Source organism: Thalassospira sp. ABL2_045, from assembly GCF_056161285.1.
On the sequence record NZ_JBSWYV010000001.1, the window covers coordinates 517,943 to 899,977 of the forward strand.

The following is a 382,035-nucleotide window of genomic DNA, read 5'->3' on the forward strand; positions in this document are numbered from 1 at the left end:
TCAGCCAGACGATTGATGAAATCGTCTCGATCTTTGGCGAGATGGGCTTTGCGCTCGCCGAAGGCCCGGATGTTGAAGACGACTTCCATAACTTCACCGCACTGAACATTCCGCCGGAACATCCCGCGCGTGAAATGCAGGACACCTTCTATCTGCCTGAACAGGAAGACGGTTCGCGCCTTGTGCTGCGTACCCATACCTCGCCGGTGCAGATCCGGACCATGCAGTCCAAAACGCCGCCAATCCGCATCATTGCGCCGGGTCGTACCTATCGCTCTGACAGCGATATGACCCATACGCCAATGTTCCATCAGGTCGAAGGTCTGGTGATCGACAAGAAAACCCATATGGGGCATCTCAAGGGTTGCCTGCTTGAGTTCGTCAAAACCTATTTCGAACTTGATGATGTGCCGGTGCGCTATCGTCCGAGCTTCTTCCCCTTCACCGAACCGAGTGCCGAAATGGATATCGGATGCTCGCGCAAGGGTGGGGAACTCAAGATTGGCGAAGGCGACGACTGGCTGGAAATTCTCGGCTGCGGCATGGTTCATCCGCGTGTTCTGTCTGCCTGTGGTCTTGATCCGGAAGAATATCAGGGCTTTGCCTTTGGCATGGGAATCGAACGTATCGCGATGCTGAAATACGGTATTCCCGATCTTCGCACCTTCTTCGATACCGATCTGCGCTGGCTGAAACATTATGGTTTCGTGCCGCTGGATGTACCGAACATGGTAAGGGGCTGAGGATATGAAATTCACACTGAATTGGCTGAAACAGCACCTTGATACCGATGCATCGATCGAGGTGGTTGCCGAAAAACTGACCGATATCGGTCTTGAAATCGAAGATGTCACTGACCGTGCGGCAGCCCTTGCCGACATTCGTGTCGCGCACATCATCGAGGCCGGTCAGCATCCCGATGCCGACCGCCTGAAACTGTGCCGCGTTAATACCGGCGACAAGGTTATCCAGGTCGTTTGTGGGGCCCCGAATGCCCGCACCGGCATCAAAGTCGCACTCGCACAGCCGGGTGCGATCATTCCGATTGATGGCTCCAAGCTGAAGCCGGGCAAAATCCGCGGCGTCGAAAGCCAGGGCATGATGTGCTCCACCCGTGAGCTTTGCCTTGGTGAAGACCATGACGGCATCATCGAACTGCCCGAAGATGCCGAAATCGGCGCACCGGTTGCCGGCGTTCTTGGCGCGGATGATCCGATCATTGAAATCGGTCTGACCCCGAACCGTCCGGATTGCACCGGTGTGCGTGGTATTGCCCGCGATCTGGCGGCAGCTGGTATCGGCACGCTCAAGGCCGATCCGCGCGAGCAAGCGGTTGCTGGGTCATTTGACAGCCCGATTGGCGTCACCATCAGCAGCGATATCGCCAGCAACAACGCGGTTCCGGCCTTCTATGGCCGTTATATCCGTGGTGTGAAAAACGCCGAAAGCCCGGATTGGCTCAAAGCCCGTCTGGAAGCCATCGGTCTGCGTCCGATCTCGGCACTGGTGGATATCACCAACTTGGTCACCCACGATCTGGGCCGTCCGCTGCATGTGTTTGATGCCGACAAACTGTCGGGTGACATCAATGTGCGCTACGCGACCAGTGGGGAAAAGATCGCTGCTCTTGATAACAAGGAATACGAACTTTCCGATTCCATGGTTGTCATTGCCGATCAGGCCAAGGCGCTCGGTATTGGCGGGATCATTGGCGGCGAAGAGACCGGTTGCCTTGAAGAAACCACCAATGTGTTTGTCGAATGCGCGCTGTTTGATCCGATCAGTATCGCCAAGACCGGCCGCAAGCTTCAGGTCAATTCCGATGCCCGTTACCGTTTCGAGCGTGGCGTTGATCCGCAGTCGATTGCATGGGGCATGGAAGTTGCCACCCATCTGATCACGGAAATCTGTGGCGGCGAAGTTTCGCACGTCGTTAAGGCCGGCGAAGTGCCCAACCCGCGCAATTCCTTTGATCTGCGCATCGACCGTATTCTTGAGCTTGGCGGTGTTGCTGTTGAGGCCGATCGTGCCATCGACATTCTCAAATCGCTTGGGTTTGAGGTCAGTGGATCTGCACCGGTCATTACCGCCGTCGCACCGACCTGGCGTCCCGACATCATCGGTGAAGCCGATCTGGTCGAGGAAGTCCTGCGCATTGTTGGCTATGACAAAATCCCGACCGTGCCGCTTGAACGTGAAAGCAGCCTGCCGGTTCCGGCCCTGTCACCGATGCAAAAGCGTGTGGGTCTGACCCGCCGTGTTCTGGCGTCGCGTGGACTATACGAAACCGTGACTTGGTCCTTTACCGATTCGCGTTGGGCCAAACTGTTTGGTGAGCTGAAAGACGGTCTGTATCTGGCCAATCCGATCAGTTCCGATCTTGATATCATGCGCCCCAATGCCCTGATCAACATGATCGCGGCTGCCGGTCGCAACCAGGCACGTGGTTTCTCCGATCTGGCTCTGTTTGAAGTCGGTCCGGAATTCTTTGGCGATCAGCCAGGTGATCAGCGTCTGGTGGCTGCCGGCCTGCGTGCCGGGGCAACGACCGAGCGCAGCTGGACCGGTTCGCGCCGTGATGTTGATGTCTTTGACGTCAAGGCCGATGCCGAAGCCCTGATTGATGCGCTGGGCACCAATGCCGCCAATGTTCAGGTCAATACCGACGGTGCGCCGGAATGGTACCATCCGGGCCGTTCGGCTGCCCTGCAGCTGGGTCCGAAAAACGTTCTTGGCTATTTCGGTGAACTGCATCCCAAGGTGCTTAAGGCACTTGGTGTCAAAGGTCGCGTTGTGGCCTTTGAACTGTTTGTTGAAAACGTGCCCATGCCCAAGAAAAAGGGCACAGCCCGTCCGGCGCTCAATGCATCCAGCTTCCAGTCGGTCGAGCGTGACTTTGCCTTCCTGCTTGATGAAGGCGTGAAGGCCGAGGCAATCATCAAAGCCGCCAAAGGGGCGGATCGCAATCTGATCACGGATGTGACGATCTTTGACCTTTATGCAGGCAAGGGCATTGAGGACGGCAAGAAATCACTCGCCTTCTCGATCACCCTGCAGCCGACCAAGGCAACCCTGACCGAAGAAGAAATCGAAGCGGTCAGCAAAAAGGTTGTCGAGGCGGTCGAAAAGGCCACCGGCGGCTCGTTGCGCGCCTAAGGCTGCGTCGAGAATACGAATGAGAAACGGGCGGCGCCATATGGGGCCGCCCGTTTTGCTTTCGCCATGTCGGTTAAAATTACCGACCGGGGCGTTTGCGCAGGATGGCATATTCGTCCTCGTCCAGATCAAGCGCGATCAGGTCCGGGCCATTGGTAAAGATATGCCATTCCATATCGGTGTCATCGCATTCGATGGTCAGCTGATCGATCATGCTGTTCCATTCACAGCGTTCGCGATCGTCATCGGCTTCAAGTCGGCCGGTGCCATTGTCATAGAGATGCATGACCAGAAACTGTTCGTCCTCGTCAATCGAGTAGACGCCATACGTTTCGTTTGCAAAACGGTAATTGATTTCTGCACCATCCAGACGACGCCAGCCACGTGGCAGCGGTTCGCCCGGTTCATGTTCGGCAAAATAATAGGCCAGTGTCTGCATGTGGCTGTCATTCATGGTGCGCATGTCCGAGCCACATGCGCTCAGGGCCAAAATGCCGATCATCCCCAGAACGGGTCTAAGGGCCGGGCGAGACAGAAGGATGGTCTTGAACATTGAACGCTCCATAACAGGCACAGGGCAGCTTTTACCTGTCTGCCCGCTTCATGCCAAAGACGAAGCAAGATACTTGCCATTCGGCCCCGGCAAGACCGGGAAAGGTGGCCCTATCTTTTTGGTAATTGGCTGGCGTGATGTACCCGCAAAGTAAAGATAATCGTCGTCCCCGGGTCACTGACCGGGCGGCTGGTATCAAGCCAGATGCGCCCGCCATGCTGTTCAACGATCTTGCGACAAAGCGACAGGCCAAGCCCCGTACCGGAAAACTCGTCCTTATGCAGGCGCTGGAACAGGCGGAAAATACGCTGTGCATGTTCAGGATGAATGCCAATGCCATTATCACGCACTGAAAAACGCCAATAGTCGCGCATCACCGGGTCCGGTTCGACCGTGATCGAGATATGCGGTGGTACACCCGGGCGGCGATACTTGATGGCATTGGACAACAGGTTCTGGAACAGCCGCGAAAGCGCAATCCGATCACCCTTGATGGTCGGAAGATCATCATGGGTGATGGTGGCGTGTTCCCGACCAATAATGTCCTTAAGGTCTGCCTGGGCCTCGTTTAAGACCTGGTTACAGTCAATCGGGCTGAAATCCTCGCCCGCGCCGGTCTTGGCATATTCAAGCAGATGGCTGATCAGTTTGTGCATGCGTTTTGCACCATCAACCGCAAAGTCGATATATTCGTCGGCTTCCTGGTCAAGGGTGCCGCCATAACGCTGTTTGAGAAGCTGGGTATAACTTGCCACCATGCGCAGCGGCTGCTGCAAATCGTGGGATGCCACATAGGCAAACTGTTCAAGGTCTTCGTTACTGCGTTTGAGCTGATCAAGCGTGTCACGCAGCTTGTTGGCGTTTTCGACAAACTCGGTCACGTCGCGCGCGCTGCAAAAGATCATATCGTCAAACGGTCCGACGCAATGCCATGCCAGCCAGCGGGTATTGCCCTTGCGATCGAGAACGCGCAGGATCGATTTGCCATCTCCAAGCATCGTCGTGCCGCTTTTCTGGCGCATCGCCGTCATGGCGGTTTGCTGGTCTTCGGGTACGAAAAGCTTGAAGAATTGTTTGTTGACGATGTCATGCACCGGCAACCCCATCAGGTCTTCAAGTGTCGGGCTAAATCCGCGTAAAACACCATCAAGGTCAACGGCAATGGCCGGTTCGGGCGTATGGCGCAGATAGGTCTCGAACGGATGGCACAATTCCTGTTGCGTGGCGGTTTCCAACAGCAAGACAGAAATGAATTCCCGGTCATCCTCAGTATATCGATGCGCCATCAGGTAAAAGCGCTGCATATGGTTTTTGGCCGTGCGGATATCGATCATGGTGCCAACCCGCGCATCCGGCCAGACATTGTCAATCAACGGTCCGCGCAGCTTGGTTCGTGACGCCGGTGACAACCGATCCAGCAGATCGGTCATGCTTGTGCCGATATTATCGGCCGTCGGACCAAGGATTTCCGGCCAGTTCAGCTGGGTTGTCAATTTGCCATCGGGCGTATCGACCGGCCAGCTGACCACGGCACAGCCACATTCCGACAGCGTGTTTTCAGTGTCGCTGAAATGTTCGGCAAGGTGGGCCGCACGCATGTGCTGGCGTTTAAGACGCTGCCACAACCAAATGGCCAGACCGCATAGAATGGTCATGGCCATGACAAACATCAGCGCGTGCAAAATGAATGCGTCGCGCCAGTTCGTCAAAAGTGTACTGCGCGGTGTATATGTCACCACAATGCGGTTGATTTCGGGAAGCTTGCTATAGGCCAGCACCATGACCTCGCTGCTATGCACACACAGCAGCGAGTCACGTTCTGTCTGCTGGGTGCTGATATAGGTGCCAAGGTCACCAATCAGATGCGGCGGGATGAAACCCTTTACCTGATTGAGCTGATTATCAAGCAGGCCGACCGTGATGTCGGAATTGTCAGCGACGATCTTTTGCAGATCGACATCACTATGGAGCAACAGCATGGACCCCAGTCGAAAAGCTGTTGCTTCAAGCTGGGCACTGGCACTTTCGACCGCGCTGTCATACAGCGTCTTTTGAATAAAGAAGAACGAAAACAGCAGGACGAACACGCCGGTCAGCGTCAAGGCCGCAAGCCGTTTACGCAGCTTCACAAGGCTGCGCCGGGACAGGGATGGCTCGATTGACGTTATGAACATGTTTACGGCGGGGTCCTGCCAGACAAGATTATCGTTTCCTCAACTAGAAATCTAAGTCCTTTTCACACGGTTGAAAAGGATACAAACAAATGAATTCATGCGTTTGACGGTACTGTTTTCGATGATTGGGCCTGCTTTCGGTGTGCGAAAAGGCAATCGGTCAGAACATCTTTGATGCTGCTATGGTGTCCGCGCCGGGCCACAGTCATTTGTGCAGGGTTTGAACATAACACAACGCTTCTAATTCCGTGCAAAAACCCCTATAAACCCGCTGGTGATTGATCCGGGAAATGACAAAACCAAATTCCCGAAGGATGCAATGACCGCGCAATGCAGGTTTTCTGATTGTCCCTGTTCGCATAAATGATGCGATATGCCCTGATGTCGCCGCCGTACTTGGCTGGCGGACGCAGAAGGCGGAAAGTCAAAACTTGCGGCGTGCGCGGTATTGATCTTGTGGGAAATGGATGATTACACCGTTTAAACAAATGTGCCACGCGGCGAAATGCCAGCCAATTTTAGTGCCAGAAGCAGCCAAATATGACTGACCTTAAGAATATTCGTAACTTTTCGATCATCGCCCATATCGACCACGGCAAATCGACCCTGGCCGACCGCCTGATCCAGTTGACCGGCGGCCTGACCGAACGTGAAATGGCCGAGCAGGTTCTCGATTCGATGGATATCGAACGCGAACGTGGCATCACTATTAAATCCCAGGCCGTTCGGTTGAAATACACCGCCAAGGATGGGCAGGAATATACCCTGAACCTGATGGACACGCCGGGCCACGTCGACTTCGCATATGAAGTCTCGCGCTCGCTTGCTGCCTGCGAAGGATCCCTTCTGGTGGTTGATGCGGCGCAGGGCGTGGAAGCTCAGACACTCGCCAACGTCTATCAGGCAATTGAAAACGATCATGAAATCGTTCCGGTCCTGAACAAGGTCGATCTGCCTGCGGCGGAACCCGACCGGGTCAAGGAACAGATCGAGGAAGTCATTGGCATTGATGCCTCTGACGCGGTGATGATTTCGGCCAAGACCGGCATGGGTGTGCCCGATGTTCTCGATGCGCTGGTCGAACGTCTGCCGGCGCCGACCGGGGATGCGGATGCGCCGCTTGAAGTTCTTCTGGTCGATAGCTGGTATGACACCTATCTCGGTGTGATGATTCTGGTGCGCGTGAAGGAAGGCACCCTGAAAAAGGGTCAGAAAGTCCGCTTCATGAACGCCAAGGTCACCCATCAGATCGAACGTGTCGGTGTCTTTACGCCAAAACCGCTTGCCCTTGATGAACTGGGCCCGGGCGAAGTCGGCTTTATCAACTGCGGTATGAAAACCGTTGCCGAATGCGAAGTCGGTGACACGATTACCGAAGAAAAACGCCCCTGTGCCAAACCGCTTTCGGGCTTCAAGCCGTCCATTCCAGTGGTGTTCTGTGGCATTTTCCCGGTCGATACCAGCGAATATGAAGTGCTGCGTGATGCGCTTGAAAAGCTGCATCTCAATGACGCGTCCTTCCAGTTCGAACCGGAAAACTCGACCGCCCTTGGCCTTGGCTTCCGCTGTGGCTTCCTCGGTCTGCTTCATCTTGAAATCATTCAGGAACGCCTGGAACGCGAGTTCGAGCTTGAGCTGATCACGACCGCCCCGTCGGTGTCTTACAAGATCACCATGAGCAAGGGCGAAGAAATCATGCTGCATAACCCGGCTGATTTCCCCGATGTCACCAAGATCCAGGCGATTGAAGAACCGTGGATCAAGGCATCGATCATGGTGCCCGATGAATATCTTGGCGGGATCCTGACTCTTTGCACCGAACGCCGCGGCATTCAGCAGGACCTGACCTATGTCGGCAACCGTGCGATGGCGGTTTACAAACTGCCGCTCAACGAAGTTGTCTTTGATTTCTATGACCGTTTGAAATCGATCTCGCGCGGTTATGCCAGCTTCGATTACGAGATTGCTGGTTATGATGAAAGCGATCTGGTCAAGGTTTCCATCCTTGTCAACGAAGAGCCGGTCGATGCACTGGCCCTGATGGTGCACCGTTCGGCCGCTGAATATCGTGGTCGCGAGATTTGTAAACGTCTTAAGGACCTGATCCCGCGCCAGATGTTCCGCATCGCCATTCAGGCCGCCATCGGTGGCAAGGTGATTGCCCGTGAAACCGTCTCAGCACTTCGTAAGGACGTGACGGCAAAATGTTACGGCGGTGACGTTTCGCGTAAACGTAAGCTTCTTGAAAAACAGAAGGCCGGTAAGAAAAAGATGCGTCAGTTCGGCAAGGTCGAAATTCCGCAATCGGCCTTTATCAACGCGCTCAAGATGGGCGACGACAAGTAAGCCGAAATTACGGTACCGAAACAAAGGCTGTATTCCCTTGCGGATGCAGCCTTTTTTCTTTGGGGTTTCGCGTAACCATGTGCTGCGGTATGGATGGCGAGACCAACCCGTTATTTGCCCAAGGAGCCCGCAATGGATTTGGACCAGCTTGCCAAACAGGAAGAAATTCTGGTGTTTGATCGCTTTGACGAAGACACCGCCTGGTCAATCGGCTCCAAACTGGTCGGCGTGGCGCAGGCGCAAAATGCTCCGGTTGCGATTAATATCCGTACCCCGGATCGCACGCTGTTTCATACATCCCTTGCCGGGGCCAAACCGGCCAATGACGCGTGGGCACGGCGCAAAAGCAATCTGGTGCTGCGTGAACATCAAAGCTCCATGCGTTTTGGCGCGGAGCTAAAAGCCAAGGGCAAGACACTGGCCGATCACGGGATTGATTTCGCCGACTATGCCGATCACGGCGGCAGCTTCCCGATCCGCGTTGCCGGTGTCGGCGTGATTGGTGCGATTACGGTTTCCGGCCTTGCATCGCACGAAGATCACGGCATGATTGTTGATGTTTTAGAGCGTTACCTAAACATTGGAACGCAGTGATTATCTGTTCCAGCAAGAGTCGGCGGTCCAGTTCATCGGAAATCCAGCTTGCGACTTATCGATTATATTGTTTGTTGGAAGTTCATTCATTAGTGCTGCTAGTCGGGTTCCCCAAGTGGAGGAGGGGTTAACTTTGTTAAGTAGGAACTGCATGATTAGAGCGGTACCGTAGTAGCGACTTCTATTTTGCGGAGGCAATGCCTCAAATTCGGGGAATTCTCCTTGCTTGCACGGAGCAGGAGTAATGACTAGTGGTTTATTCCAGATCCTACTGTGATGCGCGCATAGGTTTCTTGTTACATTAAGGCACCTGATCCAAGACTTTAAAGTTTTACCTGATGACAGCCCGTACTTGTCAGCAATAGTATCCTGATCCGAAATGCGCATGCCAGCGAAGAAATAAGAGAGCATGCCATAATCCCATAGCTCGACTGCAATCCATATCGGCATAAAACTGCCTGGATATTTTCTCTTAAAATGCTTCGCAAACTCTTCTTTTGAGTTTCTGGTTAAGTCATCCAGCTTGGCTAGCCATTTTTGATGATCTGTCGAGCCATGTTGCTGGATTTTTTTTGTGAAATTTCCGTGTAGCAAGGGGGCGTGTCTATGCGCTTCGGAATGATGTTGTCCTAACAATAGTGCTATGTCGGTACGCAACGCGACTTCGATGCGTTCCAAGGCATCAAGTGTGTGTAGCCTGAGCTTCTTATCGAAGACATACAGATCAATACAGTCAGAGAATTTCGTGCCTGGTCTGAAATCGCTAATTACTACCGGCCTGTTTTGCGGTTCGTCATTGGTCGGTGGTCTGGATTTTCTGAAGGGATACCAGTAAGCGCTTAAACGGTAATATCCGATGCGGGAGAGGCACTCTTCCGCTCGGCGGGTATCCGAGATTTGCATTCCACGTTTTTGCAGAAGTGCAACTTGGTCGCAAGGTGGAAGGTACGGCTTCTGATATACGTTCATGTACGTACATTAGAAAAAGAAGACCGACCCGTACACCTAAAAAGTGCAGTGGGGCCGGCCATGTTGATTGTGTATTTATCATAGACTTTTAAGAGTGCAACATAATTCAATACATGTGAGACTAAATATGCTACATTGAATAAATATTTATTCAATGTAGCATATTATGAGGCGCCAATCAAGGCAGTTAATGTTTTGATAAAAAACAATAATTTTTATTCAATTTCGAGGAATTATGTTGCGAATTGAGAAATGAGACAAGAATGAATGAAGGGAAAACATACTTTGTTCGCCGATTAGAGGGTGAAATAAGGGCTCTGGATCAAAAAATAATCACTCTTGAGCAAGAGCGTGACGTGTTGAGGCGCCAGCTAGCTAAGGCAAAGGCGGAAGATATTTCCGTCGAAATTGCTGTGCGTAGAAACAGCTTTTCGCGAGTTATTGCTTGGGACCTGATTGTTAAGACATTGCAGGCTAGTCAAGGGCCCGTATCAAGTGAGTACTTATTTGAGGTAGTGAGGTCGATGAACCAATCCCTGAATCACTCTACGTTTCGAACGTACCTGAATCGGATGAAGGAAAAAGGAATAATAAAAAAGTCATCCGTCAGAGGGAGTTGGCAGCTCAATAACAACAAAAGTAAACTTGATTAGAGAGCTAATCGAAATGCTCGATATCGGAATCAATGCCGGCAAAGCTTGGCAGGGCGGTGCGCATACAAAGATGCTTCTTGGCCTTGAACGGAGTTGGGTCGTCAAAGCTCCCAAGGCGCAGATCAATGAAGCTGTCATCATCGTCCTTGCGCCAAGTGATGCTTGATCCGCAATTCGGGCAAAAGCCGCGATACTTGCCGGGCGAGCTTTCATAATCGGTCGGTTTGCCATTCCACGAAACGGCGCTGGCCGGGAAGCTGACAAAGGTCGAGACACCCGAACCACTATCCTTGCGACACATGCCACAATGGCAGTGATTACCGCCAATCGGCTCCCCGGATGCAACAAAGCGCACCGCGCCACAAAGACAACCCCCATGATGTTCGGGATGTTTTGTGGTCATGGTGCGCTTCCTTGAAAACTTTGACCGAGATTCTCGGGCTATTCGTTCGGAACGCCCGTCGTGGTCGAATATTCGAAGTGGAATTCCTTGTCCGGGAACATGTAGGCGCGGGCCGCATGGATCGCACTTGCACCCTCGGCAAAGCCCGACAGGATCAGTTTAAGCTTGTGCTCGTAGGTCGCGATATCGCCGATGGCAAAGATGCCCGGCACCGATGTTTCCATGGTCGCCTGTTTGACGCCGATATGGTTTTTCTCAAGGTTAAGGCCCCAGTCGGCAATCGGGCCGAGCTCCATGGCAAGACCAAAGAATGGGAGCAAATGATCGGCTTCAAGTTCGCGTTCTTCGCCCTTGAGCGTCGCGACAACCACGTGTGACAGGATGCCGTTTTCACCCTTAAGGCCCTTAAGCTGATAGGGAATGACCATCTCGATCTTGCCAGCTTCTGCCAGTGCCTGCAGTTTCGCACTGCTGTCAGGGGCGGCACGGAATTTCGGGCGACGGTGGACAACCATAACCTTGGCCGCGATGTCATGCAGCGACAGCGCCCAGTCGACAGCCGAGTCACCGCCACCGGCAATCACGACGTTTTTGCCGGCAAAGTCGGCACGGCGTTTGACGTAATACTGAACGCCACCCGATCCTTCGTAATCTTCAAGGCCGTCCATCGGCGGTTTGTTCGGGCCAAAGGCACCACAACCCGCGGCAATCAAGACCGCACCGGCGTCAATCACCGTGCCCTTGGTGGTTTCCAGCGTGAAACGGCCATCATCGCGTTTCTCAAGCTTGGTGACCTGCTGACCCAGATGATAGGTCGGCTCGAACGGATCGGCCTGTTTGGCCAGTTCGTGAATAAGATCCTGACCGGCAATCTGCGGATGGGCCGGAATATCAAAGATCGGTTTTTCCGGATAAAGCGCGCTGCACTGGCCGCCGACCATATCAAGCGCGTCGATCACATGGGATTTAAGCCCCAGCATACCGGCTTCGAAAACCGCAAAAAGCCCGACCGGGCCTGCGCCAATAATGGCAATATCTGTGCTGTGCGATGCGTCTGACATACTTCTTCCATCCAAATAAAATCGAATTTGGGTAGGGTACTGACCCCAAGCCCGGCGGTGTGCGGGATTTCTTATGCAGCCAGATAGCATCTGGGGCACGATATCGCAACGGATACCGGCCTTAACAGGGTTTTTGCTTCATGATCGGTTTACGAACAGGCGCATCCATACCAGATCATTCGGTGGATCATCTGTTACCTATAACTAGGCGAACTGATTAATGGCCTTGCGCGCTTCATATTTAAGGGTATCGGGGGCGGGAAGTGGCGCAATTAGCAATGCTTCAATGTCGAGAATACCCGACGTGACATTTGCACGCTTCTTGGCCAACGGTGCGGCAGTACTGCGCAAAAGCGATCTAAACGCCTCCGTTCGCATCCAGAGATGATCATTGTAAGTGTTTTCGATTTCTTCTGCCCGATGCGCAAGCCAAAGAGCAGCTGCACCCGCGGTACAAGCCGTTGCATAGGACGTACCATCACCGTTTTCGCCATAGTCGATTTGCAAAGAAGCATCGCCGCCAAGGTATGAGTTCCCGCGAAATATCTCGTCAGCAGGTGCGAAAATATCGATCAGGTTGCGGAAAGACTTGTTGTGAATCTTCCATATTTCGCGGTTGGGTGAGATACCACCTGCGCAGATCGTCCGAAAATATTTTCCCGGGTATGTGACATGATCAGAGACATTGTTGCCCGAGGCGGCGACCACAATAACACCGCTGTCATAGGCGTGATCAATCGCACTTCCCATATTTTTCGCCGGTGCCATCGGCGTTCCGAGCGACATGGAAACAACGCTGCAATTGGTATTGTCGACGGCGTGCCTGATTGCGGGACCAATTTTGTCATAGTGCTTGTTGGCAACACGAGCCAGAATGACGCTGTTCGTTGCGCGGTAAGGTACAACCGGGCAATCCGGCGCAATGCCACGCATTTTGCCCGGCAAATTACCGTACATAACACTGCCGATCCGGGTGCCATGCCCTGCAAAACCACCATAATCGAGCGGATCGAAAGGCTCCCTGCGATCTGTTTCAATGAAGTTGGTCCATTGGTCGAGGATGAGGTTGTTGGCTTCCCCGGTCCAAGGTGCGAATACAGGGTGTTTGGTAATGCCGGTGTCAATATGCGCAATACGCACGTCGCCGTAGTCGATTTCTCCGCTCACGGGATTGGTCATAATGTCCCATGCCTTATCTGCATTAATTGCATTGATGTGCCAGTTTTTCATGCCATCCTCGCAGTTTAGGAGATGTGATAAAATCGGTGAAGAAAACTCTACTATAAGTTTAATATTTTTGGAGTCTAATTTTTCTTTAGGTTGTGTTTTTGGGAAAAGAAGGCTGGGCTACTGCATTGTCGCTGGGTTAGCGAAAGTCATTTACGGATTGAGATCCACATCCTAAAACAGACCAAACGACGCCAGTCCGAACGAGCAAAATGAACAAGACAGTTACTGTCAGCGATCAGAACGGGACCGAAGTCCTTGCCGCCAAGCTTGCCGCTGTTGCCAGGGCAGGGGATGTGATCTTGATGCACGGCACGCTTGGCATGGGCAAAAGCGCCTTTTGCCGCGCCTTCATCCGGGCGGTGGCCGAAAACCCGCACGAAGAAGTCCCCAGTCCGACCTTCACACTGGTTCAGATTTATGAGCTGGATCGTGTGCCGGTCTGGCATTTTGACCTCTATCGTTTGTCTGATCCCGAAGAAGTCCATGAACTCGATATCGAGGATGCCTTTTCCGATGCCGTCAGCCTGATCGAATGGCCCGACCGATTGGAATATCTCACCCCGGAAAACCGTCTTGATATTCATATCGAGCCCGGATCAACCCCGGATGGGCGTGTGTTTAACCTTGAACCGCATGGCGAGGAATGGACCGCGCGGATCAATGATCTGGTGGTAAGCCCGTCATGACCCGTGCAAACCCCGATCAGGAACGCCGCAACGCCGAACGCCAGGATTTTCTGGTCACCTGTGGCTGGCAAAGCGCGCAGGTCATGCCGCTGGTTGATGATGCCTCCGCCCGCAAATATTTCCGCCTCGAACGGCGTCATGACACGGCACTTCTGATGGATTTTCCGCCCTCGGCCATTCACGTTGATCCACATGGCGTTTTTGATGACCCCGAACGACCGGCCTCGGTCACGCCGGTTTTACAGACGACCAAACTGTTCCAGCAGGCTGGGTGGCGAGTGCCGGAAATCTATGAGGCGGATGAAAAGCGCGGTCTGGTCCTGATCGAGGATTTCGGCGACATCACCTTTACCGAGGCCCTTCAAGGCGGCGCGATGCTTGATGGCACGACGCAGGATGCGCTTTATCTGCATGCCGTCGAACAGCTGATCGCATTGCATCGCTTCTGCGATGGCGGCGGCATGAAGGACTGCGATCTGGTGCGCTATGGTCCGGAAAACCTGCGTCGTATGCTCGCAAGCTTCAAGACCGATTATCTGCCACTAGTCATCCCGGATGTCGCCAAGCGCGACGCGGCAAGCACCGCCTTTGACCAGCTGCTTGAAACCGTGCTGCCGCTTTGCTGGCAGGTGGGGGACGTCATTATTCACCGCGATTATCACGTTGATAACCTGATGCTGGTCGAAAATGGCGAGGGCGGCGATGATTGCGGCATCATTGATTTTCAGGACGCCGCCATCGCGCCAAGGCCATATGATCTGGCGTCGCTCCTGCGCGATGTGCGCCATGATATCGGCCCGGATCTTGAAGCGCGGATGAAGGAATACTATCTCGCGGCGTTTCCGGACATTGATCGTTCTGATTTCGAAACAGTCTATATCGCGACCTCGATGGTGCGCAATTTCCGTATTCTTGGCCGGTTTGGCTGGCTTGCGATCAAGGCCGGAAAAGCGCGCTATTTCGACTTTATCCCGCTCTGCTGGGACATGATCCTGCGCGGGGCTTCTGATCACTTGCCAGCTCTTCAGGATTGGGTGGATGCCCATATTCCGCCTGATGCCCGCACTGCCCCGGCACTTGCACAACCTCAAACCCAAACACAAACCCCATCCGGCAAAGAGGCAAACCCATGAGCGCACCAGAAACAAAGGCACAGGCCATGGTTCTGGCAGCGGGCCTTGGCAAGCGCATGCGCCCGATCACTGATACCATGCCAAAGCCGCTGATATCGGTCGCGGGCAAGCCGATGCTTGATCATGTGCTCGATAAGCTTGCCGAGGCCGGTGTCAATCAGGCGGTGGTCAATTCGCACTATCTTGGTCAGCAGATCATTGATCATGTTGCCGACAGAACCGCACCCGCCATTGTCACCTCGCCAGAGGTTGATCTGCTTGAAACAGGCGGCGGGGTGAAAAATGCGCTCTCGAAACTCAATGACGACGTGGTCCTGATTGCCAATGCTGATGTCTTCTGGACCGAGGGGACGGAGCCGCTGTTTGATCGCCTGATCAATGCCTTTGACCCGGACCATATGGACGCGCTCCTGGCCCTTTATCCGGTGGCAGACGGGTATGGTTATGACGGGGCAGGGGATTTCTTCTGGCAGGTGGATGGGCGGCTCAAACGGCGCGGTGAAGCGCCGTCTGCCCCTTATTTCTTTACCGGTGTGCAGGTCCTGGCACCGCATCTGTTTGAAAATACGCCTGATGGTGCCTGGTCGCTCAATGTTGTTTATGACAAGGCGCTTTCCGCGGGTCGGTGTTATGGTCTGGTGCATGATGGTGGATATTTCCATATCGGCACGCCAGAGGCGCTTGAAGATTCCGAGCCTGTCATCGTCAAGGCGCTTGAGGTTGAGCGCGCCAAGAAAGCCGCATCCGGGGGAGTTTGATGGCCGACCTGTTTGATTACATGGACGCGCCCGACTATGACGAAGCCTCCTTCGCGAGCGAGGTTACGCCGCCCTCAAACCTGTTTTTCATTCCGCCCGGTGTTGCCTTTGCCGATCTGATCGCCAAGCAATTGATGGTTGAAACCGCGGATCAGCCAGATGCGCTGCCTGACTATGTGCTGATGGTGCCCAATCGGCGATCTGCGAAGGTGATGCGTGACGCCTTTTTGCGGCAATCGCAGGGTGCGGTCACCCTGCTTCCGACCATTCGTCCGCTGGGCGAGGCGGACGAAGATGAATTGGCGATTTATGGTGCGGGCGGGGAACAGGCCGCCCTTGACCTGCCACCCGCCATCCCCGATCTGCAGCGCAAATTGTTGCTCACCCAACTGATCATGGGGCGTCCTGATCATCGCGGTGAAAAACCAACTGCGGATCAGGCGGCCCGCCTTGCCGGAGAACTGGCGCGCTTTCTTGATCAGGTGCAAACCGAAAACTGCGCCTTTGACGATCTTAAGGGACTGGTGCCCGAAGAATTTGCCGAACATTGGCAGCTCACCCTCGAATTCCTGCAGATTCTGACCATCCACTGGCCGGGTATTCTCGACGCACAGGATGTCAGTGACCGGGCCATGCGGCGCAATGCCCTGATTGCGGCACAGATTGACCTGTGGGCCAAAAACCTGCCCGAAACGCCAGTCCTGATTGTCGGCTCCACCGGGCCGTTTCCGGCCTTGCGCGATTTGATGAAGGCGGTGCTTGAAATGCCACAGGGCCGTGTGGTTTTGCCCGGTCTGATGGCGGGGCTGAGCCACGAAGACTGGGCGGCGATTGCCGATGACGCAGCCCATCCGCAACATCTTCTGGGCAAGACGCTGGGCCATATTGGCCGTCACGCCGACAGCGTTCTTCCCTGGCCAGCCCTTGATCCCGAAAGCGATGCGACGATTGAGCGTCGGCGTCTTGCCCGCGAAGCACTCAGACCTGCCAAAACCACCCATCACTGGCGTCATATCACAGGCTTTGCCCCGGATGTGATGGATGGTGTTTTGCGTGTTGATTGCTCTGGCGCACGTGAAGAGGCCACCACGATAGCGCTTATGATGCGTGAGGCGCTTGAACATCCTGAAAAGACCTGTGCCCTGGTGACACCAGATCGTGGTCTTGCCCGGCGTGTGGCGACGGAACTCCGTCGATGGGAGGTCGAAATTGACGATTCGGCCGGTATCCCGCTGCATGACGCGGCACCGGCGATCTATCTGCGCCTGGTCGTGCGCGCCGTTCAGGAAGAATTCGCCCCGGTTCCGCTTTTGGAGCTGCTCAAACACCCATTGTCGGCGGCGGGGCTGTCACCGGAAAGCTTCCGTGTTCTGACCCGATTGCTCGAAAAGGAAGTCCTGCGCGGTGCGCGACCGGGGCCGGGATTGGAGGGGTTGCAGGCCGCCCTTGATGGCTGGTGTGAGGATACGGTTGCTCGCCTGGGTCATTCCGGATCAGACAGCGCCATCGCCCGGATTGAACGTATCCGTGATGATCATGCCCGGCTGAGCGATCTGGTTGCCCGGTTTAAAACCTGTCTTGATGCGCTCGATGACCTGACCGGCGATAAAACCCATGCGCCGGTTCATCTGCTGCGCTGTCATGTCACCGCGGCCGAGGCACTGGCAGCCAGCGACACCCAAACCGGTGCCGATCGCCTGTGGCGCGGTGAAGCGGGCGAGGCGCTGGCGGATTTCGTCCATGAATTGCTTAATGCGCTTGGCGATTTCGCCTCGATGCCGGGCAATCGCTATGGCGCGTTCTTGGATGCGTTGATGGCGGACCGTGCGGTGCGCCCGCGCTATGGCAAACATCCGCGCCTGTTTATCTGGGGAACGGTCGAAGCCCAGATGCAACAGGCGGATCTGACCATTCTGGGCGGGCTTAATGAAGGTGTCTGGCCGCCCGAAGCCGGTGCCGATCCGTGGATGAGCCGCCCAATGCGCCGCAATTTCGGTTTGCCTGCCCCCGAACACCGGATCGGTCAATCGGCCCATGATTTCCAACAACTGTTTTGTTCGCCAGATGTGGTGATGACCCGTGCTTTGCGTATCGAAGGCACGCCAACCGTGCCATCGCGCTGGTTGTTACGCATTGAAAACATTCTGCGTAAATCGGGCGTTTCGATGGAAAAACCTGACGCGGCCGAATGGCGTGCATTGGCCGACCTGATTGATGAACCGGCCGAAGACATGCGGGTTAAAATCGGGCGCCCGGCACCCAAACCACCGGTTTCGGCCCGCCCGGATCGCCTGTCGGTCACCCAGATCGAAACATGGATGCGCGACCCTTATGCCATCTATGCCCGCCATATCCTGGGCTTGCGCAAACTTGATGGGGTTGATGAAGACCCGGGGGCCGCCGATTACGGCAACCTGATCCACGAGGCCCTTGATCAATTCATCGCCCACCATCCCGAACATTTGCCGCCCGACGGCGAGCAGGAATTGCTGATCATTGGTCGCGAAGTGTTCAAACCGCTTGCTGCACGCCCCGGCCTTTGGGCGTTTTGGTGGCCACGGTTCGAGCGCATCGCAAAATGGTTCATCCAGACCGAAGCAGCCCGGCGCGATGCTGTGCGGAAATCCTATACCGAACAGGCCGGAACCCTTGATACCAGCAGCGGCTTTCAGGTCTATGCAAGGGCCGACCGCATTGATGCTTTGCGCGATGGTGGGATTGCGATCATTGACTATAAAACCGGCGCACCGCCCAGTCAGGGCGATGTTGCCAACGGTTTTGCCCCGCAATTGCCACTTGAAGCCGCGATTGCCGAAAAGGGTGGTTTTGGTGATGTGCCCGCCGGCCCCCCGGCCAGTATGGCGTTCTGGAAACTGTCGGGCGGGGACCCGGCGGGCGAGATTGTCGAGATCAACACAGGCCGGATGAAAACCACGCCGGCCGAGCTTGCCCATGCGGCGGTGGATGGTGTGAACGGGCTGGCCGCGGCCTTTGCCGATCCCGATACGCCCTATCTCAGCGTGCCGCATCCCGATCACGCGCCGAAATATTCCGATTATGTCCATCTTGCGCGCTTGCGCGAATGGATGGGCAGCGAGGATGTCGAAGAACTTGACGACCCTGATAATGGCGGGGAGGGCGATCCGTCATGACCGAAATGCGCGCAACCGATCCCAACGTCCTGCAACGCAATGCGTCTGATCCCAATGCATCGGTGTGGGTGTCGGCGTCGGCAGGGGCGGGTAAGACCAAGGTGCTGTCTGATCGGGTTTTGCGCCTGATGCTGTCGGGCACCGAACCGCATCGTATCCTTTGTCTGACCTTTACCAAGGCCGCCGCGGCCGAGATGGCCAACCGTGTCAATGAACGGCTGGGCCGTTGGGCGACAATGGAAGACCGCGATCTTCAGGCCGATCTTGCCAATCTGGCGGGGACAGCGCCCAGTGACGATGAAACGATCCGCGCCCGCCAGCTTTTTGCCCGGGTGCTCGATGCGCCGGGCGGGATGAAGATCCAGACCATTCACGCCTTTTGTCAGTCGCTTCTGCGCCGCTTCCCGCTGGAAGCTGGTCTGGCACCGCATTTTGAAATCATGGATGACCGCACAGCGGCCGAAACCATGGCCGATGTGCAGGAAGAAGTCCTGGCATTTGCGCGTACCGGCCGTGATGACGATTTGGCCCATGCCTTGTCTGTCGTCACCGGTCAGGTCCGTGAAGGCGCGTTTGGCGAGGTCATGAGCGAACTGGCCCGTGAACGTGGTCGTTTGAAACGCATGCTCGCCAATCTGGGCGGGGCCAAACGCATGCGCGATGCGGTCTACAAGGCGCTTGGCGTGCCGCTCAGACTTGATGATGAAACCATTCTGACCAAGGCCCTTTCTGATGATGCCTTTGACCGCGACGGGTTGCTGCGCGGGTTGGCAGCGCTTGAGGCTGGAACCAAAACCGACAAGGCACGCGTCCCGGCCTTGGCGCAGTTTCTTGAAAAGACGACTGTCGAAGACCGCCTGGCGGTGTTTAACGAATATCGCAGCGTCTTTTTCACCACAGCCGGTGAACCTCGTGCCAAGCTGATCACCAAGGGCGCTGCCGAAAACCATCCGATGGGGGCGGACGCGCTTGAGCAAGAATGTGCACGTTTGGTTGAGGTCGACCGACAGCGCAAGGCCGCCGCCATGGCCGGGGCAACCTCGGCCCTGATTACCATCGGCAATGCGATGCTGGATCGTTATGCGACCAAAAAGGCCCTGCATGCGCGCCTTGATTACGATGATCTGATCCTGACCAGCTTGCAGCTTTTGCAACGTCACGCGGGGATTGCCGGCTGGGTATTGTTCAAACTGGACGAGGGCCTTGATCACGTCCTGATTGACGAGGCGCAAGACACCAACCCCGAACAGTGGGAAGTGGTGCGTATTCTGGCCGAGGAATTCTTTATTGATGCCGGGCGCCATGCGGATACGCCGCGCACCATCTTTGCCGTCGGCGATGCCAAACAATCGATCTATAGTTTCCAGCGCGCCGATCCGGAAAAATTCGCCGAAATGCGCCGCTACTTCCGCGAACGGGCACGTGAAATTGCCGCGGACTGGCGCGAAGTACCGATGAATATCTCGTTTCGCTCCACCGATGCGGTGCTGGGCACGGTGGATCGGGTCTTTGCAGGCCCGGTCGCCAAGCAGGGGGTCGGTGATGATGGCGCGGATGTCTTGCACAGTCCATTCCGCGCAGGGCAGGCCGGGCGGATTGAACTTTGGCCCGCCGTCGAGCCCGAAGAACGTGAGGTCGAAGATCCCTGGACCCCGCCAACCCGGATTGTCCGCCTTGAAGATCCGGAGATCCGGCTTGCGCGGGTCATTGCCGGGCGCATCCGCCATGCGATTGATGAAAAGGAAACCCTTACATCGCGTGGTCGTCCGGTACGTGCGGGCGACTTCATGATTCTGGTGCGCCGTCGGACTGCGTTCGTTGATGAGGTCGTCAAGGCACTGAAAGAACGCAACGTTCCGGTCGCCGGTGTTGACCGTATGCAGATCACCGATCAGCTCGCCGTGATGGATCTGGTGGCGTTCGGCCGGTTCCTGTTGATGCCCGAAGATGACCTGACACTGGCCGAGGTGCTTAAAAGCCCGCTGATCGGACTTGATGATGATCAGCTGTTTGAAATCGCCCATAACCGTCCCAGAACCCTGTGGCATGCGTTGCGTGAAAAGGCCGCCACGGTCGAAGACGCATCACCGTTTGCACGTGCCTACGCCTTTTTGTTCAAGTGGTTGGGCCGGGTGGATTACGAACGCCCGTTTGAGCTTTATGCCGAACTTCTGGGTGGTCGCGGCGAAGAGGCGCGCGGGGTTCGTGCCCGTCTTGTCGGCCGTCTGGGCATTGAGGCCAATGACCCGATTGACGAATTCCTTAACCTTGCGATGGGCTATGAAGCCGATCATGCGCCAACCTTGCAGGGCTTCTTGCACTGGCTGATGGCCGGTGATGCTGAAATCAAGCGTGACCTTGAACAAAGTGGACGTGATGAAGTCCGTATCATGACCGTGCATGGTGCCAAGGGGCTTCAGGCCCCCATCGTCTTCCTGCCCGACACCATGCAGGTGCCAACACAGGCGCCCAACCTGTTCTGGCAGGAAGACCGCAACTTGATGTTCTGGTTGCCGCGTGTGGCGCTTGAAACCGACATTGTTGCGCGCCTGCGTGATGACATCGCGCTGAAACGTGATCAGGAATATAACCGTCTGCTTTATGTCGCCCTGACCCGTGCTGAAGACCGGCTTTACATTTGCGGCTGGCAGGGGCGGCGCAAGGCGCCCGAGCATTGCTGGTACAATCTGTGTAGCCAGGCGATGGAAGGCTACGCCAAACCGACCCAGATCGATCTTTCGACCTATTCCGGGTCGGGCTGGGACGGCGAAGGCTGGGTGTGGGAAACCGACCAAAGCCAGGCGCCAAAACCCGATCGCACAGATGACGTTACGGATTCAAAACAATCACCCAAACTTCATTTGATCCGCACGGTTGCCCCCGAAGAATCCTTCCCGCCCAAACCGCTGGCCCCCAGTCGCCCGCTCGAAGACGAACCGGCGGTTCAGTCCCCGCTTGGCGGCGATCAGGGACAAAGCTTCAAGCGTGGCCTTCTGATCCACAAACTGCTTGAACTCTTGCCCGATCTTCCGGAACAGGCCCGGCGCAAGGCAGCCGAACGTTTCCTTGCCCAGCCGGTTCATGCGCTTGATGCCGATCTGCAGGTCGAAATCGCCAATGAAACCCTGGGCATTTTCGATAATCCGGCTTTCGCCCCGGTCTTTGCGCCGGGGTCGCGTGCCGAGGTGCCCTTGGTCGGGATCGTTGGCGGGGATGTGGTTTCGGCCCAGATTGACCGGCTTGTGGTGCAGGGGGATGAGGTGATGATTGTTGATTACAAAACCAATCGCCCGCCGCCACGCGATGTCGAAGACACGCCGCGCGCCTATCGCCGCCAGATGTCGATCTATCGCGCAGCGCTTGCACAGATGTATCCGGGCAAGAAGGTCAGGTGTTTCATCCTCTGGACCAACGGGCCGTGGATGGTGGAGTTGCCCGACCATATTTTGACATTTGGCTGACGGAACCGACTCCGTGCCCAGCAAGGCTTCGCACCGTGCAGCTTCGCTGGGTGGGTCCAATGCGCTTGACGTTTGCGTCGGTGCTGCCTACCTTGGCCTCATAAAGCGGATCGAGGTCCGCGGGCTCGCCCGCCTTGCCTCGTAACAACTAGGATCTGAAAGTATGACCACGATTAAAGTTTCCGACGGTTCGTTCGACACCGACGTTCTGGGTTCCAACGACCCGGTTTTGGTCGATTTCTGGGCTGAGTGGTGCGGTCCGTGCAAACAGATTGCCCCATATCTCGATGAAATCGCTGGTGAACTGGGCGGCAAGCTCAAGATCGCCAAGGTGAATATCGACGAAAACCCGAACACCCCGGCGAAATACGGTGTTCGTGGCATTCCGACCCTGATGATCTTCAAGGGCGGTGAAGTCGCGGCGATGAAAGTTGGCGCGCTTCCGAAAAGTGCTCTTGTCGACTGGATCAACCAGTCGATCTGATCTTCATCGGAGATCATTGAATTAAAAAGGCGGTCTGAATTTCAGCCCGCCTTTTTCTTTGAGCGCTTTTTTCAGCTCTGACTCAGTATTCGTAGGGCGTACCGTCCATGTTTTCCATCAGCACTTCACGCTTGCCGACATGGTTGGCTGCCGAAACGACGCCGTTCTCTTCCATCTGTTCGATGATGCGCGCAGCACGGTTATAGCCGATAGAAAGTTTGCGCTGGATAAAGCTGGTCGATGCCTTCTTTTCGCGCAGCACAATGCCGACCGCCTGATTGTAAAGATCATCGTCCGATCCCGCACCACCGGACGCACCGGCATTGCCACCCGCCATATAGGCCGCGACCGGATCTTCTTCGGGCTCTTCGGTGACAGTATCGAGATAGGCCGGATCGCCCTGATCTCGCAGATGTTTGACGATGCTTTCGACTTCCTCGTCCGAAACAAACGGGCCATGGACACGCTGCAAACGGCCACCCTGACCCATGTAAAGCATATCCCCCTGCCCGAGAAGTTGCTCCGCCCCCATCTCGCCCAGAATGGTGCGCGAGTCGATCTTGGACGTCACGGAATAGGAAATACGTGTCGGGAAGTTGGCCTTGATCGTACCGGTAATCACGTCGACCGACGGACGCTGGGTCGCCATGATTAGGTGCAGACCGGCTGCACGGGCCATCTGTGCCAGACGCTGGATCGAGGCTTCCACATCCTTACCCGCCACCAGCATCAGGTCGGCCATCTCGTCAACGATGATGACGATAAAGGGCAGCGGCTCCATCGGCAGTTCCTGATCTTCAAAGATCGGTTTGCCAGTTTCCGGATCAAAGCCGGTCTGAACACGACGGGTTAGCTGTTCACCCTTGGCAGCAGCTTCCTTGATGCGCTTGTTATAGCCCGCGATATTACGCACACCGACCTGGCTCATGGCGCGATACCGGTCTTCCATCTCGCGCACGGCCCATTTAAGGGCGACAACCGCCTTGTGCGGATCGGTCACAACCGGGGTCAGAAGGTGCGGGATGCCATCATAAATCGACAGCTCCAACATCTTGGGGTCGATCATGATGAAGCGGCATTCTTCGGGCTTCATCCGATAGAGCAGCGACAGGATCATCGCATTGACACCCACCGACTTACCCGAACCCGTGGTCCCGGCAATCAGCAAGTGCGGCATTTTGGCAAGGTCGGCAATCACCGGGGTGCCGCCAATATCCTTGCCCAGGCTCATATTGAGCTTGCCGCTGTTCTTTTCAAAATCACTCGATGCCAGAATTTCATGCAGATGCACGGTTTCACGGCGCACATTCGGAAGCTCGATACCGATCACGTTGCGACCCGGCACCACGGCAACACGGGCGGCAATCGCACTCATGGAGCGTGCAATATCATCTGCAAGACCAATGACACGCGAAGATTTGACACCTGCGGCCGGTTCAAGTTCGTAAAGGGTTACGACCGGGCCCGGTCGTACCTGCACGATCTCGCCCTTGACGCCAAAGTCCTGAAGAACGGTTTCGAGCAGGCGCGCATTTTGTGCCAGCGCTTCCTGATCAATCGGGTTGGCATCGGCCGGATCCGGCTCGCCCAGCAGATCAAGTGGCGGGAAGCGATATTCTTCGGTTCCCAGATCAAGCGATGCCTGGCGTTGGGCTGCGGCCTTTTGGCTGGGTTGCAGTTTGGCCGCTGGGGCGGCAACGATGTGAACCGGCGGTTCGTGATCGCCGCCATCTTCGTCAAACCCGTCTTCGGCATCCGCGCTGGCCGTCGGTTCGGACTTGCGGGTCGAGATGGCAGAGCCCAGCTTGGACTTGCCTTTGTCCATCGACGGTTCCTGACGCGAACCCGGTGCGCGTTTGGCGACCGGCTCGTCATTGCTGCCGGTCGGGATAATGGCGCGAATGCCCGAAATCACCTTGCCCCCGGCAAAGGACAGGGCGGTACCCAGCCGCTCCCATTCCGACAGGGAATAGGCCATGCAAAAGATCGTCAGCGCCAGCCCAAGCACCATGGATGCCAGTGCAATCAATGCCCTTGCACCGGGCACACCAATCATCGCAAAACCTGCCTGAAGCTTGCCGAGCAGCAAATCACCGGCAAAACCGCCCAAGCCCACAGTCAGTGGCCAGTGCATGCCCGGTTGAATGGCGGCGGCCGAGGTCGCTACCAAAAGCAACGCCAGCGGCAAAACAAGGAAACGGGCCCACATCCAGCGGAATGGTTTGACTGCAATCAGGCGCAAGCCCCAACCAACCAGCAACACCGTAATCAGGGCAGACGCCAGACCAAGCGTGCGCAGCATCAGATCTGCGCCATAGGCCCCGATCGTGCCCAGCGGGTTGAAGACTGTCGTGCGGTCGGTGGCGTGGTTAAAGGACGGATCGCCCGGGTGAAAACCGATCAGCATGATGAACAGGGCCATGGCCAGCAATACCAGCCCGAGGCCACAAAACCGCAAGCCACTACGCTTGAGCAGTGTCACGAGACTGCCGGGCATGAAAGCGGTTCCAAGAGTGTTTGACTGGCTGCTCATCTGGGTATCCGTTCTGGTTAAGTCCTGCTGTTCTGCTGGTGCGAAGTGCTGGCGCTAGCTTTCCAGCGCCTTCGCGATGCGGGTCAGTCCTTCCCGCGTGGTTTCAAGATCATGGACAAGAGCAATGCGGATGAACCGTTTGCCCGGATTGTTGCCCTTGGCATCGGTCATCGACAGATAGCTGCCCGGAATGACCTTGACCCCGGTTTCCTTCCAGATTTTCTGGGTGGCGGCTTCGTCATCGCCCACATCCAGCCACAGGAAAAATCCCCCCGGCGGGCGATGGAAGCCAAACCGGTTGCCAAAGACTTCCTCGGCAATGTCGATTTTTGCCCGGTACAGATCGCGATTGGCTTCGGCATGGGCATCATCGTTCCAAAGCAACGTGGACGCGGCCATGACGGGCATCGGAATGGTTGCGGAGCAATAGCTGCGCAGCGCGATAAAGCGGTTGATGATTTTTTCATCACCGGCAACAAAGCCGGATCTCAGACCCGGCGCGCTGGAACGTTTCGACAGGCTGTGGAAGACAAGGATATTGTCCATGTTTCCGCCTTGCGCGGCACAGATTTCCAATGCCCCGGTCGGGGCTGTACGGTCATAGATATCGGCGTAGCATTCATCCATGGCCAGCACGAAGTCGTGTTTGCGCGCCAGTGCGATGATTTGCTCAAGATATTCGCGCGATGCAATCGCCCCTTGCGGATTGGCTGGCGAGCACAGGAAGAACAACGCGCAGGCATCCAGATCCTTGGGATCAATCTGATCAAGGTCGGGCATGAAGCCGTTTTCCGGGCCAGCGGCCAGCGGCACCATTTCGGCATCATTGAGAACCGCGGCCCCGCAATAGACCTGATAGAACGGGTTGGGCAGCAAGACCTTGGGTTTGGGGCCTGGCTGATCCTGTGGGATAACCGTGGTGGCGATCAGATAAAGCGCTTCGCGCGTGCCTGCGACCGGCAGGACGTGATCGTCGCGATCAATCATATCTTTGGGCAGGTCATAGCGGCGATCCAGCCAATTCTTGATGGCCGTGCGCAGTTCCGGGGTGCCGGCACCGGGCGGATATTTGTGCCAGAGGCTGGCATGCTCGACCATGGCCTCGGTGATCATGGCAGGCGGTTCATGCTGCGGTTCGCCGATCGACATGACAAGCGGCGGCTGACCGGGTTCAATACCGTCAAGCAGGGTTGCCAATCGCGGGAACGGATAGGCAGGCAATTGATCCAGGCGCGCGTTAAACATGTTCGTCGTCATTCCAGCATGGTCTGCGGCCCGCCATGGGCGGTGCCGGTGTTCAGAAGATGGGTAAAATCCCCTGACTTTACCCCTATGCCAAAAGTGCAAAGAAACATTTAAGAGCGGCGTGAAATCGGCTTCATACGGCGGCGGACAAGCATGCTCGCCATCAATGAATCCTGTCAATCAGGCAAAAGAAAAACCCGCCCGGGTTTCCCCGGACGGGCTTTTGATCAGATCGATCAGGTACCGTGCAAACACGGTACCCGTCAGAAAGTCTCGCTTAGAAGCGCTGGGAACCCTTACCGAATTCCGGATATGCTTCCAGGCCAAGCTCGGTCGCATCCGAACCGTTGGCTTCTTCTTCCTCGGAGAGGCGGATACCAACAGTGAATTTCAGAGCCAGCCATACGATCGACGAAGCAACGATGGTGAAGGCACCCATTGCAACGATACCGGTGATCTGCGTACCGAAGGAAGCACCGTCATTGGTGAACGGAACAGCAAGCGTGCCCCAGATACCAGCAACAAGGTGAACCGAAACAGCACCGACAACGTCGTCGATTTTCAGTTTGTCGAGCAGCGGAACCGCGATGACAACGAGGATACCACCGATTGCACCGATGATGATCGCCGATCCAATGGTCGGGGTGTCCGGAGCCGCAGTGATCGAGACCAGACCAGCCAGTGCACCGTTAAGCGCCATGGTGAGGTCGACCTTTTTGTAAAGGATCTGGGTCAGGATGATCGCTGCAACCACACCGCCGGCAGCAGCCATGGTGGTGTTACCATAGATGTTGGCAATCGCGATGACGTCAGCACCGGTGCCCATAGCAAGCTGGGAACCACCGTTGAAGCCGAACCAGCCGAGCCACAGGATGAAGGTACCAAGCGTTGCAAGCGGAAGGTTCGAACCCGGCATCGGGTGAACGGAACCGTCTTCGCCGTATTTGCCTTTACGTGCACCAAGGATGATCGCACCGGTCAGAGCAGCCCAGCCGCCGACGGAGTGAACAATGGTGGAACCGGCAAAGTCAGAGAAGCCCATTTCTGCGAGCCAGCCGCCGCCCCAGGTCCATGCACCGGTGATCGGATACAGAACGCCAGTCAGAACAACGACGAAGATCAGGAACGGCCACAGTTTGATGCGCTCGGCAACAGTACCCGAAACGATCGAAGCTGCGGTGGCAACGAAGACCATCTGGAAGAACCAGTCAGACGTTGCGGAATAACCGCCAGCGAAATCGCCACCAAGGGCAGCCGAGTCATCTGCGCTCCAAAGGCTCAGCGAGCCAATCCAGCCAGATACATCCATGTACATCAGGTTGTAACCGATGAGGTAGTACATGATGCCTGCGATGGAGAAGAGACCGATGTTCTTCAGCAGGATGGTGGTTACGTTTTTGGTCCGTACAAGACCGCTTTCCAGCATTGCAAAGCCAGCGGCCATGAACATGACGACAGCGCCACTGAACAGGAAGCTGAAGCTGTTAAGAATGAACTGGGTTTCAGCCGGAACACCTGCGTCCTGTGCAAAAGCCGGAGAAGCGATTGCCAGAAGGGCGGTAGCTGCAGCTGCAGCAAGGCCGGTTTTCTTCATGGAAATAGTCATAATGTCTCCCCTTGTCTCTGGACTTACAGGGCGTCGTCGCCGGTTTCACCAGTACGGATACGAACCGCCTGGCTTACATCAAGAACGAAAATCTTACCGTCCCCGATTTTCCCGGTTTGAGCAGTTTTGGTGATAGCTTCGACAACCTGATCAACCAGATTATCCGTGATGGCGACTTCCAGCTTCACCTTCGGCAGGAAGCTGACCATGTATTCAGCACCACGATAAATTTCGGTCTGACCTTTTTGACGGCCAAAACCTTTAACTTCAGTGACCGTCAAACCCTGAACGCCCAAAGCGCTAAGCGCTTCGCGGACTTCGTCCAGTTTGAACGGCTTAATGACAGCAGTAACAAGTTTCATAATATTGCGACCTCCCGGCATATCCGTTGAGTACCAACGTGGTAATCACGATTTCGCAGTCCCACGTTCCAAACCAAGAATCGTGCCAGACTCAAAATTAATTTTCTAAATATCTGAATATAAACGAGAAAATTGTGAGTCGCGTCGTCGGGATGATGACTTCCTTCTGTCATATCCGGATTAAAATCTGCACAAAATCTGTTGTTGTCCAAAAAATGTGCATATTTTTTAATCAACCAAGCACGAAAATAAAAAGCGCTTACAGCTCAATGCTCTGTGGAGGGTCGTTTCATAGCTTGCTGTATTTGACCTTCAACCGCAGGGCATATGTCGCAGTATGACGTTTCCGTGCTGAGGACTTGCTGAGTAGCGCTTTATTTTGGGTGTAGGCGCTTCAGGTCGCGATAACAGCGCGATGATGATCGGCGCGGGTTGTGGCGACGTATCTGGCAGGGTAAAGATGTGCAAACAACGCTTTCACGACGCCCTATTGCGTCAGGTCAACGCAGCATGCCGGTCCGCAAGGTAAACCGTGCTTAAGGGCGGTGGCCAAACGACACAGGAAATTGCGACATGCATGATCAGCAGGCACTTCATACCGATGTCATCATTCTCGGGGGCGGATTGAATGGCGCGTCCATGGCTTTGGCGCTCGCGCATGGTGGTATCAAGTCGGTGGTGATTGATTATGCAGACCCGAAAACCATTCTGAGCGCAAATTATGATGGTCGCACCTGTGCGATTGCGGCAGCGTCCAAATCCGTGCTCGAAGTTATCGGTGCCTGGGACGATATGGCGGATGGCGCAGAACCGATCCTTGATATCCGGATTGCCGACGGACAAAGCCCGCTTTTCCTGCATTATGATCATCATGAAGTCGGTGACGCGCCGCTTGGCTATATCGTCGAAAACCTTGTGACCCGTAGTGCACTGTATCGCGCTATCGAAAAAACCGATCTGGTCAAAATGATTGCACCGGCAAGCGTCGACAAGATTGATCGTGATCAGGGTGGGATGACCATCACGCTTGCCGATGGACAATCTGTGCGTGCGCCGCTTGCCATCGGGGCAGAAGGGCGCAAATCCATGTTGCGCGAATGGGCCGGGATCAAGACTTATAATTGGAGCTATAAGCAAAGTGCCGTCGTTTGCACGGTCAAGCACAAGGAGCCCCATAATGGTCTGGCGGTCGAACACTTCCTGCCTGCCGGGCCGTTTGCCATTCTGCCAATGACCGATAATCGCTGTTCGATCGTCTGGACCGAGGGCACCGAGCAGGCCAATTACCTGGTCAATCTCGATGACCAGACCTTCCTTGATGAACTCCATCGCCGGTTTGATGGTTATCTTGGTGATCTTGAAGTGATCGGTCCGCGCTTCTGTTACCCGCTTGGCTTGCAGCATGCCTATCACTACACACAGGATCGCTTGGCACTGATTGGTGATGCCGCACACGGCATGCATCCGATTGCCGGTCAGGGGCTCAATATGGGGATCCGTGACGTCGCGGTTCTGGCCGAAATCTTGGTTAACGCCCGCCGTCTTGGCCGCGATATTGGCAGTGCCGATGTATTGACCGAATATGAGCAGTGGCGTCGCTTCGATAACACGGTGATGCTGGCGGTCACTGATCTGACCACCCGGCTATTCTCCAATGATATCGCCCCGATCCGCTGGGCGCGCGATATCGGCTTGGCTGTTGTCGAAAAAATCCCGCCACTTAAAAAGACGTTCATGTCACATGCCATGGGCTATGCCGGAACGTTGCCCAAACTCATGCAGGGCAAGTCGCTCTGACCGCAGTATTTCCGGGCCAAAAATTGCGGGTTTCTGCCTGATCTCAGGCTGCAATTTTCAGTATAAATGATGTTTGGTCATTTATAGTCGTTCAAAACTGTGTCGTTTTTTCTGAATGGTTGTTGATTTGTGTCAACAAGTCAGCAAACAGAAAAGCGCAATGTCCCTCCCAGTTAATCAAACGAACAGGGGACAGATAATGTCATTCAAATCCAAACTTCTTGGCACCGCGTTGTTGGGTGGCATGATGGCCGCATCACTGGTTGCTGCCAATCCGGCTTCCGCACAGACCGCCGAATTCAAAACCAAACAGGCTGGCGACTTCGTCATTCGCGCCCGTGGTATTGTGATGGTTCCGGATGAAGACACCTATGACGATACGCTGAACACCGGCGAAGGCAAGTTGGACAACGACGTTGTTCCGGAAGTCGACTTCTCCTACTTCCTGACCGACAACATTGCGCTGGAACTGATTGCAGCTACCACTAAACATAATCTTGATTGGTCGAACCCGGATCTTGATGCCGGTTCCGTGCGTCTCCTGCCGCCGACTCTGACCCTGCAGTATCACTTCATGCCGGAAAGCCGCTGGAGCCCGTATGTTGGTGCAGGTATCAACTACACCTTCTTCTATGACTCCAAGCCGGGTCAGTTCACCTCGGTCGACTATGATGATGGCTTTGGCTATGCCTTCCAGGCTGGTTTTGACTATGCAATTTCCGGTCCGTGGTCGCTTAACCTCGACGTCAAAAAGATCTATCTTGATACTGACATCAGCATCAATAACGGTGCAAACACCTCGAAAGCTCACCTTGATCCGTGGGTCTTCGGTCTCGGTGTAGGCTATCGCTTCTAAGAGGCTTTCGTGACGGGGTAAGCCTTGGACGATACAGTAAAAAGCGGCTCTGTCTTCGACAGGGCCGCTTTTGCTTTTTGGGAATTCCGAAAAGTGTGCAAAATGCGCAGAGGGCGGTTAGCGCTTTGCTGGATCGCGCGACAGTCCGCGCGCCTCAAGCGCTGCGAGATAGTCGTTCCACAGCTTGTCCTGGTTGTCGTGCATCTCGCGCAGATATTGCCAGCTAAACAGGCCGCTATCATGCAAATCATCGAAACTGATGCGCACGGCATAGTTTCCGACCGGCGCGATATCAATGATGCCGACATGGCGGCGCCCGGCGATGATTTTCTTTTCGGAAGGATGATGGCCCTGCACCTCGGCTGACGGGCTCTCGACCCGGAGCAACTCGGCACTCAGGCGCGTTTGCACCCCGTCATCCCAGATAACTTCCAGAATGCGGTCATCGCGCAGATAGTTGATTTCAACCGGGCTGAATGCCGGGGTAAAGCCGTCACTGGACATGAAAGGGCTGTCCTTGCCTTAATCTTCGATAGCGCGGGCTTCGTCGGGCAGCATGATCGGAATGCCGTCGCGGATCGGGTATGCAAGGCCGGCCTTCGGGCTGATCAGCTCGTTATTGTCACGGTCATATTCCAGCGCCTGCTTTGTGACCGGACAGACAAGGATTTCAAGAAGTTTCGGGTCTACCGGGCTTGGGGTCGCGGTCATGAATTCAGCCTTCGGGTTGTGTCTGCCGTTTGATGCGGCAAGAACATCTAGTTGGTGTTGCTATAGGATTGCTTTGGGTCGGCATGAACAGCCATCTCAAGCAATGTGGTCAACATATCGCCGCGATCATACAGGGTTGTGCATTCGAGCAAAGCCTGTTTTTCAAGTGGGCTAAGGCGACAGCCCATGGAAATGGTGGTGATCAGCATTTCATCATCGCTGTCAGCCAGCGTATCCCAACAAGATCGCAGTGAATGCTGCGCAAAATAGGCCTCAAGTGCCAGTCGCAGCCGGTCACGATTGATCGTCATGTCATCTTCGGGAAGGGACAGGTCATTCTTCCACGGCCCAAAGTCGCCGCGCACCCGGCGGTACCCACCGCTATTTTCAGGGAGTTCCTCGATGACGTTAAAGCGACATACCCCGGTCAGGGTGATCAGAAAACGACCATCATCGGTTTCGCTAAAGGCGGTAATGCGGCCCGCACATCCTGTTGAAAAGATCTCCGGGTTATCCGGGTCCATGAAATAGGCGTTATGCTGGTCTGGACGCGGCTGGATCATGCCGATCATCCGGTCCTGTCCAAGGGCATCACTCACCATATGCATGTATCGCGGCTCAAAGATATTTAGCGGCAAATGCCCGCGCGGCAGCAACAGCGCACCGCTTAACGGGAATACCGGCATGGTTTCCGGAAGATCCGAAAGTTCAGGATCGAAAGGGCCGCATATGCTCATGAAAACAATACCGTTGATAAGGAACGGCGTCCGGCGACGCTGGCAGGGTCCATCGGGCCCCAGGCTTCAAAAAACTTCAGGAGTTGCGTGCGTCCTGCATCTTCGTTCCAGTCGCGATTGTTGCGAATGATCGTGATCATCACATTGACCGCTTCATCGCGTTTGTTTGCAGCAAAGCATGCCATGCCGTAATCAAACTGTGCCTGCGGGTCATCCGGATTGGCTTCTGCCGCGGCACGGGCAGCATCAAGGTCATCGCTTGAGGCACCGGATTCGGCAAGCTCAAGCGCACTGATCGCTTCGCTGACAGACGCTTTCAGGCGCAGGGTATCAGGCATGTCTTCGATATACTGGCGCGCAGCTTCAAGTTCTTCCATCGCGACAAGGCAACGGATCACACCGCCTGTGGCCTGCTCATTTTCGCCTTCACCATCGCGCTCAAGCACCGCACCATAAAGCCCGTAGGCAGTCGCGACATCGTCATTGCCAAGTGCTTCGGCTGCTTGTTCCAGAAGCTGTTCAACCGGGCTTTCGATCGGGCCACCGGCAAGCTTTTCATAAAAGGCGCGCACTTCGCTTTCGGGCTGACCGCCCTGAAAACCATCGACCGGGCGGCCACCCTTGAAGGCATAAACCGTCGGCACCGACTGGATGCGCAACTGCATCGCCAGTTCCTGGTTTTCATCAATATTGACCTTGACCAGCTTGACCCGGCCACCGGCCTCGCGGGTGACCTTTTCGATGATCGGGGTCAGGTTCTTGCACGGGCCGCACCATGGCGCCCAGAAGTCGACAACCACCGGCACTTCCATGGAAGGCTCGATGACGTCCTGGACGAAAGTTTCAACACTGCTGTCCTTGATCAGGTCGGAATCCTGATTTTGGCTGGTGGCGCCATCCGGCGCATTCGCGTCAAGAATGATCGACATTATTGTGTACTCGCTAATTCTGAATTCTAGATGATACCGCCTTGCCCGGACGACAAGAGGTATTCATGTGATATTGTGTGTCACCTATACTTTAATATAAGCGAATTGAAGGACTTACTCAGGTGTCCATGGTTCATTTATCTTCTGTCGCAGCGTCTTGGGCATCAAAATCAATGATCATCGCCTCATAGCCAAGAGAGTCGATAAAGGTTAACAGATCTGCCGAAGAAATCGTCGTGGTTCGATCATTTCGCAAGGGATGAAAGTTCAACACGTTCCCGTTGGCAAGCTTGGCATCAAGCGCCAGTTTGACCTTGCGATCCGCATCATTAAGCAGCGCAAACGGTGTCACCGATCCCGGCTTGATGCCCAGCGTCTCGATCAGAAGTTCCGGTTTGCCAAAGGACAGGCGCGCACATCCCAACCGTTTGTGCAGGTGGTTCATGCGGATTTCTGTCTCTTCCTCGGCCACAACCAGCCACAGTTCGCCCTTCTTGTCTTTGACAAACAGGTTCTTGGAATGCAGGCCCGGCAGGTCGCCGCGCAGCTTTTGCGAATCCTCAACCGTAAACAGCGGTTCGTGCTCATGTGTGGTCGTTTCGATGCCCAATTTGGCGAGGTGATCGAAAAGCGGGGTTGATGGATCGCTCATGCTCTTTCCCTTGCGGCTGTGCGCCAAAAGATAACCAAGTTCAAAACCGGACGCAAATTTGCGTAAACCGGGTCGGATTTCGACAATTGAAGCCCGTAAAGTCAAGGAAAACCGCCAGAATTCCCATTGTTACGTTTTCATGGAAAAAAGGGTTGCAATCGCTCTTTGTTGGGCTATTATCCGCGCCGCTCCACAGGGGCAGAAACAATCTGATGAACGCGGGCGTAGCTCAGGGGTAGAGCATAACCTTGCCAAGGTTAGGGTCGAGAGTTCGAATCTCTTCGCCCGCTCCATCAGAACGGTTTCACATTGCATCGCTTTCATGATGATGCGGGCGTAGCTCAGGGGTAGAGCATAACCTTGCCAAGGTTAGGGTCGAGAGTTCGAATCTCTTCGCCCGCTCCATGATGAAAGTTTTCAAAAGGCCGTCCTTCGGGGCGGTCTTTTTGCTTTCGGGCCAGTTTTCTTGATCGTTCCTGCTTGCACGCAACGGCGATTTATCGTGTGCTTGGGTAATGACTCGGCCAAATTCTCCCCAATTCCCGTCCTCAGGGCGCATGATCTACACCGTTGGCTATGCTGGCCATGGCCGGGAAAGTTTGCTTTCGCTGTTTCAGGCGCATGGCATTACGGCGGTGGCCGATATCCGCACTTTCAAGCGATCAAGCTATTGGACGGCGTTCGACTCTGAGAGTTTCGGGCCATATTTACGTGAAAATGGCATTGCCTATGTCTTTATGGGTGATGTCATGGGCGGAAAGCCGCAAAACCCGGAACTTTACCCGGACGGGCAGCTTGATTATGGCCTGATGGCAGCACGGCCTGATTTCAAAACCGGGATCGAAAGACTGGTTTCGGGGGCGGAAAAGTACCGCATCTGCCTGATGTGTGCGGAGAAGGACCCGCTGGCTTGCCATCGCACGCTTCTGATTGCCCCGGCCCTCAAAGAGGCCGGTTTTGATCTGTGCCATCTGGTTGATGGACGGGTTGAAACCCAGTCTGAGACCGATGCACGCATGATTGCGATCAATGGCGGGGATGCGCCCGATCTGTTTGCAGCCGCCGAACCCGATCCGGCGGCCGAGGCCAAGCTGGCCCTTGCGCGTCAGATCAAACGCGTTGCCCCCAAGGTCGAGGATGCCATCAAGCGTCGGTAACCGATTGGGTGATCAGCCCATGATGTTATAGCCACCATCAATATGGACCACGTCGCCTGTCAGCGATTTGGCCCGGTCACTGGCGAGAAACGCCGCCAGTTCGCCAATCTCGTCGATGGTAACAAGGCGATGCGATGGGGCGCGTTCGGTTGCTTCATCCATCAGGTGCTGAAATTCCGCGATCCCGGATGCCGCACGGGTCAAAAGCGGCCCCGGCGAAATCGCATGGCAGCGAATGCCTTTGGGCCCAAGCTCGGCCGCCATATAGCGAGTCGTACTTTCAAGCGCCGCCTTGACCGGCCCCATGACACCATAATGATCAATAACCCGTTCCGATCCCATATAGGTCACGGTCAGAAGGGCGCCGCCATCGCGCATCAACGGCTCTGCGCGTTTGGCAAGCCGGGCAAAGGAATGACAGGAAATATCCATTGCCGCCAAAAACCCGTCGCGTGAACAATCGACGACCCGCCCATGCAGGTCATCTGCCGGGGCAAAGGCAATAGAATGCAGGACAAAATCAAGCTTGCCCCATTTCTGTTCGATTTCGGCAAAAAGCGCATCTTCGTCCGCAGTGTTACGGACATCAAACGGGGCAAAAATCGGTGTTTCGATCTCTTCGGCCAGCGGTTTGACAAAGCGCTTGGCCTTTTCATTCAGATAGGTCACCGCGATGTCTGCACCTTCGCGTTTGAAAACGCGGGCACAACCCCAGGCGATGGACAATTCATTGGCAATTCCGACGATCAGCCCTTTTTTGCCTTCAAGCATGCGATGGTTCCTTTTCGGATTATGTGCGACTGCGAAGTGATCGGTAAAATGGGGCGTCTTTCAAAGTGTACCGGGTTTTGCGCTGCAAAAAAGTGCAAAATTCTGTGACAATCACGCCTTGCCGATGATTTTGCGGCTACAGGCTAGTCTGTTGGGTAAATGAATTTTTTTTGTGCAGAAGCATAGTTTTTAGGCAGATGATCCGTTATGTGTAGGCTTACGGGCGCGCGGGGTCTTCAGGTGCCTGCATGATGGAAAATCCCGCTCTACGTCCCAAATAAAGCAAAATCAGTGGTGTGTTGCACCGGTCGCAAAGATCGGTGTTTCGGTTCTGGTAAACAGAGCCGGGAAAAAGGGAAATTGGTCATGAAAGCCCGAAACGGCGACCCAAAGCGGGAAGTCATCGACAAGGTTGTCGAGAAAATCCATCAGCGAATGTCTGGCGAAATGGCGAAGGATGCAGAAGCATTCGTTCGCCTTTTTTATAAGGATGTTCCGCCTGACGACATGGCGGGTCGATCCGTCGACTCGCTTTATGGCGCGGCACTTACACTTTACAAATTCGCGCAAAAGCGCCCTGCGGCCGATACAGCGAAAATCCGGGTCTATAACCCCGATCTCGAAGAGCACGGCTGGACGTCCGATCACACGGTGATCGAAATCAACAATACCGACATGCCGTTCCTGGTGGACTCGGTCACAGCCGCCCTGCATGAGCTTGATCTGACGGTGCATCTTGTCATTCACCCGATCATGCGCATCAAACGTAATGACAAGGGCGACCTGCAGCGTGTCGCCGGTGTCGAGGAAACCGACGATCCGCGTGAATCGGTTATGCATGTAGAAATCGACGAACAAACCGACAAGGACGTGCTTGCCAAGGTTCATGACCGGCTTGAAAACAGCCTGACCGATGTCGCACTTGCCGTACGCGACTGGCAGCCGATGCTTAAAAAGGTCACCGAAGTTCTCGATGAAATCGGCGAGTTCAAGGCCGGAGCCACCGATGAAGACCGCCGCGAAGTGCAGGATTTCCTCGGTTGGCTGCACAACGATCACTTCACCTTCCTCGGTTACCGGGAATACAGCTTCAAGACCGGTGGCAAAAAGGCCGCCGTCGATGTCGAGGTCAAAAATCAGCTCGGCATTTTGTCGCGTGAAGGCACCCACGTCTTTGATGAATTGCGTCAGATCGGCAACCTGTCGGCCGAGGTCCAGGACTTTGTAACCAAGCCGAACCTTTTGATGGTCACCAAGGCCAACAAGCAGTCCACCGTGCACCGCTCCGTGCATCTTGATACCATTGTCGTCAAACAGTTCGACGCCAAGGGCAAGGTCGTTGGTCAGCACCTGTTTGTCGGCCTGTTCACCTCGGTTGCCTATAACCTGAGCCCGCGTCTGATCCCGCTTCTGCGCATGAAGCTGGCCGAAACCGTCAAGCGTGCCGGTTTCCCGCCGGCAAGTCACGATGGCAAGGCGCTGGTCAATATCCTCGAAACCTATCCGCGTGACGAGCTGTTCCAGGTTGATCTCGATGACCTCTATCATACCTGCATGGGCATCCTGCATCTTCAGGAACGCCAGCGTATTGCATTGTTTGTGCGCCGTGATGCCTTTGAGCGGTTTGTTTCCTGTCAGCTGTTCTGCCCGCGTGATCGCTTTACGACCAAGCTGCGCCTGAAATTCCAGGCGGTGATTGAAAATGCCTTTGATGGCAAGGTGACCGCCCACTACACCCTGATCGGGGATAGCCCGCTGGCACGCCTGCATTTGCTGGTGAAAACCAATCCGGGCGAATTGCCGGAATACAGTGTCGCCGATATTGAGCGCCAACTCGTCGAAGCGGCCCGTGACTGGTCTGATACCCTGCGTCAGGTACTTGTGCGCGAACTGGGCGAAGAACGTGGTTTGGCCCTGCATCGTCGCTACGGCGAAAGCTTCTCGACCGATTACCGCGAACGTTTCACGGTCGAAAGTGCCGAACTTGATATTGAACGCATCGAAGAGGTCATCCAGGCCAATGACCTTCGGGTGAACCTTTATCGCCCGATCGAAGCTGCCGAGAACGAGCTGCGCTTCAAAATCTATAACCCCGGTGCGCCGGTGCCGCTGTCTGATGTCCTGCCCATGCTTGAAAATATGGGGCTTAAGGTCATCACCGAGAACCCGTTCACGGTCAGCCCACGCGACGTCGATACCGATGTCCGCATTCATGATTTCGGGGTTGAGGTCGACGGCGAATTCAGCCTGCATGACGTGCGCAACAAGTTCCAGGAACTGTTTGTCCGCATGTGGCATGGCGAAGTTGAAAACGATGCCTTCAACCGTCTTGTCTTGCTCGGCAATTTGCACTGGCGCGAAGTCGTTATTCTGCGCGCCTATGCGCGCTATACCCGCCAGACCGGCTCTGCTTTCTCGCAGGCCTATATGGCCAAGACGCTGGCCAATAATCCCGCACTGGCGTCCGCCCTGGTATCGCTGTTTGTCGCGCGCTTTGACCCGGACCGCGATCCGGGCCTGGCGGCCGAGGTCGAGGCGATTGAAACCGATATCATCACCCGCCTTGAAGATGTGATGAACCCGGATGAGGACCGCATTTTGCGGGCCTTCCTCAATCTGGTGCAGGCGACCTTGCGCACCAACTTCTTCCAGCATGACGCGGATGGAAGTCCGAAATCCTATCTGTCGGTCAAATTCAATTCCTCCATCATCGAAGATTTACCACTGCCCCGTCCGTGGCGTGAAATCTTTGTCTATTCCCCGCGGGTCGAAGCCGTTCACCTGCGCGGGGGGCCGGTTGCCCGTGGTGGTATTCGCTGGTCAGATCGTCAGGAAGATTTCCGCACCGAAATCCTCGGTCTGGTCAAAGCCCAGATGGTCAAGAACGCGGTCATCGTTCCGGTCGGTTCCAAGGGTGGCTTTGTCGTCAAACGCCCGCCGGTCGATGGCACCCGCGAAGCGTTCCTCGAAGAAGGCATTGCCTGCTACAAAACGCTCATGAGTGGCATGCTCGATATCACCGACAATATCGTTGCCGGTGAAATCATTCCGCCTGAAAGGGTACGCCGTCTTGATGACGATGACCCTTATCTGGTTGTTGCGGCCGATAAGGGCACGGCGACCTTCTCCGATATCGCCAATGGTGTGGCGCGCGATTACGGCTTCTGGCTTGATGATGCCTTTGCCTCTGGTGGGTCGCAGGGCTATGACCACAAGAAAATGGGCATTACCGCCCGTGGTGCGTGGGAGTCGGTGAAACGCCACTTCCGCGAAATGGGCAAGAACATCCAGACCACGCCGTTTACCGTCGCGGGTGTTGGCGACATGTCGGGCGATGTGTTTGGCAATGGCATGTTGCTGTCCGAACAGATCAAGCTGGTCGCGGCCTTCAACCACATGCATATCTTTGTCGATCCGGACCCGGACCCGGCCAAAAGCTTTGCCGAGCGCAAACGCCTGTTTGATATGCCGCGTTCAAGCTGGACCGACTATGACAAGAAAACCTTGTCCAAGGGCGGTGACATCTTTGATCGCAAGGCCAAGACCCTTGATCCGTCCCCCGAAGTCCGCAAGGTACTGGGGCTTGGCAGTGGCAAGGTCACCCCGGCTGAGATGATGAAGGCCATCCTGAAATCCGACGTCGAACTTCTGTGGTTTGGCGGGATCGGGACCTATATCAAATCGAACCTCGAAACCAATGCCGATGCCGGCGACCGTGCCAACGATGCGATCCGCATCAATGGTCGCGAGGTCCGCGCAAAGGTGGTGGGCGAGGGCGCGAACCTTGGCGCAACCCAGCGCGGGCGCATCGAATATGCCCATGCCGGCGGGCGTCTCAATACCGATGCGATTGATAACGCGGCGGGCGTGAACTGCTCGGACCACGAGGTCAATATCAAGATCCTTGTCGGCGAAGTGGTCTCAGCCGGCGACATGACCGAAAAGCAGCGTAACAAGCTTCTGGTCGACATGACCGACGAGGTCGGCGATCTGGTGCTGCGTGATAACTATCTGCAAAGCCAGGCGATCTCGAATGCCGATGCGGAAAGTGCCGATATTCTGGATGCGCAGGTCCGTCTGATCCGCATGCTCGAACGCGAAGGGCGGCTTAATCGCGAAATCGAATATCTTCCCGATGACGAGGAACTCACCCGTCGTGCCAACGCGCATGAAGGTCTGACTCGTCCGGAAGTTTCGGTTCTGATGCCCTATGCGAAATTGTGGCTCTATGACGAGATACTTGAGTCCGATTTGCCCGATGATCCGGTTCTGGTCGAAGAACTGGTGCGCTATTTCCCGACGGCACTCCGCAAAAAATACGCTGATGCGATTTCAAACCACCGTTTGAAACGCGAAATCATCGCGACTGTTGCGACCAACAGCCTGGTCAACCGGGTTGGTGGCACCTTTGTCCATGACATGATGGAAGCGACTGGCATGTCGGCGGTTGATGTGTCACGCGGCTATCTGATCACGCGGTCTGTCTTCTCGCTCAGGGATTTGTGGGACGGGATCGAAGCGCTTGATAACGTCGTGCTGGCCAAACTCCAGACCAGCATGTTCCGCGAAATCAATCGCATGGTGAACGATGTGACCCTGTGGTTCCTGCGCAATTGCGAGGACCTCAATGTCGGCGAAAAGATCGAAATGTTCCGCCCGGCAGTGTCCAAGGTGATCGAAAGCTTCGAGGAAATCGTTCCCGAGGATGCCGCTGCCCGCAAGGCAATGGCAGACAAGGCCAAATCACTCGTGGCGCAAGGCGTCCCTGAAGACATCGCATGGCGGGTGGCATCCGCAACCCAGCTTGTGGCGATCTGTGACGTTGTTCGTATTGCAGAGGCAACCGGACGGGATGTCATCGAAGTCTCGTCCACCTACTTTGCGGTCGGTGCACGCTTCCAGCTTGGTCTGATGCGGTCTGCTGCCGAGTCTATCGAGGCCGATACCTACTGGCAGAAACTGGCCCGTGCGGCTGTGATTGATGATCTGTTTGGCCATCAGCGCGAACTGACCCGCTCGGTTCTGGCTGCGGGTAAGAAAGGCACATCGGGTTCTGATCTGCTCGATATCTGGGTGCAGGATCGTCAACGTGGCTGCGCGCGCTGTGATGATCTGATCAACGAACTGCGTTCGGCCGGTCAGATCGATCTTGCCATGATCACGGTCGCCAACCGCCAGATTCGGGCCCTGACCGGGGCGTAGGTTTGGTCGATTGGCAACAATTTCCAAGCAACGGGGAGTCGGTCGGCTCCCCGTTGCCTTTTTCAAGCCTGTGCTGCATTAGCAGATTGTCGGAAATCCTGCACCAGCGGGTGCTGTCCGAGCCTTTTGGAACCGCTTAGGGATGGTGCTGTGAACAGCATTTCGGTTTAACCGGATTTGCGCCTTGCGAAAACGAGCCGGTCCGCTATCTGTGACAACAGAGTGTTTGGAAAGATGGGCTCAGCATGAATTACGTGCGTACAGGTTTGTTACTCGCCGGGTTGACCGCGTTGTTTGGTGCGGTTGGCATGATGATTGGCGGGCAGCAGGGCATGATCATTGCGCTGCTGTTTGCGGCTGCCATGAACGTGTTCGCCTATTGGAATTCCGATGCCATGTTGCTGCGCATGCGCAGTGCACGCCAGGTGGATGACAAAACAGCACCTGAACTGGTGGCGATGGTGCGTGATCTTGCGCGCAATGCCGATCTGCCGATGCCCAAGGTCTATGTGATCGAAAACCCGCAACCCAATGCCTTTGCCACTGGTCGCAACCCGGAAAATGCCGCGGTGGCGGCAACCACCGGGCTGCTCAAACTCCTCGATCGTAACGAAATTGCGGGCGTCATGGCCCATGAACTGGCACACGTTAAAAACCGTGACACCCTGACCATGACCATCACAGCGACCATCGCCGGTGCCATTTCAGCGCTTGCCAACTTTGCCATGTTTGCCGGGATTTTTGGTGGCGGGCGGAGCGAAAATAACAATCCGCTGGGCGGGATCGGCATGATCCTGATTGCCATTCTGGCCCCGATGGGCGCGATGATCGTGCAAATGGCAATCTCGCGCACCCGCGAATATGAGGCGGACAAGATCGGGGCGGAAATCTGTGGTCATCCGATGTGGCTGGCCTCTGCATTGAACAAGCTTGATAAGGGCGTACATGCGGTGCCCAACATGGATGCCGAACGCAATCCTGCAACCGCCCACATGTATATTGCCAATCCGCTGTCAGGGAAGGGGGTTGATAACCTGTTTTCAACCCACCCCAATATGGCCAACCGCATTGCCCGCCTGCAGGCCATGGCGGGTGCTTCGCAAAGCTCCGCGCACAGCCCGGCGCAAGGCCGCCAACCCGCAAAAACACCCCGGACTGCCAAGCCCGCATCTACCCGTGGCCCTTGGGGTCGCAAGGCTGCGAAACCTGCCACGTCCAAACGTACCTCGTCGCGTCAGCGCAAACGGCCCTGGGAATGATAAACAGGGTAAAACCCTGTTTCCTCGGATGGTTACGTCCCCTAACTAGGGGTCGTTTATCCTATTCTTCGGTATGATGAAATTGGCAATGCACGGCATTGACCAACCGGAAATACAGGACGAAAATGTTCTGACAAAAGTCTTGCACCCCCTGCGACCGAGGTTCCGAAATGCAGGGGACGGATAAGGACAATAATGGCTGGTTTCTGGTCAATCGTAGGCCTCGTGTTCAAATCCTTGATCACGGGCTCTGAAACTGTCGATGACATGGGGGATGGTGCCGGAGATGATCTGGTGGCAGATGATGTGTTGTGCCGATATGGCATTGCCCGTTTTTCCCCCTCCGAGCTCAATGCCCATATCGGGGCAGACTCTGCCGATGAAGTTTCTGAACTTGTGGCCGCTGCCTTGAAGGCCGTCCCGGATAGTGCCGGAGTAACGGTCGATCAGTTCTTTTCACCCAATCCCGATGCCGCCGACCCGTTTCAGGCGAGCCGCGAAGCCCAGCTTGGCGTGCTTAATATGGCACATCGCAAGGATGCCGATACGGTCTTCTGGGGTCGTCAGGATGCCAGCAACGGCCACCTTGATCTGCATATGGTCAGTGATGCGCTGACATCGTCGCTCTATGACCTGATGCTGCCCCAGACCTACAGTTTCCGCCAACCAGCCCACGCCGATGTGTCAGAAGCCCTGCGTGTCCTTCTGACAGCACAACTGGTGTTGAAATCCCGTGGCGGCGAACAGCGTGCCCTTCAAATCGCCCGGTTATCGGCGATTATGGAAGACCTTCAGGATCGCATTCTGGGTGGTGATGTCTTTTCGCAGGCGGGGGCTGGCGTGGCACTGGCTTACGGGTTTGGCGCGTTCGTGCTCTCTGAAACCGGGGATCGGTCCTATTGCGCCAGTGCGCTGCGCGTCATGGAACCCTATATCCGCCAAATGGTCAGCGATATCGCCGAAAAACCATCGACGACCGCCAAAGCAGCCCCCACCGGGCTTAAGGGCGAAGCGCTTGATGGCGCAGATCAGGGCGGGCAGGAAAACCAACTGTCAGACCTTCTTGACCGGGTCACTGATTTTTCCAAGGTCAATCCGCGCACGACGGCCGCACTTGCACTTTATGGGGCGCTTGTGAACTGGTCGCTGGTGGCCAATCTCAGGGCGCGGTCCGGCGCATTGTCGATTGCGATCTGGCGCATGCTGGAACGCCGGATCGAACTTTCCATGGGCTCGCCGGTCGATCGGGCGCTGTCGATCTGCAAACTGGGTGAGGCCATGGTGCTCACCGGCAAGGACAAGGAAGACGCCAAGCTTGTCGATAAGGGGGCCGGTCATTACCGTCGCGCACTTGGCATGATCAATGCCCGAGTGCATGGACCGTTATATGCATCAATTGCCTATGGTCTGGCCGAGGCGATTGTATCTTCGGCAACCATTCGGGATGTCACCATTCCCGATACCCAGGTTGTCCCGGTCTTTCAAGCAGCGCTCAAGGTCTGCGCACGCCGTGATCATCCCTATATCTGGGGCCGGATCATGTTTGCGCTCGCGACCGTCTATCTGACCAACGGCAACCTGCACGAGGATGTCGAAATGCTCACCCACGCGCGGATGAGCTACTCCCAGGCTTATGAGGCATTCAACGAAGCCGGTGCAAAGGGGGCGGCACGTGCAGCATCAGGCGGTTATACCCGTTCGGAAAACTTCCTTTCCCAGCTTGGTCATCGTAACGCCGTGATCGATGCGACTGGTGGCAGTGGGAGTGGTGATGCGCAGACAGACAAGGACACCGCCGACGCCTCCTGATCTTTTGCAGTGCGCTTTTGCTCCGACAAAAAGAAACCCCCGCAGCGGGTGCTGCGGGGGTTTTTGACTGCATATGCCGGCTTACTTCTATTCGCGGTTACCGAAGAAGTGCAGCAGCATGATGAACAGGTTCACGAAGTCGAGATACAGACGCAGCGCACCGAACAGAGCTTTTTTGCCTGCGGTCGTTGCATCATCATGCTCGTGATACTCTTCCTTGATTTTCTGGGTGTCATAGGCGGTAAGGCCCGTGAAGATCAGAACACCAGCCGCCGAAATGACGAACTGCAGCATCGTGCTGGCAAGGAAGATGTTCACCACCATCGCGATGATGATACCGATCAGACCCATGAACAGGAAGCTGCCCCAGCCCGAAAGGTCTTTCTTGGTGGTGTAGCCAAACAGGCTCATCGCACCAAAGGTACCTGCGGTGATGAAGAACGTACGAGCAATCGACTCACCGGTATAAACCAGGAAGATCGACGCCAGGGACAGACCCATCAGACCTGCATAGACCCAGAATGTCGCCTGTGCGGCACCAAAGCTCATCTTGTGGATGCGTGCGCTCAGGAAGAAGACAAGCCCGATCGGGGCCAGCATGACAATCCAGTGCAGTCCAGTGCCGAAAATAGCCTGCATCAGGGTCGGGCTGGTCGACACAGCCATTGCCACGATACCGGTCAAGGCAAGTGCAGATGCCATGTAGTTGTAGACACGCAGCATATAGGCGCGGAGACCTTCATCGATCTCGGCCGCCGACCGGCCAACCGAGACGTCATAGCCGCGTTGACGCGTTTCAAAAGCCATTGAAATCCCTCTTTGATCCAATAATGAGCAGAAGGCACTGATATACCTTTGCGATGATCAAAATATGGCAGGATTTCTGTGAAAAGCAACGTTTTGCCAGATTGGGTGTGCTTGCGCTGTCCTCAGATGTGAACTTGTTCACCCTTTATATGACGCTATCGTGAAATCCCCCGATAACGACAGGCTTTTTAAACCGGTCTATGATGTGGGTCTGCGGGACTCGCAAAGCATCCCATCAACGCATAGAGGCCCGGCCAAATGTTAAGCCCGATCACACGCCATATGTCGCTGCCAAACCTGGTCCGGGGTTTTGTGCGTACGCTGGTCATGGGCGCCCTGATTGCTGGGTCTGTATGTGCACTTGCCGCAAACGGGCAGGCACAAAATGCCAACCTTCAACGAAACCTCGGCGATGGCGATATTCCGGTCTTCACCGATAGTTATGACGCATCGGAATTCTGTGCCGATGGCAGTGGAGATGCCCCCTGCGCCGTTGCCCCGGTTGATGTGCCGGAATTTGATGCCAGCTTCGTCTATCGTTTCCTCGCCTATCATGCGCAGCGCCCGTTTGATCGTTTTTCGTGGCAGGCTTTCACGGCGCTGATGAGCCCGCTTGATCAGGTGGATCAGAAAGCGCATTGGGAAACCTTCCCGACACGGCGCGATCTGTTTGCCGAGGTCACCTATCCCAACCCGGCCTGCGCAGATAATTTGCCCAACAGACATTTGTTGCTGGCAAGCTATCTGCAATCGACGGGTGATGTCCTGATTGATCAGGCGGGCAATTTTGTTTTGTTTGAAACCCGCATCAACCCGGTTGCGGCCGATTATATCACCGCCAACCACCTGCAAACCCGTTCCGGGCGGGCGGCCTTTGCCAAATCCGGGCAGGCCATCGACTTCCCTACAGGTCATCTGGACCCCGAAATGGCTGATGCTGTGAAGCTGGCCTCAGCCAATCCCGCACCCAACGCTGATTCGGTCATTCCGGCTTCGGCGCCCGGTGAGATGGGCGCGCAATTACTGAAATTCGCATGGCGCATTCTGCCCAACGATGAAGCGGCACAGAACGACCGCTATCTCACCCGCGCAGCACGGATATCGCTTGGCGGGGATCAAACACTTGATGGGCAGGCCAAATGCCTTGATGTCACTGTCGGGCTGGTTGGCATGCATCTGGTTCAACGGGTAACCAGTGGCAACGGGGATCGCTGGATCTGGGCGAGTTTCGAGCATGTCGATAATGTCCCCTTGGCCGCCAATGCGCGGCGCCCCAACAGCATCATCACCAAGGAGCCGTTTGAAGACGGTTGCCTTGCCCCCGGGGCTGTCGATCAAGCTTACGCTTTCTATGGTGGAAAGACGGCCAGTGGCATCCCGGCCAATCAACCGATCTCAGACGCGTTGAAATGGGCCGACCATGCGCCCTTTGCTCGTCTGACATCGGGCGACAGGCCGACATCACCCGATATCGTCCGCTGCTGGCGCCTGTTTTCCGGCACGGCCGAAAGCAACTTTGTCTGGCAGAACAAGCTGTCTGGCACGGTTTGGGCAAACTACATGCTGCTCGGCACCCAATGGATCGGCAATCCGGGCGGCGCACCGTTTGGCGTTGGCGAGGTGCCACGTTTTCTGACCAACAGCACGCTTGAAAGCTTCATGCAGGATCAGGCGGATGCCACCTGTCTTGGCTGTCACGCACGGGCTACCAGCGATGCCGGGCAGATATCGAACTTCACCTTCCTGCTTGATCCGGGCAACTGACAAACCCCGAACAGAGAGACCTTCCAATTTCCCCCGATTGCCACTAGCATGCTTCGCAACATTTGCCGCACCCAAAAACAAAGAACAGCGGCGAATTCAGGGAGGAAATATGTTGGGCAGTCGTTCTGACTATGCTTCGGTGCGTTCGCAATTCTCATGGAACGTGCCAACCCACTTTAATATTGGCGTCGATGTTTGCGACAAATGGGCAGACGATCCGGATCGTCTGGCATTGATGCATCGCAGACGCGATGGCACGCGCCGTGACTACACCTTTTCACAGATCAAGCGCTTGTCGAACCGCTTTGCCAATGTCATGCGCCGTCATGGCATACGGCGCGGCGACCGGGTGGGGATCTTGTTGCCGCAAAGCCCGGAAACGGCAATTGCCCATGTCGCGACCTATAAAATGGGTGGTATTGCCGTGCCGCTCTTTACCCTGTTTGGGGTGGATGCGCTGGAATACCGTCTGGGCAACTGTGCGGCCAAGGCTTTGGTGACCGACAAGGAGGGCGCGGCCAAAATCGCTGAAATCCGCGATCTGTTGCCTGCCCTTGAATATGTCTATGTCATCGATGGCGCGCCGGATCATTGTTTTGATTTTAAGGCCCTGTCATCAGAAGCCAGTGACGAATTCGAACCGGTCAACACCCGGGCCGATGAACCGGCCCTGATCATTTACACATCGGGCACCACCGGGCAGCCGAAAGGGGCGCTGCATGCCCATCGGGTATTGCTGGGACATTTGCCCGGTGTCGAGATGTCACATGATTTCTTCCCCGAAGACGGCGATGTCATGTGGACCCCGGCCGACTGGGCGTGGATTGGCGGGCTTTTGGATGTTCTGCTGCCCGCCTGGCATCATGGCGTGCCGGTCGTGGCGCACCGGTTTGAAAAATTCACGCCCGAAGATGCCTTTCGCCTGATGGCGGAATATGGCGTGCGCAATACCTTCCTGCCGCCAACGGCCCTTAAGATGATGCGCGCTGCTGGTGATGAAATGGCGCAAAGGTTCAATTTCACACTGCGCTCGATCGCAAGCGGTGGAGAAACATTGGGGTCCGAACTTCTTGATTGGGGGCGTCGGGTGTTTGGCGTCACCATCAACGAGTTTTATGGCCAGACCGAATGCAACATGGTGGTCAGTTCCTGTCAGTCGATCATGGACTCAAAACCCGGTGTTATGGGCCGTCCGGTGCCGGGGCATGATGTTGCGGTGATTGATCTGGGGGGCAAGGTTCTGGAACCCGGCGAAATGGGCCGCATTGCCGTGCGTGCGCCCGATCCGGTGATGTTCCTTGAATATTGGCGCAATCCCGAAGCCACCCGTGACAAGTTTGTCGGCGAATGGCTTCTGACCGGCGATATGGGCTGTGTCGACTCTGATGGCTATATCCGCTTTGTCGGGCGTGATGATGATGTCATCAGCTCGGCCGGTTATCGCATCGGTCCGGGCGAGATCGAAGATTGCCTGATTGCCCATCCCGCCATCCGCATGGCCGGTGTCATCGGTAAACCCGATGATCAGCGTGGCCAGATCGTAAAGGCCTTTGTCGTGCTGGCTGATGGCTTTGTCCAAAACCCGGAGCTTGAAAACGAAATCAAGGACTTCGTTAAAACCCGGTTGGCCGCGCACGAATACCCGCGCGAGATCGCCTTCCTCGATCAATTGCCGATGACAACGACCGGCAAGGTCGTGCGGCGTGCCTTGCGCGACATCGCCTGACCCTCAAGCCGTGATTTCAAATCGATATCAAAACGGTTTTTGCAAAAAACAAGGCCGGGCCCCTCTGGATCCGGCCTTGTTTGTTTAAGCTCGTTTGTGCCGGTTGGCTTATTCGTTGCGCAGCATCGGGGCGGCCGGACTGCGTAATGCCTGCCAGGTGCCAACAAAGCCCGCGGCCAGCGTGGCAAACAGGCCAATCGCAATTGGTCCGATGATGGTCATTGGCAACAGCACCCAGTTGGCCTCCATGATCAAAACCAGCACCGACCAGGCGGCCACCGATCCGACAAAGGCCGCGATCACGCCGGTCGCAAGGCCAAGGATTCCGTATTCCAGCGCATAGGCATACAGAATGTTGGATCGTGTCGCGCCCAATGTCTTGAGCACCACGGCGTCATAGATGCGTTTGCGGCGCCCGGCCGCAACCGCCCCGCCCAGCACCAGCACGCCGGCGACAATCGCAATCATGCTGGTCGCATTAAGCGCCGTACCGATCCCGGCCAGAATGGCATTGGCGGCTTCAAGTGCCTCACGCACCCGGATGGCCGACACGTTCGGGAAGTCCATGCCGATCATGCGATCAACCGGTTCCTCCATTTCGCGCGGCATATGGGCAGTCGCGATCAGGCTATAGGGCGCCTTGTCGATCAGGCCGGGTGAAAACACCATGGCGAAGTTCATGCGCAGGCTCTGCCATTCGATCTCGCGCCAGTTGGCGATTTCGGCTGTGATGTCGCGGCCCAGCACATTGATGGTCAGGGTATCGCCCGGCTCAAGGTCAAAGGCATTGCCGATATCCGCACTGATCGAGACCAGCGGCTTGGCGGCATCATTGTAATCAGCCGGCCACCATTCGCCCCGCACCAGTTTGGTTTCGGGCGGTGGGCTGGCCGCAAAGGTCAACCCGCGGTCACCGCGCAGGAACCAGCGATCATCGCCCGGTCCGACATCGTTGGAATCAACGCCATCGACCGCCGTCACCCGACCCCGCAGCATCGGTGTTTGTTCGATATCCGAAACGTTGTTTTGCGCCAGAAGCTGACCCCGGAACTGATCGATCTGATCCGGGCGAATATCAAGGAAGAAGAAGGCCGGGGCAGAATCCGGCAGGTTCTCGTTGATCTCGTTATCGAGGTTGCCCTCGATCCCCGAAATTGTCACCAGAAGTGTAAGCCCCAATCCAAGCGATAGCGCAACCGGTACGGTACTCGCACCCGGACGGTGCAGATTGGCCAGCGCCAGTCTGGAAAAGGCACTGCGTCCCGTGATCAGACGTTTCGAAAGGGATACGATACTTTGCCCGGCATAGGTGAAAATCACCACGGCCGCCGCAGACCCGCCAATAAAGCCAAGGGCAATCGCCTTGTCGGTTGCGGTCAGGACGGTAAGGATCAGCAACAGAACAAGCGGCATGCCGATATAGGGCAAATCCTGCTTGCGCACCGGACTGCCACTAAACAGTCCCGCACTGGCCCGGAACAATCGTGCCGCCGGGATTTCACGCGCACGCAACAAGGAGGGCAGCGCAAAGACCAAGGTGGTCAAAACGCCAAAGCTGGTTGCGATGATCAGCGACGGCAATGCCGGACCCAACGTCACATCAATCGGCAACCGTCCGGACAGAAGCGGCGCAATCAGGGCTGGTGTCACCGCACCAATCAAAAGCCCGATGCCAATCCCGATCAGCGCCAGAACAAGGATCTGCAGGAAGTAAATCCGCAGTACCAGCGCATGCGATGCGCCGATGGATTTCAGCGTGGCAATGACGGATGTTTTGCTTTCGATATGGCTGCGTACCGCATTGGCCACCCCAATGCCGCCAACCAGAAGGGCCGACAAACCGACAAGGGTCAGGAACAGGGTCAACCGCTCGATAAAGCGTTTCAGCCCCGGGTTGGCATTGGCCGTATCGCGAATACGCCAGCCCGCCTCTTCAAACCGCTCTTCAAGTCGTTCGCGAAAGGCGGTCGGGGTTTCATTGTCATTGATATCCAAAGCGTAATAATAGCGGATCAGACTGCCCGGCTGGACCAGCCCGGTCTCCATCAACCCGTCCATCGACACCATCAGGCGCGGGCCAAAGTTGAAAAAGCCAACCGCCTTGTCAGGTTCGGTCGCAATCACGCCACGAATCTGAACATCGATATCGCCAAGGGCAACTGTATCACCGACATTAATCTGAAGCCGCTCAAGCAAGCCGGCCTCGGTCACAGCCCCCCAGACGCCATCCTTCTGATCAAGGATCCCGTCAAAGGGCACACCCTCGGCAAGTTCCATCTCGCCAAACAGTGGATAGGCATCATCAACCGCCTTAAGCTCCACCAGTCGGCGCTGGTCCGGGCCATAGGCCGTGGTACGCATGGTGGCCAGTTCGGCCACCCGTTCCGTGTTGGCGGTCAGCCACTCGATCTGATCGCCGGTGGCTTCCTGATGGGTCAGGCGCAGCTCGACATCGCCGCCCAAAAGCTTGCGTCCGTCACGCTCCAGCGCCGATAGAACGGATTCCGAAACGTTTCCGACGGCTGCGATCGAACCAACGCCAAGCGCAAGGCAGGCCAGAAAAATACGAAAACCCGACAGCCCGCCGCGCAATTCGCGCCGGCAGACCCGCCAGGCAATGGACCAAAGGCGGTTAGCACCTTCTGAGGGGGAAGAAGGTGTGCTCATGATTGCGATTCCAGATGCAAAACGATTTCGCCGTCCCGCAGCATCACCGTGCGGTCGCATCGCTCGGCAAGCCCCGGATCATGGGTAATCAAAAGCAATGTCGACCCGCGCCGTTTGGTCAGATCAAACAGCAATTCAATAATCGTTTCACCGGTCGTGCCATCAAGGTTCCCGGTCGGCTCATCGGCCAGCAAAAGTTCCGGATCGGTGGCAAGTGCACGCGCAAGTGCCACGCGCTGCTGCTCCCCGCCTGATAGCTGGCCGGGATAGTGATCGGTACGATGGCCGAGCCCGACATGTTCGAGTTCCGCACGCGCCTTTTCAAAGGCATCCTTGCGTCCGGCGAATTCCATCGGAAGCGCAACGTTTTCCAATGCGCTCATGGTCGGGATCAAATGGAAGTCCTGAAACACGATGCCGACATGATGGCGGCGATAAAGCGCCAGCCCGTCTTCATCAAGGGCGCGCAAATCCTCGCCGCAGACCTTCACTACACCTTCCTGGGCTTGTTCCAGTCCGGCAATAACCATCAAAAGCGATGTCTTGCCCGAGCCCGACGGACCGACAAGTGAGACGCGCTCGCCTGCGCCAATAGAAAGATCGACCCCTTTAAGGATCTCGACAATCCCGGCCGGACCCTGCAGCCGCAGCTTCAGGTTTTGCACATCAATGGTCTGTTTTGGCACTTCACCAGATGCCGCGATATTTTGTTCCGGTATCGTGGTGGTTTCGGTCACACTCATTTCGGGTCCTATCGGGTTGTCCGTTGCAAGATCAACAAAGCAGGTTACATAAGCTTACGGATCAGGACGTTTCTGGTTCAGACTTCTTTTGATCTGAATGACTTCTGTCTGCGTTCTTTAAGGGTAAACGGTTGCAAACCGTTCTCGCAAGGTCGCAACATATCAAGGTGAGATTTGTAATGAATTTGGCGTTTGGGCAAGGTCGCACTGTAATCAAGTTCACGCACAAGCTGGCATCACGGATGCGTAAATCCGCGCGTGTGGCACTTGCCACGCTTGCCGTTGCAACCCTTGGAATGGGCGGTTTTGCCACTGAAACCCGTGCGGAGGATGCCGATCAAACGCCAAAAACCCTTGTTTTATTTGGCGATAGCCTGATGGCGGGTTACGGCCTTGCCCATGATAACGGCTTCGCGCCCAAGCTTCAGGCTGCTCTGAAGGAAGCCGGTCATGACGTGGACGTCGTGAACAGTTCGGTTTCGGGTGATACCACGGCAGCAGGCCTTGCCCGCCTTGACTGGGCATTGGTTGAAAAGCCTGATGCCGTCTTGCTTGAACTTGGCGCCAATGACGCGCTGCGCGGTATGGAACCGTCTAAGACCCGCGAAAACCTGGCCGAAATCCTTGAAAAACTGCGCGGCATGGATGTCGATGTTCTGTTGGCTGGCATGATGGCCCCGCCCAATATGGGCGCGGCATATGGGGATGAATTCAACAGCATCTATCCCGACCTCGCCAGCCGCTATCAGGTTGATCTCTATCCGTTTTTCCTTGAAGGTGTCGCCGCAGAGCCCGACCTTAACCAGGATGACGGCATGCATCCCAATGCCGACGGTGTTGACGTCATCGTCAAGCGGATCCTGCCCGACGTGATTGACTTGCTGCAAGACACCGATGCCAGCTAACCCCCGATAACTCTGCGTCTGCGGCGTTCAGGCCGAAATCGGCGGACCGCAAGCTTAACAAACCCCCAGTCTGTTAAGACATCGACGCTGCGCGGTATCAGGCCGCTGCCATGTGGATGGCACATAGCCGGTGCCGACCATTTCTTGCGCTATGTCGATGGGTAGTTCGTAAAACCGGAGGCTTTCCAAGGGTTTATGCGGTTCTCAGCAGGTTATAAAATTTCGCAAATTTGAAATTCAGCGCAATTTTGCCGCTTTGAAGTCCCGAAAAACTGCATATGTAGATAGAAAACATCAACAACCCGAAACGATTGCGTCATTGAGTCGCCAAGCGGTTCGGGTGCACGGATGCTCGGCCATAAAAATAACTAATATCAATGGTTTAATCAGAATTATCAGGTGGTGTTCAAGCCATGAATCTCGCCTGAAAATCCCCATTTGGGGACCAAAACAGGGGGGTTGGTGTAAAATTAACACCTCATTTACTTTCGGTTATGTTTCGAACTGCCTTTGCGTTAACTGCATATGTTGTTTTCCAAAATCTTCATCGCTTGGGTACAGACCATAAATCCGGGTTTTGGTGGTTTTCGCTGCGATGACAAGCACTGCGGTGATTTGAGCCACGGCTTGATAAAACCGTTCTAATTCAATATTTTATGGAGAATTCAAGTCCATTCTTGTCGGTTGCGACCTGTGGATAACTCCAACGTGGGCAAAATAGGCGTATCGAAGGTGGGAAATACACGTCTGCCCATAAATTATAAGCAATATCAATGTGTTGAATGAGGGTAGGGGACTCCATTGATTTCCAACGAGTCGCCTATTCGCCTGTGAATGAATCGGAAGCGATTCAATTTTGACTGCAAATGCAGTTGCAGGGGCCGGAATCCGTCGATACACTTCTAAAATATCAAGCTGAACGGCAGGGGAAATCTTCGCATTCAACGTTCGGTTTCGTCTGTTTAAGTCAAATACTTCAATGCCTTAAAGGGATTGTTCTGTGTCGTCTTCTTCCACCGTCAAGCAGTCCTACACCATTCCCTGTTCCTCGATCTTTCGCGATGCGGTGCTGCAACTGGCAGAACGCCGCGGTGTGAATGCTGCCGATCTGGCGCGTTCGGTGATGCTGATCGTCCCGGAAAAGGCGATTGAGGAATATCAGGATCCCGGCGACCCGCCCAAGGGCGATCGCGAAACCATCGTTTTGAAATCCGGCCCGGCCGAAGGGCGCCCGTGGCGGCGTAAACCCCGCCTGCAATTGCGCTTGCCGCCGGGCTTTTCGGTGGTCACGGTGCGCAAGGCCCTGCAAATGGCCATCGACTTTGATGCCGGTGATGTGAATATGCGCGTTGAGAAATCCGATGTCTTGGCGGCCGAACGCGCCGCCCTTGAAGAAGCACGCGCCCTTAAGAAACGTCAGGCAGAACCACCTGTCGAACTTCTGCAATCGCGTGAAGAACTCGAACGTCTGCGCCAGATTGTCGATAACCTGGCCTTTGATCCGCTTGATCGCGGTGTCACCACCTTTAACGAAGCGCTTCACGTCATGGGTTTTCCGCCCAGTGCACGCCCGGACTTGCGCGCGATCCGCGCCAAATACCGCGTTTTGGCGTCCATCCATCATCCCGATAGTAATTATGGCTCCCACCAGCGCATGACACAGCTAAATGCCGCCATGGAGATTTTGCGCAAGCATGTCGCCTGACGGCTGGCGTCGCACATGGTGACAAACCGCAGTGCGGACCCTTGTGGAAGGGTTGGCGCAATGCTTAGATGTAGCAAAGTGGATTTCTGGTTCGCGACCGGGCACAAGACCCGGACCCCCAAACCAGTCAGTAACGGGAGACAGCATGACGGCGGAATTTCGGGCGGCACATGCCAGCGGTGAAAACTGGGCCTCGGTCGCATCCGAGCTTGCAGAACTTCTCGAAAAGGAACCGTTGCCCAAACAGGCGCTGGCTTTTCTCTATGTCTCCGAACCGCTTGCCGAGGATCTCGGCAGTATCCTGACCTTCCTGCGCTCCCGCCTGTCGATCGAACACTGGATCGGAACATCCGGTGTCGGCGTTTGTGGATCAGGCCGGGCCTATTTCGGGGTTCCGGCGGCCTCTGTCATGGTGGCCCCCTTTGGCCGTGACGAATTTCATATCTTCGAACCGCTCAAATCCGAAGCCGATCTTGATGCGCCTGATCTGCAAAGCGCGATTGACCGCCTGCAGCCGATCTTTGGTCTGGTGCATGGCGATCCCGGCGCACCTGATAGTCTTGGCCAATTGGCCGAGCTGGCGCGATTGGGCTCGACCTATCTTGTGGGCGGCATTGCCTCGGGCGAGCGCGGCGCGCCACAGATTGCCGATCGCGTGGTGGATGGCGGTCTTTCGGGCGTTCTGTTTGATGGCAAGACCAGTGTTCAGGTCGGCATCAGTCAGGCCTGCACCCCGGTCGGCCCGGTCCATCGCGTAACAGAGGGCCGCGAAGGTATTGTCTCCACCCTTGATGATCGCCCGGCGCTTGAGGTGCTCAAGGAAGAACTTGATTCTGATGGCGGCGAACAATCCATGGCATCGGGGCGCTATCACGCGGCTCTGATGGTGCCGGGGTCCGATACCGGTGACTTTGTCGTGCGCAATTTGATGGGCATTGATCCGCAAAACAACATGATTGCGATCAGTGGCGACGTACAGGCGGGCGATGCCATCCGTTTTGTCCGCCGCGACGGGGCCGCAGCCGAACAGGATCTGCGTCGTATGCTCGCTGATTTGCAAAAACGCCTGCCGGGCAAACCGCGCGGCGCGCTTTATTGCAGCTGTGTCGCCCGTGGCCCGCATCTGTTTGGCACCGAAAGCCGCGAAATGATGATCATCCGCGATGAGCTCGGCGATTTGCCGCTGACCGGTTTTTACGGCAATGGCGAAATCTGCAATGACCGTTTCTATGGCTATACCGGCGTTCTGACCCTGTTTATCTAGGCCCGCGGCCTGGGCGCCCCATCCCCGATCACAAGAAATTTCCCCCGGGGCGGTTTCATCGCGCGATCAAGCGGATATATTCATACCATTGCAAAATCATGTGCCGCACCGATCAAGTCGGTCGCGCGGTGCAAAACAGGGGAATTTCATATGGAATATCGTCGATTGGGGCGTACTGACATTGATGTCAGCGTGATCTGCCTTGGCACCATGACCTGGGGCCAGCAGAACACACAGGAAGAAGCATTCGAACAGCTTGATTACGCCACGGCCAACGAAGTCAATTTCATCGATACCGCCGAAATGTATCCGGTCCCGGCGATGGAAGAGACCTTTACTGCTACCGAAACCATCATCGGCAACTGGCTTGAAAAACGCGGACGTCGCGATGATCTGGTGATTGCCACCAAGGTCGTCGGTCCCGCGGATCGCTTCCCGTATGTGCGCGGTGGGCCGCGTCTGACCCGCGGCCAAATTCATGAGGCGATTGATGGTTCGCTCAAACGTCTGAAAACCGACTATGTCGATCTCTATCAGCTCCACTGGCCGGATCGGAATTCCAACTTCTTCTCCAAACTGGGCTACACCCACGACCCGGAAGAGGAATTCACCCCGATCGAGGAAACGCTGGAAGCCCTTGATGAACTGGTCAAGGCCGGCAAGGTCTGCCATATCGGTCTGTCGAATGAAAGCCCGTGGGGGCTGATGAAGTTCCTCGAGCTGGCCGAAAAGAATGGCTGGCCGCGCGTGGTTTCGGTTCAGAACCCCTACAGCCTTCTGACCCGTCAATATGAAGTCGGTCTGGCCGAATGCTCGATCCGCGAAGATGCCGGTCTTCTTGCTTATTCGCCGCTCGGTGGCGGGGCGCTATCGGGTAAATATCTCGGCGGGGCGCGCCCGGATGGCGCACGTGTTTCCAAATGGCCGGAATATTTCGGGCGTTACCTTAAGGAAAACGGCGTCAAATCGACCGAGGCGTATGTGAAACTCGCCAAGGATAACGGTCTTGATCCGGCCCAGATGGCGCTGGCCTATGTCAATTCGCGTCCGTTCCTGACCTCGAACATCATTGGCGCGACCAGCATGGAACAGCTGAAATCCAATATCGGTTCGGCCCACATCACGCTGCCCGACAATGTTCTCGAGGAAATCGAAAACATCCACAAAATCTATACCTATCCCTGCCCGTAAGGCGTTCGGCCTTCGGTCACAGGATCGTCAGATTTTGACACCAGACTTCAGAGATACGGTGGGGAAACCTGCCGTATCCCTTTTACCCAAGACGGAGGCGACCCATGGTGACCCGCATTACTGGCAAGGAAGCTGATCTTGGGGATATGACGGTTCGCCGTATTTTACCTCATCGCGAAGCGCGGTCGGTTGGTCCGTTTGTCTTTTTCGACCACATGGGTCCGGTAAAATTTGAAACCGGTCACGGCGTTGATGTGCCCCCGCACCCCCATATCGGGTTGGCTACCGTCACTTATCTGTTTAATGGCGCGATCCTTCATCGCGACAGTCTCGGCAGCAATATTGAAATCACGCCCGGTGATCTCAACTGGATGCATGCCGGGCGGGGCATCACCCATTCCGAACGCGAAACCGAGATCGTGCGCAATTCCGTTCACGCCCTGCATGGTTTGCAGCTATGGGTCGCCCTCCCCGAGGAGGACGAAGAATCTGATCCCGCCTTTTATCACGTGCCGAAAGATGACCTTCCCATCATCGAGGATGCCGGTCTCCACATGCGCCTGATCGCGGGCGAGGCTTTTGGCAAAACCGCCCCCGTGCCGGTCAAATCCAAGCTCTATTACCTGGATGTTGCCATGGATGAAGGCGCACAGTTGTTGCTGCCTGGTGAAAATCAGGAAGGGGCGATTTATGTCGTGTCCGGCACGCTGCTGGTTGACGGCGAAAGTTATGAACCAGAAACCCTGATCTATGTCGCACCCGAAGAAATCCCCGACATCGTTGCCAAAACCGATTGCCGGGTGATGCTGCTCGGCGGTCTTCCGCTTGGCAAACGCCATATCTGGTGGAACTTTGTTTCCAGCAGCAAGGACCGGATCGAGGCCGCCAAAGCCGACTGGGCGGCGGGCAAGTTCCCGCAGATCGAGGGCGAGGACGATGCCTTGCCATTGCCCGAACGCTCGACCGGATAAACGATCTCTCTGTATCGAAACACCGCTCACCTCCACCCCGAACCTGAATTGGATTTAAGACATGCGTTTGTTTGTTGGTGTGGAAATCCCCCACGATATTGCGGTTGAACTTTACCCGCTCGGACGCGCGATCAAGGGGCTTGATCCCCAGACCCCGGAAAACATGCACATCACGCTCAAATTCATCGGCAATGTCGATCCCGGCCTTGCCGGTGAAATTGATCAGGCCTTGTCACAGGTCGCGTTTGAACCGTTCGATCTGCAGGTGTCCAGCCTTGATATGTTTGCATCGAACCGCAAGGTCCGCATTTTCTGGGCCGGGGTAAAGGATCAACCAGCCCTGCGCCAGCTTGCCAATCGCGTGGAAAATGCGTTGCTCGCACTTGAAGAATGTCCGGACATGGATATGCGCAAATTCACCCCGCACATCACGCTGGGGCGCAACCGCGATGCGGCGCGTGCGTCCATAGAACAGGCGATTGTCGATCATGGCGATGTCGGATCAAAGGTGTTCACCGTTGATCGTTTCTGCTTGTATGAAAGCCATTCCACAGTCGATGGTCCGGAATTTCGCGTGATTGCCGCCTATGACGGCAAGGATGGCCCGATCCAGGAGCCGGACCTGTCCGACGCCTTTGTCACAGAGGATTTTCAATGAAACTTGGCTTTATCGGAACCGGCGCAATCAGCGATGCGGTCATTCGCGGTCTTTTGACCAGTGACTACTCGGCAAGTGAAATCATCGTTTCACGCCGAAGCGAACATATCTCGCAAAAGCTCGCTGCCGACTTTGACCGGGTGCGGGTTGAGGACGACAATCAGGCAATCATTGATCAGTCCGACATGATCTTTCTGGCGGTCCTGCCGCAAATTGCCGGTGATGTTCTCTCAGCGCTGCGCGTACCCGACGACAAACAGATTGTCAGTCTGATCGCCACCATTTCGGTTGCCGATCTCAAGGCTGGGCTTGGCACCAACGCACAATGTGATCGCGCCATTCCCCTGCCACCGGTCGAACATCATGCCTGTGTGACGGCGGTTTATCCCGGCTCGCCCGATGTCATGGCCCTGTTTGAAAAGCTCGGCGGGGCGGTGGCGGCCGACACCATCGATGCCTTTGATGGCTATGCGGCGGGCAGTGCCCTGATGGCGACCTATTTCACCGTGCTTGAAAGTGCTGCCCTTTGGATGGTCAAACAGGGCTCCGACTATGCCGATGCACGTCGTTACCTCGCCGCCCTGTTTTCCGGCCTATCCCAAAACACCGACAAGGCGCCGGATCAAAGCTTCGCCAATCTCTATGAAGGTCACATCACCGCTGGCGGCCTGAACGAACAGGTTTCGCAAACCTTCATCCGCGAAAAGGGCACGGATGCCATCCACACCGCCCTTGATGAAGTCTTTGCCCGCATCAAGGCCTCTTCGTAGTTAAACTAAATCATTTAAACCCATTTTGGTAGTTAGCTCAGTTTGTTGGCCGCCTGAGTGACGTCATTCGCCGTCATTGGTGTGCAATATGCACATTCTGGTTGACGGCGTATCTGCGGGTGTGTAATATGCACACAATAAGTGGGGAAAATGGGCCGTGAAGATAGTTTAATTGCACGGCAAGCACTGTCAGGGAAAGGTTTGTTCGTATGGTGAAAATGGCGAATTTAATGGGTAAACGAACACATGAGTATCACGAGCAAGGTGATAGTGTCCGCCCTAGTCAAAGCAGGGTGGGAGCATGTCAGGACTGAAGGCAGTCATTGGCATTTTAAGAAAGAGGGTAATCCCAATTTGGTGACAGTGGTGCATCCGAGGAAGGATAATCCGATACGTTACGTGAAAAAGTTGGAGAAGATCTCTGGGGTAGCACTCTTATGATTGCTGCCTTGATGGTTTGTGAGAGAGGCGTTTGGACGCTTCTCTCTCCGACTCTCAATATAACAACTCAACGGAAATGTGCGTGCCCACATTGCACATTTTATCAAAGGGAAAAAATGAGACATGGAACGCAACTACGCCGCGTTCATCCTTAAAGACGACGATGGTTACACTGTTGTCTTTCCGGATTTGCCTGGTTGCATGTCTGCTGCTTCGACATTCGATGAAGCATACAATAATGCTCGCGAAGTGCTTCCGGCCTATCTGGATACGATGCGCGCCGAAAACCTGGATATTCCTGAACCCACACCGTTCGAGAATGCCGTAGCTGACCCTGAAGACATCGACGCTGTTGTCGGCAAACTTCTGGTTCCGGCTAAAATGCCGGGTCATATGGTCAGAACCAACATCACGATTGATTCCTACCTTTTGGAAGCGATCGATAGGATTACGACAAACCGTTCCGCGTTCTTCAATGAGCTTGCGGAACAGGAAGTTAAACGCCGGATTACGGCATAAAATAAAGCCCCTAAAAGTTTGCATGCAAAGCCCGCGTCACAATTGACGCGGGCTTTTTAGTATTCGTAGTGTAACGACGAGTATTCGAAAATTACGCCGCTTCAGTCTTGTTCTGATACCCCACTGTCAGGCGTTGCTGGCCGCCATTGCCGGTTTCAATCAGATCGACCATCGCATAGCCGAAATCAGCAAAGCTGATCCGCGCCATTCCGTCATGATCGGGTACTAGCGTATCGGTGCCGCGCACATACTGGCCAGTCAGCGCGCCGTCAAACAGCATCGCGGGCGGGCGCAGGCAGGTCCATTGCACATCCTCATACTGATCAAACAGCGCATCCTGCTCGGCACAGGCCTCGGCAATTGGACGCACGGCATCGGGCAGGAAATCCGGGGCGCTTAGCACCGTATGGCCACTGTCATCGGCCAGCTTCAGGGTCGCGGCTCCGCCGGTGAGATAAATCGGACTGTTGGTTGTGCGCGCGGCATCAAGCAGGACCTTGCTCATATCGACCAGCAGGCTTTCCGATCCCGTGATTGGGCGCAGTGCACTGACCGCGACGTCATGATCTGCCATCAGCGCGGCCACCCGCGTCGGGTTGGCCAGCACATCAAGGCTTTCACGGGTCACTTCACCCGGCATATCCGCCAGTTTATCGATATTGCGTGCAATCGCCGTCACGTGATGGCCGCGCTTGATGGCTTCACGCAGGGTGGCGGTGCCAACATCGCCAGTGGCGCCAAACAGGATAATTTTCATCAGACGTTTCCTTATATATGTGGGGCGTAAATTTTCAGGTGGTGCGAGGGGCAGGCTCAGGAATTGGGGCCGGGGTTGTTTCCGGTCCTGGTGCCGTTGCGGCTTTGGGGCGGGCGGCGCGTTGACCAAGCCAGATGCTGGTCAGCACGACGATCACCCCAACCATCTGAAGAGGACTGAGCGCTTCGCCCAGAATGATCCAACCCAGCAAAACCGCACTGGTCGGGCTTAAAAAGCCAAAGCTTGTCACCGTCGTCGGACCCAGCCGCGCAATACCCCGGAACCACAGGTAATAGGTCAGCGCCGCCCCGATCAGACCCAGCCACACCAGACCGGCAAGGTTGGTCAGGTTTGGGACCGGGAAGCCTGGCTCAACAACCAGCGCGACCGGGATCAAAAGCAGCCCGCCTGCGGTCAATTGCCAGGCGGTAAAGGTTAGCGGCGAGACCGGCGGCTGCCATTTACGCGTCATGACGGTGCCGGCCGCCATCGATGCGGCCCCCAAAAGGGCGGCGGCAATGCCGATCGGATCAAGGCTGCTGGTCGGACCAAGAACAAGCATCGCCACCCCGATCAAGCCCGAAACGGCAGCAACAATCCCCAGCATCGTGATGCCTGATCCCAGGGCAACGCGGGCGAGAAACAGCACAAGCAACGGCTGGATCGCGCCGAGTGTGGCCGCCACCCCGCCAGGCAGGCGATAGGCCGCGACAAACAGCATCGACCAGAACACGGCAAAGTTCAGCGCACCCAGGACAAACACCCGGGTCCGCCATCCGGCGGGCGGCAATTGCCGGACAACCAGCAACAGGATCAAGCCCGCTGGCAGGGCGCGCAAAAGGGCAACGGTCAGCGGAAAGCCACCCGGCAGCATTTCCGTGGTGACGATATAGCTGCTCCCCCAGATGATCGGGGCAAGCGCGGTCAGGCATAAATCAGTCGTTCTATTCATGGGGCATCTCCATTTATCTTGACGTCAAGATATATTCAGAAATCTTGACGTCAAGATAAATATTTGGGAGAACCTCTAGCCATGGATAAAGTTGATCGCATACTCGCGCAGTGGCGCCGCGAAAGACCCGACCTCGATGTCACGCAAATGGGCGTGATTGGCCGGGTGGGGCGGCTGCGCAATCGGTTAAGTGCTGCCCATGAACGTGTTTTCAAAAAATACGATCTGTCACCGGCAAGCTTTGATGTGCTGGCCACCTTGCGCCGTTCCGGCCCGCCCTATGCGCTAAGCCCCTCGGAACTCATCGAATGGACAATGGTGACATCAGGCACCATGACCAATCGCCTTGATAAGCTTGAAAAGGCGGGGCTTGTCACACGCCAACGCAACCCGGAAGACGGGCGTGGCTTTGTGATTGCGCTGACCGACCAGGGGTTCAATCTGATCGACGCCGCCGTCACTGATCACGTCGCCAACCAGCATCAAATGATGGAAGCCCTAAGCGCAGACGAACTCGAACAGCTTGATGGGCTTTTGCGCAAATGGCTCTCCGCGTTCGCGACTGGGAATCCCGATGCGAGATAGCTCGCATATATGTACGGCCCAAACTTGCGTCGTTTTCTCGCTTTCCAGCATCGATGCACAGATCAAGAATTTACGATCCTGATCTGTCTGAGGCCAACACCTAACGATAATTTACAGAATATTGCAGAGAAATTTAACGCGTATAGTATCGCAATGGTTGTTTTTTCGTTGCTTTTTTTATTAGAAAAATTATATAAACCTATAAGTAGAAAAAACAGCGATTAATGACGCGCTATTGTCGCTTTCAAATGAAATGCTTCCCGCACTTCTTAATGGACAAACAAACTCTCGTACCGACTGATTTTCCTCGAAAGATAGCTACTTTGCGAGGAGTTAAGAGAAGCGTATTGGCCGTTGCGAGAATGTCAGATCTGTTTGTTTGGGGGGTATTCATAGACCGGAAAGGTTATGAATATGCAGGATACTTCGCCCAATACCCAGCCAGACTTGTCTAAGCCGCTGATCACAGAGCCAGCTCAAACCTCACCCGGTGTGCCAATAACCGATCTTGGACCTCTGCATTATCTGATAGGTACATGGACAAACCAGAACTTGCCAGGCACGGAAAAGGGAAATTCTAAATCTCCATATTCCTATAATGTGATGCCATTGCCGCAGGTGGACCCGACCAGTCCATCGGGTTTCATCCTCAAGAACTTCTCATACTATGAAGAATTAACCTTTTCGGCCATTCACGGTAACGCCGAAAATCGCGGCGGAATTGGTGCCCAGACTGCCTATACGCTTTTCTATGAACAGCGCGTGTATTTCGCCGAAGGCCCGAATACTGATGCACTTGTTCATGCGGAAAACGGGTCTTTGTTGTTCCTCCGCGACGGGCTCCAGCAACTCGGACCTTACGGAAACGGCGACAGCCCGGGAATCGGCAATAAAAATGTCACCAACAGCATGCCACCAACTCAGGCTTTCAATCTGGTGAAACAGGTATCTGTGCCACATGGCAACTCGATCCTTGCGCTGGGAAACTACGATCTAAATGCCGGGCCCATCAATGGGGTGCCAGAAATTCCACCCGTAAGCGTATTGCCAGAGGGTTTTTCCAGTCTACCACCGCAATACACCAACCTTGATCCTGTCATGAATCCCCAGCCGGACTATACGGCCAACCCGAACTTGGTTCTGAACGAAGCTCTTGCCGTTCGACCGTGTTCTAGTTTTCTTACTTTAGCGATGAGTACATTCAACGGTAAGGGTGCGGTAACCAATATCGGGTTCGAGCAGCAACATGCGAATGTGCAAGGCTACGATTTCACATACTGGCTTGAAGCTTTTGATGGCACGGACAATTTCACCCAGCTGCAATATAGCCAGACCATCTGGATGCAGCTTCCGGTGGGCGGCAGGTTGCTTACTTTCCCGCATGTGACGGCGAACACGATGACCAAGGTTTAGATTTCCTGAGGTTGCTTGTTGATTATGTGCGCTTGGGCAAGTCGCCATGATTGTCTGCGCATATCACCTGACATACTCTGTTCAAGCTAGAGGATATTCCCATGACAATACCCACAGCCAGCAGCGATAAGCTTCTGCCGCCGACCAAGGCAGAAAAGAGATTGATTAACAAGATTAACAATTCTGCAAAATGGAACCGTGATCGGGCTCTCAACGAACTAAAAGAGCACCTTCAAATCGCTGTGGAGATCGAACTCGCGACCTTGCCAATCTATCTTTACACTTATTATTCCATTGATCGGACGCCGGATGACTTTCCGGCAACACCTGTTTCCCGTTTTGCTGACGAGGCCGGTGCACTGATCATGAGCGTTGCGGTGGAAGAAATGCTACATATGTCGCTGGCATGCAACATCCTCTTTTCATTGGGGGGGGATCCGCAACTCTATGGAAAGTCCCCGTGGCCTTATCCGGCCAATTTGCCGCACCATGAGAAGCTGGGACCTGATTGCAAGCCAATGCAAATTCCGCTTGCACCGTTTTCGCTCGAACAGATGTGGAAGTTTCTGGAGATCGAGTATCCCGCCACATCCGACGCGCCGCCGCAAAGCGATAACTGGGACACAATCGGCCAAGTTTATTCCTATGTCCGCTGCATTATCCTGTCGAAATACATCCTTGATGAGGATTTCCAGGTCGGTGCGCGTGCTTGGCAGATTCAGGATGCCAACTATTCCCCGAACAATATCGATACGGTTTATCCGACCGGCAACTTTAATAAAAACCGTCCTGTTCCAACACCGGTCGTGGGTTCAGCAGCCCGCGTTGCAGATTTTACCAGCCATGATGACAGCCATGCCGGTAGTGAGGCATTGCTGACGGTTAACAGCTGCGAGAGTGCGCTTCTGGCAATTCAAACCATCGATGCGCAGGGTGAAGGTTATGGTCCAAGCAAGTTTGACGACCCGTCAGACCAAGAACTTTCCCATTATTACAAGTTTCTAACGTTGCAATCGAAACTTGAGGGCTATGACCCGAAGCATGAAAAAATCCCGGCCAATCCTAAGCCGCCGAAGCCTGCACAGGACCCTATCACTAACAAAAATTTGGAGTGTTTTGTCTATAACGTTCCAACCAATCCTGAGGCAGCACAGTATGGACAAGGTTTCAAGGAATGTGCAGATGTGGTGAATGGTCTTTACCAATATATGCTGATCATGACCGAGACCATCTTTAAGGTTGGGCCTAAATTTCAGAAGGTTTATTTCAATCAGGCCCTGCATCGTTCGATGATCTGGATACTGGATAAGGTTCTCCAAGCCATGCGTACGCAGCAGGCGACGGTAACGTGTGGATCTTTGGTAAGGGAGGTTGCTTTCGCACCATCATTTGAAAATATCGACTTGGGTACGCGCGATCAGGCATTTTCAAACTTGAAAAAAATGTGTGCCGAACTCGATAATAAGTATGGCACTGCCAAGTGGTACAAGGATAGTTATATCAAGTCTTATGTTGATATGATCCCGACATTATTTGATGTCAGCCCTTATTGGGGGGGGCTACCACAATTTCCGGCGAAGCCGCCTGCAGAAATTGGTGCAAATGAAGTTCGACACGCCTGTATGGGGTTGAATTCCTGTGCCAATCAGGGCCGGACTCGTCAGAACGATTGTGCAGGGCAGGGTTATTGTTCCACAGCACTGGCTTACAATTATGCCAATCCGTCCCAGCCACTTGTCGCGGACCATACTTGCCATGTGAAAAACAATTGTGCCGGTCAGGGGGGCTGTGGCCTGTATGGCACGGCAGAGGAACAAAACAATCCTGGTGGCAATGACTGTGCAACCCTTGGCTCGTGTGCGACGCCAATCAATGCTGAACGCTTCAGCACGATGGGTCCAAACCAGGGTAAGGGCGTCTGGTCGCGCGCGCGCGAAATATTCGAGAAAGAAACTTATCCACAACTGCGTAAGAAAAATCCAAATCTGCCAGAAACGCCGCCATCAGTCCCACATCCTGAATTGTTTAAATATGGTCCGACCATCGAGTGGATTCAGGACTATAGCGGTCAGGGCATGACGGCGTGTGGTGCCAGTGGCATGAGCGGCGCGGGCAGTTGCGCCTGATGAGCAGTGGAAACGATAAAAGTCTTGCCAAACCGGCAAACCCGCACCCCGCCGTTGATCGGCTGGATCTGGGGGTCGGTTTGCGCAACAGTCACTTTGACCATATCCTGAAGGAATGGCCGAAAGTCGACTGGTTCGAAGCCATCTCAGAAAACTTCATGGATTCAGGTGGGCGGCCACGCTGGGTTCTTGATCAGATCGCGGAACGCTATCCGATTGTACTGCATGGTGTTTCCATGTCAATCGGAAGCACCGATCCCCTTGATCTGGATTATCTCGCCAAACTCAAAAAGCTTGCAGACGATGTTTCCGCAAGATGGGTAAGCGATCATCTCTGCTGGACGGGCATATTGGGTCTCAATAGTCATGATCTTCTGCCCATGATGCTGACCGAAGAGGCGCTTGATCACGTGGTGCAAAGGGTCAGGCAGGCGCAAGATATCTTGGAGCGCCCACTGGTGCTTGAAAACCCCAGCAGCTATGTGCAGTTCCAGAAATCAACCATCAGTGAGCCGGATTTCCTGCGTGCACTGTGTGATGAAACAGGTTGTCGACTGCTGCTTGACGTCAACAATGTTTACGTCACGTGCTTTAATGCCGGGACCAGCACCGCAGACTATATGAAGGCATTTCCGTTTGACCGGGTGGTGCAAATGCATCTGGCCGGACATCAGCATTGTGGCACCCATATTGTTGATACCCATGACAGTCCGGTCTGTGATGAGGTTTGGCAACTGTTTCGAACCGCCTGGCAAAAAACCGGCGGTGCGGCTGCCCTTTTGGAATGGGATGGTGATGTGCCAGAGTTTGAGCGTGTGCATGCGGAAGTTTTGCGCGCCCGGGCATATATCGCAGATATTGCACCGGTTTCTGATGCAAACGCACCGAAACAGTCAAAAAAAACCACATCCACGCCAATAGACTTTTTGGTGCCAAACGTGATGAATGACAGCAGGATCCAGATGCCATGACAGCGGATGCGCAGTCTTTGTCCAAGATGCAGCGCTGGATGATGGAAGCCCTGGTTGCACCGGGAAAGGTCGATCAGTCGAGTGTGGCTGAGACATTCCTGCCCGGTGCGCAACTCGATGCTGCGTCGTGTCTGGCTGTCTATCAGCGCAGCTATATCATCAGGCTGAGAATATGTTTGATGGAGCAGTTCCCGGCCACCGTCCACGCTCTTGGCGAAGAGCTGTTTTGTGACTTTGCAGACGAGTATCTGCGCACCTGTCCGTCGGACAGTTATACGCTTTATGAGCTGGGTCGACGTTTTGCTGGATGGATGGAAGAAAACCGCCCCGATCGTGACTTGCCCTCAGAGGAGCGCGAGCCCTGGATCAATTTCATGATTGATCTGGCAACCTACGAACGAACGCTGTTCCATCTTTTTGATGCTCCAGGGCACGAGGGCAAGCCGTGGCCATCAATCGAAACGCCAGACAATGAACTGATTTTGTTACCCGGTCTCGTTCTGGCGAAGTTCCGTTTTCCGGTTGCCTGGTATTATCACGAAGTGCGTGCAGGAAAATCTCCAGCCTATCCTGCCCCCCTGCAGCAACTGGTTGCCATTGTGCGCAAAGACTTCCAAACGACGACATTTCCCCTCAGCCCGTTTCACTTTCGGTTTCTGAAGTCGATACAACGATTGGGGAGTATCGAGCGATCGCTGGAGGACATTGCGCTCTGGTGTGGCCGTCCCCTTAAGGATGTCCAGAACTCTTGGATTGCAGATGTCAGACAAGGCTGGATTAATTCGGGGTTCTTCATTCGCCGACAAGATCAGGAATAGACAAAGCACTTCGGAAGCTGAGATTTGAGCAGCTTGATACCCTGCTGTCAGGAAACCTGCCAAACGCATGAAAAACCAACATTGTGCACACGCACATGTGCCGGTTGGTCTTGTCTCTATGGGTCGGGAAAATGCTTTTTGAAGTCAATGGCAGAGAGGAGGGGATTCGAACCCCTGAGGGGCTTACACCCCAACACGCTTTCCAGGCGTGCGCCTTAAACCACTCGGCCACCTCTCCACATGCGATCTTTGATATATCGCGAAAGCGGGCGGACATTAGCCGAGACGCCCGCGCTTGACAAGGCCCAATCAGCCTCTTTTTTCACTTTGGCAAAATCGCCCGTATGGCCCGTTTGACGCGCGATACAGTTGCGCGGCGTAACGGTCTGAAACCCTTGGTATTGAAGGGGTTGCCATAATCTTTACTTCTTGTTGAGGTCTGATGCGTAAGGTTTCGTGTCAGGGTTTCCAACCGCTGTGTTGTCTGGCCGTGCGTCAAAGCCCCTTTACGACAGCGGCAATGACCCGTTAGGGTGTCGGCAATATTTACTAATATACCGACCCTGACAGGTAGTTTGGAGAGGATAATGTGGTTTTTCCGGGCGTTGGGATGGATCCTGCTATTCGCCAGCATCGCGGTGCTGGTCGATGATTCCATCACCGCGCTTCAAACAGGCAGTTTTCGATTGGTCGCCGCGGGCGAGCTCTGGTATCGCCTTGATACCGGCAGCCTGAACCTGCTGCAATCGGTCATTCAGCGCTATATTTCTGTCTGGGCGTGGGACACCATCTTTGTGCCGGTTCTGCTGGCCCCGGCACTTGTTGTGCTGTTTGTACCCTCGGCCATCCTTCTTCTCCTGACCCGCAAGCGCAAGCGTCAGCGCATCTTCTGATCCCGCCCGATTTTTGCTGTCCAGGCCCGCCGGGTCACGTGTGGGTTTAGCCCTTTGTCGGCTTGTCTCGCCCGGTCGTGCGCGGCACACTGCCGACCATAAAGGTCACAACAGGCAGGAAAACCGGGATGAAGGCGTGGATCTGCACCGCATTTGGCGAAGAACCGCAATGGATGAATGCCCCGGACCCGGTGCTCAAGCCCGGTCAGGTTCTGATTGATGTCGCCGCCTGTGGCGTCAATTTCGCCGATACCCTGATTCTGAAGGGCAAATATCAAAAGCGTCCCGACGGTCCCTTTTCCCCCGGTTTTGAAGTCAGCGGCACGGTGCGTGCGGTTGGCGCGGGTGTCACCCATGTCAAATCCGGTGATGCGGTGATGGCCCTGCCCGATTGGGGCGGATACGCCGAACAGGTTGTGTCTGATGGCAGCCTTGTGATTCCGTTGCCGGATGGTGTGGGCTTTAACAGTGCCGCAGCCTTCCAAGTCGCCTATGGCACAAGCTGGTTTGCCTTGAAATATCGCGCTGATGTCAAACCGGGGGAGATCGTTCTGGTCCATGGCGCGGCCAGCGGGGTGGGCCTGACGGCGGTCGAATGCGCCAAGCTTCTGGGTGCCACCGTGATTGCCACGGCGGGTGGTGCAGACAAATGCCAGATCGCGCGCGAACATGGCGCGGATCACGTCATTGATTATAAGTCCGAAAACATCCGCGACCGGGTGCTTGAAATCACCGCCCCGCTTGGAAAGCCCAAAGGGGCCGATATTGTCTATGATCCGGTCGGCGGCGATGTCTTTGATCAAAGCCTGCGCTGCGTTGCGCCCGGCGCGCGCATGCTTCTGATCGGCTTTGCCAGCGGCACGGTGCCCCAAATCCCCGCCAACATCCTGCTGGTCAAGAATGTGACGGCCATCGGCTTTTATTTTGGTGCCTATCTCGAACAGAATTCCGAGATCGCGCAGGCGGGCATGACAGAACTGCTCGAACGGCTGAAATCCGGGGCGATCCGCCCGATGATCTCGCGCGTCTATCGTCTTGAAGATGCGATGGAGGCCCTGACCTCCATCCGGGATCGCAGTGCGACCGGCAAACTGGTGATTGATTGTCGGGCAAACAGGTAAATACGTGGATTTCCAACATTAATTCCTTGGTATAGGATACCCGCGTCCCAACCACTTCTCTGCCGGATTTCGCCGTAATGCCCGACGATAAAAACAGGCCCGATCACGGCCAGTCTTCTGAAAAGACGCGCGATCAGTATGAAACCTATCCCTATCCGGACCGCAATCCGGAGGATGAGGACAAACGCCTGATTACCGGATCGCCGGGCAACTGGGACGAGGTCGTTCATTTCGTTTTTGGCGGGCGCGATCCATCGGCACAGACCAAAAGTGGCAAAATCAAAATCCTTGTCGCAGGCGGCGGCACCGGTGATGCGTTGGTCATGCTGGCCCAGCAGGCCCGTGATCGCAAAGCCAAGGCCGATATCGTCTATATCGATCTGTCCGAGAGCTCGCGCGCCATTGCCGAGGCGCGGATCAAGCGCCGTAATCTCGAGAAAAACGTCACCTTTGTCACCGGATCCTTTGTTGATCTGGCCGCAGAATACGGCCCGTTTGACTATATTGATTGCTGCGGGGTGCTGCACCATTTGCCCGATCCCGATGCTGGGCTCAAGGCACTGAGCGATGCGCTCAAACCCAATGGCGGCATGGGATTGATGGTCTACGGCGAGATTGGCCGCCAGGGCGTCTATCACATGCAGGAAATGATGGAGCGCCTCAATGCCGAGGCTGGCGGGGCGAAACGCCTTCATTTCGGCAAGGCGCTGTTTAACTCGCTTCCCGGCACCAACTGGCTCAAGCGCAATCCGTTTGTCGGCGATCATATCCATGGCGGCGATGCCGGGTTCTATGATCTTCTGCTGCATCAACAAGACCGCGCCTATCGCGTCGATGAGGTGTTTGATTTTGTCGAAGGTGCCGGACTGCGCCTGCAGAACTTCATCGAACCGATGCGCTATGACCCGACCACCTATTGTTCGCGTCACGATGTGCTCGATAAGGCGGTTCATGTGCCGTTTCGCGAGCGTGCCGCCCTTGCCGAACTGATGGCAGGCAACATCACCAAGCACACCTTTTATGTCGTCAAGGCCAAGAACAAGGTCAAACCGCCGGTCCCGTCGCCCGAGCTGATCCCGACTTTCACCCGCGTTGATGGTCCGTCGCTTGCCCGGTCGGTTGCCAAGACCGGCAATATCAAGATCACCTTTACCGGCCTTGCGGTCACGCGTACCATGCCCTCGGCCTCGCCAGCGATCCTGTCACGCATTGATGGCAAACGCTCGATCGGGGAGATCTATGACATGTTTGATCCCAAACCCGAAAAGTTCGAATTCAATGCCCAGTTCGCGGTGATGTATTCGGTGCTCAATGCCGCAAACCTGATGTATCTGCGCTACCCCGCGAGAAAGTAATTCTCCACCCAGACAAAAAAATGCCGGTCGCAGGGGGTGCAACCGGCATTTATCTACGCATGTTCCTTCCGGGGGGAGGCTGGAGCATGCGTTCAGGGATCTTAAGGTGAGCCTTACTTATTTCAGGCTCAGGCCTTTCCACGCATCCATCAGGGCTTCGATCAGAACCTGAAGCGGGAAAGTAATTGCGCTGTGCAGCGGGGATACATTGTTCTGCATGACAAAATACTCGGTTGTGCGCGTGTGCGCGGGTTAAGCTTTCCAGAACGGCTTGGCCGCTTCGCGTTTTGCGTCGTAGACGGTCCAGCCGATATCACGCAGCATGTGGGCATCCATGTCGGCCAGTTTCTGACGCAGGTCGTGACGTTTGACCCAGGTACGCGGCAGATCCAGCAGGCTGGTGGCGTTGTGATGACGGCGGGTGGCGACAAATGCGCCTGCTTCTTTGGTGATAGCAACCATTGCTCTAATCCTTTTAAAACTAGGCCTGCTCTCAACAATTCAGCGGCCCGGGCATCCATGATGCGTGTGTCGGTTATCTCTTAAACTCAGGGTTACCGAAAAAAACGCTTGCGCTCAAACCACCATTTGTCATCATTGCATGAGTTTTTATCATGCAAAGTAACCTTCATGAAACGCCGTCCATTGCCGCTAAATGCGCTTCGGGCCTTCGAAGTGGCCGGAAGACTCGAAAGCTTCACCAAGGCGTCACATGAGCTTAACGTGACCCAGGGTGCGGTCAGTCGGCAGGTGCAGCATCTTGAAGACGTGCTGGGTCGCAAGCTGTTTGAACGCCATCACAGAAGCCTGCGGTTGACCCGGGCCGGTCAGAACCTGTTAGAATCCCTGACCCCGGCCTTTGATGCCATCGAAGAAGCGGTGGCCAAGGTTGAAGATCGCGCCGATGACACGCTGCTTTCTGTCTCCGCACCGCTGACATTTTCCATGCGCTGGATCGTGCCGCGTCTGGGCCGGTTTCAGATGGAATATCCCGATCTTCAGGTTCAATTGGGCACCTATAGTGATGATCTGGCTTCGGTCGATTTCAACGAGGTTGATATCGCCATCCGATTTGCCGATCACGCAAATGAACAGCTTGTGCATGAATTCCTGACTGGCGAACGTCTGTTGCCGGTCTGTCACCCCAACCTCGCCAAGCAGCTCAATGCGCCCGAGGACCTCGCCGGGGTGACGCTTCTGCATTGTTCGGCCCAGCGCGAAGACTGGCGTATCTGGCTTGAAGGTACGGGTATTCAGGGTGTCGATGGCACCAAGGGGCCGGTATTTGCCACCCTTGATATGGCCATGGAGGCTGCGGCAAGTGGCTTTGGCGTGGTGATTTCCGACCCGGCGATGATCGGCGAATATGTCGTGACCAACCGTTTGACTGTGCCCTTTGATCTGCCGGTCGACAGTCCCTATGCCTATTCACTGGTCTATCCGCGTGGGCGTCTGGAACGGCGCAAGGTCAAGGCGTTTCGCGACTGGTTGATGGCCGAGATCAAGCTTGAAACCGCAAGGCAAAAACTGTCGAAAAAAGAGATGGAAAACAACAAGGTCACGTGATGGTGCCTTGAAATTGAACGATTTAGTAGTGACTATCAGATACTTCTAGTGTGGTGACATTCACATACGCACTATCTCTGGGGCTGGCGTTTGCCGACCATCGATTGCGTCACACTTGTTAAGTCCACATAATGAAGCAGTGATCAGCTTGCATCAGGGGAAGACGACAATCACATGATTTCGTATGCAGCCAGCATGAAAATGCCGGGCAGGGGGCGGCTGGGCATGGCCATGACATCGATCCTTTTTGCTAGTGCACTCACCCTGTTTGGCGCCGTCCTCGCAACGCCGGGCGTACATGCACAGGAAAGCGACACACCGACCATCAATCCGGCGCCGACCGTGGCCGTGGACGAGGCCGATCTCGCACCGCTGACGACCCGATCACATGGCATTTCGCTTTATGGTGATCTCAAATACGGGCCGGATTTCCACCACTTTGATTATGTGAACCCCGATGCGCCCAAGGGCGGCACCCTGGTACAATCTTCCATTGTTGCCTTTGATACGCTCAACCCCTTTACGCTCAAGGGCAATCCGGCAGCCGGTATCGGTCTGATCTATGATAGCCTGATGGTCGCCAGTGCCGATGAACCCTATGCGATGTATGGTCTGATCGCGCGCGAGATCGAAGTCCCCGAAGACCGGTCCTTTGCCATCTTCCATCTCGACCCGCGTGCCCGTTTTCAGGATGGCAGCGAAATCACCGCCGAAGACGTGAAGTTTTCCTATGAAATCCTGCTTGAAAAGGGCAGCCCGGTCTATCGCCAGATCTTCTCGCAGATCGAAGGTGCGGAGGTGATTGACGAGCTCACCGTCAAATTCACATTCAAGCCGGGCAATAACCGCGAAACGCCAATGACCGTGGCGGGCATTTCGATCATGCCCAAGAAGTTCTGGGAAGGAAAAGACTTCTCAAAGACCACCTTCGAAATTCCGGTGGGCAGCGGGCCCTATCGCATTGCCAGTATCGAGGCGGGCCGACGCATTACCTATGAACGGGTCAAGGATTACTGGGCTGCTGATTTCCCGGTCAATCGCGGCCAGAACAATTTCGATACCATTCGCTACGACACCTATCTTGATCCCGAAGTGCAGCGTCAGGCGTTTCTGGCTGGCGAATATATGCTGCGTTCCGAGCATTCATCGCGTGACTGGAATACGGCCTATGACACCCCGGCCGTGGAACGCGGCGATATCCAAAAGGAATTCATGCCCGATAATCTGCCAGTCGGGATGCAGGCCTACGTCATGAATAATCGCCTGCCGATCTTTTCGGACAGGCGTGTGCGTCGCGCGTTGCAATACGGGTTTGATTTCCAGTGGCTGAACCGTGCGATGTTCTATGGTGCCTATAGCCGTACCGACAGCTTCTTTGTGAACTCGGAACTGGCGGCAAAAGGCATCCCGACCGGTGCTGAACTGGCCCTGCTCGAACCCTATCGCGATCAGTTACCCGAAAAACTGTTTACTGAACCATATACCCTGCCGAACTTTGATGCGCCCAATGGCCGCCGCGAAGCCCTGCGCGAATCCATGACGCTTCTGAACGAAGCCGGCTGGGAAGTGCGCGACAAGGTCCTGGTCAATAAGGAAACCGGCCAACCGTTCCGCTTTGAGCTGATCATTCGCCAGCCCGGGCTTGAAAAGATCGCGCTGGTCGTCAAATCCCGCCTCAAACAGCTGGGCGTGGAAATGGACATTCGCCTGATCGATACCGGTCAGTGGGTCAACCGTATTCAGGCGTTTGATTTCGAAGTTACCACCTTCTGGTGGACGCAGGCCCTGACACCGGGCAATGAACAGCGGGTGTTCTGGAGCTCCGAGGCCGCCGATCAACCCGGATCGCGTAACTTTGCGGGCATCAAGAACCCGGTTGTTGATGCGATGATCGAAAACGTCACATCCGCCAACAGTTGGGAAGAACTGGTGGCCGCCACCCGCGCTCTGGACCGTGTGTTGTTGTGGGGGGACTATGTCATTCCACAATATTATCTCGGCGGGGACCGGATGGTTTGGTGGAATATCTTCGGACGGCCCGATGAAATCCCGCTCAAGGGCATGTCGGTCATGCGCTGGTGGATCGATCCGGACAAGGCCGCCAAACTTCAGATGGGGGGCAACTAGGCCATGCTGAACTATATTCTGCGCCGTTTGCTCCTGATCCCGGTCACCTTGTTTGGCATCATGCTGCTGAACTTCGCAATCATTCAGTTTGCCCCGGGTGGCCCGGTTGAACAGGTCATCGCCCAACTGCAGGGAACCGATGTTTCCTCAACCGCGCGGGTGACCAACCAGGGCGGTGACAGCGGGGGTGGCAGTTCGGATGCATCTTCTGCCTCGGGTAACAATTTCTCCTCGACCTCCGAATATCGCGGGGCACAAGGGCTTGATCCCGAAATCATCAAACAACTTGAAGTGCAGTTCGGCTTTGACAAGCCGGCCCATGAACGCTTCTGGATGATGATGAAGAACTATCTGACCTTTGATTTCGGCCAAAGCTATTTTCAGGACCGCGACGTGGTCGATCTGGTGCTTGATAAAATGCCGGTGTCGATCTCGCTGGGCATCTGGTCGACGCTCATTATCTACATTGTCTCGATCCCGCTTGGCATTACCAAGGCGGTGCGTGATGGCTCGAACTTCGATATCTGGTCTTCCGCTGCGATCATTGTCGGCTTTGCCATTCCGGGCTTCCTGTTTGCCGTCATGCTGATCGTGGTCTTTGCCGGTGGGGCTTATCTTGACTGGTTCCCGTTACGCGGGCTGACATCATCAAACTGGGAACAGCTTTCGCTGTGGGGCAAGATCGTTGATTATTTCTGGCATCTGACCCTGCCGATCATTGCGCTGACGATTTCCGGCTTTGCCACGCTCACCATGCTGACCAAGAACTCGTTCCTTGATGAAATCAACAAGCAGTATGTCGTGACCGCACGCGCCAAGGGCCTGACCGAAAAGCGTGTGCTTTATGGCCATGTTTTCCGCAACGCCATGCTGCTGATCATTGCCGGTTTCCCGAGTGCCCTGGTCGGTATGCTCTTTACCGGGTCGGTTCTGATCGAGGTGATCTTCTCGCTTGATGGTCTGGGGCTGCTTGGCTTTAACGCGGTGATGACGCGTGATTATCCGGTGATGTTTGCCACCCTTTATTTCTTCACGTTGTTTGGCCTGATCATGAACCTGATCAGTGACCTCAGTTATCATTTCGTTGATCCCCGGATCGACTTCGAAGCGCGGGGGAATTGATCATGATTCTTTCACCGCTAAACCTGCGTCGTCTGTCGAACTTCAAGGCCAACAAGCGTGGCTACTGGTCGCTTGTGATCTTTGCCATCCTGTTTGTCATTTGCCTGGTGGCTGAACTGGTCGCCAATGACAAACCGATCTTCGTCAAATACGGCGATGACTGGTATGTGCCGATCCTCTCGGACCATCCCGAAACGGCCTATGGCGGGGATTTTGATGTCGAGACCGATTTTTATGATCCCTATATTCAGGGCAAGATTTCTGAGAACGGCTTTGCCATCTGGCCGGTTATTCCGTTTTCCTATGACACCATCGATTTCGAAATGCGCGAACCGCAGCCGGCTCCGCCCTCCATGCGTCATTGGCTGGGCACCGATGAACTGGGTCGCGATGTTCTTGCGCGCCTGATTTACGGTTTCAGGATTTCGATCCTGTTTGGTCTGGCACTGACGGCTGTCAGTTCCGTGATCGGCATTGCCGCCGGCGCAGTGCAGGGCTATTTCGGGGGCTGGGTTGACCTTGGCTTCCAGCGTGTGATCGAAATCTGGTCGGGCTTGCCGCAACTCTTCATCCTGATCATTCTCGCCAGCCTGTTTGCACCGGGTTTCTGGACGCTTCTGTTCATCCTTGTGCTTTTTAGCTGGATGAGTTTGACCGGTCTTGTCCGTGCCGAATTTCTGCGTGCGCGTAACTTCGAATATGTCCGGGCCGCGCGTGCGCTTGGCATGACCGACACCCGGATCATGTATCGCCATGTATTGCCCAATGCGATGGTCGCAACAATCACCTTCCTGCCGTTCGTTTTGAATGGCTCGATTGTCGCCCTTACGTCGCTCGACTTCCTGTCGCTTGGTATGCCGCCCGGCTCGCCATCACTTGGCGAATTGCTGTTCCAGGGCAAGAACAACCTGCAGGCCCCGTGGCTTGGTATCACGGCTTTCTTTGCAATTGCCGTCATGCTCAGCCTTCTGATCTTTATCGGCGAGGCGGTGCGCGATGCGTTCGATCCGCGCAAGACGTTTTAGGAGACGGAAATGACCTCAACGACAGACAATCAACCGCTCCTGACCATCAAGGACCTCTCGGTCAAGTTCGCCGATACCACGGCGGTAAAGGACGTGTCCTTTAGCCTTGAGCGCGGCCAGACCATGGCGCTTGTCGGTGAAAGTGGCTCGGGCAAATCGGTCACCGCCCTTTCGATCCTGCAATTGCTGCCCTATCCGCGCGCCAGCCACCCGTCCGGCTCGATCATCTTTGACGGACAGGAAATGGTCGGGGCCAAGGAACGCCCACTGCGCAAGATCCGTGGCAACCGGATTTCCATGATCTTTCAGGAACCGATGACCTCGCTGAACCCGCTGCACAATATCGAAAAGCAGATCGGCGAAGTCTTGATGCTCCACAAGGGCCTGAGCGGATCCAAGGCGCGTGCACGTATTCTTGAACTGCTCGAGCTGGTGGGCATTCCCGATCCGGCCTCCCGGCTCAAGGCCCTGCCGCATGAACTTTCCGGCGGGCAGCGCCAGCGTGTGATGATCGCCATGGCCCTTGCCAACGAGCCGGAATTGCTTATTGCCGATGAGCCGACCACGGCCCTTGATGTCACCATTCAGGCGCAGATCCTTGAACTGCTCAACGATCTGCAAAGCAAGCTCGGCATGGCGCTGTTGCTGATCACCCATGATCTGCAGATCGTTCAGAAAATGGCGCAAACCGTCTGTGTCATGAAGGACGGCGAAATTGTTGAGGCTGGCGAAGCCCACGCGCTATTTGAAGCACCCAAGCACGCCTATACCAAAAAGCTGCTCTCTGCCGTGCCCAGTGGTCAGGCGCCCGCACTGCCCGAAAACGCGACCGAGTTACTTGAAACCAGCAACATTCATGTGCAGTTCCCGATTGGCCGCAAGGGCATCCTGGGCCGTCCGGATCACTACCTCAATGCCGTTGATCAGATTTCACTGACGCTGAAACAGGGCGAAACGCTTGGCATTGTTGGGGAAAGCGGCTCGGGCAAGACCACGCTTGCCATGGCGATCCTCAGGCTTTTGAAATCAAGCGGTGATATCCGCTTTGGCGGGGAAGACATTCGTGGCTTTGCCGGGGCGGATTTGCGCAAGCTCCGCCGGGATATGCAGGTCGTGTTCCAGGATCCGTTCGGCTCGCTCAGCCCGCGCATGTCGATCGCCCAGATCGTTGGCGAGGGGCTTGAAATCCATGAGCCAACCCTTTCCAAGGCCGAACGCGAAGCCCGCATTGCCGAGGCATTGTCAGAGGTCGACCTGCCGCAAAATGCCATGGACCGTTATCCGCACGAATTTTCCGGCGGGCAGCGTCAGCGCATTTCAATTGCCCGCGCATTGGTCCTGAAACCGCGCTTTATCGTACTGGATGAACCGACCTCTGCGCTTGATATGTCGGTACAGGCGCAAATCGTTGAATTACTTCGCGATTTGCAGGCACGCCATAAAATGGCATACTTGTTCATCAGTCATGATTTGCGCGTTGTGCGTGCGTTGTCACACCGTGTCATGGTCATGCAGGGGGGTAAACTGGTCGAAAGCGGTGCGGCTGCCGATGTGTTTGACAACCCGCGCGAGCCCTATACCAAGGCCCTTCTGGCAGCAGCCCTTGATCTCAAGGCCGCCGGGACAGAATTTGTCAGTAACTAGGGCTGTCATCTCGTATGTGATCGGTTACAACCCACATGAACGGCTGGAATAGAAGGACTGCGAAGGCAGGTTTAAGGGTAGATATGTTGTCACGTGCGATGAAAAATCGAACCGGACACCGTCTTTGGGGCCACGTACTGATTATCGTGATGGCCTTTATGTTGTTTTCAGTAGATATGCCATCGGCGAGCGCTGCCGATACTCCGACGGATGAAGCGGGAACCGAAGAGCCCGAAGAACCCGCTGTTCCTGAAATTCCCGACACCGTTGTGGTGCCCGATCCGGTATCCCTGACCGTGGTTTTGCGCAAAAGCGGCACCATCCGCCAGGTCGTCTTTACCATATGGCTCGAAGCCACCTCGCGTCAGGCGGTCGATGTCATCGAACAGCGCCTGCCCAAGGTAATCAACGCCTTTCTGGTTGATCTGCAACGCCTGATGTATCGCGATACCGAGCAGCGTTATGAAAGCCGCGAGCCGGGCAAGCGCGGCTTTAAATATACCGCGCCTGATCTGCTGCCGCCCCCGCCGCCCAAGACCGAGGAAGAGCTCGTCGCCGAAGCCGAGGCTGCCGAAGCGGCTGAAGAAAATGGCGAGGAAATCGTCAAGGAACCGCCCTTCAACCCGTTCCAGCCGGCAAGCAACCGTTATTTCGCTGCCCTTCAGAACAAGCTTCTGCGCACCGGCCAGAATATCCTGCCGCCCGATACCCTGCGCTCGGTACAGATTCGGATGTTCTACGACTTTTGGCCGGGCGACAACAAGCGGCCCTAAGGGCTGCACGCACAGCGCAAATCCACCTAGACATGGCCGCGCTGCCTTACCCTTGTGCGATGCACGCATGGCCCATTGCCGATACGGCACTTGTCTGTGATCGGAGGTGTGATATCCGGTAGGCATTCGTCACCGGAGTTGCCCCAAACATGTCCTTTGAAATCTGGCTCAGTTTTACCCTGCTGGTCTTTCTGCTTGTCCTGACCCCAGGCCCCAGCATCCTGATCGGGATGTCGCATGCTTTGCGCTACGGCGCGCGCCCAACCCTGATGACCGCCTTGGGCGATGTCACCGCCAACATGATCCAGATGCTGATTGCAGCGCTTGGTGTTGGGGCGATCCTGGCAACCTCAACAACCGCCTTTGCGATTGTCAAATGGTGCGGGGTTGGGTTTCTTCTGGTGATCGGTTTGATGTCATTCTTTCGTAAACCCACGGAAATCATTATCAAAACCGGGTCCGAAACGAATAACCAGACCTGCTTTGAACCGGCAAATACCCTGCGTCTGTTTCGCGAAGGTTTTCTGGTCGCGGCCGGTAACCCCAAGGCGATTGCCTTCTTCGGGGCCCTGTTTCCACAATTCGTCGATCCGAGCCAACCGCTCATATCCCAACTGCTGATCCTTGGCGCGACTTTCGTGTTTCTTGATTACAGTTTCGTAATGATTTACGCGATCGGGGCCGCCCGGGTCATGCCCTGGCTGGTCAAGCGCGGTGGCGTAAACGTCATTGCCCGGCTGTCCGGGGGCGTTTTGATCGTCGCTGCTGGCCTTTTGGCCCTGATTGAGATGCCAGAAACCATGGCCGGGCCCCATCCGATCCCACAACCGGCTTTCAATCAGCCGTCGGCCGAATAATACCCGCAGACGCGGCGTGGGTCCCTTATGTCGGGGATAATGCGTTGATAAAGAAAGAAGAAAGCGCGCGTTACTGGCAGCTGTGACTGCATAAATTACGGACCAACCAGTCTGTATATAGCGATTTTTCGCCATATCAGATGTCACGCATTTAAAATTGGGAAGATTTACTGCCCTAAAAGGGCAATTTCGCAAGGCAGGGCCTTGGATGCGGGCGTTTTTCGCTGTTGTGATACGCGTCCAAATGCTGGCGGATTTGTTTTACAACCGGATCATTCGGTCTCAAGACCGGCGCCAACGATGATATCGCCGAATTCACGCAGGAAGACCGATCCCTTGACCGTACGCTGCACCAGAACCGAGCGGCGATCATCTTCATCGACCTTACGTTTGACCATGCCAAGCGAGCTCAGACGATCAAGGGCGCGGGTAATGGCGGGTTTGGAAATATTCAGCGCTTCGGAAAGGCCGCGTACCGTATGCGGGGCGGGGGTCAGGTAAACGCTCAGCAACAAGGCCATTTGTCGGGCCGACAGGTCGGGGGAATCCCGACGCACACTTTCAACAATCGCGATACGCCAAAGGTCAAGCGCCTGAGACGGTTTGATCTCGATCGACATGTTTGTGCCCAACAATTTATTTGTTACGAATACGTAATCTCTACCTGACCCCTGCCGTGATGTCAAAGGTGTAATTGCGAAATTTCAATTGGAGCCTTTTCCTTCCAGGTTGAACCGGTTGCGCCGGAGGCGTTCTTTTGTCCGGCAAGGAAACGATCGCAGCGCGTAGCGGCGCTACGGGCAAGGTCGTTGACGCAGCGGGGCGAATGAACGTCCCGGCCCGCAGGGTGTCGTTTGTCGAGGTTTCGCATGGTTACACCGCTTGAACGATGCGCCGCATCGCCCTGCGTCCTGTGCCTTGCCAAACCGTTCGACGAACGAGAACACAACCGATCCAACCTGGATGGATAAGGCTCTTGGTTTGGTTTACTTACCGTAACGATTCTTGATCAGCTTGAAGGCGGCCCGGATGCCTTGTGCTTCGCCGCCTGTCGGGCGGCCCGGACGATCTGATGGGTTCCAGGCCATCAGATCGATATGCGCCCAGCTTTTTGCCCCCTCGGCAAAGCGGTCAAGAAACAGGGCAGCAATGATCGCCCCGCCAAACGGGCTGCCGGAAATGTTGTTCATGTCCGCCGCCTTGCTATCAAGCTGGCTGCGATAATCTTCCCACAGCGGCAAACGCCACAGCGGATCATTTTCAGCCAGGCCCGTTTCCATCAAGCCATTGGCCAGATCATCATCGTTGGAAAAGAGTGCTGGCAAACCAAGACCAAGTGCGACGCGCGCCGCCCCGGTCAGGGTCGCGAAATCAAGCAGCATGTCGGGGTCTTCCGATGCGGCCTCGGTCAGGGCATCGGAAAGTACAATGCGTCCCTCGGCATCGGTATTGCCAACCTCGACGGTGATGCCCTTGCGGGTTTGCAAAATGTCACTCGGGCGATAGGCGCGACCCGAAACCATGTTTTCAACCGCCGGGATCAGAACGCGCAACCGCACCGGAAGGTTTGCTGCCATGATCATGTGCGCCAGTCCCAAAACCTGTGCCGAACCGCCCATATCCTTTTTCATCAGGATCATGTTGCTGGATGGTTTAAGGTCATAGCCGCCGGTGTCAAAGCACACACCCTTACCGACCAGCGTGATCTTCGGCGCCTTTTCATCACCCCATTTAAGATCAATCAGGCGGGGCGCACGATCACTGCCATGGCCAACCGTGTGAATGGCCGGGTAGTTTTGCTTAAGCAGGTCCTCGCCAACAATCGCACTGACCCTGGCGCCAAATTCCTGACCCAGCGCTGTGGCCGCAGCTTCAAGCTCGGCCGGGCCCATGTCATTGGCCGGCACATTGATCAGATCGCGCGCAAGCCCGATGCCGCGCGCAACGTTTTCGGCGCGTTTGGCCGCATCAATATCGTGCAGGGCAAATTTGGCGCGCTTGTCTTTCTTGCCATCATCCTTGCGATAACGATCAAACCGATACCCGCCCAGATAAAGACCAAGCGCTGCCTTCTCATAAAGATCATCTTGCTTGGCCAGATCATCTGAAAGCGCATAGGTCCCGGCGGGCAGGGCATTGGGCAAACCGGCAAAATCCCAGATCGCCTTGGCATCATCGACGTAGCCGATCAAAACCGACCCGACCGAGCCATCCGCACCGGGCAGGGAAAGCTGTGTACCACGCTTGCCTTCAAAGCCGTTTGCAGTGATCCATGACTTGGCGGCATCGGACTGCTTGGCAAGCCAGCTTTCAAAACCGCTTTCAAGGATCGGGGTGATCGGGGTCGGGTTGGCAGAAGGATCGTGTGCAATAATGTGGTCGTACAATTTATGATTTCCTGCTGGTGGCATAGTGAGAATATTGGCGTTCAGGTGATCTTACGGGCCGCTCCGGGCAAGAGCAATTCCAGAAACGAAAACCCCGCCAACCAGAGGTCCGCGGGGTTTGATGTTCATGCCTTGGATGGCGTCAGGCTTAGTCGTGGGTCTGATCCTGGTCCGGCGTCATGGACAGCATGATCGCCCGGTTCATGGTGATTGGTTTAGCGCTGTGATGGTTTTCCCCCGCCAGCAGGGCGAAGTCGAGATCGATTTTGGCAGCACCCTTTTCACTGATCAGGGCCGCCATGGCTTCTGCGTTTTCGACCATCGCATTGCGCTTTTTCCAGACCAGGCGCTTGGCGCGCGCCGCCTCAGACAGATAATCATCCCACGGCATCAGGCCTGATTCCATCGACCCGACGGTCAGGATAAGCGGCACCGGATGCTTCGGGGCAAAAGCCGGGTCGGCAAGCAACGCGCTGATTTCTTCAAACCGTCTGGCTGTATCAAACCACAGAGACGGGCTGACAGCGACATAGGCATCAAACGCATCGGGGCGTGTGGCCAGGCTATGAAGCGTCATCATCCCGGCAAGACTATGCCCAAACAGGGTTTCGCGGCTCTGGTCAATGGCATAATGCGTGGCAATAAACGGTTTGAACTCATCTATGACCGCATCAAGATACCGGTCCCCGCCGCCAAGTTCCGGCCATGCAAGCCCATTGGGCCGTTCATGCAAGTCATAGGTCTCAGCAAAGGGCGTATAGTCATATGTCCTGCCATCCATGCTGCGTGCACCCGGCATTTCGGCAAATCCGACAATAAGCGGTGCCACCAGCCCATAGCGTTTGCCAAGGCCTTCCATTTGCGCGCTCATCTCACTGAAAAGCGTGATAGAGGTCTCGCCGTCAAAGCTGTAAATGGCCGGATATCCGCTTTCGGGCGCGGCCTGATCGGGTTTCCAGACCAGAAGCCGGACATCACGTTCGAGGATGTCGGAATGAATGACATGCTCGTAAATCCGCACGGTCGGTTCCATCTCGCGCACGGTGTCTTGGTGATCAGGTGATGTTACTTCCTGGGCCTTTGGCGCAGGGGCAAGGGTCAGGATACCTGTGGCAATAACCAATATCCTGATGATCGAATGCAGCATGCTGTCCTCGTAAAAGCGGAATCCTCACAGGCCCTCAATTAAATGAAGTCCTGTCAGTGAAGACGTTCTGGAAGCCCAAAACGATAATCAAAATTCCATGCCGCTGATGCGACCTCGTTCTTGAATGGAGCCTGCAAACCGCTGATAGTGATCGACCGCGTCACCCGCGTCAGCCGCGCCACCCGCAAACCGATCCAAAGGGCCTGCCATGCAAAACCTTCCCGTTCTTTATATCGGCAATAAAAACTATTCCTCCTGGTCACTGCGCGCCTGGCTTGGCCTGCGCGTTGCCGGGGTCGCGTTCGAGGAAAAGCTGGTCCCGCTTCGTACAGAGGAATGGGCGGCCAAGGCCCCGGTCTTCTCGCCCAGTGCCAAGGTCCCGGCCTTCTTTGACGGCAGCAAAACCATCTGGGAGGCCCTTGGCATTCTTGAATACATCGCAGATCACCAGCCAGACACCATGCTCTGGCCGCTTGATATTGATGTGCGCGCCATTGCCCGTTCGGTCGCGCTTGAAATGCATGGCGGCTTTGGCGCGCTGCGCAGTTCCATGCCAATGAATTGCCGCAAAAGTCTTCCGGGTCTTGGCCGCAATCCGGGTGTTGATAAGGACATCAACCGCATCGGCGAAATCTTCAAGATGTGCCGCACGGGGTACGGGCAGGGTGGTGATTTCCTGTTTGGCCATTTCTCGATTGCCGATGCCATGTATGCCCCGGTGGTTTCGCGGTTCAAAACCTATGGCGTGACGCTCGATCCGATCGGCAATGCCTATATGGAAGCCATTCTTGCCCTGCCAGATATGCAGGAATGGTACAAAGCCGCCGCCGCAGAAGAATGGGTGATCGCGGAAGAAGAGGTCGAATAACTCATGCCCGGGCTAAGTGGAAAACTGCCCGAAATTGATCCGATGGGCGGCGACGCCGCCCTTGATCAGCTGTTGGCAGAGGTCCGCGCGTGCCGTATCTGTGCCGGGGAGTTGCCGCTTGGTCCGCGCCCGGTTGTCCGCATGGCAAAGACGGCGCGCATTCTGGTGATCGGGCAGGCGCCCGGTACGCGCGTGCACGAAACCGGCCTGCCGTGGAATGACGCATCGGGGGATCGGTTGCGCGACTGGCTGGGGTTATCAGACGATGATTTTTACGATCCGGCCAAGCTCGCCATCATGCCGATGGGCTTTTGCTATCCCGGCCGTTTTGAGCGCGGTGGGGATCTGCCACCGCGCCCGGAATGCGCCCCGACCTGGCATGATGCGCTGCGCCAATATCGGCCTGACGCTTCTGATCGGGCAATATGCCCAAGCCCGCTATCTCGGCAAGCGGCGCGCCAAGACCATGACCGAAACGGTCCATCGCTTTGACGCGTTCCTCGGCGAAGATATTTTGCCCATGCCCCATCCAAGCTGGCGCAACACCGCCTGGATGAAAAAGAACCCGTGGTTTGAAAGCGACCTTCTGCCAGTCTTGCAAAGCCGGGTACGCAGCCTGCTCGGCTAGGTCGATTTGGGCTGTGGCCGATCATATGTTTCAATGCGGCATGACTTTGAAAGAAGGAGGCACACCCCATGGTCAAACTCGACACATCCACCATCGAAACCGCCCTGACCGATCTTCCGGACTGGACGCTTGCCGATGACGGCCTCTCAATTAAACGCAGCTATAAATTCCGTGATTTCAATGCCGCTTTTGGCTTCATGAGCCGGGTCGCCCTGATGGCCGAAAAAATGGATCACCATCCCGAATGGTTCAATGTCTATAACAAGGTCGATGTCACTCTGACCACGCATAGCGACGGTGGTGTCACGCAAAAGGACATTGATCTCGCCCGCTTCATCGATTCTATAAAAAGTTAGAATGAAAACGCGCTCATAGGCTCAACCTCGACCCCCTAATCCGTCATGTCGTTCGTAAATGCACCTTCGTGATAGGAATGCAGGTCGTTTTTGTACCAGTACCGATCCGGGATTTGACTGGTTTCAGGTGTCGTGAATGGATTTGGGATATCAATTCTATTTCGGTTTGATATGTCCGCCATTTGTAAAGCGGACCGAATATTTGGATGCTGATTGAATAATCGCTCAAATGAGCCGTCGGCATATGCAACTTCAAATCCGCGCGAGATGGCATCAGCTAGTGCTGTATTTTCACGATTAACAAAAAAGAACATTGAGAACGGATATACAAGTAGCAGGCGTTTTTCGATTGTAATATTGGGATTGTCGCGACCGAACTCTCTTAATTCTGGTCCTATTTCCAATAGCCCGCGTGGAAAATAATCCAGTCTCCCGATGTCTATGAGCTTAAAGATAAGTTCATAAGGTGCTTCGGTCACCGTTAGGTTGGCATTCTCCAGAATCCTGATATCTGACCATCCCAGTCCCTGACCCGCATGCATCGACCAAAGCTGTTCAATTGTCCTGATTTTATCAAAAACGGGTTGTTGGTCGCGGTGGATGATAAATAGCCGATACCCAAGAAGTCCTCGCATAATGGGTACACGGATCGGAAGAAATTTTCTTTCGAGTTCTGGGCTTGTTCCAGCCCAGAGAATAGTTAGCTCTTCATGTTCCTGCAGTTCCTTTACGGCCCTAGTCTGTTGCATTGGTGTGGCCGACGGACGCAAGTGAAATGGCACGCCTGACTTTTGAAGCACGAGTTTGAGTGTTTCTTTTACGAAATCGTGCGGACCTTTTTCGTGTGCAACGCGCAAGGGATAAACGACATCAAGAGTTTCACTCCCATGCGCGCTTTGCACATTGCAGAACAACAAAAACACGAACGTTGCAAACGCCGAGCGCCTGAGAAAACAATTCATTGATCGTCATCCTGTCACGTCGTTGGTCACGCACGAATGAGCAGCATTTTATATTATTACTTAAGAAGGTTTATAATGCCCTTTTGGGTATATTGGATGGCCATTGATGGTTTCAAGGAACATTGAGAAGCAACTGACACTGCTAGCCTGAAACGGGCGCAATAAAATACGCCCTGCCGCTGGGGGTCGGCAGGGCGCGTTGGCTGCGGTGAGAAAGAAGCGAAATCGTGTGGGACTATTTCGGTTCCAGCCGGACCGCGCCATCAATGCGAATGGTCTCGCCATTGATCATTTCATTTTCACAGATATGCATCGCCAGACGGCCATATTCATACGGATCGCCCAGGCGTTTCGGGAACGGCGTATTGGCCGCCAGACTTTCCTGAACTTCATTCGGCAGACCCATCAACATCGGCGTGCCAAACAGACCCGGTGCGATGGATGTCACCCGAATGCCATGGCGCGCCAATTCACGCGCGGCCGGCAGGGTCAGCGACGCCACCCCGCCCTTGGACGCGGCATAGGCGGCCTGTCCGATCTGGCCTTCAAATGCCGCAATCGATGCGGTGTTGATAATCACCCCGCGCTCGCCGGATTCTGATGGGGTGTTCTGGCTCATCGCATTAGCGGCAACCCGCATCATGTTAAATGTGCCGATCAGATTGACCGTGATCACCTTGGAAAAGGCTTCAAGATCGGCCGGGCCTTCGCGCCCGACAGTTCGCTCGCCATGCACGATCCCGGCACAGTTCACAAGGATCGACGGAATACCGATCTCCTTGACCACTTCGGAAATCGCGTACTCGACACTTTCTGCATTGGAAACATCAACGCCATAATCCACACCGCCAAGTTTGGCCGCTGTCGCCTTGGCCCCGTCTTCATTCAGATCAAAGGCCGCAATCTTTGCCCCGGCATTTGCCAGTGTCTCTGCCGTCGCCGCCCCAAGCCCGGACGCAGCCCCGGTAACAATGGCAATCGAACCCTTGATTTGCATGACGTGAAGCCTCCAGACGCATGTATTTCTGATTAATTTGGTATTTGTATACCAAATTATATCTTTTGGCAGCAAGGGCTATTCTGATGGTGTCAAACGGCTACTTCGTCGAGGACGGCGGATCAAGATCGCTTGCCGTGGCCGATGGTCCGCGCTTGATGCGGTTGGCTTCGCGGTTAAGTTTTGCTTCGCGTCGCGCGATATAAAGCGCGGATCCGACAATCAGAACCGCCCCGGGCAGAAGCCAGATTTCGGGAATTTCACCAAATATCACCAACGCAATGACCGACACAAACGGCAGGCGCAGGTAATTGAACCCGACGACAAAGCCGTAATCATAGACCCGAAACGCATTGGTATTGCCGATCTGCGTCAGGTTGGCCATGAACGCGCCCGCCACCATCAACAAGATCGTCTCAAGGCTTGGCGTCTGCCAGACAAAAAGTGCGGGGATCAGGGTCATCGGGGTTGTCAGCACCATCATGTAAAGAATGATGGTGGTCGGGTTTTCCGTCCGCGAAAGCGATTTGATCGTCATGCCGGCCGATGCCATGCAGATCGCAGCTGCAATCGGAAACAGGCTTGCCAGTTGCACGGTCTCATCACCCGGTCGGATAATGACCAACACTCCGCAAAACCCGACCAGAAGGGCAGCGATCCGGTATTTGCGGATTGTCTCGCCCAGAAAGATCGCGGCCAGAATGGTGCCAAACAGTGGCACGGTAAAGTTAAGCGCGGTCGCCTCGGCGAGCGGCATATAGGCAATGGCCGAAAACCAGAAGCTCATCGCCCCCATCGACAGCACCGCGCGCAAACAAAACATCGGGAAACGTTTGGTTTTAAGCGGCGTCAGGCCGGCGCGAAGCGCAAGTGGTGCAATGAATAAAAGCCCAAAGAAATTTCGGAAAAACACCGCCTGAAGCGGGTGAATATGCTCGGTCGCAAGGCGGACAAACACCGAAAACACCGCCGCACTGAACGATGCCATCAACCCGAACGCCGTTGCCTGCAAATAAGGCGGCAGGGAATTGAACCAGTTACGCATCGGGTTGATCTTTCACCGGCCCGTTGCGATCAATCTTGGTGGCCGGTATGGCTTGCGGGTCGGCCGGGGCTGTGGTCGGAAGCCGGGTTTGTGTCTTGGCCCGTTTGGCCAACACTGCCTCGCGCCGCGCGATATAAAGCGCCGATCCAATGATCAATGCCGCCCCCGCCCAGGTCCAGAAATCCACCACCTCGCCAAACATGATATAGGCAAGGGCTGCCACAAACGGCAGGCGCAGGAAGTCAAAGATCATGACATAGGACTGATCGGCCGTGCGATAGGCCCGGACCAGCAATTGCTGCCCGGCGGTGCCAGCAACCGCAATCACCAGCAGGATGAACATCTGCCACATGGTCGGTCCCTGCCAATACATCAGCGCCGGGACCAATGACAAAGGCGTCATGATCAGGCCCATCCATGTCACGATGGCATTGGCACTTTCGGTCCGCGAAAGCATCTTCACCGTCGTCATCGCACACGCCATGAAAACTGTCGCGCCAAGGGCCAGGATCGCACCGGTCTCAAGGCTTTGGCCAAACGGGCGAATAACAACCATCGCCCCGACAAAGCCGATTGCAATCGCACTCCAGCGCCGCGCACGCACGGTTTCACGCACAACAATGGCGGCAAGAACCGTGGTCAGGATCGGCAGGGTAAAGTTGATCGCAATAACCTGTGCGGCTGGCGACAGCGAAAGGGCGGTAAAGATGCAGGACATTGCCCCGAAACCAAGCAAACCGCGCAGGAAATGCAGCTTGAACCGCTCGGTCTTTAGTCCGCTCCGCCCGTGACGCACCATCCAGGGCACCATCGGCAACAAACCGAACAGGTTACGGAAAAACGATGCTTCGAACGGGTGAAGGTCGGCTGTGACATAGCGGATGAAAACGGCCATTACCGCAAAACACATTGCAGCACTGATCATCAACAGGGCGCCCATCAGGGCTGCATTGTCAGAAGTAGCGCGAGGTAAAATCATTACATTTATAGGTTAGGGTCAAAACCCATGTCCATAATCGTCCCGGTCTCCCGGATTTGTGCGGATATGCGGAGCGAAACCTTAGGAAGATCTAGTTCTTTCAAATTTTTGCGACAAAATTGCCCGTTCAAATCCGGGTGATCCGAAGGACAACTGATATGAGAGAAAGCCTCTGCGTCAAACCCCTCGACCGGGGATCACCCCGCTCTGCGGACTTTTCCTAGCTTTTTCTCTCATATCAGTTGCCGGGTCGGTCATGGACATGAGTTTTGACCCTACGCACCTGCCCGGAAAAAATCCAGCACCCGCACGTTGATATGCCATGGTGATTGCGCATGGCAGCCTCGGCAAATTTGGCGAACAGTTCGCGTGAGGCCGTTTTTCGTGTAAGATCAACGCCATCAAATCCATTCAGGGGGAAGATTAATGGATGCAATTGATCGCAAACTGATCGACATCCTGCAGGAAGATGCGTCGCTGTCCTATTCGGTTTTGGGAACCAAGGTCGGCCTGTCGGTCTCTGCAGTGAATGATCGTGTGCGCAAACTGCGCGAACAGGGGGTTATTCAGGCCTATCGTATTTCGGTGGATCCCAGGGCGATTGGACGTGCCTTGACCGCGCTGGTCTGGCTGCGCACCGACCCGGCCAAGGGCAACAAGAAACTGGTAAAATCCCTGATCAAGGCCGATGAAGTGCTCGAATGTCATCACATGACCGGACGCTTTGATTTTCTCGTCAAACTGCGCCTGCGTGATACTGCCCATCTGGAATCGTTTATTTCCGACACGATCAAGGAAATGCCCGGTGTTGTAGAAGTTCTGCCGGAAATCGCCTTGTCGACGTCAAAGGAAACGCTGTTTGTTCCAGCAGAAGCCGAAAACGACTGATCGATTTACGCCACCCGGAAATATTTTGATGAAAAGCCGGGTGATGGCATTGCCGGTCATCATTTCCTAAGTATCTGAGTGTTATTGCTTTGTGAGTTGCCAACGAACAGCTTGATCCGCCCATTGTGAGATCCGAAAACAGGAGCCCCCGAAATGATTGAATCGATGAATCTGGTGATCCTGATTGCATCGATTCTGGTGGTGGTTGCTGTTTTCACCAGTCTGGTCAGCTTCCGGGTCGGCGCACCCTTGCTGCTGGTGTTTCTGTTTGTTGGTCTTGGGGCGGGCGAAGATGGCATTGGCGGCATCATGTTCGACAATGCGCCGCTGGCCTATTTCATCGGCTCCATCGCACTCGTCCTGATCCTGTTTGACAGTGGTTTTGAAACCCAGTTTCGAACGCTGAAAATCGCGGCCGGGCCATCGCTTGTTCTGGCGACATTCGGGGTGCTGATCACCACCGGCGTGATTGGCGGGGTCACCTGGCTGGTGCTCGATGTGCCCTGGCTGGTGGCACTTTTGTTTGGCGCGATTGTCAGTTCCACCGATGCGGCGGCGGTGTTTTTCCTGTTGCGCGTGGGCGGCATCAATCTGCGTGATCGCACGCGCAGCACGCTTGAAGTTGAGTCGGGATCAAACGACCCGATGGCGGTGTTTCTCACCATCTCGCTGGTCGAACTGATCATCCTTGGCGGTGGCGACAATATCGCGCTGGAACTCCTCCAACGTTTTGTGCTGCAGATTGGGCTGGGCGGTGTGTTCGGTCTTGCCGGGGGCTATGCCCTGGTCTGGATGATCAACCGGGTCAAACTTGAACCCGGTCTGGTGCCGATCATTACCATGGCATTGGCACTCAGCCTGTTTGGCGCGACCAGTATCCTGGGCGGCAGTGGCTTTATGGCCGTCTATGTTGCGGGGCTTTATGCCGGCAACAGCAAGATGCAGATGAGCGTCGGGGTCCGACGCTTCCAGCATGTCACCACCTGGCTGGCCCAGATCGCGATGTTTGTCACGCTGGGCCTTCTGGCGACCCCGTCCGAATTCGGCGCGGTGATTATTCCGGGCGTCATTCTGGCCCTGGTTTTGGTGTTTGTTGCCCGTCCGGTTGCGGTCTGGCTGTGCCTGATGTTCTTTAACTTCTCGCGCAATGACACGGCCTTTATTTCATGGGTTGGTTTGCGCGGGGCTGTGTCGATCCTGCTTGCCATCGTGCCGATGGTCGAAGGCGTGCCCGAAGGGCAGCTTTTGTTTAACACCGCCTTTATCGTCGTCATCACATCCCTTCTGTTGCAGGGCTGGACGATCCGCAAGGTTGCCAATTGGCTGGGTATCATCGTGCCGCCGCGCCATGGTCCGGTGGACCGTATTGATCTGGAATTGCCCGGCAACGCCAATCAGGAAATCGTGGTTTATCGCGTGCATGAAGCCAGTGCGGTGGCGACCGGTCAGCGCATTCCGCGCTGGGCACGCCCCAGCCTGATCTTGCGCGATGGTGCGTCGCTGCGGCCCCATTCCGCCGGGCCCATTCAGGCAGGCGATCAGGTCTATATCATCACCCCGCCGCGCCATGTCGACCTGCTCGATCAACTGTTTGCCGGTCCGGCCGAAGGCGCCAATGACATCGAACTGTTTGGTGATTTCAGTTTCCCGGCGGACACAAAAATTGCCGACATCGCGCGCCTTTATGGCTTTGCGGTTGACGAAGATGACGTCGAACTGACCGTGGCGACCATCATGGAACGCGAACTTGCCGGCGACCTCGAACTGGGCGATCGCCTGCCCTATGGCACGGTCGAGCTGATCGTGCGCCGCACCGATGACGAACATGGTGTGATTGAAGTCGGCCTGGCGGTCGAGCAGCAAAAAACCAAACCCAAACGCCGCATCCCGATTTTCCACTCACGCAGTGAGTTGCTTGAAATCTGGAAGGACTGGCAAAAACGCAAGCGGGCTGAAAAGAACTCAGTCCTTCAGGCCAGAACCACCACCCCGGCCGATGCCGTCATTGTCGATGCGACAGGCGCGCCAAAGGCTGTCGTTTCGGAAACCAACGACGCCGATCCGGACCCGACACCTGCTGAAGACGAAGAAGACAGCAAAAAGACCGAGCCCAAATAAGCTCAATTTACCCTGCTAATTGATTAGCCTGTCTAATGCCCGCATCAAGAATACTGGTTTTGGGCCGGGCAAAAACGGCTATAAATTCTGCCCCAGCATATGGGTATGATGCCCCAATTTTACGGAGAATGAAGATGAACGGTGCGGCCTATTTCGAACGCATGGCGCATTACAATATCTGGGCCAACAAACATGCCTATGATGCCTGCGCGAAATTGCCAAAGGCCGAACTGGATGCGCCCCGCCGCACCTTCTTTCCGTCAATCATGCGCACGCTGAACCATCTTGTCGTGGCAGATCGCCTGTGGATGGGCCGGTTGCTTGGCAGTCCGGTGACCATGGCGCTTGATACCGTGCTGTATGAAGATTTCGATGAGCTGCGCACGGCACGCGAAGCCGAAGATCAGGCCATTCTGGAATTCACCCGCAACCTGACTGACGCCGAAGTCTCATCCGATCTGACCTATCAGTCGGTCACGGCTGGCGCCTATACCATGCCGCGCGATCTGATCATGGGCCACATGTTTAACCATCAGACCCATCATCGCGGCCAGCTGTCCAACATGCTGATCGAAGCGGGTTCCGGCCCGCTTGAGATCGATCTGATCTATTTCGGGCGGGAGCTGTTGGCATGATCGAGCTTCTCATTGCCTATACGCCGTTTCTGATTGCCGCCCTTCTGCTCAATATCTCGCCCGGGCCGGACATGGCCTATATTGTCGGGCAAACCGCCGTGCATGGGCGCAAGATCGGTTTGTTCTCCTCGATTGGCGTGATTTCCGGTGCCTTTGTCCATGTCCTCGCGGCAACCTTTGGGCTCTCGGCGATCCTGGCAACCTCGGCCCTGGCCTTTGCCATCGTCAAATGGATCGGGGTGGCTTATCTGGTCTGGCTTGGCATTGGCGCACTGCGCAGCAGCTTTGCCAAGTCTGAGGCAGATGAAGCATCTGATGCGCCCGCCGCACCGATTTCAACCAAACCGATGACGGCCTTTGCCGCCTGGCGCCAGGGGGTGATGATTGATGTGCTGAACCCCAAGGTTGCGATTTTCTTCATGGCCTTCCTGCCGCAATTCATTGATCCCGCACGTGGCAATGGGGCGGTTCAGTTTTTGTTACTCGGTCTGATGGTGCTTCTGATCGCCTTTGTGGTCGAAGGCATGCTGGTTTTGGCAGTGGCCTCGGCCGCAGGCCGGATCAAGGGCAGCCGCAAACTCGGCGCGTGGCTGCATCGTGCGCTTGGCGCCATGTTCATCGCCCTTGGCGTGCGCCTTGCCATCACCCAGCAATAAGCAAACTCGGCCAAGTGTGGGGGCAGGCGTGGTTTGTTTGCTGCCCCGCCCGACCATCCCTTATCAGGATTTCCTTGCCAGATAACGCACCAGTGCCCGCGATGCCGGGGCGGCGGAAATGCCGTGTGCGAGGATGCTGATGCAAATGATCATGGTGCCGGCGGCAAACAGGGGCCTGAACTCGCCCGGGTCAATCATGGTCGCCATGATCAGCATGTAAATGACCGAGGCAATGCCGCGCGGCCCGAACCAGCCGATATAAAGCTTCTCGCCCAGGCTATAGGGACTGCCAATCATGCAGACCCACACGCAAAGCGGGCGCAGAATGGCAAGGCTTGCGATGGAAAACACCAGCATCGACCAGGTCCAGGCATCATAAAGCGCTGGCACGACAATCAGGCCAAAGACAAAAAAGGTCAGCATGGTCAGAAGCTCTGACTCGGCCTCGCCAAAGCTTTCAATCGCATCCTTGACCGCATCGCTTGAGATATTAAGCGCAAGCCCACCGGCAAAGGCGGCAACAAAGCCATTGCCGCCCAGTTCCTCGGCCAGCAGGAAAATGAAAAGGGCGGCCAGAACGCCCAGCAACCTTTCAAACCGGGCCACAATGGTGCGGTGCCTGACCGCGTGATTGACCACCTGACCAATGACATAGCCACAGACTACCCCGATGACAGCGCCAATCGAAATCTCAAGCAGCGCTTCCGCGACCCAGCCCTGACGCCCGTCACTGAGTAAATTGGCTTCAAGCAACACCGCCGTTGTGAAAACCGGCAGGACCAGGCCGTCATTCAACCCGCTTTCAATATTGATGCCCTGGCGCACCGGATCGGGCACGCCCTTGTTTTCCAGCACCGGTCGGCCAAGCGCGGCATCGGTCGGGCTGACAATAAGGGCAAGGATGAGGGCCGGCACGAGGCCGACGGAGGGATCAAGCCCGACGATAAAGGCCCACGTCACCCCGATGGTCAGCGGCAACCCCACCAGCAAAAGCCGGATCGCCACATTGCGCGCGGCACTTTCCTTACGGTAATCGAGCACCGCGGCATCAAGGAACAAAATGATCGCGAGCGTCATCTCGGCAAAGCCGGTGGCAAAATGAATGCTGCCCGAAAGCGCATCCATCGGCGCGCCGTGCCAGATGCCCAGCGGCAAGGCAACGAGCATCCCGGTCAGCACCATCATCATCGGTGATGAAATATTGCGCCGTTGCAGGCGGCGCGATTGCAGCCCATAGACCAGCCCGGAGCCGAGAAAAAGAATGATCACCCATTCAAACATGGCACTGCCCAACCTGTTGCCCTGATCAGTGAATTTTGCCCGAAAGGTGCGTGATCGCCAAATGGTTAGCGCATCAACGGCCTTACGCGATGGCCTTTTGCAGGACCGCAAGCCCCTCGGCATGGGCGCGTTTGTCGCCACTGGCAATCACCAGATCACCGCTATTAATCGTCAGGCTGTTGCCTTCCCAGTCGGTGATCACACCGCCGGCCCCCTCGATCACTGGCACAGCGGCACAGAAATCATAGGGCTGCAGGTTTGACTCGACCAACACATCGCCAAACCCCATGGCAATCAGGCCATAGCCGTATGAATCAATGCCGTAAATCGGCTGTTTGGCTGCGCCAAAAGCCGCCTCATATCCGGCAATGGCCTTTTTGGTGACGAAAAGATCCGGTCCGGTGGTTAAAATGGTGGCATCTTTCAGGTGCGCGCATTCGCGTGCCGTGACCGGTTGGCCATTTAACGTCGTCGGCTGGCCTTCCACCCCGATCCAGCGTTCACCCAGGATCGCCTGATCAATTACACCCAGCACCGGCTTGCCATTGCGGCACAGCGCGATCAGGGTATTGAAGCTCGGCTTGCCGGTAATGAACGACTTGGTGCCGTCAATCGGGTCAAGGATCCAGACATATTCCGCATCAAGATTTTCCGGCCCGTATTCCTCGCCCAGAATGCCATGGTCGGGCAGTTCCGCATTGATCAGGTCGCGCATGGTGCGCTCGATCGCCCGGTCGGCATCGGTGACAAGGCTGGCATCGCCCTTTTCATCGATTTCAAGCGGCCTGCGGTAATAGCTTTGCAGCACAGGGCGCGCCGCATCGGCAAGCTTGTGGGCCATGGCAAGAAACGGGTGGTCGTTGGTCATCAGATATCCTGTGTCGGGCAGTATGGGGCAGGGGTTAGTGGGCAAGGGGCGGCGCGAAAATCACGCCATCGCTGCCTTGATGGTCGTCAGAACATCCTGATGGCAGCGCGCATCACCACTGGCCACCACATCACCGGCACTGTCGATACCAAGCGGCTTGCCCGCCCAGTCGGTCATCACCCCGCCAGCACCCTCAACCACCGGGACAAGCGCGCAGAAGTCATAGGCCTGAAGCCCGATCTCAACCACGGTATCGGCAAGGCCAAGGGCGGTCAGGCCATAGGCATAGGCATCCACCCCATACATCGGCACCCGGCATCCCTTGGAAACCGCGTCATAGGCTTTTTTTGCGTCTCCCGCAAACAGCTCCGGTGCGGTGGTAAAGAAGGTCGCGCTTTTCAGGTCGTCGCATTCGCGCGCGCTGACTTCGCTACCATTCATCGTGCTTGCCTGGCCCATCACACCGACCCAGCGTTCATCGGTAATTGCTTGGTCGATAATGCCCAGAACCGGTTTGCCGTTGTGGCAAAGTGCGATCAGGGTCGCAAAGCTCGGCTTGCCGGAAATAAACGATTTGGTGCCGTCAATCGGGTCCAGCACCCAGACATATTCCGCGTCGACATTTTCCCGGCCATGTTCCTCGCCCAGAATGCCATGATCGGGCAACTCGGTATTCAGGATATCGCGCATGGTGCGTTCGACTTCGCGATCGGCAATCGTCACCGGGCTGTCATCGGCCTTTACATCAACCGCGACCGGAGTGCGGTAATATTTGCGCACGACCGGGCGTGCGGCATCGGCCAGCTTGTGGGCGATTTCCAAAAACGGATCGAGATTTTCCATAAAGGCATTCCTGCAAGCGGTTGTGTTCGGGCGGGATATGGCCGGTACTATTTCCGCTTTGCACCAAGAACGCAAGGATGCCCTTTGATATCCCCCGGGTCACATCCCCAAACGCAAACAGGGAACAGTTTCCTGTCCCCTGCAAAATCGGTGCTGACCTGAAATATTCAGTCAGGCGATATGATTACTGTGCGGTGGTTGCCTCAACGGCGTCACCGGCTTCCTCGGCTGCTTCATCAACCGCCTCGGCAGCTTCGATTGCGGCCGGATCAGGCAGGGCAACCGGGTTGTCGGACTTGATGTTCAGCCAAGCAATAACCGCAGCACGGTCAGAAGCCTTGCGCAGGCCACCAAAGCTCATCTTGGTGCCATCGATATAGTCACGCGGCTTGTACAGGAACTCGTTCAGCTCTTCAAAGCCCCAGGTGCCACCGTGGTTGGCCATGCCGTCAGAGTAGGAGAAGTCATCCTTGTGGGCAAAGGCCGCACCAACGATGCCATACAGGTTCGGGCCGGTTTTGTTCGGGCCGCCTTTTTCGACATCATGGCAGGATGCGCATTTCTTGAAGACTTTCTCGCCGTCACCCATATCGGCCGAAGCCAGCATGGCAAGAATCGGTTCCGGACCAGCTGGTGCCGCCGGAGCAGCAGCAGGGGCACTTGCGCCCGCCATCACATCTTCAGAGAACGGATATACCGGTGCTTCCAGTTCTTCGGGACTGACCAGCGCGCTGCCGACCTTGCCGACAACCACTACCAGAAGCACAGCACAAATAACACCGGCGACGATCTTGTTGATTTCCATCGTGTTCATGACGGGACCCCGTTACAGCCTAATCACTCTCAGGTTTTATCTTTATGTTCTACCCATGCGTTTCCGGCAATCCTCATTGAAGAGAAACACACGTGTAACCGCTGGCAAAACTGGTTGATGGGAAACTATACGTTTCAGCGATTTGCATCAACCTTTCTTAAACACCAAGGCGAATATCCATGCTTTAGAACTTTCGTCTAGTGTTGTTTGAAAAACGATTCCGCCTTTCGCCTGCCCACCAAAACCGGCTAATGTCGCGCCGATTCATACCTGTGTTCTGCCATCGCTTGTTCACATCACGCTTTGCGCAAGATCAAAAAACGGGTGTTTTGTGCCTGAACGGAGTGAAGAAATGTCGACCCCGCGCAATCCTGTCGTTGTAATTCCCGCCCGAATGGCGTCCACGCGTTTGCCCAATAAACCGCTGGCCGATATCTGTGGCGAACCAATGATCGTTCAGGTTTGGAAGCGCGCGACGGAAGCGGGAATCGGCCCGGTTCTGGTGGCCTGCGCCGAACAGGAAATCGCCGATGCGGTCACCGCTGCCGGTGGTATTGCCGTTCTGACCGACCCCGACCTGCCCAGCGGATCGGACCGCGTCCATCAGGCGCTTGAGGCTTTTGATCCCGACGGCAAGTTTGATGCCGTGGTCAATGTGCAGGGCGATCTGCCGACCATTGACGCGGCGGATATCCGCGCGGTGTTTGAACCGCTGGCCGATCCCGATGTCGATATCGCGACTCTGGCCGCTGAAATCAAACGCGACGAAGAACGCACCAATCCCAATGTGGTCAAGGCCGTCGCGGCCTTTGGGGCTGGCCGTGTTGCGCGCGCCCTTTATTTCACCCGGGCAACTGCGCCTTATGGCGACGGGCCGCTTTATCATCACATCGGTCTTTATACTTATCGCCGTGCGGCGCTGGATCGGTTTGTAACCCTGCCACCCGCCGAACTTGAAAGCCGCGAAAAGCTCGAACAGCTGCGCGCGCTTGAAAACGGCATGGTGATCGCGGTTGCCCTGGTCGATGGTGTGCCGCTGGGGGTCGATACCCCCGAAGACCTTGAACGCGCGCGACTTGTCTTGGGCGCGTAATTGGGGTTTTCTATCCGACCGCACCGCAATGGGGTGCGGCTCTATAACAAGTCTTTATGCTTACTTCAGGAAACAGCCAGATGACTGCGCAACAAAGGATCGCTTTTCAGGGAATGCACGGTGCCTATTCGGATCAGGCAGCCCGTCGCGCCTTTCCGGGTGCAACGACAGTACCGTACAGGACCTTTGAAGGCGCATTTGGCGCGCTCGAAGAAGGCGAGGTCGATCTGGCAGTGATCCCGATTGATAACACGCTGGCCGGTCGTGTCGCCGACGTGCACCACATCCTGCCTGAATCCGGTGTTCATATTATCGGGGAAACCTTCCTGCGCATTAACCACGCGCTGGTCGCCGTCCCTGGTACGAAGATCGAAGACATCAAGGAAATCCACAGCCACGTTCACGCGCTCGGCCAATGCCGTAAACTGCGTAAGGAACTGGGTGTGAATGCCGTGGTCGGCCCCGATACCGCCGGCTGTGCCAAGGAAGTCGCTGATCGTGGCGATAAATCCATCGCTGCCATCGCGCCTGTACTGGCGGCCGAGATTTATGGCCTTGATGTGCTCCGGACCGAGGTCGAGGATGCGGCGCACAACACCACGCGCTTCATCATCCTGGCCCGCGAACCGCTTGATATCGCCAATGATGGCACCCCGGTCGTGACAAGCTTCGTTTTCCGGGTGCGCAACGTCGCCGCCGCCCTTTACAAGGCACTTGGCGGTTTTGCCACCAATGGCATTAACATGACCAAGCTTGAAAGCTACATGGTCGAAGGTCAGTTCACCGCGACCCAGTTCTTTGCCGAAGTCGAAGCCCATCCCGAACAGCTCGGCCTGCGCCACGCGCTCGAAGAACTGCAATTCTTCTCGCATGAGGTCCGCATCCTCGGCGTCTATCCGGCCCATCCCTTCCGCAAGGATAACCATCCCCCGGCGGAATAGACCCGCAGCAAAAGCAAGAATCAAAAAGGGCCGGACATTAATTTGTCCGGCCCTTTTTCGTGGTTTGGGAACTTACGCCCCGGCTTGCTTGAGCAAGTCAGACGAGAACCGCTTGATGATCTGGGTCAGCTCGCTCGAACGGCTTGAAAGCTCGGCGGAGGCTGATTTCAGTTCATCTGCTTCCTGTGTCGTGCTCTGGGCATTGTTCATGGTGTCTTCAACACTGTTGGAGATATCCTTGACGCCATCCGCACTGCGGTTGGCATTGCCCGAGATTTCCTGTGTTGCGGCACCCTGTTCTTCAATCGCCGCTGCAATCGCGGTCGAGGCACCGCGAACCTGTTCGATGGTTTCCGAAACCCGCGAAATGCCGGTCACCGCACGTTCGGTGCCATCAATGATGTCATTGATCTGGGCGGCAATCTCGTCGGTTGCCTTTGCCGTCTGGGTCGCCAGGTTTTTGACCTCGTTGGCGACAACGGCAAAGCCTTTGCCCGCTTCACCGGCGCGCGCAGCCTCGATGGTCGCGTTCAGGGCCAGAAGGTTGGTCTGGGCGGCGATGTCGTTGATCAGGCCGATGATTTCCTTGATCTTCTCGACCGTTTCCGACAGGCCGGCGACATCATTGGATGCGCTTTGGCTTTCATCGGTTGCCCGCTCGACCGTGTTCGACATCTGGGAAATCTGAACATTGATTTCCGTGATCGACGATGACAGCTGCTCGGTCGCGGCCGCAACGGCATCGACACTTTGCGATACTTCACCCGCAGCCGACGCCGCATGCTGGCTTTGACCCAGGATGCCATCGGCATTTTGCGCCATGCTGATTGCAAGCTCATTGCTGCGCTGGACTGATTGATCCAGGGCACCGGCAATGCCGCCGACCTCAGATTCAAGTTTGGATGCGATTGCGCGGATATTGGCACGGCGTTCTTCGTCGGATTTTGCCTTGAGACCATCCGCATCGGCTTCAAGCTGCTGGGCCTGTGCCGATTTGTCACGCAGGGCCAGAACCCCTTCGCCCATATCGCCGATTTCGATAAACCGGGAATCGGTTTCCACGGGCGCATTGTAATCGCCCTCGGCAATGGCGCGGATGCTGTCATTCAGCCCGACAATACCGCGCGTGATCCGGGTGCCGACAATCCAGGACAGGATACCGGCAATCACGATGGCGATGGCCGAAATGATCACGATATGGGTGATGATGGATACGAATTCCGACTGGACGTCATCCATGTAAACACCAGCACCAAGCGCCCAGTTCCATTCGGTGATTGGGCGGACATAGGCTGCTTTTTCAATCAGCTTGTCGCCTTCGCCGGGCTTTTTGGTTTCATAGGTAATAATGTCGCCGCCCGCCTTGGCCGCGTTGACGATCATTTTGCGCACCCGGCTGTCGGGATTACAGGCTCCGACATCTTCCGGGCTGAGCGGATCAAGCACCATGCAGTGATTATAATCGGCGGCATAAATATAGTTCTCGCCATCGAACCGATAGGCATTGAGCACTTCAAGCGCTGCGGCCTTGGCGTCGGCTTCGCTCATTTCGCCGCTTTTGGCTTTGGCGACATAGCTGTTGACGATGGTCACGGCACCTTCGGTCAGATGCGAAATCTGTTCGAATTTTCCGTTACGCAGGCTTGTTTGGTAGTTCAAGGACACTGTCGCGATGATGGCAAGAAGCACAACCAGACAGATAGCAGGGATGGAAAAGATCCCCGTCAGAACGCGAAACCGCATGGAATTCCCCTTCTAAAATGCAGTTCTCCACTCGGTACATGTTATTCTTGTCCTAAAGGGTTAATTTAAAAAGAAACTTTCGTCGCATAATCAGGCGCTAAGCGTTTTTGCATGGCTGATGGGCGCGGGGATTGATTGACTTATTGGCGGGCGCCCTGTATCACCCGGCTCATTCCTTCGCTTGCAAAGACAGAATGAGCTGTCAGGAACTGTATGAAAAGGCGAGGGCGGCTGTATCGTGATGACGGTGTGGCCTCACATCATTTGCCTCTCATGCGGGTCCGACGCTGGCTCTTTGCCAAGCACCGGTCATGACTGCGTTTGGGCAGGCACTTTAGGCGTTAACATGTCGCCGACCGGATAAACGAAGGACTTTCCTTTATGACTGATTTTAACGGGCTCAAACTGATCGAGCCCCTGCTGCGCAATGTTGAAGCGACCGGGTTTACGGCGCCGACCGAAATTCAGGCAGCCACCATCCCGGCTCTTCTCGAAGGCAATGACCTGATGGGTATTTCCCATACAGGTGGCGGCAAAACGGCCGCTTTCTGCCTGCCATTGCTGCAGCGCCTTGCTGAAAATCCCAAGCGCCCGAAACCGGGTCAGCCGCGTGCCGTTATTCTGGCACCGACCCGCGAACTGGCGACCCAGATCGGCCAGTGCCTGCGTGATTTCAAAAAAGGCATCCGCCTGTTTTCTTCTGTTGTCTTTGGTGGCTCCCCGATGGGCCCGCAGATTCAGGAACTGCGCCGTGGCGTGGATATCCTGGTTGCAACCCCGGGCCGTTTGCTGGATCACATGTCGCGCAACACCGTGCGTTTTGACGATGTCGAAGTCTTCATTCTTGATGAAGCCGACCGCATGCTCGACATGGGCTTCTCCGAAGACGTTCTGACCGTTGCCGAACTTCTGCCGAACGATCATCAGACGGTGATGTTCTCGGCAACCATGCCGGCCGAAGTCAAACATCTGACCGATCGTCTGCTCAAAAACCCGGTCAAGGTCGAAACCGCACCGCAGGCCAGTGTCACCGAGCGCGTAACCCAGCGTGGCATGTTCGTGAAACGTCACGACAAGACCAAGCTTCTGGTTCAGCTGCTCAAGCGTGATGAAGCCGAACGTGTTCTGGTCTTCACCAAAACCAAGGCAGATGCCGACGAACTGTCGTTCCAGCTGCGCGATGAAGGTGTCGACAGCGACGCCATTCATGGTGACAAGCAGCAGCGCATTCGTCAAAAAATCCTGCGCAACTTCCGCAATGGCCGTTTCCCTGTGCTGATCGCAACCGATGTTGCGGCACGTGGTATCGACGTTCCGGGCATTACGCACGTGATCAACTATGATCTGCCCCAGGATACCGACAGCTATGTTCACCGTATCGGTCGTACCGGTCGTGGCAGTGCCGAAGGCATCGCGATTTCGTTCTGCGAACCGCGCGACATTCGTCTGCTGCGCAACATCGAACGCCTGATCAAACAGGAAGTCGAGATCGACGAAGATCACGAATTCCATGCTGCCCCGCCGCCCCGTTCAAACGGTGGTGGTCGCGGTGGCCGTGATGGTGGTCGTGGCTTCGGTGGCCGTGGTCGCGGTGGCTTTGGCGGCGGTCGCGATGGCGGTCGTGGCCGTGGTTTCGGCGGTGGCCGTGACGGTGCCCGTGGTGACAATCGTGATGGTGGTCGCGGTCGTGGCTTTGGCGGCGGACGTGATGGCGGGCGCGGCGAAGGTGAACGCGCTGCACGTGATGGTGGCGGTCGTCGTGACTTTAATGATCGTCCGCGCCGTGATGGCGGTGACTTCCGCAATGATCGCAAGCCGCGCTTTGACAATGATGACCGTGCACCGCGCGGTGATCGTGAAGATCGCAATGGTGGCGGTCGTGGTGGCAACTTCCGTCCCCGTGGCGAAGGTGGCAACCGTGACGAACGTCGTTTCGGCGACAAGCCGCGTGGTGATCGCGGTGGTAACTTCCGCGGCCGCGATGGTAACCGTGGCGACAATCGTGATGGTGGACGTCGTGACTTCAATGATCGTCCGCGTCGCGACAACCGTGGTGGCAACCAGGGAATGAAACGCCGTTCGGCGTAAGTCTGCCCCGCTTGTGTGCGGGCACGGATTGAAGGCTGTGCAGGGGATCGACATCGCCCAGGCGTCATGTCGGAGCACAGAACTTCATAAAAAAACACATACGGGGGACCGGCTGGCAACAGCTGGTCCTTCGCCATTTTGGCGTGTGTTACCCGATCTCGAATTTCGAATAATGCGTATTTCGACCTATTCCTTAGTGTGGAATTGAACTAAATTTGCTACACCTACGAGTAAGTTTTCTGGTCTGAATGCAGCCCTGGATTGGGCGGCAGGCAGGGAAAGAGTGGTAATGATGAAGATCTGGCTTGCATCTTTGGCCGTGTTTTTGGCCACCGTGATAGGTTCGGGGCCGCTTCGCGCGCAATCCGATGAAAACGGCGGTGTGCGTGATGCCGACGGGCAGCGCGACTGCACCCGTCTGGTTGCCTCGGGCAATCCGGATTATCCGCCTTATCTCTGGGTCGCCAAGGATGGTGAAACCCTTAACGGGGCGGCGGCCGAATTCATCAAGCGGGTCGGCGAGTTCGCCGGTATCGAGATTGATGTGGTCTATGCCGGCAATTGGGGCCGCGTGCAGCAACGCATGCGCGAAGGGACCCTTGATATGATTGCCGGGGCCTTTCTGACCCTGCCGCGCCTTGATTACATGGACTATTTCTATCCGGCCTTTCAGGGCACCCGCACCCTGATCTGGACGCGCGACAATCTTGATCTGGGCTATAGCCAGTGGTCCGATCTGCTCGGCATCGAAGGCCTGACCGTGATCAATAACAGTTTCGGACAGGAATTTGACGCCTATGCCCGTCACAACCTGACCATTCGCGAAGTCCCCAGCCTCGAGCAGGGCCTGCAGATGCTCTCGCTCAACCGGGCTGAATATCTGATCTACGAAGAATTCCCCGGCAAGGCGGTCGCAGCACACGAAAACATCACCAATATCCGCAGCTACGACACCCCGGTCAGTGCCGAAAACCTCTATCTGACCATGTCGCACAAATCCGAATGCAATACCGGTGAACTGCGCGGACGCCTGTCGCGTGCCGTCTTCGACCTCGTCTCGCGCGGCGTCATGTCCGAACTGCTCGAAGCCAGCATCAAGGAATGGGGCGAACACACCAACTAGGGCATTAGCCAGCCTGAACGCCCGAAACGGCGGGGCCGGAACACCCACCGGCCATTCCGCCCCACGAACCCGCTTGGCGAACCCGCCCGGTCTTTGCACCCGGCGGGCCCAGACACTTCCCGGATTGTACACGCACCCAACAGCGCGCCACGCTGCAGCATGCATCCCTGCCGCACACCCCAGCAGCTCCGGAAGGGACGCACGCCTGCATCACCGGGATCCCGCCGCGATGCGCTGACGGCAACCGCGCGACCACTCCAATCATCCGGCTGCCCCAGTCGGCCAGCCGCTCCAACCGCCCGGCCTTCCCAAGCCCCAGTGCGGGTAAAGCCCCCGGCCACCCAAAACCCCCAGCCGCCCAAAGTCTCCAGCCGGCCAAGGCCCCAGTCGACCAAAACCTTTAGTCACAGGGTCCGCAACCGCCCAGAAGCTCTCGCCTCAGGACACTCCGCCAACCCAGGGAAAAGCCGCCTGATACCGTGCCTCAATCGGGTTTTTGGCATAAATTGGTATAGCTATGCCGATTTGATTTGACGTTAACGTTAACGTTAACTACAACAGAGTCGCGTCAAATCCCGGTACGGTCCCTCATAACCGTGCCGGCTTCACCACAGGATCGCGACATGGCTTCGTTTGAACCGCAAAACCCCGACTACGCTGCCGAAGTGCGCAAGCGTTTCGCCCAGCAGCCCTACAATCTGTCGATCGGGGCGGAAGTTGCTGATGTGCAGCCGGGCCGGGTTGAGGTGATTGTGCCATCGCGCGCCGATCTAATTCAGCATAACGGCTATTTCCATGGCGGTCTGATCGCGGGTTTGGCCGATATTGCCGGTGGGTTTGCCGGCTGGAGCCTGGTTGAGGCCGATCAGGGGATGCTGACGATTGAATATAAACTCAACATCGTCGCCCCCGGTCTGGGGGATCAGCTCCGTGCGGTGGGCGAGGTTGTTTCACGCGGTCGATCGATCATTGTCACCCGCATCGATGTCTTTGGTGTGAGGAATGATGAACCGGTTCTGTGCGCGACATCGCTTCAGACCCTCAAGGTGATGAAGCTGCCGCCGGAATTATTGGATGATGTCGCATAATCATATCGATTATTCACTTTTATCAAAAAATAAGACCACCAGCGTGAAACACGCGTGAAACAGTTAGAAAATACCGAGAAAACATCTAGGGCAGGAACACCATCATGGCATTTTTCGACTTTCCCGGATTGAAGTTCGATCTTGGCGAAACCGCAGAAGCGATCCGCGAAACCGTCTCCTCCTTTGCCGAGGCCGAAATCGCCCCGCGCGCGGCCGAGATCGATGAAACCAACCAGTTCCCCAATGACCTGTGGCGCAAGTTCGGCGACCTCGGCCTGCTGGGCATGACGGTGTCCGAGGAAGATGGTGGGACTGGCCTTGGTTATCTCGAGCATGTCATTGCCATGGAAGAAATCAGCCGGGCGTCCGCCTCGGTCGCGTTGTCTTATGGCGCGCATTCCAACCTGTGCGTCAATCAGCTCAAACGCAACGCCTCAGCCGAACAGAAGGCGAAATACCTGCCCAAACTGATGAGCGGCGAGCATATCGGGGCACTTGCCATGAGCGAGCCGGGCGCGGGATCGGACGTTGTGTCGATGAAGCTCAAGGCCGAGAAAAAAGGGGATCGTTATATCCTCAATGGCAACAAGATGTGGATCACCAACGGCCCGGATGCCGATACCCTGGTGGTTTACGCCAAAACTGACCCGGATGCCGGGGCCAAGGGCATTACGGCCTTTATCATCGAAAAAACATTCAAGGGCTTCTCGACCGCGCAAAAGCTCGACAAGCTGGGCATGCGCGGGTCGAACACTTGCGAGTTGGTGTTTCAGGATTGCGAAGTGCCCGAGGAAAACATTCTCGGCCAGCTCAATGGCGGGGTGCGTGTTCTGATGAGCGGCCTTGATTACGAACGGGCGGTTTTGGCCGCAGGCCCCACGGGGATCATGCGCGCCTGCATGGATGTGGTCGTGCCCTATATCCATGAGCGCAAGCAGTTCGGCAAGGCGATTGGCGAGTTCCAGCTGATGCAGGGCAAGATCGCCGATATGTACACCACGATGAATGCCTGCCGTGCCTATGTTTATGAAGTTGCCAAGGCGTGCGATCGCGATGAAACCTCGCGCAAGGATGCGGCCGGTGTGATCCTGTATGCCGCAGAAAAGGCGACCTGGATGGCGCTGGAAGCCATTCAGACGCTGGGCGGCAATGGCTATATCAATGAATATCCGACCGGCCGCCTGCTGCGCGATGCCAAGCTCTATGAAATCGGTGCAGGCACCAGCGAAATCCGCCGTATGCTGATTGGCCGCGAACTGTTTGGCGAAACCGCCTGAGTTCTGAACCGCTAAACCGAACCCAAAACCCTCGTCCCACGAACACAAAACGGACTTTGACTATGACCATGAGCACTTCTGATCCGATCGTCATTGTTTCCTGCGCGCGTACCCCGATGGGTGGCCTGCAGGGTGATTTCGCCACCGTGACCGCATCCGAGCTGGGCGGTGTTGCCATCAAGGCCGCACTCGCGCGTGGCGGTGTGTCGGCTGATAACATTGATGAAGTCATCATGGGCAATGTGCTTCCCGCCGGTCAGGGGCAGGCACCCGCCCGTCAGGCCGCCTGGAATGCCGGTATCCCGCGGGCTGCGGGCGCGACCACGATCAACAAGATGTGCGGATCGGGCATGAAGGCCGTGATGTTTGCCCACGATACGTTGGTTGCCGGTGGGGCGGATGTCATGGTGGTCGGTGGCATGGAAAGCATGACCAATGCGCCGTTCCTTCTGCCGAAAATGCGGACGGGCCACAAATACGGTCATGACATGGTTTATGACCATATGGCGCTTGATGGGCTCGAAGATGCCTATGACAAGGGTCGCTCCATGGGCACCTTTGCCGAGGCAACAGCAGAAAAATACGGCTTTAGCCGCGAAGCACAGGATGACTATGCCATCACCTCGCTCAAGCGTGCGCAGGAGGCTGCGCAATCGGGCCATTTCAGTGATGAAATCGCCCCGGTGAGTTACGCCACCCGCAAGGGCGAGGTCACGATTGACGCCGACGAACAGCCGCCAAAAGCCAAACCGGAAAAAATCCCGACCCTTCGCCCGGCCTTTGCCAAGGATGGTACGGTGACAGCCGCTCATTCCGCATCGATTTCCGATGGCGCTGCTGCCCTTGTCATGATGCGCGCGTCCGAGGCCGAAAAGCGCGGGCTTAAGCCGCTGGCAAAAATCACCGGTCAGGCCACCCATGCGCAGGAACCCTGCTGGTTCACGACCGCCCCGATTGACTCGATCAAGAAAGTGCTGACCAAGGCGGGCTGGACCAAGGACGATGTCGATCTTTGGGAAATCAACGAAGCCTTTGCGGTGGTGGCGATGGCTGCGATCCGCGATCTTGAGCTTGATCGCGGCAAGGTCAATGTCCATGGCGGTGCCTGTGCGCTGGGCCATCCGATCGGGGCGACCGGTGCGCGATTGCTGGTGACCCTGATCCATGCGCTTAAAACCCATGGCGGCAAAAAGGGTGTGGCGTCGCTTTGCATCGGCGGGGGTGAGGCCACGGCGGTCGCGATCGAGCTTCTGTAACTTTCAGTTGGAATATGTGAACCAGATTACGCCCCGGCGATCTCTGCGCGGGGCTTTCTGGTGACAAAGAATTGTGGTCCTGCTATCGGATTTGCCGTTTTATCGCGGGGTCCGTGGCTGTTTGCGACAGACTGCGGTGTTGTTGTCGAGGGGTAGTCATGCAAGACGTCTTGAGTCTGGCGGCGCAGAACCTTCTGTCGCCCATCGTTCTGTTCTTTGTTCTGGGGGTGGGTGCCGCCCTTGCGCGATCGGATCTGACGATCCCGGAAGCGTTTGCCAAGGGCATATCGCTTTATCTGCTGTTTGCCATTGGGTTCAAGGGAGGGGTTGCTGTTTCCAATAACGGCATCGACCTGACATTGGGCATGAGCTTGGCGGCGGGTCTGATCCTGTCCTTTGTGCTGCCGTTTATTGCTTTTGCCCTGCTGCGTGCGATATCGCAGCTGAGCCGAACGGATGCCGCGGCGGTGGCGGGGCATTATGGCTCGATCTCGATTGTTACCTTTGTCGCGGCAACCTCGGTTCTGCAAAGTTCGGGCATCGTGGCAGAGGGCTACATGGTTGCTGTTGCGGCCGCGATGGAAGCGCCTGCCATATTCTCGGCCCTGTTGCTGGTATCATCGGGGGGCAAGGGCCGCCTGGACGGGGCGCTGATCCGTGAAATCCTGCTTAATGGTTCGATCGTTTTGCTGGTCGGCAGTTTCTTTATCGGCTGGGTCACGGGCGCGGAGGGCATGGCCAAGATCGAGGCGCTGATTGTTTCGCCCTTCCAGGGGGTTCTGTGCCTGTTCCTGCTGGATATGGGGCTGGTTGCCGGACGTGGTCTCAAACAGGGGCGTGCGGTGTTGCGCCCGGGGCCGCTGGCCTTCGGGGTGTTGATGCCGATCATTGGATCGTGCCTGGGGCTGGTCTTTGCGCTGATTATTGGTTTGTCACTTGGTGGTGCGGTGCTGCTGATGGTGCTGGGCGCCTCGGCAAGTTATATCGCGGTGCCCGCAGCCATGCGCGTTGCCCTGCCCGAAGCCAACCCGTCGGTCTATCTTACGCTGTCACTTGGCGTGACGTTCCCCTTCAACCTGACGCTTGGCATTCCGCTGTATCTTGCGATGGCCAGTGCCGTTCACGGAGGTTAATCCCATGGAAAAGCATGATGCCAAACGCGTAGCGATCATTATCGAAGCCATCATGGAAAGCCGCCTGCGCCAGGCGCTTGAGGGGGCCGGTGTGACCGGCTTTTCGGTTTTGCCAGTCCTTGGCGGATCGGGTCGTTCGGGCAATTGGAGCCGCGATGACACCGTGTCGCGCGGCGGCGGTATGGTTCAGGTGATCTGCATCATCCGGCCCGAGAAACTTGACCGGATGCTGGAAGCCGCATTCGAGGTGGTCGACCGCCATATCGGCGTTGTCACAATTAGCGATTGTCAGGTGCTGCGCGCGGATCGTTTCTAGAAACGTCAGGGTTTTGTTGGGATCAAAACAAAGGAGATCGCACGTTTAAAACGATTCAGAAGGTGTGAATGAGGGCTATCAACTTGGGCGAATTGGTCCTATTTTGGCGACAGCGTCATACAGAATAGGGGACTTCGCGAGATGCCAAAGCCAACCGTTGATCGGATGCTTGCCGGGTTCAAGAGCTTCAAGGCGATGTATTATGATCAGCGCCCGGAGCGCGTCGAAGACCTGGTCAATATGGGCCAGCGACCGGAAGTTCTTCTGATTGCCTGTTCTGATTCCCGCGTTGATCCCGCCATTCTCACCAATGCCGAACCGGGCGAGATGTTTGTCATCCGTAACGTGGCCAACCTTGTTCCGCCCTATGAGCCCGACGAAAATTATCACGGGACGTCTTCGGCAATCGAATTTGCGGTACGCGATCTCAAGGTCAAGGACATCGTCATTCTCGGCCATTCGGCATGCGGGGGCATGCAGGCCCTGGTGAAACATGGCGAAACCGGCAAGGTGCCGGACCGTGACTTTATCGGCGAGTGGGTCAGCATTGCGAAATGCTGCCTCGAACATGGCCCGGATGCCGACAAGGTATCGCGCCATTCGGTACGCAACTCGCTGCAAAACCTGATGACATTCCCGTTCATCAAGGAACGGGTCGAGGCCGGTGACCTCAAGCTGCATGGCTGGTGGTACGGCATGAAAGAAGGGATCCTGTGGCGCTTTGATGCCGAGCAGGACAAATTTGTTCAGGGCGAAGAATAAGCCCGGCCTGATTGATCAAGATGATCTTCTGATCGCAGGACCGGACATCGCCCACGAACACATATTGGGAGGATGACCGTCATGCGGTTGGAAGAACATCAGATCATGGTGCGCGACACCGCGCGCGAGTTCGCCGAAAACGAACTCAAACCCAATGCCGCAAAATGGGACCTCCACCATACCTTCCCGGCAGAAGCCATCGCCGGGCTGGGCGAGCTTGGCTTTTTGGGCATGCTGGTGCCGGATGAATATGGCGGGGCGGGCATGGATCATGTCGCCTATGCCTTGGCGCTTGAAGAAATTGCCGCCGGGGATGGGGCGACCTCGACCATCATGTCGGTGCATAACTCTGTCGGCTGCATGCCGATCCTGAAATTCGGGACAGAGGCCCAAAAACAGGGATTTCTCGTGCCGATGGCGCGCGGCGAAAAGATCGGGGCTTTCTGCCTGACCGAACCGCAGGCGGGATCAGATGCCAGTGCGCTGCGCACCCGTGCGGTCCGCGATGGTGATCACTGGATCCTGAATGGCGCCAAACAATTCATCACATCGGGGTCTGAGGGCGATGTCGCCATCGTCTTTGCCGTGACCGATCCGGAAGCCGGAAAACGCGGCATTTCCGCCTTTATCGTGCCGACCGATATGCCGGGCTATGTCGTTTCCCGGGTTGAGGAGAAGCTTGGTCAGAATGCCTCTGATACCTGTCAGATCACCTTTGTGGAATGCCGGGTGCCAGCCGAAAATATGCTGGGCGAGGAAGGACATGGCTACAAGATCGCGCTGGCCAATCTTGAAGGCGGGCGCATCGGCATTGCTGCCCAATCGGTCGGCATGGCGCGCGCGGCGTTTGAGGCCGCCAAGGACTACGCCAATGAACGCGAAACCTTTGGCAAGAAGATCATTGATCATCAGGCGGTGGCGTTCCGTTTGGGCGATATGGCGACCAAGATTGATGCCGCCCGCTTGCTGGTGCAGCGCGCCGCCACCTTGCGCGATGATCACAAGCCCTGCCTGACCGAGGCCTGCATGGCGAAAATGTACGCGTCTGAAATTGCCGAAGAGGTTTGCTCGGCCGCGATCCAGATTCATGGCGGCTATGGCTATCTCAAGGACTTCCCGGTCGAGCGCATCTATCGCGATGTCCGGGTCTGCCAGATCTATGAGGGCACGTCTGATATCCAGCGCATGGTGATTGCGCGTTCGTTGGCGGATTGATGTTGCTAAACCATTGTCGGCTTTCATCAGGGAGAGGCTTTTGAAAGTTCGTTTTAGCTTCCCAGTGAGAGGCAGTTTAGTTGTAAAGCAAAAGGAAGTCGTTCTTGATAGCTTTCGGTTCAATTTCATTGCCAATAATGAACGAGGCGTAGTCGACGAGCTTGTGGTCGAGGTTATGAATGTTCCTCAAGAGAGATGGCCGAGGCTTGATTGGCAGATAGGGGCTCTTGGCTCGCGGTCTCAAGATTTCCCGTTCAAAGTTAACGAAAATATGTTTGGCTTCCGAGATATACGGCAAGAGCTAATCAGACTGGAAGGCTTGCTGAGTGTATACGGGCTGGAGGAGATACTCTTTGGCGAGTTATCGGTGAGTTGGTTCTTGGACGATGGAGACGGAGACATTGCTCACGGGCTTCTTCAGGACTGGAAGCTCTCCGCCCCACTCGAGCGTCCAAGAGAGGGTTATCTTGAAGGTGAATTTATTGAAAGATTGATCACTGCATCTTCTTCGGAGACGGATGAGATATCTTCTTTGAGTTTGTTTAGAGCTGCTAGGTCACATTTTCAGAATCAGAGGTATATTGACTCGATCAGGGCTTTCTATCTCTTCCTAGAGTATCTCTTTGCTGGCGGGCACACGAGCAAGCGTCAAACTGTTGCTGCCTTCCAGCAAAACTCGGTTCTGATCAAAGCAATTGAAGATATGCTTCAAGAGAGAGATGTTCAGGAAAAATTCTACAAAGTGTCGAATAAGTACCGTGCTTTTAGCGTTGGGGTTTCAGCGAATAGTGTCTGTGAGTTTTTATTCGAGATTCGAGGAGCTTTGCAGCACGCAAATGCCTTTGAGATGAGAAAGTGGCATCCTAGTGAGCATGAGGAGCTTCTTACAGAGGCGGCACTATTTTTCGAACTCTCTCACATATTAAGTTGGGAAATTGCAGAGAAAGCAGCGAGCGCAATTGAGCCCAATGGTTAGAACGCAGTAATTGGTGTGATGCTTACGTTTTTGCATGAGGCACCATCACCTCGCCCTGCATCAGGCGTCGGGCGGTGCGAAACACCGTGACGGCGTTAACAGAGAAATCATCGACCGTGCTGCCGCTGATATCGGCATCCAGGGCCAGTGTGCCGGACGGGTGGGCGATGGTCAGTGGTTGACGGGCATCCGTGTTCGCACGCGCCAGTTCATGGGCGACCGAGCCCGGCAGTTTCATGGTCGCGGCCAGACACATGCCGCCTGTAATCGGGCTGGATGCGTGGGCCTGTCCGGTCGAAATCATGCGAAGCACAATATTGGTGGCCGGGCTGTCCTGATCGGTCGGGGCGGAGACGATGGCGATTTGTGGCAGGTTGCGGACCGTAGTTTGGGCGTCTTCTCGGCTGCAAATCCCCATGCGAACGGCTGCGGCAATGCGGATGGTTTCGATCTTGTCCAAAAGACCCGGCGTTTCGGTGATCTCGGCCGGGCTTTCGCGCCCGGTCAGGCCAAGGCTATGCGCATGGATGCAGGCAATCGGGTTGCTGACATCGACCAGTGAGACCTCAACGGCGCCAAAGCCATCGGTCTCGAGAACTTCACGCGTCTTGCCGGTCGGAAGCGTCTTGCCGGTGCTTGATCCGCCGGGTGCCAGAAAGGATAGCGCAATCGGGGCGCCTGTCCCCGCGACACCATCCAGGGCAAAATCGCCGTCGAGTTTCGGCATGCCGTTTTGCAGCGCAAATCTGGCAACGATGATCTTGCCGGTATTGGTATTGTGGATGCGGATGATTGCTTGATCACCCGATGTTTCAACCAATCCTTCCTCAATGGCATAAGGTCCGACGGCCGAGGAGATATTGCCGCAATTGCCCTTGTAACTGATCACCGGTGCATCCACCGAAACCTGCCCGAAGGTGTAATCGATATCGGCGTCATCGCGGGTTGATTTGGCAATGATGGCGATTTTCGAGGTCGAAGACGTCCCGGCCCCCATGCCATCAAGCTGACGCTTGTTCGGATCGGGACTGCCCATGGCACTCAGGATCATGGAATCGCGTGCGGGACCCGCCGGCGGTAAATCCTCAGCCCGGAAAAACAGCGCCCGACTGGTGCCGCCACGCATGAAAACGGCACGGAGCGGGATTTGGGGAGAATGGGTCGTGTTCATTTTGGGGCGCTCCGAAGGGTGATGTTTTGGGGCGGTGGTGCAAAGCGATCAAGGAAGCGTTCGGCGCGCGGTAAGGCATCGTGCAGAAATTGTTTTGGTTCGCGCAGCCATAGCCCGTCGATTTGCCGTGATTTTTCTTCGGAAATCAATACGTCGCGCGGGATTGGTTTAATCTCTGCATCCCAGTCTGCCCAACGCTGGCGGGTGCGGCGAAAACAGTGATCGATGAATGTCTGGCGGTGGCTGTAGCCGCGATAGTCGAAAATCCAGTCATCCCACGCAATGACAATGTGATTGCCGGTAAAGCCCTTGTGCGGGCGAAGCCATAAAGGCGTCATGTCATCGGTGCCGTAACGCTTTAGGAATGCATGGGCAAGAATGTGGCAGGCACCGCAAGCAAAGAACACGCGATCCGGCAAGTTCCAGCGCATCACCGGGTCGCTCTTGCGGTAGTTCGGTGTTCTTGGCTGGTACATCGCGTTCAATCCTGATGCTTGGCGAGCAATCCGTGCTTCTCAAGCAAGCGACGAAACTGGTGGTAGTTCAGGTGAAGGGATTTGGCGGCTTCGGTCTGGTTGTTGGCGTTTTGGCGCAGGGCCTGTTGCAGCAATTTGATTTCGAAATTTGCGACCTGTGATTTGAAGTCGATGGTGCCGTCCGGGGTGCTGTCGGGTTCGGGCGTTTCAGTTGCGCCGGGTTGGCTGGTTGCACTGTTTTCGGTTTCTGACCAGATGCCGTCAAACGGATCAAGGGTGATGTGGGCGAGCGGGGTTTCGTCGTCTTCAGTGAGGTAAATGCTGCGTTCAACCGCGTTGCGCAATTCGCGGATATTGCCGGGCCAGGGATGGCGGAGCAATTGTTCGGCGGCATGCCGCGAGAAGCCCGGGAAAACGCTGCGACCCAGACGTTTGGTCATCTCGAGCGCGAACTGTTCGGCGAGTAACAGGATATCATCAGACCTTTGGCGCAGCGGCGGGACGGCGATGACGTCAAAGGCCAAGCGATCCAGCAGATCGGCGCGGAACTTGTTGGTTTTGGCCAGTTCGCGCAGGTTTTCATTTGTCACACCAATGACGCGGGTGTCGACTTCGATGACTTCCGAGCCACCGACACGCTCAATCTCGCCATATTCAACCACCCGCAAAAGCTTTTCCTGCACGACCGGGCTGGCGGTGGCGATTTCGTCCAAGATGATGGTGCCGCCATGTGCCCGTTCGAACCGCCCAACATGGCGTTTGGTCGCCCCGGTAAAGGCGCCGGCTTCGTGGCCGAACAGTTCGGTATCAAGCAGGCTTTCCGTCAGGGCCGCGCAATTGACCTTGATGAGTGGGCCACCCCAGCGGCGCGAGAGATAGTGCAGGCGGGCGGCAATCAGTTCCTTGCCCGAGCCGCGCTCGCCAATCACCAGACACGGGCGTTCGATCGGCGCCAGACGTGAAACATGTTCAAGGGCGGCCAGAAAAACGGGGTCTTCGCCCAATATCGGTTGCAAGCTATCCATTTCGCGAAAAACGTTATCGAAAAACGACAATATTGTCGCGATAAAAGTTAGTTAAAAAGTCTGATGATTTGTTAAGTCATTGATTTTTCGGAATTTCAAAACTGGCACGGCATTTGAAATGTAGGGTCTGAACTCACTAAGATGTCTGCAATGGCAACAACCAGATAAGCGAAATACAAGGAAAGGCCCGCAGAGCGGGTCGGCATCCCGGTCAAGGGGTTTGACGTAGGAGTTCGCTTATCTGGTCGTTGTCCTTCGGATTGCTCTGATTTGCACGGGCTACTTTGTCGAAAGGCATTGAAAGATATAGATCTTCCTGCTGCCTTGCTCCGCGTATCCGCACAAATCAGAGCAACCATTACAAACATCTTAGTGAGTTCAGACCCTAGATCAGAATTTTTACGTCCCCCGAATGAACAAGGAGATCAGACAATGGGCGTGTTTTCGCGTTTGTCCGATATCGTAAATGCCAACATCAACTCGCTGCTGGATCGTGCCGAAGATCCGGAAAAAATGGTGCGGTTGATGATCCAGGAAATGGAAGACACCCTGGTTGAGGTCCGGTCTGCTGCCGTCAAGGCGATTGCCGACAAGAAGGAAGTCGAGCGCAAGCTTAAAAAACTTCATGACGGTCAGGTCGAATGGGACACCAAGGCGGAATTTGCCGTGTCCAAGGGCCGCGATGATCTGGCGAAGGGTGCGCTGATGGCGCGCCGTCGTCTGGCCGATCAGAGCCTTGTGCTTGAGCGTGAGCTTGAAGTGATCGAGGAAACCCTTGGCAAGTATGACGAGGACCTCAACAAGCTTCAGAACAAGCTCAATGAAGCCAAGGGCAAGCAGCGCGCGGTCGAAATCCGCATGCAGACCGCTGAAAAGCGTGTCAAAATGAAGGAAAAGCTGCATTCGGGTCAGATTGATGATGCGCTTCTGCGTTATGAGCAGATGGAGCGCCGGATTGATGAGCTTGAAGCCGATGCGGACTCCTGGGAGCTTGGCCGAGGCCAGAGCCTTGAAGAGCAGTTTGACGACCTTGAGGCAGAGCTCGGGATCGAGGATGATCTCAAGGAACTCAAAGCGCGTGTGAAAAAAGACACGAAGAAAGACAAATAAGTAACTGGCTCATGTGTTTTGAAGCACAGGTCTGTTTGAAAGAACGAGATGTCGAATATGTGGGCGATTGCCGTACCCTTGATCGTTTTGATCGCCGTTGTTGGCCCGGTCTGGGTGGTGTTTCATTACATCACGGTCTGGAAACGCATGAAGGCCGAGCAACGCACACAAAGCCCGGAACAGACAGCGCGCGAAAAGGAAATCGTGGCCGATCTGAAACAGCGGGCCAAGCGACTCGAAACCCGTGTCGAAACACTTGAACGCCTGTTAGATGCCGAGGTTGCCGAATGGAGGAACAGGATATGACGGCCCAGCAAGCTGCTGCCGGAAATGGTTTTCAGCGCGGTCACAAAAGGCGCGGATGCCGTTCATCGCACGCCAACCGTGACGGAAAGCAATGTCATGGTGTGATCGGCCGGACCACGCGCGGCATTTCAGAAGCCTTTGGCATTCCGCGCAAAGGGGTGCTGATCGCCTTTATTCTGGTTCTGATCTTCAGCTTCCCGGTTGGTGTGATGCTGTTTGGTCTGGCCTGGGCCTATGTCCATCACCCGGACTGGTTCGATGGCCTGCGCGGCAAGGTGCGTGGTGCGGGGCAAAGCACATCGGCCGGACGTGCGGCACGCCAGAACAACAGCAAAGCCGATGCCGAAGACGAACGCCCGACGGTGGGTGTCGATTATGAAGAAAGCTGGATGGAAGATCTGCGTGAGCAGTTTGACGATCTGGAACGGCGTACCGGCTCAATGGAAGGTTTCGTCGCATCGGGTGATTACCGGACGGCGTCGGAATTCAAAAAGATGAAGGACGAAGACGCGGCCAACAGTGCCGATGATGCGGACGACAAGCCGGACGCACCGAAGGCATAAGCCTTTGCCATACAGATTTTTACGAGATTGACGACGGTTTCAGCTTTCCCCAATCCCCCCTCGCGTTAGCAATGTGAGATCGTCGTCAAACATATGAACCGGACCTTTTCCCAAGGTCCGGTTTTGTTTTGTCTGGAACTTGGGTTCGGGGTCAGGCGATGCGTTTTTGCGCCGTGCTACTGGCCGGGGCAAAGGCATCGTGGATGACGTTTTTAAGCGCGGTTGTGGGTTCGCCGTGGGCCTGACGGGATGTCCGGATCACGGTCGTGACCGAAGGCGGGGCGGGGAAGACATCGGTAATGACCTGAATATCAGGTGTCAGGCAATGATCGCCGATCAGGGCGACGCCAAGCCCCGATGCGACGGCAGACACAATCGCATTGCTGCTGGCACAGGTCAGAATGGTTTCAAATCCTGATGCATGGGTCAGGCCGGTTTCCATGGCCCATTTCTGATAAAAACAATCCGGATCAAATGCCAGAAACGGGATCGGTTTTGACCAGTCGAGTTCGAAATCATGGGCCTTGATCCAGTGCAGCGGTGTCTGGCGCAAGACAATATCGGTTGGGCGTTTGAGGTGCTCAAACAGATCAAAGACGCCAAGATCAATCTCGCGATCCTCAAGCTGTTGCGCGATATGCAGGCTTTGGCCGGTGGTGGTGCTGACCGCGACGTCGGGATAGAGCTTTTTGAAATGACCGAGAATGCCGGGCAGGCCGTTATTGGCCATGTCCTCGGTCATGCCAAGGCGCAGACGCCCTTTCAGCGGTTTGCGCGCCAGGCTGATCAGGGCTTCTTCATGAATGGCGAGAATACGCCGACCATAGGTCAGAAGCTGCTGACCTTCGCGGGTGAATTTTGCCCCGCCGGCGCGACGATCAAGAATGGCGTAGCCCAGCCCGTCCTCAAGCCGTTTGATTTTGTGCGATATGGCTGATTGCGACAGGGCAAGATGATCGGCCGCGCGGGTAATGCCGCCGTGATCGGCAATGGCGCACAGTGCTTCGAGGCTTGCGATATCAAGACGGGGCATGGTGGGTTCTTTCCTGACGGCGTGTGCATCATGACAATTTAAGATGATATAATGATATCTATTCATTTGTGTCATGGCAAGCTGCGGCCCATCATCGGGGCATCAACAGATTTCCCGATGTAAGGAGAACCCGATGAAGCCGGTCGCAAATGATCATGTCCTGATAAACAACACACGCATTGCCCACGGGGTGTATGGCGATGGCGTGCCTGTCATTTTACTGCATGGTACGCCGTCATCCTCCCTGATCTGGCGCTATAGCGTCGAGCCGCTGGTGACTGCCGGATACAAGGTGCATGTGTTTGATTTGCTGGGATACGGGCTGTCGGAACGGCCATGGGACTCGGCAATCGATACATCTATCAGTGGGCAGCTACCGATCCTTGAAGGGTTGATGGATCACTGGGGGCTGACATCGGCCCATATTGTTGGCCATGATTTTGGTGGGGCGATTGCCCAGCAGGTCGGGGTGTTTCGCCCGGATCTGGCACGCACCATCATCCTGATTGATGCGGTCAGTTATGACAGCTATCCCTCCAAACGCACACGTCAGCAGATGGAGGCCGGGCTTGATGTTCTGGCCAAGGCACCAGATTCAGAGCACCGGGCGCATTTTCGCGACTGGGTGAAATCAGCCGTGGTTGATCAGGCGCGGTTCGAGGACACCGCCCTTGAGACCTATGTCGATTACATTTCCGGCCCGATTGGCCAGGCGAGCCTGTTTCAGCATCAAATCCGCCAATATGACCCGATCCATACAATGAAGGTGGCCGACCGGTTGGGCGAACTTGGCACCAAGCCGGTCAAGCTGATCTGGGGCGCGCAGGATGTCTGGCAGACGACAGATTGGGCGGAACGCCTGCATAGGCATATTCCGGGGTCGGAGTTGAGCCTTGTGGAGGGGGCTGCGCATTTCGCCCTTGAGGACAAACCTGATGAGATTAATGCGCTAATCCTTGATTTCCTGAACCGGCATCGCGACGCTTGAGCCGATATCAGCCACACATTCATGGAACCGGACTTTACCAATGCGGGCGAGGTCCGGTTTTTCTTTTTGTTTGCAATTATTTGCGGCAAAATCCCCAAATAGCGTTTATCACTATACCTAATTTAAAGGTTTTCCCGGCAAAGTCGGGAAAATTGCCCATATATCCAGCTATAGGGCAGGCAGCGTTTTGGGGAACATCATATGGCGACCATGATCGAACATCCCGGGGAACAGGATTTTCTGCATCGTTTGATGCTTGATAACCCGTGGTGGGATGGTGTTACTGATGATCAGGTGCAAGGCCTGCCGCAACGTGCGTTTTTCAAGCGGTTCTGGGGCGCGATTGAAAAGAATGACGGCCAGAAGGCGCTGGTTCTGACCGGGCCCAGGGGCGTTGGCAAGACCGTGATGATGCGCCAGGCGGTGGCCGAGCTTTTGAACAATGACACGCCCAGGCGTCATGTTTGTTATGTGTCGCTTGAACATCCGCTGTTTCTGGAGATTGATCTGCCGCGCCTGCCGAAACTGTTGCGCTCGATGCGCGGGATCTCGGCCGATCATCCGCTTTGGCTGTTTATCGATGAGGTTTCCTATCAGCGCGATTGGGAGGCGAGCCTGGTCAAGCTTTTGGCGGCGGATCCGATGTTGCGCGTGGTGGCCGTCAGCGCGCTGGCGCCTGCGGGCGATAATGTTGAATATATGCAAAGCCTGTTTTTACCACCGTTCAGCTTTGCCGAATATCTGGAGCAAAAGGGCATCGCACCCAGTGATGTTTTGCCCGAAACGCCCAATGTCGGGCGCTATACCGCCGATGTGCCCGATGGTTTGATTGAGCTGAACGACCTGTTTGAGGATTACATCAACGAAGGCGGTTTTCATGCCGCCAATGGCGAGGCCGGGGCCATTCACCGATCGCTGCATTCCGATTTGCCGGGCCTGCATGGCATTTCAAGCCCGTCAGACCTGCATCGGTTGTTTGCGCTTCTGGCCTATAACACGGGTTCGGAGTTTTCGATTGAAACGTTGGCGCGCGAGCTTGATATCGCCAAGAACACGCTTAGGCGGTATCTGGAATATCTTGAAAGTGCCTGGCTGGTGCGCCGGCTTGAACGTGTTGATCAGGATGCCAAACCGTTCCAGCGCGCCGTGGCGTTCAAGGTGCATCTGATCCATCCGGGGCTTCGCACCGGTTTGATTGGCGGGCGGGCATCGGACAGTGCCACCATCACGCGATTGGCCGAAACCGCAATCCAGACGCAGTTTCTGACCTCAGCGGTCGGGATGGAAAGCCTCTATTACGCGCGCTGGGGGCAATATGAGGTGCCGTTTGTCTTCCTTGATCGACGCTCGGGTACGCCCTTGTTTGCCTATCATTGCCTGTGGCGCGATGAAGCGATCCGCAAGCCCAAGGAAATTCGTGCGCTGGTCAATTTCCGGGGCAGTCACGCCTTGCCACTTGGCGCCTTTGTCCTGACCAAGGCGCAATGGCACGGGGGCAAGCTTGGCGGGGTGCCGATGCGCTTTGAGCCGGCCAGTGTGCTCGCCCTTCGGATCGGGCTTGAATTTTCGCAGCTTTGATCGGTTGTGCTAAACTGGCTCATCGCGCCGGGTTGCATTTTGATGGGGCGGCGCAGGGCAAGGGAGGTCCGTCATGACCAGGCTTTCTCGGGTTTGCTTTATGTTTGTGGCCGGGGCAGTGATGCTTTGGGCTGGTATGTTGGCAAGTGCGCAGGCGCAGGTTGTGTGTCCCGCACAGCCGCATTGGAGCGACACCACACCGCCGATCAATATCGAGCACGTCTTTTGCGGTGAGGTCGATGGCAATCGGGCCAAAGGGTTTCATTCCCGCCCGCATGGCATCAATCCGGCAAGCGTTGCGGATGTGAAAATCACGCAAGAACCCAATGCCAGTGGTGTCTATGGCGCAACCGTTACGCTGGTGAATCCCGATGGCACCAACCCGTCAAAATTCTCGACCATCTATCCCGATCACTGCAGTCAGGCGGAAGTCGAAAAATCCATTCTGCATGCCTATGACAACCAGGAGGCCTGCCCAAGCGGTGCGCCGCATTGGGCGTCTTGCGGCTTTAACCGGCCTGGAGGCGGATCGGCGGCCGGATATTGCGTTGGCCCATCAGAAGAGGTGCGGTTTTACATCGCCTTTGCAACGCTGAGCCACGGGGCGAATGCGGGCAATATCAATACCGCCTTTCCGCTTTATTGATGGGGTGATTCGAGCTGTGCGTGATCAGAGAGTGATGTGATGGCAGGCAGTAATTTTCCGGTTCCCGATTGGCCGGGAAAGGTAGCAGGTGACGCCGGGCATGATCGCATTGCGGCCGTCCTTGCGATGGATATCGGGCGTGCAAACCAATGGGCGGGTGAGGTGCTGTCGCATGTAGATCGGGTGCGTCAAAGTCTTAATGCCTCTTGGGAAATGTCGATGAATGCCTACATCTTGAATATTGGGCCGGAAACAACGGATATATCGCCGGTTTTTGATGAGGCGGGTGAAAGCCCGGTGACGGTGCGGACCGCCGATCTTGAGGTGGCGTTGCGCACCTGGATATCAAAGCTGTCAGAAAGCCCGGATTAACCGGGCGGAAAGCAATTTGCCCGAAGGTGGGCATGGTTGGGCAACATGAGTAGAGCGATTTGAACGCAGCATTCTGGCGTATTCCCGCATGTGCGATAGTGATCATGGCGGTGGCATTTGTCATGTCGCCGGGCGCTCCTGCATTTGCGCAAGATGAGAGTTCCAAGGATGCGCCGTCTGATCCGCTGGAAAAATTCCTGTCGCAATATGTCGAACATGCCGGTCTGCCCGGCGGGGTGGTGGCGATTGGCTATGGCGAAGGCAATGTGCGCTATGCCGCCACGGGCTATGCCAGTGTTCGGCCCGATACCGGCATGACACGGGACCGGCAGTTTTATATCGGATCGCTGACCAAGATGATGACGGCTGTGGTCACCTTGCAGCTTGCCTCCGAACAGCGGATTGATCTGGCCGATCCGATTGGCACATACCTGCCCGAAGAATTCCGCGACCGCATTGCCAATGCCGATCGCGCGACCATTCGTGATTTGCTGCGCAACAGTTCGGGCATTCCCGATTATCTGGATGGCGAGTTCTTTTTCGAGCTGGTCGGGCGCGATCCGCGGCATGGCTGGCGCAATGTCGAGCTGTTGTCACTGATTGCGGATCGGGATGCCTATTTTGCCCCGGGCACGAATTATGCGCCATCCAACAGCAATTTCATCCTGCTGGGCGTGATGATCGAGGCGGTCGAGGGCGCGCATATCAGTGCCGTGTTTAATCGCCGGATCTTTGCCCCGGCCGAGATGAACAACACATCCTTTGGCAGTTTTCCAAGGCCGGCATCGCTTGCGCGCGGTTTTGATGACGCCAATGGCGACGGGCAGCTTGAAGACGTCACGGATTATGACGTGGGCGATCAATTGGCTGATGGCGGGGTGATTTCGACTGCCGAAGATATGGTCAAATTTGCCCGTGCGCTGTTTGTGAACGGGGTTCTGCTGGGCCCGAATGCGCTTGAACGCGCAACGACCGATACGGCCTTTGCAGGTGACGGGTCCTATGGCTATGGGTTGATGATCGGGGCGAGTGACTGGGGCCCGGTCTGGGGGCATGACGGGATCTATTTTGGCTACTCGGCCGAGTTTTCATGGTTCCCCGAACAGGACACGGTGGTGGTATTTCTTGCCAATGGCCGGGCGCTGAATGAGGTGCCAAGTGTCACCAGCATGCTGATGACCGGTTTGTTCGGCACGCCGGAATAGGGTTTATCCTTCTGTTTTCATTCTGATTTTTCGCAGTCCGTATGCAGATATGCATGCGGGAGTGCTTCATCTATGCACAGACGTCATAACTGATAGGATTATAATAGTTAGAATTCTATCTAATTTTTCTGTTATGGTTCGTGCCATGGAAAACATTGATCAAAACACCCCGTACCTGACCCTTGGCAGTGCCCTGATGCGCGTCGCGCGTTGTTGGCAGCGTGAGGTCAATCGCACCCTTCAGGCGCATGGACTTTCGCAGACCATGGCCATGCCGTTGATTGTTCTGCATCGCAATGGCGGCGCGGTACGTCAGGGCATGATTGCCGAGGAAATCGGTGTGGAGGGCCCGTCATTGGTCCGCGTTATTGATCAGCTTGAGCGCGACGGGTTTGTGTCGCGTGTTTCTGATCCGCGGGATCGTCGGGCCAAGATGGTCGCCCTGACCGATGCGGGCTGCGCGAAAGCCAGCGAGATTGAAGTCCTGCTCGGCGATCTGCGCGGCGAGTTGACCGCCAATGTTTCCGAGGAAAATCTTCATATCACCTTTGATGTCATGCGCGAACTGCTGAACCGGCTGGATATGCGCGACACGTCGCAATAAGCCGGAGGACAGCAGATGTTGCAAAATATTCTCGCGCTTCGGCCAAAAGCCGGAGACTGGATCTTTTCGATCAAGACATTCGGGGCATCGATGTTGGCGCTTTATATTGCGCTGGCCTTTGATCTTGATCGCCCGGTCTGGTCGATGGCGACGGTTTATATCGTGGCCCATCCGTTTTCCGGCGTCCTAGCATCCAAGGCAGTTTATCGCGTGCTGGGCACCTTGTTTGGTGCGGTGGTCGCGATCATTCTGGTGCCCAATCTGGTCAATGCGCCGATCGTGCTGAGTGCTGTTCTGGCCGTCTGGGTTGGCGTTTGCCTGTTCTTCGCACGGCTTGATCGTACACCGCGCAGTTATGTTCTGATGCTGGCGGGGTACACTGTGGCCCTGATCGGCTTTCCGAGTGTGACCGATCCGCTTTCTGTCTTTCCGACTGCGATTGCGCGCTGTCAGGAAATCACGGTGGGCATTCTCTGTGCCACACTGGTCGGGCATATCATTTTGCCGCGCCATATCGGCCCGGTGATCGCATCACAAATCAACGGCTGGATGGCGGATGTCGCCAAGCTGGTCACGGAAAGCTTTGATGCGGGCATGGATGCCGATCAGCTGGACCGTGACCGGGCGCGCATTGCCGCCGACCTTGGTGAGTTGCACGGCATGGCCTTGCATCTGGGCTATGAGAAGTCGCGCTTTTCCGGGCGGACACGCGAATTGCAGGCGCTGCAAAGTGCGATGGCATCCCTGTTGCCGGTTTGTTATGCGGTCCATGACCGTTTGACGGCGCTTGCGGCAGAGGGTGTTACCTTGCCGCCCGAACTGCGCGCACTTTGTGATGACATCATCGATCACGTTAATCGCGATGCCCATGACCCGGACCTGACATGCAGCCTGCATGACCGTGTGACCGCGTTTCGCGATCAGATCGACCAGTCATCTGACTGGGGTGGACTTTTGATGGTCAATTTGTGTGATCGGCTGCACCGGTTGCTTGATTTCCATCATGATTGCCGGGTTCTGTGGGATGGCATTCGTGCGGGTTCTGCACCCAGTGACGTTTTAAACCGCTGGCAGGCAACCGCCGGGTCAGAAGCCATGGATCGTGATGCCAATGGGGCGGTGCGCAGTGGTATTGCTGCAGCGGTCGCGATCAGTGCAGTGTGTGCCTTCTGGATTATTTCCGGATGGCCTGCAGGCGGCACGGCGGCGATGATGGCAGCGGTTGGCAGTTCGATCATGTCGTTTCTTGATAACCCGGTGCCGGCACTCAAGGGCTTTATCCGTTACACCACGATGGCGGTTGGTGCAGTTGTTTTCTATAACCTGACGATCCTGCCGGGTATCGATGGTTTTCCGTTACTCGCCCTGTCATTTGCGCCTTATTGCATCTTGCTGGGTGTGTTGATGACATCCCAGGCGACATATGGCTTTGGTCTGGCGATGGTGGTCAACCTTGTCATGATCCTCAACCTTGATACGACCTATAGCAGCGATATCGAGACCATTCTGGGCGGCGGTGTTGCATCGTTGGCGGGCTTTGGTGCGGCGATAATTGCAACCGCCTTTATCCGGGTGGTGCCGGCAGATCGATCAATCATGCGTCTGGTTCGGGCCAACTGGCGGGATATTGCCGCGATTGCGCGTGGATCCTTTGCCCATGGGCGTCTGATCCTTGTGCGCCGGTTGCTTGATCGCCAGGGACTTATCCTGCCGCGTTTGGCCATGGCGCCGCAGCATCGCGATACATTGATCCGGGTCATGCCCGAAGCAACGATTGCGTCCTGCCTTTATGATTTGCGCAATGCGACGCTGTTTACCAGCAAGCCGGTTGCCAACCGCATCAAGGTCCTTTTGCGGTCCATCGCGCGGCATTTCGAAGCCCGCCTGATTGATCCGGATCGCTTGCCTGATCCGTGGATCGTCGAGGAAGTCGATAACCTTTTGCGGTTGGTGGTCGCCGACCCCGAGGGTTCTGACCGCGAACGGCTTCTGGTGCCTTTGGTCGCGCTTCGCCGCAATCTTTCGAAAACAGGTGCGCCACGCCTGCAGACACAAACGGGTGGCGGCATCTTGCCGGCCCAGCTGACGATCATGGGAGAAACAGCATGATCAATCCGACATTTAACATTTACGGCCTGTATGTCCCGACCTTTCTGGTTCTGACAATTGCAGCATGGGGGTGCCTGAAGGTCACCCATCTTGGTCTGGCGCGGATCGGTTTTTACAAAATGACCGTCCATCCGGCGCTGACCGACCTTGCGCTTTATGTGCTGATCCTGACCGGGCTTTCGGCCGTCTTTCTGAAATAGGTGATGTGATGAAAAATATCGTTTTAAAAAGCCTGCGTATCGGGTTCACAAGTTTGCTTGTGCTGATTGCCTGTGTGGGCGGATGGCATCTTTATGATTACTACATGAACGAGCCTTGGACGCGCGATGGCCGGGTCAGTGCCGATGTGATTTCCATTGCCCCCGATATTGGCGGGCTGGTGTCCGAGGTTCTTGTTGGCGACAACCAGCCGGTCAAGGCGGGCGATGTGCTGTTTACCATTGATCGGGCGCGCTATCAGGTGGCGGTCGATCAGGCACGCGCCAAACTTGAAAACGCAATTGCCGCGCGCGATCAGGCCAAGCGCGAAGTCACCCGTTATAGCGGTCTTGATAGCGACGTTGTCACCGATCAGAAAAAGGAACAGGTCAAAACCGACCTTGCGACCGCGCAGGCCGATGTGGATTTGGCGCGTGCTGATCTGGCTTTGGCCGAACTTGATCTGTCACGCACCAGTGTGGTGGCGCCGGTTGACGGGGTTGTGACCAACTTTTCGCTGCGCCGCGGGGCCTATGTCGGGGCGGGCAGTGCAATTGCCGCCCTTGTCGATAGCAGCTCGTTCTATGTCGCGGGATATTTCGAAGAAAACAAACTGCCGCGCATTGCGGTGGGGGATCGCGTCAAGGTGATGTTGATGGGCGAAGATCGCCCGCTGCATGGCCATGTGGTCAGCATCGCAAGCGGTATTCAGGACAGCGAACGGTCCGGCAGTTCGGCGGGCCTTGCCCAGGTCAAACCGACCTTTAGCTGGGTGCGCTTGGCACAGCGTGTCCCGGTCCGGGTCGAGCTTGAAGACGTGCCCGAAGACGTCCGTCTTGTTGCCGGGCGCAGTGCGGTCGTCACGGTCGAGGATGAAAACACCAGCAGCGGTTTTGCCGGACTGAGCCCGAAGCTGTTATTCTAGATGGTCTTGGTGATGGTGCGGTGGATGTGATCATGCCGCACCGCAAAAATTGGGTTGCAGGGGAAAACAAGTTTGGGTAATTTTCGTAAAAATTAAATTCAAATATTGTACGAATATTATCAAACGGGAGATTCCTGATGGCTGCTGCCCCACGTCCGCGCCGCTCTGTTTTGTATATGCCCGGCTCCAATGCGCGTGCCCTTGAAAAGGGCCGTACGCTTCCTGCCGATGGGCTTATTCTCGATCTTGAGGATGCGGTGGCCCCCGATGCCAAGGATACCGCACGTGATCAGATTGTCAGTGCTTTGGCTGAGGGCGGCTATGGCAAACGTGAAATTCAGATCCGGACCAATGGCCTGAATACCCCGTGGGGGTATGCCGATATTGTTGCAGCGTCCGAAACATCGGCTGATGCCATTCTGCTGCCCAAGGTCGAAAGTGCCGATACCGTCCGTCAGGTCGCCAATATCATGGAGGCCGAAGGCGCGCATGACGAAATGACCATCTGGTGCATGATGGAAACCCCGCTTGCGATGCTTAATGCCAAGGAAATTGCCGGGGCGCATCCGCGTCTGGGTGGGTTTGTCATGGGGACATCCGATCTTGCCAAGGATCTGAACTGTGCCCATACCCCGGACCGTTTGCCGATGGTGACCAGCCTTGGTCTGTGCCTGCTGGCCGCACGGGCCTATGGGCTTGCGATCCTTGATGGGGTGCATCTTGATCTGTCTGATGATGCCGGGTTTGAGGCGTCCTGCAAGCAGGGGCGCGAGTTTGGTTTTGATGGCAAGACCCTTATTCATCCCAAAACCATTGCGGCTGCCAACGCGGCCTTTGCCCCGGCAGAGGCCGAGATCGACTGGGCACGCAAGATCATTGCCGCCCACGAAGAAGCCAGTGCTGCGGGCAAGGGCGTTGTCGTGGTCGATGGCAAACTGATTGAAAATCTGCATGTGGTGTCGGCCAAGAAGCTGGTCGCGATGGCAGATTTGATCGCGGAAATGGACGGGGCCTAAGCGCCCGAACACCATCAGGCAAAGGGTTCGCGCCGCGTGAAAATGGCTGCATTCAAGACAGCCAAAGCCGCGCGCATCGGTATCTCATAGAAAATCCGGCCTTTCAGGGAGGCAATTGAATGTCAAAGACCAATCCGGGCAATTACTTCGAGGATTTCCAGATCGGACAGGAAATCCGCCATGCGACCCCACGCACAATCACCAGCGGTGATGTGGCGCTTTATACCGGGTTGTATGGCCCGCGCTTTGCCGTGCAGTCATCGGATGAGTTTGCCCAAAGCATCGGCTTTAAGGCAGCACCGGTGGATGATTTGCTGGCTTTTCACATGGTGTTTGGCAAGACGGTGCCTGATGTGTCGCTCAATGCCGTGGCCAATCTTGGCTATGCCGGGGGTGTGTTTGGTGTGCCGGTCTATCCGGGCGATACGGTCAGTTCGGTTTCGACCGTGACCGGGATCAAGGAAAACTCCAACGGCAAGACCGGTGTTGTGTATGTCAATTCCGTCGGGCGCAATCAGCGCGGCGAGATGGTGCTGGATTACAATCGCTGGGTCATGGTGCGCAAACGCGATGAAAATGCGCCGGCCCCGGAAACGGTCCTGCCGGAATTGCCTGGCGTCGTAGCACCCGAAGCATTCCAGATTCCGGTCGGGCTGGATGCATCGGCTTATTCAACCCAGTTGGCGGGGTCACCGCATTGCTGGGATGATTACTATGTCGGCGAGAAGATCGATCATGTCGATGGCATGACGCTTGAAGAAGCCGAACATCAGATCGCAACCCGGCTTTATCAAAACACCGCCAAGGTGCATTTCGATCAGGTCGCGGCCAATGGCGGGCGGTTTGGCAAGCGCCTGATTTATGGCGGGCACATCATTTCGCTGTGTCGGGCGCTGTCATTTAACGGGCTTGGCAATGCTTTCCGGATTGCCGCGATCAATGCCGGAACACACGCCAATCCGGCCTTTGCCGGGGATACAATCTTTGCCTGGTCGGAGGTTCTGGGCAAATTTGAAGTGCCGGGGCGACGTGATCTGGGGGCGCTTCGTCTGCGCCTTGTTGCGGTGCGTGATCGTCAGGCCAGTGACTTCCCGCTTAAAGGTGCGGATGGCAAATATGCGTCTGACGTGTTGCTTGATTTTGATTATACGGTGTTGATTCCGCGCTGACTCGCCGGGAAACGGTGGGCTGCTTAATGGTTCGTTTGGCTAGAGCGCGCTATTTTAAGTGCGCGCGGTGGCCTGATCTTGATCGAAAGGCCGCGCGTTCATAAGTGTTAGCAACAAATTAGACCCGATCCGAAGGCAGTTTCCTTGCGTAAGAAGGTCTAATTGTGCGATTGCTAAAAGCACGTTACGCCGTATGTGAAAGACCCGTGTCTTTTGCAGCGCCCATCCCGCAGGGTGTTTACGGTGTCTGAGAGGTCAACCTACGTAGTTCAACGGAGGCAGTTGAGGCGTTTTTGTCACTGAAATCTTTGGTTTAAAAAGGGGTTCAGATTGACTCAAACCCGCTGCATGGGTAAATAAACCCTGCTTTCCCGCCAGCTACTTTGAGAAGAGGCAATTCCGTTATGAGCAAAGCCAATCGGCCGCTGTCTCCGCATTTGCAGGTGTACCGGCTTCCGATGACGGCAAAGATGTCCATCTCCTTCCGTGCGATGGGTGTCGGCCTTGCCATTGGTTTCGTATTTTTGGCGTCCTGGCTGATTGGTGCCGGCGCTGGTCGTGATGCCTTTGACGGCTATCACGGATTTTTCACCTCGTGGTTTGGTCTGCTGCTGCTGTTCGGATGGACGGCGGCGTTTTATTACCACGCTTGCAACGGTATCCGTCACCTTATCTGGGATACTGGTCGCGGCCTGACGAATGAGGGTGCTGCAAAAGGCAACCCGATCGTCTTTGGCGCGGCAATCGTGCTGACCATTCTCACCTGGATCATCAGTCTGGCCTAAGGCCGGGCAAGAGGGGACAACTTGTCATGAAGATGCAATCCGATCTGGGCCGTGTCCGCGGTCTCGGTTCTGCCAAAAGCGGCTCTTCGCACTGGTGGACCCAGCGCGTTACGGCTGCTGCAAACCTTCCGCTCGGCATCTGGTTCATTATTTCGATTCTTGCCGGGCATACGGCAGACTACGACGCCGTCCAGGCCTGGCTGGGCTCGTACTTCCATTCGACCATGATGATCCTGATGATCATCAGCGTTGCCGTGCACTTCACGCACGGTCTGCAGGTCGTGATCGAAGATTATGTGCACAACCGTAAAGCAGAAATGATCTCGCTGATGCTGATCAAGGCTGTGGCAGCCTTCCTGTCTGTCGCCGCGATCATTTCAGTCCTGCGTATCGTTTTTGCCGGAGCCTGAGCCAATGAGTGAATCTTATAAAATTATCGACCATAACTACGACGTCGTTGTTATGGGTGCGGGTGGCGCGGGTCTGCGCGCGACACTGGGTACGGTTGAAGCCGGGCTCAAAACCGCATGTATCACCAAGGTCTTCCCGACCCGTTCGCACACCGTTGCTGCCCAGGGCGGTATCGGTGCATCGCTTGGCAACATGTCCGAGGATCACTGGCAGTGGCATATGTATGACACCGTCAAGGGTTCGGACTGGCTCGGCGATCAGGACGCGATCGAATATATGTGCCGTAACGCCGTTCCGGCGGTTCATGAACTTGAACATTACGGCATGCCGTTCTCGCGTACTGAAGATGGCAAGATCTATCAGCGTCCGTTCGGTGGCCACACCCGTGACCACGGCAAGGCGCCGGTTGAACGTGCCTGTGCTGCTGCTGACCGTACCGGTCACGCCATGCTGCATACCCTGTATCAGCAGTGCCTGAAAAACAAAGCCGAGTTCTTTGTCGAATATATCGCCCTTGATCTGATCATGGACGAAGACGGTTCGTGCAAAGGTCTGGTGGCCTGGGATCTTGATTCCGGTGAACTGCATCGCTTTAACGCCAAGATGGTCATTCTGGCCTCTGGCGGTTATGGCCGTGCGTTCTTTAGCTGCACCTCGGCCCATACCTGTACCGGTGACGGTCATGGCATGGTGGCCCGTGCGGGTCTTGGTCTGCAGGATATGGAATTCGTTCAGTTCCATCCGACCGGCATTTACGGTTCAGGTTGCCTGATCACCGAGGGTGCCCGTGGTGAAGGTGGGTATCTGACCAACTCCGAAGGCGAACGTTTCATGGAACGTTATGCGCCGACCGTTAAGGACCTTGCATCGCGTGACGTTGTGTCGCGTGGTATGGCACAGGAAATCCGTGATGGTCGCGGTGTTGGCGAGCACGGCGAATACATCCACCTGCATCTTGAACATCTTGGTTCGGAAGTGCTGTGGGAACGTCTGCCGGGCATTACCGAAACCGCGAAAATCTTTGCCGGTGTTGATGCGACCAAGGAACCGATCCCGGTCCTGCCGACGGTCCATTACAACATGGGCGGTATCCCGACCAACTATAAGGGCGAAGTTCTGCGTCCGACCGCCAAAGACCCGAACGCAATCGTTCCGGGCCTGATGGCAGCGGGTGAAGCAGCCTGCGTTTCGGTCCACGGTGCAAACCGTCTGGGTACGAACTCGCTGCTCGATCTTGTTGTGTTTGGTCGTGCATGCGGTCTGCATGCCGCCGAAGTTGTTGATGGCAAGGCATCCTTCAAGGAGCTTAAAGGTACGGACGGTGACGAAGCGATCGCACGCTTTGATCGCCTGCGCTGGGCCAAGGGTTCGCGTCCGACGGCTGATATCCGCCTTGAAATGCAGCGCGTCATGCAGGGCAACTGCGGCGTGTTCCGGACCTCGGAAATCCTCAAAGAGGGCAAGGAAAAACTTTCTGAAACCGCCAAGACGCTTCCCGACGTCGGTGTTTCGGATCGCTCCCTCATCTGGAACTCGGATCTGGTCGAGACTCTCGAGCTTGAGAACCTCATGACCTGTGCCGCAGCAACCATGAATTCGGCAGAAGCGCGTCATGAATCGCGTGGTGCACATGCCCACGAAGATTTCCCGAAGCGTGATGACGAAACCTGGATGAAGCACACGATTGCGACTGTCGACACCGACAAGGGCTATGGCGTTGATCTGACGTATCGTCCGGTCAATACCTTCACCCTGACTGATGAAGTGTCGTATATCGAGCCGAAAGAGCGCGTCTATTAAGGCGCGGCAAGAGAGGATTTGAGAGATGGTAGAATTCAATCTTCCCGCCAATTCGGTCGTCAAAGAGGGCAAAACGTTCTCTGCGCCGGCTGACGCGAAGAATGTCCGTGCGTTCAAGATTTACCGTTTTGATCCGGACAGTGGCGACAACCCGCGTACCGACACCTATGACATCGACCTCGACAAATGCGGGCCGATGGTTCTCGACGCGCTGATCAAGATCAAGAACGAGATCGACGCGACGCTGACTTTCCGTCGTTCCTGCCGTGAAGGCATTTGCGGTTCGTGCGCGATGAACATTGATGGCCGCAACACGCTTGCGTGTCTGAAGCCGATTGATGACATCAAGGGCGAGGTCAAGATCTATCCGCTGCCGCATATGCCGGTGGTGAAGGATCTGGTGCCGGATCTGTCCCAGCCCTATGCGCAGCTTGCTTCGATCGAGCCGTGGCTCAAGGCCGACAGCCCGACCCCGCCGGACGGCGAACGTCTGCAGTCGCGTGAAGAGCGCGCCAAGCTTGATGGTCTGTGGGAATGCATTCTGTGCTTCTCCTGCTCGACCGCGTGCCCGTCTTACTGGTGGAACTCCGACCGTTACCTCGGCCCGGCGGTTCTGCTGCAGGCATACCGTTGGCTGGCTGACTCGCGTGACGAATATACCGGTGAGCGTCTCGATGCACTCGAAGATCCGTTCCGCCTGTATCGTTGCCACACGATCATGAACTGCACCAACACCTGCCCGAAAGGCCTGAACCCGGCCCTTGCGATCACCGAAATCAAAAAGATGATCGCAGAACGCCGCGCGTAAGTGCTGACAGTGTTGCCGTGATATTGGCGTTTGACGCCAGCATGTTGAAGCCGCCGAGGATCATGGATTCCGGCGGCTTTTTCTTTGCCGGTCTATGATCATGGAGAACTATTGAAGAAGCCTCGTCAGCATGTGGCGGACATGATCCTGACCGCCAAAGAAGATGGCGAGGATGCGGACGTTTTTGGCGTCCTCAAGGATGTCAAACCAAACGATGGCGCGGCCAAGTGTCACGTGACGAAGTCCGGATGCGATGGCGTCATGCAAGGTGCCGCAATATGGTGCAGTGCCCAGTTTTTCGATATCGCTGTGAATATCAAGCAGGCGTTGATGCGCGTGAGTGATCGCACCATCGGAAGCCTCACCAAACCCGACATAGTTTTCGAACAGGAAGTCGAAAATCAGTTCAAAGTCACGTTCGGCGTCCGCCGAATAGATGACCTCATAGGTCATGCGATGCACGCTTTTTGGTGGCGATGTCGGAAAGCCGATCTTTCATCGCAGTGCTGGCGATAAACTCACCCTCGCGCCGCGCCGTGATGATTTGGCGCAGTGCTTCGGTTTCAAGGGACTCGGTTTCGGACTTATGGCGCAGTAACTCAAGACCTTGCTGAAGCACGGCGCTGACACTGGGATATTTGCCTTGTGCGACAAGCTCCCGAGCATACGCGTTCTGGTCATCTGTTAAAGAGATAGAGGATTTTACAGTCATGGCGACCTCCTTCGTCTTTTAATGGTGTGACCCAGTAGCACCAAAGTCAAGTTCGGGCTGTGATTTTGTCGCGCTTTGTTAATATCTGTCTTACGTAAAACCGCTAAAGTGCTGGTCGGGTTTTCATCAAGCAGGGAACGTTCATCTTGCCCCATCGCCGTATTTCATCTCTTCGTGCTTTTGCCCCGTTTGTTGGTCTGGGTTTGCTGTTGGGCCTTGCCGCCTGCGGGGAAACCGGTTCGAAGTGGGAAGCGCAGGATATGTTTGCGGCACCCACCGAGCAAAAGGTCGATGATCGCTATCGGGCGATGATTGATTTCAAGGCGCTGGCACGTGACGCGGCGGGCAAGGAATATGCCGCCGGACCAAATGCGACGGTGATGGGCGCGGTCGAGGAAGCGGTCGCCATGTGCCAGCAGGCCAATGCGCAGGGCTGCAAGGCCGTAAGGGTCGGGCTGACCTGGGTTGATGGGCTCGATCAGCCATCGATTGAAAGCGTGATTTCATCCTATCGCGATACCATGACGGCCGAGGCCTATCAGGCCGCCGGACAGGGTAATATGGGGGCGGCTAACTGGCTGGCCTATCATTATGCGGTGCGCGGTGAGAATTTGCAGGAAGCCGAACGCCTTGCCAAACAGGCGTTGCAGGTGGCCCCCGATGATCCTGGTACACTCGATACCTATGGTCTAATCCTGTATCGCCAAGGTCGTTATCAGGAAGCCGAAGAAGTCTTTATTCGGGTGAACAAGGCGATGCCGACGGCTGAGCATATCGCGCATTTCGCCGATAATGCGCTGGCGATGGGCAAGACGGAAATGGCACGTGCGGCCTATCAGCGTGCGCTTCAGGCCGGGGCAGGGCCGGTGCTTTCACAGACCATCCAGAAACGCTTGCTCGCCCTTGATCTCAATGGTGGAGCGGCATCGCCGGTTCAGGCCCCAGCGCAATAGGCTTTTATGGTCCAACACATCATCTTTGATTGTGACGGGGTCCTAATCGATAGCGAGATTTTGTCTTTTGCTGTCGATGAGAAGCTGCTGCCTGACTATGGCGTTACGATCACGGCGGGCGAACTGGCGCGTGATTTTGGTGGTGTGACATACGGCGAAATGATCGAAGCGTTGAATGCCCGGTTTGGCGCGAAGATTGAGGCTGTGTCCTATCAGGAACGCTGCGAGGCCGAACTGGCCCGTACCTTTGAAACAGAATTGCGGGCGATTGCCGGTATTCCTGATCTTTTACGCAATATTGCCCGTCCGATTGCGTTGGCGTCGGGCAGTGGTCTGGCGAGGCTGGATCAATGTTTGCGGCTGACCGGTCTTGCAGGCTTCTTTGAAGACAGGGTGTTTTCGGCCGAGCAAGTCGCGCGTGGTAAACCCGCCCCGGATGTTTTCCTGTTGGCGGCCTCCTCATGTGGCTGGGTGCCGGAGCATTGTCTGGTGATTGAAGACAGCCCGTCGGGCATTCATGCGGCCAAGGCAGCCGGCATGCAATCGGTCGGGTTTCTGGGCGGGGCGCATCGCAATGAGGCGGATGCAGAAATCCTGCGTGATGCCGGGGCAGGGTATGTTGCAGGTAACAGCGCAGAGCTGCACGGTTACCTGCGAGATCTTGGCCTGATTTCGAACTAAATCAGCTTAGGCCCAATCAAGGGTGATGACTTCGCCGTCGACCAAAGGCAGGTCGACCTCGTTGAGGTTATTGCCCGGACCAGCGCGATCAACGATCAGAAAGTCGCTGTCTTCTTCAAGCACAAGCAACGGGTGGTGCCAGACGTTTTTGGCGTAGGTTACACCCTGCGTGCCATCACTTAGAAACGCGCGCAGGTCTTCGGGCTTGGGTGTGTCCGTGCCCGTGGCCACGACAATCAGGAACTTCTGGCCCGAGAGCGGGATGAAGGCCTGTGAGCCCAGCGGGTGGCGTTCCATCATTTTGATTTCAATCGGCTTGGGCCGGGGCGTGCCGCGAAAGATGCTGATGATCGGGGTACCGCCTTCGTCCGCGACATCAACGCGCGAGATATCATGGAACCGGGTCGTGGTGCCCTGATTGATCTTGTAGCTATCGCGCGCGGTCGCGGTCGAGATGACCTCGCCAAAGGGCGCGAAGGCCTCTGGCGTCAGATGTTCGATGGGAAGCTGCATGACTTGGCCCCGTTACTTGGTTGGTTTGCCAAGGATGCGCAAACGGCTGATGCCGCCGTCGGGGATCGAATTGACGCGCAGATGGGTGACCGGGCCATTGACGTTAAGCGCGGAGGCATCAAATTCATGAATGTGATCTGCCTGCATCTTGCTTTCTGGCAGGATGGTTGACCAGAACATCGAACGTGCGCGCAGTGATTTGTCCTTTTCACCATCGACAAAAGCGCCCTGAATGGAGACGCGGTCGGGATAGTTGCCCTTGAAGTGGCAGGTATCGACGATGATTTTTTCGATCTCGCCGGGGTTACCGAGTTCGACAATCAGCCATTCATTGCCCGGTTCACGACGGCGGCGGGTTTCCCAGCCATCGCCCATATTGACCCCGCGGCCCGGGGCCAGAATGGCGTTCGGGTTGCCGTAATGGGCATCCGACCAGTCCAGAACCACACCGCCATTGATCATGGCGGCGAGATCGACCTGCTCGCCCTTGGCAGCCATTTCCGTCCAGTCGCGGTTCGGGCGACCATAAACGCGCAGACGCGCCACGCCACCATCGGGATAAATGTGCAGCCGAACATGGGTATAGATCGCATCTGAGGTCACATCGGCATAATGATGTGCACTGGCGCCAAGGCCCATGGGGGTAACGATTTCGTCCCACGTCGCATCATCGGCCGGGTCGCCATCGGGGCAATAGCAGCCTTCAAGGGATGCGGCCGGCGGGAAGTTGCCGGTGAAGTGGCTGGTGTCGATATCGACACCGTAAATACGGCCCGAAGTCGCCAGACGGACGACACAGTAATCATGGCCCTCGACACGTTTGCGGCGGCTTTCCCAGCCATCCATCCATTTACCATGATCGTCATAGCGATCCGGGTAAAACACCGCGTCTGCGGTTTGCAGCATGCGCTGCTTGTCGGCGAAGAAATCGTCGGTCGCAAAGACTGCTTCTGCGCCCAGACGTTCGTCGGCCAGATTGACAAAGCGCTGTGCAAATTCCGGTGCGTCGGTGTTTTCCTGATGGCTCATGGTCGTATTATCCTGAATTAGTTGTTTATTATTTGGCAGTCGTTATTGGTCACCGGGTCGGGTGCTGCGGGTGATCCTACAGCGCTTCGAGCCGCAATTTGGCAATGCGGTGAACCTGTGCGATCGCCTCGTTGAATTCGGTTTCGGTATCGTTCTTCACGCGGCGTTCAAACGCATCGAGAATATCGGTGCGATGGAAGCCCTTGACCGCAAAGATGAACGGAAAACCGAACTTCTGTTTATAGAGGTCATTGAGTTCGGTAAAGCGGGCAAGTTCATCGGGTGTGCATTGATCAAGTCCGGCACCCTTTTGCTCGCTTAGAGATGACTCGGTCAAATCCGCCAGCGCAAGCTTGCCCGCAAGATCGGGATGGGCGCGCAGAAGCGAGAGTTTGTCATCATCAACCGCACCATTCACAATAGCCGCCATGGCATCGGCAAGGGATGCAGGATTATCGAGCTCGCCGGTGATGCCACGCGCATAAAGCTGATGGGCAACCCACGGCGAATGTTCATAAACCCAGCCATAGAGCGAGACAAACGCGCTTTCGGCAAGCGTGCTCGGCGGGCGGGTTTCAAACAGGGATTGGGTGGTTTCTGTCATATTGACCTTGTGTTTGTTGATCGGGCTTAGCCGCCAAACGGATGATGTTCGCGCCAGTGACGGGCGATATCAATCCGGCGGGCAAACCAGACATTGTCGTGGCTTTGGACATAATCGACAAAGCGTTTGAGTGCGGCAAAACGGCCCGGACGCCCGACGAGGCGGCAATGCAAACCAATCGACATCATGCGCGGGGTTTCGGTCCCTTCTTCATAGAGCGTGTCGAAGCTGTCCTTGAGATACTGGAAATATTGTTCGCCGGAATTGAAGCCCTGCATGGCGGCAAAGCGCATGTCATTGGCATCAAGCGTATAGGGCACGATCAGGTGGGGGGTGTCGGTCTGGGTGCTCCAGAACGGAAGCTCGTCGCTGTAATCATCGGCGTCATACAAGAAACCGCCTTCTTCGGCCACCAGACGGCGGGTATTGGGGCTGGTGCGCCCGGTATACCACCCAAGTGGGCGTTCGCCGGTGACGTCCTTGATGATTTCGATCGCCTTGTGCAGATGTTCGCGTTCCTGGTCTTCGGGCATGTATTGGTAATCAATCCAGCGATAACCGTGCGAGCAGATCTCGTGACCGTCTTTCATGGCGACTTCGCCAACGCGCGGGTGGCGGGCCAGCGCCATGGCGACGGCAAAGATGGTGATGGGGATCTGACGTTCGCGAAACAGGTTCAGAATCCGCCAGACACCAACACGCGAGCCGTATTCATAGATCGACTCCATGCTCATATGGCGGACACCTTCGCGCATGTCGGCCCCGATCATTTCCGACAGGAAGGCTTCAGACGCGCGGTCACCATGCAGGATGCAGTTTTCGCCGCCTTCTTCGTAATTCAACACGAACTGAACAGCGACGCGCGCCTTGTTCGGCCAGTTGGCCTTGGGCGGGTTTTCACCGTAACCAATCAAATCACGCGCATATGTCTGGTCGTTCATGCGAACCTTCTCCTGAATTCTGTGGGATTGATCCCGTACGCCCGGCTTTGTTGTCGGGCCTGTTTGGTGTAGCATTAACCATTGGCCGCAACGCAGCAAGAAAGAAACCTGTGTATGGCGGGCCAACGACGTGCCGCACTATCAAGGCTGTTTTGATAATGTTCCTGGACGGGATCAGATTAGTGCCGCTTTATTCGCGGTCTATCAAGGCGTTTCGCCTGTGTTTGCGTTCATAGTGCCTGAAACGGTTCTATTCGTTTTTCAAAGAATTGTTGATATAGTTTCACTTTATCGCCTCTTTCCCCCGGACGGGGTGTAATGCGACGATTTTAAATCGCTTAAAAATTGGTTCGGCACAAAAACACAAACAGAATGCCGACCACGGGGAGAAGCGACAGCTCATAAAATAATAGAACGAGAGAGGAGGCCCGGCATGGGACGACTGACCACCCATGTACTGGATACGGCAAAAGGCTGCCCGGCTGCCGGAATCCGCATTGAGCTGCATCGCTTTGGCAATGGCCATGATGACATGGTTGCCGAAGCCGTGACCAATGTCGATGGCCGCACCGATGGGCCGATGCTGGAAGGCGCCTCTTTCAAACCGGGTCAGTATCAGCTTGTTTTCCATGCTGGCGATTATTTCGATGCCAGCGGTACCGAACTTCCCGATCCGAAATTCCTGGATCAGGTCGTGATCCGGTTCGGCATTTCTGATGGGCAGGCGCATTATCATGTGCCGCTGTTGCTGTCGCCGTTCGGCTATTCCACCTATCGCGGCAGCTGAGGTCAGACATGGCAAGTGCGACCGGATCCTTCCGTTCTGACATCCGTTTTCTGCTCGGCGACGAGGAACGCAGCCTGCGCGATGTTGATCCGCAGATGACCGTTCTTGAATATCTGCGCCTGACTGAGCGCAAGGCGGGAACGAAGGAAGGCTGTGCCGAGGGCGATTGTGGCGCCTGCACGGTGGTGCTGGGCGAACCCGATGGCAAAGGCGGCATGGCCTATCGCACGGTCAATGCCTGCATCCAGTTTGTCCCGACCCTTGATGGCAAGCAGCTTCTGACCGTCGAGCATCTTAAATCCGAAGACGGCAGCCTGCATCCGGTGCAGCAGGCGATGGTCGATACCCACGGATCGCAATGCGGTTTCTGTACGCCGGGCTTTGTCATGAGCCTTTATCAGCTTTGGCTGGATGGCGGTGAGGATGACCGGGGTGCGATCAATGATGCCTTGGCCGGTAACCTGTGTCGTTGCACCGGCTATGGCCCGATTATCGAGGCCGCGCGCAAGGCAGGCGGTGTTGCCGCCAATGACAGTGCCGAACAAAAACGTCGCGCCGATATTGCCGCCCAATTGACCGCGATGGTCGAAGGTGAAGGCACGCTTGCCCTTGAACACCCCGCCGGGCGGTATTTTGCACCGCGCACGTCGGATGAATTGGCCGCGCTTTTGGTGGCGCACCCGGATGCCACGGTTCTGGCCGGGGGCACGGATGTCGGGCTTTGGGTGACCAAGATGCTCAAGCGTCTGGACCCGATCATTTACATCGGCGATGTTGCCGATCTGAAATCGGTGAGCGAGACCGATGATGCCTTGGTGATCGGGGCGGGTGTGACCTATAGCCGGGCGCATGATGCGCTGGGTCGGGTGGCAAGTGATGTCAGTGAGTTGGTCCGCCGAATCGGGTCGCGGCAAATCCGCAATGCCGGGACGGTTGGCGGCAATATTGCCAACGGATCCCCGATTGGCGATACGCCGCCGGCCTTGATTGCGCTGGGTGCGAAGGTCGTGCTGCGCATGGGCGATGTCCGGCGAGAAGTGCCGCTGGAAGAATTTTTTATCACCTATGGCAAGCAGGACCGCCATCCGGGCGAGTTTGTCGAAAGCGTGATTGTACCCAAACCAAAAACTGGATTGGTGTTCAAGGCCTATAAAATCTCCAAACGTTTTGATCAGGATATCACCGCCGTTCTTGGGGCCTTTGCCATCAAGGTGGATGATGATGGCAATGTTTCGGAATTCCGGGCGGCCTTTGGTGGTATGGCGGGCACCCCGATGCGGGCCAGGAAATGCGAAGCGGCCCTGATCGGCAAGGATTGGGATGAGGTGAACCTCAATGCCGCACAAATGGCACTGGCAAGCGAGTTTTCCCCGATGAGTGATATGCGCGCATCGAAGGAATATCGCATGCTGGTGGCGCAAAACCTTTTGACCAAGCTCTTTATCGAAACCAGTGCGCCTGATATTGCCACCCGCCTTGTTGGCAAGGAGGCGGCGCATGTCTGATCAAGCCATGAAAGCCGATAAGGACGAGGTGATTGCACCGACTGCGGGCTTAAGCGGGGGTGTGCGGTCAAGCTCCAAACATGATAGCGGCCCGAAGCATGTTGCGGGAGAAGCGGTTTATATTGATGACATCAATGAGCCGTTTGGAACGCTGCATCTCGCCCCGGGGGCGTCGAACATCGCGCATGGCAAGATCACCAAGATGGATCTTTCCAAGGTCCGTTCGGCGCCGGGTGTGGTGTGTGTCCTGACCGCCGATGATATTCCCGGCGTGAATGATGTTTCGCCCGCGCATACCGATGATGAGCCGGTTCTGCCCGATGGCATCGTGCAGTTTTATGGTCAGCCGGTCTTTTGCGTGGCAGCCGAAACCCGCGCGCAGGCGCGTGCCGCCGCCCAGTTGGCCGAGATCGAATATGAAGAACTGCCAGCGGTTCTTGATGTTGCGGAGGCACTGGAAAAGCAGCTTTTCGTCGCACCGCCACATGTCATGAAACAGGGCGATGCCAAATCGGCGCTCGCGCGCGCCAAGCATCGCCAAACGGGTCGCATGGAGATTGGCGGACAGGATCACTTTTACCTTGAAGGCCATATCAGCTTTGCCATGCCGGGCGAGGATGGCGATGTGTTGCTGCATTGCTCCACCCAGCATCCATCGGAAGTGCAGCACAATATTGCCAATGTGCTTGGGCGTCCGGCCAATGCGGTCACGGTTGAAGTGCGGCGTATGGGCGGCGGCTTTGGCGGCAAGGAAACCCAGGCGATGCAATGGGCGGCCCTGGCGGCCATCGTTGCGACCAAAACCGGACGCCCCGCGAAGTTCCGACTGGATCGTGATGACGACATGGTCATGACCGGCAAGCGCCATGACTTCATTGTTGATTATGATGTCGGCTTTGATGATGACGGGCGGATTTGCGGGCTAGATATCCAGTATGCCGCCAATTGCGGGTTCTCGGCTGATTTGTCAGCGGCGATTGCCGATCGTGCGATGTTCCATACGGATAATGCCTATTACCTTGGCGATGTCGAAATCCGGTCCTATCGCTGCAAGACCAACCTTGTGTCCAACACCGCGTTTCGTGGATTTGGCGGACCGCAGGGCATGGTCGCGATTGAGCGCATCATTGATGAAATCGCGATGATGGTCGGGCGCGATCCGATGGATGTGCGCATTGCCAACTATTACGGTGGCAAGGGGCGCGACACGACGCCATACCATATGGTGGTCGAGGATAATGTTCTTTCCGAGCTGACCGACGATATCCTGAAAGCCAGCGATTATCGCAAGCGCCGCGAAGAGATTACCGCGTTTAATGCCGAAAGCCCGGTTTTGAAAAAGGGCCTTTCCCTGACGCCGGTGAAGTTCGGGATTTCCTTTACCACGACGTTCCTCAATCAAGCCGGCGCGCTGATCCATGTTTATCAGGACGGGTCGGTGCATCTGAACCATGGCGGGACGGAAATGGGGCAGGGCCTGTTTATCAAGGTCGCCCAGGTCGTCGCCGAGGAATTCCAGATCGACCTTGATCAGATCAAGATCACCCCGACCAATACCGGCAAGGTGCCCAACACATCGGCAACCGCGGCGTCAAGCGGGGCGGACATGAACGGCATGGCGGCGCGCGATGCGGCGATGACGATCAAGAACCGCCTGATTGCCTTTGCTGCCGAGAAATACGGTGTTGCCGAAAGTGTTGTCCGCTTTGTGCCGGGCAAGGTCATTGTTGGCGACAAGGAAGAGTTGGCCTTTGCCGATCTGATCAAGCAGGCTTATCTGGCGCGTGTGTCATTGTCGGCGACCGGCTATTACGCGACGCCGAAAATCCATTATGACCGCGAAAGCGCTTCGGGTCGGCCGTTCTATTATTTTGCCTATGGCATGGCGTGTTCCGAGGTTCTGATTGATACCCTGACCGGGGAATACAAGGTCACGCGGGTTGATATCATTCATGATGTCGGGCGCTCGCTGAACCCGGCGATTGACCTTGGCCAGATTGAAGGCGGCTTTATTCAGGGGATGGGGTGGCTGACCTCCGAAGAACTGTGGTGGGATGAAAAGGGAAGCCTGCGTACCCATGCGCCGTCGACTTATAAAATCCCGGCATGTTCGGATCGACCGGAAGATTTCCGATTGGATCTGTGGTCATCCGGACGAAATGCAGAAAAAACCATTCATCGTTCAAAGGCGGTGGGTGAGCCGCCGCTGATGCTGGCGATTTCGGTGCATCGGGCTATTGCCGATGCGGTGGCATCGGTGACGAACCACAAGATCGTCCCGGCCCTCGATACCCCGGCAACGCCCGAAGCGGTCTTGCATGCGGTTGCCGATTGCGCCAAGCGCATGATCGAACGGGTTCAATCCACGCAATCAATGGCGGGGGAATAGGTCATGCCCCTGTCGCGGCACGATCATATCAGGCTTTTGTCCCAACCGGGTCCGGTGATGCTGGTCAGTGTTGCGGCCATTCGCGGGTCGACGCCGCGCGAAGTGGGGGCCTTCATGCTGATTACGCCTGATGCGATTTCGGGCACGATTGGTGGTGGCAATCTTGAACATCAGGTAACACGCCGGGTGTGTGAAGGACTGGAGGCCGGGGCAGATACTCTGCCGCTTGCAGAAATCGTACGTTTCCCGCTGGGGCCGGGGCTTGGGCAATGTTGTGGCGGATCGGTCGAGGTTGGCTTTCACCTGTTGCGTGGGGTTGCGAAAGAAACGCTGCGCACCGTGTTGCAAGAAATCGAGACCGCACCGACCCGTGCCGATGGCCACTGGGTCACCATACCGACCGATTGCAGCGAGATCGCGCGGGTGAGTGGTGCGCACGCCAAGATGCTTGCGGGCAGTTTCGGGGCCGCGCGTGGCGGGATTGTATCGCTGAACGGGCTGGGAACGCTTTGTTTGCGCCTTGATGATGCGCGTACTCCGATGTGGATTTTTGGTGCCGGGCATGTTGGCAAGGCGGTTGTGCAGGCCTTGGCGCCGCTGCCGTTTGACATTCACCTGATCGATTCGCGCGAAGACTTTCTGGCGGGTGTGGAAGGCGAGAATATTCATGTTTGTCAAAGCGATAAGCCCGAAGCCGAGGTCGCTGATATCCCGGCCGGGGCGCATGTTTTGATCTTAACGCACAACCATGCGCTTGATTTCGACATCTGCCGGGCGGCTTTGGTACGCGATGATCTTGGTTTTGTTGGCATGATTGGCAGCCAAACCAAGCGTGCACGCTTCATCCGACGTCTTTCTGATCGGGGGTTGAGTGCGGCTGAAATCGGTCGTCTGACAACTCCGATTGGAATTCAAGGTATTACCGGCAAACAGCCGGTGGTAATTGCGGCATCGGTTGCCGCACAGCTGTTATCCGTGCGTGAAGCACAGATGGCACATGCACAAACGCCCAAATCCGCATCAGACGGGGTGGGCTGAGCTTAAAGCCTTCTTTGAGGGCAACATTAATGATAAAGGGCCGCGCAATGACGGTCTGATCAGGCGGTTCGGGCAACCGGGCCGGAGGTTTCGTAGAGGAGAGTTTGGCTGTGTGTGACGCCAAGGGCCATATGCGCCATGCCGTGGATTTGTCGCGGCAAAAGATGGATGAGGGATGCGGGGGGCCGTTCGGGGCAATCATTGTGCGCAATGGCGAGGTGATTGCCGAAGGATGGAACAACGTCACATCCCAGAACGACCCGACCGCCCATGCCGAAGTCAGCGCCATTCGCGCGGCCTGTGCAAAGTTGGGCACGTTCGATCTGTCGGGGTGTGAAATCTATACCAGTTGCGAACCTTGCCCGATGTGCCTTGCGGCGATCTATTGGGCCCGTCTGGACAGGATCTATTACGCCAATGGCCGCGAAGATGCCGCTGCCATCGGTTTTGATGATCAGTTCCTTTATGATGAGGTGGCAAAGCCGATCGAAGATCGTTCCTTGCCGATTATTCATGTCGATTTGCCCGAGGCGCGCGAAGTGTTTACCGCCTGGGATCTCAAAACCGACAAGATTGCTTATTGAGACCGTTTGATTGCAGTGCGTTATGGGGTAAAACCGCGTGTTGGGTGCAAGACATATCGCTAAATGGGGGTGGCAACAGTGACGTCAACGACCGGTGAAGCCGGGACAAATACCGTGAAGGGGGCAGGGCCTGCGCAGCTTGAAGTGCGCGGCGTGACCAAGGCCTTTCCGGGCTGTCTGGCCAATGACGATATCAGTTTCCGTATCGAGCCTGGTGAAATCCATGCGCTGTTGGGGGAAAACGGTGCGGGTAAAAGTACGCTTGTGAAAATCATTTATGGCGTGCTGCAGGCCGATGAGGGCGAGCTGATCTGGGAAGGCAAGCCGGTCACGATCGCAAGCCCGCATGATGCGCGCGAAATGGGGATCGGTCTGGTGTTCCAGCATTTCTCGCTGTTTGAAACCATGACGGTACTTGAAAACATCGCACTTGCGATGAATGACGTGCGCGATATGGATGCGCTGCGCAAGCAGGTCGAGGAAGTTGAAAAGACCTATGGTCTGCCGTTGGATCCCGATCGCCATGTTTACACGCTTTCGGTCGGCGAGCGTCAGCGTATCGAGATCGTGCGCTGTCTGCTGCAGAACCCGAAACTTTTGATTCTCGATGAGCCGACCTCGGTCCTGACCCCGCAGGAAGTCGAAAAGCTGTTTGAGACGCTGCGTCGTCTGGCCGATGAAGGCTGCGCGATCCTGTATATCAGCCACAAGCTGCATGAAGTGAAGGCACTGTGCCAGAAGGCAACCGTGCTGCGCGGTGGCAAGGTTGTCGGCGGCTGTGATCCGCGCGAAGAAACCGCAAAATCCATGGCCGAAATGATGATTGGCCAGAAATTGACCGCACCGGACCGCGGCGAAGCCCGCACGTTTGGCGATGTGCGCTTGGCTGTTTCGGACCTGTCGCTTGAAAGCGATGAGCAGTTTGGCACCGACCTTAAGGGCATTAATCTTGAGGTGCGCGGCGGGGAAATCATGGGCGTTGCCGGGGTTGCCGGGAACGGCCAGAACGAATTGTTCCGCGCCCTTGCCGGTGAAACCGAACAGGAAGCGGCCCCTGACAGCATCAAGATTGATGGCACGTCGGTGGCACATTTTGGTCCGCGCCGCCGTCGTCGTCTGGGGGCAACATTCGTTCCCGAAGAACGTAACGGCCATGGGGCGGTGCCCGATATGAGCCTGTCGGAAAACGGGTTTTTGACTGCATTCAGGCGCATGGCGCTGGCTGCCAAAGGCCTGATCCGCGAAGTGCCGACCAAGTCATTCGCCGATAACATCATCAAGACATTTGATGTCCGCACCACTGGTTCCGGGGCAGAGGCCGGGTCGCTTTCGGGCGGGAACCTTCAGAAATTTATCGTCGGGCGCGAGATTTTGCAGGACCCGGGCGTTCTGGTGATTTCCCAGCCAACCTGGGGTGTGGATGCCGGGGCGGCGAGTGCCATTCATCAGGCATTGCTGGATCTGGCCGCCAAGGGCACGGCGGTTCTGGTGATTTCGCAGGATCTCGACGAGATTTATGCCATTTGTGACTCAGTGGTTGTGATGGCGGAGGGCAAAATGTCCAAACCGCGTCCGATGACCGATGTCAGCATCGAGGAAATTGGTCTGTTGATGGGGGGGCTTCATGATCTTGAAGGCGACGCGACCCCGGCGAACGACACGCAAGTAGAGGGAGGTCGCGTTGGTCAGGCTTGAACCCCGTCGCCAGCATTCCCAGGCGATGGTTTATCTGTCGCCGGTTCTGGCAATCCTTATGACGCTTGTTGTCGGCGGGATCATCTTTGCCTTTCTGGGCAAGAACCCGTTTGATGCGCTTTATACGTTCTTCATTTTGCCGATCAATAACAGCTATGGCATTTCCGAGCTGTTTGTGAAGGCGACCCCGCTTGTCATCATTGCGGTCGGTCTGGCTATGGGCTTTCGGGCCAATGTCTGGAACATCGGGGCCGAGGGCCAGCTGACCATGGGGGCGATTTTCGGCGGGGGTCTGGCACTGTATTTCTATGACAGCGAAAGCGTGTTTTTGATGCCGGCCATGTTTGTGCTGGGGGCGTTGGGCGGTGCCCTTTGGGGTGCGATCCCGGCGTTGTTGCGCACGCGCTTTAACGCCAATGAAATTCTGACCAGCCTGATGCTGACCTATGTCGCGACGCTTTTCCTGAGCTTCCTTGTGCATGGGCCGTGGCGGAACCCCGAAGGGTTCAACTTCCCGGAATCCCGTCCGTTCCCGGATGCCGGGTTGCTGCCGATCATCTTTGAAGGATCGCGCGTGCATCTTGGGACTGCGGTTGCGGTGCTGGTGGTGATTGCCGGTTGGTTGTTGCTGTCAAAATCCGTGATCGGTTTCCAGCTGCGTGTTGTCGGCAAGGCCCCACAGGCCGCCCGCCATGTCGGGTTCCGTCAGAAACGCATGGTGTGGTTTACGCTGCTTCTGGGCGGGGCGCTGGCAGGCTTGGCCGGTTTGTTTGAAGTCGCCGGTCCGATCGGGCAGCTTCAACCGTCCATCTCGCCGGGTTATGGCTTTACCGCGATTATCGTGGCGTTCCTGGGTCGCTTGCATCCGGTGGGCATTCTGTTTGGTGGTCTGATCATGGCGCTGACCTATTTGGGGGGCGAACTGGCGCAGATTACATTGGGTCTGCCCAATGCCGTGACCGGGCTGTTTCAGGGGATCTTGCTGTTCTTCCTGCTGGCCTGTGATGTTTTGACCAAATACCGCATTCGTTTCGGCTCCATCGCGGCAAAAGGGAGAACCGCATAATGGAATGGATTGTTCCCTTTATCCTGACGGTGATTACCGCATCCACCCCGCTTTTGCTGGCGGCAACCGGTGAGCTGGTGACCGAGAAATCCGGTGTGCTCAACCTTGGTGTTGAAGGCATGATGCTGGTTGGTGCGATTGCCGGTTTTGCGGTCACGGCCTCAAGCGGGTCGGCGATCCTGGGCATTCTGGCCGCGATTGTTGCCGGAACCCTGATGTCGCTGATCTTTGCGTTTTTGACCCTGACGCTGATGGCCAACCAGGTTGCGACGGGCTTGGCGCTGACGATTTTCGGGGTTGGTTTCTCGGCCCTTGTCGGATCGGGCTTTGTAGGCTTTGCGATTGAGCCGCTGCCAGCCCTTGCGATCCCGGGTATCAGCGCCATTCCGATTATTGGTCCGATCCTGTTTGGGCAGGATTTTCTCGTTTACCTGTCGATTGCGGTTGTGATCGGGGTGGCGTGGTTCCTTGCGAAATCGCGTGCCGGTCTTGTGCTTAAGGCGGTTGGGGATTCCCATCATTCGGCACATGCGATTGGCTATTCCGTGATCAAGATCCGCTATCTGGCGACCATGTTTGGCGGGGCGATGGCGGGCCTTGGTGGTGCGTATCTGTCGCTGTCCTATACGCCGATGTGGGCAGAAAACATGACGGCCGGTCGTGGCTGGATTGCGCTTGCGCTGGTGGTGTTTGCCACTTGGCGTCCGGGGCGTCTGGTTGCCGGGGCCTATATGTTTGGCCTGATTTCGGTGATGCAGCTTCATGCACAGGGGGCTGGCATTCACGTGCCCAGCCAGTTCATGTCGATGCTGCCGTATCTCGCGACCGTGATCGTGCTGGTGATTATTTCAAGCGACCGTGCGAAAATCAGACTGAATGCGCCGGCCTGTATCGGGCAGGCGTTCAGAGCCGCCCAATAGGGTTTCGGCGGCTTTGTGTGCGGGACCGAAACACGTCAAATGATGTTTCGGCCCGACGGGAGGAAGACTGTACTTGCCAAACCTCACACAAGCCGGGCCACGGCTTGTCCGGTTTGTCTGAGTTTTGGTTTGTGCAGGAACGCGTCATTGATTGCGATCAGGAATTACGTATAAATCCTGATTGAGTGTCTAACAGGGAGACTGAAATTATGAATGCAAGCCTCGTGAAGCGCACACTTGCCGCCGTTGCGGCTGTTGGTGCCCTCGCAACCGGCATGGGTGCAGCCCAGGCCGAAGACGTTAAAGTCGGTTTTGTCTATGTCGGCCCGATTGGTGACCATGGTTGGTCCTATCGTCATGACATTGGCCGTCAGGCGATTGAAGCCGAACTCGGCGATGCTGCGACTACCAGCTATGTCGAAAGCGTGCCGGAAGGTGCCGATGCCGAGCGTGTGATCCGTCAGATGGCCCAGACCGGCCACAATCTGATCTTCACCACCTCGTTCGGTTACATGAACCCGACCGAAAAAGTCGCCAAGCAGTTCCCGGATGTGAAATTCGAACATGCAACCGGTTACAAGCGTGCCGACAACCTGTCGACCTATGCTGCACGTTTCTATGAAGGCCGCTATGTTGCTGGTGTGATCGCCGGTAAAATGACCAAGTCGAACGTTGTTGGTTATGTCGGTTCGTTCCCGATCCCGGAAGTTGTCCGTGGCATCAACTCTTTCATGATGGGCGCATGGTCGGTTAACCCGGACGTTGAAGTCAAAGTCGTTTGGGCCAACACCTGGTACGATCCGGGTAAGGAAGGCGATGCGGCCAAGGCGCTGATTGACCAGGGTGCAGACATCATGGTTCAGCACACCGACAGCCCGGCACCGCTTCAGGTTGCTGAAAACCGTGGCGTTCTTGGTTTCGGTCAGGCATCTGACATGATCAAGTTTGCACCGAAAGCACAGCTGACCGCGATCGTCGATAACTGGGACAGCTACTATGTTGCCCGTGCCAAGGCGGTTGCCGATGGTACCTGGGAATCCCAGGACACCTGGGGTGGCATCAACACCGGTATGGTCGAAATGGCACCTTACACCAACATGCCTGACGACGTGAAAGCACTGGCAGAAGAAACCGAAGCAAAAATCGCATCGGGTGAATTCCACCCGTTCACCGGCCCGATCTATGACCAGGCTGGCGAACTGCGTGTTGCAGAAGGTGAAATTGCTGATGACGGCATGCTGCTGGGCATGGACTGGTACATCCAGGGCATCGACGCAGAACTGCCGAAATAAGTCAGGTTTCCGGTCCATCCGGATCGGCGAAATAACAAAGCCCCGTGCATTAAGGTGCGCGGGGCTTTTTTCGTGGCCTGGTGTGATTGGTCGTAATGGAAAAACTCCTGCCACCCGCTATGTGGGTTAGGTTTTCTTCTTTGCCGGGTCGGGCTTTTTTGCCTTGGCTTCGGCGACCTTTTCATAGGCGACCATTTCGGTGCGCGGATGAAACAGCGCATAAAGGGCTGCGCGCCAGCCACGCAGCTTGACCTTGTGTTCGCGGGTCTTGCCGGCCCAATTGTCGCGGAAGCGTTCCATGTCTTCGCGGCGATTGAAATAGATCACCATATCAACAATGGGGGCGGCCGCGTCGCGCGGGATTTCGATATTGCGAATGCCCATCGTCCAGTTCTTGCTCATGACATTGACGTCGAGCCAGTCCAGCACCCCTTGTGCGGAATGCTTTTCATGTATGACGACGCGATATGGAAAATTCCGAAGATCTTTCGTCATCCGTTGTGTTCCTGACGGTTCCCGTTTCGGTTGATGATACATGAAATCGTTACAAAGATGATTAATTCCTAGCGTCGCCGAAAAAATCAGACAAATGCATAGGGGCGGGCACCCCTTTTGGAGTGTCTCGCGTTCAAGTTGGGCGGAGACAGAGATTTGCTTCCAATAGGAGCGGATCGTTGCATTTGCGCGAAGGGCTTTGCGCGTTGGTTTTGCAGATGTAAATGCAGGCCGACGCGACGTGTCAATCTTCTAAAGCAAGGGTTGAATAGTTGTGGGCGGGATAATAGTTTATTCAATAATAATTCCAGTTTAGTCTGTTAGTTATTGAGAAAATGGCGTATGAAAAGCTAATGTTTTCTCTTCTAACTAGAATTTTTACATGATAATTAAGTAATTCATCCTGCCGGCAAATCTGAATTGCTAGCGTGTCTATAAGAACAAGAAACGGGGTCTTGAGGTGAGTGCAAAGCCTTCTGACATTCAGCCTTCAGGGCGGGAACGTCATTTCAAACCGGAAGAACTGATCGTCAGCAAGACCGATCTCAAGGGCCGCATCACCTATGCCAACGAGGTGTTTTTGCGCCTGTCTGATTATTCGGAACGTGAAGTTCTTGGTCAGCCGCATGCGATGATCCGCCATCCGGATATGCCGCGCTGCATTTTCAAGCTTTTGTGGGACCGGATTTCTTCCGGGCACGAGATTTTCGCCTATGTCGTCAATATGGCCAGCAATGGTGATCATTACTGGGTTTATGCCCATGTGACGCCGACCTTTGACGCCAATCACAATGTGGTTGGATACCATTCCAACCGCCGGGTGCCGGACCCGAAAGTTCTGAGTGAAACGATCATTCCTCTGTATGCGGAGCTTCGCAGCATTGAGGAAAGCGTGCCCAATCGGAAGGACGGCATGAATGCGGCGTCCAAAGCGTTGATGCAAAAGCTGTCTGATATGGGCATGTCGTACGACAAGTTTATACAAAGTCTCTAGAAATTGGGTGTCTCCCCACCCCCGAAATCGAAGGTTCGAGGTTCTAATGTCGCTATTTGGTGGTTCAAAATCAGGTATCAAAAAAGCACTGGATGTGGTCTTGGCCGCAGCCGATGGTGATTACGAAGCCCGCATCACCAATGTCGACAGTCATGCCGACATGCGCGAACTGTTCATTGCTATCAACCGCCTGATCGACCGCAATGACGCGTTCCTGCGCGAAAGCGCCGCATCGATGGGGGCTGTTTCGGAAAACCGTTATTACCGCCGCATCGTCGAGACCGGGTTGGTTGGGGAATATCTGTCTTCGGCCAAGCGCATCAATGCCGCGAGTGCCTCGATCGAGCAGAAGTTGTCTGGTTTTGCCGATATTCTCGATGAATTCAAAAGCGGCTCCTTTGCCGCGGTTGATGATATTGCCAGCGCGGCAATCGCCCTTGCCGAGGCATCAGGTGATGCGAATTCCATCGCCCATGAGACCAGCTCGCGATCAACCAATGTTGCCGCCGCTGCCCGCCAGACGGCAAGCAATGTCAGCGAGCTTTCAAGCGCGTCGGAAGAGCTCAATGATTCGATCCGCAATGTGTCCGATCAGGCCCGTGAGTCGGTCGAGATTGCGCACCGTGCCAATGGCCTGGCGCAGGAAACCGATGGTCGTATCGGCCAACTTGAAGCCGCAGCGGGCGAGATCGTTGAAGTGGTCAGCTTTATCCGTGACATTGCCGCCCAGACCAACCTTCTGGCGCTGAATGCGACCATTGAGGCCGCCCGTGCCGGTGAAGCCGGCAAAGGCTTTGCCGTTGTCGCCAACGAGGTCAAAGGACTTGCCAACCAGACCAGCAAGGCGACCGAAAGCATCGAGGAAAAGGTTCAGGACATCCAGACTGCGATTGAACAATCGGTCGGCTCGATCCGCGAGATCGCAGGCGTAATTGATGATCTCGCCGCACGCTCTGACATGATTTCGGGCAATGTTGAAACCCAGGCGAGCCTTTCAACCAACATTACGCGCAATGTCGAACAGGCATCGGGCGGCGCACAGGAAGTTACCGACAACATCACTGTGGTTTCGGATATGGCCGGGCGCACTGGCGAGGCCGCCGACACCACGCGCGACATGGCCGATCGCCTTGCCGATCAGTCGGAAAACCTGCGTAATCAGTTGGGTGTGTTCCTAGATACCATCGAAAAACTGCTTTATACCGCCAAGAAATAGCCGCTTTCTGCGTGCAACAGGTAGCTTCGGGCGTCATGATGGTGCCCGATCGTTTTTAGTCAGGAGAGCGGTGCCATGCGGGTTTTCTTCAATTCGCGTCACGATGCCCATGATGGGGCTGGCGAAATGCATCATGGGCGCATGGTGCCGTGTTTTGAAAACGCACGACGCATTCCGATCATTCGCGATGCGGTGGCGCACGCGATCAAGGCGCAGCTGTTTGATCCCAAGGATTTCGGCATTGATCCGATCCGGGCGATCCATGATGCCGACTATATCGATTTTCTTGAAACCGCATGGGATAGCTGGACCAAAGCCGGCAACAAGGGCGATGCGTTTCCCTATGTCTGGCCGACCGGTGGTTTTTCCGGCGGCAAGCCCGAACATATCAGCGCGCGTCTTGGCCAATATGCCATTTCATCCGACACACCGATTACGCAAGGCACCTGGAAGGCCGCCTATTGGGGCGCCCAAACAGTGATCTCGGCCGCCGAGGCCGCCTGGAGCGACAATGAGTCGTCCTTTGCGCTGACCCGTCCGCCGGGGCATCACGCCCATGCCAACCGATATGGTGGTTATTGCTTTTTGAATAATGCCGCCATCGCCGCCCAGCACATGATTTCCAGGGGTGCGAAAAAGGTTGCGATCCTTGATATCGATTACCATCACGGCAATGGCGCGCAGGATATTTTCTATGAGCGCGGCGACGTTCTGACGATTTCGATCCATGCCGACCCGACCCATCAGTTCCCGTTCTTCATGGGCTATGCCAATGAAACCGGCCGCAATGACGGGCAGGGCGCAAACCTAAACGTCCCGCTTCCGGGCGGCAGTGATTTTGGTGCCTGGGGGGCTGGCTTTGCCAAGGCGATGCAGAAACTTCTGACCTGGCAGGCCGATGCGTTGGTGGTGGCCCTGGGTGTTGATGCCCACGAAGCAGAGCCGATTTGTGATTTCAAACTCCAGACCGATGATTTCAACCGTATCGGGCAAATGATCGGGCGGATGGGGCTTAAAACCGTATTCACCATGGAAGGTGGCTACGCCCATGACGTGATCGGGCACAATGTAGCAGCGGTGCTGAGCGGATATCTTGAACTCGCCAAAAACTAGATCCGCCAAGCTGAACTACAAAAACGCCCCGAACGGATGTCGGGGCATTTTTTTATTTCGCGTTCTGGTCGCTCAGCGTTCCCAGGGCGGCGTGCCGCCAAATTCCGCAACCAGAAAATCGACAAAGGCACGAACACGGGTCGGCAGATAGCGGTTTTCGGGATAAAGCGTATAGACCGCATGGGATGGCGGTTGATAATCCGGCAGAACGCGTTTGAGATGTCCGTCGCGCAGATATTCATCAACTTCCCAGTTCGATTTCAGCGCAATGCCATGCCCATCAAGGCACCAGCGGGTCAGGACTTCGCTGCTATCTGAATCCATCGATCCCGCGACGGCCAATGTGACGGGCGGCTCATCGCCGGGGCCTTGCAATGTCCATTGATATTGCTGCGATCCCGGGAAGCGCAGCAGCAGGCAATTATGGTTCAAAAGATCTGCAGGCACTTTGGGCGTGTCGTTCTTTTCCAGATACTCCGGACTTGCGACCAGCATGCGCTTGTTGGATGCCAGCTTGCGAACAATCAGCGAGCTTTCCTTGAGCTCGGCAATGCGGATGGCGAGATCGACCTTGTCTTGCAGCAGGTCCAGCAACCGGTCCGACAGATGCAGGCGGATTTGCACATCCGGATTTTGTTCGACGAATTTCGGAATGATCGGGGCAACGTATTTATTGCCAAACGCCACCGGGCAGGTCAGCGTGACCGGGCCGCGGGTGGTGTTTTTCTGATTGGCGATGGCGTTTTCCGCTTCCTGCATTTCGGTCAGAATGCGCAGGCAGTGGCGGTAATAGACATCCCCTTCGGTCGTCAAATTAACCCGGCGCGTGGTACGGTTCAGCAGGCGCACACCCAGACGTTCTTCCAGGCGGGCGATCCGGTTTGACACCACAGCAGCCGAATGGCGCAATTCGCGCCCGGCAGCAGAAAGGTTGCCAAGTTCGGCAACGCGGACAAAAATCTGGATGTCCTCAAAGTCGGACATGGTGCGGGAAGCTCCTGATGTCTGGGGGCGGTTTCTTGCTTTTGGTTGGCGCTTTAAGTGCTGATTGGGCGGCGCCACTGTGCCATTTTAAAGATTATTTTGAAAGTCATTTCGATTATGCTCACCCCCTAAATAATAGAGGCGGTCGGGGGACTGTGTTAGGACAAGAAGCAGATCGACAAACAGATCGACTGGACGCAACCCGGGCAAAATAGCGCCATCAGAGCCGCATCAAAGGCCCCGGGGGTATCATCAAGGCAGGGCTGCCAGCGCGCCGGAAACCGCGCATGGGCGAGACGGAGGTTTCAAGCACCGTGGATATTCTGTTTCAGGACTGGATCAACTTGATCCTGCGCTGGGCGCATTTGATTACGGGCATCGCTTGGATCGGGTCTTCGTTCTATTTCGTGTGGCTGGATCTGTCCCTGCGCAAGCGCCAGGGTATGGACGAAGGCGTTTATGGCGAAGCCTGGATGGTGCATGGCGGCGGCTTTTATCATGTGAACAAATGGATGGTGGCACCCAGTTCCATGCCGCCCGAGCTGCACTGGTTCAAATACGAGGCCTATTTCACCTGGATTACGGGCTTTGCGCTTCTGGTGACGATGTATTACTGGAGTGCGGAAAGCTATCTGATTGACCCAAGCGTTCTGGCGCTGACCAAGATGGATGCGATCCTGATTGGTCTTGGCAGCCTGTTTGCCGGTTGGGTGATCTATGACATCATCTGCAAAAGCCCGATTGGCAAAAGCACCGGCAAGCTTGCGATCGCACTGTTCATCCTGATCATGGCTGCGAGCTATCTGTTTACCCATGTCTTTAGCGGGCGCGGGGCGTTCATCCATGTCGGTGCGATGATCGGCACGATCATGGCCGCCAACGTGTTTCGCATCATCATCCCAAACCAGAAAAAGGTCGTCGCCAGCCTGATGGCCGGTGAAAAGCCTGACCCGGCATTGGGGCTGCAGGCCAAGCAACGTTCGACCCATAACAATTATCTGACCCTGCCGGTGTTGCTGATGATGATCAGCAACCACTATTCGATGCTGTTTTCCCATGATCAGTCGTGGCTGATTGTCGGGCTGATCCTGATCATTGGCGGGCTGGTGCGCCATTTCTTTAACACGCGTAATGCCGGCGGCACCGGTAAGGCGATTGCCTGGCAGCTTCCGGCCGCAGCCATTGGCATGGCGGTGCTGGCAATGTTTGCCAGTTACGACCCCAATGCAGTCAAACTGGCCGAGGAAGACGTCATTACCGCCGATCACGCGCAGGCGATCGTCCAGACGCGTTGCACCACATGCCATTCGGCCAATCCAACGGATGAAGGGTTCGACGAGGCGCCGGCCGGTGTGATGTTTGATGATCTGGCCCAGATCGAAGCCAATGCCCAGCGCGTGCTGGCGCAGGCCGTGATCGGACGCGCCATGCCACTGGGCAACCTGACGGAAATGACCGAGGAGGAGCGTGCCCAGCTTGGTCAATGGATCCGCGCGGGTATGCCGGAATAAGGCGTTTCGGAAACAGGATAGTGCAAAGGGCGGCTGCAAAATGGGGCCGCCCTTATTGTTTGCGCGAAACCGGAAAATCGGTGTGCAAGGTTACGCGTAAAATAAAACGCCCCGCCGGTCTCCCGACGGGGCGGGAAGCAGGCCGGCACAGGGCGGATTGTGGTGCAATAAGCTCAGCACAGGCGAAACTTCCGCACCCCACATAAGTCCTGAAAACGGCGCCGTCAATCTGATCAAAAAATAATCAAATTGTCATCAATGACCGAAAAATAATCAGAGATAGAATAGGGTGCGCAAATATTTTCCCCAAACAAGTTGTAAAATAGTTGCTTATTGCGTAGGAATCCCCCGATTCGCGATTTTATTCAATTTGGTCCCTGAGTCTGGCACGGTTTTAGCAAGTGCAACGGCGGTGCAATAAAAACTCAGTGGAGGCTATAAATGAATAAGAAGCTTCAGGCGCTTATCGGCGCCGGGGCCATGGCAGTGTCTGCGATGGCAATGTCAGCCGCACAGGCAGCAGAGACCATCAAGGTTGGCGTGCTGCACTCTCTTTCCGGCACAATGGCGATTTCCGAAACCACGCTGAAGGACACCGTCCTGATGCTGGTCGATGACCTGAACAAGAACGGTGGTTTGCTTGGCAAGGAAGTCGAAGCAGTGGTCGTTGACCCGGCTTCTGACTGGCCGCTTTTTGCTGAAAAAGCCCGTGAGCTGATCGAACAGGAACAGGTTGATGTTGTGTTCGGTTGCTGGACGTCGGTTTCGCGTAAATCGGTTCTGCCGGTCTTCGAGGAACTCAACAGCATGCTGTTCTATCCGGTTCAGTACGAAGGTGAGGAAAGCTCGCGCAACGTGTTCTACACCGGTGCGGCTCCGAACCAGCAGGCGATCCCGGCCGTTGATTATCTTCTGAGCGAAGATGGTGGTGCTGCCGAACGTATCGTTCTTCTGGGTACCGACTATGTGTATCCGCGTACGACCAACAAAATCCTGCGTTCCTATCTGAACGGCAAGGGTATCTCCGATGAAGACATCATGGAGAACTACACCCCGTTCGGTCATTCCGACTGGCAGTCGATTGTTGCTGACGTGAAAGCCTTTGCATCGGCTGGCAAAAACACCGCCGTTGTTTCGACCATTAACGGTGACGCGAATGTTCCGTTCTACAAGGAACTGGCAAACCAGGGCATCAAGGCCGAAGACATTCCGGTTGTTGCCTTCTCGGTTGGTGAAGAAGAGCTGGCCGGTATCGACACCGCGCCGCTGGTTGGTCACCTTGCTGCCTGGAACTACTTCCAGTCGGTTGAGGCAGATGCCAACGATGCCTTCATCGAAAAATGGCATGCCTTCATCGGTGATGAGTCGCGCGTGACCAACGACCCGATGGAAGCAACCTATATCGGCTTTAACATGTGGAAACAGGCTGTTGAGCAGGCTGGCACCACCGATGTCGATGCAGTTCGTCAGGCAATGTACGGCCAGGAAGTTGCAAACCTGACCGGCGGCACCGCTGTCATGAACACCAACCACCACCTGTCCAAGCCGGTTCTGATCGGCGAAGTTCAGGATGATGGTCAGTTCGACATCGTTTGGGAAACCGATGGCACCGTCGTTGGCGATGCATGGTCGGACTTCCTGCCGGAAAGCGCAAAGCTGACCGCCGACTGGACCTATCCGTGGGTCTGCGGCAACTGTGAAAAACCGATGTACTGATTGGTTTTGGATGGGCCGGTCGCGTTATGCGGCCGGCCTGTTCATTTTGGGGCGGCCTTTCTGTGGGGCCAGGCCCGAGATTTCTTTATTTCCTTTTCCGTTTTGCATTCAAAGGTTTGGTGATCATGCGCAATGACATGCTTTCGATGCTGCGCCGTTCCCCGTTCTGCCTTCCACAGGTCCGCAACGCCATCCAGGGTTTCGCGATGGTTCTGGCCTGTCTTTTGATTGTCGCCACAGCCCTGCCCAAGGGGGCGCTGGCCTATAGCGACGAAGAACTTCGCAATGTGACTGAGCGGCTCAATGTCAAAAGCTCGACCAAGAAGATCGGCGTGATCGAGGAAATGGCTGCAGACGGGGACCCCCGTGTTGCGCCGATCCTGCGCGCGATGCTCGAAGGCGACCTTTATGTCCGCGACAGCGACGAGCACGTTGTGATCACCCGCAAACAGGGCAAGGTCTATACCCATATCGACATTGTCAGCGGCGAAGAGATCGGCGAAAGCGGATCCAAGGAAATTTCCAAGATCAAGGTCAATAACCGTCTGCGCGGCGTTCTGCGCGATGCGTTGGCGACATTGAACCTGTTTAGCCCGGATTTGACGGTGCGTAGTGGTGCGGTCGAACAGATCATGGATGCCCGCGATCCGGCGATGCTGCCGCTTTTGCTGCGTGCGATTGACCGCGAAGAAGATGAAACGCTTCTGGCGCGTATGGAGCTTGCGCGTGCGACCATGGCGCTGGCGGCCGGTGAAACCACCGAAGAACGCCTTGCTGCGATTGAGGTTCTTTCAAGCGAAACCACCCCGCAAATCCGTGCGGTGCTGTATCAATTCGTTGCCAGTGCCGAGGCCGAGGGCTTTGAGCCCGAAGTTATTGCCGCGGCCAATGATGCACTTGAATCCGTCGAAGGGCGTCTGTCGACCTGGCAGACGGTGGGCGATGTGTATCGCGGGATCAGCCTGGGCTCGGTCCTGTTGCTGGCGGCGGTTGGTCTTGCCATTACCTTTGGTGTGATGGGGGTGATCAACATGGCCCATGGCGAGATGATCATGATCGGCGCCTATACCACCTTTATGGTGCAGCAGGCGCTGGGATCGTTCCTGCCATCGGGTTCGGCCTGGTCATTGGTGATTTCCGTGCCTGCGGCCTTTTTGGTTGCCGGTGCAGTCGGGGTTGTGATCGAACGATCCGTGATCCGCTTCCTGTATGGTCGTCCGCTTGAAACCCTGCTTGCGACCTGGGGGGTTAGCCTTGTTTTGCAACAAGCGATCCGCACGATCTTTGGTGCGACCAACCAGCAGGTCACCGCACCTGATTTCATGAGTGGGGCGATTGAATTTTCGACCGGTCTGGTCCTGACCTATAACCGGCTGTGGATCATTCTGTTTAGCATCATCGTCGTTGCGGGCATCGCCGCTGTGCTGCGCTATACCGCGTTTGGTTTGCAGATGCGCGCGGTGACGCAAAACCGCCGCATGGCCGGGTCGGTTGGTATTCGCACGGGCTATGTCGATGCACTGACATTTGGGTTGGGGTCGGGGATTGCCGGCATCGCTGGTGTGGCGCTCAGCCAGATTTCCAATGTCAGCCCGAACCTTGGTCAGACCTATATTATCGACAGTTTCATGGTGGTTGTGTTCGGCGGGGTCGGGAACCTGTGGGGCACTGTGCTGGGCGCGTTCAGCCTTGGGATCGTCAACAAGTTCCTTGAGCCGGTCGCAGGTGCAGTTCTGGCCAAGATCTTTGTCCTGATTGCGCTGATCCTGTTTATCCAGAAACGACCGAAGGGGCTGTTTGCCCTTAAAGGTCGCGCGGTGGAGGCCTGATCCATGACCGATTACCGTCAAAAATATCAAATGACGCCGGTGATTGGCTGGCTGCTGAATGACCGCGGCGGGATGATCCTTCTGGGTATTCTGATCGCGGCTGCCATTCTGGTGCCGATGAGCAACCTGTTGCTGCCGGAAAGCTCCGCCTTTCATGTGCCGACCTGGATGGTCAGTCTGCTGGGCAAGTATCTGTGCTATGCGCTTTTGGCGCTCAGTGTTGATCTGATCTGGGGTTTCTGCGGGATTTTGTCGCTGGGCCACGGGGCGTTCTTTGCGCTCGGCGGTTATGCCATGGGCATGTATCTGATGCGCCAGATCGGGGATCGCGGCGTTTATGGTGACCCGGTCCTGCCGGATTTCATGGTCTTCCTGAACTGGCAGGAATTGCCATGGTACTGGTATGGCTTTGACATGTTCTGGTTTGCCATCGTCATGGCGATGTTCGTGCCGGGGCTTCTGGCCTTTGTGTTTGGCTTCCTTGCCTTCCGCTCGCGCGTGACCGGGGTTTATCTTTCAATCATTACGCAGGCCATGACCTATGCGCTGTTGCTGGCCTTCTTCCGCAACGATATGGGCTTTGGCGGCAATAACGGCCTGACCGATTTCAAGGATCTGCTGGGCTATTCATTGCAATCGGATGGCACGCGCGCCGGATTGTTTGTCGCATCCTGTGTGTTTCTTGGCATTTGCTATGTGCTGGCGCGGGGTATTACCCAGTCGCGGTTGGGCAAGGTTCTGATTGCCATCCGCGATGCGGAAAGCCGCGTGCGTTTCACAGGCTATCGCGTCGAATATTACAAGCTGTTCGTCTTTACCGTTTCAGCCGTAATGGCGGGTATTGCCGGTGCGCTGTATGTGCCGCAGGTCGGCATCATCAATCCGGGCGAATTTGCCCCGGCCCTTTCGATTGAAATTGTCATCTGGGTCGCGGTTGGCGGGCGTGGCACGCTTTATGGGGCGGTGCTGGGCGCGTTTATTGTCAACTACGCCAAGACCTTCTTTACCGGGGCGATGCCGGACTTCTGGTTGTTCTTCCTGGGCGGATTGTTCATTGCCGTCACCCTGTTCCTGCCAAAAGGTGTGATCGGTGCCATTCCGGCCTTCGGGTCGCCAGACCGGCAATCCATCATCACAGCCTGGCGCAAGCGCCGCGCAAATGAAGGAGGCAAGGCATGAGCGAAGCAGCCATTCAAGTGAATGCCTCGGACGAGGAACAGGTCAAATCCGCCAAGTCGGAAACCATCCTTTATGTCGACGGGGTATCGGTGACCTTTGACGGGTTCCGCGCGCTTAACAACCTGTCCTTTTATGTCGAGCCGGGCGAACTGCGCGCCATCATCGGCCCGAACGGGGCGGGCAAGACCACGATGATGGATATCATTACGGGCAAAACCCGGCCTGATACCGGCGATGTGCTGTTTAAAAGCGAGATTGATCTGACCAAGATGGACGAGGCCGAGATTGCCAATCTGGGTATCGGGCGCAAGTTCCAGAAACCGACGGTGTTTGAAAGCCATACGGTTTTTGACAACCTGCTGCTGGCCGCATCAGGAGGACGTGGTGTGTTTCAGGCGCTGTTCCATCGCCTAACAGACTCGGAAAAGATCAAGATCGAAAAGACGCTCGTCACCATCATGCTCGAAGACAAGCGTGATGAAATGGCGGCCAATCTTTCACACGGGCAGAAGCAGTGGCTGGAAATCGGCATGCTGTTGATGCAGGAACCCGAACTTCTTCTGGTTGATGAGCCGGTTGCCGGGATGACCGATTCCGAGACCGAGGAAACGGCGAAACTTTTACGATCCATCGCCAAGGAATACTCAGTCGTCGTGGTCGAGCATGACATGGAATTCGTCCGTGACCTTGATTGCAAGGTGACCGTGCTTCACGAAGGATCGGTTCTGGCCGAGGGCCGCCTGGATCATGTGCAGAAAGACCCGCGGGTCATTGAAGTTTATCTGGGGCGCTAGAGGGATTTAGACATGCTTGATGTTAGCAATATTGATCTGTTCTATGGCGCGTCCCATGCCTTGCGCAAGGTGTCGCTGAATGCCGAAACCGGCAAAGTGACGGCGGTTCTGGGGCGCAATGGGGTTGGCAAAACATCCCTGATGCGGGCCGTGGTGGGTCAGCACCCAATAACTGACGGCAATATCAAATGGGAAGGCAAGGATATCTCACGCGATCCGTCTTATCGGCGCTCAGCTAATGGCATCGCGATTGTCCCGCAGGGGCGCGAGATTTTCCCGCTTCTGACTGTGAAGGAAAACCTTGAGACCGGCTTTGCAGCACTCCCGCGTGCGATGCGCCATATCCCTGATGAGATTTTCGAGCTATTCCCGGTGCTGCGTGACATGCTGGGCCGTCGAGGCGGGGACCTTTCGGGTGGGCAGCAACAGCAATTGGCCATCGGGCGTGCGCTTGTAACCCGCCCGCGATTGCTGGTGCTAGATGAACCGACCGAGGGTATTCAGCCATCGATCATCAAGGACATTCAGCGCGTCATCAAACAGCTCGCCGATCGCGGTGATATGGCGATCCTGCTGGTCGAGCAATATTTTGAATTTGCCCACGAACTGGCTGACGAGATTGTCGTGCTGGAGCGGGGCGAAGTTGTTCTTTCGGGTGCGAAAGAGACACTCGATCGCGAAAAAGTCCGCGCCTATCTGACTGTTTGATCAGCATTTGCCAAAAATTTGCGCAACTTGCCTGCCGCCAATCGGGCCAAATGCCGCCAGATCCCCTGTATTGGCAGGGTGTTGGCGGTTGGCCCGCATCTTGCTGTGAAGCCCCTTGGTATCAGGGTCAAAACTCATTCACATGACCGACCCGGCAACTGATATGAGAGAAAAAGCTAGGAAAAGCCCGCAGAGCGGGATGCTTCCCGGTCAAGGGATTTGACGTAGAGGCTTTCTCTCATATCAGTTGTCCTTCGGATCACCCGGATTTGCACGGGCTATTTTGTCGCAAAATCTTGAAAGATGTAGATCTTCCTTTGATTTTGCTCCGCATATCCGCACAAATCCGGGAGACCGGGACGATTATGTGAATGAGTTTTGACCCTAAGGACCCGTAAGTGGGCCGCTTTAGTCAGGTGTCTTTGTGCAGCTTCGCAAACTTGAACCGACAACATCCGCAAACCCGAATGCGGAGATGGAAACGCCAGCAACGCCTGCCCGCATCATTACCGATGGCCGGGCCGAGGTGACGTTTCGTCAGGGCACAGGTGCAGCGCATCAGGGCGGGCATGCAGCCCTTGATCATCTTTATTACCGTGACCCGATGAAAATCCTGTTCCCGCGGCCAACCGCGGGGGATCTGGCGACAGCTGTTCTGGTCACGACATCGGGCGGCATGGTGGGGGGCGACAAGCTTGCCTTTGCTGGCAAGGTCGAAGAAGGCGCATCGGCGCTGTTTACCGCCCAGGCGGCGGAAAAGATTTACCGGTCGGTCGGACCGGATTGCGAAATGTCGGTTGATCTGGGTGTGGCGGATGGTGGCTGGCTTGAATGGTTGCCCCATGAAAGCATCCTGTTTGATCAGGCCCGGCTGAAACGCAAAACGACCGTAACTGCATCGGGCACTGGCATGGTCATGGCCGGTGAGATGATGGTGTTTGGTCGCCTTGCACGCGGTGAGGTTTTCACGACCGGCCTTGCGCGTGATGCATGGGATGTCTCGATTGACGGGCGCCCGATCTGGCGCGATGCGCTGCATCTTGAAGGTGATGTGCTGCGCATGCTCGATCACGAGGCGGCCTTTGATGGCGCGCGGGCCAATGCGACTGCCATTCTGGTCGGGCATGGGGCAGAAGATAAGCTTGAAGCCGCACGCGATTGTTTGGCGCAGGCAACCGATGGGCTTGAGGCGCGCGATGTGTTGTGTGCCGCGACCGCGATGAAGGGGATTGTGATTGCACGCTTCATGGCGCGCGATCCGATGAAATTGCGCCGGGTTTACGGCGCGTGGTGGAAATCATTCCGCCATCAAACACGGGGGCTTCCCGCACGCTTGCCGCGTTTGTGGGAGATTTAATCGATGAAGCCAAGGAGTAGGCAGGCATGAATCTGACGCCACGCGAAAAGGACAAACTTCTGGTTTCGGTTGCCGCCATGGTGGCGCGCAATCGCCTTGAGAGGGGGGTGAAGCTGAACCACCCCGAAGCGATCGCGATCATCACCGACTATGTCGTTGAAGGGGCGCGCGATGGCAAATCTGTTGCCGATCTGATGCGGGACGGGGCGACCGTGATCACGCGCGATCAGGTGATGGATGGCATTGCCGAAATGATCCACGAAATTCAGGTCGAAGCGACCTTCCCGGACGGGACGAAGCTTGTGACCGTTCATGAACCGATCCGCTAGGGGTAAAACTCATGAATATGACCGTACCGGCAACTATTCTGGGCTTGAAATACAAGGAAAAGCCCGCTGCGCGTGGTGGCCCCCCGGGCAAGGGATTTGACGCAGGAGTTCGAGCCCAGAATAGTTGTCCAAAGGATCGCTCGTATTTGCACGGGCTGCTTTGTCGCAAAAACTTGCAAGATGTCGATCTTCCTGCGTTTTCGCTTCGCGCATCCGCACAAATACGAGCGACCGGTGCGGCCATATTCATGAGTATTACCCCTATGGAGGAGCAGTTATGATTCCAGGTGAAATCATTACCAAGGAAGGCAGCCTCATCCTGAACGAGGGGCGTGAAACCAAAACCATCACCGTTGCCAATACCGGGGACCGCCCGGTGCAGGTGGGGTCGCACTATCATTTCTATGAAACCAATCCGGGCCTTGATTTTGACCGCGAAGCCGCACGTGGCTTCCGCCTTGATATCCCGGCCGGTACCGCTGTTCGTTTCGAGCCGGGCCAGTCGCGCGACGTCAATCTGGTGAAATATGCCGGGACCGGCACGGTCTATGGCTTTAACGCCAAAATCAACGGCAAGCTTTAAGCGGGGGGATGGAATAAATGGCTTACGAAATTGATCGTCCGTCCTATGCGGCCATGTTTGGCCCAACCGTCGGCGACAAGGTCCGTCTGGCGGACACCGATCTGATCATCGAGGTCGAAAAAGACTTCACCACCCTTGGCGAGGAAGTCAAATTCGGCGGTGGCAAGGTCATCCGTGACGGCATGGGCCAATCACAGGCAACGCGCGCCAATGGTGCGGTTGATACCGTGATCACCAATGCCCTGATCCTTGATTACACCGGCATCATCAAGGCCGATATCGGCATTCGTGATGGCCGCATTGCCGGGATCGGCAAGGCCGGGAACCCCGATGTGCAGCCCGGTGTGGATATCATCATCGGTCCGGGTACCGAAGTCATCGCCGGTGAAGGCAACATCATCACCGCTGGCGGTATCGATGCCCACATTCACTGGATCTGCCCGCAGCAGGTTGAAGATGCGCTTTATTCCGGTGTGACCAGCATGCTGGGCGGCGGTACTGGCCCGGCCGCGGGCACGAACGCCACCACCTGTACGCCGGGCCCTTGGCATATTGCCCGCATGCTGCAGGCAGCAGACGGCATTCCGATGAATATCGGGTTCTTTGGCAAGGGCAATGCGACTCTGCCCGGATCGCTGGAAGAACAGGTCAAGGCAGGTGCCTGTGGCCTGAAACTTCATGAAGACTGGGGCACAACGCCAGCGGCGATTGATACCTGCTTGTCCGTGGCCGATGACCTTGATGTGCAGGTCATGATCCATACCGATACCTTGAATGAAAGCGGCTTTGTCGAGCATACCCGTGCATCGTTCAAGAACCGCACCATTCACACCTTCCACACCGAAGGTGCCGGTGGCGGCCATGCGCCCGATATCATCAAGCTGTGTGGTGAGGCCAACGTATTGCCAAGCTCGACCAATCCGACCCGTCCGTTCACGGTCAATACGATTGACGAGCATCTCGACATGCTGATGGTTTGCCATCACCTTGATCCGAAAATCCCCGAAGACGTCGCCTTTGCCGAAAGCCGTATCCGCCGTGAAACCATCGCGGCCGAGGATATCCTGCATGATCTTGGTGCGTTTTCGATCATCTCGTCTGACAGTCAGGCCATGGGCCGCGTGGGTGAGGTCATCACCCGCACCTGGCAGACCGCCGACAAGATGAAAAAGCAACGCGGTGCGTTGCCCGAGGATTCCGGCACCGGCAACGATAACTTCCGCGCCAAACGCTATGTCGCGAAATACACCATCAACCCGGCGATTGCGCAGGGTATTGGTTCGCATGTCGGCTCCATCGAAGTGGGTAAGATCGCCGACCTTGTTGTCTGGAAACCGATGTTCTTTGGCACCAAACCCGACATGGTGATCAAGGCGGGCATGATTGCTGCGGCAGCCATGGGTGATCCGAACGCATCGATCCCGACCCCGCAGCCGGTCCATTACCGCCCGATGTTTGGTTCGTACGGTAATGCACTTGCGAAATCGAGCTTCTCGTTCGTATCACAAGCGGGCATTGATGCGGGTATTGCCGCCGAATTTGGTCTGTCGAAAGAGCTTCTCGCTGTTTCGAACACGCGTAATATCGGCAAGAAGGACATGAAGCTGAATGACGCGCTTCCGGCGATGGAAGTGGATCCGGAAACCTATCAGGTGACGGCAGATGGTGAACTTCTGACCTGTCAGCCGGTGGATGTTGTGCCGATGGCGCAGCGTTACTTCCTGTTCTGATCGGTGGTATCGAACTCCATGCGTCACGCCATTGAACATATTCCGGTTGACCGTGCCGACACGTCCGAGGTGCGCGGTACGGTTACCCTGGCCTTTTCCGACCGGCATCGCCGCCGCATTCGTCTGCATGATGATGCGGGGGAGCCTTTCCTACTCGATCTGCCGCATGCGGTGCGTTTGGCGGATGGGGATCGGTTGCGCCTTGTTGATGGCGGGGTGATTGTCGTGCGCGCGGCGGACGAACCGGTTCTGACCATCACAGCGGCGGGGCCGATTGCAACCGCCAAGCTGGCCTGGCATATCGGCAACCGTCACACCCCGGTTCAGGTATTGAATGACGGACGTTTGCGCATCATTGATGACCATGTCATGCGCGACATGATCACCGGCCTTGGTGGTGTGGTGGAAAATGAAATCGCACCGTTTGATCCGCTGAATGGTGCCTATCACGGGCTGGGTGGCGCGCATGGCCACAGCCATGGCCATGATCATTTCGACCATGATGATCAGGGCCATTCATCGCATTCGGACCACTCTCACGATCATCATCACGGGCATTCCCATGACCACGGATGACCTGACCCTTAACCCGGCTGGTCTGATGCGGCTGATGACGTGGCTGAGCCCGTCATTTCCGGTTGGTGCCTATACCTATTCGCATGGCGTTGAATATGCCGTCGAAGACGGGCGGGTGACATCGGCTGATAGTCTGATCAACTGGGTTGAAGGGGTTCTGGAATTCGGCGCCGGGCGGATTGATGCGGTGCTGTTTTGTGCCGCATGGCGGGCGGCGCGTGCGGGCGATGAAACGGCCCTGTTTGACATCGGGGTCGAGGCCGATTGTTGGCGCGGCACATCCGAGATGGCGTTGGAAGCAACCGCACAGGGACGTGCCTTTGTCTCGACGATGCAAAAGGTCTGGGGCGATGGAATGATCACCCGTTGGGCCAATGCCATGCGCGACGATGATCGTTTGCCATCCTATCCGGTGGCGGTGGGCATTGCCGCGGCCCAGTCCGATGTGCCGCTGCGTGATGCACTGACGGCTTATTTGCACGCGATGGCAGCAAACCTTGTGTCCAGTGCGGTACGTCTGGTGCCGCTGGGCCAGACCGATGGCGTGCGATCGCTGACATCGCTTGATGGGGCGGTCACCATTGCGGTTGATCACGCCATGCAGACTGACCTTGCCGATCTTGGTGCGGCGGCGCCGATGGTCGACTGGACATCGATGAAACACGAAACCCAATATACGAGGCTATTTAGATCATGAGCTCTCCCCTTCGTATCGGAATTGGTGGCCCGGTCGGGTCCGGCAAAACCGCGCTTCTGGAGCGCCTGTGCAAGGCGATGCGCGATGATTTCAACATCGCTGCAATCACGAATGACATCTATACCCGCGAAGACGCCGAATTCATGACCCGTTCGGGCGCGCTGGCGGCTGATCGCATTGCCGGTGTTGAAACCGGCGGCTGCCCGCATACGGCCATTCGCGAAGATGCCTCGATCAATCTGGCGGCGGTCGAAGACATGGCCGCCAAGCATGCCGGGCTTGAGGCGATCTTTATTGAATCGGGTGGCGATAACCTGTCGGCGACCTTCTCGCCGGAGCTGGCCGACATCACCATTTACGTCATCGACGTTTCGGCAGGGGACAAAATCCCGCGTAAAGGCGGTCCGGGCATTACCCGTTCGGACCTTTTGGTGATCAACAAGACCGATCTGGCGCCGCTGGTGGGCGCGGATCTGGGCGTGATGGATCGCGATGCCAAGAAGATGCGTGGCGATCGTCCGTTCCTGTTCACCAATCTCAAGGCGATGGACGGCCTTGAAGACGTCAAAAACTTCATCATCGAGACAGGGGGGCTCCGCCAATCCGCAGCATCCTGATATGGGGATATAAGGATAGCTGCACGGGCAAGGCCGGTTACATTAACGCGGCATTGACCCAAGGATGACGGGAGCACGCATCGCCCGGCTGGCAACAGCCGGGCGTTTGTGTTTTTAGGATCAAAAACCAAATACGCAACTTTTTAGTTGCATAATAAAACCTATTCTGGCAAGTTAAATGCAACCAGGAGGTTGCGTTATGTCAAATAGCATTGAGAAGTCGATTGAAATCAAGGCATCCCGGTCGCGCGTGTGGCAGGCCCTGACAGACCATCAGGAGTTCGGCACATGGTTCGGGATTGATATCAAGGCGCCGTTTGTGGTGGGCGAGGTGTCCAGGGGCATGATGACCATCGAAGGGTTCACCCATGTGCCGTGGAACTCGACGATCAAGGCGATGGAGGAACCGGCCTATTTTGCCTATACATGGCATCCCTATGCGGTCGATCCCGATATCGATTATAGTGGCGAAGCCGAAACCCTTGTCGAGTTCTGGCTGGAAGAAACAGCGGGCATGACATTGGTAAAGGTGCGCGAAACCGGATTTGATAAACTGCCACCCCATCGCATTGCCGATGCCCTGCGCGCCAACACAAATGGCTGGGGTTTCCAGTTGGAAAATATCAAGAAACATGCAGAAAGCTGAAAAAAATACAGATAATGGCAAACAGGACCGGGATTTTTCCGTCCTGTTTGCCGCCTTGGGCGATCCGACACGGTTGGCGATCTTTGATCGTCTCGCCGATGGCAGGCCGCGCTCGATCTCGGCCCTGTCTGATGATGCCGATATGACCCGCCAGGCGGTGACAAAGCATCTGCGCGTTTTGGAGGCCGCAGGCCTCGTGCAAAACCATCGGGTCGGGCGCGAAAGCCAGTATGCCTTTTGCCCCGATCAACTGGCCGACGCACGCGCCTATCTTGATCAGGTCGCAGGACGTTGGGAATCTGCCCTGATGCGCCTTAAAACCTTTGTCGAAGATGGCGAGGCCTAAGGTTTTGAAATCCATCGCATATTAGAATGTCTGGGCATGTTTTGGCATCAAAGTAGCGTCATTTTGCTTGGCGCTGATGATATTTGCGGTTATCCCATAGCGCGTTGAGCCGGTCGGGCGGACCGGTTAACGAAGGCAGGTTTGCTCAAGGGGTTGATTGCAGATCTGTCTTATAACGGGAATGGGAAACCGTTACATGAAGACCAAAGATATCGTCTATGTCGCCCTGTTCGCGGCCCTGACCGCCGTTCTTGGGCTGTTTCCGCCAATTACCCTTCCGGTGACCGGTGTTCCGGTGACGGCACAATCACTTGGTCCGATGCTGGCCGGGGCCATTCTGGGTGCCCGTCGTGGCGGGCTTTCGATTGTTCTTTTCCTTGTTCTGGTTGCTGTTGGCTTGCCGCTCTTGTCTGGTGGGCGCGGTGGCTTTGGCGTGATGATCGGGGTGACCGGCGGGTTTATGTTCGGCTGGGCCATCTCGGCCTTTGTCATCGGACTTCTGATCGAGAAGTTCTGGAACCGCCTGAACGTGGTCAATGCCGGCCTGTCCATCGCCTTTGGCGGGATTGTCGTGCTCTATGCCATTGGCAATGCCTGGGTCGCGGTCGTGGCCGAGATCAGCTATTGGCAGGCAACCGTTGGGGCGGCACCGTTCCTGATCGGGGATGCCATTAAGGTGGTGATTGCAACCGCGGCATGCATTGCGGTGCGGCGCGCCTATCCCTTGATTTCCAAGGCGGGCTAACGTCTTATGGGCGCAAGTGATGTGCTTGCGCCCATTTTGAACCCGTTCCAGTTCCCCTGATAACGCCGGACAGACCCATGATCCGAATTGAAAATGTCTCTGTGCAGTTTGAACAGCGACGTGCGCTTGCTGACATTGACCTGACGCTATCTGAAAAGCGGGTCGGGATTGTCGGCGCGAACGGGTCGGGTAAAAGCACCTTTGTCAGGTTGCTCAATGGCCTGCAAACCGCAAGTACGGGGCGGGTTCTGATTGATGATCTGGACGCGGCAAAGGATGGCCGCAAGCTCAGACGTCATGTCGGGTTTGTGTTTCAAAACCCCGATAACCAGATCGTCTATCCGGTGGTCGAGGAAGACATTGCCTTTGGCTTGAAACCGCTCAAGCTTTCCAAGGATGAGGTCAATCGCCGCATTGATGATGTGCTGGCCCGTTATGACCTGAGTGAGTTCAAAACCCATCCGAGCCATTTACTTAGCGGCGGGCAAAAGCAGCTCCTTGCCATCTCCGGCGTGCTGGTGATGGAGCCGCGCTATATCGTGTTTGATGAGCCGACCACGCTTTTGGATCTGCGCAATCGCAACCGGGTGCAGCGCGCCATTGCAGAGCTCGATCAGACGGTGATTACGGTGTCGCATGATCTTGATCTGATTGCCGATTATGACCGGGTGCTGGCGTTCGAGGATGGTCGCTTGGTGCTGGATGGTCCGCCATCCGAAGTTCTTCCGAAATATCGGGAGATGATGGCGTGATCGCAGGCCTTTATATCGACGGGAACTCTGCTCTGCACCGGGCTGCGGCCGGGGCGAAGATCCTTGCCATGATTGCCCTTGGCACGGGGGTGTTCCTGATCCCCGATTGGCCGGTGGTGACGGTTGTTCTGGCAACCGTGCTGTTGCTTTATCCCGTCTCCGGCTTTGGTCCGCGCATTCTCTGGGCGCAGATCAAGCCGGTCCTGTGGTTGCTTCTGATCTTTTTTGCTGCGCAGCTTTGGCTGGCTGATTGGCAGGCGGGCTTGCTGGTTGTCACCCGGATCGCGGCGATTGTGCTGTTTGCGTCGCTTGTGACCCTGACCACCAGAACATCAGATCTTCTGGCATCGCTTGAACGCGCCATGCAGCCCCTGCGCCCGCTTGGCGTCAATCCGGAAAAGGTCAGTCTGGCGATTTCGATGGTGCTGCGCTTTATCCCGGTGATTGCACAGGTGGCAAACGAAATCCGCGATGCCCAACGCGCCCGCGGGCTTGATCGGTCCATCGTTGCAATGGTGGTGCCGCTGATCATCCGCACGCTTAAAATGGCCGATGATGTTGCCGATGCGATTGATGCGCGCAGCTTTGATTAGTCGTTAGAACCGACTATCTGTCTGTTCCGCCACCCCCAAAAAGAAAAGCCCCGACACGCCTGAGGGGGGATTGGGTGGCGGCGTGCCGGGGAAGTCGAAGATCGTTGGTGCAATCAGCTCAGTCCAAGATGCTTGGCGTGGAAGCGGATATGATCTTCGATAAAGGTCGATATGAAATAGTAGCTGTGGTCATAGCCATCCTGAATGCGGATGGAGACCGGATAGGCTGATGTCTTGGCAGCTGCTTCGAGTACTTCGGGTTTAAGCTGCTCGGCTAGGAAACCATCAGCACCACCCTGATCGACAAGGGCCGGGGTCTGCACATCAGGCGCACTTGCCGCCTTCATCAGTTCCGAGCTGTCCCAGTCTTTCCAGGCCGATTTGTCATCACCGAGATAATTGCCAAGTGCCTTCTGGCCCCATGGGCAATTGATCGGGTTGGAAATCGGTGCAAAGGCGGTGACGGACTTGAACGTGCCCGGATTGCGAAGCGCAATCATCAGTGCGCCGTGGCCGCCCATGGAATGGCCGGAAATAACCGCGTCATCATTGACCGGGAAGTGATCCTTGATCAGCGCTGGTAGTTCCTTGGTCACGTAATCACACATGCGATAATTGCGTGCCCATGGCTCCTGGGTGGCGTTGACATAAAAGCCAGCACCCTTGCCAAAGTCATAAGCCTCGTTCTCGTCATCGGGGACATGATCGCCGCGTGGGCTGGTGTCCGGGGCGACGATGGCGATGCCCAGCTCGCTCGCGATGCGGAATGCGCCGGCCTTCTGCATGAAGTTTTCATCCGTGCAGGTCAGGCCCGACAGCCAGTACATGACCGGGACCTTTGTGCCGTTGCTCACCTGCGGCGGCAGAAAGATCGCAAAGCGCATGTCGCAGCCAAGGGTGGTGGACGGGTGGGTATATTGCTTTTGCCAGCCGCCAAAGACCTTGTTGCTTGAGGAATTCTCGATACCCATTTGGGCCTCCTTCTGATCGGCCACTGCCGGAAAATCTCCGACAGTGGCGCAATTATTCAAATGTTTATATTGCGATCAGTAATGGATAACCGAACGGATGCTTTCGCCTTCATGCATCAGGTCGAACGCTTCGTTGATCTCTTCGAGCTTCATGGTGTGGGTGATGAAGTCCGACAGCTTGAACTCGCCATTGAGATAACGTTCAACATATTCCGGCAGCTGCGAGCGGCCTTTAACGCCACCAAACGCCGTGCCGCGCCAGACGCGACCAGTGACCAGCTGGAACGGACGGGTGGAGATTTCCTGACCGGCACCGGCAACACCGATGATGACTGACTCACCCCAACCCTTGTGGCAGCACTCAAGCGCGGAACGCATGACATTGACATTGCCGATGCACTCGAACGACCAGTCCACACCGCCGTCGGTCAGATCGACAATGACTTCCTGGATCGGCTTGTCATAGTCTTTCGGGTTGATGCAATCGGTCGCGCCGAGTTTCTTGGCGAGATCGAATTTCTTTTCGTTCAGGTCGATGGCAACGATGCGACCGGCACCGGCCATCTGTGCGCCGATGATTGCCGAAAGACCGATACCGCCCAGGCCAAAGACGGCCACGGAGTCACCCTTCTGCACCTTGGCCGCGTTGACCGTGGCCCCCATGCCGGTGGTGACCCCGCAACCAAGCAGGCAAACTTCTTCAAGCGGGGCTTCTTTGTTGATTTTCGCAAGCGAGATTTCCGGAAGCACGGTGTATTCGGAGAAGGTCGAGCAGCCCATGTAGTGATAGATCGGCTTGCCGTTTTGTGAGAAGCGCGAGGTGCCGTCCGGCATCAGGCCCTTGCCCTGAGTCGCACGGATTTTGCCGCACAGGTTGGTTTTGCCCGATTTGCAGAATTTGCACTCGCCGCATTCCGGGGTGTAAAGCGGGATCACGTGATCGCCAACCGAAACGCTGGTCACACCTTCGCCGATGGATTCAACGATGCCGCCGCCTTCATGGCCAAGGATGGCCGGGAAGATGCCCTCGGGATCTTCGCCCGACAGGGTGAATGCATCGGTGTGGCAAACGCCGGTCGCGACGATCTTGACGCGCACTTCGCCGGCTTTCGGCGGGGCGACCTGAACTTCTTCGATCGACAGCGGTTTGCCGGCTTCCCAGGCGATGGCGGCTTTACAGGTAATGGTTTCGGCGCTCATGACGCTACTCCGATGTTTGGATGTTGAATGCAAACAGTCTATTTATTTCCATTGATGTGATTATCCACTAATTTGGTAAATGACTTTTACGCATATGTAACAATCTGGATGGGGTCCGGCGATGAATGCCTGGGACGGGATCAGCGAATTTATCGCCGTGGCCGAGCGACAGAATTTTACGGCCGCTGCCAAGCAGCTTGGCATTTCCGTCGCCCAGGTCAGCCGACAGGTCACAGCACTCGAGGAAAAGCTGGGTGTGCAGCTTTTTTACCGCACGACGCGCAAGGTCAGCGTGACAGAGGCCGGGCAGATTTACTATCAGCATTGCCGGCAATTGCTCGATGGGTTGGACGAGGCGGAACGTGCGATTGGCAACCTGACCGAACTGCCGCGCGGCAAGCTCAAACTCACCGCGCCAACCACGTATGGCGAGACGGTGATTGCACCACTGGTCAATGATTTCGTCACCCGCTATCCCGATCTTGAGGTCCAATGCCGTTTTACCAACCAGAAGCTTGATCTGGTGCTTGAAGGCTATGATATGGCGATCCGTCTGGGCCGGTTGGAAGGCACTACGGGCAGTCTGATGACCCAGCAGCTTTCAACACGGCGCCTGTATGCCTGTGCCGCACCCAGCTACATCGCCAAGCGCGGCGAACCCTATTCGCTATCGGAGCTGCACCATCATAATTGTCTGGTCGGGACACTTGATTACTGGCGCTTTGAAGAAGACGGCCGCGAACGCACAGTCCGCATTCATGGCTCGATCCACGCCAATAGCGGTCAGGCGCTTCTGGACGCGGCGCGCAAGGGCATCGGCATCGTGCAATTGCCCGACTATTATGTCGATCCGTGGATCGCCAGTGGCGACCTCGTCCCGGTGCTGACCAAGTACCAGCCATCAGACGAAGGCATCTGGGCGATCTACCCAACCAACCGCCACCTTAGCCCCAAGATCAGGATGTTGGTGGAGCATCTTGGGCGGTATTTGGGTCAATCATCCTGATTTTCTGTCACAAGTGGTCTGCGTCCACGTCGAACCCTCAATGCATTTCGTTTTGAAGGAGGCGAGCGATGTCACAGTGCACAGGCTCAAACGGTGACCTTTGGGAAGTTTATGAAGCGAAAGATGGTTGGCGTTGGCGACGTACGGCGAGTAATGGCGAGATTGTTGGTGCTTCCACGCAGGGCTACTCGAAAAAGTCCGATTGTGTCGCCAATGCCAAGCGCCCAGCATGTGATTGCGATCTTAGCTAGGTGTCGCGTAATCGGCAGAAAGAAAAAGCCCCGCAGCGTGTGCTGGCGGGGCTTTGGTATTTTGGAATTGCGCGTGTTACTGCGCCGTCCAGCCGCCATCGACCGAGAGGTGCGTGCCGGTCATTTGCGATGCGGCGTCCGAGCAGAGGTACAGTGCTGTCTGGCCGATCTGTTCGGGGGAAACGAACTGTTTGGACGGGTGTTTGTCTGACACGAGCCGTGTTGCAGATTCTTCAACCGAGATATTGTTTTCCTTGGCGCGCGCTTCGATCTGGCGTTCGACCAGTTCGGTGCGCACCCAGCCCGGGCAGATGGCATTGGCCGTGATGCCGGTTTCGGCGGTTTCAAGCGCTGTCACCTTGGTCAGGCCAATCACGCCATGCTTGGCGGCGACATAGGCGGCCTTCTGGACGGATGCGACCAGGCCGTGCGCCGACGCCGTATTGATGATGCGGCCCCAGTTCTTTTGGCGCATATAGGGCACGGCAAGGCGGGTGGTGTGGAAGACCGATGACAGGTTGATCGCAATCACCGCGTCCCACTTTTCGGGCGGGAAATCTTCGACATTGGCGGTGTATTGGATGCCGGCATTGTTGATCAGGATGTCGACGCCGCCAAATTTGGCCTCGGCGTCCTTCATCATCGCTTCGATCTCGTCCGGTTTGGACAGGTCGGCCCCATTATAATGCGCGGTGACACCATAATCGGTTTCAAGGCCCTTGCGGGTTGCCTCGATTTCATCAGCATCGCCAAAGCCATTGAGCATTACATCCGCACCAGCGCCTGCAAGTGCCTTGGCCATGGCAAGGCCGATCCCGCTTGTCGAGCCGGTGACGAGTGCGCGTTTACCTGTCAGCATTTTGTCTTCTCCCTGTATCTGAGGAGTTTGATCCTCTTGTTAAGTTAGGTGGATCATGCCGCAGTGCAATGTAACTGGCAAGAAATGCTGTTGTGGGGCAGATGGGTTTTTAGGCCCCAATGCCATATTTGCGCAGTTTGTTGGCGATCGAGGTATGTGAAACGCCAAGCCGATCAGCCAGCTTGCGCGAGCTTGGGTAATCTGGATAAAGCCGGACCAGCATTTCGCGTTCAAGCAAATCCATGCCGCTGTTGAAATCGCTTTGCGCAAGCGCGGTGGCGATGAGGTCTATTTGCGGCGTTGGGCAGTCGGGCGTGTCTTGGTCTGTTTTGGCCGTGATGTGGTTTTGGGGCGTTGGCGTGCTTGCTGTGCCGCTGGCGGCATCGGCGAGGTCGCGGGCGCCCAGAGTGTTGCCATCCAGAAGGGCGACGGCGCGAAACAGGGTGTTTTCAAGCTCGCGGACATTGCCCGGCCAGTCATGGGCGCAAAGCCAGTCAAGGCCATCACGGGCCAAGCGTGGTGTGCTGCGCTCTGTCTGCTGCGCGGTGCGGTCGATGAAGAAGGCGGCCAGATCGGCAATGTCTTCGATCCGCTCACGCAAGGGCGGCAGGGTGATGCCGAGAACATTGAGCCGGAAATAAAGATCCTCGCGAAAGGTGCCGTCATGCGACATGGCTTCAAGGTTGCGGTTGGTGGCACTGATGATGCGGACATCAACGGTGATCTCATCCGTACCACCCACACGCCGGAAGCTACCATCCTGAAGCACGCGCAAAAGCTTCGCCTGCAGGTACGGAGTCAGTTCTCCGATCTCATCGAGAAACAACGTGCCGCCATCGGCCAGCTCGAGAAGCCCCGGCTTGCCGCCGCGCCGGGCTGAGGTAAAGGCCCCGGCGGCATAGCCAAACAGTTCGCTTTCAGCTAGGCCTTCGGGCATGGCGGCACAGTTGAGCGCGAGAAACGGTTGATCCGCGCGCGAACTTGCGCGGTGGCAGGCACGGGCAAACAGCTCCTTGCCGGTGCCGGTTTCGCCCAGAATCAGGATCGGCGCATCAATGGCCGCCAGACGTTCGGCCTGTGATTTGACGCGCAGCATGGCGCGGCTGGCGCCGATAATGTCGTCAAATCCGGTATGGCTGCGGTCCTGAAGGGCGGTGATGACACGGCCCAATCGCGCCGGGCGGTGAAAGACCATTACTCCGCCCCAGGGCGCATCATCGGCACTGTCGGATCCATCATCGACATGACCGATCGGTTCGACCTGCAAAAGATAGGTCTGCCCGCCCAAAGTGACCTCACGTTCGGGCAGGCGAAATCCACTTTGGCGTAAATCTTCAATGGATGGTTCATTCAAAATAATGGCGATATCCTGATCACGCAAAGGTTTTTCAGGAGTTGCTGAAATCGCCTGTGCGGCCGGGTTGGCCTGTGCGATTTGACCGTTGGCATCAACGGCAATCACCGGATCGCCAAGGGCGGCAAGCGTCGCATGCAGTTGTGCGCGCCTGCGTTCGGTCGGCAGGCGGTCGATTTCGGTAATGTCGAAAATGCCGGGAATTTGTTTGAGCGCGTGGGACAGAAGCAGAAAGCGTTCCGGGCGCACGGCGGGGATATCAGCATAGATATGATGGGTGGTGACTTCAAATGCCCGGATGTCGAGACCGTGATCGGTCAGGACATTAATCACGTCGCGCGTAATGCCGAGCCTGTTTTCACCACGAATTTCGAACCGCATAACTGTACCGATAAATTTACACTGTAAGTTAAAATGTACAGTCTTAAGATTCTGGAATCCAGTGTCTTTGAGGTTTTCCGTATGGAAGTATGTCAGTGTGTAAATAAATATTTACACATCTGTTTGGTGCGCTTTTGCCAAACCCTTGAAAACAGGCGATTTTTAAATCTGGCATGGTGCTTGCGGTGATGCGGGCAGAATAACCGCATTTCAAGGAGCCTTCCGATGTCTGCCCATGACAAACACAACAGCGCCAAAACCGGTTTTGCCACCCGTGCGATCCATCACGGTTACGATCCGCAAAGCCACAATGGCGCGTTGAACCCGCCGGTTTACATGTCTTCGACCTTTGCGTTCGAAACGGCCGAGCAGGGCGGGCGGTTCTTTGCCGGGGATGAGCAGGGCTTTATCTATTCGCGCATTGCCAACCCGACGCTTGATCTTCTTGAAAAGCGCCTGGCTGTGCTTGAAGGCGGTGAAGCCGCGGTTGCGACCGCATCAGGCATGGGCGCGATTACCTCTGTCTTCTGGTCGTTTATCGAGCCGGGGGATGAGATCATTGTCGATCGCACGCTATATGGCTGCACATTTGCCTATTTCCGGCATGGTCTGGAAAAGTTCGGCATCAAGCACACCCATGTCGACCTGACCGACCCGGCGGAGCTGGAAAAGGCGATCTCCGATCAGACCAAGATTGTCTATTTCGAAAGCCCGGCCAACCCGAATATGCGTCTGGTCGATATCGAAGCCATTTCCGCCATCGCGCACAAGCACGGTGCCAAGGTGGTTGTCGATAATACCTATTGCACGCCCTATCTGCAGCGCCCGATTGAGCTGGGTGCGGATATCGTTGTGCATTCCGCAACCAAATATCTCGGTGGCCATGGCGATCTGATGGCGGGTGCGGTGATCGGGAGCCTTGAGGACATGACGCAGGTGCGTCTGGTCGGTCTTAAGGACATGACCGGTGCGGTGCTGTCCGCTCAGGACGCCAACCTTGTGATGCGTGGTCTTAAAACGCTTGAGCTTCGCATGGAACGCCATTGCGACAATGCCGAAAAGATCGCCGATTTTCTCGCCAAGCATCCGAAGGTCGAGAAGGTCTTTTATCCGGGCCTTGAAAGCGATCCGAACCACAAACTGGCCAAAAAACAGATGGACCGTTTTGGCGGCATGATCGCGTTCGAGCTTAAGGGCGGGATCGAGGAAGGTCGCAAGCTGATGAATGGGCTTAACATGATCACCCGTGCGGTCAGCCTGGGGGATGCCGAAACCCTGATCCAGCATCCGGCGTCCATGACCCATTCAACCTACACCGCCGAAGAACGCGTGGAATATCAGATCACCGATGGCCTGATCCGCCTGTCGGCCGGGCTTGAAAGCATCGATGATATTCTGGCTGATCTTTCGAGCGCACTCGATGGCGATAAAATGGCGATTGCCGCTGAATAGGGGTTATCGCGGTTCAGTCAAGCAGGCCGTAATCCCGCAATGCCGCGTGGGATCTGTCAGACAGAAGGCTGTTTGGTACCCGCAAAATCCGAAGGTCAGGTAGGGAAATCTGGTTAAAGGACGGTGCCGTTTCGAAATGGTATTTGATCAGATCAAACATCATTCCGTTTGAATAGGCACGTCTGAGGCCGGTTTCCAAAATGTCATGCAGTTCGGGATATTTCGGGCTGACAAAGAAATAGATCGGTTGCGGGTAATAAAGGGCAATGCCGGGGTGAATTGTGATCCCCGGGGCCTGTTCACGCATCCAGGTCCATTCCCAGACAATCTGCCAGTAGGCCCGTGGATAAAGGTCAAAACGCTCGGCTGAGAGCATGCGATGCAGCGTCTTGTACCGGCCCAAAATCACGTTAAAGCCATTGTTGATCAGAACTTCGGTGTCTGGCCAGCCAAGGCCCTGACCCATGGAAAACTTGCGGAGGTCCTCAAGCGTTTCAACCTTGCTGAATTCATCATGGATCCCGGGGCGCAGCATGAAAAGCCGCAAGCCGGTGGTGCCGAGATAGATCGGGATATAGACGGGCAGCAGCTTCTCTTCGCGGACGTCATCGGTGCCAAAAAAGACTGTGTTGATTTCACTGCCGGACTGAAGCATCGAGATGCGCCGTGCTTCGGTCGGGTAGTCCATGCAAACCGGGGTGATCTTGGCATCCGTGCTGCTCAGCCTTATTGCAAGGCGCAATAGTTCGACATGATATTCCGAGTGTTCCGCCCAGCTTGCGATCCCGCGGCAGAAGTCAGAGCCGGTGTCCATCGGAATGCGAATATCGGGCGGGGCGCTGGAGGTGACTTCGGTTTTTAGGTTCTGGCGCAACCGACTGTCCGGCCAGATTTTTGACTCTGAATCTGACTGGGCGTGCGCCGTGATGCTGGTCAGAAGGTAGGTGATAACAAGCGGGACAAGCAGTCGCATGCGGCCGGTCCGCCCGGCAAACGAGCAACCCGCTGCATGAAATGCGGCTGAAAGTGTTGCGACTGCGCTTGTCATCGGGGCAGGGCAACTTTCGCACAGATCGCGGGATGGGAAGCAACGGAGTTTGACAATTTCGGAGTCACCAGAAACGGACTTTAGGATGGGAACGACTATATCTCAGTATAAGCTATTGGCAAATAAAGAATTTAACGCACGGTTGGGTTGCGGGAAAATGCACTTTTCTGCGGAGATGACTTTTCTGGCGCAGTCGAGCGGTTTTGATCGAATCGCATAAACGCCGGGATATCGCCGCGATTTGCCGGATTTTTCAGCGGACCGGAAATTCGAGGGTTTTGCAATGATCGTCGCAGCAGATTCCAACAAATCGGGCAGGTGATCGAATCTTGTGTGAATTGCAGCGCCATCATCTTGATTTCCGCGCCGTACCCCTAAAAATCGGCATCATCATACCGGTTTGTCGTCCTACGGGGGCGACGCCCACAAACCCCGTCACAACGGATAAAAAAAAGAAGGCCATCAGGAAATGTCAGCACAAGAAACCGCACCGGAAATCGGTGAAATTATCGAAGCAAGCAGCACTGCCAACATTAATGCCAAGGACCTTGAGATGCTGGGTCTGCTTGAAAAGAAAGTGCGCTGGCTTTCAAGCTGGACAATCCATAACGCGAACCATCTGCGCCCGAAACGCGACGGTATCAAGGTCGGTGGCCATCAGGCCAGCTGTGCGTCGATGACTACCCTGATGACCGCCCTTTATTTCAATATTCTGCGCCCGCAGGACCGGGTGGCGGTCAAGCCGCATGCAAGCCCGGTATTCCATGCGATCAACTATATGATGGGTCGCCAGACCAAGGAAAAGCTAGAAGCATTTCGTTCCTTTGGTGGGGCGCAGTCCTATCCGTCACGCACCAAGGATGGCGATCAGGTTGATTTTTCGACCGGCTCCGTCGGCCTTGGTGCGGCTGTGACGAACTTTGCCGCCCTGACACAGGATTACCTGCGCTACAAGGATATGCTGCCCAAGGATGAAACGCCCGGTCGCATGGTTGCCCTTGTTGGCGATGCCGAACTGGATGAAGGCAACATCTATGAGGCGCTGCTTGATACCTGGAAGCATGACATTCGCAATGTCTGGTGGGTGATTGATTATAACCGCCAAAGCCTTGATGGCATGATTGATGCCCATCTGTTCCGCGTCATTGGCCGGTTCTTCCGGGCGGTTGGCTGGAACGTGATTACCATCAAATATGGCCGCAAGCTGCATGATGCCTTTGCCAAGCCGGGTGGAAAGGCATTGAAGAAGTGGCTGAATGACGTGCCCAATGACATCTATTCCGCCCTGACCTTCCAGGGTGGTGCGGCATGGCGCAAACAGATTACATCGGACATGGACGGCGATAATGCGCTGGCAAGCCTACTGGGTGATTATGACGACGATCAGCTTCATGACCTGATGACCAATCTCGGCGGCCATTGCATGGAAGCAGTACTCAGCGCCTTTGATGCCGTTCCCAATGACAAGCCGACCGTCTTTATCGCCTATACCGTCAAGGGCTATGGCACGCCGCTTCAGGGGCACAAGGACAACCATGCGGGTCTGATGAACGTGCCGCAAATGGATGCCTTCAAGCTGCAGAACAAGGTCGCCGACGGGCAGGAATGGGATATCGCGGCCGGCCTTGATATCAGCGCCGAGCGCTTGCGCGATTATATCGCCAAGGCACCGTTTAACGATGATGCCCCGCGCAACAAGTCGGCCAAGCACATCACCATTCCCGAAATGCCCTATGCGCGGACGGAGACATCGAGCACGCAGGAAGTCTTTGGCAAGGTTTTGAACGAACTGGCCAAGATGAAGAACAGCGACCTTTCTGATCGCATCGTCACCACCTCGCCCGATGTGACGGTCTCGACCAACCTTGGCGGCTTTGTGAACCAGCGCGGTCTGTTTGGCCGCGAAGAACTGGCCGATGAGTTCAAGGAGCGTAAGGTTCCCTCGGCCCAGAAATGGATCAGATCGCCCAATGGTCAGCATGTCGAGCTTGGCATTGCTGAAAACAACCTGTTCCTCAATCTCGCCGCTTTTGGTCTGTCGCATAGCCTGTTTGGCGAACGTCTGTTCCCGATTGGCACCCTTTATGACCCGTTCATTGCGCGTGGTCTCGATGCGCTGAATTACGCCTGCTATCAGGATGCGCGTTTCATGGTTGTGGCGACACCCAGTGGCATCACGCTGGCCCCGGAAGGCGGCGCGCACCAGTCGATATCAACGCCAATGATCGGTATGGGTCAGCCCGGCCTGACCAGTTTCGAGCCAAGCTTCGGCGATGAGTTGGCCGCCATCATGGGCTGGTCGTTTGACCATATGCAGGACCCGGACGGTGGTTCAATTTACCTGCGTTTGTCGACCAAACCGCTCTCACAGCCGGAACGTGACCTGTCGGAAACGCAAAAGACCGAAATTATTTCGGGTGGCTATTGGCTGCGCCAACCGGGCGAGGATTGCAAAATGGTGATTGCCTATTGCGGTGCCATGGCGCCCGAAGCGATTGCTGCCTGGGAAAAACTTTCCGAAGACCATCCGGGCTTGGGCCTGCTGGCTGTCACCTCGACCGATCGTCTTTACAACGAATGGCAGGATCTGGAACGTGCCCGTCTTGAAGGCAAGGCCGACGGCAAGATGTCTCATGTTGAAAACCTGCTCCAACCGCTGGCATCCGATGCTCGCCTTGTCACCGTGATCGACGGCCACCCGGCCGCCCTTGCATGGCTTGGCGGCGTGCGCGGTCATGCGGTTGCCCCACTTGGCGTCAACGCCTTTGGCCAGTGCGGCGATAGCATCGCGCTTTACGATCACTACCAGATCGGCACCGACGCCATTCTGCGCGCTGCAAAGCGTTGGGATTAGCTGAGGTTTTAAACAGCCTGCTTGGTTTAGAAACGGCTCCGACGAGAAGACTCTGGATCGTCAAGCATTCGGTCGTCTTTAATGGTGAGTAATGAGAGTATCTCATCTGTGGATATTTTTATGGTCTGCTCATACATTTCAAATTGCTGTGCGTCGTAGCTGTCGAACCAAGCATCGGCGCCGATGAGGTGGGGGCGCATCTCATCCTGCGCCTGACCGAAAAGTATATCGAATGCTCCAGAATCAGGATCCAGCTCAGTTTTTGGAAACCATCTTTGATGAAAGCTCTTAGATCTTGCGAACCACTGACGACCCGAACGGGAGTGGCAAACGAGCATACTTGGCCAGTAATCCTGCTCAACTAGTCTGAGTGCTGTTGCTGACAGACTGCATTTGAATTCACTTGCAATCTTCTCGATAACAGAAAAGGTCAAATTTTTATTGTCAAGAACTCGAGGTTTCAGCAGATAGGTTGGCATCAGCAAAGAAGCTGCGTAAGTGTTTGCTTGGTTCTCTGTAATTTTTTTTAAGTTCGGATGATGTTCTTCGACTCTGCATCGGAGTTTTTGACCTCGATGGTGATGCCAATGGCCTAGTTCATGAGCCAACGAAAACCTTTTTCGGGTTCTGCTTCGACTTTTATCTATGGAGATTATAGCTCTATCTCGGTATCCGATGATATCAGCCTCACAACCTTCTAGGTCGCAGTATCGGATAACTGCTCCTTGATCAAAGGCAATAGCTTCTAGGTCAATTTCGGTCGGTTCCGTTATCCCGAGAGATAAAAGCAAACTTTCCGCAGGGTTCAAGTTTGGCATCTTTGATCTTAATCCTCAGGATTAATTATCCCTAGAGCTACAAAGTCATTGTACTTTCTCTCAATCTCTGCGTCGCTGAGCTCACTGCTAGTCTCGTTTCTTGCTGCCATTGAAAGCTCGTTTTTCATCAAGGCTTCAGATACAGCTTTACGAGCTTTGGTGATGTCAATAACTTCCGATGACTTTTGTGGAAGAGAGGCATTTCGGAGGTCGTCTTTAGCTTTCTGCAGCCGAGCTTTTCGTTTTTTTACCAAAGCTTCTTGATAAAGCTCCCGCATTTTAATTGGGGTGGAGACCAGATTATCGTCTTCTTCAGCCTCTGCGATGATTTCGTCATCTGACATCGAGAAGAGATCTTCTAACAGTGTGTCTGCTAGTACGAACAATTGCTGCCGCTCGTCGCTTCTATTGTCAGTCATGGTTTTAATCCGTTCTGGATGGCTTTGTTGATGGTTCGGCGAATTTTTCTTCTCTTACTGTTGAATTGAGTTTCATCTAATTCGGATAATGATCTTAGCTCTTCGCCGCTGGCACCTGTGATTATGCCCAGCACCAAAATTTGCGCGATTTCGTCACCGCTAAATAGCTCAATGAGTTTGTCGTCAAGGCTCTGCTCTTCTTGTTTGCTTGCAAGTATCTCTTCTGGCGAAGGATTTTGGCTAACAAGTTCAATGGTATTGGCTTCGTCATCTAGAGAGAATTTTGGCAAGCTGTGTTCGGTTCTTTCAGCTTCTCCGTTGGCTATGCTCCGGATCGCTTCGGCTAGAAACTTCACCACATCCACATCTCGTGGGCATTTTCTTGTCCCGTTTAGAGCGCGTAGCAGAGCTTCTTGAACTAAATCTTCTGACTGCAATGATAGCCAATTGTACAGTCCTACGTAGAGGCTGGCTGTCTTCTCTATACGTATCCAATCCGCATCTGAAAACGCAGAGATCGCATTTTCAACCTCCTCTTGTGACAGAACTGATTGTGGATCACTACCGTCCATATTGCCCTCACCGTGCATGCTCTCAATAAACAATGCGGAAAAAAAGTAGGTTTGCGGACAAGTTTTTGTCTGAGGACTTTGACTCCTTCCGCATAGGAGTTTGTGGGCGGATGATCCGTCTGCGTAATTCCCAAGAGGAGAACAAAAATGATCTACTCAATTAACTATGACTTGAAGCGCCCTGGCCAAAACTACAATGAACTATATGATGCTATCAAGGGTTGTGGTGCGTGGTTTCACTACCTCGACTCGCATTGGCTGGTAGATACTAGTCTTTCTGCATCAGAAATTTGGGCAAGACTAAAGCCCCGCGTAGATGCCAATGATCTTTTCTTTGTCAGTGGTGTTACAAAGGACTACAGCGGATGGCTGCCGCAAGACGCATGGGACTGGATCAATAGCCGCCAGAGCAAAATGGCAGCGTAGCTTTGCGAATGCGGAACGCTCAACTAAGAGTTTCCAACTCGAAGTGAAGCCATCAGCTAATGATGTATGGTCGGAATGGTATGTTCAGGGGCGCGCGGAATTCCGGGAACGGCTCGTTCCCGCAAGGGTTCTGAAATAACTTGTGCGATGGAAAATGTGAGCACCGCCTAGCTGTACATTTACAGCTAGGCGGTGCCACCCAAAATTCTGTATGTTTCGCTATTGATTGCGTCAGAAAAACGCCTGTTTCACACCATCGATGATGAACTGGACGGCCAAGGCAGCCAGGATCATGCCGAGCAGGCGTGATACCACGGTGGCGACCGTCGGGCTGAGGCGCTTGGCAACGACGTTTGCTAGCAGGAAGAAGACAAAGGCGATTACCATCACGACGGCGACCACGCCAATCACACTGGCCTGCATGGCGATATTGTCTTCGAATTTGCCCATCAAAAGCATCACGGATGCGATGGCACCGGGACCTGACAGGAACGGGATCGACATCGGGAAGATCGAGATATCGTCGGCCTCGTCATCGGGGATGGTCGGGCCGTCTGCGGTTTTGGTCGCCGGTTTCTTGGCTTTGGCCTTGGCGGTCTTTGCTGCTTTTTCCGCCTCGTGATCGTCTTCAAGTTCCTGATGGACCTGTTCGGCGCGCTCGTTGCGTTTCTGGCTGCGCTTTTCAAACAGCATTTCAAGCGCGATCAAAAACAGCAATGTGCCCCCGGCAATCCGGAAGGCGGGCATGTGAATGCCAAAGACGCCCAGCAACCCCTCGCCGATCAGGGCAAAGGCGGCCAGGATAAAGAAGCTGGTCAAGCAGGCCCGGATTGCCATGCGCCGACGGTGGGCGGCACTTGTGCCCTGGGTCAGGACGATAAAGACCGGCACCAGACCCAGCGGGTCAATGATCACGAACAGAGTGACAAAGACCGGGATCAGTTCATTAAGCATTGGCATCGGTGTTTCCTGCTGTCGGCGGTTTCGCGTTTGACGCGTATATTGCGCCTATCTTGGCAGGTAAATGGTTAAATTGGCAGTCCTTTCCCCGGCGCACCAACGCAGCACCTTATCGGCGCTTGCCACGATTGCGGCCATAGCGCCCGGCACTTTCCGGCCAGTCGACATAATCATCGGGTTTCTTGCGCACCCATTTAACGAACTTGATGATGTCGGGATGGGTGAGAAGCTTGGTGGGGCTGTCATAGTCGCGTGCCAAGGTGGCTTCATCAAATAGGCGGTGGATCATGCGATGGCAGACGCGATGCAGCCATTCGGTCTCCGTCCCGCCCTGTGATTTTGGCCGCCAGTGATGGCGATCCACACTGGGGCCTGCGATCATCGCACGACCGCAGATCGCGCAGGTACCTAGATCAGAGTTGTTTGGAGTATCCGCTGGCATGTTGGATCATTGTGGCGGCATGCGCCGGTTTTCAAAGAATTTCTGCCATGTGCCGGGCTTGAGCGCGCGGAGCGCCTTGATGCGGGCGCCGACCGACGGGTGAGTATCAAGAAGGCTGGGCGGCTGTGTGCTGCGATAGGGCACAAGGCCGAGCCGCTTGCGATTGATCTGATCGATATGGAGCAGGGCATCAATCATGTCTTCGGGGCCATTCAGCAAATCACTCGCCCCGTGATCGGCCGCAAATTCGCGGTCGCGGATGACGGCCCGCTGAAACAGGAAGCTGATGGTCGGTACCGCCCCAAACAGGACAATCATCCAGGCAGGCGGATTGAAATCGCCAAAGATAAAGATCGCCAGACCAAACAGCGCAATCGTCCATGTCGCGCGATACAGCACATCGGTAATCAGTAAAATGCGCGTATCACCATGCCAGGCATGCGCCACTTCATGGGCGAGAATGGCGCGCATCTGACGTGGTGACAGGCCATGAACCGCATCGCTTGAAATCGCAATGGTGGTGTCGTCATTCGTGCCCGTCGTGATGGCATTGACACCCTTGCCCGGCAGCAAAAACAGTTTCGGTTTGTGACCAAGCCCCGCGCGTTCGGAAAGCAGACGGCTCATTTCATGGATGGCCGGATAATCTTCGCCCGATAGCGGACTGGCGCGCAGCATTTTCATCAAAACGTCTGGCGAGATCATCGGCGAAAGTGCGAGCATCAAGGCAACCGCAATACCGGCCGAGATCATCATCGAAATCCCGCCCAGCATCCAGGCGCAGGCCGCTAGCACCCCGATCATGCAGGCCATCAGCCCGCCCGCGTGAGAGACTCCGCCGGGTTGGATGGCGAGAAACCGTTGAATGAAGCCCGGAAGTTGCGGCGTGTTGTCAGCCATGAAGTGTTTGCCTGTCGGGTTTGAAGATGGCGCGATACACCTAAAGATAGGGCGGGGAGGCGTTGTTGCGCAAATGGCAGATGGCCTGTGAGTGAAAAAAGTCTATATCAGGCAGGGTGTTAACGGCTTTGATCCAGCACAGATTTTGGCCGGTCACGAAGGGGCAGGATTCGGTGCCGGAAATTTGCCAGAATTGCCCGATCAGATTGCGCGGTAAGGCAATGAAATAAAGGGCTTTGCGGCAAAATTTTAACACATCCTTATATATTCGACTAGAATAGTGGGAGTATGCCATTGGCTAGGTTGCCCGTCATAGCTTCGCTGCGCGGGTGGTTTGCCATGCGTGATTGGCAAATGGCCAAAGGCAACAGATATAAGGGTTTCGCCCATGGTTTATGGGTGGAAAGAGCGGAAGGAACGAATGGGCCTGTTGGATAGAATCCGGCCAACCCGCAAGACGGATGCGGGACGCGAGGGGGATCGGACCCCGCTGGAACGGTTGTTCTGGCGGTCGATCGCGCTTGTCGGCGGGTTCTCGATGGTGATCAACCTGCTGAACATGGTGATCCCGATCTATTCCATGCAGGTATTTGACCGTGTTCTTTCCAGCCGGTCGGTGGATACGCTGGCCCTTTTAACGCTTGGCATCGGTCTTGTTCTGGTCTTCATCGCATCGATGGAACAGCTCAGATCGCGGGTTTTGATCCGGGTCGGGACGGCGCTTGATTTGCGCCTTGGTGGGGAACTGTTTGCCCATGTCGTGCAGCAATCGGCGCGTGGCAGCCAGATGCGCCAGCGCCCGTTGCGTGATTTGTATGGTTTGCGCGGTTTTCTGACCGGCAGCGGGCCGTTTGCCCTGATCGATTTCATGTGGGCGCCGGTCTATATCGGGGTCGTGTTCATTTTCGACACCCGCCTTGGCATGGTGGCGTGCGGTGGTGCGTTGCTGTTGATCGTGATTGCGATTGCCAACGAGGCCGCCTCGAAAATCTCTGTCGACCGGTCGGAAGAAAGCCAGAACCGCGGGATTGCGCAGGAAGAAACCTATGTCCGCAATGCCGAGGCGATGGAAGCCATGGGCATGACCCAGTCGGCCCGCCAACGCTGGCAGGCGGACCAGTCGGATTCGCTTTACTGGGAAGGGCAAGCCAGCCGTCGGGTTGGCACATCGACCACGCTTTCGCATTTTGTCCGCCTTGCCATGCAGGTGTGCTTTATCGGTGTCGGGGCCTATCTGGTTCTGTCCGAAAGCATCACGATCGGCATCATGGTGGCCTCCATGATCCTTGGGATGCGGGGCTTGGCGCCCTTTGACGGAGCGGTGACCGCCTGGCGCAGTTGGAATGCGGCGCGCAGTTCGTTTGAACGACTGAACAATATCTTGCTTGAAAAACGTCAGACCGTCCCTGCACCCATGCCACGCGGGCGTGGCATGGCGGTCAGTGTGGATAGGCTTGTCTTTGCACCGCCCAACAGCCGTAACGTTTTGTTCAAGGGATTCTCGTTCAAGGCCGGACCGGGTCAGATCATCGCGATTGCCGGGTTTAACGGGGTCGGTAAAACCGCCCTTCTGAAGCTGATCATGGGTATCTGGTTGCCCGGTTCCGGGTCGGTGAAGCTTGATGATGTGGAAGCATCCCGGGTGGATCGCACCGAAATGGGCGCGCAGATCGGGTATCTGGCGCAAAACCCGTTCCTGTTCCCGGGTACGATTGCCGAAAACATTGCCCGTCTGGGCAATGCGGAAATGCGCGACATCATTCAGGCGGCTGAGCTGGCCGGTGCGCATCAGTTCATCCTTGATCTGCCTGATGGTTATGACACGCGCGTGGATCGCGGCGGGCGTAACCTTTCGGGCGGGCAGCGCCAGTTGATTGCCTTGGCGGCGGCCCTGTTTTCGCGTCCGCGCATGTTGCTGCTTGATGAGCCGACAACCGCCCTTGATGACAGTGGTGTCGCGCATATCAGCGAGCTGATCGAAGTGCTTAGGCGCAATGGCATCACGACCTTTATCGTCAGTCACGAGCGTGAAATTCTGTCGCATGCCGATGCCATTCTGGCGCTGGCCGATGGTCAAATCCAGGTGGTGCCGGTCAAGGGCGGCAATAAACCGGCGGCACCACAAGCAGCCCCCGAAAATGAAGAAATTTCGCGTGGTTTGCCGCCCGGTGTTCGCCCGGATGAGGCTGCGGCCGATGCGCAGCCTGCTGATGGGCAGATGCGCATCACGCCCAAACGGATCGAGGTGCCAAATCCCGACGCGCCGCGCCCGATTGTTGAAAAGAACAGCGCGCCCAACAGCCATCCGGCGACTGCCGTGAGCGCGCCAGAAGCTGCGCCTGAGCCAGAAATTGATGAGATGCCCGAAATCGCTGATTTCGGTTCGACGGGTGAAACCGGATCGGGTCGGGCGCAGGCAGCCAAACAGGCCGCCGGCATCGCCAAAACGGAAATGAAGCCGCAGCCGACCCCGGGGGGGACAATGATGACCATGCGCCCGGTCCGCAAAAAAGCCGAAGCAACCAAGGATGCCGCCCGCAAGGATCCGCCAACCCCGGCATCACGTGAAGCGCGTCCGGCCAGTGCGGCGGATCTGGCGCCGAAACGCCCGGCAGCAAAGCCAAAAGCGCAGCCTGCCCGCAAGCCTGCAGCTCAACGCAAAATGAGCGAAGCCGAGGCCATCGCCAAGGCGCGCGAAGAAGCCGCAATGCGCATGCGCAAGGTGCGTGAGGATGCCGAACGGGCCGCTGCCGCCCGCGCACCGCGCCGCAAACCAGCGGATACGGAAGATCACCCGGCAGGGCGCGAACAGGTACGCGCGCAAACCGCCCGTCGTGGTCGCCCGCAATTGCGTGTGGTCGAAGGATCGGCTGAACGTCGACAGGGTGGTGCCTGATGTCTGGCGGAGTGCAACTTCCAACCGCGCGCGAGCTTAGCACCGACGTCAAACCGCTGGTGCGGATCGGGTTTTTGATCCTTTTTCTGGGGTTTGGCTCTGTCCTGCTTTGGGCGGGCACGGCCGAGGTCAATTCGGCCGCCACGGCCAGTGGTGTGGTGGCGCCGTTTTCCGGCCGGCAAAGTGTTCAGCATCTTGAAGGCGGGATCATTCGCGAAATTCTGGTGCGTAACGGGGCACGGGTTCAGGCCGGTGATGTTCTGGTCCGTCTTGATGATACCCGCTCGCGTGCCAGTTATGATCTGCTCAATAACCGCTATCTCAATGCACTGGCGACCCAGACGCGCCTGATTGCCGAGCGCGCGCAGGAAGGTTACCTGACCTTCCCGCCGCCACTTGAAGACCCACGCTACTTCTCGATCACGGATGCGCAGCGCACCCTGTTTGAAAGCCGCCGTAGCGCGTTTCAGGGCGAGGTCCAGCTTTATGACGAGCGCATCAAGGAATTGCGCCGTGAAATCGTAGGTACGCGTGAGCAAAAGGTCGCCGCCGAACAGCAGGTCGGGATCGTCAAGGAAGAGCTTGCCATGGTCAAACCTATGGTGGAGCTCGGCTATGCCAGACGTACCCGCTTGCTGCAACTTGAAAGCCGCCTGGTCGAGACCCTTGGCAATATCGGGCGCTATTCCGCCGATATTGCGCGGATCGAACAGCAGATCCAACAGGTCAAAGCCAGCCAGTCGCAGCTGATGCGCGATCATTTGCAGTCGATCAACACCGAGCTGCGCGACGTGCAAAGCGAGATTTCCGATCTCAATGAACGCCTGCGTTCGGCTGAGGATATCTTGGTGCGCTCCGACATCAAGGCACCGCGCAATGGTACGGTGACCAACATGCAATTCACCACGGTGGGCGGTGTGATCCCGCCCGGCGCGCAGGTGCTTGAAATCGTGCCGGCCGATGATCGGCTTGTGATTGAGGCCCGCGTTTCCCCCAACGACATCGACGTCGTTTCGACCGGGCTTCCGGTCAATATCCGGGTGACCTCATTTAGTCAGCGCTGGTTTGCACCGGTCAAGGGCACGGTCACCGACGTGTCGCCAGACCGCCTGACAGACTCAGAAGGCCGGTCCTATTTCCTGGCCATGGTCGAGATCGATGCCGAAAGTCTTGCCGAGCATGAAGGCATGATTCTTTCGCCCGGGATGCCAGCCCAATTGGAGATCGTGACAGGGGCCAGAACGATTCTCGCCTATCTGTTTTCACCGATCACCACCAGCTTTGATCGCGCATTCCGCGAACAGTAAGATGGTAACGAACGTATATGTCGGCATAGGTTGGTGTATACAACCTGACAGATTCTGACACGTCAGGCTTTTCCCTTCCAAAGCGCCAGAAAACATGAGAAAAAACGCATTATTCGCACCTAGGCGAGTCATTTGCTATTGATGATTCGCAAAAATCTAATTTATACTAGGGTATAAATGGATTCTGGGGCGTGTGTTCGCTGCAGAATTGGTAAAAACAATTCCCATGTAGGGAGTATGTGCTTTGGTCTCGCCCGCCAACCAAGACGACGGTGTTGGAGTAACCGACACCGACATTGATCAGGTACTTGATGACCGCTCAGAAGGGGATTCTGACGCGGTCAAAACTGATTCTGGCGCCAACGCTTCTGGCGACGGCAATCAGCAATCAGCAGCAACCCAGGTTTTCACCAACATTCAGAACGTCATTGGCAGTGCTTATGACGACGTTCTGGTGGGCGATGATGCTGACAATACCCTGATTGGCGGCGAAGGCGACGACATTCTCGAATCGGGCGAGGGTGAGGATGTTGTTACCGGTGGCGAGGGCCGCGATACCTTTGTGCTCGAAAGCGGTTTCGAGCAGACCACGATTACCGATTTCAACGTTGAAGAAGACGAGCTGGCGCTAAGCGACCTTGGCGTTGACAGTGTCAACGACCTGATGGCGCTCGTCAGTGAAGATGCGGCGGGCAATGCCTTCATCGTCTTTTCGACTGGCGACAAGGTTGTTTTCGAGGGCGTCTCGAAGGCAGACCTTGCCAATGTGACCCTGGTTGACGTTCCCCAGGTCAACGAAGTTTCAGTTACCTCCGAGGGTGGTGATGCCGCCACGGCTGACGGCGAAGCCAATGTGATCGAGGGCGGCGAAGGGGATGACACCATCGTTGGTTCTGACGGTGATGACGTCATTTCATCGGGCGGCGGCTCTGACAACATTGATGGCGGTGCCGGTGAAGATACCCTGTCACTTGATGGGGCTGCAGACGGCGTGCGCGCCGATCTTTCGCAAGGTAGCTCGACAGACGCGACCGGGGCCAATCGCGTTACCTTTGACAATATTGAAAATCTGCGCGGGACATCAGGTGATGATGTTCTGACCGGCGATTCCGGCAATAACAGCCTGTCTGGCAGCGCGGGGGATGACACCTTTGGCGCAAGCGATGGCTCGGACGTTATTGACGGTGGTGCGGGCGAAAACACCCTTGATTACAGCCAGTCTGGCCAGGGTGTGGACGTAAATCTCGATTCCGGTGCTGGTCGCACCAATGACGCCGAAGAGTCTGCGTCTCAGGATGACAGCGGATCGACGACGGATGAGTCGACGGGCGATGACGCGACAGGTGAAGCCGGCGCGGGTGAAACCGATAGCAGCGATACCCAAACAGGTTCCGGCAGCACGGATGAAACGGGTTCGACGGGGTCTGATGAGACTTCCGGCGAGGCTTCCGGTGATGACACCACCGGTGCATCAGGCAGCGACGAAACCGGCCAGACCGATGGCGGGACCGATAGTGGCGCAAGCGACAGCGGCGCGAGTGATTCCGGTGAAACCGCCTCTGGCGAGACCGGAACTGAAACCGGTTCGACCGATGATTCCGAAACGCAGGAAGATACCACCTCGGGCGAGGCCACTTCCGGCGGTTCGGAAAGCACGGACGAAACTGGCAACACCGGCGATACGGGCTCTGAAACCCAAACCGATGGCGATTCTTCTGATGCATCCGGTTCCGAAGGGACGGGTGAGGATACCGGTGCGTCTTCTGGTGAAGCATCGGGCGGCACGGATGGCGAGAGCACCAGCGGCGAAACCGCATCTGGCGCGACCGATAGCACGGATGAGACCGGTTCTGGCGAGACGACCGGTGATGCGACTGGCGGCGAAGAAGCTTCAGGCTCCGAGGGTGGTGACGCGGTTGACGCGGGTTCCGACACGGAAGCTGGTTCTGAAACCGGCGCTGGTGCGGATAGCGAGACATCCGGCGAAGACGCCACCGGCGGGGAAACCACTGGCGACAGCGGTTCTGACAGCACGGCGGGCAGCAGCGGTGATGACACCGTTGGGTCCGGCGATACGGGTTCGCAAGAGTCTGGCGACGGTTCTGAAGGTGGCGCAACGGATACTGGCAGCACCGACTCTGAAGAGCCGGTAGGCGACGCAACCGGTGACGAGACGTCCGGTGGTGACGCGGCTGGTGACGAAACCGCTGGCGCAGAAACTGGCGCAACAGATGGCTCGGATGGCGATACCACTTCCGGCGAAGAGACCACTAGTGACCAAACCGGTGCCGACAGCGATCAGACCACCGAAGACAACACCAACACCGGTGCCCAGGCTGGGGCCGAAGCTGGAACGGAAACCGGCGGTGAGACGACCGATCCGCAATCCGATTTCGACACTTCGGGCGAGGGCAGCGAAGAAACACCGGCAGAAGGCTCTGGCGAGACCGGTTCGGATGAAGCTGGAACAGCTGGTGATGAGGCGTCCGGTGCGGATGCCTCTTCCGGCGAAACCACCGGCGATGAAACCACCGCCGAAGAACCGGCATCTGGCGATAGTGAAGCCGGTACCGGCGAAGAGGGTGCTGCATCCGAAGGTGATGCTGAAAGCGATACCACCGGTGATGAGACCGCTGGCGAGGATGCAGCCAGTGGCGAAACATCCGGTGATGCCGAAGTTGACGCTGATGGCGGTGTGGTTGATGCCGATGATGGCGACGCCAATGCCTATGACAACACCCCGACCAGTGGGGCTGATCTGGTCCAGGGCGGCGATGAGACCGATGTTTTCGGCGGCGGTTCTGGCAACGACACGCTTCAGGGCAATGACGGCGATGATACGCTTGAAGGCGGCTTTGGCGACGACCTTCTGCAAGGTGGTGGTGGCAGCGACGTTCTACGCGGCGAAAGCGGCAATGACATCCTGCAGGGTGGTGATGGCAGCGACAGCCTGTTTGGCGGCGATAATGACGACATGCTGCAGGGCGGTGCCGATGATGACCTTCTGGTTGGTGGTTCCGGCAATGACGTTCTGGCGGGTGGTTCAGGCAATGACTTCCTGCGCGGTGGCGAAGGCGATGACCAAATCCAGGGCGGCAGTGGTGTTGACACTGTCAGCTACAGCGATGCCGAAAGTGCGGTTACGGTAAATCTTGCGGATGAAACCGCGGCCGGTGGGGCGGGCAATGACGTCGTCCAGATGGTCGAAAATGTCGTTGGTTCGGACTATGACGATCACATCACCGGTGATGATGGCGATAACGTTCTTGAAGGTGGTGAGGGCGTCGATACGCTGACCGGTGGTGCAGGTGATGACACCTTGACCGGTGGTGCTGGTGACGACGATTTCGAACTGACCGAGAATTTCGGCAACGATACGATCACCGACTTTACCGGTTCGGAAGATATTGTTGATCTCTCCAAACTCGGCATTCAGGACTTCGCAACCCTGCAAACCATGATGTCCGATGATGGTAACGGCAATACCGTTATCGATTTCGGCGATCAGGGTACGCTGACACTTGAAGGTGTCAGCAGCGACAGTCTGACTGCGGATGATTTCCGTGGTTTCGGTCGTATCTTTGAAACCGAAGACAATGACGTTGGCACCGGCACGGATGGCAACGACGCGCTTTATGGTTATGGCGGCGACGATACGCTGAGCGGTGGTGACGGCGATGACGTCGTCTCGGGCGGCTATGGTGATGACACGGTTTCGGGCGGTGCAGGCAACGATACCCTGCGCGGTCAGGAAGGTGTCGATACCGTCGATTATTCCGGCGCAAATGGTGGCGTGCAGGTTGACCTTGCCGATGGCACCGCGTTTGGTGCCGATGGCGACGATGTCCTTGATCGTATCGAGAACGCGACCGGCTCAAGCCATGACGACGAACTCTATGGCGATGACGGTGTTAACGTCCTTCAGGGCGGTGCGGGTAATGACACGCTCGTCGGTCGTGGTGGCAATGACACCCTTGATGGCGGCGATGGCGACGACCTGTTTGTTGGCGAAGATGGTAATGACACCATCTTCGGTGGTGAAGGCAGCGACACCCTTGATCTGAGCGCCCGTGAAAGCAGCCAGGATGTCAATCTTGCCAGCGGGACGGCGCGTGACAGTGACTCAGGTGAATTTGATACTCTGGACAGTGTTGAAAACGTCACGACCGGTTCCGGTGACGATAATGTTGTGGCTTCTGCCGATGACAACGTCATTTCGACCGGTGCTGGCGACGATGTTGTGCGTGGCGTCGGTGGCAACGATACCGTCGACGGCGGCGAAGGCACTGATACAGTCGGCTTTGGCAACGACACTGGCCTGAATGTCGATCTTGCCAGCAGTACGGCGACGACGGATTCCGGTACGGCGAGGATTTCCAACTTTGAAAATGTCGTCGGTTCCACGAATAGCGATGTGATTGCCGGTGATGACGCTGCCAACACGCTTTCGGGTATGGCGGGCGATGACACCATTTCCGGTGGCGGCGGTGATGACGTGCTGCTGGGCGGCGACGGTAATGACACCATTTCCGGCGGCAGCGGTGACGATGAGCTGTCGGGTGGCGGCGGTATCGATACGGTCGACTACACCGATGTTAACGGCGGTGTCACTGTGGACCTTGCCGGTGGTACGGCGACCGGTGATGGTAATGACACCCTTTCAGGATTTGAAAACGTTGTTTCCGGCTCCGGCGATGATGTCGTCTATGGCAATACCCAAGGCAACATCATTGATACGGGGGCTGGTAACGATACGGTCTTCGGGAGTGAGGGCAACGACACCCTTATCGGTGGCGATGGCGACGATACGCTAAGCTACAGTTCCGGTGCTGGCGGCGTTGGTTCAGGTGTTACAGTCGATCTTGAAGAAGGAACGGTCACCGGCAACACCTTCACGGATCAGATTTCCGGTTTTGAAGAGATTGAAGGCAGTGCCGCTGCTGACACCATGCTGGGCAGCAGTGGCAATGACAGCTTTGATGGTGGCGCAGGCGACGATAACTTTGATGGCCGTGGCGGGGACGACACGTTCACTGGTGGTTCAGGCGCAGATACGTTTGTCGTAACCGCTGATAGCGGAAATGATCTGGTTACCGATTTCGACCCGGCCAATGATGTCATTGATATCCAGGGTATTGATGGACTTGAGCTGTTTTCTGACATCGCCGATTTCATCGGTGAAGACGCAGCAGGCAATGCCACGATCACGGTTGGTGACGCTGTCATTACGCTTGAAGGCGTTGATCCCGATAGCCTGACCTTTGCCAACTTCAAGGGCATCCGCTCACTCGAAGGTACCGAAAACAAGGACATCCTTGTCGGTACGGACCGCAGCGATGTGATCACCGCCAAAGAAGGCGACGATACGGTTTCGGGCGGGGCTGGCAATGACACGATCGACGGCGGTGAAGGCAACGATGTCATTACCGGCGGAACCGGCACAGATACCATTACTGGTGGTGCTGGTGACGACGTGATCAATGGCGGTGCCGGAAGCGATGATCTTGATGGTGGAGAAGGCAACGATACGCTGAGCTATCTGGGAACTGCGGGTGGTGTCGAAGTCGATCTTGAAACCGGTCAGGCAACATCAGGTGCAGACTCAGATACGATTGCCAATTTTGAAAATGTTACGGGTTCCGCATCCGGCGATACTCTTGCAGGCGACGACAATGCCAATATCCTGAATGGTGGGAGTGGCAACGACGTTCTATCTGGTCGTGGTGGTGATGATGTGCTCAATGGTGGTGTCGGCAATGACACCATGGCGGGTGGCGCAGGTGACGACACGCTTGTCGGCGGTTCCGGTTCGGATACCGCCACATATGCGGACGCCTCAGGGGCAGTGAATGTCAACCTTGGCTCTTCTACCGCGACTGGCGCCGACGGAGATGACTCGCTTGTTTCGATTGAAAACGTGGTCGGCTCTGACTTTGGCGATACTCTGACAGGGTCGTCGGCTGATAATATCATCGAAGGTGGTGCCGGTGATGATGTTATCAATTCGGGCGGTGGTAACGACGTATTATCCGGCGGTGAAGGCGCAGATACCTTTGTCTTCACAACGCAAACCGATGCGAACGTGATCACTGATTTTGATCCGGCGGAAGACAAGATTGATCTCGCGGGCTTCGATATCCCCAATTTTGAAGCCCTGAAGAAATTGCTCAGTACCGATGCCAATGGTAACGCGGTAATCACGATCAATGATAACACCATGACCCTAAATGGTGTTGCACCGGAAGATCTCACGGCGGACAACTTTATCGATATCGATTCCCTTGGTGCGACTGAGGGTGATGATATCTTGCAGGGTTCGTCCTCGGCCGAGATTATCGATGCCTTGGCGGGCAACGACACGATCAACGGTGGGGCAGGCAACGACACCATCTTCGGTAATAGCGGCGACGACACGATCGATGGTGGTGCGGGTCAGGACGTCATTGATGGTGGTGACGGCGAAGATACGGTTGATTACTCCGCGGGTGGTGGTGTTTCCGTCAATCTGGAAACCGGTGTAAGTGGGAGTGTTGGTAATCAGGACACGCTCAGCGACATCGAAAACGTTATTGGCTCGGATCAGAACGATACCCTTATTGGGGATGGAGGGGCGAATACGCTCTCCGGCGGGGCGGGTAGCGACGTTATTTCCGGTGGTGAAGGTGACGATGCTCTGCTTGGTGGTGCAGGCAACGACACGCTTTCGGGTGGTGCAGGAAACGACGCCCTGGTGGGTGGCGATGGATTTGACACCGCTGACTACAGTGATGCGGACGGTTCGGTCACTGTTGATCTGTCGGCAGGAACTGCAAGCGGTGCGGCTGGCAACGATACGCTCGAAAGCATTGAAAGCATTCGCGGCTCTGATCACGACGATACTCTGATCGGCGATGACGCCAACAACACCCTGTCGGGTGGTGCCGGGAGTGACTCCATCGAAGGTGGCGCAGGCAATGACACCCTTCTCGGTGGCGAAGGGGATGACATCCTTGATGGTGGTGCAGGTAATGACCTTCTGGTTGGTGGCGCGGGAAGCAACACCATCGAAGGCGGTGCAGGCAATGACACCGTCACCTACGAAGGTGGCAGTGCGGTCAATATCGACCTGTCGGAAGGCACGGCAACCGATGCCGATGGCACCGATAGCATCAGTGGTGTCGAAAACGTTATTGGTTCGAGCCAGGAAGATGTCATTACGGGTGATGCTGGCGATAACATCATCACAGCAGGTGCCGGTGCAGATACCATTACTGGTGGCGGTGGTGACGATACCCTGAGTGGTGGTTCAGGTGCGGACGTCTATGTTGTCGGGCCGGATGATGGCACCGATACCATCACCGACTTCTCAGTTGGCGAAGACCAGATCGATATTCGTGCGCTGGGTATTGATACCTACGGCGAGCTCTACGAGAACATGTCCGAAAACGAAAACGGTGACCTTGTCATTGATTTCGGTGAAGGCACGTCGATGGTGCTTGAGGGTGTCAGCAAGGAAGACATCACCGCAGACAACTTTATCGGTGTGCGTGATATCGTCGGGACGTCTGGTGATGACACCTTGTCGGGTACCGATGGTGAGGACACCCTGTCTGGCCTCGATGGCAACGACACCATTTACGGCCTTGAAGACGATGACAGCATCTTCGGTGGTGCTGGCGACGACACCCTGAACGGTGGTTCGGGCATCGATATTCTTGATGGTGGCGACGGCATTGATACCGTTGACTATTCCGATGAGGCCGGTGACATCGCGGTCAATCTTCAGGCGGGAACAACATTCGCCGAAAGTGGCAACGATACGATCCGCAATGTTGAAAACATTGTGGCCGGGGCAGGTAACGATACGCTGATCGGTTCTGATGCCGACAACATCCTGATTGGCGGCGAAGGCGACGATATCCTTGAAGGTCTTGGCGGTGACGACACCCTGTCGGGTGGCGAAGGCAGCGATACCGCGAGTTACGCCAATGCCACGGGTGAGGTGACGGTTGACCTTGCTGCGCAAACCGCAACAGGTGCGGCTGGCGAAGATACCCTTGAAAGCATCGAGAACGTTACCGGTTCGGCCTTTAACGATACACTGATTGGCGATGGCGGCGACAATACAATCGAAGCCGGCGTGGGCAATGACACCCTGATTGCAAGCGGCGGCGATGACGTTCTGAACGGTGGTGCTGGTATTGATACCGTTGACTATGGCAACGCGACCAACGGCATTACAGCGGATCTCGCAGAAGGCACGGTTTCCGGACTTGGTAATGATCAGATCCAAGGTGTCGAGAACCTGATCGGTTCCGACTATGACGACACCATCACCGGCAATCAGGGGAATAACGTCCTGTCTGGCGAGGATGGTGATGACATCCTCTCGGGTGGTGGCGGCAATGACACCCTGCTTGGCGGTGCCGGTGACGACACCCTGAGCGGGGGCGCTGGTAACGACCTGATTGATGGTGGCGACGGTATTGATACCATTGATTACTCTGACGCCGAAGAAGGCGTTACTCTTGATCTGGCAACCGGCGATACGGACTCGACGACGGGTGATACGGTTCTCAATGTCGAAAATGCCATTGGTTCCGGGCAGGATGACACGATTACCGGGTCGGATGCCGATAACACCATTCTGAGCGGTGCAGGCAACGACACCATCAACGGTAGCGCTGGCGATGATGTGATTGACGGCGGTGCTGGTCAGGACGTTATTGATTACAGCAACAGCGAAACCGGTGTTGATGTGGATCTTGAAGCCGGTTCGGCTGACAAGGCCGATGGCACTGATCTGCTCAGCAATATCGAAGACGTGATTGGCTCGAACGCCAATGACAGCATCGGTGGTTCGGACGCAGCCAACACCCTTTCGGGCGGCGCTGGCGATGACACGATTGAAGGCCGCGCTGGCGATGACCTTATTTCGGGTGGTGCGGGTGATGACACCCTTTCGGGTGGCGAAGGGACCGACACCCTTGATTATTCCGATGCAACCGGTGCGCAGAATGTTGATCTGTCTGCAGGAACCGCGACCGGTGCAGATGGCAATGACACGGTTTCCGGTTTCGAAAATGTCACCGGCACGGAATATAACGACACCATCACCGGCAACGAAGCCGACAACGTAATCAATGGTGGCGCCGGAAACGACATGCTTACCGGCGGTGCCGGAAATGATGTTCTGGATGGCGGCGAAGGTGATGACAGCTTTGTCGGTGAACTGGGTGATGACACCTATATTGGTGGCGCCGGTGCCGATACGCTTGATTACTCTGACGCGGCATCGGGCCTGGACGTCAACCTGGCAACCAACACCGCAACTGGCGAAGACACCGGCACTGATACCTTTAGCGGTATCGAACAGATCATTGCATCTGATCATGACGATGTGATTACCGGTGGCAGCGACAATGACACCGTGCTTGCTGGCGACGGTGATGACATCGTAACCGGTGGTGCCGGTAACGATGTGATTGAAGGTGGTGCCGGAAACGATACGATTTCTGGTGGTGCTGGGACCGATACTCTGGACGGTGGCGAAGGTGAAGATACGCTTTCATTTGCTGATGAGTCCGGTGTCTCGGTTGATCTGCAGACCGGTGCAGTTAGCACCGGCGATACGATTTCGAACTTTGAAAATATTTCCGGTTCCGACAGCGCGGATACATTGCGTGGTGACAGTGGTCGCAACACCCTGTCGGGTGAAGCAGGCAATGACGTTTTTGATGGGCGTGCGGGTGATGACGTCCTTCTGGGCGGTGCGGGCAATGATACGCTGCGCGGTGGTGCCGGTAGCGACACCATCGATGGCGGCACGGGTAACGATACCCTTGATCTAAGCGATGTCTCCGGCGATCAGACCGTTGATTTCACCAACGGTACGGCCACCGGTGGTACGGATACCGATACCTTTACCAATATTGAAAATGTCACCACTGGTGATGGCGACGACCTGATCATTGGTGATGACAGCGGTAACGCCATCAATGCCGGTAACGGCGACAACACCGTCAATGCCGGCGAAGGCAACGATGTCATCACGACGGGCGAAGGTGCAGATATCGTCGATGGTGCTGCAGGTGATGACATCATCAATACCGGTGATGGTGCGGATACTGTCACAGGCGGTGACGGTAACGACGTTATTTCGTCGGGCAGTGGCGATGACCTGGTCGAAGGTGGTGCAGGCAATGACACCATTTCCGGCGGTGCGGGTTCTGATACGCTTGATGGTGGCGAGGGCAACGACACCCTTCTGGGCGGTGCCGGTGATGACCGCCTGATCGGCGGCGAAGGCTTCGATACCGCAAGCTATGTCGACGCTGAATCCGCTGTTACGGTTGATACCAGCAACCATACTGTTTCGGGCACCGCAACCGGCACCGATACCCTTGAAGGCATCGATGCGATCCGCGGTTCCGAGTTCAGCGATACCTTTATCGGTGGCGGACAGAGCGACACCTTTATCGGTGGCGCGGGGGATGACACCTTTGATGCCGGTGCCGGGAATGACACGCTGACGCTCGGCGAAGGTGCCGATCAGGTGATCTTCAATCCGGGTGATGGCAGCGACACCATTACCGATTTCAATCCGGCGGTCGATACCATTGACCTGACCAGCTTCAACATTGCCGGTTATGGTGCCCTGGAAAACATGTTTGGCACGGACGCCAATGGCGATCTGACCATCACGTTTGACAGTGGCGACACCATCACGCTGCAGGGTGTTACCCCGTCACAGATGACGGCCGATAACTTCGTCGGTGTCGAGGTCCAGCTTGGTTCCGAGAACGCCGATGAGATGATCGGCGGCAGCGGCGATGACATCATCAACGCGCTTGAAGGTGATGACAGCATCGACGGTGGTGCGGGCAATGACCGCTTGATTGGCGGCGAAGGCGATGACACCGTTGATGGTGGCACCGGCGATGACACGCTGGTCGGTAATGCCGGATCGGATGTGCTGCGCGGTGGTGACGGCAATGACACCGCCGACTACGCGACCGAAGGGGCCGGTATCAATGCCGATCTCACGGCAGGCACAGTTACCGGCGGTGACGGCGATGATGTCCTTGAAGGCATTGAAAACGTCACCGGGACCCTGTTTGACGATACCCTGTCGGGTAACGCAGAAAACAACACCCTGACCGGCCTTGCCGGGGATGACACCTTTGTCGGTGGCGCGGGTGATGACGTCCTTGATGGTGGCGAAGGCGCCGATACCGCCGATTACAGCAGTGCCGATCAGGGCATGGATGTTGATCTGGCGGCGGGCACCGCGACTGGTCAGGGCAATGATACGCTGGTCGATATCGAAGATGTCGTCGGTTCCGACTTCAACGACAAGATTGCCGGTGACGAGGAAGCCAACACCATTTCCGGTGGCGCCGGTGGCGATGCGATCGATGGCGGTGCCGGTAATGATGTGATTGATGGCGGCGAAGGCATCGACGAAATCAGCGGTGGTGCAGGTGATGACATCATCGATGGTGGTGCGGGCGGCGACATCCTTCTGGGTGAAGCGGGCGATGACACCATCAGCGGCGGCGAGGGCGACGACATTGTCGAAGCTGGCGCAGGCGATGACTGGGTCTATGGCGATGCCGGCGATGACATCCTTGATGGGGGTGACGGCGAGCTGGATACCGTCGACTACTCCAATGTCGATTCCGGTGTCACCGTCGATCTGGTCAAGGAATATGCGACCGGTGGCGGCGGGGATGATGTTGTTCGCAACTTCGAACGCGTCATCGGGACCGATTACACCGATACCCTGGTCGGCAGCGACGGGGTCAACACCCTTGATGGTGGTTCGGGCGACGATACCCTTGTCGGGGGTGCCGGCGATGACGTCCTGATTACCGGCGAAGGCGAAGACCTGATCGTACTTGAGCCGGGCGGCGGACATGACACCGCAACCGACTTTGACGTCGAAAAAGACATCATCGATCTGTCTTCCTATGGCATCGAGGATTATGCCGACTTGCGTGACCAGATGGCCGATGATGAAAACGGCAATGCAGTCATCACCCTTGGCGATGGCGACAGCATCACCCTTGAAGGTGTCTCGGTCGACGACCTTGGTCAGAAAAACTTCTTTGGCTATGACGCCATCTTTGGCACCGAGTTCGAAGATGACATCACCGGCAGCCAAATCAGTGATGAAATCCACGCTCTTGAAAGCGATGACATCATCGATGGCCAGGCTGGCGACGATGATATCTATGGCGACGAGGGCAATGACACCCTGATCGGGGGTGCTGGCGACGATACCCTGCGCGGCGGCGAAGGTTCCGACACCGCCGATTATTCCGACACCTCAGATGGCGTTACCGTTGATCTGGGTGCTGGCACCGCGACGGGCGAAGCTGGCAACGATACCCTTGAAAGCATCGAAAACGTCACCGGCGGTGATGGCGATGATGTCCTGATCGGTGATGAAAACGCCAACATCCTCGATGGCGGCGAAGGCAATGACACGGTCTTTGGCAATGGCGGCGATGACACGCTGATCGGCGGCGAAGGTGAAGATGTCCTGTCTTACGAAGACGCAGAAAGTGGCGTGAATGCCGATCTGGATGCCGGCACGGCAACCGGTGGTGCGGGCAACGACACCCTTGATGGTTTCGAGACCCTGATTGGCTCCGACCATGATGACACGCTGGAAGGCAACGAGTTCGACAACGTCATTGATGGCGGTGCGGGCAATGACACGCTTTCGGGCGGTGCCGGCGATGACACCCTGATCGGTGGCGCAGGCGACGATATTGTCGACTACTCCGACCAGACGGATGGCGTCGTTGTTGATCTGGAAAACGGCACGGGTACCGCAACCGATGGCACCGATACCCTCGACGGTATCGAAGGTGCGACCGGTGGTGCTGGTGATGACACCCTGATCGGTGCGACCGGTGACAACGTCCTTAATGGTGGTGCCGGTGACGACACCCTTGATGGCGGTGCGGGCAACGATACCCTTGCCGGTGGCGATGGTGCCGACCTGCTTGATGGTGGTGCCGGTGATGACGTTCTGTCGTTTGAAGGTGACAGCGTTGCCGCAGACGGCGACACCACGGATCATGTCGGCAGCCCGACCACCGATGGTACCGGTGAGGTCGCCGATATCTCGGGCAAGAACCTTTCTGATGACAGCTTCGTTGGCGGTGCAGGCAATGACACCCTTGTTGCCGGTTCCGGTGACGATGCGATCATTCTCGATCGTGATCATGAAAACGGTGCGGCCAACCCGTCTATTGTTGATATCGAAAATATCGATGCCGGTGACGGGAACGACGTTGTCGATCTGACCAGTAACACTCATTCCTATGGCGATGTCACGGTTGATGGTGGTGCGGGCGACGACACCATCTGGTCAAACGATGGTGATGACGTCCTTCTGGGCGGCGAAGGGGCTGACAACATCAATGGCGGTGCGGGCAACGACACCCTTGATGGCGGTGCTGGTGACGACGTCCTTGATGGCGGCGAAGGTTCTGACACCATCGATGGTGGTGCCGACAATGACACCATCGCAGCAGGTGCCGGCGACGATATCCTGATCGGTGGTGATGGCGACGATACGCTTGACCTTTCCGCTGCCGATGGCGCGACCATCGATCTTGGCGCAGGCACCGCAAGCAGCGGTGAAACCGGCAGCGACAGCATCTCCGGCTTTGAAAATGTCATCGCAACTGACGGTGATGACACCATCACCGGATCGTCTGGCGATAACACGATTGATGCCGGTGCGGGCAATGACACCATTACCCTTGATGGCGGCAATGACGACATCGATGGCGGCGACGGTATTGATACCCTTGATCTGTCGGTTACCACCGGTGGTGTAAATGTCGATCTGGCGGCCGGTACGGCAAGTGGTGCCAACACCGGATCGGACACCATTGCCAACATCGAAAATGTTACTGGCTCGGATGACGCGGATGTCATTACCGGTTCGGACGATGCCAACGTGATCGACGGTGGTGCGGGCAACGACACACTTGATGGCGGTGCCGGTGACGACATTCTGTCTGGCGGTGCGGGTGATGACACCATCGCAGCCGGTGCAGGCAATGATACGCTTTCGGGCGGTGACGGTGCTGATACCTTCGTCTTCGAAGACGGAACCGATACCGACCTTGTCACTGATTTCGATCTGAATGCGGACGCAATTTCGCTGCCGGATCTGGGCATCTCTGCCTGGACCGATCTGCAGCCGCTGCTGTCTGACGGCCCTGACGGTGCGGTCATTACCCTGCCATCCGGTGGCACGGTGACTCTGTCCGGTGTGGCCGTTGGAGACCTGACCCCGGATCACTTCACCGGTATCGATAATGTCGGCACGCCGGGTGAAGACACCCTTGGCGGCGGCGAAGGCGATGACTCGGTCGATGGCGGTGCCGGTGATGACAGCGTCGATGGCGGCGATGGCAACGATACCGTTGATGGCGGTGACGGCGATGATTCCGTTGACGGTGGCAGCGGCAATGATTCTGTTGGCGGCGGCACGGGCAATGACACGGTCGATGGTGGCGACGGCGACGATACGGTTGACGGCGGCGACGGCAATGACTCCGTTGGTGGCGGCACGGGTAATGACTCTGTCGGCGGCGGCAGCGGTGATGACACGGTCGATGGCGGTGACGGTGACGACACCGTTGATGGTGGCGAGGGCAATGACTCCGTTGGCGGTGGTTCGGGTAATGATTCTGTCGGTGGTGGCACCGGTAACGACACGGTCGATGGTGGCGACGGAAATGACACCGTAGACGGCGGCGATGGTGACGACACTGTCGGCGGCGGTTCTGGTGATGACACCGTTATCGGCGGTGGCGGCAACGACACCCTTGGCGGTGGCGAAGGATCCGACACCCTTGATGGTGGCGATGGCAACGACGTTCTTCAGTTCGAAGCCGATCGCACCGGACAGGCCGGCGATGAAACCGACCATGCCGGCAGCCCGGGTGTTGATGGCACGGGTGATGTCGCCGATCTCGAAGGCCTTGGTCTTAGCGATGATCAGTTCGATGGTGGCGAAGGTGTTGATACCCTTGTCGGTACCTCGGCCGGTGATGCGATCATTCTTGATAACGATCATGCAGACGGATCGAATGCTCCGTCGATTTCCGGTGTCGAAGTGATCGATACGGGCGATGGCGATGATGTTGTCGATCTGACCAGCCAGACTGAATCCTATGGCGATGTTTCGGTGGATGCCGGAACGGGTGATGACACCGTCTGGACCAACGAAGGCAATGACAGCATCAGCGGCGGTGACGGCAATGACCACATCAATGCCGGTGCAGGCAATGACATCGTTGATGCCGGTGCTGGTGATGACACGGTTGTTGGCGATGCCGGCAACGATACGCTGTCGGGTGGCGACGGCTTTGACACGCTCGATATGTCCGATGTTGACGCGGACGTTGCGGTCAATCTGCAGGACGGCACAGCCAACAGCAACGAAACCGGCGATGACGTCATTTCCGGCTTTGAAAATGTAACCACGGGTGCCGGCGATGATACCGTTACCGGCAGCAGTGCGGATGACACCATTTCGACCGGTGATGGTGCAGACATCATTGATGGTGGCGATGGCATCGATCTGATCGATGGCGGTGCTGGCAACGACGTCATTTCCGATGGCGCAGGCAGCGACCTTGTTCTGGCAGGTGCCGGTGACGATACGGTCATCGCAGGTGCCGGCAATGACAGCCTTGATGGTGGCGACGGATCCGATACCCTTGATCTGTCGAACGCATCGGGCGATGCGGTTGTCGATCTTGGTGCAGGTACGGCAAGCTCTGACGAGACCGGCGATGATCAATTCTCGAACTTCGAAAATGTCACGAGCGGTGCTGGCGATGACCAGATTACCGGTTCGAACGGCGACAACGTGATTGACGGTGGCGCGGGCGATGACACCATCGACGGTGGTGCTGGTGATGACACGGTCGCCGGTGGCGATGGTGCGGATACATTCGTCTTTGCCGATGGCACCGATGATGATGTCGTCAGCGACTTCACCCGTGGCGAAGACAAAATCTCGATTGATGATCTTGGCCTCGAAAGCTGGGGCGACCTAGTTCCGTTGCTGAGCGAAAACAATAATGGTGACGCGGTTCTGAACCTGCCGGCGGGTGGCACGGTGACCTTTGTTGATGTTGCTCTGAGCGAACTGAGCGCTGATGACTTCAACAACATCACCGATGGCGCAACGCCCAATGATGACACGCTTGAAGGCACCGATGACGATGACACCATCGATGCCCTTGCCGGTGACGATACGGTTTCCGGTGGTGCGGGTGATGACACCCTGCTGGGCAATGACGGTTCTGATACCCTTGACGGTGGGACGGGCAGTGACAGCCTTGATGGCGGTGCTGGCAACGATACGCTGTCGGGTGGTGAAGGCGACGATGCGCTTTCCGGTGGCTCTGATAATGACGAACTCAGCGGCGGTGCCGGTGATGATACCCTTGATGGCGGTGCGGGCGACGACGTTCTGAACTTCGAAGCCGACGATACAGCCGAAAGCGGCGATACCACCGAAAACACCGGCAGCCCGGGTGTCGAAGGTACTGGCGATGTTGCTGATATCAGCGGCAAGAACATCTCTGACGATACCTTCATCGGTGGGGAGGGTGACGATACCCTTGATATGTCCGATGGCGGTGACGCGCTGGTGCTTGATGGTTCGAAACTTGGTGATGGTCAAACCACCACACCGACGACCGAAACCCGTACCCTTGGCCTGACCGATTCAGCAAGTTCTGCAGATGTGCAGGCGGTCTGGTCGGATGCAGACCTGTATGCCTTTGACTTCGGTACGTCCTATGTTGATGGCGATGGCAAACTGAACCTTGCCGCGGCTGATGACACCGTCAACTTTGACGGCAAAGGTATCGGCAATGACGGTGGCAGTCCTGCCGGTGGCCAGATCAACCACGATCCGCAGTCCGGCGAAAGCGAAGCGGTTGTTGTTGATCTTGGTGCAGATGCCTCTACCGCGACGGTCCAGGTTTCCAACCTGATGGCTGGCGAAGGCGGTGGCGAGGTCGGCTCCTGGCAGGCCTTTGATGCCGATGGCAATCTTGTGGCATCCGGCACGCTCGATGACAGCACGATTGATTACACCAGCAATGGTGTCGGTACCACGACCATCAATGCCACCGATGGCAGCGGCAACCCGGTTGACTTCCGCTATATCGCGTTTGAAAGCGAACCGTACGCCAATGGCTCTAGCGGTTCTGACAGCAGCGACTTCTTCGTCCGCTCGATCAGCTTCGATACCACCGTGGATGAAACCACGACCGATGGCGCACGCCTTGACGGGGTCGAGGTCATCAATGCCGGTGCCGGCGATGACGTGGTCGATCTGACCAGCGACACGATTTCGTATGGCGATGTCACCATCAATGGTGGTTCGGGTGCCGATACCCTGTGGGGCAATGCTGGTGACGACACCATCAATGGCGAACTTGGTCATGACAATCTGGATGGTGGTGCCGGTAACGATTACCTTGATGGCAGCTATGGCGACGACATCATCGATGGTGGTGTTGGCGATGACACGCTGGTCGGCGGCACCGGTGAAGACACGCTTAGCGGTGGCGAAGGCAATGACATCATTGTCGGTGGTGCCGAACAAGACACTGTCACCTATGACGATGCGACCGCTGGTGTGAATGTCGATCTGGCGAACTACACCGCAACCGGTGGTGCCGGGAATGACGCGATCTATCAGGTCGAAAACGTCACCGGTTCGGATCATGACGACACGATTTCCGGCGATGCCAAAAACAACATCCTCAATGGTGGTGCAGGTGATGACACGCTGTCGGGTGGCGCAGGAAATGACGTCCTGATTGGCGGCGAAGGCAATGATACGGCCGATTACAGCGATGCAAGCAGTGCGGTAAATGCCGACCTTGCAACCGGCACGGCACAGGTTGGTGCAAGCGAAACCGATCAGCTTTCCAACATCGAAAACCTGACAGGTTCGGATGGCAACGATACGCTTTCCGGTTCGGACGACAACAACACCCTGACCGGTGGCCTGGGCAACGACATCCTTTCGGGTCGTGCCGGCGATGACGTGCTTGAAGGCGGTGCCGGTGACGACACCCTTGATGGTGGCGAAGGCAATGACACCATCAATGGCGGCGAAGGCAGCGACGTGATCGATGCCGGTGCAGGTGCCGACATCGTCGATGGCGGTGCGGGCAATGACACCGTCATGGCCGGTGCAGGCGACGATACCCTTGCCGGTGGTGAAGGCGACGATACGCTTGATCTAACTGATGCCACCAGCGGTGCCACGGTTGACCTTGCGGCCGGTACGGCAAGCAGTTCTGAAACCGGCAATGACAGCATTTCCGGCTTTGAAAATGTCATCGGCAGTGCGGCGGCAGACACCATTACCGGTGACGGCGCAAACAACACGATTGCTGCGGGCGACGGTGCAGACGTCATTGATGATGGTGCAGGTGACGACGTTGTTGATGCCGGTGCCGGTAACGATACGCTGACGGCTGCTGCGGGCGACGACACCCTTGATGGTGGCGACGGCGAAGATACGCTTGATATGTCTGCTGCAGATGGTGCGACGGTTGATCTGTCTGCCGGAACCGCGACGTCGGATGAAACCGGATCGGATACGATCAGCAACATCGAAAACGTCATCGGATCGGATGGCGACGATGTTCTGACCGGATCGGATGGTGACAACACGCTTCTGGGTGGTGCCGGTGATGACACCATCGAAGGTGGCGTTGGTGGCGACTATCTTGACGGCGGTGATGGTCGTGACACCATCAGCTACGAAGGATCCGGCGAAGGTGTCGAAATCTTCCTTGGCGACACCGATGCCCATACCCACAACCCGGGCGAAGGCGGACGTGCCTTTGGCGGTGATGCGGTTGGCGATATCTTGGCCAACTTCGAAAAGGTCATCGCATCGGCCCATGACGACTATGTCTATGGCAACAGCCAGGACAACGAAGTCGATCTGGGTGCCGGCGACGACCAGTTTGACAATGTCGAAGCCGATATCAGCGAAGACACCGTTGATGGCGGCGAAGGTAACGACCTGATCTGGACCGGCGATGGCGCCGATACCCTGATCGGTGGCGAAGGCAATGATACGCTGCATGGCGAACGCGGCGATGACTATCTTGATGGTGGTACCGGCGATGACAAACTGTATGGCGGTCATGGCAACGACACCCTTGATGGTGGCGAAGGCGACGATGAAATCCACACCGGATCGGGTGCCGACGTTGTTCAGGTCACCAGCCTGATCGGTGACAAGGTCGTCACCGACTTCAACACCAGTGTTGATCAGATCTCGCTCGACGCGCTTGATATCAGCACCTGGTCGGAACTTGCCCCGCTTCTGTCCGAAGTGAATGGCAACACGGTCATTGATCTTGGTGATCAGGGCTCTGTCACGCTGCGCGGTGTGCGCCTGAACGATGTATCGTCCGACATGTTCATCGGCATCGAGAATGACGGTGGTCCGACCCAGTTTGACGATGTCCTGTTTGGCACCAGCGAAGATGACTATATCGATGCGCTTGCCGGTGACGACACCGTCGATGGCGGTGCCGGTGATGACACGCTCAATGGTATGGAAGGCGACGATACGCTTTCTGGCGGTGAAGGCGATGACACCATCACGGGCGGCAGCGGCGATGACGTGATCTCTGGTGGTTCGGGCAATGACAGTCTCGAAGGCAATGAAGGCAATGACGTCATCGAGGGTAATGCCGGTGACGACAGCCTGATCGGCCATGCAGGCAACGACGTCATGGATGGCGGCGGCGGCGATGATTACATCGACGGCATGGAAGGTGACGACACCATCACCGGTGGCGAGGATACCGACACCATTTATGGTTCTGCCGGCAATGACTCGCTTGATGGCGAAGGTGGCGACGACGTCCTTTACGGCGGCGATGACAATGACAGCATCGCCGGTGGTGCGGGCAATGACCTTCTGTCGGGTGACGGCGGTAATGACACCCTTGATGGCGGCATCGGTAATGACACACTGCTGGGCGGTGATGGTGACGATACGCTGAGCGGTGGCGATGGCGATGATGTGCTGTCGGGTGGCAATGGCAACGACCTGATGGATGGTGGTGCCGGCAATGACACCCTGACCGGAACCGATGGTTCCGATACCCTGTTGGGCGGATCTGGCAACGACACGCTTGATGGCGGTGCGGGTGATGACACCTACACCGGTGGTTCGGGTGCGGATCAGATCATTGTTTCCAGCAATTCCGGCGACAAGGTCGTGACCGACTTCAACATCTATGAAGACAAGATCAATCTGGCCTCGCTCGACATTGATGACTGGGATGATCTGCAAGACCAGATGACCCAGGTCGGCAACGATACCGTAATCAACCTCAATGGTCAGGGCACGCTGACCCTTGTCGGTGTTTCGCTGAGCCAGCTTGATGCTGACATGTTTGTCGGTGTCGAACAGTCCACATCCGGGCCGACGCCGCAGGATGATCTGCTTTACGGCACCAGCAACAATGACACGATTGCCGCCCTTTCGGGCGATGACACGGTCTATGGCCTCAATGGTCAGGACACCATCACCGGTATGGATGGCAATGATAGCCTGTATGGTGGTGACGGTGATGACACGCTTTCGGGTGACGCTGGCAATGACCTGATCGAAGGCGGCAGTGGTCAGGACAGCGTTACGGGTGGTACCGGCGACGATACCCTTGATGGCGGCTCGGGTGACGACCGCGTCTGGGGTGGCGAGGGTGCTGATACCATCGCCGGTGGTCAGGGTCAGGACAAGCTGTATGGTGAAGCTGGCAATGACACCATCAATGGCGGGACTGGCGATGACAGCATCCTTGGTGGTGACGGCAACGACGTTATTGATGGCGGTGAAAACAACGACCGTCTCTATGGCGGCGAAGGCGATGACACCATCGAAGGCGGCAATGGCGACGACAAACTGTATGGCGATGCCGGCAATGACACCCTGATGGGTGGTGCCGGTCATGACAGTCTGGTTGGTGGTGCCGGTCGCGATACCGCAAGTTACGCCAACTCGACCACGGCAGTTGCCGCCAGCCTTGAAAGCGGCACGGCAAGCAGCAGCAACGGCAATGACAAGCTGAACTCGATCGAAGATCTGATCGGTTCGGACTTCAACGATTACCTGTTTGGCGATGACGGTGCGAACTTGCTTTCGGGCCTTGATGGCAATGACATCCTTGGCGGTGACGACGGGGATGACACCATCTGGGGCGGCGATGGCAATGACAGCATCAATGGCGGCAAGGGGTCGGATGTGATCGATGCCGGTGCTGGCGACGATTATATTGAATACCAGAAAGATGCGAGCTGGACCGGCAGTTATGCCTCGAAGAACGTTGGCGATCCGGGTATGGATGGCACCAACGAGCAGATCAATCTGTCTGGCTACAACCGTTCCGAAGACATCATCGATGGTGGCGATGGCACCGATACGCTGGCCATGACCAGTGGCAACGACGCCTTGTTCCTTGATGATACCCAAACCGATCCGGGCACCAGCCCGCGCATTTCCAACATCGAAGTCATCGATGCCGGCAACGGTGATGACATCGTCGATCTGACCAGTGACACCCTGTCTTATGGCGATGTGACTGTTCTGGGCGGCACCGGCGATGACATCGTCTGGAGCAACGCTGGCGATGACGTGATTGATGGTGGCGATGGCAACGACACCCTGTGGGGTGGTTCGGGTGCTGATACGATCACCGGCGGTGCGGGTGAGGATGTGCTTAATGGCGGTGCCGGCGATGACGTCCTGCAATACAACGCGGACGGCGTCTGGGATAACAACTGGTACGCGCTCAATGACGGCTCACCGAGCGAGGATGGCCACAGCCACGATAACGGTTGGGGACATTACAATCACAACGGCAATGGCTGGGGCCATGACGATGGCGGTGATGACGGTACCGGCGAATATGTCAATCTCGGCGGTTACAACCAGTCGAACGATGTCTTTATCGGTGGCGAGGGTGTCGACACCCTACAGATGACCAGCGGCAACGATGCCCTGTTCATCCGCGACAGTGTCAGCGACGCACATGACAATGTCCGCATCAGCGGTATCGAAGTGATCGAAGCTGGCGACGGCGATGACATCGTTGATCTGACCAGCGACATCGAAAGCTATGGCGACGTCACGATTGATGGTGGCTCGGGCAACGATACGCTGTGGGGTAATGCCGGTGATGACTTGCTGCTTGGTGGTTCGGGCAATGACCATCTCTATGGCAGTGCCGGCGATGACACCCTGACCGGTGGAACCGGCTGGGATACGTTCCAGATCGGCAAAACCGATGGTCACGACATCATTACCGACTTCACGCCGGGCGAAGACATCATTGATCTGTCGGAGTGGAACTACAACAACTTCAACCAGGTCCTCAATGACATGCACATGGATACCGATGGCAATGTCGTTATCGAGCTTGGCAATGATGCCTCTGTCACCCTGATGGGCATTAATGATCCGGATGATCTAGATGCTGATGACTTCGGCTTTGGCAACTGATCCGGGCCTGACAATCTGATCGAATAAAAACGGGCGGTCACGATGACCGCCCGTTTTAGTTTGGGTTGTTTCCGCTCAGATGCCGGTTATTCCGCAGCAATCAGGTCATTTGTCCGTTGATTTTCCGGTAATGACATATCAAAGTGCAGCTTGGCGCGCAGTTCGTCAACCGCGCGGATGCGTTTGATCTCGTCAAAGCATGTTTCGCCTTGCGGGTGGCTTTTGCGGATCAGGGCCATCCATTGCTTGATGCGTCCGGCCTGATGATTTTCCGATGCCCCGTCTGATGCCATCAGATCGCAATAGGCCAGCAGCATCGCCAGAACATCAGACCAGCTTTCACGCGGCACCCGCGTGCCGTTTTCAAATGCCTTGATGCGGCTTGCAAGATCGGGTGCGGCAATCGCACCACGGCCCAGCATAAAGCTGTCGCAGCCGGAAATATCGCGGCATTTCTCATAATCCGCCACATTCCAGATTTCGCCATTGCCGGTCATGCCGATCGAAATGGCTTCACGGATGCGTGCCAGATATTCCCAATGGGCTGGCGGTTTGTAGCCTTCCATCTTGGTGCGGGCATGCACGGTCAGATGCTGCGCCCCGCCGGCTTCGACCGCGCGCGCGATATCAAGGAACATCTCCTTGTCGGAATAGCCAAGCCGGACCTTCGCACTGACCGGGATGTGATCTGGCACCGCACGGCGCACGGCCGAGACGATTTCATAAAGATTTTCCGGGCATTTCAGAAGCGACGCACCGGCTTCGCGCTTGTTCACCGTCTTGGACGGGCAGCCGAAATTGATATCAATGCCCGGTGCGCCAAGCTCGACCGCGACAACCGCGTTTTCGCCCATCAGTTCCGGATCATGGCCCATCAGCTGTACCAGAACCGGCACCCCTGAAAGCGTCTTGCCGCCATTCAACAGTTCCGGGCAATAGCGATGAAACACATGGGCCGGAAACAGGTTTTGCGACACCCGGATAAACTCGGTCACGCATAGGTCGAACCCACCGGTCGCACTCAGCAATTGCCGAACGCGCCAGTCAACAAGTCCTTCCATTGGTGCCAGCACCAGATGCGTCATCGCGGTTTTGATCCAGTCTCAGAAAATCAGTTGGCGGGTTTTACCATAAACCGCCCAAACCTGTCGGTGAAAAATCACAGATCAGCCTTGCCGTCCTGCGCGAGCAACGGGCGAAATGCGGCAGAAATAGCGCATTGCTGACACGGTTTCAGCGAATTTGGGCGGTAGCTTTAAATCATCAAAAACAACAATGAAAGGGCACAAACATGCTCTATATCTTTGAAAGCGCGCTTGACGAAGTTGAAGCCGTTTCACGCGAAACCCGCGAAAAACTCTCCGGCCTTGATCAGATTTTGCAAACCACATCCCAAAGCCTGCAGGTCTTAAAAGAACGTCTTGAACAGACGGCTCACTGATACTTTGGGATCATTCTTGATCCATGTCTTTGAATTTACACATCGGTTGGTTCATGCTTGGTGTTATGCTAATCAGCGTGAACGTTCGCTGGTGCACAAGCGCCAAGGTGACGTCGCCGACATCAAAATAAGGAGGATCGTAGGATGCTGTATATCGTAGAGAAAGCTCTGGATGAACTTGAATCCGTACCGAGCGAAAAGCGCGAAGGTCTCAAGCATCTTGATCAGGAAATCAACGATGCGGTCGAGAAGCTGAAAGTTCTGAAAGAAAAGCTCAAGGCAGCTGAAACCAAGTAAGTCAGCTTTAGGGTATTGTTTCACGAGGCCGCGCATTTGTGCGGCCTTTTGTTTTGCCTATTTCGCAGCCGTTTTGATCAGGCCCAGCAATTCCTCAACCGCTGCGGTCGGGTTGGTGGTGCCAGAAAGCACATGCGCCTCAAGCGCCTGAAGTCGGTTTGCCACGTCATCACGTGCGGTAAAGGTTTCAAGCAACCGGTCGCGCAGCATCGTCCACATCCAGTCATGTTGCTGGCGCGCACGTTTGGCGACAAATTCGCCTTCCTTTTCCATCACCGTGCGGTGCTGGTTGATCAGATCCCAGATGTTATCAAGCCCGTCATTGATCAGCGCCGACACCATTACCGATTGCGGGCGCCAATGTTTGCTGCTGGGCTGCATGATCCGCAAGGCGGATGAATATTCACGTTTGGCTTCACGCGCCTTGGCCGGATCGGCATCGGCCTTGTTCACCGCGATCAGATCGGCAATTTCAAGAACGCCCTTCTTGATGCCCTGAAGCTCATCCCCCGCACCGGGCAGCATCAGAACAAGGAAGAAATCGGTCATCTGGGCGACCATGGTTTCACTTTGCCCGGCGCCCACGGTTTCGACTAGAACCACATCAAACCCGGCCGCCTCGCACAGCAGGATGGTCTCGCGCGTCATGCGATTGACCCCACCCAGATAGCCACTGCTCGGCGATGGGCGGATATAGGCATTGGGATCAATCGAAAGCTCGTTCATCCGGGTCTTATCCCCCAGGATCGAACCACCTGATCGTGCACTGGTCGGATCAACCGCAAGGACGGCAACCTTTTTACCGGCCTTGGTCAGGTTCTTGCCAAATGCCTCGATAAAGGTCGATTTCCCGACACCGGGCACACCGGTAATGCCGATGCGCTGTGACCCGCCCGTATTGGGCATGAGCTTGGCCAGAACCGCCTGCGCCTGTTCGAAATGTTTGGGATTGCGGCTTTCGACCAGCGTGATGGCACGCGACAGAATGGTGCGGTCGCCAGCCAGAACCCCGTCGACGATTTCATCGGTCGAAAGCACACGTCTGCGCACGGCCTTGCGCGGGCTGACCGTGCCGCCCGAGCCTGCAGGTATGGTGCGCAGCGTTTCTTTCACCAGGCGTTCCTTGAATGTGGCGCGTCTTGTGCCAGCAAAGCGTTACGTCGTGGCAGGAAAGTGGCCGTCAGGCCGCTTCCTCACCAGACTGATTAAGCTTTTCTAGCAGGTCGCCCGCCGCTTCGGCAATGACCGTTCCGGGCGGGAAGATCGCCTCGGCCCCGGCTTCGAACAGCTTGTCGAAGTCCTGCGGCGGGATCACGCCCCCGGCAACAATCATGATGTCTTCACGACCAAGCTTGTCGAGTTCCGCACGCAGCTGCGGCACAAGGGTCAGGTGACCGGCCGCAAGCGAACTGGCACCCACGATATGAACATCGTTTTCGACCGCCTGTTTGGCGGCTTCTTCCGGGGTCTGGAACAGCGGGCCGATATCGACATCAAAGCCCAGATCGGCAAAGGCGGTGGCGATGACCTTCTGACCACGGTCATGACCATCCTGACCCATCTTGGCGATCAGGATACGCGGACGGCGGCCTTCATTGGTCTCGAACTCGTTGATCAGGCGATCCACCTTGGCAAGCGCCTCGTTATCGGCCCCGACCTCGGTCTTGTAAACGCCCGAGATGGAGCGGATCACCGCCTGATGACGGCCATAGACCTTTTCAAGCGCATCGGAAATCTCGCCAACCGTGCATTTCGCACGGGCCGCCTCGACGGCAAGCTCAAGCAGGTTGCCATTGCCACTATCGGCGGCATTGGTCAGCGCCGTCAGCGCACTTTCAACAGCGCCGTTGTCACGTTCTGCGCGCAGGCGTTCAAGTTTGGCGATCTGCTGGCGGCGGACTTCGGCGTTATCAACCTGAAGCACATCAACCGGGCGATCATCGGTGACACGGTATTTGTTCACGCCCACCAAAGTCTGACGGCCGCTATCGATGCGGGCCTGGGTGCGGGCAGCGGCTTCTTCAATGCGCATTTTCGGGATGCCGGCTTCAATCGCCTTGGCCATGCCGCCCTGTTCTTCGACCTCGGCGATATGGGCCCATGCCTTTTCCGCCAGATCGCGGGTCAGGCGTTCGACATAATATGAGCCACCCCACGGATCGATAACGTTGGTGGTGCCGCTTTCCTGTTGCAGGAACAGTTGGGTATTACGGGCAATCCGGGCCGAGAAATCGGTCGGCAGGGCCAATGCCTCATCCAGTGCATTGGTATGCAGCGACTGGGTATGGCCTTGGGTCGATGCCATGGCTTCAACGCAGGTACGGATGACGTTGTTAAACACGTCCTGGGCTGTCAGCGACCAGCCCGATGTCTGGCTGTGGGTGCGCAGCGAGAGTGACTTGGGGTTTTGCGGATCGAACTGTTTGATCAGTTTGGCCCAGATCATGCGGGCCGCCCGCATCTTGGCGATTTCCATGAAGAAGTTCATGCCAATCGCCCAGAAGAACGACAGACGCGGCGCAAATTTATCAATCGGAAGACCCGCCGCCTGACCGGCACGGGCATATTCGATGCCATCGGCCAGCGTATAGGCCAGCTCAAGATCGGCCGTCGCACCGGCTTCCTGCATGTGATAGCCGGAAATCGAGATCGAGTTGAATTTCGGCATGTTTTGCGAGGTAAATGCAAAGATGTCCGAAATGATGCGCATCGATGGTTTTGGGGGATAGATATAGGTGTTGCGCACCATGAATTCTTTCAGAATGTCATTCTGAATGGTGCCAGAAAGCTGTTCGTGCTTCACACCCTGTTCTTCGGCCGCTGCGATATAGAGCGCCATCACTGGCAGAACCGCACCATTCATGGTCATGGAAACCGACATCTGATCAAGCGGGATGCCATCAAAAAGGGTTCGCATGTCATAGATGCTGTCAATCGCCACACCGGCCATGCCGACATCACCAGCAACGCGCGGATGATCACTGTCATAGCCACGGTGGGTGGCCAGGTCGAAGGCAATCGAAAGGCCCTTTTGCCCGGCGGCAAGGTTACGGCGATAAAACGCGTTGGATTCCTCAGCCGTCGAGAAACCGGCATATTGGCGGATCGTCCAGGGACGCTGCACATACATGGTCGGATAAGGACCGCGCAAAAACGGCGGCATGCCCGGCATGGTGTTTAAATGATCAATCCCGTCCAGATCCTTGGGGCCATAGGATGATTTGACATCAATCCCTTCTGGCGTGGTCCAGGGCGTGCTTTCAAACGGGTCTTTCGCACCGGCGGACGCGCCATCAAACAGCGGAAGATCGGAGAAATCAGGAATGCGGGTCATGGTTATTTCTCCCCCTGTTTGCCAAGAAGATGATCAAGTGCGGTGCCACAAATGCCAAGGACATCGGCCCCGACAAAGACAAATTCATCAATGCCGGCGGCCTCGTATTCGGACCTCGCATCGCCGGGATGTCCGGCAAGGTAAACGAGGCTGGCTCCTTTGGCCTTAAGTGCCTTGGCAACGTCGGCTGCCATGTCGGCATACTGTGGGTCCGATCCGCAAATCACGGCGATCTTGGTCCCGCTATCGGCAAAGGCGGATGCAAGCGCATCGGCCATCTCAAAGCCGTTATTGGTGATGGCTTCGATCCCGCCGGCTTCAAAGAAGTTGCGTGCAAAGGTCGCGCGTGCGGTGTGCTGGGCGACCTTGCCAAGATTGGCCAGGAAGACCTGCGGGAAGGCGCCGGTCTTTGCCTTGTGGCCATCTGCGCGTTTGCGAAGTGCTTCATAACTTTCCGAAAGACGGTGCTCGGGCAGTGCGCCGATACGGGTCGCGGCACTGGTGCCATAAAGATCGGTAAACATGTGTCCGATGGTGGCCCCGGCACGCGCCGCCTCGATCATGGCCGAAAGGCTTTTGCCGACGGTGCCGTCAAACTTGGTCTGGCGGGCCTTGGCATCGGCAATGATCGCCTCAAGATCGGGGGCTTCACACGCGACCTGGGCTTCAGAGATATTGGGGAATTCCGAAACACCGGTCAGCGGATCACGACGGGTGGCAAGGCGTTTTTCACGTGCGTTCCAGACAGTCTCGATCTCGGTCTTCAGGCTGCCATTGGCAAGCGCACTCAGGATGCCACCCGACGATTCAAGCGACTGGAATTTCGACCAGGCGGTCTTTGCCAGTTCCTTGGTCAGGTTTTCGATAAACCACGATCCTCCTGCCGGATCAATCACCCGGTGCACATTGCTTTCTTCCTGCAAGATCAACTGCGTGTTACGCGCAATACGGCGCGCAAAGCCATCGGGCAGGCCAATCAGATGATCATAGGGCAGGCAGGTCACACTATCCGCACCGCCAAGACCGGCAGCAAAGCTTGTGACTGTGGTGCGCAGCATATTGACCCACGGATCAACCTTGGTCATTGCCATTTCGGTGGAAACCGCATTGATTGTGATCGTCGCATCCTCGGCACCCGATGCCGAAAGAACGCGGCTCCACATCATGCGTAGGGCACGAAGCTTGGCAATTCCGGCAAAAAAGTCCGTGCCGATGGCGGCGTTAAACACCATCGCGCCCGCGGCCTGATCGACCGCCATTCCGGCATCGGTCAGGGCACGCAAATATGTCACCCCGCTTGCCAACAGGCAGGCCAGTTCCTGACCATCGGTGGCACCAGCATTATAATAAGGGGCACCATTGACCGAAATCGCAGCCGCCAGCGGGAACAGATCAATCAGCTCAACTGCAACGCTTGCCGCGTGATCAACCGCTTCCTTGGCGCCACAGGGCAGGGTGCCGGTCGTGGCCAGGGTTCCGATCGGATCGATGTTAAAGGCCGGGGCGGCTTCATCCGCACCATCGGTATTTGCAATATGTGCTGCCAAAAGGGCTGCGGCCGGAACGCCGGCGGCACCGCCATCAAGGCCGATGGTGGCAAGGTTGGTGTATACATCATCAAGGGCGGCATCGAGATCGGCCAGACAATGAATGGCGACCCCGTCCACGCCGACTTCGGCAGAACTGATTTCGCGCCCGGCGCAGGCAGCGGCATCAAGTTTCAGCGTGATCGATGTGGCACCGTTTTCAAGATCTTCAAGGATCGCGGCGTTGGTCGCCTTGGGATCGGGATGGGTATGAAGCTGGCGGATGTCCCACCCGGTAACGGTTTCGCGCGGCTCGACCGTGGCATTGAGAACTTCATGGATCAGCCGGGTCGCGTCATCCTGATCATCGGCGGTATAGATCGGCTGAACGGAAAAACCATCTAGCGTATTGGTGACAAGCTTCTTTTCGAACGGCGCGCCTTTAAGGGCGTCCTCGGCAAGCTTGCGCCAACTGGCGTAGTCAGCAGATGGAAATTCGGATGCGAGCTTTAGCGGGTCGGACATGGTTTCTCCCGGCTTGGTTCATCCCGGCCTTGATGCGACTCCATATGGGGTCTCCATATGGCGTTGGGCACGGAACGTTGCCAAATTCTATTCTACTACGGATTCCCAGTACCCGGTACACCCCGCCCGGCCCATTCATACCAAGAAAACACCATCGGTATTCTGACTCGTGCAAATGCCTGCAAAAAGGGCCTTTGCGCTTACAGTTGCGGGGGCAGTTCCGGGTTTGGCCACACTGCTTTAACGCAGGCCCGCACCGGATTCCCGACCATGTTTTCCGGTCACATTCGCGACATGGCGGTTTATAGCACCTGCTCCTAATTCCGTAAATAGGCATGGAAATACCTATTTAGGCGGATATGCCACCCGAAAAATCAGGTTTCCGTAACGTTATATCACCGGAAACATTGGGGTTTTGTCGGATCAGTCGCGGTTTCGGCTCTGGCGGGTGTGGTTCATAACGGCCTGATACTTTCGCGGAACAGGTGCAAGATCGGGGTGAAGACAGAACATTGCGTGGCAAAAATTTGGCGTGTTTAACCAATTTGACATTTTCATCTGTCAGTTTGGACTTGTCCCAATTCTCGGAGTATCGCCATCCATGAACGCGCTCAGCGCCATGCCGTCGCAATTTTGTCCTGATGGACTTGTTGCGTTCGCCGACGACAGTCCCAGCGCCAAGGCAGCCCTTGAAACCGTGCTGCGCCGGGCCGGATATGACGTGGCCGGTTTTGATTGTGCCGATGATCTGATCGATCAGCTTGACGGCATGTGTCCGAATGCCATCATTCTGGATATCGAAATGCCGGGCATGAGCGGCTTTGAAGCTTTCTGCGAAATCCGCCGCCGTTATCCCAACAGCGACAATGTGCCGGTCTTCTTCTTCTCGGCCCACTATGACGCCGATACCCGCGCACAGGCCGACGCGCTGGGGGCTGCTGATTTCATCAGCAAGGATGCCAGCCCGAAAGTCGTTCTCGAACAGCTCAACCGGGTTCTCGGCAATTCCATGAGCGCCTGCTAAGCGCTTAAATCATGATATTGCAATGATCAACGCTCTGCCTTGGCAGGGCGTTTTTTATATGGGTGAAAGGCTGGTCTTGCTTGCCTTCATTCCCATATTTCGGGCATAGCATGATCGGGGTTCATACCCCGCTACCACGTCCATCCAGTCCCGGAGCGCCCCGCAATGCCCCATTCTCCAGCGTCACCTGCTGCCAATCCGATTCTCGTTGAAGCCACCCGCGGCACCATGGTCGAAAGTTTTCACCGTGGCCGGTATGTGGTGATAAAAGCAGATGGCACGGTGATTGATGAGGGCGGCGATATTGATACGCTGATGTATCCGCGCTCCGCCATCAAGCCGCTTTTGGCGATTCCGCTGATTGAAAGCGGTGCAGCCGATGCCTTTGGTGTTGAAGACAAACACATCGCACTTGCCTGCTCCTCGCATAATGGCGAGGAAGAGCATGCAAATACGGTCGCCACATGGCTGGAACAAATCGGACTGTCGGTTGATGCGCTGGAATGCGCAGCGCATTACTCGCTGAGCCTTAATGCCGCGATCAAGCAGGCGTCTGATCATGTCAAACTGACCAAGGCGCATAATAACTGCTCGGGCAAGCATGCCGGGTTCCTGACCACTGCGCAGCATCTTGGCGAAGATCCCGTCGGTTACATTGAAGAGCAGCACCCGGTGCAGCAGCGCCTGATCAAGGTGCTCGAAGACATGGGTGATTGTGATTTGTCCGCCTCCCCGCGCGGTATTGATGGCTGCGGCATTCCGGTGATCGGCATGCGCCTGCGTGATCTTGGCCTTGCCATGGCGCGCATGGCCGATCCATCGGAACTTTCCGAAACGCGCAGTGATGCTATCAAACGCATCCGCACGGGCTGCGCCAAAGCGCCGTTCATGGTGGCGGGGACCGGCCGGTTCTGCAGTGCGATTATGGAAGAATGCGGCGAGGACGCGCTGGTCAAGGTCGGGGCAGAGGGCGTTTATTGTGCAGCCTTCCCCAAACAGGGGCTTGGTGTCGCGCTCAAGATTGATGATGGCACTCAGCGCGGGGCAGAGGTTGCGATGGGCGCGATCTTGCGCAAACATGGCGTGATCGACGATGCCCGGGCGGAGGTGCTTAAAAACCATCTGACCCCGGTTCTGACCAACTGGGCGGGCAATTATGCCGGGGACTTACGCCCGGCCTTCTGATGGCCAATCACCAAACGGGGAACGAATGCAAAGCATTGCGGCCTATATTTTTGCGGCCATTGCCGAAATTGCCGGATGTTTTGCCTTCTGGGCCTGGCTGCGATCTGGGAAATCGATCCTTTGGGTCGTGCCCGGTGTGGTCTCGCTTATTATCTTTGCCTGGCTTCTGACCCGGGTTGAGGCCGACTTTGCCGGGCGGGCCTATGCCGCCTATGGCGGGGTTTATATCACCGCCTCGATCTTCTGGATGTGGGTGGTCGAACGCAGCATGCCCGATCGCTGGGATGTCACCGGCTTGCTGGTGTGCCTTCTGGGGGCGGGCATCATCCTATTTGCCCCGCGCTAGTGTGATCAGGCTTTCTCGGCTTTTTCGTCGGGCTTGTTGCCGGTGCGGTCTTCGGCGGGCAGCAGCACATGGAACGTGGTGCCCTTGCCGACCTCGGTTTCAAGCCAGATCCGCCCGCCATGACGCACGGTGACGATATCATGGGTGATCGACAATCCCTGTCCCGTGCCCTTGCCGACTTCCTTGGTGGTAAAGAACGGGTTGAAGACCTTTGACCGGTCTTCCTTGGCAATGCCGGTGCCGTTATCGGAAATCGAAATCAATATGCTGTCATCAAGGGACATCGTCTTGACCGTGATATGGCCTTCATCGGGTTTGCGCCCGGCGGCCTGAATGGCTTGTGCTGCATTGACGATCAGATTGAGGAAGACCTGATTGACCTCGTTGATATGGCACGGAATATGCGGAATTTCCGGATCGAACTTTTCGGTGATGTCGGCATTGTGTTTCCATTCATTGCGCGAAATCACGATCACGTTTGACAGAACCCGGTTGATATCGGTGGTGGTTTTTTCTTCCCCGCCGGGATGGGAAAACTCCTTCATCGACAGCACGATGCGCGCCACCTGATTGATGCCATCAAGCGACTGCTGGGTGGCGTGCGGGATTTCCTCAAGCAGGAATTCCAGATCGGAATCGCGCATCTGGCGGGCGAAATCCTCAAACGTGTTGGGTGGCAGATGGGCGCGGTTTTTCCAAAGTGTCTGCAATGCCAGCCCCAGCATGCGCGACAGCGACCCGTAGCTGTCATTTAGGAACTTCAGATTGTCGCGGATATATTGGCTGGGCGTATTGATCTCATGGGCGATACCACCTGCCAGATGCCCGATTGCTTCGAGCTTCAGCGCCTCACGCAGGTCTTCCTCAAGCTTTTTCTGGGCTTCTTCGGCGGTCTTGCGTCGCGTGATATCCCGGAAAATATACAGATAACTCATTTCCGAGCTGAAATTTGCCGGGCTTACGATAATTTCCATCGGAAAACTGTCGCCATCAAGGCGCTGGGACATGGTTTCCGTATAGTCATATTTCAGAACGCCACTGCTGATATTGATGCAGCGGTTCAGAAGCTTGTGGCGCACGGTGGCCTTGCGATCAATGAACATGACATCGACCGATGTCCCCAGTAATTCATCGCCTGTGGCGCGCAGGATTTCAGCAGCCGATTTGTTGAAATCCTGGATCATGCCGGTCGCATCCACAATCAGGATGCCTTCAACAACGCTATCAAGAATGGTCTTGAGCCGTTGTGTGGTTTCCTGTTTGCGACGCTTCTGTTCGGCCAGCAGCGCCATGAAACGCGCACGCACGTCTTCGGGCGCGTCAATTTCCTTGGCGGCATCGAGCAAATCCGAACCCGATGCGACCTCGGCCGAACCGCTCAGGATTTTGGGTGCTTCGGTATCGTCCTGATCGTGGGTCATTATTTCTCCCCGGGGATCATTTCATTACCCTGCCCACCGCGGCGCACGCGAATGGGTTCATGGAACTGATGGAGCTCTTGAAATACGCGCAACCGCTGCAGCTGAATTTCCGAAACATAGTTGCCGTGGGTCAAAAGCACATGCCCGTCACGGGTTTCGATATCAGTCAGCAGGAAATCACCCATGCGCAGGTTCTTGAGGTAAATGTCATGCTGTGTCCCTTTGGGGTAGGCGACCTTGTCATAGGACGGGTCTTCCTTGGCCAGCAGGGCTTCGATCTTATCAAGCAGTTCCGGGTCATAGCGCTTTGCCTGATGGCGCAGCTCGTCAAAATGCTGTTTCACCACAAGATCGCTCTCCACAATCTTGCCAAGGTCATTGAAAATCCGAAGCACACGCGCACCCAACGGAATCTCCGTCCCCACCGGGCCTTCGGCCGGGAAACCCGATCCGTCAAAATTCCGGTTTTGCAGATAGACAATGCCGGCGACCTGTTCCAGACGTGGAATATTGGAAATCAGTTTTTGCGCCACTTCGGGCGTGCGACGGACAACATCGCGCTCAAGTGGCTGCAGCGGCTTTTCCTCGCCCAGTCGCGCCAGGATTTCCGGCGGCAGGGATACATACCCGATCGGTGCGAGAAGGGCCGCCAGACCCAATTCCCACGGATGGGGATAACCGATCGATTTGGCAATCGTATCGCACCAGACCTTGGCGCGCATGGCCTTGCCAAAGATCGCCGGATTAAGCTGTGCGAGAACCTCTGTCAGGACCTTCACGCTGCCCGCCAGGGTCTGCTCGATCAGGGCCTTTTCGGCGGTGATCAACTGATACTGGCGCAAGCCGGCCTTTACACCGGCAATCAGGTCTTCGTCTTCGCAGGGCTTGTTGAAGAACCGGAATATATGACCGTGATTGATCGCCTCTACCGCGGTGTGCTGATCGGCATTACCGGTCAGCATCATATTGACGGTATCGGGGCTGAGTTTGGCGACCTCGGCCAGAAGCTGCACGCCATCCATTTCGGGCATGCGCATATCGGCGACACAGACGGCATATTTCTGGCCAGCCTTGATTTTATCAAGGGCCTGCAACGGACCAACGGCGGTGTCGAATTCGAACTTGCCGCGCAATTTGCGCTTAAGCCCCATCAGCAGGTTTTCATCGTCATCAACAAAGAGCACGGGGGGATTCTGTGTCATCATCTCTCTCCCTTACTTGTCCATCTCGCGGTATTTCTGTTCCACAAGCCGGGCGGTTTCGCGCCAGACGAGCAGGCGGTCGCGTTTGCCCAACCGGTCAAGATATTCCAGATCAATCCGGCTTTCGGGCGCCGTACCGGTGCGCTGTTCAATCGCGACTTCACGGGCGAGATGCTGCGCAACATAAATCGCACTCAGCGCATTCATTTCGGTATGTGGGGTGTCTTGTGGCCGATGGTGATAGGCAACCGTTTGCACCATCGCACTTGGAAATCCCCAAAGCCCCAAAAGATACGCCCCGATTTCCGGATGTGCTGCGCCGAACTGGTCGCGCTCGGCGACATAGATCGGGATGTCTTCGGCCTCGACCCGTTTGACGACCTCGGCCATTTCATTGGCGCGAAACGCATACAGGATCAGGCTTCCGGTATGGCTGAGCATACCGACGGCGGGCATCACACTGATGACTTCCTTGGGCAGTTTTTCCTGCTCGGCGATCAAGGTTGCAACCACGCCAAGCTGCTGGCTGCGCTGGCAAAGCTGCATCATCCGGTCGACTGCGGGTTTGGGGCCGTCAAAACTGCGAAACAGGCCGTTAAACAGCGCAAGCGCCTTGAGCGTATCAACGCCAATCATGCGAATGGCCTGCGAGATCGACGTGATTTTCTGACTGATGGCGAAATAGGCCGAGTTGGTCAGTTTTAAAATCTCGGCGGTCAGCGCGATATCGGATGCAACAATGGCGGTCAGTTGATCGTTGCTGACAAGCGGGTTTTCCAGCGCTTTGACAAGGTTGGTATAGGTATCCGGCGGTGAAGCCAGCGCATCAATCCCGCCAACCAGTGCACGCAGTTCCGGCTTGGTCAGCAGATTGCGCAGATCAAGCGCGTTTTCGATGGTTTCAATCAGCATCTGATCATCGCACGGTTTGGCCAGATACTGATGCGCCGGTCCAACCGTGCGCAAAATCGCCTCTTCCTCGGCAAAGCCTGACAGGATGATGCGCGCGGTATGCGGGTGTTTTTCCTGCATGATGGTCAAAAGGCCCGCGCCATCCGTTCCGGGCATACGCATGTCGGAAATGACAACATCCGGGTCGATCTCGTCCGCCTTGGTCAGCGCACTTTCCGCGTCATGCGCGAAATGCACCTGCCAGCCGGGGCGGGTTGATCGCACCCGGCGGCGCAAACCATCCAGAATGTTTTTGTCATCATCGACAAAAAGGATGACGCTCATTTTCACCTCATGCGTGTGTTCCATGTTCCATACATGGGGCCTGCAGAGGGTCTTTGATAGTCCGCATATGTGGAGGGTAATGACCTTTTTGCCGCTTTTTTTCTACTTACGGGGCAAAAGGATGCGCGAGCTTAGCTGTTGGTCAGTTCCCGGTACTTGTCCGATACAACTGCTGCGATGTTGGCCCATTCTTCCAGATGGCTTTCCTTTCCAATGCGCGCGAGATAGTCCGTATCAATGCTGCTTTGAACCACCTGTCCCGCATCGCGGACGGCAATTTCGCGGGTCAGATGCTGCGCAACATAGATCGCCGTCAGGGCGGTCATTTCCTGATGCGGAAGATCCATTGGCCGGTGGTGATAGGCAACCGCCTGAATAACCGGGGCCGGGAAGCCCCACAAGCCCAGCAAATAGGCACCGATTTCGGCGTGCCCGGCGCCGAATTGTTCGGTTTCGGCCTGGTCTATTGGAATGCCTTCCTTTTCGACCCGCGTGACAACCGCCTGCATCTCATCGGCCCGGTTGGTGTAAAGGATCAATGAGCCAATGTGGCTTAGCATCCCGATCGACGGAACGGCGTGGCAAATCTCGCGCGGCAGGCGTTCATATTCGGCAATCAGGGCGGCCGTTACCCCGATCTGCTGGGAACGGTGACACAGGCGCTTAAGGTTCGCAGCCTGACTGGCCGGGCCTTCAAAACCACGATAAAGCCCGACAAACAGCGCAAGCGCCTTGAGCGTTTCCATGCCCAGCATGCGCACGGCATGCGCCACCGATGAAACATTTTGCGTGACGGCAAAATAGGATGAATTGGTCAGCTTGAGCACCTCGGTCGTCAGGGCAATATCGGATTCGACAATTTTGCTGATCGTCTCAAGCGAGTAGTTGGGATCAGAAAAGGCTGTTTCGAGGCGCATGTACGTGTCTGGCGGGGAAGCGAGACTTTTGGAATCCGCGACAAGCGTGCGCAGCTCGGGACTGCGCAACAACTGCCGCAGGCCAAGGGCGTTCTCGATGCTTTCAATCAGGGTGTCGTTGTCGCACGGCTTGCTTAGGAACTGGTGTGCCGGGCCGATGGTGCGCAAATAGGATGCGTTGTCCGCATGACCGGTCAGAATGATCCGCACCGCATCGGGATGGGACTTTTGCAACGTTTCAAGAAGGGTCACCCCGTCCATGCCGGGCATCTGGATGTCCGAAACGATGACATCGAAATCATGGTTTTCGGCAAGCTCAAGGGCCTCGACCCCGCTATTGGCAAAATGCATGTTCCATTGCGGTCGTGCACTGCACAGGCGTCGGCGAAAGCCGTTCAGGATGTTGGCATCATCATCGACAAATAAAATATGGTGCATTGGACCGGTTTCTTTTCAAACACATTTTGCAGATGGGACCCCTTGGCTTCCAGAACAAGACCATCGGACAAAGGCCATAATAACAAACGACTCGACATAAGGGTGGACCACATTTTGACAGATTTTCTGGTCAGGATCGGTGTTTGTGATCATTATGTGCAAATAACCTGTGTAAAAACCATACAACGGTATAAGTCGTGAGGCTTCATATACTTAACTGTTCGTGACTTTTGGGCCGATTGTCATATTTTGTCAGAATGTAGCGTGCAAAACCTCGGTACAATTTTAACGATTTCAAGAATGACGCGCATACAAGCCGTTCAAGATCGACCGGGGATACGATCATCTAAATGACAACGCGCACGGAACTGGTCGATGCCATCAAGAAGCATCAGCTCTATGTGATGAAGCAGCCTGGCGGGAAGCGATTGCATTTGCGCAATGGCAACCTGTCGCGCATCAAGATGAGCAATATCAGTCTCGAAGATGCGGTGCTTCCAGGTGCCAACTTCATTCAGGCTGCAATCCGCGACGTCAAATTCGATTTCTGTGATCTGTTTGGAACCAACTTTGTCGAGGCCGACCTTGAAGGGTCGAGCTTCATGCGGGCCGATTTGCGCGGGGCCAATATGGCGCGCGCGAAACTTCGCAATGCCAACCTCAAGGGGGCTGATCTTCGCTCCGGCGTGATGGTGATTGTTGATTCCGGACGCGAAAAAAAGGTCAAGCGCAACACGGATCTGACCAATGCCGACCTGCAAGGGTCGATGATGTCAGGCGCCAATCTGGCAGAAAGCAATATGTCCGGCGCCCGGCTTGCCGATGCCGATCTCAGTGACGCCAACATGTTTGCCGTCAACCTTGCGGGGGCGGATCTTTCGGGCTGTAACCTTTCGGGGGCAAAGCTTAAAAACGCCAACCTCAAGGGGGCCAGGCTCAAGGATACCCTGTTGCTGGGAACCGATCTTTCGGGTGCCAATCTGCGCAATGTCGATCTGTCCAATGTCGATCTGTCACAGGCCAATACATCCAATTCGATTGGCAGCAAGTCGGCGACACCCATGCCCGAAGACATCCGTATTCTTCTGAACGCCCATACCGAATGGCTGACAAGTGGCGGGGCGGCCGGGGGGCGGCTGGATGTCACGGGGCGTGATCTGACCGAGCTTGATTTTACCGGCTTTGACCTCTCGGCGGCCTGCTTTGATGATTGCATTCTGCGCGGTGTGCTTCTGGTCGATACCATTCTGGTGATGGCATCAATGCGGAACGCGGATCTGACCCGTGCCCGGCTGAGCGGATCGATCATGAACGGTGTCAGAATGTCATTCGCCAATTGCTCCAAGGCTGTGCTGCAGGGGGTCAAGTTTGGCGGTGTCGAACAACGGGATGTCAAAGGCCAGAAAACCGGTGAAGTCTGGCGAGCCGATCTGCAATCGACCGACTTTTCCAATGCTGATCTTCGCAATTCTGTTTTCGACGAACCCCGGATGAAAGAAGCCAAACTGTGCAAGGCCAACATCGCCGGCGCTGCCTTCGGGGATACCGATCTTTCGGAAGTCGATCTTGTAGGCGCCAATACCGGGTCGATTCTGACCGGGACTATCCCCGAAAAGGTCTAGGTTCTCATACCCGGTTCAGCGGTTATACCCTCTGCATCCGGATAGGGTCCGGCACGAAAACCCCGCATTTGCAAACGGTTTTCTGCGCAACATGCCAAACATATTGCGTTGCAGGGAAACTGCTGCATTCTATAATGCTCAATAATAAAAAACTTATTTAGAGTTCGGGGGCTATCTGCCACATGTCATCGCGTTCGGAATTGATTGATGCGATCAAGAAGCATCAATTATATCTCAATCAAAAGCCGGGCGGCACGCGCATGCAACTGCGCAATGGCAACCTTTCGCGCATCAAGATGAACAAGATCAGCCTCAAAGAGGCGGTTCTGCCGGGGGCAAATTTCATCCAGGCCTCTGCGCGCGATGTCTGCTTTGATTTCTGTGATTTGTTTGGCGCCAACTTTGTCGAGGCCGATCTTGAAGGATCCACGTTCGAGCGTGCCGATCTGCGCGGCGCCAATATGGCGCGGACCAATTTGCGCAATGCCAACCTGAATGGCATTGATTTGCGTGCGGGCATCATGGTGGTTCTCGAAGGTGCGCGCGAACGCACGGTCAAACGCGAAACCGACATGTCAAACGCCGACCTTGAAGGGGCGATGATGTGGGGTGCCAATATGGCGGGCACCAACATGTCGGGCGCGCGCCTTGCCAACACCGATATGAGCGACGCCAACATGTTTGCCGTCAACCTCGAAGGCGCTGACCTGACCGGCTGCAAGATGAATGGCGCGAAACTTCGCAATGCCAACCTAAAGGGGGCGAAGCTTGCCGGGTCGGAAATGGTCGGTGCGGATCTCAGTGGCGCAAACCTGCGCAATGTCGATTTGCAGGATGTCGACCTGACGCAGGCCAATACGTCCTATTCCATTGGCGGTGGTACGCCCAGCGCCCCGCTGGCTGATGATATCCGCGAACTGGTCAATGGCCATAGCGAGTGGCTGTCAACCGGCGGCAAAACCGGCATGCCGATGATTGCGGCGGGCCGTGATTTGTCGGGGATGGATTTCTCCGGCATGGATTTGTCTGGCGCGGTCTTTGACAAATGCATTATGCGCGGCACGATCTTTATCGACACCATCCTTGCCATGTGTTCGATGCGCGAAGCCGACATGCAAAAAATCCGTATGAATGGGGCGGTGCTTGATGGCGTGCGCATGGCGGGATCTGACTGCTCCGAGGGTGTGTTCCAGGGCGTTCATTTTGGCGGTGTCGATCAACGCGACAAGAAGGGCGAGAAAACCGGCACAGTCTGGAATGCGGACCTGTCGGATGTGAATTTCGAGCAGGCAGATTTGCGCAATTCGGTCTTTAGCGAAGCAAAGATGAAGGGTGCTAACCTGACCAAGGCGAACATCGCCGGGGTGGCCTTTGGCGCGACCGATCTCAGCGAAGCTGAGCTCGAAGGGGCCAATGTTGGTCTTATTCTGAATGGCTATATCCCCGGCAAGAAATAGCCTGTGTGGCGCATTCACACCCCTCTGAAATGCAAAACGCCGCCCTCATTGAAGGCGGCGTTTGTAATTCCGAGGTTTGTTTGATCGCCTAGCTGCGGTAATCTGCATTGATCGAGATATAGCCATGGGTCAGGTCACAGGTCCACACCGTGGCCGCACCATCGCCAAAGCCAAGATCGGCATCAATGTCGATATACTGGCCCTTGATATGGGCTTCGACCGGGGCTTCGTCATAATCCTCGACCCGCTCGCCATTCTTGGCCAGCGCAATGCCGCCGATTGAAATCGTCAGCTTGTTCGGGTCTGCGGTGACACCGCATTTGCCGACCGCCATGACAATACGGCCCCAGTTTGCGTCTTCACCGGCAATCGCAGTTTTGACCAGCGGGGAGTTGGCAATCGCCTTGGCGGCAATCTTGGCTTCTTTTTCGTTCACGGCACCGGTGACATTGATGGTGATGAACTTGGTTGCGCCTTCACCGTCCCGGACGATCTGGTGGGCCAGATCACGCAGTACGCTCTCCAGTGCGGTTTTGAATGCGGCCAATGCCGGGTCATTTGCATCGGAAATGGCATCGTTGCCGGCCTTGCCGGTCGCGGCCAGAAGCACGGTGTCGGAAGTGGACGTATCACTGTCGACCGTAATCGCATTGAAGCTGCGATTGTTGCAATCGGCCAGCAACGTCTGCAAAACGCTATGCGGCAGGGCGGCGTCGGTAAACACAAAGCCCAACATGGTCGCCATGTTCGGCTCGATCATGCCCGATCCCTTGGCGAAGCCCGCAATGGTTACTTCGGTACCATTGATGGTTGCCGTGGCCGAGGCCCCCTTGGGGAAGGTATCGGTGGTCATGATTGCCTTGGCCGCATCCAGCCAGCTTGCATCATTGGCCAGAATGTCATCCATCGCATCGGTAATGCGGTTTGCGGTGGTCGGCTCGCCAATCACGCCGGTTGATGCGGTGAAAATCTCGGTCTTTTCACAGCCAAGCGCCTTGGCCGCCGTTTCAACCTTGTCGGCAACGAACTTCTCGCCAGCCTTGCCGGTAAAGGCGACCGAGTTGCCTGCATTGACGAAAAATGCACGTGTTGTCCCGCCCTTCAGCGCCTCGCGCCCCCAGCGCACGGCAGCCGATGCCGTGGTTGATGTCGTGAACACACCGGCAACCTGGGTGCCGGGTTCAAGTTCTGCCAGCAGGACATCCGGGCGGCCCTTATAGCGAATGCCAAGGGTTGCGGTGTGCAGTTTGACACCGGCAACGGCCGGAAGATCGGGGAATGCCGCGGGGGCAAGCGGGGAAATGGCAGTCGCAACCATCTGTGCAGTTTCCTTTATTGGACAAGTTGGCCCATCCTGCCGCAACGGTGGCGAAAAGCAAGCAGCAGAATGCATCGGTTAGAGCCGTTTCCGTTTCGATCTAAACGGAAAATGCTCTAGATCAAAAATGATCGACAAAAAACGGGGTGAAGCCCATGGCCACACCCCGTTTGATGATGTTGGAAAGACATAGGCGATCAAATCAGATTGATTGCCCTGTTTTCCGAATTATTCAGCCGGTGCTTCTTCTGCTGCTTTTTCAGCTTCGATTTCGACATTGTTGACGATATCGGCATCTGCACGCAGGTCTTCGACCAGCGCGTTGAAGGCATCACGGCTTACTTCGGCGACCAGCTGCTGACGGACTTCGTCAAGCGACGGCTGGGTGCCTTCTTTTTTGTCTTCGACCTTGATCACGTGCCAACCGAACTGGGTCTGAACCGGTTCGCTGGAATAGGTGCCGGTTTCCATGGCAAAGGCTGCCTCGGCAAACGGTGCGACCATGTCTGCACGGTTAAAGAAGCCAAGATCACCGCCATTCGGGCCGGACGGGCCGGTCGATTTTTCCTTGGCGAGTTCGACGAAGTCGGCACCGTCATCAAGTTCTGCGATAACAGCCTGCGCGTCTTCTTCGCTTTCAAGCAGGATGTGGCGGGCGTGAACCTGCGGCTCCGGCTCGTTGGTGGCGATGAATTCGTCGTATTTCGCGTTGACGGCCTCATCGGTGATCGCGTCATTAAGCGCGCGATCCAGATAGGTTTCAGCAATCAGGCGGCGCTCAAGCGCTGCGATCTGTTCTTTGACTTCCGGGTCATCGGCCAGACCGGCTTCGCTACCGGCATCCATCAGCAGGCGCTGGTTGATTTCGCGGGTCAGAAGATCCGCCTTGAGCATTTCAAACGGAAGCTGGCGATACTGTTGCGGCAGGCCCTGCTGGGTTGCGCGGACTTCGGATTCAAGGATTTCTTCACCATTGACCGTCGCCAGAACCGGATCTTCTGCCGGTGCAGTGTCCTGCGCCATGGCAGGGGATGCAAAAATGACGGTTGCCAGGGACGCAACAAGAAGGGATTTGCGCAGCATAGTTTCTCCAGACTTTGATTTCAGACGGGCTTTTTGCCCGATGCCTCTGTCCACGGGTAAAACACATAAGTGTTGCCTGCACAAGGCTTCGCCGTGGATCAGCCACCTTTTGGCAAAGCATTCTGTCCAAAATGTGAAACGCTTAAGTATCAACTTTGACATGTGCGAATGGTCCGGCTGACTTGAAACCCGACAGGACAAAAGGAAGCCCGTCTGTGGCCGTGCGAGGCCACAGCCACAAGATGACGCTTAGATGAAATCTCTCGGGGGAAGTTGCTCAGGCCTGAACGTCAAAGAACACTTCGCCGACTTGACCGGTGCTGCCATCTTCGCGTTCAAAGGATGACCCTGCTACCAGATCCCCACCGACAAGACGCTGATCAAGTGGGGTGATCATGGAAAGCGAGATCGATTTGATCCCGGCATCCGCAACAGTTTGCTGGCTGCCATCAGCACGCAGCAACACAAGCGAACTGAACACACCGTCCATCTCGTCGATGACGCCATCCAGGTTGTCGTCATATTTTTCCAGTTCCGCAAAACCATCCTTGGCGCCGTTCTGATCGCCAAACAGTTCGCGCCCGTCATTGATCTTGCCATCGCCATTGCGGTCCAGTGCCAGAAGGGCGTCATTGCCTGAAACCCAAGCGGTCTGATCAAGCGTTCCATCGCCATCAATGTCAAAGCGCTTGCCGTCCATGACGCTGGTGATATCGATGCCGTTGCCATCCAGGTCCAGGATCAACGGGTCCTGCTGGAACATCTGGGAAATCTCGATACGGATCATCTCGATATGGGCATGAAATTCCGAGATCGAGATATCCGGGGCCCCCGCAAGGCTTGAAAAGCGGGTTTCAATGGCGCTGAAATCAATCTCGACACTGCGCGAGGTGATGGAAACCTGACCGAGATTGATCGCGCTGTTGCCTTGGGCGATGTTGATCGAAAGATCCTGCATCGAGATCTCTGATTGCGCCCCTGTTGCGCCAATTGCCTTGAGTTCGCCGGGATCACCACCCGTCATGGCATTGGCGATCGCCCGTGCCTTTGCCGGGGGAATGCCCATCATCGCAAGCACAATGAAGGCTTCGTGGTTCATGCGTGTCTGGGCTTCGTCGAGAGCGGGCTTTAGGGCGTTGAAGGCCTCGAGCGGAGCCGTATCGATTTCAAAGACCGGACGCTGAAATTCGCCAAGCGCACTTTCGATCCGTTCATTGGCCTCGATGCTCAGATCAATCTGATCGACAATGGCGCGCTGTTGGGAAAGTTCCGCATCGCGTTGCGCATCCGTATCGGTATCCGCATCTGCACTGACCGCGGTCACCGCACTGTTGGCGGTGGCGCGCAGTGCTGCGATCCCGGCGGCATTATCCGCTGCGGTGGGATTGGTAAGGTTTGTGTGCTCAAACATTCAGCGCCTCCTTCCTGAAGGGCTGCGGGATGCCGGCCTGACATCCCGTGGCTGTTAAATCAGAACATCCTGTTCCTGTGTCGGGTCAATGACGGGCACGGTTTCACCATTCGGGAAGGTGAAGGTCGCATTGCCATCATCCTGACCAAAGCGGCCCATCGGCATCATCATATCAACCGTCAGCTGAAGCGGACCACTACCTTCACCGGCTTCCGGTGCAGGCTGATTGATGCTGCGCACAATCAGGGTTGCCTGTTCCATGAACTGTTCGGTGATCTGGGCATTAAGGGCTGCCATCCGTTCGGCGGCAATCGCCTGACCATTGGTTTGGGCGGTACCGGCGGTGGCACCGTCTTCGCCCTCGCCAGACGTATCGTCGCTGCCAACCGTTGCATTCATCAGTTCGCGGATGAATTCGGCGACTCCATTATCATTGATATCAAACAGAAGCCCACCGTCTTCGGCGCTGGCCGGATTGCCCAGCATATCAACCAGCGATCCGCCGCCCAGGCCATCCATGACATTGCCAAGGGCGCCAAGAGCCGCCCCCATGCTGTTGCCAATCGCAACCGCTTCGGTGCGGACGACCTCAACCTTGGCGGCCTCGTAATTGAACGAGAACTCACCGGTTTCATTGTTGATGCTGATATCAAGCGACTGAACCGCCATCATCGCGGACTCGGACACCCCGACGGCTGACCCGTTGGCCCCCGCATATGAAATGGCGGTCTTGCTGTGGCTTGCGATCGCCTGATCAAAGGAAAATTCGAACTGGTCCTGCTCGCTTGCGGCGTCGCGAATGCCATTGAACATGGCATCAGTCGCGGCAATGGCGTCTTCTTCGGACATGCCCGAAAGCGCAAACATTTCTTCGACACTGCCGCGGATCAGTTCAAGTGATGCATCAAGCACGCGCTCAAACAATTCGTCGGTTGTCAGCGGTTCGGAAGAAAGCGATTTACCGGCTGCCGGGGCAATCTTCTGCCCGTCATTATGGGCGGCAAGCGCATCATCAGACAGGGCCACCGGATCAATACGGGTGCGCGCATCAGGTCGCGATTGCGCGGCGGCATCGCCGGCATCCGGGCTGGTTTTACCAAAGGGCTGACGCGCATCTTGCAGGGCAGACTGGCCCTGTCGAAACGGATTAAGCGCGGAGAAATCGACCATAATCCTCCTCCTGAGGATGTGATTTGGCAGCGTATCCGGGACATCCCCGCGCGCCAAAAAGAGCTACATGCTCTGTTAGGGTGTAAAACTATGAGGCGAATAATACGACCATTCTTCGCATTTCTCAAGCAAGAAGGGTTCAATCGCAGGAAACGAAAACGTGAAGAGGCCGGGATTTGCCTGCGATCCGGCGCAAAAACCGGGAATTTCCGGCTGTTCATTCCCGATATTGGTTCGTTCCGTTGACAGATGGCAGACAGGGTTCTATCTGTGATCGGGCTCCGGTTTCTGCCGGGGTCATTGTGTCTTAATTTATTTGTTCAGGAACGTATTAATGCTCGGCGCTATTGCCCGGAAAATTTTCGGTTCAGCTAACGATCGTGAAGTCAAAGCCCTGCGGGCCACGGTCGAGCAAATCAATGCCCTGGAACCCGAAGTCGAAAAGCTTTCTGATGATGAACTGCGCGCCCGGACCGATTGGCTGCGCGACCGTCTCAAGAATGGCGAGACTCTGACCGATATCCTTACTGATACCTTTGCCACCATCCGCGAGGCATCCAAACGTGTGCGCGGCGAACGTCATTATGATGTGCAGCTGCTGGGCGGCATGGTGCTGACATCCGGCAAAATAGCCGAGATGAAAACCGGTGAAGGTAAAACCCTTGTATCGACCCTTCCGGTTTATCTGAACGCGCTTGAAGGCAAGGGCGTTCATGTTGTGACCGTGAACGACTATCTGGCGCGTCGTGATGCGGAATGGATGGGCGAGGTTTATGGGTTCCTCGGCCTGACTGTTGGCGTGATCATGCATGGCATGACCGATGACCAGCGCCGCGAAGCCTATGCCTGCGACATTACCTATGCGACCAATAACGAGCTCGGCTTTGATTATCTGCGCGATAACATGAAGTTCCGTCTCGAAGACATGGTGCAGCGCCCGTTCAACTTTGCCATCGTCGATGAAGTCGACTCGATCCTGATTGACGAAGCGCGTACCCCGCTGATCATTTCCGGCCCGGCCGAAGACAGCTCTGAACTGTATCGTGCGATTGATGCGCTGATCCCGAAACTGGTCGATGAAGATTTCGAGAAGGATGAAAAGGCACGCGCCGTCACCCTGACCGAAGAAGGCACCGAACACGCCGAACAGCTTCTGATGGAAATGGAAATCCTGACCGAAGGCACGCTCTATGACGTGGCCAACGTTCATCTGGTCCATCACGTCAATCAGGCCCTTCGTGCGCACAAGCTGTTCCAGAAAGATACCGACTATATCGTCAAGGACGACAAGGTCGTCATCATTGACGAGTTCACCGGTCGTATGATGGAAGGCCGCCGTTATTCCGATGGCCTGCATCAGGCACTCGAAGCCAAGGAAAAGGTCAAGATCCAGAACGAAAACCAGACTCTGGCATCGATCACCTTCCAGAACTATTTCCGTCTCTATCCGACCCTTGCCGGCATGACCGGTACGGCAATGACCGAGGCCGAGGAATTCGAAGAAATCTACAACCTCCAGGTTGTCGAAATCCCGACCCATCGCCCGATTGCCCGTATTGACGCCGATGACGAGATTTACCGTACCGCCACTGAAAAGTGGGTGGCGATTTCCGAGCAGCTCGAAGACTGCCACAAACGCGGCCAGCCAGCCCTTGTCGGTACCGTCTCGATCGAGAAGTCGGAAATCCTTTCGGACCTTCTGAAAAAGAAGAAAGTCCCGCATGAGGTTCTCAACGCCAAGCAGCATGAACGCGAAGCGTTGATCGTGGCCCAGGCCGGTGCACCGGGTGCGATCACCATTGCGACCAACATGGCCGGTCGTGGTACCGACATCAAACTTGGCGGCAACGTCGAGATGCGTGTCGAGCATGAATTGGAAAACGTCACCGACGAAGCCAAACGTGCGGCCGCAATCGAAAAGATCAAGGCAGAGGTCAAAGCCGATCAGGAAAAGGTCCTGGCGGCGGGCGGTCTGTTTGTGATCGGTACTGAACGCCACGAATCACGTCGTGTGGATAACCAGCTGCGTGGCCGTTCCGGCCGTCAGGGGGATCCGGGTGGTTCGAAATTCTATCTGTCGCTTGAAGATGATCTGATGCGCATCTTCGGGTCCGAGCGCATGGACGGCATGCTCCAGAAACTGGGTCTGCAGGAAGGTGAAGCGATTTACCATCCTTGGATCAACAAGGCGCTCGAAAAAGCCCAGCAGAAAGTCGAGGCGCGTAACTTTGACATTCGTAAGAACGTTCTGAAGTTTGACGATGTCATGAATGACCAGCGTAAGGTCGTTTATGAACAGCGCCGTGATCTGATGCAGGCCAAAAACGTTGCCGAAGACGTGGCCGACATGCGCGCCGAAGTCATCGAAGACATGGTCGACAAATACTGCCCGGCCAAGGTCTATCCGGAGCAGTGGGAAACCACCAGCCTGCACGAAGAAGTCACCCGTCTTCTGGGCCTTGATCTGCCGATTGCAGATTGGGTCAAGGAAGAAGGCATTGATCAGGAAGTCATGCGCGAACGCCTTGAAAAGGCTTCCGACGAGAAAATGGCAGCCAAGGTCGCCAACTATGGTGCCGATATCATGCGCCAGGTTGAGAAAAGCCTCGTCCTGCAGCTGCTTGATCAGTCGTGGAAAGAACATCTACTCGCCCTTGATCACCTGCGTCAGGGAATTGGCCTGCGCGCTTATGGTCAGCGTGATCCGCTCAACGAGTTCAAGCGCGAAGCGTTTAATATGTTCGAAGGCATGTTGGTGTCCTTGCGAGAACGCGTGACCCAGATGCTGTCGCATGTCGAACTGCAATCGACCCCGCGCCCCGAAGATCTTGAGGCGCGCCGTCCGCAGCAGGAAATGCACGAAAACCGTGACGAACTTGAAGCAGCCGAACAGGGTTCGGACAGCGCCACAGTTCAATCGCGTCAGGCATCAGGCAATATTGATCCCAACGATCCGTCAACCTGGGGGCGTGTGGCGCGGAACCAGGCCTGCCCATGTGGTTCCGGCAAGAAATACAAACATTGCCACGGTCAGCTGAACTGATCGAGATCGGCAAGATGTTGGAAAAAAGCGCGCTTCCTCCGGGATGCGCGCTTTTTCTTTGTCAGTCGCTTGTCGCAAGTGTCGTGCTTGGTAGGGTATCGCTCAGGAACTGTTTGACCGGCCCCAGAACTGCATCATCGGTTGTCAGATAAAACCCAAGCGCAATCAGCGTTCCGGCATGGCCGGTATCAGATACTTCTATCAGGTCGGCCTTTGGTGCCAGTTCCGCCAGTCTGCGTGAATTGCGCGGCAGCACGGTATGATCACGCGTGCCTGTAATCAGCAAAAGCGGTGGCATATGTGCCAGGTCCATCTCGACCGGCTGGCTGTCATGTGCCGGCGTATCGCCAAACGCATTTTGAGTCGCGGCAACATCATATGGATAAAAATCATACGGCCCTGACAGGCCGATAATCCCGGCAATGTCACCTGCACCCAGCCCGACCGATTGCAGATAGTTGGGATCAGCCACGACCTGCATGGCGTTATAGGCCCCGGCAGAATGCCCGGCCAGCATGAAGGGCACATCCTTGATCTGATCGGGTTTCTGCCCGGCATAGTGCTTCATCTGTGCAAGCGCAGATGCCCCATCCTCAATAAAGGTCGGGAAATGAACATCAGGCACCAGTCTGTAATCAGGAATGGCAACCGCATAGCCAAGCTCGGCAAAGCGCCTGGCGACAAAGGCATATTTCGAACGATCCCCGGAATCCCAGGACCCACCATAAAACCACATCAAAAGCGGCGCAGGCTGCATTGATGGGCTTGGCAGATAAAGATCAAGAAGCTGCCGCGCATCCGGACCATAGGAAAGGGCCGCCACATCGGGTTTGATATCCCCGGACTGCCAGTGGTTATAAGCACCAAGCTTGTCACAGCCTGCCAGCAGCACCATTGCGACGAGTGAGTTGGTGGTCACGGTCAGGAATTTCTTGGCAAGCATTCGGGGTACGGACCAGTGCAAATTCAAACTTTGTATCTTCAATACGTTAGTCGATCATGATCCGTTTAAAACAATTTTTTCGACGGGGCCTGCGTATCACACAAGTGTGTCCCTGGTTTCGGTCATCAATGCTTATAAAGGCGCGCATTGCAGGTGTATTGTTGGCACCTGCGTTTATCAGTCCTTAATGGCCTGCTTTTAAACTTTTTACGCGAATTACAAATACGGAGATTCAGTCAAGGTGTCCTCTTTTGATCAACTGTCCAAGCGTGCCAGAAAACTGGAAAAACAGGGCCAGATCGACGAGGCCATTAAACTCTATGAACTGTTTCTTCAGGACTACCCGAAAAACACGCGCGCCAAAGCAGCGCTTGAAAAGTTGCGTGATGCCGCATCGGGTGCTGGTATGTCTGCCCAGCAGGCTTTTGTGAAGGCCAGAGAATTCATTGATCAAGGTGCATATGCAAAGGGTATCGAGCTCGCCAGAAAACTCGTCGAGGATGCACCTAACAGTGCCCAGGTGTGGAACCTTTTGGGGCTTGGCTATTCCAGAAGTCAGAACTCGGTAGAAGCAGAAAAATGTCTGCGCAAAGCCATCGAGCTTGATAAAAACTTCGGCATGGCCTGGGTCAATATTGCGACGTTGTTTTCCGAGCAGAACAAGTACGAACTGGCCCTGCAAGCCTTTCAGAATGCCAGTTACATAGAACCTGAGAATGCCGGGGTTTTGAATGCCATTGGTGGCGTTCTCTTGGAAATGCGGCGTTTTGACGAAGCCGAAAAATTCTGTGTCCAAGCAATAAAATACGATCCGGACTTGGCCAAGCCATACCAGAATCTCGGTATTATCCTGTATCGCAAGAATAAGCGCGGGGCGGCCAAGCAGGCGTTTGAAAAGGTTGCGAAACTTCGACCTGATAGCATGACCGCACTTTCCGATTTTCTTCATGCACGCGCGCAAATCTGCGACTGGGCGCCGCTTGCCCCCGAGTTGCAACATACAAGGCCGCTGGGAAAGCCGGGAAATTCCGTTTCACCGTTTTCCCTGCTGCATTTCGAGGACGATCCATATGCGCAGAAAAAACGCTCGGAAAACCGGGCACAGGAACTTGCCACGCGTGATCCCGCTAAACAGTTTCCACGCCCTGCATCGCGTCCGGAAAAACTGAAAATCGGCTATTTCTCTGCTGATTTTCATAATCACGCGACGCTCTCCCTGATGATGGGGCTTTTTGCTGCGCATGACAAAAGCCGCTTTGAAATTCACGCCTACAGCTATGGTAGTGTGACAGACGGGTGGCGCCGCGGTGAGCTCCAGAAAATGGTTGATTACAACTGGGATGTCCGCAATGCGTCCGATGCCGAAATTGTTCAGCATGCGCGCGAGCAGAGGATTGATATCGCGATTGATCTCAAAGGCTATACCCAGAACGGAAGACCGCAACTATTTGCCCCTCGCATGGCACCAATCCAGATCAACTATGTTGGCTATCCGGGAACGTTGGGGGCGGATTATATCGATTATCTGATCGCCGATCACACCATCGTCCCCGACGACTACAAAAACGCCTATTCCGAAAAAATCATCTATATGCCGAACTGCTATCAACCAAATGACGGCGGTCGGGAATTTCCAGAAAATACGCAAACCCGCAGCGAGCTTGGCTTGCCGGAAGACGGTTTTGTGTTCTGCTCCTTTAATGCCAATTACAAGATTTCACCGCGTGAATTTGATATCTGGATGCGACTTCTTGATAAGGTCGATGGCTCTGTGCTGTGGCTGTTCGAAGGCAGCGAAGATGCAATGCACAACCTTCGAAAAGAAGCAGGCAATCGGGGTGCGGATCCAGCGCGCCTTGTGTTTGCAGGCTTCCTGCCAGAGGCACAGCACCTTGCCCGCCATAAACACGCCGACCTGTTTCTGGATACCTTCAATGTGAACGCGCATACGACGGCAAGTGATGCGCTTTGGACCGGGTTGCCGCTGGTTACCTTGCCCGGGAAGCAGTTTGCCGCCCGTGTGGCTGCAAGCGTTTTAAAGGCCGCAAACCTTTCTGAGCTGATTGCCACATCCGAAGAAGACTACGAGGCGATTGCCCTTGATCTGGCGCTTCATCCGGAAAAGCTGGCTGCCATGAAAGCCAAGGTGACAGAAAACGTCAAAGCCTGCCCGCTGTTTGACACCAGATCATATACCCTTGATCTGGAGCGGGGCTATGACGCAGCCTATGAACGCTATCTCGCGGGTAAGGCGCCTGCAGACATTGACCTTGTCAGTTCGTAACATGTTGGCGAGTTTTGTACCGGGAATGAGGAAGAAGTTTTGAGTGCGGCTCTGGAAAATGTGGTATCGCGCGTTCAAAAGGCCATGCGCAGCAATGAGCCTGATCTGGCTATTGCCATATGCGACGAACACCTGAAAACAAACCCCAATTCGGTCGTGCTTTGGGACCTCTTGGCAAATGCCCATTTTCTGAAAAAGGACCATGTTCAGACCGCTCGTTGTTTCGAGAAGGTCGTGGAACTTGCGCCTCAAAGCCCGAAATCGCACCAAAATCTTGGCACGTTTTATCAAAGCATCGGCAAGTTTAACGAAGCGCTGCAATGTTTTCAGAATGCTGTCAATTGCGATGCAAACTATGCGCTGGCCTATAACAGTGCTGGCAATGTTCTGCTTAAGGTGGGGCAGGTCGATACTGCGCTACAGTATTTTGCCAAGGCGCTTCAGCTCGACCCGAAACTTGCAGACGCTTATAGCAATATGGGCAAAGCTTTCTTCATCAAGGGGCAGTTACAGGCCGCTGCCCAAGGCTATGCTAAGGCGTATTCTCTTGCCCCCACGATGAAAAGTGCTCTGACCAGCCAGTATTACACGATGGCGATGATGTGCGACTGGTCCGGGTTTGACGCGTTTTCGCGGGCTGCCAGCACGCTCGGCGTTGAGGGGGAAGTCGTTTCACCATTTCCGCTGCTGAAACTCGAAGATGCACCGGAGCGCCAATTGGTCCGCAGCCAAAGGCTCGTGATGGTGAATTTTGGTCGCGGCGCCCCATGGCAATTGCCCCGGCCAACCGAACGACCAGGTAAGTTGCGCATTGGCTATTTTTCGGCCGATTTTCAGGATCACGCGACGCTTTCGCTGATGATGGGGCTTCTGCGCCATCACGATCACGACAAGTTTGAAATTCACGCCTTCTCATACGGCTTGATCAAGGACAGCCAAAGTCTTGATCAAGCCAAGGGATACTTTGAAAGTTTTTCCGATGTTGAACGGGCGTCGGATGATGCGATTGTCGCACTTGCGCGCGAAAAGAAGATCGATATTGCGATTGATCTCAAGGGCCACACGAAACTGGGCCGGATCGGCATTTTTGCACGCCGTGCTGCCCCGGTTCAGATCAACTATCTTGGCAATCCCGGGACCATCGGGGCCGAATTCATTGATTATATGGTCGTTGATAAGGTTACGGTTCCTGAAACGCATAAACAGTATCTGGCGGAAAAACCGCTCTATCTGCCGCACTGTTATCAGCCCAACGATGATCAGCGCAGCATTCCCGAGACGAACACAACGCGCGCTGATTTCGGCTTGCCGGATAACGGGTTCGTTTTCTGCAGTTTCAACAACACCTACAAGATCTCCCCCACCGAATTTGATATCTGGATGCGGCTCTTAAAACAGGTCGATGGGTCGGTGCTCTGGTTGTTCAAGGGCAATGACTACGCGGCGCAAAACTTGCGCAACGAGGCACAAAAACGTGGTGTCGGTCCGGATCGTCTTGTCTTTGCTGAAAAACTGTCGCCAGCGGAACACCTTGCCCGGCACAAACATGGCGACCTGTTGCTTGATACCTTTAACGTCAACGCCCACACCACAGCCAGTGACGCGCTTTGGGCCGGTTTGCCGCTTGTCACTCTGCCCGGCGAACAATTTGCTGCCCGGGTGGCTGCAAGTATCCTTAGGGCTGCAAACCTGCCGGAACTGATTGCAAAGGACGCAGCCGAGTACGAGGCCATTGCTCTTGATTTGGCGCTTAACCCCGAAAAAATTGCGGCCTTGAAACAGAAGGTGAAGGATCAGAATAAGACCTGCCCACTGTTTGACTCAGAAGGCTATACCCGCGATCTCGAAGCCGGGTATGAAGCGGCTTATGGTCGATACCTCAACGGATTGGCGCCTGATGACATCGAAGTTTGACGAGGCGGTGCTTTCTGCTCTTGGCGAAGGTTTGATGGCGCGATAAAACAGTGCCATGACAATAGAACAACCAGATAAAGGCTGCATGTCGGTTGACCTGCGCCAGGGCAAAATCCCGGAAAAAACCGTGTTCGTCAGTGCGGTGGCACTCGTCGATACTGATCATCGCGTGCTGATCGCCCAGCGCCCGGAAGGCAAATCCATGGCAGGCCTTTGGGAATTCCCCGGCGGTAAGGTCGAGGCCGGGGAAACCCCCGAAATGGCGCTTGTGCGCGAGCTCAAGGAAGAGCTTGGCATTGATATCACTGAAAGCTGCCTGGCACCCTTTACCTTTGCGTCCTTCACCTATGATGACTTCCATCTGATGATGCCGCTTTATCTCTGCCGTGTCTGGAAAGGTGACATCACACCGATGGAAGGCCAGCAGGTGAAATGGGTGCGCCCGGTGCGCCTGGGTGATTATCCGATGCCGCCGGCTGATGTGCCGCTTGTCGCAATGCTGCGCGATTTCCTGTGAGCCACCCGCGCGTTTTCGGCGTATGGTTCAGGGCAAAAGAATTTGAATGATGTTGTGGGGATATGATGTCTGATCCGGTCCGTGCCTGTCTGATTATTATCGGCAATGAAATCCTGTCTGGCCGCACCCATGACAAGAACCTGCCCTATCTGGCAGAAGAACTGAACACGCTGGGTGTGCGGCTGGCCGAAACCCGTGTCATCCCCGATATCGAAGACACCATCATTGCCACGGTCAATGAATGCCGGGCAAAGTTTGATTACGTCTTTACCACCGGTGGCATCGGCCCGACCCATGATGACATCACGTCTGAATGCGTTGCCAAGGCATTTGGCGTTGATATCGAACTGAATGCACACGCCCACGCATTGCTTAAAAGCCACTACGACAACCCTGAAGACCTGAATGAAGCGCGCCTGCGCATGGCGCGCATTCCGGTCGGGGCGGAACTGATCCAAAACCCGATTTCCAAGGCGCCGGGTTTTCGCATGGAGAACGTCTATGTCATGGCCGGTGTGCCGATGATCATGCAGGCCATGTTCCAGGGCATCAAACATCAGTTGATCGGCGGCAAACCCATGGTCTCGCGCTCTGTCGGGGGTTACATCCCCGAAGGCTCGATCGCCAAGGTGCTGGCTGAAATCCAGGGTGATTTTCCGGCAACCGATATCGGGTCCTATCCGTTCCTGCGCGAAGGCAAGCTTGGTACGACATTGGTCGTCCGCGGCGAGGAGCCCGATGACGTCAACCAGGCATCAGATCGTATTCGCCTTGCCATCATCGAGGGCGGAAAGGACGTGATCGAAGACACCGGCGCTGTTTGATTGCGTTTGGTCAAGGTAACCGTCACGCGTGATGCCTAGAATTGTTCTGACCTTTTGACGGGAAGAGAACATGACCGACCAGAACCGAGATCAGCATGAAGATCGCCGCAACAGTCAGGCCGCGCGCGAAGCGCGGTCGATTGTCAAATTCATGATCGAACACACCGCCTATGGCGGTTTTGGTGCATTGGTTTTTGGCGCACTGGTTCTGTTTTTCGATATTGGCGGGATTTACAGCCTTGCGATGTCATCGCGTGATGCACCGATCTTTATCTTCCTGTTGTTCTTTGGCCTGTTCGTGACCTTTGGCGGCATCAGCCTGGGTATCGGGATCATGACAATGGGCGGTTTTTCGGATAATGACCGCTACCGCGACGAGCGAACGCGCAACCGCAATGACCATAACCGCAAATAGGAAAAGGCGCCGTGATCGGCGCCTTTGTCATTTGTGCAGATGCCCTTGATCAGGCTTGGTCTTCGGCTGATTTTTTGGCGATAACCCGGGCCACCAGCATGCCGATGATCCAGCCCGCCAGTGGGACGATAAAGATGTAATCAAACAGCGGGTGGTTTGAATCCCCACCGGAGACCGCCAGAATGAACCCGACCCAACCTGCGGTCAGGATATAGCCGAGAATCTTGAAATAGACGCCACTCGACAGCCCCTTTTTCTGCGGGGGCTGTTTGGGGGTGTTCGCCTTGTTTTCATCGCCAGACATGTCGTGTTCCTAGAGCGTATTGCATCAAATTCTCCTCGCTTTGTTTGTTTTTGGCGTGTGGTTTGGCAAGGCACAGCGAGCAGAGCGATGCGGCGTATCGGTCAAACGGTGTAACGCCGCGAAACGCCGCCAAAGACAAACCCTGTGGGCCGCGACATCCTTCCGCCCCGAAGCGTCAAGGTCCTTGACCGTAGCCCCGCTACGCGCAGCGGACCTTTCCTTGCCGGACAGAAGGATGTCCTCGGCAAAGTGAAGAGAATTTGATGCAACACGCTCTAGCGTTCAAGTGTCAGCGCGTCGGGATCAATGCGATCCTGCCAGCCTTCGCGTACCAGTTCGGGCACGACATGATCCTGTTCCGGATAGCCAATGCAAAGATAGGCAATCAGGCGCCAATGGTCGGGGACATCAAGTGTTTTGCCGACAACATCAGGCTCAAGGATCGACACCCAGCCAACCCCGATCCCCTTGACGCGCGCGGCCAGCCACAGCAACTGCACCGCTGCCACAGCCGAATAATCAAGCATCTCGGGCATGGTCTTGCGCCCCAATCCCATGCCGGCTTCGGTTTCTTCATCGGCGAAGACCGCCAGTTGCACCGGTGCCTGATCCATACCCTGCAGCTTCAGTGACGCATAAAGCTTGGCACGCTCACCGTGATAGTCATTGAGTGCTTCATTGTTGGCGCGCTCGAAACTGTCGCGGATTGATTTGCGGCGATCGGGATCATTGACCTTCACAAAACGCCACGGCTGGCAATTGCCAACCGATGGGGCCAGGCAGGCTTCCTTGATCAGGTCGTCGATGTCTTCCCGGGGGATCGGATCGGTGCGAAAACGCCGGACATCACGCCGCCACAGCAACAAATCAATGAACTGCTTCTGGAAGGCCGTGTCGAAAACCGGCGGCGTCGGATCAATGTCCTCGGCAGTGTTTTCGGCAATCTGATCTGATTTGGTCATGGCGCGGGCCTGATGGAATTGCGGGGTAACTTTCAATTGCTTTGCACCCTACCTGCCAGCGCCGATCTCGCCAATAGCAAGATGATGACATCATGCGATTGCTGGCGTATTACCGTCAGAACGGCACATCTATGGTGAGAAGCCCGGTGTAATCCCCATGCGCAACTTCATAGGTCAGTTTGCGCCGTAGCTCGAAACTGACACTGGCAGGGAAGCGACCCCACTGCTGCGTAATGCCGCCACCGGTATCAAGATAAAGATTGGTACTCTCGACACTGACAAACGGTTCAAGCGTCATCGAGGATCGCGCCACATCATGGACCAACGAGAATTCCGATCGAATGCCGGTAATGTCCTCAGCCCCGGTGGCATGATCGCGAAAACCCTGAATGCTGAGGTCAAAGTTTAGCGGGTCATAGGCATATTCCGACCCGGCGTAGTAGCGCGTCGATCCGCTGCGCCCGTAATTCTGATTGAGAAGCGAGACGGTTTCTTCCTGTCCGGCAAACGGGATGATCTCGTGATTGCCAAGGGCAAGGCGATAGCGCGCCTCGACCGAGGCATCAAAAAGCTGGGTGGTTGCCGTGCTGCCGGCCACAAGTCCGCCGTCTGTCGCGCGCGCGGCGTCAACATATTCGCGTGCCGTGATCACGTCGCCATCAAGCTGAATGCTTAGCGGCATCGCACCGAATTCGTAATTAGACCCAAACCCGATGCTGTTTGAAATGCTGGTGCTATCAAGTGTTTCGGCGTAGTGCACATGATCGGGCACCGTGCCAATCGGCGATTGGGCAATGGTGCTTTGCCCCAAACTGATACTGCCACGCAGGTTAAACCAGTCGGTCACCCTTGAAACGAAATAGGGCGACAGGGCCAGGTTGTTCTCGCGGTAATGCAATTGCCGGGTACCGGATTCTCCAACCGTGCTGCCCCAGCCAATACCAAGGCCAAGCACCAACCCGTCATCCACCAGATAATCAACCCCGCTATCAATCGAAATGGTGTCGCCACTAAGCCCCGGGTCATAGCCCGACCCGGTAATGCGGTTTTCAAGTTCTGAATGATTGCCCGCAAGCCAGATGCTGATCGGCGCATGGGCGCTGCGCGATTGGGCGGGAAAGGTACCCGCCGCACTGTCAAAATCAATCCTGCGTGCAAGTGATGACAACGCAGTGCGACCGGCCAGAATCTCGCTTGGCGTCGGCGTGCCGGCGCCAAATTGCAGATGCTCGGTCGCTTGTTGCGGTGGGGCAAGGAAGCTTTCAGACAGCAGCGGGGCGACCCGGCTGTCATAAAGGTCCTCGTCCATCTTGTCATAAAGGCGGTTCATGTGGCGGCGCTGGTTTGCGCTGCGCGTGGTGGTCTTGTTGCGCAAAACCGGCGCATCCGGGCGCGCGCCATCATCGCTGGCCAAGGCCGGCGCGATAATGGGCGGTTGGTTTGTCTCGCGGCGAACAACATAGGCGATGGCCGCCAGACAGACCGTGGCAACCACGGCAGTTTGAAAAGGCCTGTGCATCTGACGTTAAACATCTCTGTTCGGGTCAGCGACTTAGCCTGACAGAGGAAAATGCACGGAATGTGGAGAAAGACGGGCAGTTCTGCCCTATTGATGCCTGTGAGTTCGAATGCGGGCACAGGCGCGTAAAGGCGAGGGCAAGGACCAATAGAATGTTGCGTCAAAAACCAAGCCGCGCTAGAACGCTTTGCACCGGCCTTGACCGGTTCCAACGCGCGTCGCGGGCGTGGCGAAATTGGTAAACGCAGCGGACTTAAAATCCGTCAGCCCTAAGGCTTTGCCGGTTCAAGTCCGGCCGCCCGCACCAGCGCACCGGTCCACCAATTCGTGGTCCCGGCATCAAATTGTCGAATTCCCGCCCTCAAATCCTCTGCTTTGTATTTCACGCTGTGATGCTTGATCCGCAGTCTTGCTGTGGATGTTTGGTTCATTGCGAACGCAGGAGAATGATGATGGTTCATATGATTGCCTTTGGTGTCATTGCGGCTGCAGCACTTTTCGTCACCTGATGATCGGTTTGGGCTGCTTGTAAGTAATGTTGCAGTGCGATAGGATTTGTGATGTGCTGATCGCGCCATCAACAGGCCAGCATTGCCATGAACAAAGTCGTCGCCAAACCTGCCGAGATTTCCCAAAACCCGGTGCAAGCAGACCGGCCCTGGCACGCTTTGCCAGCCGAGCAGGCTCTGGAGGATTTCCAGACAAGCCCGCAAGGCCTTGATGCAGAGCAAGCATCATCGCGTCTGGCGCAATATGGCCCCAACCGTCTGGATCCACCACGTCGGCGCGGGCCACTGATCCGCTTTCTGGCGCAATTCAACAATGTGCTGATTTATGTCCTGCTGCTGGCAGCCCTTGTCACGGCGGCCTTGGCGCATTGGGTCGATACGGCTGTCATTCTGGCGGTGGTGGTGATCAATGCCATCATCGGATTTGTTCAGGAAGGCCGGGCGGAAAGCGCGCTTGAGGCGATCCGCAATATGCTGTCGCTGGCCGCCATCGTCGAACGCGGCGGGCGCAAAACCGAAATCCCCGCCGAAAATGTCGTGCCCGGCGATATCATCCATCTGCAATCGGGCGACAAGGTCCCGGCGGACCTGCGCCTGATCCGGGTCAAGGGTCTGCAAATTCAGGAAGCCATTCTGACAGGCGAATCTGTGCCCGTTGATAAGGCCGTCTCATCGGTGGCCGAGGACGCAGCCCTTGGGGATCGTTTTTCCATGGCCTATTCCGGTACCATGGTCACCCACGGGCAGGGCTGTGGCGTGGTTGTTGCCACCGGGGCCAAAACCGAGATCGGCCGCATCAGTGCGCTTCTGTCCGAGGTCAGCACACTGACCACGCCGCTTCTTAGGCAAATGTCGACTTTTGGCCGCAAGCTCAGTGCCGCGATCATGGCGGTCGCCTTTGTCACCTTTGCCATTGGCGTCTGGGTGCATGGTCGTGGGGCGGCGGATATGTTTGTCGGGGCGGTCGCACTGGCAGTTGCCGCCATCCCCGAAGGTCTGCCAGCCATCATGACCATCGCGCTTGCCACCGGCGTACAGCGCATGGCATCGCGCCGTGCGATCATTCGCCGCCTGCCGGTGGTGGAAGCACTTGGCTCGGTCAGTGTGATTTGCTCGGACAAGACCGGCACGCTGACGCGCAATGAAATGACGGTGCAGTCGCTTGCCACCGGCAAGCATCTTTATGCCGTGACCGGTACCGGCTATCGCCCCGAAGGCGGGTTTGAGCTGGATGGCAAACCGGTCACGCTCGATGATCATCCGGGCCTGACCGAAATGGCGCGCGGGGCGTTGCTGTGCAGTGATGCGGGTCTGCATGAAACGGATGGTCAATGGTCGGTCGATGGCGATCCGACCGAAGGCGCGTTGGTTGCCCTTGCCATGAAGGCAGAACTTGAGCCAGGTGCGGAAAACCGTCTGTTGCCGCGTCATGACGTCATCCCGTTTGAATCCGAACATCGTTTCATGGCGACCCTGCATCACCATGCCGAAGGCCATGGCTTCATCTATGTCAAAGGTGCGCCGGAACGTATTTTGGGCATGTGTAGCTCGCAAGGCGGACCAGAGTTTCAGGAGGTCCTTGACCGCCCCTATTGGGAAGCCCGCATGCAGGAAATGGCCGAAAACGGCCAGCGGGTTCTCGCACTGGCCTTCCGCCCGACCCATAACGGCCATCACCAGCTGGTCTTTGATGACGTCAAACAGGATCTGGTGCTGATCGGTCTTTATGGCCTGGTCGACCCGCCGCGCGAAGAAGCCATCGCCGCTGTTGCCAAATGCCGTGCCGCCGGGATCGCGGTTAAAATGATCACCGGCGATCATGCCATCACCGCTGGCGCCATTGCCCGCCAACTGGGTCTGGGCGACGGCGAACGCGTGGTTAGCGGGCATGAGCTTGACGGGTTTGATGATGGCGCCTTGCGTGATGTCGCCAGCCAATCCAACGTATTTGCCCGCACCAGCCCCGAACATAAACTCCGTCTGGTCAAGGCCCTGCAGGCCGAAGGCCATGTCGTTGCCATGACCGGCGATGGCGTCAATGATGCCCCGGCACTCAAACGTGCCGATGTCGGCGTTGCCATGGGCCAAAAGGGCAACGAGGCCGCCAAGGAGGCCGCCGAGATGGTGCTGGTCGATGATAATTTTGCCTCGATCGCGGCTGCGGTGGAGGAAGGCCGCACGGTCTATGACAACCTCGTCAAATCGATCCTGTTCATCCTGCCCAGCAGCGGCGGGGAAGCCCTGACCATCGTTATGGCCCTGGCCCTGGGGCAGTTGCTACCGATCACCGCCCCGCAAATCCTTTGGGTCAATATGATCACGGCAGTGACACTGGCTTTGGCACTCGCGTTTGAGCCCGCCGAAGACAATGTCATGAAGCGTCAACCGCGCCGGCGCGATGCGCCGTTGCTGTCGGGCTTTCTGATCTGGCGGACGGTTTTTGTCTCGCTCATTCTGGTGATCGGGGTTTTCGGGGTGTGCGTCTGGTTCCAGAACCGCGGTGCGGATCTGGAAGTCTCCCGCACGGTGGCGGTCAACACGCTTGTTATGTTTGAGCTGTTCTATCTGTTCAATGCCCGCTTCCTTACCGCATCGGCCGTCAACCGACAGGGTCTGATTGGCAGTCGCGCGGTGCTGATCGCGGTGGCACTGGTGGTGATTTTCCAGCTGATCTACACCTATGCGCCACCGATGCAGTATCTGTTTGAAAGTGTCGCCATCCCGCCGCTGGGCTGGGCCATGGCGGTGGGCGTCGGGTTTAGCGTCTTTGTCCTGGTCGAGATTGAAAAGGCGGTTTTGCGCCGCTGGCAGAAACGCGCGTCACGGTGATGTTTACCGGATGTAAAGCAGATGTCGCCTATCCATGATGCATCGCCGCAACCAGATGCCAGGCCACCATGCTCCTACCTGATGAAGAAGACGAAGGCCCACGCAAGAAAGAACGAGTGGGCAAATATGTTGCCCCCGAAGAGCGTGCTGCCAATATCGTCAAACAGCTTGATGAATTCCTGCGTAAAGGACCGCGCAAGGGGCTGAAATATTCCCGTTGGCAGCAGCTGGCCTGGTATGAGATCGTCGATGAAATCAAGCGCGCCGAAATGGCCCAGAAAAATCAGGACACCCTGACCAAATCCGCCTTCCTCAGCCTCGCAATCGGCTTTGGTACGGTCGGCTTCTGGGGCTTGGTTCTGATGGCGGGCAATGGTCTTGGCGGCATCGCCGCAGGCGTCATTGTGATCGCCGGTCTGGTCATCTGGCGCGCCATGGCCAAAGCCCAATGGTTTAAATAGAAACACGCTTACGCAGGCAGTCAAAACCATGAACAAGGACGCAGCTGAAACGCTTGCCATTCGTGCCATTGCCCATATCGCCGGGGATGAGGAATTGCTGCAAGGTCTGATCGCGCAAACCGGCATGGGGCTTGATGACCTCAAAGCCGGGATCGGATCAAACGAAGTGCAGTGTGGCGCCCTTGAATTTCTGCTGTCGCACGAGCCGTTCCTGATGCGCTTTGTCGAGGATTCGGAATACGCCCCCGAAGACCCGGCACGCGCACAAATCGTCCTTTCCGGCGGCCCGATCTGGCAGGACTAGCCTCGGCCAAGCAATTTCGGCTTGTTGGCGATTTCAGGGTGGTGGTCGCTGCGCAGCAATCCGTAAATTACGGAATCGCGGATGCCGATATGGGTTTCCCATTCGCCGCGCAAAATGCCTTCGCGGGTAAAGCCCAGTTTTTCAAACGTCTTTTGGGATGCGTGATTGTCCGGGTCAATATCGGCAAAGATACGGCGTGCCGATGTTTTGGCAAACAGATCCTCGATCGCTGCTGCCAGTCCGCGCGCGGCATAATTCTGCCCGCGCGCAGCCGGATTGATCATGCAGGCCGCTTCCCAGATATCCTTGTCCCGCCCGGTATTATAAAGCGCGATGCGACCAAGCGCGGGTCCATCGGGGGTTTCGCAGACAACCCAGGATGTTGTCTCATAACCCGTTGTCCAGCTTCTAAGGTTGGCAATGGTCGTTTCCAAATCGGGAAATGCAGGATCGGGCAGCCAAAGGCAACAATCGTCGTCACCGAAAATAACATGCAGGTCCGGACCATCGGTGACCGGATTAAGGGGGCGCAGATACATGTGGGGCACTTTGTTCTGGTGTCAGGAAAAAACGTCTGGCGTCTTAGCTCATGAAGGGCAGGGGCGCGCCGCCATAAACATAAATCCACACCAGAAGCCCGCCACCCAGCAAAATGCGATAAATCGCAAATGGGGTGAAGCTGGATCGTTTCAGCCAGCTCATCAAAAGGGCGATCGCAATGAGTGCGGTGATAAAGGACAGGCCCGCTGCCAACAGCACGTCCTGGGTCAGGTTGATGTCACCCGCCTGATGCAGATCGATCCCTGCCAGCAAACCGGCACCGAGAATAACCGGGATCGACATCAGCATCGAAAACTGCGCAGCGTCGGAACGTTCATAGCCCATAAAGCGCGCAGCGGTCATGGTGATGCCCGACCGGCTTGTCCCCGGGATAAGGGCCAGAACCTGTGCAAGGCCGATAAACAACGCACCGCCCCAACGCATATGTTCCAGACGGTTGATCGTCATGCCGACCTTATCGGCAATCCACAGCAACACCCCGAAGCCCAGCGTGGTCCATGCAATGATTTCGATCGAGCGCAGCTGTTCTTCGATCCCTGACACCTTGAAATAGAATCCGACGGCAATCACCGGGATGGTGGCCAGCACGATATGAATGGCAAGGCGGGCGCCAGCATTGATTCGCCCGGTAAACAGCCGGACGAATCCGCCGAGCATGGCGAACACATCACGCCAGAAATAGATCAAAACAGCGGCCAAAGTGCCGACATGCACCGCGACGTCTACCAACAAACCCTGATCCGCACTGCCGGTGATGGCAGGGGCCAGGACCAGATGGCCAGATGAGCTGATGGGGAGAAATTCGGTGATCCCCTGAACGATCGCCAGAAGAATGATGTGCTGTAGGGTCACGCCCGCCTCGGTGCCTGTTCGCTGCAAAAACTGATCGCTTATAGCAGTTTAGCCCATTTTGGCGAAATGCATAAATAGTACCATTATGGTACTATTGAAACAATCTTACGGTGATTTGGTCGGCGTTTCTCGGAAAGGCCGCAAAATTAATCCGGATATTTAAGTCAGCTTTATTGACCTAAATGGTATTTTGTGCTGGATTCTTGCCACATCGACACGTATACAGAGCGAAACCCGCAACATAAAACCCTTCCAGAGGGCCGTCATGACAGAAAAGATGCTGAAGTTTGTTCATATTGAACAAAAATATCCGCACAAAAGAGAGGCGTCCGAGCGCCGCACGGATTTCAACGAAATTTATGAACCGTTCGAGGACCAGAGTGCAGCGGACCAGTCCGCGCGTTGCTCGCAGTGTGGTGTGCCCTTCTGCCAGGCACATTGCCCGCTTTATAATAACATTCCCGATTGGTTGCGCCTGACCACAGAAGGTCGCATGGAAGAGGCTTATGCCATCTCGGCAGCAACCAACAACATGCCCGAAGTCACCGGCCGCATTTGCCCGCAGGACCGCCTGTGCGAAGGCAACTGCGTGATCGAACAATCGACCCATGGTGCCGTCACCATTGGGTCGGTCGAAAAATACATCACCGATACCGCCTTTGCGAATGGTTGGGTCAAACCGCCGGTCCCGGCCAAGGAAAACGGCATGTCGGTTGGCATCATCGGCGGTGGCCCCGGCGGCATGGCCGCAGCTGAACAGCTGCGCCTTAAAGGATATGAAGTTCATATCTATGACCGTTATGACCGCATGGGCGGGCTTCTGGTTTATGGTATTCCGGGCTTCAAGCTTGAAAAGGATGTGGTCGAACGCCGCGTGAAACTTCTCGAAGAAGGTGGTGTTGTCATGCACACCGAATTCGAAGTTGGCCGTGACGCGACCCTTGAAGACCTGCGCAAGAAACATGACAGCGTTCTGATCGCGACCGGTGTTTACAAGGCACGTGATCTGAAACTGCCGGGTGCCGGTCTTGATAACGTCTATCCCGCCCTTGAATATCTGACCACGTCCAACCGCCACAGCCTCGGTGACAAGGTTCCGGCTTATGAAGACGGCACCCTGAATGCCAAGGACAAGAATGTCGTGGTTATCGGCGGTGGTGACACTGCCATGGACTGTGTTCGTACCGCGATCCGTCAGGGCGCGAAATCGGTCAAATGTCTCTATCGTCGTGACCGGGCAAACATGCCGGGCTCGCAGCGCGAAGTCGCCAATGCCGAGGAAGAAGGTGTTGAATTCGTCTGGCTGACCAACCCGGAAGCTTTCGTCGGTGATGACAAGGTAACCGGTGTGCGCGCAGTCAAGATGCGCCTTGGTGCCCCGGATGCCGGTGGCCGTCAGAGCCCGGAAATCATCGAAGGCTCAAGCTACACCATGGATGCCGACATGGTCATCCTGGCACTTGGTTTTGAACCCGAAGATCTGCCGACCCTGTTTGATGCGCCGGAACTTGGTGTTTCGCGCTGGGGTACTGTCAAAATCGACTTCCGCACCATGATGACCAATCTGGATGGCGTGTTTGCTGCTGGTGATATTGCCCGTGGTGCATCGCTTGTGGTCTGGGCAATTCGAGATGGCCGTGATGCGGCTGACCGGATTGATCAATATTTGCTGGCGCGCAAAGAAGCTGCCGCTTAATCCCGCTGCCGCATTAGGAGAGAGAGTTATGAACAAAATCGTTCACAGCAAGGGCGCCGTTGATATCGCCCGTTTTGAAAAGAACGCGGCTCATCTTGAAGCCAGCGGGATGTATGATCCGGCAGAAGAACACGCCAACTGTGGTGTGGGTCTGGTCGGGGCGATTGACGGCAAACCGCGTCGCGAAGTTGTCGAAGCCGGGATCGAGGCGCTCAAGGCCATCTGGCACCGTGGCGCTGTTGATGCCGACGGCAAAACCGGTGATGGGGCGGGTATCCACCTGCAGATCCCGCAGGATTTCTTCAAAGCCTATCTCAAAGTCATCAACCAGGAAGCCCCCGACAGCCTGATCGCTGTTGGTCAGGTCTTCCTGCCGCGTATCGACATGGCCGCACAAGAACGTTGCCGTGCGATTGTCGAAACCGAAATCCTCAAGCAGGGTTACGGCATTCTGGGCTGGCGTCAGGTGCCGGTCGATGTGTCGGTGATCGGTGAAAAAGCCAACCAGACCCGCCCGGAAATCGAGCAGGTCCTGATTGGCGTGCGCGAAGATGTCAGCGAAGAAAAGTTCGAGATCGATCTGTATGCCATCCGTCGCCGCATCGAAAAGGCCGTGCTTTCAGAGGCGATCAAGGATTTCTACATCTGCTCGATGTCGTGCCGTTCGGTGATCTACAAGGGCATGTTCCTCGCCGAGGACGTCGATACCTTCTATCCCGACCTGCGTGATGAACGCTTCATCTCGAACTTCTGCGTCTATCACCAGCGTTATTCGACCAACACCTTCCCGAGCTGGCCGTTGGCACAGCCGTTCCGTGTTCTTGCCCATAACGGCGAAATCAACACGCTGCGCGGTAACGTCAACTGGATGAAAAGCCACGAAGCGCGCATGGCACATGATGCCTATGCCGACAGCATCGATGACCTCAAGCCGGTCATTCAGCCGGGCTCGTCTGACTCGGCGGCCCTTGATGCCGTGTTCGAGCTGATGGTGCGTGCCGGTCGTGACCTGCCGATGGTGAAAACCATGATGGTGCCGGAAGCCTGGTCGAAAAAGGCCTCCACGCCCGACAGCTATAAAAACCTTTATGCCTATTGCAACGCTGTGATGGAACCGTGGGACGGCCCCGCGGCGCTTGCGGCCTATGGCGGTAAATGGCTGATGGGTGGTACTGACCGTAACGGTCTGCGTCCGCTGCGTTATGCGGTGACGGGCAATGGTCTTCTGATTGCCGGTTCCGAAGCCGGTATGGTGCATATCGACGAAGAAGCCTGCGTTGAAAAAGGCCGCCTCGGCCCGGGGCAGATGATTGCCGTCAACCTCGAAGAAGGCGTGCTTCTGCATGATGCCGAGCTGAAAGATCAGCTGGCAGCACGTCGTGACTGGTCGAAATGGGTTGGTCGCACCAAGGTGCTTGATGACCTGATTTCACCGGAACAGGCTGAACCGGCAAATCTGGAAAAAGAACGTCTTCTGCGCTTGCAGAAATCGATGGGCCTGACCCACGAAGACCTTGAACTGATCCTTCATCCGATGGGTGAAGACGGCAAGGAAGCCATCGGCTCGATGGGTGATGACACCCCGCTTGCGATCCTGTCGGATCGGTATCGCGGTCTGCATCACTTCTTCCGTCAGAATTTCTCGCAGGTGACCAACCCACCGATCGACAGCCTTCGTGAAGCGCGCGTCATGAGCCTGAAGACCCGTTTGGGAAACCTGGGGAACGTCCTTGACGAGGATGAAAGCCAGTGTGATCTGCTTCAGCTTGAAAGCCCGGTTCTGACCAACGCCGAATATGACGCGATGCGCGGTTATATGGGCGACAGTGCCGTCGAAATCGACACCACCTTTGACATCAATGGTGGCAAGATGGCGCTGCGTGAAGCGATCTCGCGCATTCAACGCGAAGCCGAGGAAGCTGTGCGTGGTGGTGCCCTGCACGTCATTCTGACCGACGAAGGCATTTCCGAAACCCGTGCGGCGATCCCGATGATCCTGGCCGCCGGTGGTGTTCACAGCCACCTCGTCACGACGTCGCTGCGCACCTATATCTCGCTCAACGTCCGGTCGGCAGAATGCATGGATGTGCATTACTTTGCCGTTCTGATCGGTGTTGGTGCGACCACGGTTAACGCCTATCTCGCGCAGGAAGGTCTGCTGGACCGTTATGCCCGTGGTCTGTTCCCGAATGTGAACAGCACCGCCGAAGTCATGCAGCGCTTCAAGGCGGCCATTGATGCCGGCCTGCTCAAGATCATGTCGAAAATGGGCATCTCGATCATCAGCTCCTATCGTGGTGGCTATAACTTCGAAAGCATCGGTCTGTCGCGATCGCTGGTGGCTGAATTCTTCCCGGGCATGCCTTCGCGCATTTCGGGTATCGGTCTTCAGGGTATTCAGCGCCGCACCATCGCCCAGCACAAGGAAGCCTTTAACGGCAATGTTGTGGTTCTGCCGGTCGGTGGTCTTTACAAATACCGCCGCAGTGGCGAACGCCATGTCTGGACTGGTCCGCTGATCCATACCCTGCAGTCTGCCGTGACCACGGGCAGCTACCATTCGTTCAAGAAATTCTCGGATGGTCTGCGTTCGCGTGAACCGCTGCATCTGCGTGATCTGCTTGATTTCCGTTCTGACCGCGAAGGCGTGCGTCAGGATCAGGTCGAAAGCATCACCGAAATCCGCAAACGTTTCGTAACGCCGGGCATGTCCCACGGTGCATTGTCGACCGAGGCGCACGAAGCGCTTGCGATCGCCATGAACCGTATCGGTGCGAAATCGAACTCCGGTGAAGGCGGGGAATCGCGCGAACGTTTCCGTCCGCGTGCGAACGGTGACAATGCGCGTTCCTCGATCAAGCAGGTGGCATCGGGTCGTTTCGGTGTCACGGCCGAATACCTCAATAACTGTGAAGAAATCCAGATCAAGGTCGCCCAGGGTGCAAAACCGGGTGAAGGTGGTCAGCTGCCGGGCTTCAAGGTCACGGTGGAAATCGCCCAGCTGCGTCATGCAACGCCGGGTGTGACCCTGATTTCACCGCCGCCGCACCATGACATCTATTCGATCGAAGATCTCGCACAGCTGATCTATGACCTCAAACAGATCAACCCGCGTTGCCGCGTCTGCGTCAAACTGGTATCGCGTTCGGGTGTCGGTACGATTGCCGCTGGTGTTGCCAAGGCAAAAGCCGACGTCATCCTGATTTCCGGGTATGACGGTGGTACGGGTGCAAGCCCGCAGACCTCGATCAAATATGCCGGTGTTCCGTGGGAAATGGGCCTGTCGGAAGTCAACCAGGTGCTCACGCTGAACAACCTGCGTGACAAGGTCAAACTGCGTGTTGATGGCGGTTTCAAAACCGGCCGTGACATTGTCATGGGCGCGATGCTCGGTGCCGAGGAATTCGGTATCGGAACCGCATCCCTGATCGCGCTGGGCTGCATCATGGTCCGTCAGTGTCATTCCAATACTTGCCCGGTCGGTGTCTGTACCCAGGATCCGGCCCTGCGTGCCAAGTTCGTCGGTACCGCAGACAAACTGGTCAACCTGTTCACCTTCATGGCCGAGGAAGTCAAAGACGTTCTGGCCGAGCTTGGCTATACCCGTCTGGAAGAAGTCATTGGCCGATCGGATCTGCTTCAGCAGGTTCACCGTGGCGCCAAGGACCTTGTTGACCTTGACCTGAACCCGTTGCTGGCACAGGCCGATGCCGGTGATCATGCACGCTTCTGCACCATCGAAGGCCGCAATGAAGTCCCGGACACCCTTGATGCCCAGATGATCAAGGATGCCCGTCCGCTTCTTGAAGACGGCGAAAAGATGCAGCTGCAATACAACATCCAGAACACCCAGCGTGCAATTGGCACCCGGATGTCGTCCCTGATCACGCAGAAATACGGCATGACCGGCCTGAAACCGGGCCATCTCCATGTCCGTCTGCGCGGCTCGGCTGGTCAGTCGCTTGGTGCCTTTGCCGTGCAGGGGCTCAAGATCGAAGTGCAGGGCGATGCCAACGACTATGTCGGCAAGGGGCTGTCGGGCGGGACGATTGTTCTGCGTCCGCGTCCAAGTAGCTCGCTTAAGACCAACGAAAACACCATCATCGGCAACACCATTCTTTATGGTGCGACTGCGGGCAAGCTGTTTGCCGCCGGTCAGGCCGGTGAACGTTTCTGTGTGCGTAACTCCGGTGCGACCGTTGTGGTCGAAGGTTGTGGCTCGAACGGTTGTGAATACATGACCGGCGGCACGGCTGTCATTCTTGGCTCCGTTGGTGAAAACTTCGGGGCGGGCATGACCGGTGGTATGGCGTTCATCTATGACACCCAAGGCACCTTTGCCGATGTCGTCAATGATGGCTCCATCCTCTATCAGCGCATTGAAACCCAGCATTGGGACGAACATTGCCGTTCCCTGATCGAAGAACATGTGGCCGAAACCGAAAGCGGTTTTGCCCGCACCATCCTCGATAACTGGGACCGTGAACGCGGCAACTTCTGGCAGATCGTGCCAAAAGAAATCGTCGACAAGCTGGAACACCCCATTCGCTCAGAGAGCGAAAACCAGGCAACTGCGTGATCCCTCACGCTTTTGCGCAAGCTCCCTTGTCCAACACACCTGGACAAATGAACTCGCCCCGTACTTCGGTACGGGGCTTTTTTCGTTGGGGGTATTGAAGGCAGATGTGCCGGTTACAGCAAGATGTTCAGATACGTCCCGCGCCGGGCGTTGTGGTCAATCTGATCGGTGGCGATCAGGTTGCGCAGGCGGGCAAGCTGGGATGCGATGAAACTGTCAGAGGATGGCTGATCGGAATTGGCGCCGACCCGGCCACGCGAGGGCAAGCCACCCTGCGGACGCGCGCGCGCATCCTGAAGGCCTGTTTGCGAAGAGCCTGTCCCGCCAATTCTGTTGGTCGCCATGTGATCATCCACGTTTGAAAATGCGCCAATCCTATCACGTGGTCAGGCATTTGTCATGATCGCGCACGACCGGCCCGATTTACCAATTTCGCAGAATCCGCACAGAAAAAAGGGTGGTCATCAAAGACCACCCCGGAGGAAGCTAACGAGAGGGAAAAATCACGTTAGGATATTAACTTTGGTGCCACGGTTGCCGCTGGTTTCAAGCGGCTGGTGCTCGGTCACGATTGATCCGATAACCTTGGCCAGTCCGGTTGCCTTGTTGATCGCGCCTTCTGCGGCTGCGAAAGGCAGAGAAGGCTCTGCACCACCATTGGGCGTAATTGCATCATTTGCAGCCTTTGCTGCGGGACCAAGTCCTGAACCTTGTACTGAGTCGATCATCCTGACCTCATCACTTGTCCGGCGGGGCAATGCCCTTCATCAACCGGGGTGGTTAAAATCTCTCTGAAACTCACGGTATGAGCTTGTGCTATTGATATAAGTGACGGTTGTCACACTATCCAGTGCCACAATAGGGTCGATGCTGCCAATGGCTTGGTTTGCAAGCATTTTGGCTAATATAGGCGGGTAAGATTTTTTTAACCAATCGGCGAAATGGGCGTCATTTCACGGTGGTCAGGGTTGGGGAATCGGGCTTCAAATTGGTTTGTCAGTCCGGTTTTGGGCGATCCGATGCCAGTTTCAGCGCATCCTGAATGGCTTTTTGCAATTGGCCCGGCCGGAACGGCTTTTTGACAAAGACGTAATTGCCCAGAAGATTATCAAGCTCCTTGCGCGACCGCGCCGGATAGCCCGACATGAAGACCACGCCATAGCGCGGATTTTGCCGCAGTGCTTCGATAATCAGTTGTGGGCCACTGCGTCCCGGCAAGACAACATCGGTCAGAATGACGTCAAAGGGCGCGTCTTCGGCATTCTGTTCAAGGATCACCAGAGCATCTTCGGTGCTTTTGGCGGTTTCCGTCTTGTAACCGGCATCATCAAGAATGATCTGGGCGGTTGTTCTGAGCGCCTGTTCATCATCGACAATCAGAACACGTTCGCCATTGCCCGGGAACTCACCGATTTCATCGACAACATGGACGGGCTCGTTGCCCGGTTCGGTGCGCGGCAGATAGATCGAAAAGGTCGTGCCTTCGCCCTCGACGCTTTCAAGATTGATAAAGCCATGCGACTCCTCGACCCAGCTATGGACGATCGAAAGCCCAAGCCCCGTGCCCTTGCCCGGCTCCTTGGTCGAGAAGAAGGGCTCGAAAATATGGCTGATCACATCTTCGGGGATGCCGGTTCCGGTATCTTGCACCGTGATGACAACAAATTGCCCTTCGACCTCTGGCGGATAGATGTCTTCATCGTCATCAGTGTCGCGCTTGCCCGCTGGCGGGATGTCTGCACTGCGACATGAAATCTGTAACGTCCCGCCCTCGGGCATGGCATCGCGCGCATTGATGGCAAGGTTCAGGATGCTGGCCGACAGCTGGGTCGGATCCACCTTGGTATAAAGTTCAGGCTCATCGGACCAGATCTGCAGATCAATGCGATGTTCAAGCAACGTCACCAGAAGCTTTTCCATCTCGGCAAAGATGCTTTCAACCCGGACATTCTTGGGCTGGTCAATCCGGCGGCGCGAGAACATCAAAAGCTGATCAGCAACACCTGTGGCCCGCTCCCCAAGCGAAATGACGTGACCGATATATTCCTTGACCCGTTCGGGATCATCAATCTTGGCACGTGCGACTTCGGCAAAGCTCAGGATACCGGCAAGGCAGTTGTTGAATTCATGGGCAACGCCGCCGGCCATCTGGCCAACCGCCTCAAGTTTTTGCGATGTGGCAAGCTGTCTTTGCAGCGCATGCTGTTCTTCAGCGGCACGCTTTTGCTCGGTAATGTTGCTGCCCGTTCCGCGATAGCCATTAAAGCTGCCATCCAGCGCAAAGACCGGAACGCCATTGATGCGTCCGAACTGTTTTTCCCCGGTGCGCGATGTCCAGGAGAACTCGACGTTATAAAATGCCGTATGCTGATCGAGATGGCGCTGAAGGTGCTGCCAACCCTCGGGATGTTCGGGATGCAGTCCAAGCTTGTCAAAGGTCTGACCCTGAGGCGACCCGTTGATTTCCTCGATCAGCTGGTAAAACTTGTAGGACGCAAACGCGATCTTGAGGTCGCTGCCCATCTCCCAGTACCAGTCGGCAGATGAAAGCGTAAAGTCGCGGAACCGTTCCTCACTGTCGCGCAACGCATCCTGTGCAGCCTGATGCTGCTGGGTGCGGCGCTCCAGGCTTTCGGCCATCGCGTTCAGGCCACGTTCCAGTGTTCCGATTTCATCCCGCCCCATCGGGATAAGTCGCGAGCTCAGCTTGCCAATCTGGATCTTGTTGACGAACTGGGCTGCCGTAATCAGGCGCCTGAGAACCGTATGCTGGGTGAAAAGAAAGATCAGCGCCGATGTCAAAAGCAGACAAAGCGCCGACCCGATCAAAAGCACCGACTGCATCTGGCGCTGGCTTTCCTCAAGCCCCTTGGTCGAAACCTTGAGATAGACATACATAAAGGGCTGGTTGGAATTCAGATTGAAGATCGGTGTGATGCTGACCATGCTTTCGCCGGTTTCGTCATCAACCGTCATCAGGGTCTGCTCGGTCATGTCCGCGCGCAGCTCATCCACCGGAAAGCCTTTTAGCGCATTGATCGACGCACCGATCATCAGCGGATCGGTCGAATGATAGATCGTGCCGTCAAACCCGATCGCCAACGCCTGCTGAAGGTGCGGGCCTAGCAGAAGTTTCATCTGCTCGGGATCGCTCAGGACCGAGACCTTGAGTTGTTCATGCTGGATGAGCCGTCCGGGCGTGCTGATCTGCTCGGCAATCCGACGATCAATCTCGGCCCCGAAATACTGCACATAATAACCGCCAAACAGACCAAGAAGGATGGTTTCCACGACAATGATCGCAATTGCGATCTTGAAAACCAGACTGCCGATCAATCGGTCAAACAGCGTCCTCAAATGACTTCGGCTCCCCGTTCCGAATGGTGCTTATTGTGTGTGAACTTTACTCGGTCTGAATAAAGTACTGACTTGGGTTGGTCGGCGCCGGGGTTGCGTAACTCCAGGCAGCCGGCATCACCTTGGGAACGTTGTGGAAGTCCCGGGCGACGACACCTTTCCGGTTTAGCGGCAAGGCGATCCCCATAACGTAAAACTGATCTGCACTCATGTCGAGAATATCGCGCATCAGTTGATTCTGTTTTTCGCTATTTGCTGTTGCCTTGAGCTGATCATAAAGTGCCAACTGCTTTTGCACCGCATCGGGCGGTGTGATCGCATCCGGGCTTTCGGGATTAAGATACCAGTGGGCCCAGCCGGTGGCGAACCAGGATGATTCAGACGACATGGGCAGGTAATTGATCGGGATCACCATGGCATCCAGGCCGCCATCACCCCCCCAGGCACTGGCTTGATGATCATTGGTTTCGCGAAGCGCGACAAACTCGTCTCGCGGCAGATTGCGTGCGGTCACATCAACGCCAAGCTCGCGCCAATAGCGCGTGACAGCATTAAGCATCTCGAAGCGTTCTGCGCCTTCGGTATCAATGGAAAACGAAAGCGGTTTGCCATCCGGGCGCATCAGGATGCCGTTTTCATTGCGCTCCGTCAGCCCGGCCCTGATCAGAAAGGTCTGCGCCAGATCGGTGTTATAGGCCATGAACTGGCGTGCCAGAACCGTATGATATTGCGGGCTTTCGGGGCGCGGTGCTGCCTGATGGGGCAATGCGCCGGGCACGAAGCGATCGATAATCGCTTCGCGATTGATTGCATATGACAGGGCAACGCGAAAATCCTTGTTCTGGAAGATTTTGCGCAGCACCGGGTCCTTGTCATTGAGGTTAAGTGACAAGGTCAGGACATTCATGTCGCTTTCCACCAGTGTGAACGGCAACAGATCCTTGTTCTTGGACAGGACGTCATCGGCATGTTTGCTGACATGGCGTTCCTGCATATTGACCTTGCCGGCAATCGCTGCTTCCCCGGCCGCACTTTTGGACGGCACAAGGGTCATGGAAACCTGATCAATATAAGGAAGCTGGCGGCCGGTCGGGTCAATCTTCCAGTAATACGGATTGCGTTTGGCGATTAGCGGATCATCTTCGCCGTAAACCCCATCGAGAACCCAGGCATTCAGGGTTGGCACATCCGGATTGTGCCAGCGTGACGGGTCATCAATCGTTCCGGGTTGTCCGAACACATCAACAAAGCGTTCTTTCCAGCCCGCATAGCCCATCTGCTTGGCGATGGCATCGGCATTGGCATTATATTTCGGCAAAAGCGGTTTCAGAAAATGCGCCGGGTAACTTACCGGTTCGACCCCTTCCGGGCGCGCAAGTGCTGTTTGAAACAGTCCATAGGGTTCGCTGAACCGGAACGCGACGGTATGGGCGTCGATCGCATCGACCTGCACCTTGTTGCCGCCTGCCATCAACCATTCAGGAACCGCATCCCCGAATGCCGGATTGTTCAGGATATCCTCGTACCAGAAAACAATATCTTCGGCAGTAAACGGGGCACCATCCGACCAGCGCATGCCGGGGCGCAGACGGAAAAAGAACTCCGTTGCATCGCTGCTCGGCTGAAAGGACAGCGCGACATTGGGGATGGTTGATGACCATTGCGGCGTCCAGCGCAGCAATGGCTCATAACCGATATTTCGGATCAAAAGGGCATGGTCGCGCTTGTTGCGCTGGGCCATTTTCCACGTACCGCCATAAGTGCCTGTGCGCTCGGTCGGCGAGACGATCATCGGCGTGGTCGGCAGGCGGTCCTTGACCGGTGGCAGGGTTCCGTTTTCAACCTGCTTGGCAAGCTCTGGTGACTCACCGAATTCGAACGCGTGCGTGCTGCCAATGCTTGTCAGCATCGCGGTCAGTGCAACAATCAGGATAAACGTATTATGCCTCACAAAAACCTTTGCCCCCGTGGGTTTGTGTGTTCATATCAAAAGTATTGCGACCGCTACCCGAAAGGGGTGGAGTCCAGATTCTTCCAACCTAGATATACATGACGCATTGTGGAAGTATAAAATTCACAATCATAAGTTTCTTGTATCGGTTCAATGCGCGCCAGACTTGCCGAAATACACTTTTCAGGTAGCCCTTGGAAGGTTTCGTCGGGGCGACGCTTCGATCAAAAACAAGACGTATGATTGATCCATGGACGGCCTCCACCCTAATTATTTTAATTAGTTAAAAGAAAAGGTAGCACCTGAAACGCCCGGAAATCAAAGTTTCTTTCACTCTTATATAAGGACATTGCGGAATTGTGGGCGTCTATTTCTGCCGGGATGGGGGATTAGTCGTCAGTGGTTTTGCGACGATATGTTAAACTGCGCAAAGCATAGGACGAAAGTTGTGCCCATGACGCAAACTGATAACCCCGATAAGATGGCAGACGGACCATCCTTTTTGCCCGGTCCAAAGCCTGCTGCGCCGATTCCACGTTACGAATCGGGAACGGATGTGCGTTTGCGCGAAAGATTGCAGGGGACAGCAACAGATGTCTCAACCCGCCCGGCGACGGATCATGCGGAAGGTTTCAGTGTTGCCGGGATTGAGGGCATGATTGATCGCAAAAAGGCCAATGTTGCCGCAAGAATTGTCGAAACAGATCCGGATCAGGCGCTGCGTGTGATCCGCAACTGGCTGCTCGAAGACTAGTTTCCAAAACCCTTATCGTCACATCGCGCCATCCGAATTCAGTGCAGTCGTATAAACGCCCTGTCGATAATGCTTTGGATATGCTCCGGTTTTTGTCATTGTTTTGCGCAGGCATAACAGGGACACGCATCAGGGGGCCGGGCTTTGACAGATTTCACCAAGTTGATCACAGAACAGTTTTGCACGTTTGATCCCGACTATATCGCGCAGCAAAAGGCCTATGCCGCAAAGCTCGCACCCTTGCAGGAAAAACTGATCAAAGCCCAGAAAACCGGTAACAGCATGGCGGCATCTGATCAGCAAATGATCGAATGCAAATGGTTGCTGCAATATACCGCCGACTGGAAAACGCTGGATAGCAAGCTTGATGGTTTTGCCAGCTCGCTTGAAAACCCGGATCAGGCATGGGCCGAAAAACAGGTCGCAAGCGATGGCTCCTGGGGGCCGTGCTACGATCAATGGTTCCTGAAAGTCGATGCGATGATTGATGCGGTCAATACCTTGGCCGACGAAGGGCAGGCGCCCGAATATCCGTTCGCATTTATGGCACCAATTGCAACACCCGACAAAATGATTGCCTGGCTTGATGGTCACAAAACATCCCGCATTTTTGCCGATGGTCTTGATCGCCGTGATGCGCTAGGCGCCGTTACCGCAGCACTGTCTCAGATGTGCTTTAAAAGCGAAATCCGCGACTACTTCAAAGCCAATGTGAAGGGCTTTGATCTGAGCGATGATTATATCAACGCCTATAAAACATGGCTTGATGACTGGCAGGACAAGGATAGCGGCTATTGGGGCGGCTGGTTTGATACCCCTGATCAGGGTGTTCTTGAAAGCAGTGATCTCAGCCTGACCTTCCACAATATTTCCTATCAGCACGGCAAGGTCGATCTGTGGACGCAGATTTTCAACACCACGCTTGCGATCCGTGATGATGCCTATCCGTTCGGTTGGCAGCACAATGGTGATTTCAACAACCATAACAATTACGATGTCACCAAGATTTTTGATCTTGGCTGGTCAAAGGTGGATGCCGATACCCAAAATGCCGCGTCCAAAGACATCGCGTTGGTGCTTCATTGGTGTCTGACCAAATCCATGACACCCGATGGTGGTTTCATTGATGATCCGACCTTCTATAACTCGGTCGGGGCGGCCTATTACTACGGCGTCTCGTTCCTCGATCAGGCCGGATATTTCGGCACGACCGCCCCGTTCTGGACCGACAAGCCGTTCCCGGATGGCCCGGCCCTGTGTTGCAAAATCCAGAAAAAGATCAAATCCGAAGGCCTTGATGATGACGAGGCCAAGGCAGCGCTTGAAAAACTCGTCGATGCCTGCGGCAATTGCACCTGACCGGCCAAAATCTTTGAATAATTTGACCTATGTATTGGCGAAACCCGGACCAATGTACTTATATCAATACTAAGAACAACAACACATAACGAGGTTTCGGATGACAGATCGAAAAGACATTGATCTTGCGAAATTGCGCACCCGTTTGGAGGAACGCCGGGCGGAAATTCTGTCGCATTCCACGCATTCAGAAGACTACCGCAAGCCGGTCGAACTTGATCAGCAGGTCGTTGGTCGTCTGTCACGTATGGATGCCCTGCAAAATCAGGAAATGCATCTTGAACAGGAACGTCGCCGCACGGTCGAGTTGGAGCGGATCGAAAAGACCCTCAAACGCATGGATGACGACGAATATGGGCATTGCCACAATTGCGGCGAGCTGATCGAAGCCAAGCGTCTTGAGTTTGATCCGACCACGCCGCTTTGTGTCGACTGTGCCGACCATGTGAGCCACGTCTGACATTCCACCGTAAAGACAGATCCATGAACGCTGCGTGCAGGCTGTTCTGCGCGCAGCATTTTCATTAAAGGCAGGAGCAACGTTTGCCAGCGTTCGGGCAAAAGACGACAGGACAGATTGCAAAAGGCGGCATCTTGTGTGCTGTTTTTGGCTGTCTGACCATGTTGCTTTTGCTTCCCGACGTCGCACGCGCGCAGGGCAGTTGTGCGCCGATCAGCGCACCAAAGGCCTTCCTCGAATTTAACCGCTTAGACCCGATGCTTGATCGCTATCGCTCCATTCGCTGGCTCAATAGCCGTGCCGGGGGTGATTCGCGTTATCTCGTCACCGGACTGACCGAATACGAGGTCAACGCATCCTTTGATATGCGCTTTGAGCCACGCGAAGTCAGTCCCGGGCGTTATTGTCTTGATCCCGTTTTAGTCAATCCGAAGGTCGATGTTGTCAAGCATCTGGTCTATATCCCGGCCGAATTGGAACGTGGTACCTGTGAATATGACGTCGTCTACGCCCACGAAGGTGAACACGTCAAAATCAATCAGGGTATGGAAGATGATATTCGCGTGGCCCTGGATGATTTGGTCAACGATATCGTTGGTAAGGTCGAGGCGATGTTCCCCATGCCCGCTGACAATGTGCCCGGTGCCATGCGTCGGCTTCATTCGGAATATGGGCGCGATTTCAAAAGACGGCTGAATGACATTCGCCGTCGTAGCCGCGAACAGCACAGGAAAATAGATACCCCGCAGGAATATGAAAGACTTTCAAAGGCTTGCGGACCGAATTCTGCTTTTCAAACGGATCTGCAGGATGCGCTTAGATAGCCTATTGGCAATTCTGCGAACAACTGCTTAGTCTTCAAAGCGATCTGAACCGGTGGTGTCCTCAATCCCGGCTACAGCGCGAAGTCCGGCAAGGTTGAGCCCAAAGACATTGCGCGATTTGAATTCCAGCATGTCATGACGTCTGAAATCGGCAATGATCCGGCTGGCCGTTTCGGTGGTGATGCCAAGCATCGCGCCAATATCCTCGCGCCCCGGCAAGGTGCAGGTATCGGTCACGTCATCATGCAAAAACAGGCACAGGCGGGCGACGCGTTCGCGCGCGGTCCCGGTCGACATCTGGGTCAGCCAGTTATCCGATTCCATCACCGCCTGATGCCAGCGGTTCAGCACCTGTTTGTGCAAACGCGGGCTTTCGCTATCAAGCTTTTCAATCACGGCAATGGGAATACGGCACAGCTTGCTGTCCTGAAGCGCTTCGGCGTGATGGGTGAAGCAATCACTGACCAGGGCTTCAAGTCCGATGGTGCCGCCCGGCTTCACCAGGCGAACAACACGCTGATTTCCATCTGGCAGGTAATGCACAAGTTTGATCAGGCCGGACCGCAGGGTATAGATCGATTGCGCCTGATCGCCAGCATTATAAAGCGTGTCACGTTTGGGCAGCGTGATGTCTTCAACCGGCATATGGACGAGTTTGAAGTCCTCGTCCGTCAGATTGTTGAACAAAGCAAATTTCCGCACGCCGCATTCGCGGCACCGCGCAAGTTCGGGTCGGAATGTGTAGCTTGCTGTGTGGTTCACGCTTTTTACCCATGACGTCGGGCTGATCTGGATGGCCGGACCAATCCCGGCAACGGTTGGACCGGAAAGTTGTAGTTCCTCCAATCCACAGCCTAATCTACCGTAGCAGAATGTGAAATCAATGCATAGTCATGCTGATCTGATCGCGACTGTGATCCAGATTGTGATTTCAGTTGGTGGAATCAAGGGTTACCAGACCCTTTTCAATGGCATAGCGCACAAGACCCGCCGAGCTGTCGATATCAAGCTTGCGCTTGATGTTGCGCCGGTGGGTTTCAACGGTCCGCACACTGATATCAAGTTCACGGGCCACATGCTTGTTGCTGGCCCCCTTGGCCAGAAGGCGCAAGACCGTCCGTTCACGCGATGTCAGCGGCACACCATCGCTTTCGATATCTTCACCATCGGTAATGCGATCGAATGTGGAGCTATATGCTTCGCCGCCATTGGCGACGGTTTCAATCGCGCGCACCATGTCGTTCGATGATACGTCTTTAAGGATAAAGCCCTTCGCACCCGCCTGTTGGGCGGTGCGCAGATATTCCGGGTTTTCATGCATCGACAGGATGACGACCTTGGTATCGGGCAGGGTTTCACGGAACTTTTCGGCCGCTTCAAGGCCGTTCATCACCGGCATCGAAATATCCATCAGCACGATGTCGGGCTGCAGATCTCCCGCCATCGTCAGTGCCTCGGCTCCGTTGCCCGCTTCGCCGACAATATTGATATGTTCAAAGCATTCCAGACGCGACCGGATGCCATCCATGACAAGCGCGTGATCGTCGCACAGCAAAATCCGCAATGGCCGATCGGTGGAATAGGTTTCTTTGACAATGGTGGCGTTGGTCATGGATCGAACGGGGTCCTGTCGGGTTGTGCTTTGGCCAGATTAACCGCTGATTGCATCATCGGGTAGGGCATTCTGGCTGTTGGCGGGAATAAATGCAGTGATTTTCGTACCATCATCGGGTTCGGAACGCACCGCAAGCCCGCCGCCATGGAATTCCATGCGTTCGCGCATGTTGCGCAAACCAATGCCGGCACGCGGATCGCGGTTACGGATATAGCGGTTGGTTTCAAACCCCACACCATTATCGGCAATGCGCATGATGATGCTTTGGCCCTCGCGCTTGATCAAGATCTTTACAACCGTCGCATCGGCATGGCGTTCGATATTGGTCAGCGTTTCCTGCAAGACGCGATACAGCGTCGTCTTCTTGCCGATATCAAGCTGCGCGTCGATGTTTTCACATTTCACCTCGATCAGGATGCCCGACCGGTCTTGCAGTTCGGCGCACATGCTCTCAATCGCGGGTTTGAGGCCAAGATCATCAAGCACCGCCGGGCGCAGGTCGCGTGAAATGCGCCGGACCTCATGGATGGCGTCCTGTAATCGTTTGGCTGCCTTTTCCATCGGTTCCATGGCGTTGTCGCGTTTTTGCGTGATGCGCGCAATCGCGGTTTCGACCGCATATTTGACTGACACCAATATCTGGCTGATGCCGTCATGCAGCTCGCGCGATACCCGAAGCCGTTCCTGTTCCTGCACATCCACCACCCGGTGGGTGAGTTCCTTAAGCTTTGAGTCGGCCAGTTTGCGTTCCGAAAGGGTGACAACCGTGCCCGAAATCCCCACCAGCAGAACTGCGAGAATGGTCACGCCAATAATGGAAATGGTGGTTTCGCGGATATGGGTGGAAACCTCCGCCTCGATCTCGGTGACCTGTTCGGCGATATCGTCGATATAAATCCCCGTGCCGATCATCCAGTCCCATTTATCAAGCATCAGGGAATAGGTGATCTTTTCGGTCGGCTCGCCGGTGGAGGGTTTTTCCCAGACGTGGCGCATGAAATCGCCACCCTTTTCCGCATTGAAAATCAGGCCCTGAATGACCGTGTTGCCGTTGATGTCGCGCAGGTTCCAGTATGTCCGCCCCAAGCGCCAGGGTTCTGGCGGGTCAACGAGGGCCGTGCCATCGCGGTCATAGATAAAGAAATAGCCATCCTCACCATAGCTGAGGTCCTCGATGATCGCCTTGACCCGTTCCTTGGACACCGCATCCAGCGGGCTTGCCACGGAATAGATGTGATCGATCGAGGCCATCGCGAGCTCGAGATAGCTTTTAAGCTCGTCTTTCCGGGCCTGCAGGATGTTGCGTTCAAAGGTCCTGATCTCGGCCTCGGCCAGACGTTCGGCCTGGGCAAAGACCAGCCAGGAGATCGCGGAAGCTGCAAGAACCAGCGGCAGGATCGAGAGCAGCAAAAACTTTAGTCGAAGATTGAGCTTCGGCATGGGCGTAACCGTTTCGGGATTTTCAGTTTTTCTGACGGCGGACAATAGCATATTCGCGCCAAAAGTCGCTGAAAGATCGCGGTTTTCCGGTAGCCCGGGTTGAGAAGGGGGGCGTGACCTGTTCCGTATGGTGAAAAGAAACTGGTCGCGATATCCGAAAATTGGTATTACCAATTCATGAGATCATGCTTTGACAGGGAGAGGGCAATGCGCATATACCAGAACCGTCGCCTGCCCACCGGGCGCCGAAAGCTCTGGATGCATTGCACAAGATCTCCGCGTGCCGCATCCCGTATCGCCACAAAAGGTATGGCGTTGCAGGCATCCCCGCACCGCAACGCATTCAAGGACCATATCGTGGCGTTTCACTTGGTTTTGGCAGGCGCGCACAGGCACGTTCCTGCCGGGAAAATGTGGTAGGAGCCCGGTGTCCATGACGCGTTCAGCACCAAAGCGTATCCGTAAACTTCTGGTCGCCAACCGTGGCGAAATTGCGATTCGTGTTCTGCGAGCCGCCAACGAACTTGGCATTCGCACAGTTGCGATTTTCTCTGACGAGGACCGTTTCGCCCTTCACCGTTTCAAGGCTGATGAAAGCTATACGGTGGGTAAGGGCAACAAACCCATTCGCGCCTATCTTGATATCGAAGACATCCTGCGTGTTGCGCGTGATGCCGATGTCGATGCCATCCATCCGGGCTATGGCTTCCTGTCGGAAAACCCCGAATTTGCTGATGCCTGTGCCGAGGCCGGCATTCAGTTCATCGGTCCGGACTCGGACGTCATGCGCACCCTTGGCAACAAGGTCTCTGCGCGTAATCTGGCCGAAAGTGCCGGTGTCCCGGTCATGCCGGCCTCAAGCGCCCTTCCCGAAGATATGGCTGAGGTCACCCGCATTGCCGAGGATATCGGCTATCCCCTGATGCTCAAAGCAAGCTGGGGCGGTGGTGGCCGTGGCATGCGTGTCATTGAAAATGGTAAGGATCTGGCCGGTCAGGTGCTGGCCGCACGCCGCGAAGCCGAGGCCGCCTTTGGCAATGGCGAGGTCTATTTTGAAAAGCTGATCCGCCGTGCGCGCCATGTCGAGGTACAGCTGCTGGGTGATACCCACGGCACCCTTGTGCATCTTTATGAGCGTGACTGTTCGGTTCAGCGCCGAAATCAAAAAGTGGTCGAACGCGCCCCGGCCCCGTACCTTGATGATGACCAGCGCAAGGAAATCTGTGACGCTGCCATTCGTCTGGGCAAGGCCGCCAATTATGTCAATGCCGGCACGGTCGAATTCCTTATGGATGTTGATACATCCAAATTCTATTTCATCGAGGTCAATCCGCGCATTCAGGTCGAACACACCGTCACCGAATGCGTCACCGGCTTTGACCTGGTCAAGGCACAGATCCTGATTGCCCAGGGCGGGCGCATCGGTTTCCCGTCCGAAACCGGCATCCCGTGGCAGGAAAAGATCAAGCTGCGTGACCACGCGCTTCAGTGCCGCATCACCACCGAAAACCCGGAAAACAACTTTGTCCCCGATTACGGGATCATCAAGGTTTACCGTGGGGCCAACGGGTTTGGCATCCGTCTGGATGGCGGTACGGCCTATTCCGGGGCGGTGATCACGCCGTTCTATGACAGTATGCTTGAAAAGGTCACCGCATGGGGCAGCACCCCGCGCGAGGCGGTGGACCGCATGGACCGTGCATTGCGTGAATTTCGAATTCGCGGTGTTGCCACCAACCTGGCCTTCCTTGAAAACCTGATCAACCACCCGAAATTCCGCGCCGGGGAATATACCACCCGCTTCATTGATGAAACGCCCGACCTGTTCAAGTTCGTGCGCCGTCGTGACCGCGCGACCCGCCTGCTGCGCTTCATCGGGGAAGTGGCTGTTAATGGCAACCCGGAAGTCGAAGGTCGGGTGGTGCCGACCAATCTGCATGACCCGGTGATGCCAAAATCAATCGATCTTGGTGAAATCCGTCCGGGTACGAAGCAAAAGCTTGATCAGTTGGGGCCCGAAGGCTTCTCGCGCTGGATGAAGGATCAGGAACGCGTCCTGATGACCGACACCACCATGCGTGATGCCCATCAATCGCTTCTGGCAACCCGCATGCGCACCTATGACATGCTCGAAATTGCGCCCTATTACGCGCATGGTTTGCCGGAACTGTTTTCGATCGAATGCTGGGGTGGGGCGACCTTTGATGTTGCCATGCGCTTCCTTAAGGAAGACCCATGGGATCGTCTGGTCAAGCTGCGCGAACATGTGCCCAATATCCTGACGCAGATGCTGCTGCGTGCGTCTAACGCGGTTGGCTATACGAACTATCCCGACAATGCGGTGGATTACTTCGTCAAGCAGGCCGCCGAACACGGCATGGATGTCTTCCGCGTGTTCGATTCCCTCAACTGGGTTGAAAACATGAAGGTCGCGATGGAATCGGTTCTCAAAACCGACAAGCTCTGCGAAGCGACCATCTGTTATACCGGCGATATCTATGACAAGGACCGCCCGAAATATAACCTTGATTACTATGTGAATATGGCCCGCGAACTGGAATCATCTGGCGCGCATATTCTCGGTCTCAAGGATATGGCGGGTGTGCTTCGTCCGGCGGCGGCGACCGAACTGGTCACAGCGCTGAAGGACACGGTCAATATCCCGATCCATTTCCATACCCACGACACCAGCGGTATCTCGGCGGCAACCGTGATTGCAGCAATCGATGCCGGTGTTGATGCGGTCGATGCGGCGATGGATTCCATGTCGGGTCTGACATCGCAGCCCAACCTTGGATCAATCGCCAACAACTATATCGGTCAGCCGCGCGATCCGGGGCTTAAGACCGAGGCGCTCAAGGAAGTCTCGACCTATTGGGAACAGATCCGTCGTTACTATGCCGGTTTCGAAAGCGACATCCGCAGCGGCACGTCAGACGTTTATGTCCATGAAATGCCGGGCGGCCAGTACACCAACCTGCGTCAACAGGCCCGTGCACTGGGGATCGAGGATCGCTGGCCCGAAGTCTCCAAGGCCTATGCTGCGGTCAACAAGATGTTTGGCGATGTCGTCAAGGTCACGCCAAGTTCCAAGGTCGTTGGTGACATGGCGCTGATGATGGTGACATCGGGTTTGTCTGAGGAAGACGTTCTTGATCCCAAAAAGGACATTACCTTCCCCGACAGTGTCATTTCCTTCTTCCGCGGTGAAATCGGTCAGCCGGTTGGCGGCTTCCCGCCCGCCCTTCAGCGCAAGGTGCTCAAAGGCGGCGAGGCGCTCACAGATCGTCCGGGCAAGTCATTGCCGCCGATTGATTTCGAAGCCACCCGCAAGGAAATCGAGAAAAAGACCCATCGCAACATCAGCGATGCCGAGGTTGCATCCTATGTGATGTATCCCAAGGTGTTCCTTGATTACGCCGAACATCGCAGCCACAACGCCGACGTTTCGGTTCTGCCGACCCCGGTCTTCTTCTACGGGATGAACCAGAACGATGAAATCTCGGTCGATCTGGAAAAGGGCAAAACCCTTGTCATCCGCTACCTGACAACATCAGAAGCCGGCGACGAGGAAGGCAACCGCACCGTGTTCTTCGAACTCAACGGTCAGCCCCGTACCGTCAAGGTCGCCGACAAAACGCTGGCCGGTTCGGGCAAGGCACGACCAAAGGCCGAAGATGGCAACAAACTGCATATCGCGGCCCCGATGCCGGGTCTTGTGGTCGAAGTTCACGTTTCCGAAGGGCAGAAGGTCACGGCGGGCGATGTCATGTGCTCGCTCGAAGCCATGAAAATGGAAACCGCGGTTCACGCGGAAAAGGACGGCACCGTGGCCACAATCCACGCGCCTGCCGGTACACAGGTCGAAGCCAAGGACTTGCTGGTCGAATTGGAGGAGTAACCACCGATGCTTAGGATGCCTGAGCCTGATCAGAACACACTTGCCCGTCGCAAGGACATTATTGCGGCCATGCGCGATATCATCCCGTCACCGGGCGGGGTAATTGTCGATGATGATCAGCTCAGGCCCTATGAATGCGACGGGCTGATGGCGTATCGCCAACTGCCGATGATTGTTGTGTTGCCTGAAAACACACAACAGGTCGCAGACATCCTGAAATATTGTCATACCAATAAAGTCCGTGTCGTTCCGCGCGGTGCAGGCACCGGTTTGTCCGGTGGGGCACTTCCGATGGCCGATGCGATTACCATTAGTATGATGAAATTCAATCGCGTGCTCGACATCGATTGGGACAACCGGGCGGCTGTCGTGCAGCCCGGTGTCACTAACCTCGGCATCACGCGCGCGGTCGAACACGAAGGTTTCTATTACGCCCCCGATCCCTCAAGCCAGATTGCGTGTTCGATCGGTGGCAACATCGCCGAAAACTCCGGCGGGGTGCATTGCCTGAAATATGGCCTTACCACGAACAATGTGCTCGGTGTCGAGATGGTCACCATCGAAGGTGACATCCTGCGCATCGGCGGCAAGGGCCTTGATCAAGCGGGTTATGACCTGCTGGGCATCGTCACCGGATCCGAAGGACTGCTTGGCATCGTGACCGAGGTCACCGTGCGCATCCTGCGCAAACCCGAAACCGCACGTGCATTGTTGCTCGGCTTTAATTCATCCGAAGAAGGCGGTAATTGCGTTGCGGCCATCATTGCCGCCGGGATCATTCCGGGCGGTCTTGAAATGATGGATGCCCCGGCGATCAAGGCGACCGAGGAATTCGTTCAGGCCGGCTACCCGCTGGATGTCGAAGCGCTCCTTTTGGTCGAACTGGATGGCCCGCAGGTCGAAGTCGATTACCTGATTGATCGGGTCGGCAAGATTGCCAAGGATTGCGGTGCGGTTTATTCGCGCATTTCCGAGAACGAAGAAGAACGCCTGCTGTTCTGGTCGGGCCGCAAAAATGCCTTCCCGGCGATTGGCCGTATTTCCCCCGATTACATGTGCATGGATGGCACCATCCCGCGTGGTCGACTGTCCGAAGTGCTGACTGGCATGCAAAACCTCTCGAAACAGCATGGGCTGGGTGTTGCCAACGTCTTCCATGCCGGGGATGGCAACTTGCACCCGCTGATCATGTTTGATGCCAACAAACCCGGCGACCTTGAAAAGGCCGAGGCGTTTGGCGCCGATATCCTCAAACTCTGTGTCGAGGTCGGCGGGGTTCTGTCGGGTGAACATGGCATCGGCGTCGAAAAGCGCGACCTGATGGGCGAGATGTTCTCAATCGATGACATGAAGCATCAGGAACGCATCAAGATGGCCTTTGACGAGGACCAGTTGCTCAACCCCGGCAAGGTATTCCCGACCTTGCATGGCTGTGGGGAACTCAAAACCCTGCATGCCAAGGCGGTGGCCGACAAGTTCCCGGATATCCCGCGCTTTTAGGATCAGCGCACGAATAAAAGACCCAAACAAGACAAAACAAAAGGCCTGCCAACCCGCTCCCGCAAATCCGGTTGATCAGGCTCAGGAGAGGAAAAGAGAGAGAGTTATGGTGGACGTACTTTCCCCCACCACGCCGGGCGAGCTGCGCGATGCAGTCAGTTGGGCGCTTGGATCAGAGACCCCGCTTGAAATCATCGGATCGGGCAGCAAACGCGCCTATGGCCACAGCGTTCAGACGAATGCGGTGCTGGATTGCTCCAAACTGTCAGGCATTCTGTTTTATCAGCCCGAAGAACTGGTGATATCTGCGCGCGCCGGAACCCCACTTGCAGAAATCAAGGCGGCCCTGGCCGAGAAAAATCAGCAATTCCATTTCGAACCAGGCAATTTCCCCGCCTTGTTGGATGGCAGTGCCAGTGTTGACGCCGGCACCATCGGCGGGCTGGTGGCGTGCAACATTGCCGGGCCACGCCGGATCAAGGTTGGCTCTGCTCGCGATCATGTTCTGGGGTTCGAAGCCGTGTCTGGCCGGGCAGAGGATTTCAAATCCGGCGGTCGGGTGATGAAAAACGTCACAGGCTTTGATCTTTCCAAACTGATGTCGGGATCGTTCGGCACCCTTGGTGTCATGCACACCGTGACGCTCAAGGTCATGCCAAATGACGAAACATCCGCCACCGTCATTGTTGCTTGTAGCGATCCGCGCGCGGCGGGCAAGGCCATGACACTGGCCATGCGCAGTGAAAACGAAGTTTCGGCCGCGGCCTGGATTGCGCCCGAAGACGCGCCGCATCTTGATGTGCCGCTTGCGGGGGAATATGGCAGCGGTCTTGTGGCGCTCCGCATCGAAGGACCGCAACCCTCTGTCGCATGGCGGGCCGATGCGCTGTGTCGCGCACTGGCTGATTTTGGCGAATGCCACGAAGTCCCGGAAAGTCACAGCCACAGTATCTGGAAGGTCGTCTCCGACGTTGCCCCCTTCGCGGCAGCTGATAACAAAGACAGCATGCTTTGGCGCGTCTCTGTCCCACCGGCAAGCGGGGGTGATGTCTGTGCCCGGCTGATCGAAAAGACCGGCGGACGGGCGATGATGGATTGGGCGGGCGGCCGTGTCTGGTTGCAGGTTTCCGGATCGGACGCTTCTGAGGCGACTGCCATTCGCGATATCGCCGCTGTGGCGGGCGGGCAGGCCGATCTGGTCCGTGCCCCTGGCGAATTGCGCAAAACCATCCCGGTCTTCCATCCCGAAAACCCTGCCCTTGCGCGCATCAATGCCAAGATCAAGGAAAACTTCGATCCGCATGGCATCCTCAATCCCGGGCGGATTGCGCCGTCATCCGCGCTGTCACACAACGGGGAGGGCGCGTAATGCAAACCAACTTCACCGCAGAGCAGCTTGAAAACCCGGCGATTGCCGAAAGCGAACAGATCCTGCGCAAATGCGTGCATTGCGGTTTCTGTACCGCGACCTGCCCGACCTTTGTGACACTGGGTGACGAGCTCGACAGCCCGCGTGGGCGCATCTATCTGATCAAGGACATGCTGGAAAATGACAAACCGGCAACCGAAAAGGTGGTCAAACACCTTGATCGCTGCCTGTCCTGTCTATCCTGCACCAGCACATGTCCGTCCGGTGTTGATTACATGCACCTGATCGACAATGCGCGCGCCCATATCGAAGAAAACTATGAACGCCCGCTTGGCGATCGTTTGCTGCGCAAGCTGCTGTCGATTGTCGTGCCCAATCCGACCCTGTTTCGCATGTCGCTGATTGGGGCGAAATTTGCCGCACCGTTCGCGCGTCTGATGCCCGGCCGGCTCAAGGGCATGGTCAAGATGGGCGCGCGTCACATGCATCCGCCAAGCTGGGTCGACAAACCCCAGGTCATCCCGGCGATTGGCGAACGCAAAGGCCGCGTTGCCATCCTGATTGGCTGTGCCCAGCAGGTGCTGGAAACCGAAATCAACGAATCGACAGTTCGTCTACTCACACGCCTCGGGATCGAGGTGGTGGTTGCCAAGGGCGCTGGTTGTTGCGGATCGCTTGTCCATCACATGGGCAAGGAAGAGCAATCGCATGCCCAGGCCAAGGGCAATATTGATGCCTGGTCGGCTGAAATCGCGGGTGAGGGGCTTGATGCCATCGTCATCACCGCTTCGGGCTGTGGCACGACGATCAAGGATTACGGCCATATGCTGCGCCATGACCCGGCCTATGCCGACAAGGCGGCAACCGTGTCCGGTCTTGCCAAGGATATTACCGAATATCTCGCTGGCCTTGATATTGATGGCGCGGTCTTTGCCGGGGCGACGCATGGGAATCCGCGTGTGGCCTATCATTCCGCCTGTTCGATGCAGCATGGTCAGAAGATCACACGACCGCCGCGCGATCTTCTCAAACAGGCTGGCTTTGAGGTCGCTGAAATCGCCGAAGGCCATCTATGCTGTGGTTCGGCTGGGGTTTATAACCTGCTCCAGCCTGAAATCGCAGGCCAACTTCAGGAACGCAAACGCGGCAATATCCGCGCGACCCAGCCCGATCTGGTCGCCACAGGTAATATCGGCTGCATGGTGCAGATCGAAACCGACGATCTCAAAGTGCTCCATACCGTGCAGTTGCTTGATTGGGCGGCGGGCGGTCCGGTGCCGGAAAAACTGCGCGACCGCATGAAGGCGACCGAAATGGCGGGCTAGGCCACTGTTGCTTCAAAAGCCCAAAACAAAAAAGGACGGCAGGGAAACCTCTGCCGTCCTTTTGGTTTCTGACCATCCGTTTGGGATGGTGCGCCAGATGGCGTCTTATTCTTCTTCGTTACCCAGCAGGCTTTTTACAATGCCCTCAGCGGCCGAGCTTTCGCTGCTGTCTTCGGCATAGGCCGCGGTCTTGTCGCGAATCCACTGAACGGCAGAGGCCTCATCGATATCAACTTTCTGCGCGACCTGGGTCAGAACCGCTTCGATGGCGAGAACGTGGGATGCCACATTGTTCACCGCGACATGAAGATCATCAATATGACGCGATGCGGCTTCGGACATGTCGCCCAGTTCGCCAGACAGCTTTTGGATCAGTTCCTGAATCTCGTCGAGTGAGGCGTTGCTCATTTTTTGCTCCTGCTTGTGCCGACGCGTCATCGCTGCCCGGCTCTTATTGGTCCCTGCTGTCGCAACAGTTGCGTGGAATGGCGCTTATGTAAAGTACTTGCTGGGAAATATCGCCAATTCACGGCATTCGGCAGGCCCAAAATGGCCTGATCGGGCAATTGTTACAGTTTTTGTGACAGTCCGACGTAACACTGGGCCGAATTTGCGTGTTGGAATGAAAATTCAGTGTTTTCAGGTGCGCATGAAAAACAGCTAAGTCATTGATTTTAAATGGGCGAAACAGCGGTTTTTACTGCTCTGATACGTTGTCACATAACGTTAACAAAAGCGACACAATACCGTAAGCACCCAGCGGTAGAGTCCGCCTCGCAGATCGTTGCACCGTTCCGAAGTGGAACAACCATTGGGGAATTTATGATGAAGAAGACTCTTGCTGTTGCGGCGCTTATGAGCGTTGCCGTTGCTGGCGCTGCCGAAGCACGCGACCAGATTCGTATCGTTGGTTCGTCCACCGTTTTCCCGTTTGCAACCGCCGTTGCAGAAGAATTCGGTAAAACCACCTCTTTCAAAACGCCGGTTATTGAATCGACCGGTTCTGGCGGTGGTCTGAAGCTGTTCTGCGCCGGTGTTGGCGAACAGCATCCGGACATCACCAACGCTTCGCGTCGCATCAAGAAGTCCGAAGTTGAAAAATGTGCTGCTAACGGCATTTCGGAAGTTACCGAAGTTAAAGTTGGTTACGACGGTATCGTTCTGTCGAACTCCAACGCTGCCCCGCAGCTCGACCTGACCAAAGAGCAGATCTTCCTTGCTCTTGCTAAAACCGTTCCGTCCAAAGACGGCCAGTCGCTGATCGACAACCCGTACAGCACCTGGGCAGAAATCGATCCGAGCCTTCCGGACGTTAAAATCGAAGTTCTCGGCCCGCCGCCGACCTCCGGTACCCGTGATGCCTTCACCGAGCTGGTACTCGAAGAGGCTTGCGAAAGCTTCCCGGTTATCGCCGCTCTGGAAGAAACCAACGAAGACCAGTTCGACGCAGTTTGCGCTGGCGTTCGTGAAGACGGCGGCTACGTTGAAGCTGGCGAGAACGACAACCTGATCGTTCAGAAACTCGAAGCCAACCACGATGCGCTTGGCATCTTCGGCTTCTCCTTCCTTGACCAGAATGGTGACAAACTCCAGGGCTCCATGATCGCTGGTGTTGCTCCGACCTTCGAAGCAATCTCTGCTGGCGATTACCCGGTTTCCCGTTCGCTGTACTTCTACGTGAAGAACGCGCACGTTGGCACCATCCCGGGCATGAAAGAATACCTGGCTGAATTCACCGCCGACAAAGCATTTGGTGACGAAGGTTACCTTGCTGACCGTGGCCTCATCCCGATGGATGCAGCTGAGCGTGAAGCAGTCCGCAATGCAGCGATGAACCTTTCGCCGCTGAGCATGTAACGCGATCTTTCAACCGGTGGCGGCAACAGTCGCCACCGGTTTCTTTGTTTCTTGCCTTGATTTGTTTATTGTTTCTGTCCTATTGGCCTCACGAACTGATTTCTGCAGGCTCATCTGGCGAACGGATCTAACATAATGTCCCTGTCTTTCCTGTTGCTCGCGATTGCCGCACTTTGTGCGCTGTCCTTTTATTTTGGGCGCCAGCGGGCTGTCGCCATCTCGGGCGGCCGACACAGCAATCTTCACTCGTTGCCGGCACATTACGGGGCGTACACAGCTGCATGGTGCGGACTTCCCGCGCTGGTTTTGCTTTTGATCTGGTACGTTTTTCAGGGTTCGGTGATCGAGGCGCTCATTGTTTCCGAGCTGCCGGCCGAAATCGTCAATGACTCCGGACGTCTGTCGCTGGCGCTGAACAGTATTTCACTGATTGCCGCGGGCAATGGCCAGCATTTGTCTGTTTCGCCGGAAATCGTCGACGCCGGTCGTCGTCTTGGCAATCTGCAGACGATCGCCAATGCGGCACTTGTTGTTTTGGTTCTTTCGGCGGCGACCTTGGGTCTTGCGATGTCGTATCGCAAGATCGAAAAGGAGATGCGCGCGCGCAACAATATTGAACGCATCGCACGCTGGATGATGATTGCCTGCTCGGCGATTGCCATCCTCTCAACGGTTGGTATCGTTTTCTCGCTTCTGTTCGAAGCGCTGCATTTCTTCACCAAGGTCAGTCCGCTCGAATTTATCTTTGGTCTGGAATGGAGCCCGCAAACCGCGATCCGCGCCGACCAGGTTGCATCCGAAGGCGCCTTTGGGGCGATCCCGCTCTTTGTCGGTACTTTGCTGATCACCCTGATCGCGATGTGTGTTGCCGTGCCGATCGGCCTGTTCTCGGCGATCTATATGGGCGAATATGCCTCCCCGAAATTCCGTGCGGTGGCCAAACCCGCACTCGAAATTCTCGCCGGTGTGCCGACCGTTGTGTATGGCTTCTTCGCGGCCCTGACTGTTGCACCCTTCCTGCGCGACAATGGCGCGCTGCTCGGTCTTGATGTCAGCTCGGAGAGTGCGTTGGCCGCCGGTCTGGTCATGGGTGTCATGATCATTCCGTTCGTCTCCTCGCTGTCTGATGACGTGATGTCGCAGGTGCCGAAATCCTTGCGCGATGGCTCTTATGGGCTGGGCGCAACCAAATCCGAAACCATTCGTAACGTGATCTTCCCGGCGGCTTTGCCCGGGATTGTCGGTGCGGTTCTGCTCGCGGTGTCGCGTGCGATTGGTGAAACCATGATTGTTGTGATGGCGGCCGGTCTTGCGGCGAACATGACGGCAAACCCGCTTCAGGCTGTAACAACCGTAACCGTGCAGATCGTGACCCTTCTGGTCGGTGACCAGGAGTTTGACAGTGCCAAAACCCTCTCGGCCTTTGCGTTGGGGCTGGTTCTTTTCCTTGTCACCTTGGGCTTGAACGTATTTGCCCTTAAGGTTGTTCAGAAGTATCGCGAGAAATATGACTGATATGGCATCTCTTATGGAAGACAGAGCTGCGGCCAAGGTGATCTCTGACAATCTGCGCAAGCCGGTTGACTGGGACAGCCCGAAAATCGCCCGCAACATCAAAAAACGCTACGCTGCTGAACGCCGCTTTAAAATGTATGGCCTTGCTGCGATCGGTATCGCGCTTCTGGCCCTGTTCGTTCTGGCATTCTCGATCGGCTCGAAAGGCTACAGCGCCTTTTACCAGACCTATGTCCAGCTCGAAGTGACCTTCGACCCGGCTGTGATCGACCCGGAAGGGACCGGCGATCCGGACGTGATCGGGCGGGCAAACTTTGATGGTCTGATCAAGCAGTCCCTGCGCGAACGCTTCCCGGACGTGACCTCACGCAGCGAGAAACGCAACCTGTATGGCATCGTTTCAGGTGGCGCGTCTTATGATCTGCGCGAACGGGTTCTCGAAAATCCGAGCCTGATCGGGCAGACGCGCACCATCTGGCTGATCTCGGGTGACGATTTCGATATGCTCAACAAGGGCTATATCGACCCGACCGTTGATGAAGGCGACCGTCGCCTCAACGATCAGGAAGTCGGCTGGTATAACGAACTGGTCGAAGCCGGTGCGGTGGAAAAACAGTTCCATGCCCGCTTCTTCACCAGCGGCGATTCCCGCGAACCGGAATTGGCCGGGATCTGGGGCGCTGCGGTTGGCTCGTTCTATACCCTGCTTGTGACCTTGGCGTTGTCCTTCCCGATCGGTGTTCTGGCGGCGGTGTATCTTGAAGAGTTCGCACCGAAGAACCGTTTCACCCAGATTGTTGAGGTCAACATCAACAACCTGGCCGCTGTCCCGTCCATCGTCTTTGGTCTACTGGGTCTTGAGGTGTACCTGAATGTCATGCATCTGCCGCGTTCGGCCCCGGTTGTCGGTGGTCTGACTCTGGCCCTGATGACGCTTCCGACGATCATTATTGCCTCGCGTGCGGCGATCAAGGCGGTGCCGCCGTCGATCCGTCAGGCCGCGTTGGGCCTTGGTGCCTCCCCGGTTCAGACCGTGACCCATCATGTCTTGCCGCTGGCAATGCCGGGCATTCTGACGGGCACAATCATTGGCATGGCCCAGGCATTGGGCGAAACAGCACCGCTTCTGATGATCGGGATGGTCGCCTTTATTGTTGATATCCCGGGCGGGGCACTTGACCCGGCAACGGTTCTGCCGGTCCAGATCTATCTGTGGGCGGACAGCCCGGAACGTGCCTTTGTCGAGAAAACCTCGGCAGCGATTATGGTGTTGCTGGCATTCCTTGTCCTGATGAATGGACTGGCTGTGTATCTGCGCAAAAAATTTGAACGGAAGTGGTAAAATGGCTGCTGTATCCCAGAGCGCAATGACGGCAGAGCCGTCGGTCGAAAAACCGAAAATGACCGCGCGTAACCTTGATCTTTTCTATAGCGACAATCAGGCCCTCTATGAGGTCAACCTCGATATCGCTGAACAACAGGTTACCTCGCTGATTGGCCCGTCGGGCTGTGGTAAATCCACCTTCCTGCGCTGCCTGAACCGAATGAATGACACCATTGACGGTGTCACCATCAAGGGCGAAGTCACCCTTGATGGCCGCGATATCTATGACAAGCGCATCGACGTGGTTCAGCTGCGCGCGCGCATCGGCATGGTGTTCCAGAAACCGAACCCGTTCCCGAAATCGATCTATGACAACGTGGCCTATGGCCCGCGTATTCATGGTCTGGTCAATTCGCGTGACGAGCTTGACGAAATCGTCATGACCTCGCTCGAACGTGCCGGCCTTCTGAAAGAAGTCAAAGATCGCCTGCAGTCGCCGGCAACCGGTCTTTCCGGTGGTCAGCAGCAGCGCCTGTGCATCGCACGTGCGGTCGCCGTCAGCCCGGAAGTCATCCTGATGGATGAGCCGTGCTCGGCGCTTGATCCGATCGCGACCGCCAAGGTCGAGGAACTGATTGACGAGTTGCGCTCGAACTACACGATCGTGATTGTGACCCACTCCATGCAGCAGGCAGCCCGTGTGTCACAGCGCACCGCGTTCTTCCACCTGGGCAAGCTGGTCGAAGTCGGCGAAACCGATCAAATCTTTACCAACCCGAAGGACGAGCGCACCAAGGGTTACATTACCGGCCGCTTCGGTTAAGTGAGCCAGGAGTACGCATAAATGGCTGAAGATCATACCCATATCGTAAGTTCGTTCGACGAGGAACTCACCCGTCTGAACAACATCATCTCGCAAATGGGCGGGCTTGCCGAAAGCCAGCTTATTTCGTCGATCCGCTCGATCGTCAAACGCGATTCCGAGCTGGCCGAAAAAGTCATCCTGTCCGATCAGCGCATCGACGTTCTCGAACAGGAAGTTCAGGACTTTGCTGTTCGTCTGCTCGCCCTGCGTCAGCCGATGGCAGATGACCTGCGTCAGGTCGTGACCGCGCTCAAGCTGTCGAATGATCTCGAACGTATCGGCGATTTGGCCAAAAACATCGCCAAACGCGCCCAGGTCCTGAACCAGATCCCGCCGATCCGCCCGGTTCAGGCGATCCCGAACATGGCCAAGCTGGCCCAGGAAATCATTAAGGATGTCCTGGACGCCTATATCGAAGGCGATGCCGACAAGGCCCACCGTGTTTGGGAACGCGATCAGGAAGTGGACGACATGTACAATTCGCTGTTCCGCGAATTGCTGACCTACATGATGGAAGACCCGCGCAACATCACCGCGTCGACCCATCTATTGTTCATCGCCAAGAATATCGAACGTATTGGCGACCACGCCACCAACATCGCCGAAACGATCTATTACCGGATCAAGGGCGAGGACCTGCCGGGTGTTGACCGGCCAAAAAACGACGCAGCGAACTTCGCTGTTGTCGAACCGAATGAGTGACACTGGAGCATAAAAGATGGACCCAACGGTTCTTATCGTCGAGGACGAAGCTGCAATCGTAACCATGTTGCGCTACAACCTCGAACGCGAGGGGATGCAGGTCGTCGAAGCCGGAGACGGTGACGAAGCGTTGAAAATCATGGCAGAAACCCATGTCGATCTGGTTTTGCTCGACTGGATGTTGCCCGTCATGTCGGGGATCGAGGTCTGCCGCCAGATCCGTCGCAAGCCCGAAAGCCGCGACCTGCCGGTGATCATGGTCACCGCGCGCGGCGAAGAAGGCGACCGTATCCGTGGCCTTGATACCGGCGCGGATGACTATGTCACCAAGCCGTTTGCCATTGGCGAGCTGCTGGCTCGTATCCGCGCGCTTCTGCGCCGGTCCGGTCCGGCGCAACCACAGGGGCAGTTGATCTATTCCGACATCGAAATGGATCTCGCCGCCCACCGTGTCAGCCGCAATGGCAAGGCGATCCATCTTGGCCCGACGGAATTCCGTCTGCTGCGCTATTTCCTTGAGCATCCGGGACGTGTTTTCTCGCGCGAACAGCTGCTGAATGCGGTCTGGGGCCCGAACATCTATGTCGAAACCCGCACCGTTGACGTTCATATCCGTCGCCTGCGCAAGGCACTCAATGACGTCAAAGGCACCCGCGATATCATCCGCACCGTCCGTGCGGCGGGCTATGCGCTGGATTCCGAAACGGCTGCCTAAGCTGGTTTTTGATCCGTGATCCAATGAAAAACCCCCGTTGCAGTGTGCAACGGGGGTTTTTGTTTTAATCGCGTAACGAGTTGGCGTTGGCTTTATGGGGTGTCCTCGGCCGGTTTGTCGGCTTCCTCGGAACTTCCCTGTTTGCGCTGTGTGCGCGGCGCCAGTTCGTTCATCAAAAGCATATCGGCCCGACGGAACTTGGCGATTTCCGCATCGATATCTTCTTGCGGCACCTCGCAGGCGGCCAGAACGTGATCCGATAACCGCAAGCCGGTTTCAAGCACTTCCGGGATGGCGGCATCTGCGCCATGGCGGGACAGTGGCCCGATATGGGTGATGTCCTGCGCACGGGCAAAAATCTTCAGATGCGGATAATGCTGCCTTAAAAGCGCAACCGTCTTCTCGGTCGCATGCGGGTTCCCCATGGCAACAACCGCAATTTTTGCTTCGTCAGTGTGTGCCGCCCGGAAAGTTTCCGGTCTTGATCCGTCTGCGAAATAAACCGGCAGGCCTTCGGCCCGGCCACGCGAAACCTGCTGGGCGTCACTATCAAGCACCAGGAACGGGATGTTCCGGGTTTTAAGCAACCGCGCCAGAACCCGGCCAACGCGCCCGCTGCCGATCACCAGAACATGCTGCTGAATGCCCTCGGACTCTTCGGCGATCTTGCCAAGCTGGTCTTCTTCCTTGGGATGGAGCTTTTCCTCGATCTTGTGACCAAGACTGATCAGGGTCGGGGTCAGGGCCATGGAAATCGCCACCACCGGGATCAGCATCGCCGCAATATCAAGCGGCACCGCCCCGTTCTGGGCCGCCAGGGCAAACATCACAAAGGCAAATTCACCGCCCGCCGCCAGGCTCATAGCCACCCGGATCGCCAGACCGGTTTCAAACCGCATGGCGCGCGCCAGTCCGAACAGAACCGCCGTCTTGATGGCGAGCAACAAGACAAGCCACATGACGATGGTGCCGAACTGGTTATAAACCACGTCAGCGTTGACCGACATGCCCACCGACATGAAGAACAGCGACAGGAAGACCCCGCGGAACGGCGAGATATCGGCTTCGATCTGATGGCGGAATTCGGTTTCGGCCAGCATCACACCGGCAATGAAGGCCCCCAGCGCCATCGAAAGACCGGAAACTTCGGTAAGGGTGCTGGCGGCCAGCACGACAAACAATGTGCCAATGGCAAACAGTTCCGGGTTTTTAAGCGACGCGATATAGCGAAACAGGCGCGGCAAGACATAACGCCCAACCAGCAACAGCAACGCGACCGACCCGAAACCAAGCAGGATGCTCATCCACGGGCTGGTTTCCGTTCCGGCATTGCCTGCCGCCTGCACCATAATCAGGAACGGGCCAACCGCCACGTCCTGCAGCAACAAAATGGCAAGCGCGGCACGGCCAAACCGGGTATTGAGCTGCCGGTCGTCAGAAAGCTGTTTTAGGATGATCGCAGTCGATGAAAGCGCAAGCGCACCGGCAATGACAAGGGCCGTGGGCAGCGCAAACTTCATGGCCACCAGAAGCCCCAAAAGGGCTGCCATCGACACCACAATCTGCAAAACGCCAAGCCCGGCAAAGCGTCCGCCAATGACGCGCAGGCGATCACGCGAAAGCTCCAACCCGATCATGAACAGCAGGAAGACAACACCAAGTTCGGCAACGGTTGAAATGTCTTCGCGTTCGGAAATCAGGCCAAAGCCGAACGGTCCGATAAAGAAACCACCAATCAGAAATCCGATAATCGAATTCGCACGAAGCTTGTGCGCAATGGGAACCGCAATGATCGCGGCAGTCAGAATAAGGAACAGCTCGAACAGAACGCTGTGATGCATGGCGAAAATCGATCCGGCAGGCGGTTAAATATTTGAAAATAACGAGATTAACAGGATAACGAAAATAACCCTGCCAGTCGTGGGTAAATTTGACACATGTGAAAAATTCACACCCCTGTCGCAGCATGCGGTTCAGGCGCGCCGTGTTGTGCTTAAACGGATGCGTGCACACAATGTCACATCCTGATGACTTGCCATTCGGCTTGCCAAATGCCATCTTCCGCGGGCCTGATAAAAGGCCGGTTTAATCGCTTTTAAGACGAGCAGACATTTTGGAACAACTTATCCCCTATCTTCAGATCATCGCAGGTCTTGTTTTACTGACAGCAGGTGGTGAATTCATCGTACGGGGGGCGGTTGGTCTCGCACTTTTGCTCGGCGTTTCCAAAGTCATTGTCGGTCTGACGATTGTCGCAGCCGGGACATCTGCGCCGGAATTTGTCGTTTCGCTAAATGCGTCCCTTAAAGGCACGGCCGATATCGCCATGGGCAACGTTGTTGGCTCCAACATTGCCAATATCCTGCTTATTCTAGGTGCCGTCGCATTGCTAAAACCTGTCGCGGCGTCGCGTGTGACGGTGGTGCGCGACGGGGGCACCATGTTGCTCGGCACGGCCCTGTTCATTGGTTTGTGCATGTTTGGCGTGATCGAACGTTGGGCTGGGGCGATCATGCTCTGTGTGCTGGCGGCGATCTGGTACTTCACCTACAAGCATGACAAAAATTCACCCAGCGAAGCCAGCCACCTGCACGAAGAAGAAGTCGATGAAATCGGTGAAAAGCCCAAGGGCTGGACCAAGCCGATCATTGCGACCGTGATCGGAATTGTCGGCCTGATGCTTGGTGCGGACTGGCTGGTCGAAGGCGGGGTAACGGTGGCCCGTCAATTTGGCGTCTCCGAGGCGGTCATTGGCCTGACGCTTGTGGCATTCGGCACCTCCTTGCCCGAACTGGCCGCATCGGTGGTTGCTGCCTTCCGCGGGCATTCTGACGTGGCACTTGGCAACGTGTTTGGCTCGAACCTTTTGAACCTGCTGGTGATCATTGGCGGTGTTTCACTGATCGCACCGATCCCGGTTCCCGAACAGATCATGAATTCCGATATCTGGATCATGCTGGCTGTGACACTGGGTTTGCTGGGCGTTGCCTATGCCCTGCACAAGATTTCGCGCATCACCGGCGTGGCATTCGTGATTGCCTATCTGGTCTATGTCTTCCAACTTGTCGTAGCATAAAGCATATTGCGTCTAATCTGCCCCATTTTGCCGGAGAAAACCTTCTGTCCGGCGAGGAAAGGACCGCAGTACGTAGCGGGGCTACGTGCAAGGAGCTTGACGCTGCGGGGCGGAAGGTTGTCCCGGCCCGAAGGGTTTGTTTTTGGCGGCGTTTCGCGGCGTTACACCGTTTGACCGATGCACCGCATCGCTCTGCACGCTGTGCCTTGCCAATCGACACGCCAAAAACAAACACAATGGAGCAGATTAGACGCAATATGCTTTAATCAGTTCAATCAGGTTCCGGCGAAGCCGTTATAAGACCGGGACCATATGACAAGGATCGAGGCAGTGATGACAGCTCAGTCTCCAAAGTCGGTTTTGATCACTGGTGCTGCAAAACGCATCGGCCGGGCGCTCACCCTTGATCTTGCGCGTGATGGTTATGACATCGCCCTTCATTGCAACAGCTCGCGCAGCGACGCCGAAACCCTGGCAGGCGAGGTCCGCGATCTTGGCCGGCGCGCCTGCGTCGTTTCCGCTGATTTGACCAACGAAGAAGACACCCATCGTCTGCTGGCCGATGCCAAAGACCAGCTTGGCCCGATCAGGGTTCTGATCAATAACGCCTCGACCTTTGAATATGACGATGTGAAAACTGCGACCCGCGAAAGCTGGGATCTGCATATGGAAACCAATTTGCGTGCGCCCTTTGTCCTGTCGCAAGAGTTCGCCAAACACCTGCCAGACGATTGCAAGGGCGCGATCATTAACCTGATTGATCAGCGCGTTTGGAATCTGACCCCGCATTTCATGACCTATACATTGTCAAAAGCCGGGCTTTGGACCCTGACCCAGACACTTTCCCTGGCATTGGCGCCAAAAATTCGGGTCAATGCCATCGGTCCGGGGCCGGCACTGCCTAGTAGCCGACAAACACAGGAAGATTTCGACGCCCAATGCGCGAAAACACCCCTGAAAATAGGGACAAACCCGCAAGAGATTTGCGACGCGGTTCGATTTTTCCTTGCCGCGCCGGCCATCACCGGGCAAATGTTAGCCCTTGACGGCGGGCAGCACCTTGATTGGGCGCCCAGTGGCGAAGACGATGCGCCCAACGAATGATGCCGGTCGTGATGGGATAAATCACTGCCAAACATCGGGCCGGACATGCAGGGTGACGTTAATCGGGCCATGCAAGAAAGCAGCACAAGGAAGACCGGAATATGACCGCAGGCCTTAAAAAGGATGCCAAAATTACGACACTGCCCTTTGCCGATCTGCCCCATGCAGATCTCGCTGGCAGCCTGCGCCGTGTCTTTGTGCGTGACATGATCATTCACACCTCGATCGGGGTGTATGAACACGAAAAGGAAGCCCCGCAACGCGTTCGGATCAATCTTGATCTCGAAGTGCTCGAAGGCGACGGTGTTCAGAATGACGACATCACCACCGTGCTCAGCTACGAAGATCTGGTTGTCGGCACCCGTTGCATTTGCCAGGACGGCCACACCAATCTTGTGGAAACCCTTGGGGAAAAACTCGCCGATATGTGCCTTGCCGATCCGCGCGTTCGCAAGGTGATCGTCAGAGTTGAAAAGCTCGACGTTTTTGAAGACGTCACGGCAGTTGGTGTTGAAATCGAACGCCACAATAACGCGCGCTGATTACAGCAAACGATCCCGAAAAAATTTACTTTTTCGAGCCGGCAATCGAAGGGACTCTATGATTCCTCTAGGCCGAATCGCGATTGCGCTTATTCACAAGCATCTGGCGAATGTGAATCAAAGGAAAATATTCGATTTTTACGACTGTATTACCGAATGATTTCATGTTGACAGTATTTTTATTGAATTAAATCAATAACTTAACTGTTTTGCTTAATAAATGGGCACTTCACAGAACGTTAAGACTCTCAAGGGGTGCAGGAAGTCACCCCCCTATTACCCACATAGTTATCCACAGACTTGGTGGACATCTTTTTTGGCATGGCGATTCCCCGAGATGCAGTTGCGATGTTAATCTTTTCCGCTATGTTCCAAAGCGTGTTTGCCAGTGACGATCGTCACAACTTTGGATGTATTTTAGAGTCCGTTGCTGCCCAGTTGAACAGCGCCATATTTACGTGATCGCGGAGTGCCTTGATGAAGCCACCAGTTTCCCCCGAAAACCCGGCCGGGGATGATGCCCCGAAACGGGAAATCGGTTTGTCCCTTGATGGTGACAAGACCGAAGGCGGGGCGGCAAGGGGTGTTGAGGCGATCAAGCATGCGCTGAAAACCATGCCGGGGTCGCCGGGTGTCTATCGCATGATCGATGACAAGGATCGTGTGCTCTATGTCGGCAAGGCCAAGAACCTTAAAAAACGCGTGGTGTCCTATACCCGCATCATGCAGTTGCCGATCCGCATTGCCCGCATGGTGGCCCAGACGGTTCGGATGGAAATCATCACCACCCATACCGAGGCCGAGGCGCTCCTTCTTGAGTCCAACCTGATCAAGAAGCTCAAACCGCGCTACAACATCCTGCTGCGCGATGACAAAAGCTTCCCCTATATCCTGATCACCGAGGATCACGACTATCCGCGCATCGTCAAACATCGCGGCGCGCGCGCCAAGGATGGCAGTTGCTTTGGCCCGTTTGCCTCGGCCTGGGCGGTGAATAACACCATCAACCATCTGCAACGTGCCTTTTTGCTGCGTTCGTGCACCGATGGGGTGTTTGCCAACCGTTCGCGTCCGTGTTTGCTGTATCAAATCAAACGCTGTGCTGGGCCGTGTGTCGACCGGATTTCCAAGTCTGAATATGACGGGCTTGTTGATATCTGCCGGGACTTCCTGACCGGGCGCAGTCAGAAAATTCTCAAGCAACTCGAATCTGACATGATGGATGCGTCTGAAAAGATGGAATTCGAACAGGCCGCGATGTATCGCGACCGCATCCGTGCGCTCAGCCAGATCCGCTCGCATCAGGACATCAACCTCGAAGGTGTCGAAGAGGCCGATGTGATTGCCCTTCATCAGGAAGGCGGCCAAAGCTGCGTGCAGGTCTTCTTTTTCCGCTCGGGTTCGAACTATGGCAACCGGTCCTACTTCCCGCGCCATGAACAATCGGCCGAAATTCCCGAAATCCTGTCGGCCTTTGTCGGGCAGTTCTATGCCGACAAACCCGCCCCCAAGCAGGTCTTTCTCTCGCACGAGATCGAAGGCCAGGAACTGGTCGAAACCGCACTTGGCGTTAATAACAATCGCAAGATCGAATTGCTCGTGCCCAAGCGCGGCGGCAAGCGCAAGCTGGTCGAACATGCGCTGACCAATGCCAAGGATGCCCTTGGGCGTCGTCTGGCCGAAAGTGCTACCCAGCGCAAGCTGCTCGAAGATCTGGCCGACAAGCTTGATCTCGAAAGCACGCCCGAACGGATCGAGGTGTATGATAACTCCCACACCCAGGGCACCAACATGGTTGGCGGCATGATTGTCGCCGGGGCCGAGGGCTTCATGAAAAACGCCTATCGCAAATTCAACATCAAGGGCGATATCGCACCGGGTGATGACTTTGCCATGATGCGCGAAGTCCTGACGCGTCGCTTTGCCCGGGCGCAAAAAGAAGACCCGGATCGCGAGAACGGTACATGGCCGGACCTGTGTCTGATTGATGGTGGTCTGGGCCAGCTTGGCGTGGCGCGCGAAGTGCTCGAAGATCTCGGGATCGAAGACGTCATGCTGGTCGGTGTCGCCAAGGGTGTCGATCGTAATGCCGGCAAGGAAGTGCTGCACATTCCCGGCAAGGCGCCGGTGCGTCTCGATATGAAAGATCCGGTGCTGTATTTCATTCAGCGCCTGCGCGATGAAGCCCACCGTTGGGCAATTGGCACCCATCGCGCCAAACGCGCCAAGCAGATTGGCAAAAGCGTTCTGGATTCGGTGCCCGGTGTCGGCGGTGCGCGCAAAAAGGCGCTTTTGCATCACTTCGGTTCGGCCCGCGGGGTCGCCGATGCGGGCTTGGCCGACCTTGAAGCCGTCGATGGCATCAGTGCTGCGCTCGCTCGAAAGATTTATGATCATTTCCACGAAGGAAAGTGATCATCTCTCCCTCAGATATGCCGTTGTTCGTCCATCGAGTCATGCAGAATGCGAACGACGAAGATGTCATTGCCTTCAATGACGTAATAGATCATATGGCGCTTGTGATGATGGCAACACATGCCGGGATGCAGAAAGCTGACATCCCGACCCATGTGTGGCGAATGGACAAGGTTTTGTAGGCAGTCGCGTAAAGACAGGAAATAGTCAGTGGCCTGCTGTCTGCCAAATGTTTCGTGGGAATATCGATATATCCCCTCGAGGTCCTCATCGGCCTTTCGCGATAGGACATAGTCACCCATCGGCCAGCTTCTTTTGCGTGTCCTGAAGAATCTCCTCAGCTGAGCGCGAGCTCCGGCCGCTATTCAGGCCATCCGACAGTGCAGCTTGCAGCATTTTTTGTCTGCGTTGGTCTTGGCGGATCAGATCGCGGATATAGTCGCTGGAACTCGCATACTCTCCCTGTGCAATCTGCGTTTCGACCCATTCTCGCATCAGATCGGGCAGGGATACATTCATCGTTGCCATGAAATGCTCCATTATCTGGGTGTGGCAAATTATGCCAAATATTGCCAAAAGCGTCTATGGTGGATCATTCGGGGCTATGCTCGTTTCTGGGGTCAGGACGCATTAGTTTGATTTGAATGGCAGACGTTATGTTTGTGAAATTCTAGGAAAAGCCCGCAGGGCGGGTCGGCGTCCCGGCCAAGGGTTTTGACGAAGGAGTTTGCAAATATAACGTCTGTCCTTCGGATTGACCGGATTTGCACGGTCTACTTTGTCGCAAAACCTTGAAAGATAAATATCTTCCTGCGGCTTTGCTCCGCGTATCCGCACAAATCTGGTCAACCATTTAAACCAAATTAATGGGTCCTGACCCTATTCGCGCGACCGCTTATGCTGCCGTTTTATTGCAAATGAACACAGACCTTGTGGTCAAGGGACCAAGTCTTTAATAATTGCGCGGCTTTGGGCGGTTATGCCCCATGCCATGACTAGATCCGTGACGTCATCGCCGTAAAATCCGTCAAACAGGCCCCGTTTATGAAGAACCAGATTCCCAATCTGCTGACCATGTCGCGCATATTCGTAATCCCGGCGCTGATTGCGTCGTTTTACATCAATGGCCCGGTTGGCAACTGGATCGGCTTTGCCCTGTTTGCCTTTGCCGGGGTGACGGACTTCTTTGACGGCTATCTGGCGCGCTCGATGAATGTTGTCTCCCCGCTTGGTCGGTTCCTTGATCCGATTGCCGACAAGCTTCTGGTGGCGGCGGCCCTGATGATGATGGTGGCGTTTGAACGCATTTCCGGTTTTGCGGTATTGCCCGCCGTGATCATCATGTGCCGGGAAATCATGGTTTCGGGCCTGCGCGAACATCTGGCCGAGATCAAGGTACCATTGCCGGTCACGGTGCTTGCCAAATGGAAAACCACGGCACAGATTCTTGCGATCGGCTTCCTTCTGGTTGGCGATGCATCGCCCGAAATGATCCCCTCGATCCTGATTGGTGATATCCTGCTGTGGATTGCCGGGATCGTCACGGTTCAGACAGGCTATATTTATCTGCGCACCGGCCTCAAGCATCTCGACTAGGGCCGGACCCCAAGGTGGGACCCAAGGGCAGGACCCCATTTCACGCAATCCGGGACGGCGACCATGTCACGCGTTTCTGTTCAGCAACATGACTTTGACCCAGGTGCCGAACTTTCGGCTCTGACAGACGGGCGCACCGATATCGGGGCGGCGGTCAGTTTTGTCGGGTTGGTGCGTGATATTCATGGTGGGGAAAATGTCTCTGCCCTGACGCTGGATCACTATCCGGGTATGACTGAACGCGAACTGGAAAAGATCGCCGACGAGGCCGCGGCGCGCTGGCCGCTCGATGACATCCGCATCGTTCATCGCTTTGGCCGTATGTTGCCCGGCGAACGTATTGTTCTGGTGATTGTTTTATCCGCCCATCGCCGCGCTGCGTTTGAGGCCTGCGATTTCATCATGGATTTCCTGAAAACCCGTGCCCCGTTCTGGAAACGCGAAGAAACCCCGGATGGCGGCGATAAATGGGTCGTGGCAAAGGCATCCGATGATGCCGATGCCGACCGTTGGAAATAGCCGCTTCGACCCGCGCGCCTAAATAAACTTCGCCAGGATCGATACCAGTTTCTCAAGCCCCTGCTGCAGGGCTGCGGCATCATTGACCTGGGCGCGCAGTTTCGCCATTTCCGCGACATCCGCGTCATCGACTTCCATGGCGTTACTGAGCTGCGCTGTCTGAAGGGTGGCAAGGTGGCTGGCGGCTTTGTCCAGATGGGGTTTGGATTTGACCTGTTCGTTGATCGACGCGCCCTGATAGGTGACAGCAGCATCTGTATAGGCCTGCTGCGCATCTGCAAGCAGCTGTCCGAATGTCTGGCTCATGATGATCTCCCTGTTTCCTAGTTGGTGACGGTTTCAAGAAGCCCGGTGCCGTGTGTTGCAAGTTCTGCCGGGCTGAGGCTGCCGATCTGATCGGAAAGTTTGATGCCGTCTTCGACTGCACTGATCAGGGAAGCCATATCAAGCTTGGCGTAATTGTCGATCTGACCTTGCAGCTTGTTGCCGAGCGCCGAGGCGGTGACAAAGGCACGCAGGGTATCGGCCTGCATCGTGCTTTCATTTGCGATCAGGTTTTCCCATCTTTGCCACCAGGCCTGCACGAGCAGTTTCTCGGCTTCGGGGTTGTTGTGCTCCTGGCTTTTGATCTGATTAAGCTCGGCAATCAGCGTGCTGCGCCGGGTGATGAATTGCGGCGGGGTGCGCGCGAAATCACTGCTGATTGTCGCCAGTTGCTTGCGCAGTTTTTCAAGGATCGGGCCCGATTGCGTCACGGCCGACGCGCCAAGTACTGATCCGGCTTCGATGTTGTCGAAGATCGCGACGAACTGCTGATACTGGCTCCGCAGGTCCTTGAGCGTGCTCTGCCATTTGCGCGCGACATCCGGATCAATCTTCACTGCATCAGGATCAAGCAGAGTATCGATATTGGCGGTTGTGACCTTGCCGGTGAATGCTTCGATATTGGCAACGAACTCGCTGCGCTTGGCGCTATCGGATTTCGGGAAGGGCGCGAACTGGGTGCTATAGGCCGCGTCATAGTGATCAAACGCCTGCTCGGTCGCGCTGCCAAATTGCGTGACCGACAGTTTCAGCGTTTCGGCCTTTTGACTGCAGGCCGCAAGCAGGGTGATCACGCCGATCAGAAAGCTGCGGCGGATAAATGGTATGAGGATTGAAATGGTCATATCGGCCCCGTCTGATGATTTTGCCCGATCGGGCATCAGGTTTCAGACGGGGACGGGGTCGGTTTGTGATCTGCGCAGGTTGATTGTTTGATGAAAACGAATAATCGCGCTGATTATTTGCTCAGCATGAAAAGCGCCTGATTGCCAAAGAAGTTGGAAAAACGGGTCTGACTGCCAAGGCTGAGCTTCGAGCCCGCTTCATTCAAAACCATCATGCGTTCGATGGTCAGATTCATCTCTTCACACAGCCCGACGAAGTCCAGAACCGTGCAGAAATGGATGTTTGGCGTTTCGTACCACATGATCGGCAGGTTGGGGTTTTGCGGCATGCGGCCCCGGAACATCAGATCAAACCGCGCGCGCCAATGGCCGAAATTCGGGAAGGACACAATCGCCTGCTTGCCGATACGCAGCAACTCCGACAGCACTTCTTTCGGGCGCTGGGTCGCCTGCAAAGTCTGGCTGAGAATGGCATAGTCAAACGCGCCATCCGGGTAATCGCCGAGATCCCGGTCGGCATCGCCCTGCATCACGGGCAAACCTTGCGCGACGCAATTGCGCACCCCTTCATTGGACAGCTCAAGCCCGCGGCCATCAACCTTTTTGGTGCGGGTCAGATAGCCCAGAAGTTCCCCATCACCACACCCGATATCAAGCACCCGCGTGCCCGGATCGATCATGTCGGCAATCAGCTGCAAGTCAACGCGGATACGGTCGCTGTGCGCCGGGATGTCCGTGGCGTTTGAAATCGTTTCTTCCATGATTATTTAAGCCCCCGGCCTTCGGCGGCACCTGCGATAAAGCCGCTCAGAACCATGTGGAAATCCGGCTCATCAAGCAGGAACGCGTCATGGCCCTTGTCACTTTCAATTTCAACACAGCTGACATTGCAAGACGCCGCGTTTAGTGCATGCGCAACGATGCGGCTTTCGGCGGTGGTAAAGCACCAGTCACTGGAAAACGAGACAACACAGAACCGGGTTTTGCAGCCCCGGAACGCCTCGGCCAGACGGCCATCATATTCGAGTGACAGATCGAAATAATCCATCGCGCGCGTGATATAGAGATAGCTGTTGGCATCAAACCGGTCGACGAAGCTTTTGCCCTGATGGCGCAGATAACTCTCGATCTGGAAATCATTATCGAAGCTATAGGTGATCGCGCCACGGTTCTGCAGCTTGCGGCCGAATTTGCGATGCAGGGCCGGTTGCGACAGATAGGTGATGTGCGCAGTCATGCGCGCGACAGCCAGCCCGCGTGAGGGTTTCTTGCCTTCAAGCAGATAGTTCCCCCCACACCAGTCGGGATCGGCCATGACGGCCTGACGCCCGACTTCGTGAAAGGCGATGTTTTGCGCCGAATGGCGGAACGAGGTCGCAATCGGGGCGGCGGCGTAAACGCGCTCCGGATAGCTTTTGCACCATTCAAGAACCTGCATACCGCCCATCGACCCGCCAATCACAGCAAACAGCATATCGATGCCAAGCGCATCAATCAGCATGGTCTGGGCGCGCACCATATCGGCAATGGTGATGACCGGGAAATCAAGGCCCCACGGCTTGCCGGTTTCGGGATTGATTTCCTTGGGGCCAGTACTGCCAAGACAGCCGCCAATCACATTGCTGCAGATGACGAAATACTTGTCGGTATCAATAATCTTGCCGGGACCGACAATCTCGGACCACCAGCCTTCCTTGCCGGTGATCGGATGGACGTCATCGGCAACATATTGATCGCCTGTCAGGGCGTGGCAGACCAGAATCGCATTGGATTTATCGGCATTGAGTTCGCCATAGGTCTGATACGCCAGCGTGAAGGGGCCAAATTCCACACCGCTATCCAGGCGCAGCTTTTCCGTCTCGCCGAGCACCATGTGGTGGCCGGGAAGCGGGGGGCGCTTTTCTGTGTCGGTTGCGGTGGGCATGAATGGCGGTTTCCTTGTTTATTAGATGATTTTTCGCACAAACCGGCCCTCTGCTATCGAGCAGACGGCGCGTTTGTTGAAAATTCGCTTGTTCTAGCTATGAAGCAGAGCCGGGGTTAGTCAATCTTTTCTTTGCATTTCTGCGGCCCTGTCCTAATACTGTGCGCCGTTCAAAAGAAGAGTAGATTATGGCGTTAGAGCACCTTGCATCAAGTCGACTGCATTCTGCCGACGACAGCATTTTGTCTGGCAAGAAGATGCGCGCAGGGCGTAGCGGAGCTACGGGCAAGTGCTTCGACGCTGCCGGGCGGAATGCTGTCCCGGCCCGCAGGGTTTGCTTTTGGCGGGGTTTGGCTACGTCACATCCCTTGGACGATGCGCCGCATCGACCTGCGCGCTGTTCCTTGCCAAACCGCACGCCAAAAACAAACAGAATGGAGCCGACTTGATGCAAGGTGCTCTGAACGACAAAAATTTGGCAAATCTTGACCTGGATGACCTGCGCGGAGAGATCGACGAGATCGATCAGGCGCTGCAATCCCTGATCATTCGCCGGACCAAGGTTGTGCAGGCTGTCGGAGCCTATAAGGACCGCGTGATCGCAGCCGGTGGCAAGGTCAAGGTCCCTTATCGCCCGGCCCGCGAAGCGCGGATCATGCGCACCCTTGTCGATCGTCATGAAGGTGCCTTCCCGAAAACCGCCCTGATCCAGATCTGGCGCGAAATGATCGCCGCCGGAACGCGCCTTGAAGCGCCTTATACCGTTGCGCTTTGCCGCAATGCTGAGGGTGTGGATTGCTGGGAACTGGCGCGGCTTAATTTCGGCTGCCTGAACGAGATTGTCGAGTTTGATACCCCGCGCGAAGCATTTGGTGCGCTGGAAGAAGGGCGCGCTGCGGTCGGGGTCTTTCCGAAGCCCGAGCTGGGCGAGGCCATGCCGTGGTGGACCCACCTGACCGAGCAAAGTGCTGTGCGCGTTGTTTCCAAACTGCCGTTTGGTGGCCGCCCGGTCGGACGCGGGGAAACGACCGAAGGGTTCGTCCTGGCTGCGATTGAGCTTGAAGACAGTGGGGATGACCGGACTCTGTTTGTTGTCAGCCTGTCGAAAGAGATTTCGATGGATACGGTGCGCAAAAAAATTGCGGATGGTATCGACGGATCGGTAATCCTTGGCTTTTCTGACGATCCTGACGCAGATCGGCGTTTTGTTCTTGTTGATGTGCCGGGATTCTTTTGTAATCGCGCCGATGCGTTTCAGGCGACCCTGGATGCGCAAGGCCTTCGCCCCGAAAGTTTGCGGGTTGTCGGTGCCTATGCCGTACCGATCGCCGGAGACGCACTGAGTTAACTATGCCTGGCTGGCCATGAATGGCCGCTGTTTCCCTTGGGAGAATAATTGATGTCTGCGCCCACCCCACGCCCCGGAATTCTTGATATTGCGCCGTATAAAGGCGGCAAATCCAGTGCTGACAGTGCTCAGCGCGTGATCAAGCTGTCGTCAAACGAAGGCGCGCTTGGCCCGAGCCCGAAGGCCATGGAAGCGCTTCGCAAGTCGGCGGAACGCCTGCATCGTTATCCGGATGGTGGGTGTGACGTGCTGCGTCACAAGCTGGCAGAGAAATACGGCCTGGAATTCGATCAGCTGATCTGTGGCAACGGGTCTGATGAAATCCTGACGCTTTTGATCCGTGCCTATGCCGGTCAGGGTGATGAGGTTCTGTATTCAGAACATGGGTTCCTGATGTATCCGATCGCGTCCATGGGCGTTGGTGCGACCCCGGTTACGGCCAAAGAAACCAACATGACCACCGATGTTGATGCGCTTCTGGCGGCGGTTACCGACAAAACCAAAATCGTCTTTGTCGCCAACCCGAACAACCCGACGGGCACCTATATTTCGGATGCGGAAATGAAGCGCCTGCGCGATGGTCTGCGTGATGACATCGTTCTGGTGGTTGATGCGGCCTATGCCGAATTCATGACCGGTCAGGAAGATTATTCAGCCGGTGAAGAGCTCGTGAAAGCGGGCAACAACACCGTGATGACCCGGACATTTTCCAAGATTTATGGTCTGGGTGGTATTCGTTTGGGCTGGTGCTATGCGCCGCCGGCGATTGCCGATGTGCTGCACCGTCTGCGCAACCCGTTCAACGTGCCGCTGCCGACCCAGGAAGCTGGCGCAGCTGCCCTTGATGACGATGATTTCGTCAATGAATGCGTGCGCCACAATGCCGAAACGTTGTCCTGGTTCCGCGACGAGGTCAATGCGATCGCGGGCCTTAAGGCACATCCGAGCTACGGCAACTTCGTTCTGGTCGAATTCCCAGCGGAAGACGGCAAGAACGCCGATGCCGCCAATGATTTCATGATGGCCCGTGGCGTGATCCCGCGCAAAATCGGTGCCTATGGCCTGCCGCAGATGCTTCGTATTTCTATCGGTACGAAGGAAGAAATGGAAATCTGCCTTCAGGCCATCAAAGACTTTGTGAACGCTTAAAATGACCCATACTGCATCCCAACCGTTGTTTGAAACCGTCGCCTTTATCGGCATGGGCCTGATCGGCTCGTCCATGGCACGTCGCATCCAGCGCGACGGCCTTGCCAACAAAATCACCTGTGCGGTCCGCTCGGATGCGACCCGTGAGCGGGTGCTTGAACTTGGTATTGCCGATGAAGCCTATTGCGACATCAAGGATGCGGTTGGTGATGCGGATCTGGTCATGGTGTGCGCGCCGGTTGGTGCCAATGAAACCATTGGCGCGCAACTGACCGGCGCGCTGAAAAAAGGCGCGATTGTTTCCGACGTCGGCTCGGTGAAACAGTCCGTGATCCGCGACATTGCGCCGCATCTGGATGAAGGGGTGCATTTCGTTCCGGGCCACCCGTTGGCCGGGACCGAGCATTCCGGGCCGGATTCCGGTTTTCCGGAGCTGTTTGAACAACGCTGGTGCATCCTGACCCCGGTTCCGGGCGAGAACGAGGATGCGGTGGCGAAGGTCCGCGCGCTTTGGGAAGCCTGTGGCATGCATGTCGAATGCATGGATGCCGATCATCATGACCGCATCCTTGGCATTACATCGCATCTGCCGCACCTGATTGCCTACACGATTGTCGGGACGGCAACCGATCTTGAAGATGCGCTGCGTCAGGAAGTGATCAAGTTTTCCGCGACCGGTTTCCGTGACTTTACCCGTATCGCGGCATCTGATCCGACCATGTGGCGCGACGTGTTTTTGAATAACCGCGAAGCCGTTCTTGATGTGCTGGGTCGTTTTCAGGAAGACCTGATGGCGCTGCAACGCGCCATTCGTTGGGGGGAGGGTGACAAGCTGTTTGATCTGTTTACCCGCACCCGTGAAATTCGTCGCGGCATTGTCGATGCCGGACAGGACTTCACCAATTTCTCGGCCGAGGGTGAAGACCGCCAGAGCGATGAAAACGCCAAGAAGAAGCCTGCCGAATAGTACCATGATGCCCGATTATTCGGGATAAACCGACGGACAACAGCCCCACATGTTGCACCGTCCGGTCCAAGGGGATTGAAATGTCTGCCACCAACCACGCCGCCCTGACGCGGTTCATGCCGTTCGTCTTTGTGTTCCTGTGGAGCACGGGCTTTGTGGGTGCCAAATTTGGTCTGCCCTATGCAGATCCGTTCGTTTTCCTGTTTGTCCGATTTGTCATCGTCCTGATTTTGATGATCCCGGTCATCTTTTTGATGGGGGCGAAATGGCCAAAAACCTGGCGCGAGGCCGCCCATATCGGCACCACAGGTGTTCTGGTACACGGGGTTTATCTTGGCGGGGTGTTCTGGGCGATTGATACCGGATTGCCTGCGGGGCTTGCGGCCCTGATTGTCGGGTTGCAGCCGGTTGTGACGGCATCTGTCGTCGGGTCGCTTCTGGGCGAGCGGGTCTCAATACGCCAGTGGGGCGGCTTGATCCTTGGCCTGATTGGTGTGGCATTGGTGCTGTTGCCCAAGATCGGCGACGGTGTGGGCATTACCGCATTTGGCATTGGATTGGCGGTTGCTGCCCTGCTTGGCATGACGGCGGGGACACTTTATCAAAAACGGTTCTGCACAGGCATGGACCTGATGAGTGGGACAGTCGTGCAATATGTTGCCGCCAGTGTTTTTGTCGGGGTTATTGCACTGTTCAAAGAGCCGCTGACCGTTGAATGGAGCATGGATTTCATTCTTGCCATGGCGTGGCTGGTACTGGTTCTGTCCATCGGGGCGATCATGCTGTTGATGGTTCTGATCAAGCAGGGTGAAGCCACCCGTGTGGCCAGCATGTTCTATCTTGTGCCCCCGACAGCGGCGTTCTTTGCCTGGGTTCTGTTTGACGAGCAACTGGGCGTTCTGGGATTTGCCGGGTTCGCGATTGCCGCCCTTGGGGTGGCATTGGTGATCATGAAGCGATAGGGTCCAACTAATCAAATCAGCAAAAAGCTGTTGGAGGAAAGTTTGACGGGCGCCCGCGAAAAATGGGTTTTTGGATATGGTTCGCTTCTGTGGCGGCCCGGTTTTGAGTTTGCCGAGTGCGCGCGTGCGTTGCTACCGGGCTACCACCGGTCGTTCTGCATCTATTCCCATCATTACCGCGGCACCCCGGAAAATCCCGGTTTGGTTCTTGGCCTGAACAAGGGCGGGGAATGTGTCGGTAACGCGTTTCGCATCACGCCGGAAAACTGGTCAAAGGTGAAAGCCTATCTTGATGAGCGCGAACTTGTAACCAACACCTATATTCCGGCGGATGTCGAGGTCGAGCTTGATGACGGGCGCAAGGTGATTGCGCACACCTATGTTGCCGATCCCAGCCATGAACAATATGCCGGGAACCTGCCGGTGCGCACGGCCGTCGAGATCATTGTGGCGGCCCATGGCAATGTCGGTCCGAACCTTGAATATCTTGAGAACACGGTCAGCCATCTCGACGAGATGGGCATCATTGATCCGCCGCTGCATGATCTGATGGATCTGGTCCGCCGCGAATATGGCGAGATCAACATGGGGGCGGGTATCTGATGCGCCAGTCCAGCGGAAGCGCCGTTTCTTCCGGTCAGAGTGGTGCGCAAACACCCATGACCGTGGCCTATATCATGTTGGTGTGCTGCACGTTGATGTGGGGGTCAAACCACGTCGTGGCACGCGGCATCAACGAAACTGTGCCGTTTGAAGCGCTTTCGTTCTGGCGCTGGATCGTCGCGATCTGCCTGTTGCTGCCGTTTTGTGCCAAATATCTGCGTCGTGACCTTGCGATCATGTCCGAACACAAACTGTCGATGTTCTTGATCGGCTTTACCGGTGTGTTCCTGTTTTCGGTGGTGATTTATCTCGCGGCCTATAACACGACGGCGGTCAATACGGGGCTTTTGAATGCGACGACCCCGATCTGGGTGTTGTTGTTTGCAGCCCTTTTAACCGCCGACAAGCCACGCCTTGGTCAATGGCTGGGTGTGCTGATTGCCGGGGCGGGGACCGCGACCATCATCGCCAAGGGCGATCCGTCGGTTTTTGCCCGGATGGATTTCGTTCTGGGTGATGTTCTGGCGATGATGTCGGCCATGGTCTGGGCGGCTTATTCGATGTTTTTAAAACGCGCCCCCAAAGGTGTGCATCCGCTCAGCCTTGTGTTCGTTTCCGCCCTGATCGGTTTGTGCTTCTTGACCCCGCTTTATATCTGGGCGCTGGTGGTGGATGAAAAGCCGTTCTTCACCACCCTTGATCCGGTTTGGCCCGATATGCTCAAGATTTTCTATATCGGGGCGGGCCCGGCGTTTCTCGGCTATATGTTCTGGAACAAGGGGGTGTCGATGGTCGGCCCGGCCAAGGCCGGGGTGTTCATGTATCTGATCCCGGTCTGTTCAAGCGGCCTTGCCATCGCCTTTCTGGGCGAGGCGCTGCATCTTTATCATCTGGCGGGGATCATCCTGATTGTTTCGGGCATCTGGCTTGTGACCCGCAAAAAGACAGAGCGCGTTCGCGTCACAAAGCCATAAGAAAAAGCCCGCACACCAGATGGTTTTGCGGGCTTTTTGCATACGACTGCATCGGATCAGGATGCGTTGTCTTTTGCTTCGAGCTTGTCTTCTTTTTCCTGCTCTGCCGCGATGTCATCAGAGGTGAGCATCGGGAGCTGGAATTCCGTTTGTGCCTCTGCCTCGAGCTCGCGGGTGCGGGTATCAATGCGGTGCTTGATTTCCTTCATGAAGGTCTTGCGATCCAGTCCGACTTCCATGGCAGGCAGGAATTCCATGGTGACCCGACCACCATATTTCATGAAGCTGTCGCGCCCCCAGAACATGCCGGAATTGAGTGCAACCGGAATGACCTTGGTATCGGGGAAGGCTTTATAAAGCGCAAAAATGCCCGGGTGATACGGGCGGTTGGAACCCGGAGGGGTTCGCGTGCCTTCGGGGAAGATGACCACCTGACGGTTTTCTTCCAAGGCCTTGCCAGCCCCCTTGATCATGTCCTTGAGGGCAGCACTGCCCGCCGAGCGATCAACGGCGATCTGGCCCGACAGAACAAGGAACTGTCCGACCAGCGGAATGCGTGTCAGTTCCTTTTTCAGGATATAGGCCGGATCGCTGACCACGGTGTGGAAGGTCAGAGTTTCCCAAGCCGACTGGTGTTTGGCGACAATGATGCAGGGACCACTGGGCAGATTTTCCAGACCGGTAAAGCGTTTGCGCATGCCAACCGAATAGCGCAGCGCCAATTGGGTCAATCGACACCAGGCATGCCCGACAAACTGGTTGGCCTTGCGGCCACACACCATCAAGGGCATCAACACAATGCACAGAATGGCAGTGCCGCCGAAAAACAACACGTTAAAGAGCAACGCGCGCAAAGCAATCATTCAGACAAAATCCTTCATGGGCCGAAATATCCGCTGTTTGTAACAGCAATATGACGATCAGAAAATGCCGATTGTTCAGCCATCCTTGCCCGTGACATTGGATGCGGAATAATCATCAAGGTCCGGGGCGTCGCCGGATGTTCCGCCGGGGCTGCGCAGGGCCTTGCGGTCGCCGTTCGGCAACCAGTTGAGCAAGGTGTTGCGCAGGCTGGCAAAAACATACTTGTTATATTCGCTGGCGATCAGTGCGGTGCTGCCCGGGAAGCGCCACCAATTGTCGATTTTGACATTATCGGGAAAGACCGGGTGGGCGATGATTTCGACATCGGGCATCAGGCTTTTGAATTCCAGAAGCGATCTTGGCATGTGGTAATTGGCTGTGACGATGCGCAGGCTTTTATAGTCTTCCTCATATATCCAGACCGCCGTTTCAATCGCATTGCCACGCGTGTTTTCCGCGACATGGCCCAAAACGACGCAGCATGAAATCAGACGCGGGTCGGATTTGCCAACCGAGAGCAATTCATCGACTTCAACACCGCGATAGACACCCGATATGAACAGCTTGTCGGCAAGACCGCGCACCAGAAGACGACGACCTTCGGACAGGCGTTCGCTGCCACCGGTCAGAACGACAATGGCGTCGGTTTTTTCGGTCGGGCTATCGACGGCCTTGGGGATGTAATCGACATACCACACAAAGCCCGCCGCCCAGATCAGCCCGCAGACAATCAGGGTCGAAAGCAAAAAACGAAACCGCCGGAAGCGGCGGCGATGCTGCACACTAAGCGGGGGCTTGTTCATGAATGCGTGCCTAAGTGGGGGCGATCTGGCATGAATTCGGAACTCCTGAGAGGGCCAAGGCCATGATCCCGAAAGGGAAGTGATAACAACCGACTATACGAAGACCATCAACGGGTTACAACATCCGTTGTAGGACACGCAGTACGGTTCGGGTGGCGGTGATGCCCGCGACCATCGCAACAATGAAGGGAATGGCGACGATCAGGCCGATAAAGGTCGGGCTGAGAACAAGGGACGGAACCGGCCAGCCCGCACGCATGCCAAGCCAGCCGATCAGGGCCGATACCGGCAGCGCAATCAGAAGACCGATCAGCGCACCAAAGAAGGCCAGGCGTTGATTGTGACGGCCGAACTGACGGGCGATATAGCCATCCTGTGCCCCGATCAGATGCAGCAATTCAATGATGCGATGATGGATCGAAAGCCCGGACCGGGTGGCAAAAACCACCGACAGCATGGTCGCGCCAAACAGCACAAGGATCAAAACGACGAGTGCGAGTTCGACCGAAAAGGCAACATCGGCAATGCGTTCAATCCAGATGCGGTGATCATCAAGCACGGCTTCGGGTGCGACAACGTCCAGACGCCGTTCAAGGGCATCAAAGTTAAAGCCGGTTTCAGGCGTGATTTCGATGATGCGCGGAATGGGCAGTTCGCTCACAACCTCGTCCGGACCCAGCCATGGTTCGAGCAGGGCGGCCATGGTGTCGGCGCTGAGTTCCTCGATCCGTGCAATGCCGGGCAGGGGGGAAATCTGTTCGATGATGGCATCCACGGTGCCTTGCAGGGCTTCTTCGCGTTCAGCGGGGGATTTGTTGGCAAGCTCGGTCGGGGGGACCTGGATCGACAGGCTGCCTTCGATCTGGCCCGACCATTGGCCGACACTGTCATGCAGGGCCGCCAGCCCGACAATCGAGAAGGTCAGAAGCGCAACCATCAGGGCGACGATGCTCGGCAAGAAGCGCGAGGAAGAGTCGCTTTCAAGAGGAAGGTGCGATGGTGGTGCGCGAAATGCCATGATCGTGTGTTGGTCCTGTTGATCCCGTTTACGAGTCTTGAAGGTTAAGAGGCCTGGCGTTAGCCGCTGTTGGTGACGTCATGCAAGGTACCACCTTCGAGCAGCCATTGGGTATGGCCAAAGCGGCGGACAAGATTACGGTTGTGGGTAGCGATCAGTACGGTGGTGCCGAGTTTGTTGAGCTCTTCAAACAGATAAAGCAACCGCATGGCGATTCGGTCATCGACGTTACCGGTCGGCTCATCGGCCAGAAGCAGGGCCGGGCGACCAATGACGGCACGCGCGATGGCAACACGCTGTTGCTGGCCACCAGACAGGCGCGAGGGCGGTGCATTGACGTGATCGCCAAGCCCAACCCATTCGAGAAGTTCGGTGACGTTTTTGCGAATCTGCAGGTCTTCGACGCCGGCCACACGCAGCGGCAGGGCAACGTTTTCGAATGTGGTCAGGTGGTTGATCAGGCGGAAATCCTGAAACACCACACCGATCTTGCGGCGAATCGCGGGCAGTTCTTCACGCGGGATGCGGATATTATCGCGCCCGAAGATCGAAATTTCGCCCCGTGTCTGACGCAGTGCCAGATATAAAAGCCGCATCAGGGTCGATTTGCCCGCGCCCGATGCGCCGGTCAGGAAATGAAAACTGCCGCGGCCCAAAGAAAAATTGAGGTCGCGCAGGATTTCCGGTCCGGATTCATAGCGGACTCCGACATTCCTGAAACTGACGACGTCGGTCAAAACTCTTGCTCCATCTGGGCGAATGACGGTCTTTGCGGGCAGAAGGCTTGGGTTGGGACCCTAGCAGTTTATAGCGGCTTTCTCCATTATCTGACAGGGTTGGAAAGCGGCCTTGTCATGACAATATCGAAAATGAATTAACCGGTTAGAACGGTTTCTTGTCTATTTTAGGGTGTCATGAACAGCGGGGCTATCCGGTGGTTTGACACCCAAATCCGGGCAGCTTCTGTTATCTGTGCTTAACAGTCTGTTAAATCGCGGCTATTTACATATAGTGTAAGTCTTCACTGACGGCACAGGGGGACCGTCAGTCGCGATCAGCTACTTGCCTTCCCCCGTGTTTGACGCCGCCGTCATCGATATGCCAGGTTTGCAATGATCATTACTTGCCCAGAGTGTTCCAAGAAATACTCAGTTAAGACAGAAGCAATCGGCCCCAAGGGCCGAACCGTGCGCTGTAAAAGCTGCGGCAATAGCTGGCATCAGGACCCGCCCGGCGCAAAGAAGGCTGCCCCGGCACCTGCACCGGCTCCGGAAAGTGATATCCCGGCCCCGTTCAACGAGGAAGGATCGCTTGGTGCTGATTTCAATGCAGATCAGATGGGCGGAGCGCCGGTTGATCCGGGCTTTGAAGAAGCCGACAAAATTCCTGATCCGCCCCCGATTCCCCAGCAGCTGATTCGCAACAATCCCAAGCCGGAGCCCAAAAAGAAAAAGGGCATCATTGGCTGGATCATCTTCCTGCTGTTGCTTGGCGGGATTGGTGCGGGCGGATATTTCGCCAAGGACCAGATCATCGAGATGTGGCCGCCGATTGCCAAGGTCTATGACATGGTCGGGCTTGATGTCCCGCATGTGGGCGAGGGTCTTGATATCCGCGAACTGCCGCCGACCCGTGAAGAAGAAGACGGTGTTGATGTGCTCGTGGTTCGGGCCGAGATCGTCAATGTCAGCGAAGAGCCGCGTGCGCTTCCTTACCTTCTGATCGAGCTGCTTGATCCGCTTGATCGTGTGGTTCAGCGCAAGAAGGTGCCGCTGATTTATGATGAATCGCTTGTCTCGACCGGTGCGGAAATGCCGATGGAGCAGCAGATGCTGCCGACCGGCGAAAGCATGCAGGTCGAAACCAAGATCCGCCGTCCGAACCCGACGGCAACCCGTTTGCAGGTGACGTTCCTTGATCCGCGTGAGGCGATTGAGCCTTAAGCGATCCGGGCATGACCCATGAAATGAGAAAGGCAGCACACTGCGTGCTGCCTTTTTTGTTTGCGGGCAGGGCCGGATGATCAGAACCGTTTGAGCAAGCGGTCGATATATTCCTGTTCGATCTGTGGGCGGTCCGGGTCGCCGGACCGACGGCGGAGTTCCTGCAAGATGCGCCAGGCGCGCTCAAGGGTGTTTACATCCGGGATGATGGTGGTGCCATTGCCGCCGACTGGTCGGCCGAGCGGGTCCCGGCGGCCCGATCCATCAAGATCTTCGAGCATCGGGGCCATCTGGCTTAGACCTTCGAGCGCGCGGCTGATCTCGCCAATGCCCTGTTGCAGGGCGTCCATGGCCTGGCGCTGGTATTGCAGCGCCTCGTGCGAGCGATTGTGTTCCAGCGCATCGGCAGCACCGCGCATGGCATCAATCACCGAATTCATGCCGCTGACATCGCCAAACTGACCAAGACCGGGATCGTTGAGAATTTGACCGGCATCATCGGCAAGCCCCTGTTGCTGGCTGGCGCGCGGGCCGTTGCCGTTTTGGGTGGAGGCATTATCCCCGTCATTCATCAGGTCCTGCTGACGGCGCGACAGATCACGCATACCATCAAGCATCTCGCGGAGCGTCGAGGTAATATCCATGCCGCCTTCGCCGGTGGTGACCTGCATGTTTTCGACAAGTTCACGCAGACGATCAATCAATTGCCGTGCCTGATCACGGGCACCCGCCCGCATCAGGGCGTCGATCTGATCAATGATGCGCGACAGGTCCTGTTGTTCCAGCGTCGCACTGGCGGCCGGTTGTTCTTCGGTTGCTTCGGGGCTTTCGCGCATCAGGGCGGCGAGATATTCATTGAGTGCCTGTCGGTATTCATCAATCAGTTGCGCGATTTCGCTTTCGGTGACGTCCGGGTTCGCCAGTGCTTCAAGCAGGCGTTCCTCGGCCTCCATCAGGTTGCGTTCGGCGATGCCGTATGAGCCACGCTCGATCTCCTCGGCAACGTGCCAGAGAAGGCCTGCGACATCCTGATGGGTGTCACGGTTATGCAGGTTGGCGGCCAGCCGGTTCTCGGCGACCGAAAGGGTCAGGAAAACGCCAAGATGGCCGTTAAAGGCCTGCGGGGCGAACAGGATCGGCAACAAGGCATTGTGCATCTCAAGAGCGCGGTCGGGATAGCGCAGCAAGCCACGTCGGATGGCAATCAGCTTTTGCGCCACCGGATGGCTGAATTCGCGTTCGGGCAGCATCAGGGATCGGATATCGCTTTCGCCGCGCTGATCGGCATTATCGCGCGAGACCATCTGAATATTGACTGGCAGGCCCGCCCAGGGATGGGCAACAAGGTCGACAAAGCGCGGGCCGTCGATGCGGGTCGGCATGGCGCCGGCACCCACAGTGCTGCCCGTGCCAGCCGCGTCGCCCTTAAGATCAATCACGACCTGCTCAATCGGGCCATATTGCTTGATCGTGCCATCTTCGGCCGCAGGCGTGATGACAAGATCAAGACTGGCGAGGCCGTAATCGTCACTGGCAACATAATCAAGACGGACGTGATCACGGCGGGTGACGGTGGGCGGGCTGACAAAGGACAGGCTGGGGACGTTATCGGCCAGAAGTTCGATATTCAGTGTCAGACGATCATTGCCCCAGACCGATATGCGCCACTGGCCGGGCTGATCGATGGCCGTCGAAAGCACATAGCTGTTTTCACCGCTTTCGGTGAAGGCCTGTTCACCGCCGGGCTTGGTCAGGGTCGGTTCCCAGATGCTCGATATGCTGCCATCCAAGGTCGAGCCCGCCGGGACCTGAACGGTCATGACATCACTGGTACGGGCCGATGTGCTGTCGGCATCTTCGTCCGTGCGGTTGGCCGCATCATCTGAGAGCGAACTGAATTGCAGGATGCGCGGGATTTGCCCGGTATAGGCCGGCGGGGTAACCCACAGGGTGGCGGTGAAGTCGGCAGCGCCAAGTCGTTGAAGCGGGCTAAAGGCCTTTGAAAAGCGTTCGGTGACATGATCCGTCCCGGTCATGAGGCCGACAAACAGCAGCAAGACCGGAATGGCGGTCAGGCCAAATCGGTCAACATGCGTAATGGTGGGCCGGGGACGCGATAGCCGGAGCTTGGCAAGTGCGGCTTCATGCAGGCCAAGCTGACGCTGCCAAAGAAGGCTGGTTAGCGGATCGTCGGTTTCGGGGATGTGATCTTCAAGGCTTTGCAGCGGGTTGTTATCAAGATGGTTGTCGATCTCGATCCGGTGCAGGACATCGCGCCGGGTCGGCATTTTGAAATTGCGCCAGGGCGCAACCACCGAAACCATGACTGCGACCGACAGGATCGACAGCAACATGATATGCCCGGTGGCAGGCAGAAGTTCGAACGCGCCGGTCAATGTCAGGCCAACCACCAGAAGCCCGATCGACAGGGCCGGGATCAGGCAGGGCCAAACAGATTCCCACACCATCACCATGCGCGTCTTGCGCACATGACGTTCCATCTCGGGATAGGGTGGTATCAACGACATGGGTTTGGTGGTCCCTGCTTGCCGACAGTGCGAGCATTGTAGCGCATATTCTAGAGCAATTTCCGTTTAGATCGAAACGTTTTGCCGGAGGCATTCTTCTGTCCTGCAAGGAAAGGATCGCCGAGCGTAGCGGTGCTACGGTCAAGACCCTTGACGCTGCGGGGCAGAAGAATGTCTCGGCCCGAAGGGTTCGGTTTGGCGATGTTTTGCGGCGTTACACCGCTTGAACGATGCCCCGCATCGCCCTTGCGCGCTGTGCCTTGCCAAACAGTGCGCCAAACACGAACAAAACGCTTCGATCTAAACGGAAACTGCTCTAGCACAACCCGCTTTTTTAAAGCTTGGGGTTTTGCGTGGTCGGGTCAAGCAGTTCGGGCGTTTGGCGCAAAATAAAAGGGCGGCTGGCTTGTGGCCAACCGCCCCGAAAGCAGGCCTGATACTTTGCCTTATGCGTTGCTCAGCCAAGAGGGCACCTGATCCATGTTGATCAGATCATCGATTTCCTGACGTGGGCGGACGATGGCGAAGTTGTTGCCTTTAACCAGCACTTCCGGCGTCAGGGCGCGGGTGTTGTAGGTTGAAGACATCACCGCGCCATAGGCCCCGGCTGACATCACAGCGACCAGATCACCGGCCTTGAGATCATCGGGAAGGTCGCGGTCCTTGCCAAACGTGTCGCCGGTTTCACAGACCGGGCCGACCACATCGACCTTGACCTGTTTGTCGTCTTCAGACTGTTCATCGACCGGGATGATTTCGTGATAGGCGCTGTAAAGCGTCGGGCGGATCAGGTCGTTCATCGCGGCATCGAGAATGACAAAGCGCTTGGCTTCGCCTTCCTTGATATACATGACGCGCGAAACCATGATCCCGGCATTGCCGGCAATCAGACGGCCGGGCTCAAGCGTGATGTGGCAACCAAGATGGCCGACGGTTTCACGCACCATCTGGCCATAGGCATCGGGCAGCGGCGGTGTTTCGCCCTGATAGGCAATACCAAGACCGCCACCGAGATCGAGATTGCGGATATCGATGCCCTCGGAGCGCAGCTGTTCGACGAGGTCGGCCAGACGCGTAAATGCCTCGCGGAACGGGGCAAGGTCGGTCAGCTGGGAGCCGATATGCATGGCGATGCCGGTGACTTCGATGCCGTCCATGGCGGCCGCGTCGCGATACACTTCAATCGCACGGGTCCAGTCGATGCCGAATTTGTTTTCGGCCTTGCCGGTTGCGATCTTTTCATGGGTTTTGGCATCAACATGCGGGTTCACGCGCAAGGCAATGCGGGCCTTTTTGCCCATGCTGATGGCAACGTCATTCAATTCGACCAGTTCGGGAATGCTTTCGACATTGATCTGGGCAATGTCGGCCTCAAGGGCTTCGCGCATTTCCGCATCGGCCTTGCCGACACCCGAAAAGATGATCTTTGCCGGATCCATGCCCGCACGCAGCGCGCGGCGCATTTCCCCAACCGACACCACGTCTGCACCCGCCCCAAGATTGGCAAGGGTCTTCAGAACCGCCTGGTTGGAGTTTGCCTTGACGGCAAAGCAGATGGTGGCGTCCAAGCCGTCGAATGCGTCGGCATAGACATTGTAGTGGCGTTCAAGGGTCGCGGTCGAATAGCAGAAGAACGGGGTGCCGACCTTGTCGGCCATTTCCCGGATCGAGACGCCTTCGGCGTAAAGTTCGCCGTTGATATATTCAAAATGGTTCATTGGGCCGGGTAATCCCTTGGATATTCGTAACCTTTGTCGGTCGGCGGTTCGAGCGGGCCTTTTTTGCCGCACGCCGCAACCGACAGTCCCAGCATGATGGCCAGCGTGACCACGGTGCCGCGTTTCAACAGGCTGTTGTTCATTTCAGAAACCTTTCCTTTGCGGCCGCAACGGATTCCTTCACACGCACCGGGGCTGTGCCACCAAAGCTTTGGCGGGCGGCAACCGATGCCTCGACGGTCAGGACGTCATAAACCGCATTGGTGATCTTGGGCTCGATCCCCTGCAGATCATCAAGGGACAGCTGATCAAGATCGCAGCCCTTGGTTTCGGCAAGTTTCACGGTCGCGCCAACAACATGGTGGGCATCGCGGAACGGCATGCCCAGTTCGGCAACCAGCCAATCGGCAAGGTCGGTCGCGGTGGTGTACCCCGCACCGGCAGCGGCGCGCATGTTATCGGCAAAGACTTTCATGTCGGCGATCATGCCGGTCATGGCGGCAACACACAGACCAAGATGGTCATGGGCCTCAAAGACCGGTTCCTTGTCTTCCTGCATGTCCTTGGAATAGGCCAGCGGCAGGCCCTTCATCGACAGCATCAAACCGTTATAGCAGCCAACAATGCGCCCGATTTTGGAGCGGATCAGCTCAGCCGCATCCGGGTTGCGTTTTTGCGGCATGATCGACGAGCCGGTCGAGAATTTGTCCGACATGCCGATAAAGCGGAACTGGGCAGAGCACCAGATGACCATTTCTTCGGCGAGACGCGACAGATGCATGGCGGCAATCGATGCGGCATTGAGATATTCAAGCGCAAAGTCACGATCCGAGACGGCATCTAGCGAGTTCGCCGTCGGGCGATCAAAGCCAAGCGCGCTTGCCGTCATGTGACGGTCAATCGGATAGGGCGTACCGGCAAGGGCGGCAGAGCCCAGCGGGTTTTCATTGATGCGCGTGCGGCAATCGGCAACGCGCCCGCGATCACGACCAAACATTTCGACATAGGCCAGAAGATGATGACCAAAGGTGACCGGCTGGGCTGCCTGCAGGTGGGTGAAGCCCGGCATGATGGTTTCAGCATGGGTTTCAGCCTGCGTGATCAGGGCGTCCTGAAGGCCCTTAAGGCCAGCTTCGAGATCGCCAAGTGCGACGTCACGGACCCAGAGTTTGAAGTCGGTCGCGACCTGATCATTGCGCGAGCGCGCGGTATGCAGGCGACCAGCCGCCGGGCCGATCAGTTCGCGCAGGCGGCTTTCAACGTTCATGTGGATGTCTTCAAGGGCAGCGGAAAACTTGAACTCGCCGCTCTCGATTTCTTGAAGAATCTGGTCTAGACCGTTGGTTATCTTTTCGCCATCTTCTGCAGGAATGATGTTCTGCTTGACCAGCATGGCGCAATGGGCCTTTGAGCCCTGAATGTCCTGGGCGTAAAGGCGTTTGTCAAAGCCGATGGAAGCATTGATTTCTTCCATGATGGCTGACGGGCCTGCTTCAAAGCGGCCGCCCCAAAGGGAGTTTGCGTTTTTCTGGTCAGTGGCGTTTTGGTCGGTCATCGTGATCCGCAGTCTTGGAAAGGTGGGTGTTGTGAAAGCATTGCTTCGTTACGTAAAACTTGGCGTGATTGTCGCCATCTCGGGCATTTATGCAACCCCTGCCTTTGCTGATACGCAATTCCCGCAAGAACTTTCAAAGATGGTCGTGCCATCGGACGGTGGTTCTTTGCCCGAAGATCTGGCGTTTGTCGATGAAAATGGCAATGAGGTCGCATTTAACAGCCTGAAAGGACAGGTTGTTCTGGTCAATCTGTGGGCGACCTGGTGTGTGCCATGTGTCAAGGAAATGCCCGATCTGGATCGCTTGGCTGTTGAAATGGCCGACAAGCCGTTTCGGGTTCTGGCCCTTAGTCAGGACCGCGGCGGGGCAGATGCCGTCAAAGAATTCTTTGATGAGAATGGAATCGAGAACCTTGATGTGGTTCTTGATCCGCGCGGGGCGCTTGCACGCAGCATGGGCGCACGTGGCCTTCCGACCAGTTTTGTTTATGATGCCAAGGGTGAACTGCGCGGCAAGCTTGAAGGCATTGCGCGCTGGGACGCGCCAGCGGTGATCAACTATTTCGATGCGTTGATTGATCAGACGTCCTGAGGATTTCGGGGTCGATTTCTAGGCCGTGCGGGTTTCAATCAGGTTCAGAACATCTTCAAGAAGCGGTGCGGCATCGGCCGCGCCATTGCTTGTCGTGGCAAGTGCGCCGGTCGCACAGGCAAAGCGCACAGCATCATCAAGGGCCTGCCCACCATGCAGGGCAACCGCGAGCCCGGCATTAAAGCAATCCCCGGCGCCGACCGTATCAATCGTGTCGACGTCAAAGCCCGGGACCATCCCGGTTTGCCCGTTTGATGAATAAAATGCTCCAGCACCGCCCATTTTGAGGATGACGGTTTCCGGGCCCATTTCATGGAGCTTGAGGCTGGCGGCACGCGCGGTGGCGCCGTCCACCGGTTCAATCCCGGTCAGGGCCAAGCATTCGCTTTGGTTCGGGGTGACGATATGGGTGAGTGCGAGCAGGTCCCGCATGACGACCAGATCGGCAACCGGGGCCGGGTCGAGCATGACCTTTGCATTGCCTTCACGGGCATATTTGATGGCGCAATCAATGGCGACCACCGGGCATTCCAACTGCAACAGCAAATAGTCGCAATCGCGCAGGTAACCCTGTTTTTCATAAAGGTCGGAACGGGTCATGGTCATGTTGGCGCCGCCAACCACCGTGATCATGTTTTCGCCCGCCTCATCAATCGAGATCAGGGCAATACCGGTTTGCGCTTCGTTGGCGACGATCAGATGGGTGGTATCCAGCCCCTCAGCGGCAAGCGTTTCAATCAGCTGGTTGCCCAGCATGTCATCACCGATTTTGGAGATGAAGACGGGATCAACCCCAAGCCGTGCAACCGCAAGCGCCTGGTTACAGCCCTTGCCGCCCGGCCCGGTTTTATAGCCCTGGGAGGATACGGTTTGTCCCTGTACTGGAAGCTTTGCCACACGGGCGGCGAAATCAAAGTTCGAGCTTCCAACCACTGCAATCGTCATGTCTGTCCTTGCTTGTAAATTAATGCCATTATTTTGATGTTGGCACCCGGGAGGGGGTTTAAAAGGCGCGACTGGAAAATTTCGCCAAGATCGCAAAATTTTCTTTAAAAACAGTCCTTTAACCTATCCCTTGGATGGGGAATAGTAGCCCTAATTCGGGGTGAATTCGTCTGAAAGGGCGGCGTAGATACGCTGGAACTTGGCAAAGCGGGGTTGATAGGCCTCGTGGTGGGCCAAATCGGGCTCCATCACTTCCTCGATCGACGGTTTGACGCAGACATCCGCAACCGCCTCGTTCGTCAGGGCCAGACGGGCGAGTCGGGCTGCACCAAAGGCCGGGCCCTTGGTTGCCCCTTCATAACGGGCAAGCGGTTTGCCAAGGATATCGGCGATCAGCTGAATCCAGTATCGGCTGCGTGCGCCGCCACCAATCACGCCCGGCAGATCGCAGTGGGTTCCGGCCTTATTCAGGCGGGACTTGGCGTCACTTAATGCAAAGCCGACCCCTTCCAGCACCGCCTGAACCATGGTTTCGCGGTCGGTATCGCTGCCCAGACCAAAGAACACACCACGGGCATGCGGATTGTTGTGCGGGGTGCGTTCGCCGTTGAGGTAGGGCAGGAACAGGACGTCCGAGGGGGCGTCGTGCTGTGCCTCGACCCGGTTGAGCAATGCGGTAATGTCGGCCTCGCCCAGAAGGTCGGCCGCCCATTTCAGGCAACTGGCGCCGTTTAGCAGAACCGCCATCTGGAACCAGTGGTTCGGGATGGCATGGGCAAAGCTGTGCAGGAGTTCTTCGGGCTTGGGACGGTATTTGTCCGAGGCGACAAAGATCTGTGACGAGGTGCCCAGCGAAATGAAGCCATCGCCATGGGAAACCGCTCCGACCCCAATGCCACCGGTTGCCGCATCACCGCCACCCCCGGCAATGATGACGTTGTTCCGCATACCCCAGCGGTCGGCCAGTGTTGCGCGCAGTGTGCCGGTAACGTCCGATCCCTCGACCAGATGCGGCAGTTGATCGCGGGTCAAGCCGCAGGCTTCGATCGCACTTTGGTTCCAGCTTCGGCTTTGTTCATCAAGCCACAGCGTGCCTGCGGCATCCGACATTTCAGTGGCCTTGTCACCTGACAGGCAAAAGCGGATGTAATCCTTGGGCAGCAGGATGGTTCTGATTTTGGCAAAGATGTCGGGTTCGTGTTTTTGCAGCCAGATCAGTTTTGGCGCGGTTATGCCCGACATGGTGGCGACACCCGCGCGTTGCCCAAGATCGGGCAGGGCGGCATCAAGTTCGGCGCATTCGCGGGTGGCGCGACCATCATTCCACAGGATCGCCGGGCGCAATGGCGTGTCATCGCTACCGAGCAATGTCGCGCCATGCATCTGGCCCGAAAGGCCAATGGCACGGGTCGCGGCAATGGCCGCGGGGTTTTGGCGCTGCAAGGTGTCGATGGCCTTCTGGGTGGCGTCCCACCAGTCGTACGGGTTCTGTTCGCTCCAAAACGGGTGGGGGTTCGATATGGACAAGGGGATATCGGCCTCGGCACGGGTTACCGAGTTTTCGTCAATCAGCAGTGCCTTGACTGCCGATGTGCCGACATCAATTCCGAGATACATTTTCGGACGGCCTCCTGAAACCGCTTTGATTTTTCCCTACATCGTGATTGTGCGGGTTTTAGTAGTCTCTATTCGAGATGCTTGTCGCGTTGATTGCAACAAAAAAAGCCGCTGCGGGGCAGCGGCTTTGATGTCTTGATGCCAATGACGACCAGCGATCCCTTAGCGGGTCGGGGTCGGTTCATCACCGCTATAGTCATAGAAACCACGGCCAGCCTTGCGGCCAAGCCATCCGGCTTCGACATATTTGACCAGAAGCGGGCACGGGCGATACTTGGTATCGGCCAGACCATCATGCAGGACATGCATGATCGACAGGCAGGTATCGAGACCAATAAAGTCGGCCAGCTGCAGCGGACCCATCGGATGGTTCGCACCCAGACGCATCGCGGTATCGATGGACTCGACGTTTCCGACACCTTCGTAAAGGGTGTAGATCGCCTCGTTGATCATTGGAAGCAGGATACGGTTGACGATAAAGGCCGGGAAGTCTTCGGCACTTGCCGTATTCTTGCCGAGCTTTTTGGTCAGTTCGTGAATGGTGCGATAGGTGGTTTCGTCCGTCGCAATACCGCGGATCAGTTCCACCAGCTTCATCAGCGGTACCGGGTTCATGAAGTGCATGCCCATGAACTTCGCCGGGCGGTCGGTATAGGACGCCAGACGGGTGACCGAGATTGATGACGTGTTGGTCGCGATGATCGCTTCCGGGCCAAGCACCGGGCACAGAGCCTTGAAGATCTGTTTTTTGATCTCTTCGTTCTCGGTGGCCGCTTCGATGACCAGATCACAGTCAGACAGGAAGGAATATTCCGTTCCGGTTGAGATCAGCTTCAGCGCAGAATCTTTTTGCGCTGCAGTAATAATCTCTTTTTTGACCTGGCGGTCCATGTTCTTTTCCATCACGACGATGGCCTTATCAAGGGCATCCTGCGAGATGTCGAGAATTCGGACGTCGTAGCCGGCAAGGGCGATCACATGTGCAATGCCATTGCCCATCTGACCGGCGCCGATTACGCCAATGGTTTTAATATCTTCTAGCGAAGCCATTTGTTCCCCACTCGTCCCCAAGGGTCAAAACAAGAGTATGCGCTGTTTTGACCCTAACGGGGATCAGATTATTTGTCGAGTTCGCTCGCCAGAGCGGGAAGGGCCTCGAACAGGTCACCGACAAGTCCGTAATCAGCGACCGAGAAGATCGGCGCTTCTTCGTCCTTGTTGATCGCGACAATGACCTTACTGTCCTTCATGCCGGCAAGGTGCTGAATAGCACCCGAAATGCCTACAGCAATGTATAGCTGCGGTGCAACAACTTTGCCGGTCTGGCCGACCTGCCAGTCGTTCGGGGCATAGCCCGCATCAACCGCAGCGCGAGAAGCGCCGATGGCAGCGCCGAGTTTGTCGGCAATCGGTTCGATCAGGTGGAAGTTTTCACCCGACCCCATGCCACGACCGCCAGAGATGACGATGCCAGCGGCGGTGAGTTCCGGACGCTCCGACTCGGTCAGTTCCTGACCAACGAAGGACGACTTGCCAGCATCAGCTGCCACAGAGACAGCTTCGACGGCAGCAGAACCGCCTTCGGCCGCAACCGCATCAAAGCCGGTGGTCCGGACAGTGATCAGTTTGAGGCTGTCAGATGACTGCACGGTCGCCATGGCGTTACCGGCATAGATCGGACGAACGAAGGTATCGGCATCGACAACGTCGGTGATGTCGGAAATCTGTGCGACATCTTTCTTGGCAGCGACGCGCGGCATGAAGTTTTTGCCCGACGAAGACGCCGGAACAAGAACGTGGCTGTAATCGCCTGCCAGTTCGCCAACCAGGCCTGCCATGTTTTCGGCCAGGAAGTGACCGTAGGCAGCGTTGTCTGCGAGGAGAACCTTGGAGACACCTTCGACCTTGGCAGCGGCGTCAGCAACGGCTTGGCAGCCTTCGCCCGCGACCAGAACGGTGATGTCGCCACCGATTTTCTGAGCAGCAGCAACGGTATTGAGCGTGCCACCCTTCAGTTCGGTATTGTCGTGTTCGGCAATAACAAGAATGCTCATTTGATTGATCCCCGCTTAGATTACTTTTGCTTCGTTGCGGAGCTTGTCGACAAGCTCTGCGACGTCGGCAACTTTGACACCTGCCTGACGTGCTTCCGGTTCGGAAACTTTCAGGGTTTTCAGGCGCGGCGCGGTATCAACACCAAGGTCGGCCGGGCTCATGGTGTCGAGCGGCTTTTTCTTGGCTTTCATGATGTTCGGCAGCGACGCGTAGCGCGGCTCGTTGAGGCGCAGGTCGGTGGTAACGATTGCCGGAAGATCAATCTTGATGGTTTCAAGACCACCGTCGATTTCACGCGTGACATCAAGCTTGCCGTCAGCAACGACAACCTTGGACGCGAAGGTGCCCTGCGGCCAATCCAGCAAAGCAGCCAGCATCTGGCCCGTCTGGTTGGCATCATCGTCAATTGCCTGTTTGCCGAGGATCACGAGATCCGGGCTTTCCTTGGCAACGACTTCTTTCAGGAGTTTTGCAACAGCCAGCGGCTGGAGTTCGTCCTCGGTTTCGACCAGAATGCCGCGATCGGCACCCATGGCAAGGGCGGTGCGCAGGGTCTCCTGGCACTGTTTAACGCCGAGCGAGACAGCAACCACTTCTGTGGCGGTGCCAGCTTCCTTGAGGCGGATGGCCTCTTCAACGGCGATTTCGTCAAACGGGTTCATGGACATCTTAACGTTGTTCAACTCAACGCCAGACTGGTCCTGTTTGACACGGATCTTGACGTTGTAATCCACAACGCGCTTAACGGCGACAAGAACCTTCATGACAGACCTGTTCGTTTTTGTTGTCGAAACTGCGGGCTTTGCCCCGGCCTGAGCCGAACGCAAGCGGACCCGCATGGTAATGTTTTCCCCGCGACGCACAATAGGTAGTGCTACGCAGGTTGTCAATTTACGTAAAGGTGTTGACGTTAACGACAACTTCTTCACGAAAATCTTGATGCCCTTCGCAGCCTTGATACGGCAAAAATCCGCAAGGGAACAAGGATTTTGTCCGATAAACTTGCTATCGGGTCGGATTATCGGGTTTTGCCAGGTTGCCAGAGCACATCATCCTTGCCGCCGTTATTGGCATGGCGGGCAAGGACAAACATGTGATCAGACAGGCGATTGATATAGCGAACGGCTTCCGAGTTGATCGTCTCGGTCCCGGCCAGCTCAACAATCAGGCGTTCGGCCCGGCGCGACACGGTGCGCGCGACATGGAGCTGTGCCGACAATGCGCTGCCGCCGGGCAGGACAAATGATTTCAGCGGATCGAGCGATGCGTTGATCTGATCGATCTCGGTTTCAAGGCGCTCGGTCTGGGTGGCGGTAATGCGCAGGGCGGGTTGTTCGGGATTGTCGTCGCTGCCGTCGCCCGGGGTGCAAAGATCGGCACCCAGATCGAAAAGGTCGTTCTGGATTCGCGCCAGCATGTCGTCCACGGCACCCTCGGCATGCAGGCGGGCGACACCGATCACGGCATTGGTTTCATCAACGGTGCCATAGGCATCCACGCGGACCGCGTTTTTGGGCACGCGCGTGCCATTGCCAAGGGCGGTTTTTCCCTTGTCACCGGATTTTGTATAGATACGAGTCAGTTGAACCATGTCGCGTCTGTAATCCTGATGTGTCTGTTTGGGGTTTGTTTAGGAGCCGACCGCCATCAGCGACAGGATGAAAAGCAGCAACAGGGCCAGGCCCTGTAAAAGGACGCGCATTTGCATCAGTTTGTTTTGTTTGCGCGCATCCTTGCCACGTGCCATCGAGACGATGCCCATGATCAGGACCCCGGCGACAGCAGCCATCGCAAGCAAAACACCAATCTGTAAAAAAGCAGCCATACCTGTTTCTTCCCTGTTTCCAGCCGACGGCGACATGCTGCGCCAAACGGAGGCAACAGGCAACCAGACGATGGCAATTTTGGCAATTAGTCGATGGTTTCGCTGTCGCCAAAGCTGCGACGGTCGATTTTGAATTTCTTGATACGTGAGGCCAGCGTGGTTGGTTTCGTTACGAGCAGCCTTATTCTGCACCAGACTGTGCGTGAATAATTTTCGCACATCGAGAGAGCGCAATGTCAAGCTCAACCCGAGATGCTGCCGCACTCAAGCTGATGCGTATGCCGGGATGAGCCTCGGCTCTTCTGGAAAAGGATGCGGAGGCGGCAACGCGAACACCTGCCGATTCAAACAGCTCAGCTGGTGCTCGCGTCGGGACGAATATGTGAGGTGAAGGTGGATTTCCCCGCAGATTGGGAAAATACGTCGTTGCGATACGATGTCTTCCTTCGATCTCAAGTCGCTGGTGGGTGATTTGCTCATTTACGCCGCCATTTTCGATCCACTGGATAGCAACCTCCATCATGAGCGGTGCCATGCTCCAGCTTGTCGCGTAGACCGATGAATTTAGTTTGTTGATCATCGGGCCTTTGCCCCAGATAAAGCCGGTTCGAAGTCCGGCGGCGACAGTTTTGGAAAGTGTTGAGACGAACAGGATTGACGCGTCAGATTGCAAAGAGGCCATTGGCGGGATATTTGCGAATGGTCCGTAAGCGTCGTCTTCTATGACGAGTGTGTCGGTGTCTGCAGCGGCTGTGAGTAAATTCCGTCGACGCGCCTCGGACCAGATTTTTCCCGTCGGATTGTGCAGCGTCGGAGACAATATTGCTGCATCAACGGAGGCATCGGATAAAGCTTTTGGGAGAACCCCGTCGTCGTCCATTTTCAAGTCGAAGGCTTTCATAGCGCGCCCTTGCGCCAACGCCATGACCCCTGAATAGGTTTGCTCTTCGGTGCCAAGGCGTCTGATGTCAAGAACATTGAGAATTGCAGCAAGTGCTGCCTGACCACCGGCCACCGGCACAACTTCTTCGGGGCGTGCCGCGACGCCACGCGTTTCCAGCCATCGAACCCCCGCGATTTGCAGCCGGTGAATAAGCTTCTGGGTCGCATATCCCCGCCAATCTGCGCCAGGCGTTCTGACGGCTTGCTCTATCGCGTTTGCAAACGCATCGCCTGGTGTCGTGACGGGAGTATTTACCGATAGGTCAATGATCTTCGTATCGTCCTTGCGGGATGCAAACATCTCGGCCGCTCTGCTGCGGCCAAGGACATACGTACCCCGACCGACTTCACCATGAATCAGGTGACGGCGCGATGCCTCGCGGTAGGCTTTTGTGACTGTCGAGGTATCAAGGCCCAGTCGCCAGGCAATATCACGGTGCGGCGGCAGCCGGTCACCCGTCTTCAGTTCGCCGGCCTCAATCGCACGTTCGATGGCCTCGGCCAATGCGAGGTAGCGCGATCCTGCGGGGTTAAGCGTCGGGGTCCATGTCATTATTATATGCCAGACAATGTTTTGATTGAGTCAGACAATTCTGGCAGTCAAGCTTAGGGCAAGCAAGTCCACGAAAAGGAAAATGACCGATATGCAGAATGCCTCAATGAAAAACACCGCCGCGCAGCCCTTGACTGTGGCGCTTATTGCGGCTTTTGCTGCGGTCGCAATCTGGGGTGCATCAGCCGCAGCGACCGCCGTTGCAGGCCGGGTTATTCCAGCGGAGCTGATCGGCGGGTTGCGTTCGGTGCTGGCGGGCATTGTCCTGTTGCCCTTGTTGGTGCGGTCTCGCGACCGACTTCCCAAGCAATGGTCAGAGAGGGGGGAGCTCTTTATCGGAGGATTGTGTGGCTTTATGGCCTATCCGCTGCTGCTTAGCATTGGTGTGTTGAAAACATCAGTGACGCATGCCTCTGTGATTTTGGCGTCCGCGCCGATATTTACGGGGTTGCTAAGTTTTCTCATAACCAACCGATGGCCCAAGGCGATCTGGTGGGCAGGAAGCGTTATTTCATTGGCGGGAATTGCATTGCTGATGAATGCGCGCGGTGCTGGCGCAACGACCGGACAATCGGCAACGCTTCTGGGCGATAGTATTGTGGTGATCTCAGTTCTGTTTGCCAGCGTCGGCTATGTGTATGGTGGGCGAAGTTCTGCGCGCATGGGACAGTGGCCGGCAACGGCTTGGTCGATTGCGGTGGGGGCTTTGGCCTTTGCGCCATTTACGATACCGCAGGCAATCGGTTTTGACTGGTCCACGGTGGGCATCTTTGAACTATCGGCATTGGTGTTTCTGGTTCTTTTCGTCACCATAATTGGCTATGCGCTTTGGTTCTTTGCCTTGGGTGAGGCTGGGGCCGAAGCCGTTGCGCCATTACAGTTTCTTCAGCCGGTTGTCGGCATTGCGATCGCCGTTTCTTTTCTGGGCGAGGTGCTTTCGCTCAGTGTCCTGATCTCTGCGGGGCTTATCATATTCGGCGTCTGGTTGACGCGCCGTTCATGATGAACGGACATCTTATTTGATCTGCTGTTTTTCCGGATACGTTATGGGCGCTGTTTCCCTTCGATTACGGGGTCTCATCTACTGCAAAGCTGCGACGGTCAATTTTGAATTTCTTGATACGCGATGCCAGCGTGGTTGGTTTGATATCCAGAAGGGCAGCCGCACCATTTTTGCCAAACACCTTGCCCTTGGTCATCGTCAGGGCATGAATGATGTTGTCATATTCGGTCTGGCGCAGTTCATCGCGGGTCAGAACGGCTTTTTGCGGTTTGCTTTCCGGGGTGGTTTCAGGTGTTGGTGAATTGCGGCTGTCGCGCCCTCCATGTTCGGGCAGGTCGAAATGCAGTTTGCCGTCATGGGCAAGGATGGCGGCCCGTTCGATGACGTTTTCCAGTTCGCGCGCATTCCCTGGCCAGCCGTAGTTTTGCAGTGTGCGGACCTGCCCCTTGGTCAGTGTCGGCTGGGCGATATTCAGGCGCTGGCAGATATTGCGTAGGAAGTGTGATGCCAGTGGCGGGATATCATCAGGCCGTTCACGCAACGGGCGGCATTCGATGGGGAAGACGTTAAGACGGAAATAAAGGTCTTCGCGAAAACGACCCAGCCGGACTTCTTCCTTGAGATCGCGGTTGGTGGCTGCAATCAGGCGGACATTGACCTCGCGGGTGCGTTCTTCGCCGATGCGCTCGAATTTCTGGTCTTGCAAAACACGCAACAACTTGCCTTGCAGTTCCAGCGGGATTTCCCCGACCTCATCCAAAAACAGTGTGCCGCCATCGGCCAGTTCAAACCGTCCGACACGGTCGCGAACCGCGCCGGTAAAGGCACCGCGGACATGGCCGAAAAACTCGCTTTCAAACAGTTCGTGCGGGATCGCGGCACAGTTCACACGCACCAGAACACGGTCAGATCGTGCACTTGCCTGATGGATCGCGCGTGCAATCAGTTCCTTGCCGGTCCCGGACTCGCCTGTGATCAGGACGTTGGCCTCGGTTGGGGCGACAAGGTCAATCTGTTTAAGCGCGCCCTGAATGGCATCGGACTGACCGATGATTTCGTGGTGGTTGTTGGTCGACAGGATTTCTTCCTGCAGATAGGCGTTTTCAAGCTCAAGCCGTTCACGGAGGCGATCGACCTCTGCCAAGGCTGCGTGCAGCTTTTCCTCGGCAATCTTACGTTCGGTGATGTCACGAAAGACAATCACCGCACCGATCACAAGCCCATGATCGCGGATCGGGGTGGAGGTATATTCCACGCGGATCGGTTTGCCGTCGTTGCGCCAGAAAACCTCGTCATCGACGCGCCGCACGATGCCTTCGCGAAAGGCGTTGTAAATCGGGCAGTGTTCGACGTGATACGGATCGCCATTGATGTGGGAATGGTGGATGATCGAATGGACTTCGCGACCAACCAGTTCCTCGGCCGTCCAGCCCAGCATGCGTTCGGCGGCCGGATTGACGAATGTCGTTACCCCATCGCTGTTGACCCCGTAAATGCCTTCGCCAGCAGCACCCAGGATCAGTTGGTTTTCACGTTCGATTTCGCGGAAAAACCGTTCGGCACGGCGCCATTCGGCAATGCCTTCGCGCAGGTAGTCATCGGCCTCGGAATCGACATCGCGGCGATGACGGGCATCAAGATCGGAAATCGTCACGGTCAGGTATTCCTGGCCCTCAAGCACAAGCGGACGTGCTTCGTGTTCGAGTTTCAGTTCGGTGCCGTCCGGGCGGGTCAGGTCCAGTCCACGGGTCCAGGCAAATCCGTGATAAAAGGCCGCCTCGCTAAACACCACCAGACTGGGTACCTGTCCTTTGTGCAGTGCACTCATAGAGGTCGCCAGAAGTTCTTCGATGCTGCGTCCCAGCAGGTTCGCGGCCGCCTGATTGGCAAAGACAATCCGGTCAGATTTTGGGTGAATCAACAAAGTTGGGTGCGTGTGTGCCAGTAATGCCTGCAAGTACAGGTTTTCGATCATCACCGGTATCGGATTGATTTCATTCAGTCCCATCAGCAACTCCTACGAAATTTCGTAATATTTGATACGATATTTCGTAAACTACGAATTTTCGTGATGGGCAAGCGTCGCACCCTCCCCGCCAAGAGTCCAGCATTTTCACCGAAAAATGACGCATTGCACAAAATGGCACGCTCGTTGCTGTAGGGACTGTGAACATCTGGTGCTGCCGATCAGGCGGCGTAACAACAACAGGGGGTGATCACATGTCAGTCAAAAGTCTGGGCAATCCATTTAGCGGCGATACCGATCTGCGGCACAGCAAGGGCTGTGGTTGTGAGGACTGTTCGTCAAAAACCGGACATACACATGCATCACACAAAGACCATGACCATGGCCTGAAACACGATCTGGCCAGCATGCCGGCGCACAGTGATATGGGCGATATGGACGCCAAATCACCGGAAACGAGCGAGGAAATCCTTGATCGTGCCATCGACAGTGCGATCGTGCGGTCGGTCTTTGGTCATAACGACATTTCGCGTCGGTCATTTGCCAAGATGGTCGGTGGTAGCACCATGATGGCTGCCCTTGCCTCGGTCCTGCCGATCGACAAGGTCAAGGCAGCGATCCTTGATGATCTGGGCACGCCGGAGAAATCCAAGCTTAATATCGGCTTCGTGCCGATTACCTGCGCAACACCGATCATCATGGCCCAGCCGATGGGCTTCTATGAGAAATACGGCCTTGATGTTGATGTCATCAAGACAGCCGGTTGGGCCGTGGCGCGCGACAAGTCGCTGAACAATGAATATGACGCGTCGCACATGCTGACGCCGATGCCGCTGGCGATTTCGATGGGGGCGGGGTCGACTGCAACGCCGTTCCTGATACCGGCTGTTGAAAACATCAATGGTCAGGCCATCGTTTTGCATAACGACCATCTGGACAAGCGCGATCCGAAAGACTGGAAAGGCTTCAAGTTCGGTGTGCCGTTTGAATATTCCATGCATAACTTCCTGCTGCGTTACTACGTGGCCGAGCATGGTCTGGACCCGGATAAAGACATCCAGATCCGTGTGGTTCCGCCGCCCGAGATGGTTGCAAACCTGCGTGCCGGTAACCTTGATGGCTATCTGTCGCCCGATCCGTTCAACCAGCGTGCTGTTTGGGAAAAGATCGGCTTCCTGCACACGCTGACTAAGGATATCTGGGAAGGTCATCCGTGCTGTGCATTTGCCTGTTCGAAAGCGTTCTCGGAAGAGCTTCCGAATACCTATGGCGCACTTTTGAAATCCATCGTCGATGCGACCCAGTACGCCGCCAAGCCCGAAAACCGCAAGGAAATCTCGTCGGCGATTGCGCCGGCCAACTATCTGAACCAGCCGGTTCCGGTGATTGAGCAGGTTCTGACCGGCCGTTATGCCGATGGTCTGGGCGAGGTCAAGAACGTTCCGGATCGCATCGATTTCGACCCGTTCCCATGGCACTCGATGGGTGTGTGGATCCTGACCCAGATGAAACGCTGGGGCTATATCGAGGGCGATGTCGATTACAAGAAAATTGCCGAAGAAGTCTATGTCGCGACCGATTGCGCCAAGGTGATGAAAGACCTTGGGTATGAAGCGCCGACCGAGACCTACAAAAGCTATACCATCATGGGCAAGACGTTCGATCCCGATCAGCCTGAAGCCTATGTCAACAGCTTTGCCATCGGCAAAGGGGTAAGCTGATATGCTGGCATCGCTCAATGCCAGAGCTTTGGTGTTGTCACTCGTGCTTCTGGCGGTCTTCCTCGGTCTTTGGGAGGCCGCCAGCCCAAAGCAGGAACTTGCTGGCGAACTTACAGAATATGAACTTCTGATGGGCGGGGCAGAGCCGAAAGCTGCTGTGCCGCCGCCGTCAGACGTGATCGCCAAGGCATGGGAAGAGCTCAGCAACCCGTTCTATGATGCCGGTCCCAACGACAAGGGGATCGGTATCCAGATCGGATATTCGCTTTATCGCGTTCTGAGCGGCTATTTCCTTGCGGCGGCCATTGCCATTCCGGTCGGGTTCCTGATCGGAATGTCACCCCTGATGTACAAGGCGCTTGATCCGTTTATTCAGGTCCTTCGCCCGATTTCCCCACTGGCTTGGATGCCTTTGGCGCTGTTTGTCATTCAGGACAGTCAGGCCTCGGCGATCTTTGTCATCTTTATCTGTTCGATATGGCCAATGTTGATCAATACCGCCTTTGGTGTGGCGGGGGTTCGATCAGACTGGGTCAATGTCGCGCGCACCCATGAACTGGGCGCGTTCAAAACCGCCTGGATCGTCATTCTTCCGGCAGCAGCTCCGACCATCCTGACCGGCATGCGGATTTCAATCGGCATTGCGTGGCTGGTGATCGTGGCCGCCGAGATGCTCGTGGGTGGGACCGGGATTGGCTACTACGTCTGGAACGAATGGAACAATCTTGATCTGACCAGCGTGGTGTTCTCGATCCTCATGATCGGTGTTGTCGGCATGTTGCTTGATACCGCCTTCGCCTACTGCGCACGTCTTGTGCAGTATCAGGAATAAGGAGACCTAATATGTCGACACCATTCCTGAGTTTGCAGAATCTGACCAAGCGTTTCAAAGCGCCCAAGGGCAATGATGCCCTGACGGTATTTGAAAACGTCAATCTGGGGATCGAAAAGGGCGAGTTCGTTTGCATTATTGGCCATTCCGGCTGTGGCAAATCGACCATCCTCAATATCCTTGCGGGTCTTGATGAACCGACCGAAGGTGCGGTCATCATGAATGGCAAGGAAGTCTCAGGCCCCAGCCTTGATCGCGGGATCGTGTTTCAGAACTATTCCCTGCTGCCATGGCTATCCGCGCTCAAGAACGTCACCTTTGCCGTTCAGGCGCGCTACAAATCCTGGAGCAAGAAGCAGGTTCAGGACCATTCCATGAAGTATCTGGAAATGGTCGGGCTGGCCGGTGGGGCGGAGCTTCGCAAGCCATCGCAACTGTCGGGCGGCATGCGTCAGCGTGTGTCGATCGCGCGTGCTTTTGCGATCCAGCCGGAATTGCTGCTGCTTGATGAGCCGTTCGGGGCGCTTGATGCCCTGACACGTGGCAGCATTCAGGATGAATTGATCCGGATCTGGTCGGGGTCGGATCAGACCGTCTTCATGATTACCCACGATGTGGATGAAGCCATCTTGTTGGCCGATCGCATTTTGCTGATGACCAACGGGCCCTATGCGCGCGTTGCCGAATCCGTTCAGGTCGATATCCCGCGCCCGCGCGAACGGGCCAACATCATCCATCATCCCGACTATTACGACATCCGAAACCACCTGGTCGAATTCCTTGCCACCCGGTCCAAAGAACTGGCCGGCAAGCAGGAAGACGGCGCCGTGGCCGAGCCATCCGTTGTGCGCTTTGGCGCACATGGGGTGATTTCGGATCAGAAAGACAACCGCAAACCGGCGACCAGCCGGGCGGAATAACCAAACGCACGTTGATTACTCAGAAGGAGAAAAGCTGTGAAAAAAACAGATGTCAAAGAAATGATCATCGAAGCCAAAAAGGCCAAAGGCCTTGGCTGGGAAGAAGTCGCAAGCAAGATCGGCATGTCGCCGGTCTGGACGACGTCTGTCTGTTTTGGCATGAATTCCGCGCCAAAGGACAAGGCCGATATGCTGGTCGCCCTGTTTGATCTGCCAGCCGAAGCATCGGCTGTGTTGCAGGAATGCCCGATGAAAATCTGGGATCAGGCCGTGCCGACCGATCCTGCGATTTATCGCCTGTATGAAGTGGTGGGTGTTTACGGTGAAACCATCAAGGAAATCATCCACGAGAAATTCGGCGATGGCATCATGAGTGCGATCGACTACGAAATGTATATCGAGCGCAAGGAAGATCCCAAGGGCGACCGCGTTGTCATTACCCTTGATGGTAAATTCCTGAAATACCGCGCCTGGTAAGCAAAACCACCCGGCACGAGCAGTCATGACAGAAGACGAAACCGGTCTGTTTCACGCAGGCCGGTTTTGCTTTTTTGGGGCGGGCGATCTAGGCAGCACCGGTCAGGAAACAATAAGTTGCCAGATTGCCGGTGGCGCATTTTCCATGATCGTCTAAATCTTATGGTCAACAACACATTGACTTGGAAAGGGCTTTATCATGGCTGATCTGTCGAGCTTCGACATTACCAAACGCTGGCCTGCGCAAAATCCGGATGTCATCCAGCTTTATTCCCTGCCGACCCCGAACGGGGTGAAGGTTTCGATCATGCTGGAAGAAACCGGTCTGGACTATGAACCGCATCTGATCAATATCGGCGAAGACGAAACCTGGACGCCGGAATTCCTGTCGCTGAATCCGAATGGCAAAATCCCGGCAATCATTGATCCGGACGGGCCGAATGGTGCACCGCTTGGTCTGTTTGAATCCGGTGCGATCATTCAGTATCTGGCGGAAAAAACCGGCAAGCTTTTGCCCGCTGATCCGGCCAAACGTATTGAAGCCATTCAGTGGGTTTACTTCCAGATGGGCGGACTTGGTCCGATCTTTGGCCAGCTTGGCTTCTTCCACAAATTTGCTGGCAAGGAGATCGAGGACAAGCGACCGCTTGATCGTTATTGCAATGAATCCAAACGCTTGCTCGGTGTTCTTGAAACCCGTCTTGAAGGGCGTGACTGGATCATGGGCGATGAATATTCCATTGCCGACATTGCGTCGCTGGGCTGGGTGCGCACCATCAATGCGTTCTATGAGGCTGGTCATCTGGTTGAGTATGACAAGCTTAAAAACGTTCCGGCGTGGCTTGAGCGCGGACTTGATCGCCCGGCTGTGCAGCGCGGCTTGAACGTTCCGGCGCGCGACTAACCGATGCTGATTTTGACCGGATGGATACAAATGCTTTCCATCCGGTCAGGCTGGTCTTAATTAATGGGGTAATCGGATTTTCCCACGAAGCTAAGAGACCAAACATGACCAGCCGCATCAAGGACGCTGCCCTTGCCCAACAGATCACAGACGAGACCCTTGCCTGGCGCGAGGTGATTTGTCCGGTGACGGCGAAATACGGAAACTATGTCGCCAAGCGTGATTTGCGCGACAAGACCATCGTCAGTTTCCAGCACGTTCTTGAAGACACCATTCCCACATTGCTGCCCTTTGTGAAGGCGGGGGCAACGGTCAAGGTCGGGGCGTGTAACCCTGACAGCACCGATGACGTTGCTGCCGCATACCTTGCCGCCAACGGTGTGGAAGTCCATGCCTTTTCGGGGATGACACCCGAAGAATACGCCAAAAGCATCGATATCCTGTCATCCGAGCCAGCCGACATTATTGCAGATATGGGCGGCGAACTGATTGAGGCATTTGTTCAAAAGGGCCACAAGGTCGATGGTGCGCTTGAAGCGACCACGACCGGTGTCCATCGCGTGGAAAAACTCGCTTATTCCTTCCCGGTGTTTAACTGGAACGACATTGCCATCAAGGACCGTCTGCATAACCGCCATCATGTGGCGCAGGAAATGTGGCCGGTCTTTTCCAATGTGACGGGGCTGGCGCTTTATGGCCGTTCCGTCCTTGTGATCGGCTTTGGCCCGGTCGGGCGTGGCGTGGCCGAGCGTGCGCGCAATCTGGGCGCGGTGGTCTCGGTTGCCGAACGTGACCCGGTGCGTGCCCTTGAGGCGCAGCATCATGGCTGCCGGGTTGTCAGCCTTGAAGACGGTTTGAGGGAAAACGCGATCATTGTTACCGCCACCGGACTTTCAGGCATTCTGGGCGCAACGCAGATCAAACAGTGCCGTCGCGGTGCGATCCTGGTCAATGTCGGTCATTCCAATACCGAGATTGATGTCAAATGGCTCGATACCCAGACGCGTACGAAAATGCGCCGCCATATCGAACGGTTCGAGCTCGATAACAGTCGTGAGGTTTATCTTCTTAATCGCGGCAGCTTGCTGAACCTCGCACCGGGCATGGGGGGATCGGGCAAGGATCTGTTTGATCCGTTCTCCGCCATTCTGATCCGCGGCATCGACTGGTTGGCATCGGACGGGGCGACGTCATTCAAGCCGGGCTTTTATGCCTACCCGGAAGATGTCGAACTTGAAATCGCCGAAGCGATCCTGCATTCGCATAGTTAAGCGGGCACCAGATCGTCAGACATCAGGGCAGCTGCAGGGTGCATGCAGCTGCCCTGATACGTTTTGATACATTTTTCGGGGGTTTCCGACATAATTCTACGAAGTAATTTTGTTTAAATCAAAGCGTCGCAAGGCGCGTGTTGGTATCGTTATTTCACGGGCCGTTAAGGGATTTCAGGAACCGGACCCATGAAAAACATCACGCGCCTATATTTTGGAACCTTGCTTGGCCTTTCCGCCCTGTGGTTGACGGTTAATCCCGAACTTTTTGCCGATCAGGACTTTGTCGGTTTTCGCAATCTGATGGTCCAGTATTCGGGCTTTCTTGCCTTTGGCATGATGACCCTGATCCTGTTTTTGTCGATCCGTCCGGTGTGGCTGACACGCCGTCTGGGTGGTCTGGACAAAGCATATCGTCTGCATAAGTGGCTTGGCATCACCGTGCTGGTGGTGGCGACCTTGCATTGGGCGTGGCGGATGGCACCGAAATGGGCGGTGGCGCTTGAACTTCTTGAGCCGCGCCGGCGCGGGCCGCGGCCGGATGGATCGGGCATGCATTGGGCGCAATCGCTGTTTCTGGAACATCGCCATCTGGCCGAAAGTGTCGGCGAGTGGGCGTTTTATATTGCGGTCGTCCTGATCCTTGTCGCGCTTATCAAACGTATCCCGTATCGCTGGTTTGCCAAGACCCACACGGTTCTGGCGGTGATTTATCTTGTGCTGGTCTATCACAGCATCGTCTTGCTTGATTTCGCCAACTGGACAACGCCGGTTGGGTGGGCGTTGGCGGTGATGCTGGTCGTGGGCACCGTATCGGCGATCATTGTTCTGTTCGGGAAAGTTGGCGCCGGGCGCCGATCCACTGGCGAGGTGGTCGAAGTGGATTATCTGCCCGAGATGCAGTCGCTGCAGATCGCGATCAAATCCGATGGTGGCTGGAAAGGGCATATGGCCGGGCAGTTTGCCTTTGCGAGATTTGGTAACAGCAATGAGCCCCATCCGTTTACCATTGCATCCGCCTGGCATGACGGGGTGCCGGGTCTGACCATCATTGCCAAGAAGCTGGGTGACTATACCAACACGCTTCAGGAAACCTTGAAACCGGGCGACACGGTCCGACTGGAAGGCCCTTACGGGACCTTTACCCTTGATCGCGCGCAAACCCACCAAATCTGGATTTCCGGGGGCATTGGCCTGACGCCATTTGTTGCCTGGCTTGAGGATCTGGTGGCCCATCCGGCAGCGCTTCAGATCGATTTCTATCAGGTGGCACCGCATTGCGATGACAAGCTGATGGCGCGGATCAAGGATCTGTCGGAACGTGCCGGCGTGCGGCTGCATGAATGGCGCGATGCCCGCGACGGTTTCCTGACCGGGGCGCAAGTGCGCAGTGATGTGGCGCATTGGCGCGACGCAGCTGTGTGGTTCTGCGGACCGCGCCAGTTCGGTGAGGATATCAAGGCCGACATGGTGGCGGCAGGCTTGCCCGGCCGGGCGTTCCATCAGGAGCTGTTTGATTTCAGGTAAGCCCCAAGCAACATCAAAAAAAGCGGGCGGTTCGTGATTGAACCGCCCGCTTTTGTTTGCTCGTTATCCAAATCTGTCGGGATTGCCTAGGACTTGTAGCCGATCCGAAGGTTCCCCCACTGTTCGCCATTGACCATGATCGGAACGTCACATTCCTTCATGAAGACGACGCTGTCGCCCATGTCACGGAAATAGGTCTGCAGCAGATGGGGCTTGGTATTGCGCCCGGCCATCAGACCGGCCCGGTCATCAAAGATGCGCCGGTTGCGGCAATTGCCCATGTTCCAGGCGGGTTCGCCCGGACGTTGGGGTTGGCTATAGACCTTGTTATGGGTCGGCAGGAAGCCGTTGGTATCCACGCCCGCGGCAAAGACGATATGGTCGTCCTTATCAAGCATCGCTTCCTGAAGCGGGGTGAAGTTGCGGTCCGTGAACGGAATATAGGGTGTCATGAACTGCTTGGGATCGGTGTCAGGGATCGGTTCATAACGGGTGTTGAACAGGTCTTCATGGGTGAATTCCTGATTGCGCAAACCGCTTTCAAGAACCTTGCCCAGTTCGCCTGCCAGTTCCTTGCCAAGGCCGGCGATCTTTTCGTCATGTTCGCTGGTTTTCTTAAGCAGGCCGAGGATGACCTGCGTTGCGGCCTCGTCGACTTCGGTGAACTGGATATGGGTGCCAAGGGTAGAGTGTGCTTTGACAATCCCCTTAAGGCGGGTGCCGTCTTCCATGGTGATGGTGATCGCCTTGTTGCGATCTTCTTCGCTGGCCTCGATGCGCGCAAGGAGCCCTGCGATCGACATATCGGCAGTGACACCGTCGCGGACGTCGCCATTGCCAAAATCGATCTTGATATCAACGGCAATCGGCACGCGTTCTTCGTGACGGCGGTTCGTGCTGTCTGCGCTGCGCAGAACCATACGGAACCGGGTTTCCATCTGGTTGATGTCGTTGCGGATGTTCGATGACAGAATGCGCAGGTTTTCGGCCGTCTGGCTGGCATTGTGCGATTTCTCGCTGGCCAGTTCGATGTCACCGGAAATGCCCTGCATGTGGGTCGAGACTTCCTGTGCGCTTGTCGAAATTTCCGAAATGGCCGCAGTTTGCTGTTCCACCGATGCGGAGATATCGCTTGAAAGCTGGCTGACCTCATCAATCGCCCCGCCAATGCCTTCGATGGCGGTGACCGCCTCGGACGTAGCACCCTGAATGGCGGTAATCTGGGCGTTGATATCAAGGATGGCTTTTTCGGTCTGGGTCGCGAGGTTTTTGACCTCGTTCGCGACCACGGCAAAGCCCTTGCCGGCATCCCCGGCACGGGCGGCCTCGATCGTGGCATTAAGCGCCAGCATCTTGGTCTGATCGGAAATGCGTTTGACGATATCAACGACCTTGCCGATTTCGGTCGCGGTTTCCGACAGGCTGCCCATCGTGGTCGATGTTTCCCGGGCGCGTGTCACGGCCTGCCCGGCGATGTCATTGGTTTTGTGAATGCGATCGGCGATTTCGTGGCTTGATGCCTGCAATTCTTCGGTCGCAGAGGCCACGGTGGCGACATTGTTGCTGGCGATATCGGTGGTGGCAGTGATGCGTTCGACCAGTTGCGAAAGCTCGCTGGCATCGCTTTCCATGGCCTGGGCAACATCGTTGGTGCGCCCAGCCTGAAAACCGACCTCGGAAATGATGTTATCTGTTTCACGTTCGATGATTTCCGACATCGACTGGATTTCGGAAGCGGATCGTTCGCCGGTCAGGGCATTCTGGCGGGCCGTGATCAGGCTGCTCATATCCGCCATCAACAGGCAGCGCGCAGCATCGGCCGCCGCAGCACCGCCTTTGGTGCGCGCGGCCAGGGTGGCGCAATTTGCCGAAACCTGGTGATAGGCCAGCACAATCTGATCCGGTGCCAGTCCGGTGACGGCATCGGCCAGAACGTGATCGTCAAGGCAGTCATTGAGCGCGGCGGCGCTGCTTGCATTAGCCAGTGCGGCGAACCTTGCGGTCAGGCCTTCGACGTGGCTTTTCGGATCGGTCGGGGCGGCACTGTTTTGCCCAGAGCCCAGCAGTTCCGAAACCAGATTTTCTGCAAGCTGTTCGCCGTGCTGCGCAAAAAGGTCTTTTGTACCTTCAATTCGCGCATAGATTGTATTTTCCGGCATTGCAGAAGTGTGATTCATTTACGTTTCACTCCCTTGTTCCATGCGTGCGTTTTAGCCCGCTTTTCACAGATTTTTAGCCTTCTGTGTGTGCTTTTGGAGAGTGTAGCACCTTAGGTAAGTCTATAAGATATCATACTTTAGGTTGATATGGAAAAAGGGCCCGCCATAGATGGCGGGCCGAGTTCGCCCTCGTTGTTCACAGGGGCCACGGTTCGAATGTCAATTTCATCAGTAAATCAGAATGTTATCAGATTCACCGGGTTAGGATGCCACGGGTGACGACCTGTGCCTGAATCTCGGCAGCGCCTTCAAAAATATTGAGAATTCGGGCGTCACACAGCACGCGGCTGATCTGATATTCCAGCGCATAACCGTTGCCACCATGGATTTGCAGGGCGTTATCGGCATTCGACCAGGCGACACGTGCGCCCAGAATTTTGGCCATCCCGGCCTCGATATCGCAGCGGATATCCTGATCTTTTTCAAAGGCTGAGAAGTAAGTCAGCTGACGTGCAATCATGGTTTCGACAACCATCCATGCAACTTTTCCGTACACCCGCGGGAAGGCATAAAGCGGCTTGGAAAACTGAACGCGGTCCTTGGCGTAGCGCATGCCGATCTCAAGCGCGTTCTGGGCGACACCGACCGCACGGGCAGCGGTTTGAATGCGGGCCGACTCAAAGGTTGCCATCAGCTGTTTGAAGCCCTGACCTTCTTCACCGCCGAGCAGGTTTTCGGTGGGCACTTCAAAACCGTCAAAGGACAGCTCGTATTCCTTCATGCCGCGATAACCAAGTACCTCGATCTCCCCGCCTGACATGCCATCGGCCGGGAACGGATTTTCGTCCGTGCCACGTGACTTTTCGGCCAGTAGCATGGAAAGGCCGCGATAGCCGGCCTCATCCGGGTTGGTTCGGGTCAGAAGCGTCATCAGGTCCGACCGCGCGGCATGGGTGATCCAGGTTTTGTTGCCAGTGACTTTATAGCTGTCGCCATCCTTGACCGCACGGGTGCGCAGATGAGCCAGATCCGATCCATTGTTGGGTTCGGTAAAGACCGCAGTTGGCAGGATCTCGCCCGATGCCAGTTTGGGCAGGTAATGTTCCTTTTGCGCGTCTGTGCCGCCAAGGCGGATCAGTTCGGCAGCAATTTCTGAACGCGTGCCGAGCGAGCCGACACCGATATAGCCGCGTGACAGTTCCTCGGTCACGACGCACATGGCGGTTTTGCCCATGCCAAGGCCGCCAAATTCTTCAGGGATGGTCAGACCGAACACGCCGAGTTCCGACATTTCCGTGACGATGTCGATCGGGATCAGCTCATCACGTTCATGCCAGCCATGGGCATGCGGGGATACCTTTTCCTCGACAAAGCGGCGGAACTGATCGCGCACCATATCAAGGGTTTCGTCCTCAAGCCCGGTTTCGCCAAAGCGCCCGGTATCGAGGCTGTCTTCGATTTCGGCGGCAATCGCACGGCGTGCGGCATCCGAATTGCCATGTTGGGCAAGGGTTGCCACCGACGGGTTTGCCGCAAGCGAAGCAATCAGGTTATCTGCGACACCAAGGGTCGAAAGACGGATGATCTCGCCTTGTGACATCGGAATGCCGCCGATGATCTGGGCGAGATATTCCCCAAAGGCCGATTGCAGGATCAGATGTTCGAGCGTGCCGAACTTGTCCTGATCCTTAAGCCTGCTTGCCCATGCCTTCATCTGCCCCAAGGCTGTGACATAGGTGGTGAACCAGGCAAAGCCATGTGCGGCAAACTGGTTTTCATCAAAGGCGTCGGCATTGATCCGGCCATCGACCGTGACAGCGGTGCGCACGGCATATTCAGCCGCATCATAGACAGGGCTGAGTGCAGAAAGCGCGTCATCGCACAAATGTTCGAGGTCGGGCAAAAGGGCATTCTCAGTCATTATTCAGGTCCTCGGATCGGGTCCTCGTTGTGCAATCCTGTGGGGCGATTGCGCGGATCGTTTACAAAGTTCAGAGGGTGGTGGCACCCCGGCGCAAATCGGGCGAGAATGCGCGCAGGGTGCCAACAATCAGTCGAAGGTCAGGCCCCAAACGACTTGGGAGAATCCGGGGCCTGATGTGGGATTATCCTTCGACTGCTTCTTCAAGGGTGCGCATGCCCGGGCGTTTGGCCTGAACCAGAACGGCCATGTTGCCGGGCTTGTGTTCGTTGCGCATCATCTTCATGTGCGCACGCGGGATGTCTTCCCAGGCGAAGACTTCGGACATGCTGGGATCAATCCGGCGTTCAACCATCAGGGTGTTGGCCTGTGCCGCCTGTTTGAGGTTGGCAAAGTGGCTGCCCTGAATACGTTTCTGACGCATCCAGACGAAACGCGCATCAAAGGTCAGGTTAAAGCCGGTGGTACCCGCACAGAACACGACCATGCCGCCGCGCTTAACAACGTTGCACGAGACCGGGAAGGTCTGTTCGCCCGGATGTTCAAAGACGATATCAACATCGTTGCCCTTGCCGGTGATGTCCCAGATCGCCTTGCCGAATTTGCGGACCTCTTTCATATAGTCACCAAATTCCGGACCGTTGACGGTGGGAAGCTGGCCCCAGCAATTGAAGTCCTTGCGGTTGATCACGGCCTTGGCCCCGAGCCCAAGCACAAAGTCGCGCTTGGTTTCATCGGATATGACGCCAATCGCATTCGCCCCGGCGGTCGTAATCAGCTGGATCGCCATTGAGCCAAGACCCCCGGATGCTCCCCAGACCAGAACATTATGCCCCGGACGCAGGATATGCGGGCGATGGCCAAACAGCATGCGATAGGCGGTGGCAAGGGTTAGCGTGTAGCACGCGCTTTCTTCCCAGGTCAGATGTTTGGGGCGCGGCATCAGCTGCTGTGCCTGAACACAGGTGAACTGCGCGAATGACCCGTCGGGGGTTTCATAGCCCCAGATGCGCTGGGTCGGAGACAGCATCGGATCGCCGCCATTACATTCTTCGTCGTCGCCGTCATCCTGGTTGCAGTGAATGACAACTTCGTCGCCGACTTTCCAGCGGGTCACCTTCGATCCCACAGCCCAGACGATGCCCGATGCATCCGATCCGGCAATGTGGAACGGGCAATCATGGACATTGAAGACCGAGATCGGTTTGCCGAGCGACGCCCACACACCGTTATAGTTCACACCCGCCGCCATCACGAGAACGAGGACTTCGTGGCTGTCAGGCTGGGTGACCGGCAGCACTTCGCACTGCATGGCGGTATCGGGTTCGCCGTGACGTTCTTCGCGAATCGCCCAGGCATACATGTTTTTCGGCACATGGCCGAGCGGCGGGATTTCGCCGATTTCATAAAGATCTTTTTCTTCCTGACCGCCACGGAAAGGCAGCACTTCAGCGGACGTGTTCATGGCCTTCACTCCTTGTTCGGGGTCGATCCGGTTTGCAGGGTAATGAAATTACCTATGCTGCGTTGCGGTCGACGAATCCTCCAAGCCACGGAATTTGTTCTGTTTCCCCGGGCAAATCCCGGTTTTCTGCGGATTAATCGCAGGCGAAACCGAGGCGATATTTGTTTTCGCTTTTATCGCGTTGCACAAATTGTTATATAATTACTTCGACATTGTCTAGTGGATAATTTAATAACGTTTCCACGTAATTATCGTAAAGAAAATCGGTAATAAAAATACAAGAGGTCGCGATGTTGATGGAAAACAAGCGCAATGCAGCAAAGCCGGAACGCGATCGCCCGTGGCTGATCCGCACCTATGCCGGGCATAGCTCGGCACAGGCATCAAACGCGCTGTATCGTCAGAACCTGGCAAAGGGGCAGACCGGACTTTCGGTGGCCTTCGATCTGCCGACCCAGACGGGATATGATTCCGATCATGTTCTGGCGCGTGGCGAGGTCGGCAAAGTCGGCGTGCCGGTTTCGCATCTGGGCGACATGATGACGTTGTTTGACGGCATTCCGCTTGATCAGATGAACACATCGATGACGATCAATGCGCCGGCGGCGTGGCTTTTGTCGCTTTATATTGCGGTGGCCGAAAAGCAGGGCACAGCGCGGGCAAGCCTGCAGGGCACAACCCAGAACGACATCATCAAGGAATACCTGTCACGCGGGACCTATATCTTTCCGCCGGCCCCCAGTCTTAAGCTGATTACCGATGTGGCGGCCTTTACCTATCGCGAGGTTCCGAAATGGAATCCGATGAATGTGTGCTCGTACCATTTGCAGGAAGCCGGGGCGACGGCCGAACAGGAGCTGGCCTATGCGCTGGCAACGGCGATTGCGGTGCTTGATGCGGTGCGCGATTCGGGACAGGTGCCCGAAGAAGATTTTGCCAAGGTGGTCGGGCGCATTTCATTCTTTGTGAATGCCGGGATTCGCTTTGTCACCGAAATCTGCAAGATGCGGGCATTCTGCGAATTGTGGGATGAAATCACCCGCGAGCGTTATGGCATTGAAGATGCCAAATATCGCCGGTTCCGCTATGGCGTTCAGGTCAATTCATTGGGGCTGACCGAACAGCAGCCTGAAAACAATGTCTATCGCATCCTGATCGAAATGCTGGCGGTCGTTCTGTCAAAAAATGCGCGGGCCCGTGCGGTACAGTTGCCAGCCTGGAACGAGGCGCTTGGCCTGCCGCGTCCATGGGATCAGCAATGGTCGCTGCGCCTGCAACAGATCATGGCCTATGAAACCGATCTTCTGGAATATGAGGATCTGTTTGACGGCAACCCGGCGATTGAACGCAAGGTCGGGGCGCTTAAGGAAGGCGCACGTGAAGAACTTGCCAAGATTGATGCCATGGGTGGGGCGATTGCCGCCGTGGATCGTGGCTATATGAAACAGGAACTGGTGCGCTCCAACGCGCTGCGTCTGGCCGATATTGAAAGCGGGATCACCAAGGTTATTGGGGTGAATGCCTTTACCGAGACCGAGCCATCGCCGCTGACATCGGGTGAAAAATCGATCCTGACCGTCGATGACATGGCCGAGCAGGAGCAAATCGAGAAACTGAAAGCGTGGCATTCGGATCGTGATCAGAAAGCGGTTGATAGCGCATTGGCGGATTTGAAGTCGGCTGCCAGCGAAGAGCGCAACGTTATGGAAAGCTCGATTGCCTGTGCCCATGCCGGGGTAACGACGGGGGAGTGGTCGGAAACACTGCGCGATGTGTTTGGTGAGTACCGGGCACCGACCGGGATCACATCCATGATCGTCACAGGCGAAGAGGAAAACCTTCAGGATTTGCGTGAGCGTGTTGATCAGGTTTCCGACAAGCTTGGCGAACGCATGAAGATGCTGGTCGGCAAACCGGGACTGGATGGCCATTCCAACGGGGCGGAGCAGATCGCCGTCAAGGCGGGCGAAGCCGGGATCGAAGTGCTGTATGAAGGCATTCGTTGGACGCCAGAGGAACTTGTGCGCAATGCGATTGAAGACGGCGCGCATGTGATCGGGCTTTCGATCCTGTCAGGGTCGCATGTGCCGCTGGTGCGTGAAGTGGTCAATGGGTTGCGCGCCAAAGGGGCCGGTCACATCCCGGTGGTTGTCGGGGGCATCATTCCCGAAGCCGATATGCTGGTGCTGCGCCAGATGGGGGTTTCGGCAGTCTATACCCCGAAGGATTATCAGCTGGCCAAGGTCATTTCCGAGATTGTCGATCTGGTTGATAAAAAGGCGTCGGAGAAATCCGTCGTCTCACCAAAAGGGACACAAGACAATCAGGGCGACGCCACCCTGTATTGACGATCACCCGATCAGACACAGGCCATAAAAAACGGTCGCGCCAACATTGGGTGCGACCGTTTTGTATTCGGGGTCGGTTTCGCCGATCAGGATTTCGCCGTTGCCGGTTCCTGCAGGATGCCGTGACGTTCGTTGACCCAGCTTTCAAAGGTTGAAGCCGGCAGCGGTTTGGCAAACAGGAAGCCCTGAATGAAGTCGCAGCCCTTTTCCTGCAGATAGACAAGCTGTTCGACTTCTTCCACGCCCTCGGCAACCACTTCGAGGTTGAGGCTGTGGCCAAGGCCGATCACTGCATCGACGATTGCCTTGTCATCCATATCGACATGGATGTCGTTCACAAACGAACGGTCGATCTTGATCGAGGTGACCGGGAAGCGTTTGAGATAGTTCAGCGACGAATAGCCCGTACCGAAATCATCAATCGCGATCAGAACGCCCAGCTCCTTGAGCTCCTTGAGCGTCGAGACGGCTTTTTCCGGGTTGTTCATCAGTATGGATTCGGTGATCTCAAGTTCCAGCGTGCCTTCGGGCAGGGCGGTGTCCTTGACGATCTTGGTGACACTGTCGACCAGTTCGGCGTCCTGGAACTGGGCCGGGGACAGGTTGACGGCAATCCGCATGCCGGCAAGCGATGTTTCACGCCAGGCCTGCGTCTGTTTGCAGGCGCGTTCAAGCACCCAGGCACCCAGCCGGTTGATCAGACCGCATTCCTCTGCCACGGAAATAAACTCGCCCGGCAGGATCAGGCCGCGTTCCGGATGGTGCCAGCGCACAAGTGCTTCCGCGCCAACGACGCGTTCGGTGCGGCAGTCGATTTTCGGCTGATAGTAAAGTTCGAGCTGATCCTGTTCGAGCGCGTTGCGAAGATCTTCCTCGATGGTTTTGCGTTCCTTGACCCGCTCATGCATGGAGGGCAGGAAGAAGCGGTAATTGTTGCGGCCTTCGGCCTTGGCGGCATACATCGCCATATCGGCGTTCTTGACCAGCTGTTCGGGGTTTTCGCCGTCTTCCGGGAACAGCGTGATGCCGACACTGGCGGTCGAATGCAGGCGGATGCCACGGCAATCGAAGGGCTGGGATAGCTCGTCAATGATGCGTTGGGCCAGGGCGATGGTGTCTTCGATGTTTTGAACATCCGTCTGGATGATCGCGAATTCATCGCCCCCCAGACGGGCGGCGGTATCGGAATCGCGGATGATGCGCGACAGACGCTGCCCCATTTCCTGAATCATCAAGTCACCGACATCATGGCCGAAGTGATCGTTGATGTCCTTGAAGCGGTCAAGGTCGACAAACAGAACCGTTACACCGCGCTGGAAGCGACGGGCGGACAGCAAGGCCTGACGCAGGCGATCCAGGAACAGGGTCCGGTTCGGCAGGCTGGTCAGAACGTCATGGACCGCGAGGTGGCGCATGCGTGCTTCGGTCTGTTTACGTTCGGTAATGTCGGTATAGGTCGCAACATAACCGCCGCCCGGCATAGGGTTGTGATCGACCTGAATGACGCGGCCATTCGGGCGGGTGCGTTCCATGCGATAGGGTTCACGACGGCGCGCAATCGCAACACGGTCGGAAATCAGCGCCTGAATGCTGACATCGCCATATTCGCCGCGCTCGCCGTTATAGCGCAGGATATCGGAAAGCGGGGTGCCTTCCTTGACCAGATCGCGCGGCAGATTAAGCAGTTCGATATAGCGTTCGTTCCAGACCATCAGGTTCAGGTCCTGGTCGAACAGACAGATGCCCTGGCCGATATTGTGCAGGGTGGCTTCGAGCAGGGCCTGCTTACGCTGGGCTTCTTCCTGTGCCTGCCCTTGCAGGGCAACCATTTCATTGTATTCGCGGATCAGAAGGCCAAGTTCGTCCGAGCTGTTCCATTCCACCGGACGGCGCAGACGGCCATGCTTGGTCATTCGGATGGAATGCAGCAGACGGTTAAGCGGTTCCTTGATCGAGCGTTTGTTGGCAATCAGAAGGCTGGCGGCCACGACCGAAATCAACAGCCCGAACAGGATCATGTCGATGGCGATGCGGCGGAACAGCAAGTCCTGCACGCGGTCATCGGTAAAGTAGATGACCAGTTCGCCAACGTCGTGACGGACATTGTTGCGTTCGAAATAGACACGGCGCGACAGGCGCAGCGTATCGGCCAGTTCGGATTGCGAAACGCCGGTATGGGCGAATTCGGTTCCGTCGGCACCAAGCGCCTGCACGGCCACAATGTCACGATCACGCGACATGGCGTTGAGCGCTGATTCGATGTTGTCGACGTCAAGATACCAGAATGGGGTGGCCAGAACGCGGGCGTTAATATCGGCAGTCTGTTCGACTTTGCCGTTCAGATCATCGCGCAGCACCTTGTAGCTGACATAGCCAAAGACAACGAAAAGCGCCAACGAGAACAGCGATACAAGCGGCAATGCAATAAACAGCAGCCGACTGCTCAAGGACTTTCGTTGTAAAAACCCGTACGATCCGCGCGACAAGCGTTCTCTCCCTGGCACCTACTTTGGGCTAGTCGAATATACTGTACTCGACGTTCGTATGGGTGCCAACTCCCCTTAAATTAGTCTCAAGTCAAACCGCAACTTAATGAAAACGCAAGTTCGATTTCGTTAATTTAGCAAATAAACAACTCTCGCCCGCAAGCTTATCTATCTTGGGGCGAAGTCATTCAGCTTCAACCATTTATAGTGAATATCTGCAAAAATTTCGTTACCGCGGAACGGCAAGGCGTGCGAGTTCGTCACATCTTTCGTTTTCTGGATGTCCGGCATGACCCTTGACCCAGTGCCACTCAACCTGATGTGGTTCAAGGGCTTGCAGCAAACGTTGCCACAGTTCCACGTTTTTTACCGGCTTTTTATCCGCCGTTTTCCAGCCGCGTTTCTGCCAACCGAAAATCCACTTGGTAATACCGTCGCGCACATAGCTGCTGTCGGTGTAAATATCGATCACGCACGGGCGTTTAAGGGCCTCGAGCGCGCTGATGGCGGCCATCATTTCCATGCGATTGTTGGTGGTTTCGGGATCACCGCCCGACATTTCCTTTTCAACGCCCTTGAAGCGCAGAATCGCCCCCCAGCCACCGGGGCCGGGATTGCCGCTGCATGCGCCGTCTGTGTAAATCTCGACGCGGTTATCGCCGCCATTATCTGAAGTCATGTTGAGGTGTCCCTGACCGTCTGCCTTAATCAAGGCCATAGGCCGCTGCGTTATCCACACGTTGGTGGAAGCGCAATTTGTTGATGTATTCACGCGGGTTTTTCGGCGTGACCAGCGCATCTTTCGGCGTGTTGACCCAGTCATAAAGGCGGGTCAGCAGGAAGCGCAGGCTGGCACCACGGGCAAGAATCGGCAGGGCCGCCTTTTCGGCATCCGAGATCGGGCGCACCTTGCTGTAATGCGACAGCAGGTTCTTGGCCTTGGTGACGTTAAAGCTGTTGTCGGGTTCAAAGCACCAGGCATTCATGCAAATCGCGATGTCATAGCCAAACAGATCATTACAGGCGAAATAGAAGTCAATCAGGCCAGATACCTCTTCCTTGCCCGGGAAGAAGAAAACATTGTCGGGAAACAGATCGGCATGAATAACCCCCTTGGGCAATTCGTGCGGCCAGTTGGCTTCGAGAAAATCAAGCTCGTCCGCGATCAGATCCCCCAGCCCGGGGAGCTCGTCATTGGCGTGTTCTTGACAGCTTTCAAACAGATTGCGCCAGCCCGCGACACTTAGCGCGTTGGGCAGATGCATTTCGAAATCCGACCCGGCCGTATGCAGTTCGGCCAGTGCTGCGCCAAGCCCGGCACAGTGGTGCGGCTGAATACGGCGCGGAGACATGCCCTGCAGGAATGAGGTGATGGCAGCCGGGCGACCACAGAGTTCACGAAGTGCCACGCCGTCCTTGCCATGGATCGGGGTCGGGCAGTTCAGTCCCTTGGCCGACAGATGATCCATCAGGCCGAGGTAAAACGGCAGATCATCCGGGTTTACCCGCTTCTCATAGAGCGTCAGGATAAAGGGCGCGATGCTGGTCTGAAGCAGGAAGTTGGTGTTTTCGACACCTTCGGCAATGCCCTTGAAAGAAACCACTTCACCGATATCGTATTCGGCAACGAAACGGGCGATATCCTCGTCTGAAACATCGGTATAGACGGCCATGGGCTTTATTGTCGTCCTGATCTGAAAGTAAGCAGTTAGCTGGCAAGCTGGCGCGGTAGTTTAAAAGTGACGTTCTCGTCGGTGAGCGTGATGGTTTCGACCGTCACATCATAGCGTTCCCGGCAGGCATCGATAACTTCTTCGACCAGAACTTCCGGGGCGGATGCGCCGGCCGTGATGCCAAGGATTTTGATGCCTTCAAGCTCAGACCAGTCGATTTCCTTGGCGCGTTCAACCAGAACAGAGCGCATGCAGCCTTCGCGCTTGGCGACTTCGACCAGTCGATTGGAGTTCGAGGAATTCGGCGCGCCCAGAACCAGAATGGCATCGGCCTTTTCGGCGATCAGTTTGACCGCGTGCTGACGGTTGGTTGTCGCGTAGCAGATGTCTTCTTTTTTCGGGACCGAGATTGACGGGAAGCGCCGTTGCAGGATTTCGATGATCTTGGCGGTGTCATCAAGCGACAAGGTTGTCTGGGTCACGAAGGCCAGATTGTCCGGATCCGAAATTTTGATGGTTTCGGCGTCTTGTTCGGTTTCGACAAGCGTCATGCTGCCCAGTGGCAACTGGCCCATGGTGCCGATCACTTCAGGGTGGCCGGCATGACCAATCAGAAGGATATGCTTGCCATCTGCATGATGACGTTCGGCACCGCGATGGACTTTCGAGACCAGCGGGCAGGTCGCATCAAGATATTCAAGCTTGCGGGTTTCGGCGGCCTCGGGCACGGATTTCGGTACGCCATGGGCAGAAAAGATCACCGGAACCCCGTCCGGAACGGCATCGAGTTCGTCGACAAAAACCGCACCCATGTCTCGCAGGCGATTGACCACGAATTTGTTATGGACGATTTCGTGGCGGACATAGACCGGCGCACCATATTTTTCGAGCGCCTTTTCGACGATCTCGATGGCGCGATCGACCCCGGCGCAAAAACCGCGCGGGTTGGCGAGAACGATCTGAAGGCTGGCTTTGTCAGACATGATACAGGTCCGGCTTTCCCAATCGCGTGCGGGCGTTCCCGACGCATTTTTCAAACATTGTCGTTACATAACCCGCCTGATCATGTGGTGCAATGACTCTGCGGCAAAAGGGCCGCGTGTTGTGGCCGGAAATTTGACCTTTTCTATTCCCGCGACCCGTTGAAGCGGGTTGTGCCGACACCCGTGAGGGAATAGACTGCGCGCGGGCCGTTCGGATAAGACACAGGCCTGAAAACATTTGGTTTGATAGAGGCTTGGATGACAATCGGTAACGGACTTCGGCGCGTTTTTGCATTTGGTATGGTCTCGCTTGGCGGATTGCTAAGTGCGTGCGGCGGCGGAAACCCGTTCGAAGAACAGCCCGTACCGGTTTGCCCGGCCGCCTATCTGCCAAAGGATACGGCGAAGCTGGTCGAGTTCAGTGGCGGTGGCCGCGATCTGACCGATGTGATCGTTGAGGCGGAATTTACCGGTTATATCGGTGACTGCGGCTATGATCTGGATGACAAGGAACTTGATGTCATCATCAGCCCGATCATCACTGCCGAACTTGGACCGGCGGCGCAAAATCGTACTGTGCAGTTCGAATATTTCGTTGCGCTCCGCGACCCGAATGGCAACTTCATCCAGAAGTCGGTGTTCAACATCAATATGGCCTTTGCCGACAATCTGAACATGGCGCGGATCCGCGATGAGCAGGTGACACTTTCGGTGCCGCTCGATGATGTCTGGACGGGTCCGGATTATGAAATCTATCTCGGTTTCCAGCTGAGCGCGGAGCAACTGGAATATAATCGCCGCTTCGGAACCGATTGATTTATCGGGAAGTTTTGGCGTTTCGGGCCGGTCGATAGCCCCTTTTGGGAAAATAGGGGCTGGTCGGTTTGCGCGGAAACCCGTACAATAGAAACACACCCAAATGATCCCCGTGGGAGAGGCCGCAGTCCTTATGGATATGCGGACGCCGAAGGAGCAACCACCCCGGAAACTCTCAGGCAACAGGACCGCGCGGAGATGGGACTCTGGAAAGCAGGTGCTGTGATCAGCCTGATCAAAACGCACCTCGCCGAAGATGTAAGCAGACCGGTTTAGCCATTGGCTGTGATTCTTTCAGGCTCCGAGACAGAGGGGGAATGTGGTTGGCCAGTGGTCGGCTATGTTTCGCAACGATTGTCCCGGAGAAGGAAGAGTGGATCAACAGACCGAACTGCTAAAAACAGCCCTTTATGACCTGCATGTTGAACTCGGTGCCAAAATGGTGCCGTTTGCGGGCTATGCCATGCCGGTTCAATACCCGCTTGGTGTGAAGGGCGAACATCTTCATACCCGTGCAAAGGCTGGCCTGTTTGATGTCTCGCATATGGGGCAGGTGCGCCTGACCGGCGAAAACCGCGTGGCAGAGCTTGAAAAGCTTGTGCCCGGTGATATTGCGATCCTCAAGCCCGGTCGCACGCGTTATTCCGCATTCACCCAGGACGATGGCACAATCCTTGACGATCTGATGATTACCAATGCGGGTGACAGCCTGTTCCTGGTGATCAATGCGGCTTGCAAGGATGACGATATTGTTCATATGCGCGCCAATCTTGGCGATGGCGTATCCCTTGAAGAAATCGATGATCGCGCGCTGATGGCGCTGCAGGGCTCGGATGCGGCCAAGGTGCTGGCACGGTTTGCGCCTGCGGTTACTGATCTGAAATTCATGAGCTTTGCCGAAATCGAGATCGCAGGCGTCCCGTGCTTTGTGACCCGTTCAGGCTATACCGGTGAAGACGGTTATGAGATTTCGGTGCCCAATGCGGATGCCGAAACGCTTGCACGTAAATTGCTGGCCGAGGACGAAGTTGAGGCGATTGGCCTTGGCGCGCGTGATTCGCTGCGTCTGGAAGCCGGTCTGTGCCTGTATGGCAATGACATCGACACCACCACGACCCCGGTGGAAGGTGATCTGAACTGGATCATCAACAAGCGTCGCCGGGCCGAAGGCGGGTTCAAGGGATCTGACGTGATCCTCGATCAGCTTGAAAATGGTGCGGATCGCAAGCGTGTCGGCATCAAGCCCGAAGGCAAGGCCCCGGCCCGCGAACATACCCAGATTTTGAATGCAGACGGCGAAGAGATTGGCGAGATCACGTCAGGCGGGTTTGGCCCGACCGTCGATGGTCCGATCGCAATGGGCTATGTTGCGATCGAGTTTTCCAAACCGGGAACCAAGATCGACCTGATGGTGCGCGGCAAGGCCCGCCCGGCCGAGGTGGTTGAACTTCCGTTTGCACCGCATCGCTATTTCCGCGGTTGAGTATCCGAAATTTTGAGAGCGCGGCGACGCCGCATTGGCATTGAATTGATCAAGAGGGACAAAGGGAAATGACAAAGAAATTTTCGCAAGAACATGAGTGGATCGAGTTCGAAGATGGTGTTGCGACCGTTGGCATCACCGATTACGCGCAGCAGTCGCTGGGTGACATTGTTTATGTCGAGCTGCCGGAAGTTGGCAAAAAGCTGACCAAGGACGGCGACGCAGCCGTGGTTGAATCGGTCAAGGCCGCCAGCGACGTCTATGCCCCGCTTGATGGTGAGATTGTTGAAATCAACGAAGAACTTGATGCCAATCCGGCACTGGTCAACGAAGCCCCGGAATCCGAAGGCTGGTTCTTTAAAATGTCCCTTGCTGATGAATCCCAGCTTGATGCGCTGATGGATGAGGCAGCCTACAAAGACTTCGTCGAAGGTCTTTAAGCATGCGCTATCTCCCACTGACACGCGCTGATCGCGCTGCGATGCTTGACACCATCGGGGCTGCATCAGTTGATGAACTTTACGGTGATGTGCCTGACGGCGCGTTGCTCGATAAGCCTGTTGAATTGCCATCCCACCTTGGCGAAATGCAGGTCGAACGCGATATGCTGGCCCTTGCCGGGAAAAACATGGGGGCGTCCAGCGTGCCCAGTTTCCTGGGGGCTGGTGCCTATCGCCACCATGTGCCGGCCACGGTTGATTACGTGATCCAGCGCGGTGAGTTCCTGACCGCCTATACCCCGTATCAGCCGGAAATCGCACAGGGAACGTTGCAGTATCTGTTTGAATTCCAGACCCAGGTTGCCTCGATCACCGGGATGAATGTTGCCAATGCCTCGATGTGGGATGGTGCAACGTCCTGTGCCGAGGCGGTGCTGATGGCATGCCGCGCGACCCGTCGTAAAAAGGCGGTTCTGTCCGGTGGTCTGCATCCGCATTACCGCGAAGTGACGGAAACCTATTGCCAGTACAGCGATACCGAAGTCGCCGGGCGTGATGGGCATCCCGAGCACCAGGCAACGGCCGAAGAATTTGACGATCTGATCGATGATCAGACGGCTTGTGTGGTTGTGCAGTACCCGGATGTGTTTGGTCGTATTCAGGATCACACCAAACTGGCTGAACTTTGCCATGCCAAGGGGGCGCTTCTGGTCGTGGTCTTTACCGAGGCGGTTGCCTTTGGTGCGGTCAAATCACCGGGCAGCTTCGGGGCCGATATCGTTTGCGGTGAAGGCCAGTCGATCGGTAATGCGCTGAACTATGGTGGACCGTATGTCGGTCTGTTTGCCACCACCCAGAAACTGGTGCGTCAGATGCCCGGTCGTCTGTGTGGCGAGACGGTTGATCAGGACGGCAAGCGTGGCTTTGTTCTGACACTTTCGACCCGTGAACAGCATATCCGTCGTGAAAAGGCGACCTCGAACATCTGTACCAATTCCGGTCTGTGTTCGTTGGCCTTTACGGTGCATATGAGCCTGCTTGGCGAAGATGGTTATCGCCGTCTGGCAACCTTGAACCATGAAAATGCCTGCAAAACAGCCGATGCGATTGATGCTGTTGATGGGTCATCGGTGGTCAATGACAGCTTCTTTAACGAGTTCACGGTCAAGCTGACCAAACCTGCTTTTGAAGTCGTCGAGGCACTGGTTGCCAAGGGTGTTCTGGCGGGTGTGCCGTTGTCGCGTCTGTATCCGAACCGAACGGATCTGGATAACTACCTGTTGGTGGCAGTGACCGAAACCAACACGGATGCGGATATCGCGGCCCTTGCGGCCGCATTGAAGGAGGCGCTGGCATGACCTTTACAACCCATACCGGCAACCGCGGCCTTGTTATTGAAGAACAACTGATCTTTGAACAGGGCCAGCCCGGCCGCACCGGTGTTGATCTGCCCGAACCGGCAGGCACGAAAACCCGTCTTGGCGGTCTTGATCGTGACAGCGACGTTGGCCTTCCGGGCCTGTCCGAGCCGCAAGTCGTGCGTCATTTCACGCGCCTGTCGCAGAAGAACTATGGCATTGATGCCGGTTTCTTCCCGCTTGGTTCGTGCACGATGAAGCATAACCCGCGACTGAATGAAAAGGTCGCGCGTCTGCCCGGTCTTGCCGATCTGCATCCGATGCAGCCCGCAAGCACCGTTCAAGGCGCGCTGGAATTGATCAACAGCTGTGCGCACTGGCTTCTGGTTTTGACCGGCATGCCGGCTGTTTCCATGTCCCCGGCAGCGGGCGCACAGGGTGAGCTTTGCGGCATGATGGCCATTCGTGCGGCCCTTGATGCGCGCGGTGAAAACCGTCGTCGCGTTCTGGTGCCGGAATCTGCCCACGGGACCAACCCGGCCACGGCAGCCGCCTGTGGTTTTACGGTTGATTCGATCCCGGCAACCGAGGATGGCCGTGTTGATCTGGCTGCATTCGAAGCCAAGCTTGGCGATGATGTGGCGGGGATCATGCTGACCAACCCGAACACGTGCGGTCTGTTTGAACGTGATGTGCGCAAGATTGCCGATCTGGTGCATGAAGCGGGCGGGTATTTCTATTGCGATGGTGCGAACTTCAACGCCATTGTCGGTCGCGTACGCCCGGCAGATCTTGGCATTGATGCGATGCATATCAACCTGCACAAGACCTTCTCGACCCCGCATGGCGGTGGTGGCCCGGGTTCCGGACCGGTCGTCTTTTCCGACGTACTGGCCCCGTTTGCCCCGATCCCCTATGTCGTCAAAAAGGGCGACGGTTTCCATCTGGTCGAAACTGCAGACGAAGACGATGGCATGCAGCCATTTGGGCGTCTGAAAGGTTTCCATGGTCAGATGGGCATGTTCATTCGTGCGCTGACCTATATGAAAAGCCACGGTGCGGATGGCCTGCGTCAGGCATCAGGTGATGCGGTTCTCAATGCGAACTATCTGCTGGCCCGTCTCAAAGACAAGCTCAGCGTTGCCTTCCCGGGCTATTGCATGCACGAAGCGCTGTTTGATGACAGCTTCCTGAGGGATACCGGTGTATCGACACTGGATCTGGCCAAGGCAATCATCGACGAAGGGTTCCACCCGATGACGATGTATTTCCCGCTGGTCGTGCATGGTGCGTTGCTGATCGAGCCGACGGAGACGGAAACCAAGGAATCGATCGACCAATTCTGCGATGCGATTCTGGCTCTTGTTGCCAAGGCCGAGTCGGGTGATGCGGAATTCTTCAAGAATGCACCGTATCTGACACCGCGCAGACGCCTTGATGAAACGGCAGCTGCACGTAAGCCGGTTTTGCGCTGGAAGCCTGAAACAGCTTGATAACCCAAGCAACCTTGCTGTTTGAAACACCCCGGTCTCTGGCCGGGGTGTTCTTTTTCAAGGACTTGGACTTGAAACCCATTGGACTTGTCGCAATCTGCACCCTTATACTTGTCGGAATTGTAATGAACGACGTCATCAAAGACGCGTTTGGGGATTTAGAGGTCGGACTGCTGTCCGTTCCGGAGGTTTGAAATCAGTCATGTCTCGTCGCGTGCAAAAAGTATTCACTGCCGAACGTCGTCTTAAAGAACGAATCGGCGGTGTGGTTGAAGATTGGTCGGATTCCTTTTTCGACCCGACGCTGGAAAGTGGAATGGGTGCAGGCGAACCGATGCCAGTTTCCCTGCCCGCAGCGACGAGTGAGACCGATAACGCCGGAATGTCCCAGGCGGTGCTTGATGAAATCCGCGCCCTGCGTGGCGAAGTTTCGCAATTGCGTCAGGCAATGGCATCAGGTGCTGCACCAGCGGCCGCTGAAAGTGCATTCGAAGCGCCAGAAGCATCAAATGATGCCCCTATGGATGCCTTGCCGGACCCGGTGACAAGCAACCCGACGCATTCCAATCGTCCGGGGGCTGCCGAGCCGGATCACGATGATCTGGAACTGATTCGCACCCAGATCGAGGAAATGAACGAGCACATCCACAAGGCCAAGGTTCAGATTGCCTCGTTGCGCCATCCCAAGGCGCAGGATGACCGTCTTGTCAGTGCTGCCTCGGAACTTGATGCCATCGTCAAGGATACCGAGATGGCGACCCACACCATTCTGGAATCTGCCGAGCAGATCGATGATCTGACAATGACGCTTAAAAACTCGGCACCAAGTGACTTTGTCGCCGATCACGTCGAACAGATTGCCTTTATCGTCACCAAGATTTTCGAAGCCTGTAACTTCCAGGACATTACCGGACAGCGCATCAACAAGGTTGTCAGCACGCTTGAGTTCGTTGAGGAGCGTGTCCACAACATGATCTCGATCTGGGGTGAAGAGGCCTTTAGCGAACTGCCAATACCCGAAGTTGAGGAAGAAGCACGGCCCGAAGATGCGGATCTTTTGAACGGCCCGCAGCTTGATGGCGAGGGTATCAGCCAGGACGATATCGATAAGTTGTTCGAATAACTCGAAAAATACTTGGTTTTACCTTGTGATTTAAGGTAGTAGCGTTAGCTATCTCTTCTTCGTTTGAGAAATGGCAGGCGTTTGTGCAGCGTCTTTTGTCAATCAAACGTTTACATATGTTAAGGTAAAGTCTTACCTATAAGAATAAGAAGCTAAGTTGGGATGCGTGTAACATTCGGTTGCACGTGTTTTGGCGTGCTTGGAGGTTAGTATGGGATTTTGGTCTCTTGGTGCTATTCGCCAGCCTAAGGCGCAAGATATCAAATGGCGAAAGAGCCCGCGTGGGGATTACTATCGACTGTTTATGCTCGACGACGTTTCAGAGCTTGGTCTGAATGGCACGGGTGGTGTTTATCTGCTGTGGCATGGCGGTTTGAAGCCGTCCTGGCTTGTTGCCGGCGCAACAGAGGATCTTGGGCACAGCTTTGCCGAGCTGGCGCGTGATCCCGACATTCGCGAATATGATGCCCGCGGTGGCGTTTATATGAGCTGGTCGCCGATCAAGGGCAGCTTCCGGGAAGGTGTTGTGCATTACATTGCCAAACATGCCAACCCGACCTTTGAATGCGATTTTGACAGCAAGGAAGATCCGATACCGGTCCTGCTGCCGCGCTAATCACGTGGCCGGACAATGTATCTGGAATGCAAAAAGCTCCGCAGTTGCTGCGGAGCTTTAAGCGCTTTTGACTTATGTTGAAAAGTAGGCTGGCCTTAGAGTTTGGCCATGACCGCTTCGGCGCTTGAGACGTCAAACGCGCCGGGTTCTTCGACGGCAAGATCGGTGACTTTGCCGTCTTCGACGATCATGGCAAAGCGGTTGGCTCGTTTGCCAAGACCACGCCCGGTCAGATCAAGCTCAAGGCCGGTCGCATCAACAAAGGCAAGGTCGCCATCCGAAAGCATGGTGACGTTATCTGCGTTTTCGGCATCTGCCCATGCCTGAAGCACGAAGGCATCATTGGATGCCAGGCAGGCAATCTCGTCGACACCTTTGGCTTTGATCTCATCGGCTTTGGCGACAAAACCCGGCAGATGTTTTGCCGAGCAAGTCGGGGTAAAGGCACCCGGTACCGCAAACAGGACAACTTTGCGTCCTGCGAAGAATTCCTTGGAGTTGACGGCTTCGGGGCCGTCGCTGGTTGCGCGGAAAAGGGTAACTTCCGGGAGTTCAGAACCGATCGAAATGGTCATTGGTATCTCCGTTATTTGGCGCAATCCCGTTGACTGCGCGCTGGATCGCATGCCCGAATCAAACACCAAATCTGCTTGGCATTCAATGCATTCACGCAGAGTTTTTAAGAACTGTCATCTGCTTGACGTTTAACGTCAGTATGTTCGGACTTGTTCCCGTGAAGGCCTTGTCTGCAGACCGGGATGGTTAAAATACGCATCCCCAATCAGATGTGATCACTCTGCCGAGCTGGCAAGGCTTGCTGATCCGTTCGCATCCTCAAGCGCGCCAAGAACCTCATCCACGCTGAGCAATTCGGAAAGCAGGATGCCCTCGGGGGACGCCGAGCCAAACACGGCGTTGAACGGAATACCAAAGCGGCCATAGGACGCCAGATAATCGGCAATCTGTTGATCCGGGCGGGTCCAGTCGGCCTGCATCAGAACGACACGGTCCTGCGAAAGTGCGGCGCTGACATCAGGCTTTTCAAGCACCAGCTTCTTGTTGACCTGACAGGTGACACACCATTCTGCGGTGACATCAATCACGACGGTCTTGCCATCAGCCACAAGCGTATCGATGGTTTCCGGCGCAAAGGTCTGCCAGGCAAGCGTGCTGTTGCCTGATGATGTGCTGGGTGATGATGGCGGCTTGGAAAAGCCTGGCGCAAACAGGGCGACCATAAAGCCCGCGACGGCAAGGGCGGTAAAGGCAAAGCGTGGGCGGAGGTTCGATGTGCTCTTGCGTACCCAGATGAAAATACCGCCCGCAATCAGGCCAAGCCCAACCGCGATCGCACCGCCCATGCCGATCTGGACCGACAAAACGCCGAGCAGCCAGATGGCCGTGCCGACCAAGGCAAGACCCAGAACGAATTTGACCCCATTCATCCAGCGCCCCGGTTTGGGCAGGATATGGGCCACGCGCGGCTGGATGGCGATGGCGAAATAGGGCAGGGCCAAACCAATGCCAAGCAACGTGAAGATCCAGAAGATATCAAACACGCTTCCGGCCAGCGCAAACCCGACAGCCGTGCCGAGGAACGGGGCAGAGCAGGGGGTGGCCAGCAAGGTGGCAAACATCCCGGTCAGGAAGTTGCTGCTGATATGGCGGCCGTGGCTTTCGCTGCGTGTGATGGCATCATTGGCCGCGTTGCCAAGCTGATCCGGGCCGGAAATCTCAAACAGGCCCCACATGTTAAGCGCAAACAGGGCAAGAATGATCGTCATCACCGTCAGGAAAAGCGGCTGCTGGAACTGAATGCCCCAGCCAATCGTGCCCCCGGCCAGTTTGATGCCAACCAGAACCGCAGCAATCACCCAGAAGGATGTGATGATCCCGGCCGCACTGGCAAGAAAACCGATGCGCACCCGGTTGATGTCCTGTTCGCGGGCCTTGAGTGCCGACATGACCTTGATCGATAGGACCGGCAAAACACAGGGCATGACATTGAGGATCAAGCCACCCAGGAGGGCAAAAAGGCCGATCATCCAGAAACTCATGCCAGCGGTTGCGCCCGTGGCCGATGAGGATGCCGTGGTAACCGTGCCTGCGTCGACCGCGCCGACGATCAGGTCTTGTTCGATGGATAGCGGACCGGCAATGATCGTGACGGTAACGGCTTCGTCGCTTAGCGACTGGTCTTCGGCCAATCCCATCACAGCAATGTCGAAATATTTGATATCGGCGCTGTTGTCGTTGATGGCCGCAGGTTTTGGCAGACCAAAGCCCGCACGAAGGTCGCTTTCAATAATGATGTCGTCAATGGCGACACCAGTAGTATCAAGGCCGCGGATGCCAAGGCGCAGACCGGTCTGATCGCCGGAGTTTGCGGTGGTCAGGCTTGTGATATCGATGGGAAGACCGTTGCCCGTAAGCGGCACGCGCGAGACAAATTTTTCGATCTGATGGGCATGGGTGCTGGTGATGGATGCGCCGGTGCTGTCAGTGGCATCTGCCGGAATGTCGAGATTGAAGTTGGCCGTTGCCGGAATGCAGATGTCGCTACAGACCAGATAATCAACATTGAGACGGATCGATACGGACTGTGCGAGATCAGGGATCGTCACATCAATCGGCAGGATGATCTGATCCTTGTAGCCGAATGTTTCCAGACCAAAGATCGAAAAGCGATGCGGGGCAGGCCACAGTATGTTTGCGTCGCCAACGTTTTGTGACCCGGTCCAGTCCAGTTGCGGCGGGAAACCAGCATCACCGGCACTGCGCCAGTAAATCTTCCAGTCGGGCTGCAATTCATATTCAAGGCCGAGACGCAGTGTTTCTTTGCCGCCGGTTTCGGTTTGCGCACTGATCAGGCGAACAGATGTGAAATCCTCATCTATCCAGTCGGTTGCCATATCCGATGCCGCCATGGCAGCGGTTGTCGCGCCGATGGTCGCAAGGCAGAGGGCAAACATACATGTCAGGCGGACGATCAGGTGGCGAAGCACGTGTTGTTCCTTAAGCACGAAAAGCGGTTGGCGCAGTGTGGGCCAAACTTGTGGCACAAAACAGGCGTAGTTCGAGCCCGCGTTCAAATCAAGCCACGACTATGTGAACGTCCTATCACTAACACAGCTGTCGTGTGGCTTGGCATGATCCAGAGCAAATGCGACCTCGTTCATTGGCGCATGACAGGTTTGCTGCCTACATGGCCTATATGGGAAGCAGAAATGTCAAACGACAAATTATCGCGGTTTCCGGGGTTCTTGATGGTAATGGAAGGGCATTCGCGCTAGGCTTTATGAAACAGGAGAGAAAGTTTCGATATGGGTGAAGGTATAGACACAGGCGATTATCTTGGCGGCAAGCTTTTGATCGCGATGCCGGGAATGCGTGATCCGCGCTTTTCGCAAAGTGTGGTCTATATCTGTGCGCACAACAAAGATGGTGCGATGGGGCTTGTGATCAACCGCCTGATCGACAGCATTACTTTCCCGGAACTGCTTGAACAGCTTGGCATTGCGCGCCCGGCACCGACCATCGAAGACATTCAGGTGCATTTCGGCGGCCCGGTTGAAAGCAGCCGTGGCTTTGTGTTGCATTCAACCGATTTCTCGAACGAAGCCACCCTGCATGTCGATCGCGGTGTGTCGGTAACGGCCACGGTTGATGTCCTTGAACAGATTGCGGTCGGTGAAGGCCCGCAAAGCCGGATTTTGGCACTTGGCTATGCCGGATGGCGCAGTGGGCAACTTGAAAGTGAAATCCTTGCCAATGGCTGGCTTCACGTCGATGCCGATGCGGATCTTCTGTTTGATACCGATTGCGAAGACAAGTGGGAGCAGGCGTTCTCGCGGCTTGGCTTTGCCCCGGAGCTTTTGTCTGGCGAAGCTGGACACGCCTGAGCCCGGCATTCCAAGTCCTGTATCCGGCCCAAAGAAAAAGCCTGCCAGATCGGCAGGCTTTTGTGTTTTGTACAGGTTCGATGTGATCAATCGAACAACGCGTCGATTTCTTCCTGTGAGAAGATCTGGTCAACCTCATCTTGGGAAACGCGGTTGGCGTTTTGCGGTGCCTTGGTGACGGTTTTGTCCAGATTGTCGAGGCCCTTGGGATCTGGCGGCAGGTCGAATTCATCAAAGTCCTCTTCGCCCCAAATCTCGATCACGCGGGTAACGCGTTCCTCGATATATTTCATGGTGTTGACGACTTTGGTAATGCGCTGTCCGGTCAGATCCTGGAAGTTACAGGATTCAAAGACCTTGACCACCAGCTCGACAATGTCGTCGGCCAGCCCTTGCGTATAGTCGTCTGGTGCTGCGGAACGAATGTTATGGGCGACCGCATCGATCTTCTCGACGGTTTCAAGGATGTTGGCAGTTGCGTCTTCGGTCGCGGCCACGACGGAATCAAGCTCACCCTTCACGATATTGATACGCGTGCCACTGTCATCTTCGGGCGCGGTATAAAGGGCTGCGATTTCCTTTTTGGTTTCCTGAATGGAATTGGCAAGCGCGCGGACTTCGTTTTTCACCAGGCGGAGCTCATTGCGAGCATCGGCCTGTTCATCATCGTCCGGGACGGCGGCCTTGTTCGCCTTTTTCTGTTCCTCGATCATCATGCGGATGTCGGAAAGCAGTTCAAGCTTGAGATCCTCGATCGCGGTATGCAGGCTCGAAATATCGGGACCACCGGCAGCGCCATTCGGATCGGTCGGCATTTCGGTCGGCAGCGCGACCATGTCACTCATGGTTTCGAGTTTGTTGAGCAACCGCATTTCTGCGGTAAATAGTCTTTTACTTCCTGAGCGTGCCATAGACGAACCTCTGTCTTTGTACCGTCTGCATCGGGCAAGGGCCTGTCTGGCTGTCTTGCACGGAACATCGGGAATGCATACGTGTGGGTAGAATAGTCCGCAAAGCTGATATATCCAACCGAATTTCTATCCGTGATATTGGGGAAAAGTCCGCCCAATTAAAGGGTTCGGTCCGTATTTTTGCTTTTGGCAAATAACTGGGTGCCAAATTCAGGCGCCGAATCGTTTGCAAAACCGTTTTTTGTGCGGTGTTCGGCGGAAAAACGGGCCGGATCGCAAGGCGTCGAGGATGCCGTAGCGTTGTGTTGATCGGATGACGCTTCAGCGCCGTACGTTTTACAACGAAACGGCTTTAGCCATTGGTTGAAGTGATTCTAAGGTCTTTTGCGCATATATTGCAAAGCAGCAAACTTGACGATGGGAAAATCCGGCCGAAAGGAATGGCGGTTTTTCTATCCAAGGGTGGGTGTTTAGAACGATTTCAGCTAAAACCAGAGCGCTAATTTGATATCTTATCAAATACATTTTTTGTGCAACGCAGCGAGGTTTTTTCTGGAACAGGTGCCGAAGATACGCTATTTGCCTGCGTTACCAATGTACTTTCATGTGCAGGCTATTTAAGAATAAGATATGTCAGAGGAAATGCTCCGGTCCGTCAATTTTTAATCTTTGGTTGATATGGTGGAAAGCTTCCAAGAAGGAACCTTGAAAACCGGTCAGTTCAAAGAGACGGAGGTGGGGAAGAGTGAGGCATATCGCCTTGAGATGTAATGCGAGGGGGCAGATTCGCATGTCGATCAAGAAGCTATTTCCCATCCTGTTGTTGGGATTGGCGGTTATTACCGGGTTTGACAGTGCAGCACTTGCTGTTGGTCAGCCCGAGCCGTGGCAGCTTGGGCTGCAGGATCCGGTTTCACCGGTGGCTGTTGAAGGCCAGAAATTCTTTAATCTACTGATCTGGTTGATGACGATCATTACCGTGATCGTCCTGCTTTTGCTGCTGTATGTTCTTTTCCGCTTCAGCGCGAAACGCAACCCCGTACCGTCGAAAACGACCCACCACACCCTTCTTGAAGTGGTCTGGACGGTTGTTCCGGTACTGATCCTCCTTGTGATTGCAATCCCGTCCTTCCGCCTGCTGTATTTCGCAGACCGTGTCGAGGATGCCGATCTTACGCTCAAGATCATTGGCAAGCAGTGGTACTGGACCTACGAATATCCGGATAACGGCAACTTCACGTTTGATTCCTTGATGATCGATGAAGAAACCGCCGTTGCAGAGGGCATGAACCGCCTTCTGGATGTGGACAATCCCGTTGTCCTGCCGGTGGACCAGAACATTCGCCTGATCATGACGTCTGACGACGTGATCCATAACTGGGCCATGCCTTCGCTGTTCATCAAACTTGATGCCGTTCCTGGCCGTCTCAATGAAACCTGGACCCGCATTCCAGGCGAGTATGCCGGTACGACATTCTATGGGCAGTGCTCTGAGCTGTGCGGCGTGAACCACGCCTATATGCCGATCGCAGTCAAAGCTGTTACCATGGAAGAATACGAGGCCTGGGTAGCCAAGGCCCAAGAAGAGTTCGCATCTGCTGATCTGCCGTCTGCGGTATCAGTGGCATCGGCAGAGTGAGGGAGAGACTGATGGCTCACGCTGACACACATGATCACGATCATACCCCGGGCTTCTTTACCCGTTGGTTCCTGTCGACCAACCACAAAGATATCGGGACGCTTTATCTTATCTTCTCTGTGATCGCCGGTTTGATCGGTGGCGCGTTTTCGGTCTGGTTCCGTATGGAACTGGCACAGCCGGGCACGCAGATCATTGAAGATCACCATTTCTTCAACGTGCTCGTGACCGCACACGGCATGATCATGGTCTTCTTTGTTGTCATGCCCGCCATGATTGGCGGTTTCGGCAACTGGTTTGTTCCGATCATGATTGGCGCGCCGGATATGGCGTTCCCGCGTTTGAACAACATTTCCTTCTGGCTGATCGTGCCGGCCTTCCTTCTGCTGATGCTCTCAGCCGTGGTGGGCAGTGGTGCAGGGACCGGCTGGACGGTTTATCCGCCGCTTTCGGGCGTGCTGGGGCATCCTGATGCCTCTGTCGACCTTGCGATCTTTGCGCTGCACCTTGCCGGTGCCAGCTCGATCCTTGGTGCGGTGAACTTCATTACCACCATTTTCAACATGCGTGCGCCGGGCATGACCCTGCACAAGATGCCGCTGTTTGCATGGTCGATGCTGGTCACAGCATTCCTGCTGCTGCTGGCGGTGCCGGTTCTTGGTGGCGCGATTACCATGCTTCTGACCGACCGTAACTTTGGCACGGACTTCTTCAATCCGGCTGGCGGTGGTGACCCGATCCTGTATCAGCACCTGTTCTGGTTCTTCGGGCATCCGGAAGTGTACATCATGATCCTGCCGGGCTTTGGCATCATCAGTCACATCATCTCGACCTTCTCGCGCAAGCCGGTCTTCGGCTATCTCGGGATGGCCTATGCGATGGTGGCAATCGGTGTTGTCGGCTTCATCGTGTGGGCGCACCACATGTACACGGTGGGCATGGATGTTGATACCCGTGCATACTTCACCGCGGCGACGATGGTGATTGCGGTGCCGACCGGGGTTAAAATCTTCTCGTGGATTGCGACCATGTGGGGTGGCTCGATCACCTTGCGTGCTCCGATGCTTTGGGCGATCGGCTTCATCTTCCTGTTCACTGTGGGCGGTGTGACAGGTGTGATGCTGGCCAACTCGGGCATGGATCTGCCGCTGCATGACACCTACTTCGTTGTGGCGCACTTCCACTATGTGCTGTCGCTTGGTGCGGTCTTCTCGATATTTGCCGGTTTCTATTACTGGTTCAGCAAAATGTCGGGTTACGAGATTTCCGATCTCGGTGCGAAGATCCACTTCTGGCTGTTCTTCATCGGCGTCAACCTGACCTTCTTCCCGCAGCACTTCCTCGGACTTGCTGGCATGCCGCGTCGTTATGCCGACTATCCGGATGCGTTCGCGGGCTGGAACATGGTTTCGTCCTATGGTGCCTATATCTCGTTTGCGGCAACCATCTTCTTTATCGGTGTGGTGGCGCATGCCTTCATCCGTGGCAAGAAGGCCGAGGCAAACCCGTACGGGGAAGGTGCCGATACGCTGGAATGGACTGTGAGCTCTCCGCCGCCGTTCCATACCTTTGACGAACTGCCGCGTATCAAGTAAGTGACACTGGTTTAAGTCCCCCGCAGACCCCGGTTTGCGGGGGACATCCTACCGCCCCAAAAGAGAAGACCAGAGTTCAAATGACCAAGCAGGTTGCCGACCAGACCCTAGCACTCGAAAACGTAGTCACCCTGCCGGTTTCGGACGTGCGCGACTATATTGCATTGCTCAAACCCGGCGTGATGACCCTTGTGGTTTTCACCGGTGCCGTGGGTCTGTTGATTGCCCCGGGAACAATCCATCCGTTCCTTGGACTCGTGGCAATCGCCTGTATCGCCGTCGCCAGTGGCGCGGCTGCATCGATTAACATGTGGTACGATCGCGATATCGATATCCACATGAAACGCACCCAGAGCCGACCGATCCCGGCCGGACGGGTTCCTGCGGACGAGGCATTGTCGCTTGGCATTGCGTTGTCGATTGTTTCGGTAACCGTGATGGCGGTTGCCATCAATATTGCGGCTGCGGCTTTGCTGGCGGTGTCGATCGCGTTCTACGTGTTCATTTACACCATGTGGCTCAAGCGCAGCACACCACAGAATATCGTCATTGGCGGTGCCGCCGGGGCCTTTCCCCCGATGATCGGCTGGGCGTCGGTGACAGGCGGGGTTGATCTTAATTCGATCGCGCTGTTCATGATTATCTTTATGTGGACACCGCCGCATTTCTGGGCGCTGGCGCTGTTTCGCTGTGGCGACTATGCCAAGGTCGGGGTTCCGATGATGCCCGTCGTTGCCGGCGAGGCCGCAACGAAGAAGCAGATGCTGATTTATACGCTTCTGTTGTTGCCGGTGACGTTGGTTCCGGTCGCGACCGGATTGCTTGATGTGTTTTATGGCGTGACGGCGGCTCTGACCGGGCTTTGGTTCCTGCGCCACGCAGTTCGTGTTTTGCGCAATGCCGAAGAACGCGCGCCGCACAAGATGTTTGGATATTCCATTCTGTATCTGTTTGTCCTGTTCGGGGCGATGGTTGCAGATGTCTGGCTTGGCGGGTTGATCGCATGACTGAGCAGCCCAAAATGAACAAGGCGGAACTCGAAGCGTTCTATGCCAAGCGCAAGAAGAAGAATTGGGCGTTTCTGGTCATCCTGACCAGTCTGATTGTCCTGTTCTTTGCGATAACCATTTTGAAGATGAGCTAGGAAACCATGGCTGATCAGAAACACACAGATAATATCAAGGCGCGCAACAAGCGCGTTTTGCTGAGCTGTGTTGTCGTCGTTGGCGGCATGATCGGTCTGTCCTATGCCTCTGTACCGCTTTATGAGCTGTTCTGTCAGGTCACCGGTTTTGGCGGCACCCCGCAGGTGGGCAAAGATACCGGGATCGCTGTATCGGAAAAAACCATCAAGGTGCGTTTTAACGCCGATGTGAATTCCGGCCTACAGTGGCAGTTCAAACCCGAACAGCGTGAAATCACGGTGCGTCTGGGTGAAGATAATCTGGCGCATTACGTTGCCGAAAACATGGCGGTCCAGCCGATCACCGGTCAGGCCGTTTACAATGTGACACCACTGAAAGCTGGGCAGTATTTCAGCAAGATCGCGTGTTTCTGTTTTGACGAGCAAACCCTTCAACCGGGCGAGCGCGTCGACATGCCGGTCAGTTTCTATGTTGACCCTGCCATTGCCGAAGACATCAATACCCAGGACGTGAAGACGATTACCCTGTCATACACCTTCTTCAAATCCGAGGCATCGGTCGAAGCAGTTGGCGGGAACGAAGATCAGGGAGGCTGACAGAACACGGTTTCGTGGGCTGGACGGTCTTTGTTTAACAAAGCGAACTTAGAGTTTCTTTTGTAAGGATTGAGGGGGGCAAGGAATGAGTGATCATGCACAAAAGCATCCGTTCCACCTGGTAGACCCGAGCCCGTGGCCGCTGGTGGCTGCGGCGTCGGCAGGTCTGTTCACCGGTGGCATGGTCATGTTCATGCATTCGGACCGCGCGCCGGCTGATTTCTGGCTGGCCGCACTGGGCATTGCGGGCATTCTGTTCGTGATGTTCCGTTGGTGGAGCAACGTGATCAGCGAATCACACATCTATCATAACAAGGTCGTTCAGATCGGCCTGCGCTATGGGATGTCACTGTTCATCGCATCCGAGGTGATGTTCTTTGTCGCCTTCTTCTGGGCATTCTTCCACAACGCGTTTGTGATCTTCAGCCCCGGCGTGACCGAATGGCCACCGGCAGGCGTCGAAGTGCTTGATCCGTGGGATCTGCCGTTCCTCAACACCCTGATCCTGCTGCTGTCGGGTTGCACCCTTACCTGGGCGCATCATGGTATTCTGGAAGGCAAGAAAAAGGACCTTGTTCAGGGGCTGGCACTGACTGTTGGTCTTGGCGTCATCTTCCTGTTCCTGCAGGCATATGAGTACAGCCACGCGGCATTTGGCTTCTCTGACAACATCTATTCCTCGACCTTCTACATGGCGACCGGTTTCCACGGCTTCCACGTGTTTGTCGGGACGGTGTTCCTAGCGGTTTGCCTTGTACGCGCCATGAAGGACGGCTTCAAACAGGACCATCATTTCGGTCTCGAAGCTGCAGCTTGGTACTGGCACTTCGTTGACGTTGTCTGGCTGTTCCTGTTCTTTGCCGTTTACATCTGGGGTGGCGAATAAGCCACCCGCCGGAGACGGTTCAGAACATGGATGATTACTATCCAAACCTTTCCCCCATTCGTACCGGGCTGGCATGCAAATGCCCCCGCTGCGGTGGGGGAAAGTTGTTTTCAGGCTATTTGACTGTGCGCGAAACCTGCGAGGTTTGCGGACTGGATTTGCGCGGCCATGATTCCGGTGATGGTCCGGCCGTTTTCATCATTTTTATTTTGGGATTTCTGGTGGTGCCGATGGCGCTTTGGGTCGAGATGACCTATATGCCGCCTTTGTGGCTTCACGCGGTTGTCTGGGGGCCTGTCATTCTTGGCGTGACCTTGGTCTTGCTAAGGCCGCTCAAAGGCATCATGGTGGCCCTTCAATATCGTCACCGATCGACATCCGAACAGGACTGACCTTTCATGCCTCTTCTTAAAACGCGTCCCAGTCTGGCGATGAAAATTTCCGCCGGACTGTCTCTGATCATCTTGTTGGCGCTGGGTTCCTGGCAGGTGGACAGGCTGTTCTGGAAACAAGGCATCATCGAAAGCCGCCAGGCACAGGCGCAAATGGCCCCGATTGCGGTGCCGACCGACACCACCCTTGATCCTGATATGGCGTTCCGGGCGGCCTATGCCGAAGGAACCTATCTGAACGATCAGGAAAAGTATCTGATGGCGCGCACCCGGCGTGGCAATGTCGGCTTTCAGCTGATCACTCCGCTTGAACAGGAAGACGGCCGCATCATTCTGGTCAATCGTGGCTGGGTACCACAGGATTACCGCGCCCCAGAAACGCGCCCCGAAAGCCTGATTGAGGGGCCGGTTCGCGTCTCGGGTGTTTTGCGCCTTCCGAGGGAAAAGCACTGGGCGCAGCCGGAAAACGACCCATTGAAGAACCAGTGGTTCTATGTCGATGTTGATCACATGGCCGAAGATACCGGGGCGGAGCTTGCAAGTCCCTATTATCTGGAACTGGATGATACAGAGGTCCCGGGCGGCTTGCCGATTGGCGGGCAGGCAAAGGTTGAATTGCCCAACAACCATCTGGAATACGCCATCACCTGGTATAGCCTGGCACTTACCCTGATCGTGATGTTTGTTCTGTACCATCGCCGTCCATCCGGCGATAAGGAAACTGACAGCCAGGCCTGAGCAACCGTCCCACCGTCCCCATCTGATTGATATTTTGCGGACAGTCATCCTGACCCGACTGCCCGCGCAGGAGTTCCCATGACCGAAGCCTATAAAAAGCTTGAAGCCCGTTTTCACCGCATGAGCGTCCTGTCGGGGATTGGCGGCATGTTGCATTGGGATATGGCGGTGATCATGCCGGGCGGCGGGGCGGATGCCCGTTCCGAACAGCTCGCCACGCTGAGTGTTCTTGAAAACGAGCTGATCAATGCGCCGGAACTGGGCGATCTGATTGCCAGCGCCGAAACCGAAAACCTTGATGCCTGGCAGAAGGCCAACCTTGCAGAAATGAAGCGCGGCTGGGTGCATGGCACGGCGGTTCCGGCCGATCTGGTCGAAAAGATGTCGCGCGCTGAAACCCGGTGTGAGGTTGCCTGGCGCAAAGCACGGGCCGAGAATGACTTCAAGGGTTTGTTGCCGCAATTGCAGGAAGTCCTTGATCTGTCGATTGAGGCCGGCAAGGCCAAGGCAGAGGCGCTGGGCACATCGGTTTATGATGCGTTGCTTGATCAATATGATCCGATGATGCGCTCAGAGCGGATTGATAGCCTGTTTGCCGAGCTGGAATCCTTCCTGCCCGATTTCACTGCCGATGTTATCGAGCGTCAGAAATCCGAAGACACGCCGATCAAACCGGTTGGTCCGTTCCCGGTTGAAACCCAGAACCGCATTGGTCTTGATCTGATGAAGGCGGTCGGGTTCGATTTTGACCACGGACGTCTGGATATTTCACATCATCCGTTCTGTGGCGGTATCCCGGAAGATGTGCGTTTGACCACGCGCTATGACGAGAATGATTTTACCTCGGCGATCATGGGCGTTTTACACGAAACCGGCCATGCCATGTATGAGCGCGGCTTGCCCAAGGAATGGCAGAACCAGCCGGTTGGCACGGCACGCGGCATGACCATGCATGAAAGTCAGTCACTTCTGGTGGAAATGCAGGCTTGCCGGTCGGAAGAATTCCTGACCTATGCCGGGCCGGTGTTCGAGGCGGCCTTTGGGGGCGACAGTTCGGCATGGAAGCCCGCCAACCTGCATCGCCTTTATACCCGCGTTGAGCCGGGCCTGATCCGTGTGGATGCCGATGAGGTGACCTATCCCGCGCATGTGATCCTGCGTTACCGCATTGAACGGGCGCTGATCGAAGGCGACATGAAGCTTGCCGATTTGCCGGGTGCCTGGAACGAGATGATGCAGAAGCTTCTGGGCATTGTTCCCGAAGATGACCGTAATGGCTGCATGCAGGATATCCACTGGCCGTCTGGCGCGTGGGGCTATTTCCCGACCTATACGATGGGGGCAATGGCAGCCGCCCAGATATTTGCCGCGGCCAGGGACGCCAACCCGGAAATCCCGGGCGCATTGTCGCGCGGTGACTTTGCACCCTTGATGACGTGGCTTGGCACAAACATTCACAGTCAGGCATCTAGCAAATCCTCCGATGCCATCCTTGAAGCCGCGACAGGAAAGCCGCTTGGCATTGATGCGTTCAAGGCCCATCTTGAGAATAGGTATGGCCGTTAAATTCAATTGAACGGATCGGGCAATCTGCTAGCATTGATTGATGGATTGGTGATATACGCTGCCAGCAATGACCGGGGATATAATCCCGGCTAAATTTACATGGGCACTGCAAAAACATGGGCATAACCGACGGCAACAAGAAGGTGATGGACCGACAGGTCTTTGCCATTGATCAGGTCATTTTTCGCGAAGGCAAGCCCGGCAACGCCGCCTATGTTGTGCAAGAAGGCAAGGTCGAAATCTTCAAGACGCTGAGCGAAGGCAAAGAAGTCATCCTGGGAACCATTGATGCAGGCGGGTTGTTTGGCGAACTGGCCCTTGTCGATAACCAGCCGCGCATGGCATCTGCCCGGGCCAAGGAGCGTACCGTTCTGATCGCAATCAGCCGCCAGACGTTCGAAAAGAAGATGTCGGGCTCTGACCGGTTCATCAAGGCGGTTCTGCGAATCCTTCTGGGCAACTACCGGACAGTCGTCCGTCGTGCCGCCCTGGCCGAGGCCAAGCTCAAGGAACATGACATCCCGCTTGATGGCTAAGCCATCTTCTTTGTGATGTTTGCAGCAACGGCCCGCCTTGACCGTGCTTTATGCGCTATGCGTGCCAGACCTGCTGTATTGCCCCTTGACTATAGCGGCGCAAACCCTCACTAAATCAGGCCTTGCCGTGTTTTTGGGGCGAAATCTCCCTGAACGCATGGAACCGGTATTTGCCTTATGCAGGAGCAGGTCTAGTGCGCTATGTCAGCACGCGGGGAAGCGCCCCCGTTTTGCAGTTCGATGAAGTTCTTCTTGCCGGTCTGGCCCGTGACGGGGGGCTTTATGTTCCCGAAACCTGGCCGACCTTTTCCAAGGAAGATATTCGTGCGCTGCGAACTCTGACCTATGCCGAAGTGGCCTTCAAGGTGATCCAGCCGTTTGTGTCGGGCACCGTTGATGACGACGCCCTTAAGGCCATTCTTGAAGACACCTATAGTGGCTTTGATCACGAAGCGGTTGCACCGCTCAAGCAGCTTGGTCCGAATGACTGGGTCATGGAGCTGTTCCATGGTCCGACGCTGGCGTTCAAGGACTATGCGCTGCAGGTCGTGGGTCGCCTGTTTGACCATGTTCTGGCCAAACGCGGCGAGCGCATCACGATTGTCGGTGCGACGTCGGGTGATACCGGCTCGGCCGCGATTGAGGCCTGCCGGGATCGTGAAAATATCGACATCTTTATCCTGCACCCCAAAGGTCGTGTTTCGGAAGTCCAGCGTCGTCAGATGACGACGATCCTGTCGGACAATGTGCATAACGTTGCTGTCGAAGGCTCGTTTGATGATTGTCAGGATCTGGTCAAGGCGCTGTTCAATGATCATGGCTTCCGCGATGAAGTTGGTCTGTCGGCAGTGAATTCGATCAACTGGGCGCGCATCATGTGCCAGATTGCCTATTACTTCTGGGCGGGTGTCCAGCTTGGATCGCCAGAGCGCGAAATTTCCTTCTCTGTGCCGTCGGGCAACTTTGGCAATGTCTATGCCGGTTATGCGGCGATGCAGATGGGCCTTCCGATCAAGCAGTTCGTGGTTGGTGCCAACCGCAACGATATTCTGGCCCGCTTCTTTGAAAGTGGCGTCATGAAGATGGAAGGCGTTGAGCCGTCGCTCAGCCCGTCGATGGACATTCAGGTCAGCTCGAACTTCGAGCGTCTGATGTTTGATCTTTATGACCGTGATGGTCTGGCAATTGCCGAGATGCTGACCAAATTCCGCGAGACCGGGGTGATGGAAATGTCGCAGGGCCAGTTTGACCGCGCGCGTGAACATTTCGATGGCTATCGCCTTGATGACGGGGAAACCAAAGCCGCGATCAAGGATGTACTGGCGACCAGTGGCGAACTGGTTGATCCGCATTCCGTGATCGGCATTGTGTCTGGCCGTCAGTGCAACCGCGACAAATCAGTGCCGATGGTGGCATTGGCAACGGCACATCCGGCGAAATTCCCGGATGCGGTCAAGCAGGCATCGGGGATCTACCCGGACTTGCCGCCGCGTCTTTCCGATCTATATGACCGACCTGAGAAGGTCGAACCAATGTCCAATGATGTGGCTGACTTGATGGCGCATGTTCGTAAAAACCGACGTGCTGCCTGAGACCCGCCATGGTTGGACCCGAAATACTAAACAGGAGTGATGCTATATGACAGTCGAGCTAACCCGGCTTGACAATGGAATGATTGTCGCGACCGACCGTCTGGATCACGTAGAGTCGGTTGCCTTGGGCACATGGGTTAATGTTGGGGCGCGTAATGAGTCGCCTGACATCAACGGCATTTCCCATATGCTTGAACATATGGCGTTCAAGGGCACACGTCGGCGTTCCGCCCTGCAGATTTCCGAAGAAATCGAAGCGGTCGGTGGGCAGATGAATGCCTATACCTCGCGCGAGAACACGGCCTATTACTGCAAGGTCCTGCACGAAGATCAGGAACTGGCGATTGACGTGATTGCCGATATCCTGCAGCACTCGACACTTGATGCGAAGGAACTTGAACGCGAACGTCAAGTGATCTTGCAGGAAATTGGTCAGGCGAACGATACGCCCGACGACATCATTTTCGATTATTTCCACGAAACCGCTCTGCCAAATCAGGCCTTGGGGCGTTCGATCCTGGGCAGCCCGGAAAATGTATCGTCGCTGAGCCGCGATGATCTGTTTGATTTCATGTCGCGCCGTTATAGCCCGAAAAACATGGTGTTTTCGGCATCCGGCAAAGTCGAACACGACCGTGTCGTCGACATGGTGTCGAAAAAGTTCGATAGCCTGCCCGCCCATGAAGAGCACGCGATCGAGCCCGCGAAATATGAAGGCGGCAGCCGGATCGAAAACCGCAAGCTTGAACAGGTCCATGTGATCATGGGTCTGCCGACGGTGTCCTACACCGATGACAGTTTCTATGACCTGCAGGTGTTCAACACCCTGCTCGGTGGTGGCATGTCGTCGCGCCTGTTCCAGGAAATCCGTGAAAAGCGCGGACTGGTTTACTCGGTCTATAGCTTCTCGTCGCATTATGTGGATGGCGGCCTGTTTTCGATTTATGCCGGGACCGGGGCCAATGACATTGGCGAACTGATGCCGGTGATGTGTGATGAACTGGTGCGCGCAACCCAAGACCTTTCGGAAGAAGAAGTCACACGTGCACGTGCACAGCTCAAGGCGTCCGTGGTGATGGCGATGGAAAGCAATTCCGGTCGCTGTGAAACACTGGCACGTCAGATCCAGATTTTCGGCAAGCCGCAAAGCATGGAAGAAATCGTCGCCAAGATCGATGCGGTTGATCTTGAAAGCGTGCGTCGTTCCGGCAAGGCGTTGCTGGATGGCAAACCGACCATCACGGCCCTTGGTTCGGTGGATCAGATACCCGAGATTTCTTTGAAACTGGGATAACTAATGCGCCCTAGGTTCGAGAGAAAATATTGAAGATAATACTTGTAAAAATATTGTTTCTCTTCGCGTCGATAATCGCTCTAACGCTGATCGTCGACCTAAAAGAATTTCTAATTTATTTCGAAGGTGCTAACTTTTATTGGGTTTTTGTTGCGTTTTTATTTGTTCTTATGAACCAGTTATTGAGTAGTATTCGATTTGGTTTCGTTTTGCATCTGTTTGGAGTGCGAATTGGAGCGTGGGATTGTCATAAAATAAATGTATATTCTATACTATCAGGGTTTTTGTTTTTTAATTTTTTTGGACAAAGCATTTCAAGATCTCTTCTTGTTAATAAGATAAATAGGTCAGAGGTTTCATTTATTGTAACAGCTTTGGAAAGGGCGATTTCTTTATCGATTTTGTTAATAGCATCGATAGGGTTGTCTGCTTATGTTTTGGGTGGAGCAATCATATCATTGCCGAGTACGCCCATTTACATGGCACTTTTCTTTGTGTTTGTAAGTGTATTCCTCTCATACTGTTTTGTGCTTTTCCCAAGACAACGAGCAGAAGTAAATGTCTTCATCGCTGGTGGATTTGGGTGGAAATTTTGGGGCATAGTTCTGCTAGTAGTTCTGATGCATATTTGTATGCTCAGTGCTTACCTTTCTTTGATGATCGGCTTGTCGAATGGAATATCAGTTGATCAAAACTCAATACTAGCTGGCGTGTTGACGATGCTAGGGGGAGCTCTGCCAATCAGTTTCGGTGGTTGGGGGGTGAGAGAGGTATCTGCAAGTTTTGCGTTCAGAATAGCTGCTTTGCCGAGTGAACTTGGCGTTTCCGCAGGCATAGGCGTTGGTCTGCTTACTCTTGTCGCGCTTGTCTGTAATTTGTTAGTTGTAACTCTTGTCAGAAAACAAAAAAATATAGCTAATAAAGGTAAAAACACCGAGGGAATAAGCCTTTACAGCAAAAGACTAACTATGCTCCTTGCATGGACAAGTGTGCCAATTGTCATGACTCTCATGATGGTGCAAGTCCCAATGCCTTTGGCTACAGGGAGTCTTGCCGTCAATCTGGCGGATCCGGTCGCGCTAATTGTAGGCATGACCTTCGTCTTGGTGCTGTTGCAGCGTAGAGCTTTTGGTATTGTATGGCTGGATCGGCGGGTGGGGTACTGGCTTCTGGCAGCAGGAGGTGTTCTTCTCGCAAGCTATGTTTTAGGTCTGCTAAAAGTAGGGTATTCGGATTGGGCCTTGTACAATCGCTTGCTTGGCAGCGGGGTTCTTTTTTCCTACGCGGTTGTGGGGGTAGTTTCGACTGCTTTCTGGGGCGAGTTTGCTGTTCGGGTGGCAGTCAGGACGATCTTCATCGCTTTGCCCATTGTCGCAATTATTGAATTTCTGATGCGTCTGGGGCTGGGGTACGAATCTTTGTTGGCGTTGGGTTGGCATACCCCCCGTTGGAGCGGTTTTTTAGGGAACCCAAACTCGTTCGCTTTCTTCTTAGTTACAGTTTTTTGCATTGCCTTTCCATTTGATATTCGTTCAGGTGGTTCGAAGAAAAGTATAATTGGTGTCTTTTCTTTGGCGGTTATTATAGCTCTAGTGTTTTTGACTGTATCTCGAGCCGCTCTCATATCATTTACATTTATTGCGCTAATTTTCGTATTTTGTGATTGGAGGCGGGTACTATACTCAGTCGTGCTTGGTTTGATAATTTATGGCTCGGTGTTGGCCGCAAACGAGGTTTTGCAGTTTGCTGCCGATACTGGAGCAGGGATTGCTCTAATTGACCGAACACGGTCGCAGTTCTCTGTACTCCAACTTGATCGGATTGAGAGTATAATTGTTGGGTGGAACATGTTTCTGGAAAACCCTGTATTGGGTGCAGGGCTCGGGGCATTCCATGAGAGCCAAGAGTTCAACGGTAGCCCTTTGGTGCTTCATAACTCTTTCTTATGGATTTTAGCAGAGATGGGGCTTTTAGGTTTTTTGGTCATTGTGGTTCCGTCTTTTCTATTTGGCGGCAAAGTCGTATTAAGCCGAGAATGGCTGAGAAACCCGTATTTAATGGCATTTTCCATGGTGTTGTTAAACGCTGCGATCATGGGAATGGCACATGAACTAGTCTATCAGCGTATTTTTTGGCTGGCATTTGGGTTGCTGTTGGCGTCCCCGTTTAGTCTCCGTTCCAGAGTGCCAAAGCAAAGATGATTAAGTAATTAAACGACTTAAAGTGATGTGCTCTTGCTGCAATATGCCTTTGACATAGGTGGCTCGAATATAGAGTTCGGTGTTTTTGATGGCGGTGGGGAAATGGTTCTTCATCGCAAGGTCGTGACACCGCGTCATGATCGGGACGGCTTTGTCAAAACGTTGGCCGCGTTCGTGCGGGAGGCTGACGCACAATACGGTCAAGGTCCGGTGGGCATCAGTCTGGCGGGCGGGGTAGACCCGAAAACCGGGGCGGTGATTTCGGCCAATATTCCAGCGATCAAGGGCTGGCCGCTCGCCGCCGGGCTTTCCAATATTCTGGGCCGCACGGTTCTGGTCGAAAATGATGCCGATTGTTTTGCCTTGGCCGAGGCAACAACAGGTGCGGCCCAAAACGCCCGGACTGTCTTTGCCATCATCCTTGGGACCGGGGTTGGCGGCGGCACCGTGTTTGATAGGCAGTTTGTTGGTGGCAACAGCGGTATTCGCGGGGAGTGGGGGCATGGCAATGATGTCAGTGGCGCGCTGATCCGCCATGGCCTATCATCTGTTGCCTGCGGCTGTGGACGTACAGGGTGTCTTGATAGCTGGGGCGGGGCGCGTGGGCTTGAGCGTATCTACTGGCAAATCCATGGGGCAGAAACGGCCAGTCATGACATCACGACCGCATGGCAGGCCGGGGACGATCGGGCTGCGCGGGTCATCGATATTTATTGCGACCTGGTGGCGAGTGAACTGGCCCTTATGGTCAATGTTCTTGATCCGGATTGCATTCCGGTCGGCGGAGGGTTGGCATCCGAAGGAGTCTTGATCGCGGAAATCGACGCACGGGTCCGGCACCAGGTTCTGGGGCGCTATGACGAACCGTTGGTGGTGCCTGGTGCCTATGCCCGAGACGGTGGATTGCGCGGGGCAGCCTTGCTCCATCAGATGTCGTTGCGGGCGAAGCCGGGTGATTGAATCCGGTCATATCAGAAAAATATTATCCAAGCAGAAGAATAGCCTATGCCTTGGTATGTGAAGGGTTTAGAATTTGCCTTTCGCGACCGAGAGTTTTAATTGTCGCAGTATAACAAGACTTTATGACCGGTGTCCGGGGCAAGACCAGGCCGGTCAAAAAATGGGAAACATCATGACGACCGAGTTTGAGACCGATCATCAGGCAGAAATGGCCAAAATGTTCGAACAGCGTGTTGAGGCGATCCTGAAGCTTGGCATCGAGCAGTTCGGTCTGCCTGTTGGCATCTTCAGCGCCATTGGTGAAGAGACCTATGAAATTCGCCAGGTCTTCCACCCGGAAAATGCCCTGACTCCCGGTATGGCGTTCGATGTGGATGATACGTTTTGCGCCCAGGTCATTGCCACCAAGGAAGTCCTTGCCGTGCATGATCTTGGCGAAACCGGATATAGCGAGCATCCGGCTGGCGAAAAGTTCGGTTTTGCCGCCTATCTTGGCGCACCGATCCTGGTGGAGGGCGAATGTATCGGGACCCTTGCCTTTGGCAGCGCATCACCGGTATCGGCTTTTCGTGCGCATGATATCGAAATGGCGCAGCTTTTTGCCGACTCACTTGGTCAGGCAGTCGCGCATATCCATGATCTTAAGGAACTCGACAAGGTTCGTGCGGACCTGGAGCGATCAACAAACACGGATCCACTGACTGGTCTTTACAATCGTCGCTTTATTGAAGGTTTGCTGCGTACCGAACTTGAGCGCGCGAACCGTTATGGCAATGCGGTTGTGGTCGGCATGGTCTTTTTCGACAATCTCAAGAAGCTGAACGAAAGCTTTGGCTATGATGCAGGTGATGCGGCGTTGCAGCTGTTTGGCGAAGTCGCATCCGAGATGATGCGCGAAACCGATGTGATCGCGCGCTGGAGTGATAAGGAATTCCTGATCCTGATGCCCGAAACCGGGGCCGCCGGGGCGCTTAATTACCTGCAGCGCCTGACGGAGCGTGTACGTGCGGAAGACTTCCATACTGGCAAGGAACAGCTTCACCTGACGCTTAGCGTTGGGCTGGGTATTGCGGAATCCGGTGATACGCTCGACAAGCTGGTATCGCGGGCCAGCATCGCGATGCACCAGTCAAAAGAAACCTGATCCAGTGTGGTTTGGTGGCACGTTTGCGTGCCACCTTTGTGCACCACCCTTGTGCACCCCTTTGGGCGCTATCAAACGCGCAAAAGAAAACCGCTTTGAGGAAAACCTCAAAGCGGTTTGTCTTGGCTGGGGCGGTAGGATTCGAACCTACGGTACACGATACCAAAAACCGATGCCTTACCACTTGGCCACGCCCCATCAGCGTGTGTGGCGCGGAAAATAGCGCCCTCATGCCAAGAGTGCAACCCTCTATTTGAAGGTTTTTTTATCCGGTCACGGCCCTGATGTTCAGTCGGGGAAGGCTGCACCGATTGTTGCCTGCTCGCGGGTCTTTTGCGTCAGGATATGCGTGGGCGAAATCCACCAGTCCGGGTTCTGCGCGGCAATGGCATGGGCTGCGCGTTCGGCCTGATCATTTGTGTCGTAAATCCCAAAACACGTGGCACCACTGCCCGACATTCGGGCAAGCAGACAGCCTTCTTCGCGGGCCAGTGTATTGAGCACATCACAAATTTCGGGAAGGATACCGGTGGCAGGCAGGGTCAGGTCATTGCCGCAGTCCGAAAGGGCGTCTGCAAGGGCGGCACCACTTTGAAATGTCTGTTTTGTGTCCCACGCGCCGGCGGGGCTGAAGCCTTCTTCAGCGCGGGCCTTGAAGATTTCGGGCGTTGAAACCGCCTTGCCCGGATTGATCAGGACCATCGGTACGGGGGGTAAATCCGGCAGTTCGGTGATTTCCTCGCCGATCCCCGACATCACGCAGGTTTTGCCATGCAGGCAAACCGGGACATCTGCACCGAGCGAGAGTGCGATGCGCGACAGGGTGTCTGTATCAAGGTCGAGTTGCCACATCTCGCAGAGCAAGCGGATGGCTGCCGCCGCATCCGCCGATCCGCCGCCAATGCCCGAGGCAACCGGCAGGCGTTTATCAAGGATCAGGTCTGCACCCTGTTTGATGTTGCCGGCTTCCTGCAGCATCCATGCGGCGCGCATGACAAGATTTTCGTCGGTGTTTTCGCCTGTGAGATTGGCCGCCATCGGGCCGGTGATGGCAAGGGTGATCTTGTCATCATCGCGTACTTCGCCGGTCAGTACATCACCGGTCGCAGTAAAGCAGACCAGACTTTCAAGCAGGTGATAGCCGTCATCGCGTTTGCCGGTGACGTGCAAAAACAGGTTAACCTTGGCAGGTGCCTGCTGGCGATAGGTCGCAGACATGAACGTTTCTTCCCAAATGCGTCAGTTCACGACAATCGGGGCCACGCTTGGTACCTGGCCATTGATTTTAGCTTCTACAGTACTGCGCAGGTCTTCGGTCGGATTGAATGACAGGGCACGGTGCCATTGGAAGCGGGCTTCGTGATAGCGCCCGATCTGCCAATAGGCATCACCCAAATGATCATTGATTGTCGGATCGTCAGGTTTCAGTTCGACGGCTTTTTCAAGCTGCTCGACCGCGTCTTCAAAACGCCCCAGCTTGTAATAAACCCAGCCCAGACTATCGACGATATAGCCATCATCGGGCTGCAATTCGACGGCCCGTTTGAGCATGTCTTCGGCCTGATCGAAATTCATGCCCATATCCACCCAGCTATAGCCGAGATAGTTCAGCACATAAGGCTGTTCCGGTTCGATTTCGAGCGCCTGAAGAAAGTCGGCCTCGGCACGGGCCCAGTCACCGGCGCGTTCATGGGCAATGCCGCGACGGTAAAGCAGGCGCCAGCCAACCTGGGTCTGGCCACCCAGGCGTTCGATGGCCTTGTCATAGGCATCGGCGGCCGGGCCATATTCCTGCTGAATGCGCAGGATATCGCCCAACTGGATCAGGGCATCGGGGCGATCGCGGCGTTCATTGACCATGTCTTCAAGGATATCAATCGCCTCATCGGCGCGACCGATTTGTTCAAGGCTGGAGGCGATACGCAGCCGTGCGTTCCAGCTGTGCGGCGAGGACACCGGAATGGCGCCGTAAACGTCAATTGCCGTTTCAAAGCGATCCTGGATTTCCATGACTTCGCCCACCAGAAGACGGGTAATGTCATCATCCGGGCGCAGTGACAGGGAATAGCGCGCCATCAGCAAGGATGGATCAACAGCGTTTTCCTGACTGAGCAGGGTCGCAATATCAAGATAGGCTTCTGCCAGACCCTCGGCCGGAGTCAGCATGGTGGCAATCGGTGGTTCTTTGCGATCAAGACGTTTCAAATGGAAAGGCATGGCAAGTGATTGCGGATGCCGGTCCATGTAGCTTTCATAAAGAAGCGATGCCTTTTGCACCTGTCCCTTACGCTCATAGACCGCACCAAGGGCCTCAGCTGCGCGCAGCGGCGCATCGGCCGGGTCGCCATAGGCGCTGGCAAGGGCGCGTTCGGCGGCATCAAAATCGCCAAAATGCGCCAGGATCAAGCCGCGATGATATTCCGAAAGCGGGTTAAGCGACCCATTGCCCTGCATGCCATCAAGGGCGGCCATTGCCGGCGCCTTTTGGTCCAGTCCGGTGTAAAGCCATGCCTTCGCCAGCGGCGCAATCAGCGCATTGATGCCGCGTTCGGGCAGGCTTGAAACAATATCAAGTGCATCCTGATAGCGATCTTCGCGAATGGCAGCATCCATCACGGTCAGGGCTGCAAACAGGTCCTGATCATTTTCAGATTGCAGCTGGGTAGCAATACCGACCGCATCGTTGATGCGCCCGTCGCTGATCAGCGCGAGAAAGGCGCGACGGCGGAGTTCCGCATTGTCGGGATCAAGGTTATGGGCACGCAAAAGGTATTGTGCGGCATAGTCCGACTGGCTTTCCATCTGTGCGGCTTTGCCGGCCAGGAAGTTACCCGAAAAACCGTTGGATTGCGGATACTCGAAAACGGCGTCATCACCATTCTGCGGCATGGTGCCACAGGCCGATAGTGCAATCGCCGTCATCGGGATGAGGAGGTGTAACAGTTTACGTTTCAAAGGCTTTTCCTGCGTCCGCAATTCGGGTTCGGAGATGCAAAGATGTATGCATCGCCATAGTGAATTTCGGGTTTAGCCTACTCAGTCGGCAATTATAAGGCAAAGCATTTGCAACACGGAACCATGCGCAAAAGCCATCACAATAAAGTAATGAGCCGCAAAGCGCGGAAAGCAGCGGTCATGAGGCATATTTCGGCTAGCAATAAAGCGGGCGCTTTGCCGGGACATCAAGCTGTTTGCCAATGATTTCGCGGGCCTGTTTGGCATATTGCGAGCCTTGCCCGACCGGCGCGACGGTCTCAAGGACCGCAATCGCCTTATCCAGACCGACCGCCTTGGCAAGGAACCAGCCGGCAAGATAACTTGATGACAGGCAGCCGCCACTGGTGACGATATTGCCCTGTGCGACCAGCGGGCGGTCTTCGATGACAGTATCGGTGCGCACAATCAGCGGGCGGGTTTTGCTATCTGTTGTCACGGTCGCGGGCAGCAACCCCATCCGATAAAGAAACAAAACGCCCGAGCATTGTGCCCCGATCAACTGGCGCGACGGATCAAGCGACAGGGGTTTCATAATATCGGGATTATTGATGTGATCACGTGAATGAATGCCACTGCCGAGCAAGACCGCATCAGCATCCTTGGCAAAGGACAGGGGGTTTTGCACGGAAACGGAAACACCATTCATCGACGTGACGGTTTCGCCGGTGCCCGTGATTTCGGCATGGACACCATCGGCCTTGGCGCGGTTCAAAATCGACAGGGCGACGAAGCTGTCGAGTTCGTTGAAGCCATCGAGTGTCACGATTGCGATTTTCATGTCGATCTTGCCTGCGCGTTTAAAAGGGCCGGTATTGAACGCGCAGATTGAATTTGAAACAAGTAAAAACTGATATGCGGCTTCGGCGAGGTAACAGCCAATCATCAGACTAAAAGAAAAAGCAGCGGTGTTAAGTGTCAAGGACCGCTGCATGATATATGCGCATCCTTGCGTTTGCCCTTACAATGATTTTGCGCATGACG

The 382,035-nt window shown here is 55.9% G+C and carries 319 protein-coding genes, 5 tRNA genes, 2 pseudogenes and 3 riboswitches (1 of these 329 running past the window's edge); of the genes and pseudogenes, 203 read left to right on the forward strand and 123 right to left on the reverse strand.

Translation table 11 applies throughout. The features are described 5' to 3' along the window. Positions 1–743, forward strand: partial view of a phenylalanine--tRNA ligase subunit alpha gene (gene pheS / locus ACXAIA_RS02445; RefSeq protein WP_475342866.1) — the 3' portion only. Its footprint begins 328 nt before the window's first position; 743 of the gene's 1,071 nt are visible here — the last part of the coding sequence; the start codon falls outside the window, past its left edge; it ends in the stop codon at positions 741–743. A gap of 4 nt (positions 744–747) precedes the next feature. Continuing rightward, positions 748–3,156, forward strand: a complete 2,409-nt coding sequence (gene pheT / locus ACXAIA_RS02450) for a phenylalanine--tRNA ligase subunit beta (RefSeq protein ID WP_475347944.1) — start codon at positions 748–750, stop codon at positions 3,154–3,156. A 79-nt stretch (positions 3,157–3,235) separates the two neighbouring features. Here pheT and ACXAIA_RS02455 read toward each other — a convergent pair whose 3' ends face one another. Next, positions 3,236–3,709 carry a hypothetical protein gene (locus ACXAIA_RS02455; protein ID WP_475347945.1) on the reverse strand — a complete coding sequence of 158 codons (474 nt, stop codon included), beginning with the start codon at positions 3,707–3,709 and terminating at the stop codon, positions 3,236–3,238. 110 nt (positions 3,710–3,819) lie between these two features. Then, entirely contained in the window at positions 3,820–5,883 is a 2,064-nt protein-coding gene (locus tag ACXAIA_RS02460; RefSeq protein WP_475347946.1) for a sensor histidine kinase, read from the reverse strand. A 540-nt stretch (positions 5,884–6,423) separates the two neighbouring features. On the opposite strand from ACXAIA_RS02460, the gene lepA reads away from it, so the two are divergent. Continuing rightward, positions 6,424–8,229, forward strand: coding sequence for a translation elongation factor 4 (lepA, locus tag ACXAIA_RS02465; protein WP_475342862.1), 1,806 nt, complete (start codon positions 6,424–6,426; stop codon positions 8,227–8,229). Positions 8,230–8,361: 132 nt separating this feature from the next. Further along, entirely contained in the window at positions 8,362–8,823 is a 462-nt protein-coding gene (locus ACXAIA_RS02470) for a heme-degrading domain-containing protein (RefSeq protein ID WP_475347947.1), read from the forward strand. Here ACXAIA_RS02470 and ACXAIA_RS02475 read toward each other — a convergent pair whose 3' ends face one another. Then, positions 8,824–9,726, reverse strand: a complete 903-nt coding sequence (locus tag ACXAIA_RS02475) for an Abi family protein (RefSeq protein WP_475347948.1) — start codon at positions 9,724–9,726, stop codon at positions 8,824–8,826. A gap of 329 nt (positions 9,727–10,055) precedes the next feature. On the opposite strand from ACXAIA_RS02475, the gene ACXAIA_RS02480 reads away from it, so the two are divergent. Next, the gene (locus ACXAIA_RS02480; RefSeq protein ID WP_475347949.1) at positions 10,056–10,445 is read left to right on the forward strand and encodes a hypothetical protein; all 390 of its coding nucleotides are present in this window, start codon (positions 10,056–10,058) and stop codon (positions 10,443–10,445) included. A gap of 4 nt (positions 10,446–10,449) precedes the next feature. On the opposite strand, the gene ACXAIA_RS02485 is transcribed toward ACXAIA_RS02480, so the two are convergent. The 3 genes from ACXAIA_RS02485 to ACXAIA_RS02495 all read right to left on the reverse strand — a co-directional run bounded on the left by ACXAIA_RS02485 (position 10,450) and on the right by ACXAIA_RS02495 (position 13,139). Further along, positions 10,450–10,848 (reverse strand): GFA family protein, encoded by a 399-nt coding sequence (locus ACXAIA_RS02485; protein ID WP_475347950.1) that lies wholly within the window; start codon positions 10,846–10,848, stop codon positions 10,450–10,452. A 38-nt stretch (positions 10,849–10,886) separates the two neighbouring features. Continuing rightward, entirely contained in the window at positions 10,887–11,909 is a 1,023-nt protein-coding gene (locus ACXAIA_RS02490; protein WP_475347951.1) for an NAD(P)/FAD-dependent oxidoreductase, read from the reverse strand. A gap of 204 nt (positions 11,910–12,113) precedes the next feature. Beyond that, the gene (locus ACXAIA_RS02495; RefSeq protein ID WP_475347952.1) at positions 12,114–13,139 is read right to left on the reverse strand and encodes a S8 family peptidase; all 1,026 of its coding nucleotides are present in this window, start codon (positions 13,137–13,139) and stop codon (positions 12,114–12,116) included. 209 nt (positions 13,140–13,348) lie between these two features. Between ACXAIA_RS02495 and tsaE the strand changes: the two genes are divergently transcribed. From tsaE to trxA (ACXAIA_RS02530), 7 genes are read left to right on the forward strand one after another with little or no spacing between them, the layout of a single operon-like run. Next, positions 13,349–13,825, forward strand: coding sequence for a tRNA (adenosine(37)-N6)-threonylcarbamoyltransferase complex ATPase subunit type 1 TsaE (gene tsaE, locus ACXAIA_RS02500; protein ID WP_475347953.1), 477 nt, complete (start codon positions 13,349–13,351; stop codon positions 13,823–13,825). Continuing rightward, positions 13,822–14,958: an aminoglycoside phosphotransferase family protein gene (locus tag ACXAIA_RS02505; RefSeq protein WP_475347954.1), complete on the forward strand. Its 1,137-nt coding sequence runs from the start codon at positions 13,822–13,824 to the stop codon at positions 14,956–14,958. Before tsaE ends, ACXAIA_RS02505 begins: the two co-directional genes overlap by 4 nt. Continuing rightward, a complete protein-coding gene (locus tag ACXAIA_RS02510) occupies positions 14,955–15,716 on the forward strand; it encodes a nucleotidyltransferase family protein (RefSeq protein ID WP_475347955.1) in 762 nt (253 codons plus the stop codon). The genes ACXAIA_RS02505 and ACXAIA_RS02510 overlap by 4 nt, the downstream gene beginning before the upstream one ends. Beyond that, positions 15,716–18,868: a double-strand break repair protein AddB gene (gene addB, locus ACXAIA_RS02515; RefSeq protein ID WP_475347956.1), complete on the forward strand. Its 3,153-nt coding sequence runs from the start codon at positions 15,716–15,718 to the stop codon at positions 18,866–18,868. Before ACXAIA_RS02510 ends, addB begins: the two co-directional genes overlap by 1 nt. Beyond that, entirely contained in the window at positions 18,865–22,329 is a 3,465-nt protein-coding gene (addA, locus tag ACXAIA_RS02520; RefSeq protein WP_475347957.1) for a double-strand break repair helicase AddA, read from the forward strand. The genes addB and addA overlap by 4 nt, the downstream gene beginning before the upstream one ends. Before the next feature lie 13 nt (positions 22,330–22,342). Then, positions 22,343–22,474: a hypothetical protein gene (locus ACXAIA_RS02525; protein WP_475347958.1), complete on the forward strand. Its 132-nt coding sequence runs from the start codon at positions 22,343–22,345 to the stop codon at positions 22,472–22,474. 18 nt (positions 22,475–22,492) lie between these two features. After that, the gene (gene trxA / locus ACXAIA_RS02530; RefSeq protein WP_008888557.1) at positions 22,493–22,813 is read left to right on the forward strand and encodes a thioredoxin TrxA; all 321 of its coding nucleotides are present in this window, start codon (positions 22,493–22,495) and stop codon (positions 22,811–22,813) included. Positions 22,814–22,895: 82 nt separating this feature from the next. Here the strand turns inward: trxA (ACXAIA_RS02530) and ACXAIA_RS02535 are convergent, their stop codons facing one another. The 4 genes from ACXAIA_RS02535 to ACXAIA_RS02550 form a co-directional block, all read right to left on the reverse strand. After that, on the reverse strand, positions 22,896–25,346 hold the full coding sequence (locus ACXAIA_RS02535; RefSeq protein ID WP_475347959.1) for a DNA translocase FtsK: 2,451 nt from the start codon (positions 25,344–25,346) through the stop codon (positions 22,896–22,898). 54 nt (positions 25,347–25,400) lie between these two features. Beyond that, positions 25,401–26,603, reverse strand: a complete 1,203-nt coding sequence (locus ACXAIA_RS02540; RefSeq protein WP_475347960.1) for an aminotransferase class I/II-fold pyridoxal phosphate-dependent enzyme — start codon at positions 26,601–26,603, stop codon at positions 25,401–25,403. Between the two features lie 265 nt (positions 26,604–26,868). Further along, positions 26,869–28,197: an ammonium transporter gene (gene amt, locus ACXAIA_RS02545; protein ID WP_475347961.1), complete on the reverse strand. Its 1,329-nt coding sequence runs from the start codon at positions 28,195–28,197 to the stop codon at positions 26,869–26,871. 23 nt (positions 28,198–28,220) lie between these two features. Continuing rightward, on the reverse strand, positions 28,221–28,559 hold the full coding sequence (locus tag ACXAIA_RS02550) for a P-II family nitrogen regulator (protein WP_007088725.1): 339 nt from the start codon (positions 28,557–28,559) through the stop codon (positions 28,221–28,223). A gap of 573 nt (positions 28,560–29,132) precedes the next feature. Here ACXAIA_RS02550 and ubiH point away from each other — a divergent pair. Together ubiH and ACXAIA_RS02560 are read left to right on the forward strand one after the other, a co-directional pair. Further along, on the forward strand, positions 29,133–30,356 hold the full coding sequence (gene ubiH / locus ACXAIA_RS02555; RefSeq protein ID WP_475347962.1) for a 2-octaprenyl-6-methoxyphenyl hydroxylase: 1,224 nt from the start codon (positions 29,133–29,135) through the stop codon (positions 30,354–30,356). 199 nt (positions 30,357–30,555) lie between these two features. Continuing rightward, entirely contained in the window at positions 30,556–31,212 is a 657-nt protein-coding gene (locus ACXAIA_RS02560; RefSeq protein WP_475347963.1) for an OmpW/AlkL family protein, read from the forward strand. Positions 31,213–31,329: 117 nt separating this feature from the next. Here ACXAIA_RS02560 and ACXAIA_RS02565 read toward each other — a convergent pair whose 3' ends face one another. The 5 genes from ACXAIA_RS02565 to ACXAIA_RS02585 all read right to left on the reverse strand — a co-directional run bounded on the left by ACXAIA_RS02565 (position 31,330) and on the right by ACXAIA_RS02585 (position 34,241). Continuing rightward, positions 31,330–31,716 (reverse strand): gamma-butyrobetaine hydroxylase family protein, encoded by a 387-nt coding sequence (locus tag ACXAIA_RS02565; protein WP_475347964.1) that lies wholly within the window; start codon positions 31,714–31,716, stop codon positions 31,330–31,332. An 18-nt stretch (positions 31,717–31,734) separates the two neighbouring features. Then, positions 31,735–31,923, reverse strand: coding sequence for a Trm112 family protein (locus ACXAIA_RS02570; RefSeq protein ID WP_062956884.1), 189 nt, complete (start codon positions 31,921–31,923; stop codon positions 31,735–31,737). A gap of 47 nt (positions 31,924–31,970) precedes the next feature. Next, positions 31,971–32,660, reverse strand: coding sequence for an LON peptidase substrate-binding domain-containing protein (locus tag ACXAIA_RS02575; protein WP_475347965.1), 690 nt, complete (start codon positions 32,658–32,660; stop codon positions 31,971–31,973). Further along, complete coding sequence (trxA, locus tag ACXAIA_RS02580; RefSeq protein ID WP_475347966.1) at positions 32,657–33,589, reverse strand: thioredoxin; 933 nt, start codon at positions 33,587–33,589, stop codon at positions 32,657–32,659. The genes ACXAIA_RS02575 and trxA (ACXAIA_RS02580) overlap by 4 nt, the downstream gene beginning before the upstream one ends. Before the next feature lie 133 nt (positions 33,590–33,722). Then, on the reverse strand, positions 33,723–34,241 hold the full coding sequence (locus ACXAIA_RS02585; protein ID WP_475347967.1) for a prolyl-tRNA synthetase associated domain-containing protein: 519 nt from the start codon (positions 34,239–34,241) through the stop codon (positions 33,723–33,725). Between the two features lie 218 nt (positions 34,242–34,459). On the opposite strand from ACXAIA_RS02585, the gene ACXAIA_RS02590 reads away from it, so the two are divergent. The 3 genes from ACXAIA_RS02590 (at position 34,460) to ACXAIA_RS02600 (ending at position 35,398) form a co-directional block, all read left to right on the forward strand. Beyond that, positions 34,460–34,534 (forward strand) — tRNA-Gly (locus ACXAIA_RS02590). A gap of 37 nt (positions 34,535–34,571) precedes the next feature. Further along, a tRNA-Gly gene (locus ACXAIA_RS02595) sits at positions 34,572–34,646 on the forward strand. Positions 34,647–34,798: 152 nt separating this feature from the next. Further along, positions 34,799–35,398 (forward strand): DUF488 domain-containing protein, encoded by a 600-nt coding sequence (locus tag ACXAIA_RS02600; protein ID WP_475347968.1) that lies wholly within the window; start codon positions 34,799–34,801, stop codon positions 35,396–35,398. A 12-nt stretch (positions 35,399–35,410) separates the two neighbouring features. Here ACXAIA_RS02600 and fabI read toward each other — a convergent pair whose 3' ends face one another. After that, positions 35,411–36,169 (reverse strand): enoyl-ACP reductase FabI, encoded by a 759-nt coding sequence (gene fabI, locus ACXAIA_RS02605; protein ID WP_475347969.1) that lies wholly within the window; start codon positions 36,167–36,169, stop codon positions 35,411–35,413. A 366-nt stretch (positions 36,170–36,535) separates the two neighbouring features. On the opposite strand from fabI, the gene ACXAIA_RS02610 reads away from it, so the two are divergent. From ACXAIA_RS02610 to ACXAIA_RS02620, 3 genes are all read left to right on the forward strand, one after another. Then, positions 36,536–41,371: an NAD-glutamate dehydrogenase gene (locus ACXAIA_RS02610; RefSeq protein ID WP_475347970.1), complete on the forward strand. Its 4,836-nt coding sequence runs from the start codon at positions 36,536–36,538 to the stop codon at positions 41,369–41,371. Positions 41,372–41,616: 245 nt separating this feature from the next. After that, the gene (gene htpX / locus ACXAIA_RS02615; protein WP_475347971.1) at positions 41,617–42,630 is read left to right on the forward strand and encodes a zinc metalloprotease HtpX; all 1,014 of its coding nucleotides are present in this window, start codon (positions 41,617–41,619) and stop codon (positions 42,628–42,630) included. Positions 42,631–42,825: 195 nt separating this feature from the next. Further along, the gene (locus tag ACXAIA_RS02620; RefSeq protein ID WP_475347972.1) at positions 42,826–44,439 is read left to right on the forward strand and encodes a hypothetical protein; all 1,614 of its coding nucleotides are present in this window, start codon (positions 42,826–42,828) and stop codon (positions 44,437–44,439) included. Between the two features lie 87 nt (positions 44,440–44,526). Here the strand turns inward: ACXAIA_RS02620 and ACXAIA_RS02625 are convergent, their stop codons facing one another. Next, complete coding sequence (locus tag ACXAIA_RS02625) at positions 44,527–45,246, reverse strand: Bax inhibitor-1/YccA family protein (RefSeq protein ID WP_044829724.1); 720 nt, start codon at positions 45,244–45,246, stop codon at positions 44,527–44,529. 258 nt (positions 45,247–45,504) lie between these two features. On the opposite strand from ACXAIA_RS02625, the gene ACXAIA_RS02630 reads away from it, so the two are divergent. Together ACXAIA_RS02630 and ACXAIA_RS02635 are read left to right on the forward strand one after the other, a co-directional pair. Further along, positions 45,505–47,010: a hypothetical protein gene (locus ACXAIA_RS02630; protein WP_475347973.1), complete on the forward strand. Its 1,506-nt coding sequence runs from the start codon at positions 45,505–45,507 to the stop codon at positions 47,008–47,010. A 109-nt stretch (positions 47,011–47,119) separates the two neighbouring features. Continuing rightward, positions 47,120–48,736, forward strand: a complete 1,617-nt coding sequence (locus ACXAIA_RS02635; RefSeq protein WP_475342836.1) for an acyl-CoA synthetase — start codon at positions 47,120–47,122, stop codon at positions 48,734–48,736. Between the two features lie 108 nt (positions 48,737–48,844). Here the strand turns inward: ACXAIA_RS02635 and ACXAIA_RS02640 are convergent, their stop codons facing one another. Continuing rightward, positions 48,845–51,403 (reverse strand): ABC transporter permease, encoded by a 2,559-nt coding sequence (locus tag ACXAIA_RS02640; protein ID WP_475347974.1) that lies wholly within the window; start codon positions 51,401–51,403, stop codon positions 48,845–48,847. A 161-nt stretch (positions 51,404–51,564) separates the two neighbouring features. Continuing rightward, positions 51,565–52,146 (reverse strand): annotated as a pseudogene (locus ACXAIA_RS02645) (ABC transporter ATP-binding protein); the annotation flags it as partial. Between the two features lie 179 nt (positions 52,147–52,325). Between ACXAIA_RS02645 and ACXAIA_RS02650 the strand changes: the two are divergent. From ACXAIA_RS02650 to ACXAIA_RS02690, 9 genes are all read left to right on the forward strand, one after another. Next, positions 52,326–53,051, forward strand: a complete 726-nt coding sequence (locus ACXAIA_RS02650; RefSeq protein ID WP_475347975.1) for an arylesterase — start codon at positions 52,326–52,328, stop codon at positions 53,049–53,051. 1,000 nt (positions 53,052–54,051) lie between these two features. Then, positions 54,052–54,756, forward strand: a complete 705-nt coding sequence (locus ACXAIA_RS02655) for a J domain-containing protein (protein ID WP_475347976.1) — start codon at positions 54,052–54,054, stop codon at positions 54,754–54,756. Positions 54,757–54,901: 145 nt separating this feature from the next. Beyond that, complete coding sequence (locus ACXAIA_RS02660) at positions 54,902–56,020, forward strand: FIST signal transduction protein (protein WP_475342831.1); 1,119 nt, start codon at positions 54,902–54,904, stop codon at positions 56,018–56,020. A gap of 150 nt (positions 56,021–56,170) precedes the next feature. Beyond that, a complete protein-coding gene (locus ACXAIA_RS02665; RefSeq protein WP_475347977.1) occupies positions 56,171–57,211 on the forward strand; it encodes an NADP(H)-dependent aldo-keto reductase in 1,041 nt (346 codons plus the stop codon). Positions 57,212–57,315: 104 nt separating this feature from the next. Then, entirely contained in the window at positions 57,316–58,182 is an 867-nt protein-coding gene (locus ACXAIA_RS02670) for a pirin family protein (RefSeq protein ID WP_475347978.1), read from the forward strand. Between the two features lie 61 nt (positions 58,183–58,243). Beyond that, on the forward strand, positions 58,244–58,840 hold the full coding sequence (gene thpR, locus ACXAIA_RS02675) for an RNA 2',3'-cyclic phosphodiesterase (RefSeq protein WP_475347979.1): 597 nt from the start codon (positions 58,244–58,246) through the stop codon (positions 58,838–58,840). Next, complete coding sequence (locus ACXAIA_RS02680; protein WP_475347980.1) at positions 58,837–59,610, forward strand: pyrroline-5-carboxylate reductase; 774 nt, start codon at positions 58,837–58,839, stop codon at positions 59,608–59,610. Before thpR ends, ACXAIA_RS02680 begins: the two co-directional genes overlap by 4 nt. Positions 59,611–59,856: 246 nt before the next feature. Further along, positions 59,857–60,051 carry a type II toxin-antitoxin system HicA family toxin gene (locus ACXAIA_RS02685; protein ID WP_475347981.1) on the forward strand — a complete coding sequence of 65 codons (195 nt, stop codon included), beginning with the start codon at positions 59,857–59,859 and terminating at the stop codon, positions 60,049–60,051. A gap of 123 nt (positions 60,052–60,174) precedes the next feature. Beyond that, positions 60,175–60,570 carry a type II toxin-antitoxin system HicB family antitoxin gene (locus ACXAIA_RS02690; protein ID WP_475347982.1) on the forward strand — a complete coding sequence of 132 codons (396 nt, stop codon included), beginning with the start codon at positions 60,175–60,177 and terminating at the stop codon, positions 60,568–60,570. Between the two features lie 91 nt (positions 60,571–60,661). Here ACXAIA_RS02690 and ACXAIA_RS02695 read toward each other — a convergent pair whose 3' ends face one another. Next, entirely contained in the window at positions 60,662–61,327 is a 666-nt protein-coding gene (locus ACXAIA_RS02695) for an NAD(P)-dependent oxidoreductase (protein ID WP_475347983.1), read from the reverse strand. 34 nt (positions 61,328–61,361) lie between these two features. Further along, complete coding sequence (locus ACXAIA_RS02700) at positions 61,362–62,279, reverse strand: EamA family transporter (RefSeq protein WP_475347984.1); 918 nt, start codon at positions 62,277–62,279, stop codon at positions 61,362–61,364. Positions 62,280–62,360: 81 nt separating this feature from the next. Between ACXAIA_RS02700 and ACXAIA_RS02705 the strand changes: the two genes are divergently transcribed. The 5 genes from ACXAIA_RS02705 to ACXAIA_RS02725 all read left to right on the forward strand — a co-directional run bounded on the left by ACXAIA_RS02705 (position 62,361) and on the right by ACXAIA_RS02725 (position 68,192). After that, entirely contained in the window at positions 62,361–62,864 is a 504-nt protein-coding gene (locus ACXAIA_RS02705) for a MarR family winged helix-turn-helix transcriptional regulator (protein ID WP_475347985.1), read from the forward strand. 408 nt (positions 62,865–63,272) lie between these two features. Further along, entirely contained in the window at positions 63,273–64,277 is a 1,005-nt protein-coding gene (locus ACXAIA_RS02710) for a heme-binding protein (protein WP_475342823.1), read from the forward strand. A 101-nt stretch (positions 64,278–64,378) separates the two neighbouring features. Further along, on the forward strand, positions 64,379–66,403 hold the full coding sequence (locus ACXAIA_RS02715; protein ID WP_475347986.1) for a ferritin-like domain-containing protein: 2,025 nt from the start codon (positions 64,379–64,381) through the stop codon (positions 66,401–66,403). Next, the gene (gene bufB / locus ACXAIA_RS02720; RefSeq protein WP_475347987.1) at positions 66,403–67,374 is read left to right on the forward strand and encodes an MNIO family bufferin maturase; all 972 of its coding nucleotides are present in this window, start codon (positions 66,403–66,405) and stop codon (positions 67,372–67,374) included. Before ACXAIA_RS02715 ends, bufB begins: the two co-directional genes overlap by 1 nt. Then, a complete protein-coding gene (locus tag ACXAIA_RS02725; protein WP_475347988.1) occupies positions 67,371–68,192 on the forward strand; it encodes an HvfC/BufC family peptide modification chaperone in 822 nt (273 codons plus the stop codon). The genes bufB and ACXAIA_RS02725 overlap by 4 nt, the downstream gene beginning before the upstream one ends. A gap of 148 nt (positions 68,193–68,340) precedes the next feature. Here ACXAIA_RS02725 and ACXAIA_RS02730 read toward each other — a convergent pair. Continuing rightward, positions 68,341–68,430 (reverse strand) — tRNA-Ser (locus ACXAIA_RS02730). 349 nt (positions 68,431–68,779) lie between these two features. On the opposite strand from ACXAIA_RS02730, the gene ACXAIA_RS02735 reads away from it, so the two are divergent. The 3 genes from ACXAIA_RS02735 (at position 68,780) to ACXAIA_RS02745 (ending at position 71,561) form a co-directional block, all read left to right on the forward strand. Beyond that, positions 68,780–69,085, forward strand: a complete 306-nt coding sequence (locus tag ACXAIA_RS02735; protein ID WP_475342814.1) for a hypothetical protein — start codon at positions 68,780–68,782, stop codon at positions 69,083–69,085. 128 nt (positions 69,086–69,213) lie between these two features. Next, positions 69,214–70,206, forward strand: coding sequence for an NADPH:quinone oxidoreductase family protein (locus ACXAIA_RS02740; protein WP_475347989.1), 993 nt, complete (start codon positions 69,214–69,216; stop codon positions 70,204–70,206). Between the two features lie 77 nt (positions 70,207–70,283). Continuing rightward, positions 70,284–71,561 carry a class I SAM-dependent methyltransferase gene (locus ACXAIA_RS02745; RefSeq protein WP_475347990.1) on the forward strand — a complete coding sequence of 426 codons (1,278 nt, stop codon included), beginning with the start codon at positions 70,284–70,286 and terminating at the stop codon, positions 71,559–71,561. A gap of 252 nt (positions 71,562–71,813) precedes the next feature. Here ACXAIA_RS02745 and ACXAIA_RS02750 read toward each other — a convergent pair whose 3' ends face one another. After that, entirely contained in the window at positions 71,814–72,023 is a 210-nt protein-coding gene (locus ACXAIA_RS02750) for a DUF1127 domain-containing protein (protein WP_475347991.1), read from the reverse strand. Between the two features lie 168 nt (positions 72,024–72,191). Between ACXAIA_RS02750 and gcvA the strand changes: the two genes are divergently transcribed. The 7 genes from gcvA (at position 72,192) to ACXAIA_RS02785 (ending at position 80,675) form a co-directional block, all read left to right on the forward strand. After that, positions 72,192–73,127, forward strand: coding sequence for a transcriptional regulator GcvA (gcvA, locus tag ACXAIA_RS02755; RefSeq protein ID WP_475347992.1), 936 nt, complete (start codon positions 72,192–72,194; stop codon positions 73,125–73,127). A 174-nt stretch (positions 73,128–73,301) separates the two neighbouring features. Then, on the forward strand, positions 73,302–75,254 hold the full coding sequence (locus tag ACXAIA_RS02760) for an extracellular solute-binding protein (RefSeq protein ID WP_475347993.1): 1,953 nt from the start codon (positions 73,302–73,304) through the stop codon (positions 75,252–75,254). A 3-nt stretch (positions 75,255–75,257) separates the two neighbouring features. Next, a complete protein-coding gene (locus ACXAIA_RS02765) occupies positions 75,258–76,376 on the forward strand; it encodes a microcin C ABC transporter permease YejB (protein ID WP_475347994.1) in 1,119 nt (372 codons plus the stop codon). A 2-nt stretch (positions 76,377–76,378) separates the two neighbouring features. Continuing rightward, a complete protein-coding gene (locus ACXAIA_RS02770) occupies positions 76,379–77,401 on the forward strand; it encodes an ABC transporter permease (RefSeq protein ID WP_475347995.1) in 1,023 nt (340 codons plus the stop codon). Between the two features lie 9 nt (positions 77,402–77,410). Next, positions 77,411–79,045 (forward strand): ABC transporter ATP-binding protein, encoded by a 1,635-nt coding sequence (locus ACXAIA_RS02775; RefSeq protein ID WP_475347996.1) that lies wholly within the window; start codon positions 77,411–77,413, stop codon positions 79,043–79,045. A gap of 158 nt (positions 79,046–79,203) precedes the next feature. Further along, positions 79,204–79,818, forward strand: a complete 615-nt coding sequence (locus tag ACXAIA_RS02780; RefSeq protein WP_475347997.1) for a hypothetical protein — start codon at positions 79,204–79,206, stop codon at positions 79,816–79,818. A 149-nt stretch (positions 79,819–79,967) separates the two neighbouring features. Beyond that, positions 79,968–80,675, forward strand: coding sequence for a LysE family translocator (locus tag ACXAIA_RS02785; protein WP_475347998.1), 708 nt, complete (start codon positions 79,968–79,970; stop codon positions 80,673–80,675). 272 nt (positions 80,676–80,947) lie between these two features. On the opposite strand, the gene ACXAIA_RS02790 is transcribed toward ACXAIA_RS02785, so the two are convergent. The 3 genes from ACXAIA_RS02790 to ACXAIA_RS02800 form a co-directional block, all read right to left on the reverse strand. Next, positions 80,948–81,295 carry a MarR family transcriptional regulator gene (locus tag ACXAIA_RS02790; RefSeq protein WP_475342803.1) on the reverse strand — a complete coding sequence of 116 codons (348 nt, stop codon included), beginning with the start codon at positions 81,293–81,295 and terminating at the stop codon, positions 80,948–80,950. A 366-nt stretch (positions 81,296–81,661) separates the two neighbouring features. After that, complete coding sequence (locus ACXAIA_RS02795; protein ID WP_475347999.1) at positions 81,662–83,062, reverse strand: leucyl aminopeptidase family protein; 1,401 nt, start codon at positions 83,060–83,062, stop codon at positions 81,662–81,664. A gap of 148 nt (positions 83,063–83,210) precedes the next feature. Next, positions 83,211–84,209 carry an alpha/beta hydrolase gene (locus ACXAIA_RS02800; protein WP_475348000.1) on the reverse strand — a complete coding sequence of 333 codons (999 nt, stop codon included), beginning with the start codon at positions 84,207–84,209 and terminating at the stop codon, positions 83,211–83,213. A 208-nt stretch (positions 84,210–84,417) separates the two neighbouring features. On the opposite strand from ACXAIA_RS02800, the gene ACXAIA_RS02805 reads away from it, so the two are divergent. The 3 genes and pseudogenes from ACXAIA_RS02805 (at position 84,418) to ACXAIA_RS02815 (ending at position 86,061) form a co-directional block, all read left to right on the forward strand. After that, complete coding sequence (locus ACXAIA_RS02805; protein WP_475348001.1) at positions 84,418–85,077, forward strand: glutathione S-transferase family protein; 660 nt, start codon at positions 84,418–84,420, stop codon at positions 85,075–85,077. A gap of 3 nt (positions 85,078–85,080) precedes the next feature. Next, positions 85,081–85,705, forward strand: a pseudogene (locus ACXAIA_RS02810) (uracil-DNA glycosylase family protein). A gap of 68 nt (positions 85,706–85,773) precedes the next feature. Further along, positions 85,774–86,061, forward strand: a complete 288-nt coding sequence (locus ACXAIA_RS02815; protein WP_475348002.1) for a 4a-hydroxytetrahydrobiopterin dehydratase — start codon at positions 85,774–85,776, stop codon at positions 86,059–86,061. A 35-nt stretch (positions 86,062–86,096) separates the two neighbouring features. On the opposite strand, the gene ACXAIA_RS02820 is transcribed toward ACXAIA_RS02815, so the two are convergent. The 4 genes from ACXAIA_RS02820 to ACXAIA_RS02835 form a co-directional block, all read right to left on the reverse strand. Then, positions 86,097–87,023, reverse strand: a complete 927-nt coding sequence (locus ACXAIA_RS02820; protein WP_475348003.1) for a hypothetical protein — start codon at positions 87,021–87,023, stop codon at positions 86,097–86,099. 235 nt (positions 87,024–87,258) lie between these two features. Continuing rightward, entirely contained in the window at positions 87,259–88,020 is a 762-nt protein-coding gene (locus ACXAIA_RS02825) for an SDR family NAD(P)-dependent oxidoreductase (RefSeq protein ID WP_475348004.1), read from the reverse strand. A 100-nt stretch (positions 88,021–88,120) separates the two neighbouring features. After that, positions 88,121–89,065, reverse strand: a complete 945-nt coding sequence (locus ACXAIA_RS02830; protein WP_475348005.1) for a DMT family transporter — start codon at positions 89,063–89,065, stop codon at positions 88,121–88,123. Continuing rightward, positions 89,058–90,044, reverse strand: coding sequence for a DMT family transporter (locus ACXAIA_RS02835; RefSeq protein WP_475348006.1), 987 nt, complete (start codon positions 90,042–90,044; stop codon positions 89,058–89,060). The genes ACXAIA_RS02830 and ACXAIA_RS02835 overlap by 8 nt, the downstream gene beginning before the upstream one ends. A gap of 426 nt (positions 90,045–90,470) precedes the next feature. On the opposite strand from ACXAIA_RS02835, the gene ACXAIA_RS02840 reads away from it, so the two are divergent. The 4 genes from ACXAIA_RS02840 to ACXAIA_RS02855 all read left to right on the forward strand — a co-directional run bounded on the left by ACXAIA_RS02840 (position 90,471) and on the right by ACXAIA_RS02855 (position 94,341). Beyond that, on the forward strand, positions 90,471–90,932 hold the full coding sequence (locus ACXAIA_RS02840) for an Lrp/AsnC family transcriptional regulator (protein WP_475348007.1): 462 nt from the start codon (positions 90,471–90,473) through the stop codon (positions 90,930–90,932). Positions 90,933–91,085: 153 nt separating this feature from the next. After that, positions 91,086–93,050, forward strand: coding sequence for a potassium/proton antiporter (locus ACXAIA_RS02845; RefSeq protein WP_475348008.1), 1,965 nt, complete (start codon positions 91,086–91,088; stop codon positions 93,048–93,050). 134 nt (positions 93,051–93,184) lie between these two features. After that, complete coding sequence (locus ACXAIA_RS02850; RefSeq protein WP_475348009.1) at positions 93,185–93,685, forward strand: DinB family protein; 501 nt, start codon at positions 93,185–93,187, stop codon at positions 93,683–93,685. Beyond that, on the forward strand, positions 93,682–94,341 hold the full coding sequence (locus ACXAIA_RS02855) for a LysE family translocator (protein WP_475348010.1): 660 nt from the start codon (positions 93,682–93,684) through the stop codon (positions 94,339–94,341). Before ACXAIA_RS02850 ends, ACXAIA_RS02855 begins: the two co-directional genes overlap by 4 nt. A gap of 63 nt (positions 94,342–94,404) precedes the next feature. On the opposite strand, the gene ACXAIA_RS02860 is transcribed toward ACXAIA_RS02855, so the two are convergent. From ACXAIA_RS02860 to ACXAIA_RS02875, 4 genes are all read right to left on the reverse strand, one after another. After that, on the reverse strand, positions 94,405–95,622 hold the full coding sequence (locus tag ACXAIA_RS02860; protein WP_475348011.1) for a cation:proton antiporter: 1,218 nt from the start codon (positions 95,620–95,622) through the stop codon (positions 94,405–94,407). Positions 95,623–95,704: 82 nt separating this feature from the next. Then, on the reverse strand, positions 95,705–96,490 hold the full coding sequence (gene hisN, locus ACXAIA_RS02865) for a histidinol-phosphatase (RefSeq protein ID WP_475348012.1): 786 nt from the start codon (positions 96,488–96,490) through the stop codon (positions 95,705–95,707). A gap of 60 nt (positions 96,491–96,550) precedes the next feature. Beyond that, positions 96,551–97,333 (reverse strand): histidinol-phosphatase, encoded by a 783-nt coding sequence (hisN, locus tag ACXAIA_RS02870; protein ID WP_475348013.1) that lies wholly within the window; start codon positions 97,331–97,333, stop codon positions 96,551–96,553. A 184-nt stretch (positions 97,334–97,517) separates the two neighbouring features. Continuing rightward, entirely contained in the window at positions 97,518–98,147 is a 630-nt protein-coding gene (locus ACXAIA_RS02875) for a c-type cytochrome (protein ID WP_475348014.1), read from the reverse strand. Between the two features lie 352 nt (positions 98,148–98,499). Between ACXAIA_RS02875 and ACXAIA_RS02880 the strand changes: the two genes are divergently transcribed. Next, positions 98,500–99,240, forward strand: a complete 741-nt coding sequence (locus tag ACXAIA_RS02880) for a 3-deoxy-manno-octulosonate cytidylyltransferase (protein ID WP_475348015.1) — start codon at positions 98,500–98,502, stop codon at positions 99,238–99,240. 80 nt (positions 99,241–99,320) lie between these two features. After that, positions 99,321–100,181, forward strand: coding sequence for a prephenate dehydratase (locus ACXAIA_RS02885; protein ID WP_475348016.1), 861 nt, complete (start codon positions 99,321–99,323; stop codon positions 100,179–100,181). A gap of 72 nt (positions 100,182–100,253) precedes the next feature. On the opposite strand, the gene ACXAIA_RS02890 is transcribed toward ACXAIA_RS02885, so the two are convergent. Beyond that, positions 100,254–101,924, reverse strand: coding sequence for a methyl-accepting chemotaxis protein (locus ACXAIA_RS02890; protein WP_475348017.1), 1,671 nt, complete (start codon positions 101,922–101,924; stop codon positions 100,254–100,256). A 381-nt stretch (positions 101,925–102,305) separates the two neighbouring features. Here ACXAIA_RS02890 and ACXAIA_RS02895 point away from each other — a divergent pair, with 381 nt between their 5' ends. The 10 genes from ACXAIA_RS02895 (at position 102,306) to ACXAIA_RS02940 (ending at position 113,158) form a co-directional block, all read left to right on the forward strand. Then, the gene (locus ACXAIA_RS02895) at positions 102,306–104,012 is read left to right on the forward strand and encodes a DEAD/DEAH box helicase (protein WP_475348018.1); all 1,707 of its coding nucleotides are present in this window, start codon (positions 102,306–102,308) and stop codon (positions 104,010–104,012) included. A 289-nt stretch (positions 104,013–104,301) separates the two neighbouring features. Further along, a complete protein-coding gene (locus ACXAIA_RS02900; RefSeq protein ID WP_475348019.1) occupies positions 104,302–105,135 on the forward strand; it encodes a substrate-binding periplasmic protein in 834 nt (277 codons plus the stop codon). A gap of 623 nt (positions 105,136–105,758) precedes the next feature. After that, entirely contained in the window at positions 105,759–106,223 is a 465-nt protein-coding gene (locus ACXAIA_RS02905; protein ID WP_475348020.1) for a PaaI family thioesterase, read from the forward strand. Between the two features lie 104 nt (positions 106,224–106,327). Then, a complete protein-coding gene (locus ACXAIA_RS02910) occupies positions 106,328–107,500 on the forward strand; it encodes an isovaleryl-CoA dehydrogenase (protein WP_475348021.1) in 1,173 nt (390 codons plus the stop codon). Positions 107,501–107,568: 68 nt separating this feature from the next. Continuing rightward, positions 107,569–108,756 carry an acetyl-CoA C-acyltransferase gene (locus ACXAIA_RS02915; RefSeq protein ID WP_475348233.1) on the forward strand — a complete coding sequence of 396 codons (1,188 nt, stop codon included), beginning with the start codon at positions 107,569–107,571 and terminating at the stop codon, positions 108,754–108,756. 158 nt (positions 108,757–108,914) lie between these two features. Continuing rightward, positions 108,915–109,889, forward strand: a complete 975-nt coding sequence (locus tag ACXAIA_RS02920) for a sodium-dependent bicarbonate transport family permease (protein WP_475348022.1) — start codon at positions 108,915–108,917, stop codon at positions 109,887–109,889. Between the two features lie 4 nt (positions 109,890–109,893). Further along, a complete protein-coding gene (locus ACXAIA_RS02925; RefSeq protein WP_475342755.1) occupies positions 109,894–110,205 on the forward strand; it encodes a P-II family nitrogen regulator in 312 nt (103 codons plus the stop codon). A 141-nt stretch (positions 110,206–110,346) separates the two neighbouring features. After that, entirely contained in the window at positions 110,347–110,967 is a 621-nt protein-coding gene (locus tag ACXAIA_RS02930; protein ID WP_475348023.1) for a carbonic anhydrase, read from the forward strand. An 81-nt stretch (positions 110,968–111,048) separates the two neighbouring features. Then, on the forward strand, positions 111,049–112,182 hold the full coding sequence (locus ACXAIA_RS02935) for an acyl-CoA dehydrogenase (RefSeq protein ID WP_475348024.1): 1,134 nt from the start codon (positions 111,049–111,051) through the stop codon (positions 112,180–112,182). Positions 112,183–112,222: 40 nt separating this feature from the next. Further along, positions 112,223–113,158, forward strand: coding sequence for a hypothetical protein (locus tag ACXAIA_RS02940; protein ID WP_475348025.1), 936 nt, complete (start codon positions 112,223–112,225; stop codon positions 113,156–113,158). A gap of 22 nt (positions 113,159–113,180) precedes the next feature. Here the strand turns inward: ACXAIA_RS02940 and ACXAIA_RS02945 are convergent, their stop codons facing one another. From ACXAIA_RS02945 to pspF, 3 genes are read right to left on the reverse strand one after another with little or no spacing between them, the layout of a single operon-like run. Beyond that, entirely contained in the window at positions 113,181–114,329 is a 1,149-nt protein-coding gene (locus tag ACXAIA_RS02945; RefSeq protein WP_475348026.1) for a PrpF domain-containing protein, read from the reverse strand. After that, positions 114,326–114,805, reverse strand: a complete 480-nt coding sequence (locus ACXAIA_RS02950; protein WP_475348027.1) for a hypothetical protein — start codon at positions 114,803–114,805, stop codon at positions 114,326–114,328. The genes ACXAIA_RS02945 and ACXAIA_RS02950 overlap by 4 nt, the downstream gene beginning before the upstream one ends. Positions 114,806–114,810: 5 nt before the next feature. After that, on the reverse strand, positions 114,811–115,830 hold the full coding sequence (pspF, locus tag ACXAIA_RS02955) for a phage shock protein operon transcriptional activator (RefSeq protein WP_475348028.1): 1,020 nt from the start codon (positions 115,828–115,830) through the stop codon (positions 114,811–114,813). 432 nt (positions 115,831–116,262) lie between these two features. Here pspF and pspA point away from each other — a divergent pair, with 432 nt between their 5' ends. The 3 genes from pspA to ACXAIA_RS02970 are packed head-to-tail and all read left to right on the forward strand — an operon-like array spanning position 116,263 to position 117,809. Further along, positions 116,263–116,940: a phage shock protein PspA gene (pspA, locus tag ACXAIA_RS02960; protein ID WP_475348029.1), complete on the forward strand. Its 678-nt coding sequence runs from the start codon at positions 116,263–116,265 to the stop codon at positions 116,938–116,940. 48 nt (positions 116,941–116,988) lie between these two features. Beyond that, positions 116,989–117,246 (forward strand): envelope stress response membrane protein PspB, encoded by a 258-nt coding sequence (gene pspB / locus ACXAIA_RS02965; protein ID WP_235285114.1) that lies wholly within the window; start codon positions 116,989–116,991, stop codon positions 117,244–117,246. Continuing rightward, positions 117,243–117,809, forward strand: coding sequence for a hypothetical protein (locus tag ACXAIA_RS02970; RefSeq protein WP_475348030.1), 567 nt, complete (start codon positions 117,243–117,245; stop codon positions 117,807–117,809). The genes pspB and ACXAIA_RS02970 overlap by 4 nt, the downstream gene beginning before the upstream one ends. A gap of 151 nt (positions 117,810–117,960) precedes the next feature. On the opposite strand, the gene ACXAIA_RS02975 is transcribed toward ACXAIA_RS02970, so the two are convergent. Beyond that, positions 117,961–118,842: a LysR family transcriptional regulator gene (locus ACXAIA_RS02975; RefSeq protein ID WP_475348031.1), complete on the reverse strand. Its 882-nt coding sequence runs from the start codon at positions 118,840–118,842 to the stop codon at positions 117,961–117,963. Positions 118,843–118,975: 133 nt separating this feature from the next. Here ACXAIA_RS02975 and ACXAIA_RS02980 point away from each other — a divergent pair, with 133 nt between their 5' ends. From ACXAIA_RS02980 to ACXAIA_RS03050, 15 genes are all read left to right on the forward strand, one after another. Further along, a complete protein-coding gene (locus tag ACXAIA_RS02980) occupies positions 118,976–119,830 on the forward strand; it encodes an alpha/beta fold hydrolase (protein WP_475348032.1) in 855 nt (284 codons plus the stop codon). Positions 119,831–120,031: 201 nt separating this feature from the next. Then, the gene (locus ACXAIA_RS02985; protein WP_475348033.1) at positions 120,032–121,408 is read left to right on the forward strand and encodes an ATP-binding protein; all 1,377 of its coding nucleotides are present in this window, start codon (positions 120,032–120,034) and stop codon (positions 121,406–121,408) included. A 73-nt stretch (positions 121,409–121,481) separates the two neighbouring features. Further along, positions 121,482–122,054 (forward strand): EndoU domain-containing protein, encoded by a 573-nt coding sequence (locus ACXAIA_RS02990; RefSeq protein WP_475348034.1) that lies wholly within the window; start codon positions 121,482–121,484, stop codon positions 122,052–122,054. A 39-nt stretch (positions 122,055–122,093) separates the two neighbouring features. Next, positions 122,094–122,426, forward strand: coding sequence for a hypothetical protein (locus tag ACXAIA_RS02995; RefSeq protein WP_475342714.1), 333 nt, complete (start codon positions 122,094–122,096; stop codon positions 122,424–122,426). A 104-nt stretch (positions 122,427–122,530) separates the two neighbouring features. Further along, on the forward strand, positions 122,531–123,631 hold the full coding sequence (locus ACXAIA_RS03000; protein WP_475348035.1) for a serine hydrolase domain-containing protein: 1,101 nt from the start codon (positions 122,531–122,533) through the stop codon (positions 123,629–123,631). 145 nt (positions 123,632–123,776) lie between these two features. Continuing rightward, the gene (locus tag ACXAIA_RS03005) at positions 123,777–124,235 is read left to right on the forward strand and encodes a MarR family winged helix-turn-helix transcriptional regulator (protein ID WP_475348036.1); all 459 of its coding nucleotides are present in this window, start codon (positions 123,777–123,779) and stop codon (positions 124,233–124,235) included. Between the two features lie 15 nt (positions 124,236–124,250). Then, positions 124,251–126,344 carry an FUSC family protein gene (locus ACXAIA_RS03010; RefSeq protein ID WP_475348037.1) on the forward strand — a complete coding sequence of 698 codons (2,094 nt, stop codon included), beginning with the start codon at positions 124,251–124,253 and terminating at the stop codon, positions 126,342–126,344. Continuing rightward, positions 126,341–126,544, forward strand: a complete 204-nt coding sequence (locus tag ACXAIA_RS03015; protein ID WP_475348038.1) for a DUF1656 domain-containing protein — start codon at positions 126,341–126,343, stop codon at positions 126,542–126,544. The genes ACXAIA_RS03010 and ACXAIA_RS03015 overlap by 4 nt, the downstream gene beginning before the upstream one ends. 8 nt (positions 126,545–126,552) lie before the next feature. Further along, positions 126,553–127,467: an efflux RND transporter periplasmic adaptor subunit gene (locus ACXAIA_RS03020; RefSeq protein ID WP_475348039.1), complete on the forward strand. Its 915-nt coding sequence runs from the start codon at positions 126,553–126,555 to the stop codon at positions 127,465–127,467. A gap of 137 nt (positions 127,468–127,604) precedes the next feature. Continuing rightward, positions 127,605–128,483 carry an HpcH/HpaI aldolase/citrate lyase family protein gene (locus ACXAIA_RS03025; protein WP_475348040.1) on the forward strand — a complete coding sequence of 293 codons (879 nt, stop codon included), beginning with the start codon at positions 127,605–127,607 and terminating at the stop codon, positions 128,481–128,483. Positions 128,484–128,602: 119 nt separating this feature from the next. Then, positions 128,603–129,652, forward strand: coding sequence for a MaoC family dehydratase (locus ACXAIA_RS03030; RefSeq protein ID WP_475348041.1), 1,050 nt, complete (start codon positions 128,603–128,605; stop codon positions 129,650–129,652). Positions 129,653–130,056: 404 nt separating this feature from the next. Continuing rightward, complete coding sequence (sdhC, locus tag ACXAIA_RS03035; RefSeq protein WP_475348042.1) at positions 130,057–130,437, forward strand: succinate dehydrogenase, cytochrome b556 subunit; 381 nt, start codon at positions 130,057–130,059, stop codon at positions 130,435–130,437. 26 nt (positions 130,438–130,463) lie between these two features. Then, positions 130,464–130,847, forward strand: coding sequence for a succinate dehydrogenase, hydrophobic membrane anchor protein (gene sdhD, locus ACXAIA_RS03040; RefSeq protein WP_475348043.1), 384 nt, complete (start codon positions 130,464–130,466; stop codon positions 130,845–130,847). Positions 130,848–130,851: 4 nt separating this feature from the next. Next, the gene (gene sdhA / locus ACXAIA_RS03045; RefSeq protein WP_475348044.1) at positions 130,852–132,648 is read left to right on the forward strand and encodes a succinate dehydrogenase flavoprotein subunit; all 1,797 of its coding nucleotides are present in this window, start codon (positions 130,852–130,854) and stop codon (positions 132,646–132,648) included. A 25-nt stretch (positions 132,649–132,673) separates the two neighbouring features. Continuing rightward, positions 132,674–133,456, forward strand: a complete 783-nt coding sequence (locus ACXAIA_RS03050) for a succinate dehydrogenase iron-sulfur subunit (protein ID WP_062956809.1) — start codon at positions 132,674–132,676, stop codon at positions 133,454–133,456. Between the two features lie 108 nt (positions 133,457–133,564). Here the strand turns inward: ACXAIA_RS03050 and ACXAIA_RS03055 are convergent, their stop codons facing one another. Further along, positions 133,565–133,909, reverse strand: a complete 345-nt coding sequence (locus tag ACXAIA_RS03055) for a type II toxin-antitoxin system RelE/ParE family toxin (protein WP_475348045.1) — start codon at positions 133,907–133,909, stop codon at positions 133,565–133,567. Next, positions 133,899–134,168 carry a ribbon-helix-helix domain-containing protein gene (locus ACXAIA_RS03060; protein ID WP_475348046.1) on the reverse strand — a complete coding sequence of 90 codons (270 nt, stop codon included), beginning with the start codon at positions 134,166–134,168 and terminating at the stop codon, positions 133,899–133,901. Before ACXAIA_RS03060 ends, ACXAIA_RS03055 begins: the two co-directional genes overlap by 11 nt. Positions 134,169–134,314: 146 nt before the next feature. Here ACXAIA_RS03060 and ACXAIA_RS03065 point away from each other — a divergent pair, with 146 nt between their 5' ends. After that, positions 134,315–135,121: a tetratricopeptide repeat protein gene (locus ACXAIA_RS03065; RefSeq protein ID WP_475348047.1), complete on the forward strand. Its 807-nt coding sequence runs from the start codon at positions 134,315–134,317 to the stop codon at positions 135,119–135,121. 6 nt (positions 135,122–135,127) lie between these two features. Further along, positions 135,128–135,802 carry an HAD family hydrolase gene (locus ACXAIA_RS03070; RefSeq protein ID WP_475348048.1) on the forward strand — a complete coding sequence of 225 codons (675 nt, stop codon included), beginning with the start codon at positions 135,128–135,130 and terminating at the stop codon, positions 135,800–135,802. Positions 135,803–135,808: 6 nt separating this feature from the next. Here ACXAIA_RS03070 and ACXAIA_RS03075 read toward each other — a convergent pair whose 3' ends face one another. From ACXAIA_RS03075 to puuE, 4 genes are all read right to left on the reverse strand, one after another. Continuing rightward, positions 135,809–136,315: an ureidoglycolate lyase gene (locus ACXAIA_RS03075; RefSeq protein ID WP_475348049.1), complete on the reverse strand. Its 507-nt coding sequence runs from the start codon at positions 136,313–136,315 to the stop codon at positions 135,809–135,811. 12 nt (positions 136,316–136,327) lie between these two features. Further along, complete coding sequence (gene alc / locus ACXAIA_RS03080; protein WP_475348050.1) at positions 136,328–137,344, reverse strand: allantoicase; 1,017 nt, start codon at positions 137,342–137,344, stop codon at positions 136,328–136,330. 76 nt (positions 137,345–137,420) lie between these two features. Continuing rightward, a complete protein-coding gene (gene uraD / locus ACXAIA_RS03085) occupies positions 137,421–137,948 on the reverse strand; it encodes a 2-oxo-4-hydroxy-4-carboxy-5-ureidoimidazoline decarboxylase (protein WP_475348051.1) in 528 nt (175 codons plus the stop codon). 26 nt (positions 137,949–137,974) lie between these two features. Continuing rightward, positions 137,975–138,889, reverse strand: a complete 915-nt coding sequence (gene puuE / locus ACXAIA_RS03090) for an allantoinase PuuE (protein ID WP_475348052.1) — start codon at positions 138,887–138,889, stop codon at positions 137,975–137,977. A gap of 433 nt (positions 138,890–139,322) precedes the next feature. On the opposite strand from puuE, the gene uraH reads away from it, so the two are divergent. The 9 genes from uraH to ACXAIA_RS03135 all read left to right on the forward strand — a co-directional run bounded on the left by uraH (position 139,323) and on the right by ACXAIA_RS03135 (position 150,165). Beyond that, positions 139,323–139,676, forward strand: coding sequence for a hydroxyisourate hydrolase (gene uraH / locus ACXAIA_RS03095; protein ID WP_475348053.1), 354 nt, complete (start codon positions 139,323–139,325; stop codon positions 139,674–139,676). A gap of 8 nt (positions 139,677–139,684) precedes the next feature. After that, positions 139,685–141,181, forward strand: coding sequence for a xanthine dehydrogenase small subunit (gene xdhA, locus ACXAIA_RS03100; protein ID WP_475348054.1), 1,497 nt, complete (start codon positions 139,685–139,687; stop codon positions 141,179–141,181). Continuing rightward, on the forward strand, positions 141,174–143,570 hold the full coding sequence (gene xdhB / locus ACXAIA_RS03105) for a xanthine dehydrogenase molybdopterin binding subunit (protein ID WP_475348055.1): 2,397 nt from the start codon (positions 141,174–141,176) through the stop codon (positions 143,568–143,570). Before xdhA ends, xdhB begins: the two co-directional genes overlap by 8 nt. A 3-nt stretch (positions 143,571–143,573) precedes the next feature. Further along, positions 143,574–144,608 carry a xanthine dehydrogenase accessory protein XdhC gene (gene xdhC / locus ACXAIA_RS03110; protein ID WP_475348056.1) on the forward strand — a complete coding sequence of 345 codons (1,035 nt, stop codon included), beginning with the start codon at positions 143,574–143,576 and terminating at the stop codon, positions 144,606–144,608. A gap of 110 nt (positions 144,609–144,718) precedes the next feature. Then, a complete protein-coding gene (locus ACXAIA_RS03115; protein ID WP_475348057.1) occupies positions 144,719–145,192 on the forward strand; it encodes a nucleoside deaminase in 474 nt (157 codons plus the stop codon). 63 nt (positions 145,193–145,255) lie between these two features. After that, positions 145,256–146,887: an ABC transporter ATP-binding protein gene (locus ACXAIA_RS03120; RefSeq protein WP_475348058.1), complete on the forward strand. Its 1,632-nt coding sequence runs from the start codon at positions 145,256–145,258 to the stop codon at positions 146,885–146,887. Continuing rightward, positions 146,874–147,953 carry an ABC transporter permease gene (locus ACXAIA_RS03125; protein ID WP_475348059.1) on the forward strand — a complete coding sequence of 360 codons (1,080 nt, stop codon included), beginning with the start codon at positions 146,874–146,876 and terminating at the stop codon, positions 147,951–147,953. The genes ACXAIA_RS03120 and ACXAIA_RS03125 overlap by 14 nt, the downstream gene beginning before the upstream one ends. Further along, positions 147,953–148,873 (forward strand): ABC transporter permease, encoded by a 921-nt coding sequence (locus ACXAIA_RS03130; RefSeq protein WP_475348060.1) that lies wholly within the window; start codon positions 147,953–147,955, stop codon positions 148,871–148,873. The genes ACXAIA_RS03125 and ACXAIA_RS03130 overlap by 1 nt, the downstream gene beginning before the upstream one ends. Before the next feature lie 209 nt (positions 148,874–149,082). Further along, the gene (locus ACXAIA_RS03135) at positions 149,083–150,165 is read left to right on the forward strand and encodes a BMP family ABC transporter substrate-binding protein (protein WP_475348061.1); all 1,083 of its coding nucleotides are present in this window, start codon (positions 149,083–149,085) and stop codon (positions 150,163–150,165) included. Positions 150,166–150,291: 126 nt separating this feature from the next. Here the strand turns inward: ACXAIA_RS03135 and ACXAIA_RS03140 are convergent, their stop codons facing one another. After that, positions 150,292–150,660, reverse strand: a complete 369-nt coding sequence (locus tag ACXAIA_RS03140) for a hypothetical protein (RefSeq protein ID WP_475348062.1) — start codon at positions 150,658–150,660, stop codon at positions 150,292–150,294. Positions 150,661–151,120: 460 nt separating this feature from the next. On the opposite strand from ACXAIA_RS03140, the gene ACXAIA_RS03145 reads away from it, so the two are divergent. The 3 genes from ACXAIA_RS03145 to ACXAIA_RS03155 all read left to right on the forward strand — a co-directional run bounded on the left by ACXAIA_RS03145 (position 151,121) and on the right by ACXAIA_RS03155 (position 153,983). Beyond that, positions 151,121–151,654 carry a PAS domain-containing protein gene (locus ACXAIA_RS03145; protein WP_475348063.1) on the forward strand — a complete coding sequence of 178 codons (534 nt, stop codon included), beginning with the start codon at positions 151,121–151,123 and terminating at the stop codon, positions 151,652–151,654. 46 nt (positions 151,655–151,700) lie between these two features. After that, positions 151,701–152,870 carry a methyl-accepting chemotaxis protein gene (locus ACXAIA_RS03150; protein ID WP_475348064.1) on the forward strand — a complete coding sequence of 390 codons (1,170 nt, stop codon included), beginning with the start codon at positions 151,701–151,703 and terminating at the stop codon, positions 152,868–152,870. 75 nt (positions 152,871–152,945) lie between these two features. Continuing rightward, positions 152,946–153,983 (forward strand): histone deacetylase family protein, encoded by a 1,038-nt coding sequence (locus tag ACXAIA_RS03155; RefSeq protein WP_475348065.1) that lies wholly within the window; start codon positions 152,946–152,948, stop codon positions 153,981–153,983. Between the two features lie 72 nt (positions 153,984–154,055). Here ACXAIA_RS03155 and ACXAIA_RS03160 read toward each other — a convergent pair whose 3' ends face one another. After that, entirely contained in the window at positions 154,056–154,967 is a 912-nt protein-coding gene (locus ACXAIA_RS03160) for a LysR family transcriptional regulator (protein ID WP_475348066.1), read from the reverse strand. Between the two features lie 287 nt (positions 154,968–155,254). Between ACXAIA_RS03160 and ACXAIA_RS03165 the strand changes: the two genes are divergently transcribed. The 19 genes from ACXAIA_RS03165 to ACXAIA_RS03255 all read left to right on the forward strand — a co-directional run bounded on the left by ACXAIA_RS03165 (position 155,255) and on the right by ACXAIA_RS03255 (position 171,675). Continuing rightward, positions 155,255–156,478, forward strand: a complete 1,224-nt coding sequence (locus ACXAIA_RS03165; protein WP_475348067.1) for a urate hydroxylase PuuD — start codon at positions 155,255–155,257, stop codon at positions 156,476–156,478. Between the two features lie 441 nt (positions 156,479–156,919). Then, positions 156,920–158,194, forward strand: a complete 1,275-nt coding sequence (urtA, locus tag ACXAIA_RS03170) for an urea ABC transporter substrate-binding protein (protein ID WP_475348068.1) — start codon at positions 156,920–156,922, stop codon at positions 158,192–158,194. Between the two features lie 125 nt (positions 158,195–158,319). After that, a complete protein-coding gene (urtB, locus tag ACXAIA_RS03175; RefSeq protein WP_475348069.1) occupies positions 158,320–160,023 on the forward strand; it encodes an urea ABC transporter permease subunit UrtB in 1,704 nt (567 codons plus the stop codon). A gap of 3 nt (positions 160,024–160,026) precedes the next feature. Next, positions 160,027–161,202: an urea ABC transporter permease subunit UrtC gene (gene urtC / locus ACXAIA_RS03180; protein ID WP_475348070.1), complete on the forward strand. Its 1,176-nt coding sequence runs from the start codon at positions 160,027–160,029 to the stop codon at positions 161,200–161,202. Further along, a complete protein-coding gene (gene urtD / locus ACXAIA_RS03185) occupies positions 161,199–161,996 on the forward strand; it encodes an urea ABC transporter ATP-binding protein UrtD (RefSeq protein WP_475348071.1) in 798 nt (265 codons plus the stop codon). Before urtC ends, urtD begins: the two co-directional genes overlap by 4 nt. A 12-nt stretch (positions 161,997–162,008) precedes the next feature. Then, positions 162,009–162,704 carry an urea ABC transporter ATP-binding subunit UrtE gene (urtE, locus tag ACXAIA_RS03190; RefSeq protein WP_475348072.1) on the forward strand — a complete coding sequence of 232 codons (696 nt, stop codon included), beginning with the start codon at positions 162,009–162,011 and terminating at the stop codon, positions 162,702–162,704. A gap of 424 nt (positions 162,705–163,128) precedes the next feature. Continuing rightward, positions 163,129–164,061, forward strand: a complete 933-nt coding sequence (locus ACXAIA_RS03195) for an urease accessory protein UreD (RefSeq protein ID WP_475348073.1) — start codon at positions 163,129–163,131, stop codon at positions 164,059–164,061. 26 nt (positions 164,062–164,087) lie between these two features. After that, entirely contained in the window at positions 164,088–164,390 is a 303-nt protein-coding gene (locus ACXAIA_RS03200; protein WP_417828335.1) for an urease subunit gamma, read from the forward strand. 11 nt (positions 164,391–164,401) lie between these two features. After that, positions 164,402–164,671, forward strand: a complete 270-nt coding sequence (locus ACXAIA_RS03205; RefSeq protein WP_338186647.1) for a hypothetical protein — start codon at positions 164,402–164,404, stop codon at positions 164,669–164,671. Then, positions 164,668–164,973 carry an urease subunit beta gene (locus ACXAIA_RS03210; RefSeq protein ID WP_062956783.1) on the forward strand — a complete coding sequence of 102 codons (306 nt, stop codon included), beginning with the start codon at positions 164,668–164,670 and terminating at the stop codon, positions 164,971–164,973. The genes ACXAIA_RS03205 and ACXAIA_RS03210 overlap by 4 nt, the downstream gene beginning before the upstream one ends. Before the next feature lie 17 nt (positions 164,974–164,990). Further along, positions 164,991–166,703 carry an urease subunit alpha gene (gene ureC / locus ACXAIA_RS03215; RefSeq protein ID WP_475348074.1) on the forward strand — a complete coding sequence of 571 codons (1,713 nt, stop codon included), beginning with the start codon at positions 164,991–164,993 and terminating at the stop codon, positions 166,701–166,703. An 18-nt stretch (positions 166,704–166,721) separates the two neighbouring features. After that, positions 166,722–167,279 carry an urease accessory protein UreE gene (locus tag ACXAIA_RS03220; protein ID WP_475348075.1) on the forward strand — a complete coding sequence of 186 codons (558 nt, stop codon included), beginning with the start codon at positions 166,722–166,724 and terminating at the stop codon, positions 167,277–167,279. After that, the gene (locus ACXAIA_RS03225; protein WP_475348076.1) at positions 167,170–167,976 is read left to right on the forward strand and encodes an urease accessory protein UreF; all 807 of its coding nucleotides are present in this window, start codon (positions 167,170–167,172) and stop codon (positions 167,974–167,976) included. The genes ACXAIA_RS03220 and ACXAIA_RS03225 overlap by 110 nt, the downstream gene beginning before the upstream one ends. Continuing rightward, positions 167,973–168,593 carry an urease accessory protein UreG gene (ureG, locus tag ACXAIA_RS03230; protein ID WP_044829628.1) on the forward strand — a complete coding sequence of 207 codons (621 nt, stop codon included), beginning with the start codon at positions 167,973–167,975 and terminating at the stop codon, positions 168,591–168,593. Before ACXAIA_RS03225 ends, ureG begins: the two co-directional genes overlap by 4 nt. Before the next feature lie 199 nt (positions 168,594–168,792). After that, positions 168,793–169,239: an SRPBCC family protein gene (locus tag ACXAIA_RS03235; RefSeq protein ID WP_475348077.1), complete on the forward strand. Its 447-nt coding sequence runs from the start codon at positions 168,793–168,795 to the stop codon at positions 169,237–169,239. Next, positions 169,226–169,585, forward strand: coding sequence for an ArsR/SmtB family transcription factor (locus ACXAIA_RS03240; protein ID WP_475348078.1), 360 nt, complete (start codon positions 169,226–169,228; stop codon positions 169,583–169,585). The genes ACXAIA_RS03235 and ACXAIA_RS03240 overlap by 14 nt, the downstream gene beginning before the upstream one ends. 196 nt (positions 169,586–169,781) lie before the next feature. Then, entirely contained in the window at positions 169,782–170,330 is a 549-nt protein-coding gene (locus tag ACXAIA_RS03245) for a biotin transporter BioY (RefSeq protein ID WP_475348079.1), read from the forward strand. 77 nt (positions 170,331–170,407) lie between these two features. Next, complete coding sequence (locus ACXAIA_RS03250) at positions 170,408–171,082, forward strand: energy-coupling factor ABC transporter ATP-binding protein (RefSeq protein WP_475348080.1); 675 nt, start codon at positions 170,408–170,410, stop codon at positions 171,080–171,082. Further along, on the forward strand, positions 171,079–171,675 hold the full coding sequence (locus ACXAIA_RS03255) for an energy-coupling factor transporter transmembrane component T family protein (RefSeq protein WP_475348081.1): 597 nt from the start codon (positions 171,079–171,081) through the stop codon (positions 171,673–171,675). Before ACXAIA_RS03250 ends, ACXAIA_RS03255 begins: the two co-directional genes overlap by 4 nt. Before the next feature lie 113 nt (positions 171,676–171,788). Here the strand turns inward: ACXAIA_RS03255 and fghA are convergent, their stop codons facing one another. Together fghA and ACXAIA_RS03265 are read right to left on the reverse strand one after the other, a co-directional pair. Further along, entirely contained in the window at positions 171,789–172,646 is an 858-nt protein-coding gene (gene fghA, locus ACXAIA_RS03260) for an S-formylglutathione hydrolase (protein ID WP_475348082.1), read from the reverse strand. A gap of 75 nt (positions 172,647–172,721) precedes the next feature. Next, a complete protein-coding gene (locus tag ACXAIA_RS03265) occupies positions 172,722–173,846 on the reverse strand; it encodes an S-(hydroxymethyl)glutathione dehydrogenase/class III alcohol dehydrogenase (protein WP_475348083.1) in 1,125 nt (374 codons plus the stop codon). A 121-nt stretch (positions 173,847–173,967) separates the two neighbouring features. Between ACXAIA_RS03265 and ACXAIA_RS03270 the strand changes: the two genes are divergently transcribed. Together ACXAIA_RS03270 and ACXAIA_RS03275 are read left to right on the forward strand one after the other, a co-directional pair. Then, positions 173,968–174,852: a LysR substrate-binding domain-containing protein gene (locus tag ACXAIA_RS03270; protein WP_475348084.1), complete on the forward strand. Its 885-nt coding sequence runs from the start codon at positions 173,968–173,970 to the stop codon at positions 174,850–174,852. 68 nt (positions 174,853–174,920) lie between these two features. After that, a complete protein-coding gene (locus tag ACXAIA_RS03275) occupies positions 174,921–175,103 on the forward strand; it encodes a YegP family protein (RefSeq protein ID WP_475348085.1) in 183 nt (60 codons plus the stop codon). A 76-nt stretch (positions 175,104–175,179) separates the two neighbouring features. On the opposite strand, the gene ACXAIA_RS03280 is transcribed toward ACXAIA_RS03275, so the two are convergent. Both ACXAIA_RS03280 and ACXAIA_RS03285 read right to left on the reverse strand, forming a co-directional pair. Beyond that, a complete protein-coding gene (locus ACXAIA_RS03280; RefSeq protein ID WP_475347329.1) occupies positions 175,180–175,962 on the reverse strand; it encodes a 3-hydroxybutyrate dehydrogenase in 783 nt (260 codons plus the stop codon). 109 nt (positions 175,963–176,071) lie between these two features. Beyond that, positions 176,072–177,697, reverse strand: a complete 1,626-nt coding sequence (locus ACXAIA_RS03285) for a sigma 54-interacting transcriptional regulator (protein ID WP_475348086.1) — start codon at positions 177,695–177,697, stop codon at positions 176,072–176,074. 225 nt (positions 177,698–177,922) lie between these two features. Here ACXAIA_RS03285 and ACXAIA_RS03290 point away from each other — a divergent pair, with 225 nt between their 5' ends. Next, positions 177,923–179,149 carry a methionine gamma-lyase gene (locus ACXAIA_RS03290; protein ID WP_475348087.1) on the forward strand — a complete coding sequence of 409 codons (1,227 nt, stop codon included), beginning with the start codon at positions 177,923–177,925 and terminating at the stop codon, positions 179,147–179,149. Between the two features lie 13 nt (positions 179,150–179,162). On the opposite strand, the gene ACXAIA_RS03295 is transcribed toward ACXAIA_RS03290, so the two are convergent. Then, positions 179,163–180,122 carry a hypothetical protein gene (locus ACXAIA_RS03295; RefSeq protein ID WP_475348088.1) on the reverse strand — a complete coding sequence of 320 codons (960 nt, stop codon included), beginning with the start codon at positions 180,120–180,122 and terminating at the stop codon, positions 179,163–179,165. A gap of 206 nt (positions 180,123–180,328) precedes the next feature. Continuing rightward, a complete protein-coding gene (locus tag ACXAIA_RS03300; protein ID WP_475348089.1) occupies positions 180,329–180,550 on the reverse strand; it encodes a hypothetical protein in 222 nt (73 codons plus the stop codon). Positions 180,551–180,666: 116 nt separating this feature from the next. On the opposite strand from ACXAIA_RS03300, the gene ACXAIA_RS03305 reads away from it, so the two are divergent. After that, on the forward strand, positions 180,667–183,051 hold the full coding sequence (locus tag ACXAIA_RS03305; protein WP_475348090.1) for a transketolase: 2,385 nt from the start codon (positions 180,667–180,669) through the stop codon (positions 183,049–183,051). A 26-nt stretch (positions 183,052–183,077) separates the two neighbouring features. Here ACXAIA_RS03305 and ACXAIA_RS03310 read toward each other — a convergent pair whose 3' ends face one another. The 3 genes from ACXAIA_RS03310 to ACXAIA_RS03320 are packed head-to-tail and all read right to left on the reverse strand — an operon-like array spanning position 183,078 to position 184,860. Then, complete coding sequence (locus ACXAIA_RS03310) at positions 183,078–183,869, reverse strand: ImmA/IrrE family metallo-endopeptidase (RefSeq protein WP_475348091.1); 792 nt, start codon at positions 183,867–183,869, stop codon at positions 183,078–183,080. A gap of 8 nt (positions 183,870–183,877) precedes the next feature. Continuing rightward, entirely contained in the window at positions 183,878–184,288 is a 411-nt protein-coding gene (locus ACXAIA_RS03315; RefSeq protein WP_475348092.1) for a hypothetical protein, read from the reverse strand. Further along, the gene (locus ACXAIA_RS03320; RefSeq protein WP_475348093.1) at positions 184,285–184,860 is read right to left on the reverse strand and encodes a hypothetical protein; all 576 of its coding nucleotides are present in this window, start codon (positions 184,858–184,860) and stop codon (positions 184,285–184,287) included. Before ACXAIA_RS03320 ends, ACXAIA_RS03315 begins: the two co-directional genes overlap by 4 nt. Before the next feature lie 147 nt (positions 184,861–185,007). On the opposite strand from ACXAIA_RS03320, the gene ACXAIA_RS03325 reads away from it, so the two are divergent. After that, complete coding sequence (locus tag ACXAIA_RS03325; protein ID WP_475348094.1) at positions 185,008–185,286, forward strand: hypothetical protein; 279 nt, start codon at positions 185,008–185,010, stop codon at positions 185,284–185,286. A gap of 231 nt (positions 185,287–185,517) precedes the next feature. Here ACXAIA_RS03325 and ACXAIA_RS03330 read toward each other — a convergent pair whose 3' ends face one another. From ACXAIA_RS03330 to ACXAIA_RS03340, 3 genes are all read right to left on the reverse strand, one after another. Next, positions 185,518–186,246 carry a MarC family protein gene (locus tag ACXAIA_RS03330; protein WP_475348095.1) on the reverse strand — a complete coding sequence of 243 codons (729 nt, stop codon included), beginning with the start codon at positions 186,244–186,246 and terminating at the stop codon, positions 185,518–185,520. Positions 186,247–186,355: 109 nt separating this feature from the next. After that, a complete protein-coding gene (locus ACXAIA_RS03335; protein ID WP_475348096.1) occupies positions 186,356–186,688 on the reverse strand; it encodes an HNH endonuclease in 333 nt (110 codons plus the stop codon). Between the two features lie 6 nt (positions 186,689–186,694). Beyond that, positions 186,695–187,588, reverse strand: coding sequence for a M48 family metalloprotease (locus tag ACXAIA_RS03340; protein ID WP_475348097.1), 894 nt, complete (start codon positions 187,586–187,588; stop codon positions 186,695–186,697). A gap of 421 nt (positions 187,589–188,009) precedes the next feature. Here ACXAIA_RS03340 and ACXAIA_RS03345 point away from each other — a divergent pair, with 421 nt between their 5' ends. The 3 genes from ACXAIA_RS03345 (at position 188,010) to ACXAIA_RS03355 (ending at position 214,367) form a co-directional block, all read left to right on the forward strand. Then, positions 188,010–190,484, forward strand: coding sequence for a type I secretion system permease/ATPase (locus ACXAIA_RS03345; RefSeq protein ID WP_475348098.1), 2,475 nt, complete (start codon positions 188,010–188,012; stop codon positions 190,482–190,484). Beyond that, positions 190,484–191,791, forward strand: coding sequence for an HlyD family type I secretion periplasmic adaptor subunit (locus tag ACXAIA_RS03350; RefSeq protein WP_475348099.1), 1,308 nt, complete (start codon positions 190,484–190,486; stop codon positions 191,789–191,791). Before ACXAIA_RS03345 ends, ACXAIA_RS03350 begins: the two co-directional genes overlap by 1 nt. Before the next feature lie 244 nt (positions 191,792–192,035). After that, positions 192,036–214,367, forward strand: a complete 22,332-nt coding sequence (locus ACXAIA_RS03355) for a hypothetical protein (RefSeq protein WP_475348100.1) — start codon at positions 192,036–192,038, stop codon at positions 214,365–214,367. Between the two features lie 86 nt (positions 214,368–214,453). On the opposite strand, the gene ACXAIA_RS03360 is transcribed toward ACXAIA_RS03355, so the two are convergent. Then, on the reverse strand, positions 214,454–215,452 hold the full coding sequence (locus ACXAIA_RS03360; protein WP_475348101.1) for a tRNA dihydrouridine synthase: 999 nt from the start codon (positions 215,450–215,452) through the stop codon (positions 214,454–214,456). A 206-nt stretch (positions 215,453–215,658) separates the two neighbouring features. On the opposite strand from ACXAIA_RS03360, the gene ACXAIA_RS03365 reads away from it, so the two are divergent. Together ACXAIA_RS03365 and ACXAIA_RS03370 are read left to right on the forward strand one after the other, a co-directional pair. Further along, positions 215,659–215,808, forward strand: a complete 150-nt coding sequence (locus ACXAIA_RS03365) for a hypothetical protein (protein WP_475347345.1) — start codon at positions 215,659–215,661, stop codon at positions 215,806–215,808. Positions 215,809–215,952: 144 nt separating this feature from the next. Beyond that, positions 215,953–216,105: a hypothetical protein gene (locus ACXAIA_RS03370; protein ID WP_475347346.1), complete on the forward strand. Its 153-nt coding sequence runs from the start codon at positions 215,953–215,955 to the stop codon at positions 216,103–216,105. A gap of 57 nt (positions 216,106–216,162) precedes the next feature. Here ACXAIA_RS03370 and meaB read toward each other — a convergent pair whose 3' ends face one another. The 3 genes from meaB to ACXAIA_RS03385 all read right to left on the reverse strand — a co-directional run bounded on the left by meaB (position 216,163) and on the right by ACXAIA_RS03385 (position 221,490). After that, positions 216,163–217,218, reverse strand: coding sequence for a methylmalonyl Co-A mutase-associated GTPase MeaB (gene meaB, locus ACXAIA_RS03375; RefSeq protein WP_475348102.1), 1,056 nt, complete (start codon positions 217,216–217,218; stop codon positions 216,163–216,165). 67 nt (positions 217,219–217,285) lie between these two features. Continuing rightward, positions 217,286–219,439, reverse strand: coding sequence for a methylmalonyl-CoA mutase (gene scpA / locus ACXAIA_RS03380; RefSeq protein ID WP_475348103.1), 2,154 nt, complete (start codon positions 219,437–219,439; stop codon positions 217,286–217,288). A 2-nt stretch (positions 219,440–219,441) separates the two neighbouring features. Further along, positions 219,442–221,490 (reverse strand): methylmalonyl-CoA mutase family protein, encoded by a 2,049-nt coding sequence (locus tag ACXAIA_RS03385; RefSeq protein ID WP_475348104.1) that lies wholly within the window; start codon positions 221,488–221,490, stop codon positions 219,442–219,444. Positions 221,491–221,625: 135 nt separating this feature from the next. Continuing rightward, a riboswitch (cobalamin riboswitch) is annotated at positions 221,626–221,805 on the reverse strand. Positions 221,806–222,091: 286 nt separating this feature from the next. Here ACXAIA_RS03385 and ACXAIA_RS03390 point away from each other — a divergent pair. From ACXAIA_RS03390 to ACXAIA_RS03400, 3 genes are all read left to right on the forward strand, one after another. Then, complete coding sequence (locus ACXAIA_RS03390) at positions 222,092–222,514, forward strand: response regulator (protein ID WP_475347350.1); 423 nt, start codon at positions 222,092–222,094, stop codon at positions 222,512–222,514. 165 nt (positions 222,515–222,679) lie between these two features. Next, the gene (locus ACXAIA_RS03395) at positions 222,680–223,699 is read left to right on the forward strand and encodes an asparaginase (protein ID WP_475348105.1); all 1,020 of its coding nucleotides are present in this window, start codon (positions 222,680–222,682) and stop codon (positions 223,697–223,699) included. 25 nt (positions 223,700–223,724) lie between these two features. Next, positions 223,725–224,045 (forward strand): YnfA family protein, encoded by a 321-nt coding sequence (locus tag ACXAIA_RS03400; RefSeq protein WP_475348106.1) that lies wholly within the window; start codon positions 223,725–223,727, stop codon positions 224,043–224,045. Positions 224,046–224,050: 5 nt separating this feature from the next. On the opposite strand, the gene ACXAIA_RS03405 is transcribed toward ACXAIA_RS03400, so the two are convergent. From ACXAIA_RS03405 to ACXAIA_RS03420, 4 genes are all read right to left on the reverse strand, one after another. After that, the gene (locus tag ACXAIA_RS03405) at positions 224,051–225,466 is read right to left on the reverse strand and encodes a two-component system sensor histidine kinase NtrB (RefSeq protein ID WP_475348107.1); all 1,416 of its coding nucleotides are present in this window, start codon (positions 225,464–225,466) and stop codon (positions 224,051–224,053) included. After that, positions 225,466–226,668, reverse strand: a complete 1,203-nt coding sequence (locus ACXAIA_RS03410) for an HD domain-containing phosphohydrolase (protein ID WP_475348108.1) — start codon at positions 226,666–226,668, stop codon at positions 225,466–225,468. Before ACXAIA_RS03410 ends, ACXAIA_RS03405 begins: the two co-directional genes overlap by 1 nt. Positions 226,669–226,680: 12 nt before the next feature. Then, positions 226,681–227,904, reverse strand: coding sequence for a response regulator (locus ACXAIA_RS03415; protein WP_475348109.1), 1,224 nt, complete (start codon positions 227,902–227,904; stop codon positions 226,681–226,683). Positions 227,905–228,035: 131 nt separating this feature from the next. Beyond that, the gene (locus ACXAIA_RS03420) at positions 228,036–229,259 is read right to left on the reverse strand and encodes a response regulator (protein WP_475348110.1); all 1,224 of its coding nucleotides are present in this window, start codon (positions 229,257–229,259) and stop codon (positions 228,036–228,038) included. A 350-nt stretch (positions 229,260–229,609) separates the two neighbouring features. Here ACXAIA_RS03420 and ACXAIA_RS03425 point away from each other — a divergent pair, with 350 nt between their 5' ends. Continuing rightward, positions 229,610–230,881, forward strand: a complete 1,272-nt coding sequence (locus ACXAIA_RS03425; RefSeq protein WP_475347357.1) for a pentapeptide repeat-containing protein — start codon at positions 229,610–229,612, stop codon at positions 230,879–230,881. 182 nt (positions 230,882–231,063) lie between these two features. Further along, positions 231,064–232,338, forward strand: a complete 1,275-nt coding sequence (locus tag ACXAIA_RS03430) for a pentapeptide repeat-containing protein (protein WP_475348111.1) — start codon at positions 231,064–231,066, stop codon at positions 232,336–232,338. Between the two features lie 88 nt (positions 232,339–232,426). On the opposite strand, the gene argJ is transcribed toward ACXAIA_RS03430, so the two are convergent. From argJ to ACXAIA_RS03450, 4 genes are all read right to left on the reverse strand, one after another. After that, a complete protein-coding gene (gene argJ, locus ACXAIA_RS03435; protein WP_475348112.1) occupies positions 232,427–233,656 on the reverse strand; it encodes a bifunctional glutamate N-acetyltransferase/amino-acid acetyltransferase ArgJ in 1,230 nt (409 codons plus the stop codon). Between the two features lie 228 nt (positions 233,657–233,884). Next, the gene (locus ACXAIA_RS03440) at positions 233,885–234,739 is read right to left on the reverse strand and encodes a peptidylprolyl isomerase (RefSeq protein WP_475348113.1); all 855 of its coding nucleotides are present in this window, start codon (positions 234,737–234,739) and stop codon (positions 233,885–233,887) included. A gap of 277 nt (positions 234,740–235,016) precedes the next feature. After that, the gene (locus ACXAIA_RS03445) at positions 235,017–236,150 is read right to left on the reverse strand and encodes a hypothetical protein (RefSeq protein ID WP_475348114.1); all 1,134 of its coding nucleotides are present in this window, start codon (positions 236,148–236,150) and stop codon (positions 235,017–235,019) included. Between the two features lie 54 nt (positions 236,151–236,204). Beyond that, positions 236,205–237,320: a hypothetical protein gene (locus ACXAIA_RS03450; RefSeq protein WP_475348115.1), complete on the reverse strand. Its 1,116-nt coding sequence runs from the start codon at positions 237,318–237,320 to the stop codon at positions 236,205–236,207. Positions 237,321–237,654: 334 nt separating this feature from the next. On the opposite strand from ACXAIA_RS03450, the gene secA reads away from it, so the two are divergent. Then, complete coding sequence (secA, locus tag ACXAIA_RS03455; RefSeq protein WP_475348116.1) at positions 237,655–240,363, forward strand: preprotein translocase subunit SecA; 2,709 nt, start codon at positions 237,655–237,657, stop codon at positions 240,361–240,363. 61 nt (positions 240,364–240,424) lie between these two features. Here secA and ACXAIA_RS03460 read toward each other — a convergent pair whose 3' ends face one another. Beyond that, positions 240,425–241,306 (reverse strand): alpha/beta hydrolase, encoded by an 882-nt coding sequence (locus tag ACXAIA_RS03460; protein ID WP_475348117.1) that lies wholly within the window; start codon positions 241,304–241,306, stop codon positions 240,425–240,427. Positions 241,307–241,547: 241 nt separating this feature from the next. Here ACXAIA_RS03460 and ACXAIA_RS03465 point away from each other — a divergent pair, with 241 nt between their 5' ends. The 5 genes from ACXAIA_RS03465 (at position 241,548) to ACXAIA_RS03485 (ending at position 247,260) form a co-directional block, all read left to right on the forward strand. Next, positions 241,548–243,590 (forward strand): O-linked N-acetylglucosamine transferase, SPINDLY family protein, encoded by a 2,043-nt coding sequence (locus tag ACXAIA_RS03465; RefSeq protein WP_475348118.1) that lies wholly within the window; start codon positions 241,548–241,550, stop codon positions 243,588–243,590. A 39-nt stretch (positions 243,591–243,629) separates the two neighbouring features. Then, positions 243,630–245,504 carry an O-linked N-acetylglucosamine transferase, SPINDLY family protein gene (locus tag ACXAIA_RS03470; protein WP_475348119.1) on the forward strand — a complete coding sequence of 625 codons (1,875 nt, stop codon included), beginning with the start codon at positions 243,630–243,632 and terminating at the stop codon, positions 245,502–245,504. An 85-nt stretch (positions 245,505–245,589) separates the two neighbouring features. Then, positions 245,590–246,021, forward strand: a complete 432-nt coding sequence (mutT, locus tag ACXAIA_RS03475) for an 8-oxo-dGTP diphosphatase MutT (RefSeq protein ID WP_475348120.1) — start codon at positions 245,590–245,592, stop codon at positions 246,019–246,021. Between the two features lie 62 nt (positions 246,022–246,083). After that, the gene (locus ACXAIA_RS03480) at positions 246,084–246,845 is read left to right on the forward strand and encodes a competence/damage-inducible protein A (RefSeq protein WP_475348121.1); all 762 of its coding nucleotides are present in this window, start codon (positions 246,084–246,086) and stop codon (positions 246,843–246,845) included. A 70-nt stretch (positions 246,846–246,915) separates the two neighbouring features. Continuing rightward, on the forward strand, positions 246,916–247,260 hold the full coding sequence (locus ACXAIA_RS03485) for a hypothetical protein (protein ID WP_475348122.1): 345 nt from the start codon (positions 246,916–246,918) through the stop codon (positions 247,258–247,260). A 49-nt stretch (positions 247,261–247,309) separates the two neighbouring features. On the opposite strand, the gene ACXAIA_RS03490 is transcribed toward ACXAIA_RS03485, so the two are convergent. From ACXAIA_RS03490 to ACXAIA_RS03500, 3 genes are all read right to left on the reverse strand, one after another. Next, positions 247,310–247,564: a hypothetical protein gene (locus tag ACXAIA_RS03490; RefSeq protein WP_475348123.1), complete on the reverse strand. Its 255-nt coding sequence runs from the start codon at positions 247,562–247,564 to the stop codon at positions 247,310–247,312. A 275-nt stretch (positions 247,565–247,839) separates the two neighbouring features. Continuing rightward, entirely contained in the window at positions 247,840–248,526 is a 687-nt protein-coding gene (gene bluB, locus ACXAIA_RS03495; RefSeq protein ID WP_475348124.1) for a 5,6-dimethylbenzimidazole synthase, read from the reverse strand. A 115-nt stretch (positions 248,527–248,641) separates the two neighbouring features. Then, positions 248,642–250,045: a hypothetical protein gene (locus tag ACXAIA_RS03500; RefSeq protein ID WP_475348125.1), complete on the reverse strand. Its 1,404-nt coding sequence runs from the start codon at positions 250,043–250,045 to the stop codon at positions 248,642–248,644. Between the two features lie 220 nt (positions 250,046–250,265). On the opposite strand from ACXAIA_RS03500, the gene ACXAIA_RS03505 reads away from it, so the two are divergent. The 4 genes from ACXAIA_RS03505 to ACXAIA_RS03520 all read left to right on the forward strand — a co-directional run bounded on the left by ACXAIA_RS03505 (position 250,266) and on the right by ACXAIA_RS03520 (position 254,148). Next, positions 250,266–250,352 (forward strand) — tRNA-Leu (locus ACXAIA_RS03505). Positions 250,353–250,641: 289 nt separating this feature from the next. Continuing rightward, the gene (locus ACXAIA_RS03510) at positions 250,642–253,383 is read left to right on the forward strand and encodes a cation-transporting P-type ATPase (protein WP_475348126.1); all 2,742 of its coding nucleotides are present in this window, start codon (positions 250,642–250,644) and stop codon (positions 253,381–253,383) included. A 68-nt stretch (positions 253,384–253,451) separates the two neighbouring features. After that, entirely contained in the window at positions 253,452–253,844 is a 393-nt protein-coding gene (locus tag ACXAIA_RS03515) for a hypothetical protein (protein WP_475348127.1), read from the forward strand. A gap of 28 nt (positions 253,845–253,872) precedes the next feature. Next, positions 253,873–254,148 carry a DUF3572 domain-containing protein gene (locus ACXAIA_RS03520; protein ID WP_475348128.1) on the forward strand — a complete coding sequence of 92 codons (276 nt, stop codon included), beginning with the start codon at positions 253,873–253,875 and terminating at the stop codon, positions 254,146–254,148. On the opposite strand, the gene ACXAIA_RS03525 is transcribed toward ACXAIA_RS03520, so the two are convergent. Further along, a complete protein-coding gene (locus ACXAIA_RS03525) occupies positions 254,145–254,687 on the reverse strand; it encodes a GNAT family N-acetyltransferase (RefSeq protein ID WP_475348129.1) in 543 nt (180 codons plus the stop codon). The two genes, ACXAIA_RS03520 and ACXAIA_RS03525, sit on opposite strands and share 4 nt — an antisense overlap. 43 nt (positions 254,688–254,730) lie before the next feature. Further along, positions 254,731–255,561 (reverse strand): undecaprenyl-diphosphate phosphatase, encoded by an 831-nt coding sequence (locus ACXAIA_RS03530; protein ID WP_475348130.1) that lies wholly within the window; start codon positions 255,559–255,561, stop codon positions 254,731–254,733. Positions 255,562–255,826: 265 nt separating this feature from the next. On the opposite strand from ACXAIA_RS03530, the gene ACXAIA_RS03535 reads away from it, so the two are divergent. Together ACXAIA_RS03535 and gltB are read left to right on the forward strand one after the other, a co-directional pair. Then, positions 255,827–257,257, forward strand: coding sequence for an NAD(P)-dependent oxidoreductase (locus ACXAIA_RS03535; protein WP_475348131.1), 1,431 nt, complete (start codon positions 255,827–255,829; stop codon positions 257,255–257,257). Positions 257,258–257,285: 28 nt separating this feature from the next. Continuing rightward, entirely contained in the window at positions 257,286–261,836 is a 4,551-nt protein-coding gene (gene gltB / locus ACXAIA_RS03540) for a glutamate synthase large subunit (RefSeq protein WP_475348132.1), read from the forward strand. A gap of 113 nt (positions 261,837–261,949) precedes the next feature. On the opposite strand, the gene ACXAIA_RS03545 is transcribed toward gltB, so the two are convergent. The 4 genes from ACXAIA_RS03545 to ACXAIA_RS03560 all read right to left on the reverse strand — a co-directional run bounded on the left by ACXAIA_RS03545 (position 261,950) and on the right by ACXAIA_RS03560 (position 267,144). After that, positions 261,950–262,180, reverse strand: coding sequence for a hypothetical protein (locus ACXAIA_RS03545; protein WP_475348133.1), 231 nt, complete (start codon positions 262,178–262,180; stop codon positions 261,950–261,952). A gap of 159 nt (positions 262,181–262,339) precedes the next feature. Further along, positions 262,340–262,564 carry a hypothetical protein gene (locus tag ACXAIA_RS03550; protein ID WP_475348134.1) on the reverse strand — a complete coding sequence of 75 codons (225 nt, stop codon included), beginning with the start codon at positions 262,562–262,564 and terminating at the stop codon, positions 262,340–262,342. Positions 262,565–262,832: 268 nt separating this feature from the next. Beyond that, positions 262,833–265,193: an ATP-binding protein gene (locus tag ACXAIA_RS03555; protein WP_475348135.1), complete on the reverse strand. Its 2,361-nt coding sequence runs from the start codon at positions 265,191–265,193 to the stop codon at positions 262,833–262,835. Between the two features lie 46 nt (positions 265,194–265,239). Then, positions 265,240–267,144 (reverse strand): ABC transporter substrate-binding protein, encoded by a 1,905-nt coding sequence (locus tag ACXAIA_RS03560; RefSeq protein WP_475348136.1) that lies wholly within the window; start codon positions 267,142–267,144, stop codon positions 265,240–265,242. Between the two features lie 454 nt (positions 267,145–267,598). On the opposite strand from ACXAIA_RS03560, the gene ACXAIA_RS03565 reads away from it, so the two are divergent. The 4 genes from ACXAIA_RS03565 to ACXAIA_RS03580 all read left to right on the forward strand — a co-directional run bounded on the left by ACXAIA_RS03565 (position 267,599) and on the right by ACXAIA_RS03580 (position 270,541). Next, the gene (locus ACXAIA_RS03565) at positions 267,599–267,898 is read left to right on the forward strand and encodes a hypothetical protein (RefSeq protein WP_475348137.1); all 300 of its coding nucleotides are present in this window, start codon (positions 267,599–267,601) and stop codon (positions 267,896–267,898) included. A gap of 144 nt (positions 267,899–268,042) precedes the next feature. Then, positions 268,043–269,257, forward strand: coding sequence for a hypothetical protein (locus tag ACXAIA_RS03570; RefSeq protein WP_475348138.1), 1,215 nt, complete (start codon positions 268,043–268,045; stop codon positions 269,255–269,257). 100 nt (positions 269,258–269,357) lie between these two features. Continuing rightward, the gene (locus ACXAIA_RS03575) at positions 269,358–269,717 is read left to right on the forward strand and encodes a TraR/DksA family transcriptional regulator (protein ID WP_475348139.1); all 360 of its coding nucleotides are present in this window, start codon (positions 269,358–269,360) and stop codon (positions 269,715–269,717) included. Positions 269,718–269,878: 161 nt separating this feature from the next. Next, positions 269,879–270,541: a hypothetical protein gene (locus ACXAIA_RS03580; protein WP_475348140.1), complete on the forward strand. Its 663-nt coding sequence runs from the start codon at positions 269,879–269,881 to the stop codon at positions 270,539–270,541. 27 nt (positions 270,542–270,568) lie between these two features. Here the strand turns inward: ACXAIA_RS03580 and ACXAIA_RS03585 are convergent, their stop codons facing one another. The 3 genes from ACXAIA_RS03585 to ACXAIA_RS03595 form a co-directional block, all read right to left on the reverse strand. Then, a complete protein-coding gene (locus ACXAIA_RS03585; protein ID WP_475348141.1) occupies positions 270,569–271,387 on the reverse strand; it encodes a Crp/Fnr family transcriptional regulator in 819 nt (272 codons plus the stop codon). Positions 271,388–271,472: 85 nt separating this feature from the next. Next, positions 271,473–272,153: a response regulator transcription factor gene (locus ACXAIA_RS03590; RefSeq protein ID WP_475348142.1), complete on the reverse strand. Its 681-nt coding sequence runs from the start codon at positions 272,151–272,153 to the stop codon at positions 271,473–271,475. 39 nt (positions 272,154–272,192) lie between these two features. Beyond that, positions 272,193–273,596, reverse strand: coding sequence for a cache domain-containing protein (locus ACXAIA_RS03595; RefSeq protein ID WP_475348143.1), 1,404 nt, complete (start codon positions 273,594–273,596; stop codon positions 272,193–272,195). A 433-nt stretch (positions 273,597–274,029) separates the two neighbouring features. Here ACXAIA_RS03595 and ACXAIA_RS03600 point away from each other — a divergent pair, with 433 nt between their 5' ends. The 4 genes from ACXAIA_RS03600 to glcF all read left to right on the forward strand — a co-directional run bounded on the left by ACXAIA_RS03600 (position 274,030) and on the right by glcF (position 281,691). Further along, positions 274,030–277,497 (forward strand): pyruvate carboxylase, encoded by a 3,468-nt coding sequence (locus tag ACXAIA_RS03600; protein ID WP_475348144.1) that lies wholly within the window; start codon positions 274,030–274,032, stop codon positions 277,495–277,497. Positions 277,498–277,512: 15 nt separating this feature from the next. After that, a complete protein-coding gene (locus ACXAIA_RS03605; protein WP_475348234.1) occupies positions 277,513–278,997 on the forward strand; it encodes an FAD-linked oxidase C-terminal domain-containing protein in 1,485 nt (494 codons plus the stop codon). A gap of 106 nt (positions 278,998–279,103) precedes the next feature. Then, entirely contained in the window at positions 279,104–280,366 is a 1,263-nt protein-coding gene (glcE, locus tag ACXAIA_RS03610; protein ID WP_475348145.1) for a glycolate oxidase subunit GlcE, read from the forward strand. After that, positions 280,366–281,691, forward strand: a complete 1,326-nt coding sequence (gene glcF, locus ACXAIA_RS03615; protein ID WP_475348146.1) for a glycolate oxidase subunit GlcF — start codon at positions 280,366–280,368, stop codon at positions 281,689–281,691. Before glcE ends, glcF begins: the two co-directional genes overlap by 1 nt. Positions 281,692–281,796: 105 nt before the next feature. On the opposite strand, the gene ACXAIA_RS03620 is transcribed toward glcF, so the two are convergent. Then, positions 281,797–282,099, reverse strand: a complete 303-nt coding sequence (locus ACXAIA_RS03620; RefSeq protein WP_475348147.1) for a hypothetical protein — start codon at positions 282,097–282,099, stop codon at positions 281,797–281,799. A gap of 414 nt (positions 282,100–282,513) precedes the next feature. On the opposite strand from ACXAIA_RS03620, the gene ACXAIA_RS03625 reads away from it, so the two are divergent. The 6 genes from ACXAIA_RS03625 to phoB all read left to right on the forward strand — a co-directional run bounded on the left by ACXAIA_RS03625 (position 282,514) and on the right by phoB (position 288,669). Further along, a complete protein-coding gene (locus ACXAIA_RS03625; protein WP_475348148.1) occupies positions 282,514–283,548 on the forward strand; it encodes a PstS family phosphate ABC transporter substrate-binding protein in 1,035 nt (344 codons plus the stop codon). A 135-nt stretch (positions 283,549–283,683) separates the two neighbouring features. Further along, a complete protein-coding gene (pstC, locus tag ACXAIA_RS03630) occupies positions 283,684–285,063 on the forward strand; it encodes a phosphate ABC transporter permease subunit PstC (RefSeq protein ID WP_475348149.1) in 1,380 nt (459 codons plus the stop codon). Beyond that, on the forward strand, positions 285,056–286,405 hold the full coding sequence (gene pstA / locus ACXAIA_RS03635; RefSeq protein WP_475348150.1) for a phosphate ABC transporter permease PstA: 1,350 nt from the start codon (positions 285,056–285,058) through the stop codon (positions 286,403–286,405). Before pstC ends, pstA begins: the two co-directional genes overlap by 8 nt. A gap of 1 nt (position 286,406) precedes the next feature. Next, positions 286,407–287,210: a phosphate ABC transporter ATP-binding protein PstB gene (gene pstB / locus ACXAIA_RS03640; RefSeq protein WP_475348151.1), complete on the forward strand. Its 804-nt coding sequence runs from the start codon at positions 286,407–286,409 to the stop codon at positions 287,208–287,210. A 21-nt stretch (positions 287,211–287,231) separates the two neighbouring features. Next, on the forward strand, positions 287,232–287,954 hold the full coding sequence (gene phoU, locus ACXAIA_RS03645) for a phosphate signaling complex protein PhoU (protein WP_475346869.1): 723 nt from the start codon (positions 287,232–287,234) through the stop codon (positions 287,952–287,954). 16 nt (positions 287,955–287,970) lie between these two features. Next, entirely contained in the window at positions 287,971–288,669 is a 699-nt protein-coding gene (gene phoB, locus ACXAIA_RS03650; protein ID WP_033067877.1) for a phosphate regulon transcriptional regulator PhoB, read from the forward strand. Positions 288,670–288,761: 92 nt separating this feature from the next. On the opposite strand, the gene ACXAIA_RS03655 is transcribed toward phoB, so the two are convergent. Further along, positions 288,762–290,510 carry a cation:proton antiporter domain-containing protein gene (locus ACXAIA_RS03655; protein WP_475348152.1) on the reverse strand — a complete coding sequence of 583 codons (1,749 nt, stop codon included), beginning with the start codon at positions 290,508–290,510 and terminating at the stop codon, positions 288,762–288,764. A gap of 272 nt (positions 290,511–290,782) precedes the next feature. Between ACXAIA_RS03655 and ACXAIA_RS03660 the strand changes: the two genes are divergently transcribed. The 4 genes from ACXAIA_RS03660 to uvrC all read left to right on the forward strand — a co-directional run bounded on the left by ACXAIA_RS03660 (position 290,783) and on the right by uvrC (position 295,806). Next, positions 290,783–291,745, forward strand: a complete 963-nt coding sequence (locus ACXAIA_RS03660) for a calcium/sodium antiporter (RefSeq protein ID WP_475348153.1) — start codon at positions 290,783–290,785, stop codon at positions 291,743–291,745. A gap of 333 nt (positions 291,746–292,078) precedes the next feature. Then, positions 292,079–292,849 carry an SDR family oxidoreductase gene (locus ACXAIA_RS03665; RefSeq protein ID WP_475348154.1) on the forward strand — a complete coding sequence of 257 codons (771 nt, stop codon included), beginning with the start codon at positions 292,079–292,081 and terminating at the stop codon, positions 292,847–292,849. A 101-nt stretch (positions 292,850–292,950) separates the two neighbouring features. After that, entirely contained in the window at positions 292,951–293,391 is a 441-nt protein-coding gene (gene folB / locus ACXAIA_RS03670) for a dihydroneopterin aldolase (protein WP_475348155.1), read from the forward strand. 477 nt (positions 293,392–293,868) lie between these two features. Then, entirely contained in the window at positions 293,869–295,806 is a 1,938-nt protein-coding gene (gene uvrC / locus ACXAIA_RS03675) for an excinuclease ABC subunit UvrC (protein ID WP_475348156.1), read from the forward strand. 11 nt (positions 295,807–295,817) lie between these two features. Here uvrC and ACXAIA_RS03680 read toward each other — a convergent pair whose 3' ends face one another. After that, positions 295,818–296,108, reverse strand: coding sequence for a type II toxin-antitoxin system RelE/ParE family toxin (locus tag ACXAIA_RS03680; protein ID WP_475348157.1), 291 nt, complete (start codon positions 296,106–296,108; stop codon positions 295,818–295,820). After that, entirely contained in the window at positions 296,101–296,334 is a 234-nt protein-coding gene (locus tag ACXAIA_RS03685) for a type II toxin-antitoxin system ParD family antitoxin (protein WP_475348158.1), read from the reverse strand. Before ACXAIA_RS03685 ends, ACXAIA_RS03680 begins: the two co-directional genes overlap by 8 nt. Before the next feature lie 516 nt (positions 296,335–296,850). On the opposite strand from ACXAIA_RS03685, the gene pgsA reads away from it, so the two are divergent. Next, positions 296,851–297,402 (forward strand): CDP-diacylglycerol--glycerol-3-phosphate 3-phosphatidyltransferase, encoded by a 552-nt coding sequence (gene pgsA / locus ACXAIA_RS03690; RefSeq protein ID WP_475346875.1) that lies wholly within the window; start codon positions 296,851–296,853, stop codon positions 297,400–297,402. Between the two features lie 63 nt (positions 297,403–297,465). Next, complete coding sequence (locus ACXAIA_RS03695; protein ID WP_475348159.1) at positions 297,466–297,921, forward strand: molybdenum cofactor biosynthesis protein MoaE; 456 nt, start codon at positions 297,466–297,468, stop codon at positions 297,919–297,921. A gap of 18 nt (positions 297,922–297,939) precedes the next feature. On the opposite strand, the gene ACXAIA_RS03700 is transcribed toward ACXAIA_RS03695, so the two are convergent. From ACXAIA_RS03700 to metX, 4 genes are all read right to left on the reverse strand, one after another. Beyond that, positions 297,940–298,227: a hypothetical protein gene (locus tag ACXAIA_RS03700; protein WP_475348160.1), complete on the reverse strand. Its 288-nt coding sequence runs from the start codon at positions 298,225–298,227 to the stop codon at positions 297,940–297,942. Between the two features lie 17 nt (positions 298,228–298,244). Beyond that, positions 298,245–299,126: a hypothetical protein gene (locus ACXAIA_RS03705; RefSeq protein ID WP_475348161.1), complete on the reverse strand. Its 882-nt coding sequence runs from the start codon at positions 299,124–299,126 to the stop codon at positions 298,245–298,247. A gap of 77 nt (positions 299,127–299,203) precedes the next feature. Beyond that, complete coding sequence (metW, locus tag ACXAIA_RS03710) at positions 299,204–299,851, reverse strand: methionine biosynthesis protein MetW (protein ID WP_475348162.1); 648 nt, start codon at positions 299,849–299,851, stop codon at positions 299,204–299,206. A gap of 2 nt (positions 299,852–299,853) precedes the next feature. After that, positions 299,854–301,014, reverse strand: a complete 1,161-nt coding sequence (gene metX / locus ACXAIA_RS03715) for a homoserine O-acetyltransferase MetX (protein ID WP_475348163.1) — start codon at positions 301,012–301,014, stop codon at positions 299,854–299,856. 475 nt (positions 301,015–301,489) lie between these two features. Between metX and ACXAIA_RS03720 the strand changes: the two genes are divergently transcribed. The 6 genes from ACXAIA_RS03720 to ACXAIA_RS03745 all read left to right on the forward strand — a co-directional run bounded on the left by ACXAIA_RS03720 (position 301,490) and on the right by ACXAIA_RS03745 (position 307,017). Then, entirely contained in the window at positions 301,490–302,362 is an 873-nt protein-coding gene (locus ACXAIA_RS03720) for a chorismate mutase (RefSeq protein ID WP_475348164.1), read from the forward strand. Positions 302,363–302,413: 51 nt separating this feature from the next. Next, positions 302,414–303,511, forward strand: coding sequence for a histidinol-phosphate transaminase (gene hisC / locus ACXAIA_RS03725; protein ID WP_475348165.1), 1,098 nt, complete (start codon positions 302,414–302,416; stop codon positions 303,509–303,511). Between the two features lies 1 nt (position 303,512). Next, positions 303,513–304,478 (forward strand): prephenate/arogenate dehydrogenase family protein, encoded by a 966-nt coding sequence (locus tag ACXAIA_RS03730; RefSeq protein WP_475348166.1) that lies wholly within the window; start codon positions 303,513–303,515, stop codon positions 304,476–304,478. Positions 304,479–304,558: 80 nt separating this feature from the next. After that, positions 304,559–305,440, forward strand: coding sequence for a DMT family transporter (locus ACXAIA_RS03735; protein WP_475348167.1), 882 nt, complete (start codon positions 304,559–304,561; stop codon positions 305,438–305,440). A gap of 42 nt (positions 305,441–305,482) precedes the next feature. Then, on the forward strand, positions 305,483–306,043 hold the full coding sequence (locus ACXAIA_RS03740) for a gamma-glutamylcyclotransferase (protein ID WP_475348168.1): 561 nt from the start codon (positions 305,483–305,485) through the stop codon (positions 306,041–306,043). After that, positions 306,043–307,017 (forward strand): DMT family transporter, encoded by a 975-nt coding sequence (locus ACXAIA_RS03745; RefSeq protein ID WP_475348169.1) that lies wholly within the window; start codon positions 306,043–306,045, stop codon positions 307,015–307,017. The genes ACXAIA_RS03740 and ACXAIA_RS03745 overlap by 1 nt, the downstream gene beginning before the upstream one ends. A gap of 56 nt (positions 307,018–307,073) precedes the next feature. Here the strand turns inward: ACXAIA_RS03745 and ACXAIA_RS03750 are convergent, their stop codons facing one another. The 4 genes from ACXAIA_RS03750 to ftsE form a co-directional block, all read right to left on the reverse strand. After that, positions 307,074–307,880 carry a lysophospholipid acyltransferase family protein gene (locus tag ACXAIA_RS03750; protein ID WP_475348170.1) on the reverse strand — a complete coding sequence of 269 codons (807 nt, stop codon included), beginning with the start codon at positions 307,878–307,880 and terminating at the stop codon, positions 307,074–307,076. Positions 307,881–307,955: 75 nt separating this feature from the next. Continuing rightward, positions 307,956–308,684: a YdcF family protein gene (locus tag ACXAIA_RS03755; RefSeq protein WP_475348171.1), complete on the reverse strand. Its 729-nt coding sequence runs from the start codon at positions 308,682–308,684 to the stop codon at positions 307,956–307,958. Positions 308,685–308,799: 115 nt separating this feature from the next. Next, the gene (locus ACXAIA_RS03760; protein WP_475348172.1) at positions 308,800–309,702 is read right to left on the reverse strand and encodes a cell division protein FtsX; all 903 of its coding nucleotides are present in this window, start codon (positions 309,700–309,702) and stop codon (positions 308,800–308,802) included. Positions 309,703–309,761: 59 nt separating this feature from the next. Then, positions 309,762–310,439 (reverse strand): cell division ATP-binding protein FtsE, encoded by a 678-nt coding sequence (gene ftsE, locus ACXAIA_RS03765; RefSeq protein ID WP_475346890.1) that lies wholly within the window; start codon positions 310,437–310,439, stop codon positions 309,762–309,764. A 375-nt stretch (positions 310,440–310,814) separates the two neighbouring features. Here ftsE and ACXAIA_RS03770 point away from each other — a divergent pair, with 375 nt between their 5' ends. Further along, positions 310,815–311,645: a DUF3426 domain-containing protein gene (locus ACXAIA_RS03770; protein ID WP_475348173.1), complete on the forward strand. Its 831-nt coding sequence runs from the start codon at positions 310,815–310,817 to the stop codon at positions 311,643–311,645. An 80-nt stretch (positions 311,646–311,725) separates the two neighbouring features. Here the strand turns inward: ACXAIA_RS03770 and ACXAIA_RS03775 are convergent, their stop codons facing one another. From ACXAIA_RS03775 to argH, 4 genes are all read right to left on the reverse strand, one after another. Beyond that, entirely contained in the window at positions 311,726–314,173 is a 2,448-nt protein-coding gene (locus tag ACXAIA_RS03775) for a DUF4175 domain-containing protein (protein ID WP_475348174.1), read from the reverse strand. A gap of 446 nt (positions 314,174–314,619) precedes the next feature. After that, positions 314,620–315,891: a diaminopimelate decarboxylase gene (gene lysA, locus ACXAIA_RS03780; RefSeq protein ID WP_475348175.1), complete on the reverse strand. Its 1,272-nt coding sequence runs from the start codon at positions 315,889–315,891 to the stop codon at positions 314,620–314,622. After that, complete coding sequence (gene lptM, locus ACXAIA_RS03785; protein WP_181838522.1) at positions 315,888–316,034, reverse strand: LPS translocon maturation chaperone LptM; 147 nt, start codon at positions 316,032–316,034, stop codon at positions 315,888–315,890. The genes lysA and lptM overlap by 4 nt, the downstream gene beginning before the upstream one ends. Then, positions 316,031–317,446: an argininosuccinate lyase gene (gene argH / locus ACXAIA_RS03790; protein WP_475348176.1), complete on the reverse strand. Its 1,416-nt coding sequence runs from the start codon at positions 317,444–317,446 to the stop codon at positions 316,031–316,033. The genes lptM and argH overlap by 4 nt, the downstream gene beginning before the upstream one ends. 31 nt (positions 317,447–317,477) lie before the next feature. Between argH and ACXAIA_RS03795 the strand changes: the two genes are divergently transcribed. After that, the gene (locus ACXAIA_RS03795; RefSeq protein WP_475348177.1) at positions 317,478–318,038 is read left to right on the forward strand and encodes a TlpA disulfide reductase family protein; all 561 of its coding nucleotides are present in this window, start codon (positions 317,478–317,480) and stop codon (positions 318,036–318,038) included. Between the two features lie 18 nt (positions 318,039–318,056). On the opposite strand, the gene ACXAIA_RS03800 is transcribed toward ACXAIA_RS03795, so the two are convergent. The 8 genes from ACXAIA_RS03800 to ACXAIA_RS03835 form a co-directional block, all read right to left on the reverse strand. After that, entirely contained in the window at positions 318,057–318,983 is a 927-nt protein-coding gene (locus ACXAIA_RS03800; RefSeq protein WP_475348178.1) for a ribokinase, read from the reverse strand. A gap of 150 nt (positions 318,984–319,133) precedes the next feature. Then, on the reverse strand, positions 319,134–320,600 hold the full coding sequence (xylB, locus tag ACXAIA_RS03805; protein WP_475348179.1) for a xylulokinase: 1,467 nt from the start codon (positions 320,598–320,600) through the stop codon (positions 319,134–319,136). A gap of 162 nt (positions 320,601–320,762) precedes the next feature. After that, complete coding sequence (locus ACXAIA_RS03810; protein ID WP_475348180.1) at positions 320,763–321,650, reverse strand: 3-hydroxybutyryl-CoA dehydrogenase; 888 nt, start codon at positions 321,648–321,650, stop codon at positions 320,763–320,765. A gap of 68 nt (positions 321,651–321,718) precedes the next feature. Next, positions 321,719–322,654: an electron transfer flavoprotein subunit alpha/FixB family protein gene (locus ACXAIA_RS03815; protein WP_475348181.1), complete on the reverse strand. Its 936-nt coding sequence runs from the start codon at positions 322,652–322,654 to the stop codon at positions 321,719–321,721. A gap of 15 nt (positions 322,655–322,669) precedes the next feature. After that, positions 322,670–323,419 (reverse strand): electron transfer flavoprotein subunit beta/FixA family protein, encoded by a 750-nt coding sequence (locus ACXAIA_RS03820; protein ID WP_167720998.1) that lies wholly within the window; start codon positions 323,417–323,419, stop codon positions 322,670–322,672. A gap of 254 nt (positions 323,420–323,673) precedes the next feature. Beyond that, positions 323,674–324,246, reverse strand: coding sequence for a cob(I)yrinic acid a,c-diamide adenosyltransferase (locus tag ACXAIA_RS03825; protein WP_475348182.1), 573 nt, complete (start codon positions 324,244–324,246; stop codon positions 323,674–323,676). A gap of 39 nt (positions 324,247–324,285) precedes the next feature. After that, the gene (locus ACXAIA_RS03830; RefSeq protein WP_475348183.1) at positions 324,286–324,672 is read right to left on the reverse strand and encodes a twin transmembrane helix small protein; all 387 of its coding nucleotides are present in this window, start codon (positions 324,670–324,672) and stop codon (positions 324,286–324,288) included. Then, the gene (locus tag ACXAIA_RS03835; RefSeq protein ID WP_475348184.1) at positions 324,662–325,975 is read right to left on the reverse strand and encodes an aminotransferase-like domain-containing protein; all 1,314 of its coding nucleotides are present in this window, start codon (positions 325,973–325,975) and stop codon (positions 324,662–324,664) included. The genes ACXAIA_RS03830 and ACXAIA_RS03835 overlap by 11 nt, the downstream gene beginning before the upstream one ends. Positions 325,976–326,081: 106 nt before the next feature. Here ACXAIA_RS03835 and ACXAIA_RS03840 point away from each other — a divergent pair, with 106 nt between their 5' ends. After that, the gene (locus tag ACXAIA_RS03840) at positions 326,082–326,978 is read left to right on the forward strand and encodes a DMT family transporter (RefSeq protein ID WP_475348235.1); all 897 of its coding nucleotides are present in this window, start codon (positions 326,082–326,084) and stop codon (positions 326,976–326,978) included. Positions 326,979–327,042: 64 nt separating this feature from the next. Here the strand turns inward: ACXAIA_RS03840 and ACXAIA_RS03845 are convergent, their stop codons facing one another. Continuing rightward, positions 327,043–328,986 (reverse strand): sigma 54-interacting transcriptional regulator, encoded by a 1,944-nt coding sequence (locus ACXAIA_RS03845; RefSeq protein ID WP_475348185.1) that lies wholly within the window; start codon positions 328,984–328,986, stop codon positions 327,043–327,045. A 212-nt stretch (positions 328,987–329,198) separates the two neighbouring features. Here ACXAIA_RS03845 and ACXAIA_RS03850 point away from each other — a divergent pair, with 212 nt between their 5' ends. The 7 genes from ACXAIA_RS03850 (at position 329,199) to ACXAIA_RS03880 (ending at position 336,596) form a co-directional block, all read left to right on the forward strand. Continuing rightward, on the forward strand, positions 329,199–330,665 hold the full coding sequence (locus ACXAIA_RS03850) for a CmpA/NrtA family ABC transporter substrate-binding protein (protein ID WP_475348186.1): 1,467 nt from the start codon (positions 329,199–329,201) through the stop codon (positions 330,663–330,665). 1 nt (position 330,666) lies between these two features. Continuing rightward, positions 330,667–331,497: a nitrate ABC transporter permease gene (ntrB, locus tag ACXAIA_RS03855; RefSeq protein WP_475348187.1), complete on the forward strand. Its 831-nt coding sequence runs from the start codon at positions 330,667–330,669 to the stop codon at positions 331,495–331,497. 11 nt (positions 331,498–331,508) lie between these two features. Next, a complete protein-coding gene (locus ACXAIA_RS03860; RefSeq protein WP_475348188.1) occupies positions 331,509–332,417 on the forward strand; it encodes an ABC transporter ATP-binding protein in 909 nt (302 codons plus the stop codon). 36 nt (positions 332,418–332,453) lie between these two features. After that, the gene (gene cynS / locus ACXAIA_RS03865) at positions 332,454–332,894 is read left to right on the forward strand and encodes a cyanase (RefSeq protein WP_475348189.1); all 441 of its coding nucleotides are present in this window, start codon (positions 332,454–332,456) and stop codon (positions 332,892–332,894) included. A gap of 199 nt (positions 332,895–333,093) precedes the next feature. After that, positions 333,094–333,798 carry a glutathione S-transferase N-terminal domain-containing protein gene (locus ACXAIA_RS03870; RefSeq protein WP_475348190.1) on the forward strand — a complete coding sequence of 235 codons (705 nt, stop codon included), beginning with the start codon at positions 333,094–333,096 and terminating at the stop codon, positions 333,796–333,798. 104 nt (positions 333,799–333,902) lie between these two features. After that, on the forward strand, positions 333,903–335,069 hold the full coding sequence (locus ACXAIA_RS03875; protein WP_475348191.1) for an adenosylhomocysteinase: 1,167 nt from the start codon (positions 333,903–333,905) through the stop codon (positions 335,067–335,069). A gap of 189 nt (positions 335,070–335,258) precedes the next feature. Next, positions 335,259–336,596, forward strand: coding sequence for a ferredoxin reductase family protein (locus ACXAIA_RS03880; RefSeq protein ID WP_475348192.1), 1,338 nt, complete (start codon positions 335,259–335,261; stop codon positions 336,594–336,596). A gap of 86 nt (positions 336,597–336,682) precedes the next feature. Here the strand turns inward: ACXAIA_RS03880 and ACXAIA_RS03885 are convergent, their stop codons facing one another. From ACXAIA_RS03885 to ccrA, 3 genes are all read right to left on the reverse strand, one after another. Beyond that, positions 336,683–338,773: a methyl-accepting chemotaxis protein gene (locus tag ACXAIA_RS03885; RefSeq protein ID WP_475348193.1), complete on the reverse strand. Its 2,091-nt coding sequence runs from the start codon at positions 338,771–338,773 to the stop codon at positions 336,683–336,685. 235 nt (positions 338,774–339,008) lie between these two features. Next, entirely contained in the window at positions 339,009–340,676 is a 1,668-nt protein-coding gene (locus ACXAIA_RS03890) for an acyl-CoA dehydrogenase family protein (protein WP_475348194.1), read from the reverse strand. A gap of 184 nt (positions 340,677–340,860) precedes the next feature. Further along, positions 340,861–342,141, reverse strand: a complete 1,281-nt coding sequence (gene ccrA, locus ACXAIA_RS03895; RefSeq protein ID WP_475348195.1) for a crotonyl-CoA carboxylase/reductase — start codon at positions 342,139–342,141, stop codon at positions 340,861–340,863. A 290-nt stretch (positions 342,142–342,431) separates the two neighbouring features. Here ccrA and ACXAIA_RS03900 point away from each other — a divergent pair, with 290 nt between their 5' ends. Continuing rightward, positions 342,432–344,489, forward strand: a complete 2,058-nt coding sequence (locus ACXAIA_RS03900) for a methylmalonyl-CoA mutase family protein (protein ID WP_475348196.1) — start codon at positions 342,432–342,434, stop codon at positions 344,487–344,489. An 86-nt stretch (positions 344,490–344,575) separates the two neighbouring features. On the opposite strand, the gene ACXAIA_RS03905 is transcribed toward ACXAIA_RS03900, so the two are convergent. The 4 genes from ACXAIA_RS03905 to ispH form a co-directional block, all read right to left on the reverse strand. After that, complete coding sequence (locus ACXAIA_RS03905) at positions 344,576–346,936, reverse strand: putative bifunctional diguanylate cyclase/phosphodiesterase (protein WP_475348197.1); 2,361 nt, start codon at positions 346,934–346,936, stop codon at positions 344,576–344,578. 268 nt (positions 346,937–347,204) lie between these two features. Next, on the reverse strand, positions 347,205–347,654 hold the full coding sequence (rnhA, locus tag ACXAIA_RS03910; protein ID WP_475348198.1) for a ribonuclease HI: 450 nt from the start codon (positions 347,652–347,654) through the stop codon (positions 347,205–347,207). A 25-nt stretch (positions 347,655–347,679) separates the two neighbouring features. Further along, a complete protein-coding gene (locus ACXAIA_RS03915; RefSeq protein WP_475348199.1) occupies positions 347,680–348,648 on the reverse strand; it encodes a homoserine kinase in 969 nt (322 codons plus the stop codon). A gap of 35 nt (positions 348,649–348,683) precedes the next feature. After that, complete coding sequence (ispH, locus tag ACXAIA_RS03920) at positions 348,684–349,631, reverse strand: 4-hydroxy-3-methylbut-2-enyl diphosphate reductase (protein ID WP_475348200.1); 948 nt, start codon at positions 349,629–349,631, stop codon at positions 348,684–348,686. 258 nt (positions 349,632–349,889) lie between these two features. Between ispH and ACXAIA_RS03925 the strand changes: the two genes are divergently transcribed. The 7 genes from ACXAIA_RS03925 to ACXAIA_RS03955 all read left to right on the forward strand — a co-directional run bounded on the left by ACXAIA_RS03925 (position 349,890) and on the right by ACXAIA_RS03955 (position 356,960). Beyond that, positions 349,890–350,447, forward strand: a complete 558-nt coding sequence (locus ACXAIA_RS03925; protein ID WP_475348201.1) for a hypothetical protein — start codon at positions 349,890–349,892, stop codon at positions 350,445–350,447. Between the two features lie 103 nt (positions 350,448–350,550). After that, positions 350,551–350,648: riboswitch (glycine riboswitch) on the forward strand. Between the two features lie 3 nt (positions 350,649–350,651). Beyond that, a riboswitch (glycine riboswitch) is annotated at positions 350,652–350,759 on the forward strand. A 28-nt stretch (positions 350,760–350,787) separates the two neighbouring features. Next, positions 350,788–351,930, forward strand: a complete 1,143-nt coding sequence (gcvT, locus tag ACXAIA_RS03930) for a glycine cleavage system aminomethyltransferase GcvT (RefSeq protein ID WP_475348202.1) — start codon at positions 350,788–350,790, stop codon at positions 351,928–351,930. Between the two features lie 68 nt (positions 351,931–351,998). Beyond that, positions 351,999–352,370, forward strand: a complete 372-nt coding sequence (gcvH, locus tag ACXAIA_RS03935; protein WP_475348203.1) for a glycine cleavage system protein GcvH — start codon at positions 351,999–352,001, stop codon at positions 352,368–352,370. Positions 352,371–352,372: 2 nt separating this feature from the next. Then, a complete protein-coding gene (gene gcvPA, locus ACXAIA_RS03940) occupies positions 352,373–353,728 on the forward strand; it encodes an aminomethyl-transferring glycine dehydrogenase subunit GcvPA (RefSeq protein WP_475348204.1) in 1,356 nt (451 codons plus the stop codon). Beyond that, positions 353,725–355,221 (forward strand): aminomethyl-transferring glycine dehydrogenase subunit GcvPB, encoded by a 1,497-nt coding sequence (gene gcvPB, locus ACXAIA_RS03945; RefSeq protein ID WP_475348205.1) that lies wholly within the window; start codon positions 353,725–353,727, stop codon positions 355,219–355,221. Before gcvPA ends, gcvPB begins: the two co-directional genes overlap by 4 nt. A 202-nt stretch (positions 355,222–355,423) precedes the next feature. Beyond that, positions 355,424–356,344: a protein phosphatase CheZ gene (locus ACXAIA_RS03950; RefSeq protein ID WP_475348206.1), complete on the forward strand. Its 921-nt coding sequence runs from the start codon at positions 355,424–355,426 to the stop codon at positions 356,342–356,344. Positions 356,345–356,555: 211 nt separating this feature from the next. Beyond that, entirely contained in the window at positions 356,556–356,960 is a 405-nt protein-coding gene (locus tag ACXAIA_RS03955; RefSeq protein WP_475348207.1) for a hypothetical protein, read from the forward strand. A 95-nt stretch (positions 356,961–357,055) separates the two neighbouring features. Here the strand turns inward: ACXAIA_RS03955 and ACXAIA_RS03960 are convergent, their stop codons facing one another. Beyond that, complete coding sequence (locus ACXAIA_RS03960) at positions 357,056–357,535, reverse strand: redoxin family protein (RefSeq protein WP_475346918.1); 480 nt, start codon at positions 357,533–357,535, stop codon at positions 357,056–357,058. Positions 357,536–357,751: 216 nt separating this feature from the next. After that, positions 357,752–359,965 (reverse strand): protein-disulfide reductase DsbD family protein, encoded by a 2,214-nt coding sequence (locus ACXAIA_RS03965; RefSeq protein WP_475348208.1) that lies wholly within the window; start codon positions 359,963–359,965, stop codon positions 357,752–357,754. A 318-nt stretch (positions 359,966–360,283) separates the two neighbouring features. On the opposite strand from ACXAIA_RS03965, the gene ACXAIA_RS03970 reads away from it, so the two are divergent. Further along, positions 360,284–360,862 (forward strand): YqgE/AlgH family protein, encoded by a 579-nt coding sequence (locus ACXAIA_RS03970; RefSeq protein WP_475346920.1) that lies wholly within the window; start codon positions 360,284–360,286, stop codon positions 360,860–360,862. Between the two features lie 86 nt (positions 360,863–360,948). On the opposite strand, the gene ACXAIA_RS03975 is transcribed toward ACXAIA_RS03970, so the two are convergent. Further along, positions 360,949–361,773 (reverse strand): hypothetical protein, encoded by an 825-nt coding sequence (locus tag ACXAIA_RS03975; RefSeq protein ID WP_475348209.1) that lies wholly within the window; start codon positions 361,771–361,773, stop codon positions 360,949–360,951. Between the two features lie 790 nt (positions 361,774–362,563). Between ACXAIA_RS03975 and coxB the strand changes: the two genes are divergently transcribed. The 15 genes from coxB to ACXAIA_RS04050 all read left to right on the forward strand — a co-directional run bounded on the left by coxB (position 362,564) and on the right by ACXAIA_RS04050 (position 378,057). Next, a complete protein-coding gene (coxB, locus tag ACXAIA_RS03980) occupies positions 362,564–363,412 on the forward strand; it encodes a cytochrome c oxidase subunit II (protein ID WP_475346922.1) in 849 nt (282 codons plus the stop codon). A gap of 11 nt (positions 363,413–363,423) precedes the next feature. Beyond that, the gene (ctaD, locus tag ACXAIA_RS03985; RefSeq protein WP_475346923.1) at positions 363,424–365,007 is read left to right on the forward strand and encodes a cytochrome c oxidase subunit I; all 1,584 of its coding nucleotides are present in this window, start codon (positions 363,424–363,426) and stop codon (positions 365,005–365,007) included. Positions 365,008–365,087: 80 nt separating this feature from the next. Next, positions 365,088–366,014, forward strand: coding sequence for a heme o synthase (gene cyoE / locus ACXAIA_RS03990; RefSeq protein ID WP_475348210.1), 927 nt, complete (start codon positions 365,088–365,090; stop codon positions 366,012–366,014). After that, entirely contained in the window at positions 366,011–366,151 is a 141-nt protein-coding gene (locus tag ACXAIA_RS03995) for a hypothetical protein (RefSeq protein ID WP_475348211.1), read from the forward strand. Before cyoE ends, ACXAIA_RS03995 begins: the two co-directional genes overlap by 4 nt. 6 nt (positions 366,152–366,157) lie before the next feature. Beyond that, positions 366,158–366,748: a cytochrome c oxidase assembly protein gene (locus ACXAIA_RS04000; protein ID WP_475348212.1), complete on the forward strand. Its 591-nt coding sequence runs from the start codon at positions 366,158–366,160 to the stop codon at positions 366,746–366,748. An 85-nt stretch (positions 366,749–366,833) separates the two neighbouring features. After that, the gene (locus ACXAIA_RS04005; RefSeq protein WP_114097826.1) at positions 366,834–367,634 is read left to right on the forward strand and encodes a cytochrome c oxidase subunit 3; all 801 of its coding nucleotides are present in this window, start codon (positions 366,834–366,836) and stop codon (positions 367,632–367,634) included. Between the two features lie 104 nt (positions 367,635–367,738). Beyond that, positions 367,739–368,026 (forward strand): DUF983 domain-containing protein, encoded by a 288-nt coding sequence (locus ACXAIA_RS04010; RefSeq protein WP_363928341.1) that lies wholly within the window; start codon positions 367,739–367,741, stop codon positions 368,024–368,026. 6 nt (positions 368,027–368,032) lie between these two features. Continuing rightward, on the forward strand, positions 368,033–368,764 hold the full coding sequence (locus tag ACXAIA_RS04015; RefSeq protein WP_475348213.1) for an SURF1 family protein: 732 nt from the start codon (positions 368,033–368,035) through the stop codon (positions 368,762–368,764). A gap of 78 nt (positions 368,765–368,842) precedes the next feature. Continuing rightward, on the forward strand, positions 368,843–370,330 hold the full coding sequence (locus ACXAIA_RS04020; RefSeq protein WP_475348214.1) for a carboxypeptidase M32: 1,488 nt from the start codon (positions 368,843–368,845) through the stop codon (positions 370,328–370,330). A 116-nt stretch (positions 370,331–370,446) separates the two neighbouring features. Next, on the forward strand, positions 370,447–370,866 hold the full coding sequence (locus tag ACXAIA_RS04025; RefSeq protein WP_475348215.1) for a cyclic nucleotide-binding domain-containing protein: 420 nt from the start codon (positions 370,447–370,449) through the stop codon (positions 370,864–370,866). 194 nt (positions 370,867–371,060) lie between these two features. After that, entirely contained in the window at positions 371,061–372,458 is a 1,398-nt protein-coding gene (gene thrC / locus ACXAIA_RS04030; RefSeq protein WP_475348217.1) for a threonine synthase, read from the forward strand. Between the two features lie 46 nt (positions 372,459–372,504). Continuing rightward, complete coding sequence (locus ACXAIA_RS04035; protein WP_475348218.1) at positions 372,505–373,752, forward strand: M16 family metallopeptidase; 1,248 nt, start codon at positions 372,505–372,507, stop codon at positions 373,750–373,752. Between the two features lie 29 nt (positions 373,753–373,781). Further along, the gene (locus tag ACXAIA_RS04040; RefSeq protein ID WP_475348219.1) at positions 373,782–375,953 is read left to right on the forward strand and encodes an O-antigen ligase family protein; all 2,172 of its coding nucleotides are present in this window, start codon (positions 373,782–373,784) and stop codon (positions 375,951–375,953) included. Between the two features lie 27 nt (positions 375,954–375,980). Next, positions 375,981–376,913 carry an ROK family protein gene (locus ACXAIA_RS04045; protein WP_475348220.1) on the forward strand — a complete coding sequence of 311 codons (933 nt, stop codon included), beginning with the start codon at positions 375,981–375,983 and terminating at the stop codon, positions 376,911–376,913. A gap of 172 nt (positions 376,914–377,085) precedes the next feature. Further along, complete coding sequence (locus ACXAIA_RS04050; RefSeq protein WP_475348221.1) at positions 377,086–378,057, forward strand: sensor domain-containing diguanylate cyclase; 972 nt, start codon at positions 377,086–377,088, stop codon at positions 378,055–378,057. Positions 378,058–378,180: 123 nt separating this feature from the next. On the opposite strand, the gene ACXAIA_RS04055 is transcribed toward ACXAIA_RS04050, so the two are convergent. The 4 genes from ACXAIA_RS04055 to ACXAIA_RS04070 form a co-directional block, all read right to left on the reverse strand. Further along, positions 378,181–378,255: transfer RNA gene (locus ACXAIA_RS04055), tRNA-Gln, on the reverse strand. Between the two features lie 90 nt (positions 378,256–378,345). After that, complete coding sequence (locus tag ACXAIA_RS04060) at positions 378,346–379,275, reverse strand: 4-(cytidine 5'-diphospho)-2-C-methyl-D-erythritol kinase (protein WP_475348222.1); 930 nt, start codon at positions 379,273–379,275, stop codon at positions 378,346–378,348. A gap of 21 nt (positions 379,276–379,296) precedes the next feature. After that, a complete protein-coding gene (locus ACXAIA_RS04065; RefSeq protein WP_475348223.1) occupies positions 379,297–381,012 on the reverse strand; it encodes a tetratricopeptide repeat protein in 1,716 nt (571 codons plus the stop codon). A 196-nt stretch (positions 381,013–381,208) separates the two neighbouring features. Further along, positions 381,209–381,832, reverse strand: coding sequence for a DJ-1/PfpI family protein (locus ACXAIA_RS04070; protein WP_475348224.1), 624 nt, complete (start codon positions 381,830–381,832; stop codon positions 381,209–381,211). Positions 381,833–382,035: the final 203 nt, after the last annotated feature.

Coding starts and splice junctions, on each gene's coding strand:
- pheT (WP_475347944.1), top strand. CDS start 748: ATGAAATTCACACTGAATTGGCTGAAACAGCACCTTGATACCGATGCA.
- ACXAIA_RS02455 (WP_475347945.1), bottom strand. CDS start 3,709: ATGTTCAAGACCATCCTTCTGTCTCGCCCGGCCCTTAGACCCGTTCTG.
- ACXAIA_RS02460 (WP_475347946.1), bottom strand. CDS start 5,883: ATGTTCATAACGTCAATCGAGCCATCCCTGTCCCGGCGCAGCCTTGTG.
- lepA (WP_475342862.1), top strand. CDS start 6,424: ATGACTGACCTTAAGAATATTCGTAACTTTTCGATCATCGCCCATATC.
- ACXAIA_RS02470 (WP_475347947.1), top strand. CDS start 8,362: ATGGATTTGGACCAGCTTGCCAAACAGGAAGAAATTCTGGTGTTTGAT.
- ACXAIA_RS02475 (WP_475347948.1), bottom strand. CDS start 9,726: ATGCAAATCTCGGATACCCGCCGAGCGGAAGAGTGCCTCTCCCGCATC.
- ACXAIA_RS02480 (WP_475347949.1), top strand. CDS start 10,056: ATGAATGAAGGGAAAACATACTTTGTTCGCCGATTAGAGGGTGAAATA.
- ACXAIA_RS02485 (WP_475347950.1), bottom strand. CDS start 10,848: ATGACCACAAAACATCCCGAACATCATGGGGGTTGTCTTTGTGGCGCG.
- ACXAIA_RS02490 (WP_475347951.1), bottom strand. CDS start 11,909: ATGTCAGACGCATCGCACAGCACAGATATTGCCATTATTGGCGCAGGC.
- ACXAIA_RS02495 (WP_475347952.1), bottom strand. CDS start 13,139: ATGAAAAACTGGCACATCAATGCAATTAATGCAGATAAGGCATGGGAC.
- tsaE (WP_475347953.1), top strand. CDS start 13,349: ATGAACAAGACAGTTACTGTCAGCGATCAGAACGGGACCGAAGTCCTT.
- ACXAIA_RS02505 (WP_475347954.1), top strand. CDS start 13,822: ATGACCCGTGCAAACCCCGATCAGGAACGCCGCAACGCCGAACGCCAG.
- ACXAIA_RS02510 (WP_475347955.1), top strand. CDS start 14,955: ATGAGCGCACCAGAAACAAAGGCACAGGCCATGGTTCTGGCAGCGGGC.
- addB (WP_475347956.1), top strand. CDS start 15,716: ATGGCCGACCTGTTTGATTACATGGACGCGCCCGACTATGACGAAGCC.
- addA (WP_475347957.1), top strand. CDS start 18,865: ATGACCGAAATGCGCGCAACCGATCCCAACGTCCTGCAACGCAATGCG.
- trxA (WP_008888557.1), top strand. CDS start 22,493: ATGACCACGATTAAAGTTTCCGACGGTTCGTTCGACACCGACGTTCTG.
- ACXAIA_RS02535 (WP_475347959.1), bottom strand. CDS start 25,346: ATGAGCAGCCAGTCAAACACTCTTGGAACCGCTTTCATGCCCGGCAGT.
- ACXAIA_RS02540 (WP_475347960.1), bottom strand. CDS start 26,603: ATGACGACGAACATGTTTAACGCGCGCCTGGATCAATTGCCTGCCTAT.
- amt (WP_475347961.1), bottom strand. CDS start 28,197: ATGACTATTTCCATGAAGAAAACCGGCCTTGCTGCAGCTGCAGCTACC.
- ACXAIA_RS02550 (WP_007088725.1), bottom strand. CDS start 28,559: ATGAAACTTGTTACTGCTGTCATTAAGCCGTTCAAACTGGACGAAGTC.
- ubiH (WP_475347962.1), top strand. CDS start 29,133: ATGCATGATCAGCAGGCACTTCATACCGATGTCATCATTCTCGGGGGC.
- ACXAIA_RS02560 (WP_475347963.1), top strand. CDS start 30,556: ATGTCATTCAAATCCAAACTTCTTGGCACCGCGTTGTTGGGTGGCATG.
- ACXAIA_RS02565 (WP_475347964.1), bottom strand. CDS start 31,716: ATGTCCAGTGACGGCTTTACCCCGGCATTCAGCCCGGTTGAAATCAAC.
- ACXAIA_RS02570 (WP_062956884.1), bottom strand. CDS start 31,923: ATGACCGCGACCCCAAGCCCGGTAGACCCGAAACTTCTTGAAATCCTT.
- ACXAIA_RS02575 (WP_475347965.1), bottom strand. CDS start 32,660: ATGAGCATATGCGGCCCTTTCGATCCTGAACTTTCGGATCTTCCGGAA.
- trxA (WP_475347966.1), bottom strand. CDS start 33,589: ATGTCGATCATTCTTGACGCGAATGCGCCGGATGGCGCCACCAGCCAA.
- ACXAIA_RS02585 (WP_475347967.1), bottom strand. CDS start 34,241: ATGAGCGATCCATCAACCCCGCTTTTCGATCACCTCGCCAAATTGGGC.
- ACXAIA_RS02600 (WP_475347968.1), top strand. CDS start 34,799: ATGATCTACACCGTTGGCTATGCTGGCCATGGCCGGGAAAGTTTGCTT.
- fabI (WP_475347969.1), bottom strand. CDS start 36,169: ATGCTTGAAGGCAAAAAAGGGCTGATCGTCGGAATTGCCAATGAATTG.
- ACXAIA_RS02610 (WP_475347970.1), top strand. CDS start 36,536: ATGAAAGCCCGAAACGGCGACCCAAAGCGGGAAGTCATCGACAAGGTT.
- htpX (WP_475347971.1), top strand. CDS start 41,617: ATGAATTACGTGCGTACAGGTTTGTTACTCGCCGGGTTGACCGCGTTG.
- ACXAIA_RS02620 (WP_475347972.1), top strand. CDS start 42,826: ATGGCTGGTTTCTGGTCAATCGTAGGCCTCGTGTTCAAATCCTTGATC.
- ACXAIA_RS02625 (WP_044829724.1), bottom strand. CDS start 45,246: ATGGCTTTTGAAACGCGTCAACGCGGCTATGACGTCTCGGTTGGCCGG.
- ACXAIA_RS02630 (WP_475347973.1), top strand. CDS start 45,505: ATGTTAAGCCCGATCACACGCCATATGTCGCTGCCAAACCTGGTCCGG.
- ACXAIA_RS02635 (WP_475342836.1), top strand. CDS start 47,120: ATGTTGGGCAGTCGTTCTGACTATGCTTCGGTGCGTTCGCAATTCTCA.
- ACXAIA_RS02640 (WP_475347974.1), bottom strand. CDS start 51,403: ATGAGCACACCTTCTTCCCCCTCAGAAGGTGCTAACCGCCTTTGGTCC.
- ACXAIA_RS02650 (WP_475347975.1), top strand. CDS start 52,326: ATGAATTTGGCGTTTGGGCAAGGTCGCACTGTAATCAAGTTCACGCAC.
- ACXAIA_RS02660 (WP_475342831.1), top strand. CDS start 54,902: ATGACGGCGGAATTTCGGGCGGCACATGCCAGCGGTGAAAACTGGGCC.
- ACXAIA_RS02665 (WP_475347977.1), top strand. CDS start 56,171: ATGGAATATCGTCGATTGGGGCGTACTGACATTGATGTCAGCGTGATC.
- ACXAIA_RS02670 (WP_475347978.1), top strand. CDS start 57,316: ATGGTGACCCGCATTACTGGCAAGGAAGCTGATCTTGGGGATATGACG.
- thpR (WP_475347979.1), top strand. CDS start 58,244: ATGCGTTTGTTTGTTGGTGTGGAAATCCCCCACGATATTGCGGTTGAA.
- ACXAIA_RS02680 (WP_475347980.1), top strand. CDS start 58,837: ATGAAACTTGGCTTTATCGGAACCGGCGCAATCAGCGATGCGGTCATT.
- ACXAIA_RS02685 (WP_475347981.1), top strand. CDS start 59,857: ATGAGTATCACGAGCAAGGTGATAGTGTCCGCCCTAGTCAAAGCAGGG.
- ACXAIA_RS02690 (WP_475347982.1), top strand. CDS start 60,175: ATGGAACGCAACTACGCCGCGTTCATCCTTAAAGACGACGATGGTTAC.
- ACXAIA_RS02695 (WP_475347983.1), bottom strand. CDS start 61,327: ATGAAAATTATCCTGTTTGGCGCCACTGGCGATGTTGGCACCGCCACC.
- ACXAIA_RS02700 (WP_475347984.1), bottom strand. CDS start 62,279: ATGAATAGAACGACTGATTTATGCCTGACCGCGCTTGCCCCGATCATC.
- ACXAIA_RS02705 (WP_475347985.1), top strand. CDS start 62,361: ATGGATAAAGTTGATCGCATACTCGCGCAGTGGCGCCGCGAAAGACCC.
- ACXAIA_RS02710 (WP_475342823.1), top strand. CDS start 63,273: ATGAATATGCAGGATACTTCGCCCAATACCCAGCCAGACTTGTCTAAG.
- ACXAIA_RS02715 (WP_475347986.1), top strand. CDS start 64,379: ATGACAATACCCACAGCCAGCAGCGATAAGCTTCTGCCGCCGACCAAG.
- bufB (WP_475347987.1), top strand. CDS start 66,403: ATGAGCAGTGGAAACGATAAAAGTCTTGCCAAACCGGCAAACCCGCAC.
- ACXAIA_RS02725 (WP_475347988.1), top strand. CDS start 67,371: ATGACAGCGGATGCGCAGTCTTTGTCCAAGATGCAGCGCTGGATGATG.
- ACXAIA_RS02735 (WP_475342814.1), top strand. CDS start 68,780: ATGTGGTTTTTCCGGGCGTTGGGATGGATCCTGCTATTCGCCAGCATC.
- ACXAIA_RS02740 (WP_475347989.1), top strand. CDS start 69,214: ATGAAGGCGTGGATCTGCACCGCATTTGGCGAAGAACCGCAATGGATG.
- ACXAIA_RS02745 (WP_475347990.1), top strand. CDS start 70,284: ATGCCCGACGATAAAAACAGGCCCGATCACGGCCAGTCTTCTGAAAAG.
- ACXAIA_RS02750 (WP_475347991.1), bottom strand. CDS start 72,023: ATGGTTGCTATCACCAAAGAAGCAGGCGCATTTGTCGCCACCCGCCGT.
- gcvA (WP_475347992.1), top strand. CDS start 72,192: ATGAAACGCCGTCCATTGCCGCTAAATGCGCTTCGGGCCTTCGAAGTG.
- ACXAIA_RS02760 (WP_475347993.1), top strand. CDS start 73,302: ATGATTTCGTATGCAGCCAGCATGAAAATGCCGGGCAGGGGGCGGCTG.
- ACXAIA_RS02765 (WP_475347994.1), top strand. CDS start 75,258: ATGCTGAACTATATTCTGCGCCGTTTGCTCCTGATCCCGGTCACCTTG.
- ACXAIA_RS02770 (WP_475347995.1), top strand. CDS start 76,379: ATGATTCTTTCACCGCTAAACCTGCGTCGTCTGTCGAACTTCAAGGCC.
- ACXAIA_RS02775 (WP_475347996.1), top strand. CDS start 77,411: ATGACCTCAACGACAGACAATCAACCGCTCCTGACCATCAAGGACCTC.
- ACXAIA_RS02780 (WP_475347997.1), top strand. CDS start 79,204: ATGTTGTTTTCAGTAGATATGCCATCGGCGAGCGCTGCCGATACTCCG.
- ACXAIA_RS02785 (WP_475347998.1), top strand. CDS start 79,968: ATGTCCTTTGAAATCTGGCTCAGTTTTACCCTGCTGGTCTTTCTGCTT.
- ACXAIA_RS02790 (WP_475342803.1), bottom strand. CDS start 81,295: ATGTCGATCGAGATCAAACCGTCTCAGGCGCTTGACCTTTGGCGTATC.
- ACXAIA_RS02800 (WP_475348000.1), bottom strand. CDS start 84,209: ATGCTGCATTCGATCATCAGGATATTGGTTATTGCCACAGGTATCCTG.
- ACXAIA_RS02805 (WP_475348001.1), top strand. CDS start 84,418: ATGCAAAACCTTCCCGTTCTTTATATCGGCAATAAAAACTATTCCTCC.
- ACXAIA_RS02815 (WP_475348002.1), top strand. CDS start 85,774: ATGGTCAAACTCGACACATCCACCATCGAAACCGCCCTGACCGATCTT.
- ACXAIA_RS02820 (WP_475348003.1), bottom strand. CDS start 87,023: ATGAATTGTTTTCTCAGGCGCTCGGCGTTTGCAACGTTCGTGTTTTTG.
- ACXAIA_RS02825 (WP_475348004.1), bottom strand. CDS start 88,020: ATGCAAATCAAGGGTTCGATTGCCATTGTTACCGGGGCTGCGTCCGGG.
- ACXAIA_RS02830 (WP_475348005.1), bottom strand. CDS start 89,065: ATGCGTAACTGGTTCAATTCCCTGCCGCCTTATTTGCAGGCAACGGCG.
- ACXAIA_RS02835 (WP_475348006.1), bottom strand. CDS start 90,044: ATGATTTTACCTCGCGCTACTTCTGACAATGCAGCCCTGATGGGCGCC.
- ACXAIA_RS02840 (WP_475348007.1), top strand. CDS start 90,471: ATGGATGCAATTGATCGCAAACTGATCGACATCCTGCAGGAAGATGCG.
- ACXAIA_RS02845 (WP_475348008.1), top strand. CDS start 91,086: ATGATTGAATCGATGAATCTGGTGATCCTGATTGCATCGATTCTGGTG.
- ACXAIA_RS02850 (WP_475348009.1), top strand. CDS start 93,185: ATGAACGGTGCGGCCTATTTCGAACGCATGGCGCATTACAATATCTGG.
- ACXAIA_RS02855 (WP_475348010.1), top strand. CDS start 93,682: ATGATCGAGCTTCTCATTGCCTATACGCCGTTTCTGATTGCCGCCCTT.
- ACXAIA_RS02860 (WP_475348011.1), bottom strand. CDS start 95,622: ATGTTTGAATGGGTGATCATTCTTTTTCTCGGCTCCGGGCTGGTCTAT.
- hisN (WP_475348012.1), bottom strand. CDS start 96,490: ATGACCAACGACCACCCGTTTCTTGCCATGGCCCACAAGCTTGCCGAT.
- hisN (WP_475348013.1), bottom strand. CDS start 97,333: ATGGAAAATCTCGATCCGTTTTTGGAAATCGCCCACAAGCTGGCCGAT.
- ACXAIA_RS02875 (WP_475348014.1), bottom strand. CDS start 98,147: ATGAACACGATGGAAATCAACAAGATCGTCGCCGGTGTTATTTGTGCT.
- ACXAIA_RS02880 (WP_475348015.1), top strand. CDS start 98,500: ATGTCGACCCCGCGCAATCCTGTCGTTGTAATTCCCGCCCGAATGGCG.
- ACXAIA_RS02885 (WP_475348016.1), top strand. CDS start 99,321: ATGACTGCGCAACAAAGGATCGCTTTTCAGGGAATGCACGGTGCCTAT.
- ACXAIA_RS02890 (WP_475348017.1), bottom strand. CDS start 101,924: ATGCGGTTTCGCGTTCTGACGGGGATCTTTTCCATCCCTGCTATCTGT.
- ACXAIA_RS02895 (WP_475348018.1), top strand. CDS start 102,306: ATGACTGATTTTAACGGGCTCAAACTGATCGAGCCCCTGCTGCGCAAT.
- ACXAIA_RS02900 (WP_475348019.1), top strand. CDS start 104,302: ATGATGAAGATCTGGCTTGCATCTTTGGCCGTGTTTTTGGCCACCGTG.
- ACXAIA_RS02905 (WP_475348020.1), top strand. CDS start 105,759: ATGGCTTCGTTTGAACCGCAAAACCCCGACTACGCTGCCGAAGTGCGC.
- ACXAIA_RS02910 (WP_475348021.1), top strand. CDS start 106,328: ATGGCATTTTTCGACTTTCCCGGATTGAAGTTCGATCTTGGCGAAACC.
- ACXAIA_RS02915 (WP_475348233.1), top strand. CDS start 107,569: ATGAGCACTTCTGATCCGATCGTCATTGTTTCCTGCGCGCGTACCCCG.
- ACXAIA_RS02920 (WP_475348022.1), top strand. CDS start 108,915: ATGCAAGACGTCTTGAGTCTGGCGGCGCAGAACCTTCTGTCGCCCATC.
- ACXAIA_RS02925 (WP_475342755.1), top strand. CDS start 109,894: ATGGAAAAGCATGATGCCAAACGCGTAGCGATCATTATCGAAGCCATC.
- ACXAIA_RS02930 (WP_475348023.1), top strand. CDS start 110,347: ATGCCAAAGCCAACCGTTGATCGGATGCTTGCCGGGTTCAAGAGCTTC.
- ACXAIA_RS02935 (WP_475348024.1), top strand. CDS start 111,049: ATGCGGTTGGAAGAACATCAGATCATGGTGCGCGACACCGCGCGCGAG.
- ACXAIA_RS02945 (WP_475348026.1), bottom strand. CDS start 114,329: ATGAACACGACCCATTCTCCCCAAATCCCGCTCCGTGCCGTTTTCATG.
- ACXAIA_RS02950 (WP_475348027.1), bottom strand. CDS start 114,805: ATGTACCAGCCAAGAACACCGAACTACCGCAAGAGCGACCCGGTGATG.
- pspF (WP_475348028.1), bottom strand. CDS start 115,830: ATGGATAGCTTGCAACCGATATTGGGCGAAGACCCCGTTTTTCTGGCC.
- pspA (WP_475348029.1), top strand. CDS start 116,263: ATGGGCGTGTTTTCGCGTTTGTCCGATATCGTAAATGCCAACATCAAC.
- pspB (WP_235285114.1), top strand. CDS start 116,989: ATGTCGAATATGTGGGCGATTGCCGTACCCTTGATCGTTTTGATCGCC.
- ACXAIA_RS02970 (WP_475348030.1), top strand. CDS start 117,243: ATGACGGCCCAGCAAGCTGCTGCCGGAAATGGTTTTCAGCGCGGTCAC.
- ACXAIA_RS02975 (WP_475348031.1), bottom strand. CDS start 118,842: ATGCCCCGTCTTGATATCGCAAGCCTCGAAGCACTGTGCGCCATTGCC.
- ACXAIA_RS02980 (WP_475348032.1), top strand. CDS start 118,976: ATGAAGCCGGTCGCAAATGATCATGTCCTGATAAACAACACACGCATT.
- ACXAIA_RS02985 (WP_475348033.1), top strand. CDS start 120,032: ATGGCGACCATGATCGAACATCCCGGGGAACAGGATTTTCTGCATCGT.
- ACXAIA_RS02990 (WP_475348034.1), top strand. CDS start 121,482: ATGACCAGGCTTTCTCGGGTTTGCTTTATGTTTGTGGCCGGGGCAGTG.
- ACXAIA_RS02995 (WP_475342714.1), top strand. CDS start 122,094: ATGGCAGGCAGTAATTTTCCGGTTCCCGATTGGCCGGGAAAGGTAGCA.
- ACXAIA_RS03000 (WP_475348035.1), top strand. CDS start 122,531: ATGGCGGTGGCATTTGTCATGTCGCCGGGCGCTCCTGCATTTGCGCAA.
- ACXAIA_RS03005 (WP_475348036.1), top strand. CDS start 123,777: ATGGAAAACATTGATCAAAACACCCCGTACCTGACCCTTGGCAGTGCC.
- ACXAIA_RS03010 (WP_475348037.1), top strand. CDS start 124,251: ATGTTGCAAAATATTCTCGCGCTTCGGCCAAAAGCCGGAGACTGGATC.
- ACXAIA_RS03015 (WP_475348038.1), top strand. CDS start 126,341: ATGATCAATCCGACATTTAACATTTACGGCCTGTATGTCCCGACCTTT.
- ACXAIA_RS03020 (WP_475348039.1), top strand. CDS start 126,553: ATGAAAAATATCGTTTTAAAAAGCCTGCGTATCGGGTTCACAAGTTTG.
- ACXAIA_RS03025 (WP_475348040.1), top strand. CDS start 127,605: ATGGCTGCTGCCCCACGTCCGCGCCGCTCTGTTTTGTATATGCCCGGC.
- ACXAIA_RS03030 (WP_475348041.1), top strand. CDS start 128,603: ATGTCAAAGACCAATCCGGGCAATTACTTCGAGGATTTCCAGATCGGA.
- sdhC (WP_475348042.1), top strand. CDS start 130,057: ATGAGCAAAGCCAATCGGCCGCTGTCTCCGCATTTGCAGGTGTACCGG.
- sdhD (WP_475348043.1), top strand. CDS start 130,464: ATGAAGATGCAATCCGATCTGGGCCGTGTCCGCGGTCTCGGTTCTGCC.
- sdhA (WP_475348044.1), top strand. CDS start 130,852: ATGAGTGAATCTTATAAAATTATCGACCATAACTACGACGTCGTTGTT.
- ACXAIA_RS03050 (WP_062956809.1), top strand. CDS start 132,674: ATGGTAGAATTCAATCTTCCCGCCAATTCGGTCGTCAAAGAGGGCAAA.
- ACXAIA_RS03055 (WP_475348045.1), bottom strand. CDS start 133,909: ATGACCTATGAGGTCATCTATTCGGCGGACGCCGAACGTGACTTTGAA.
- ACXAIA_RS03060 (WP_475348046.1), bottom strand. CDS start 134,168: ATGACTGTAAAATCCTCTATCTCTTTAACAGATGACCAGAACGCGTAT.
- ACXAIA_RS03070 (WP_475348048.1), top strand. CDS start 135,128: ATGGTCCAACACATCATCTTTGATTGTGACGGGGTCCTAATCGATAGC.
- ACXAIA_RS03075 (WP_475348049.1), bottom strand. CDS start 136,315: ATGCAGCTTCCCATCGAACATCTGACGCCAGAGGCCTTCGCGCCCTTT.
- alc (WP_475348050.1), bottom strand. CDS start 137,344: ATGAGCCATCAGGAAAACACCGACGCACCGGAATTTGCACAGCGCTTT.
- uraD (WP_475348051.1), bottom strand. CDS start 137,948: ATGACAGAAACCACCCAATCCCTGTTTGAAACCCGCCCGCCGAGCACG.
- puuE (WP_475348052.1), bottom strand. CDS start 138,889: ATGAACGACCAGACATATGCGCGTGATTTGATTGGTTACGGTGAAAAC.
- uraH (WP_475348053.1), top strand. CDS start 139,323: ATGGGACGACTGACCACCCATGTACTGGATACGGCAAAAGGCTGCCCG.
- xdhA (WP_475348054.1), top strand. CDS start 139,685: ATGGCAAGTGCGACCGGATCCTTCCGTTCTGACATCCGTTTTCTGCTC.
- xdhB (WP_475348055.1), top strand. CDS start 141,174: ATGTCTGATCAAGCCATGAAAGCCGATAAGGACGAGGTGATTGCACCG.
- xdhC (WP_475348056.1), top strand. CDS start 143,574: ATGCCCCTGTCGCGGCACGATCATATCAGGCTTTTGTCCCAACCGGGT.
- ACXAIA_RS03120 (WP_475348058.1), top strand. CDS start 145,256: ATGGGGGTGGCAACAGTGACGTCAACGACCGGTGAAGCCGGGACAAAT.
- ACXAIA_RS03130 (WP_475348060.1), top strand. CDS start 147,953: ATGGAATGGATTGTTCCCTTTATCCTGACGGTGATTACCGCATCCACC.
- ACXAIA_RS03135 (WP_475348061.1), top strand. CDS start 149,083: ATGAATGCAAGCCTCGTGAAGCGCACACTTGCCGCCGTTGCGGCTGTT.
- ACXAIA_RS03140 (WP_475348062.1), bottom strand. CDS start 150,660: ATGACGAAAGATCTTCGGAATTTTCCATATCGCGTCGTCATACATGAA.
- ACXAIA_RS03150 (WP_475348064.1), top strand. CDS start 151,701: ATGTCGCTATTTGGTGGTTCAAAATCAGGTATCAAAAAAGCACTGGAT.
- ACXAIA_RS03155 (WP_475348065.1), top strand. CDS start 152,946: ATGCGGGTTTTCTTCAATTCGCGTCACGATGCCCATGATGGGGCTGGC.
- ACXAIA_RS03160 (WP_475348066.1), bottom strand. CDS start 154,967: ATGTCCGACTTTGAGGACATCCAGATTTTTGTCCGCGTTGCCGAACTT.
- ACXAIA_RS03165 (WP_475348067.1), top strand. CDS start 155,255: ATGGGCGAGACGGAGGTTTCAAGCACCGTGGATATTCTGTTTCAGGAC.
- urtA (WP_475348068.1), top strand. CDS start 156,920: ATGAATAAGAAGCTTCAGGCGCTTATCGGCGCCGGGGCCATGGCAGTG.
- urtB (WP_475348069.1), top strand. CDS start 158,320: ATGCGCAATGACATGCTTTCGATGCTGCGCCGTTCCCCGTTCTGCCTT.
- urtC (WP_475348070.1), top strand. CDS start 160,027: ATGACCGATTACCGTCAAAAATATCAAATGACGCCGGTGATTGGCTGG.
- urtD (WP_475348071.1), top strand. CDS start 161,199: ATGAGCGAAGCAGCCATTCAAGTGAATGCCTCGGACGAGGAACAGGTC.
- urtE (WP_475348072.1), top strand. CDS start 162,009: ATGCTTGATGTTAGCAATATTGATCTGTTCTATGGCGCGTCCCATGCC.
- ACXAIA_RS03200 (WP_417828335.1), top strand. CDS start 164,088: ATGAATCTGACGCCACGCGAAAAGGACAAACTTCTGGTTTCGGTTGCC.
- ACXAIA_RS03205 (WP_338186647.1), top strand. CDS start 164,402: ATGAATATGACCGTACCGGCAACTATTCTGGGCTTGAAATACAAGGAA.
- ACXAIA_RS03210 (WP_062956783.1), top strand. CDS start 164,668: ATGATTCCAGGTGAAATCATTACCAAGGAAGGCAGCCTCATCCTGAAC.
- ureC (WP_475348074.1), top strand. CDS start 164,991: ATGGCTTACGAAATTGATCGTCCGTCCTATGCGGCCATGTTTGGCCCA.
- ACXAIA_RS03220 (WP_475348075.1), top strand. CDS start 166,722: ATGCGTCACGCCATTGAACATATTCCGGTTGACCGTGCCGACACGTCC.
- ACXAIA_RS03225 (WP_475348076.1), top strand. CDS start 167,170: ATGGCCACAGCCATGGCCATGATCATTTCGACCATGATGATCAGGGCC.
- ureG (WP_044829628.1), top strand. CDS start 167,973: ATGAGCTCTCCCCTTCGTATCGGAATTGGTGGCCCGGTCGGGTCCGGC.
- ACXAIA_RS03235 (WP_475348077.1), top strand. CDS start 168,793: ATGTCAAATAGCATTGAGAAGTCGATTGAAATCAAGGCATCCCGGTCG.
- ACXAIA_RS03240 (WP_475348078.1), top strand. CDS start 169,226: ATGCAGAAAGCTGAAAAAAATACAGATAATGGCAAACAGGACCGGGAT.
- ACXAIA_RS03245 (WP_475348079.1), top strand. CDS start 169,782: ATGAAGACCAAAGATATCGTCTATGTCGCCCTGTTCGCGGCCCTGACC.
- ACXAIA_RS03250 (WP_475348080.1), top strand. CDS start 170,408: ATGATCCGAATTGAAAATGTCTCTGTGCAGTTTGAACAGCGACGTGCG.
- fghA (WP_475348082.1), bottom strand. CDS start 172,646: ATGGGTATCGAGAATTCCTCAAGCAACAAGGTCTTTGGCGGCTGGCAA.
- ACXAIA_RS03265 (WP_475348083.1), bottom strand. CDS start 173,846: ATGAGCGCCGAAACCATTACCTGTAAAGCCGCCATCGCCTGGGAAGCC.
- ACXAIA_RS03270 (WP_475348084.1), top strand. CDS start 173,968: ATGAATGCCTGGGACGGGATCAGCGAATTTATCGCCGTGGCCGAGCGA.
- ACXAIA_RS03275 (WP_475348085.1), top strand. CDS start 174,921: ATGTCACAGTGCACAGGCTCAAACGGTGACCTTTGGGAAGTTTATGAA.
- ACXAIA_RS03280 (WP_475347329.1), bottom strand. CDS start 175,962: ATGCTGACAGGTAAACGCGCACTCGTCACCGGCTCGACAAGCGGGATC.
- ACXAIA_RS03285 (WP_475348086.1), bottom strand. CDS start 177,697: ATGCGGTTCGAAATTCGTGGTGAAAACAGGCTCGGCATTACGCGCGAC.
- ACXAIA_RS03290 (WP_475348087.1), top strand. CDS start 177,923: ATGTCTGCCCATGACAAACACAACAGCGCCAAAACCGGTTTTGCCACC.
- ACXAIA_RS03295 (WP_475348088.1), bottom strand. CDS start 180,122: ATGCGACTGCTTGTCCCGCTTGTTATCACCTACCTTCTGACCAGCATC.
- ACXAIA_RS03300 (WP_475348089.1), bottom strand. CDS start 180,550: ATGATGGCGCTGCAATTCACACAAGATTCGATCACCTGCCCGATTTGT.
- ACXAIA_RS03305 (WP_475348090.1), top strand. CDS start 180,667: ATGTCAGCACAAGAAACCGCACCGGAAATCGGTGAAATTATCGAAGCA.
- ACXAIA_RS03310 (WP_475348091.1), bottom strand. CDS start 183,869: ATGCCAAACTTGAACCCTGCGGAAAGTTTGCTTTTATCTCTCGGGATA.
- ACXAIA_RS03315 (WP_475348092.1), bottom strand. CDS start 184,288: ATGACTGACAATAGAAGCGACGAGCGGCAGCAATTGTTCGTACTAGCA.
- ACXAIA_RS03320 (WP_475348093.1), bottom strand. CDS start 184,860: ATGGACGGTAGTGATCCACAATCAGTTCTGTCACAAGAGGAGGTTGAA.
- ACXAIA_RS03325 (WP_475348094.1), top strand. CDS start 185,008: ATGATCTACTCAATTAACTATGACTTGAAGCGCCCTGGCCAAAACTAC.
- ACXAIA_RS03330 (WP_475348095.1), bottom strand. CDS start 186,246: ATGCCAATGCTTAATGAACTGATCCCGGTCTTTGTCACTCTGTTCGTG.
- ACXAIA_RS03335 (WP_475348096.1), bottom strand. CDS start 186,688: ATGCCAGCGGATACTCCAAACAACTCTGATCTAGGTACCTGCGCGATC.
- ACXAIA_RS03340 (WP_475348097.1), bottom strand. CDS start 187,588: ATGGCTGACAACACGCCGCAACTTCCGGGCTTCATTCAACGGTTTCTC.
- ACXAIA_RS03345 (WP_475348098.1), top strand. CDS start 188,010: ATGGGCCTGTTGGATAGAATCCGGCCAACCCGCAAGACGGATGCGGGA.
- ACXAIA_RS03350 (WP_475348099.1), top strand. CDS start 190,484: ATGTCTGGCGGAGTGCAACTTCCAACCGCGCGCGAGCTTAGCACCGAC.
- ACXAIA_RS03360 (WP_475348101.1), bottom strand. CDS start 215,452: ATGACGCATCTGGTGCTGGCACCAATGGAAGGACTTGTTGACTGGCGC.
- ACXAIA_RS03365 (WP_475347345.1), top strand. CDS start 215,659: ATGCTCTATATCTTTGAAAGCGCGCTTGACGAAGTTGAAGCCGTTTCA.
- ACXAIA_RS03370 (WP_475347346.1), top strand. CDS start 215,953: ATGCTGTATATCGTAGAGAAAGCTCTGGATGAACTTGAATCCGTACCG.
- scpA (WP_475348103.1), bottom strand. CDS start 219,439: ATGACCCGCATTCCTGATTTCTCCGATCTTCCGCTGTTTGATGGCGCG.
- ACXAIA_RS03385 (WP_475348104.1), bottom strand. CDS start 221,490: ATGTCCGACCCGCTAAAGCTCGCATCCGAATTTCCATCTGCTGACTAC.
- ACXAIA_RS03390 (WP_475347350.1), top strand. CDS start 222,092: ATGAACGCGCTCAGCGCCATGCCGTCGCAATTTTGTCCTGATGGACTT.
- ACXAIA_RS03395 (WP_475348105.1), top strand. CDS start 222,680: ATGCCCCATTCTCCAGCGTCACCTGCTGCCAATCCGATTCTCGTTGAA.
- ACXAIA_RS03400 (WP_475348106.1), top strand. CDS start 223,725: ATGCAAAGCATTGCGGCCTATATTTTTGCGGCCATTGCCGAAATTGCC.
- ACXAIA_RS03405 (WP_475348107.1), bottom strand. CDS start 225,466: ATGACCCACGATCAGGACGATACCGAAGCACCCAAAATCCTGAGCGGT.
- ACXAIA_RS03410 (WP_475348108.1), bottom strand. CDS start 226,668: ATGACACAGAATCCCCCCGTGCTCTTTGTTGATGACGATGAAAACCTG.
- ACXAIA_RS03415 (WP_475348109.1), bottom strand. CDS start 227,904: ATGAGCGTCATCCTTTTTGTCGATGATGACAAAAACATTCTGGATGGT.
- ACXAIA_RS03420 (WP_475348110.1), bottom strand. CDS start 229,259: ATGCACCATATTTTATTTGTCGATGATGATGCCAACATCCTGAACGGC.
- ACXAIA_RS03425 (WP_475347357.1), top strand. CDS start 229,610: ATGACAACGCGCACGGAACTGGTCGATGCCATCAAGAAGCATCAGCTC.
- ACXAIA_RS03430 (WP_475348111.1), top strand. CDS start 231,064: ATGTCATCGCGTTCGGAATTGATTGATGCGATCAAGAAGCATCAATTA.
- argJ (WP_475348112.1), bottom strand. CDS start 233,656: ATGGTTGCGACTGCCATTTCCCCGCTTGCCCCCGCGGCATTCCCCGAT.
- ACXAIA_RS03440 (WP_475348113.1), bottom strand. CDS start 234,739: ATGCTGCGCAAATCCCTTCTTGTTGCGTCCCTGGCAACCGTCATTTTT.
- ACXAIA_RS03445 (WP_475348114.1), bottom strand. CDS start 236,150: ATGTTTGAGCACACAAACCTTACCAATCCCACCGCAGCGGATAATGCC.
- ACXAIA_RS03450 (WP_475348115.1), bottom strand. CDS start 237,320: ATGGTCGATTTCTCCGCGCTTAATCCGTTTCGACAGGGCCAGTCTGCC.
- secA (WP_475348116.1), top strand. CDS start 237,655: ATGCTCGGCGCTATTGCCCGGAAAATTTTCGGTTCAGCTAACGATCGT.
- ACXAIA_RS03460 (WP_475348117.1), bottom strand. CDS start 241,306: ATGCTTGCCAAGAAATTCCTGACCGTGACCACCAACTCACTCGTCGCA.
- mutT (WP_475348120.1), top strand. CDS start 245,590: ATGTCGGTTGACCTGCGCCAGGGCAAAATCCCGGAAAAAACCGTGTTC.
- ACXAIA_RS03480 (WP_475348121.1), top strand. CDS start 246,084: ATGATGTCTGATCCGGTCCGTGCCTGTCTGATTATTATCGGCAATGAA.
- ACXAIA_RS03485 (WP_475348122.1), top strand. CDS start 246,916: ATGACCGACCAGAACCGAGATCAGCATGAAGATCGCCGCAACAGTCAG.
- ACXAIA_RS03490 (WP_475348123.1), bottom strand. CDS start 247,564: ATGTCTGGCGATGAAAACAAGGCGAACACCCCCAAACAGCCCCCGCAG.
- bluB (WP_475348124.1), bottom strand. CDS start 248,526: ATGACCAAATCAGATCAGATTGCCGAAAACACTGCCGAGGACATTGAT.
- ACXAIA_RS03500 (WP_475348125.1), bottom strand. CDS start 250,045: ATGCACAGGCCTTTTCAAACTGCCGTGGTTGCCACGGTCTGTCTGGCG.
- ACXAIA_RS03510 (WP_475348126.1), top strand. CDS start 250,642: ATGAACAAAGTCGTCGCCAAACCTGCCGAGATTTCCCAAAACCCGGTG.
- ACXAIA_RS03515 (WP_475348127.1), top strand. CDS start 253,452: ATGCTCCTACCTGATGAAGAAGACGAAGGCCCACGCAAGAAAGAACGA.
- ACXAIA_RS03520 (WP_475348128.1), top strand. CDS start 253,873: ATGAACAAGGACGCAGCTGAAACGCTTGCCATTCGTGCCATTGCCCAT.
- ACXAIA_RS03525 (WP_475348129.1), bottom strand. CDS start 254,687: ATGTATCTGCGCCCCCTTAATCCGGTCACCGATGGTCCGGACCTGCAT.
- ACXAIA_RS03535 (WP_475348131.1), top strand. CDS start 255,827: ATGACAGAAAAGATGCTGAAGTTTGTTCATATTGAACAAAAATATCCG.
- gltB (WP_475348132.1), top strand. CDS start 257,286: ATGAACAAAATCGTTCACAGCAAGGGCGCCGTTGATATCGCCCGTTTT.
- ACXAIA_RS03545 (WP_475348133.1), bottom strand. CDS start 262,180: ATGGCGACCAACAGAATTGGCGGGACAGGCTCTTCGCAAACAGGCCTT.
- ACXAIA_RS03550 (WP_475348134.1), bottom strand. CDS start 262,564: ATGATCGACTCAGTACAAGGTTCAGGACTTGGTCCCGCAGCAAAGGCT.
- ACXAIA_RS03565 (WP_475348137.1), top strand. CDS start 267,599: ATGACGCAAACTGATAACCCCGATAAGATGGCAGACGGACCATCCTTT.
- ACXAIA_RS03575 (WP_475348139.1), top strand. CDS start 269,358: ATGACAGATCGAAAAGACATTGATCTTGCGAAATTGCGCACCCGTTTG.
- ACXAIA_RS03580 (WP_475348140.1), top strand. CDS start 269,879: ATGTTGCTTTTGCTTCCCGACGTCGCACGCGCGCAGGGCAGTTGTGCG.
- ACXAIA_RS03590 (WP_475348142.1), bottom strand. CDS start 272,153: ATGACCAACGCCACCATTGTCAAAGAAACCTATTCCACCGATCGGCCA.
- ACXAIA_RS03595 (WP_475348143.1), bottom strand. CDS start 273,596: ATGCCGAAGCTCAATCTTCGACTAAAGTTTTTGCTGCTCTCGATCCTG.
- ACXAIA_RS03600 (WP_475348144.1), top strand. CDS start 274,030: ATGACGCGTTCAGCACCAAAGCGTATCCGTAAACTTCTGGTCGCCAAC.
- ACXAIA_RS03605 (WP_475348234.1), top strand. CDS start 277,513: ATGCCTGAGCCTGATCAGAACACACTTGCCCGTCGCAAGGACATTATT.
- glcE (WP_475348145.1), top strand. CDS start 279,104: ATGGTGGACGTACTTTCCCCCACCACGCCGGGCGAGCTGCGCGATGCA.
- glcF (WP_475348146.1), top strand. CDS start 280,366: ATGCAAACCAACTTCACCGCAGAGCAGCTTGAAAACCCGGCGATTGCC.
- ACXAIA_RS03620 (WP_475348147.1), bottom strand. CDS start 282,099: ATGAGCAACGCCTCACTCGACGAGATTCAGGAACTGATCCAAAAGCTG.
- ACXAIA_RS03625 (WP_475348148.1), top strand. CDS start 282,514: ATGATGAAGAAGACTCTTGCTGTTGCGGCGCTTATGAGCGTTGCCGTT.
- pstC (WP_475348149.1), top strand. CDS start 283,684: ATGTCCCTGTCTTTCCTGTTGCTCGCGATTGCCGCACTTTGTGCGCTG.
- pstA (WP_475348150.1), top strand. CDS start 285,056: ATGACTGATATGGCATCTCTTATGGAAGACAGAGCTGCGGCCAAGGTG.
- pstB (WP_475348151.1), top strand. CDS start 286,407: ATGGCTGCTGTATCCCAGAGCGCAATGACGGCAGAGCCGTCGGTCGAA.
- phoU (WP_475346869.1), top strand. CDS start 287,232: ATGGCTGAAGATCATACCCATATCGTAAGTTCGTTCGACGAGGAACTC.
- phoB (WP_033067877.1), top strand. CDS start 287,971: ATGGACCCAACGGTTCTTATCGTCGAGGACGAAGCTGCAATCGTAACC.
- ACXAIA_RS03655 (WP_475348152.1), bottom strand. CDS start 290,510: ATGCATCACAGCGTTCTGTTCGAGCTGTTCCTTATTCTGACTGCCGCG.
- ACXAIA_RS03665 (WP_475348154.1), top strand. CDS start 292,079: ATGACAGCTCAGTCTCCAAAGTCGGTTTTGATCACTGGTGCTGCAAAA.
- folB (WP_475348155.1), top strand. CDS start 292,951: ATGACCGCAGGCCTTAAAAAGGATGCCAAAATTACGACACTGCCCTTT.
- uvrC (WP_475348156.1), top strand. CDS start 293,869: ATGAAGCCACCAGTTTCCCCCGAAAACCCGGCCGGGGATGATGCCCCG.
- ACXAIA_RS03680 (WP_475348157.1), bottom strand. CDS start 296,108: ATGGGTGACTATGTCCTATCGCGAAAGGCCGATGAGGACCTCGAGGGG.
- ACXAIA_RS03685 (WP_475348158.1), bottom strand. CDS start 296,334: ATGGCAACGATGAATGTATCCCTGCCCGATCTGATGCGAGAATGGGTC.
- pgsA (WP_475346875.1), top strand. CDS start 296,851: ATGAAGAACCAGATTCCCAATCTGCTGACCATGTCGCGCATATTCGTA.
- ACXAIA_RS03695 (WP_475348159.1), top strand. CDS start 297,466: ATGTCACGCGTTTCTGTTCAGCAACATGACTTTGACCCAGGTGCCGAA.
- ACXAIA_RS03700 (WP_475348160.1), bottom strand. CDS start 298,227: ATGAGCCAGACATTCGGACAGCTGCTTGCAGATGCGCAGCAGGCCTAT.
- ACXAIA_RS03705 (WP_475348161.1), bottom strand. CDS start 299,126: ATGCCCGATCGGGCAAAATCATCAGACGGGGCCGATATGACCATTTCA.
- metW (WP_475348162.1), bottom strand. CDS start 299,851: ATGGAAGAAACGATTTCAAACGCCACGGACATCCCGGCGCACAGCGAC.
- metX (WP_475348163.1), bottom strand. CDS start 301,014: ATGCCCACCGCAACCGACACAGAAAAGCGCCCCCCGCTTCCCGGCCAC.
- hisC (WP_475348165.1), top strand. CDS start 302,414: ATGTCTGCGCCCACCCCACGCCCCGGAATTCTTGATATTGCGCCGTAT.
- ACXAIA_RS03730 (WP_475348166.1), top strand. CDS start 303,513: ATGACCCATACTGCATCCCAACCGTTGTTTGAAACCGTCGCCTTTATC.
- ACXAIA_RS03735 (WP_475348167.1), top strand. CDS start 304,559: ATGTCTGCCACCAACCACGCCGCCCTGACGCGGTTCATGCCGTTCGTC.
- ACXAIA_RS03745 (WP_475348169.1), top strand. CDS start 306,043: ATGCGCCAGTCCAGCGGAAGCGCCGTTTCTTCCGGTCAGAGTGGTGCG.
- ACXAIA_RS03750 (WP_475348170.1), bottom strand. CDS start 307,880: ATGATTGCTTTGCGCGCGTTGCTCTTTAACGTGTTGTTTTTCGGCGGC.
- ACXAIA_RS03755 (WP_475348171.1), bottom strand. CDS start 308,684: ATGAACAAGCCCCCGCTTAGTGTGCAGCATCGCCGCCGCTTCCGGCGG.
- ACXAIA_RS03760 (WP_475348172.1), bottom strand. CDS start 309,702: ATGGCATTTCGCGCACCACCATCGCACCTTCCTCTTGAAAGCGACTCT.
- ACXAIA_RS03770 (WP_475348173.1), top strand. CDS start 310,815: ATGATCATTACTTGCCCAGAGTGTTCCAAGAAATACTCAGTTAAGACA.
- ACXAIA_RS03775 (WP_475348174.1), bottom strand. CDS start 314,173: ATGTCGTTGATACCACCCTATCCCGAGATGGAACGTCATGTGCGCAAG.
- lysA (WP_475348175.1), bottom strand. CDS start 315,891: ATGAACCATTTTGAATATATCAACGGCGAACTTTACGCCGAAGGCGTC.
- lptM (WP_181838522.1), bottom strand. CDS start 316,034: ATGAACAACAGCCTGTTGAAACGCGGCACCGTGGTCACGCTGGCCATC.
- argH (WP_475348176.1), bottom strand. CDS start 317,446: ATGACCGACCAAAACGCCACTGACCAGAAAAACGCAAACTCCCTTTGG.
- ACXAIA_RS03800 (WP_475348178.1), bottom strand. CDS start 318,983: ATGACGATTGCAGTGGTTGGAAGCTCGAACTTTGATTTCGCCGCCCGT.
- xylB (WP_475348179.1), bottom strand. CDS start 320,600: ATGTATCTCGGAATTGATGTCGGCACATCGGCAGTCAAGGCACTGCTG.
- ACXAIA_RS03810 (WP_475348180.1), bottom strand. CDS start 321,650: ATGGCTTCGCTAGAAGATATTAAAACCATTGGCGTAATCGGCGCCGGT.
- ACXAIA_RS03815 (WP_475348181.1), bottom strand. CDS start 322,654: ATGAGCATTCTTGTTATTGCCGAACACGACAATACCGAACTGAAGGGT.
- ACXAIA_RS03820 (WP_167720998.1), bottom strand. CDS start 323,419: ATGAAGGTTCTTGTCGCCGTTAAGCGCGTTGTGGATTACAACGTCAAG.
- ACXAIA_RS03825 (WP_475348182.1), bottom strand. CDS start 324,246: ATGGTTCAACTGACTCGTATCTATACAAAATCCGGTGACAAGGGAAAA.
- ACXAIA_RS03835 (WP_475348184.1), bottom strand. CDS start 325,975: ATGACATGGACCCCGACGCTTAACCCCGCAGGATCGCGCTACCTCGCA.
- ACXAIA_RS03840 (WP_475348235.1), top strand. CDS start 326,082: ATGAAAAACACCGCCGCGCAGCCCTTGACTGTGGCGCTTATTGCGGCT.
- ACXAIA_RS03845 (WP_475348185.1), bottom strand. CDS start 328,986: ATGGGACTGAATGAAATCAATCCGATACCGGTGATGATCGAAAACCTG.
- ACXAIA_RS03850 (WP_475348186.1), top strand. CDS start 329,199: ATGTCAGTCAAAAGTCTGGGCAATCCATTTAGCGGCGATACCGATCTG.
- ntrB (WP_475348187.1), top strand. CDS start 330,667: ATGCTGGCATCGCTCAATGCCAGAGCTTTGGTGTTGTCACTCGTGCTT.
- ACXAIA_RS03860 (WP_475348188.1), top strand. CDS start 331,509: ATGTCGACACCATTCCTGAGTTTGCAGAATCTGACCAAGCGTTTCAAA.
- ACXAIA_RS03870 (WP_475348190.1), top strand. CDS start 333,094: ATGGCTGATCTGTCGAGCTTCGACATTACCAAACGCTGGCCTGCGCAA.
- ACXAIA_RS03875 (WP_475348191.1), top strand. CDS start 333,903: ATGACCAGCCGCATCAAGGACGCTGCCCTTGCCCAACAGATCACAGAC.
- ACXAIA_RS03880 (WP_475348192.1), top strand. CDS start 335,259: ATGAAAAACATCACGCGCCTATATTTTGGAACCTTGCTTGGCCTTTCC.
- ACXAIA_RS03885 (WP_475348193.1), bottom strand. CDS start 338,773: ATGAATCACACTTCTGCAATGCCGGAAAATACAATCTATGCGCGAATT.
- ACXAIA_RS03890 (WP_475348194.1), bottom strand. CDS start 340,676: ATGACTGAGAATGCCCTTTTGCCCGACCTCGAACATTTGTGCGATGAC.
- ccrA (WP_475348195.1), bottom strand. CDS start 342,141: ATGAACACGTCCGCTGAAGTGCTGCCTTTCCGTGGCGGTCAGGAAGAA.
- ACXAIA_RS03900 (WP_475348196.1), top strand. CDS start 342,432: ATGTTGATGGAAAACAAGCGCAATGCAGCAAAGCCGGAACGCGATCGC.
- rnhA (WP_475348198.1), bottom strand. CDS start 347,654: ATGACTTCAGATAATGGCGGCGATAACCGCGTCGAGATTTACACAGAC.
- ACXAIA_RS03915 (WP_475348199.1), bottom strand. CDS start 348,648: ATGGCCGTCTATACCGATGTTTCAGACGAGGATATCGCCCGTTTCGTT.
- ispH (WP_475348200.1), bottom strand. CDS start 349,631: ATGTCTGACAAAGCCAGCCTTCAGATCGTTCTCGCCAACCCGCGCGGT.
- ACXAIA_RS03925 (WP_475348201.1), top strand. CDS start 349,890: ATGACAATCGGTAACGGACTTCGGCGCGTTTTTGCATTTGGTATGGTC.
- gcvT (WP_475348202.1), top strand. CDS start 350,788: ATGTTTCGCAACGATTGTCCCGGAGAAGGAAGAGTGGATCAACAGACC.
- gcvH (WP_475348203.1), top strand. CDS start 351,999: ATGACAAAGAAATTTTCGCAAGAACATGAGTGGATCGAGTTCGAAGAT.
- gcvPA (WP_475348204.1), top strand. CDS start 352,373: ATGCGCTATCTCCCACTGACACGCGCTGATCGCGCTGCGATGCTTGAC.
- gcvPB (WP_475348205.1), top strand. CDS start 353,725: ATGACCTTTACAACCCATACCGGCAACCGCGGCCTTGTTATTGAAGAA.
- ACXAIA_RS03950 (WP_475348206.1), top strand. CDS start 355,424: ATGTCTCGTCGCGTGCAAAAAGTATTCACTGCCGAACGTCGTCTTAAA.
- ACXAIA_RS03955 (WP_475348207.1), top strand. CDS start 356,556: ATGGGATTTTGGTCTCTTGGTGCTATTCGCCAGCCTAAGGCGCAAGAT.
- ACXAIA_RS03960 (WP_475346918.1), bottom strand. CDS start 357,535: ATGACCATTTCGATCGGTTCTGAACTCCCGGAAGTTACCCTTTTCCGC.
- ACXAIA_RS03970 (WP_475346920.1), top strand. CDS start 360,284: ATGGGTGAAGGTATAGACACAGGCGATTATCTTGGCGGCAAGCTTTTG.
- ACXAIA_RS03975 (WP_475348209.1), bottom strand. CDS start 361,773: ATGGCACGCTCAGGAAGTAAAAGACTATTTACCGCAGAAATGCGGTTG.
- coxB (WP_475346922.1), top strand. CDS start 362,564: ATGTCGATCAAGAAGCTATTTCCCATCCTGTTGTTGGGATTGGCGGTT.
- ctaD (WP_475346923.1), top strand. CDS start 363,424: ATGGCTCACGCTGACACACATGATCACGATCATACCCCGGGCTTCTTT.
- cyoE (WP_475348210.1), top strand. CDS start 365,088: ATGACCAAGCAGGTTGCCGACCAGACCCTAGCACTCGAAAACGTAGTC.
- ACXAIA_RS03995 (WP_475348211.1), top strand. CDS start 366,011: ATGACTGAGCAGCCCAAAATGAACAAGGCGGAACTCGAAGCGTTCTAT.
- ACXAIA_RS04000 (WP_475348212.1), top strand. CDS start 366,158: ATGGCTGATCAGAAACACACAGATAATATCAAGGCGCGCAACAAGCGC.
- ACXAIA_RS04005 (WP_114097826.1), top strand. CDS start 366,834: ATGAGTGATCATGCACAAAAGCATCCGTTCCACCTGGTAGACCCGAGC.
- ACXAIA_RS04015 (WP_475348213.1), top strand. CDS start 368,033: ATGCCTCTTCTTAAAACGCGTCCCAGTCTGGCGATGAAAATTTCCGCC.
- ACXAIA_RS04020 (WP_475348214.1), top strand. CDS start 368,843: ATGACCGAAGCCTATAAAAAGCTTGAAGCCCGTTTTCACCGCATGAGC.
- ACXAIA_RS04025 (WP_475348215.1), top strand. CDS start 370,447: ATGGGCATAACCGACGGCAACAAGAAGGTGATGGACCGACAGGTCTTT.
- ACXAIA_RS04035 (WP_475348218.1), top strand. CDS start 372,505: ATGACAGTCGAGCTAACCCGGCTTGACAATGGAATGATTGTCGCGACC.
- ACXAIA_RS04050 (WP_475348221.1), top strand. CDS start 377,086: ATGACGACCGAGTTTGAGACCGATCATCAGGCAGAAATGGCCAAAATG.
- ACXAIA_RS04060 (WP_475348222.1), bottom strand. CDS start 379,275: ATGTCTGCGACCTATCGCCAGCAGGCACCTGCCAAGGTTAACCTGTTT.
- ACXAIA_RS04070 (WP_475348224.1), bottom strand. CDS start 381,832: ATGAAAATCGCAATCGTGACACTCGATGGCTTCAACGAACTCGACAGC.